The sequence below is a fragment of the Paracoccus zhejiangensis genome (assembly GCF_002847445.1).
In the GTDB taxonomy this organism is placed as follows: domain Bacteria; phylum Pseudomonadota; class Alphaproteobacteria; order Rhodobacterales; family Rhodobacteraceae; genus Paracoccus; species Paracoccus zhejiangensis.
In genome coordinates this window covers 776793-1230242 of the sequence record NZ_CP025430.1, presented here as the reverse complement: position 1 = coordinate 1230242, position 453450 = coordinate 776793, and the positions used below count along the sequence as shown (strand labels likewise).

411 protein-coding genes, 10 tRNA genes, 2 other RNA genes and 5 pseudogenes (2 of these 428 running past the window's edge) are annotated in these 453450 nt (G+C 66.1%); 237 read left to right on the top strand and 191 right to left on the bottom strand.

The window, feature by feature from the left end; translation table 11 throughout:
- The 4 genes from CX676_RS06070 to dksA form a co-directional block, all read right to left on the bottom strand.
- A protein-coding gene (locus tag CX676_RS06070; RefSeq protein ID WP_101751817.1) for an O-acetylhomoserine aminocarboxypropyltransferase/cysteine synthase family protein crosses the window boundary here: on the bottom strand, positions 1–55 show its 5' portion. Its footprint begins 1226 nt before the window's first position; 55 of the gene's 1281 nt are visible here — the first part of the coding sequence; its start codon is at positions 53–55; the stop codon falls past the left edge of the window.
- 89 nt (positions 56–144) lie between these two features.
- A complete protein-coding gene (locus CX676_RS06065; protein WP_101751816.1) occupies positions 145–1338 on the bottom strand; it encodes a low temperature requirement protein A in 1194 nt (397 codons plus the stop codon).
- Between the two features lie 62 nt (positions 1339–1400).
- Positions 1401–2615: an FAD-dependent monooxygenase gene (locus CX676_RS06060; RefSeq protein ID WP_101751815.1), complete on the bottom strand. Its 1215-nt coding sequence runs from the start codon at positions 2613–2615 to the stop codon at positions 1401–1403.
- Between the two features lie 72 nt (positions 2616–2687).
- Positions 2688–3110 (bottom strand): RNA polymerase-binding protein DksA, encoded by a 423-nt coding sequence (dksA, locus tag CX676_RS06055; protein ID WP_101751814.1) that lies wholly within the window; start codon positions 3108–3110, stop codon positions 2688–2690.
- 172 nt (positions 3111–3282) lie between these two features.
- Between dksA and CX676_RS06050 the strand changes: the two genes are divergently transcribed.
- Positions 3283–4125 carry an AAA family ATPase gene (locus CX676_RS06050; RefSeq protein ID WP_101751813.1) on the top strand — a complete coding sequence of 281 codons (843 nt, stop codon included), beginning with the start codon at positions 3283–3285 and terminating at the stop codon, positions 4123–4125.
- Positions 4126–4133: 8 nt separating this feature from the next.
- Positions 4134–4583, top strand: coding sequence for a GNAT family N-acetyltransferase (locus tag CX676_RS06045; protein WP_101751812.1), 450 nt, complete (start codon positions 4134–4136; stop codon positions 4581–4583).
- Here the strand turns inward: CX676_RS06045 and glmM are convergent.
- From glmM to CX676_RS06030, 3 genes are read right to left on the bottom strand one after another with little or no spacing between them, the layout of a single operon-like run.
- Positions 4580–5923, bottom strand: a complete 1344-nt coding sequence (gene glmM / locus CX676_RS06040) for a phosphoglucosamine mutase (RefSeq protein ID WP_101751811.1) — start codon at positions 5921–5923, stop codon at positions 4580–4582. The genes CX676_RS06045 and glmM overlap by 4 nt on opposite strands.
- Positions 5920–6909 carry a dihydropteroate synthase gene (folP, locus tag CX676_RS06035; protein ID WP_101751810.1) on the bottom strand — a complete coding sequence of 330 codons (990 nt, stop codon included), beginning with the start codon at positions 6907–6909 and terminating at the stop codon, positions 5920–5922. The genes glmM and folP overlap by 4 nt, the downstream gene beginning before the upstream one ends.
- The gene (locus CX676_RS06030; RefSeq protein ID WP_101751809.1) at positions 6906–7694 is read right to left on the bottom strand and encodes a dihydroneopterin aldolase; all 789 of its coding nucleotides are present in this window, start codon (positions 7692–7694) and stop codon (positions 6906–6908) included. The genes folP and CX676_RS06030 overlap by 4 nt, the downstream gene beginning before the upstream one ends.
- A gap of 135 nt (positions 7695–7829) precedes the next feature.
- On the opposite strand from CX676_RS06030, the gene CX676_RS06025 reads away from it, so the two are divergent.
- Complete coding sequence (locus CX676_RS06025; RefSeq protein ID WP_101751808.1) at positions 7830–9479, top strand: Na/Pi cotransporter family protein; 1650 nt, start codon at positions 7830–7832, stop codon at positions 9477–9479.
- Between the two features lie 61 nt (positions 9480–9540).
- Here CX676_RS06025 and CX676_RS06020 read toward each other — a convergent pair whose 3' ends face one another.
- The 6 genes from CX676_RS06020 to CX676_RS05995 all read right to left on the bottom strand — a co-directional run bounded on the left by CX676_RS06020 (position 9541) and on the right by CX676_RS05995 (position 16618).
- Complete coding sequence (locus tag CX676_RS06020) at positions 9541–10035, bottom strand: cell wall hydrolase (RefSeq protein ID WP_101751807.1); 495 nt, start codon at positions 10033–10035, stop codon at positions 9541–9543.
- A 388-nt stretch (positions 10036–10423) separates the two neighbouring features.
- On the bottom strand, positions 10424–13012 hold the full coding sequence (locus tag CX676_RS06015) for a putative PEP-binding protein (protein ID WP_101751806.1): 2589 nt from the start codon (positions 13010–13012) through the stop codon (positions 10424–10426).
- Positions 13013–13117: 105 nt separating this feature from the next.
- Positions 13118–14143, bottom strand: a complete 1026-nt coding sequence (gene tdh, locus CX676_RS06010; RefSeq protein ID WP_198590330.1) for an L-threonine 3-dehydrogenase — start codon at positions 14141–14143, stop codon at positions 13118–13120.
- Positions 14144–14151: 8 nt separating this feature from the next.
- Positions 14152–15336 (bottom strand): glycine C-acetyltransferase, encoded by a 1185-nt coding sequence (locus CX676_RS06005; protein WP_101751804.1) that lies wholly within the window; start codon positions 15334–15336, stop codon positions 14152–14154.
- A 183-nt stretch (positions 15337–15519) separates the two neighbouring features.
- Positions 15520–16119 carry a peptidylprolyl isomerase gene (locus CX676_RS06000; RefSeq protein WP_101751803.1) on the bottom strand — a complete coding sequence of 200 codons (600 nt, stop codon included), beginning with the start codon at positions 16117–16119 and terminating at the stop codon, positions 15520–15522.
- Positions 16112–16618, bottom strand: a complete 507-nt coding sequence (locus CX676_RS05995; RefSeq protein WP_101754173.1) for a peptidylprolyl isomerase — start codon at positions 16616–16618, stop codon at positions 16112–16114. The genes CX676_RS06000 and CX676_RS05995 overlap by 8 nt, the downstream gene beginning before the upstream one ends.
- Before the next feature lie 169 nt (positions 16619–16787).
- On the opposite strand from CX676_RS05995, the gene CX676_RS05990 reads away from it, so the two are divergent.
- Positions 16788–17990, top strand: coding sequence for a phosphoglycerate kinase (locus CX676_RS05990; RefSeq protein WP_101751802.1), 1203 nt, complete (start codon positions 16788–16790; stop codon positions 17988–17990).
- A gap of 81 nt (positions 17991–18071) precedes the next feature.
- Here CX676_RS05990 and CX676_RS05985 read toward each other — a convergent pair whose 3' ends face one another.
- A complete protein-coding gene (locus CX676_RS05985) occupies positions 18072–18257 on the bottom strand; it encodes a hypothetical protein (RefSeq protein ID WP_101751801.1) in 186 nt (61 codons plus the stop codon).
- A 350-nt stretch (positions 18258–18607) separates the two neighbouring features.
- Here CX676_RS05985 and CX676_RS05980 point away from each other — a divergent pair, with 350 nt between their 5' ends.
- Both CX676_RS05980 and CX676_RS05975 read left to right on the top strand, forming a co-directional pair.
- Positions 18608–19534 carry a class I fructose-bisphosphate aldolase gene (locus CX676_RS05980; protein WP_101751800.1) on the top strand — a complete coding sequence of 309 codons (927 nt, stop codon included), beginning with the start codon at positions 18608–18610 and terminating at the stop codon, positions 19532–19534.
- 190 nt (positions 19535–19724) lie between these two features.
- On the top strand, positions 19725–21749 hold the full coding sequence (locus tag CX676_RS05975) for an ASKHA domain-containing protein (RefSeq protein WP_101751799.1): 2025 nt from the start codon (positions 19725–19727) through the stop codon (positions 21747–21749).
- Positions 21750–22023: 274 nt separating this feature from the next.
- Here the strand turns inward: CX676_RS05975 and CX676_RS05970 are convergent.
- Positions 22024–22211 (bottom strand): annotated as a pseudogene (locus CX676_RS05970) (transposase); the annotation flags it as partial.
- A 524-nt stretch (positions 22212–22735) separates the two neighbouring features.
- Between CX676_RS05970 and CX676_RS05965 the strand changes: the two are divergent.
- Both CX676_RS05965 and CX676_RS05960 read left to right on the top strand, forming a co-directional pair.
- Positions 22736–23206: a LysR family transcriptional regulator gene (locus tag CX676_RS05965; protein WP_101751798.1), complete on the top strand. Its 471-nt coding sequence runs from the start codon at positions 22736–22738 to the stop codon at positions 23204–23206.
- 356 nt (positions 23207–23562) lie between these two features.
- Positions 23563–24519 carry an amidohydrolase family protein gene (locus CX676_RS05960; RefSeq protein WP_101751797.1) on the top strand — a complete coding sequence of 319 codons (957 nt, stop codon included), beginning with the start codon at positions 23563–23565 and terminating at the stop codon, positions 24517–24519.
- Between the two features lie 85 nt (positions 24520–24604).
- Here the strand turns inward: CX676_RS05960 and CX676_RS05955 are convergent, their stop codons facing one another.
- From CX676_RS05955 to CX676_RS05945, 3 genes are all read right to left on the bottom strand, one after another.
- Positions 24605–26404 carry a monovalent cation:proton antiporter-2 (CPA2) family protein gene (locus CX676_RS05955; RefSeq protein WP_101751796.1) on the bottom strand — a complete coding sequence of 600 codons (1800 nt, stop codon included), beginning with the start codon at positions 26402–26404 and terminating at the stop codon, positions 24605–24607.
- 133 nt (positions 26405–26537) lie between these two features.
- The gene (locus CX676_RS05950; protein WP_101751795.1) at positions 26538–27164 is read right to left on the bottom strand and encodes an alpha/beta hydrolase; all 627 of its coding nucleotides are present in this window, start codon (positions 27162–27164) and stop codon (positions 26538–26540) included.
- 11 nt (positions 27165–27175) lie between these two features.
- Entirely contained in the window at positions 27176–28105 is a 930-nt protein-coding gene (locus CX676_RS05945; protein ID WP_101751794.1) for a VOC family protein, read from the bottom strand.
- A 112-nt stretch (positions 28106–28217) separates the two neighbouring features.
- Here CX676_RS05945 and CX676_RS05940 point away from each other — a divergent pair, with 112 nt between their 5' ends.
- Together CX676_RS05940 and CX676_RS22740 are read left to right on the top strand one after the other, a co-directional pair.
- Positions 28218–29129, top strand: a complete 912-nt coding sequence (locus CX676_RS05940; RefSeq protein ID WP_101751793.1) for a LysR family transcriptional regulator — start codon at positions 28218–28220, stop codon at positions 29127–29129.
- A 10-nt stretch (positions 29130–29139) separates the two neighbouring features.
- Positions 29140–29301: a hypothetical protein gene (locus CX676_RS22740; protein ID WP_198590292.1), complete on the top strand. Its 162-nt coding sequence runs from the start codon at positions 29140–29142 to the stop codon at positions 29299–29301.
- A 122-nt stretch (positions 29302–29423) separates the two neighbouring features.
- Here the strand turns inward: CX676_RS22740 and CX676_RS05930 are convergent, their stop codons facing one another.
- Entirely contained in the window at positions 29424–30134 is a 711-nt protein-coding gene (locus CX676_RS05930; protein ID WP_198590291.1) for a FadR/GntR family transcriptional regulator, read from the bottom strand.
- Positions 30135–30294: 160 nt separating this feature from the next.
- Between CX676_RS05930 and CX676_RS05925 the strand changes: the two genes are divergently transcribed.
- The 8 genes and pseudogenes from CX676_RS05925 (at position 30295) to CX676_RS05890 (ending at position 38666) form a co-directional block, all read left to right on the top strand.
- Complete coding sequence (locus tag CX676_RS05925; protein ID WP_101751791.1) at positions 30295–31275, top strand: TRAP transporter substrate-binding protein; 981 nt, start codon at positions 30295–30297, stop codon at positions 31273–31275.
- A 26-nt stretch (positions 31276–31301) separates the two neighbouring features.
- Positions 31302–31817: a TRAP transporter small permease gene (locus CX676_RS05920; RefSeq protein ID WP_101751790.1), complete on the top strand. Its 516-nt coding sequence runs from the start codon at positions 31302–31304 to the stop codon at positions 31815–31817.
- Complete coding sequence (locus tag CX676_RS05915; RefSeq protein ID WP_101751789.1) at positions 31814–33106, top strand: TRAP transporter large permease; 1293 nt, start codon at positions 31814–31816, stop codon at positions 33104–33106. Before CX676_RS05920 ends, CX676_RS05915 begins: the two co-directional genes overlap by 4 nt.
- A 23-nt stretch (positions 33107–33129) precedes the next feature.
- On the top strand, positions 33130–33879 hold the full coding sequence (locus tag CX676_RS05910; RefSeq protein WP_101751788.1) for an SDR family NAD(P)-dependent oxidoreductase: 750 nt from the start codon (positions 33130–33132) through the stop codon (positions 33877–33879).
- A 3-nt stretch (positions 33880–33882) separates the two neighbouring features.
- Positions 33883–34401, top strand: coding sequence for a gluconokinase (locus tag CX676_RS05905; RefSeq protein WP_198590290.1), 519 nt, complete (start codon positions 33883–33885; stop codon positions 34399–34401).
- 134 nt (positions 34402–34535) lie between these two features.
- A complete protein-coding gene (gene cas3 / locus CX676_RS05900; RefSeq protein WP_198590289.1) occupies positions 34536–36545 on the top strand; it encodes a CRISPR-associated helicase Cas3' in 2010 nt (669 codons plus the stop codon).
- 90 nt (positions 36546–36635) lie between these two features.
- A pseudogene (locus tag CX676_RS22910) lies at positions 36636–37692 on the top strand (DDE-type integrase/transposase/recombinase); the annotation flags it as partial.
- A gap of 137 nt (positions 37693–37829) precedes the next feature.
- Positions 37830–38666, top strand: a pseudogene (locus CX676_RS05890) (IS481 family transposase).
- A 546-nt stretch (positions 38667–39212) separates the two neighbouring features.
- Here CX676_RS05890 and CX676_RS05880 read toward each other — a convergent pair.
- Positions 39213–40220 (bottom strand): AraC family transcriptional regulator, encoded by a 1008-nt coding sequence (locus CX676_RS05880; RefSeq protein ID WP_232816638.1) that lies wholly within the window; start codon positions 40218–40220, stop codon positions 39213–39215.
- 292 nt (positions 40221–40512) lie between these two features.
- Here CX676_RS05880 and CX676_RS05875 point away from each other — a divergent pair, with 292 nt between their 5' ends.
- From CX676_RS05875 to istB (CX676_RS05860), 4 genes are all read left to right on the top strand, one after another.
- Positions 40513–42096: a flavin-containing monooxygenase gene (locus tag CX676_RS05875; RefSeq protein ID WP_198590288.1), complete on the top strand. Its 1584-nt coding sequence runs from the start codon at positions 40513–40515 to the stop codon at positions 42094–42096.
- Positions 42089–42610 carry an alpha/beta fold hydrolase gene (locus tag CX676_RS05870; protein WP_101751783.1) on the top strand — a complete coding sequence of 174 codons (522 nt, stop codon included), beginning with the start codon at positions 42089–42091 and terminating at the stop codon, positions 42608–42610. Before CX676_RS05875 ends, CX676_RS05870 begins: the two co-directional genes overlap by 8 nt.
- A gap of 74 nt (positions 42611–42684) precedes the next feature.
- The gene (gene istA / locus CX676_RS05865) at positions 42685–44172 is read left to right on the top strand and encodes an IS21 family transposase (RefSeq protein ID WP_157935855.1); all 1488 of its coding nucleotides are present in this window, start codon (positions 42685–42687) and stop codon (positions 44170–44172) included.
- Positions 44169–44933 (top strand): IS21-like element helper ATPase IstB, encoded by a 765-nt coding sequence (istB, locus tag CX676_RS05860; RefSeq protein ID WP_028095139.1) that lies wholly within the window; start codon positions 44169–44171, stop codon positions 44931–44933. Before istA (CX676_RS05865) ends, istB (CX676_RS05860) begins: the two co-directional genes overlap by 4 nt.
- Here istB (CX676_RS05860) and CX676_RS05855 read toward each other — a convergent pair.
- A complete protein-coding gene (locus CX676_RS05855) occupies positions 44857–46170 on the bottom strand; it encodes a tyrosine-type recombinase/integrase (RefSeq protein WP_101751781.1) in 1314 nt (437 codons plus the stop codon). The two genes, istB (CX676_RS05860) and CX676_RS05855, sit on opposite strands and share 77 nt — an antisense overlap.
- A 40-nt stretch (positions 46171–46210) precedes the next feature.
- A tRNA-Ser gene (locus tag CX676_RS05850) sits at positions 46211–46300 on the bottom strand.
- A 115-nt stretch (positions 46301–46415) separates the two neighbouring features.
- Between CX676_RS05850 and CX676_RS05845 the strand changes: the two genes are divergently transcribed.
- From CX676_RS05845 to CX676_RS05830, 4 genes are all read left to right on the top strand, one after another.
- A complete protein-coding gene (locus CX676_RS05845; RefSeq protein WP_157935854.1) occupies positions 46416–47267 on the top strand; it encodes a hypothetical protein in 852 nt (283 codons plus the stop codon).
- Positions 47267–48358 (top strand): NUDIX domain-containing protein, encoded by a 1092-nt coding sequence (locus CX676_RS05840; protein WP_101751779.1) that lies wholly within the window; start codon positions 47267–47269, stop codon positions 48356–48358. The genes CX676_RS05845 and CX676_RS05840 overlap by 1 nt, the downstream gene beginning before the upstream one ends.
- A 97-nt stretch (positions 48359–48455) precedes the next feature.
- Positions 48456–49487, top strand: coding sequence for a cysteine synthase A (locus tag CX676_RS05835; protein ID WP_101751778.1), 1032 nt, complete (start codon positions 48456–48458; stop codon positions 49485–49487).
- A gap of 6 nt (positions 49488–49493) precedes the next feature.
- The gene (locus CX676_RS05830; protein ID WP_101751777.1) at positions 49494–52004 is read left to right on the top strand and encodes a DUF3772 domain-containing protein; all 2511 of its coding nucleotides are present in this window, start codon (positions 49494–49496) and stop codon (positions 52002–52004) included.
- Positions 52005–52034: 30 nt separating this feature from the next.
- Here the strand turns inward: CX676_RS05830 and CX676_RS05825 are convergent, their stop codons facing one another.
- From CX676_RS05825 to CX676_RS05810, 4 genes are all read right to left on the bottom strand, one after another.
- A complete protein-coding gene (locus tag CX676_RS05825) occupies positions 52035–53192 on the bottom strand; it encodes an AI-2E family transporter (RefSeq protein ID WP_232816595.1) in 1158 nt (385 codons plus the stop codon).
- A gap of 113 nt (positions 53193–53305) precedes the next feature.
- The gene (gyrA, locus tag CX676_RS05820; RefSeq protein WP_101754169.1) at positions 53306–56044 is read right to left on the bottom strand and encodes a DNA gyrase subunit A; all 2739 of its coding nucleotides are present in this window, start codon (positions 56042–56044) and stop codon (positions 53306–53308) included.
- A 239-nt stretch (positions 56045–56283) separates the two neighbouring features.
- Positions 56284–56766 carry a disulfide bond formation protein B gene (locus CX676_RS05815; protein ID WP_101751776.1) on the bottom strand — a complete coding sequence of 161 codons (483 nt, stop codon included), beginning with the start codon at positions 56764–56766 and terminating at the stop codon, positions 56284–56286.
- Positions 56766–57344: a YqaA family protein gene (locus tag CX676_RS05810; RefSeq protein ID WP_101751775.1), complete on the bottom strand. Its 579-nt coding sequence runs from the start codon at positions 57342–57344 to the stop codon at positions 56766–56768. The genes CX676_RS05815 and CX676_RS05810 overlap by 1 nt, the downstream gene beginning before the upstream one ends.
- 251 nt (positions 57345–57595) lie before the next feature.
- Between CX676_RS05810 and ypfJ the strand changes: the two genes are divergently transcribed.
- A complete protein-coding gene (gene ypfJ / locus CX676_RS05805; protein WP_101751774.1) occupies positions 57596–58444 on the top strand; it encodes a KPN_02809 family neutral zinc metallopeptidase in 849 nt (282 codons plus the stop codon).
- A 7-nt stretch (positions 58445–58451) separates the two neighbouring features.
- Here ypfJ and CX676_RS05800 read toward each other — a convergent pair whose 3' ends face one another.
- Positions 58452–58640, bottom strand: coding sequence for a hypothetical protein (locus CX676_RS05800; protein ID WP_101751773.1), 189 nt, complete (start codon positions 58638–58640; stop codon positions 58452–58454).
- A 67-nt stretch (positions 58641–58707) separates the two neighbouring features.
- Here CX676_RS05800 and CX676_RS05795 point away from each other — a divergent pair, with 67 nt between their 5' ends.
- Together CX676_RS05795 and CX676_RS05790 are read left to right on the top strand one after the other, a co-directional pair.
- Entirely contained in the window at positions 58708–59169 is a 462-nt protein-coding gene (locus CX676_RS05795) for a type II toxin-antitoxin system RatA family toxin (protein WP_101751772.1), read from the top strand.
- Between the two features lie 26 nt (positions 59170–59195).
- Positions 59196–59753 carry a glutathione peroxidase gene (locus tag CX676_RS05790; protein WP_101751771.1) on the top strand — a complete coding sequence of 186 codons (558 nt, stop codon included), beginning with the start codon at positions 59196–59198 and terminating at the stop codon, positions 59751–59753.
- On the opposite strand, the gene CX676_RS05785 is transcribed toward CX676_RS05790, so the two are convergent.
- The 4 genes from CX676_RS05785 to CX676_RS05770 all read right to left on the bottom strand — a co-directional run bounded on the left by CX676_RS05785 (position 59738) and on the right by CX676_RS05770 (position 64071).
- Positions 59738–60346, bottom strand: a complete 609-nt coding sequence (locus tag CX676_RS05785; protein ID WP_101751770.1) for a sulfotransferase family 2 domain-containing protein — start codon at positions 60344–60346, stop codon at positions 59738–59740. The two genes, CX676_RS05790 and CX676_RS05785, sit on opposite strands and share 16 nt — an antisense overlap.
- Before the next feature lie 3 nt (positions 60347–60349).
- Positions 60350–61531 carry a methionine adenosyltransferase gene (gene metK / locus CX676_RS05780; protein WP_101751769.1) on the bottom strand — a complete coding sequence of 394 codons (1182 nt, stop codon included), beginning with the start codon at positions 61529–61531 and terminating at the stop codon, positions 60350–60352.
- 4 nt (positions 61532–61535) lie between these two features.
- Positions 61536–62942, bottom strand: a complete 1407-nt coding sequence (gene ahcY, locus CX676_RS05775; RefSeq protein ID WP_101751768.1) for an adenosylhomocysteinase — start codon at positions 62940–62942, stop codon at positions 61536–61538.
- 130 nt (positions 62943–63072) lie between these two features.
- Positions 63073–64071 (bottom strand): Fe(3+) ABC transporter substrate-binding protein, encoded by a 999-nt coding sequence (locus tag CX676_RS05770; RefSeq protein WP_101751767.1) that lies wholly within the window; start codon positions 64069–64071, stop codon positions 63073–63075.
- Positions 64072–64197: 126 nt separating this feature from the next.
- Here CX676_RS05770 and CX676_RS05765 point away from each other — a divergent pair, with 126 nt between their 5' ends.
- Entirely contained in the window at positions 64198–66006 is a 1809-nt protein-coding gene (locus CX676_RS05765) for an ABC-F family ATP-binding cassette domain-containing protein (protein ID WP_101751766.1), read from the top strand.
- Between the two features lie 86 nt (positions 66007–66092).
- Here CX676_RS05765 and CX676_RS05760 read toward each other — a convergent pair whose 3' ends face one another.
- Positions 66093–66662 carry a hypothetical protein gene (locus tag CX676_RS05760; RefSeq protein WP_232816594.1) on the bottom strand — a complete coding sequence of 190 codons (570 nt, stop codon included), beginning with the start codon at positions 66660–66662 and terminating at the stop codon, positions 66093–66095.
- On the bottom strand, positions 66653–67243 hold the full coding sequence (locus tag CX676_RS05755) for a ComF family protein (protein WP_101751765.1): 591 nt from the start codon (positions 67241–67243) through the stop codon (positions 66653–66655). Before CX676_RS05755 ends, CX676_RS05760 begins: the two co-directional genes overlap by 10 nt.
- Positions 67244–67725: 482 nt before the next feature.
- Between CX676_RS05755 and uraH the strand changes: the two genes are divergently transcribed.
- The 4 genes from uraH (at position 67726) to CX676_RS05735 (ending at position 71473) form a co-directional block, all read left to right on the top strand.
- Positions 67726–68079: a hydroxyisourate hydrolase gene (gene uraH / locus CX676_RS05750; RefSeq protein ID WP_101751764.1), complete on the top strand. Its 354-nt coding sequence runs from the start codon at positions 67726–67728 to the stop codon at positions 68077–68079.
- A gap of 3 nt (positions 68080–68082) precedes the next feature.
- Positions 68083–69336, top strand: a complete 1254-nt coding sequence (locus CX676_RS05745) for a urate hydroxylase PuuD (RefSeq protein WP_408634478.1) — start codon at positions 68083–68085, stop codon at positions 69334–69336.
- Between the two features lie 127 nt (positions 69337–69463).
- Positions 69464–70186 (top strand): exopolysaccharide biosynthesis protein, encoded by a 723-nt coding sequence (locus tag CX676_RS05740; protein WP_157935853.1) that lies wholly within the window; start codon positions 69464–69466, stop codon positions 70184–70186.
- Between the two features lie 12 nt (positions 70187–70198).
- A complete protein-coding gene (locus tag CX676_RS05735) occupies positions 70199–71473 on the top strand; it encodes a hemolysin family protein (protein ID WP_101751762.1) in 1275 nt (424 codons plus the stop codon).
- On the opposite strand, the gene CX676_RS05730 is transcribed toward CX676_RS05735, so the two are convergent.
- Positions 71470–71940 (bottom strand): Lrp/AsnC family transcriptional regulator, encoded by a 471-nt coding sequence (locus CX676_RS05730; RefSeq protein ID WP_101751761.1) that lies wholly within the window; start codon positions 71938–71940, stop codon positions 71470–71472. The genes CX676_RS05735 and CX676_RS05730 overlap by 4 nt on opposite strands.
- Before the next feature lie 126 nt (positions 71941–72066).
- Between CX676_RS05730 and CX676_RS05725 the strand changes: the two genes are divergently transcribed.
- Positions 72067–75507 (top strand): indolepyruvate ferredoxin oxidoreductase family protein, encoded by a 3441-nt coding sequence (locus CX676_RS05725; RefSeq protein WP_101751760.1) that lies wholly within the window; start codon positions 72067–72069, stop codon positions 75505–75507.
- A gap of 33 nt (positions 75508–75540) precedes the next feature.
- On the opposite strand, the gene CX676_RS05720 is transcribed toward CX676_RS05725, so the two are convergent.
- Positions 75541–76455, bottom strand: a complete 915-nt coding sequence (locus CX676_RS05720; RefSeq protein ID WP_101751759.1) for a LysR family transcriptional regulator — start codon at positions 76453–76455, stop codon at positions 75541–75543.
- 91 nt (positions 76456–76546) lie between these two features.
- On the opposite strand from CX676_RS05720, the gene CX676_RS05715 reads away from it, so the two are divergent.
- From CX676_RS05715 to CX676_RS05705, 3 genes are read left to right on the top strand one after another with little or no spacing between them, the layout of a single operon-like run.
- Complete coding sequence (locus CX676_RS05715) at positions 76547–77845, top strand: CitMHS family transporter (RefSeq protein ID WP_101754166.1); 1299 nt, start codon at positions 76547–76549, stop codon at positions 77843–77845.
- An 11-nt stretch (positions 77846–77856) separates the two neighbouring features.
- The gene (locus CX676_RS05710) at positions 77857–79047 is read left to right on the top strand and encodes a CaiB/BaiF CoA transferase family protein (protein WP_101754165.1); all 1191 of its coding nucleotides are present in this window, start codon (positions 77857–77859) and stop codon (positions 79045–79047) included.
- A gap of 12 nt (positions 79048–79059) precedes the next feature.
- Entirely contained in the window at positions 79060–79872 is an 813-nt protein-coding gene (locus CX676_RS05705) for a citryl-CoA lyase (protein ID WP_101751758.1), read from the top strand.
- A gap of 60 nt (positions 79873–79932) precedes the next feature.
- Here CX676_RS05705 and CX676_RS05700 read toward each other — a convergent pair whose 3' ends face one another.
- Together CX676_RS05700 and CX676_RS05695 are read right to left on the bottom strand one after the other, a co-directional pair.
- Positions 79933–80268 (bottom strand): hypothetical protein, encoded by a 336-nt coding sequence (locus CX676_RS05700; RefSeq protein WP_157935852.1) that lies wholly within the window; start codon positions 80266–80268, stop codon positions 79933–79935.
- Positions 80269–80360: 92 nt separating this feature from the next.
- Entirely contained in the window at positions 80361–80540 is a 180-nt protein-coding gene (locus tag CX676_RS05695; RefSeq protein ID WP_101751756.1) for a hypothetical protein, read from the bottom strand.
- A gap of 15 nt (positions 80541–80555) precedes the next feature.
- Between CX676_RS05695 and CX676_RS22475 the strand changes: the two genes are divergently transcribed.
- Positions 80556–80810 carry a hypothetical protein gene (locus CX676_RS22475; RefSeq protein ID WP_157935851.1) on the top strand — a complete coding sequence of 85 codons (255 nt, stop codon included), beginning with the start codon at positions 80556–80558 and terminating at the stop codon, positions 80808–80810.
- 171 nt (positions 80811–80981) lie between these two features.
- Here CX676_RS22475 and CX676_RS05690 read toward each other — a convergent pair.
- A tRNA-Asn gene (locus CX676_RS05690) sits at positions 80982–81056 on the bottom strand.
- 59 nt (positions 81057–81115) lie between these two features.
- On the bottom strand, positions 81116–82048 hold the full coding sequence (locus CX676_RS05685) for an MBL fold metallo-hydrolase (RefSeq protein ID WP_101751755.1): 933 nt from the start codon (positions 82046–82048) through the stop codon (positions 81116–81118).
- A 34-nt stretch (positions 82049–82082) separates the two neighbouring features.
- Between CX676_RS05685 and CX676_RS05680 the strand changes: the two genes are divergently transcribed.
- From CX676_RS05680 to CX676_RS05655, 6 genes are all read left to right on the top strand, one after another.
- Positions 82083–83438 carry an ATP-binding protein gene (locus CX676_RS05680; RefSeq protein ID WP_101751754.1) on the top strand — a complete coding sequence of 452 codons (1356 nt, stop codon included), beginning with the start codon at positions 82083–82085 and terminating at the stop codon, positions 83436–83438.
- 197 nt (positions 83439–83635) lie between these two features.
- Positions 83636–86059, top strand: coding sequence for an endopeptidase La (lon, locus tag CX676_RS05675; protein ID WP_101751753.1), 2424 nt, complete (start codon positions 83636–83638; stop codon positions 86057–86059).
- A 171-nt stretch (positions 86060–86230) separates the two neighbouring features.
- Entirely contained in the window at positions 86231–86551 is a 321-nt protein-coding gene (locus CX676_RS05670) for an HU family DNA-binding protein (RefSeq protein ID WP_101751752.1), read from the top strand.
- Positions 86552–86650: 99 nt separating this feature from the next.
- Positions 86651–86725, top strand: a tRNA-Val gene (locus CX676_RS05665).
- A gap of 242 nt (positions 86726–86967) precedes the next feature.
- Positions 86968–87525 (top strand): histidine phosphatase family protein, encoded by a 558-nt coding sequence (locus CX676_RS05660; protein WP_232816593.1) that lies wholly within the window; start codon positions 86968–86970, stop codon positions 87523–87525.
- A gap of 49 nt (positions 87526–87574) precedes the next feature.
- A tRNA-Val gene (locus CX676_RS05655) sits at positions 87575–87650 on the top strand.
- A 24-nt stretch (positions 87651–87674) separates the two neighbouring features.
- Here the strand turns inward: CX676_RS05655 and cbiB are convergent.
- The 5 genes from cbiB to CX676_RS05630 are packed head-to-tail and all read right to left on the bottom strand — an operon-like array spanning position 87675 to position 91996.
- Positions 87675–88589 carry an adenosylcobinamide-phosphate synthase CbiB gene (gene cbiB, locus CX676_RS05650; RefSeq protein ID WP_101751750.1) on the bottom strand — a complete coding sequence of 305 codons (915 nt, stop codon included), beginning with the start codon at positions 88587–88589 and terminating at the stop codon, positions 87675–87677.
- Positions 88586–89125: a histidine phosphatase family protein gene (locus tag CX676_RS05645; RefSeq protein WP_101751749.1), complete on the bottom strand. Its 540-nt coding sequence runs from the start codon at positions 89123–89125 to the stop codon at positions 88586–88588. The genes cbiB and CX676_RS05645 overlap by 4 nt, the downstream gene beginning before the upstream one ends.
- Positions 89126–89159: 34 nt before the next feature.
- The gene (locus CX676_RS05640; protein WP_101751748.1) at positions 89160–90464 is read right to left on the bottom strand and encodes a TRAP transporter large permease; all 1305 of its coding nucleotides are present in this window, start codon (positions 90462–90464) and stop codon (positions 89160–89162) included.
- Positions 90465–91019 carry a TRAP transporter small permease gene (locus tag CX676_RS05635; RefSeq protein WP_101751747.1) on the bottom strand — a complete coding sequence of 185 codons (555 nt, stop codon included), beginning with the start codon at positions 91017–91019 and terminating at the stop codon, positions 90465–90467.
- Entirely contained in the window at positions 91016–91996 is a 981-nt protein-coding gene (locus CX676_RS05630; RefSeq protein ID WP_232816592.1) for a TRAP transporter substrate-binding protein, read from the bottom strand. The genes CX676_RS05635 and CX676_RS05630 overlap by 4 nt, the downstream gene beginning before the upstream one ends.
- Positions 91997–92108: 112 nt before the next feature.
- On the opposite strand from CX676_RS05630, the gene CX676_RS05625 reads away from it, so the two are divergent.
- The 15 genes from CX676_RS05625 to CX676_RS05555 all read left to right on the top strand — a co-directional run bounded on the left by CX676_RS05625 (position 92109) and on the right by CX676_RS05555 (position 105547).
- A complete protein-coding gene (locus CX676_RS05625; RefSeq protein ID WP_101751746.1) occupies positions 92109–93188 on the top strand; it encodes a CaiB/BaiF CoA transferase family protein in 1080 nt (359 codons plus the stop codon).
- A gap of 105 nt (positions 93189–93293) precedes the next feature.
- Positions 93294–94454 (top strand): isovaleryl-CoA dehydrogenase, encoded by a 1161-nt coding sequence (locus tag CX676_RS05620; RefSeq protein WP_101751745.1) that lies wholly within the window; start codon positions 93294–93296, stop codon positions 94452–94454.
- Positions 94454–94960 (top strand): lysozyme inhibitor LprI family protein, encoded by a 507-nt coding sequence (locus CX676_RS05615; protein WP_101751744.1) that lies wholly within the window; start codon positions 94454–94456, stop codon positions 94958–94960. Before CX676_RS05620 ends, CX676_RS05615 begins: the two co-directional genes overlap by 1 nt.
- Entirely contained in the window at positions 94960–95454 is a 495-nt protein-coding gene (locus CX676_RS05610; protein ID WP_157935850.1) for a lysozyme inhibitor LprI family protein, read from the top strand. The genes CX676_RS05615 and CX676_RS05610 overlap by 1 nt, the downstream gene beginning before the upstream one ends.
- A 2-nt stretch (positions 95455–95456) precedes the next feature.
- Entirely contained in the window at positions 95457–95960 is a 504-nt protein-coding gene (locus CX676_RS05605; protein ID WP_101751742.1) for a lysozyme inhibitor LprI family protein, read from the top strand.
- Positions 95957–97528, top strand: coding sequence for an AMP-binding protein (locus CX676_RS05600; RefSeq protein ID WP_101751741.1), 1572 nt, complete (start codon positions 95957–95959; stop codon positions 97526–97528). Before CX676_RS05605 ends, CX676_RS05600 begins: the two co-directional genes overlap by 4 nt.
- Positions 97525–99129, top strand: coding sequence for a carboxyl transferase domain-containing protein (locus tag CX676_RS05595; RefSeq protein ID WP_101751740.1), 1605 nt, complete (start codon positions 97525–97527; stop codon positions 99127–99129). The genes CX676_RS05600 and CX676_RS05595 overlap by 4 nt, the downstream gene beginning before the upstream one ends.
- Positions 99130–99138: 9 nt before the next feature.
- Positions 99139–99546 (top strand): ASCH domain-containing protein, encoded by a 408-nt coding sequence (locus CX676_RS05590; RefSeq protein WP_101751739.1) that lies wholly within the window; start codon positions 99139–99141, stop codon positions 99544–99546.
- Positions 99543–100196: an ankyrin repeat domain-containing protein gene (locus tag CX676_RS05585; RefSeq protein ID WP_101751738.1), complete on the top strand. Its 654-nt coding sequence runs from the start codon at positions 99543–99545 to the stop codon at positions 100194–100196. The genes CX676_RS05590 and CX676_RS05585 overlap by 4 nt, the downstream gene beginning before the upstream one ends.
- Positions 100193–100678: an O-acetyl-ADP-ribose deacetylase gene (locus tag CX676_RS05580; RefSeq protein ID WP_101751737.1), complete on the top strand. Its 486-nt coding sequence runs from the start codon at positions 100193–100195 to the stop codon at positions 100676–100678. Before CX676_RS05585 ends, CX676_RS05580 begins: the two co-directional genes overlap by 4 nt.
- 76 nt (positions 100679–100754) lie before the next feature.
- Positions 100755–102695, top strand: coding sequence for an acetyl-CoA carboxylase biotin carboxylase subunit (locus CX676_RS05575; RefSeq protein ID WP_101751736.1), 1941 nt, complete (start codon positions 100755–100757; stop codon positions 102693–102695).
- The gene (locus tag CX676_RS05570) at positions 102692–103360 is read left to right on the top strand and encodes a glutathione S-transferase family protein (RefSeq protein ID WP_101751735.1); all 669 of its coding nucleotides are present in this window, start codon (positions 102692–102694) and stop codon (positions 103358–103360) included. The genes CX676_RS05575 and CX676_RS05570 overlap by 4 nt, the downstream gene beginning before the upstream one ends.
- On the top strand, positions 103353–104210 hold the full coding sequence (locus CX676_RS05565) for a hydroxymethylglutaryl-CoA lyase (protein ID WP_101751734.1): 858 nt from the start codon (positions 103353–103355) through the stop codon (positions 104208–104210). Before CX676_RS05570 ends, CX676_RS05565 begins: the two co-directional genes overlap by 8 nt.
- Positions 104207–104755, top strand: a complete 549-nt coding sequence (locus CX676_RS05560) for a hypothetical protein (protein ID WP_101751733.1) — start codon at positions 104207–104209, stop codon at positions 104753–104755. Before CX676_RS05565 ends, CX676_RS05560 begins: the two co-directional genes overlap by 4 nt.
- Before the next feature lie 9 nt (positions 104756–104764).
- A complete protein-coding gene (locus tag CX676_RS05555; RefSeq protein WP_101751732.1) occupies positions 104765–105547 on the top strand; it encodes a crotonase/enoyl-CoA hydratase family protein in 783 nt (260 codons plus the stop codon).
- A 108-nt stretch (positions 105548–105655) separates the two neighbouring features.
- Here CX676_RS05555 and mdh read toward each other — a convergent pair whose 3' ends face one another.
- A complete protein-coding gene (mdh, locus tag CX676_RS05550; RefSeq protein WP_101751731.1) occupies positions 105656–106618 on the bottom strand; it encodes a malate dehydrogenase in 963 nt (320 codons plus the stop codon).
- Positions 106619–106774: 156 nt separating this feature from the next.
- Here mdh and CX676_RS05545 point away from each other — a divergent pair, with 156 nt between their 5' ends.
- From CX676_RS05545 to CX676_RS05485, 13 genes are all read left to right on the top strand, one after another.
- Positions 106775–107536 carry a sulfite exporter TauE/SafE family protein gene (locus tag CX676_RS05545; RefSeq protein ID WP_198590286.1) on the top strand — a complete coding sequence of 254 codons (762 nt, stop codon included), beginning with the start codon at positions 106775–106777 and terminating at the stop codon, positions 107534–107536.
- Between the two features lie 102 nt (positions 107537–107638).
- Positions 107639–108487, top strand: coding sequence for an HpcH/HpaI aldolase/citrate lyase family protein (locus tag CX676_RS05540; protein WP_101751730.1), 849 nt, complete (start codon positions 107639–107641; stop codon positions 108485–108487).
- A gap of 42 nt (positions 108488–108529) precedes the next feature.
- Positions 108530–109078 (top strand): NnrU family protein, encoded by a 549-nt coding sequence (locus CX676_RS05535; protein ID WP_101751729.1) that lies wholly within the window; start codon positions 108530–108532, stop codon positions 109076–109078.
- Between the two features lies 1 nt (position 109079).
- A complete protein-coding gene (locus CX676_RS05530) occupies positions 109080–109286 on the top strand; it encodes a DUF1737 domain-containing protein (protein ID WP_101751728.1) in 207 nt (68 codons plus the stop codon).
- On the top strand, positions 109283–110317 hold the full coding sequence (locus tag CX676_RS05525) for a MaoC family dehydratase (RefSeq protein WP_101751727.1): 1035 nt from the start codon (positions 109283–109285) through the stop codon (positions 110315–110317). Before CX676_RS05530 ends, CX676_RS05525 begins: the two co-directional genes overlap by 4 nt.
- A 267-nt stretch (positions 110318–110584) precedes the next feature.
- Positions 110585–110977 carry a succinate dehydrogenase, cytochrome b556 subunit gene (sdhC, locus tag CX676_RS05520; protein WP_101751726.1) on the top strand — a complete coding sequence of 131 codons (393 nt, stop codon included), beginning with the start codon at positions 110585–110587 and terminating at the stop codon, positions 110975–110977.
- Positions 110978–110991: 14 nt separating this feature from the next.
- Entirely contained in the window at positions 110992–111369 is a 378-nt protein-coding gene (locus tag CX676_RS05515) for a succinate dehydrogenase, hydrophobic membrane anchor protein (RefSeq protein ID WP_101751725.1), read from the top strand.
- A 14-nt stretch (positions 111370–111383) separates the two neighbouring features.
- On the top strand, positions 111384–113186 hold the full coding sequence (sdhA, locus tag CX676_RS05510) for a succinate dehydrogenase flavoprotein subunit (RefSeq protein ID WP_101751724.1): 1803 nt from the start codon (positions 111384–111386) through the stop codon (positions 113184–113186).
- Positions 113186–113566, top strand: coding sequence for a hypothetical protein (locus CX676_RS05505; protein WP_101751723.1), 381 nt, complete (start codon positions 113186–113188; stop codon positions 113564–113566). The genes sdhA and CX676_RS05505 overlap by 1 nt, the downstream gene beginning before the upstream one ends.
- A 7-nt stretch (positions 113567–113573) precedes the next feature.
- A complete protein-coding gene (locus CX676_RS05500; protein WP_232816590.1) occupies positions 113574–113912 on the top strand; it encodes a hypothetical protein in 339 nt (112 codons plus the stop codon).
- 3 nt (positions 113913–113915) lie between these two features.
- On the top strand, positions 113916–114758 hold the full coding sequence (locus CX676_RS05495; RefSeq protein ID WP_101751722.1) for a hypothetical protein: 843 nt from the start codon (positions 113916–113918) through the stop codon (positions 114756–114758).
- 13 nt (positions 114759–114771) lie between these two features.
- On the top strand, positions 114772–115551 hold the full coding sequence (locus tag CX676_RS05490) for a succinate dehydrogenase iron-sulfur subunit (protein WP_101751721.1): 780 nt from the start codon (positions 114772–114774) through the stop codon (positions 115549–115551).
- A 152-nt stretch (positions 115552–115703) separates the two neighbouring features.
- Positions 115704–117011 carry a GH1 family beta-glucosidase gene (locus CX676_RS05485; RefSeq protein WP_101751720.1) on the top strand — a complete coding sequence of 436 codons (1308 nt, stop codon included), beginning with the start codon at positions 115704–115706 and terminating at the stop codon, positions 117009–117011.
- Between the two features lie 147 nt (positions 117012–117158).
- On the opposite strand, the gene glyS is transcribed toward CX676_RS05485, so the two are convergent.
- Both glyS and CX676_RS05475 read right to left on the bottom strand, forming a co-directional pair.
- Complete coding sequence (gene glyS, locus CX676_RS05480; RefSeq protein ID WP_101751719.1) at positions 117159–119438, bottom strand: glycine--tRNA ligase subunit beta; 2280 nt, start codon at positions 119436–119438, stop codon at positions 117159–117161.
- Positions 119438–119923, bottom strand: coding sequence for a DUF6446 family protein (locus CX676_RS05475; protein ID WP_101751718.1), 486 nt, complete (start codon positions 119921–119923; stop codon positions 119438–119440). Before CX676_RS05475 ends, glyS begins: the two co-directional genes overlap by 1 nt.
- Before the next feature lie 44 nt (positions 119924–119967).
- On the opposite strand from CX676_RS05475, the gene CX676_RS05470 reads away from it, so the two are divergent.
- On the top strand, positions 119968–120612 hold the full coding sequence (locus CX676_RS05470; protein ID WP_198590285.1) for a MarC family protein: 645 nt from the start codon (positions 119968–119970) through the stop codon (positions 120610–120612).
- 23 nt (positions 120613–120635) lie between these two features.
- On the opposite strand, the gene CX676_RS05465 is transcribed toward CX676_RS05470, so the two are convergent.
- On the bottom strand, positions 120636–121565 hold the full coding sequence (locus CX676_RS05465) for a glycine--tRNA ligase subunit alpha (RefSeq protein ID WP_101754161.1): 930 nt from the start codon (positions 121563–121565) through the stop codon (positions 120636–120638).
- 84 nt (positions 121566–121649) lie between these two features.
- Here CX676_RS05465 and CX676_RS05460 point away from each other — a divergent pair, with 84 nt between their 5' ends.
- Positions 121650–123083 carry a peptidoglycan-binding domain-containing protein gene (locus CX676_RS05460; RefSeq protein WP_198590284.1) on the top strand — a complete coding sequence of 478 codons (1434 nt, stop codon included), beginning with the start codon at positions 121650–121652 and terminating at the stop codon, positions 123081–123083.
- Positions 123084–123146: 63 nt separating this feature from the next.
- Entirely contained in the window at positions 123147–124124 is a 978-nt protein-coding gene (locus CX676_RS05455) for a quinone oxidoreductase family protein (RefSeq protein ID WP_101751716.1), read from the top strand.
- A gap of 3 nt (positions 124125–124127) precedes the next feature.
- Here the strand turns inward: CX676_RS05455 and CX676_RS05450 are convergent, their stop codons facing one another.
- From CX676_RS05450 to tyrS, 4 genes are all read right to left on the bottom strand, one after another.
- Positions 124128–125579: a TrkH family potassium uptake protein gene (locus CX676_RS05450; RefSeq protein ID WP_101751715.1), complete on the bottom strand. Its 1452-nt coding sequence runs from the start codon at positions 125577–125579 to the stop codon at positions 124128–124130.
- A gap of 70 nt (positions 125580–125649) precedes the next feature.
- Positions 125650–126492: an urea carboxylase-associated family protein gene (locus CX676_RS05445; RefSeq protein WP_101751714.1), complete on the bottom strand. Its 843-nt coding sequence runs from the start codon at positions 126490–126492 to the stop codon at positions 125650–125652.
- A 132-nt stretch (positions 126493–126624) separates the two neighbouring features.
- Positions 126625–126825: a hypothetical protein gene (locus tag CX676_RS05440; RefSeq protein WP_101751713.1), complete on the bottom strand. Its 201-nt coding sequence runs from the start codon at positions 126823–126825 to the stop codon at positions 126625–126627.
- Between the two features lie 108 nt (positions 126826–126933).
- Complete coding sequence (gene tyrS, locus CX676_RS05435; protein ID WP_101751712.1) at positions 126934–128178, bottom strand: tyrosine--tRNA ligase; 1245 nt, start codon at positions 128176–128178, stop codon at positions 126934–126936.
- Positions 128179–128239: 61 nt separating this feature from the next.
- On the opposite strand from tyrS, the gene CX676_RS05430 reads away from it, so the two are divergent.
- The 4 genes from CX676_RS05430 (at position 128240) to CX676_RS05415 (ending at position 130761) form a co-directional block, all read left to right on the top strand.
- A complete protein-coding gene (locus tag CX676_RS05430) occupies positions 128240–129337 on the top strand; it encodes an anhydro-N-acetylmuramic acid kinase (RefSeq protein WP_101751711.1) in 1098 nt (365 codons plus the stop codon).
- A 148-nt stretch (positions 129338–129485) separates the two neighbouring features.
- Entirely contained in the window at positions 129486–130388 is a 903-nt protein-coding gene (locus CX676_RS05425; protein WP_198590283.1) for a hypothetical protein, read from the top strand.
- 192 nt (positions 130389–130580) lie between these two features.
- Positions 130581–130657: transfer RNA gene (locus CX676_RS05420), tRNA-Asp, on the top strand.
- A gap of 27 nt (positions 130658–130684) precedes the next feature.
- Positions 130685–130761, top strand: a tRNA-Asp gene (locus CX676_RS05415).
- Between the two features lie 92 nt (positions 130762–130853).
- On the opposite strand, the gene CX676_RS05410 is transcribed toward CX676_RS05415, so the two are convergent.
- On the bottom strand, positions 130854–131318 hold the full coding sequence (locus CX676_RS05410) for a DUF1203 domain-containing protein (RefSeq protein WP_101751710.1): 465 nt from the start codon (positions 131316–131318) through the stop codon (positions 130854–130856).
- A 95-nt stretch (positions 131319–131413) separates the two neighbouring features.
- Here CX676_RS05410 and CX676_RS05405 point away from each other — a divergent pair, with 95 nt between their 5' ends.
- The 6 genes from CX676_RS05405 (at position 131414) to purU (ending at position 138498) form a co-directional block, all read left to right on the top strand.
- The gene (locus CX676_RS05405; protein WP_101751709.1) at positions 131414–132679 is read left to right on the top strand and encodes a glutamate-5-semialdehyde dehydrogenase; all 1266 of its coding nucleotides are present in this window, start codon (positions 131414–131416) and stop codon (positions 132677–132679) included.
- Between the two features lie 148 nt (positions 132680–132827).
- Positions 132828–134078 (top strand): FtsH protease activity modulator HflK, encoded by a 1251-nt coding sequence (gene hflK, locus CX676_RS05400; protein WP_101751708.1) that lies wholly within the window; start codon positions 132828–132830, stop codon positions 134076–134078.
- Entirely contained in the window at positions 134078–135292 is a 1215-nt protein-coding gene (hflC, locus tag CX676_RS05395) for a protease modulator HflC (RefSeq protein WP_101751707.1), read from the top strand. The genes hflK and hflC overlap by 1 nt, the downstream gene beginning before the upstream one ends.
- A gap of 195 nt (positions 135293–135487) precedes the next feature.
- Positions 135488–137065 (top strand): Do family serine endopeptidase, encoded by a 1578-nt coding sequence (locus CX676_RS05390; protein ID WP_232816589.1) that lies wholly within the window; start codon positions 135488–135490, stop codon positions 137063–137065.
- Between the two features lie 129 nt (positions 137066–137194).
- Positions 137195–137518 (top strand): 2Fe-2S iron-sulfur cluster-binding protein, encoded by a 324-nt coding sequence (locus CX676_RS05385; RefSeq protein ID WP_101751705.1) that lies wholly within the window; start codon positions 137195–137197, stop codon positions 137516–137518.
- Between the two features lie 95 nt (positions 137519–137613).
- Positions 137614–138498, top strand: a complete 885-nt coding sequence (gene purU / locus CX676_RS05380; protein ID WP_101751704.1) for a formyltetrahydrofolate deformylase — start codon at positions 137614–137616, stop codon at positions 138496–138498.
- On the opposite strand, the gene CX676_RS05375 is transcribed toward purU, so the two are convergent.
- From CX676_RS05375 to CX676_RS05360, 4 genes are all read right to left on the bottom strand, one after another.
- Positions 138495–139169 (bottom strand): TetR-like C-terminal domain-containing protein, encoded by a 675-nt coding sequence (locus tag CX676_RS05375; protein WP_157935849.1) that lies wholly within the window; start codon positions 139167–139169, stop codon positions 138495–138497. The two genes, purU and CX676_RS05375, sit on opposite strands and share 4 nt — an antisense overlap.
- 178 nt (positions 139170–139347) lie before the next feature.
- Positions 139348–141168 carry a translational GTPase TypA gene (typA, locus tag CX676_RS05370; protein ID WP_101751702.1) on the bottom strand — a complete coding sequence of 607 codons (1821 nt, stop codon included), beginning with the start codon at positions 141166–141168 and terminating at the stop codon, positions 139348–139350.
- A 559-nt stretch (positions 141169–141727) separates the two neighbouring features.
- Entirely contained in the window at positions 141728–142495 is a 768-nt protein-coding gene (locus tag CX676_RS05365) for a hydroxypyruvate isomerase family protein (RefSeq protein WP_101751701.1), read from the bottom strand.
- A 15-nt stretch (positions 142496–142510) separates the two neighbouring features.
- Positions 142511–143083: a DUF1285 domain-containing protein gene (locus CX676_RS05360; protein WP_101751700.1), complete on the bottom strand. Its 573-nt coding sequence runs from the start codon at positions 143081–143083 to the stop codon at positions 142511–142513.
- A gap of 63 nt (positions 143084–143146) precedes the next feature.
- On the opposite strand from CX676_RS05360, the gene CX676_RS05355 reads away from it, so the two are divergent.
- The 8 genes from CX676_RS05355 to lpxB all read left to right on the top strand — a co-directional run bounded on the left by CX676_RS05355 (position 143147) and on the right by lpxB (position 153290).
- On the top strand, positions 143147–144154 hold the full coding sequence (locus CX676_RS05355) for an AAA family ATPase (RefSeq protein WP_101751699.1): 1008 nt from the start codon (positions 143147–143149) through the stop codon (positions 144152–144154).
- A complete protein-coding gene (locus CX676_RS05350) occupies positions 144151–145020 on the top strand; it encodes a DUF58 domain-containing protein (RefSeq protein WP_101751698.1) in 870 nt (289 codons plus the stop codon). Before CX676_RS05355 ends, CX676_RS05350 begins: the two co-directional genes overlap by 4 nt.
- A 3-nt stretch (positions 145021–145023) precedes the next feature.
- A complete protein-coding gene (locus CX676_RS05345; protein WP_101751697.1) occupies positions 145024–147816 on the top strand; it encodes a DUF4159 domain-containing protein in 2793 nt (930 codons plus the stop codon).
- A complete protein-coding gene (locus tag CX676_RS05340) occupies positions 147813–149921 on the top strand; it encodes a hypothetical protein (RefSeq protein WP_101751696.1) in 2109 nt (702 codons plus the stop codon). Before CX676_RS05345 ends, CX676_RS05340 begins: the two co-directional genes overlap by 4 nt.
- Before the next feature lie 57 nt (positions 149922–149978).
- On the top strand, positions 149979–150458 hold the full coding sequence (fabZ, locus tag CX676_RS05335) for a 3-hydroxyacyl-ACP dehydratase FabZ (protein ID WP_101754160.1): 480 nt from the start codon (positions 149979–149981) through the stop codon (positions 150456–150458).
- Entirely contained in the window at positions 150451–151248 is a 798-nt protein-coding gene (lpxA, locus tag CX676_RS05330; RefSeq protein WP_101751695.1) for an acyl-ACP--UDP-N-acetylglucosamine O-acyltransferase, read from the top strand. Before fabZ ends, lpxA begins: the two co-directional genes overlap by 8 nt.
- Positions 151245–152045 (top strand): LpxI family protein, encoded by an 801-nt coding sequence (locus tag CX676_RS05325; RefSeq protein WP_101751694.1) that lies wholly within the window; start codon positions 151245–151247, stop codon positions 152043–152045. The genes lpxA and CX676_RS05325 overlap by 4 nt, the downstream gene beginning before the upstream one ends.
- A gap of 81 nt (positions 152046–152126) precedes the next feature.
- Positions 152127–153290 (top strand): lipid-A-disaccharide synthase, encoded by a 1164-nt coding sequence (gene lpxB / locus CX676_RS05320; protein ID WP_101751693.1) that lies wholly within the window; start codon positions 152127–152129, stop codon positions 153288–153290.
- On the opposite strand, the gene CX676_RS05315 is transcribed toward lpxB, so the two are convergent.
- Both CX676_RS05315 and CX676_RS05310 read right to left on the bottom strand, forming a co-directional pair.
- The gene (locus CX676_RS05315) at positions 153265–153615 is read right to left on the bottom strand and encodes a RidA family protein (RefSeq protein ID WP_101751692.1); all 351 of its coding nucleotides are present in this window, start codon (positions 153613–153615) and stop codon (positions 153265–153267) included. The genes lpxB and CX676_RS05315 overlap by 26 nt on opposite strands.
- Before the next feature lie 5 nt (positions 153616–153620).
- Entirely contained in the window at positions 153621–154376 is a 756-nt protein-coding gene (locus tag CX676_RS05310; RefSeq protein WP_101751691.1) for a sulfite exporter TauE/SafE family protein, read from the bottom strand.
- 236 nt (positions 154377–154612) lie between these two features.
- Between CX676_RS05310 and CX676_RS05305 the strand changes: the two genes are divergently transcribed.
- The 3 genes from CX676_RS05305 (at position 154613) to CX676_RS05295 (ending at position 158060) form a co-directional block, all read left to right on the top strand.
- The gene (locus CX676_RS05305; RefSeq protein WP_101751690.1) at positions 154613–155761 is read left to right on the top strand and encodes a mandelate racemase family protein; all 1149 of its coding nucleotides are present in this window, start codon (positions 154613–154615) and stop codon (positions 155759–155761) included.
- The gene (locus CX676_RS05300) at positions 155761–156378 is read left to right on the top strand and encodes an SGNH/GDSL hydrolase family protein (RefSeq protein ID WP_101751689.1); all 618 of its coding nucleotides are present in this window, start codon (positions 155761–155763) and stop codon (positions 156376–156378) included. The genes CX676_RS05305 and CX676_RS05300 overlap by 1 nt, the downstream gene beginning before the upstream one ends.
- 83 nt (positions 156379–156461) lie before the next feature.
- Positions 156462–158060: an ABC transporter substrate-binding protein gene (locus CX676_RS05295; RefSeq protein WP_101754159.1), complete on the top strand. Its 1599-nt coding sequence runs from the start codon at positions 156462–156464 to the stop codon at positions 158058–158060.
- Between the two features lie 210 nt (positions 158061–158270).
- Here the strand turns inward: CX676_RS05295 and CX676_RS05290 are convergent, their stop codons facing one another.
- The 10 genes from CX676_RS05290 to kduI form a co-directional block, all read right to left on the bottom strand.
- The gene (locus tag CX676_RS05290; protein WP_101751688.1) at positions 158271–159032 is read right to left on the bottom strand and encodes an ABC transporter ATP-binding protein; all 762 of its coding nucleotides are present in this window, start codon (positions 159030–159032) and stop codon (positions 158271–158273) included.
- The gene (locus CX676_RS05285) at positions 159029–159865 is read right to left on the bottom strand and encodes an ABC transporter ATP-binding protein (protein ID WP_101751687.1); all 837 of its coding nucleotides are present in this window, start codon (positions 159863–159865) and stop codon (positions 159029–159031) included. Before CX676_RS05285 ends, CX676_RS05290 begins: the two co-directional genes overlap by 4 nt.
- Positions 159866–159868: 3 nt before the next feature.
- Entirely contained in the window at positions 159869–160756 is an 888-nt protein-coding gene (locus CX676_RS05280) for an ABC transporter permease (RefSeq protein ID WP_101751686.1), read from the bottom strand.
- Positions 160753–161670: an ABC transporter permease gene (locus CX676_RS05275; RefSeq protein ID WP_198590328.1), complete on the bottom strand. Its 918-nt coding sequence runs from the start codon at positions 161668–161670 to the stop codon at positions 160753–160755. Before CX676_RS05275 ends, CX676_RS05280 begins: the two co-directional genes overlap by 4 nt.
- Positions 161671–161881: 211 nt before the next feature.
- A complete protein-coding gene (locus tag CX676_RS05270) occupies positions 161882–162196 on the bottom strand; it encodes a cupin domain-containing protein (protein ID WP_101751685.1) in 315 nt (104 codons plus the stop codon).
- Positions 162197–162261: 65 nt separating this feature from the next.
- Positions 162262–163002 (bottom strand): FadR/GntR family transcriptional regulator, encoded by a 741-nt coding sequence (locus CX676_RS05265; RefSeq protein WP_232816587.1) that lies wholly within the window; start codon positions 163000–163002, stop codon positions 162262–162264.
- A gap of 77 nt (positions 163003–163079) precedes the next feature.
- On the bottom strand, positions 163080–164144 hold the full coding sequence (locus tag CX676_RS05260) for a dienelactone hydrolase family protein (protein WP_101751684.1): 1065 nt from the start codon (positions 164142–164144) through the stop codon (positions 163080–163082).
- An 8-nt stretch (positions 164145–164152) separates the two neighbouring features.
- On the bottom strand, positions 164153–165070 hold the full coding sequence (kdgD, locus tag CX676_RS05255) for a 5-dehydro-4-deoxyglucarate dehydratase (RefSeq protein ID WP_101751683.1): 918 nt from the start codon (positions 165068–165070) through the stop codon (positions 164153–164155).
- Positions 165071–165144: 74 nt separating this feature from the next.
- A complete protein-coding gene (gene kduD, locus CX676_RS05250) occupies positions 165145–165885 on the bottom strand; it encodes a 2-dehydro-3-deoxy-D-gluconate 5-dehydrogenase KduD (protein ID WP_101751682.1) in 741 nt (246 codons plus the stop codon).
- Positions 165882–166706, bottom strand: coding sequence for a 5-dehydro-4-deoxy-D-glucuronate isomerase (gene kduI, locus CX676_RS05245; protein WP_101751681.1), 825 nt, complete (start codon positions 166704–166706; stop codon positions 165882–165884). The genes kduD and kduI overlap by 4 nt, the downstream gene beginning before the upstream one ends.
- Before the next feature lie 221 nt (positions 166707–166927).
- On the opposite strand from kduI, the gene CX676_RS05240 reads away from it, so the two are divergent.
- The gene (locus tag CX676_RS05240) at positions 166928–167656 is read left to right on the top strand and encodes a FadR/GntR family transcriptional regulator (protein ID WP_101751680.1); all 729 of its coding nucleotides are present in this window, start codon (positions 166928–166930) and stop codon (positions 167654–167656) included.
- Positions 167657–167678: 22 nt separating this feature from the next.
- Here CX676_RS05240 and CX676_RS05235 read toward each other — a convergent pair.
- The 5 genes from CX676_RS05235 to CX676_RS05215 form a co-directional block, all read right to left on the bottom strand.
- Positions 167679–167752, bottom strand: a tRNA-Gly gene (locus CX676_RS05235).
- Positions 167753–167807: 55 nt separating this feature from the next.
- Positions 167808–168233, bottom strand: a complete 426-nt coding sequence (locus tag CX676_RS05230) for a DUF1489 family protein (protein ID WP_101751679.1) — start codon at positions 168231–168233, stop codon at positions 167808–167810.
- A gap of 45 nt (positions 168234–168278) precedes the next feature.
- Positions 168279–169997 carry a peptidoglycan -binding protein gene (locus tag CX676_RS05225; protein ID WP_101751678.1) on the bottom strand — a complete coding sequence of 573 codons (1719 nt, stop codon included), beginning with the start codon at positions 169995–169997 and terminating at the stop codon, positions 168279–168281.
- Between the two features lie 8 nt (positions 169998–170005).
- Complete coding sequence (locus tag CX676_RS05220; protein WP_332872949.1) at positions 170006–171382, bottom strand: hypothetical protein; 1377 nt, start codon at positions 171380–171382, stop codon at positions 170006–170008.
- 89 nt (positions 171383–171471) lie between these two features.
- Positions 171472–172050, bottom strand: coding sequence for a gamma-glutamylcyclotransferase (locus tag CX676_RS05215; RefSeq protein ID WP_101751677.1), 579 nt, complete (start codon positions 172048–172050; stop codon positions 171472–171474).
- 103 nt (positions 172051–172153) lie between these two features.
- Between CX676_RS05215 and CX676_RS05210 the strand changes: the two genes are divergently transcribed.
- Complete coding sequence (locus CX676_RS05210; RefSeq protein WP_101751676.1) at positions 172154–173230, top strand: DUF2125 domain-containing protein; 1077 nt, start codon at positions 172154–172156, stop codon at positions 173228–173230.
- A gap of 9 nt (positions 173231–173239) precedes the next feature.
- Here the strand turns inward: CX676_RS05210 and CX676_RS05205 are convergent, their stop codons facing one another.
- The 5 genes from CX676_RS05205 to gloB all read right to left on the bottom strand — a co-directional run bounded on the left by CX676_RS05205 (position 173240) and on the right by gloB (position 179930).
- Entirely contained in the window at positions 173240–174178 is a 939-nt protein-coding gene (locus CX676_RS05205; RefSeq protein WP_101751675.1) for a prephenate/arogenate dehydrogenase family protein, read from the bottom strand.
- Positions 174175–175269 (bottom strand): histidinol-phosphate transaminase, encoded by a 1095-nt coding sequence (gene hisC / locus CX676_RS05200; RefSeq protein ID WP_101751674.1) that lies wholly within the window; start codon positions 175267–175269, stop codon positions 174175–174177. The genes CX676_RS05205 and hisC overlap by 4 nt, the downstream gene beginning before the upstream one ends.
- 69 nt (positions 175270–175338) lie before the next feature.
- Entirely contained in the window at positions 175339–176382 is a 1044-nt protein-coding gene (locus tag CX676_RS05195; RefSeq protein ID WP_101751673.1) for an endonuclease/exonuclease/phosphatase family protein, read from the bottom strand.
- A 295-nt stretch (positions 176383–176677) separates the two neighbouring features.
- On the bottom strand, positions 176678–178999 hold the full coding sequence (gene clpA / locus CX676_RS05190; protein ID WP_101751672.1) for an ATP-dependent Clp protease ATP-binding subunit ClpA: 2322 nt from the start codon (positions 178997–178999) through the stop codon (positions 176678–176680).
- 184 nt (positions 179000–179183) lie between these two features.
- Positions 179184–179930 carry a hydroxyacylglutathione hydrolase gene (gloB, locus tag CX676_RS05185; protein ID WP_101751671.1) on the bottom strand — a complete coding sequence of 249 codons (747 nt, stop codon included), beginning with the start codon at positions 179928–179930 and terminating at the stop codon, positions 179184–179186.
- A 57-nt stretch (positions 179931–179987) separates the two neighbouring features.
- Between gloB and CX676_RS05180 the strand changes: the two genes are divergently transcribed.
- Positions 179988–180776, top strand: coding sequence for a class I SAM-dependent methyltransferase (locus tag CX676_RS05180; protein ID WP_101751670.1), 789 nt, complete (start codon positions 179988–179990; stop codon positions 180774–180776).
- 26 nt (positions 180777–180802) lie between these two features.
- Here the strand turns inward: CX676_RS05180 and ffs are convergent.
- Positions 180803–180899: signal recognition particle sRNA small type (gene ffs, locus CX676_RS05175), an RNA gene on the bottom strand.
- A gap of 32 nt (positions 180900–180931) precedes the next feature.
- A complete protein-coding gene (locus CX676_RS05170; RefSeq protein ID WP_232816586.1) occupies positions 180932–182839 on the bottom strand; it encodes a bifunctional 2',3'-cyclic-nucleotide 2'-phosphodiesterase/3'-nucleotidase in 1908 nt (635 codons plus the stop codon).
- Between the two features lie 295 nt (positions 182840–183134).
- Between CX676_RS05170 and CX676_RS22470 the strand changes: the two genes are divergently transcribed.
- Complete coding sequence (locus tag CX676_RS22470; protein ID WP_157935848.1) at positions 183135–183593, top strand: hypothetical protein; 459 nt, start codon at positions 183135–183137, stop codon at positions 183591–183593.
- A gap of 12 nt (positions 183594–183605) precedes the next feature.
- Here CX676_RS22470 and CX676_RS05160 read toward each other — a convergent pair whose 3' ends face one another.
- Entirely contained in the window at positions 183606–184481 is an 876-nt protein-coding gene (locus CX676_RS05160) for a prephenate dehydratase (RefSeq protein ID WP_101751669.1), read from the bottom strand.
- 178 nt (positions 184482–184659) lie between these two features.
- Between CX676_RS05160 and CX676_RS05155 the strand changes: the two genes are divergently transcribed.
- From CX676_RS05155 to CX676_RS05135, 5 genes are all read left to right on the top strand, one after another.
- Positions 184660–185202: a c-type cytochrome gene (locus CX676_RS05155; RefSeq protein ID WP_101751668.1), complete on the top strand. Its 543-nt coding sequence runs from the start codon at positions 184660–184662 to the stop codon at positions 185200–185202.
- A 395-nt stretch (positions 185203–185597) separates the two neighbouring features.
- On the top strand, positions 185598–187496 hold the full coding sequence (locus tag CX676_RS05150; protein WP_101751667.1) for an extracellular solute-binding protein: 1899 nt from the start codon (positions 185598–185600) through the stop codon (positions 187494–187496).
- A gap of 125 nt (positions 187497–187621) precedes the next feature.
- Positions 187622–188698 carry a microcin C ABC transporter permease YejB gene (locus CX676_RS05145; protein ID WP_101751666.1) on the top strand — a complete coding sequence of 359 codons (1077 nt, stop codon included), beginning with the start codon at positions 187622–187624 and terminating at the stop codon, positions 188696–188698.
- Entirely contained in the window at positions 188698–189801 is a 1104-nt protein-coding gene (locus tag CX676_RS05140; protein ID WP_101751665.1) for an ABC transporter permease, read from the top strand. The genes CX676_RS05145 and CX676_RS05140 overlap by 1 nt, the downstream gene beginning before the upstream one ends.
- On the top strand, positions 189798–191426 hold the full coding sequence (locus CX676_RS05135) for an ABC transporter ATP-binding protein (RefSeq protein ID WP_101751664.1): 1629 nt from the start codon (positions 189798–189800) through the stop codon (positions 191424–191426). Before CX676_RS05140 ends, CX676_RS05135 begins: the two co-directional genes overlap by 4 nt.
- Here CX676_RS05135 and CX676_RS05130 read toward each other — a convergent pair.
- The 3 genes from CX676_RS05130 to CX676_RS05120 are packed head-to-tail and all read right to left on the bottom strand — an operon-like array spanning position 191423 to position 194846.
- Positions 191423–192187, bottom strand: a complete 765-nt coding sequence (locus CX676_RS05130; RefSeq protein ID WP_101751663.1) for a squalene/phytoene synthase family protein — start codon at positions 192185–192187, stop codon at positions 191423–191425. The genes CX676_RS05135 and CX676_RS05130 overlap by 4 nt on opposite strands.
- Positions 192184–193593, bottom strand: coding sequence for a cysteine--tRNA ligase (cysS, locus tag CX676_RS05125; protein WP_101751662.1), 1410 nt, complete (start codon positions 193591–193593; stop codon positions 192184–192186). Before cysS ends, CX676_RS05130 begins: the two co-directional genes overlap by 4 nt.
- A 29-nt stretch (positions 193594–193622) precedes the next feature.
- Positions 193623–194846, bottom strand: coding sequence for a glycosyltransferase family 4 protein (locus CX676_RS05120; RefSeq protein WP_101751661.1), 1224 nt, complete (start codon positions 194844–194846; stop codon positions 193623–193625).
- Positions 194847–195015: 169 nt separating this feature from the next.
- Between CX676_RS05120 and CX676_RS05115 the strand changes: the two genes are divergently transcribed.
- The 5 genes from CX676_RS05115 (at position 195016) to CX676_RS05095 (ending at position 198735) form a co-directional block, all read left to right on the top strand.
- Entirely contained in the window at positions 195016–195885 is an 870-nt protein-coding gene (locus CX676_RS05115; protein WP_101751660.1) for an ABC transporter permease, read from the top strand.
- Between the two features lie 11 nt (positions 195886–195896).
- The gene (locus CX676_RS05110) at positions 195897–196703 is read left to right on the top strand and encodes an ABC transporter permease (RefSeq protein ID WP_101754154.1); all 807 of its coding nucleotides are present in this window, start codon (positions 195897–195899) and stop codon (positions 196701–196703) included.
- 17 nt (positions 196704–196720) lie between these two features.
- A complete protein-coding gene (locus tag CX676_RS05105; protein ID WP_101754153.1) occupies positions 196721–197821 on the top strand; it encodes an ABC transporter ATP-binding protein in 1101 nt (366 codons plus the stop codon).
- A 9-nt stretch (positions 197822–197830) separates the two neighbouring features.
- Positions 197831–198187, top strand: coding sequence for a UBP-type zinc finger domain-containing protein (locus CX676_RS05100; protein WP_101751659.1), 357 nt, complete (start codon positions 197831–197833; stop codon positions 198185–198187).
- 131 nt (positions 198188–198318) lie between these two features.
- The gene (locus CX676_RS05095; RefSeq protein WP_101751658.1) at positions 198319–198735 is read left to right on the top strand and encodes a pore-forming ESAT-6 family protein; all 417 of its coding nucleotides are present in this window, start codon (positions 198319–198321) and stop codon (positions 198733–198735) included.
- Between the two features lie 40 nt (positions 198736–198775).
- Here CX676_RS05095 and CX676_RS05090 read toward each other — a convergent pair whose 3' ends face one another.
- The 7 genes from CX676_RS05090 to CX676_RS22735 all read right to left on the bottom strand — a co-directional run bounded on the left by CX676_RS05090 (position 198776) and on the right by CX676_RS22735 (position 204365).
- On the bottom strand, positions 198776–199120 hold the full coding sequence (locus tag CX676_RS05090; RefSeq protein ID WP_101751657.1) for an MmcQ/YjbR family DNA-binding protein: 345 nt from the start codon (positions 199118–199120) through the stop codon (positions 198776–198778).
- A complete protein-coding gene (locus CX676_RS05085) occupies positions 199117–200460 on the bottom strand; it encodes a cytochrome P450 (RefSeq protein WP_101751656.1) in 1344 nt (447 codons plus the stop codon). Before CX676_RS05085 ends, CX676_RS05090 begins: the two co-directional genes overlap by 4 nt.
- Positions 200457–201659, bottom strand: a complete 1203-nt coding sequence (locus CX676_RS05080; protein ID WP_101754152.1) for an alpha/beta hydrolase — start codon at positions 201657–201659, stop codon at positions 200457–200459. The genes CX676_RS05085 and CX676_RS05080 overlap by 4 nt, the downstream gene beginning before the upstream one ends.
- 78 nt (positions 201660–201737) lie before the next feature.
- Positions 201738–202430: a M48 family metallopeptidase gene (locus CX676_RS05075; RefSeq protein ID WP_101751655.1), complete on the bottom strand. Its 693-nt coding sequence runs from the start codon at positions 202428–202430 to the stop codon at positions 201738–201740.
- A gap of 5 nt (positions 202431–202435) precedes the next feature.
- Positions 202436–203023 (bottom strand): DedA family protein, encoded by a 588-nt coding sequence (locus CX676_RS05070; protein WP_101751654.1) that lies wholly within the window; start codon positions 203021–203023, stop codon positions 202436–202438.
- Entirely contained in the window at positions 203020–204201 is a 1182-nt protein-coding gene (locus CX676_RS05065; protein WP_101751653.1) for a vWA domain-containing protein, read from the bottom strand. The genes CX676_RS05070 and CX676_RS05065 overlap by 4 nt, the downstream gene beginning before the upstream one ends.
- A complete protein-coding gene (locus CX676_RS22735; protein ID WP_198590280.1) occupies positions 204201–204365 on the bottom strand; it encodes a hypothetical protein in 165 nt (54 codons plus the stop codon). The genes CX676_RS05065 and CX676_RS22735 overlap by 1 nt, the downstream gene beginning before the upstream one ends.
- Before the next feature lie 106 nt (positions 204366–204471).
- Between CX676_RS22735 and putA the strand changes: the two genes are divergently transcribed.
- The 3 genes from putA to CX676_RS05050 all read left to right on the top strand — a co-directional run bounded on the left by putA (position 204472) and on the right by CX676_RS05050 (position 210010).
- Complete coding sequence (gene putA / locus CX676_RS05060) at positions 204472–207909, top strand: bifunctional proline dehydrogenase/L-glutamate gamma-semialdehyde dehydrogenase PutA (protein ID WP_101754151.1); 3438 nt, start codon at positions 204472–204474, stop codon at positions 207907–207909.
- A gap of 209 nt (positions 207910–208118) precedes the next feature.
- Positions 208119–209243, top strand: coding sequence for a Ppx/GppA phosphatase family protein (locus tag CX676_RS05055; RefSeq protein WP_101751652.1), 1125 nt, complete (start codon positions 208119–208121; stop codon positions 209241–209243).
- Positions 209243–210010, top strand: a complete 768-nt coding sequence (locus tag CX676_RS05050; RefSeq protein ID WP_101751651.1) for an RlmE family RNA methyltransferase — start codon at positions 209243–209245, stop codon at positions 210008–210010. The genes CX676_RS05055 and CX676_RS05050 overlap by 1 nt, the downstream gene beginning before the upstream one ends.
- Here the strand turns inward: CX676_RS05050 and CX676_RS05045 are convergent.
- Complete coding sequence (locus CX676_RS05045; RefSeq protein ID WP_101751650.1) at positions 210005–210457, bottom strand: Lrp/AsnC family transcriptional regulator; 453 nt, start codon at positions 210455–210457, stop codon at positions 210005–210007. The two genes, CX676_RS05050 and CX676_RS05045, sit on opposite strands and share 6 nt — an antisense overlap.
- Before the next feature lie 117 nt (positions 210458–210574).
- Here CX676_RS05045 and CX676_RS05040 point away from each other — a divergent pair, with 117 nt between their 5' ends.
- Positions 210575–211579, top strand: coding sequence for a nucleoside recognition domain-containing protein (locus CX676_RS05040; protein WP_101751649.1), 1005 nt, complete (start codon positions 210575–210577; stop codon positions 211577–211579).
- On the opposite strand, the gene CX676_RS05035 is transcribed toward CX676_RS05040, so the two are convergent.
- Complete coding sequence (locus CX676_RS05035) at positions 211576–212472, bottom strand: helix-turn-helix transcriptional regulator (protein ID WP_101751648.1); 897 nt, start codon at positions 212470–212472, stop codon at positions 211576–211578. The two genes, CX676_RS05040 and CX676_RS05035, sit on opposite strands and share 4 nt — an antisense overlap.
- Positions 212473–212732: 260 nt before the next feature.
- Complete coding sequence (miaA, locus tag CX676_RS05030) at positions 212733–213611, bottom strand: tRNA (adenosine(37)-N6)-dimethylallyltransferase MiaA (RefSeq protein ID WP_101754150.1); 879 nt, start codon at positions 213609–213611, stop codon at positions 212733–212735.
- A 120-nt stretch (positions 213612–213731) separates the two neighbouring features.
- On the opposite strand from miaA, the gene pyrH reads away from it, so the two are divergent.
- The 8 genes from pyrH to CX676_RS04990 all read left to right on the top strand — a co-directional run bounded on the left by pyrH (position 213732) and on the right by CX676_RS04990 (position 222401).
- On the top strand, positions 213732–214421 hold the full coding sequence (pyrH, locus tag CX676_RS05025) for a UMP kinase (protein WP_232816637.1): 690 nt from the start codon (positions 213732–213734) through the stop codon (positions 214419–214421).
- Between the two features lie 130 nt (positions 214422–214551).
- Positions 214552–215115, top strand: a complete 564-nt coding sequence (gene frr, locus CX676_RS05020) for a ribosome recycling factor (RefSeq protein WP_101751646.1) — start codon at positions 214552–214554, stop codon at positions 215113–215115.
- Between the two features lie 4 nt (positions 215116–215119).
- Complete coding sequence (gene uppS / locus CX676_RS05015; protein WP_101751645.1) at positions 215120–215863, top strand: polyprenyl diphosphate synthase; 744 nt, start codon at positions 215120–215122, stop codon at positions 215861–215863.
- On the top strand, positions 215860–216690 hold the full coding sequence (locus CX676_RS05010) for a phosphatidate cytidylyltransferase (RefSeq protein ID WP_101751644.1): 831 nt from the start codon (positions 215860–215862) through the stop codon (positions 216688–216690). The genes uppS and CX676_RS05010 overlap by 4 nt, the downstream gene beginning before the upstream one ends.
- A gap of 4 nt (positions 216691–216694) precedes the next feature.
- A complete protein-coding gene (gene dxr, locus CX676_RS05005) occupies positions 216695–217852 on the top strand; it encodes a 1-deoxy-D-xylulose-5-phosphate reductoisomerase (protein WP_101751643.1) in 1158 nt (385 codons plus the stop codon).
- Positions 217849–219180: an RIP metalloprotease RseP gene (gene rseP, locus CX676_RS05000; protein WP_101751642.1), complete on the top strand. Its 1332-nt coding sequence runs from the start codon at positions 217849–217851 to the stop codon at positions 219178–219180. Before dxr ends, rseP begins: the two co-directional genes overlap by 4 nt.
- Positions 219181–219288: 108 nt before the next feature.
- On the top strand, positions 219289–221634 hold the full coding sequence (gene bamA, locus CX676_RS04995) for an outer membrane protein assembly factor BamA (protein WP_101751641.1): 2346 nt from the start codon (positions 219289–219291) through the stop codon (positions 221632–221634).
- Positions 221634–222401: an OmpH family outer membrane protein gene (locus tag CX676_RS04990; RefSeq protein WP_101751640.1), complete on the top strand. Its 768-nt coding sequence runs from the start codon at positions 221634–221636 to the stop codon at positions 222399–222401. The genes bamA and CX676_RS04990 overlap by 1 nt, the downstream gene beginning before the upstream one ends.
- Here CX676_RS04990 and CX676_RS04985 read toward each other — a convergent pair.
- Positions 222398–223336, bottom strand: coding sequence for a nucleoside hydrolase (locus tag CX676_RS04985; RefSeq protein ID WP_101751639.1), 939 nt, complete (start codon positions 223334–223336; stop codon positions 222398–222400). The genes CX676_RS04990 and CX676_RS04985 overlap by 4 nt on opposite strands.
- A 150-nt stretch (positions 223337–223486) precedes the next feature.
- On the opposite strand from CX676_RS04985, the gene CX676_RS04980 reads away from it, so the two are divergent.
- From CX676_RS04980 to CX676_RS04955, 6 genes are all read left to right on the top strand, one after another.
- Positions 223487–224401, top strand: a complete 915-nt coding sequence (locus CX676_RS04980; RefSeq protein WP_101751638.1) for an AAA family ATPase — start codon at positions 223487–223489, stop codon at positions 224399–224401.
- Between the two features lie 11 nt (positions 224402–224412).
- Positions 224413–225624 (top strand): vWA domain-containing protein, encoded by a 1212-nt coding sequence (locus CX676_RS04975; RefSeq protein ID WP_101754149.1) that lies wholly within the window; start codon positions 224413–224415, stop codon positions 225622–225624.
- Between the two features lie 116 nt (positions 225625–225740).
- Positions 225741–226202, top strand: a complete 462-nt coding sequence (locus CX676_RS04970) for a CoxG family protein (RefSeq protein ID WP_101751637.1) — start codon at positions 225741–225743, stop codon at positions 226200–226202.
- A gap of 58 nt (positions 226203–226260) precedes the next feature.
- A complete protein-coding gene (locus CX676_RS04965) occupies positions 226261–226758 on the top strand; it encodes a (2Fe-2S)-binding protein (protein WP_101751636.1) in 498 nt (165 codons plus the stop codon).
- A gap of 14 nt (positions 226759–226772) precedes the next feature.
- Complete coding sequence (locus CX676_RS04960) at positions 226773–229133, top strand: xanthine dehydrogenase family protein molybdopterin-binding subunit (protein WP_101751635.1); 2361 nt, start codon at positions 226773–226775, stop codon at positions 229131–229133.
- A gap of 9 nt (positions 229134–229142) precedes the next feature.
- Positions 229143–229943, top strand: coding sequence for an FAD binding domain-containing protein (locus CX676_RS04955; RefSeq protein ID WP_408634477.1), 801 nt, complete (start codon positions 229143–229145; stop codon positions 229941–229943).
- A 229-nt stretch (positions 229944–230172) separates the two neighbouring features.
- Here the strand turns inward: CX676_RS04955 and CX676_RS04950 are convergent, their stop codons facing one another.
- The 3 genes from CX676_RS04950 to CX676_RS04940 are packed head-to-tail and all read right to left on the bottom strand — an operon-like array spanning position 230173 to position 232696.
- Positions 230173–230940 carry a LamB/YcsF family protein gene (locus CX676_RS04950; RefSeq protein ID WP_101751633.1) on the bottom strand — a complete coding sequence of 256 codons (768 nt, stop codon included), beginning with the start codon at positions 230938–230940 and terminating at the stop codon, positions 230173–230175.
- Positions 230925–231953, bottom strand: a complete 1029-nt coding sequence (locus CX676_RS04945; RefSeq protein WP_101751632.1) for a 5-oxoprolinase subunit C family protein — start codon at positions 231951–231953, stop codon at positions 230925–230927. The genes CX676_RS04950 and CX676_RS04945 overlap by 16 nt, the downstream gene beginning before the upstream one ends.
- Positions 231950–232696 (bottom strand): 5-oxoprolinase subunit B family protein, encoded by a 747-nt coding sequence (locus CX676_RS04940; RefSeq protein ID WP_101751631.1) that lies wholly within the window; start codon positions 232694–232696, stop codon positions 231950–231952. The genes CX676_RS04945 and CX676_RS04940 overlap by 4 nt, the downstream gene beginning before the upstream one ends.
- Before the next feature lie 253 nt (positions 232697–232949).
- Here CX676_RS04940 and CX676_RS04935 point away from each other — a divergent pair, with 253 nt between their 5' ends.
- The 3 genes from CX676_RS04935 (at position 232950) to CX676_RS04925 (ending at position 238493) form a co-directional block, all read left to right on the top strand.
- Positions 232950–235094, top strand: a complete 2145-nt coding sequence (locus tag CX676_RS04935) for a malate synthase G (RefSeq protein WP_101751630.1) — start codon at positions 232950–232952, stop codon at positions 235092–235094.
- A gap of 100 nt (positions 235095–235194) precedes the next feature.
- Positions 235195–236349: an RsmB/NOP family class I SAM-dependent RNA methyltransferase gene (locus tag CX676_RS04930; protein ID WP_101751629.1), complete on the top strand. Its 1155-nt coding sequence runs from the start codon at positions 235195–235197 to the stop codon at positions 236347–236349.
- Between the two features lie 89 nt (positions 236350–236438).
- Positions 236439–238493: a hybrid sensor histidine kinase/response regulator gene (locus CX676_RS04925; protein WP_232816585.1), complete on the top strand. Its 2055-nt coding sequence runs from the start codon at positions 236439–236441 to the stop codon at positions 238491–238493.
- A 12-nt stretch (positions 238494–238505) separates the two neighbouring features.
- Here CX676_RS04925 and CX676_RS04920 read toward each other — a convergent pair whose 3' ends face one another.
- Entirely contained in the window at positions 238506–239090 is a 585-nt protein-coding gene (locus CX676_RS04920) for a hypothetical protein (protein WP_101751627.1), read from the bottom strand.
- 243 nt (positions 239091–239333) lie between these two features.
- Between CX676_RS04920 and recA the strand changes: the two genes are divergently transcribed.
- The 5 genes from recA to CX676_RS04895 all read left to right on the top strand — a co-directional run bounded on the left by recA (position 239334) and on the right by CX676_RS04895 (position 245691).
- Complete coding sequence (gene recA, locus CX676_RS04915; RefSeq protein ID WP_101751626.1) at positions 239334–240407, top strand: recombinase RecA; 1074 nt, start codon at positions 239334–239336, stop codon at positions 240405–240407.
- Between the two features lie 164 nt (positions 240408–240571).
- Entirely contained in the window at positions 240572–241789 is a 1218-nt protein-coding gene (locus CX676_RS04910) for a serine hydrolase domain-containing protein (RefSeq protein WP_101751625.1), read from the top strand.
- A 90-nt stretch (positions 241790–241879) separates the two neighbouring features.
- Entirely contained in the window at positions 241880–244537 is a 2658-nt protein-coding gene (gene alaS, locus CX676_RS04905; RefSeq protein ID WP_101751624.1) for an alanine--tRNA ligase, read from the top strand.
- A complete protein-coding gene (locus CX676_RS04900; protein ID WP_101751623.1) occupies positions 244534–244833 on the top strand; it encodes a DUF1330 domain-containing protein in 300 nt (99 codons plus the stop codon). Before alaS ends, CX676_RS04900 begins: the two co-directional genes overlap by 4 nt.
- Before the next feature lie 63 nt (positions 244834–244896).
- Entirely contained in the window at positions 244897–245691 is a 795-nt protein-coding gene (locus CX676_RS04895) for a class II glutamine amidotransferase (RefSeq protein ID WP_101751622.1), read from the top strand.
- A gap of 2 nt (positions 245692–245693) precedes the next feature.
- Here the strand turns inward: CX676_RS04895 and CX676_RS04890 are convergent, their stop codons facing one another.
- Positions 245694–246122, bottom strand: a complete 429-nt coding sequence (locus CX676_RS04890; protein WP_101751621.1) for a DUF4177 domain-containing protein — start codon at positions 246120–246122, stop codon at positions 245694–245696.
- 798 nt (positions 246123–246920) lie between these two features.
- Between CX676_RS04890 and CX676_RS04885 the strand changes: the two genes are divergently transcribed.
- The gene (locus CX676_RS04885; protein WP_198590278.1) at positions 246921–250283 is read left to right on the top strand and encodes an Ig-like domain-containing protein; all 3363 of its coding nucleotides are present in this window, start codon (positions 246921–246923) and stop codon (positions 250281–250283) included.
- Between the two features lie 91 nt (positions 250284–250374).
- Here the strand turns inward: CX676_RS04885 and CX676_RS04880 are convergent, their stop codons facing one another.
- Together CX676_RS04880 and CX676_RS04875 are read right to left on the bottom strand one after the other, a co-directional pair.
- Positions 250375–252342, bottom strand: a complete 1968-nt coding sequence (locus CX676_RS04880; protein WP_332872948.1) for a sensor histidine kinase — start codon at positions 252340–252342, stop codon at positions 250375–250377.
- A gap of 3 nt (positions 252343–252345) precedes the next feature.
- Positions 252346–253722 (bottom strand): sigma-54-dependent transcriptional regulator, encoded by a 1377-nt coding sequence (locus CX676_RS04875; RefSeq protein ID WP_101754147.1) that lies wholly within the window; start codon positions 253720–253722, stop codon positions 252346–252348.
- 236 nt (positions 253723–253958) lie between these two features.
- Here CX676_RS04875 and CX676_RS04870 point away from each other — a divergent pair, with 236 nt between their 5' ends.
- From CX676_RS04870 to CX676_RS04805, 14 genes are all read left to right on the top strand, one after another.
- The gene (locus CX676_RS04870) at positions 253959–254855 is read left to right on the top strand and encodes a bestrophin family protein (protein ID WP_101751619.1); all 897 of its coding nucleotides are present in this window, start codon (positions 253959–253961) and stop codon (positions 254853–254855) included.
- A 353-nt stretch (positions 254856–255208) separates the two neighbouring features.
- Positions 255209–256930, top strand: coding sequence for an OFA family MFS transporter (locus tag CX676_RS04865; protein ID WP_101751618.1), 1722 nt, complete (start codon positions 255209–255211; stop codon positions 256928–256930).
- 473 nt (positions 256931–257403) lie between these two features.
- Entirely contained in the window at positions 257404–259119 is a 1716-nt protein-coding gene (locus CX676_RS04860; protein ID WP_101751617.1) for a formate--tetrahydrofolate ligase, read from the top strand.
- A 104-nt stretch (positions 259120–259223) separates the two neighbouring features.
- The gene (gene folD, locus CX676_RS04855; protein ID WP_101751616.1) at positions 259224–260132 is read left to right on the top strand and encodes a bifunctional methylenetetrahydrofolate dehydrogenase/methenyltetrahydrofolate cyclohydrolase FolD; all 909 of its coding nucleotides are present in this window, start codon (positions 259224–259226) and stop codon (positions 260130–260132) included.
- A gap of 25 nt (positions 260133–260157) precedes the next feature.
- Positions 260158–261138 (top strand): HpcH/HpaI aldolase/citrate lyase family protein, encoded by a 981-nt coding sequence (locus tag CX676_RS04850; RefSeq protein ID WP_101751615.1) that lies wholly within the window; start codon positions 260158–260160, stop codon positions 261136–261138.
- A complete protein-coding gene (locus CX676_RS04845; RefSeq protein ID WP_332872947.1) occupies positions 261135–262451 on the top strand; it encodes a glycerate kinase type-2 family protein in 1317 nt (438 codons plus the stop codon). Before CX676_RS04850 ends, CX676_RS04845 begins: the two co-directional genes overlap by 4 nt.
- A 3-nt stretch (positions 262452–262454) precedes the next feature.
- Positions 262455–263714, top strand: coding sequence for an aminotransferase class V-fold PLP-dependent enzyme (locus tag CX676_RS04840; RefSeq protein WP_101751613.1), 1260 nt, complete (start codon positions 262455–262457; stop codon positions 263712–263714).
- 27 nt (positions 263715–263741) lie between these two features.
- Positions 263742–264950: a malate--CoA ligase subunit beta gene (locus CX676_RS04835; protein WP_101751612.1), complete on the top strand. Its 1209-nt coding sequence runs from the start codon at positions 263742–263744 to the stop codon at positions 264948–264950.
- The gene (gene sucD / locus CX676_RS04830; protein ID WP_101751611.1) at positions 264950–265840 is read left to right on the top strand and encodes a succinate--CoA ligase subunit alpha; all 891 of its coding nucleotides are present in this window, start codon (positions 264950–264952) and stop codon (positions 265838–265840) included. Before CX676_RS04835 ends, sucD begins: the two co-directional genes overlap by 1 nt.
- A gap of 11 nt (positions 265841–265851) precedes the next feature.
- Positions 265852–266823: a 2-hydroxyacid dehydrogenase gene (locus CX676_RS04825; RefSeq protein ID WP_101751610.1), complete on the top strand. Its 972-nt coding sequence runs from the start codon at positions 265852–265854 to the stop codon at positions 266821–266823.
- Entirely contained in the window at positions 266823–269459 is a 2637-nt protein-coding gene (locus tag CX676_RS04820) for a phosphoenolpyruvate carboxylase (protein WP_232816584.1), read from the top strand. Before CX676_RS04825 ends, CX676_RS04820 begins: the two co-directional genes overlap by 1 nt.
- A 21-nt stretch (positions 269460–269480) precedes the next feature.
- Positions 269481–270776, top strand: coding sequence for a serine hydroxymethyltransferase (glyA, locus tag CX676_RS04815; protein WP_101751609.1), 1296 nt, complete (start codon positions 269481–269483; stop codon positions 270774–270776).
- Between the two features lie 85 nt (positions 270777–270861).
- A complete protein-coding gene (locus CX676_RS04810; RefSeq protein ID WP_101751608.1) occupies positions 270862–272436 on the top strand; it encodes a Re/Si-specific NAD(P)(+) transhydrogenase subunit alpha in 1575 nt (524 codons plus the stop codon).
- A 10-nt stretch (positions 272437–272446) separates the two neighbouring features.
- Positions 272447–273889 (top strand): NAD(P)(+) transhydrogenase (Re/Si-specific) subunit beta, encoded by a 1443-nt coding sequence (locus CX676_RS04805; protein WP_101751607.1) that lies wholly within the window; start codon positions 272447–272449, stop codon positions 273887–273889.
- 85 nt (positions 273890–273974) lie between these two features.
- Here the strand turns inward: CX676_RS04805 and CX676_RS04800 are convergent, their stop codons facing one another.
- The 3 genes from CX676_RS04800 to CX676_RS04790 form a co-directional block, all read right to left on the bottom strand.
- Positions 273975–274892 carry an invasion associated locus B family protein gene (locus CX676_RS04800; RefSeq protein ID WP_101751606.1) on the bottom strand — a complete coding sequence of 306 codons (918 nt, stop codon included), beginning with the start codon at positions 274890–274892 and terminating at the stop codon, positions 273975–273977.
- Between the two features lie 458 nt (positions 274893–275350).
- Positions 275351–276361 carry a UDP-glucose 4-epimerase GalE gene (galE, locus tag CX676_RS04795; RefSeq protein ID WP_101751605.1) on the bottom strand — a complete coding sequence of 337 codons (1011 nt, stop codon included), beginning with the start codon at positions 276359–276361 and terminating at the stop codon, positions 275351–275353.
- Positions 276358–277572, bottom strand: a complete 1215-nt coding sequence (locus CX676_RS04790; protein ID WP_101751604.1) for a glycosyltransferase — start codon at positions 277570–277572, stop codon at positions 276358–276360. Before CX676_RS04790 ends, galE begins: the two co-directional genes overlap by 4 nt.
- Positions 277573–277767: 195 nt before the next feature.
- On the opposite strand from CX676_RS04790, the gene CX676_RS04785 reads away from it, so the two are divergent.
- Positions 277768–279360: a helicase HerA-like domain-containing protein gene (locus CX676_RS04785; protein WP_101751603.1), complete on the top strand. Its 1593-nt coding sequence runs from the start codon at positions 277768–277770 to the stop codon at positions 279358–279360.
- On the opposite strand, the gene CX676_RS04780 is transcribed toward CX676_RS04785, so the two are convergent.
- On the bottom strand, positions 279323–279703 hold the full coding sequence (locus CX676_RS04780; protein ID WP_198590277.1) for a DUF6477 family protein: 381 nt from the start codon (positions 279701–279703) through the stop codon (positions 279323–279325). The two genes, CX676_RS04785 and CX676_RS04780, sit on opposite strands and share 38 nt — an antisense overlap.
- A 216-nt stretch (positions 279704–279919) precedes the next feature.
- Between CX676_RS04780 and CX676_RS04775 the strand changes: the two genes are divergently transcribed.
- Positions 279920–281032, top strand: coding sequence for a DUF6456 domain-containing protein (locus CX676_RS04775; RefSeq protein WP_332872946.1), 1113 nt, complete (start codon positions 279920–279922; stop codon positions 281030–281032).
- Positions 281033–281118: 86 nt separating this feature from the next.
- A complete protein-coding gene (dddP, locus tag CX676_RS04770; protein ID WP_101751602.1) occupies positions 281119–282468 on the top strand; it encodes a dimethylsulfonioproprionate lyase DddP in 1350 nt (449 codons plus the stop codon).
- Here the strand turns inward: dddP and CX676_RS04765 are convergent.
- Entirely contained in the window at positions 282465–282971 is a 507-nt protein-coding gene (locus CX676_RS04765) for a hypothetical protein (RefSeq protein ID WP_101751601.1), read from the bottom strand. The two genes, dddP and CX676_RS04765, sit on opposite strands and share 4 nt — an antisense overlap.
- A gap of 130 nt (positions 282972–283101) precedes the next feature.
- Here CX676_RS04765 and lipA point away from each other — a divergent pair, with 130 nt between their 5' ends.
- Entirely contained in the window at positions 283102–284052 is a 951-nt protein-coding gene (gene lipA, locus CX676_RS04760) for a lipoyl synthase (protein ID WP_101751600.1), read from the top strand.
- Between the two features lie 45 nt (positions 284053–284097).
- Positions 284098–284181: transfer RNA gene (locus CX676_RS04755), tRNA-Leu, on the top strand.
- Positions 284182–284220: 39 nt separating this feature from the next.
- Here CX676_RS04755 and CX676_RS04750 read toward each other — a convergent pair.
- From CX676_RS04750 to CX676_RS04725, 6 genes are all read right to left on the bottom strand, one after another.
- A complete protein-coding gene (locus CX676_RS04750) occupies positions 284221–286080 on the bottom strand; it encodes an ABC transporter ATP-binding protein (protein ID WP_101751599.1) in 1860 nt (619 codons plus the stop codon).
- Position 286081: 1 nt separating this feature from the next.
- The gene (locus CX676_RS04745) at positions 286082–287119 is read right to left on the bottom strand and encodes an oligopeptide/dipeptide ABC transporter ATP-binding protein (protein WP_101751598.1); all 1038 of its coding nucleotides are present in this window, start codon (positions 287117–287119) and stop codon (positions 286082–286084) included.
- Positions 287116–288222: an oligopeptide/dipeptide ABC transporter ATP-binding protein gene (locus tag CX676_RS04740; RefSeq protein ID WP_101751597.1), complete on the bottom strand. Its 1107-nt coding sequence runs from the start codon at positions 288220–288222 to the stop codon at positions 287116–287118. The genes CX676_RS04745 and CX676_RS04740 overlap by 4 nt, the downstream gene beginning before the upstream one ends.
- A 1-nt stretch (position 288223) precedes the next feature.
- Positions 288224–289150: an ABC transporter permease subunit gene (locus tag CX676_RS04735; RefSeq protein ID WP_408634476.1), complete on the bottom strand. Its 927-nt coding sequence runs from the start codon at positions 289148–289150 to the stop codon at positions 288224–288226.
- 3 nt (positions 289151–289153) lie between these two features.
- Positions 289154–290077: an oligopeptide ABC transporter permease OppB gene (oppB, locus tag CX676_RS04730; protein WP_101751596.1), complete on the bottom strand. Its 924-nt coding sequence runs from the start codon at positions 290075–290077 to the stop codon at positions 289154–289156.
- Positions 290078–290193: 116 nt separating this feature from the next.
- Entirely contained in the window at positions 290194–291798 is a 1605-nt protein-coding gene (locus CX676_RS04725) for a peptide ABC transporter substrate-binding protein (protein WP_101751595.1), read from the bottom strand.
- A 125-nt stretch (positions 291799–291923) separates the two neighbouring features.
- Between CX676_RS04725 and cobU the strand changes: the two genes are divergently transcribed.
- The 5 genes from cobU (at position 291924) to CX676_RS04700 (ending at position 296894) form a co-directional block, all read left to right on the top strand.
- Positions 291924–292451, top strand: coding sequence for a bifunctional adenosylcobinamide kinase/adenosylcobinamide-phosphate guanylyltransferase (cobU, locus tag CX676_RS04720; protein ID WP_198590276.1), 528 nt, complete (start codon positions 291924–291926; stop codon positions 292449–292451).
- Positions 292438–293391, top strand: a complete 954-nt coding sequence (gene cobT, locus CX676_RS04715; protein WP_101754143.1) for a nicotinate-nucleotide--dimethylbenzimidazole phosphoribosyltransferase — start codon at positions 292438–292440, stop codon at positions 293389–293391. The genes cobU and cobT overlap by 14 nt, the downstream gene beginning before the upstream one ends.
- Before the next feature lie 23 nt (positions 293392–293414).
- The gene (gene cobS, locus CX676_RS04710) at positions 293415–294155 is read left to right on the top strand and encodes an adenosylcobinamide-GDP ribazoletransferase (protein ID WP_101751593.1); all 741 of its coding nucleotides are present in this window, start codon (positions 293415–293417) and stop codon (positions 294153–294155) included.
- Positions 294156–294285: 130 nt separating this feature from the next.
- A complete protein-coding gene (locus CX676_RS04705; protein WP_101751592.1) occupies positions 294286–294915 on the top strand; it encodes a TRAP transporter small permease subunit in 630 nt (209 codons plus the stop codon).
- The gene (locus CX676_RS04700; protein ID WP_101754142.1) at positions 294915–296894 is read left to right on the top strand and encodes a TRAP transporter large permease; all 1980 of its coding nucleotides are present in this window, start codon (positions 294915–294917) and stop codon (positions 296892–296894) included. The genes CX676_RS04705 and CX676_RS04700 overlap by 1 nt, the downstream gene beginning before the upstream one ends.
- A gap of 131 nt (positions 296895–297025) precedes the next feature.
- On the opposite strand, the gene CX676_RS04695 is transcribed toward CX676_RS04700, so the two are convergent.
- From CX676_RS04695 to CX676_RS04670, 6 genes are all read right to left on the bottom strand, one after another.
- A complete protein-coding gene (locus CX676_RS04695) occupies positions 297026–298234 on the bottom strand; it encodes a TRAP transporter substrate-binding protein (protein WP_101754141.1) in 1209 nt (402 codons plus the stop codon).
- 252 nt (positions 298235–298486) lie between these two features.
- Positions 298487–299764 (bottom strand): phosphopyruvate hydratase, encoded by a 1278-nt coding sequence (gene eno / locus CX676_RS04690; RefSeq protein WP_101751591.1) that lies wholly within the window; start codon positions 299762–299764, stop codon positions 298487–298489.
- A 70-nt stretch (positions 299765–299834) separates the two neighbouring features.
- Positions 299835–300521 (bottom strand): endonuclease/exonuclease/phosphatase family protein, encoded by a 687-nt coding sequence (locus CX676_RS04685; RefSeq protein WP_101751590.1) that lies wholly within the window; start codon positions 300519–300521, stop codon positions 299835–299837.
- Positions 300518–301918 carry a protein adenylyltransferase SelO gene (locus tag CX676_RS04680; RefSeq protein ID WP_101751589.1) on the bottom strand — a complete coding sequence of 467 codons (1401 nt, stop codon included), beginning with the start codon at positions 301916–301918 and terminating at the stop codon, positions 300518–300520. Before CX676_RS04680 ends, CX676_RS04685 begins: the two co-directional genes overlap by 4 nt.
- Before the next feature lie 94 nt (positions 301919–302012).
- Complete coding sequence (locus CX676_RS04675) at positions 302013–302720, bottom strand: aquaporin (RefSeq protein ID WP_101751588.1); 708 nt, start codon at positions 302718–302720, stop codon at positions 302013–302015.
- 143 nt (positions 302721–302863) lie between these two features.
- A complete protein-coding gene (locus tag CX676_RS04670; protein WP_198590275.1) occupies positions 302864–303202 on the bottom strand; it encodes a DMT family transporter in 339 nt (112 codons plus the stop codon).
- Positions 303203–303381: 179 nt separating this feature from the next.
- Between CX676_RS04670 and obgE the strand changes: the two genes are divergently transcribed.
- A complete protein-coding gene (obgE, locus tag CX676_RS04665) occupies positions 303382–304419 on the top strand; it encodes a GTPase ObgE (RefSeq protein WP_101751587.1) in 1038 nt (345 codons plus the stop codon).
- A complete protein-coding gene (proB, locus tag CX676_RS04660; RefSeq protein WP_101751586.1) occupies positions 304407–305522 on the top strand; it encodes a glutamate 5-kinase in 1116 nt (371 codons plus the stop codon). The genes obgE and proB overlap by 13 nt, the downstream gene beginning before the upstream one ends.
- Before the next feature lie 18 nt (positions 305523–305540).
- On the opposite strand, the gene CX676_RS04655 is transcribed toward proB, so the two are convergent.
- Both CX676_RS04655 and pepN read right to left on the bottom strand, forming a co-directional pair.
- Complete coding sequence (locus CX676_RS04655) at positions 305541–306443, bottom strand: 1-acyl-sn-glycerol-3-phosphate acyltransferase (RefSeq protein WP_101751585.1); 903 nt, start codon at positions 306441–306443, stop codon at positions 305541–305543.
- Between the two features lie 9 nt (positions 306444–306452).
- Positions 306453–309023: an aminopeptidase N gene (gene pepN / locus CX676_RS04650; protein ID WP_101751584.1), complete on the bottom strand. Its 2571-nt coding sequence runs from the start codon at positions 309021–309023 to the stop codon at positions 306453–306455.
- Between the two features lie 178 nt (positions 309024–309201).
- Here pepN and CX676_RS04645 point away from each other — a divergent pair, with 178 nt between their 5' ends.
- From CX676_RS04645 to CX676_RS04630, 4 genes are all read left to right on the top strand, one after another.
- Positions 309202–309852 carry a hypothetical protein gene (locus CX676_RS04645; RefSeq protein ID WP_101751583.1) on the top strand — a complete coding sequence of 217 codons (651 nt, stop codon included), beginning with the start codon at positions 309202–309204 and terminating at the stop codon, positions 309850–309852.
- Positions 309853–310100: 248 nt separating this feature from the next.
- The gene (locus CX676_RS04640) at positions 310101–311675 is read left to right on the top strand and encodes a Re/Si-specific NAD(P)(+) transhydrogenase subunit alpha (RefSeq protein WP_101751582.1); all 1575 of its coding nucleotides are present in this window, start codon (positions 310101–310103) and stop codon (positions 311673–311675) included.
- A gap of 10 nt (positions 311676–311685) precedes the next feature.
- Complete coding sequence (locus CX676_RS04635) at positions 311686–313128, top strand: NAD(P)(+) transhydrogenase (Re/Si-specific) subunit beta (protein ID WP_101751581.1); 1443 nt, start codon at positions 311686–311688, stop codon at positions 313126–313128.
- Between the two features lie 242 nt (positions 313129–313370).
- Positions 313371–314816 (top strand): NCS1 family nucleobase:cation symporter-1, encoded by a 1446-nt coding sequence (locus CX676_RS04630; protein ID WP_101751580.1) that lies wholly within the window; start codon positions 313371–313373, stop codon positions 314814–314816.
- A 51-nt stretch (positions 314817–314867) separates the two neighbouring features.
- Here CX676_RS04630 and CX676_RS04625 read toward each other — a convergent pair whose 3' ends face one another.
- Positions 314868–315383 carry a L,D-transpeptidase family protein gene (locus CX676_RS04625; protein WP_101751579.1) on the bottom strand — a complete coding sequence of 172 codons (516 nt, stop codon included), beginning with the start codon at positions 315381–315383 and terminating at the stop codon, positions 314868–314870.
- A gap of 139 nt (positions 315384–315522) precedes the next feature.
- Here CX676_RS04625 and CX676_RS04620 point away from each other — a divergent pair, with 139 nt between their 5' ends.
- Both CX676_RS04620 and CX676_RS04615 read left to right on the top strand, forming a co-directional pair.
- A complete protein-coding gene (locus tag CX676_RS04620) occupies positions 315523–316827 on the top strand; it encodes a DUF3422 family protein (protein WP_101751578.1) in 1305 nt (434 codons plus the stop codon).
- 155 nt (positions 316828–316982) lie between these two features.
- Positions 316983–317327 (top strand): ArsC/Spx/MgsR family protein, encoded by a 345-nt coding sequence (locus tag CX676_RS04615; protein ID WP_232816583.1) that lies wholly within the window; start codon positions 316983–316985, stop codon positions 317325–317327.
- A 42-nt stretch (positions 317328–317369) separates the two neighbouring features.
- Here the strand turns inward: CX676_RS04615 and CX676_RS04610 are convergent, their stop codons facing one another.
- From CX676_RS04610 to CX676_RS04600, 3 genes are all read right to left on the bottom strand, one after another.
- Complete coding sequence (locus CX676_RS04610; protein ID WP_101751576.1) at positions 317370–317798, bottom strand: TIGR01244 family sulfur transferase; 429 nt, start codon at positions 317796–317798, stop codon at positions 317370–317372.
- A gap of 78 nt (positions 317799–317876) precedes the next feature.
- Complete coding sequence (gph, locus tag CX676_RS04605; protein WP_101751575.1) at positions 317877–318557, bottom strand: phosphoglycolate phosphatase; 681 nt, start codon at positions 318555–318557, stop codon at positions 317877–317879.
- Entirely contained in the window at positions 318554–319108 is a 555-nt protein-coding gene (locus CX676_RS04600) for a thioredoxin family protein (RefSeq protein WP_101754139.1), read from the bottom strand. Before CX676_RS04600 ends, gph begins: the two co-directional genes overlap by 4 nt.
- A 577-nt stretch (positions 319109–319685) precedes the next feature.
- Here CX676_RS04600 and CX676_RS04595 point away from each other — a divergent pair.
- The 5 genes from CX676_RS04595 to CX676_RS04575 all read left to right on the top strand — a co-directional run bounded on the left by CX676_RS04595 (position 319686) and on the right by CX676_RS04575 (position 323931).
- The gene (locus tag CX676_RS04595; protein ID WP_101751574.1) at positions 319686–319928 is read left to right on the top strand and encodes a BolA/IbaG family iron-sulfur metabolism protein; all 243 of its coding nucleotides are present in this window, start codon (positions 319686–319688) and stop codon (positions 319926–319928) included.
- 13 nt (positions 319929–319941) lie between these two features.
- A complete protein-coding gene (gene grxD / locus CX676_RS04590; protein ID WP_101751573.1) occupies positions 319942–320304 on the top strand; it encodes a Grx4 family monothiol glutaredoxin in 363 nt (120 codons plus the stop codon).
- Between the two features lie 128 nt (positions 320305–320432).
- Complete coding sequence (locus tag CX676_RS04585) at positions 320433–321389, top strand: TAXI family TRAP transporter solute-binding subunit (RefSeq protein ID WP_101751572.1); 957 nt, start codon at positions 320433–320435, stop codon at positions 321387–321389.
- A gap of 59 nt (positions 321390–321448) precedes the next feature.
- The gene (locus CX676_RS04580) at positions 321449–323545 is read left to right on the top strand and encodes a TRAP transporter permease (protein ID WP_101754138.1); all 2097 of its coding nucleotides are present in this window, start codon (positions 321449–321451) and stop codon (positions 323543–323545) included.
- Positions 323542–323931 (top strand): DUF1850 domain-containing protein, encoded by a 390-nt coding sequence (locus CX676_RS04575; protein WP_101751571.1) that lies wholly within the window; start codon positions 323542–323544, stop codon positions 323929–323931. Before CX676_RS04580 ends, CX676_RS04575 begins: the two co-directional genes overlap by 4 nt.
- Before the next feature lie 47 nt (positions 323932–323978).
- On the opposite strand, the gene CX676_RS04570 is transcribed toward CX676_RS04575, so the two are convergent.
- The 3 genes from CX676_RS04570 to CX676_RS04560 all read right to left on the bottom strand — a co-directional run bounded on the left by CX676_RS04570 (position 323979) and on the right by CX676_RS04560 (position 325369).
- The gene (locus tag CX676_RS04570; protein ID WP_101751570.1) at positions 323979–324668 is read right to left on the bottom strand and encodes a hypothetical protein; all 690 of its coding nucleotides are present in this window, start codon (positions 324666–324668) and stop codon (positions 323979–323981) included.
- Between the two features lie 47 nt (positions 324669–324715).
- The gene (locus CX676_RS04565) at positions 324716–325117 is read right to left on the bottom strand and encodes a DUF883 family protein (RefSeq protein ID WP_101751569.1); all 402 of its coding nucleotides are present in this window, start codon (positions 325115–325117) and stop codon (positions 324716–324718) included.
- Positions 325118–325292: 175 nt separating this feature from the next.
- A tRNA-His gene (locus CX676_RS04560) sits at positions 325293–325369 on the bottom strand.
- A 103-nt stretch (positions 325370–325472) separates the two neighbouring features.
- Between CX676_RS04560 and CX676_RS04555 the strand changes: the two genes are divergently transcribed.
- Complete coding sequence (locus CX676_RS04555; RefSeq protein ID WP_101754137.1) at positions 325473–325703, top strand: DUF6324 family protein; 231 nt, start codon at positions 325473–325475, stop codon at positions 325701–325703.
- A 16-nt stretch (positions 325704–325719) separates the two neighbouring features.
- On the opposite strand, the gene CX676_RS04550 is transcribed toward CX676_RS04555, so the two are convergent.
- From CX676_RS04550 to CX676_RS04520, 7 genes are all read right to left on the bottom strand, one after another.
- On the bottom strand, positions 325720–326175 hold the full coding sequence (locus tag CX676_RS04550) for an MmcB family DNA repair protein (RefSeq protein ID WP_101751568.1): 456 nt from the start codon (positions 326173–326175) through the stop codon (positions 325720–325722).
- A 399-nt stretch (positions 326176–326574) separates the two neighbouring features.
- Positions 326575–327477: a DUF481 domain-containing protein gene (locus CX676_RS04545; protein WP_101751567.1), complete on the bottom strand. Its 903-nt coding sequence runs from the start codon at positions 327475–327477 to the stop codon at positions 326575–326577.
- Between the two features lie 513 nt (positions 327478–327990).
- Positions 327991–328464, bottom strand: a complete 474-nt coding sequence (gene nusB, locus CX676_RS04540) for a transcription antitermination factor NusB (RefSeq protein WP_101751566.1) — start codon at positions 328462–328464, stop codon at positions 327991–327993.
- Complete coding sequence (locus CX676_RS04535) at positions 328461–329009, bottom strand: 6,7-dimethyl-8-ribityllumazine synthase (RefSeq protein WP_101751565.1); 549 nt, start codon at positions 329007–329009, stop codon at positions 328461–328463. Before CX676_RS04535 ends, nusB begins: the two co-directional genes overlap by 4 nt.
- Before the next feature lie 5 nt (positions 329010–329014).
- Positions 329015–330133, bottom strand: a complete 1119-nt coding sequence (ribB, locus tag CX676_RS04530; RefSeq protein ID WP_101751564.1) for a 3,4-dihydroxy-2-butanone-4-phosphate synthase — start codon at positions 330131–330133, stop codon at positions 329015–329017.
- Positions 330134–330202: 69 nt separating this feature from the next.
- On the bottom strand, positions 330203–330775 hold the full coding sequence (locus CX676_RS04525) for a hypothetical protein (RefSeq protein ID WP_101751563.1): 573 nt from the start codon (positions 330773–330775) through the stop codon (positions 330203–330205).
- A 5-nt stretch (positions 330776–330780) separates the two neighbouring features.
- Positions 330781–331374: a riboflavin synthase gene (locus CX676_RS04520; protein ID WP_101751562.1), complete on the bottom strand. Its 594-nt coding sequence runs from the start codon at positions 331372–331374 to the stop codon at positions 330781–330783.
- A 313-nt stretch (positions 331375–331687) separates the two neighbouring features.
- Between CX676_RS04520 and CX676_RS04515 the strand changes: the two genes are divergently transcribed.
- The 3 genes from CX676_RS04515 to CX676_RS04505 all read left to right on the top strand — a co-directional run bounded on the left by CX676_RS04515 (position 331688) and on the right by CX676_RS04505 (position 336179).
- Positions 331688–332944, top strand: a complete 1257-nt coding sequence (locus CX676_RS04515; RefSeq protein WP_332872945.1) for a capsule biosynthesis protein — start codon at positions 331688–331690, stop codon at positions 332942–332944.
- A 114-nt stretch (positions 332945–333058) separates the two neighbouring features.
- Entirely contained in the window at positions 333059–334177 is a 1119-nt protein-coding gene (locus CX676_RS04510; RefSeq protein ID WP_408634485.1) for a polysaccharide biosynthesis/export family protein, read from the top strand.
- A gap of 7 nt (positions 334178–334184) precedes the next feature.
- Positions 334185–336179 (top strand): capsular polysaccharide biosynthesis protein, encoded by a 1995-nt coding sequence (locus CX676_RS04505; protein ID WP_101751560.1) that lies wholly within the window; start codon positions 334185–334187, stop codon positions 336177–336179.
- On the opposite strand, the gene ribD is transcribed toward CX676_RS04505, so the two are convergent.
- Both ribD and nrdR read right to left on the bottom strand, forming a co-directional pair.
- Positions 336176–337153, bottom strand: a complete 978-nt coding sequence (gene ribD, locus CX676_RS04500; protein WP_101754135.1) for a bifunctional diaminohydroxyphosphoribosylaminopyrimidine deaminase/5-amino-6-(5-phosphoribosylamino)uracil reductase RibD — start codon at positions 337151–337153, stop codon at positions 336176–336178. The genes CX676_RS04505 and ribD overlap by 4 nt on opposite strands.
- A gap of 23 nt (positions 337154–337176) precedes the next feature.
- Entirely contained in the window at positions 337177–337638 is a 462-nt protein-coding gene (gene nrdR, locus CX676_RS04495) for a transcriptional regulator NrdR (protein WP_101751559.1), read from the bottom strand.
- A 180-nt stretch (positions 337639–337818) separates the two neighbouring features.
- Here nrdR and CX676_RS04490 point away from each other — a divergent pair, with 180 nt between their 5' ends.
- On the top strand, positions 337819–338022 hold the full coding sequence (locus CX676_RS04490) for a dodecin family protein (protein WP_101751558.1): 204 nt from the start codon (positions 337819–337821) through the stop codon (positions 338020–338022).
- Here the strand turns inward: CX676_RS04490 and CX676_RS04485 are convergent.
- From CX676_RS04485 to CX676_RS04455, 7 genes are all read right to left on the bottom strand, one after another.
- Entirely contained in the window at positions 338019–338450 is a 432-nt protein-coding gene (locus CX676_RS04485; RefSeq protein ID WP_101751557.1) for a secondary thiamine-phosphate synthase enzyme YjbQ, read from the bottom strand. The two genes, CX676_RS04490 and CX676_RS04485, sit on opposite strands and share 4 nt — an antisense overlap.
- Positions 338447–339994 (bottom strand): DNA recombination protein RmuC, encoded by a 1548-nt coding sequence (gene rmuC / locus CX676_RS04480; protein WP_101751556.1) that lies wholly within the window; start codon positions 339992–339994, stop codon positions 338447–338449. The genes CX676_RS04485 and rmuC overlap by 4 nt, the downstream gene beginning before the upstream one ends.
- 145 nt (positions 339995–340139) lie before the next feature.
- On the bottom strand, positions 340140–340565 hold the full coding sequence (locus tag CX676_RS04475) for a BLUF domain-containing protein (RefSeq protein WP_101751555.1): 426 nt from the start codon (positions 340563–340565) through the stop codon (positions 340140–340142).
- Positions 340555–342534, bottom strand: coding sequence for an RNA polymerase sigma factor RpoD (gene rpoD, locus CX676_RS04470; protein WP_101751554.1), 1980 nt, complete (start codon positions 342532–342534; stop codon positions 340555–340557). The genes CX676_RS04475 and rpoD overlap by 11 nt, the downstream gene beginning before the upstream one ends.
- A gap of 177 nt (positions 342535–342711) precedes the next feature.
- Positions 342712–344637, bottom strand: a complete 1926-nt coding sequence (dnaG, locus tag CX676_RS04465; protein ID WP_101751553.1) for a DNA primase — start codon at positions 344635–344637, stop codon at positions 342712–342714.
- 112 nt (positions 344638–344749) lie between these two features.
- Positions 344750–345667: a sugar kinase gene (locus CX676_RS04460; protein ID WP_332872944.1), complete on the bottom strand. Its 918-nt coding sequence runs from the start codon at positions 345665–345667 to the stop codon at positions 344750–344752.
- Between the two features lie 116 nt (positions 345668–345783).
- Positions 345784–346368 (bottom strand): TetR/AcrR family transcriptional regulator, encoded by a 585-nt coding sequence (locus tag CX676_RS04455; RefSeq protein ID WP_101751551.1) that lies wholly within the window; start codon positions 346366–346368, stop codon positions 345784–345786.
- A gap of 62 nt (positions 346369–346430) precedes the next feature.
- On the opposite strand from CX676_RS04455, the gene CX676_RS04450 reads away from it, so the two are divergent.
- From CX676_RS04450 to CX676_RS04440, 3 genes are read left to right on the top strand one after another with little or no spacing between them, the layout of a single operon-like run.
- Positions 346431–346787: a hypothetical protein gene (locus CX676_RS04450; protein ID WP_101751550.1), complete on the top strand. Its 357-nt coding sequence runs from the start codon at positions 346431–346433 to the stop codon at positions 346785–346787.
- A 12-nt stretch (positions 346788–346799) separates the two neighbouring features.
- Positions 346800–347963, top strand: a complete 1164-nt coding sequence (locus CX676_RS04445) for an alpha-hydroxy acid oxidase (protein ID WP_101751549.1) — start codon at positions 346800–346802, stop codon at positions 347961–347963.
- Positions 347963–348403: an acyl-CoA thioesterase gene (locus tag CX676_RS04440; protein ID WP_101751548.1), complete on the top strand. Its 441-nt coding sequence runs from the start codon at positions 347963–347965 to the stop codon at positions 348401–348403. The genes CX676_RS04445 and CX676_RS04440 overlap by 1 nt, the downstream gene beginning before the upstream one ends.
- Here the strand turns inward: CX676_RS04440 and CX676_RS04435 are convergent.
- Positions 348394–349560 (bottom strand): MFS transporter, encoded by a 1167-nt coding sequence (locus CX676_RS04435; protein WP_101751547.1) that lies wholly within the window; start codon positions 349558–349560, stop codon positions 348394–348396. The two genes, CX676_RS04440 and CX676_RS04435, sit on opposite strands and share 10 nt — an antisense overlap.
- A gap of 100 nt (positions 349561–349660) precedes the next feature.
- Here CX676_RS04435 and CX676_RS04430 point away from each other — a divergent pair, with 100 nt between their 5' ends.
- The 3 genes from CX676_RS04430 to gluQRS all read left to right on the top strand — a co-directional run bounded on the left by CX676_RS04430 (position 349661) and on the right by gluQRS (position 352596).
- Positions 349661–350293 carry a 50S ribosomal protein L25/general stress protein Ctc gene (locus CX676_RS04430; protein WP_101751546.1) on the top strand — a complete coding sequence of 211 codons (633 nt, stop codon included), beginning with the start codon at positions 349661–349663 and terminating at the stop codon, positions 350291–350293.
- A gap of 138 nt (positions 350294–350431) precedes the next feature.
- Entirely contained in the window at positions 350432–351769 is a 1338-nt protein-coding gene (trmFO, locus tag CX676_RS04425; protein ID WP_101754134.1) for a methylenetetrahydrofolate--tRNA-(uracil(54)-C(5))-methyltransferase (FADH(2)-oxidizing) TrmFO, read from the top strand.
- Complete coding sequence (gene gluQRS / locus CX676_RS04420; protein ID WP_101751545.1) at positions 351751–352596, top strand: tRNA glutamyl-Q(34) synthetase GluQRS; 846 nt, start codon at positions 351751–351753, stop codon at positions 352594–352596. The genes trmFO and gluQRS overlap by 19 nt, the downstream gene beginning before the upstream one ends.
- A gap of 8 nt (positions 352597–352604) precedes the next feature.
- On the opposite strand, the gene hisI is transcribed toward gluQRS, so the two are convergent.
- Positions 352605–352964, bottom strand: coding sequence for a phosphoribosyl-AMP cyclohydrolase (gene hisI / locus CX676_RS04415; protein WP_101751544.1), 360 nt, complete (start codon positions 352962–352964; stop codon positions 352605–352607).
- Between the two features lie 66 nt (positions 352965–353030).
- On the opposite strand from hisI, the gene CX676_RS04410 reads away from it, so the two are divergent.
- Positions 353031–353468, top strand: coding sequence for an iron-sulfur cluster assembly scaffold protein (locus CX676_RS04410; RefSeq protein WP_101751543.1), 438 nt, complete (start codon positions 353031–353033; stop codon positions 353466–353468).
- Positions 353469–353799: 331 nt separating this feature from the next.
- Here the strand turns inward: CX676_RS04410 and recG are convergent, their stop codons facing one another.
- The 4 genes from recG to sciP all read right to left on the bottom strand — a co-directional run bounded on the left by recG (position 353800) and on the right by sciP (position 359663).
- Positions 353800–355917 carry an ATP-dependent DNA helicase RecG gene (recG, locus tag CX676_RS04405; protein ID WP_232816582.1) on the bottom strand — a complete coding sequence of 706 codons (2118 nt, stop codon included), beginning with the start codon at positions 355915–355917 and terminating at the stop codon, positions 353800–353802.
- Positions 355893–358166: an NAD-dependent DNA ligase LigA gene (gene ligA / locus CX676_RS04400; RefSeq protein WP_101751542.1), complete on the bottom strand. Its 2274-nt coding sequence runs from the start codon at positions 358164–358166 to the stop codon at positions 355893–355895. Before ligA ends, recG begins: the two co-directional genes overlap by 25 nt.
- Before the next feature lie 413 nt (positions 358167–358579).
- The gene (gene ctrA / locus CX676_RS04395; RefSeq protein WP_101751541.1) at positions 358580–359290 is read right to left on the bottom strand and encodes a response regulator transcription factor CtrA; all 711 of its coding nucleotides are present in this window, start codon (positions 359288–359290) and stop codon (positions 358580–358582) included.
- Between the two features lie 97 nt (positions 359291–359387).
- Positions 359388–359663, bottom strand: a complete 276-nt coding sequence (gene sciP / locus CX676_RS04390; protein WP_101751540.1) for a CtrA inhibitor SciP — start codon at positions 359661–359663, stop codon at positions 359388–359390.
- Positions 359664–359830: 167 nt separating this feature from the next.
- On the opposite strand from sciP, the gene mnmA reads away from it, so the two are divergent.
- Positions 359831–361003: a tRNA 2-thiouridine(34) synthase MnmA gene (mnmA, locus tag CX676_RS04385; protein ID WP_101751539.1), complete on the top strand. Its 1173-nt coding sequence runs from the start codon at positions 359831–359833 to the stop codon at positions 361001–361003.
- Here the strand turns inward: mnmA and CX676_RS04380 are convergent.
- A complete protein-coding gene (locus CX676_RS04380; RefSeq protein ID WP_101751538.1) occupies positions 360975–361385 on the bottom strand; it encodes a SufE family protein in 411 nt (136 codons plus the stop codon). The genes mnmA and CX676_RS04380 overlap by 29 nt on opposite strands.
- A 140-nt stretch (positions 361386–361525) precedes the next feature.
- Between CX676_RS04380 and CX676_RS04375 the strand changes: the two genes are divergently transcribed.
- Positions 361526–362032 (top strand): hypothetical protein, encoded by a 507-nt coding sequence (locus CX676_RS04375; protein WP_232816581.1) that lies wholly within the window; start codon positions 361526–361528, stop codon positions 362030–362032.
- Positions 362033–362066: 34 nt separating this feature from the next.
- On the opposite strand, the gene CX676_RS04370 is transcribed toward CX676_RS04375, so the two are convergent.
- Positions 362067–363458 carry a GSCFA domain-containing protein gene (locus CX676_RS04370; RefSeq protein WP_101754131.1) on the bottom strand — a complete coding sequence of 464 codons (1392 nt, stop codon included), beginning with the start codon at positions 363456–363458 and terminating at the stop codon, positions 362067–362069.
- 133 nt (positions 363459–363591) lie between these two features.
- Here CX676_RS04370 and CX676_RS04365 point away from each other — a divergent pair.
- Both CX676_RS04365 and CX676_RS04360 read left to right on the top strand, forming a co-directional pair.
- Positions 363592–363681: transfer RNA gene (locus CX676_RS04365), tRNA-Ser, on the top strand.
- A gap of 125 nt (positions 363682–363806) precedes the next feature.
- The gene (locus tag CX676_RS04360; protein ID WP_101751537.1) at positions 363807–365018 is read left to right on the top strand and encodes a tyrosine-type recombinase/integrase; all 1212 of its coding nucleotides are present in this window, start codon (positions 363807–363809) and stop codon (positions 365016–365018) included.
- Here the strand turns inward: CX676_RS04360 and istB (CX676_RS04355) are convergent.
- The 3 genes and pseudogenes from istB (CX676_RS04355) to CX676_RS04345 all read right to left on the bottom strand — a co-directional run bounded on the left by istB (CX676_RS04355) (position 365013) and on the right by CX676_RS04345 (position 367915).
- Positions 365013–365807, bottom strand: coding sequence for an IS21-like element helper ATPase IstB (gene istB, locus CX676_RS04355; protein WP_101751536.1), 795 nt, complete (start codon positions 365805–365807; stop codon positions 365013–365015). The genes CX676_RS04360 and istB (CX676_RS04355) overlap by 6 nt on opposite strands.
- Positions 365797–367301 (bottom strand): annotated as a pseudogene (istA, locus tag CX676_RS04350) (IS21 family transposase). Before istA (CX676_RS04350) ends, istB (CX676_RS04355) begins: the two are co-directional and overlap by 11 nt.
- A gap of 377 nt (positions 367302–367678) precedes the next feature.
- Complete coding sequence (locus CX676_RS04345) at positions 367679–367915, bottom strand: hypothetical protein (protein WP_101751535.1); 237 nt, start codon at positions 367913–367915, stop codon at positions 367679–367681.
- Between CX676_RS04345 and CX676_RS22905 the strand changes: the two are divergent.
- A pseudogene (locus CX676_RS22905) lies at positions 367886–368147 on the top strand (transposase); the annotation flags it as partial. The gene CX676_RS04345 and the pseudogene CX676_RS22905 sit on opposite strands and share 30 nt — an antisense overlap.
- Positions 368148–368808: 661 nt before the next feature.
- On the opposite strand, the gene guaB reads toward CX676_RS22905, so the two are convergent.
- Positions 368809–370257 carry an IMP dehydrogenase gene (guaB, locus tag CX676_RS04335; RefSeq protein WP_101751533.1) on the bottom strand — a complete coding sequence of 483 codons (1449 nt, stop codon included), beginning with the start codon at positions 370255–370257 and terminating at the stop codon, positions 368809–368811.
- Between the two features lie 387 nt (positions 370258–370644).
- On the opposite strand from guaB, the gene CX676_RS04330 reads away from it, so the two are divergent.
- The 14 genes from CX676_RS04330 to CX676_RS04265 all read left to right on the top strand — a co-directional run bounded on the left by CX676_RS04330 (position 370645) and on the right by CX676_RS04265 (position 383824).
- A complete protein-coding gene (locus tag CX676_RS04330; RefSeq protein ID WP_232816580.1) occupies positions 370645–371796 on the top strand; it encodes an OmpP1/FadL family transporter in 1152 nt (383 codons plus the stop codon).
- A 118-nt stretch (positions 371797–371914) separates the two neighbouring features.
- Positions 371915–372778, top strand: a complete 864-nt coding sequence (locus CX676_RS04325) for an ATPase (RefSeq protein WP_101751531.1) — start codon at positions 371915–371917, stop codon at positions 372776–372778.
- Positions 372778–373701 carry a homoserine O-succinyltransferase gene (locus CX676_RS04320; RefSeq protein WP_101751530.1) on the top strand — a complete coding sequence of 308 codons (924 nt, stop codon included), beginning with the start codon at positions 372778–372780 and terminating at the stop codon, positions 373699–373701. Before CX676_RS04325 ends, CX676_RS04320 begins: the two co-directional genes overlap by 1 nt.
- A gap of 77 nt (positions 373702–373778) precedes the next feature.
- The gene (ppk2, locus tag CX676_RS04315) at positions 373779–374660 is read left to right on the top strand and encodes a polyphosphate kinase 2 (RefSeq protein WP_101751529.1); all 882 of its coding nucleotides are present in this window, start codon (positions 373779–373781) and stop codon (positions 374658–374660) included.
- Positions 374657–375511 (top strand): TPM domain-containing protein, encoded by an 855-nt coding sequence (locus CX676_RS04310; RefSeq protein WP_101751528.1) that lies wholly within the window; start codon positions 374657–374659, stop codon positions 375509–375511. Before ppk2 ends, CX676_RS04310 begins: the two co-directional genes overlap by 4 nt.
- Positions 375512–375610: 99 nt before the next feature.
- Complete coding sequence (locus tag CX676_RS04305) at positions 375611–376648, top strand: ABC transporter substrate-binding protein (RefSeq protein WP_101751527.1); 1038 nt, start codon at positions 375611–375613, stop codon at positions 376646–376648.
- A 568-nt stretch (positions 376649–377216) separates the two neighbouring features.
- Positions 377217–377571, top strand: a transfer-messenger RNA (tmRNA) gene (ssrA, locus tag CX676_RS04300).
- Positions 377572–377748: 177 nt separating this feature from the next.
- A complete protein-coding gene (locus CX676_RS04295) occupies positions 377749–378219 on the top strand; it encodes an SspB family protein (RefSeq protein WP_101751526.1) in 471 nt (156 codons plus the stop codon).
- Between the two features lie 50 nt (positions 378220–378269).
- A complete protein-coding gene (locus CX676_RS04290; RefSeq protein ID WP_101751525.1) occupies positions 378270–379163 on the top strand; it encodes a dihydrodipicolinate synthase family protein in 894 nt (297 codons plus the stop codon).
- Positions 379164–379259: 96 nt separating this feature from the next.
- Positions 379260–380654 carry a class II fumarate hydratase gene (gene fumC, locus CX676_RS04285; protein ID WP_101751524.1) on the top strand — a complete coding sequence of 465 codons (1395 nt, stop codon included), beginning with the start codon at positions 379260–379262 and terminating at the stop codon, positions 380652–380654.
- Positions 380655–380750: 96 nt separating this feature from the next.
- Positions 380751–380954 (top strand): DUF4169 family protein, encoded by a 204-nt coding sequence (locus CX676_RS04280; protein WP_101751523.1) that lies wholly within the window; start codon positions 380751–380753, stop codon positions 380952–380954.
- Entirely contained in the window at positions 380920–381213 is a 294-nt protein-coding gene (locus CX676_RS04275) for a ribbon-helix-helix domain-containing protein (protein WP_408634475.1), read from the top strand. Before CX676_RS04280 ends, CX676_RS04275 begins: the two co-directional genes overlap by 35 nt.
- Positions 381210–381659, top strand: a complete 450-nt coding sequence (locus tag CX676_RS04270; RefSeq protein ID WP_101751521.1) for an acyl-CoA thioesterase — start codon at positions 381210–381212, stop codon at positions 381657–381659. Before CX676_RS04275 ends, CX676_RS04270 begins: the two co-directional genes overlap by 4 nt.
- Before the next feature lie 83 nt (positions 381660–381742).
- Positions 381743–383824 (top strand): 3-hydroxyacyl-CoA dehydrogenase NAD-binding domain-containing protein, encoded by a 2082-nt coding sequence (locus CX676_RS04265; RefSeq protein ID WP_232816579.1) that lies wholly within the window; start codon positions 381743–381745, stop codon positions 383822–383824.
- A gap of 5 nt (positions 383825–383829) precedes the next feature.
- On the opposite strand, the gene CX676_RS04260 is transcribed toward CX676_RS04265, so the two are convergent.
- From CX676_RS04260 to xdhA, 8 genes are all read right to left on the bottom strand, one after another.
- Positions 383830–384759: an NAD-dependent epimerase/dehydratase family protein gene (locus tag CX676_RS04260; protein WP_101751519.1), complete on the bottom strand. Its 930-nt coding sequence runs from the start codon at positions 384757–384759 to the stop codon at positions 383830–383832.
- Positions 384759–386192, bottom strand: coding sequence for a mannose-1-phosphate guanylyltransferase/mannose-6-phosphate isomerase (locus CX676_RS04255; RefSeq protein ID WP_101751518.1), 1434 nt, complete (start codon positions 386190–386192; stop codon positions 384759–384761). The genes CX676_RS04260 and CX676_RS04255 overlap by 1 nt, the downstream gene beginning before the upstream one ends.
- Positions 386189–387262, bottom strand: a complete 1074-nt coding sequence (gmd, locus tag CX676_RS04250; RefSeq protein ID WP_101751517.1) for a GDP-mannose 4,6-dehydratase — start codon at positions 387260–387262, stop codon at positions 386189–386191. The genes CX676_RS04255 and gmd overlap by 4 nt, the downstream gene beginning before the upstream one ends.
- 14 nt (positions 387263–387276) lie before the next feature.
- A complete protein-coding gene (locus CX676_RS04245; protein WP_101751516.1) occupies positions 387277–388449 on the bottom strand; it encodes a DegT/DnrJ/EryC1/StrS family aminotransferase in 1173 nt (390 codons plus the stop codon).
- A gap of 125 nt (positions 388450–388574) precedes the next feature.
- On the bottom strand, positions 388575–389852 hold the full coding sequence (guaD, locus tag CX676_RS04240) for a guanine deaminase (RefSeq protein ID WP_101751515.1): 1278 nt from the start codon (positions 389850–389852) through the stop codon (positions 388575–388577).
- Positions 389840–390577, bottom strand: coding sequence for a xanthine dehydrogenase accessory protein XdhC (gene xdhC / locus CX676_RS04235; protein ID WP_101751514.1), 738 nt, complete (start codon positions 390575–390577; stop codon positions 389840–389842). Before xdhC ends, guaD begins: the two co-directional genes overlap by 13 nt.
- A complete protein-coding gene (gene xdhB, locus CX676_RS04230; protein ID WP_101754130.1) occupies positions 390574–392880 on the bottom strand; it encodes a xanthine dehydrogenase molybdopterin binding subunit in 2307 nt (768 codons plus the stop codon). The genes xdhC and xdhB overlap by 4 nt, the downstream gene beginning before the upstream one ends.
- A gap of 2 nt (positions 392881–392882) precedes the next feature.
- Entirely contained in the window at positions 392883–394334 is a 1452-nt protein-coding gene (gene xdhA / locus CX676_RS04225; RefSeq protein ID WP_101751513.1) for a xanthine dehydrogenase small subunit, read from the bottom strand.
- A gap of 109 nt (positions 394335–394443) precedes the next feature.
- Between xdhA and CX676_RS04220 the strand changes: the two genes are divergently transcribed.
- Together CX676_RS04220 and CX676_RS04215 are read left to right on the top strand one after the other, a co-directional pair.
- Positions 394444–395337: a LysR family transcriptional regulator gene (locus tag CX676_RS04220; RefSeq protein WP_101751512.1), complete on the top strand. Its 894-nt coding sequence runs from the start codon at positions 394444–394446 to the stop codon at positions 395335–395337.
- On the top strand, positions 395337–395846 hold the full coding sequence (locus CX676_RS04215) for a DUF4396 domain-containing protein (protein WP_101751511.1): 510 nt from the start codon (positions 395337–395339) through the stop codon (positions 395844–395846). The genes CX676_RS04220 and CX676_RS04215 overlap by 1 nt, the downstream gene beginning before the upstream one ends.
- Here CX676_RS04215 and CX676_RS04210 read toward each other — a convergent pair.
- From CX676_RS04210 to CX676_RS04195, 4 genes are read right to left on the bottom strand one after another with little or no spacing between them, the layout of a single operon-like run.
- A complete protein-coding gene (locus CX676_RS04210) occupies positions 395843–397114 on the bottom strand; it encodes a beta-ketoacyl-[acyl-carrier-protein] synthase family protein (RefSeq protein ID WP_101751510.1) in 1272 nt (423 codons plus the stop codon). The two genes, CX676_RS04215 and CX676_RS04210, sit on opposite strands and share 4 nt — an antisense overlap.
- On the bottom strand, positions 397111–397377 hold the full coding sequence (locus CX676_RS04205) for an acyl carrier protein (protein ID WP_101751509.1): 267 nt from the start codon (positions 397375–397377) through the stop codon (positions 397111–397113). The genes CX676_RS04210 and CX676_RS04205 overlap by 4 nt, the downstream gene beginning before the upstream one ends.
- Before the next feature lie 21 nt (positions 397378–397398).
- Positions 397399–398484, bottom strand: coding sequence for a UDP-3-O-(3-hydroxymyristoyl)glucosamine N-acyltransferase (locus CX676_RS04200; protein WP_101751508.1), 1086 nt, complete (start codon positions 398482–398484; stop codon positions 397399–397401).
- A 24-nt stretch (positions 398485–398508) separates the two neighbouring features.
- Positions 398509–400146, bottom strand: coding sequence for a L,D-transpeptidase family protein (locus tag CX676_RS04195; protein WP_101751507.1), 1638 nt, complete (start codon positions 400144–400146; stop codon positions 398509–398511).
- A 300-nt stretch (positions 400147–400446) separates the two neighbouring features.
- On the opposite strand from CX676_RS04195, the gene CX676_RS04190 reads away from it, so the two are divergent.
- The 3 genes from CX676_RS04190 to CX676_RS04180 all read left to right on the top strand — a co-directional run bounded on the left by CX676_RS04190 (position 400447) and on the right by CX676_RS04180 (position 403030).
- Positions 400447–401007, top strand: coding sequence for a YcbK family protein (locus CX676_RS04190; protein ID WP_101751506.1), 561 nt, complete (start codon positions 400447–400449; stop codon positions 401005–401007).
- Positions 401008–401388: 381 nt separating this feature from the next.
- Positions 401389–401979 carry a TetR/AcrR family transcriptional regulator gene (locus CX676_RS04185; protein ID WP_101751505.1) on the top strand — a complete coding sequence of 197 codons (591 nt, stop codon included), beginning with the start codon at positions 401389–401391 and terminating at the stop codon, positions 401977–401979.
- A 19-nt stretch (positions 401980–401998) separates the two neighbouring features.
- Positions 401999–403030: a TAXI family TRAP transporter solute-binding subunit gene (locus tag CX676_RS04180; protein ID WP_101751504.1), complete on the top strand. Its 1032-nt coding sequence runs from the start codon at positions 401999–402001 to the stop codon at positions 403028–403030.
- Here CX676_RS04180 and CX676_RS04175 read toward each other — a convergent pair.
- A complete protein-coding gene (locus CX676_RS04175; protein WP_101751503.1) occupies positions 403027–404907 on the bottom strand; it encodes a potassium transporter Kup in 1881 nt (626 codons plus the stop codon). The genes CX676_RS04180 and CX676_RS04175 overlap by 4 nt on opposite strands.
- A gap of 76 nt (positions 404908–404983) precedes the next feature.
- Positions 404984–405619, bottom strand: coding sequence for a TetR family transcriptional regulator C-terminal domain-containing protein (locus tag CX676_RS04170; RefSeq protein WP_101751502.1), 636 nt, complete (start codon positions 405617–405619; stop codon positions 404984–404986).
- 116 nt (positions 405620–405735) lie between these two features.
- Between CX676_RS04170 and CX676_RS04165 the strand changes: the two genes are divergently transcribed.
- The 10 genes from CX676_RS04165 (at position 405736) to CX676_RS04120 (ending at position 414977) form a co-directional block, all read left to right on the top strand.
- Positions 405736–407061, top strand: a complete 1326-nt coding sequence (locus CX676_RS04165; protein WP_101751501.1) for an aspartate aminotransferase family protein — start codon at positions 405736–405738, stop codon at positions 407059–407061.
- 55 nt (positions 407062–407116) lie between these two features.
- Positions 407117–408385 carry a Zn-dependent hydrolase gene (locus CX676_RS04160; RefSeq protein WP_198590274.1) on the top strand — a complete coding sequence of 423 codons (1269 nt, stop codon included), beginning with the start codon at positions 407117–407119 and terminating at the stop codon, positions 408383–408385.
- The gene (locus CX676_RS04155) at positions 408385–408732 is read left to right on the top strand and encodes a hypothetical protein (RefSeq protein WP_101751500.1); all 348 of its coding nucleotides are present in this window, start codon (positions 408385–408387) and stop codon (positions 408730–408732) included. Before CX676_RS04160 ends, CX676_RS04155 begins: the two co-directional genes overlap by 1 nt.
- Positions 408729–410180: a dihydropyrimidinase gene (hydA, locus tag CX676_RS04150; protein ID WP_101751499.1), complete on the top strand. Its 1452-nt coding sequence runs from the start codon at positions 408729–408731 to the stop codon at positions 410178–410180. The genes CX676_RS04155 and hydA overlap by 4 nt, the downstream gene beginning before the upstream one ends.
- On the top strand, positions 410180–410617 hold the full coding sequence (locus CX676_RS04145) for a hypothetical protein (protein WP_101751498.1): 438 nt from the start codon (positions 410180–410182) through the stop codon (positions 410615–410617). Before hydA ends, CX676_RS04145 begins: the two co-directional genes overlap by 1 nt.
- A 136-nt stretch (positions 410618–410753) precedes the next feature.
- Positions 410754–411239 carry a hypothetical protein gene (locus CX676_RS04140; RefSeq protein WP_101751497.1) on the top strand — a complete coding sequence of 162 codons (486 nt, stop codon included), beginning with the start codon at positions 410754–410756 and terminating at the stop codon, positions 411237–411239.
- Positions 411240–411252: 13 nt separating this feature from the next.
- Positions 411253–412041 carry an ABC transporter ATP-binding protein gene (locus tag CX676_RS04135; protein ID WP_101751496.1) on the top strand — a complete coding sequence of 263 codons (789 nt, stop codon included), beginning with the start codon at positions 411253–411255 and terminating at the stop codon, positions 412039–412041.
- 222 nt (positions 412042–412263) lie between these two features.
- Positions 412264–413127, top strand: coding sequence for an ABC transporter permease (locus CX676_RS04130; RefSeq protein ID WP_101751495.1), 864 nt, complete (start codon positions 412264–412266; stop codon positions 413125–413127).
- A complete protein-coding gene (locus tag CX676_RS04125) occupies positions 413124–413957 on the top strand; it encodes an ABC transporter permease (RefSeq protein WP_101751494.1) in 834 nt (277 codons plus the stop codon). The genes CX676_RS04130 and CX676_RS04125 overlap by 4 nt, the downstream gene beginning before the upstream one ends.
- A gap of 33 nt (positions 413958–413990) precedes the next feature.
- Complete coding sequence (locus tag CX676_RS04120) at positions 413991–414977, top strand: ABC transporter substrate-binding protein (RefSeq protein WP_101751493.1); 987 nt, start codon at positions 413991–413993, stop codon at positions 414975–414977.
- Between the two features lie 70 nt (positions 414978–415047).
- On the opposite strand, the gene CX676_RS04115 is transcribed toward CX676_RS04120, so the two are convergent.
- The 3 genes from CX676_RS04115 to CX676_RS04105 form a co-directional block, all read right to left on the bottom strand.
- Positions 415048–415548: a DUF2214 domain-containing protein gene (locus CX676_RS04115; protein WP_198590273.1), complete on the bottom strand. Its 501-nt coding sequence runs from the start codon at positions 415546–415548 to the stop codon at positions 415048–415050.
- Positions 415511–415882 (bottom strand): DUF6152 family protein, encoded by a 372-nt coding sequence (locus CX676_RS04110; RefSeq protein WP_101751491.1) that lies wholly within the window; start codon positions 415880–415882, stop codon positions 415511–415513. The genes CX676_RS04115 and CX676_RS04110 overlap by 38 nt, the downstream gene beginning before the upstream one ends.
- A 70-nt stretch (positions 415883–415952) precedes the next feature.
- The gene (locus tag CX676_RS04105) at positions 415953–417236 is read right to left on the bottom strand and encodes a lytic murein transglycosylase (RefSeq protein ID WP_101751490.1); all 1284 of its coding nucleotides are present in this window, start codon (positions 417234–417236) and stop codon (positions 415953–415955) included.
- 193 nt (positions 417237–417429) lie between these two features.
- Here CX676_RS04105 and CX676_RS04100 point away from each other — a divergent pair, with 193 nt between their 5' ends.
- On the top strand, positions 417430–418032 hold the full coding sequence (locus CX676_RS04100) for a YitT family protein (RefSeq protein WP_101754128.1): 603 nt from the start codon (positions 417430–417432) through the stop codon (positions 418030–418032).
- Positions 418033–418084: 52 nt separating this feature from the next.
- On the opposite strand, the gene CX676_RS22460 is transcribed toward CX676_RS04100, so the two are convergent.
- On the bottom strand, positions 418085–418957 hold the full coding sequence (locus tag CX676_RS22460) for a hypothetical protein (RefSeq protein ID WP_157935845.1): 873 nt from the start codon (positions 418955–418957) through the stop codon (positions 418085–418087).
- 135 nt (positions 418958–419092) lie between these two features.
- On the opposite strand from CX676_RS22460, the gene CX676_RS04085 reads away from it, so the two are divergent.
- The 6 genes from CX676_RS04085 to preA all read left to right on the top strand — a co-directional run bounded on the left by CX676_RS04085 (position 419093) and on the right by preA (position 425438).
- On the top strand, positions 419093–419407 hold the full coding sequence (locus CX676_RS04085; protein WP_157935844.1) for a PepSY domain-containing protein: 315 nt from the start codon (positions 419093–419095) through the stop codon (positions 419405–419407).
- Positions 419404–420066 (top strand): response regulator transcription factor, encoded by a 663-nt coding sequence (locus tag CX676_RS04080; protein ID WP_101751487.1) that lies wholly within the window; start codon positions 419404–419406, stop codon positions 420064–420066. The genes CX676_RS04085 and CX676_RS04080 overlap by 4 nt, the downstream gene beginning before the upstream one ends.
- Complete coding sequence (locus CX676_RS04075) at positions 420063–421364, top strand: ATP-binding protein (protein ID WP_232816578.1); 1302 nt, start codon at positions 420063–420065, stop codon at positions 421362–421364. Before CX676_RS04080 ends, CX676_RS04075 begins: the two co-directional genes overlap by 4 nt.
- Positions 421365–421474: 110 nt before the next feature.
- Positions 421475–422833 carry an NAD(P)-dependent oxidoreductase gene (locus CX676_RS04070; RefSeq protein ID WP_101751486.1) on the top strand — a complete coding sequence of 453 codons (1359 nt, stop codon included), beginning with the start codon at positions 421475–421477 and terminating at the stop codon, positions 422831–422833.
- 66 nt (positions 422834–422899) lie between these two features.
- Positions 422900–424102 (top strand): glycosyltransferase, encoded by a 1203-nt coding sequence (locus CX676_RS04065; RefSeq protein WP_101751485.1) that lies wholly within the window; start codon positions 422900–422902, stop codon positions 424100–424102.
- Positions 424103–424139: 37 nt separating this feature from the next.
- Positions 424140–425438 (top strand): NAD-dependent dihydropyrimidine dehydrogenase subunit PreA, encoded by a 1299-nt coding sequence (preA, locus tag CX676_RS04060; RefSeq protein ID WP_101751484.1) that lies wholly within the window; start codon positions 424140–424142, stop codon positions 425436–425438.
- A 44-nt stretch (positions 425439–425482) separates the two neighbouring features.
- Here preA and CX676_RS04055 read toward each other — a convergent pair whose 3' ends face one another.
- The 6 genes from CX676_RS04055 to CX676_RS04025 all read right to left on the bottom strand — a co-directional run bounded on the left by CX676_RS04055 (position 425483) and on the right by CX676_RS04025 (position 432681).
- Positions 425483–427255, bottom strand: a complete 1773-nt coding sequence (locus tag CX676_RS04055; RefSeq protein ID WP_101751483.1) for a monovalent cation:proton antiporter-2 (CPA2) family protein — start codon at positions 427253–427255, stop codon at positions 425483–425485.
- Positions 427256–427398: 143 nt separating this feature from the next.
- Positions 427399–428673: an NAD(P)/FAD-dependent oxidoreductase gene (locus CX676_RS04050; RefSeq protein WP_101751482.1), complete on the bottom strand. Its 1275-nt coding sequence runs from the start codon at positions 428671–428673 to the stop codon at positions 427399–427401.
- Positions 428670–428954 carry a c-type cytochrome gene (locus CX676_RS04045; protein WP_101751481.1) on the bottom strand — a complete coding sequence of 95 codons (285 nt, stop codon included), beginning with the start codon at positions 428952–428954 and terminating at the stop codon, positions 428670–428672. Before CX676_RS04045 ends, CX676_RS04050 begins: the two co-directional genes overlap by 4 nt.
- A gap of 126 nt (positions 428955–429080) precedes the next feature.
- Complete coding sequence (locus CX676_RS04040; protein ID WP_101751480.1) at positions 429081–430553, bottom strand: carboxypeptidase M32; 1473 nt, start codon at positions 430551–430553, stop codon at positions 429081–429083.
- A complete protein-coding gene (ctaA, locus tag CX676_RS04035; RefSeq protein ID WP_101751479.1) occupies positions 430550–431698 on the bottom strand; it encodes a heme A synthase in 1149 nt (382 codons plus the stop codon). The genes CX676_RS04040 and ctaA overlap by 4 nt, the downstream gene beginning before the upstream one ends.
- A 254-nt stretch (positions 431699–431952) precedes the next feature.
- A complete protein-coding gene (locus tag CX676_RS04025) occupies positions 431953–432681 on the bottom strand; it encodes an RNA methyltransferase (protein ID WP_101751477.1) in 729 nt (242 codons plus the stop codon).
- A 72-nt stretch (positions 432682–432753) separates the two neighbouring features.
- Between CX676_RS04025 and CX676_RS04020 the strand changes: the two genes are divergently transcribed.
- Complete coding sequence (locus CX676_RS04020) at positions 432754–433383, top strand: thiamine phosphate synthase (protein ID WP_101751476.1); 630 nt, start codon at positions 432754–432756, stop codon at positions 433381–433383.
- 54 nt (positions 433384–433437) lie between these two features.
- Here the strand turns inward: CX676_RS04020 and CX676_RS04015 are convergent, their stop codons facing one another.
- Positions 433438–434703 (bottom strand): hypothetical protein, encoded by a 1266-nt coding sequence (locus tag CX676_RS04015; protein ID WP_157935843.1) that lies wholly within the window; start codon positions 434701–434703, stop codon positions 433438–433440.
- Between the two features lie 284 nt (positions 434704–434987).
- Between CX676_RS04015 and CX676_RS04010 the strand changes: the two genes are divergently transcribed.
- From CX676_RS04010 to CX676_RS04000, 3 genes are read left to right on the top strand one after another with little or no spacing between them, the layout of a single operon-like run.
- On the top strand, positions 434988–435248 hold the full coding sequence (locus CX676_RS04010; protein ID WP_157935842.1) for a PepSY domain-containing protein: 261 nt from the start codon (positions 434988–434990) through the stop codon (positions 435246–435248).
- 5 nt (positions 435249–435253) lie between these two features.
- Positions 435254–435838: a cytochrome b/b6 domain-containing protein gene (locus tag CX676_RS04005; protein ID WP_101751473.1), complete on the top strand. Its 585-nt coding sequence runs from the start codon at positions 435254–435256 to the stop codon at positions 435836–435838.
- Positions 435835–436380: a helix-turn-helix transcriptional regulator gene (locus CX676_RS04000; RefSeq protein ID WP_101751472.1), complete on the top strand. Its 546-nt coding sequence runs from the start codon at positions 435835–435837 to the stop codon at positions 436378–436380. Before CX676_RS04005 ends, CX676_RS04000 begins: the two co-directional genes overlap by 4 nt.
- Positions 436381–436390: 10 nt before the next feature.
- Here the strand turns inward: CX676_RS04000 and CX676_RS03995 are convergent, their stop codons facing one another.
- The 5 genes from CX676_RS03995 to bhcA are packed head-to-tail and all read right to left on the bottom strand — an operon-like array spanning position 436391 to position 442203.
- Complete coding sequence (locus CX676_RS03995; RefSeq protein ID WP_101751471.1) at positions 436391–437875, bottom strand: nucleobase:cation symporter-2 family protein; 1485 nt, start codon at positions 437873–437875, stop codon at positions 436391–436393.
- 38 nt (positions 437876–437913) lie between these two features.
- Positions 437914–438876: an iminosuccinate reductase BhcD gene (bhcD, locus tag CX676_RS03990; protein WP_101751470.1), complete on the bottom strand. Its 963-nt coding sequence runs from the start codon at positions 438874–438876 to the stop codon at positions 437914–437916.
- Positions 438876–440039, bottom strand: coding sequence for a 3-hydroxy-D-aspartate aldolase BhcC (gene bhcC, locus CX676_RS03985; RefSeq protein WP_101751469.1), 1164 nt, complete (start codon positions 440037–440039; stop codon positions 438876–438878). Before bhcC ends, bhcD begins: the two co-directional genes overlap by 1 nt.
- Positions 440040–440050: 11 nt before the next feature.
- Complete coding sequence (bhcB, locus tag CX676_RS03980) at positions 440051–441013, bottom strand: beta-hydroxyaspartate dehydratase BhcB (protein ID WP_101751468.1); 963 nt, start codon at positions 441011–441013, stop codon at positions 440051–440053.
- Complete coding sequence (gene bhcA, locus CX676_RS03975) at positions 441013–442203, bottom strand: L-aspartate--glyoxylate aminotransferase BhcA (RefSeq protein WP_101751467.1); 1191 nt, start codon at positions 442201–442203, stop codon at positions 441013–441015. Before bhcA ends, bhcB begins: the two co-directional genes overlap by 1 nt.
- Positions 442204–442389: 186 nt before the next feature.
- Between bhcA and bhcR the strand changes: the two genes are divergently transcribed.
- Positions 442390–443199 carry an HTH-type transcriptional regulator BhcR gene (gene bhcR, locus CX676_RS03970; RefSeq protein ID WP_101751466.1) on the top strand — a complete coding sequence of 270 codons (810 nt, stop codon included), beginning with the start codon at positions 442390–442392 and terminating at the stop codon, positions 443197–443199.
- A gap of 3 nt (positions 443200–443202) precedes the next feature.
- Here the strand turns inward: bhcR and CX676_RS03965 are convergent, their stop codons facing one another.
- The 3 genes from CX676_RS03965 to CX676_RS03955 all read right to left on the bottom strand — a co-directional run bounded on the left by CX676_RS03965 (position 443203) and on the right by CX676_RS03955 (position 446530).
- Positions 443203–444363, bottom strand: a complete 1161-nt coding sequence (locus CX676_RS03965) for an HPP family protein (RefSeq protein ID WP_101751465.1) — start codon at positions 444361–444363, stop codon at positions 443203–443205.
- A gap of 136 nt (positions 444364–444499) precedes the next feature.
- The gene (locus CX676_RS03960) at positions 444500–445801 is read right to left on the bottom strand and encodes an NCS2 family permease (RefSeq protein ID WP_101751464.1); all 1302 of its coding nucleotides are present in this window, start codon (positions 445799–445801) and stop codon (positions 444500–444502) included.
- 123 nt (positions 445802–445924) lie between these two features.
- Entirely contained in the window at positions 445925–446530 is a 606-nt protein-coding gene (locus CX676_RS03955; RefSeq protein WP_101751463.1) for a (d)CMP kinase, read from the bottom strand.
- 202 nt (positions 446531–446732) lie between these two features.
- On the opposite strand from CX676_RS03955, the gene CX676_RS03950 reads away from it, so the two are divergent.
- The 4 genes from CX676_RS03950 to CX676_RS03935 all read left to right on the top strand — a co-directional run bounded on the left by CX676_RS03950 (position 446733) and on the right by CX676_RS03935 (position 452408).
- Positions 446733–448265 carry a glucan biosynthesis protein gene (locus tag CX676_RS03950; RefSeq protein WP_101751462.1) on the top strand — a complete coding sequence of 511 codons (1533 nt, stop codon included), beginning with the start codon at positions 446733–446735 and terminating at the stop codon, positions 448263–448265.
- A 5-nt stretch (positions 448266–448270) separates the two neighbouring features.
- Positions 448271–450355, top strand: coding sequence for a glucans biosynthesis glucosyltransferase MdoH (gene mdoH, locus CX676_RS03945; RefSeq protein ID WP_101751461.1), 2085 nt, complete (start codon positions 448271–448273; stop codon positions 450353–450355).
- The gene (gene opgC, locus CX676_RS03940; protein WP_101751460.1) at positions 450352–451479 is read left to right on the top strand and encodes an OpgC domain-containing protein; all 1128 of its coding nucleotides are present in this window, start codon (positions 450352–450354) and stop codon (positions 451477–451479) included. The genes mdoH and opgC overlap by 4 nt, the downstream gene beginning before the upstream one ends.
- A 158-nt stretch (positions 451480–451637) precedes the next feature.
- Positions 451638–452408, top strand: coding sequence for a helix-turn-helix transcriptional regulator (locus CX676_RS03935; protein WP_101751459.1), 771 nt, complete (start codon positions 451638–451640; stop codon positions 452406–452408).
- Between the two features lie 274 nt (positions 452409–452682).
- Here CX676_RS03935 and tsf read toward each other — a convergent pair whose 3' ends face one another.
- Positions 452683–453450, bottom strand: the 3' portion of a protein-coding gene (tsf, locus tag CX676_RS03930) for a translation elongation factor Ts (protein ID WP_101751458.1). Its footprint extends 144 nt past the window's final position; 768 of the gene's 912 nt are visible here — the last part of the coding sequence; its start codon lies off the right edge, out of view; it ends in the stop codon at positions 452683–452685.

Genomic DNA, 453450 nt, shown 5'->3' with positions numbered 1-453450 from the left:
CGGGGTCGGGTGCGGTGCCGGCATGGATGGCGGTCGTGTCGAAGCCCTGGGTCATCTGGCTGATCCTCCTGTGGTCGCGGTTAACCTAGAGGCCGAGACCCGCCCCCCGCAACGGGAAAACGGGGGGCAAGTGGCAGCACCGGATCAGTGCCTGTGGTCGCTTGCCGGCTGGCCGTGTTCCAGCACCGTGCCGGCATCGGGCGCGGGCTCGCGGAGCGGGCAACGCCACAGCACCGCCGCCACCGCGATCAGGGCAAAGCCCCAGGTCGGCAGGTCAAGGAAGGCCCCGGCGACCGAGACCCCGGCCATGACCGACAGCGCCAGACTGCGGATGCCGTGGTGGAAATGCCGGTCCCGCGCCACCCACAGCGCCAGCAGGAACACCGCCAGTGGCAGGCCCAGCCACATCGCCAGTTCCGCGGGTGTCGCCTTGCTGTGATGGCTGGCCAGATCCAGCTCGGCCGCGACCCCGGCGCCCATCACGGCGATCGAGCCGAAGATGAAGACGTGGGAATAGCCCCAGATGAAGGCGGTCTTGGTATCAGCGCGGGGCAGGTGATCCTCTTCGGTGAAATAGAGCCAGAAGATCGCCAGCACCATCACCGCCCCGCCAAGCGCGACCACGCCCGGCCAGATCAGGCCATGCTCGCCATACATCATGCTGAAGCCGATGCTGATCGCCAGCATGATCTCGCCCATCGAGATGATGGTCAGCAGGCCATAGCGTTCGATGATGTGGTGGCGGTGAAAGGGGGTGGCGCCTGCGCGTTCGGCAAAGACCGGCACCGAGAACTCGATCAGAAAGACCAGCGCCGCGCCGATGAAGAAGGCGGTCGAGCCGGGGGCGCAGAGCAGGTAGACGAGGATCCAGCCAAGCTGCGCGATCAGGATGCCGGCGGCAAAGCGGCGGCAGGTGGTGCGATAGGCGGGATTGCTGCTGGCCCTGAGCCACAGAAGCGCCATGGCGACCCGCATGATGCACCAGCCAAGCACGCCCCACTGCATGTCCAGCGTCTCGAAGATATGGCTGGCCCCGCCGGCAAAGATCAGCGCCCCGACCATGATCGTCATGGTCAGGAGCCGATAGAGCGGGCCGTCATTGTCGAAGGCACTGGCGAACCAGGTGAAGTTCATCCACGACCACCAGATCGAGATGAACAGGAACAGGAAGCGCGGCAGCACCTCGACGCCGTGTCCCTCGCTGATGCCGTGATGCAGCGCCGCGGTGACCGAGGCGATGGCAATGACGAAGACCAGATCGAAGAACAGTTCCAGCTGGGTGGCCGCGCGATGATGCTGCGCGGGATTGCGGGCGGGAAGGGCGGGGAGGTGAACCATGAAAAGCCTCGTCGGGGATTACCGTCCCAGATAGGAGGAGATTTCGCGGAAAACTCAAGCCTTCAGATGCGACGACCTGCCGCAGGCCCTGCTGCTGTCACGGCCAGAGGGTCATGGTCATAGATCCAGTCGAACCGCCCGGCCAGCCGTTCGGGCGCGAGGCGCGAGATCAGCCGCAGCCCGGCATGGGCGACCAGCCGCTTTGGCCCGGTCAGGTGATAGTTCCGGGCGTTTGCGCTGGCCAGCGCCACGACCTGCGTTGCCCGTTCGGCCCTCACCGACTGGTATCGCGCCAGCGCGGCGGGCTGGTCGGGGTCGCTGTCCAGACAGGCGGCCAGCACCGCCGCGTCCTCGATCGCCAGCGCCGCGCCCTGGGCCATGAAGGGCAGGGTAGGATGGGCGGCATCGCCAAGGATCACCCGGCTGCCATCCTGCCAGCGCAGCGCGACCTCGTGACGGAAGAGGCCCCAGATGCCGGTCTCACTCACGCGCGCCAGCCAGCCGGGCACGGGCCCGCCGAAACCGGCGAAGGCAGCGCGCAGATGGGCCGGATCATCGGCCTGTGACCAGCCCTCGGCCTGCCAGTCCGGGCGCTCGACCACGGCGACGATGTTGCGAAGGCCGCCCGCCAGCGGATAGCTGACCAGATGCCGCTTCGGCCCGAGGAACAGGTCGGACCAGCCCGTGCCATCACTGGGCGGTTCTGGGTCGCGGATCAGCGCCCGCCATGCGGTCTGGCCGGTGAAAAAGGGCGCCTCGGTGCCGTTCAGCACCTGCCGCACCCGGCTGTTGATCCCGTCCGCCCCGATGACCAGCGGCTCGCGCGGCAGGGCGTCGATCATGTGGCCAAGCCGCAGGGTCACGCCCTCGGCCTCTGCCGCCGCGCCCAGCAGCTCGACCAGCCTTGCGCGGTGGATCATGCGGAAGCGGGCGGCGGGACGGCGGGCGGCAAAGTCGAGTTTCGCGATGGGCCGACCGGCGGCGTCCCACATCCGGACCCCGCGCCCGCGCACCGACACCGCATCCAGCGCCGGGCCAAGCCCCAGCGCCTCGAGCACCCGGCCCGCATTCGGAGAGATCTGCAGGCCCGCGCCCACCTCGGTCAGTTCCGGTGCGCGTTCCAGCACATGCACCTCGGCCCCGCGCCGCGCCAGCGCCAGCGCGGCAGTAAGCCCGCCAATGCCCGCGCCGATGATGGTGGTCGGGCGGTCTGTCAGGTGGTTGCCCCGTCGCGCAGACAGGACGGCCGGGCTCGGACCCTCGGTGCTTTCCGACATGATCCTTGTCCTTTCGCCGTCCTTGTGCCGGGGCGTCGATCCCGCAGGTCGCCGCCCCGTCGGCAATCCGGATCAGTCGTCGCGGTGAACGCGCTCGCGCCGCTCGTGCTTTTCCTGCGCTTCCAGCGTCATCGTGGCGATCGGGCGCGCGTCCAGCCGCTTGAGGCTGATCGGCTCGCCAGTCACCTCGCAATAGCCGTAATCCCCGGTCTCGATCCGGCGCAGCGCGGAGTCGATCTTGGAGACCAGCTTGCGCTGGCGATCACGGGTGCGCAGTTCCAGCGCCCGGTCAGTTTCCTCGCTGGCGCGGTCGGCAATATCCGGCACGCTGCGGCCACTGTCCTGAAGTCCTTCGAGCGTTTCGGCGGATTGCTCGAGCAGTTCCTGCTTCCATGCCTGCAATTTGCGACGAAAATACTCTAACTGACGGTCATTCATAAAAGGTTCGTCCTCGGCGGGACGGTAATCCTGAGGCAGGAAGGTTTGAGCTTTCATATTTCCTCCGGCTCGGCCGGGACGTTGGGGGGTCCGGGTCCTCGAGCGGACCCATAAAGGAAGGAATCCCCCTTGTCGATATAAGTTAGGGTTAACGTCTGCGCCAATCTTGCGGGCGGCGGGACAGCGTCCTAGGTTGCCGCCGAGTTGGAGCAGGTTCAGGAGTCCTTACATGCAATTCACCGGCACCCGGGACTATGTCGCACCCCCCGAACTGGCCATCGCCGTCAATGCCGCCGTGACGCTGGAACGGCCCCTGCTGGTCAAGGGCGAGCCGGGGACAGGCAAGACCGAGCTGGCGCGGCAGATGGCTGCCGGGCTGGGCCTGCCGATCATCGAATGGAACGTGAAATCAACCACAAAGGCGCAGCAGGGCCTCTATGAATACGACGCGGTCAGCCGGCTGCGCGACAGCCAGCTGGGCGATGAACGCGTGCATGACGTCGGCAATTACATCCGCAAGGGTAAGCTGTGGCAGGCCTTTGATGCGCCGGGCAAGGTCGTCCTGCTGATCGACGAGATCGACAAGGCGGATATCGAGTTCCCGAACGACCTGCTGCAGGAACTCGACCGGATGGAGTTTCACGTTTACGAGACCGGCGAGACCATTCAGGCGAGGCACCGGCCGGTGGTGGTGATTACCTCGAACAATGAAAAGGAACTGCCCGACGCTTTCCTGCGCCGCTGCTTCTTCCATTATATCCGCTTCCCCGATGCCGAGACGCTGAAGCAGATCGTGGCGGTTCACTACCCCGGGTTGAAACCGCGTCTTCTGGATACCGCGCTGACCCAGTTCTTCGAGCTGCGCGAAGCGCCCGGGCTGAAGAAGAAACCCTCGACCAGCGAATTCCTCGACTGGCTGAAACTGATCCTCGCCGAGGATCTGGCACCCGAGGATCTGCAGCGCGCACCCGACCAGATCCTGCCGCGCCTGCATGGTGCGCTCTTGAAGAACGAGCAGGACGTGGCGCTGTTCGAGAAGCTGGCCTTCATGGCCCGGCGGCAGGGGCGGTAAACTTGGCGATGGAGGTGACAGTCCGGCCGGTCACAGCTGCCGACAAGGCAGAGTGGCAGGTGCTTTATGACGGTTATCAGCGGTTCTACGAACGCCCCGACCTGCCGCAATCCTTTTTCGATGCGGCTTTCGAGCGGCTGCTCGCGGGCGATCCGCACGATTTTCATGGGCTGGTGGCCGAGGAGGACGGCCAACTGCTGGGACTGACGCATTACGTCTTTCACCCCAATCTCTGGCGTCCGGAAGGGGTCTGCTATCTGCAGGATCTGTTCACCGCCCCTGAAGCGCGCGGCAAGGGCGTCGCGCGCGCACTGATCGAGGCGGTCTACGCGGCAGCGGACGCGAAGGGCGTTCCCGCGGTCTACTGGCTGACGGCCGAGAACAACTATCCCGGCCGTATGCTCTATGATCGCGTGGCGGTGAGGTCGCCCTTCATCCGCTACAACCGCCCGCTTTAGGCCGCCTTTTCGACGGCGGCGACGATACCGTCCACGACCTCGCGCAGCATGGTCTCGTCCTCGGCCTCGGCCATGACCCTGATCAGCGGCTCGGTGCCCGACTTGCGGATCAGCACCCGGCCCGAGCCGTTCAGCCGGCGTTCAGCCTCGGCGATCACTGCCTTGACCGGCTCGGTCGACAAGGGATCGGCCCCGGCGGCGTAACGCACGTTCTTCAGCAATTGCGGCACCGGGTCGAACTGGCTGACCAACTGACTGGCGGGTTGGCCGCTATCGGCCATCGCGGCGAGGAATTGCAGACCCGCGATCAACCCGTCGCCGGTGGTGGCGTAATCGGTCATGACGATATGGCCCGACTGCTCGCCGCCGAGGTTGAAGCCCTGACCGCGCATCCGCTCGACCACATAGCGGTCGCCGACCTTGGTCCGCTCGAGCCGCAAACCGCGCCCCTGCAGATAGCGTTCGAGGCCCAGATTGGACATGACGGTCGCCACCAGCGCGCCGCCCTTCAGCCGGCCCTCCTCGGCCCAACGGCTCGCCAGCAGCGCCATGATCTGGTCGCCATCGGCCAGGCGGCCCTTCTCGTCGATGATCGCCACCCGGTCGGCATCGCCGTCAAGGCTGATGCCTAGATCGGCGCCATGTTTCAGCACCGCATCGGCACAAGCCTCGGGATGGGTGCTGCCGCAACCCTCGTTGATGTTGAGGCCGTTCGGCTCGACGCCGACCGGGATCACCTCGGCGCCCAGTTCCCACAGCACATCAGGGGCGGCGCGATAGGCCGCGCCATTGGCGCAATCGACCACCACTTTCAGCCCGTCCAGCCGCTGGCCGGTGGGGAAGGTGGTCTTGGCATATTCGACATAGCGCCCGCGCCCGTCATCGATGCGCTTGGCGCGCCCGATATTCTGCGGCTGCGCCAGATCGAAGCTGCCGGCGACGATGCGCTCGATCTCGGCCTCGGCTTCGTCGGACAGCTTGAACCCGTCGGGGCCAAAGAACTTGATGCCATTATCCGCCGCCGGATTGTGGCTGGCCGAGATCATGATCCCCACATCCGCCCGCATCGAGCGGGTGAGGAATCCCACTGCCGGGGTCGGCACCGGGCCTAGAAGCAGCACGTTCATCCCGGTCGAGGTCAGCCCGGCGGTCAGCGCGTTCTCGATCATGTAGCCCGACAGGCGCGTGTCCTTGCCGATCACCACGCGGTGGCCGTTGCGCCCGTCGCGGCGGAAATAGCGGCCGGCGGCGGCGCCAAGTCGCAGCGCCATCTCGGCGGTCATGGGAAAGGTATTCGCGCGGCCCCTGACGCCGTCGGTTCCGAAAAGCTTTCTGCTCATTCTTGTTCTGCCCTGTTCTCGTTGACGGCTGCCCAAAGCCGTAGTCCCTGTTTTATCATGGCCACGTCATGGACGCGGTGAATCTGTATCCCCTGCGCCAGCGCCTCGATGGTCAGCGCCAGGGTGCCCGGCCCGCGATCCGCCGCCACCTCGGCCCCGCCGACGGTGCCGATGAAACGCTTGCGCGAGACGCCCAGAAGGATCGGGCAACCCAGGGCGTGAAACAGCGAGATGCGCCGCAGGATGGCGAGATTATGCGCCTCGGTCTTGCCAAATCCAATGCCCGGATCGATCACGATCCGGTCGCGGCGAATACCCGCCTGAACCGCCCGGTCTATCCGCGCCTCGAGCGCGTCATAGACATCCAGAAGCACATCCCCATAACGCGGATCGTCCTGCATGGTCTCGGGCAGGCCCTGCGCGTGCATCAGGCAGACCGGAACGCCGGTCTCGGCCACAAGGCCGGGCAAAGCAGGGTCGAAATCGAAGCCCGAGACATCGTTGACCATGCCCGCACCGGCGTCCAGCGCCGCCCGCGCCACGCCCGCCTTGCGGGTATCGACCGAGATCGGCGCGCGGCCCCACGCCGCCGCGATAACCGGCAGGATGCGGGCCAGTTCCCGATCCTGCGGCATCTCTGCCGCGCCGGGCCGGGTGGATTCGCCGCCGATATCCAGAATGTCGGCACCCTGATCGATCAGTGCCTGCGCCTGCGCACCGGGTTCATAGGCACCGCCATCCGAGAAGCTGTCGGGCGTGGCGTTGATGATGCCCATCAGTTTCGGGCGGTCGAGGGCAAGGCCAAGGATTGGCGCGCGCGGGGCGGTGAGCGCCGCGATTACCTCGTCCGGGGCCGTATCGCTGATCCGGGGCGCGGCACCACGCTGGAGGATTTCCACCTGCGAGAAGCGGGTCCAGCCGCCGGCCAGCGACCAGCGCCCGGTCAGGGGCGCGGGGATCGGGCGGTAATAGAGCGGTCCGGTCATGGCAGGCGGGAGATGATGAGGTCAGAGCCGGCGGGGGCGTCGGGCAAGGGCGCGCCGTCGGCCAGGGCGAGGTCCAGCCGCTCGGCATTCAGCCGCCCGGCCAGCCAGAGGGACAGGGCCAGCGGATCGGCATCAAGTGCTATCTCGTCGGCCACCATGCGATAGGGGGCCCAGACCGTGGGCAAGCCATTGGCGATGGACCAGTCCATCTCAGTGCGACTATCCGAGACATCGAGCCCCAGCCGCCCGGCCAGCGCCCATGCCGCCTGATCCAGCGCCAGAAGCGCGATCCGGCGCGGATCTCCCGTTGCCGGCAGTGGCAGACCCGGAGCGGCGGGCACGATCACGGCCCCGGCAGGCGGGGCCAGCGACCGATCAGTGCCGAGATGGATCACCACGGGCCGAAGTGCTGTCGGCTCGGCGGCGACCCGGCCCTTCTGGCGGGTGATCGACAGGCCAAGCGCGCCCGGCACCCGGTCGAGCTTCTCGATCGTCACGTCGATCTTGGCGGCGCGGGGATGGGCCAGCGCCTCGGCGGCGATCTTCTCGGCCAGCGTCTCGAGCAGGTTGTAACGCCGATCGGACAGACCGGCGGCGACCGCATCGGTCAGCACGTCATAGGAGAGGATTTCATCCACCTGATCGCCGGCCCCCGAGACCGGCTGGCCCAGTTCCACGGTCAGGTTGAAGCGCAGGCGTTGTGTCTGGCCGCGCTCGGACTGGAAAGCACCGATATCGGCACTGACGAGGTAATCGCGCAGGTGAAGGCGGTCGGGATGATCCATGCGCCCCGTTATCCGGCAATTCCTGCCCCGCGCAAGGGGGATCGGGCCTACTGACGGCTGGGGCGCTGGTATTCCCGCGTCAACCGATTACAAACGGTTTCCTGTTACCTTGACCGTTCCAAGTCCGAGTACCCGATGCAGATCCTGTCCTTCATCATCCACCTGTTCAGCGGCGCCTTGCTGCTGCTTTTCGCCGTGCGCTTCATGCGCGTGGGGATCGAGCGGCAATGGGGCGGCGGCTTGCAGACCCGGCTGCGCGATAGCGCCGGCACGCTGTCGCTGCTGGCCAAGGGCGGGGTCCTGGGTTTCGTGCTGCAGGGCGCCACAGTGGTGATGTTGATGGCGGCGGGGCTGGTGGGTAGCAATACCATTCCGATGGTCTCGGCGGTGCTGCTGGCGATGGGGGCCGATCTGGGTTCGGCCTTGGCGGTGCAGGTGCTGACCCTGCCGATCAGCGCCATCGGGCCGCTGCTTCTGGTCGTCGGTGGCTGGCTTTATCTCAATTCGGCCGAGGCCGGGCGGCGGAATATCGGCCGGGTGATCCTTGGCCTTGGGCTGATCTTCCTGTCGCTGCGGCTGATCCGCGAGGCGGTCGAGCCGTTGCAGGCGCTGCAGAACGCCAGCGGGGTGATCGCCTCGCTGAATGCCGATCCGGTGACGGCGGCGATCTGCGGGCTGGTGCTGACGCTGTTGATGCATTCCAGCCTCGCCGCCATCCTGACCGGCCTCGCCTTCGCCGCGCATGGGGCGCTGGGGCCGGTCGCGGGGCTGGGCTTCGTGCTCGGCTGCAACCTGGGCAGCGCGCTGTTGCCGCTGTGGCTTCTGAGGAACGAGGCCGGGCCGGGGCTGGCCGTTGCCCGCATCGTGGCGAGCTTGCGCTGCGGATTGGGCGTGGTGCTGACCGCCGGGCTGGCGCTGGCTGGCGCGCAACTGGCGGGGCAGGTCGAGCTTTCCGCCCATGACGCCATGCTGGGCGGGCATCTGGGGTTCAACTTCCTCCTGCTGCTCCTGGCCCCTTTGGCGCGGCGTATGGCACAGCGGGCCGAGCGTCGGGATGTAACCGGCGCCCACGCCCGCTTCACCCTTCCCGCCGATACCTCGGACCCGACGCTGATCGTGGTGGCGCTGAAGACGCAGGTGGGCCGGATGCTGGAGATCCTGTCGACCATGTTCGCCCGGGCCATCGCCCATCCCCCCGACGCCGAGGGCGTGCGCGAGGCCGAGCGGCAGCTGAACACCGCGCTGGCCGAAACCCGCAACGCCTTTGCCGGCCTGCCGGAACTGCCCGAGCGGCAGGCGGCCGACGTGCAAAACGCGCTGGAGTTCTCGATCCGGCTGGAACGCTGCGGCGACATGATCTCGGGCAAGTTCCTCGAGGTGCGCCAGCAGGTCGAAAGCGGTGAATACCGTTTCACCGCCGAGGGCGCGGCCGAGATCGACGGGCTGATGGAGGCGCTGGATACCGGCCTTCTGCTGGCGCGCAACGTGCTCTGGACCGAGGACGAGGAGGCGGCGCGGCAGCTGGTGCTGCACAAGCAGCGGGTGACGGGGCTGGAACAGCAGAGCCGCAACCGGCATCTGCAGCGGGTCGGCTCGGGCAACCTGACCAGCCTCAGTTCCAGCAACCAGCATCTGGAGCTGATCGCGGCGGTGAAAGAGATCAACAGCAAACTGGCGACGGTCGGCTATGCGGTGCTGGAACGGCAGGGCCAGCTGGAGGCGACGCGGCTGAAGCCCACGGAAACCACCCTGCCGCCGCGGGCGCAGGCGGGATCGCAAAACTGACAAGGCGGGACCGAAGCCCCGCCTTGTTGATAATCCAAGGATGGATGCGCAGACGCGAACCTCAGTTCGAGGCGATGCGCTGGCCGGTGCGATAGAAAATGTGGCGGCCGATGCGAACGGTGCGCTCGAAGCGGCGCGACCAGGCCGGGCGCACGGCAGGGGTGTGGAAATAGGTCGCCCCGCCGGTCAGGTTGCCGGTGCCGCCCGCAAGGGCGTTCTCGGCCACCTGCCGCACGCGCAGATAGGCGGCCTTGCTGCGGATGGTCTTGCGACCGCCGATCGTGTAGCTGAACTGGCTCGGCTGGTTGATGACGCCGCAGACCGAATTCGGGAACTTGCCGCTGGCGACGCGGTTCAGGATCACCTCGGCGACGGCGGCCTGACCCTGGCGACCCTCGCCGCGGGCCTCGAAATACAGAGCCTCGGCCATGCAATCGAGATCGCGGCCCGAGAAGGCGGTGGTGGCGCGGGTCTTGTAGACCTGCTCCGGCCCGCCGGCGACCTGCACCGGCTCGGCATCGACATAAAGCAGCGGCTTGGGCCGCGGCATATCCATGGGCGCTGCGATTCCGTGCAGCGCCTGACCATCCGAAGAATAGACAGAGGGCAGGCCAGTGGCATTGGCCGAGCCCGCAACAACCGCGGAAACAATCGCAACAGAGAGACAATTACGCATCAGCTTTGGCAGCAGCGAGTGCATGATCGGACCTGTATCGTCGTTTACATTGATGGGCCTGGTGCGGCCCGGGAACCGGTCAGAGCAGATGACCGGGTGAACTTCGACGATCTGGATAGGTGCAAGCGCGCCCGGCGATCTAGCGCACAGATGGGTGAGTTCCGGTTTCGCTATGCTGCAGCGCAGAATTGGCGATATCTCGCCGAGCCTCACGGCGATAACTGGCGAGAATCAGCAATTTGCACCCGATTTTAGGACCGCTTCGGGCCTAATCGGGGAACCGTTTCGGGGGTTTATGGTCCGAATCGTTGTAGCTCGCCCGAATCGATTCCTGCGCGCCGGCCAACCTCGCGACCGGTACACGAAAGGGAGAGCAGGAGACATAGGAAAAGCCGGCGCGGTGACAGAATGCGATCGATTCCGGGTTGCCGCCATGCTCGCCGCAGACCGACAGCGTGATGCCGGGCGTCTTCTGCCGCGCGCGCTCGGCCCCGATCATCAACAACTCGCCCACGCCCTCCTGGTCGAGGATGTGGAACGGGTCCTCGGCATAGACGCCCTGGCCGACATAGGCGCCCATGAAGCGCCCGGCATCGTCGCGCGACAGGCCATAGGTCATCTGCGTCAGGTCATTGGTGCCGAAGGACAGGAAGGCCGCATGGGCGGCGATGTCACCGGCGCGCAGCGCGGCGCGCGGGGTCTCGACCATCACCCCCAGCCGATAGGTGAAATCGGCATGCATCTTGTTCCTGACCTCGGCGGCCACGGCATCGACGCGGTTCTTGACCAGTTCGACCTCGCGCATGGCCGAGACCAGCGGGATCATGATCTCGGGCACCACCGGGTCGCCCTTGCGCCCGGCCAGCGCGGTCGCCTCGAAGATGGCGCGGGCCTGCATGTCGTAGATCTCGGGCATGACGATGCCGAGGCGAACCCCGCGCATCCCCAGCATCGGGTTGAACTCGGACAGGGCATCGACGCGGCGCATGACATCCGACAGCGGCAGGTCCAGCGACTCGGCCAACTCGCGCATCCCCTCGCGGTCATGGGGCAGGAATTCGTGCAGCGGCGGATCGAACAGGCGAATGGTCACCGGCAGCCCGGCCATGATCTCGAAGAGGGCGGCGAAATCGTCGCGCTGCATCGGCAGGATGCGCGCCAGCGCCAGCCGCCGGTCCTCTGGCTTGTCGGCAAAGATCATCTCGCGCATGGCGGGCAGACGCTCGGCATCGAAGAACATGTGCTCGGTGCGGCAGAGGCCGATGCCCTGCGCGTTGAACATGCGCGCGGTGCGGGCATCCTCGGGCGTGTCGGCATTGGCGCGCACATCGATCTGGCGGAACTGGTCGGACCATTCCAGCAGCTGCGCGAAACTGTCATCCAGCGCCGGTTCCAGCATGGCGGCGGCGCCCGCAAGCACCTCGCCGGTGGTGCCGTCGATGGTGATCTCCTCGCCCTCGCGGAAGCTGCGGGTGCCGGCGCGCAGGGTGCGGGCGCGCGGGTCGATGCTGATCCCCGAGGCGCCGACGATGCAGGGCAGGCCGAGGCCGCGGGCGATCACCGCCGCGTGGCTGGTCATGCCGCCACGCTCGGTCAGCACCGCGACCGAGGCGTGCATGCCGCGGATGTCCTCGGGCACGGTCTCGCGGCGGACCAGCACGCAGGGCTCGCCCCGCGCGGCGCTGGCTTGCGCGGCGGTGGCCGAGAAAACGATCTTGCCGGTGGCGGCGCCGGGGCTGGCATTGATGCCGCGGGCGATCAGGTCGCGCGGCGCGCGCGGATCGACCTGGTGGTGCAAGAGGTCCGACAGCGCCCGCGGCTCGACCCGCATCAGCGCCTCTTCCGGCGGAATGATCCCGTCCTTGGCCAGTGCCACGGCGATCCTGACCGAGGCGCGCGAGCTGCGCTGCAGCCGCACCGCGTCGATGATCGAGACGCGGCTGTCATTCACCACGAAATCGATCATCATCTCTTCGCGCAGCCGCTCGCGCGCGGCGACGCCAAAGCGGACCAGGTCGGCAAAGACCTCGGGCGCGGCCTCTTCCAGCGACAAGCCGCGCGGATCGCGGGTCAGGTAAAGCGTCTCGGCGGCGGCGGTGCGCACGCTGCCCTGCATCTGGCCACGGAAGCGACCGGTGATGCGCGGGGCGCCGGTGACCGGGTCGCAGAACTGGATCGTGCCGGTGCCGCAGAAGCCCGGGCCGATCCCCAGCGCCATTTCCTGCACCACCAGCCCCAGCGGCGCATCGGCCGGCGCGCCCTTGGCCTGACGCAGCAGCCGCGCGGTCGGACCGTCCCAGGCCCGCGCCATCGAGCGCAGCACCTCGGCCAGTTGCACGGCGGGGTTCTGCGGGAATTCCTCGTCCATCTCGTCGGCATAGGTGCGCAGCGCCTCGCGCAGCGCGCCCTCGCCTTCCTGCGCGAACATGTCGGGGTCGAGGCGGGCGATGTGGATGGCATAGGCCTGCACGAAGCGCAGGTAGATGGCATCGGCGGCCTCGGCCCCGATCCGCCCGACCAGCCCCTGATGGCAATTGTCGTTGATGCCGACGTTCAGCACCGTGCCCGGGCCGCCCCATTCGGGGTTCAGCGCCGAGGGCCGCACGCTGACCAGCCCGCTGGCGGGGTGGCCGGGGCATTCGGTGCTGCTGAGCAGGCTCGCCAGCATGTCGATGTCGGGCGGATGGCCGGCGGCGATCTTCTGCACGCTGTCGGCGGAAATGGCGTGGCTGCGCGGCACCGGCAGTTCCATCCGCACCAGGCGCTGCAGGCATTTGGCGCGCCAGCCATGACGTGTCCGGTCGATCCCCGCCGAAGGGGTGATCAGGGTCGCGTCAATGGGTGCCGCCGTCATCATAACCCCATAGGAATAGCGCGTTATGGAAATGCTGCAAGTGCGAACAACACGGCGGGCGCGAAATCGGCACCGAACGAGGGCGGCCGCCCGAGGGCGGCAGCGGCGTTACAGCCAGTCCAGCACCACCTTGCCGGCCTCGCCCTTGCGCATCGCGGCGAACCCGGCCTCGAACTCGTCGATCGGCAGGCGGTGGGTGATCAGCGGCGTCAGGTCCAGGCCCGATTGGACGAAGGCGATCATCTTGTACCAGGTCTCGTACATCTCGCGGCCATAGATGCCCTTGAGATGCAGCATCTTGAAGATGACCTTGTTCCAGTCGATCTCGAAGCCGGTGGGCGCAATGCCCAGGATGGCGATCTTGCCGCCATTGTTCATCAGGTCGATCATCTGCCGGAAGGCGGGTGCCGCGCCCGACATTTCGAGGCCAATATCGAAGCCCTCGGTCATGCCGATCCGGGCCATCACCTCGCGCAGGTCCTCGCTGCTGGTGTCGATGGCATAGGGCACACCCAGCTTGCGCGCGAGATCCAGACGGGTCGGGTTGATGTCGGTGATGACCACCTTGCGGGCGCCTGCGCGCTGCGCCACCAGCGCGCCCATGATGCCGATCGGGCCGGCACCCGTCACCAGTACATCCTCGCCCACGCAGTCAAAGCTCAGCGCGGTATGAACGGCATTGCCGAACGGGTCGAAGATCGCCGCGATCTCGTCGGGCACGTCGTCGGGGATCGGCACCACGTTGCTTTCCGGCAAGCACAGGTATTCGGCAAAGGAACCGGCGCGCTGGACGCCCACCCCAAGCGTATTGCGGCACAGGTGACCACGGCCGGCGCGGCAGTTACGGCAGGCACCGCAGGTGATGTGACCCTCGCCCGAGACGCGCTGGCCCGGCTTGAAGCGGGAGACGGCGCTGCCGGTATCGGCGATGACGCCCGAAAACTCGTGACCGGTCACCAGCGGCACGGGCACGGTCTTCGCGGCCCAGGCATCCCAGTTCCAGATATGCACGTCGGTGCCGCAGATCGCGCTTTTGCCGACGCGGATCAGCACCTCGTTCGGGCCGGGCTCGGGAACCGGAACCTCTTCCATCCACAGGCCGGGCTCGGGGCGCGACTTGACCAGCGCGCGCATCATGTTGCTCATTGGATCACCTTCAGCTCGCGACCAGTTTCGATGAATGCGGCGATGGCCGCCGACAGGTCGGCCTCGCTGTGGCCGGCCGACATCTGGGTGCGGATGCGGGCCTGTCCGCGCGGGACGACGGGGAAGGAGAAGGCGGTGACATAGACCCCGCGGGCCATCATCGCCGCCGCGAACTCTGCCGCCAGATGCGCGTCGCCCAGCATCACCGGGATGATCGGATGGCCCCGGCCCGCAAGGGTAAACCCCGCCGCCCCCATCTCGGCACGGAAGCGGGCGGCATTGGCGTCAAGCCTTGCCCTGAGGTCGTCGCCCGCCGCGATCAGGTCCAGTGCCGTCAGCGAGGCGCCGGCGATGACCGGGGCCAGCGTGTTCGAGAAGAGATAGGGGCGCGAGCGCTGGCGCAGCATCTCGATCACCGGCGCAGGCCCCGCGACATAGCCGCCCGAGGCGCCGCCAAGCGCCTTGCCAAGCGTGCCGGTGAGGATCTGTACCCGCTCGGCGACGCCGTGCAGGGCAGGGGTGCCGCGCCCGCCGGGTCCGGTCAGGCCGACCGCGTGGCTGTCATCGACCACCACCGTCGCGTCATAGCGCTCGGCCAGGTCGCAGATCGCCGGCAGATCGGCGATCACCCCGTCCATCGAGAAGACGCCGTCGGTCACGATCAGCCGGTTGCGCGCCTCCTTGGCGGCGACCAGGCAGGCTTCCAGCTCGGCCATGTCGTTGTTGGCATAGCGGTGGCGCTGCGCCTTGCAGAGCCGCACCCCGTCGATGATCGAGGCATGGTTCAGCGCGTCCGAGATGATCGCATCCTCGGGGCCGAGGATGGTTTCGAAAAGGCCGGTATTCGCATCGAAGCAGGAGGAGAAGAGGATCGCGTCCTCGGTGCCCAGGAACCCGGCGATGCGCGCCTCGAGTGCCTTATGCTCCTCCTGCGTGCCGCAGATGAAGCGGACCGAGGCCATGCCATAGCCATAGCGGTCGAGCGCGGCATGGCCGGCGGCGATCAGGTCGGGATGGTCGGCGAGGCCAAGGTAGTTGTTGGCGCAGAAGTTCAGCACCTCGCGGTCCGGCTGCACCTCGATGCGCCCGGCCTGCATCGAGGTGATGACACGCTCGGTCTTGAAAAGGCCATCGCTGCGGATCTGCTGCAATTCCGAGGTGAGGCGATCGGTCAGGCTCATCCCTGGGCTCCCTGAATCTTTACGATTGTCTCAGGTAGTTGTCGGGCTGTGATGCCGTCAACCGAGGATCGAGTGAATTCTGCCGCAAATCCGGGCAGATCGCGCGTCGCACACGGATCGCCCGACGGAAAAGGCCCGCCGGATGGACCGGCGGGCCTTCATGTGTCGCTCTGGCAGGGCCGATCAGGCACCGCCCTCCACGATGGTCACCTTGGCCATGTAATCGGGCGTGGCGACCGCGCCGTTGGCATTGCCGTCGCCCTTGGTGATGGCGTTCAGCACGTCCCAACCGTCGACCAGCTGGCCCACGACGGTATATTGCCCGTCGAGGAAGGTTGCGGGGGCCAGGTCGATGAAGAACTGGCTGTTGGCGCTGTTCGGGTCCTGGCTGCGGGCCATGCCGACGGTGCCGGCCTGGAACGAGACATCGTTGAACTCGGCCGTGAGGTCGGGCAGGTCCGAGCCGCCCATGCCGGCCATCTTGGTGTCGCCACCCTGCTTGCCGTGCTGGACATCGCCGGTCTGGGCCATGAAGCCGTCGATCACGCGGTGGAAGACCACGCCGTCATATTTGCCCTCGTTGGCCAGCGCCACCAGGCGCTCGACATGCTTGGGCGCCTTGTCGGCGAGAAGGTCCAGCGTGATCGTGCCCTTGGCGGTGCCATCGGCGCCGGCAACCTCGATCACCATGTTCGGGCCGGGGCCATCGGTGACGCCGGGCAGACCCTCGGCCAGAACCGGGGTCGCCAGCAAGAGGGCGGGGATCAGGGCCAGCTTACGCATCGGCGGCAACCTTGACCGAGATCATCCGGTCGGGGTTCGCAGGCGGCTCGCCCCGGGCGATCTTGTCGACATGCTCCATGCCGTCGATGACCCGGCCGTAAACGGTGTACTGCCCGTTCAGGAAGTCATTGTCCTTGAAGTTGATGAAGAACTGGCTGTTGGCGCTGTTCGGGTTCGACGAGCGCGCCGCCCCCAGCGTGCCGCGCGAGTGGGGCAGCTTGGAGAACTCGGCGGGCAGATCCGGCAGGTCCGAACCACCGGTGCCCGAACGGCCCGGATTGTAGTTCTTTTCCATGTTGGCGTGCTGCACGTCGCCGGTCTGGGCCATGAAGCCGTCGATCACCCGGTGGAAGGCCACGTTGTCATAGTGACCGGCGCGGGCCAGTTCCTTCATCCGCTCGGCGTGCTTGGGCGCAACATCCGGCAGCAGCTCGATGGTCACGGGACCATCCTTCAGCGTGATGATGATGGTGTTCTCGGGATCCTTGATCTCGGCCATGAGGCCCTCCTTCAGGTTGGACATGGCAACGCAGATAGGCGTCACCGGATGAAAGAGCAACGCGGAACCACCGTTCGGCGTTCAATGCGGGGTTCCGGTTGACGAGATTGTCAACTTGCGGGACAAGCCCGGCAACTAACCATCGCATTCGTGTTCAAGAGGATCGACCATGGCTGACTTCAACACCATCGATGACCTGGATCTGGACGACAAGGTCGTGCTGACCCGGGTGGACCTGAACGTGCCGGTCGAGAACGGCAAGGTCAGCGACACGACCCGCATCGACCGCATCGTGCCGACCATCAAGGACATTCAGCAGAAGGGCGGCATCCCGGTGCTGCTGGCGCATTTCGACCGTCCCAAGGGCAAGCGCGTCGACAGCATGAGCCTCAAGCAAGTGGTGCCGGCGCTGGAAGCCGCGCTGGGGCAGAGCGTGGTCTTCGTCGAGGAGGCCATCGGCGGCACCGCCAAGCGCGCGGTCGCTGCGCTGCAGCCGGGCGATGTGGCGCTGCTGGAGAACACCCGCTTCTACGAGGGCGAGGAAAAGAACGACGCCACCTTCGCCGCCTCGCTTGGCGCGCTGGGGCAGGTCTATGTCAACGACGCCTTCTCGGCAGCGCACCGCGCCCATGCCTCGACCGAGGGTCTGGCGCGGCTGATGCAGGCCGGTGCCGGGCGGCTGATGGAGGAAGAACTGAAGGCGCTGGATGCGGCGCTTGGCAAGCCCGAGCGTCCGGTGGTGGCCGTGGTCGGCGGGGCCAAGGTCTCGACCAAGCTGGAACTCTTGTCGAACCTGATCGAGAAGGTCGATCATCTGGTGATCGGCGGCGGCATGGCCAATACCTTCCTGGTCGCAAAGGACATCGAGGTCGGCAAGTCGCTGGCCGAGCGCGACATGGCCGACACCGCCCGCGAGATCCTGGAGAAAGCCGAAAGCACCGGCTGCACCATCCATCTGCCGGTGGATATCGTGGTGGCGCGCGAGTTCAAGGAAGGTGCCGAGAACGAGGTGCTGCCAGTCGATCAATGCCCGGCCGATGCGATGATCCTCGACGCTGGACCCGAGACCGTAGCGGCGATCCGTGATCTCTTCACCCGCTGCAAGACGCTGATCTGGAACGGCCCGCTTGGCGCCTTCGAGATTGCCCCCTTCGACCGCGCCACCAATGCCGCGGCGCAGGCGGCGGCCGAGGCAACCAAGGCCGGCACGCTGGTTTCGGTCGCGGGGGGCGGTGATACGGTCGCGGCCCTGAACCGCGCCGGAGTGGCCGATGACTTCACCTTCATTTCAACGGCAGGCGGTGCTTTCCTCGAGTGGATGGAAGGCAAGGAACTGCCGGGCGTCGCGGCGCTGAAGGCCAAGCGCGCCTGATCCTCGTCACCTGACTGACGAAAGCGAAACCGGCGGCAGGGTCATCCTGCCGCCGGTTTTTTCATCGCGCCGCAACCCCGCTCAACGCTGGTTGAAGAGCCAGTCGAAGAAGGCACCATATTGCCCGATGACCGCACCCGGGCGGTGGTTGCCGCCGGCACTGGTCGGGCTGTCGGCGGCTGTCACCGCCGCGCCCTGGCCGGCTGCCTCTGCGGCCACGACCTTCTCGGCCCGCTGGCCCGGCGCGGTTGCTTCGATCCTTGTCACGACGTCTCCATTTCCCGGGACTCTGGGCGCCGCCCTCTGGCTCGGGCGCGTCTGGCAGGCAACATGCTTGGGCCAGCCCGGGGGCTTCGCCCGGGCGATGACCTGCGGCCTTGTTGCGAGACTGGTTCCCTGTGGCATCTGTTTCTCCCGACACTCCCTGGCACAGAGAGATTACCATTTCGTAAAGGCTTGGCCTGTCTCGAATAATTAAACTTGGATTGGCCGTTCCGGGCGTCGCGATGGTCTCGGCACGCGGTCCTCGGCCGATCGCGATAGCCGTTAGCGCGATCAGCGTTGCCCTTGCCGGGCGGTCTGCTAGGAAACCCGCAACGTGAAAAGGGGACTCCAAGATGAAGACGACGCGTACCGTCAAGCAGATCCTGTCGAAATACGAAGGCGAGACGCCGGGCGTGAAGGCCCAGTTGAACCGGATCATGATGACCGGGCGGCTGGCCGGCACCGGCAAGATGATCATCCTGCCCGTCGACCAGGGGTTCGAGCATGGCCCGGCGCGGTCCTTTGCCCCGAACCCCGACGCCTATGACCCGCATTACCACTACAAGCTGGCCATCGATGCCGGGCTGAACGCCTATGCCGCGCCGCTTGGCATGATCGAGGCCGGCGCCGACACCTTTGCCGGCCAGATCCCGACCATCCTCAAGGTCAACAGCGCCAATTCGCTGATGTCGGATACGGCGGGCAAGAACCAGGCGATCACCGCCGGCGTCGATGACGCGCTGCGGCTCGGCTGCTCGGCCATCGGCTTCACCATTTATCCGGGTTCGGACATGGCGCTGGACATGTTCGAGGAAATCTCGGCCATGCGCGAAGAGGCCGCCGCCAAGGGCGTGGCCACCGTGATCTGGTCCTATCCGCGCGGCGAGGCCATCACCAAGGATGGCGAGACCGCCATCGATGTCGCCGCCTATGCCGCACAGATCGCGGCGCTCTTGGGCGCGCATATCATCAAGATCAAGCTTTCGACCGATCACCTGATGCTGGGCGAGGCCAAGAAGGTCTACGAGAAGCAGGAGATCGACGTTTCGACCCAGGCCAAGCGCGTGGCCCATTGCATGCAGGCGGCCTTTGGCGGTCGTCGCATCGTGGTCTTCTCGGGCGGTGCGGCCAAGGGCGCCGACGCGGTCTATGACGATGCCCGCGCCATCCGTGACGGCGGCGGCAACGGCTCGATCATCGGCCGCAACAGCTTCCAGCGCTCGCGCGAGGACGCGCTCGACATGCTGGGCAAGCTGGTGGACATCTACAAGGGCGCCTGATTTTTCAGGTTTCCTGTCTGGTTGGAGGGGGCGTTCGCGCCCCCTTTTGCGTTCTGGTGGCTGCAACTCACCCAAGCGCTTGTTTGCGCTGGTCAGGTGAGGTCGCATTCGGGCATCGAGGCGGCGGGTTCCCGCCTTGCGGTGCGCGGGCGGTCTGATTAACTCGGGTGCGAACAGCGAGGTGCCCGATATGGCCGACGATCCCCTTGTCATCTTCACCCCATCGGGCAAGCGCGGGCGGGTGCCGGCCGGCACGCCGGTCCTCGAGGCCGCGCGGAAGCTGGGAGTCGACCTGGATTCGGTCTGTGGCGGGCGGGGCATCTGCTCCAAGTGCCAGGTCGCGCCGGGAAAGGGGGCGTTTCCGAAGCATGGCGTGACCGTGGCCGAGGATGCACTGACCGGGATCAACGCCGTCGAGGAACGCTATGACCGCATTCGCGGGCTGAAGCCGGGGCGGCGGCTTGGCTGTCAGGCGCGCATCCAGTCGGATGTGGTGATCGACGTGCCGCCGGAAAGCCAGTTGCACCGGCAGGTGATCCGCAAATCGGCGAGCGAGCGGGTCATGGTCATGGATCCGGCGGTGCGGCCCTTCTATGTCGAGGTGGTCGAGCCCGATCTGGATGACCCGACGGGCGATTTCCAGCGTCTCTCGATGGCGCTGGAAGAACAGTGGCAGATCAAGGGTCTGCGCGCCGACCTTGAGGTCCTTGCGCGGATCCAGAAAGTCCTGCGCAAGGGCGAGTGGAAGGTGACGGCGGTGGTCTGGGACGATGGCCGCCAGCCACCGCAACTGATCGACCTGATCCCCGGACTACTGGACGGGCCGCTCTATGGGCTGGCGATCGACCTCGGCTCGACCACCATCGCCGGGCACCTGGTGGCGCTGGATGACGGGCGGGTGCTGGCCTCCTCGGGGCTGATGAACCCGCAGATCCGCTTTGGCGAGGACCTGATGAGCCGGGTCAGCTATGCGATGATGAACCCCGGCGGGGCGGAGGAGATGACCGCCGCCGTGCGCGACGGGCTGGGCCATCTGGCCACGGCGCTGGCCGAGGAGGCGGGGGTCGAGCCGGCCCGGATTACCGAGGCCGTGGTGGTCTGCAACCCGGTCATGCATCACCTGATGCTGGGCATCGATCCGGTCGAGCTGGGGCAGGCGCCCTTTGCGCCTGCGACCTCGGATGCACTGGTGCTGAAAGCGCGGGAACTCGGGCTGAAGATCGCGCCCCCGGCCCGGGCCTATGTGCTGCCGATCATCGCCGGCCATGTGGGGGCGGATGCCGCCGCCGTGGTCCTGTCCGAACAGCCGCAGAAATCCGAGACCCCGGTGCTGATCGTCGATGTCGGCACCAATGCCGAGATCGTTCTGGGCGACAGGACGCGGGTGCTGGCCTGTTCCTCGCCGACCGGCCCGGCCTTCGAAGGGGCGCAGATCAGTTCCGGCCAGCGCGCCGCGCCGGGCGCGATCGAGCGGGTGCGGATCGATCCGCTGACCAAGGAACCGCGCTTCCGCATCATCGGGGTCGAGGCATGGTCGGACGAGCCGGGCTTTAATGAGGCCGCGAAGGCCACCGGCATCACCGGCATCTGCGGTTCGGGCATCATCGAGGCGGTGGCCGAGATGCGCATGGCCGGCCTGGTTGATCCCTCGGGCCTGATCGGTTCGGCCGAGCAGGTAGGCACCGCGCGCTCGGTGCCGCAGGGGCGGACCCATAGCTATGTGCTCCATGACGGCACCGCCGAGGGAGGGCCGCTGATCACCGTGACGCAGGGCGATATCCGGGCGATCCAGCTGGCGAAATCGGCGCTTTATGCCGGGGCGCGGCTCTTGATGGACGAGTTCGGTATCGAGACGCTGGACCGGGTGGTGCTGGCCGGCGCCTTCGGCGCGCATATCTCGCCGCTGCACGCGCTGGTTCTGGGCATGATCCCGGATTGCGCGCCCGAGCGGGTGACCAGCGCCGGCAATGCGGCGGGGACGGGCGCACGGATCGCGCTCTGTTCCCGCGCCGCACGAGTCGAGATCGAGGATGAGGTGCGGCGGGTCACGCGGATCGAGACCGCGATCGCCCCGCGCTTCCAGGAACATTTCGTCGCCGCCAACGCGATCCCGCACGCGACGGATGCCTATCCGGGGCTGGTGGGGCAGGTGAGCCTGCCTGAGGTCAGCTATAATACCGCGGGCGATGACCGTCCGCGGCGCAGGCGGCGGTAGGGGAGCGTAGTGGAGGGGTGCCTGCCGGGTCGAGGCGGGCAGGCCGCTCGATCGAACTTGTTCTGCCCCTCGGCAATAGCAGGGTCAATTGCGCCTATACATTTGGCAAAATGGACTTGCTCGTAGAAAGTGGAGAGCAGCAACTGAGTAACCAGGACTGCTCCATGGGAAACGGCAACAGACCGACGCCGGAGTTTCGGAGTGAAGCGGTGCGGCTGGCGCTGACCAGCTGCTCTGCCTACCGATTTTGGACCATCTGAAGCTAGAGTTTCCGGCCCGCCAAGCGGGACTTCCCGGCTTTGAGGAACTCCTCGACCAGCTGTCGTACAGGCTCGTCGCGATGCCCTTACGGCGGCAGAGCTCGGCGATGCTCTCCTCGCCGCGCATGCTCTCGAGCACGATCCTGATCTTCTCCTCGGCTGAATGATGCCTCCGAGTTCGACAGCGGATGTTCTTGACGATCCGCTCGGCGGAGTGCTTTGCCGTTCCGGGGTTCTATGTCATCTCCACTCCTTGGCGGTTACGACGAGCCAGAAACACTCCGTTACAAAATCACACCAGATGTCCCAAGCGCGCTGACGGGGGATATGAGCGACCCCATTTTTGATTTCTGAAACTGAGTGTTGAATCGCCTTGCGACTTAATCTCGAATCGAAGGCTGGTTGCGGGTAATGTGTGTCGATCACGTCGGGCCGGTCATCTGTATCTATCCCAGCTTAGATCAAGGCGTGCGTACGTCGAGCAGCCCAAAGGGAAAGGCATTTTGGCTCGCGGTATGCCTGGAACGTCCGGAGGGAGGGCCCTGATCCCGCTCGCGGCATGAACTATATCAACTATATCGCGGGCCGGCGGGTTAATATGGTGGGAAACGGACGGCCAGAAACGTAATTTTCTTGCCGAACCGATCTTCTTGAACAGCGAAAATCGGTCCGAACACTTGGCTAGGGAAGGATCAAACGCAACTACTAAGAGGATAGAATGAAAACTTGTACAAAGAACCCGCGGCACCCAACTGGGATGATCTCCTGCTGGTCAGGGCGATCGCTGATTCGCGCGGGATGCCGGGCGCCGCCGCCGAGTTTCGGATCAGCGCCTCGACGGTGTTCCGCCGGCTTGGACAGATCGAGGCGCTTCTGGGCGTGGCTCTGTTCCACCGGCATCGCAGCGGTTACGAGCTGACGCCCGCGGGGGCCGACATCGTCGCGCTGGCACAGCGGCTGGAGGTTGATATCGCCGCGTCGCTGCGCCGGGTCGCGGAACGGCAGGAGTTGCTTGCCGGCGAATTGAGCATCGTCGTCGACGAAACGCTGCCGCCTCTCCTGGTTCCGAGCTTCGCAGAATTCCTGCGGCAGTTTCCGGATTTCTGCCTGCATGTGACGACGGTCGACAGAGCGCCGGATCTTTCCGCGCATGATGCGACTATCATGATCTTTGCCAATGGCGAGCCCTCGGGCTAGTTGGTCGGCAGGCGAATTGTCAGGATCGCCTGAGTTGCTTGCAGATTGGCCAGGAAATCCACGCCGAACCGGCATGACCGTCCGACGGATAACGACGATGCGTCGAAACGCCTGCCCGATGACCAACCAGTGCTCCGCAAGGTGATCCTATCGCGGACGGGCAGTGGCGCATCGGATGACGCGGTCTAGAAGGCCGATACGCTTCTCAGCCTTGCCGAAGCGGTTGAAGGCGGTATCGGCCTTGGCACTCTGTCTTGCTATCTGGGCGGTCTTTGGCCGGGGCTGGTGCGGCTTTCCGCGCCATCCGTTACAGGCGGTTCTTCAACCTTGAAACCCGGTGGGAGGGCATCCCCTAGCTGGCGCTGGCGCAGGCGCTGGATCTGGTCTGCGCCGAGGCGGCCCGCGTTCCGGATGGGCAATGGGTCCGGGAGATCGGCAACTGGTCGCCCTATCAGTTCGAAGAGCGTCGGATACCGACCGTGCAGGAGCTGAACGAGGCTGCGCCCGACACGCCGACCTTCGTGTTGTTTCTCTACAGCATGGGGTTCCTGAACGCGGCGGGGGTGGAGGCCATGGGTCTTACCCCCGAGACCGAGACAGCACCGGGCACGCGGATCGAGTTCGCGGACGGCGGCGCCATTCTTCACGCCGAGCCGAACCCCGCCATTCTCTACAAGGTGATCGCGGATCTGCCGCAATTGTCGGCCGTGGAGGCCGAGGATTTCTTGGAATGGATCGCCGGGAACGAGGTTAGTCTGAACGCCGATGCCAATATCGATCATGGCTATGAGCTCGAAGGTGCCGGTGAGCTTCTTGCCCACAGCGTCGGTGACTGGGAGAACTTCATGGCCCCGGCACCCGATCTCGCACAGCGCAAGGACGAGGGTCAGAACCCCGAGGGCGATCTGCACCGGATCAAAACCTTGCTGGTCGAAGTCGGCTGGCCCCTGCGGCAGCACGCGACCTATGGCGACAGCATCGGTCTGATCATGGATGTCTTCGAGCGGGTGAACGAGGAACAGGGCAAGTTAGCGCCGCGCTGGTTCATCGACCATGCCGAAACGATCCACGATGCCGAGCTGGAGCGTATCAAGGCGCTTGGCGGGGGGAGCGCCATCCAGAACCGCATGGCCTTCGGCGGCGAGTATTTCGCCGAACGCTACGGGCCCAAGGCCGCCGCCCACGCGCCGCCGCTGCGCGAGATGCTGGACATGGACATCCCGGTCGGCGGAACCCAGCATTTCGCCGAGGACAACAAGCTGTCCCGCATGTCGCCGGTGGTGACCTACGAGGCTGCGCGCCAGGGGCAATAATGGACTTGTGCGGCAATTGCCCTGCGCCGGCCAGGTGATCTGACCTTGCCGCCGGCTGCGCGTTAAGCCGGCGGCGCCAGGCCGCTTAGCCCGCCCCGTTCAGCGCGGTCGCGTCAGACGGTTTGGAACTGCCCTGCCGCTTGGTCAGCGGCTCGGGGACGGGCGTGGTCAGGTAGCGGTCGCGGCCGGCCATGAAATCGCCCTGCATCTGCAGGTCCAGCCGTTCGAGATCGCGGCGGCGGATGTCCTCGAGCGTCTCGGACACCTCCAGCTCGGAACATCCCAACGCACGCAGGCCCTCCGCCCCCATCTCGAAGGCCGATTCCACGGTTTCGCGGATCTGGTAATCGACGCCGGCCCGGACCAGCTCGATCGCATGGCCGCGGTCATAGGCGCGAACCAGAACCTTCGCCTGCGGAAACTGGTGGATGAGCAGCTCGGCGATCTGGGTTGCAACCTTGGGATCGTCGACGCAGACCATGATCACCTCGGCATCCTCGGCGCCGGAATGGCGCAGCACGTCCAGCCGCGTGCCATCGCCGAAATAGACCTTGGCCCCCCATTTCTCGGCCTCGCGGATGCGGTCGGGATCGCTGTCGACCACCGACAACTTCGCCCCCTGCGCCAGGATCAGTTGCAGCGCGACCTGGCCGAAGCGGCCAAAGCCGATGACCAGAACCTCGCCGCGCAGTTCGAAGGGCGTATCAAGCCCCTCGGCCGAGACCGTGGGCCGCAACAGCCGGTCCGAGGTGAGCAGGATCAGCGGCGTGATGGCCATGGACAGGATCACCACCGAGGCGAAGATCGCGTTCTCGCGCCCGTCGATCACCCCGCCACTGAACGCGGCGGCATAGAGCACGAAGGCGAACTCTCCGCCCTGGGCGAACATGGCGGTCCGGTGCAGGGCCGCCGTATTCGGGCTGCCAAAGGCCCGTGCGACTCCATAGATCGCGATGCCCTTGACCACGACATAGGCCACCAGCATGGCCAGCAGCAGCGGCCATTCCGCCGCGACAGTGCCAAGGTTCAGCGACATGCCGACGGCGAGGAAGAACAGACCCATCAGCAGCCCGCGGAACGGCTCGATATCGCTTTCGATCTGGTGGCGATAGCTCGAGCCGGACAGCATCACCCCGGCAAGGAACGCGCCCATCGCCATCGAAAGGCCGACCTGTTCCATCAGCAGCGCTGCGCCCAGCACCACCAGCAGCGCGCCCGCGCTTAGCACCTCGCGGGTGCGCGCCCGCGCGAGGAGCGAGAAGAACGGGTCGAGCAGCCAGCGCCCAACGACCAGCAGGACCAGAAGCCCGGCGATCGGCAAGAGGATCGCCATGATGCCGCCCTCGCCATGACTGACCGGCGACAGGAAGGCGACCACCGCCAGCAGCGGGACGATCAGCAGATCCTCGAACAGCAGGATCGAGACGGCCTTCTGGCCCTCGGCGCTGGCGATCTCGCCGCGTTCCTGCAGCACCGACATGATCACCGCGGTCGAGGACAGCACGAAACCGGCCCCGGCGATGAAGGCGGTGACCGGCGCAAAGCCGAAGAGGAAAACCCCTGCCGAGGTCAGCAGAACCACCGCAAGCGTGACCTGCGCCAGCCCGAGGCCGAAGATCTGGTTTCGCATCGCCCACAGCTTTTGCGGTCTCAACTCGAGCCCGATGACGAAGAGGAACATGACCACGCCAAGTTCGGCGAAATGCAGGATGGATTCCGGGTCCGAGAACAGCCCCAGCACCGAAGGCCCGACCAGCACCCCGGCGGCGAAATAGCCGAGAACCGAGCCGAGGCCCAATCGCCTGAACAGCGGCACCGCCACCACTGCTGCCGCCATAAGCGCCACCGCGGGGCCGATTACCGGGCCAAGTCCCTCTGCCGCCATGTCATCCTCCTTATTTTCAACTTCAAGGTTAGTCGCTGTTTGTCGGCCAAGACAAGGCGCCGGGGCCAATGATCGAGGCCAACGGTCGGGACGGATGGAGAAAGGGGCGGACCGCAGTCCGCCCCTTTTTTGCTTATGCCGCGCGCTCTGCCCCGGTGCCGCGCAGCAGGTTTGCCAGAGCCGTCAGTTCCTCGCGCCGAACCTCGTGCCCGCCGTCGTGATAGGACGTGGCGAGCTGCGCGCCCTGCGCCCGGGTCCACTCCGCCAGCCGCTCGGTCAGGGGCCAGGGACAGATCGGGTCGTTGCGTCCCGCCGTGATCAGCACCTGCCGCCCCTTCAGGCCCGGTGCGGGGTCCGGGCGCCACGGGATCAGCGGATGCAGAAGGCCGATCCGCTCGAACAGGTCGGGCCGCGCGATCATCGCCGAGGCGAGAATATTGGCGCCGTTGGAATAGCCGAAGCCATAGACCGGACGGCCGGGATGCTGCGCCTTGATGCCATCGACGAACCGGGCCAGCTTGTCGGTCGCCCGCGCAAGGTCGGCCATGTCATAGACCCCCTCGCCGGTGCGGCGAAAGAAGCGCGCGGCCCCCATCTCGGACACATCGCCGCGCGGCGAGATGATCCCGGCATCGGGCAGCAGGTCCTGCGCCAGACCGAAGAACTGGCTTTCGTCGCCGCCCGTCCCGTGAAAGGCAAAGACCAGCGGCGCATCGCCCTGCGGCTCCTTGATCTTCGCGTGATAGCTGTCGTTGGACATGGTCTGTCCTCCTATGCGATGTTCGGCAGGTTGCGCTCGATCTGGTCGCGGAAGGGGCGATAACGCTCGGGCAGCATCAGCGACTGGCCGAGGTTCGCGGTATCCTCGTCGCGGTCGAAGCCGGGTTCATTGGTCGCGATCTCGAACAGCACACCGCCCGGCGTGCGGAAATAGATCGCCCAGAAGTAATCGCGGTCGATCACCGGCGTCACCTGATAGCCGGTATCCAGAAGCGCCTTGCGCACCTCGAGCTGGGCCGCCCGGTCCTCGACGGCGAAGGCGATATGGTGCACCGAGCCGGCGCCCTGATGGGCCTGACCGGCACCCGACAGCGCCTCGAGGTCGATGGTCCGCGCCGCATTGCCGCCCTCGATGTGATAGCGGGTGATGGCACCGTCGGTTTCGCCCTTCTGGTAGCCCATGAAGGTCAGAAGCTCGCCCGTGGCCGCCGCGTCACGCAGCCGGAAGCGCGCACCGTGAAAGCCCAGGATGCCCTCGGCATCGCCGATCCCGTCGCCGGTCCAGGCGGTCCGCCCCTCGGCCTCGGCCTCGACAAGGGCGAAATTGTCGGCATCCGGCCCGGCGAACTCCAGACGGGATTCACCAAGGAAGCTGTCCTCTTTCAGACCCTTGACGCCTTGCTGCGCCAGATGGTCCTTCCAGAACCCCAGCGACCCCTTGGGCACGGCAAACTCGGTCACCCCGACCTCGCCCACCCCGCGCTTGCCCTGCGGCATCTGGCCGAAGGGGAAATAGGTCATGACCGAGCCGGGCGTGCCGATCTCGTCGCCGTAATAGAGGTGATAGACCTCGGGCGCATCGAAGTTCACCGTCTTCTTGACCCGGCGCAGACCGAGGGTCTTGGTGAAGAACTGGTTGTTCTGATTGGCGTCACCCGCCATCGAGGTGACGTGGTGCAGGCCCTTGATGTGCTTTTCCATGACCGTCTCCGCTGTGTTCGAATTCCTGTTGCGGTGAAGATAGGCCAGCCCTTATGAAAGACCATAGAAATGAATCGGCATTGATTATTGCACCTGTGACAACAATCTGGCCATGCAGGACCTGAAACCGATCCGCGTCTTCCTTGAGGTGGCGAAGCTGCAAAGCTTCGCTGCGGCGGCCCGGACGCTGCGCCTGACCCCGGCCTCGGTCACCCGGATCGTGGCCCGGCTGGAGGAGGATCTGGGCCAGCAGCTTCTGGTGCGCACGACGCGGCAGGTGTCGCTGACCTCGGCCGGGGCGCTGGTTGCCAGCCGCTACCGGCCGCTGGTCGAGGCGCTGGACCGGGTGTCCGACGATCTGAACCGCGAGTTGCAGCCGTTTCACGGGCGGATCGCCATCAACGCGCCGGTTTCGTTCGGGCTGAGGCTGTTGCCGCCGCTGCTGGATCGGTTCACGCTGGCCTATCCGAATGTGGACCTGACCATCCAGCTGACCGACCGCCTGGTCGATATCGTTACCGAAAGCTGCGACCTCTCGATCCGGCTGTCCCGGCCCCCTGTCGACCGCTCGACGATCTGGCGCAAGCTGTGCAAGGTGCCGCTGCGGGCGGTCGCCTCGCCCCGGCTGTTCGAACGCCACCCGCTGCCGCGGACACCGGACGATCTGAACCCGCGCCTGTGCCTGTCCTACGGCGCCGAGGAAAGCCCCGAAGCCTGGCAGTTCCGCAAGGGCGCGGTGACGCAGACCGTTTTCGCCGGAACCGCGATCCATTCGAACAACGGCGATCTGCTCTACGAGATGGCGCGGGCGGGCGCGGGCATCGTCGTCCTGCCCGAGTTTCACGTTGCAGAGGGGCTGGGCCGGGGCGATGTGGTGCCGGTGCTTGCGGACTGGTCGCTGCCCCATCTGTGGCTGTCGCTTTACTATCCGCCCTACGAGGCGCTGCCGCCGCTGGTCGCGACCTTCAGCGATTTTCTGGAGGCCTTTCTGGGCGATGTCACGGGGTTCGAGTTCTCAGGCTGAACCTGCGGGCATGGGCCAGGCGGTGATGGCCCGGCCCCGGCTTTTCACCCTATCCGCTGTCTGGTCCTGCGGTTTGTCATGCAAGGCGGTCGAGGCGACAGGCCGCAAGAACATCGTGATCGCCGGCTTCTGGACCGAGGTCTGCCTGACGTTTCCGACCCTCGACATGTAGGCCGAGGGCCATCACGTCTATCTGGTTGCGGATGCCGTTGGCGGCGTTTCCCCAAGCGCTTTGCCCTGATCAAAGAGGGCAAGATCGGCTGATCTTGCGACCCACGCCGCAGGGCCGCGGCGTCAGTGGCCTTGCGTTCTGACCCGCTCGACATCCGACACGGCGTTACCGAGCAGGGTCAGTGACGCCGCCCGGGCGAGATCGGGCTTGCCCTCGATGATGGCGTTGCAAAGATCGCCATGCTCGGCAATCGCCCGCGCCCGATGCGATCCCTGCGCGGCGATGCTGAACATCTGCTTCAGGCTGACCGCCAGCATCTCACCAATCGGCCAGAAGAACTCGTTCCGCGTTGCCAGATAGATGGTGCGGTGAAAGGCAAGGTCGGCCGCGACCCAGGCCGCATCATCCATGCCCGCATCGATCATCGCCTGGAAATCGGCGGCGAGCCGAGTGCGATCCTCGGGCAGGGCATTGCGGGCCGCCAGCGCCGCTGCCTCGGGTTCGGTGGCGCGGCGCAGGGCGAACATCTTTTCCAGATAGGTCGCGGTGTCGGTGGTCTCGATCCGCCAGCGCAGCACATCGGCATCGAGATGGTTCCAGTGGATCTGGTCGCGCACCTGCGTCCCGCGCTTGGGTCGCGACTCGATCAACCCCTTGGCGGTCAGCCCGCGCAGCGCCTCGCGCAGGGCGGTCCGGCTGATGGCCAGATCCTCGCAGAGCTGCATCTCGGGCGGCAGGACCGAACCCGCCGGATAATCGCCGCGCAGGATCGCCATGCCCAGCACATCGGCCACCCGCATGTGCAGCTTCAGTGACAGCGCTTCCTTGACCATGACAACTCCCCAACCCGAAACATCGCCCATTTAGTCAGACAATTGGCGGGCGCAGGATCGGCGTATCCGAAGGTATCGCGCAATTCAAGCCCGGATCAGCGCGCTTGACCGGATTTAAGGTAGTATTGTATGACAAATATGAATCACAAGGAGGAGCGTGATGAAGACCATTCTGTTTGCAAGCTCGGCCCTGTCGCTGATGCTGCCCCTTGCCGCCAACGCCCTGGAGGTGAAGGTTGCCCATTCCAGTCAGGCGGCGCTGTCGTCGGAACTGCACATGGCAGCCTGGGCCTTCCAGCATCACCTGCAGGATTTCGGCACCGATGTTCAGGTGACGATCTTCCCCAACAACCAGTTGGGCCAGGAACGCGAGGTCTACGAGGCGATGCAATTGGGGTCGGGCGCGGATTGCGCCATCTCGGGCACCGCGATCCTCGGCAATTTCGATGCCCGCCTGGGGGTGGTCGATCTGCCCTATCTCTGGGCCGATTACGACCATGTGCACCGGGTTCTGGATGGCGCGGTCGGCGATCAACTGGCCGAGGGCCTGCGCGGGGCCGGGTTCGAGGTGGTCGCCTGGCTGGACAGTTGGGGCTATCGCAATGTCGCCAGCAAGGCGCCCGTCGCCAGTGCCGGCGACCTGCAGGGGCTGAAGATCAGGACCATCCCGACCGATACCTATGTCCAGACCATCAACGCCATGGGGGCCAATGCCACGCCGATGGCCTTTGGCGAGATCTACACGGCGATGGAAACCGGCGTGCTGGACGGGCTGGAACACAGCGCCGCCCTGGTGCAGGCCAACAAGTTCCACGAGGTCGCCGGCAACTATACCCTGACGCGGCATCTGTTCGGGCCGGTGGCCTTTGTCTGCTCGACCGCCTTCATGGGGCGGCTTGACGACCAGCAGAAGGCGCAGGTGATGGCGGCGGCGGAGTTCGCGGCCGATCTGGAACGCGCGCTTGCGCCGGCCCGCGAGCAGCAGGCGCTGGATGCGCTGGCGGCCGAAGGCATGACCATCGCCGAGATCGATACCGCGCCGCTGCAGGAGGCAACCCGTCCGGTTCAGGACAAGGTCGCCGAGGCCATCGGCGCAACCGACTTGCTGGCGCAGATCCGCGCCGAAGCGGCGTTGCAGTAGCGCGCCCTGAAACCAAGGGGGTCATCATGGATATCGAGACCAACAGGCCAACGACAGCCGCGCCCGCGTCCCTTGGGATGATGCGATGGCTTCACCGGGCGGTCGAATGGCTGGCGATCACGCTTTTCGCGGCCATCGTCATCGTCGCCGTCGTTTCGGTCGTGAACCGCTTCTTCCTGGGCAATTCCCTGTCCTGGTCGGAAGAATTCCAGCGTTACGGCCATATCTGGCTGGTCCTGCTGGCCGTGACCATTGCCTATCGTCGCGGCGCTCATATCGGGGTCGACCTGCTGCATGACATGCTGCCCGGTCGCGCCGCCGCCTCGCTGCGCGGCGCGATCGATGCGGCCTGGCTGCTTCTGGGTGTGCTGATCTGCTGGTCGGCCTGGAAGATCCTCGGCGTGTCCTCGCGCCAGATCAGCGCCGGGCTGGGGGTGACCATGGACAAGGTCTATGCCGGCTTCCTGCTGGCGGGCGGCTACATGATCCTGTCGGCGGCCGAACAGCTGGTGCTGCGCATTGGCGGCGAGGTGCGGTCATGACGCTGATCCTTCTCTTCGGCGGCCTGCTGGCGCTGGTCCTGCTGGGCCTTCCGGTGCTTCTGGCGATCGGCTTGACCAGTACAGCCGGCATCTTCGTCCTGCCCGGTGTCAATTTCGCCCTCTTCGCGCAGCGCACCTTTGCCATGATCGACAGCTTCAGCCTGCTGGCGCTGCCCTATTTCATCCTCGCCGGGGCGTTGATGGCCAAGGGCGGGCTGTCGCGGGCGCTGGTCGGCTTTGCCCAGACCCTGGTCGGCCATCTGCGCGGCAGCCTTGGCCATACCAGCGTCGTCGCCTGCACGGCCATGGCCAATGTCTCGGGCTCCTCGGCGGCCGAGGCGGCGACGGTCGGCTCGATCCTCATTCCCGAGATGAAGCGGCAGGGCTATCCCGGCGGACTGGCCTCGGCCATCGTCGCGGTATCGGCCATCATCGGCCCGATCATCCCGCCCTCGATGACGATGATCGTCTATGGCGCCATGACCGGCGTCTCCATCGGCGGGCTGTTTCTGGCCGGGATCGTGCCGGGGCTGCTGCTGGCGGCGACGCTGATGCTGTTCATCCGCGTGCTGGCCGGAACCGGGCGCTATCCGGCGCTGGCCCGGCACGGGCAGCGCGCGACCCTTCGCCAGCTGCTGGGCGCCATCCGTCAGGCCTGGGTCGCGCTTCTGGCCCCCTTCATCATCCTGGGTGGCATCTTTGCCGGGGTCTTTACCGCGACCGAGGCGGGTGTGGTGGCCTGCCTCTATTCCGCGCTGGTCAGCATGGTGATCTACCGCGAGATCGGCTGGCGCGACCTGCCGCAGATCATCCTCGATGCCGCGGTGACGACGGCCATGGTGGTCGGCATCATCGCCGTCACCGGGGCGCTTGGCTGGATCCTGTCCTATCTCAGCTTCAACGACATGGTGCTGGGCTTCCTGCGCGGGGTCTCGGACAACGGCCATGTGGTGCTGATCCTGATGCTGGCCATCGTCCTGATCCTGACCATGTTCCTCGAAAGCCTGTCGGTGCTGATCGTCTTCGTCCCGATCGCCACCTATGTCGGGCAGGCCTATGGCTTCGACCCGCTGCAGCTGGGCGTGCTGATGATCGTCGCCAACCAGATCGGCGCGGTCAGCCCGCCGGTCGCGGTGCTGCTGTTCATCACCAATGCCATCGCCAAGGTGCCCTACCTGGAAACCGTCCGCGCCGTGCTGCCCTTTCTGGGGCTGCTGATGGCCTATCTGATCCTGCTGGTCTTTGTCCCGCACCTGTCGACGACGGTGCCGGGGCTGATCCGGCCCTGACCCCCGACACTCAAAAGGAGAACATGATGTATGACGTAACCGACAAGGTCGCCCTGATCACCGGCGGCACCCGCGGCATCGGCCTTGCCATCGCCGAGGACCTGGTGGCAGCGGGCGCGCGCGTGGTGCTGAACGGCCGGTCCGAAACCCCGGAGGCGGCCGAACTGCTGCGCCGCCATGGCCGCCAGCGCGTGGCGATCGAACTGGGCGATGTCTCGGACACGGCCGAGGCCGAGGCGCTGGTCAAACGGACCGCCGACCGCTTCGACCGGCTGGATGTGCTGGTCCATTCTGCCGGCGGACCGGCCCCCGGCACGGTGCTGCAGCTTGAGGACAGTGACTGGCGCGCGGCCTTCGACATCCATGTGCACCCGGTCTTCACCCTGTTCCGCGCCGCCCATCCCTACCTGGCGCGCGAGGGCGGGGCGGTAATCCTGATTTCCTCGGTCGCCGGTATCCGGGGTTGCCCGGGCACGGTTGCCTATCAGACCGTCAAGGGCGCGCTGATCCCGATGGCCAAGGCGCTGGCCTTTGACCACGCCGCCGAGAACATCCGCGTCAACGTGCTGGCGCCGGGGATCATCCGCACCCGCTTTCACGAGGCGATGACCGATCAGGCCAGGGCGCATAACCTCGACAAGCGCATCCCGCTGCGGCGCGAGGGCAGCCCGGAAAACGTGGCCCAGGCCGCGCGGCAATTGATCGAGAATGATTTCGTCACCGGCGAGATGATCGTGGTAGACGGTGGCATGTCGATGCGGGTGACGGGGTAAGGCATGGCAGAGAGGTCGGATCTTGCGGTGATCGTCATGGGGGTCAGCGGCTCTGGCAAGTCGCTGCTCGCCCGGACACTGGCGGAGTCGCTCTCGGCCCCGTTCATCGAGGCCGACGACCTGCACAGCTGGGAAAACCAGCAGAAGATGGCAGCCGGCATCGCCCTGACCGACGCGGATCGCTGGCCCTGGCTCGACGCCGTGGGCCGGCAACTGGGCCAGCTTGCCCGGCGCGAGGGCAGGGCGGTCGCGGCCTGCTCGGCGCTCAGGCAGGTCTATCGCGAACGCCTGCACGCGGCGGCGGCCCTGCCGATCCGCTATATCCATCTCGGCGGCTCCCGCGAGGTGATCGCCGCGCGGATGCGGGCGCGGGCCGGTCATTTCATGAACCCCTCCCTCCTCGACAGCCAGATCGCCACGCTGGAACCACCTGTCGGCGCCAATGTGCTGAGCTGCGACGTCTCCGAAGACCCTGAGGCGATCCTGATGCGGGCGCGGGCGTGGTTGATCCCCTCCCACTGAAGTGGTCTGCCGCAGTGTTTAGGAGACGGAGGATCAGCGTAGTCGCTGATCTACGAGCCGAATTGTTGCGCCTCGCGCTATGGGAATCGCACGCAGGATAGTGTTCATCTCTGTTAGTTGGCCAGAGGTGGATGATGCAGTCGGTCGCCTGGGGCAAGCTGGACGGGACCGGGGGCCGACATACGCTGACCGCGCACTCAGCCGATGTGGCGATGGTCTTCGAGGCGCTGGTTGCCCTGCCGGAGTTCCGCCGGGCGCTGGCGGCGGCAGCCGGTGGTGCAGTGTCCGACGCGGCGGTCAGGCGGCTCGTGGCGCTGACCTTCATCCATGATATCGGCAAGCTGCACCCGGCGTTCCAGTCCAAGGCCCGGGGCGGATCGGAACGGATCAGCCATTCTTCGGCCGGATGCGGCCTGCTGGGGCTGGCCGCGCGCGAGGCAGCACATCCCTTGAAGTTGCTTGCCGCCCGGCTGTTCCAGCGCGATGCGCGGATGATGCCCTACCTCGCGGCCGTCTTTGCCCATCACGGCAAACCGGTCGAGCCCAGTCACCGCGCACCCGGGCAGTGGCCCGGTCAGGCATGGATGGCCGATGCGGCGGATTACCAGGCGTTCTTCGACGCGGCCTTTCCCGACCTGGAGCCGGCCCCGCTGCCCGAGGCCGCGGCCTTCCAGCATCTCTATGCCGGGCTTCTGGCGCTGGCCGACTGGATCGGGTCGGATCGCGATTTCTTTCCGTTCGAAGCCGAGCCCGATGCGGATTACCTGGTGACCTCGAGGGCCCGAGCGGAACACGCGCTGCGACAGATCGGGCTGGATCGGCAGGTCGCGGGTCTGCCGGATGCGGATTTCGGTCGGATGACCGGCTTTTCGCCGAGCGCCGCTCAGGCGGCCATCGCGGAGATCTCGCCGGATGCGCGGCTCGCCATCCTCGAGGCCGAGACCGGATCGGGCAAGACCGAGGCGGCGCTGTGGCATTTCGCCCGGCTTTCCGCGGCGGGAAAGGTGTCGGGGCTGTATTTCGCGGTCCCGACCCGGGCGGCAGCGCGGCAGCTGCACCGCCGGGTCTGCCTGGCGGTCCGTAACCTCTTCGGCGATGCCGCGCCCGAGCCGGTTCTGGCCATCCCCGGCCAGCGTGTCGCGGGCGAGGCGACGGGCCGGGCGCTGCCGGATTTCGTCACGGTCTGGGATGACGCGGAAGAGCCGGTCAAGTCACGTTGGGCGGCCGAGCACGCGACGCGGTTCCTGGCGGCGAGTGTCGCCGTCGGCACGGTTGACCAGGCCATGCTGGCGGCCCTGCAGGTGAAACATGCCCATCTGCGCGGCGCGGCGCTGAGCCGCAGCCTGCTGGTGATCGACGAGGTTCACGCCTCGGACAGCTATATGACCGTCATCAACCAGGCGCTGTTGCGCGCGCATCTGGGTGCCGGGGGCCATGCCTTCCTGATGTCGGCGACCTTGGGTGCGGTGGCACGCTCGGCCTACCTGGGGCAGCCATGCCCCTCGGCCGACGAGGGGCGGGCCGCGCCATTCCCGGCCTTGTGGGTTCCCGGCGCGCCGGTCATCCGCATCGCGCCGGGGCAGGACAAGCAGATCGGTCTGACCGCCGTGGACAGCATGGCGGCAGACGAGATGGCGGGCCGTGCGATCGCGGCGGCGGGGCAGGGCGCGCGCGTGCTGGTCATCCGCAACACCGTCGGCGCGGCGGCGGAATGCTGGCGCGCGGTGCAAGAGGCCGGTCGTGCCGATCTGCTGTTGCAGGTCGCCGGCGCTCCGGCACTGCACCACGCCCGCTTTGCCGCCGAGGACCGGGCCTTGCTGGACCGGGCGGTCGAGGCGGCGCTGGCGCCGGATCTCGCGGCGGGTTCAGGCTGCATCGTGATCGGCACGCAGACGCTGGAGCAAAGCCTGGACATCGATGCGGATGTCCTTCTGACCGATCTCTGCCCGATGGATGTGCTGCTGCAGCGGCTCGGGCGGCTGCATCGCCACGCCCGGCCCCGGCCTCAAGGTTTCGCAGCGGCGCGGGCGCTGGTCTTCTGCCCCGAAGGGGGGCTGGATCGGCTGGCGGGGCGGAACTATGAGAACGGGCTGGGGTCAGCGCCAACCTGTCCCCCGTCAGCGCGCTTGGGACATCTGGTGTGATTTTGTAATGGAGGGTTTCTGGCTCATCGTAACCGCCAAGGGGTGGAGATGACATAGAACCCCGGAACGGCAAAGCCTTCCGCCGAGCGGATCGTCAAGGACATCCGCTGTCGAACTCGCAGGCATCATTTAGCGGAAGAGAAGATCAGGATCGTGTTTGAGGGCCTGCGCGGCGAGTAGAGCATCGCCGATCTCTGCCGCCGTGAGGGCATCGCGACGAGCCTGTACGACAGCTGGTCGAGGAGGTCCACGAAGCCGGGAAGCGCTGCTTGGTGGGCGATACCGCAGGCCAGGCATCGAGTCCCTGGAATGAAAGAGCTCCGGGTCGAGGGGGCCGCCCTCAAGGAGGCCTTTGCCGATCTCACCCTCGAGAACTGTCTGCTCAAAAAGGGCATGATCGCGGATGGGGAGACGAGGTGTGAGGTCCCCTGCATCTGAGAAGCTCGGGATCATCCGTCTCCTCGAAGGCTCCCATCTTCGGGCGAAGCGCAGGCTGGACCGGCTCGGCATACCCACCTTCTACCGCTGGTACGACCGCTCCCTGGCCTTGGGCGAGGCGGGCCTTGAAGTCCGAAAGCCGCATCCCGGCCGGGTCTGGACTCGCAGTCCCGACGAGATCCGGGAGGGGATCGAGTGTCGGGCGCTCGATGAAACGGAGTTGTCGCCACGGGAACGCGTGCTGCGCTTCACCGACACGGAAAGGCATTTCGCGTCAGAGGCTTTGGTCTACCCCATCCTCAAGGCGCATGATCTCATCGCCAGCCGCGCTTTCGTGGTGATCAAGGCAATAGACGAGATACGGGACAAGACCAAGCGGCCGAACCAGATGTGGCAGACCGATTTCGCCTCACTGAAGATCACCGGCCGGGGCTGGTCCTCTCTCGGCACGATCCTGGACGACGTCTCGCGCGCCTTCGTGGCATGGAAGCTTTGCACGACCCTGAAGGCCCGCGATGTCACCGACACGCCGGAGTTGGCGCTCGCCGCATCGGGCTGCGACAGCGGCAGGTCCGGCACAAGCCGAGGCTGCCATCCGACAACCGCTCCAGCTACGTCTCCGGCGATCTGACCGAGTGGCTCGAGTACCAGGGCATGGACCATGTCCGCGGAACTCCGAACCACCCCCCAGATCCAGGGCAAGATCGAGTCCTAGCTGTGAAGTCTCAGCAGGTTGTTCACCCGGAACGGGGTAGGCTGCAATCGCCAAACCACAACCGGAGCCTCAGCAGGATGAACAACCCGCATCAGAATGCCCGCCTGACGCTTCACAGTCGAGAATAGATTATGGCCCGTATCATCGGGGGCCAGAGCGCGTCGGAGGTTGCTGTGGCCCTTGCCGTTACGGTTCGCACGGTGCGCAAGCGCGCCCGCCCGAGTGGTGGGGCGGCTGCCGCAGGCGACAGTGGTCCTGATCCTCCATCTGCGCCGGAGCCTGCGGATGACAGGGGCGGCGATTGCGGCGAAACTCAGTCTGGCTCGGTCCACCGTTTCGTGCTGGCTTCGGCGCGAAGGCCTGGGGCGGCTCGCGCGGCTCGATCCACCCGAACCGGTGCGGCGCTACCAGCGCGAACGGCCGGGCGAGCTGATCCACTTGGATATCAAGAAGCTGGGCCGGTTCGAGAGGCCCGGCCACCGCGTCACCGGCACGCGGGTCAGTTGCCTCAACCGTGGCGCGGGCTGGGAATTCGTGCATGTCGCGGTGGATGACGCCACCCGTCTGGCCTATGTCGAGTTGCTGGGCGACGAGCGCAAGGACACGACCATCGGCTTCCTCTTGCGCGCGCTCCGCTGGTTCCGCGCCCAGAGCGTCCGGGCCGAGCGGGTGAGACCGACAACGGCAGCGCCTATCGCTCCCGCCGTTTCGCCAAGGCGCTGCGGTGGCTCGGCATTCGCCACATCTTCACCGGACCCTATACGCCCAAGACCAACGGCAAGGCCGAAAGGTTCATCCAAACCCTCCTGCGCGAATGGGCCTATGGCCTTGCCCATCCCTCGTCTGACGCCAGAAACGCAGACCTGCCCCGATGGATTGACTGGTTCAACCGATCAAGGCCACACTCTGCTCTCAACGACCTGCCACCCCTCTCAAGGGTGAACAACGTGATAAGATCTCACAGCTAGACGCTGGTGCTAAAGAACCGTATCCTGCTCGAGAACCACGATCTACCAGGTGCCCTTGAGGTCACGATCGGCGCGTTCGCCGACCACGACAACCATCACCGTTGTCGCGTGAGCATCGGCAATCCCATGCCCGCCGACGCATCCTTTGGCCGTGCTAACGCAATCGTCAGCGAAAGCAGTACGATCAAGGAGCAGACGATGAAGCGGCGCCGATTGAGTAATCAGCGGGACGCAGCGAAACTCCAAACCGGATAAGCCAGATCCGCCTCATGGCAATCGCGCTCAGAGGCCCAAACTATCTGACGAAGGACACCTGACGGAAACTGAAGAAAACTGACGAACTAAAAGCGACAATTAACTGAAAAATCATGATATATCTTGAATGGAAATCCATGTCCATGACGTGCAGGTCACGCGGGAAAGCCCGAACTACCGGCTGGGGTGATCCCGGTTCGGCCAGCCGTGACGACAGGCCGCGCCGGTTTCAGCGCGCCACGGGCCGGATCGTCTCGTGCGATCAGACCGGTCAGGCCCAGCACCCGGCAGCTATGGATGCGTGTCGTGCACTGTTCCCCGCCGCAGCCGCAGTGGCGTCGTGCCGAACCAGCGCCGGCAGGCGCGGGTCAGGACGGGCTGGTCGGCATAGCCGAGCATGATGCCGATCTGGGCGAGGCTCAGATGCCGCTGCGCCAGCAACTGCCGCGCCAGTTCCTTCCGCGCCGCGTCGCGCAGATCCTCGAACCTTGCGCCCTCGGCACCCAGGCGGCGCTGAAGCGTGCGCGGATGCTGGCCCATCAGGGCGGCAACAGTCGCAAGTTCAGCCATGTTGGCCCGCACGAGGTTGTGCAGCAGGGCAGAGACTTGATGCACGGTCGTGTGTCCTTCTTCCGGGGTAACGCCCGAAAGGAAACGCTCGATGAACTGCCTCAGCAACGGACTCTGGTCCGGGATGCGGCGCCGAAAACCCGCCGGATCAACCGCGATGCCGTCGAAATCAGAGTCGAACTGCGGCACGATCCCGAAATGGCGCCGGTACTGGTCGTCGCTGCCGACCTGCGGGTGGCGAAAGTGGATCTCGGCCGGGCGGGTCGCGTGATCGGACAGCTCGAGCACGAAACGGTGAAGCTGGCCGGCGGCGTTCTCGGCCGTCTGCGGCATGGCCGGCAGATCGAGCACCCGCTGAAACATCTCGATACATTCCAGCTTGCCGTCGGCCGAGCGGAAATGCCGGTATCCCTGTGCCGGGACGTAGAAGCTGGCATGCTTGATCCCCAGCAGAATACCGTCACGCACCGTCGGCGCGGATTTCATCAACAGCCAGAGAGGTCCGAACGAGTCCGGGCTTTGCAATGCGCTGATGCGCAGGCCAAGATCCGCGACCCCCAGTTTGCGCGCCGCTGCTTCAATCGCCAGAACGACCGAGCTGTAGCGGACGAACTTGTCGGGCACCTCCATGTCCGCAGGATTGAGGCCGAACGCGCGGATGCTGGCGTCGAAGTCGCCCCCCGCGTCACGGAGGGCGGTCTGAAAATCGACCAGCGATCCCGCGCGCACGATGTCCAAGTCTTCTGAGCCAGACACGTCCCTCTCCTCTTGTCGCTCAAGATCAATAATCTGTCACGCAAAAGCAAGACCCGGCGTGGTCTCCACAGCTATCTTCCTTCCTACGATTGGGCCGCATCGCTGCGGTGAGACGTGAGATCGGCAGGTTGAGCATCGAGGGTAGGTTATCCGTCGCCGCAGGGCGAGACCGGTCCCGACCCATCGTCTCTGGTGCCGCATCACGAGTTGGGAACCCGTCACGGGCGATCGAGGAGACGCCGGGGCGAAGGAGGAGGGAAGGGCCATGCTCATGACTATGGAAAGCGCCATGACGACCAATGCGAGTGACCGGGTGGTCGTCGAGCGGCAGAACGCCGTCGAAGAACTCGACGTCGTCATCATCGGCGCGGGTATCTCCGGCATCGGGGCCGCGAGCTATATTCGCCGCGAGCTTCCCGGAAAGACCGTCTGCGTGCTCGAGGCGCGCGACAGCGTCGGCGGCACCTGGGACCTGTTCCGCTACCCGGGGATCCGCTCGGATTCGGACCTCCATACCTTCGGCTACGAGTTCAAGCCCTGGCGCCACGACCACGCCATCGCCGATGCGCCGCTGATCCTCGATTATTTGAAGGAAACGGTGGGCGAGAATGGCCTGACGGGCCTGATCCGGCTGCGCCATCGTGTCATGGCGGCTGACTGGGACTCGGCCCAATCCCGCTGGACCCTCACCGTCGAGGCGACCGATCCGGCGACGGGTGAGGTCAGCACCAAGACGCTGCGGGCCGGGTGGGTTTTCGCGGCTACCGGCTACTATCGCTATGACGAAGGCTTCACGCCGCAGTTCCAGGGGCAGGACGAGTTCGAGGGAACCATCATCCACCCGCAGCACTGGCCGGAAAATTTCGACTATGCCGGCAAGAAGGTCGTGGTGATCGGCAGCGGCGCGACGGCGATCACCATCGTGCCGTCGATGCTGAAAGGGCCCGGCGCGGCCAGCCATGTGACCATGCTGCAGCGGACGCCGACCTATGTCCTGGCAATGCCGCGCGTCGACACGATGGCCTTGGCGCTCAGCAAATATCTGGGTGAGAAGCGTGGCTATGCCGCCGCGCGGTTCAAGAACATCTGGTTCGACCGGGGCGTGGTCAAGTTCCTGCGCAGCTTCCCCAAGCTGGGCCGCTGGCTGATCCGGCGCGAGAACATCAAGCGCCTGCCCAAGGGCTTTGACGTCGACAAGCATTTCAACCCGCCCTACGACCCCTGGGACCAGCGCCTTTGCCTGGCGCCGGACGGCGATTTCTTCGACGCGATCTCGTCAGGGGCCGCCAGCGTCGTGACCGACCGGATCACCCGGTTCAGCAAGCGCGGGATCGTGCTGGATTCCGGCGAAGAGTTGGAGGCCGATGTCATCATCATGGCGACCGGCCTGAACCTGCGGCTGTTCGACGGGATGCCGATCACGGTCGACGGCACCAAGATCGACATCACCGACTCCTTCGCCTATCGCGGCATGCTGCTGAGCGGCATTCCCAACTGGGCCATGGCGATCGGCTATACCACGTCGTCCTGGACACTGAAGGTCGGCCTGATGTGCCGCTACTTTATCGATCTGGTGAAGCATATGGACGCCAATGGCTACGACCGGGCGATGGCGGTTGCGGATACGGGCATGGACCGCAGGCCGATCATGGACCTGCAGGCCGGCTATGCCAAGCGTGGCGCGCGCATCCTGCCGAGCCAAGGACCGGCCAAGCCGTGGCGCATGGCCATGTCCTATGTCGAGGATGCCAAGGCCCTGCGCGGCCCGGTCTTTGACGAGCATCTGAAATTCGGCTCCAGCGCGCGTCCTACCCGTCACGTCAATCAAGGGCAAGAGGCCCATGCGTGAGCAGGGCGGCATCTTGGACGCCGAGCGCTTCGCGACGGTTCCGTCCGGAACGACCATCTGCTTTCGGGACCTCGGCAAGGCATCCGATCCGGCCCTGCTGCTGATCGCGGGGCTGGGCGAGGATATCAATGCCTGGGGCGGCGAGTTCGTCTCCGCCCTCGTGGCCCGCGGCTTCCGCGTGATCACCATGGACAACCGCGATGTCGGCAGGTCCACCTTCGCATCCCGTCCGGCGCCGATGGTCTGGCGTCAGGTGCTGGCGCGGCCCCGCAAGGATGCCTATTCGCTGGCCGACATGGCCGCTGATGCGACCGGCGTCCTGGATCACCTGGGGATTGGCCGGGTGCATCTGGTCGGCCGCTCGATGGGCGGGATGATCGCGCAGACCATCGCCGCGACAGTTCCCGACCGGGTTCTGTCGCTGACCTCGATCTATTCGACCACGGGTGCGAAGAAGGTCGGGCAGCCGGTGAGAACGGCGGTGAGAAAGTCGACCACGGTAGCGGCGGGATGAGCCCGCTGCGGGCGGCGTAAAAGTCGTCCACCTTTACCCTTTCTGGCGACAGGGAGGGCGGGAGGATTTTCACCGTGGATTTGTATCGGAAGGTTCGCCTGGCTTGTTCAGAAGGCATGAGCCAGCGCGAGGCTGCGCGTCAGTTTGGGGTTTCCCGCGACAGCGTTCGGAAGATGTTGGCGTTCTCGGTTCCGCCTGGATACCGGCGGACGGCGCCGGTGAAGCGGCCGAAGCTGGATGGGTTCACCGAGATCATCGATGGCTGGCTGGAGGGGGATCGCGAGGTCCATCGAAAGCAACGGCACACGGCGAAGCGGGTATTCGAGCGGCTTCGCGATGAGCATGGCTTCACCGGCGGCTATACGATCATCAAGGACTATATGCGGGAGCGCGAGCGGCGCGGCCGAGAGATTTTCGTGCCGCTAGCCCATCCGCCAGGACATGCCCAGGCCGACTTCGGCGAGGCTGTGGTCGTCATCGGCGGCGTCGAGCAGAAGGCGCACTTCTTCGTTATGGACTTGCCGCACAGTGATGCCTGCTTCGTGCGCGCCTATCCCGCGGCGACAGCGGAAGCCTGGGTAGACGGCCACGTCCACGCCTTCGCCTTCTTCGGCAGGGTGCCGGTATCGGTCCTCTACGACAACGATCGCTGTCTTGTTGCGAAGATCCTGGCGGACGGCACACGTCAGCGGGCCACGCTCTTCAGCGGGTTCCTGTCCCACTACCTGTTCCGAGACCGCTATGGCCGCCCCGGCAAGGGGAACGACAAGGGCAACGCGGAAGGATTGGTCGGCTATTCCCGCCGCAACTTCATGGTCCCGGTCCCGCGGTTTGTGAGTTGGGCTTCGTTCAACGCCTATCTGGAGGAGCAGTGTCGCAAACGTCAGGCGGATGTTCTGCGCGGCCAGTCCGAGACCATCGGGGAACGCCTCGTGCGAGATCTGGTCGTGATGTCTGATCTGCCACCCGCGCCGTTCGATGCCTGCGACCAAGCCACCGGGCGAGTCAGTTCCCAAGCGCTGGTGCGCTACAAGACCAACGATTACTCGGTGCCGGTCGCCTACGGCCACCGCGATGTCTGGATCAGGGGCTATGTCGACGAGGTTGTGATCGGCTGCGGTGGCGAGCTCATCGCACGCCACCCCCGCTGCTATGACCGCGAGGACATGGTGTTCGATCCGGTGCATTACCTCCCGCTCATCGAGAGGAAGATCAATGCTTTGGATCAGGCCGCGCCTCTTGCCGAATGGAACCTGCCGCCGGAGTTCGCAACCCTGCGCCGCCTGATGGAGGCGCGGATGATCAAGGCGGGACGCCGGGAATATGTGCAGGTTTTGCGCCTGCTGGAAACCTTCGACATCGATGATCTCCACGCGGCCGTGAAGAAGGCCCTGCAATTGGGCGCTGTCGGCTTCGATGCCGTGAAGCACCTCGCTCTCTGCCATGTTGAGAAACGGCCGCCGAAGCTGGACCTCGATGTCTATCCCTACCTGCCGCGGGCCAACGTGGGGACCACCTCGGCGGCAAGCTACATGTCTCTGCTGTCGGGAGACGCGGCATGACCGGTGCGCCGCAGATCCTGCTTGCTCATCACCTGAAGACGCTGAAGCTCCCGACCTTCTTGCGGGAGCACGAGAAGCTGGCGCGCCAATGTGCAGCCGAGGGCCTGGACCACGTCCAGTTCCTCGCCCGACTGGTCGAACTGGAACTGATCGACCGCGAGGGACGGATGATCGAACGCCGGATCAAGGTTGCAAAGTTCCCCGCCAAGAAGAGCCTGGACAGCTTCGACTTCAAGGCGATCCCGAAGCTCAACAAGATGCAGGTGCTGGACCTTGCCCGTTGCGAATGGATCGAGCGGCGCGAAAACGTCATTGCGCTCGGACCGAGTGGCACGGGCAAGACGCATGTTGCTCTGGGGCTGGGACTGGCCGCTTGTCAGAAAGGAATGTCGGTCAGCTTCACTACGGCCGCGGCACTGGTCAACGAGTTGATGGAAGCCCGCGACGAGCGCCGCCTCCTGCGGCTCCAGAAGCAGCTGGCTTCGGTCAAACTGCTCATCATCGATGAACTGGGCTTCGTGCCTCTGTCAAAGACCGGCGCCGAGCTACTCTTCGAGATGATCTCGCAACGCTACGAGCGCGGCGCCACGCTCATCACCAGCAACCTGCCGTTCGACGAATGGACCGAGACCTTCGGAACAGAGCGGCTGACCGGCGCTCTGCTCGACCGCCTGACCCACCACGTCAACATCCTCGAGATGAATGGCGAGAGCTACAGGCTCGCGCAAAGTCGGGCCCGAAACGCCGGCCAGACCCCATAGAAAACCGCAACGCGCGCTTGAGCCCGCCGCTCGGGCTACGCCCTCCCGGCGGGCTCAAGCGCGCAAGAAAGTGGCCTGCTTTTGCGCCGCCCCGTGGCCGGTTTTTGCTCCGCCGTTGACAGAACAACCTACCCGACGCGCCATGTGCCGCCACACGGGCCGCTAAGAGCGTCTGTGCATCCGCCACCACGGGGACAAAGCGCAGGGCATTCGCGTTCTTGCCGCGGGCGATGCGAAAGCCGGAGCCATCTACGCGGACCTGATCGGTTTTCAGGGTGGCGATTTCGTCAATGCGGCAGCCTGTGGCGAAGGCAAGGCGGAGCAAGTCGCCCTGGCGTGTGCCGCGTAGCGACGCGGCCAGCAGCTTTGCAGCCTCTTGCGGCTTGAAGTCTTCGCGGGATTGCGCAGCCTTGGCGGTTCGCTTGATGCCGCTTTGGAATACCCATGGATTGCCATACCGCTTTGGGGTCTTGCCCACATCGCCAGCCCATATCCACACACCAGCAAGCAGTGTGATGTTCTTTTCCACCGTCTTTGCCGCCATGCCGTGCGGGTTGCGCCGGCCAGTCAGGCGGGGCAGGTATTCGACACGGAAGCGGCGGGAAGCTTCGGGTGTCAGGTCTTCAAGGCACACCGTGTTGTCGGTGTCGCGGAGGAAAGCCCGCAGGTGCTTGGCAGCGGTCTTCAGGTTATCCACCGTAGACTGGCTGATCGGCTTAAACTGCGACGGATTTCCGGGGCGGCGGGCTTCGATGTATTCGGCAAGGGCGCGTTCCAGCGGATACCCCTTCCCTGTGGCGACCCGAGAGAACCGCCTCAGTTGATCCACAGGGAAGCCACGGGCGGCGGCGGCTTGTAGTTTGCCGTGCAGCAGCATTTCAAGACGACCGTGAGCATCATCGGGGTTCGCGGCGGCGTCTGCGGCAATCGCTTCTCGCCACTCGAAGGCTGACGGCAGCGAGAATGCACCCTTGTCGCCTTGCTGTGCTTCAAGTTGGCGCAAGTCACCCAAGAGAATGTCGCGGCGCTTGCGGGCGTCGGGTAGGTGACGAGTGGCAAGGCCGCGTTTGATTTCCTTGCCCAGTCGCTTCCCATCCCGAGGGTTCGGCAGCCCCAATAGGGCAAGGGGCGTCACCATCCTGAAAACCCAGCTCTTGCCGGGGCCGCGAGGTTGCACGAGATACTGCACGTCTTCAGCCTTTCTGTGGTCCATTTTGGACAACGTCGGCTTGGACATCGGCAGAAAAACCTTAGAGAAAACAGTGCTTTATAGAAAGTGGCGGAGAGGGTGGGATTCGAACCCACGGAACCCGTGAAGGCTCAACGGTTTTCGAGACCGCCCCGTTCGACCACTCCGGCACCTCTCCGCGCTTTGGTGTGGTGAGGCGGGAATTAGACGGGCGGGGGTTGAAGCGCAAGGGGGGTTCGGCGAAAAAAGCCAACTGAAATGCGAAAGGCCGATTCTTCATGAACAGGGTGCTGATGCTCCTCGGATGCCTGGCCGGGGTGGGGCTGGTAATGCCGGCTGGTCCGGCTCTGGCCGAAAGCCGGGTCGAGGCGCCCGGGGCCTCGGTCGAGGCGCGGCTGTGGCAGGCGCTGCGGCTGGACGAGATGCTGGTGGTCATGCAGGACGAGGCGCTGAACCAGGGCGACGAGATGGCCGAGATGCTGTTCGAGCATGGCAGCGATGCCGGCTGGCGCAAGCGGGTCTCGGCCATCCATGACCCCCGTCGGCTGAGCGGACTTCTGCACACCGCCGTGACCAAGGCCTTGGCCGAAGAACCGGCGGGGCTGACCCAGACGGCGCTGGATTTCCTCGAGACGCCGCTGGGGCGGCAGGTGGTGGAACTGGAATTGCAGGCGCGCCGGGCGATCATCGACCAGGATACCGAGGATGGGGCCATCGCCGCCTTCCAGCACGCGCTGGACGTCGAGGCACCGCGTCTGACCACGATCAACCGGCTGATCGAGGGGGCCGATCTCCTGGAACCGACCATCGCTGCGGCGCTGAACGAGGCGCTGGCCTTTTCCAAGGGATTCGGTGCCGAGGGCGGGTTCCAGATGCCGATGACCGATGCCGAGATGCTGGAGGAGACCTGGGCGCAGGAGCCCGACATCCGGGCGATGATCGAGGAATGGCTGCCGGCCTACCTGATGCTGGCCTATTCGCCGCTGAGCGACGAGGACCTGGCGCGCTATGTCGATTTCGGTACCTCCGAGGCGGGCAAGGGGCTGTGGTCCGCGGTGAACGGCGCCTACGAGCAGGTCTATACCGCGATCTCGCGCGAGATGGGCGCGGCGGCGGCGCTGCATATCGCGGGCAGGCAGCTCTGATGGCCGAGGTGGTTCTTGTCGGGCCGCTGGCCCATCCCTCGCTGCGGGCCGCGCTTGGGCTCGCCGGGCGCGAGATGACGCTCGACGGGCGGCTGGTCGGCGGCCAGCGCGCCGGGATTGACCGGCATGGCTGGCCGGTCAGGCAACCGGGGCCGGGGCAGGTGGCGGCGCTGGCGGTGACGATGACGCCGCAGCTTGCACGCTACGCCGCGGTGATGGGCCTCGCACCGGTGCCGCACCAGGGCCTGAGGATGATGGGGGCCGTGGCGCAGGGGCCGGGCGGGGTCGCGTGGTCGGCGGATCGCTGGCCGGCCGATCTGGTCGCGGGCATTGCCCGTGCCATCCTGGAGACACCCGAGGACCGCAGTCCGGCCGAGATCGCCCGGCGCCTGCCAATGATCGGCACCTGGGTCGAGAGCACCTTGCGCGCGGCGGCGGACCCGCTGACCGGCGGCGGCCTTGCCGGCTTTAGCCCGGACGAGCCGGGACCGCTCTGGCGGGTCGAGGAGCGGGCCGAACCCTATGCCGATTTCTTCGCCGTCGAGGAGATGCATCTCAGCCACCGGCTGCATGGCGGCGGCTGGTCGCCGGTGGTCAAGCGCGCGGGTTTTGTTCTCGGCGATGCGGTCGTCGTGCTGCCCTGGGACGCCAAGCGCGACCGGGTGCTGTTGATCGATCAGTTCCGCGTTGGCCCGGCCATGCGCGGCGACCGCCAGCCCTGGATGCTGGAGGCAATTGCGGGCCGCATCGACGTGGGCGAGACGCCCGAGATCGCCGCAAGGCGCGAGGCGCTTGAAGAGGCGCAGCTGCCGCTCGGGCGGATGTTCCCGGCGCTGCACCACTATCCCAGCCCCGGCGCCATCGGCGAATACCTCTATTGCTACGTGGCCGAGGCCGATCTGCCCGATGACGCGGGCGGTGTTCACGGGCTCGACAGCGAGGCCGAGGATATCCGCAGCCACCTGGTCTCGACCGGCGAGCTGGCGCGGCTGGTGATGGAGGGACAGATCAGCAACGGGCCGCTGGCGCTGCTGGCCCTGTGGTTCCAGGCGCGGCTGCCCGATCTCAGGCGCGCGATTGCGGAGGCGTGAGCGTCTTTGATCGGGGCGCGGGCTTGCCCCGCTCGGTCGGGCGCGTATAGGAATGGGGCGACGTGCCGCGCACCCATAAGACAGGAAGGACACCGTCATGCGCATTTGCCAGGACCTCGCCGAAGCCATCGGCAATACCCCCCTGATCCGGCTTCGCCGGGCCAGCGAGGAAACCGGCTGCGAAATTCTGGGCAAATGCGAGTTCATGAATCCGGGCCAGTCGGTCAAGGACCGGGCGGCGCTGTATATCATCCGTGACGCGGTGGCCTCGGGCCAGTTGCGTCCGGGCGGCACCATCGTCGAGGGCACGGCCGGCAATACCGGCATCGGGCTGGCGCTGGTCGGGGCGTCGATGGGCTTCAAGTCGGTGATCGTCATCCCCGAGACCCAGAGCCAGGAAAAGAAGGACATGCTGCGGCTGGCGGGTGCCACGCTGGTCGAGGTGCCGGCGGCGCCCTACAAGAACCCGAACAACTATGTCCGCTATTCCGGTCGCTTGGCCGAGGCGCTGGCCAAGACCGAGCCGAATGGCGCGATCTGGGCCAACCAGTTCGACAATGTCGCCAACCGCATGGCCCATTTCGAGACCACCGGCCCGGAGATCTGGGACCAGACCGGCGGCAAGGTCGATGGCTTTACCTGCGCCGTCGGCTCGGGCGGGACGCTGGCCGGGGTCGCCATGTACCTGCAGCCGAAGGGCGTGAAGATCGGTTTGGCCGATCCCGAGGGCGCGGCGCTGCACAGCTTCTACACCACGGGCGAGTTCGCCAGCCCCGGAGATTCCATCACCGAGGGCATCGGGCAGGGCCGCATCACCGCCAATCTCGAGGGCTTCACCCCCGATTTCAGCTGGCGCATCCCCGACAGCGAGGCGCTGCCGATCATCTTCGACCTGGTCAAGGAAGAGGGGCTGGTCATGGGCGGCTCGACCGGTATCAACCTTGCCGGCGCGATCCGCATGGCGCGCGAGATGGGGCCGGGCCATACCATCGTCACCATCCTGTGCGACTATGGCAACCGCTACCAGACCAAGCTGTTCAACCCCGATTTCCTGCGCGCCAAGGGCCTGCCGGTGCCGGATTGGCTGGTGGCCGAGAAACCCGACCTGCCCGAAGTCTTCGAGGGCTGATCCACCATGCGCCAGTTTCTTCTTTCCGTCATCCTGACGGCCCTGATCGCTATTGCCTCGCCGGTGCTGGCCCAGAACCCGGCCGAGATCAATTACGACCAATGGGACCAGCAGGCGGCAGAAGCCGAACAGCTGCTGGACGGTGACAGCGCCTCGCAGGACCAGCTGACCAAGATCCGCGCCGAGATGATCGACTGGCGCGATCGGTTCCAGCAGGGGCAGAATGCCAACGCCCCGCGCATCGAGACGGTGAAGGAACAGATCGCCGCGCTTGGCCCGGCCCCGGCCGAGGGTGCCAGCGAGGACGAGGAGATTGCGGCGCGGCGCAAGACGCTGAACGACCAGCTCTCGACGCTGCAGGCCCCGCGCCTGTCGGCGGTCGAGGCCTTCAGCCGCGCCGATTCCATCATCAAGGAAATCGACAACCAGATCGCCGATCGCATGGCGACCGAGCTGGCGCAGCTGTCGCCGTCGCCGCTTCTGCCCTCCAGCTGGACCGAAGGCGTCAGCGAGGCGGTGAAACTGGCCAGCGGCGTGACCAGCGAGACGGTCGATCTCAGCTCCGAGGCCGGTGGCTGGGACCAGATGCGCGACAAGCTGCCGCCGGCCTTCGGCTATCTGGCACTGGCGCTGGTGCTGTTGACCTATGGCCGTCGCTGGATCGAAACGCTCCCCTCGCGGCTGTCGGCGCGGGCGTCGGAACATTCGCGCGCGGTGGTGGCCTTCCTCGTTTCGTTGGGGCAAATCGTTTTGCCGATGCTGGGCGTGTTCCTGGCGATCCGGGGTCTGGATGCGACCGGCTGGTTCGGCAACTGGTCGCGGCCCTTCCTTCTGGCGCTGCCCGGTGCAGGGGTGATCTTCTTCGGCGCGCGCTGGCTGGCGCGGCAGATGTATCCCCGCCTTGCAGTCGCCTACGACACGTTGAACATGCCCGAGCGCAAGCGCGCCATTGCCCGCAACTGCACCAATCTCCTCGGCCTCGTCTTCGCGCTGCATCACATCCTGTCCAGCGCTTTGCTGCCGCAGTCGGGGATCTATGAAAGCGGTGATGCCCAGGTCGACCGGGTGCCGATGACCTTCGCGCCGGGCGCGACCTCGGTCTGGCATTTCGTCATGATCGTGATCGCCGCCGTCCTCTTGTTCCGGCTGGGGAACGTGCTGCGCAAGATGCCCAGCTACAACCCGCCCGACTCCGTGCGGATGCGCGACCGGGTGCTGGGCGTTGCCGGTGCAGGCTCGCGGCTGATTGCCGTCTTGTCGGTGGGTCTTGGCGCCTATGGCCTGATCAACCTGGCCAATGCGCTGATCTGGCCGTGGATCTTCACCATGGCGCTGATCAGCTTCCTGATCCTGATGCAGGACCTGATCGCCGATATCTTCGACATGCTGTCGCAGGGACAGGAGGGTGCACGCGAGGGTCTGGCGCCGCTGATGGTGGGTGCCGGGCTGGTGCTGCTCAGCTTGCCGGTCTTTGCCGTCATCTGGGGGGCGACCGGCACCGATCTGGCCGAATACTGGAACCGGATCCAGCAGGGTGTGACCTTCGGCGGCATCAACCTGTCGCTGTTTGGCCTGCTGAAATTCATCGTCGTTTTCGCCCTCGGCTATGTCATCACCCGCGGCGTGCAGCGGGCGCTGCGCACAGCGGTCCTGCCCAAGACCCGGCTGGATGCGGGCGGGCAGAACGCGCTGGTCTCGGGCCTCGGCTATGTCGGGATCTTCCTCGCGGCGGTGCTGGCCGTCACCTCGGCGGGGATCGACCTCAGTTCGCTGGCCATCGTCGCCGGTGCACTGTCGGTGGGCATCGGCTTTGGCCTGCAGAACATCGTCTCGAACTTCGTCTCGGGCATCATCCTCTTGATCGAGCGGCCGATCAGCGTCGGTGACTGGGTCGATGCCGGCGGACAGCAGGGCATCGTCAAGCGCATCTCGGTCCGCTCGACCTCGGTCGAGACCTTCGACCGGACCGAGGTGATCGTGCCGAACAGCGATCTGGTCAGCCAGCCGGTGACCAACTGGACCCGCTCGAACCGCAATGGTCGGGTCATCATCCCGGTCGGCGTCGCCTATGGCAGCGACACCCGCAGGGTCGAGCAGATCCTGCGCGAGATCATCGAGGACCAGCCGACGGTGATGATCGACCCGCCGCCCGCCGTGCTGTTCCGCGCGCTTGGCGCCGACAGCATGGATTTCGAGATCCGGGCGATCCTTGCCGATGCCTCGGGCGGGATCGGCGTTACCTCGGACGTGCTGCACGCGGTGGTGCGCCGCTTTGGCGAGGAAGGCATCGAGATCCCCTTCGTCCAGCGCGACATTTGGCTGCGCAATCCCGAGGCTCTGGCCCATGCCGGGGCCGAGGCCGCGATGGCTGTTGACGAGGAGGAGAAGAAGATCGCTGCGCCGGTCCAAACGCCCTCGGCGCCTGCGACACCGAACAGGGCCGATCCGCGCCTGACCTTCGATGCCGATATGGATGCGGGTGATGGGGATGGTGGTGACGGAGATGGCGGGCGCTGATCCGGGCGCCCGGCTGGGGAGAGCGCGGCGCTATTCCGCCGCGTGATCCTTGCGCCCGGCCTCAGGACCCGTCAGCGGGGCCACGGTCTCATTTGCCGTCTCGCTGGCCGAACTGCCCGAGATTTCCTCGTCGGTCATGCCATCCTCGGGCAGCCCTTCGCGTGACAGCATCACCGCGACGGGGCGCAGCCAGGGGATATGGGCGCAGACGATCATCAACGCCACCATGATCGGCACCGCCAGGAACATCCCCGGCACGCCCCAGACCGCGCCCCAGAAGGCGAGGCTGAGGATGATGCCGAAGCTCGACAGCCGCAGGGTCTGCCCCAGAAGCATCGGGTCCAGCACATTGCCGATCAGGAATTGCGTCAGCGTGCAGGCCAGCCCGACCAGCAGCGCCAGCGTGATGTCGCCCGACAGCACGAAGGCCAGCAGGAAGGCGATGACCGTGGCGATGATCGAGCCGACCGAGGGAATGAAGTTCAAGACGAAAGTCAGCATGGCGACCGGCCCGGCCAGTTGCAGCCCGGCGACGGTGAAGATCACCCAGACGATGGCGGCGGTGACCAGGCTGACGGCGGCCTTGACCACAAGGTAGCGGTTCACCCGATGCATGATCGAGGCAATGATGGCCCGCACCTGCCGCGCCTTCACCGGATCGCCGGTCAGCCGATCGATCTTCACCGGGAACCAGGCACGCTCGGCGAACATGAAGCCGACGAAAAGGATGACCAGCACGGTGCCGGACAAGAGGCCCGAGGCGCTGCCCGCGAGCGAGCGCAGCCAGCCGGTCAGGTCGAAATTGTTGAACGCCGCCTGCGCCGCCTCGGTCACGTTCGGCCCGAGTTGCGTGGTCAGCGCCAGCAGTGCCGCCTGCGCCTGCTCGGCATAGTTGATGGCGGTCAGCGCCACCTCGTTCACCTGCGAGACGATGGTGGTCGAAAGCCACAACAGCCCCAGCGCGATCCCCAGCAGCGCCAGCGTGGTCGCCAGCCAGTTCGAGACCTTCTGCCGGGCGATGGCGTTGATCGCGTCCGAGGTCAGCGAGAAGATGATGATGGCAATGGCCAGCGAGATCAGGATGAAGCGCGACTGCACCAAGAGGAACAGCAGCACCGAAAAGGCGATGATCCCCAGAAACCCGGTTTGCAGTCTCTCGCGTAGCACGGATTCGGTGGGGGTGGTCACGCCTGCTCTTTCCTCATTCGGGGCCGGATGCGCCAAGGCCGGCGCATCCCCATCCCAAACCCAATTCCGCAAGCCGTCAAGTGCGAGCCGTGCCAGCCGGCCCGCGATGCGACTTACTCCTGTTCGCCGCTGTCGCTGCCTGCGCCCGGGGCAGCGCCGCCTTCGGCCTCGGCAGCGTCATCACCTTCAGCTTGCTCCTGCTCGGCAATGCGGGCGACCGAGACGACTTCCTCGCCATTGGTGGTGTTGAACACCCTGACCCCGCCGGCGCTGCGCGAGCGGAAGCTGATCCCGTCCACCGGCACCCGGATCGACTGTCCGGTCGAGGTCGCCAGCATGATCTGGTCATCCAGTTCGACCGGGAAGCTGGCGATCAGCGGCCCGCCCCGCATGGCCTTGTCCATCGCCATCACGCCCTGGCCGCCGCGTCCGCGCACCGGGTAATCGTGGCTGGAGCTGATCTTGCCCGACCCCTTGGCGGTGATGGTCAGGATGAGGTCCTCGGCCGCCGACATCTCGGCATAGCGTTCCTGGGTGATGCTGCCCTCTTCGACGGCATCCTCGTCCTCGTCGGCCTCGGCCCCGTCATCCAGCGCACCGGCCACGGCGCGTCGCATCTTCAGATAGGCGGCGCGCTCGGCCGGGTCGGCCTTGGAATGGCGCACGATGGACATGCTGACGAGGCTGTCACCCTCGGCCAGGCGGATGCCGCGCACGCCGGTTGAGTCGCGGCCCTTGAAGACGCGGACGGCGGTGGTCGGGAAGCGGATCGCCCGCCCGCCCGAGGTGACCAGCATCACGTCATCCTCTTCGGTGGCCATGCGCACGCCGATCAGCTCCACCCCCTCGGGCAGCTTCATGGCGATCTTGCCGTTGGATTTCACATTGGTGAAATCCGACAGCGCGTTACGGCGCACATCGCCCTCGGATGTGGCGAAGATGGCCTGGTAGCTGTCCCATTCCGCCTCGGGCGCATCGACCGGCATCAGCGCGGCGATGGAGACCCCCAGTTCGATCGGCAGGATGTTGACGATGGCCTTGCCCTTGGCGGTCCGCCCGCCAAGCGGCAGGCGCCAGGTCTTCAGCCGATAGACCATGCCATCGGTGGTGAAGAACAGAAGCTCGGTATGGGTATTGGCGACGAACAGCGTGGTGACCACGTCGTCTTCCTTGGTGGCCATCCCCGACAGGCCCTTGCCGCCGCGCCGCTGCGCCCGGAAATCGGCCAGCGGGGTGCGCTTGATGTAACCGCCCGAGGTGATGGTGACGACCATGTCCTCGCGCTCGATCAGGTCCTCGTCGTCCATGTCGCCGGACCAGTCGGAGATCTCGGTGCGGCGCGGAACGGCGAAAAGCTCCTTCACCTCGCGCAGCTCGTCCGAGATGATCGCCATGATCCGCTCGCGCGAGGCGAGGATGGCCAGGTAGTCGCGGATGGCATCGGCCAGTTGCTGCAGCTCGTCGGTGACCTCCTGCACGCCCAGCTGGGTCAGGCGCTGCAGGCGCAGGTCAAGAATGGCGCGGGCCTGGATCTCGGACAGGTTATAGGTGCCGTCCTCGTTCACCGGATGCAGCGGGTCATCGATCAGCCGCAGGTATTCGATGATCTCATGGGCGGGCCAGCGCCGCTCCATCAGCCGCTCGCGGGCTTGGGCGGCATCGGCCGAGGATCGGATCGTCGCGACCACCTCGTCGACATTCGAGACCGCCACTGCCAGACCGCAAAGCACATGGCTGCGCTCGCGCGCCTTGCGCAGTTCATAGGCGGTGCGGCGGGCCACGACCTCTTCGCGGAAGGCGAGGAAATAGGTCAGGAAGTCGCGCAGGGTCAGCTGCTCGGGACGGCCACCGTTCAGCGCCAGCATGTTTGCGCCGAAGCTGGTCTGCATCTGGGTGAAGCGGAACAGCTGGTTCAGCACCACGTCGGGCGTGGCGTCGCGCTTCAGTTCGATGACCACGCGGATGCCGGTGCGGTCGGATTCGTCCTGCACATTGGCGATGCCCTCGACCTTGCGCTCTTTCGCCAGTTCCGCGATGCGCTCCTGCAAGGTGGCCTTGTTCACCTGGTAGGGGATCTCGTCGATGACGATGGCAAAGCGGTCCTTGCGCAATTCCTCGATATGGGTGCGGGCGCGGACGATGATGCTGCCGCGACCTTCCAGGTAGGCCTTGCGCACGCCCGAGCGGCCCAGGATCATCGCGCCGGTCGGGAAGTCGGGGCCGGGGACGATCTCCATCAGCCGCTCGGTCGGCAGGTCAGGGTTCTCGATCAGCGCCAGCGTGGCATCGACCACCTCGCCAAGGTTATGCGGCGGGATGTTGGTCGCCATGCCGACGGCGATGCCGCCCGCGCCATTGACCAGCATGTTCGGGAAACGCGCCGGCAGCACCGTCGGCTCGCGGTCCTTGCCGTCATAGTTGTCCTGGAAATCGACGGTTTCCTTGTCGATGTCCATCAACAGGTAATTCGCCGCCTTGGCCATGCGCACTTCGGTATAGCGCATCGCCGCCGCCGGATCGCCGTCCATAGAGCCGAAGTTGCCCTGGCCGTCCAGAAGCGGCAGGGACATGGAAAAGTCCTGCGCCATGCGCACCAGGGCGTCATAGATCGCGGCGTCACCGTGGGGGTGGTATTTCCCCATCACGTCGCCGACGGGGCGCGCGGATTTGCGATAGGGCTTGTCGAAGGTATTGCCGCTTTCATCCATCGCGTAGAGGATGCGGCGGTGCACCGGCTTCAGCCCGTCGCGCAGATCGGGGATCGCGCGGCTGACGATGACCGACATGGCATAGTCCAGGTAGGACGTGCGCATCTCTTCGGAAATGTCGATGACCGGCCCGTCATGCAGCATCACGGCACGCCCGGACGCCCCGTTTTCTTCGCCGTTTTCACCGGTTTCCGGCTGGTCGTCGTCGCGGTTGTCTGCCACTGGTCTGCCTCAATATCTATTGCTTAACGATATAACGACGACAGCATCTGGATGCAATTGCGCAGCGGGTGCCCGGGTCGGGAAAAGCCCGGAAACCCCTGATTTCAGGAGGATTTGAGGCAGACTATTCGTGCGGGCGCAGAGGTCCGGCGGGGGCAGGCTCAGGCAGCCGCGCCCCGGCGCAGCGACATCGCCCAGACCAGCGCCAGACCGGCCGAGCAGAGCATGTTCCAGCCCGCCATCGACAGGCCGAGGAAACGCCAGGCGACCTCGTCGCAGCGCACCACCGGGGCGGCCTGCAACTGGGTCATCAGGTCCTTGGTCGAGAGCGTGGTCAGGTTCGACACCCCGCCCGAGCAATGGCTGGGACCGGGCCACCAGCCATATTCGACGCCAACATGGTAGAGCGCCAGCCCCATCGCCACGCCCGCCGCCGCCATGCCCAGAATCGCCAGCGCACGGCGAAAGCCGGTGAACCAGATGATGAGGCCGATTGCCGCCGCCGCGACATGCGGCCAGCGCTGCAGGATGCACAGCTCGCAGGGCGCATAGCCGATGGACTGGAACACCAGCGCGGCGGCCAGCAGCGCGGCGGAACCCAGGCCGGCGATCGTGGCAATGTGACGAGAGTCCTGCGGAAACATCAGAGGTACCTCAATGACAGGAAGCCGCCGATCAGGCAGACCGTGAAGATGGTGAAGACGAGGCCAAGCCGGTTCTCGATGAAGTCGCGGATCGGCACGCCGTATTTCCACAACAGGCCCGCCACGATGAAGAAGCGCAGGCCGCGCGCGAAGATCGAGGTCAGGATGAAGACCGGCAGCGACAGGCCGGTCGCCCCCGAGAATATGGTGATGACCTTGAAGGGGAAGGGCGTGACGCCCGCGAACAGGACCGCCCAAAGCCCGTATTCGTTGAACCGCGCCGACAGCTGCTCGAAGGCATGTTCCTTGCCATAGGCGGTCAGCACCCATTGGCCGACGCTGTCCATCAGCGTTGCGCCGATCCAGTAGCCCAGCAGCGCGCCGAGGACCGAACCGATGGTGCAGACCAGCGCGATCTGGAAGGCCTTCTCGCGCCGCGCCAGAACCATCGGGATCATCAGGACGTCGGGCGGGATCGGAAAGACCGAGCTTTCGATGAAGCTGACGCCGAACAGCGCCCACATGGCATGGCGGTGGCCGGCAAGGCCCATCGTCCAGTCGTAAAGTCGGCGCAGCATCGCGTCCCCGTTCCTTGTTAACCGGCAGTTGACCCTTGCAGGCGGCGGCGTCAAGCCGCCTTGCCAGCAATCGCGCCGGAGTGATCGCCGTGGTCGTCCTGCCGGAGGGGTTGCGCAAAGCCTTGGCAAGCCCGGCGTTTTCGGGAAAACTCGGCGGGTCCTGTCAGGGAACTGGCGGGGCCAGCCCGGCGTTTCAGCGCCATGATCACGCCAGACCGGCGTGCAAACACTGACAGGGAAGGACCGCAGGCATGGAATGGCGGGGGCGGCGCGGCAGTCGCAACGTGGAAGACCGGCGCCGGATGAGCGCCGGGGGCGCGGGCGGCATTGGCATCGTCGGCATGTTGGTGGTGCTGGCAGTGGGCTATTTCTTCGGCATCGACATATCGCCGGTGGTGCAGGGCCTCGACCAGGGCAGCAGCCAGGTTCAGACGGGCGAGCTGTCCGAGGCCGATCAGCAATATGGCGAGTTCTCCTCGGTGGTGCTGGCCGATACCGAAGAGGTCTGGGGGCAGGTCCTGCCCGAGCAGGCGGGCATGGACTATGCCGCGCCGACGCTGGTGCTGTTCCGCGGCGCGGTGCAATCGGCCTGCGGCGAGGCCTCGGCGGCAATGGGGCCGTTCTATTGCCCGGGCGACCGCAAGCTGTACCTCGACACGCAGTTCTTTGACGTGATGGCGCAGCGCATGGGCGCGGGCGGGGATTTCGCTGCCGCCTATGTGATCGCGCATGAGGTCGGCCACCACCTGCAGAACCAGCTGGGGATTCTCGGCAAGGTGACGCAGGCGCGCCAGCAATCCAGCGAGCGCGACTCGAATGCGCTGTCGGTGCTGACCGAATTGCAGGCTGATTGCTTCGCCGGGATCTGGGCCGCCCATGCCAGCCAGCAATTCGGCTCGATCGAAGAGGGCGATCTGGAAGAGGCGCAGAATGCCGCGCGCGCGGTGGGTGATGACGTGATCCAGTCCAGCGCCGGGCGCACGCCGATGCCCGACAGCTTTACCCATGGCAGCGCCGAAGAGCGTCAGGAATGGCTGATGCGCGGCTTCCGTTCGGGTGACCTGGCGCAGTGCAACACCTTCGCCGAGGCCGGTCTGTAGGACCCCGTCAGGGGCGCGGCAGATGCGGGCGGCGGGGGTTGTTGACCGTCGCCCAGTCCGGCCAGAGACCGAGATGCTCGATCCCGACGAGCACCAGCCCGAGGGCGATGATGCCGAAGACCAGCATCACCATGCGCTTGCTGGGAGGGTTCCGGGCCCAACGTGAGGCGCGGACCAGCCAGATCAGGTTGTTCATGGCGCCGCCTTTTTGCTATGCCCGCCCCATCCTATAGTTACCCCAGACGCAAAGTCACGAGATCGCCTTGCCCCAGACCAATGACAGCCGCGTCCTGCCCTATAGCGCGCGGCAGATGTATGACCTTGTTGCCGACATCAACCGCTATCCCGAATTCCTGCCCTGGAACAGCGCGGCGCGCATTCGTTCGCGCCAGTTGCGCGATGATGGCGCCGAGGTGGTCGAGGCCGACCTGGTCATCAGCTTCAAGGTCTTTCGCGAGCGCTTTGGCAGCCGGGTGGTGCTGTGGCCGACCGATACCGATGGCCCGCTGAAGATCGATACCGAGTACCTGGACGGGCCGTTCAAGTACATGCGCAGCGGCTGGACCTTCACCGACCTGCCCGAGGGCGGGTGCCGGGTCGATTTCCATGTCGATTTCGAGTTCAAGAACGCCATCCTGCAAAAGCTGATCGGTGTGGTCTTCGGCGAGGCCATGTCGCGGATCATCCGCGCCTTCGAGGACCGGGCGCGCAAGCTCTATGCCTGAGCCCGATTCGGGGCTATCCTTCGGCCATGTTCAGACGTCGCACCTTACAGGCCGGTCTGGCCGCCATCTCCGCGCTGATCCTGTCGCGGCAAAAGCTCTCCGCTGCGCAAGGGGGTTCCGTGCCCGATTTCAGCTTTCCCTCGATCGATGGCGGCGTGCTCGACATGTCCGACTGGCGCGGCAAGCCGGTGCTGGTGGTGAATACCGCCTCGCTTTGTGGATTCACCCCGCAGCTTGAGGGGATGCAGGCGCTCCACGAGGAGTTCGGTCCCAAGGGGCTGGTGGTGCTGGCGACGCCCTCGGACGATTTCGCGCAGGAACTGGACGATGCCAAGAAGGTCAAGGAATTCTGCACAATCAACTATGGCATCACCCTGCCGATGAGCGACATCATCCACGTGGCGCGGGGCGACGTGCATCCCTTCTATGCTTGGCTGAAGGACACGCATGGCTATGCCCCGGCGTGGAATTTCGGCAAGGTGCTGCTGGGGCCGGAGGGGCAGGTGGTCCAGACTTGGGGATCGATGACCAAGCCCGAATCCGAGGATATCCGGGCCGCCTTCGCGCCCTACCTGTCCGCCTGACCCCGCGCCGCCTGATGCAGCTGGCAATCATCGGCGAGATGCTGACGCAGAACCGCCTCGGTCTCGGCTGACAGGGTGGTGTCGACCGCCGGGGACCTGTTCAGCCGCTCCAGCGTGATCTCGCGTTTCAGCGACCGGGCGAGGAAATCGGTCAGATCGCCCATGTCCTCATAACGATACATCAGATCGGCACCGACCCGGCCATCCTTGCCGGTCAGGAAATCGGTCTGGGTGCCGATCCGCGCAGAGGGCGCACGCTCGCCGGGCTTCATCACCTCGGCCACGAAATCCTGAAAGCTGATGCCGCGGGTGCTGGCCGGACGGCCAGCCAGTTCGTCGCGGTGGCGATAGCGATACCAGCTGCGCAACCGCTCGACCGGATCGCGGATGACAGCGATGGTGCGGAACTCGGCGGCCTTGCCGTCGAACAGCGGGGCCAGCCGGTTCTGCCAGCCCCGCAGGTTCATGTGCTTCAGATGCGGCGGGTTGCGCAGCACCAGATCGGCGTCACGCTCCAGCGCGGCTTCCAGCGCCGTGCTGCCGGTCTTGGGGACCGACAGCAGCACCAGCCGGGCTTGGGCGAAGACCAGCAATCCTCAGTCCGACAGCGCCGAAACCAGCGCCTCGGCCTTGTCCGTCCGCTCCCAGCTGAAGGCGGTGCCGCCCTGCAGCGCATAGGGATCGCGGCCGAAATGGCCATAGCTGGCGGTCGGGCGATAGATCGGGTGCAGCAGGTCCAGATCGCGGATGATGGCGAAGGGGCGCAGGTCGAACACCTCGCGCACGGCCTTGATGATCTGGTCTACGGGCTTGGTTTCCGTGCCGAAGGTGTTGAGGCTGATCGAGGTCGGTTGCGCCTCGCCGATGGCATAGCTGACCTGGATCTCGCAGCGCCGCGCCAGACCGGCGGCGACGATGTTCTTGGCCACCCAACGCCCTGCATAGGCCGCCGAACGGTCGACCTTGGACGGATCCTTGCCCGAGAAGGCGCCGCCGCCATGCCGGGCCATGCCGCCATAGCTGTCGACGATGATCTTGCGCCCGGTCAGCCCGCAATCGCCCACCGGCCCGCCGATGACGAACTTGCCCGTCGGGTTGATGAAGAACTTGGTCTCGGGTGACAGCCATTCCGCCGGCAGGACCGGTTTGATGATCTCTTCGATCACCGCCTCGCGCAGATCCTTCAGCGCGATATCGGGGCTGTGCTGGGTCGAGAGCACGACCGCATCGATGCCCTCGGGGCGACCGTCATCGTCATAGCGCATGGTGATCTGCGATTTCGCATCCGGGCGCAGCCAGGGCAAAACGCCGTTGCGTCGGACCTTGGCCTGACGCTCGACCAGCCGATGGGCATAGGTGATCGGTGCGGGCATCAGCACATTGGTTTCGTCCGAGGCGTAGCCGAACATCAGCCCCTGGTCTCCGGCCCCCTGATCTTCGAGGGTTTCGCGGTCAACCCCTTGATTGATCTCGGGGGATTGCTTGCCGATGATGTTGATGACCGAGCAGGTGGCGCCATCGAAACCGACCTCGGACGAGGTATAGCCGATATCGTTGATGACGCCGCGCACGATCGATTCCAGATCGACCCACGCGCTGGTGCTGATCTCGCCCGAGATGATGGCCACGCCGGTTTTCACCATGGTCTCGCAGGCCACGCGGGCGCGGGCATCCTCGGCCAGGATGGCGTCGAGGATGGCATCGGAAATCTGGTCGGCGATCTTGTCGGGATGGCCCTCGGAAACGGATTCCGAGGTAAAAAGCGAATATTCAGTCATGGTCTCAGTACCGGTAATGGTCGGATTTGAACGGGCCCTCGGGCGTCACGCCGATATACTCGGCCTGCTCGGGCGACAGCGTGGTCAGCTTCACGCCGATCTTGTCCAGATGCAGCCGGGCGACCTTCTCGTCCAGATGCTTGGGCAGGATATAGACGCCCGGCGCATAGTCGTCGCCCTTGGCGAAAAGCTCGATCTGCGCCAGCACCTGGTTGGTGAAGCTGGCGGACATGACGAAGCTCGGATGGCCGGTGGCATTGCCGAGGTTCAAAAGACGGCCTTGCGACAGCAGGATGATGCGGTTGCCCGAGGGCATCGCGATCATGTCCACCTGATCCTTGATATTGGTCCATTTGTGGTTGCGCAGGGCGGCGACCTGGATCTCGTTGTCGAAATGGCCGATATTGCCGACGATGGCCATGTCCTTCATCTGGCGCATATGCTCCAGCCGGATCACGTCGCGGTTGCCGGTGGTGGTGATGAAGATGTCGGCGCTGTCGGCCACATCCTCGAGCGTCACCACCTCATAACCGTCCATCGCTGCCTGCAGGGCGCAGATCGGGTCGACCTCGGTGACTTTCACCCGGGCGCCGGCGCCGCGCAGACTGGCGGCCGAGCCCTTGCCCACATCGCCATAGCCGCAGACCACGGCGACCTTGCCGGCCATCATCACGTCGGTGGCGCGGCGGATGCCGTCGACCAGCGATTCCTTGCAGCCATATTTGTTGTCGAATTTAGACTTGGTGACGCTGTCGTTCACGTTGATCGCCGGGAAGGGCAGCAGGCCCTTCTTGTGCAGGTCATAGAGACGGTGAACGCCGGTGGTGGTTTCCTCGCTGACGCCTTGGATGGCGTCGCGCTGCGCGGTGAACCAGCCGGGCGATTGTGCCAGACGCTTCTTGATCTGCGCGAAGAGGGCTTCCTCTTCCTCGCTGGTGGGCGTGTCGATCAGCCCGGTCTCGCCGGCCTCGACCCGCGCGCCCAAGAGGATGTACAGCGTCGCATCGCCGCCATCGTCAAGGATCATGTTGGCGGTGCCGGGCGTGTCGCCCTTGGCCGGGAACTGGAAGATCTGGTCGGTATAGGCCCAGTATTCGGCCAGCGTCTCGCCCTTGATGGCAAAGACCGGCACGCCCGAGGCGGCAATGGCGGCAGCCGCGTGATCCTGGGTCGAATAGATGTTGCACGAGGCCCAACGGACATCGGCGCCAAGCGCGGTCAGCGTTTCGATCAGCACGGCGGTCTGCACCGTCATGTGCAGGCTGCCGGCGATGCGCGCACCCTTCAGCGGCTGTGCGGCGCCATATTCGGCGCGCAGCGCCATCAGGCCGGGCATTTCCGTTTCCGCGATGTCCAGCTCCTTGCGGCCATAATCGGCCAGGCTGATGTCCTTGATGATGTAATCGGTCACGTCGCGGTCCTTCGGATGGGTGGTCAGCCCGCGACATAAGCGAAAACGTGCGGGGCCGAAAGGGGCAGGGGAAATGGAAAGGGCCGGGGCGACAATTGGCCCCGGCCCGACATGTGCATTGCGAGGGCGATCAGCCGTCGAAGTTCACTTCCTCGATCAGCTTCAGCGCCTCGGGGCGCAGCGCCGAGATCTCGCTCAGCGGCGTGGCATCGGCGGTGAAGTCACCCCAGCTTGCCACCAGTTCCGAACGCTCGACATGATCCGAGACCGGGAACTCGTTGTTGGTCTCGGCATAGATCTTCTGCGCCTCGTCGCTGACGAGGAAGTCCATCAGCTTCTGCGCCGCTTCCTTGTTCGGGGCCGAGCTGGTCATCGCCACGCCCGAGACGTTCACATGGGTGCCGCCCTCGGCGAAGGTCGGGAAGACGATGCGGACCGATTCCGCCCATTGCTTCTGCTCGTCATCCTTCAGCATCGCGCCCATGTAATAGGTGTTGCCCAGGCTGATGTCGCATTCGCCGGCCCAGATCGACTTGACCTGGTCGCGGTCGCCGCCCTCGGGCTTCTTGGCGAGGTTGGCTTTCACGCCTTCCAGCCAGGCCTTGGTTTCCTCTGCGCCGTGATGCTTCAGGAAGGCGGCGGTCAGGGCGACGTTGTAATCATGGGTGAAGGGGCGGGTGCAGATGCGGCCCTTCCATTTCGGATCGGCCAGATCCTCGTAGGTGGTCACCTCGCCATCGGCCACACGCTCCTTGCTGGCATAGACGATGCGGGCGCGGGTGGTCAGGCCGAACCACTGGTTGTCGGCGTCGCGCAGGCCCTCGGGCACCACGGTCAGCGCCTCGTCGGTGACCGCTTGGGTCACGCCGGCATCCTTGACCTCACCCAGGCGGGCCACGTCCACGGTCATCACCAGGTCGGCAGGGCTGCGGTCGCCCTCGGCCTTCAGGCGTTCGACCATGCCCTTGTCGACAAAGGCCACGTTCACCTTGATCCCGGTCTCGGCGGTGAAGGCGTCGATCAGCGGCTGCAGCAATTCGGGCTGGCGGTGCGAATAGACATTCACCTCCTGGGCCAGAACGGGCAGGGCGGTGGCACCCATCAGCGAAGCGAGGATCAGGGAACGCATGGTTGACTCCTTTGGTCAGAATTTGGGCTTGTCTGCCATCCGTCTGCCCATGCGTCAATAGTTGACTGAAAAAATTAGCTATATGGCCGATTGACCCGGTGGCGGCGGCGCATTACCTGCCGCCGCATGGCACGCGCACCCCTGTTACAACTGACCGACATCTCGCTGACCTTTGGCGGCGATCCCGTATTCGACAGCCTGTCCCTGACCATCCAGCCGGGAGACCGGGTGGCTTTGGTCGGGCGCAATGGCTCGGGCAAATCCACGCTGATGAAGGTCATGGCCGGGCTGGTCGAGCCGGATCGCGGCGAAGTCGTCACCCCCGCCGGCGCATCGGTCGGCTATATGGAGCAGGACCCGGATCTGTCGGCCTTCGCCACCTTGGGCGATTTCGCCCGGGCCGGGCTGGACGAGGGGCAGGGCTACCGGGTCGAGATGGCCGCCGAGGGGCTGAAATTCGATCCCGAGCGGCCGGTCGCCACCGCCTCGGGCGGGGAGCGTCGGCGCGCGGCACTGGCCCGGCTTCTGGCCGAGGCGCCCGACCTGATGCTTCTGGACGAGCCGACCAACCATCTGGACATCCAGGCCATCGGCTGGCTGGAAGAACAGCTGTCGGCGACGAAATCCGCCTTCGTCCTGATCAGCCATGACCGCGCCTTCCTGCGCAACCTGACCCGCGCAACGCTGTGGATCGACCGCGGCGAGGTGCGCCGGCAGGAGCGTGGCTTCGTCGGCTTCGAGGATTGGCGCGAGGCCATCTGGGCGGCCGAGGATGACGCCCGCCACAAGCTTGACCGCAAGATCAAGGCCGAGGCGCGGTGGGCGGTGGAAGGCATCAGTGCGCGCCGCAAGCGCAATCAGGGCCGGGTGCGGGCGCTGGCGGCGCTGCGCGAGGCGCGGGCCGGGCAGATCCGCCGTCAGGGCGCGGCGGCGCTGGCGCTGGAATCGGGCCAGCAATCAGGCAAGCGGGTGATCGAGGCCAAGGGCATCGCCAAGACCTTCGGCGATCGGGACATCCTGAAACCCTTCGACCTGCGGGTGCAGCGCGGCGACCGGGTGGCCTTTGTCGGCCCGAACGGCGTGGGCAAGACCACGCTGATCAAGATGCTGACCGGCGAGATCGCCCCGGATCAGGGCACGGTCACGCATGGCACCAATCTGGACATCGCCATCTTCGACCAGACCCGCTCGGCGCTCGACCCCGAGATGAGCCTCTGGGATTCGCTGACCGGCGATCCCGAGATGCGGGTTTCGGGGCGCGCCGATCAGGTTATGGTGCGCGGCCAGCCCAAGCATGTGGTGGCCTATCTGAAGGATTTCCTCTTCGACGAGGCGCAGGCCCGCGCCCCCGTCCGCAGCCTTTCGGGCGGTGAAAAGGCGCGGCTTCTGCTGGCGCGGATCATGGCGCGACCCTCGAACCTCCTGGTGCTCGACGAACCGACCAACGATCTGGATGTCGAGACGCTGGACCTGTTGCAGGACATTCTGGGCGATTACGACGGCACCGTGCTGCTGGTCAGCCACGACCGCGACTTCATCGACCGGGTGGCCGATACCACCGTGGCGATGGAGGGCGACGGCCGCGCGGTGATCTATCCCGGCGGCTGGTCCGACTACCGCGCCCAACGTCCCGAGGACGCGCCGGAGGTGGTGGCGACCCCTGTCGAGGTCGCGAAGCCCGTCGCCGAGAAGGCCAAACCCGTCCGCGAAGGCCTGAGCTTCACCGAAAAACACCGCCTCGAGGCGCTGCCCGGCATCATCGAACGGCTGGAGGCCGAGATCGCCAAGCTGTCGGATTTCCTCTCCGCGCCGGATCTGTTCAGCACCGCGCCGGCAAAGTTCCAGAAGGCCAGCGAGGGTCTGGCCGAGCGCCAGGCCAAGCTGGCCGAGGCGGAGGAGGAATGGCTGGCATTGGAGGAGAAGGCGGCGGGGTGAGGGGGGCTATGCTGCGTTTGATCGTCAACCCGGTGTACTCCCACGTCGCTAGATCGCTCTGCGATTAAGTCGCGCAGAGCGATGCGCTAGACAGGCATCTGGTACTGAAAACTAGTCAAGCGGCTAATCTTCTCGTCTAACCTGATCTTTCGATCCGCAGCCGTCCGCGCCCCGTCACTCATATAGCTAACTAGATCAAGAAGGTCCTCACCGTTCTTCACGTTCAAAAACCTGGTCTCACGGTTTATGAAAACCACACTTTTCTTTCCTTGTGCCATAAGCTCAAGCACATTACTCAGTGTTCCCGTGCTCGCGGCATCCCACAGCATCAGCCCGAACTCTGCCCGTTTGGCCATTTCGATGTCCTTAGCAACGAAATATGCTCGTGTCCCCGGGTGCTCAGAAGAGCGAACACGATGTACATTCCAATTTCCAAGGTTGTTCCGAGGCTTGTCTCCAGTGCAATAGACTGTCACGTCGGGCGCGGACTGGGCAACAAGCGCAGCCTGCACGGACGCATCGGCGCCATCGGCATCTCCGACTATTACCGGCATTCCTTCTCGGACAATGTTCACTATCCGCTCTACAAAGAGCGGATGGAGGCGCTTGATCTTGATCGAACCGGCAACGAACACTGTCGGCATTGTCATCTCCATGTCAGAGCAGCCACATAAACGCCCTTAATCTTATCATACTGCGCGAGAAGACTACAAACCGCGTCTAGCGTGGCTCCCGTGTGGTAAAGATCGTCGAGAACAAGGGCGTTCCAACGGCCGTCATTGTTGATCAGTTTGTTAAGCTGATACCGACCCTTGAGAGCCGTGTCCTTTTCCTGGCGGGTATTCATGTTTTTCAACGAGTCGGTGTTTGCCGCTGCAGCCGATACCGCGATGAGACCATCAAACAACGGCACTTCCATCTGCTTCGCCACCGCCAAGGCAACTTCGTGGACCGGTTGACGCTTTCGCGTCGTAGAAGCCGGGGTTGGCACGACCAGCCCGATGTTAGGGAACTTCGGCACGATATTGCGAACCACCGCCTTCGCAAGGGCGTCAACTTGGCCGAAGTCATCACGATACTTGAGCTGAAAGACTGCCTCCCCAGCGGCAGTTCGCGTAGTGTCGTACTGCGCGTGGCCAAAATCGTTGTACCCTATGAATACGCTCGATGTGCTATGCTTGTCGAGCGCGTAGCCATCTGTGAATGCCCCTGAAATTCGCCTTAGCCTTACCTTCACGTGATCTTATTCCCTATCGTTCCGCATACTGTCTCGCGAGATATCTCCGATCACCGCGAACACGATCAATTCCGATTCCTAGATAGGTTTGCGGGCGTCGGAAGCCAACCTAGCGCTTTGAACATAATGCCGAATGTTACGGGCTAAGGGGCGCTGTTTTTGCGCACAGATTTTGCTTGCGAGAGAATAGTCCGTTGCAAGTGAATGTAGGGCTTGGAGAGGCCAACTTGCTATGAGCGCTATCGAGTCGCAGAAACGTTGACTATCTCACCTCCCCTTAGGTTTCCGCGCGACAGCCCGCGGTCAAGAAGCGATTGCTGTCGCGTGGCGCTCCAGTACCCGCAATTTTTCAACGCCCCCAATCAACCCATCCCCTTCCCCCATTCTCAACCATTCCTATACACTCCCTTGCGCCCCTGCCGTCTCGTCCCTCCGGCAAATTCGGGTATCAATGACCGCGCAATCATCCAGCGGAGGGGTCGATGCCCGGATATCTGACAACGCATGTTCTGGACACGGCGCGGGGCAGCCCGGCCGAGGGGATGGAGATCGTGCTCTACCGGCTTGACGGCGCGACCCGCACGGAACTGGCGCGGCTCATCACCAATGCCGATGGCCGCACCGATCGTCAGATCCTGCCCGAGGCCGAGTTCGCCACCGGCAGCTATGAGCTGGAATTCCACGCCGGGGCGTGGATGGACGCGACCGGCATCCCGCCGGAAAGTCCGCGTTTTCTGGACGTGATCCCGATCCGCTTCGGCATGTCGCAACAGGACCATTACCACGTCCCGCTGCTGATCTCGCCCTTCGGCTATTCGACCTACCGGGGAAGCTGAGCCATGATTCCTGACATCACGATCATCTGGGAATGGATCGGCTTCGCGATCCGCTGGACCCATGTCATCACCGCCATCGCCTGGATCGGCTCGTCCTTCTATTTCGTCGCGCTGGACCTGGGACTGTTGAAAGTGCCGGGCCTGCCCAAGGGGGCGCATGGCGAGGAATGGCAGGTCCATGGCGGCGGCTTCTATCACATCAACAAATACCTCGTCGCGCCCGAGCGGATGCCCGAGCATCTGACCTGGTTCAAATGGGAAAGCTATGCCACCTGGCTCTCCGGTGCGGCACTGCTGATGGTCACCTATTGGGCCGGGGCGGAGCTGTTCCTGATCGATCCGGCCAAGATGGAGCTGGCGCAGTGGCAGGCGATCCTGATCTCTGGCGGCTCGCTGGCGATCGGCTGGCTGATCTATGACACGCTGTGCAAATCCAAGCTTGGCGAAACGCCGACGGTGCTGATGCTGCTTCTCTTCGTGGCGCTGGTCATCATGGGCTGGGGCTACGACCAGATCTTCACCGGCCGCGCCGCGCTACTGCACCTGGGGGCCTTCACCGCCACGATCATGACCGCCAACGTGTTCCTGGTGATCATGCCGAACCAGCGCATCGTCGTTGCCGACCTGAAGGCCGGGCGGGCGCCCGATCCGAAATACGGCAAGATCGCCAAGCTGCGCTCGACCCACAACAACTACCTGACCCTGCCGGTCATCTTCCTGATGCTGTCGAACCATTATCCGCTCGCCTTTGCCAGCGAATACAATTGGCTGATCGCGGCGCTGGTCTTCCTGATGGGCGTCACCATCCGGCATTACTTCAACACCATGCACGCCCGCAAAGGCGATCTGTGGTGGACTTGGGCGGTGACCGCGATCCTCTTCATCGCGATCATGGCGCTGTCCTCGCTGGGGCTGCGGCAGGTACCGCTGGAAGAGGCCGAGGCCCGTGCCCTGACCCCGACCGAACAGCGCTTTGCCGCGGCCGAGGGGTTCGACGACGTGACCAACTATGTCATGGGCCGCTGCTCGATGTGCCATGCCCGCGAGCCCTTCTACGAGGGCATCTACCACGCGCCGAAGGGCGTGTTCCTCGAGACCCCGGGCGACATCGCCCGGGCCGCGCGCGAGATCTACCTGCAGGCCGGCGTCACCGATGCCATGCCGCCCGCCAATGTCAGCTTCATGGAAGATGCCGAGCGTGACGCCATCATCCGCTGGTATCGCGCGGCACGCGGGACCGAGGTTGCGGCAAACTGAAACCGGTCGGCAGAAGGGGTCACAGCTGCGCGATCAACGGGATTTTCGGGGCATTCAGCCAAAATGCCCACTCGCCGCGGACCTCGATCTCGCTTAGTGCTGGCTTGAGACCATGACAGGCCAGCGGATGGACGACCAGACCAGCGGAATGCAGCCTCACCCGGACAGCGATCCGCATCTGCCCCCAACCGAGGCCGATGGCGACAGCGACGACGAGATCCCGCGAAGCCGGCGGGCCAGACGCCCGCGCCGCAAGCGACTGTCGGAAGTGCTGCTGGCCATCGCCAGCGACCAGAGCCGCACCGAGATCACCATTTCCGACCTGATGCACATCATGGAAGGCCGCGCCCGGGCGGCGCTGATCTTTCTGTTCGCCTTCCCGAACGTCCTGCCCGCCCCGCCGGGGCTTTCGGCCGTTCTGGGCCTGCCGCTTCTCTACCTGACCGCGCAGATGATGCTGGGTCGCTTTCCCTGGCTGCCCCGGATCGTGGCCGAGCGCGGCATTTCCATGACCGCCTTCCGCAGCATGATCGACCGCGCCCTGCCGCTGCTCATGCGGGCCGAGAAGCTGCTGCGCCCGCGCTGGAGCTGGATGGTGCGTCCGTTGGCCGAGCGGTTGCTGGGTGCCTTCGCGCTGGTGCTGGCGGTGATCATCACCCTGCCGATCCCGCTGGCGAACATGCTGCCGGCCTTCGCCATCTGCGTGATCGCGCTTGGCGTCCTTGAACGCGACGGGCTGTGGACCGGCCTTGGCCTTGTCGTCGGCCTCGCCTCGCTGGCGCTGTCGGGTGCTGTGGCCTATGCCATGGTCAAGGGCGCGCTTTTCCTGCTTTTCTCTGCCTTTTCCTGAGTTTCCGGACCCATGCTGTTTGAAATCACCATCGTTCTTGCCCTGATCCTGCTCAACGGGCTTTTGGCCATGTCGGAACTGGCCATCGTTTCCTCGCGGCCAGCGCGTCTGCGGGTGCGCGTCGATCGCGGTGATCATGGCGCGGCGGTGGCGGCAGAACTTGCCGCCGAACCGGGGCGGTTTCTCTCGACCGTGCAGATCGGCATTACGCTGGTCGGCGTGCTGTCGGGGGCGTTTTCCGGCGCGACACTGGGCCTGAGAGTCGGCACCATGCTGCGCGATGCCGGCGTCGGGGCCGGGGTTGCCGAGCCTCTTGGCGTGGCGCTGGTCGTCGTGGTCATCACCTACCTGTCGCTGATCGTGGGCGAGTTGGTGCCGAAACAGATCGCTTTGGCCGATCCCGAGGCCGTGGCCTCGCGCATGGCCCCGGCGATGAAGCTCTTGTCCAAGGTCTCGATGCCGCTCGTCTGGCTTCTGGACAAGTCGGGCAAGCTGCTGCTCGCGCTTCTGGGGCAGACCGGCAAGGGCGGCAGCGCCGTCAGCGACGAGGAGATCCGCATGATCATCGCCGAGGCCGAGGGCGCGGGGGTGATCGACAAGGCCGAGAACGAGATGATCCAGGGCGTCATGCGCATCGCCGATCGCAATGCCCGCGGGCTGATGACCGCCACGCACGAGCTGGAGATCGCGGATGTGGGCGAAAGCCGGGCGCAGATCCTGAAACGCTTCCGCGAGTCCGGCCGCTCGCGCCTGCCGCTGCGGGACGGCAAGCCCGATGACATCATCGGCGTCCTGCATAGCCGCGAGGTGCTGAACCTGCCCGCCGGGGCCGAGTTCGACTTGCGCGCGCTGGCGAAGCCCGCGCCAGTCATTCCCGAGGCGCTACCCGCCATGGCCGTGATCGAGCGGCTGAAGGCGGCGCCGGGTCACATGCTGCTGGTCTATGATGAGTACGGCCAGTTCGAGGGCATCATCACCGCGATGGACATCCTTGGCGCCATTGCCGGCGGTTTCGACGAAACCGACGATGACGAGCCGAAGATGGTCACGCGCGACGATGGCTCCTACCTGGTCGCGGGCTGGATGCCGGTCGATGAGTTTGCCGCGCGGCTGGGGCTGTCGATCGAACGATCCAGCGATTACGACACCGTGGCCGGGCTGGTGCTGGAGCGCGCGGGCGTCCTGCCGCGCGTGGGCCAGCATGTGACCGTCGATGGCTGGAAGATCGAGGTGGTCGACCTCGACGGGCGGCGGATCGACAAGCTGCTGGTCCAGCGCGCGGGTTAAAGCGGCACCTCGGTCGTCCGCTTCAACCGCCTCAGCGCGAAGATGGTCGAGGAGGCGGCGACGTTTTCGTGATCCAGCATCTGCTGCATCAGCGTGCCTTCCAGATCTGCCATGTCGCGCACCAGAAGATGCAACAGGTAATCCCAGTCGCCCGAGATCGAATAGATCGCCACCACCGCCGGGATCAGCTCCATCGCGCGCTGGAAACTGTCGCGCGCCGCCGTTGACTGCGCTTTCAGCCGGATCTGGCAGAACACATCCATGCCGCGCCCGACCGCCTCGGGGTTCACCAGCCGCACCGGCGGGCCGATGACGCCGGCATCCTCCAGCGCGCGCAATCGGCGCCAGCAGGTCGCCGAGGAGCTGTTGGTCGCCTTGGCCAGATCGGCCACGCTGCCCGAGGCATCGCGCTGCAGAATCGCCAGCATCCGCCGGTCAAGATCGCTGAGTTGATCGGTTTCGCTCATGATGCGGCATCATATGATACATTCATCTCAAAATACTACCGCAGATGACCAATACTGATGCGGATTTTTCAGGGAATTGCGGATAAACTGGTCGCAGACCCACCTTCAGCATCAGGCAGGCCACCGATGACCGACCAGACCCCGATCCTGCGCGATTACGAACTGTCCGACCGCTATACCAAGACCGAGGGCCGGGTGTTCCTGACCGGTACGCAGGCCATCGTCCGCATGGCGCTGGACCAGGCGCGGCGGGACCGGGCGCGCGGGCTGGACACGCGCGGCTATGTCTCGGGCTATCGCGGCTCGCCGGTGGGCGGGATCGACCTCGAGATCGGCAAGAACCGTAAGATCGTCGCCGAGGCGGGGGTCGAGTTCCTGCCCGCCGTGAACGAGGAATTCGGCGCCACCCAGATGATCGGCACCCAGCAGGTCGAGACCGATCCCGACAAGACCTGCACCGCCGTCTTCGGCCTCTGGTATGGCAAGGGTCCGGGGGTGGACCGGGCGGCCGATGCGCTGAAGCACGGCAATGCCTATGGCGCCTCGCCCAACGGTGGTGTGCTGGTGGTGGCGGGCGACGATCACGGTTGCGTCTCGTCCTCGATGCCGCATCAGTCCGATGTCGCCTTCATGAATTTCTTCATGCCGACCATCAACCCGGCCAATGTCGCCGAATTCCTGACCTTCGCCGAATGGGGATACGCACTGTCGCGTTTCTCGGGCATGTGGGTCGGCTTCAAGGCGATCTCGGAAACGGTGGAATCGGGCATGTCCTTCGCCCTGCCGGCGGATCGTGAGTTCACCACCCCAACGGACTACACCCCGCCCGCCACCGGGCTGCATTACCGCTGGCCCGACCTGCCGGGGCCGCAGATCGAAGAACGGATGGAGGCCAAGAAGCACGCGGCCCTTGCCTTTGCCCGCGCCAATCCCATTGACCGGGTGGAATGGGGCCATGACCATGCGCGTTACGGCATCGTCACCACCGGCAAATCGCATCTGGACACGCTCGAGGCGCTGCGGCTGCTGGGGATCGACCGCGCGCGTGCCAACGAGATCGGCATCGATCTCTACAAGGTCGGCATGGTCTGGCCGCTGGAGGGGCAGGGGGCGCTGCGCTTTGCCAGCGAGAAACAGGAGCTGCTGGTCATCGAGGAAAAGCGCGGCATCATCGAAAGCCAGCTGAAGGAACAGTTCTACGATTTCCCCGGCCACAAGCCCGAGCGCATGGTCGGCAAGCATGACGAAAGCGGCAAGCGGCTGATCCCCTGGACCCGCGAGCTGGGGGCGGTGATGCTGGCGCGGATCATCGCCGCGCGGCTGGACCACAATTTCCCGGGTCTCGGCCTGACCGAGAAGGCCGAACATATCGTCGCGCCGCCGAAGCTGATCGAGGTCGATGGCGCGACCCGCACGCCCTATTTCTGCTCGGGCTGCCCGCATAATACCTCGACCAAGGTGCCCGAGGGCAGCGAGGCCATGGCCGGGATCGGCTGTCACTTCATGGCCAGCTGGATGAACCGCAAGACCAGCTCGCTGATCCAGATGGGCGGCGAGGGCGTCAACTGGGTGGCGCGGTCGAAGTTCAACGGCAACAGGCACATCTTCCAGAACCTCGGCGAGGGCACCTATTACCATTCCGGTTCGCTGGCGATCCGGCAGGCCATCGCGGCAGGGACCAACATCACCTACAAGATCCTGTTCAACGATGCTGTCGCCATGACCGGCGGGCAACATGTGGACGGGCCGATCACGGTCGAGGCCATCGCCCGCTCGGTGACGGCGGAAGGGGCGAAGCGCGTGGTCATCGTCTCGGACCAGCCCGAGCAGTTCCGCAAGGGCGATTTCCCCGACGGCATCACCATCGAGCATCGCCGCGATCTGGACCGGGTTCAGCGCGAGTTGCGCGAGATCCCCGGCTGCACGGTGCTGATCTATCAGCAGACCTGCGCCACCGAAAAGCGCCGGCTGCGGAAACGCGGCAAGATGGAAGACCCGAAGAAATTCGCCGTCATCAACCCGCTGGTCTGCGAGGGCTGCGGCGATTGCAGCGTGGAATCGAACTGCCTCAGCGTCGAGCCGCTGGAGACGGAATTCGGCCGCAAGCGGAAGATCAACCTGAACAGCTGCAACAAGGACTTCACCTGCCTGAACGGTTTCTGCCCCAGCTTTGTCACCGTCGAGGGCGGGACGCTGAAGAAGGGTGCCGCCAAGGACAGCGCGGCTTACGAGCGGCTGAAGGCCAACCTGCCCGCGCCGGTCCTGCCCGAGCTGGGCGCCTCTTGGGACATCCTCGTCACCGGCGTTGGTGGCACCGGGGTCGTCACCGTGGGCCAGCTGATCGCCATGGCCGCGAACCTTGAAGGCAAGGGCGCGAGCGTGCTGGATTTCATGGGCTTCGCGCAGAAATTCGGCCCGGTGCTCAGCTATATCCGCATGTCGGCCACGACCGAGGGGGTGCATCAGGCGAAGATCGAACCCAGTTCCGCCGATGCGCTGATAGGCTGCGACCTGGTGGTCTGCTCGACGCCGAAAGCCTCGCTGACCTATCGCCCCGGCGTGACCCGCGCGGTGGTCAATACCGCGATCATGCCGACGGGCGACCTGGTGCAGAACCGCGATGCCGATCTGAAACCCGGGCAGCGGCTGCAGGCGATCGCGCAGACCGTCGATGCTGCGCGGCTGCGGACGCTCGATGCCAATGCGCTGGCCGAGGCGCTGGTGGGCGACACGGTCTTTGCCAATGTGATGATGCTGGGCGCGGCCTGGCAGGCCGGGCTGGTGCCGCTTGGCGAGGATGCGCTGATGCGCGCCATCGAGTTGAACGGCGTGAAGCCCGACCTGAACAAGGCCGCCTTCACCTGGGGCCGGATCACCATCCACACCCCCGATGCGGTGGAACGCATCGCCGCGCTGCCGGTCAGCCCGGCGCTAACGCTCAAGGTGATGATCGACCGCCGTGCCGCCTTCCTGACCGACTATCAGGACGGAAAATGGGCCGAGACCTATCGCGATGCCCTGACCGGCATCCGCACCGCCGAGGCCCGCGTCATGGGCGCCGAGGGCGCGCTGACCGAGGCGGCGGCCAAGGGCCTTTTCAAGCTGATGTCCTACAAGGACGAATACGAGGTCGCGCGCCTCCACAGCGAAACGGGCTTCCTCGAGGGCCTGAAAGACCGTTTCGAGGGAGAGTTCACCGTGAAACACCACCTCGCGCCGCCGTTCCTGCCGTCCGGTCGCGACGCCCGCGGCCGCCCGTTCAAGCGCGCCTTCGGTCCGTGGATCCAGTCGGGCTTCCGGCACCTCGCGAAACGCAAACACCTGCGCGGCACCCGTTGGGACATCTTCGGCTACACTACCGAGCGCCGGATGGAGCGCGCGCTGATTGGCGAATACCGCGACCTGCTGACCCGGCTGGCGGACGGCCTGACGGCGGAAAACCACCCCGAGGCCAGCCACATCGCCGCGATGGTGATGGAGATCCGCGGCTATGGCCCGGTGAAGGACGAGGCCGCCGGCAGGGTGCGGCGCGAGATCAGCGCGGCGATGGCGGGGTTCGGGCGGTAAACGGTCGCCCGGCGTCGGGCTGGCTGCGGGGTCTCACGCTGGAGCCGCCCCATCGCGGATCACCGAGGACCCCGCCCTCAGCCGCTCGATCACCAGCGCCACGGTCGGTTGGTCCTCGGCGCCCTGCAGCCAGGTGGCGCCGATCTGGCGGCGCATGGTGAAGCCCTCGATCCGCAGCGGGCCGATGCGCGAGGCGACATGGGGCAGGCGCATCTTCAACCCCGAGACGAAACTCAGGTGATCGCTGCCGGCGATCAGGTCCTCCAGGACGGCAATGGAGTTGGTTTCGATCTGGGCAATCGGCGCGGGCAGGCCACTCGCGGTAAAGGCCGCGTCAAGCCATTGGCGCATGGCGACACCGCGCGCGGGCAGCAGCCAGCTTTCGCCGGATAGGTCCGCGGCGGCGAGCGGCCGGCCCTGCAGGCGGTGGCGCAGCGAGGCGGCGATCCTGACCTGATCCTCGGTAATGACAAGTGTTTCGATGCCTCCCTCGTCCGGGCGGTCGATGACACCAAGCGCAATATCGATCTCGCCCTCGCGCAGCGCGGCGCGCAGCACGTCGTTCATGCCATTGATGACCGAGACCGAGATATTGGGGTGGCGCACCGATAGATCACTCAGGAAGCCGGGCAGAAAGATCGCTGCCATGGTCGCCGCCACGCCGAGGCGGATATGGCCATGCTGGCCGCGAGAAATCTCGGTCAATTGCCGCCGGATGATCTGCAACTGTTCGGTCATGCCCTGCGTGCGCCGGGTCAGGAACAGCGCAGCCTCGGTCGGTTCGATCCCGCGACCGGCGCGGCGGAACAGGGCTGTGCCGGTCTCCTGCTCCAGCCGCCGGATGGCCTTTGTGATGGCCGGGGCGGTGCGGCCAACCTCGTCGGCGGCGGCGGTCACGCTGCCGGTCCGGATGATCGCCTGCAGGTAGGAAAGGTCGCGCACATCCATATTGATAACCAAAATTCATCTGTAACTGAATATAACTGAATTTTTTGTTCACGCTACCTGTGAGATGAGCTTCGCCATGGAGGAGATGGCTATGCTGACATTCGCAGGTTTCTTGATGATCATCGTCTTTCTGGCGCTGATCATGACACGCAGACTTTCCGCCCTCGTGGCGCTGGCGCTGGTGCCCTTTGTCTTCGGGCTGGTGCTGGACCCGGCGGGTCTGGGCACGATGATGCTGGAGGGGCTGACCAAGCTGGCGCCCACCGGCGCGATGCTGATGTTCGGCATCCTGTTCTTTTCGATCATGACCGATGCGGGCCTGTTCGACCCGCTCATCACCCGGGTGATCCGCATCGCCAAGGGCGACCCGCTGAAGATCCTCGTGGGCACGGCGGTGGTCGGCACGGCGGTCGCGCTGGATGGCGACGGGGCCACGACCTACGTGATCTGCGTCACGGCGCTGTTGCCGATCTACAAGGTCGTCGGCATCCGGCCGCAATACATGGCGACGGTGCTGTTGCTCAGCATCGGGATCATGAACATCCTGCCCTGGGGCGGGCCGACCGCGCGGGCGGCATCAGCCATGCATGTCGAGGTCGCGGACGTGTTCGTGCCGCTGATCCCGGCGATGATGCTGGGCTTTGCCTATCAACTGGCCGTCGCCGCGATCTTTGGCCTGCGCGAACGCCGCCGGCTCGGGGTAATTTCCGAGGATGCCGTGGCGCATCTGATCACCGACCTGGAAAACCCGCCGGACTATCGCCGGCCCCGGCTGTTCTGGGTCAACCTCGGCCTGACGCTTGGTCTGCTCGTCTGCCTGATCCTCGGCCTTCTGCCGCTGCCCATCCTGTTCATCCTTGCGACGGCTGTGGCAATGGCAATCAACTACCCAACGCTCTCCGAGCAGAAGGCCCGGCTGGAAGCGCATTCCTACAATGTGGTCTCGGTCATCGGGCTGATCTTCGCCGCCGGCATCTTCACCGGCATCCTCGCAGGCACCGGCATGCTGGATGCCATGTCGGCGGGCCTGCTGGCGATCATGCCGGATGCGATCGGCCCCTATATGGCACCGGCCACCGCACTGTTCAGCGCCGTCGCCACCTATGCCGTCACCAATGATGCCTTCTACTTCGGGATGCTGCCCATCCTCGCCCATACCGCCGAGGCCTATGGCATCTCGGGCGTCGAGATGGCGCGGGCGTCGCTGATCGGGCAGCCGGTGCATCTGCTGAGCCCGCTGGTCGCCTCGACCTATCTTCTGGTGAACCTCGTCGGCGTGGAATACGGCGACAACCAGCGCGCCTCGATCCTCTGGGTGGTCGGGCTGGTGCTGGCCATGCTGGCCGGTGCGATCCTGTTCGGCACCATTCCGCTGCGGGGTGTGCTGTGATGGGCGCGGCGATGAAACCCCTCGCGGGCATCCGGGTGCTGGATCTGACCAATGTGCTGGCCGGGCCCTTCTGCTGCCATCAGCTGGTGCATCTGGGCGCCGAGGTGATCAAGGTCGAGGCCGTGGGCACAGGCGATCTGGCCCGCAATCTTGGCGCCGATCCTGACCTCAACCGGGCGGGCATGGGGGTGTCCTTCCTTGCACAGAATGCCGGCAAGAAATCGGTGACGGTCAACCTGAAACATGATGACGGCAAGGCGCTGCTGCGGCGGCTTGTGGAAACGGCCGATGTTCTGGTCGAGAACTTCCGCCCCGGCGTGATGGACCGGCTTGGCGTCGGCTACGAGGCGCTGAAAGCGGTCAATCCGCGCCTGGTCTACTGCGCCATCTCGGGCTTCGGGCAGGAGGGGCCATGGCGGGATCGTCCCGCCTATGACCAGATCATCCAGGGCGCATCGGGCATCATGTCGATCACGGGCGACCCGGACAGCGCGCCCTTGCGCGTCGGCTATCCGCTGGCCGATACCATCGGCGGGCTGACCGCCGCCATGGCCATCACCGCCGCGCTGAACGCGCCGGAACGCGGCGGTATGATCGACGTGTCGATGCTCGAGGCGGTGGTGGCGACCATGGGCTGGGTGGTCTCGAATTACCTGGTCGCGGGCGTGATCCCGACCGCCAATGGCAACGAGAACATGACCTCGGCCCCGTCGGGTGCGTTCCAGGCGCAGGACGGGCTGCTGAACATCGCCGCCAACAAGGACGAGCAATGGCAGGCGCTTGCCCGGCATCTCGGGCGCGAGGACCTGCTGACCGCGCCCGATTACGCCACGCGGGAATTGCGCAAGGCCAACCGCTTTGCGCTGAAGGCCGCGCTTGAAACCGTGCTGACGCGCCGCCGCGCCGAGGATTGGGCCGAGGAGTTGAACGCCATCGGCGTGCCTGCCGGGGCCGTTCTCACCGTGCCACAGGTGCTGGCCTCGCCGCAGATCGCGGATCGCGGGATGCTCGGCCATTTCCCCGACGCGCCGGGGGTGGGCCGCGACCTGTCGCTGGTGCGAACCGGGTTCAAGCTGAACGGCGCCGCCCCCGCCGTCGAGACGCCGCCGCCAATGCTCGGGGCCGACAATGCCGCGATCTATGGCGCGCTGGGGCTGGACGCAGACGACCTGCGCCGCCTTGCCGCTGCCGGAACCATCTAAGGAGGATTGGACATGGAAAACAGCACCGACCGGCAACTGGCCGAAGACTGGTGGCGGACCGAGATCATCCGCATGCAACCCGGCGAGATCCGCATTCGCGGTTATGCCATCGAAGACCTGACCGGCCGGATCGGCTTTGCCCAGATGGTCTGGCTGATGACCCGTGGCGAGCTGCCGACCGAGGCGCAGGCCCGGCTGCTGGAAGCCGCGATGGTTGCCGGCGTCGATCACGGTCCGCAGGCGCCCTCGATCGCCATCTCGCGCATGGCGATGTCCTGCGGGGCAGGGATCAACGGCGCCATGGCCTCGGCCGTGAACGTGCTGGACGATGTCCATGGCGGCGCGGGCGAGCAGTCGGTGGATCTCTATCACCAGATCGCCGCCGAGGGCGGCACGCCCGAGGAAGCCGCCGCCGCCGTTCTCGAACGCCGTGCCGAGGCGGGACAGAAATACGTTCCCGGCTTCGGCCACCGCTTCCACCCGGTCGATCCGCGAGCGCCGCGCCTCTTGGCGCTGGTCGATCAGGCGGTGCGCGATGGCACCGTCGATGGCCGTTTTGCCCGCATCGGTCGCGCTGTCGATGCGCATCTGCGCGCCACCAAATCCCGCCCGGTGCCAATGAACATCGATGGCGCGACCGCGGTGGTCTATGCCGAACTGGGCTTCGCCCCGCCGCTCTGCCGGGGCATCTTCATCCTGTCACGCTCCGTCGGCATCCTCGCCCATGCCTACGAGCAGTCCCTGCGCCCCGACCGCAACAAGGGACCGATCCCGCGCCAGTGGCTGTGGCGCTATGACGGGGCAGGGGATCGGGAGTTGGGGTAAATGGGAAATCCAACAGTGAGCAGGTCCGCGAACAGATCACAGTCCACTGCAGGTCGCAGATCAGCGCGCCCGCCGCTCAAGCTCGCGTGACGAAGCATGGCCGAAGGTCCAGCGATAGGCGGTGGGAAAAATTTTCTGCTGGCTGTAACCGACCAGCTGCTCGATCTCGGGCAGAGACAACAAGGACGAATTTAGCGTCTGCCACGCCACCTCCCTCTGCGCGCCGCGCAGCGAGGCAAAGACCGTCTCGTCTGTCACCCGCCGGAAGGCGAGGTTAAGCATGTTACGGTTGCCCGCTGCTTTGTGGCACGGGCACGACAGCGTCGGTGCCGCTGCAAGTTTGCCATCAAGTATCTCGAGCGGCGCACTGACGACCCGTTGCGCGTGGGCCAGCAACACCTCGTCCTCGGCACGGTGGCCGCGAACATTGTTGCGATTTGGTCTAGGCATTTGTTCGACATGGTCAGATAGCAGCTTTGGGTCAACTCCTAGCGAACGGTACTGATGCCCTGCATGATGGTGACCGCCCGCATGCGCAGGATCTCCGGCAGGGCGAGATTGCGCAGGAAATCCGATTTCGTCAGCTTCGCGCACAGATCTTCGGCATGTGCGGTACCGGTCGAAAGGCCCGGGTCAAAATTGCGCTCGGCGTTGGCGCAGATGCGCATGGTGATGATCTTTACATGCGGCGTACTATCGTACTGCAGATGGGCAGCGGTCGCGAGACTGTCGGACGACGGCAGGTTCACATTGGCCCTGATCCTGATCAAGGCGGCGCCCGCGAAAAGCTGAATCTGGCCCGGAAAGCGGAAGCGCTGCTCTATGCCATTCGCAACAGCGCCATGAATGAAAAGCTAAGACTTAGAAGCGAAATGCATAAAAATGATCTGGTGACTCTGGCAAGGCTGGATGTAGGGACCCGCTGCTGGCAGACATAGCCGTATGAGCGGAGTTGCGGCAAGCCGTATGGCAGGCATATCGGCGTTGTCCCACGTCATCAGGGTGCGAAGGTGAATGCCGTGCCAAATGCGCGGCCTCATGCACTTGCGCCTGACCCACAGGGGCGGGGCACAAGAATCTACCATCATTTCAACGATCTGTCGAGATTATGGCTCCGGCGGTAGGGATCGAACCTACGACCAATTGATTAACAGTCAACTGCTCTACCGCTGAGCTACGCCGGAACACGTGGGCCGTATAGCAATGGTGTCGGGGGGCGTCCAGAGGGATTGCGACAAAATTTTCAGTCTGCCGAAAAGCGCGTCTGCCAGGTGATTTCACCCTCGGGGCGGGCGGCGCCGAGGGTGCTCAGCGCGACCAGATGGGCGAAGACGTTGCGGGTCGCGGCGGGCAGAAGCTGGGGCGGCACGTCATAGATTCGCGCGGCCAGTGCGGCGGCGTCCGAGGGCGCGCCGTCGCGCAGGGCGGCGAGGATCTGGGCGGTGCGCTGGCGGCGATGGGCGGCCAGTTCGGCGAGGCGCGGCAGCGGCGCGTCGATGGCGGGACCATGGGCCGGGAAAAGACGCACGGGTGCCAGTGCGGTCAGCCGGTCGAGGCTGCGGAAGTAATCGGCCAGGTCGCCATCGGGGGGCGAGATCAGCGTGGTGGACCAGCCCATCACCACGTCGCCGCTGAAGGTCACATCGCCCCATCCGAAGCTGAGGTGATTGCCAGCATGGCCGGGGGTGTGGTGGGCGGTCAGGCTCCACTCGTCGCGGCTGACGGTCTCGCCATCGGCCAGCTGCCGGTCGGGGCGGAAGCCCAGGTCCAGCCCCTCGCCGCCGCCGGCACCACCCTCGGCCGCCAGACGCTGCATCACCGCCGAACGGCCGGCCAGCGCATCGCCGAAGCCCAGCACCTGCGCCCCGGTGGCGGCGGCCAGCGCCGGCACCCCTTCGGAATGGTCGCGATGGGCATGGGTGACGAAGATATGGGTGATGCGACCGCGCCCGGCGGCGGCGAGGATCGCCGCGCGATGGGCAGGCAGGTCGGGGCCGGGATCGATGACGGCGATCTCCTCGCGGCCCAGAAGGAAGGTGTTGGTCCCGGCTCCGGTCAGGGGCGAGGGATTGGGCGCGAGCACCAGCCGCAAGCCCTCGGGCAGATCCTCGGAGCGGGGCGGCTGTGGCAGGGACGCGGCGTCTGCGGCGGGCGGGGCTTTCGCATCTTGGCTCATGACGCTAGCCTAGCGGCGTTCAGGCAGGGTTTCCATGGCATTCGGCCCCGATTTCAGCTGGCTCAAGCGCTTCTTCCCGCGCGGTCTCTATGGCCGCGCAGCACTGATCCTGTTCCTGCCGGTGGTCACGGTGACGCTGGTGGTCAGCGTCATGTTCCTGCAGCGCCATTTCGACGGGGTGACCCGGCAGATGACCGCCAGCATGGCGCGCGAGCTGGGCTTTGTCGCCGCGCGGGTCGAGCAGGCCGTGAACGCCCCGGCGGCGCTGCTGGCGGGCCAGGCGGTGGCCGTGCCGCTGGGGCTTTCGGTTGACCTTCCGGCCGCGCCGAACATCGACGATGACCGGATCTTCTACGATTTCTCGGGGCGGGTGGTGATCGAGGAATTGCGCCACACCCTGCCGCAGGTGATGGGAATCGATCTTGCAAGCGACGAGAAGCGGGTGCGGATCACCATGAACGGCCCGTTCGGGCCCTATCTCCTGTCCTTCGATCGCAGCCGGGTCAGTGCCTCGAACCCGCATCAGCTGCTGGTGCTGATGCTGTTCACCTCGCTTCTGATGTCGGGGATCGCCACGATCTTCCTGCGCAACCAGCTGAGGCCGATCAAGCGACTGGCGCGGGCGGCCGAGGAATATGGCAAGGGCCGGGTGGTGCCCTATCGCGCGGTCGGTGCGACCGAGGTGCGCAGCGCCGGCACCGCCTTCCTGGACATGCGTAACCGGCTCGAGCGCAGCAACGAGCAGCGCAAGCTGATGCTGTCGGGGATCAGCCATGACCTGCGCACGCCGCTGACACGGCTGCGGCTGGGGCTGTCGATGCTGTCGCCCGACCTGCCGACCGACCAGCCCGAGATCGACGCGATGACCGCCGATGTCGACGAGATGAGCCGGATGGTGGGGGCCTTCCTCGATTACTCACGCGACGAGGCGCAGGAGGGGCCGCCGGTCGCCACCGAGGCCTTGCCCTTCCTGCGCGGGCTGGTGGCGGATGCGCAGCGGGCCGGGCAGAAAGTCCGGCTGGCCGGAGTCGAGGGTCCCGAGGATGGTCGCGTCACCTTCCGCCCCGACATGCTGCGCCGGGCGATCGAGAACCTGATCGGCAATGCCGTGCGCTATGGCGACCATGCCGAGGTCGATGCCGCGCTGGCCCCGCGCAGCCTGCGCATCAGCGTCGAGGATGACGGCCCGGGCATTCCCGAACTGCAGATGGACGAAGCCATGCGGCCCTTCACCCGGCTGGACCCGTCGCGGAACCAGAACCGGGGGCAGGGGGTGGGGCTGGGCCTCTCGATCGCGGCGGATGTGGCGCGCGCGCATGGCGGGCAATTGCGGCTGGTACGGGGGGTGCGGCTTGGCGGGCTGCGGGCCGAGATCGTGATTCCGCGGTGAATGCAGGCAAGTGTCACCGCGCGCGGCAGCAAGCACCGGCTGCGGCATCTTTGCAGGGTCACGGCGCAGAAGGCGCTTGGGGACCGGGCCGGGATGGCGCATATTGAACCCCATAAGACCGGCCCCTAGATTAAGGGTCGCAGGGATCGCGCGCCGCCAATCATGGGGCCGGGATCTCGGGCAGGAAAGGACTGATCATGAACGAATTCACTCAAGAGACTCATCCGGTATTGCCGCTGCGCGATATCGTGGTGTTTCCGCATATGATCGTGCCCTTGTTCGTGGGGCGCGAGAAATCGGTCCGGGCGCTGGAATCCGTGATGGAGGCCGACCGGCCGATCCTTCTGGCCGCGCAAAAGGATGCCTCGGTCGATGAGCCCGCCGAGGATGGCATCTACCGCACCGGCGTTCTGGCCAATGTGCTGCAACTGTTGAAACTGCCGGACGGCACCGTGAAGGTGCTGGTCGAGGGCCGCAGCCGCGTGCGCATCACCGGCTTTGTGCCGAATGATGATTACTTCGAAGCCACCGCCGAGCCGCTGGAACAGCAGCCGGGCGACACCGATACGGTAACCGCCCTGACCCGCGCCGTGACCGAGGAGTTCGAGCGTTACGTGAAGGTGCGCAAGAACATCCCCGAAGAGGTCGTCACCGCCGTTGCCGAGGCGCGCGAACCCGCGCGGCTGGCCGATCTGGTCAGCGGCCATATGGGCGTCGAGATCGACAAGAAGCAGGACCTCTTGGAAACGCTGGATGTCGGTGCGCAGCTGGAGAAGGTCTATGGCCTGATGCAGGGCGAGATGTCGGTTCTGCAGGTCGAGAAGAAGATCAAGTCGCGCGTCAAGACCCAGATGGAGAAGACCCAGCGCGAATACTACCTGAATGAGCAGATGAAGGCCATTCAGAAGGAGCTGGGCGACGGCGAGGACGGCCAGAACGAGATCGCGGAACTGGAAGAGAAGATCGAGAACACGAAATTCTCGAAGGAAGCCCGCGACAAGGCCAATGCCGAGCTGAAGAAGCTGAAGTCGATGTCGCCGATGTCGGCCGAAGCCACGGTCAGCCGCAACTACCTCGACTGGCTTCTGAGCCTGCCCTGGGGCGTGAAGTCGCGCACCAAGAAGGATCTGGCCCGTGCCGAGGCGGTGCTGGACGCCGATCATTATGGTCTGGAAAAGGTCAAGGAGCGGATCGTCGAATACCTGGCGGTGCAGAATCGCAGCCAGAAGCTGAAAGGCCCGATCCTCAGCCTCGTCGGCCCTCCGGGTGTCGGCAAGACCTCGCTGGGGCGGTCGCTCGCCAAGGCGACGGGTCGTGAATTCATCCGCATCTCGCTGGGCGGCGTGCGCGACGAATCCGAGATCCGCGGCCACCGGCGGACCTATATCGGCTCGATGCCCGGCAAGATCATCCAGGCGCTGAAGAAGGCCAAGACCACGAACCCGCTGATCCTGTTCGACGAGATCGACAAGATGGGGCAGGATTTCCGCGGTGACCCGGCTTCGGCGATGCTGGAGGTTCTGGATCCCGAACAGAACTCGACCTTTGTGGACCACTATCTCGAGGTGGAATACGACCTGTCGGACGTGATGTTCGTGACCACGGCCAACAGCTACAACATGCCGGGGCCGCTGCTCGATCGGATGGAGATCATCCCGCTGGCCGGCTATACCGAGGACGAAAAGCGCGAGATCGCGCGCCGTCACCTGCTGCCCAAGCAGATCAAGGCGAACGGGCTGCGCAAGGGCGAGTTCTCGGTCACCGACGAGGCGCTGAACCATGTCATCCGCTATTACACGCGGGAGGCCGGGGTGCGCTCGCTCGAGCGTGAGATCGCCAAGCTGGCCCGCAAGTCGGTAACCGAGATCCTCAAGGGCAAGACCAAGTCGGTCGACGTGACGCCCGAGAAGGTCGAGGAATACCTGGGCGTGCGACGTCACCGCTTCGGTCTGGCCGAGAAAGAGGACCAGGTCGGCGTGGTCACGGGTCTGGCCTGGACGCAGGTCGGCGGCGATCTGTTGCAGATCGAGGCGTTGCGCCTGCCGGGCAAGGGCCGGATGAAGACGACCGGGAAACTGGGCGATGTGATGAAGGAATCGATCGACGCGGCCTCGAGCTTCGTGCGTTCGATCTCGCCGGAACTGGGCATCCGTCCGCCGGAATTCGAGAAACGGGACATCCACGTCCACGTTCCCGAAGGCGCGACCCCCAAGGATGGTCCTTCCGCTGGTCTCGCCATGGTCACCTCGATCGTGTCGGTGCTGACCCAGATCCCCGTCCGCAAGGACGTGGCGATGACGGGCGAGGTCACGCTGCGCGGCAATGCGCTGGCCATCGGCGGCCTGAAGGAAAAGCTGCTGGCGGCGCTGAGGGGTGGCATCAAGACCGTGCTGATCCCGGCCGATAACGAGAAGGACCTGGCCGAGATCCCGGCCAACGTGAAGGAAGGCATGACCATCATTCCTGTCAGCAATGTCCGCGAGGTGCTGAAACACGCGCTGGTGCGGATGCCCGAGCCGGTTGAATGGGACGAGGCCGCTGAAGAAGCGGCCGCCGAGGCCGCGCGTCTGGCTGCGCGCCAGGAAGGTGGCGACACCTCGGGCTCTGCCGTCGCTCACTGATCTTGAACCAGGCAAAATAACGGGGCCGCCTTCGGGCGGCCCTTTTTTATGTTGTCCAGAATATATGTTTTGATAAACTTTCCACTGGAAGGTTTTGTACCGATTTGTAGATAAATAATTAAATTATCCCTTGGCATTCCAACCGTAGCCGGCAGGAAATGGAAAGAACGTATGGCGAGAACGCCGAAATCCGACACTGGTGACGAAGCCCAATTCGAGGCGGAATCTCCCCGGGCTGCGCGGGTGGTGCAGAAGCGGGAATTCGTGGATCGCGTGGTCGAGGCGACCGGCGCCAAGAAGGGCGATGTGAAGCCCATCGTCGAGGCGACCCTTGACCAGTTGGGCCGCGCCTTTGCCTCGGGCGAGACGCTGGTGGTCAATCCCTTCGGCCGGGCGCGGGTCAGCATGCGCAAGAGCAATGGCAAGGGCAGCGAGGTCATCAACTTGCGCCTGCGCCGCCGCGGCGACGGCGCCGACAGCGACGAGGACTGACCGCAACCGGCCCATCGACGCGGGGCGCAGAGTACGGGACGAAAAGCTGTCCGAATGCCTCTTGCATCGGAGGGAACGCGCCGCTACATAGCCGCCCACGGGTGATTAGCTCAGTGGTAGAGCGCTTCGTTCACATCGAAGATGTCAGCGGTTCAAATCCGTTATCACCCACCATTCTTTCACGAAACAGACACTGTTTCGCGGGCCGGCCGAAAGGCCGGCCTTTTGCATTCGGGTGGAGCGGGCGGATCACCGGGGCATGGCCGGGATTATCGTTGACGGCGGGATATGCGTCGACCTTTTGCCCATATCCGCAGCGCGTTGCCTTGCGGAGTGATTGACCCGCGCCGACCGATCCGGCAAGCAGGCGGGCGGGATGGCACCGGGCCATGCCCTCACGTCATGCGGACAGGCCGATGTATCCCGATCTCTATCTCATGCGCCATGGCCAGACAGTGTGGAATGCCGAAGGCCGGATGCAGGGCAGGCTCGACTCGCCGCTGACCGATCTGGGCATCGCGCAGGCAGAGGCGCAGGCGCGGCTCATCGCGGGCGTCGAGGCCGCGCGCTTTGCCAGCCCGCAGGGACGGGCGCTGCAGACCGCGCGCATCGTCTTTGACGGCCAGCCCTTCGTAAGCGACGCGCGGCTGGCCGAGATCGACATCGGCGAATTCAGCGGCCGGCGTTACCCCGATCTCGCCGCCGAACACCCGGCGCTGTTCGAACTGGATGGCTTTGGCTGGTATGACCACGCCCCGGGCGGCGAGGGGTTCGCGGGCCTCATGACCCGCGCCCGCAGCTTCCTGGACAGCCTGACCGGCCCGTCGCTGATCATCACCCATGGCATCACGCTCAGGATGCTGCGGCTGATCGCCATGGGCTGGGACATGTCGCGCTTCGAGGAACTGGCCCAGCATCAGGGCGCGGTGCAAGTCGTCCGCGCCGGCTGCCACGAGATCTGGCGCGAAGGCTGACCCTTCGCCCTTGCCCCGCCCTCCGGGCCGCGCTAAGACGCCCTCCGTGGGGCGGTTAGCTCAGCTGGTAGAGCGTTTCGTTTACACCGAAAATGTCGGGGGTTCGAGCCCCTCACCGCCCACCATTTTCCAACATGCACCGCGATCCCTCAGCCAATCGCTGCCATCAGTCCTCCCGCCGCCAGCATTCCTGCCAGCACCATCAGCGCGCGCCGATAGAGTCGCAGGCCCCGGGTGATGTCGCCGGCCCCCGGATCGCGCGCGCTGCCGTTCAGCCAGGGCTCGTCCGACAGCCGGTCACCGTATTGGCGCGGACCCGAGAGCCGCACCCCCAGTGCCGATGCCATCGCCGCCTCGGGCCAGCCGGCATTTGGTGAGCGGTGAAGGTGTGCCTCGGCGAAGGCGGCGCGCAGCGGCTTCATCGAACCCGCCGCCAGCGCGAACAGCAGCGCCGTCAGCCGGGCCGGGATCAGGTTTGCCACGTCATCCAGCCGCGCGGCAATCTTGCCGAACTGCTCGTAACGGTCATTGCGATGGCCGATCATGGAATCGAGCGTGTTGATCGCCTTGTAGGCCGAGACCCCCGGCAACCCCGCCACCGCCAGCCAGAAAAGCGGTGCGATCACCCCGTCCGAGGCGTTCTCGGCAAGGCTTTCCAGGCTGGCCCGCGACAGGGCGGCATCATCGGCACGGGTGACGTCACGACCGACGATCATCGCGGTCGCCCGCCGCGCGCCCGCCAGATCGCCCGCGGCAAGGGGCCGGGCGACGGCGGCGAGGTGGTCGTTCAGCGAGCGGGCGGCGATCAGCGGCCAGGCCAGCAGTCCGGCGATCAGCGGGCCGGCCAACTCGGCCAAGGCCCAGGCCGGCAGGGTGGCGGCGGCGATGGTCAGCAGTGTCGCCAGCCCGCCCTTCAGGATGCGATGGGGGCCGTGGTTCAGCCGGGATTCCAGCCCGGCGATCAGCGCGCCCAGCCAGGTGACCGGGTGGCCGATGCGGTGATAGAGCCGGTCGGGCCAGCCGAACAGCCCATCGGCGATCAGGGCGAGAAGGGCGGCGATCATGGCGCGGTCAGGTTCACCGCCACGACCGACCAGTCGACCCCGGCGCGGCGCAGGATGGTCAGCGACAGGGGCGAGACGGCGAATGACAGGGCCGCGGGGCCGACGACCATGGACAGCGCGGCGCGCACAGTGCCGGCATGGGCGACGATCACCGTGTCGCCCTCCGCCTCGGCCAGACGCGGCAGCACCCGCGCCGCCATCTCGGCAAAGCTCTCGCCTCCCTCGGGGCGGTGGAGGGCCAGATCCTCGGGGGCCAGCGGCCCGAGATCGGGCAGTTCGTCGAAGGGCAGGTTCTCCCACGCGCCGTAATCCTGTTCCCACAGCTCGGGATGCAGGTCCGGGGCAAGGCCAAGCGCCTCGGAGGTCTGGCGGCAGCGCAGGGCGGGGCTCGACCAGATCGCCGGCACATGGGTGATGCGGGCGCGGATGGCGGCGAAGGCCGGGGCATCGCTGCAATCGGCGGCCACGTCGCGGCGCCCGGCCAGCCGCCCCCCGTTCAGGGGCGGGGCGTGGCGGATCAGGTAAAGGCGGGTCATGGCGGCGGAACCCCGGATTGCGATGCCGCCAGCCCTAGCGCGCCATCATGGTCGAGGGCAACCACAGCGCGACAGCGGGGAAGGCCATCAGGATCAGCACCGCCGCGACCAGCAGGAGGAAGAAGGGCAGGGCGCAGCGGGCAAGGTCAAAGATGTTCCGCCCGGTCACCCCCTGCAGGACGAAAAGGTTGAACCCGACCGGCGGGGTGATCTGGCTCATCTCGACCACGAGGACGAGGAAGATCCCGAACCAGATCGGGTCGATCCCGGCGGCCAGCACCATCGGCAGGATGACCGAGACCGTCAGCACCACCATCGAGATGCCGTCGAGGAAACAGCCGAGCAGGATGAACAGCCCCATCAGCGCGACCAGCAACCAGTTCGGCGAAAAGCCCTGCTCGCCCACCCATGCCGCCAGCGCGCGCGGGATGCCGGTATAGCCCATGGCAACGGTCAGGAAGGCCGCGCCCATCAGGATGAAGCAGATCATCGCGCTGGTCCGCGCCGCGCCCAGAAGCGCCTGAACCGCCGCCTGCCGGTCCAGCCCGCCGGTCGCCCAGGCAATCAGCAGCGCGCCCAGAACGCCGATCACCGCCGCCTCGGTCGGCGAGGCGATGCCGGCATAGATCGAGCCGATGACGGCGACGATCAGCCCGACGACCGGCAGCAGCAGGCGCAGGGCGGCGCGCTTCTCGGCACCGGTCGTTGCGGGCTCGGCGGCGGGCATCCGCGTCGGGTTCATCAGCGCCCAGATCACGATCCAGCCCGAAAACAGCAGCGCCAGCATCAGCCCCGGCAGCACGCCGGCGAGGAACAGCCGGGCGATGGATTGCTCGGTCGCGGCGCCATAGACGATGAGGATGATCGAGGGCGGGATCAGGAATCCCATCGTGCCCGACCCGGCCAGCGAGCCGACCGAGATGTCGCGGTCATAGCCGCGCCGCGCCAGCTCCGGCAGCGACATGCGCCCGACCGTGGCGGTGGTCGCCGCCGACGAGCCGCTGACGGCGGCAAAGACCGCGCAGCCGAGCACGTTGACATGCAGCAGGCCGCCGGGAAGCCGCCGGGTGAAGGGGGCAAGGCCGCGGAACAGGTCCGAGGACAGCCGGGATCGATAGAGGATTTCGCCCATCCAGATGAACATCGGCAGCGCGGTCAGGTCCCAGACATTCAGCGCGCCCCAGACCTTGGTGGCGAAGACCGGGCCGGGCGGGGCGGGCGCGGCGGCGACCATGGCGACCAGCCCCACGGCTATCAGCGCGAAGCCGACCCAGAGACCGGTCGCCAGAAGACCGAAAAGCACCACGACCAGCAGGATCGAGAGCGGCAGGATCTCCATCTATTCGCCCTCGCCCGTTGCCGCCGCCTCGGCGGCCAGAAAGGCCGGCGTGCCGCCGCGCAGCAGGGTCAGCAGCGCATCGACCAGCGCCAGCGCCAGCAGCGCGATCCCCAGCGTCATCGCCCCCTGCGGCAGCCACAGCGGCACCTTGATCATGCCGTAGCTGAGCGAATTGAACTGCCAGCTGTCCAGCGCCTGCAGGGCGGAATGCCAGCCCGCCCAGATCGCCAGCCCCGCCGCGATGGCCGTTGCCAGCATGGTCAGGAGCCGCGCCGCTGCCGGGGGCAGCGCGCCGGCGATCATCGTCACCCGCACATGCCCGCCCGTCTGCAGCGTGCCCGCCAGCGCGAGGCAGGCGGCGGCAACCAGAAGGAAGCCGCCGATCTCGGCCAGCGAGGGCACGGTGATCTGTGGCGGTGCCGCGCCGATCAGCAGTGCCAGCCGGTCGATCAACCGGCCGGCGACCTGCACCAGCACCAGCACCGCGATCATCACCATCGCGCCGCAGGCCGCCCAGAGACCCGCAGCGTAGAGACGGTCAAGCGCGGTCCTCATTCGGCGCGATAGGCGTCGATGATGGCCTTTCCGGGCTCGCCCGCCCGTTCCAGCCATTCATTGGTCATGGTCTCGCCGATGGCCAGCAGCTCGCCCTGGAAGGCCTCGGACGGCTTGGCGACGGTCATCCCGTTGCTGGCCAGTGCCTCGGTCGCCTCGGTCGCCTCGACCGCCGACATGTCCCAGCCACGGGTCTCGGCCTGTGCGGCCGCTTGGGTGATGGCGGCGCGCTGATCCTCGGGCAGGGCGTTGAAGGCCTCGGTATTCACGATCACCATGTTCTTGGGCAACCAGGCCTGCGCATCGGTGTAGAAGCTGGTGAAATCCCAGGCCTGCGAGGTGACGCCGGTCGAGGGCGAGGTGATCATGGCGCTGACCCTTCCGGTCGAGAAGGCGGTCGGCACGTCGCCGGCCTCGACCTGCGTCGGCACCGCGCCCAGAAGCTGCGCCAGCCGCTCCGAGGCGGCGTTGTAGGCGCGCATGTTCTGGCCCTGGAAGCTGGCGGCATCGGTGACCGCATCCTTGGTATAGATGCCCTGGCCCGGCCATGGCACGACATAAAGCAGCGTGAGCCCCTGATCGGCCAGCTTCTGGGTGATCGTCTCGCGGCTGGCCTGCCACAGTTTCAGCGCCTGATCATAGCCATTGGCGACGAAGGGTACCGAGTCGACCTCGAAGACCGGGTCCTCGTTCGCCAGCCGGCTCATCAGCACCTCGCCGATCGGGGCAAGGCCCTTGCGCACCGAATCCTTGATCTCGGGATGGCCGAACAGGCTGCCCGCGGAATGCACGGTGATGGTCAGCCCGCCGCCGGTGGCGGTGGAAACTTCTTCGGCGAACTGGGCGATGTTGCGGGTGTGGAAATCGCTGTCGGCATAGGGGGTGGCCATGTCCCAGTTGGTCTGGGCCAGCGCCGGGCCGGCCACGGCAAGGCCCGACATGGCAAGGACTGCGATCAGGCTGATCTGTCTGGTCATTTTTCTCTCTCCCTGTGATCGGGGCAGGTTGGCCGTCCGGGACGCCCCTGTCAACGATGCCGCCCTTGTGCCTGCCGCAGGGCTGGTCAAAGCTGGGTCGCGGGCGGGGAGGATGGTCATGGGTGCATTGGACGGGTTGCGAGTGGTCGAGATCGCGGGGCTGGGGCCGACGCCCTTTTCTGCGATGTGGTTGGCGGATCACGGGGCCGAGGTGATCCGCATCACCCGCCCCGGTGCGCGGCATGTGCTGGGGCTTGACCGCGACGTGCTGGACCGGGGCCGCGACTGGATCGAACTGGACCTGAAATCCGAAGCCGGGCGCGAGGCCGCCCGCGCCCTCATCACCCGCGCCGATGCGCTGATCGAGGGGATGCGGCCGGGGGTGATGGAGCGTCTGGGTCTTGGCCCCGGCGATTTCCCCGAGAACCCGCGGCTCGTCTATGGCCGGATGACCGGCTGGGGGCAGGCGGGGCCGCTGGCGCATTCCGCCGGGCATGACATCACCTATCTGGCGATCACCGGCGCGCTGCATGCCATCGGCCCGGCCGATCATCCGGTGGCGCCGCTGAACCTGCTGGGCGATTTCGCCGGCGGCTCGATGTATCTGGTGTCGGGGATGCTGGCCGCGATCCTGCATGCCCGGACGACCGGGCAGGGGCAGGTGGTCGATGCCGCGATCAGCGACGGGGTGGCGCATCTGATGGCGATGATCTCGGGGATGCGGGCGGCGGGGATGTGGGAGGACCGGCGCGCGGCGAATATTCTCGATGGGGCCGCGCCCTATTACGGTACCTATCGCTGTGCCGATAGCCGCCATCTCGCCATCGGTGCCATCGAGCCGCAATTCTGGGCCGAGTTGCTGGACCGTCTGGGGATCGACCCGGCCAGCCTGCCCGACCGCGCCGATCCGGCGAACTGGCCGGCGATCCGCGAGCGCCTCGCAGCGATCATATCCAACCGCAGCCGCGATGACTGGGCGGCGGTGCTGGAGGGAACCGATGCCTGCGCCGCGCCGATCCTGTCCATCGACGAGGCGCCAAGCCATCCGCACATGCAGGCCCGCGCCAGTTTCGCCGGAGCCGAACCCAGCCCGGCCCCGCAGCTTTCCGCCACCCCCGGTGCCTTGCGCCCCGGCCAGCAGATCTCGCACGAGGCGGCGCTGGCCCGTTGGCAGGCTGCCGCCGGTGGTTGACGGAATCCGCGCAGTCGCGCAGGCTTCCGCTTGACTCGAGGGGGGCGGTTCACGCATAAGCTGCGTTAACTGAACGGGCGTTCAATAAACTGGAGGAGCCGGACGATGTTCACCCAAGGCATGGAATTCGATCTGGGCGAGGACGTGAATGCGCTGCGCGAGATGGTGCATCGTTGGGCGCAGGACCGGGTCAAGCCGCTTGCGACCGAGGTCGATCGCAGCAACGAGTTCCCGAACGAGCTCTGGACCGAGATGGGCGACCTGGGCCTGTTGGGCATCACCGTCTCGGAAGAATATGGCGGCTCGGGCATGGGCTACCTGGCCCATGTCATTGCCACCGAGGAAATCGCCCGGGCCTCGGCTTCGGTCAGCCTCTCCTATGGCGCGCATTCGAACCTCTGCGTGAACCAGATCAAGCTGAACGGCACCGATGCGCAGAAGGCGAAATACCTGCCCGATCTCTGCTCGGGTGCCGCCGTTGGCGCGCTGGCCATGTCGGAAGAAAGCGCCGGCAGCGATGTCGTCTCGATGAAGCTTCGGGCGGAAAAGAAGAACGACCGCTACGTGCTGAACGGCAACAAGTACTGGATCACCAACGCCCCCGACGCCAAGACGCTGGTGGTCTATGCCAAGACCGATCCGGCGGCGGGCAGCAAGGGCATCACCGCCTTCATCGTCGAGCGCGGCATGGCCGGCTTCTCGACCTCGCCCCATTTCGACAAGCTGGGGATGCGCGGCTCGAATACCGGCGAGCTGATCTTCGAGAATTGCGAGATCCCGTTCGAGAACGTGCTGGGCGAAGAAGGCCGGGGCGTGCGCGTGCTTATGTCGGGCCTCGATTATGAACGCCTGGTGCTGTCGGGCATCGGCACCGGCATCATGGCCGCCTGCCTCGACGAGGTGGTGCCCTATCTGCGCGACCGCAAGCAGTTCGGCCAGGCCATCGGCTCGTTCCAACTGATGCAGGGCAAGCTGGCCGACATGTATGTCGCGCTGAACACCGCGCGGGCCTATGTCTACGAGGTGGCGCGGGCCTGCGATGCCGGCAAGGTCACGCGGCAGGACGCGGCGGGCGCGGTGCTTTACGCCAGCGAACAGGCCATGGTGCAGGCGCATCAGGCGGTGCAGGCGCTGGGTGGCGCAGGCTTCCTGAATGACAGCGTTGTTTCGCGCCTCTTCCGCGACGCCAAGCTGATGGAGATCGGCGCCGGCACCAGCGAGATCCGCCGGATGCTGATCGGCCGCGAACTGATGAGCCTCGCGTGATGCGGCGGATACTGGCGACCGTCTGGCTGCTGCTGGCCGCACCGATGGCGCTGGCGCAGGGCCCCGCCTTTGACGGCGCTCCGGTTGATGCCTGCCTTGCCGAGCAGTCGGGTGACGGCGGTCAGCCGCATAGCTGCATCGGCACCGCCGCCACGGCCTGCATCGCCGGGCCGGATGGCGGCACCACCGTCGGGATGAGCATTTGTCTCACGGGCGAGTATGAACATTGGGACGGGCTGTTGAACAGCGCCTATGCCGAGGCCATGCAGAAAGCCGAGACAACGGATGCTGACATGAAGAAAATCGGCTCGTCGGTCGAGGCGCAGGCGCCGCTGCTGCAGGACATGCAGCGCAAATGGATCGCCTTCCGCGATGCCGCCTGCAACTGGGAGCGCAGCAAATGGGGCGGCGGCACGGGTGGCGGACCGGCCAGCGTGGATTGCGCCATGACCCTGACCGCCGAGCAATATCTGCGCATCGCCCCCAGCCTGCGAGAGGGCGGCTGATGCGACTGCTGCTGGCAGTGCTGGCTCTCGCCCTCGCGCCGTTGCTCTTGGCGGCGGGCGAGGCGTCGGTCGTCGATCCGAACGAGATCGAGCATTGCCTGTCCTGGTCCGCGACGGACGGGATGCGGCTCGATTGCGCCGGATCGGTGCAGGCCTCCTGCCGCGCTCGCATGGAAAAGGCCCAGCCCGACCTGCACCCGGTCGACCGGCAGCTTCAGTGCATCGATGCCGAGGCGCAGTGGTGGGAAACCGAGCTGAACACGCGCTATGCCCGGCTGATGGAGATCGAACGGGCGCGCAGTGCCGAGCGCGCCGAGGCACTGAAGCAGATGGAGCGCGACTGGATCGCCTTTCGCGATGCCCGCTGCGCCTATGACCGGCTGACCAATGGCGGCGGCACCGGCGGGGCTGTGGCCGAGCCGCTGTGCCTTCTGCAGGAAACCGCACGGCAAGTCATCCTGTTGACCTCTTATCTGCGAGACAGAGGAGAGTGACGATGCAGAAAGTAATGATCCTGGCCTGTCTGGCCCTGCCGCTTCCCGCCATGGCGCAGGACGCGCCGGCCGATGGCGCAACTGCCGCCGTGACCGCAGCCGAAACCTGCATCCGTGCGGCCGAGGATGTCGCGGGCCGTCTGGCCTGTGTCGGGCTGGCCAGAACCCAGTGCATCGAGGCGGCCGAGACACCGAACACCATCGCCCAATCGGAATGCGCGGGTTGGGAACTGGACTATTGGAAGACCAGCCTGAACCAGAGCTATGACGAAATGCACGCGGCGCTGACGGCCGACGATGCCGAAGGTCCCGGCAGGTCGCAGGCCGCCGCTTTCGAGGCCGCCCAAAAGGCCTGGCTTGCGTGGCGCGAGGCCGAATGCACCTTCGCCGCCAGCCGGATGCGCGGCGGTTCGGGGGCCGGTCCGGCAGAGATCAGTTGCGAGCTGTACCTGACCGGCCAGCGCGCGGTCGAGGTCGAGGCCGAAGTTTCGGGGCTGGTGCAATGACGACCGGCGAAAGCCCGCACGCGCTCCTGCCGCCCTCGGGCAGCTACGAGGACCTGCGCGCGGGCTTTCGCTGGACTTTTCCGGCGCGGCTGAACATGGCCGATCAATGCCTCGCTCATCCCGCTGACGCCACCGCGATCATCGAGCATGACGGCAGCCCGCACGCCGTGACCTTTGGCGATCTGGCCGCTATGACCGACCGTCTGGCCCATGCGCTCGCCGCCGAGCGCGGCGAACGGGTCGCCGTGCTGCGGACCCAATCGGCCTGGACCGCCGCCGCCCATCTGGCCGTGTGGAAATCCGCCGCCATCTCGATCCCGCTGTTCAAGCTTTTCGGCCCCGAAGCGCTGGCGCTGCGTCTCACCGATGCCGGCGTCCGCACCGTGATCGCCGATCCCGAGGGCCGCGAGATGCTGGCGGGCTTCCCCGATCTGCGGGTCATCGTGCCCGAGGATGGTCTGCCCGAGGCCGGGGTTTTTGCTACGCGCGAGACCGGCCCGGAAGACCCAGCGGTAATTATCTACACCTCTGGCACCACTGGCGCGCCCAAGGGGGCGTTGCATGGGCACCGGGTACTGACCGGCCATCTGCCCGGCGTCGAGATGAGCCATGACCTTCTGGGTCAGCCCGGCGACTGCCTCTGGACCCCGGCGGACTGGGCCTGGATCGGCGGGCTTTTCGATGTGCTGATGCCGGGGCTGGCGCTTGGCGTGCCGGTCGTGGCGGCGCGGATGCCGAAATTCGACCCCGCCGCCGTCACCCGGCTGATCGCAGATTGCGGCGTGCGCAACATCTTCTTCCCGCCCACCGCGCTGAAGATGCTGAAGGCGGCGGATGTGGGGGTCCCCGGCCTGCGCAGCGTCGCCTCGGGCGGCGAGACGCTGGGGGCAGAGATGCTCGACTGGGGCCAGCGCGCCTTCGGCCTGACGATCAACGAATTCTACGGCCAGACCGAGTGCAACATGGTCGCCAGCTCTGCCGCCTCGCTGTTCCCGGCCCGTCCCGGTGCCATCGGCAAGGCGGTGCCGGGCTTTGACGTGCAGGTGGTCGACGCGGCCGGCCAACCGACGGCGGGCGAGGGCGACATCGCCATCCGGCGCGGCGCGGGCAGCATGATGCTGGGCTACTGGAACCGCCCCGAGGCCACCGAGGAAAAATTCCGTGGCGACTGGATGCTGACCGGCGATCGCGGCGTGATCGAGGACGGCTATATCCGCTTTGTCGGCCGCGACGATGACGTGATCACCAGCGCCGGTTACCGCATCGGCCCCTCGGAGATCGAGGATTGCCTGCTGAAGCACCCGGCAGTGGCGCAGGCCGGCGTGATCGGCAAGCCCGACCAGCTGCGAACAGAAATCGTCAAGGCTTACATCGTCCTGCGTTCAGATGTGCAACCAACGGATGAACTTGCGGCCGAGTTGCAGGCCCATGCCCGCCGCCTCTCTGCCGCCCATTCCTATCCGCGCGAGATCGCCTTTCTCGACGCCCTTCCCATGACCGTGACCGGCAAGGTCATGCGCCGCGAATTGCGCAAGCTTGCCGAGGCCGAAATCGAGGAGCCAACATGAAGCTGAAATCCCAGGCCCTGACCAATTCCGATACGTTCCGCGCCAATCGCGAGGCGCATCTTGCGCTGCTCGCCACGGCGCGCGAGGCCGCCGATGCGGTTCTCGCCGGCGGCGGGCCGAAGGCAATGGAGCGTCACACCTCGCGCGGCAAGATGCCGCCGCGCGAACGGGTGGCGAACCTGCTGGATCCGGGCAGCGCCTTCCTCGAGATCGGCGCCACCGCCGCCCATGGCATGTATGACGGCGATGCGCCGGGCGCGGGCGTGATTGCCGGGATCGGCAAGGTTCAGGGTCAGGACCTGATGGTCGTGGCCAATGACGCGACGGTCAAGGGCGGCACCTATTACCCGCTGACGGTGAAGAAGCACCTGCGCGCGCAAGAGATCGCCGCCGAGTGCAACCTGCCCTGCGTCTATCTGGTCGACAGCGGCGGGGCGAACCTGCCCAATCAGGACGAGGTCTTCCCCGACCGCGAACATTTCGGCCGCATCTTCTACAACCAGGCCAACATGTCGGCCCGTGGTATCCCGCAGATCGCGGTGGTGATGGGGTCCTCGACGGCGGGCGGTGCCTATGTGCCGGCCATGTGCGATGTCTCGATCATCGTGCGCAACCGGGGCACCATCTTCCTTGCCGGCCCGCCGCTGGTGCGCGCGGCCACCGGCGAGGTGGTCAGTTCCGAGGATCTGGGCGGCGGCGATGTGCATACGCGCCTGTCGGGCGTGGCCGATTATCTGGCCGAGGATGACGCCCATGCGCTGGCGCTGGCCCGCCGCGCGGTGGCGCAGTTGAACCGCCGCCTGCCGCAGACCGTGGTCTGGCAGACGCCCGAGGCCCCGGCCTATGATCCCGAGGAGATACTCGGCGTGGTGCCGGGCGATCTGCGCACCCCCTATGACATCCGCGAGGTCATTGCCCGCGTCGTCGACGGCTCGCGTTTCGACGAGTTCAAGGCCCGCTTCGGCGAGACGCTTGTGACCGGCTTCGCCCATATCGAGGGCTGCCCGGTCGGCATCGTCGCCAATAACGGCGTTCTCTTCTCGGAAAGCGCGATCAAGGGCGCGCATTTCATCGAGCTCTGCAGCCAGCGCTCGATCCCGCTGGTGTTCCTGCAGAACATCACCGGCTTCATGGTCGGGCGCAAATACGAGAACGAGGGCATCGCGCGGCACGGCGCCAAGATGGTGACGGCGGTGGCGACGACCTCGGTGCCGAAGATCACCATGCTGGTCGGCGGCAGCTTCGGCGCCGGCAATTACGGCATGGCCGGTCGCGCCTACTCGCCCCGCTTCCTCTGGACCTGGCCCAACAGCCGCATCTCGGTCATGGGCGGCGAACAGGCGGCAGGCGTCTTGGCCACCGTCCGCCGCGACGGGATCGAGCGCAAGGGCGGCACTTGGTCGGCCGAGGAAGAGACCGAATTCAAACGCCCCACCATCGAGATGTTCGAACGGCAGAGCCACCCGCTCTATGCCTCGGCCCGGCTCTGGGACGATGGCATCGTCGATCCGAGGAAGACCCGCGAGGTGTTGTCGCTGTCGCTGCGCGCCTCGCTGAACGCACCCATCGAACCGACGCGCTTCGGCGTCTTCCGGATGTAAGGGCGGATCATGGCCTCCGGCGGGGATATTTTGGCGAGCGAGAACCCGGTGGGCTTCACCTTCGGGGATTCCCGCGCGTTGAACGAACGGCTTCTCGGGCTGGTCCGCGCGGGGACGAAAACCGCGACCTGCGGCGCGCTGCGCGATTTCCAGGCGGACGGCGAGGAGATGCCCGTGGTCGGGCGGCAGGACATTGCGCTCGATTGGGAGGGCAAACCCGCGCTGAGGATCGAGACCGTGGAGGTCACCATCCGCCGCTTCTGCGACGTGCCCGAGGCATTCGCGCTGGCCGAGGGCGAGGGCGATTTCGAGGACTGGAAAACCGGGCATATCGCCTTCTTCACCCGCAATGGCGGCTTCGATCCCGAGATGGAACTGGTCTGCGAACGCTTCCGGCTGGTCGAGGTGCTGGCATGACAGGGTTGGCGCGGCATCTGCTGATCCCCGCCCTGCTGGCCGCCGGTCCCGCCGCGGCCGATGGGGCGGCGCTGCTGCGCGCCGCCGCCAGCGGTGATGCTGTCGCGATCCAGTCCGAGCTTGCCACGGGCACACCTGCGGACACCCGCAACACCAAGGGCGAGACCGCCCTGCTGATTGCCACCCACCTGAACCATGTCGAGGCCGCCCGCGCGCTGATCGAGGCGGGTGCCGATGTGAATGCCAAGGACGGGATCGAGGATACGCCCTATCTCTATGCCGGGGCGCGCGGCCATCTGGAGATCCTGCGCCTGACGCTGGCCCATGGTGCCGATCTGACCGACCTCAACCGCTTTGGCGGCACCGCGCTGATCCCCGCGGCCGAGCGCGGCCATGTCGAGACGGTGCGCGAGCTGATCGCCGCCGGGGTCGATGTGAACCATGTGAACCGGCTCGGCTGGACCGCGCTGATGGAGGCGGTGATCCTGGCCGATGGCGGGGCGCGCCATCAACAGATCGTCGCGCTGCTGCTTCAGGCCGGCGCCGATCCGAATATCGCTGATCACGAGGGGGTCACGCCCCGGCAACATGCCGAGCGCATGGGGTTCGACGCCATGGCTGCGCAGATCGCAGCGGAGGGCGGGCGATGATCCGGGTCTGGCAGGGCGACATCACCACGCTTGACGTGGATGCCATCGTCAACGCGGCGAATGCCTCGCTTCTGGGCGGGGGCGGCGTCGATGGCGCCATCCACCGCGCTGCCGGTCCCGGGCTGCTGGCCGAATGCCGCACACTTGGCGGCTGCCCGACGGGCGAGGCGCGGATCACCGGGGGGCACAAGCTGAAAGCCCGTCATGTCATCCACACCGTGGGGCCGGTCTGGAAGGGCGGCGATGCGGGCGAGGCCGAGTTGCTGGCCTCGGCCTATCGCAACAGCCTCGCGCTGGCCCGCGAGCATGGGCTGACCAGCATCGCTTTCCCAGCCATCTCGACCGGCATTTACGGCTTCCCCGCCGATCAGGCCGCCCGGATTGCCGCCACCACCATCCGCGACCATGGCGACGGACTGACCGTCACGCTGGTCGCCTTCGATTCCGCCACCGCGCAACTGCTTGCAGAGGCGCTGTCATGACCATCACCTGGTCCAAATATCCCGCGGGGGTCCGGGGGCGCGAAGCCCCCGGCCAACGCCAAGCCGAGGAGCCGACATGTTCCAGAAGATCCTGATCGCCAACCGGGGCGAAATCGCCTGCCGCGTCATCGACACCTGCCGCAAGCTGGGGGTTGCGACCGTCGCCGTCTATTCCGATGCCGACCGTGGCGCGCGCCACGTGGCCATGGCCGACGAGGCCGTCTACCTGGGCGGGCCCGCGCCCGCCGGCAGCTATCTGAAGGGCGATCTCATCATCGCCGCTGCCAAGGAGACCGGGGCCGAGGCGATCCATCCCGGCTATGGCTTCCTGTCGGAAAACCCCGAATTCGTCGATGCGGTCGAGGCGGCGGGGCTGGTGTTCATCGGTCCCTCGGCCAAGGCGATCCGGGCCATGGGGCTGAAGGACGCGGCCAAGGCGCTGATGGAAAAGGCCGGGGTGCCGGTGGTGCCGGGCTATCACGGCGCCAATCAGGACCCCGACTACCTCGCCCAGCAGGCGGGCAAGATCGGCTATCCGGTGCTGATCAAGGCCGTGGCCGGCGGTGGCGGCAAGGGGATGCGCATGGTCGAGGAACCGAAGGGTTTCGCCGATGCGCTGGAATCGGCCCGGTCCGAGGCACAGAAGGCCTTTGGCAACCCCGATGTGCTGATCGAGAAATACATCCTGCAGCCGCGCCATATCGAGGTGCAGGTCTTCGGTGACGGCCATCGCGCGGTTCACCTGTTCGAGCGCGACTGCTCGTTGCAGCGCCGCCACCAGAAGGTGATCGAAGAGGCCCCGGCCCCCGACATGCCGCCCGAGATCCGCAAGGTCATGGGTGCCGCCGCCACCCGCGCCGCCGAGGCCATCGGTTACAAGGGCGCCGGCACCATCGAATTCATCGTCGATGGCTCGCGCGGCCTGCGCGAGGACGGGTTCTGGTTCATGGAGATGAACACCCGCTTGCAGGTCGAGCATCCGGTGACCGAGCTGATCACCGGCGTCGATCTGGTCGAATGGCAATTGCGCGTCGCCAGTGGCGAGCCGCTGCCTGCCCGACAGGAAGATCTGCACATCCACGGCCATGCCTTCGAGGCCCGGCTTTATGCCGAGGACGTGCCGGCGGGCTTCCTGCCGGCGACCGGGCGGCTGGCGCATCTGCAGTTTCCCGACCATGCGCGGATCGAGACCGGCGTGCGGCAGGGCGACACGATCAGCCCCTGGTATGACCCGATGATCGCCAAGGTGGTGACCTATGGCCCCACCCGCGCCATCGCGCTGCGTGCGCTGGAACGCGCGCTGGTCGATACCGAGGTCGCGGGCAGCGTCACCAATGTCGATTTCCTCATTGCCCTGACCCGGCACGAGGGCTTCCGCAAGGGCGAGGTTGATACCGGCCTCATCGGCCGCGATCTGGATGATCTGGTCCGGGCGGCGCAGCCCGACCCTGCTGCGGTAGCGCTTGGCGTCGTCGGGCTGGCCGGTCTGGCCGATCCGACCGTCAAGGGCGGCATGACGCTGTGGCAGCCCTTGCGCCGCACCATTGCCTGGGACGGCGGCGAGGCGGTGCTGGAGGTCGAGGGGCCGGGCGCCGCGCGGGTGACGCTGGAGGATGGCACTGCCCATGAGGTGCGCTGGCAGGGCGATCGCTGGTGGGTCGACCAGCACCTGCGCCGAAACCGCATCGTCAGCCACGATGCCGGGGTCAGCGTCTTTGGCGGCCGCACCGTGACGCTGGTGCCGCTCGACCCGTTGGCGCGGGACGATGGCGGGGCCGGGGGCAGCGCGCTGACGCTGTCGCCGATGCCGGGGCTGGTGAAATCGGTCCATGTCGAGGCCGGGCAGGCAGTCAAGGCAGGCGACCGTCTGGCGGTGCTGGAAGCGATGAAGATGGAGCACAGCCTGACCGCCGCCCGCGATGGCGTGGTGGCCGAGGTCTTCGCGAAATCGGGTGATCAGGTCGAGGCCGGCGCGCCGCTGATCCGTCTCGAGGAAGAGGCCGAGGCGGCGGCATGAGCCCCGCGCCGCAGCCGATCCTCTGGCACGCGCCGCAATCGCGCTCGATGCGGGTGCTGTGGCTTCTGCACGAGATCGGCTGCGACTTCGCCGTCGAGGAACTGGATTTCTTCGACGGCTCGATGCGCCGGCCGCCCTATGCCGCGATCACCCCGGTCGGGCGTGTGCCGACGCTTCAGGATGGCGCCGTCACGCTGCATGAATCCGGGGCCATCACCGAATGGCTCTGCGAGACCCGCGCCCCCCATCTGGGTCGCGCGCCGGGTTCGCCCCAGCGCGCGCAATGGCTGGACTGGGTGCATTTCGGCGAGACCTTGGGGCAGCATATCGCCAATCTCAGCCAGCATCACATCGTCTTGCGCGAGGCCTGGCAACGCTCGCCCACGGTGATGAAGCTTGAGGCGGCGCGGCTGTCGCGCGCGCTGCGTCTGGTCGAGGCCGGGCTGCAGGGCCGTGACTGGCTGCTAGGCGACTTCTCCGGCGTCGATTGCCAGGTCGGCTGGACCGTCTGGGTGGCCGAACGCTTTGTCCGCTTCGATGACCGCCCCTTGCTGGCCGCCTATGCCGCCCGCTGCGCCGCGCGCCCGGCCTTTCAGGCGGCGCTGCCGAAACCCGGCTCGACCCTGATCTATACCAATGAATTTTACGAGGTGCCCGATGTCTGAGACGGTCGAAATCTTCGAGATGGGTCCGCGTGACGGGCTGCAGAACGAGAAGCGCCTGATCCCGACGGCGGAGAAGATTGCGCTGGTCGATCTGCTCTCGACCGCCGGGTTTCGGCGGATCGAGGTCACGAGCTTCGTCAGCCCGAAATGGGTGCCGCAGATGAGCGATGCCGCCGAGGTCATGGCGGGCATCACCCGCGCGCCGGGCATCAGCTATGCAGTGCTGACCCCGAACCTGAAGGGCTACGAAGGGGCCAAGGCTGCCAAGGCCAGCGAGATCGCCATTTTCGCCAGCGCCTCGGAGGCCTTCAGCAAGGCCAACCTGAACGCCACCATCGCCGAAAGCCTCGAGCGTTTCGCCCCGGTGGCTGAGGCGGCGCGGGCCGATGGCATCCCGGTCAGGGGCTATGTCTCGATGGTGACCGACAGCCCGTTCGAGGGCGACGTGCCGCCCGCCGACGTGGCCCGCGTTGTCGCGGCGCTGCGGGACATGGGCTGCTATGAGGTCTCGCTTGGCGACACGATCGGGCAGGCGACACCGGAGAAGATCGACGCCATGCTGGCCGTGGTACTGGACGAAATGCCCGCCGCGCAGCTGGCCGGGCATTACCACGACACGGCGGGCCGGGCGTTGCAGAACATCGACGCCAGCCTCGCGCGGGGCCTTCGGGTCTTTGACGCGGCGGTTGGCGGTCTTGGCGGCTGCCCCTATGCGCCGGGCGCCAAGGGCAATGTGGCGACCGAGCTGGTGGCCAACCATCTGGCGGCGCGGGGTTTTGACACCGGGCTGAACATGACTGTCATCGATCAGGCGGCGAACATGGCGCGGGCCATGCGGGTCGGGCCGTGAGCTTCCGCGCCACCTTTGCCGCGCTGCTACTGGCGGGCTGCGCGGCGGCGCCGGGCGCAACGGTTGCGCCGGTTGGCAATGTCCCCATCGCTGCCGGTCAGGGGCAGGCGCAGGCGAGCTATGCCTCACAGCGCGCCGGGCTGCGCCGCATCGGCTATCGCAACTGCGACGGTTACGCGATCGAATTGTTCGCGCCAGCCCGCATCTCTGCGGCCAGCGCATCGGGGCAATCGCTGTTCCTGCGCGCCTATGCCTATCGCGGCGGCGGTCCGATCCGGTTGAGCCTGCCGGGCGCGGCCTCGCGGCTGCAGCAGCAGACGGCAAGCGGCTGGCAGGAGCTTCCCCGCCAATCCGCGCTGGCAGGCTCGAGCGTGACCGGCTCGACCTCGGGTGCCATCGCCTCGGCCTCACTGCCGCAGCAACTGGGCTTCGTCGAACCGATGAACCCCGGCCATTACCGCGCCTGGCTCGGCCAGTTTTCCGCCACGCGGGCGGGCGGGGCGTCCTGCGCCATCACCCCCGTCTGGCAATTCGACATCTCCTGAGGAGTTTCCATGTTCAACACCATCCGCATCGACACCGACGCCCGCGGCGTGGCCACGCTCTGGCTGGCACGCCCCGAGAAGCACAACGCGCTTTCGGCCGAGATGATCGCCGAGCTGACCGAGGCCGCGCAGCAGCTGGGCGCCGATCCGGCGGTGCGCGTGGTGGTGCTGGCGGGCGAGGGGGCCAGCTTCTGTGCCGGGGGTGATCTCGGCTGGATGCGCCAGCAGATGGGCTCTGACGCCGAGACACGGCGGCAGGGCGCGCGCAAGCTCGCGATGATGCTGAACGGGCTGAACCTGCTGCCCAAGCCGCTGATCGCCCGGGTGCAGGGGAATGCCTTCGGTGGCGGCATCGGCATGATGGCGGTCTGCGACATCGCGATTGCCGCGCGGGGCGCAAAATTCGGGCTGACCGAGGTGCGTCTGGGGCTGATCCCCGCCACCATCGGCCCCTATGTGCTGGCGCGCATGGGCGAGGACAAGGCGCGGCGGGTATTCTTCTCGGCCCGGCTCTTCGACGCTGAGGAGGCCGTGCGGCTGAACCTGGCCGCCGCCGCCGTCGATCCGGCCGATCTGGACGCGGCGGTCGAGGCCGAGATCGCGCCCTTCCTGCAGGCCGCCCCGGGTGCCGTCGCGGCGGCCAAGGCGCAATGCCGCGCCTATGGCCCGGTGATCGACGAGGCGCGGATCAATGACAGCATCGACCGGCTGGTCGCGGCCTGGGAAGGCGACGAGGCGCCCGAGGGCATCGGCGCCTTCTTCGACAAGCGCAAGCCGCGCTGGCAGTCGTAGAGCCCGCAAACCGGGCGACGGGAAAGTGAAACGCCTGCCGGAAGATCATCCGGCAGGCGTTTGATTTTCTGTCGATTTCCGGCCAGACCTGCTGCCCGGAAAGAAGCCTCAGGCGAGGCTCGGATCGATCTGCTTGCAGGCGGCCACGAGGCCCTTCACCGCATCGACCGACTTGTCGAACATGGCCTGCTCGGCCTTGTCCAGCTTGATGTCGATGATCTTCTCGATGCCCTTGGCGCCGATCACCGTCGGCACGCCGACATAGAGACCGTTCAGCCCGTAAGCGCCATCCACATAGGCGGCGCAGGGCAGGACGCGCTTCTGGTCCTTCAGATAGGCTTCGGCCATCTCGATGGCGCTGGTGGCGGGCGCATAGAAGGCCGAACCGGTCTTCAAGAGGCCGACGATCTCGGCGCCACCGTCACGGGTGCGCTGCTCGATGGCGTCCAGTTTCTCCTGCGTCGTCCAGCCCATCTTGACCAGATCCGGCAGCGGAATGCCGGCAACGGTCGAATAGCGGGCCAGCGGCACCATGGTGTCGCCATGGCCGCCCAGCACGAAGGCCGTCACGTCGCGCATCGACACGCCGAATTCGAGCGACAGGAAGTGGCGGAAGCGGGCCGAATCCAGCACGCCGGCCATGCCGACGACCTTTTCGGCGGGCAGGCCGCTGAACTGCTGCAGGGCCCAGACCATCGCGTCGAGGGGGTTGGTGATGCAGATCACGAAGGCGTTCGGGGCGTGCTGCTTGATGCCTTCGCCGACCGACTTCATCACCTTGAGGTTGATGCCCAGCAGGTCGTCGCGGCTCATGCCCGGCTTGCGCGGCACGCCTGCGGTCACGATGCAGACATCGGCGCCGGCGATGTCGGCATAGTCGTTCGTGCCCTTCATGACGGCATCGAAGCCTTCCGAGGGGCCCGATTCCGCGATGTCGAGCGATTTGCCCTGGGGCGTGCCCTCGGCAATGTCGAACATGACGACATCACCCAGTTCCTTCATCGCGGCCAGATGCGCCAGCGTGCCGCCGATCTGCCCCGCACCGATAAGTGCGATCTTGGGTCGGGCCATGGAAAACCTCCGGTTTGGCTGTTCAAGTCGCGGGTTGCGTAGTCCTTCGGGATCGAAACCGCAAGAGCGGGCGGGGAGGGCTTGCGCTAACACGGTTAAAGCGGGCAACTGGCGAAAGATTCTTTTCGGGCGCGCGTAACGGGTTGACGGGGTGAGATGATCGAATTGTCGGTGGCGGGCTGGGTTCTGGCGGTGATCGCGGCGATTGCCGTGGGTCTGGCCAAGGGCGGGCTGTCGATGGTGGCGGTGCTGTCGGTGCCGCTTCTGTCGTTGGTCATGTCGCCGGTCCAGGCGGCGGGGATCCTGCTGCCGGTCTACATCGTCTCGGATATCGGCGGACTGATCGCCTATTGGCGTCATGCCGACTGGCGGGTGCTGAAGATGCTCTGGCCCGGCGCGTTGCTGGGCGTCTGGATCGGCTGGCTGACCGCGAGCCTGGTGCCGGTCGAGGGTGTCGAGTTGATCGTCGGGTTGATCGGCTTTGCCTTTGCCCTGACCGCGCTTCTGCGCCGCGCGCCCGAGGGGCCGCCGCGTCCCGGGCGCTGGTCGGCGGCCAGTTTCTGGGGCGGCATTGCCGGTTATACCAGCTTCGTCAGCCATTCGGGCGCCGCGCCCTATCAGATCTATGTCCAGCCGCTGCGCCTTGCGCCGCAGGTCTATGCCGGGACGGTCACGGTGTTCTTTGCGGTCATCAACGCGGTGAAGCTGATCCCCTATGCCGCGCTGGGGCAGCTGTCGCCCGGCAACCTGGGCATCGCCGCGATGCTGACCCCGGTCGCGCTGGCCGCAGTCTGGGCCGGGGTGCGGCTGGTCAAGATCATGCCGCCGCGCGCCTTTTACCTGTTCATCACCTGGGCCTTGCTGCTCGTCTCGATCAAGCTGATCTGGGACGGGGGCAGCGGTTTGCTTGCCGATTGAACCCCCAATGCCGCAGGGTTATTCTGCGGTGCAGCAAATTCGGTCTTGCCATTTCTGGCGCAACGCGGCAGTTTCGCGCAAGATTGTTGCCGCGAGGATTCCATGGCCCGACCCTATCGCTCTGTGCTTTACATCCCTGCCGCCAATGCCCGTGCGATGGAAAAGGCGCGGGGGCTGGCTGCCGATGCGATCATCTTTGACCTCGAGGATGCGGTTTCGCCGGCGGAAAAGCCCTTCGCGCGGGATCAGCTCGCCGCAGCATTGCAGAACGACTATGGCGGGCGGGCGCGGATCGTGCGGATCAACGGGCTCGACACCGAATGGGGGCAGGCGGATGCCGAGGCCTGCGCGGCGCTGACCGGGTTGGCGGATGCGGTGCTGATCCCCAAAGTCAGCAGCCCCGCCGATCTTGACCGGGTGGCCGCGATCATCCCTGACCTGCCGCTCTGGGCGATGATGGAGACGGCACAGGGGATGCTGAACGCGGGCGCCATCGCCGCCCATCCGCGCCTTGGTGGCATGGTCATGGGCACCAATGATCTGGCCAAGGAGATCAATTCGCGTTTCCGCCCCGACCGTCTGGCGATGCTGACCGGGCTGGGCCTGTGCCTGCTGGCGGCCAAGGCGCATGGCATCACCATCATCGACGGCGTCTTCAACGCCTTCAAGGACGAGGACGGGCTGCGCTTCGAATGCGAGCAGGGCCGGGACATGGGCTTTGACGGCAAGACGCTGATCCACCCGGCGCAGCTCGAGATCGCCAATGCCGCCTTCGCGCCCACCGAGGACGAGCTGGGCCTTGCCCGCCGCCAGATCGAGGCCTTCGAGGCGGCAACGGCCGAGGGCAAGGGCGTCGCGGTGGTCGATGGCCGGATCGTCGAGAACCTGCATGTGGCGACGGCGCGCAAGATGCTGGAACAGGCGCAGGCGATTGCAGCCCTCGCCAGCTGATGGCAGACAGGGCGGGACAGACATCAAGCGAAAGGAAGCCAGATGCTGATCCTGATCCTGGGCGTGGCACTGTGGTGGGGCGCGCATCTGTGGAAGCGCGCGGCACCGGGACACCGGGCGCAAGTCGGTGACAAGGGCAGGGGGCTGGTCACCGGCCTGCTGATCCTGTCGGTGGTGCTGATGGTCTGGGGCTATCGCAGCGCCGATGGCGCGGTCTGGTGGGGGCCGTCGCCGATGCTGAAGGGCATCAACAACCTGCTGGTGCTGTTCGCGATCTATCTCTTCGCCGCCTCCGGCATGAAGACCGGCATCACCCGCCGCATCCGCCATCCGCAGCTGGTGGGTTTTGCGATCTGGGCCTTCGCGCATCTTCTGGTGAACGGCGATCTGCCGTCCTTCGTCTTGTTCGGCGGCTTGCTGGTGTGGGCGCTGGTCGAGATCAACATCATCAACCGCGCCGCGCCCAGCTGGACGCCGCCCGCCGCCGTTCCCGCCCGCAAGGAGGCCATGGCCGCCGTCGGCGCGGTTCTGGTCTTTGGCGTGATCGGCCTGATCCACGCCTGGCTTGGCTATAACCCGTTCGGAGCCTGAGATGACGACCCTCTACCGCTGCATTACCGAAGACGACACCCTGCAATTCTGCCACCGCGTCAGCGAGGCCCTGTCCAAGGGCTGGTCGCTGCACGGCGGCGCCTCGATGGCCTTTGACCCGGTCAAGGGGGTGATGCGCATGGCGCAGCCCATCACCAAAGAGGTCGATGTCGCCTATTCCCCCGACCTGAAACTGGGACAACAATGAGCAAGACCAATCCGGGCCGCTTCTTCGAGGACTATGCCATCGGGCAGGTGATCCGCCACGCGGTGCCGCGCACGGTGGCCGAGGGGGAAAGGGCCCTCTACCACGCGCTCTATCCCGCCCGGCACGCGCTTTATTCCAGCGACGAATTCGCCGCCGCGAACGGGCTGGAAAGCAGCCCGCTGGACGACCTGATCGCCTTTCACACGGTCTTCGGCAAGACCGTGCCAGATATCAGCCTGAACGCCATCGCCAACCTGGGCTATGCCGAGGGGCGCTGGCTGCTGCCGGTCTGGCCGGGCGATACGCTGCGTTCGGAATCCGAGGTGATCGGGCTGAAGGAAAACAGCAATGGCAAATCCGGCGTGGTCTATGTCCGCACCCGGGGGCTGAACCAGATGGACCAGCCGGTACTGGACTATGTCCGTTGGGTGATGGTGCGTAAACGCGACGCCGCCGCGCCCGCGCCCGAACCCGTCGTGCCGGATCTGGCGAAGGTCGTCGATGCCGCCGACCTGGTGATTCCCGAGGGGCTGGATTTCAGCGATTACGACTTCGAGCTTGCGGGCGAACCGCATCGCTGGGGCGATTATGCCATCGGCGAGAAGATCGACCATGTCGATGGCGTCACCGTCGAGGAGGCCGAGCATATGCTGGCCACGCGGCTGTGGCAGAACACCGCAAAGGTGCATTTCGACGCCACCAACCGCGAGGATGGCAAGCGGCTGATCTATGGTGGTCATGTCATCAGCATGGCCCGCGCGCTCAGCTTCAACGGGCTCGCCAATGCGCAGATGATCGTGGCGCTGAATGCCGGCGCTCATGCCAATCCCTGCTTCGCAGGCAAGACCATCCGCGCCTGGTCCGAGGTGCTGGACAAGGCCGAGACCGATGCGCCGGGCGTCGGCGCCATCCGGCTGCGACTTGTTGCCACAACCGGCGACAGTGCCAGCTTCCCCTTGAAGGGCGAGGATGGGAAATACCTGCCCGAGGTGCTGCTGGACCTGGATTACTGGGCGCTGATGCCGCTGTGAATCGCTGCGCCGGGGGGCATCGCGCCCCCGGACCGCCCGAAGGTATTTCCGCAGGGTAGGGGCGGCCATGGCTTCTGTGATCACGAGCGGGGCGGGCGTGATCACAAGCGGCGAAATTCCGCGAAAATCGTGATCGGGTATGGCATAAGACCGTGACACTTGGCAGAAAGATGGACAGAAGCAACGCAATTCGCCAGCCCGCGCGGCCAGCCCGTTGTGCTGGACAGACAGCGGGCCCGCGCCAGACGCGACACAGGAGGGCCACGCATGGCTGATGTGAACCGGGGCAACAACCGCCCGCTTTCCCCGCATTTGCAGGTCTACAAGCTGCCCATCGCGGCGGTGACCTCGATCCTGACGCGGATCACCGGCCACGCGCTGGTCGCGGGTATCCTGCTGCTGGTCTGGTGGCTGATCGCCGCCGTCTCCAGCCCGGGCTATTTCGCCTTCGTCGATGGCATCCTGCGCAGCTGGTTCGGCTTCCTCGTCCTGCTCGGCTCGGCCTGGGCGCTGTGGTACCACACGCTCGCGGGCATCCGGCACCTCTTCTACGATGCCGGCAAGGGCATGGAGATCGAGACCGCCAAGAAATCCAGCTGGGCGATCATCATCGGCTCGGTGGTGCTGACCCTGATCAGCCTGATCCTGTTCCTGCTCTGAGAAAGGCCAATCGGATGCGTTATATCACTCCTCTGAAAGCGGCCGAGGGTCTGGGCGCTAGCCATACCGGCACTCTGCATCACTGGCACATGACCGTCAGCGCCGTGGCGCTGGCCATCCTGACGCCGGCCTTCCTGATGGTCGTCGGCAATGCCATCGGCCTGCCGCGCGAAGGCGTCATCGCCTATTTCGGCCGGCCCTATCCGGCCATCGTTACCGCGCTGTTCATCGTCGTGGGCATGATCCACTTCATCAAGGGCACGCGGATCATGATCGACGATTACCTCGACGAGACCGAGCGCAAGGTCGCGATCATCTTTTCCGTCATCTTCGGCTGGGGCGTCATTGCCGCCGCGGTCTTCGCCTTGGCGAAAATGGCATTCACCGGCTGAGGGCTGAGAGCACAATGGACCAATACGAAATCCACACGCATGATTACGACGTGGTTGTCGTCGGTGCCGGCGGCGCTGGCCTGCGCGCCACGCTTGGCATGGCCGAACAGGGGCTGCGCACCGCCTGCGTGACCAAGGTTTTCCCAACCCGCTCGCATACCGTTGCGGCGCAGGGCGGCATCGCCGCCTCCCTGGGCAACATGGGCCCGGACAGCTGGCAATGGCATATGTATGACACGGTGAAGGGCTCGGACTGGCTGGGCGACACCGATGCGATGGAATATCTCGCGCGCGAGGCGCCGAAGGCGGTCTACGAGCTGGAACATTACGGCGTTCCCTTCTCGCGCACCGAAGAGGGCAAGATCTACCAGCGTCCCTTCGGCGGCCACACGACCGAATTCGGCGAAGGCCCCCCGGTGCAGCGCACCTGTGCCGCCGCCGACCGCACCGGCCACGCCATCCTGCACACGCTGTATGGCCAGAGCCTCAAGCATAATGCGGAATTCTTCATCGAGTATTTCGCGCTCGACCTGATCATCACCGATGGCAAATGCACCGGCGTCGTCTGCTGGAAGCTGGACGATGGCACCATCCACGTCTTCAACGCCAAGATGGTGGTGCTGGCGACCGGCGGCTATGGCCGCGCCTATTTCAGCGCCACCTCGGCCCATACCTGCACCGGCGACGGTGGCGGCATGGTGGCCCGCGCAGGCCTGCCGCTGCAGGACATGGAATTCGTGCAGTTCCACCCGACCGGCATCTATGGCTCGGGCTGCCTGATCACCGAGGGCGCGCGCGGCGAGGGCGGTTACCTGACCAACAGCGAGGGCGAACGCTTCATGGAGCGTTACGCACCGACCTACAAGGATCTGGCCTCCCGCGACGTGGTGTCGCGCTGCATCACCATCGAGATCCGCGAGGGTCGCGGCGTGGGCGAGAAGAAGGACCACATGTTCCTGAACCTCATGCACCTGCCGCCGGAAAGCCTGCATGAGCGCCTGCCGGGTATCTCGGAATCGGCCAAGATCTTCGCCGGCGTCGACGTGACGCGCGAGCCGATCCCGATCCTGCCGACGGTCCATTACAACATGGGCGGCATCCCCACGAACTACTGGGGCGAGGTGCTGAACCCGACCGAGAAACACCCGGACCGCATCTTCCCGGGCCTGATGGCGGTGGGCGAGGCCGGCTGCGCCTCGGTTCACGGGGCGAACCGGCTTGGCTCGAACAGCCTCATCGACCTCGTGGTCTTTGGCCGCGCCGCTGCCATCCGCGCCGGCGAGATCATCGACCGCGCCGCGCCGATCCCGGCGACGAACAAGGATGCCGTGGACAAGATCATGGTCCGCTTCGACAGCCTCCGGAATGCCAATGGTTCGGTGCCGACGGCGGTCTTGCGCGACGAGATGCAGCGCACCATGCAGGCCGATGCGGCGGTGTTCCGAACCGACAAGACCCTGGCCGAGGGCGTAGAAAAGATGGAGGCGATCGCCGGCAAGCTGCGCGATGTGAAGGTTACGGATCGCAGCCTGATCTGGAACAGCGACCTGATGGAATCGCTGGAACTGGAAAACCTCATGCCCAACGCGATGGCGACCATCGTTGCCGCCGAGGCGCGCAAGGAAAGCCGCGGCGCCCATGCGCATGAGGACTGGCCCGAGCGGGATGACGCCAACTGGCGCAAGCACTCGCTTGCATGGGTGGACGGAAACACGGTTAAACTGGCCTATCGCCCCGTCCATCTCGATCCGCTGACCAAGGCGGACGAGGGCGGGATCGACCTGAAAAAGATCGCGCCGAAGAAAAGGGTATACTGATGCGTTCCTTCCGCCTTCCGATCCTGCTGGCCGCCGCCGCCGTTGCGGTGACTGCCTGCGTTCCCGTCACGCCGATGACCGGGCAACCGCCGGTGACCACTGCGCCGCCGCCGGTTGCGACCACGCCGACCGTGCTCGACGCCACCTCGCGCGCCATCGCCCGCACCACCATCAACGCCGAGATGTCGAAGCGCCTGCCGGGGGCGAATACCGCGCCCTACACGGATTGCGTGGTCAAAAACGCCACCACGGCCGAGCTGATCGACATCGCCCAGATGACCAATGCCGGTGCCTCGGGCGCGGGTGACAGCGTCGCGGCCATCGTCAAGCGTCCGGCGACGACCCAGTGCATCGCCGCCGCTGCGGCGACTGCCGCCTGAGGTTGAGATGACCCTGACCCGCACCGGATCACGCCTGACCCTTCTCGCGCTGCTGCCTCTGGCGGCGGTGCTGGGGGCCTGCGCGCCGGTGCCGGTCGACCAGGCCGAGCGCAGTTGCCTGCGCGACGTGCAGGCCTCGAGCCAGCCGCCACGCACCGAGGTGGGCATCGGCATGGCCTCGGATTTCGATGGCGGCGTGCGGCCCTATGGTTCGGTCTCCTTCGAGATCAGCAGCGACCGGCTGATGGGGCGCGACCCCTCGGATGTCTTTGCCCAATGCGTCATGCGCCGCTCGGGCCAGCCGCCGACCGTGTCGCTCTATGACCAGCCGCGCTGGCAGGGCTAGGCCATGGCGGAATCCTCGTCAGCCGCAGGCAGCGACCCCCGGGTGATCGTTCATCTGGGCGTGCAGAAGACCGGCACGACCTCGCTGCATCATTTCCTGCAGAAGAATGCCGCGGCGCTGGCCGACCGGCTGGTGATCCGCACGCCCGAGGCCGGAACCCCCATGCGTCCGCTTGGCCGCGCGGCGATCGCCTATAGCCTCGATGGCGAGCGTGGCGACGAGGCGCGGTTGATGGAGGCGGTGGCGACGGTCTGCGAGGGCTTGCCGCAGGACGGGCGCACCGTCCTGATCAGCCACGAGAACCTGGCCGGCGCCATGCCCGGCAACGGTGGCGAGACCCGGCTTTACCCGGCGCTGCCGCGCATCATCGCGCTCTTGGACCGGGCCTTTGCGCCGCTGATTCCCGTCTATGCCGTCTACAGCCGGCGGATGGAGGCGTGGAAGGCTAGTGTCTGGGCGCAGGCGGTGCGCACCGATGGCTATGGCGGCAGCTATGACGAATTCCTGTCCGAGACCCGCGACCTGCCGGGCTGGGACGATCTGCTGGTCCGGCTCGAGGACGCAGCCCCCGGTCGCCTGCACCATTTCGAGCTGGTGGACGAGCGCGACCGGATGCGTCCGGGTCGCCAGCTTCTGGCGCTGGCCGGCATCAGCGCCGAAGAACACGCCGCGCTTGAGCCGCTGACCGGCAGCTCGATGCAGCGCCTGAACGCGGGCGCAACCGAATTCCTGCGGCAGCTTAACGGCTTGCCGCTCAATCCGCAGGCGCGGGCCAAGGTGGCCAATCTTGTCGCCAGCACCCAGAACCTGTTTGACGCCGATCACCGGCCCGACGGCACCCTGTAAGAAGAGGCACCCCATGGTCCAGTTCACCCTTCCCAAGAACAGCAAGATCACGGTCGGCAAGACCTGGCCCGCGCCGCAGGGGGCGACCCGGACCAAGGTGTTCAAGATCTATCGGTGGGACCCCGACAGCGGCGAGAACCCGCGGCTGGACACCTATACGCTGGATCTCGACAAGACCGGGCCGATGGTTCTGGACGCGCTGATCAAGATCAAGAACGAGATCGACCCGACCCTGACCTTCCGCCGCTCCTGCCGCGAGGGCATCTGTGGCTCCTGCGCGATGAACATCGGCGGCGGCAACCACCTGGCCTGCATCTATGGCATCGACGAGGTTGCCGGCGACATCTCGATCTATCCGCTGCCGCATATGCATGTGGTCAAGGACCTGGTGCCGGACCTGACCCATTTCTATGCCCAGCACGCCAGCATCAACCCCTACCTGATCACCAAATCGCCCGAGCCCGGCGTCGAGTGGAAGCAGTCGATCGAGGACCGCAAGAAGCTGGACGGGCTTTACGAATGCATCCTCTGCGCCTCCTGCTCGACCTCCTGCCCGAGCTACTGGTGGAACGGCGACAAGTACCTGGGGCCGGCCGCGCTGCTGGCGGCCTACCGCTGGATCATCGACTCGCGCGATGAGGCCACTGGCGAGCGGCTGGACAACCTCGAAGACCCGTTCAAGCTCTATCGCTGCCACACCATCATGAACTGCACCAATACCTGCCCCAAGGGGTTGAACCCGGCGAAGGCCATCGCCGAGATCAAGCACATGATGGTCGAGCGGATCGTCTGAGCTGGGCCTGGATTGCTGGACTGGATGAAAGGGCGGCCTCCGGGTCGCCCTTTTTCGTTTCCAGTGCCGATTGGACGTTGACGTGAGGGACGGGGCGGGCGTGTATGTTTCCGCTAACACAATCACCGCCAGCCAGTCACGAGGGCATTGCCATGATCCCCAAGCGTTCCAGCTTTCCGCCCGGCTTCCTCTTCGGCGCCGCGACCTCGGCCTACCAGATCGAGGGCACGCAGTTCGGCGGCACCGGACCCTCGCATTGGGACAGCTTCGCCGCGACGCCGGGCAATACCTTTCAGGGACAGGACGGATCGCGCGGCTGCGAGCATTACCTGCGGTGGGAAAGCGATCTGGACCTGCTGAAAGACGCGGGGTTCGACGCCTATCGCTTTTCCACCTCCTGGGCACGGGTGCTGCCGGACGGTCGGACCGTCAATCCCGAGGGTCTGGATTTCTATGACCGGCTGGTTGACGGGATGCTGGCGCGCGGGCTGAAACCCTTCCTGACCTTCCACCACTGGGACATGCCCTCGGCACTGGCCACGCGCGGCGGCTGGCAGAACCGCGAGATCGTGGATCACTTCGCCCGCTTCTGCCAGACGGTCTATGCGCGGATCGGCGACCGGGTCGAGACGGCGGCGACGCTGAACGAGCCATGGTGCATCTCGTGGCTGTCGCATTTCATGGGTTTTCACGCGCCGGGCCTGCGCGACATCCGCGCGACCGGCCATGCGATGCATCACGTCATGCTGGCGCATGGCACCGCCATCGCCGCGCTGCGGGCCGACGGCGCGCGCGACCATCTGGGGCTGGTCCTGAATTTCGAGACCGCGCATCCGGCGGATGACAGCGCCGAAGCCCGCGCGGCAGCGGCGCGGCAGGATGCGATCTATAACCGCTGGTTCGTGCAGGCGGCGATGGGGCAGGGCTATCCGACCGAGGCGATGGAGGGGCTGGAGCCGCATCTGCCGAAGGGCTGGCAGGACGATCTGGCGATGATCGCGCAGCCCTTGGACTGGCTGGGGGTGAATTACTACACCCGCAAGAACTATGCCCATGCCCCCGGCCCCTGGCCGCAGACGGTCGAGGTTCCGGGGCCGCTGCCAAAGACCCAGATCGATTGGGAGATCCGCCCCGAGGGGCTGACCGAGTTCCTGGTGCGGCTGAAGCGCGACCATACCGGCGACCTGCCGCTCTACATCACCGAAAGCGGCGTGGCCTTTGCCGATGAGACCGACGACCCGAACCGCATCGCCTATATCGCCGCGCATCTTCAGGCGGCGCAGGCGGCACTGGCCGAGGGCGTGGACGTGCGCAGCTTCTTCTACTGGTCGCTGCTCGACAATTACGAATGGTCGCTCGGCTATTTGCCGCGCTTCGGGCTGGTCCATGTCGATTACGAGACGATGGAACGCACCCCCAAGGCCAGCTGGCACGCTTTGCGCGAGGCGCTGGCGGGGTAAGGGGGCGCTGCCCCCGGCCCTGCGGGCCTCCCCCGGGATATTTTTCGTGAAGAAGAAAGGGCCGGAGTTGACCGGCCCCTTCTATTCCCGGCGCTCCGCGCGTTCGGCGCTGCAAAAAGGTCCACTGGACTTTTTGCCGGGCGCGCCTCACCCCTCGATCTTGGTGAAATCCGCAATCTGCCGGCCGGCCTCGCGGATGCGGCTCAAGAGGTTCAGCCGGTTGCGGCGCAGGATCTGGTTGTCGCTGTTCACCTGAACCGCCTCGAAGAAGGCATCGATGGGCGCGCGCAGTGCGGCGATGGCCGACATGGCGGCGGGGAAATCCTCGGCCTTGGTCGCCTGACGGATCGCCGGTTCGGCGGTGTCGAGCGCGGCGAAAAGCGCGCGTTCCTGATCGGTCTCGGCGAATTTCTCGTCGGCGCCAAAGCTGTATTCGACCCCGTCCTTCTCCTCGGCCTGCGCGAGGATATTCCCGGCGCGCTTCAGACCCTGCGTCAGGTTCCGGCCGTCCTCGGTCTTCAGCATGTCATTCAGCGCCGTGGCCCGGTTCACCACCAGCACGAGATCGTCATTGCCGGGCTGCGCCAGCACGGCATCGATGATGTCATGGCGGATGCCTTGGTCGCGGAGATAGACTTTCAGGCGGTCGTGGAGGAAGGAGAGGAGGTCGGTGACGCGCTCACCCAAAGGATAGACCGGCGAACTCAACGCCAGCCATGTGGACAATTGCGCCTTTGCTCGCAACGCTTTTTTGCTACCTATCTGCAACCAAAAAACATTCTCTGGCGGAGTAGCAAAGTCGAACTGCTCCGCGAAGATCACTTCTACAACGTCGCTGGACGCAAGCTTGCTGTAATCGGGCAAGCTAGCAAATGCGTTTCTTTCCCGTGCAAGTACGTAAAGCTGTGTCAGTGCATTGCTCAACAATCCGATAAGTCCAACTCGCACCCCGGTCCCCAGCACCAACCTGATCACCCCCAACGCCGCCCGCCGCAGCGCAAATGGGTCCTTCGACCCCGTAGGCTTCTCGTCAATCGCCCAGAACCCGGTCAGCGTATCGATCTTGTCGGCCAGCGCCACGGCGACCGAGACCGGCGCGGTCGGGACGTCATCGCTCGGGCCGAGTGGCGAGTAATGGTCGCGGGCGGCGTCGGCGACGGCCTGCGGCTTGCCGGCGGCGGCGATGTAATAGCGGCCCATGATCCCCTGCAATTCGGGGAATTCGCCCACCATCGATGAACGCAGGTCGAGCTTGGCCAGCGTCGCGGCTTCCCCGGCCTCGTCCGCATCGGCGCCGACCAGCGGCGCGATCTCGCGGGCCAGTGCGGCGATGCGGGCGATGCGGTCGGACTGGCTGCCGAGCTTGTTGTGGAAGGTCACCGATTTGAGACCCTCGGCCCAGTGACCCATGCCGGCCTTGGCCTCGCGCAGGTCGTTCTCGTAGAAGAAGGCCGCGTCCGACAGGCGCGCGGCCAGCACGCGCTGGTTGCCCGCCAGAATGGTCGCGCCATCGTCGGGCGTCTCGATGTTGGCGACGGTGACAAAACCCTCGATCCGGCCGGTTTTCGGGTTCCGGGCCGAGAAGAATTTCTGGTGCTCCTTCATCGAGGTCTGCAGCACCTCGGGCGGCAGGTCCAGAAAACGGTCCTCGATCACCCCCATCAGCGGCACCGGCCATTCGACCAGCCCCGCCACCTCGGTCAGCAGACCCGCATCGGCGACGATCTCCCAGCCACGGGCGAAGGCGATGTTATCGGCCTGCTGGCGGATGGCGGCCTCGCGCTCGCTGGCGTCAAGGATGACATGGGCGCGGCGCAGTTTCGCGGCATAGTCGTCGAAACCCGTCACCGTGAAGGGCTCGGGCGACAGGAAGCGGTGGCCGCGGGTCTGGTTGCTCGAGGCGATGCCCTCGACCGTCAGCGGCACGACCTGCGCCCCGGCCTCGTCGGTCAGCAGGCAGAGGATCGAATGCAGCGGCCGGACCCAGCGCAGGTTGCCGGCGCCCCAGCGCATCGACTTGGGCCAGGGGAAGTTGCGGATCGTCGTCTCCAGCACCTCGGCCACGATCTCGGCCGCCGGGCGCCCGGGTTTTTCCAGCGTGGCGAACCAGACCTGGCCCTTCTTGTCGTCGCGGGCCTGAAGCTGGTCCTTGGTCAGCCCGGTCGAGCGCAGGAAGCCCAGAAGTGCCGCTTCGGGGGCGTCGGTGCGCGGGCCCTTGCGTTCCTCGCGCGTGGTCGGGCTGTGGGCGCTGAGGCCTTCAATCGCGAGAGTCAGACGGCGCGGGGTCGAGAAGGCCCCGGCGCTGGCATAGGTCAGCCCGGCCTCGACCAGCCCGTCGGTGACGAGCTTCTTCAGATCCTCGCGGGCGCGGGACTGCATCCGGGCGGGGATTTCTTCCGAGAAGAGTTCGATCAGCAGGTCGGCCATCAGTCCATCACTCCGCGTTCGGGTGTCTTGTCATTATATTGGTGCCAGCCAAAGGCGCGGCCATCGGGATAGATCGCCAGCACCCGGTCGACATCGGGGCGGATCTCGGAGGTGCCAAGCACCGCCACTGCCGCGCCGGATTCGAGATCATGGGTGATCTGGTCGGCGTCATAGCAATCGAACCAGCCCGGCCCGTTCAGGGGGGTTGCGCCCTCAAAGGGGGTCAGGCTGCCCGGCAAGGGCAGCTCGGTCAGGCGAAAGCAGGCGCGCCAGCGCAGCGGCGAGGACGAGGCGTCGATGCCCTGGAAATCGGCAAGGGGCAGTTCCACCGCGCCGCCATCGGCGGCGGAGACGGCGGTGACATCCGCCCCCGGACCGGCCGGGTCGATCGTCTCGTAAAAGCCGTATTCCTGCGCATACCACATGCCGCCGCCGGCACCGATGCCGGCGAGCACAAGCACAATGGCTGGAAACTTGCCGTTCATGCTGTCATTCCCCCCGCTTGATTCGGACGGATATGGGGCAGGCCGTGGACCAAGCGTTTTTCATCACCACTTTGGGCGGCGCCTTCGCCATCATGAACCCCTTCGTGGTGCTGCCGCTGTTTCTGGCGGTCACCCATGGCATGGACCCGGCGCTGCAACGCCGCGCGGGCCTGCGCGTGGCCTTCTTCAGCGCCGTGCTTTGCGCAACCGTGGCGGTCAGCGGCGCGGCGATCCTGAAATTCTTCGGCATCAGCGTCGATGATTTCCGCGTGGCCGGCGGTCTGGTGCTGATGACCATTGCCATGGGGATGCTCAGCGGTTCGGGCAGCCCCGCCCACGAGGCCCCGGCCAAGGCGCAGGCCATGGCCGTGCAGGAGCCGCCCCGCGCCGATGTCAGCTTCTATCCGCTGGCCTTCCCGATGGTGGTGGGGCCGGGGACGATCACGGCGATCATCGTCTATATGGGGCAGGCCAGGACCATGGCCGACAAGGGCGCCGTGGCCGCGGCCTTCGGTCTGGTGCTCGCCGTGCTGGCGGTGGTGCTGTTCTTTGCCTCGACCATCGGCCGGCACATGTCGCAGACCCTGCGTGTCATCATGACCCGGTTGATGGGCATGATCGTCGCGGCCATGGGCGTGCAGATGATCGCCGCCGGGCTGAAAGCGATCTTGCCCGGTCTGGCCGGCTAGGGTCGTCGGACGAAGGGGTTGCATCAGGCGGTCTCGTCCACCCGCGCGGCATCGGTCGTCAGGAACAGGTCGGCGCAGGCCTTGGCCAGCGCCCGCACCCGGCCGATATAGGCCTGCCGCTCGGTCACCGAGATCACGCCGCGTGCGTCCAAGAGGTTGAAGATATGGCTGGCCTTGATCGCCTGATCATAGGCCGGATGGGCCATCGGGATGCGGCGGCCGGCGCTGTCTTCCTCGGGCGCGGCGAGGATGCGGGCGCATTCCTCTTCGGCATCCTTGAAGTGCTGGAACAGCATCGCCGTATCGGCCTGATCGAAGTTCCAGCGGGAATATTCGCGCTCGGTCTGGCGGAAGATGTCGCCATAGCTGAGCGGGATCGGGCTGTCGGGGTCGTTGAACGGCATGTCCATGACATGCTCGATCCCCAGCACATACATGGCCAGACGTTCCAGACCATAGGTCAGCTCGCCCGAGACCGGGCGGCAGTCATGGCCGCCGACCTGCTGGAAATAGGTGAACTGGCTCACCTCCATGCCGTCGCACCAGACTTCCCAGCCCAGACCCCAGGCGCCAAGCGTCGGGCTTTCCCAGTCATCCTCGACAAAGCGGACATCGTGGATCAGCGGATCAAGCCCGATGGCCTTGAGGCTGCCGAGGTACAGCTCCTGCAGGTCGGGGGGCGATGGTTTGATGATCACCTGATATTGATAGTAATGCTGCAGCCGGTTCGGGTTCTCGCCATAGCGGCCATCGGTCGGGCGGCGCGAGGGCTGGACATAGGCCGCGGCCCAGGGACGGCTGCCAAGGCTGCGCAGCGTCGTCGCCGGGTGGAAGGTGCCGGCGCCGACTTCCATGTCATAGGGTTGCAGCACGGCGCAGCCGGTCGCGGCCCAGTAATTTTGCAGGCGCAGGATGATCTCCTGGAAGCTGCGGGGTCGGTTGGGGCTGGTCATCCGGGCCATCCTTTTGCATAGATCATGCGAAGCTCCGCGCCTTCTAGGCGTGGGATGGGACAGGGTCAATTGCGGGGTCGGCTGATGCGGCGCTTTCACTGGTTACTGATGGCGGCCTGGCTGCCGGGCGCGGTCTGGGCGCAGGACGGCGGCGCGGTGATCCGCATCGAGGCCAAGCGCGGCGAGGCGGCCACGGCCGAGGCAGCGGCCAGCTGGAGCGCGCAGTTTCCCGATGTGGTGACCTTCCGCGTGCCGGGCGGCTGGACCGCCATCGGCCTTGGCCCGCAGACCCCCGCCGAGGCCGCGGCCCGGCTGGAGAGCCTGAAGGCCGAGGGCAAGATCCCGGCGGACAGCTTTGTCGCCGAACCCGGCTCGAACGTGACGCTGACGGCGGTGGCACCAACGGGCGATGCGCCTGTGGCAGAGGCCCCCGCCGAGGCTCCTGCGGCTGAGGCTGCGACCGACGAGACCGCCGCCACGACGGATCCTGCCCCCGCCGAGACCCCGACACCGGCCCCCGATGCGCCGAACCATTACTTGCGCCTCGAGGCGCTGCCGGATCGCACCGATGCCGATGGTGCGCTGGAAAGATGGCGCGAGACCTTCGCCGATGCGGGCCTCTGGCAATTGCCGAATGACCGCTTTGCCGTGGCGCTTGGCCCGCTGAGCGAGGCTTCGGCGACGGCATGGCTTGCCGCCTTCAAATCCGCCGGTGCCGCCCCGCGCGATGCCTTCCTTGCTACCGGTGAGGAACTGGGATCGCAAATCGTCGCCGGTGCCGCGCCCGATCTGCCCGCCCCGCCCGAGGCCACCGGCGAGATGCCGCCGCTGGACGAGGTGCAGCGGGCGCTGCGGTGGGCTGGTTTCTATGAGGGCAAGATCGATGGCAAGGGCGGCCCCAAGACCGAGGCCGCCATCAATGCCGAGATTCTGGCCGAGCGCCTGTCGCCCGACGCTGGCACCGCCATGCAGAAGTTGATCGAGCGCCGCAGCGCATGGCGCGGCGAGATGGGCCTGTCGCAATTGCAGGATGCCCATACCGGCCTGTCGGCTATGGTGCCGATGGACAAGCTGGCCTTTGACCGCAACGAACGCGCGCTGGCGATCTATGGCCCCAAGGACGGTTCGGGCGCGGCGCTGATCCTGTTCTCGCAGCCGGGCGGTCAGCAGGACCTGCTGGATCTCTCGGGCCTGGTCATCGCCCTTGGCTGGGTGCCGCAGCCCGTGCGCGACGTGCAGCCGGGCTCGATCACGCTTGACGGGCGCAACGACACCCATATCGGCCATGCCGAGGGGCAGGTGCGTGATGGCCGGGCCGAGGGTTTTGTCTTGATCTGGCCGGTCAGCGATGCCGAGAACCAGCAGCGGCTGGCGGCGGAACTGTCGGACAGCTTTGCCCGCTTTGCCCCGGCGGCGAATGACGCGCCCGTGGCGGCACCTGCCGCGCCCGCGCTGCCCGACATGACCCCGCAACCGGTTGCGCCGGAAGCGGAAGCCGAGGCCCCCGCCGGGAACTGATCGCGCAGGCGGTTGCCCTTCGCCCGGACAGTCGCCAGACTGCCCGAAAACGGAGGATGCGCGATGAGCGATTATGTCATGTCCATGCCGAAACCCGGCACCGCCGAGGAGTTCCAGCGGCGCGAGATCGCCACGCCGGTCCCGGGTGCCGGGCAGGTGCTGATCCGGCAGGATGCCATCGGGCTGAACTTTCTCGATGTCTATCACCGCAACGCCACCTATCCCTGGGCGGTCGAGCGCGACCTGGTCCCCGGCTCGGAAGGGGCGGGCGTGGTCGAGGCGGTGGGGCCGGGCGTTACCGATTGGCAGTCCGGCGACCGGGTGGCCTATACCCAGCCGTTGAACGCCTATGCCTCGGCCCGTCTCATTGCCGCCGACCGGCTGGTGCGGGTTCCCGAGGGCGTGACCAGCGAGCAGGCGGCGACGCTGATGCTGAAGGGGATGACGGCGCATTACCTGATCCATTCGACCTTCCGCATCGAGCCGGGCATGGTCGCGCTGGTGCAGGCGGCGGCTGGCGGTGTCGGGCAATTGCTGGGGCCGTGGATCGCGGCCAAGGGCGCCACGGCGATCGGCACGGCGGGCGGGGCCGAGAAGGTCGCGCTGGCGCGCGCGCTCGGCTATGCCCATGTCATCGACTATAACAGCGAGGATGTCGCCGCCCGGGTGGGTGAGATCACCGGCGGCAAGGGCGTGAACGTGGTCTATGACGGGGTTGGCAAGGCAACCTGGCGCGGCTCGCTGGACAGCCTCGCCGTGCGCGGGATGATGGTCAGCTTCGGGCAGTCCTCGGGGCTGGTGCCGCCGGTGCCGATGTCGGAACTGGGGGCGAAATCGCTGTTCCTGACCCGGCCGACGCTGTTCCAGCACATCGCCGATCCGGCCGAGTTGCAGCACCGCGCGGCCGAGATGTTCGCGGCACTCAAGGCCGGGATCATACGCGCCGAGGTCTCGCAGCGGGTGCCGCTGGCCGAGGTCGGGCGCGCCCATACCGCGCTGGAAAACCGCGAGACGACCGGCGCGACGGTGCTGATCCCGTAAGCTTCAGGCCCGCCAGAAGCGCGGCAGCAGCAGGACCAGCACGGCGATAAGCTCCAGCCGGCCCAGGTACATGCCCAAGGTCATCAGCCATTTGGCGCTGGCCGGGAAGTTCGAGACCGAGCCATTGGCGGTGATCTCGGGCCCCCAGGCCGGGCCGACATTGGCGATCGCGGTCCAGGCCGCGGTCAGCGCCGTCCTTGTATGCAGCCCGGTCAGCGACAGGCCGACGATCAGCAGCCCGAAGGTCAGCATGAAGAGGGTGAAGAAGGCCATGACCGAGTTCACCACGTCCTGGTCCAGTGGCCGGCCCTCCAGTCGCAGCGGATAGATCCGGTGCGGGCTGTGCATCCGGCGGATCTGCACCCGCACCGCCTGCAGCAGAACCAGGTAGCGGAAGATCTTGACCGAGCAGCCGGTCGAGCCGGTGCAACCGCCGATCAGCCCGACGATGATCAGCACGCTGAAGGGCAGGTGACCCCATTCCAGCATGTTGGTCGAGGCATAGCCGGTGCCGGAAAAGGTCGAGATGGTGTTGAACACGGTTTCGCGCACCAGCTCCAGCGGGTGCTGGTCCTGCTGCATGTAGAGCAGCCGATAGGCCACGATCAGCCCGCAGGCATAGGTGATCCAGCGCAGGTAGGCGCGGATCTGCACATCCTGCCAGAAGGGCACGAACTGGCCGCGCATCACCTGCACCATGCGGATGAAGGGCACCGAGGCCAGCACCATGAAGATCGAGGCCGCCCATTCCGGCCCGCCGAGGTAGGCACCGAAGCTGGCGTCGTAATTGGAAAAGCCGCCGGTCGAGATGGTGGTCAGCGCATGGATCACCGCGTCGAAGCCGGTCATGCCCAGCAGGATATAGGTCAGGATGCAGGCCCCGGTCAGGATGAAATAGACCCGCGTCATCTCGGCTGCGATCTCGCCGGCGCGGGGCAGGATCTTGCCAAGCGTGTCGAAGCCTTCCGAGCGGAAGAACTGCATGCCCCCGACCTTCATCACCGGCAGGAACACCATGGCGACCACCACGATCCCCAATCCGCCCGACCATTGCAGGATCGCCCTCCACAGATGCGTGCCCTTGGGCAGCGCGTCGAGCGCCGGGAAGGCCGTGGTGCCGGTGGTGCTGACCCCTGACATGGCCTCGAAATAGGCATCGGTAAAGCTGGAATGCGGCGCGCCCAGCATGAAGGGCAGGGCGCCGAAGACCGGCAGCACCGCCCAGAGACCCGAGGTCAGCAGGAAGGCCTGCTGGATGTTCAGCCCCTCCATCTGGCCGCGCGTGGCGATGGTCGCCATCAGCCCGGCCAGGACGGTCAGGAGCGAGGTTTGCAGGAACACCTGGTAATGCGCGTCGCCATGCCACCAGTCGACGAGCATGGGGAACAGCATGCCCACGCCCATCACGGTGACGAGTCTGCCAATGGTGTGGACGACGGGTCGAAAGTCGATCATCCGCCCTGATTGCCGCGCGCCGTCCGGCCCGTCAAGGGACCGGGCGCGGCCGAGGCGCAGCGCCCGCCGCTCAGGGCCAGACATAGCCGCTTGGTGCGGGGGGCGGGCGGTTCGCGGGGGGCTTGGCCGGGGCAAAGATCTCGACCAGCAGCGGGTGGCAGGCGGCGGCATCCGAGGAATGCTGGGTGCTGCAATCGCCGCCGGGGCAGGCCGACAGCCCGCCGATCAGGTCGATCTCGGCAAAGAACTCGATGTAATCGCCGGGGCGGACCGGGCTGGCCTTCATGAAATACTGCCCGGTGTCGCGGGTGAAGCCGGTGCACATGAAGACGTTCAGCACGTCATGGACCAGCGGCTCGGCCTGCCGTGGGGATTGTCCCAGATGTTTCGCAAGCGCATTGGTCAGGTTGGAATGGCAACAATGGTGATAATTGTCACCGCCCGACAGTAGGTGATGGCTATAGGGATCGCAGCGCGTGCCGATCACGTCATGGACCGAACCGCCGAAGGCATCGATGCCGTACCAGTCGAGCGTATCCTCGGTCACCGTCGCCATCGGCCGCAGATGCGGGAAACTGGACCACATCCGGTCGCCGGGGCCCAGATGCGTGCCATGCAGCGCGCGGGTCTTGCCGGAATAGAAGCGTTCGGACGGATCGGCGGCGCTCCACAGGTTCAGGTCGCCGACCTGCGGTCCCTCGATGCTGGTGATGCGGAAGAACTGGCCCTGCGGCACGCCGAAACAGCGCCCCTCGCGCGGCGGCACCCGCAACTCTCCGACCTTCCGCGCGCCGGCCCGCGCCGCGCGCAGGGCGGCAAGGCCGGGATCGGGCAGGGTGGCCGGGTCATAGCAGATCACCGGCCTGACGGCCCGGCGCTGGTCGGCATCCTTGGGGGCGGGGTGGCTGCTCATGGGTGCATGATGCGCAGGAGGCGGGGCGATGGGAAGGGGAAATGCGGGAAGGTGAGCGGGGGCAGCCGCCCCTGCTGCCAACAAAAAGGGGACCGGATGGTCCCCTTGGAAAACTCGTGATCTGGCGCGGCTTCAGGCGGCGCGCTTGGCGGCGAGGATCGCGCCGGCGGCATCCAACTCGCTGATGACGCGGTTGCCGTCATTGGCGGCGCGCAGGCCGAACTGGGTCTCGCGGCTGTAATAGCCGAACATCTGGTCGATGGCCTCGTCGGCAAGGCGGTCGGTGCGGGGCGAGGTGGTCATGTGTTTCGCCATGGTCTTGTCTCCGGTCATGTGGAGGTGTTCTCCCATGCCGGCGAAATAGGCAATTGCACCGGGGCGTTCAATGCTGCGACGCGGCGTCACCGCCGCGCCGCATGGCTGCCATGCGCCAGGGTCAGATCACCCGATCTGCACCATGCGATGTTTCTTCTTGCCGACCGAGACCTTCAGCCCGTCGCCCACCAGCGCCGCATCGACCGGCATCTGCGGGTCGGTCACGGCGTCGTTGTTCAGCCGCAGGCCGCCCTCGGCGATCAGGCGCTTGGCCTCCTTGCCGCTGCCGGTGATGCCGGTCTGGACCAGCATCTGCGCCACCGACAGCCCGCCCTCGAAGGCCGAGGCTGGCAGGATCGCCACCTCCAGATCGCCGCCGGCGCCGCCCTGTTCGAACACCTCGCGCGCCGTCGCCTCGGCGCTGGCTGCAGCCTCGGCGCCGTGCAAGAGCGTGGTGATCTCGTTGGCCAGCCGGATCTTGGCGTCGTTGATCTCGGCCCCTTCCAGCGCGCCAAGGCGGTCGCATTCCTCCAGCGGCAGCTCGGTATAGAGCTTCAGGAACCGGCCCACATCGGCATCGGTGGTGTTGCGCCAGAACTGCCAGAACTCGTAGGGCGACAGCATCTCGCCGTTCAGCCAGACCGCACCGCCCTGCGACTTGCCCATCTTGCGCCCGTCCGAGGTGGTCAAGAGCGGCGAGGTCAGGCCCCAGATCTCGCGGTCGAGTACCCGGCGGGTCAAGTCGATGCCGTTGATGATATTGCCCCACTGGTCCGACCCGCCCATCTGCAGCCGGCAGTCATAGCGCCGGTAGAGCTCGAGGAAGTCATAGGCCTGCAGGATCATGTAGTTGAATTCGAGGAAGGACAGCGACTGTTCGCGGTCGAGCCGCGATTTCACCGATTCAAAGCTGAGCATCCGGTTGACGCTGAAATGCCGCCCGATATCGCGCAGGAAATCGAGATAGTTCAGCCCGTCCAGCCATTCGGCATTGTTCAGCATCAGTGCGCGGTCATCGCTGTAATCGATGTAGCGCGCGAAAACCTTCTGCATGCCGTCGATATTGGCCTGGATCTGATCCGGCCCCAAAAGCGGGCGCTCGTCCGAGCGGAAGCTCGGGTCGCCGACCTTGGTGGTGCCGCCGCCCATCAGCGTGATCGGGCGGTTGCCGGTCTTCTGGAACCAGCGCAGCATCATCACATTCAGCAGGTGGCCCACATGCAGCGAGGCCGCGGTGGCGTCATAGCCGATATACGCCGTTACCGGCCCCGCGCTGAGGGCATCGTCCAGCGCCTGGTAATCGGTGCAGTCGGCCATGAAGCCGCGCTCGATCATGATGCGCATGAAGTCGGATTTGGCGTGATAGGTCATCGGGGTTTTTCCTTCTCAGTGCTGCGGATATACCTGCCACGGCAACAAAGGAAAAGGCGCGATGATCCGGGCTTTGGGGATGATGTCGGGCACCTCGCTTGACGGGGTGGATGCGGCGCTGATCGAGACCGACGGCCAGCGGATCGGCGGCTTCGGGCGCAGCGCCTATCGCGCCTATTCCGACAATGAGGCCTCGGCGCTGCATGGCGCGCTGGGGCAATGGCCGGGCAGCGAGGGTGTGGGCGATGCGGCCGAGATCTCGGTGGCGAGCCACGCGGCGCTGGCGGAAGGGTTCCCCGAGGCCGAGATCGTCGGCTATCACGGCCAGACGCTGGCGCATGACCCGGCGGGCGGGCGGACGCATCAGGCGGGCGATGGCGGGCAACTGGCGCGCAGGCTCGATCGCCCGGTGGTCTGGGATTTCCGCAGCGAGGATGTGCGGCAGGGCGGCGAGGGCGCGCCCTTGGCCCCGTTCTTTCACTGGGCCTGTGCGGAATGGGCCGTTGCGGCGGGGCATCTGCCGCCCCGGCCTGTCGCCTTCCTGAACCTTGGCGGCGTCGGCAATATCACCTGGGTCGATCCGACCGCCGCCGCGCCGGAGGCCGAGGGGGCCTGCCTCGCCTTCGACACCGGCCCGGCCAATGCCCCGATCAATGACCTCGTGCGCAGCCGTCGCCGGCAGGTGCGGGACGAGGGCGGGGCGCTGGCGGCCTCGGGTCGCGCGGATGACGCAATTGTCTCGGCGTTTCTCACCCATCCCTATTTCGAGCGCGTGCCGCCGAAATCGCTGGACCGCGATGCTTTCGCCGGGCTGGTTGCCGCCGTCGAGCCGCTGGCCGATGCCGATGCGGCGGCGACGCTGGTGGGGGCGCTGGCCGGTTCGGTCGCGGCAGGGTTCCGCTGGCTGCCGAGCCCGCCCGAAATGGTGCTGGTCTGCGGCGGTGGTCGTCACAATGCGACCATCATGGCGGCGCTGGATGCGGTGTTGCCCTGCGCTGTCCGGCCGGTCGAAACCGCCGGTCTGGATGGCGACATGCTGGAGGCTCAGGCCTTTGGCTGGCTGGCCGTGCGGGTGATGCGCGGGCTGCCCACTTCGGGCCCATCGACGACCGGCGCACCCGGTCCGGTTTGCGGCGGGCGCATCAGTCACCCGCGTTAAAGCAAGACTTATCAAATGTTTATTGGCAATAATTGGCGGATTTCCGCCAGTTGCGATCTTCTGCGGAACGCCCTTCGAAGTTGTCGCGTTGGGGCTGCGACGGGCAAAAGACGCCCGCAAGCAATAGCTTCGAAAAGGAGTAACATCGATGAAACGCTTGCTGATGAGTGCTGCCATTGCCGCCCTGGCCGTTCCGGCCATCGCGCAGGACACCACCACGCCGGAAACGGCCGCCGAAGAGGCCGTGCAGGCCACCGAAGAGGCTGCTGACGCCGCGACCGATGCGGCCGGTGCCGCTGCCGACGCAACGGCTGATGCCGCTGCAGATGCTGCCGACGCCACTGCCGATGCGGCGGGCGAGGCTGCTGATGCGGCCGGTGAGGCTGCCGATGCCGCCGCGGACGCTGCCGCCGATGCCGGCGCTGCTGCCGAGGCCGAAATGGAGGCCGAAGGCGAGGCGATGGAAGCGGATGCCGCTGCTGACGCCGCTGCAACCGAAGAAGTAGCCGAAGAACCGGTCGTAGCGCCGACCGAGGCACAGCCGACGCTGGACGCCAGCACCCCGAGCATGCTGGGCAGCTGGGTTGAAGGCCTGCAGGTCTACACGACCAACCAGCCCTCGGACAGCGAATGGAGCGTGCTGGAAGGCGACGCGGTTCCCGAAGAATGGGATTCGATCGCTGACATCGGCGACATCGTGATCGACGAGGTTGATGGCAAGTATGTCGTTGCCGGCTACGTGGTCGATATCGGTGGTTTCCTCGGCATCGGTGCCAAGGAAGTGCTGATCAGCACCGACGCGATGAAGATGGCGACCTTCGGCAACGATGTGATCTTCGCCACCAACTACACCCGCGACGAGCTTGGCGCGCTGCCGGACTTCGACGATTCGATGATGCTGCCCGCCACGCTGGCCCCGGCTGCCGACGCGGCTGCCGATCCCGCAGCGGCCCCGGCTGACCCGGCTGCCGCTCCGGCTGACCCTGCTGCGGCTCCGGCTGACCCGGCTGCGGCTCCGGCCGAAGGCGAGCCGGCTCCGGCCAGCAACTAAGGGTCTGATGACCTTCCGGCGCGGCATGGTCCGCGCCGGGCGAGAGGGGCAGCTTCGGCTGCCCCTTTTTCCATGGATCTGAACTTGTTGTCCGGAAGGTCGGATTTTCGCGCGATCCGCCCTTGACCTCTGCGCAAGCTCTGCGTAAACCGCCCCTCACCCCGGCGGGCGATCGACCGGGGAGGTGAGTGTGCGGTTGTAGCTCAGTTGGTTAGAGTACCGGCCTGTCACGCCGGGGGTCGCGGGTTCGAGCCCCGTCAACCGCGCCACACACACCTTCGCCCGACAAGATATGCGCGGTTGTAGCTCAGTTGGTTAGAGTACCGGCCTGTCACGCCGGGGGTCGCGGGTTCGAGCCCCGTCAACCGCGCCATTATCTTGCTTTTCCAGGATCCGTCAGAGAAATTCAGCCCGAAAGGGGCCTTATCGTCGCGCGCGCGATCCTCATGGCATGAACACCCGGCCTCACCCGCGCTCGACGCGGCAGTGAAAGCAGTTGTTGCTGGCGCTGCGGATGTGGAGGAAGGCGATCTCGGGGCGGGTCAGCAGGTTTTCGCAATGCGCCTCGATTTCTGCAGTCGGGACCACGGCGCCGGTGCCATAGATGATGCGCTCGTCGCGCGAATAGCCGCGGACGATATAGGCTGGGCTGGTCAGCATGGCGGCAGGGAAATCCGGCCCCCCGGCGGCGCAATAGTCCGAGCACAGAAAGACGGGACCGGTTTCGGTATAGGGGTTCAGGTCGTCGAAGGGCCGATAGGCGGCGATCAGGTAGGGCCTGCCGCCGGGCACTTGGCCGAGGCAGTGGCGACAGGGCGTGCCGCTGCCGGTCGAAGCGGCGACCTTTTCGGGCAATTGGCCATAGCTGTCGGTGCCGTGCCTCAGGGCGTTGGCGGTCTCGCTCTTGATCGGCAGGAAACGGATGGTCATTTCGGGACTCCTGTTTTGGGTTCCGCTCCGGTATGACGGGCAGGCCCGTTGAACGGGCGCAGAATTCGGGCGTTTCATTCGCAAGGGGACCGGGGATGAAGGACATGGACAACGCCGAGCAGCTGATCCAGCGCATGGGCGCCGCCGCGCAGGAGGCGACTGCGGCCCTGCGCGAGGCCAGCGCGGAACGCAAGCACGCTGCGCTGATCGGCGCGGCCGAAGCGATCCGGCTGTCGGTGCCAGAGATCCTTGCCGCCAATGCCCTTGATCTCGACTTCGGCCGCGAAAAGGGCCTGTCGGACGCGATGATGGACCGGCTGAAGCTGACCGAGGACCGTATCCGTGGCATCGAGGACGGGCTGCGCGCGGTGGCGGAGCAGCCCGATCCGGTGGGCAGTGTCATCACCGAATGGGACCGGCCGAACGGGCTGCATATCCAGCGGGTGCGCACGCCCATCGGGGTGATCGGGGTGATCTATGAAAGCCGCCCGAACGTCACCGCAGATGCCGGCGCGCTGGCGCTGAAATCCGGCAATGCGGTGATCCTGCGCGGCGGCTCGGAAAGCCTGCACTCCTCGAAAGCCATTCATGACTGCATGGTCAAGGGTTTGATTTCGGCGGGTTTGCCGGCCGAGGCGATCCAGCTGGTGCCGACCCGCGACCGGGCGGCGGTCTCGGCCATGCTGCAGGCGCAGGGGTTGATCGACGTGATCATCCCGCGCGGCGGCAAGGGGCTGGTCGGGCTGGTGCAGCGCGAGGCGCGGGTGCCGGTCTTTGCCCACCTGGAAGGCATCTGCCATGTCTATGCTGACCGCGACGCTGATGCGGAAAAGGCGCTGCGGGTGGTTCTGAACGCCAAGACCCGGCGCACTGGCATCTGCGGCTCGGCCGAATGCCTGCTGATCGACAGCGCCGCCGATCCCGCCCTGCGCGAGCAGTTGATCGGTGCGCTGGTCAAGGCGGGCGTTGAAGTGCGCGCCGAGGGAGAGCTGGCGCAGATCGCGGGCACGGTTCAGGCCGCGCCCGATGATTTCGGCCATGAGTTCCTCGACATGATCATCGCGGCGAAACTGGTCGATGGGGTCGAGGGGGCCATCGCGCATATCCGCCAGTACGGCAGCCAGCACACGGAATCGATCCTGACCGAGAACGATGCGACCGCGCAGCGGTTCTTCAACGGGCTCGACAGCGCCATCCTGATGCGCAACGCCTCGACCCAGTTCGCCGATGGCGGCGAGTTCGGCATGGGGGCCGAGATCGGCATCGCCACCGGCAAGCTGCATGCGCGCGGGCCAGTGGGGGCGGAGCAGCTGACCAGCTTCAAGTATCTGGTGACGGGCGACGGCACCATCCGGTCCTGATCAAAGACGGCAGGGGCTGCGACGATCGGTCGCGGCCCCGAGCAGCGCAGATGCGGGGCACGGGGGAAACGGGCGGCGAAGCCTTGACATTCCCCCCCTCAGCCCCAGTTTGCAGACAAAGAAAACCAACAGGCAAAAGGGCATTTGCATGGCTAATCAGGGCCCCTGGGGCGGCGGAGGCGGCAATAATGGCGGCGACGATGAGGACGGCAAGCGTCCCTCGAACCGTCCATGGGGGGATCAACGCCCCCCGCGCGACCCGCAACGTCCCGAGCGACCCGGTCAGGGCGGCGACCAGATCCCCGAGATCGAGGAGCTGATGAAGAAGGGCCAGGAACGGCTGCGCGTGCTGATGGGCGGCGGCCGTGGCGGCAATCGCCCGAATGGCGGCGGTGGCGGCTCGGGTCCGCGCCGGCCGAATTTCAGCATGAACCGCTCGACCATCGGGCTGATCGCGCTTGGCGCGCTGGCCTTCTGGGGCTTCATGAGCTTCTACACCGTCAAGCCCGAGGAGCGCAGCGTCGAGTTCCTGTTCGGTGACGCGGTGGGCGTGGGCGAACCGGGTCTGAACTTTGCCCCCTGGCCCTTCGTCACTGCCGAGATCGTGCAGGTCACCGGCGAGCGGGTGACCGAGATCGGCACCGGCGCCGGGCCGATGGACAGCGGGCTGATGCTGACCCGCGACCAGAACATCGTGGACATGGAATATCAGGTCGTCTGGAACATCAACGATCCGGCCAAATACCTGTTCAACCTGGCCGATCCGCGCGACACCATCCGCGCCGTGGCCGAATCCGCCATGCGCGACATCATCGCCCGCAGCGAACTTGCGCCGATCCTGAACCGCGATCGGGGTGCCATTGCCGAGGATCTGCAGGACCAGGTGCAGCAGACGCTGAACGCCTATGAATCCGGCATCAACGTGGTCCGGGTCAACCTTGACCGCGCCGACCCGCCGCAGGAGGTGATCGACGCCTTCCGCGAGGTGCAGGCCGCGCAGCAGGAACGCGACCGGCTGGAGAAAGAGGCCGATGCCTATGCCAACCGCGTGCTGGCGAACGCCCGTGGTGAAGCCGCCTCGCAGCTGGAACAGGCCGAGGCCTATCGCGCCCAGGCCGTGAACGTGGCCGAGGGTGAGGCCGCGCGCTTCAACTCGGTCTACGAGGAATACGTGAAGGCACCCGACGTGACCCGGCGCCGGATGTACTTGGAAACGATGGAGAAGGTTCTGGGCGACGTGGACAAGGTCATCATCGACCAGCCGTCCGCCGGCGGGCAGGGCGTGGTGCCCTATCTGCCGCTGGACCAGCTGCGCCGTGACCGGCCTGCCAGCAACACCAGCAATACCGGCGGGAACACCGCCGCGACCAATGCCACGACCAGCGGGGGGACCAACTGATGGCCACGCCCAGATCTTTTCTCTCCGTCATCGCCCTGCCGGCGCTGATCGTTGTGGCCGTGGTGGTCATGTCCTCGCTGTTCATCGTGGACGAGCGCGAAAAGGCGCTGGTCTTGCGCCTCGGCCGTGTCGTCGATGTGAAGGAGGAACCGGGGCTGGCGGTCAAGGTGCCGTTCCTCGATACGGTGGTGAAATATGACGACCGTATCCTCGGCCTGCCGACCACGCCGCTCGAGGTGACGCCGCTGGATGACCGCCGTCTGGTGGTTGATGCCTTCGCCCGCTGGCGCATCACCGATGTCGTCCGCTTCCGCCAGGCCGTCGGTGTGGCCGGGATCGAGGCGGCGCTGGTGCGGTTGGAGCCGATCGTCAAGACCGCCATCCGCGAAGTACTGGGTTCGGTGCCTTCGACCGACGTGCTGTCGGATGACCGCACCAGCCTGATGAACCAGATCCGCGACGAGGCCCGGCGCAACTCGACCGGTCTCGGCATCGAGATCATCGACGTGCGCCTGACCCGGACCGACTTGCCCGAGCAGAACCTGTCCGCGACCTATGCCCGGATGCGGGCCGAGCGAGAACGCGAGGCCGCCGACGAGGTGGCGCGCGGGAACGAGGCGGCGCAGCGCGTGCGCGCCGCCGCCGACCGGACCGTGGTCGAGCTGACCTCGGAGGCGCGGAAGCGTGCCGAGGTGGTGCGCGGTGAGGCCGATGCGACGCGGAACGCGATCTATGCCGATGCTTTCGGCCGCGATCCCGAGTTCTTCGCCTTCTCGCGCTCGATGCAGTCCTATGAGCGGGCGCTGCAGGGCAGCAACAGCTCGTTCGTGATGCAGCCCGACAGCGAGTTCTTCGACTACCTGGCCAGCGATGGTGCAGAGCGGGCCAACCCGCCTTCGGTGCCGGTTCCGGCAGGAAACAGCGCCGGAACCGCGCCCGCGCCGGAAGCGGCGACGGACGAGGACCTGGTGACGCCGACCGTGACCGACCGCGAGGGCAAGCCGCTTGGCGAATCCGCCGGCGTGAAGCTGACCCCGGTGCCCGAAAGCCTAGTGACGCCGCCCGAGGAGCCCTCGGAGACGGTGCCGCCGGTCGCGCCGGAAGAGGGCGAGGCCGCACCTGAGCCGGCGGCAGGCGAGCCCGAGGCGGCAGCGGAACCCGCGCCCGACACCGAGGCGGAGCCCGCGCCGGACGAGGAAACCACTGGGAATTGACGAGAGCGAGGGGCGGGCCGTGATGCGGACCCGCCCTTTTCGTAACAAAAGTCACGATCAGTTCACCGCCCGAGAGCGTGGTTTATTTGCAACGCGTCCCTAAATTCATTTCATATCAACCCGATCCTGACGCCCGCCGCGAGGACGCGCCGGAGGCCCGCCGGATCACCGAAAAAGAACATGAGGACCATTCGAATGAAATCGAGTTCCAAGAAATTCCTGACCGCCTCGGCCATCGCGCTGTCGCTGGGTCTGGGCGTCGCGGGCGCGCAGCAGGCCATCGAGACCGCGCCCTCGGACATCTCGCCCGAGGTGCAGCAGCAGGCGCAGGAAGCCGCCAACCAGAACCAGCCGCTGACCGCGCCCGAAGCCAAGGCACCCGGACAGGTGATGCCCGACAGCTTTGCCGACCTGGTCGAGCGCGTGGCCCCGGCGGTCGTCAACATCACCACCACCTCGGTCGTGTCGCAGCCGACCTTTGGCCAGGGTGGACCGAATTTCCCCGAAGGCAGCCCCTTCTCGGACCTGTTCCGTGATTTCGGCTTCCCCGGCATGCCCGAGGGCGGCCCGGGTGCCCCCGGCGGACCGCGCGGCCAGCAGCGCTCGAACGCGCTCGGCTCGGGTTTCGTCATCTCGGCCGATGGCTTCATCGTGACCAACAACCACGTCATCGAGGGCGCCGACGAGATCGAGATCGAGTTCTATTCGGGCGAGACCCTGCCTGCCAAGGTGATCGGCACCGACCCCAAGACCGATATCGCGCTGCTGAAGGTCGAGCATGACCAGAACCTGCCCTTCGTCGAGTTCGGCGATTCCGACAGTGCCCGCATGGGTGACTGGGTGCCGGCGCTGGGGAACCCGCTGGGGCAGGGCTTCTCGGCCTCGACCGGGATCGTCTCGGCGCGGAACCGCGAACTGTCGGGCACCTATGACGATTACCTGCAGACCGACGCCGCCATCAACCGCGGCAACTCGGGCGGTCCGCTGTTCAACATGGATGGCAAGGTCATCGGCGTGAACACCGCGATCTTGTCGCCCAATGGCGGCTCGATCGGCATCGGCTTCTCGATGGCCTCGAACGTCGTCGACAAGGTGGTGAACCAGCTGCAGGAATTCGGCGAGACCCGCCGCGGCTGGCTGGGTGTGACCATCCAGGACGTGACCCCGGACATGGCCGAGGCGCTTGGCGTCGGCGATGACACCAAGGGCGCGATGATCACCGAGGTGATGGACGGTCCGGCCAAGGCGGCCGAGCTGCAGGCCGGCGACGTGATCGTCGAGTTTGCCGGTGGCGCGGTCGATGACACCCGCTCGCTGGTGCGCCGCGTCGCCGATTCGCCTGCGGGCGAGCCGGTGGATGTGGTGATCCTGCGTGATGGCGAGCGGATGACCAAGCAGGTGACGCTTGGCCGCCGCGAACTGGCCGAGGGCGAGGGTGGTGCCAGCTCGGTGACCTCGGAGGCCCCGGGCGCAAGCGACATGATGGGCATGACGCTGTCGACCCTGACCCCCGAGATCGCCGCCGAGCTGGGCGTCTCGCCGGACCTCAAGGGCCTGGTGGTACGCGAGGTGGCCGCCGATGGCGTCGCCGCCGAGAAGGGCCTGGCCGCCGGCGACGTGATCGTCGAGGCGGGCCAGCAGCCGCTGGTCGCGGTCTCGGACCTGGAAACCCAGGTCAATGATGCGCGCGAGGCGGGACGCAAGTCGATCCTGCTTCTGATCCGGCGTGCCGGTGAGCCGCGCTTCGTGGCGCTGCCGATCCAGGACAGCTGAGGCCGGCAAGTGGGGGCGCTGCCCCCACACCCCCGGATATTTGAACCAGGTGAAAGGGCGGGTTTTATCTCGCCCTTTTCAATGTGCGGCGGATGACTTATTTCCCGCTGCGACAGTGAGGATAGCGACATGGCCAAGATCACCTATATCGAGCATAACGGCACCGCCCACGAGGTCGAGGTCAAGACCGGCATGACCGTCATGGAAGGCGCGCGGGACAATGGCATTCCCGGCATCGAGGCCGATTGCGGCGGCGCCTGCGCCTGCTCGACCTGCCATGTCTATGTCGATGCGGCCTGGATCGACAAACTGCCGCCGAAAGACCCGATGGAAGAGGACATGCTGGATTTCGCCTATGAGCCCGATCCGGCACGTTCGCGCCTGACCTGCCAGCTGAAGGTCTCGGACGCGCTGGACGGGCTGGTCGTGCAGATGCCCGAGCGCCAGATCTGAACCGAGGTCGCGTTTCGGCGCAAAATGTCGCCTGCAAGGCGGGGCTTGGCCGCAAGGCGGGGTAACGCTCGGGAAACGAACGGAGATTTGACCCCATGTCCGAACTTGTCCTGACCGTCACCTGTGCCTCGCGTCGCGGCATCGTCGCGGCCATCGCCGGTTTCCTGGCCGATCACGGCTGCAACATCACCGACGCGGCGCAGTTCGACGACATGGAGAATGGCATGTTCTTCATGCGCGTCAGCTTCCGTTCGGAGGAGGGCGCGGATGCCGAGACGCTGCGCGCCGATTTCGCTGAAGTTGCCGGGGCGATGGAGATGGACTGGGCGATCCACGACCCCTCGGTGAAGGCCAAGGTCCTGCTGATGGTGTCGAATTTCGGCCATTGCCTGAACGACCTCTTGTATCGCTGGCAGATCGGGGCGCTGCCGGTCGAGATCGTGGGCGTGGTCAGCAACCACATGACCTATCAGAAAGTGGTGGTGAACCACGACATCCCGTTCCACCACATCAAGGTGACGCCGGCGAACAAGCCCGAGGCCGAAGCGCGGTTGTTGGCGCTGGTTGACGAGACCGGCGCGGACCTGGTGGTGCTGGCACGCTACATGCAGGTGCTGTCGGATGCGCTGTGCCAGAAGATGTCGGGGCGGATCATCAACATCCACCACAGCTTCCTGCCCAGCTTCAAGGGCGCCAACCCCTACAAGCAGGCCTTCGAGCGCGGGGTGAAGCTGATCGGGGCGACGGCGCATTACGTGACCGCCGACCTGGACGAGGGCCCGATCATTGAGCAGGACACCGTGCGGGTGACCCATGCGCAGTCTGCTGCCGATTACGTCACCCTTGGCCGCGATGTCGAGGCGCAGGTGCTGGCCCGTGCCATCCATGCGCATATCCATCACCGGGTTTTCCTGAATGCCGGCAAGACGGTCGTCTTCCCGGCCAGCCCCGGCGGCTATGCCTCGGAACGGATGGGCTAAGCCTCGACCCGCTGCGGCTTCAGGCTGCCGGTGAGGTTGTTGCCGGCAGCGGCCATCGAATCCATGTAATCGCTGAAGGCCTGATGCGCGGCATCGGCCGGGTTCAGCCCGGGATGCCAGGCGGTCATGTTGCCGTCGATGGCCATGCGGGCGAGGCCGAACAGCAGGCAGCGCCCGCTGACGAGGATCGAATGGATGTTCGTCGACCGCTCGATCTGGCCGGCATCCTGGGCATTGGACAGCAGCCGCAGCATGGTGTCATGCATGGCGCGGATATAGCGGGCGAGATTTTCATTGGCCTCGAGATCGACCAGCTTGCTGTGCTGCAGCAGGCGGAACTGGGCCGGGTTCTCGATCGCCCAGTTCAGGTAGGCCGTGCCGAGTGCGCGGAACTGCGCAATCGGGTCGTCGGGTGGCGCCTGGGTCACGGTGCGCAGGCTGACATCGAAGAGCTTCATCAGCCCCTGTTCGGCCAGCGTGTCGAGGATATCCTGCACCGAATCGAAGACCGCCCGCACCGCTTCCTCGTCCTGGCCGGCACGCAGCGCGATCTCGGGGATCTCGGGAAAGGACGGCCGATGCTCGGCAATCATCTCGAGCAGTGCCAGCGAGACACTGTCGTGCAGGCCCGGTCCCGGGCGGGGTGGAACTGGCGGATGACGTACCTTCATGCAGCAGAGATTAGCACCGCTGCGAATGAACGCAGAGTGAAAAACGCGCCTCCGGCGCAACTCGGTGTTTCTACAACCGAATCGGGCAATTTAATGGCCCGATTCAATTGGAAATTGCAATCAAGACGCAGGCTATTCAGACAAATCAAGCCGCTATGCAAAACCGCTGAACGCAATCTCAGGAATCAGTTCTAGCCTGACGTTTCCGCTCGTGCGGGTCAAGGAAGCGCTTCCTGAGGCGGATATTCCGCGGCGTCACCTCGACCAGTTCGTCGTCGTCGATATAGGCAATGGCCTCTTCCAGCGACATGCGGACCGGGGGCGTCAGGCGCACCGCCTCGTCCGTGCCAGAGGCGCGGACGTTGGTCAGTTTCTTGCCCTTCAGCGGGTTCACTTCCAGGTCGTTGTCGCGGCTGTGTTCGCCGATGATCATGCCGGTATAGATCTGTTCCTGCGCGCCGATGAACATCTTGCCGCGCTCCTCCAGGTTCCACAGCGCATAGGCCACCGAGACGCCGTTCTCCATCGAGATCAGCACGCCCTGGCGGCGGCCCTGGATGGCGCCCTTGTAGGGGGCCCAGCCATGGAAGATGCGGTTCAGCACGCCGTTGCCACGGGTGTCGGTCATGAACTCGCCGTGGTAGCCGATCAGCCCGCGCGACGGGACATGGGCGACGATCCGGGTCTTGCCGTGACCGGCGGGGCGCATGTCGACCATGTCGCCCTTGCGGTCGCCGGTCAGTTTCTCGATGACCACGCCGGTATATTCGTCATCGACATCGATGATGACCTCTTCGATAGGCTCCAGCCGTTCGCCGTTCTCCTCGCGGAAGATGACGCGCGGACGCGAGATCGACAGCTCGAAGCCTTCGCGGCGCATGTTCTCGATCAGCACGCCCATCTGCAATTCGCCCCGGCCCGAGACGATGAAGGCATCGCCGCCGGGCGTGTCCTCGATCTTGATGGCGACGTTCGATTCGGCCTCTTTCATCAGCCGCTCGCGGATGACGCGGGACTGCACCTTCTTGCCGTCCTGGCCGGCCAGCGGGCTGTCATTGATGCCGAAGGTGACGCTGATGGTGGGCGGGTCGATCGGCTGCGCGGGCAGGGCGGTGTCGATCTCGGGGGCGCAGAGCGTATCGGCCACGGTGGCCTTGGCCATGCCGGCGATGGTGACGATGTCGCCGGCCTCGGCCACGTCGATGGCGGTCTGGGTCAGCCCACGGAAGGCCATGACCTTCGAAATGCGGAACTGCTCGATCCGCTCGCCGTCGCGGGCCAGCGCCTTGATCGTGTCACCGGCTTTCGCACGGCCGGCCTCGACCCGGCCGGTCAGCAGGCGGCCGACGAAGTTGTCGGCGCCAAGCGTGGTGGCCAGCATCTGGAACGGCTCGTCCTTGCGCGCGATCTGCTTCGGCGGTTCGACATGGCGCAGCACCATGTCGAACAGCGCCGACATGTCCTTGCGCGGGCCGTCCAGCGACTCGTCGGCCCAGCCACCGATGCCCGAGGCATAGAGATGGGGGAAATCCAGCTGCTCGTCGGTGGCGCCCAGGTTGGCGAAAAGGTCGAAGACATCGTTCAGCGCGTCATCGGGTTCGGCCGCCGGCTTGTCGACCTTGTTCAGCACGACGATCGGCTTCAGCCCCAGCGCCAGCGCCTTCGAGGTCACGAATTTCGTCTGCGGCATCGGCCCTTCGGCGGCATCGACCAGCAGGCAGACACCGTCCACCATCGACAGGATGCGCTCGACCTCGCCGCCGAAATCGGCGTGGCCCGGGGTATCGACGATATTGATGCGCGTGCCCTTCCACTCGACCGAGGTGGCCTTGGCCAGGATGGTGATGCCGCGCTCGCGCTCGATGTCGTTGCTGTCCATCATGCGTTCGGCGGTTGCCTGGTTCTCGCGGAAGGCCCCGGACTGCTTCAGCAGTTCATCCACCAGCGTGGTCTTGCCATGGTCGACATGGGCGATGATGGCGATGTTGCGGATATCCATTGGGGCGCGTCCTTTAGTATGCGGGGCCGCCCTAGCGAATTGGGCAGGGAAAAGCCAGATCGAAATTCACAGGCCAGAAGGCAGGCCGGAACCGGCCGCCCCGACGCTGTTTCTTCGCGAGAGAGTGACGGGCATATGGCGCTGATCGCACGGCTTGGCAAGGCCCGTGATCGAGGCCGTCAGGTCACTTCGGCCGATGGGCCGGGGCCACAAATGGAAGCGCGGCCCCGCCAGTGGCAGGGCCGCGCATCGCTGTTGCCTTGGTCGGGTCGTGGTTCAGCGCAGTCCAAGCATGGACAGGATGAACAGCACGACGACCACGAGGCCGATGATGTAGATGATCGAGTTCATAGGCGCTGCCCCTGGTTCGGGTCGTGGTTACGACACGAACGAGATGACGGCCAGAACGACGACGACGAGACCGACGATATAGATGATGGAATGCATCTGCTTCCTCCGTTGATGGCTGCAACGTCTGGCAGGTCAGCGCCCGACGCCTTTCTGGTCATGCAACGAATTGAAAACGCGCATGGTTCCCGAGAGGCTGAGGGAATAGCGGTCAACGGCCCCGATTTGCCTTGCCGAGCCAGCCCAGTCCCGCCTCGGTTGTCCCGGTCGGCTTGTATTCGGCACTGACCCATCCGGTGTAACCGTCCGCCACCAGCTGCTTCAGGAATGCGGCATGGTCGTTCTCGCCCTTGTCCGGCTCGCAGCGGGTGGGTGCGCCGCCGATCTGGACATGGCGCACTAGCGCGCGGTGGCGCTGCCAGCAGGCGCCAACGTCGCCGGTGATCCGGTGGGCATGGTAGCTGTCGAATTGCAGCCCCAGGTTGGGCGCACCGACCGCCGCGATGATCTCGGCCGCGAGGTCGAAGTCATTGAGGAAATAGCCGGGCATGTCGGCGCCGTTCAGCGGCTCGATGGTCAGGCTGGTTTCGGGCGCGCGCGCCGTGGCCCATTGAAGATTGGCGATCAGCGTCTCGCGCGCCGCAGGCCCCTCGGCCACGCCGGACATGATATGGATATGCTCGGTCGCCAGCGCCCGACCAAAGCGCAGGGCGCGGTCGAAATCGGCCCGGAACCGGTCGACCAGCGCCGGATCGGCGGCAAAGCCGCGCGCGCCGCCCGTCCAGCTGGGCGGCGGCGCGTTCAGCAGTACGAATTGCAGCCCGTTCGCGCGTGTGGCCTGGACCAGCTCCTTGGCGGCAAGGTCATAGGGGAACAGGACCTCGACGCCGGTAAAGCCGGCCTGTGCCGCCGCCTCGAAGCGCTGCAGCAGCGGGCGCTCGGTAAAGAGCATGGTCAGGTTGGCAGCGAATTTCAGCATGCAGGCAGGATTAGCCTAGAACTCGAGCGGGAAAAACTGGCCAGATGAGCGCACCCCCACCTTGCCCTCGGGGCCCTCATCCGCCGCCGCCGCCAGCCGGTAAAAGGTCTTGCGGTCGATCAGCGCCTCGAGCCCCCGGCGCACATGCACATAGGGTCGCGGCTCCTGCGCATCGCCCCGCAGGATGATCGGGTTTTCTGCATCCGCGACCACCTCGTCGCCGACATTGGTGGTGAAGGTGATCCGGTCGGGCTGGATCTCGGCATCGATCGCGATGAAGGGTGCGTCGTCGACCACGATGCCGACCTTTTCAACCGGGGTGACAAGGAAAAATTTGTCACCCTCGCGCTTCAGCACGGTCGAGAACAGCCGCACCATGGCGGGTCGGCCGATCGGCGTTCCCTGGTAGAACCAGGTCCCGTCGGCCTTGATGCGCATGTCCAGATCGCCGCAGAAGGGCGGGTTCCACAGATGCACCGGCGGCAGGCCCTTCTTGCCGGCCTTGCTGGCCGCGGCAGCGATCCCGTCGGCGGTTGGGGCGCCGGGAGTGGGACTTGCGCTCACGCGATTGTCAGTCTCATCTGCCATTCGATATGGTCGCCCGAACTTCTGTTATCTATGGTCGGTCTAAAGCACAAACGAGGCGTTGTCATGGGTTCGGACGAAAAACTGGTGGCGGATGTCGAGGCGCTTGGCGATGCGTTGAAGCGCGCGCGCGCCAGCATCGAGCGGCGCTTTGTCGGGCAGCATGACGTGGTCGAGCAGGTGCTGGCCGCGATCCTGTCGGGCGGCCACGCGCTGCTGGTCGGCCAGCCGGGCCTGGGCAAGACCATGCTGGTCGAGACGCTTGGCACGGTGATGGGCCTTGGCACGCAGCGCATCCAGTTCACCCCCGACCTGATGCCCGCCGATATTCTGGGTTCGGAAGTTCTGGACATGACCGCCGATGGCCGGCGCGAGTTCCGCTTCATCGAAGGCCCAGTCTTTACCCAGCTGCTGATGGCGGACGAGATCAACCGCGCCAGCCCGCGGACGCAATCGGCGCTGCTGCAGGCGATGCAGGAGCATGAGGTCACCATCGGCGGCCAGCACCGCCCGCTTGGCCGGCCCTTCCATGTGCTGGCGACCCAGAACCCGATCGAGCAGGAGGGCACCTATCCGCTGCCCGAGGCGCAGCTGGACCGCTTCCTGTTGCAGATCGACGTGGATTACCCCGACCGCGACACCGAACGCGACATCCTGCTGGCCACCACCGGGGTGGAACAGGGCGAGGCGCATGCCGCCTTCGACCCCGAGGCGCTGATCGCGGCGCAGCGGCTGATCCGGCAGATGCCGGTGGGCGAAAGCGTGGTCGAGGCGATCCTGTCGCTGGTCCGCGCGGCCCGTCCCGGCGCGCCCGAGGCGGCGGGCTGGGTCGCTGACAGCCTGATCTGGGGTCCGGGTCCGCGCGCGGCACAGGCGCTGATGCTGGTCACGCGCGCGCGCGCCGCCCTGCATGGCCGCTTCGCGCCGACGCTGGAAGATGTCGAGGCGCTGGCCGCGCCGGTCATGCGCCACCGCATGGCGCTGTCCTTTGCCGCGCGGGCGCGGGGCGAAACCGTGGATGGCGCGATCCTGCGCCTGCTGGGTGAACGGTCGGGTCAGACGAGGGCCGCGTGAGCACGGACGCCGCCGATCTTCGCGCAAGGGCCGAGGCCGAATCCGGCGGCCTGCCGGCGCTGGTCCTCTCGGCCGAGCGGCTGGCCGCGCTGATCGCACCGGGGGCGCATGGCCTGCGGCGCAGCGGGCCCGGCGAGGATTTCTGGCAATACCGCCCCGCACGCGAGGGCGACACCGCCCGCAGCATCGACTGGCGCCGCAGCGCCCGTTCTGACGCACAATTCGTCCGCGACCGCGAGGCGCAATCGGCGGAAGCCGCGGTGATCTGGGCCAGCGCCGGGCAGGGCATGGGCTATCGCGGCGCCGCCAGCCGCCCGACCAAGCGCGACCGCGCGCGTCTGCTGGCTCTGGCGCTTGGCATGGTGCTGTTGCGCGGGGGCGAGCGGGTGGGTCTGGCTGGCCAGCCGCCGCGCGCCGGCCGGTTGCAGACCGACCGGCTGGCGCAGGGTCTGGCGCTGCAGGCCGAGGCCGGCACCGATGCCGACCAGCCGCCGCTGACGGCGCTGCGCCCCAATCAGCGGGTGGTGCTGATTTCCGATTTTCTCGGCGATCCTGCTTGGGTCAGCGACTACCTCGCGCGCGCCGCTGCACTTGGCGTCTCGGGTGCGCTTCTGCAGGTGCTTGACCCGGACGAGGAGGTCTTTCCCTTCGACGGCGCGGTGCTGTTCCGCTCGGTCAGCGGGCGCGTCAGCCATGACACCCGCGATGCGGCCGGCCTGCGCGCCGCCTATCTGGAGCGCCTGGCTGAACGGCGCGACCTGCTGACCCGAGGCGCGCAAGGCGCCGGCTGGCATTTCGGCACGCATGACACGGCGACCCCGCCGGCGGCGGCGCTGATGTGGCTCTATCAGGTTCTGGGGGGCTGATCGGTGCTGATCCTTGGCCCCCTCGGCTTTGCGACCCCATGGATCCTCGCCGCACTGGCGGTGCTGCCGGTCCTCTGGATCATCCTGCGCGCCATGCCGCCCGCGCCGCGCTTGCAGGATTTCCCCGGCGTCGATCTGCTTCTGGGCCTGCGCGATCCGGTGCCGGTGGCGCGGCGCACGCCCTGGTGGCTGCTGCTTTTGCGGCTGCTGGCCATGGCGCTTCTGATCATTGCCTTTGCCGGGCCGGTCTGGAAGCCGGTGCTGCGCGCCACGGGTGATGGCCCGCTGCTCATCGTCATGGATGCCGGATGGTCTGCCGCGCCGGGCTGGGCCGAGCGTCAGGCCCGGGCCGAGCGCGCGCTTCAGGATGCGGCGGGCGATGGCCGTCCGGCGGCTTTGCTGATGGCGGATGGCCGGCAGACCGGCGCGCTGGCCTTCAGCCCGGCCTCCGAGTTGCAGGCGCGGATGCGCGCGGCGCTGCCTGCGCCCTGGTCGAGCCGACTGCCCGAAGACCCTGCCGCCACCTTGGCCGACCAGCCCGAAGGGGCGCTGGACACGCTCTGGATCAGCGACGGGCTCGATCATCCGACCCGCGCCGCATGGCTGGCCGAACTGACCGCACGCGGGCCGGTGACGGTGCTGCCGCCGGTTCAGCCCCTCCGCGCGCTGACGCTGCACGCGGGCGATACGCCTTCGCTGACGCTGCACGGCTTTGACGATGAGGCGCCGGCGATCCTCGCCATCGGCCCCGACCCGCAGGGCACCCCGCGCGAGCTGGCGCGGCTGACCCCGGGTGAGGCGGTGACGGGCGAGGGTGGCGCGATCACGCGCCCCGTCGCCATCGACCTGCCGCCGGAACTGCGCAACCGCATCACCCGCTTCCAGATCGAGGGCCAGACCCATGCCGGTGCGGTGGTGCTGGCCGATGACCGGGTGCGCCGCCACAAGGTCGGGCTGGTGGGCGATTCCGACCGTTCCGCCGAGGGGCAGCAACTCTTGTCGCCGCTGCATTATCTGCGCCGGGCGCTGGCGCCGACGACCGATCTGGTCGAGGGCGGGCTTGGCGATGTGCTGGATTCCGCGCCCGATGTCATCATCCTCGCCGACCAGCTGCTGCAGGACGAGGTTCCGGCGCTGACCGACTGGGTGGACGCGGGCGGCTTGCTGATCCGTTTCGCCGGGCCGCGCATGGCGGCTTACGAAAACCTGCCCGAGGAGCCGCTCTTGCCCGTGCGCCTGCGTCCGGGCGGGCGCGATATCGGCGGGGCGCTCAGCTGGGGTGATCCGCGCGGGCTGGCACCTTTTGCCGCCGATGGGCTTTTCTCGGGCCTGACCGCACCGGAAGAGGTGGCGATCCGGGCGCAGCTGATGGCGCAGCCCGCGCCGGAACTGGCCGAGCGCACCATTGCCGCGCTGTCGGACAACACGCCGCTGATCACCCGGTCGGGTCTGGGACAGGGGCAGGTGGTGCTGGTCCATGTGACCGCCAATGCCGACTGGTCGAACCTGCCGCTCTCGGGCCTCTTCGTCGCCATGCTGGACCGGCTGGTCGCCACCGCGCGGACCAGCGACACCGCCAACCAGACAACCGAGGACCGCGAACAGCCCTTCTGGACGCCGGAATCGGTTCTGGACGGGTTTGGAACCGCCGAGGGGCCCGGCGATCTGGCCCCGGTCGCCGCCGAGGATCTGGCCGAGGGGCCGGGGCCGGGTCAGCCCGCCGGCATCTATGCGGCGGGCGAGCGGCGGCAGGCCCTGAATGCCGGGGCGGAGATGACCCGTGCCGACTGGCCGGGCGCGACGGTTGAAAGCACCGGCGAGGTGCCGGGGCGCGACCTGACCGGCTGGCTGATCGCGGCGGCGGCGCTGCTCTTGGCACTCGATGCGCTCGGCTCGGCCATGCTGGGCCGGGGTGGACGGCGGATGGCGGCGGCGGGACTGCTGGCGGCGCTGATGCTGGCGCTGCCGCAGGGCGGCGTGCAGGCGCAAGAGACCCCGCCAGCCACCCCGCCAGCAGAAGAAATCGTCAATCCCGAGCTTCTGCGCGCCGCCAATGAGGTGGCGCTGGCCTATGTCATCACCGGCGATGCCGAGGTCGATCAAATATCCGAGCAGGGACTCGAAGGCCTGTCGCGCGCGCTTTTCTATCGCAGCTCGGTCGAACCGGGCGAGCCGGTGGGGATCGATCTGGATAGCGACGACCTGTCGATGCTGACCTTTCTCTACTGGCCGGTGACCGACAGCCAGCCCTTGCCCTCGGCCATGGCCTATCTGCGGCTGAACCATTTCCTGCGCTCGGGCGGGATGATCCTCTTCGACACCCGCGACGGCGATCTGGCCGGTCTTGGCGGCCCGGACATGAGTGCCACGCTGCAGACCCTCGCCGCGCCGCTGGAGATCCCACCACTGGCCCCGGTGCCCGAGGATCACGTGCTGACCCGCGCCTTCTACCTGCTCGAGGATTTCCCCGGCCGCTGGTCGGGCCGCACCGTCTGGGTCGAGGCCCCGCCCGCCGGGGCCGAGGCGGCCGAGGGCGTGCCCTTCCGCAACCTGAATGACGGCGTCACGCCGGTGGTCATCGGCGCGAACAGCTGGGCCGAGGCCTGGGCGGTGGACGAGGCCGGAATGCCGCGCTTTCCGGTTGGACGCGGTTACGAGGGCGAGGAACAGCGCGAGATGGCCTTCCGCTTTGGCATCAACCTGATCATGTATGTGCTGACCGGCAATTACAAATCCGACCAGGTGCATGTGCCGGCGCTGCTGGAACGGCTGCGCGCCGAAGAGGTGATGCCGTGACCGCGCTGCGCTTTGACCCGATGCTGCCCCTATGGGCGATCTACGCGCTGGCGGCGCTGGCGCTGCTGATCGCAGGTTTTGCGCTGTGGCGGGGCCTGCAGGGCTGGGCCTGGCGCGGGCTGGCGGGGCTAGCGGCAGCGGCGGCGCTGGCCGGTCCGGCGCTGGAGATCGGGGCGCGGGCCGGGCTGTCGGATATCGTGATCCTTCTGGATGACCGCAGCGCCAGCCAGACCCTGCCGGGGCGCGAGGCGCAGACCGATGCGGCGATCGAGGCGCTGACCCGGCAGATCTCGGACCTGCCCAATACCGAGCTGCGCCGGGTGACGGTGGGCGATGATCCCGATGGCAGCCTGATCGGCACCGCGCTGACCCGCGCCATCGCCGCCGAGCCCGACAGCCGCATTGCCGGTGTGATCAGCGTGACCGATGGCCAGGCGCATGACCCCTCGATGATCCCGGCGGGTGCCCCGGCGCCGGTCCACACGCTGCTGACCGGCAACCCCGAGGATTGGGACCGCCGGCTGGTGATCGAGGAGGCTCCGGCCTTCGGGCTGGTGGGCGAGGAGGTGCGCATCCGCCTGCGGATCGAGGATCAGGGCGCGGTGCCCGAGGCCATTGTCGGCCAGTCGACCAACCTGCGCATCAGCCTCGATGGCGGTCCGGAACAGGTCTATGCGGTGCCGCCCGGTGTGTCGCTGGAACTGCCGGTGACGCCTGACCATGCCGGACAGAACGTCATTCAACTGGCATTTGACGCGCCCGGCGGCGATGGCGCGGGCGAGTTGACCGACCGCAACAATGCCAGCGCCGTCACCATCACCGGCGTCCGTGACCGTCTGCGGGTGCTGCTCATCTCGGGCGAACCCCATGCCGGCGAGCGGACCTGGCGGAATCTGCTCAAATCCGACGCGGCGGTGGACCTGATCCACTTCACCATCCTGCGCCCGCCCGACAAGTCCGATGGCGTGCCGGTCAACCAGCTGTCGCTGATCGCCTTTCCCACGCGCGAACTGTTCCTGGAACGGATCGACGATTTCGACCTGATCATCTTCGACCGCTACCGCGTGCGAGGCATCCTGCCGCCCGACTATTACCGCAATGTCGCCCGCTATGTCCGCGAGGGTGGCGCGGTGCTTGTCTCGGCCGGGCCGGAAATGGCCAGCGTCGAAAGCCTGAACCTCTCGCCCCTGGGCGAAATCCTGCCCGCGCGCCCGACCGGGCGGATCATCGAACAGCCCTTCCGTCCGCATCTGACCGAGGCCGGTCGCCGCCATCCGGTCACCGCCGGACTGCCCGGCGCGCCGGCAGAGAACGGGACGCGCGCGGACAGCGACTGGGGCCGCTGGCTGCGCATGGCCGAGGTGGTGCCGGATCGTGGCGAGGTGGTGATGACCGGCGAGGAGGACCAGCCGCTCTTGATCATGGACCGGGTGGACGAGGGCCGGGTGGCGATGCTGACCAGCGATCAGGTCTGGCTTTGGGGCCGTGGCTTCGAGGGCGGCGGGCCGCAACTGGAACTGCTGCGCCGCATCGCCCATTGGTCGATGAAGGAACCCGATCTCGAGGAAGAGGCGCTGCTGGCCGACCAGTTGCCGGGCCTCGGCCTGCGCATCACCCGCCGCACCATGGCCGAAACTGCTGGGCCGATCACCCTGACCAGCCCCGATGGCAGCGAGACCAGCGTGGATCTGACCGAGACCGGGCCGGGCCGCTGGACCGCCGACTGGCAGGCGCCGGGGCCGGGGCTCTATCGCCTGACCGATGGCGAAATCACCCGCGTGATCGTGCTGGGCCCCTCGGCGCCGAAGGAATTCGAGGAAACCGTGGCCAGCGAGGCGCGGCTTGCGCCCTTGTCCGAGGCCACCGGTGGCGCTGTCATGCACCTCTCGGACGGTATTCCCGACCTGCGTGCCGTCCGCATGGGCCGGCCCGCCAGCGGCGAGGGCGTCACCGGCAGCTGGATCGGCGTCACCCCGCGCGAGGCGGCCACCGTCACCGGCTTGTCTCGGCGTCCGATCCTGCCCGGATGGGCCTGGCTTTTGCTGATCGCCGGGCTGATCCTGACCGGCTGGCTGACCGAGGGGCGGCGCGGCAGCACGCGATAAGCTTGCCAAGCCGCCAACCCGTTGCTAACCCCGTTCGAAATGCTGAAGGGACAGATCATGGCAGAGGCAACCCGCAACCCCGCCCCCTATACCGAGGCCGATCTGAGCCTCATCAAGCGGATCATCCCGCACCGCTATCCGTTCCTGTTCATCGACAAGGTGCGCGACATCGTGCCCTTTGAAAGCGCGGTGGGCATCAAGAACGTGACCTGCAACGAGCCGCATTTCGAGGGCCATTTCCCCGGCCAGCCGATCATGCCCGGCGTCACCATCATCGAGGCGATGGCGCAGACTTCGGCGGTGGTGGTGGGCATCAGCCTCGACGTGATCGACAAGCCGCTGTCGACCTATTTCATGGGCATAGACGCCTGCAAGTTCCGCCGCATGGTGGTGCCGGGCGACGTGCTGGAGCTGCATGTGACGGTGAAGCGTCCGGGCGGCAAGATCTGGAAATTCGAGGGCAAGGGCTTTGTCGACGGGCAGCTGGCCGCGCAGGCCGAGTTCACGGCAATGATGGATCTGAAATCGGATGGCTGACCCTGTCATCCACCCCTCGGCGGTGATCGAGCCGGGGGCGGCGATTGCCGAGGATTGCCAGATCGGGCCCTTCTGCGTGGTCGGCCCGCAGGTGCGGCTGGCGCGCGGGGTCGTGCTGAAATCGCATGTCGTCGTCACCGGGGAAACCTCGGTCGGCGAGGAGACGGTGATCTTTCCCTTCGCCTGCATCGGCGAGATCCCGCAGGACCTGAAATTCAAGGGCGAACGCGCCGCGCTGGAAATCGGCGCGCGCAACCGCATCCGCGAATATGTGACGATGAACCCCGGCACCGAGGGCGGCGGCGGGCTGACCCGCGTGGGCGATGACGGCCTCTTCATGGCCGGCAGCCATGTCGCCCATGACTGCCAGATCGGCAACCGGGTGATCCTTGTTAACAACGTCGCCATCGCCGGCCATTGCGTGCTGGAAGATGACGTGATCGTCGGCGGGCTTTCCGGCGTGCATCAGTTCGTGCGCATCGGTCGCGGCGCGATGATCGGCGCGGTCACCATGGTCACCGCCGATGTCATCCCCTTCGGGCTGGTGCAGGGGCCGCGCGGGCATCTGGACGGGCTGAACCTCGTCGGGCTGAAGCGTCGCGGTGCCAGCCGGGCCGAGATCACCGCGCTGCGCGAGATGTTGGGCGATCTGGGCAAGGGCTCGTTCCGCGACACCGCGCGGGCGCGGATCGAGGCGGCGACCGGGATGGAGCGCGAGGTGCTGGATTTCATCCTCGGCCCCTCGGATCGCAGCTTCCTGACGCCCGGGCGCATGACTGAGTGCAGATGACGAAAACCGCCATCATCGCGGGCGAGGGCGGGCTGGCCCCTGCCATCGCCGCCCATTTGCCGGATGCCCCGATCTATGCGCTGGAGGGATTCGCCCCGCCGATCCCGGCCCAGACCTTCCGGCTGGAGCGGCTGGTGCCCTTTCTCGATCACCTGCTGGACCAGGGCGTGAGCCGGGTGATCTTTGCCGGCGCGGTCCGCCGTCCGGCGCTGGACCCGGAACAGTTCGATCTCCGCACCGCGCAGCTGGTGCCGCGCATCCTGATGGCGATGCAGTCGGGCGATGACGCGGCGCTGCGCACGGTGCTCGAGATCTTCGATGAATCAGGTCTAACCGTTTGCGGTGTTGAAGAAATCGCGCCTGACCTGATCCCCTCTGAAGGCCATCTGACCGGCACGCCCTCGGCTGCCGATGAAAAGGATGTTGCCCGCGCCGCCGAGATCGTCGCAGCGCTGGGGCCGCTGGATCTGGGTCAGGGCTGCGTCGTGGCGCAGGGCCTCTGCATCGCCATCGAAACCTTGCCCGGCACTGCCGCCATGCTGGATTTCGCCGCGCAGCACCGCAACCTGCGCGCCAATCCCAAGGGTGGGCGCGGGGTCTTCTACAAGGCGCCGAAGCCGGGGCAGGACCGCCGCATCGATCTGCCGACCATCGGGCCGGATACCGTCGATCAGGCGGCAGCGGCGGGACTTGCCGGGATCGCTTGGGCCGCCGGCAGCGTTATCCTGTTGGACAGGGACGAAACCATCCGCCGCGCCGAAGGGGCGGGGCTGTTCTTGTGGTCGCGCTCTGGTTGAGTGGCGTTCGGGGCGAGACGGTAATAAGCTGTCCTTGTCCCGCAGGACCATTCCTCCCTGCGGCGGGAAAGGCGCATTGGCATGAAACTGTTTCTGATCGCGGGTGAGGTTTCGGGCGACGCGCTTGGCGGCGCGTTGATGGCGGGGCTGAACGAATTGCAGCCGGGTATCGCCTTTGATGGCATCGGCGGGCCGCGGATGCAGGCCGAGGGGCTGGTGAGCCGCTTTCCGATGGATGAGCTGTCGCTGATGGGCATCTGGGAGGTGCTGCCGAAATACCGCCACCTGAAGCGCCGGATCAGCGAGACCGCCCGCGCCGTGGCCGAGTTCGCTCCCGATGCCCTCATCACCATCGACAGCCCGGATTTCTGCCTGCGCGTGGCGCGCGAGGCGCGGGCGTTGAACCCGGATCTGAAGACCATCCATTACGTCGCGCCCTCGGTCTGGGCATGGCGGCCCGGGCGGGCGCTGAAGATGGCCGAGGTGATCGACCATGTGCTGGCGATCCTGCCCTTCGAGCCGCCGCTGATGGAAGCCGCCGGCATGTCCTGCGATTTCGTCGGGCATCCGGTGGTGGCCGAGCCGCTGGCCGGGCCGGACGAGGCCAATGCCTTTCTGGCCGCGCACGGGATCAGCGCCGATGCGCCGGTGGTCCTGTGCCTGCCCGGCTCGCGCAAGGGCGAGGTGACGCGGCTTGGCCCGCGCTTTGATGAGGCGCTGATGCGGCTCAGGGACCGCGTGCCGGAAATTCGGGTGGTGATCCCGACGGTGCCGGGCGTTTCGGCGCTGTTGCGCGACATGGTGAAACGCTGGCCCACCGCGCCGATCGTGGTCGAGGACCCGCAGGAGAAGCTGGCGGCCTTTGCCGCCGCCGATCTGGCGCTTGCGGCCTCGGGCACGGTCAGTCTGGAACTGGCGGCCAATCGCGTGCCGATGGTCGTGGGCTATGACATGGCCCTGCTGAGCCGGCTGATCGTCGGGATGATGCTGAAGACCGATACCGTGACACTGGTCAACCTGGTCAGCGACACCCGCGCCGTGCCGGAGTTCCTGGGCAGCAACTGCCAGCCCGGGCCGATGGCCGATGCGCTGCTGGCAACGCTCGAGGACATGTCGGCGCGCAAGGCGCAGTTCGAGGCGATGGATCTGACGATGGACCGCCTCGGCAAGGGGGGTGAGGCGCCGGGCCTTCGCGCGGCGCGCTCGGTCTTGCAGGCGATTAGCCGGCCGCGGCCGTCACGATGATCTCGACCTTGTAATCGGGGGTCGCCAGCTTCGCCTCGCCGGTGGCGCGGGCGGGGGCATTGCCCTGCGGCACCCAGGCGTCCCAGACCGCGTTCATCTCGGCGAAATCGGCCATGTCGGCCAGCCAGATCTGGGCCGAAAGGATGCGGGTCTTGTCGCTGTGGCATTTCTTCAGCAGCGTGTCGATCTGCGCCAGGATGGCGCGGGTCTGGTCGGTGACCGATGCGCCCGCCTGACCAACCTGACCGGCCAGGTAGGCCACGCCGTTATAGGTGACGGCCTGGCTCATCCGCTGGCCGGTTTCGATCCGTTTGATGTCGCTCATGTGTGTTAGCCTCCGTTGAACAAGCGCCAGAAAAAGATGGCCGTCATGCCAAAGCCGATGGCGGCGATCAGCGCGCGCAACTGCGGCATCGGAATGCGGCGAGAGACCGGCGCGCCCAAGAGGCCGCCGGCAATGGTGCCAAGGGCCATCATGGCCGCCGGGATCCAGATGACTTTGCCACCGATGGCAAAGATTGCAAAGCTGATGACCGACAGCGCGAAGCTGAGCCAGCATTTCAGCCCGTTCATCTGGTTCAGGTCGGTGAGACCCCAAAGCGAGAACAACGCCAGAAGGATGATCCCCAGCCCGCCGTTGAAATAGCCGCCATAGATCGCCACCGGCAGCAGCGTGCCTAGGCCGAAGGCGGTCACGTCGCGGGCGTGCTTGGCGGCAAAGGCGCGGATCGCCGCGCCCTTGAGAAAGATCAGCGTGGCCGCGAGCAGCAGGAACGGCACCAGGAGCGAGAAGGCGGCGTTCGAGCTGACCAGCAGCAGCACCGAGCCGATGGCCGAGCCGACGATGGTCCAGCCGGTCAGGCGTTTCAGCTGATGGCGCTCGATCAGCAGGATGTCGCGGCGAAAGCTGATGGCGGCGGCGAGATAGCCGGGCAGGGCGGCAACCGTCGCCGTGGCATTGGCGGCGACCGGCGGGATGCCGGTAAAGACCAGCGCCGGGAAGGTGATGAAGGTGCCGCCACCGGCGACCGCGTTCATGATGCCGCCGATCAACCCGGCGCAGAACAGAATGAGTAACTCGGACATGGGCGCAATCGGCTCTGCGGCAACGGGGACAGGGGGCCGTGTGCGGCCGGTTCGGCCCGTCTTGGCGCAAATTGTCGCGGCTGTCGAGGCCCTGCGGCGCAGGGTGGCGCTGGTGAGGTTCAGACAGGATGTCAAACATGTCAGACAACTATTGACAGTATGCCAGACATGATTGTATCCCGGTGGCGAGGCGGCTGCGAATCCGTGGCCGGAATTTCAGACAGGGACGGACAGGGATGATCATCACCGAGGTCGAGGCGCGGATCTTCAAAACCACCACGCGGCGGCATTCCGACAGCGCGGGCCATGCCCATCCGGGGCCGGCGCACCAGGTGCAGCAGGCGATCCTGACCATCCGCACCGAGGACGGGCAGGAGGGGCACAGCTTCACCGCGCCCGAGATCGTCCGCCCGCATGTCTTGGAGAAATTCGTCCGCAAGGTGTTGATCGGGCAGGACCACCGCGACCGCGAACGGCTGTGGCAGGACCTGGCGCATTGGCAGCGCGGCTCGGCGGCGCAGCTGACCGACCGGACGCTGGCCGTGGTCGATTGCGCGCTGTGGGACCTGGCCGGGCGCAGCCTGGGCCAGCCGGTCTACAAGTTGATCGGCGCCTATCGCGACAAGGTGCTGGCCTATGGCAGCATCATGTGCGGCGACGAGCTGGAGAACGGCCTCGCCACGCCCGAGGATTACGGCCGCTTTGCCGAAACGCTGGTCAAGCGCGGCTACAAGGGGATCAAGCTGCACACCTGGATGCCGCCGGTCAGCTGGGCGCCGGATGTGCGCATGGACCTGAAAGCCTGCGCCGCCGTGCGCGAGGCGGTCGGCCCCGATATCAGCCTGATGATCGACGCCTTCCACTGGTATTCGCGCAGCGACGCGCTGGCGCTTGGCCGCGGGCTGGAGAAGCTGGGCTTCGACTGGATCGAGGAACCGATGGATGAGCAGAGCATGTCATCCTACAAGTGGTTGGCCGACAACCTGGATATCCCCGTGGTCGGCCCGGAAAGTGCCGCCGGCAAGCATTGGCACCGTGCCGAATGGGTCAAGCACGGTGCCTGCGATATCCTGCGGACCGGCGTCAACGACGTGGGCGGCATCACCCCGGCGCTGAAGACCATGCGCATGGCCGAGGCCTTCGGCATGGAGTGCGAGGTGCATGGCAACACCGCGATGAACCTGCACGTGGTCGCCGCCTCGAAGAACTGCCGCTGGTACGAGCGCGGGCTGCTGCATCCCTTCCTCGAATACGATGACGGCTTTGACTACCTGAAATCGCTGTCCGATCCGATGGATGCGGATGGCTATGTCCATGTCCCCGATCGTCCGGGTCTGGGCGAGGACATTGATTTCACCTTCATCGACAACAACCGGGTGGCGTGATGACCCGCGAGGTTCTTGCCTTCGGTGACAGCCTGACCTGGGGCGCGGACCCGGTGACGGGCCTGCGCCATCCCGCTGGCGGGCAGTGGCCGCGCGTGCTGGAAGCCGCGCTGTCGGGTGTTCGGATTCATGCCGATGGCGTCGGCGGGCGCACCACCTGCCGCGATGACGATGCGGGCGCGGCGCTCCGGAATGGCGCAAAGGCGCTGCCGGTGGCGCTGTCGGCGCATATGCCGCTGGATCTGGTGATCCTGATGCTCGGGACGAATGACCTGAAGGCGGTGCATGGCGGCCGGGCCGATGGCGCGCAGGCCGGGATGAAACGGCTGGCCGAGATCGTCGCCACCTTTCCCTACAAGCCGCTTGGCGCGGTGCCGCGCCTGCTGATCGTCGCCCCACCGCCGACCGGAGCGGGTGCAGCAGGCGGGCGCGACCCCGGCGAGGCTCGTCGGATCGCACCGCTCTATCGCGCGCTCGCCGATGAACTCGGCTGCGGCTTCTTCGACGCGGGTGAGGTGGCCTCGGTCAGCCCCGCCGATCAGGTGCATCTGGACGCAGAGGCGACGGCCGCCATTGGCCGGGCGCTGGTGGCGCCGGTGACGGAATTGCTCGCCTGAGGCAGGCGAGTGCAGGACTGCCGCAGGCCACTGCGGATGAGATGGCGCGCCGCGCGCCCGTGACGCGGCACAAGGGAGGAACCATGAAACATTTTCTTGCTTCGGTGGCGCTCGGCGCGCTTCTGATCGGGGCGAACCCGCTGGCCGCGCTGGCGGAAACGCCCGAGGATCAGCTGATCGTCGCCACCTCGATGAACAATATCCTGACGCTGGACCCCGCCGCCATCACCGGCCGCGAGACGGTGCAGGTCCTGAACAACGTCTATGACACGCTGGTCATCCTCTCGCCCGAGGATCGCAGCATCCAGCCGCGCATGGCCGAAAGCTGGGAAGTCGCGCCCGATCGCATGTCGATCCGTTTCACCCTGCGCGAGGGGGCGAAATTCGCCTCGGGCAATCCGGTGACGGCTGCGGATGTGGTCTACAGCTTCAAGCGGCTGATGCAGCTGAACCTTGCGCAGGCCTCGTTCCTCAAGACCCGCGGCTTCACCCCCGAGGCCGCCGATCAGTCCTTCGTGGCCGAGGATGACCGGACCTTCGTGCTGAACCTGCCGCAGGCGGATGACCCGAACCTGGTCCTGATGACGCTGGCGCTGAGCGGCCCCGGCTCGATCCTCGACAGCAAGCTGGTGATGGAGAACGAGACGGATGGCGATCAAGGCACGGCCTGGCTGACGCTGAATTCGGCGGGCTCCGGTCCCTATGTGCTGACGCAATGGGCCTCGAACGAATACATCATCCTGACCCGGAACGACGCCTATTGGGGCGAGGCGCCGGCGATGACCCGGGTGATGCTGCGCCACCTGCCGGAATCGCAGTCGCAGCGGCTGATGCTGGAACAGGGCGATATCGATGTGGCCTATTCGATGCAGGCCCCCGACCTGACCGCGCTGGCCGGCAACGAGGCGCTGAAGGTCGAATCGACCCCCGGTGCCGGTTTCTATTACCTCGCCGTGTCGATGAAGGACGAGCGTCTGGCCAATCCCAAGGTGCGCGAGGCGCTGCGTTACCTGATCGACTATGACGGGCTCGACAAGGCGGTGATGCCCTTCTACGGCAAGAAGCATCAGCGCCCGCTGTCGACCGGGGTGATGGGGCTCTTGCCCGATCCGGGCTATACGCTGGATGTGGAAAAGGCCAAGGCGCTGCTGGCCGAGGCCGGCTTCCCCGACGGGTTCAAGACGACGCTGCGCGTGCTGTCGGAAGACCCGTTCATGAAGGCGGCGACGGCGATCCAGAACACGCTGGCGCAGGCCGGGATCGAGGCCGAGCTGATCACCGGCTCGGGCGACCAGATCTATGGTGCCATGCGCGAGCGCAATTTCGAGCTGATCGTCGGTCGCGGCGGTGGCGGCCAGCAGCCGCACCCAGACAGCAACCTGCGCTCGATGGCCTATAACCCCGATAACAGCGACGCGGCCAAGCTGACCAACTATCAGGGCTGGCGCACCAGCTTCTATGACGCCGACCTGAACAAGATGATCGAGGAGGCGCTGCTGGTGCAGGACCCGGCGGCGCAGGCCAAGGCCTATGAGGATATCCAGACCCATATGGAAACAGCGGTCATGTCGATCCAGCCCTTCTCCGAGGTGATCGATACCGCCGCCTATCAGGCCGATATCTCGGGCATGATCGTCTCGCCCTGGGTCTCGCGCTTTGAAGGCGTCACCAAGGAGCGGTGATCCCGGGTTCAGTTTCCCCCCGGAGACGGGCGCATCGCAGGATGCGCCCGTTTTGGTTTGTGCAACTGAGGGCCAGCGCCAGCCCGGGGGACGGGCCGGCGCTGGCCCGGCGGCACTGCGTGCCTCGTTCCGGGCCGGGGTCCTTCGGCGATCCAAGCCAAAAGGCCGCACCCTTCGGCGCGGCCATTGCTGCTGTGCTTGGGCGCTGCCCTACATCAGCCCCTCATATTCCAGCGAGGCCCCGATCAGCTCGCGCGCATAGGGATGGCTCGCGCCGTTGCCGGGGATCGCCTCGCGCGGCAGGATCTCGGTGATCTCGCCATGCAGCATGACGGCGAAGCGGTCGCACATGTGGTCGACCACCGCCAGATCATGGGTCACCATGATATAGGTGAAGCCACGCTCCTCGCGCAGCCGCGCCAAGAGGTTCAGGATCTCGGCCTGCACCGAGACATCGAGGGCCGAGGTCGGCTCGTCCAGCAGCAGCACCGAGGGTTCGAGGATCAGCGCGCGGGCAATGGCGACGCGCTGGCGCTGGCCACCGGACAGCTGGTGCGGAAAGCGGTCGAGGAAATCGACCGGCAGACCGACATCGACCATCGCCGCGCGCATCCGCGCCTCGCGGTCACCGATGCCGTGGATGCGCAGGGGTTCCGACAGCACCGTGCGGACCGATTGCCGCGGATGCAGGCTGCCATAGGGGTCCTGAAACACCATCTGCAATTGCCGGCAGCGCTGCTGCTGCGGCAGATCGCGGACGCTTTGGCCGTCGATCCGCACCTCGCCCTGCCAGAAATCGGTCAGCATCGAGACGCAGCGCAGCACCGTGGACTTGCCCGAGCCGCTTTCGCCGACAAGGCCAAAGCATTCGCCCGGCGCGACCGAGAAGGTAACGCCCGGCAGAACCTTCACGGCGGAGGGGCCGACCCCGAAGGTGATCGACAGGTCCTTGATCTCGACGGATTTGGTCACAGCACGGCCTCCTCTTTCCATTCGGGGCGACGATCCAGCACGGCCAGCGGCTTTCGACCGCCGCCAATGCGCGGCTGCGCGGCCAGAAGGCCGCGGGTATAGGGATGCTGGGCCTTGTCCATATCCGCCGCGTTCAGCGTTTCGACCACCCGGCCCGCATACATGATCAGCACCCGGTCGCAGAAATTCCGCACCAGGTTCAGGTCGTGCGAAATCATGATCAGCCCGATGCCGCGATCGCGCACCAGCCCGTCGAGGATGTTCAGGACCTGCAACCGCACGGTCACATCGAGCGCGCTGGTCGGCTCGTCAGCGATGACCAGATCGGGGTCTGCCAGCAGCATCATGGCGATCATCACCCGCTGGCCCATGCCGCCCGAGATCTCGTGCGGATAGAGGTCATGGACCCGCTCGGGGTCGCGGATCTTCACCGCTTCCAGCATTTCCAGCGTCTTGGCCTTGGCGACGGTCCGTGAGGCCGGGAAATGCCGCAGATAGGTCTCGGCCACCTGATCGCCGACCCGGTGGATCGGGTTCAGCGAGAATTTCGGGTCCTGCAGGATCATCGACATGCGCCGGCCGCGGATCTTCAGCATCTCGGCCTCGGACTGCGCCAGCAGGTCCAGATCCTCGAAGCGGATGCGGTCGGCGCTGATCTTGGCGCCGGGCAGCAGTTTCAGCAGCGCCCGGCCCACGGTCGACTTGCCCGAGCCGCTTTCGCCGACGATGCCAAGGCGCTCGCGGCCAAGGGTGAAGCTGACGCCTCGCACGGCATCCACCGGGGAACCGGCATAGCGGATGGCAAGGTTCTGCACGTCAAGGATGGGGTCCATGGCTTACCTCCGGTTCATCTGCTTCGGGTCAAGGGCGTCGCGCAGACCGTCACCCAAGAGGTTGAAGGCGAGGCTGACGGTCAGGATCGCGAGGCCGGGGAAAGTCACCAGCCACCAGCTGTCGATCATGTAGCGCCGGCCGGTGGCGATCATCGCGCCCCATTCGGGCAGCGGCGGCTGCGCGCCAAGGCCCAGGAAGCCGAGGCCGGCGGCGGTCAGGATCACCGTGGCCATGTTCAGCGTCAGCCGGATCATCACCGAGGGTAGGCACATCGGCACGATGGACTTCAGGATGATCCGCATCGGCGAGGCGCCCTGCAGCCGCGCGGCGGCGATGTAATCGGCCTTCCGGAAGGTCATGGTCTCGGCCCGCGCCAGCCGCGCGATCGGCGGCCAGCTGGTCAGGCCGATGGCGATGATGGCATTGTTGAGGCTGGGGCCAAGGGCGGCGACAAAGGCCAGCGACAGGATCAGCGAGGGGAAGGACAGGAAGATGTCGGTGATACGCATCATCACCGTGTCGAAGCGTCCGCCGAAATAGCCCGAGGTGGTGCCGACCAGCAGCCCCAGCGGGCCGACGACGATGGTCACGAGGAAGATGATCGTCAGGGTGATCCGCGCGCCCCAGACCAAGCGGCTGAAGATGTCGCGGCCCAGCTCGTCCGTGCCGAAGAGATGGCCGTTCCCCGGCGCGGCAAGCACGTTGTTCAGGTCCTGCACATAGGGATCATGCGTGGCGATCAGCGGCGCGAAGATCGCCGTCAGGATCAGCACCGCCAGCACGATCAGGCCGAAGGCCGAGGTGGGCTGGCGGATCAGGAAGGTCAGGATGTTGCGCAGCGCCAGCAGGGGGCCGGGGATACGGCGGGTCGGCAGGGGAAGATCGGTCATTTCGTCCTCGGGTCAAAGACACGGTAGAGAAGGTCCGAGAGAAGGTTCAGGGCGATGAAGATGACGCCGACGATCAGCACGCAGGTCATCACCGCGTTCATGTCGCCGATGATCAGGTTGTTGGTCAGGTACTGGCCGAAGCCTGGCCAGCCAAAGACCGTCTCGATCAGCACCGCACCCTCGAGGAGCCCGCCATAGGCCAGCGCCACGATGGTCACCAGCTGCACCTTGATATTGCCGAAGGCGTGGTGCCAGATCGTCTGCCGCTTCGACAGGCCCTTCACCCGCGCCGTGGTCATGTATTCCTGACCCAGCTGGTCCAGCATGAAGCTGCGGGTCATCCGGGTGATATAGGCCGAGGAGGAATAACCCAGCAGCGCGGCGGGCAGGATCAGGTGGTTGATCGCCGACCAGAACACGTCCATCTGCCCGGCCAAGAGGCTGTCGATCAGCAGGAAGCCGGTGCGGTCGGGGACCATGCCGATATAGAACTGGCTCATCCGCCCCGAACCGCCGACCCAGCCCAGCTTGGCATAGAAGATGATCAGCGCGATCATCCCGGTCCAGAAGATCGGCATGGAATGACCGAAAAGGCTGAAGACCCGCACCACATGATCCGGCCAGCGATCCTTGTTCACCGCCGCGATCACGCCCAGGGGCACGCCCAGACCGGCTCCGATGAGGATCGCCAGCGTGGCGAGTTCAATGGTCGCGGGCATCACGTGCAGGATGTCGTTGATCACCGGCTGGCCGGTGCGGATCGAGGTGCCGAAATCGCCGCTGAACACGTCGCCCAGGTAGCGCAGGAACTGTTCCCAGACCGGGCGGTCAAGGCCAAGCTGGTTGAAGACCTGCTCATAGGTCTCGCGCGAGGCATCCTCGCCGACAATGGCGCGGACCGGATCGGCCGGCATCATCCGGCCAATGATGAAGGTCAGCAGCAGAAGGCCAAGCAGGGTGACCGCGATGGTGGTCGCTTGACCCAGAGCGCTGCGCAGGCGGGGATATTCGGTCAGCACGGGTTCCTCCCTTCGCCGCGACCTGGCGGCGGAAACGAATCTGACAGGCTTGCCATCATGTCTGACAAGTTATGGCATGTCTGTCAAGTGAATCGGCCGGGACCGGCTAGAGAAAATCATCCCGGCGCGGGCTGAAGCAGTCGATCAGCTCGCCGGCCTCGAGGCATTCGCAGCCATGTTCGACATTTCCGGCCATCACCAGACTGTCGCCGGCTTTGATCTCATGCGCCACGCCATCACGGAAAAACCGGAAACGGCCGCTGGCGACATAGGTCGATTGCACATGCGGATGCCGGTGCAGCGCGCCACTTGCGCCGGTGTCGAAGCGGAAGGAGACGACCATCAGATCCGGGTTCTCGGACAGAACTTGGCGGGCGACGCCTTGCGACGGGTGATGGACGGGATACTGGGGCAGGGGCATCTGAGTCTCCGATGGTTAGTTTGAGCCATCGGATATATCAGATCAAGTTATATGACAAGTATCGATCACGCCTCGGCACTGCTTTGCCGATGGCGCAGCAGCAGCTTGTAGCGTTCCAGGCTGCCGCGCAGATGCTGCCGCATCCGGTCGCGAGCCGCCTCGGCATCGGCCTCCATGATCGCATCGACAATGGCGCCATGTTCCTGCTGCAGCGACTGATTGTAATCTTTCGGCCGCGCCCCCGGCTGCGCGCCTTGCAGGTCGCCGCGCGAGATGATGCCGCCACGGATCAGCTGCAGGAACTCGGGAAAGCGCCGGTTCTGGGTGGCCTCGGCAATGGCGAGGTGAAAGGCGAAATCGGCATCGCGGGTGGGCTGATCCGCCTGAAGGCAATCGCCCACCGCGCGATGGGCGTCGAGAATGGATTCAAGCTGCGCGGGCGAGCGGCGGGCGGCGGCAAGCGCAGCGGCCTCGATCTCGCAGGCCGTGCGCAGTTCCAGCAGCTCGATGACCGAGGAAATCCGCGCCGTCGCCAGATCGTCAAAGGGGCGCGCGGGGCGGGCGCTGAGATCCAGTACGAAGACCCCCGCGCCCTTGCGGGCCTCGACCAGCCCGTCGGCACGCAGCCCGGCAATGGCCTCGCGCACCACGGTGCGGCTGACCGAATGGATGCGCGTCAGCTCGTTCTCACTGGGCAGCTTGTCGCCCGGCTGAAACTGGCCTGCCTCGATCTCGCGGCGCAGCCCGTCGGCGATCTGCTCGGCCAGAGAGGCGGGCGCGGGCATCAGGTGGGAGAGCGTGCGCATCATGGCCTCGCGGGAATGTCTGACAGGTTGGCAATCATGTCCGAGTGGTAGCGCGGCACAGGGCGTCGCGCAAGCCTTCAGGCCAGCGCGACCTGCAGCCAGTCGAAGGCCGCCGCCTGCCGGTCGGGCAGAAAGCTGTGGCCGGTTTCGGGGCGATGCAGCGACAGGTGCTCCGCCGCGCCCCATGCCGTCCAGACGCTGCGCAGCTTGGCATAGGCCGGATCGACGGCGGCGTCGGGAAACAGGTGATCCGCACGCCCGACCTCGACCCAGAGCGGTTTCGGCGCGGCAAGGGCGGCGATGTCCGGCAGGTCCAGATGCCGCATCAGCACCGGATGGGTCATCCAGAAAGCGGATTGCCCGCGTGTCTGGTTGTTGCCGGGAACCAGCAGGGCCGGCAGGCTGGCCATCCACGACATGGAAACAGCGGCGCGTACCTGCGGCGACAGCGCGGCCACCTGCCAGCTGCGAAATCCGCCAAGCGAGAACCCGACCGCCGCGATCCGGCCTGACTCGACCCCCGGCAGTTGCGCCAGAATTTCCACCGCCCGCGCATCCTCCCAGGCCATCAGCCCGGCCGGACTCATGCCGATCGCCATCAGGTTCGCCGCCAGCGCCTGCTGCGCCTCGTAGCCATTGCCGGGACGCTCGCCCCAGCCCGGCGCATCCGCCGCCAGCACCGCAAAGCCGCGCCGCGCCAACTCGTCGCCCGGAACTTGCCCGCCGAAGAAGCGATCCGCCCAAGCCGCGACACGTGGGTCGCTGGGTCCCGGCGGGGTCAGGCATTTCTCCTTGCCAAGTGCAAATTCCGAGCCGTGATCGTGCAGCATCAGCACGGCCGGGCAGGGGGCAGAGGTCTTGGGCCGCAGGAACAGGGCCGGGGCGTCCCAGCCCTCCGCCAGATGCAGTGTCAGCGATTGCAGCAGATGCGTGCCGCGATCCTCTTCGGCCTCGACGGTCCAAGCCGGCGCAGACATGGGCAGATCAGGCAGCGCCAGATCGCGCATCAGCGCCAGTCCCCTCTCGCGCCATTCCTTGGGGTCCAGCCCCTCGCGCCAGCCATGCGAAAACCCGCGCCGCGCCGCAAGGGCGATCAGCGCGGGGATACGGTTGTCTTCGGTGATCTGGCGAGGCCCGGTCATTGCCGCCCTCAGGCGGCCATGCGGCGTTGGTGAGGGCCGATCAGTGCGGCAAGCATCTCTTCCTCGGCGCCGTCGAGATCGGTCAGCGGCGAGCGGACCTTGCCGGCGGCAAAGCCCTGCAACCGCACGCCGGCCTTGATGGCCGAGACGGCATAGCCCTTCTGCCGGTTGCGGATCGCCATGAAGGGATAGAAGAACTCGTTCAGGATCCGCTCGCAGGTGGCGCGGTCGCCGCCGCGCAGCGCGGCATAGAATTCATTCGCCAGACCCGGCACGAAGTTGAACACCGCCGAGGAATAGGTGGTAAAGCCCGCGCCCAGATAGGCCTCGGCGAAGAGTTCCGCCGTCGGCATCCCGCCCAGGTAGATCAGCCGGTCGCCCATCTTGGCGGTGATCTGCCGCACCAGCCCGATATCGCCGGTGCCGTCCTTGAAGCCGATGAGGTTCGGGCAATCATCGCAAAGCCGCGCCAGCGTGTCGGGCAGCAGAACGGCATTGTCGCGGTTATAGACCATGACGCCGAAATCGACCGATTGGCAGATGCGCTTGATATGCTGGTACAGCCCTTCCTGCGGCGCGTCGATCAGGTAATGCGGCAGCAGAAGGATGCCATCCGCGTCGATCTTTTCCACCGATTGCGCGATCTCGATGGCGGTTTCCGTGCCGTAACCGCAGCCCGAGACGATCGCCGTCTCGCCCGAAACCTCTTTCGCCGCGGCGACGATGCCGGGGATCTCGGCCGGGGTCAGCGAGAAGAACTCGCCCGTGCCGCCCGCGGCGAAGAGGACCGGCGCGTTGTAACTGGCCAGCCATTCGACATGGGCGCGGTAGCTGTCGGGGGCGAATTTCCCCTCGGCGTCGAAATGGGTCACCGGGAAAGAGAGCAGGCCGGAGCCGAGGGCGGATTTCAACTGATCGGGGGTCATCGGGCGATCCTTGTTCTGGGTTCTGCCGCTGGTTTACGGTAACTCATATGATGTGTCAATAGTTATCATACAAGTTATCTGGCCATCCAGCCCCCGTCGACATTCAGCACCACGCCATGCAGGTAACCGGCAGCGTCCGAGCAGAGGAAGGTGGCGGTGCCGGCGATATCCTCGGGGCGGCCCCAGCGACCGGCGGGGATGCGGTCCAGAATGGCGCGGTTGCGATCGGCGTCGGCGCGCAGGGCCTCGGTATTGTTGGTCTCGATGTATCCGGGCGCGATGGCGTTGACGTTGATCCCCTTCGCTGCCCATTCATTGGCCATCAGCTTGGTCAGCCCGGCCACGCCATGCTTGCTGGCGGTATAGCTGGGCACGCGGATGCCGCCCTGAAAACTCAAGAGCGAGGCGATGTTGACGATCTTGCCCGCCGCGCCACGGGCGAGGCAATCGCGGGCGAAGGCCTGGCAGGTGAAGAACAGCGCCTTCAGGTTCACGTCGATCACGTCATCCCAATCGGCTTCCGAGAACTCCACCGCATCGGCGCGGCGGATGATGCCGGCATTGTTCACCAGAATGTCGAAACCTGCGCCGCCGAACACATCCCGCGCCGCCATCGGATCGGCGAAATCGAGCCGCAGGTAACTGCCGGTGCCGCCCGCTGCCGCGATCAGCCGCAGCGTCTCGTCGCAGTCGCGGCGCGCGGCGCAGATGACCTCGGCCCCGGCCGCGGCCAGCCCAATGGCAATGGCCTGACCCAGACCGGTATTCGCGCCGGTGACCAGCGCCTTGCGACCCGCAAGCGAGAAGGGGTTCACCGCAGATCCTCCGGCTGGATGAAGTCCATGTCGGTATAGTCGACATTGTCGCCGGCCATGGCCCAGATGAAGGTATAGCTGCCGATCCCCGCGCCGGAATGCACCGACCAGGGTGGCGAGATCGCGCCTTCCTCGTTGCCGATGAACAGGTGCCGCGTCTCCTGCGGCTCGCCCATCAGGTGCAGCACGCGCGATTGCGGTTCCATCCCGAAGTACAGATAGGCCTCCATCCGCCGGTCGTGGATATGGCTCGGGATGGTGTTCCAGACCGATCCATCTTCCAGCGTGGTATAGCCGAGGATCAGCTGGCAGCTGTCCATGACCAGCGGGTGGATGAACTGGTTGATGGTGCGCTTGTTCGAAGTCTCGGTTGCGCCGAGCTTGACTTCCTTGCTGTCGGCCAGCCGGATCAGGCGATTGGGGCAGGTTCTATGGGCCGGCGCCGAGGTCAGGTAAAAGCGGCCGTCTCCGGCAAAGCTGACCGGCCCGGCACCCATGCCGAGATAGAGCACATCGCCACGTTCCAGCGTAAAGGTCTCGCCGCCGGCGCTGACCGTCCCGGTCCCGCCGATATTGACAACGCCCAGTTCGCGCCGGTCGAGGAAATTGGGCGTCTTGGTCTCGGCCACCTGGTCCAGCACCAGTTCGCCCCCCGCCGGCACCGCGCCGCCCATGACGAAGCGGTCGTAATGGGTATAGATCAGCCGGATCTCGCCGTCGCGGAACATGTCCGAGGCGAGGAAACTCGTCCGGAGGGCGGCCGTATCCATTGCTTTCGCGTGCTCCGGGTGGATGGCATGGCGGGTTTCGACGTGAAGCATCCGGGCCTCTCCTCATTCACATGTATGACAACATGTGGCTTATCATCTGATATCTGGTGGCGGTCAAGGAAAATCGGCCTGCGGGTGACAGGACAGGGCCGAAGTTGCGCCCGATCGCAGCGTCGGGGCGCGCTTTCCTGCGAAACACTTGTATGATTACTGCCTTGCGGGCATATGCTGTATGAACGCGGTCGAAGCAACGGCCGGGCAGGGAGGCGCAGATGAGCAGATCGACAGGCGGGGAACAGCCGGGCCAGACACTGGTGGTCAAGGTGCAGGACGCGCTGCGTGCCCGCATCGCCGATGGCAGCCACAAGCCCGGCGACCGGCTGCCTTCCGAGGCGCAGTTGACCCGCGAATTCGGCGTCAGCCGCACCGTGGTGCGCGAGGCGATTGCCGCCCTGCGCTCGGACGGGCTGGTCGAGCCGCGCCAGGGGGCCGGGGTCTTCGTGCTGGAACCGCCGGCGCCGCAGCCCTTGCCCTTCGGCAATCTGGACCTCGCCCGGGTCTCGTCGCTGATCGAGATGCTGGAACTGCGCACGGCGGTCGAGGGTGACGCCGCCGGTTTCGCCGCTTTGCGCCGCTCCCCCGCGCAGGAAGAGGCCATCGTCGAGGCCTTCGGGCGTCTCGGCCGGCTGGCGGCCAGCGGCCAGCCCACCTCGGACGCGGATTTCGCCTTTCACCTCGCCATCGCCGAGGCGGCCAACAACCCGCGCTTCAGCGAATTCCTGCGGCTTCTGGGCCAGACGCTGATCCCGCGCCGCGCCGTCACCGATGGCGACGAACCACAGATCACCCTAGACTATGCCCGCATCCTCGAGGCCGAGCACGAGGCCATTGTCGCGGCGATCCAGGATGGCAACGAGACGGCAGCGCGCGACGCCATGCGGCGGCATCTGAAGAACAGTCAGGCGCGCTATCGCGAGCATCTGCGGGCTGTGCGGCGGTAAATTCGGCGGTAATCTGGGAAACTGGAGCGGGTGAAGGGAATCGAACCCTCGTATTCAGCTTGGGAAGCTGCTGCTCTACCATTGAGCTACACCCGCTTGCGTCTCGTGACCTAGCCCAAGGGTCGAAAGCCGTCAAGACCACGCGTGGTGGTCAGATCAGCCCCATCTCGGCCAGTCTTGCAGCGACCTCGGGCGGCAGGGGCGTGTCATTCGCGGCGCCGCGCGGCAGGTCGATCGGTGCCTCCGCGCCTTTCAGGTAGCGCCAGCCTTGGAACGGACGGCGGGGAACGGCGGTGACGCGGATCAGGTCCGGGTCCAGCATCAGGGCGCAGCGGCGGATGCCGTCCTCGCCGATGCGCTCCTCGAGCCCGATCAGCCGCTGGCGCGCCGACATCACCCCCTTGAACACCCAGTAAAGCGAACCGCCCTGCAACAGTTCGTCCTCGCGCTTGGGCCACATGCGGGTGACGTGGCAGGCGGTGCCGCCGCCAAAGCGCATCTGCTGCCAGGCCAGCAGGTCCTCGGGCGCGTCGGCGCCGACGCAAAGCTTCATCAGGTTCAGGGGTGCGGGACTCATAGCCGCAAGATAGGGGGCGGCGAAATCCCCCGCAAGGCGGGGTGGTCAGCGTTCGGTCAGCTTCAGCTCGATCCGGCGGTTCAGCGCCCGCGCCTCGGGCGTGTCCCCGGCGGCAACCGGGCGGGTATCGGCAAAGCCGGTGGCGGCGACACGCCCCGCCGGGAAGCCCAGCTCGTCGATCATGTAGCGCACCACGGCCAGCGCGCGGGCCTGGCTGAGTTCCCAGTTGTCGCGGTAGCGGCCGGTGCCCGACAGCGGCAGGTTGTCCGTATGCCCATCGACGCGGATGATCCAGTCGATCTCGGGCGGGATCTCGCTGGAGACGCTGTCGAGCAGGCCGGTGACATTGCGGACCTGCGTGCGACCGGCTTCGGACAGCGCGGCTTCGCCGGGCTGGAACAGCACCTCCGAGGAAAAGACGAAGCGGTCGCCCACCACCTCGACGCCCTCGCGTCCCTGCAGGATCTGCGACAGCCGGCCGAAGAATTCCGAGCGATAGCGGGCCAGATCCTTGGCCTCGGCCTCGGCGGCTTCGCGTGCCTGCTGTTCCAAGGCCAGCCGCGCCTGCCGTTCCTCGGAGGTCCGCAAAAGCGCGGCGTTCAATTGCTGGCCCAGTTCCGCCACCCGCAATTCCGCCGTTTCCTGTCCCTCGCCGGCACTATCCAGCGCGGCTTGCAGCCGGCCCAGCTGCCCGGTCAGCGAGGCCACCTGTTCGTTCAGCAGCGCCACCCGGCGCTGACCTTCGGCTGACAGATCCTCTTGCTTGGCCAGTTCCGCCCGCGCCGTCGCCAGCAGAGCCGCCTGTTGCTCGGCCTCGGTGGCTTTTTCCGCGATCTCGCCCCCCAGACGCTCGCGCGCGGCCTCGGCGGCGGCCAGCAGGGTCAGCGTCTCCTCGGCTTTGCGGCGGCTTTCCTCCAGCGACAGGGTCATCGCCGTCAGCTCGCTATCGGCGCTTTCCAGCCGCGCGCGCAGGGCCTTGGCGGCTTCGGATTCGGCCAGTCGTGCCGCCTCGGCCTCGCTCAGTGCGGTCTGCAACTGTGCCTGGTCGGCGGCGGCGCCCGAGCCACGACTGCGCAGGTCGGCGATCAGTGCCTGCAACGCATCGCGGCGGGCGGCGGCCAGCCTTGCCTGTTCGGCCTGCGCATCGATCTCGTCCCGTGCCGCCGCGACCGCCAGTTCGGCGGCCGAGGATTTGCGCTGTTCCTCGGCCAGCTGGCTTTGCAACTCCGCTTCCCGTGTCGCGGCCTGCGCCGTGCCAGCCTCGCGCGCGGCGATCAGGGCGGCCACTTCGGCCTCGAAATCGCTCATCCGGCTTTGCGCCTGCTCCAGCTCCTGCCCGGTCTGGGCCAGCTTCTGTTCCTGCGCGGCAAGCTGCTGGCGGCGGGCGGTCAGGTCGGTGCTGAGCCGGGTGATCTCGGCGGCGCGGCGCCGCGCCTCGGCCTCGGCATCGGCCAGTTGCCCGCCAAGCGCCGCCGCCTCGTCCTCGGAGGCGGTCAGCGCGCCGGTCAGCTGCGCGACCTGGCTGCCCAGCACGCCAAGCCGCTGTTCCTGCGCCGAGAGCCGCTGGTCCTGCGTGGCCAACTGCTGGTCCTGCAGGGCGATCTCGTCATCCTTGCTGGTGATCTGGTCGCGCAGCACCGATTGCACCACCAGCGCAATGGTGAGGACGAAGATCATCACCATCAACAGCGTCGCCAGCGCATCGACGAAGCCCGGCCAGATATTGGTCGAGAAACGCTTGTTCGAGGCGCGGTTGAGGGCCATCGGCGAACCTAGCCCGGATCGCGCGGCGGTTGCCCGCGCAGGGGTGGCAGCTTGTCGTCGCGGAACGGATCGCCAAAGCGCGCGGCCCGCACCGCCCGGGTCAGCACCAAGAGGTCCGAGCGCAACTCGACCAGCATCTCCTCGCGCCCGATGTTCAGGTCATCGGACAGCCGCAGCAGCGCCGCCTCGATCCCCACCAGGTTGCCCGCGCCCGGCGCGGCGGTGCCGCCGGCCTCGCCCTGCGCGATCAGCCGGTCCTGCCCGTCGGCGATGCGGTTCAGCGCCGAGTTCAGCGAGGCGGCGCGGGCGACGGTCGCCTCGCGCTCGGCCACGACCTGGCGCAGCAGCGCCTCGACCGACTCGGCCATGACCACCACCCGTTCGTCCGCCTGCTCGGCTGCCTGGTCGCGGTCGGCATCGCGTTCGGCGTGGAATTGCTGCAGCCGGTCCATCTGCCCGGCCATCTGGTCAAGGAAACCGGCGATCGCCGCCTGATCGATGGCATCATCCTCGGACCCCGCCAGCGAGATGCGGGTAAAGCCGGACATCCACTCTTCCAACTCGCGGAAGAAGCGGTTCTGGCCATGGGTGGCGAAAAGTTCCAAGAGGCCCACGACCAGCGATCCGGCCAGACCAAGAAGCGACGAGGAAAAGGCCACGGCCATGCCGCCCAGCTGCGCCTCGAGCCCGCCCATCAGCTTGGCAAAGACCTCGACCCCGGTTTCACCCTCCTGCGGGGCCAGCGCCCGGATGGTCTCGACCACCGCCGGAACGGTGGTGGCGAGGCCGTAGAAGGTGCCCAGAAGCCCGAGGAAGATCAGCAGGTTGGCGAGATAGCGGGTGATGTCGCGCGCTTCGTCGATGCGGGTGGCGACCGAATCGAGGATCGAGCGACTGGCCCCGGTCGAGATCACCCCGCCAGTGGCGTCGCGATTGCCCAGCAGCGCGGCCAAGGGGGCCAGCAGGCGCGGCGCATCGCTGGACTGGTCGGCCTCGGCAGAGCCGACCGAACGCCCCACGGCCAGCGCCTCGCGGCGCGAGGCGGCGAAACGCTCGATCCAGCTGACCGATTGCACCAGCTGCGCCACCTGCCAGAAGCAGGCCAGCACGCCGAGGACGAAGACACCGAGGATCAGCCCGTTCAGGAAGCGGTTGGCGGCAAAGATCGGCAGGATGCGACCATAGGCGAACCAGGCGCCGAGGATGACCAGCACCAGAACCGTCCCCATCAGGAAGATCTGCCGCACCGGCTGCGAGAATTGCGGCTTGACCACCGCCCCCAGACGCTCGGCCCGTTTGGCGGTGATGCGGCGGCGGGCGGAACCGCTGCCACGCTCGTCGGGACTGCGGGGCTGGCCGGTCGGGTCGGTGGTCGGATCAGTCAACTGTGTCGCGCCCCGTGCTGTTCCCTGTGGGATCAGGGGCGAGTGTAGGGGCCACTCTGCCACTTGCCAAGCAGGCAGAAAGGATAAGATTATCCGGTCTTTCCATCGCCCTCGCCATGGCCCTTGCCGCGCTCTGCGATCAGGCGCCGCACATCCTCGGACAGCTTGTCGAGCTCGGCGCAGGACAGGCCGATCTGGGCCAGGTGCCGGGTGGTGTTGAACAGGTAATCGGCATTCGGCCCGCGCAAGCCCTGCGCGTCCGAGATGATCCGGGCCTGTTCGCAGGGCGACAGGTTGCCGGCATATTGGGCATGGTCGCGCTGCATCACATAGGTCAGCGCCTCGACCTTGCGGCCATCGCTGAGCGTCACGGGCAGGATCGCTTCGCGATAGGCATAGGTGACCATTTCCCGCTCGCGCAGATAGGCCAGCACTTCGTCGCGATCCTGATCGGCAAAGCGCAGGGCGATGCCGGTGCAATACGCTGCCGGGTCCTCGTCAAGACCCAGCACCAGGCCGGGCGCCTCCTTGGTGCCGCGATAGCGGGTCGAACGCAGGCAGAAGCTGCGCGCGAAACCCTCGAGCCGCGCGGTCACCGACTCGACCACCCGGAAGCCCGGATCCCACATCAGCGAGCCGTAACCAAATATCCAATGAAGTGATGACATTCTTCGTGATGCCCTTCCGTCTGATGCCAAGTTAGGCCACGATGCCGCCGGTTCCAAGACCCGCGCGACCCGCGCGAGGCTGGAGCCTTGGAATGAGGACTTGATGCGCGTGCTGATCTGGATCGTGGTGCTGGTTGCCCTTCTCGTGGGCGGAGTGTGGCTGGGCGGGGAAAGCTGGCTGGCCGGACGGGCGACGGCGATGATCGACCAGCGTCAGGATGTCGCCGCCAGCGCGGTTACGCCGCTGCGCGAGACGCGCCGAATCGGGCTGCGCGCCGATCAGGTCGAGGTGACCGGGCAGCTGCGCGGCGCGCCGGTCGAAATGACCTTGCCCTGGGTTGACCTCTGGGTGCCGCCGACCGCCCCGGTCGAGTTGCACGCAACCCTGCCCGAAACCGCGCAACTGACGCTGGACGGCCAGCCGGTCGCGGCGCAGATGCAGGCGGCCGAAATGTCGCTGCGCGTCTCGCCGACGAAGAACATGGCGGTGTCGCGGGTGAACCTGTCCTCGGGCGTGGTCGATCTGGACGGACAGGCGCTGCTGCAGGCGGTGTCAGCCGACGCGCGGCTCGCCTCGCTTGGCCATGACGCACCGCCGGCGGCAGGCGCTGCCTATGATGTGGACCTGGCGCTCGATGGGCTGGACCCGGCGGTGCTGGCGGGCTTCGGCCTGCCGCCGCTTGTCCTGCCGGGGCAGGTGGGGCTGCAGGGTCAGGCGCGGGTCTGGCTCGATGCCGCGCCGGGGCGCGGCATGTTGCAGGGCCAGCGCGAGCAGGTGCGGCCCGTCGGTTTCCGCAGCGACGGGATGGAGCTCAGCATCGGCGATCTGACGGCGCGGCTGGTCGGCGAAGTGCTGACCGATGACCGGGGTCTGCCCACGGGACGGCTGGCGCTTTACAGCACCGACGGGCAGGCCTGGCTGAAGGCGGCGTCCGATGCCGGGCTGATGCCGGCGGCGGGGGTTAGCTTCGGCAACGTGGTGCTGAACGGGCTGTCGCAATTCCCGATGGAGCCGGTGCAGAAAGAGGGGGCCGAAGTCCCTGCAGCGCCCGCGCGGACCGGCTTTACCTTCCCCGCACCGGCCGAGGGCGAGACGCGGCTGCCCCTGTTCCTGCGCGACGGCAAGCTGTTCCTCGGCGCTATCCCGATCGCCCGGCTGCCTGGATCGCGGAAGGGTTGACCCCTTCGCTCAGCCCTTGCCGTCGGCCTGTTTCGTCCCCGCGCTGCGTCCGAAATCCGCAGCATCCGTATCCTGACCGGCCTCGATGATGCCGCGGCGGATGGCGCGGGTGCGGGTGAAATAATCGTGCAGATGCTGCCCGTCGCCCATGCGGATGGCGCGCTGCAGCACGAACAACTCCTCGGTGAACCGCCCAAGGATATCCAGCGTCGCATCGGTGTTTTCCAGGAACACGTCGCGCCACATGGTCGGGTCGCTGGCGGCGATGCGCGTGAAATCGCGGAACCCCGCCGCCGAATACTTGATGACCTCGCTTTCGGTCACCCGGCGCAGGTGATCGGCCACGCCCACCATCGTATAGGCGATCAGGTGCGGCACATGGCTGGTCACGGCCAGGACCAGATCGTGATGCCCGGCCTCCATGTCCTCGGTATTGGCGCCCATGCCGCGGATCAGGTCCTGCAGCCGCGCCAGCGCCGCCGGGTCGGTGCCCTCGGTCGGGGTCAGAAGCCACCAGCGGTTCTGGAACAGGCTAGCAAAGCCCGACAGCGGACCGGAATGTTCGGTCCCGGCCAGCGGGTGGCCGGGGATGAAATGCACGCCCTCGGGGATATGCGGGCCAACTGCTTCGATGACCGAACGCTTGACCGAGCCGACATCGGTGACGGTCGCGCCGGGTTTCAGATAGGGGGCGATGGCCTCGGCCACCTCGGCCATGGCGCGCACCGGCACCGCCAGCACCACCAGGTCGGCATCCTTCACCGCCTCGGCGGCGCTGTCATGGATGCTGTCGCACAGATGGATGCGCCGCGCCGTCTCGCGAGTCTCTGATGATCGCGCATAGCCCGCGACATGTCCCGCCAGACCATGGGCGCGCATGGCATGGGCCATCGAGCCCGCGATCAGCCCCAGCCCGATCAGGGCCACACGTTCATAAACCACGCTCATGCCGCGCCCCGCTGATCTGCCATGAAATCACTGATGATGCCGATCACCCGGCGGCAGCCATCCTCGTCGCCCACGGTGATCCGCAGCGCCTCGGGGAGGCCATAGCTGGCCACCGGGCGGACGATGATCCCGGCCTCGCGCAGGGCGGCGTCACAGGCCTTGGCCTGATCGGGGCTGGCAAAGCGCGCCAGCAGGAAATTGGCATGGCTTTCGTCGCAACCCACACCCATCTGCACCAGTTGCTCGCGCATCCAGCGCCTGAGGCGCGCATTCTCGCTGGCGCAGCGGGCGGTGAAATCCGTGTCGCGGATCGCCGCTTCTGCCGCCGCCATCTGCGCGTTCGACAGGTTGAAGGGCTGGCGAAGGCGGTTCAGCACGTCGATCACCTCGCGCCGGGCATATCCCCAGCCGATGCGCAGCCCGCCGAGCCCGTGGATCTTCGAGAAGGTCCGGGTCATGATGACATTCGGGAACGCCTCGACCAGTGAGATACCGCCATCGAACCCCTCGGCAAACTCGGCATAGGCGCCATCCTGAACCATGAGGCAGCTCTCGGGCAGGCCGGCGGCCAACCTGTGCAACTCGTCTGCACTTAGCATGGTGCCGGTGGGATTGGCGGGATTGGCGAGGAACACGATCCGCGTGCGCTCAGTCACCGCAGCAAGGATCGCGTCCACGTCGATCCGGCGGTCACGCTCGGCCACCGTCACCGGCGTCGCGCCAACCGCATGGGCGAGGATCGGGTACATGGCAAAGCCGTGCTGTGTGGTGATGACCTCGTCACCCGCGCCGGCAAAGGCCTGCGCCACGAATTGCAGCACCTCGTCCGAGCCGACGCCGCAGATGATCCGGTCGGGATCGAGGCCGTGAACCTCGCCGATGGCCCGGCGCAACCCGGCATGGTCAGTCGCCGGATAGCGGTGCAGGTCGGTCGCCGCAGCGGTGAAGGCCGCCGTCGCATTGGGGCTGCAACCATAGGGGTTCTCATTGGCCGACAGCTTCAGCACATCGCTGCGGCCCGCCAGCTTGCTTTCGCCGCTGACATAAAGCGCGATCTCCATGATGCCCGGCTGCGCCGCGATCCCTGCCATGCCCTTGCCCCCAGCTGTTCCGCAGCCGTCATAGCGGGGGCGGCGGGGCAAGGGAAGGTGGCGCGGGCCTCAGACGAACGGCATCTCGGCCGTGGGAGGCTGCCAGCGGAAGCGCGCGACGATCAGCCCGTGATCGTTCGTGCCACTGGTCTTGTGATCGTCCCAGTTCAGGTGGTCGTTCACCACCAGCATGTCGTCAAAACGCCACAACCGGTCGCGCGAATTGTCATAGAACTCCTCGCTGACGAGGATGTGGTCCAGGCTGTCATGCATGTCCTGATGGATATGGGTGTAGTAGACATCGCGGACCGAGCGGTATTCCTGCAGCACCTGCGCCGTGTACATGGCATTGTCGCCGCCGCCCCGCGACAGGGTCGAGAGATAGCGCGGCTGCTCGGTCAGGATGTTCAGCGTGTTGCTGTCCTTGCTGTCATTCATGTCGCCGATCATCACCACCGGGACATGGCTGCCCTTGGCGATCCGGGTGGCGAGCACCCGCAGGGCCGCGGCCTCGGCGGTGCGGCGGATGGTGGAGAGCGCGTAGCCGATGGCATTGGCATGGGGGGCATGGATGTTGCGGTCATACCAGTCGCGCTCGCGCCAGACCTCGGCCGGGCGGCGCGACTTGAAATGGCAGACGAAGACATGGATCACCGGGGTCGAGGGATCGGGCTGCACCTGCAGGTGCAGGACGGGACGCGAGAAACCGCGCAGCCCGACCGCGATCGCCGGCTGCTGGGGATCGTCGCCGGTCGAGCGCAGCACCATCTCGGGCGGGAAGTCGGTGATCCATTCGGCCTCGCCCACCAGCATCTCGCGCCGCACCACCGCCGCGCAGGTGATCCTCGTGCCCGGATGGCCCGGCGGGGTGACGATCTGATGGCTGGCGGCAAGCCCCGACTGGTCCAGCGCCTGCTGCAGCGCCTCGGGCGCCCAGAGCTCCTGGCAGCCATAGACATCGGCGTCGAGCCGGTCGAGCGTCGTGGCGGTGAAGTCGATCTTCTTCTGGTAGATCCCGGCATCCCAGCCATCGGCATCGGTATAGACCGGCCGTCCGGGCAGCTGCAGGTTCAGGAGGTTGAAGGAGGCAAAAGAGATATCGCGTCGGGCCATGGCTGGCATTCCTTGCAAGAGGTCAGGGCAGACGCGGATAGGTTGAGGATAGCGGAAGAGGGGAGGGCTGTCGATTGGGGAGATGATGGTGGGTGGACATGGCAATCCGTGCTTTGCCCCGCGTTCCGAACAGAGGGACAGCGCCAGCCCGGGGGACGGGCAGGCGCTGTCCCGGCGGCACTGCGTGCCTCGATTCCGGGCCGGGTCTGCAGGCGAAACGGTGGTGCGGCATCACAAACAAAAACGCCCCCGCCAGATCTTTCCGGCAGGGGCGTCCCGTTCTATCGCGGCGCGATCAGTCCGCCGTCAGCAGCGGCGGCTTCGACTTGCCGATGCGCGGGGCGTCGGGGCCGGTGATGTCGAAGACCAGCTTGTCATCCTCGAGCTTCACCTTCACCACGCCGCCCTTGGTCAGCCGGCCGAACAGCAATTCCTCGGCCAATGGCTTCTTGATCGTCTCCTGGATCACCCTGCCAAGCGGCCGCGCGCCCATCTTGTCGTCATAGCCCTTTTCGGCCAGCCAGTCGGCGGCTTCCGGGGTCAGCTCGATATGGACGTTGCGGTCCATCAGCTGGGCTTCCAGCTGCAGCACGAACTTCTCGACCACCTGCACGATGACCTCGCGCGGCAGCGGCGCAAAGCTGACCACCGCATCCAGCCGGTTGCGGAATTCCGGCGTGAACATACGCTCGATCGCCTCGACATCCTCGCCCTCGCGCCGGTCGCGGCCGAAGCCGAAGGCGGCCTTGGCCTGGTCGGCGGCGCCGGCATTGGTGGTCATGATCAGGATCACGTTGCGGAAATCCACCTGCCGGCCGTTATGGTCGGTCAGCTTGCCGTGATCCATCACCTGCAGCAGGATGTTGTAGACATCCGGATGCGCCTTCTCGATCTCATCGAGCAACAGCACGCAATGCGGATGCTGGTCGACACCATCGGTCAGCAGCCCGCCCTGGTCGAAACCCACATATCCCGGAGGCGCGCCGATCAGGCGGCTGACCGCGTGCTTCTCCATGTATTCCGACATGTCGAAGCGCAGAAGTTCCACCGCCAGCGTATTCGCCAGCTGCTTGGCCACCTCGGTCTTGCCCACCCCGGTCGGCCCGGCAAAGAGATAGTTCCCGATCGGTTTTTCCGGTTCGCGCAACCCGGCACGGGCCAGCTTGATCGCGCTGGCCAGCGCCTCGATGGCCTTGTCCTGGCCGAAGACGACCCGCTTCAGCGAGACATCCAGATCGCGCAGCACCTCGGCATCGTCCTTGCTGACGTTCTTCGGCGGGATGCGGGCGATCTTGGCGACCACGGCCTCGATCTCCTTCGGCCCCAGCGTCTTGCGGCGCTTGCTTTCGGCAACCAGGTGCTGCGCCGCACCGGCCTCGTCGATCACGTCGATGGCGCTGTCCGGCAGCTTGCGGTCGTTGATGTAGCGATGCGCCAGCTCCACCGCCGCCTTGATTGCGTCATTGTTATAACGCAGGTCGTGGTGCTTTTCGAAATGCGGCTTCAGCCCCATCAGGATCTTGATGCTGTCGGGTACCGTCGGCTCGTTCACGTCGATCTTCTGGAACCGGCGGCTCAGTGCCCGGTCCTTCTCGAAATGCTGGCGGTATTCCTTGTAGGTGGTCGAACCCATGCAGCGCAGCTTGCCGCCGGCCAAGGCCGGTTTCAGCAGGTTCGAGGCATCCATCGCCCCGCCCGAGGTGGCGCCCGCGCCGATCACCGTATGGATCTCGTCGATGAACAGGATCGCGTCGGGATGGTTCTCAAGCTCCTTCACCACGGCTTTCAGCCGCTCCTCGAAATCGCCCCGATAGCGGGTGCCGGCCAGCAGCGCGCCCATGTCGAGCGAGAAGATGGTGGCCCCGGACAGCACGTCGGGCGTGTCGCCCTCGACGATCTTCTTGGCCAGACCCTCGGCGATGGCGGTCTTGCCCACGCCGGGATCGCCCACCAGCAGCGGGTTGTTCTTGCGGCGGCGGCACAGCACCTGGATGGCGCGCTCGACCTCGGGTTCGCGGCCGATCAGCGGGTCAACATCACCCTTCTTCGACTTGGCGTTCAGATCGACGCAGTATTTCGCCAACGCGGTTTCGTCCTTGGGTTCCGGCGCTTCGGCGGCCTTGGCCTCTTCCTCGTTCTCGGCGCCGACGATGCGCCGCGCCTCGCTGAAGCTGGGGTTCTTGGCGACGCCATGGGCGATGAAATTGACCGCGTCGTAACGGGTCATGTCCAGTTCCTGCAGGAAGGCGGCGGCGTTCGATTCGCGTTCGGCGAAGATCGCGACCAGCACGTTCGCCCCGGTCACTTCCGAGCGGCCCGAGCTTTGCACATGGATGGCGGCGCGCTGGATCACCCGCTGGAAGGCGGCGGTCGGCACGGCCTCGCTGCCCTCGACATCGGTGATCAGCGTCGAGAGGTCATCCTCGATATATTCGATCAGCAGTTTTCGCAGCTCGTCCAGATCGACGTTACAGGCGCGCATCACCTTCACCGCCTCGGGCTCGTCCGTCAGCGCCAGCAGCAAATGCTCCAGCGTGGCCAGTTCGTGGCGGTGTTCATTGGCAAGCGCGAGGGCTGCGTGGATGGCCTGTTCAAGCGATGTCGAAAAACTCGGCACGGGCGTCGTCTCCTGTCAGTCGGCCTGCGGTATGGGCCAAGATGTAGCGGCCCACCTGTCCAGACTGTCACGATACAGTTAAGATTTGGTGGAATGGGTCTGGCTTCAAGTGAATTCTTAAAGCCGGGCCGCAAAAATCCGCGATTGAGGCAAATCTGTTCACCCAAAAGACAGATTTCAAGGTTCAGAACGAGTCCTTCATCGTGCGCAGCCGGGCAAAGACCTCGGCATCGGATGCGCCCACGAGGCCAAGCGACCCCCGCAGTTCGGTTACACGCAGGAAGGGATTGGTCGCCCGCTCGACTGCCAGCGTCGCCGGCGCGCAGGGCAGGGTGCCGCTCTTGACCCCCGACAGGCGCTGCTTCAGCGCGGCATTGTCGGGGTCAACCGAGAGCGCGAAGGCGCCATTGCCGGCGCAATAATCATGGCCCGAGCAGATCAGCGTTTCGCCGGGCAGGGCGTTCAGCCGCGACAGGCTCTCCCACATCATCGGGGCGCTGCCCTCGAACAGCCGCCCGCAGCCGATCGCCATCAGGCTGTCGGCGGTAAAGGCCAGCGCCGGGCCGGGCAGGTGGAAGGCCACATGCCCAACGGTGTGACCCGAGACATCGATCACCCGCGCCTCCTCTCCGCAGAGGGCGAAGCTGTCGCCCGGCGCGACGGCGTGGTCGAGCGGCGGCAGGCGGTGGGCATCGGCGGCGGCACCCGTGACCTTCGCACCGGTGGCGGCGACGATCTCGGCCACGGCCTGCACGTGATCGGCATGGTGATGGGTCAGCAGGATGCGGTCCAGCGACCAGCCGCGCTCGGCCAGCGCCGCAAGGATCGGCGCCGCCTCGGGAGCGTCGATCAGCACCGTCTCGCCCGCGCCATGGACCAGATAGGCATAGTTGTCCTGCAGGCAGCGGATGGTGACCAGTTCGACCGGCATTGGCAAAGTCCTTTCCCTGTGGTGTGGTCAGGGTCGCAAAACCACGGACCGGGTGCAATGCATCACGATATCGCCGACCTGCAGCGCTTCTATTACCAGCGGTCCATCGGCCGGGTGGTCCAGCGGGTGCTGCGCGACCGGCTGGTACAGCGCTGGCAGCCCCAGCAGGTGCAGGGGATGAGCGTGGCGGGCTTCGGTTTCGCCGCGCCGATGCTGCGGCCCTATCTGGCGACGGCGCGGCGGGTGACGGCCTTGATGCCGGGTCCGCAGGGGGTGATGGGCTGGCCTGCCGGGGCGGCCAATCACAGCGTTCTCTGCGACGAGACGGCTTGGCCCATCGACACCGGCAGCCTCGACCGGCTCGTGATGCTGCACGGGCTCGAGACCAGCGATCACCCCGACGCGCTTCTGGCCGAGGCCTGGCGGGTGCTGGGGCCGGGGGGGCGGATGCTCGTCATGGTGCCGAACCGGGCAGGGCTCTGGGCGGCCTCGGACCGGACGCCCTTCGGGCTCGGGCGCAGCTATACCGCCGGGCAGCTGGACCAGCAGGCGCGGCGGGCGGGGTTCGTCAGCGACTGGCATGGCGCGGCCCTCTATATCCCGCCCTCGGACCGGCGCTTCTGGCTGCGCAGCGCGCAGTTCTGGGAGCGCACCGGCACCCGGATCAGCCGGGTTTTGATCGCCGGCGTGGTGCTGGCAGAGCTGTCAAAGCAGGTGCTGGGCCCGGTGGGCACGGGGGTCGGTGTGCATGTGCCAAGCCCGATCGAGGTGCTGGGCGGCATCACCCGGCCACGGCCGGGGCGGCAGGAGGTGGCGCGGCACCAGCCGGGCGGCAAGCACGACTGAGCGGCAAAGATCAGACTGTTGGGTAAGGTGAGAGGCTGGACAGCGACCCAAGCGGGATTCGTTGCGGCTGCTTCCTTCCGGACCTGACCGGGTTGGCGAAACGCTCGCCCGCGCCAACCTCTCGAGGGGCTAGATAGGGCAGGGCGCGGGCGGGATCAACCCCGGGAAAGGTTCAACCGGATGCGGATGAAGCCATCCTCGGTCTCGCCCGCGCATTCCAGCGCGTAATCGCCGGCATTTTCCAGCCGTTCCATATGCTTGACCGCCGATGGCCCGGTCTCGAAGATGGCCGAGGCCCCGGCGACCGGCAGGAACTCCCAATGCCGGACACTGGCGGGCAGGATGCGGCGGCGGCGGCGGACATAGCGGCGCAGCACGTCGCGCGTCATCGCCTCGTCGTCCAGCACCACGCGATTCTCGCCGACTAGCGGCCCGAATAGCCCGCAGGTGGCCAGCCGATAGGAATTCGTCGCCAGCAGGAAACGGTCCTCGTCGGCGACCGGGCGGCCATGATGGGTCAGGTTGCGGATGCGCGTGGCCTCGGGGTCCAGAAGCCTGCCGCTGGGGTGAAAGCGCGGCGGCCGGGTCAGGTCGACCTGCCAGCCGAGGCCGTCGATCACGTCGAAATTGTAGCTGGGGAAGTCCGGGTCGATCAGCGGCTGGTCCGCCAGCCCGGGCTGCATCTGCCGGAAGATTCCGGCGGATCGCTCCAGCCAGCCGCTCAGCTGCGCGCCGGTCACTTCGATGGCGCAGATGCGGTTGGGGTAGAAATAGAGATCGGCCAGGTTGCGCAGGGTCAGCGCTCCGACCGGGACATCGGTATAATACTCAGGCCCGCCCCGCCCGCCGGCGCGGAAGGGGGCGACCGCCGAGAGGATCGGCAGGTTCGCCCATTCGGTGTCGCGCAGCATCCGCCGGACATGCCAGCGCTGTGCCATCGCCACCAGCCTGAGGCCGGGGTCCTGTCCGATCAGCGCGAAATAACTGTTCAGCGGCGCCTCCGTCCTTCCGACGCGGCGGCGGATATGGCGCAGGGTTTCGCGATGAGCGCCGATGGTGGTGGAGTAGATCCGCCGCAGCGGCAGATGCTTGCTCTCGACCGGTTCGGCGGCGACGGTGAAGTCGGCAACGCGCCAGGCACCCTCGTCGCTGCGGGCAAGCTGCAGGTCGATCACCCCCAGGTGCGAGCCGCCGAACCCCGCCATCACCGCCGGCTTGCCCATCAGCGTGCCGCGCAGCGGATCGGCACCGGGTTGGGGCGGGAATTGCGGATCGGGAAAGACCTGATGGGTATGGCCCGCGATGATGACATCGATCTCGGGCAAGGCGGCCAGCGCGGTGGCTGCGTTCTCGATTCGCGGCGTTGGCTCGATCGGGCCTATGCCGCTATGGGCCAGTGCGATGACCAGGTCGGCGCCTGCGGCTTTTAGCCGCGGCAAGAGGCGGCGGGCGCTGTCGAGGATGTCCTCGCTGGCCAGTTCATTGCCGAGATTGCGGTCCCAATCGACTGTCTGCGGCGGCGCGAAACCGATCACCCCGATACGGATCGGATAGGCGGTGCCATAGCCATCGACCAGCTTGCGCTCGAGCATCAGCCAGGGCGCGAAACCGGGGCCCGAGCGGGGCACCAGGTTGGCCACGGTCAAGGGGAATGCCGCGCCGTTCAGCACCCGGCGCAGGAAGCCGGTGCCGAAGGTGAAATCGTGATTGCCAAGCGTGCCCGCGTCATAGCCCATGGCGTTCATCGCAGCGATCGCCGGATGCGGGCTGCGCGAGCTGACCCCGCGCACCTCGGCGATATAGTCACCGAGCGGATTGCCCTGCAGGAAATCGCCATTGTCCAGCAGCAGCGAGTTCGCCACCTCGGACCGCCGCGCCTCGATCAGCGAGGCGGTGCGCGCCAGTCCCAAGCGGTTCGAGGGTTTGTCGGCAAGGTAGTTATAGGGCAGCACATGCATGTGCATGTCGGTGGTCGCCATGATCCGCAGCGCAAGCGTGGCCGTATCGGCCGTCCAGCCGTTCCGGCCCGCCGCGGACTTGATGCCTCCGTTGCCGTCAGCCACTGCTGGCTCCTCGCTCCTACATCCCCCACGGTTTTCGCGTTTTCGGCGGCGTCGTTCAGGCCGTGCCGCGCATGTCAGATGATCGCCGGGGGAGGCGATGTCGTTCCGACTCGCGCTGCTCTCAACTGACGATTGAGTCAATCGCCCGTCGGACGGCGCGCGTCAACAATTTCGTTGCGGGTTCCCTGTCAGCGGATCACCGGGCTGACTTGAAAACCTCACGACTTCCTTCTAACTGCACAACGCTTTTGTAACCGGTTCCGTTGCATTCCATCGTCAATCAGATTGGTCGTTCATGAAATTCTCGACCCGCAAGGATACCGAGCTGACCGCGGATCAGCTGTTTCAATCCCTCATCGATTTCGAGCGGCTCGAGCGCATCCTGGCACGTCGCGGCGCGGCGGTGACCCGGCTCGACCCGGCGCAGCAGCCGGCGGCAGGGGCAGGCTGGCAGGTCGGATTCGACTGGCGCGGACGGCGGCGCGACCTGCGTCTCGAGGTCATGCAGCTCGAGGCGCCCGGGCGCATGGTGATCAGCGGGCTGTCCGAGGCCTTCGACCTGATCATCGACCTGACCGTGATGGCGCTGAGCAAGCAGCGGTCGCGGGTGATGTTCGAGGCCGAGGCCCTGCCGCGCAACATGCGCGCTCGGCTGATGCTGCAGACCGCCAAGCTGGGCAAGTCGCAGTTGGACCGGAAATTCGACGCGGGCGTCGCGCGGCTGGTGAGCGAGATGACGGCCGGCCGCGCCTGAGACGCGGGCAGCCTAGCCCTCGCCCTCGACCGGCTGCTCCTGTTCGGCGCGCAGCGGATCGGCGGGATAGACGCCGAGGATCGACAGGCTGGAGGAGAAGAAGGCCAGCTCGTCCAGCGCGCGGCGCACATGCGGGTCCTCGGGGTGGCCCTCGATATCGGCATAGAACTGCGTCGCGGTGAAGACGCCGTCGGCCATGTAGCTTTCCAGCTTGGTCATGTTGACGCCATTGGTGGCGAAACCGCCCATCGCCTTGTAGAGCGCCGCCGGGATGTTGCGCACGCGGAAGACGAAGGTGGTCATCATCTTCTCGGCGCGGCGGGCATGGTCGTCCACCCGCGACATGATCAGGAAGCGCGTGGTGTTATGGGCGTGATCCTCGATATGGCGGGCGAGGATGGTCAGCCCGTGGATCTCGGCGGCCAGGTCCGAGGCCAGCACGCCCTCGTCGCGCTTGCCGCTGACCGCCAGTTCGGCGGCGGCCCCGGCGCTGTCGGCGGCGGATTCGCCGCGGATGCCATAGCGCGCGAGGTAAGAGGCCGATTGCGGCAGCAGAACCAGGTGGGCACGGACCTTGCGGATATCCTCAATGGCGACGCCGGGCATGGCCATCAGGCTGATATGGACGCGGACAAAGGCCTCGTCGACGATGTGCAGCCCTGATGCCGGCAGCAGGCGGTGGATGTCGGCCACCCGGCCATAGGTCGAGTTCTCGACCGGCAGCATCGCCAGATCGGCCTGGCCGCTGCGCACCGCCTCGATCACGTCCTCGAAGGCGCGGCAGGGCAGCGGCTCCATGCCCGGGCGGGCATTGCGGCAGGCCTCGTGGCTATAGGCGCCAAGTTCGCCCTGGAAGGCGATGCGGTTTGTCGGGGCGAACTGGGTCATGGTACAATCCATAGGCTGGTCCGGCACCGGGCCGGTCAGGGCAGGGGAGCGGTGGCAGGGGCTGTGACTTATCACCCGGTTTCTGCCATGTTCGGGCTAACTATACCTTGATCCCGCAAAGAGAAAGCGGATAGATACGGGCCAAATTTAAGGCTTACCAAACCGGGGACGGCAGGCAATGTTCGATACCATGACCATCACCAAGGCGGCTGGCGCGCTGATCGGCGCGCTTCTGTTCCTGTTGCTCGCTGGCTGGGCTGCCAGCGGCGTATATCACGTCGGCGCCAGCGGTGAAGGGTCTCACGACGGCGAGGCGGCCGCTCAGGCCTATACGATTCCGGTTGAAGAGGCCGCAGGCGGCGATGCCGGCGCCGAGGAAGAACAGATCGATTTCGCCGCGCTGATGGCCCAGGCCGATGTCGCCGCGGGCGAGAAGGATTTCGGCAAGTGCAAGGCCTGCCACAAGCTGGACGGCAGCGACGGCACCGGCCCGCACCTGAACGGCATCGTCGATCGCGCCGTGGCTTCGGTCGGTGGCTTCGGTTACTCGGACGCCATGGTCGCCCATGCCGGCGAAGCACCGACCTGGACCCCCGAGGCGCTGCAGGAATTCCTGGCCAACCCGAAAGGCGTCGTCTCGGGCACCAAGATGTCCTTCGCCGGCCTGAAGGACCCGCAGGACCGCGCCGACCTGATCGCCTACCTGGCCGCGCAGCCGTAAGGTTCGCAGGGCAAGAGAATTCGAGGGGCGTGGCCGGTGGCCGCGCCCTTTTGGTTTGGGGAAGACAGAAATGTGGGGCCGCTTGCCTTCGGCGACGGTGATCATGCGAAGGGCATAGGGCCAGCGGTCGACCGCCGGGGGCCGCTGCGGCGGTCGGGCAGATCACCTTTATGGCGCAAGCACATCGAGCAGCTGTTCGGTGCTGAACCGCACCAGAGCGGCCGCCCGAGGGGGCGGTCGTCCGCTGGCCCGGGCGGGCTTTGCCCTGGTTCCCGGGCCGGGTCGCTGCCCGAGGCCCTGTTCTGCTCCTAACTCCCCCTCGTTCACGAAAACGCGGCTTGATCCCCGGCCCGGCGCTGCCCTAGCCTGCGGTCCACCACGACAGGGAGAGACCCATGCGCCCCATCCTTCCGCTGATCGGCCTGCTGGCTGGCTTCGGCATCCTGCCCGCATCAGCACAGGAGGCGGCCCCGGAGGCGGCGACACCCGCCGCCGCTGCCCCGGCCACGGACGAGGGTGTGACGGTCTCGCATGGCTATGCGATCATCGGCGATCTGAAACTGCCCGCCGATTTCCCGCATCTGCCCTATGTGAACCCCAAGGCGCCGAAGGGCGGCTACATCATCGAATCCGTGCCCAACACCTCGAACTTCGACAATTTCAACCCCTTCACCTTCAAGGGCCGGCCAGCGGTCTTTTCCGCCACCATGCTGGAAACGCTGATGGATCGCGATTCCAGCGATTTCGGCGCCTCCTACTGCCTTCTCTGCGAGACGCTGGAATATCCCGAAAGCCGCGACTGGGTGATCTTCCACCTGCGCCCCGAGGTCAAATTCGCCGATGGCAGCCCGATGACCGCCGCCGATGTGGTCTTCTCGGTCGAGGCGATGCGCGATCAGGGTTCGACCGGCACCAAGCTGATGATCCAGCAGCAGATCGCCTCGGTCGAGGCGCTGGATGATCACACGGTGAAATTCACCTTCACCCCCGATTACCCCCGCCGCGAGGTGGTCAGTTTCGTCGGCGGCCTGCCGATCATGTCGAAGGCCGATTTCGAGACGCGCGCGCTGAAGCTCGACGAGACCATGGACAAGCCGCTGATCGGCTCGGGTCCTTACGAACTGTCCGGGTGGAACATGGGCCGCTGGGTCGAGGTGACGCGGCGCGAGGATTACTGGGGCAAGGATCTGGCCCTGAATGTCGGGCGGCACAATTTCGACCGCATGCGCTATGAGCATTTCGCCGATTACGACGCAGCCTTTCAGGCCTTCACCGCCGGCGAATACACCTTCCGGCGCGAGAACAGCTCGATCAAATGGGCGACGGCCTATAACTTCCCGGCGCAGGAAAAGGGCTGGGTCAAGGTCGAGACCCTGCCCGACAACAGCAGCGTTTCGGGGCAGGCCTGGGTCTTCAACCTGCGCCGCGAGAAGTTTCAGGACCCGCGCGTGCGTCAGGCCATTGGCATGATGTTCAACTTCCAATGGACCAACGACAAGATGTTCTACGGCCTCTATTCGCGGCAGCAGAGCTATTGGCAGAACCGGCCGCTCGCCGCCGAGGGGATGCCGTCGCCCGAGGAACTGGCGCTGCTGGAACCCCTGAAGGCCGATCTGCCCGAGACGGTCTTTACCGAGCCCGCCTTTGTCTGGCCCGAGGGCAGCGAACAGCCGCGCGACCGCCGGGCGATGCGGGCGGCCGGGGCGCTCTTGGACGAGGCCGGCTGGACCATCGGCAGTGACGGGTTGCGCCGGAATGACAAGGGCGAGGTTCTGCGCGTCGAATTCATGAATGATTCCGTGACGCTGGATCGCATTCTTAATCCTTATGTCGAAGCCCTGCGCGGCATCGGGGTCGATGCGGTGAATGCCCGTGTCGACAATGCCGAGCTGGAATCGCGCGAGCGCGAGCATGATTTCGACATCACCTCGACGTTCATCGGCCAGTCTCCCATTCCCGGCGCCGAGATGCTGCCGGTCTTCGGCAGCGAATATGCCGAGTCCGAAAGTAATCTTCTGGGTCTGAAGAACCCGGCCATCGACAAGTTGATGAAGGATGTCGAGCACGCCAAGACGCAGGAAGAAATGGAGACTGCCGCCCGTGCACTGGACCGGTCCCTGCGGGCGATGTTCCTCAGCATCCCGCAATGGTACAATGCCGATCACCTGCTGGCCTATTACGACATGTACGAGCGTCCCGAGACGCTGCCGGACTTTGCCCTGGGCGAGATGGATTTCTGGTGGTTCAACCCCGAGAAGGAAGCCAAGCTGAAGGCCGAGGGCGCGCTGCGCTGAGCCTTGGCGGGCTGAAACCGGGCAATCCGCTTGATTTCCGGGTGCGGATTGCCGACAAGGCGTGAAATCCGAACAGGGCCGCAAAGGCCCGGCGGCCGAAAATGGCCAGGCGAAGGGCAGGACAGATGGGTGCCTATATTCTGCGGCGGCTGCTGCTGATCATTCCGACGATGATCGGGATCATGATCATCAATTTCGCGCTGACCCAGTTCGTCCCCGGCGGCCCGATCGAACAGATCGCCGCGCGGCTGCAGGGCGAGGGCGACGTATTCCGCAACATTGCGGGCGCGGGCGGCGATTCCGCCGGCGCGGCGGCGGGCGAATATGCCGGGGCGCGCGGCCTGCCGCCGGAATTCGTGGCCCAGCTGGAGAAGGAATTCGGCTTCGACAAGCCGCCCCTGCAGCGGTTCCTGTCGATGATGGGCGATTACCTGACCTTCGATTTCGGCGAAAGCTGGTTCCGCTCGATCAGCGTGATCGACCTGGTGAAGGAGAAGATGCCGGTCTCGATCACGCTGGGGCTCTGGACCACGCTCCTAGCCTATCTGATCTCGATCCCGCTTGGCATCCGCAAGGCGGTGCGTGACGGCACGCCCTTCGACACCTGGACCTCGGGCCTGATCATCATGGGCTACGCCATCCCGGCCTTCCTCTTCGCCGTGCTCTTGATGGTCCTCTTCGCCGGCGGCAGCTACTGGAAGATCTTCCCCCTGCGCGGTCTGGTCAGCGACAATTTCTATGCGCTCTCGACCTGGGGGCAGATCAAGGACTATCTCTGGCACATCACCCTGCCGGTGGTGGCCATGTCGATCTCGGGCTTTGCCACGCTGACGCTGCTGACCAAGAACAGCTTTCTCGACGAGATCAACAAGCAATATGTGATGACCGCCCGCGCCAAGGGTCTGACCGAGCGGCGGGTGCTCTATGGCCATGTCTTCCGCAATGCCATGCTGATCGTCATCGCAGGTTTCCCGGCGCTGTTTCTGGGCGTGTTTTTCGGCAGTTCGATCCTGATCGAGACGATCTTCTCGCTCGACGGTCTGGGGCGTCTCGGCTTCGAGGCGGCGGTGCAGCGTGACTATCCGGTGATCTTCGCCACGCTCTATGTCTTCGGCCTGATCGGCTTGCTGACCGGGATCCTGTCGGACCTGATGTATGTCTTCGTCGACCCGCGCATCGATTTCGAGCGGAGGGCCGGCTGATGGCGATGACGGAACTGAACCGCCGCCGCTGGCGCAACTTCCGCCGCAATGGCCGCGCCTTCTGGTCGCTGGTGATCTTCTCGGTGCTGTTCGTCGTGGCCATGCTGGCGGAGGTGGTGGCCAATGACAAACCGATCCTGCTCAGCTATCGCGGCGAGCTGTATTTTCCGGCCTACAAGTTCTATCCCGAAACCGCCTTCGGCGGCGATTTTGGCACCGAGGCGATCTATCGGGACGAGGCGGTGCAATGCCTGATCAAGACCGGCGGGCGCGAGGAGTGCTGGGACGATCCCGAGGGGCTGATCGACGCGGTCGATGCCGGCACCAGCGATGTGCCCGAGGCCGAGCAGGGCTGGATGATCTGGCCGGTCATTCCCTATCACTACAAGACCATCAACAATGTCGGTACGGCGCCAAGCGCGCCCGATGCCGCGCATTGGCTGGGCACCGATGACACCGCCCGCGACGTGCTGGCGCGCGTCATCTATGGCTTCCGCACCTCGATCATGTTCGCGCTGATCGTGACCGTGGTCTCGAGCATCATCGGCGTGACGGCGGGCGCGGTGCAGGGCTATTTCGGCGGGCGCATCGACATCATCTTCCAGCGGCTGATGGAGATCTGGCAGTACACGCCCTCGCTTTACGTCATCATCATCCTCTTTGCGATCCTCGGACGAAGTTTCTGGCTTCTGGTGGTGGTCACCATCCTCTTCGGCTGGCCGGCGCTGGTGGGCGTCGTGCGCGCCGAGTTCCTGCGCGCGCGGAACCTTGAATATGTCCGCGCCGCCCGCGCGCTGGGGGTCTCGGACCGCACCATCATGTTCCGTCACATGCTGCCCAATGCCATGGTCGCCACCCTGACCATGCTGCCCTTCGTCGTCACCGGCGCGATCAGCGGGCTAGCGGCGCTGGATTACCTCGGCTACGGGTTGCCGGCCTCGGCGCCGTCGCTCGGCGAGCTGGCGCTGCAGGCCAAGCAGAACCTGCAGGCGCCATGGCTTGCCTTCACCGCCTTCTTCACCTTTGCCATCATGCTGTCGCTACTGGTCTTCATCTTCGAGGGCATCCGTGACGCCTTCGACCCGCGAAAGACCTTCAAATGAGCCTTGGCGAGACGGCACCCGCGCCGGTTCTGGATGTCCGCGACCTGAAGATCGGCTTTCGCAGCGAGGGCAGGGTGCATCCTGCCGTCAAGGGCGTCAGCTTCCAGATCGGCCGGGGCGAGACGGTGGCGCTGGTCGGCGAAAGCGGCTCGGGCAAGTCGGTCACGGCGCTGTCGACGGTGCGGCTGCTGGGCGATGCCGCGCAGGTCGAGGGCTCGGTCAAGTATGACGGGCGCGAGATGGTCGGCGCCGATGACAAGCTGCTGCGCGAGATCAGGGGCAATGACATCAGCTTCATCTTCCAGGAGCCGATGACCTCGCTGAACCCCTTGCACACGATCGAGAAGCAGCTAGGCGAAAGCCTCGCGCTGCATCAGGGCCTCAGCGGCAAGGCTGCGCGCGAGCGGATCGTCGATCTGCTGACCAAAGTCGGCATTCGTGACCCCGAGTCACGCCTTGCCGATTATCCGCATCAATTGTCGGGTGGACAGCGCCAGCGGGTGATGATCGCCATGGCGCTGGCCAATGGTCCCGAACTCTTGATCGCCGACGAGCCGACCACCGCGCTCGACGTGACCATTCAGGCGCAGATCCTCGACCTGCTGGCCGAGTTGAAGCGCGACGAGGGCCTGTCGATGCTGTTCATCAGCCACGACCTCGGCATCGTCCGCCGCATCGCCGACCGGGTCTGCGTGATGAAGGACGGGCTGATCGTCGAGCAGGGTCCGGTCGAAGAGATCTTCGCCAATCCGCAGCATGACTATACCCGCAAGCTGCTGGCCGCCGAGCCGCAGGGCCGGGCCGAGCCGGTGCCCGAAGGGGCCGAGGAGATCGTGGCGACCAAGGACCTGAAGGTCTGGTTCCCGATCAAGCGCGGTTTCCTGCGCCGGGTCGTCGGCCATGTGAAGGCCGTCAACGGCGCGACCCTGTCGGTGCGGCAGGGCGAGACGCTGGGGATCGTGGGCGAATCCGGCTCGGGCAAGACGACGCTGGCGCTGGCGATCATGCGGTTGATCGACAGTGACGGCCCGATCGTCTTCATGGGGCAGGATATTTCCAGCTGGCCGGCGAAACGCCTGAGGAAGCTGCGCCGGGACATGCAGATCGTGTTCCAGGACCCCTATGGCAGCCTCTCGCCCCGGATGACGGTCGAGCAGATCATCGCCGAGGGGCTGGGCGTTCACGGGGTCGAGCCGGGGCGCGACCGCCGCCAGATGGTGCAGGAGATCATGGCCGAGGTGGGTCTCGATCCGGCGATGATGCACCGCTATCCGCACGAGTTTTCGGGCGGGCAGCGCCAGCGCATCGCCATCGCCCGCGCCATGATCCTGCGCCCCAAGGTGGTGGTGCTGGACGAGCCGACCAGTGCGCTCGACATGACCGTGCAGGTGCAGATCGTCCAGCTGCTGCGCGGGCTGCAGCAGAAATACGGGCTGGCCTTCCTGTTCATCAGCCATGACCTGCGCGTGGTGCGCGCCATGTCGCACCAGATCATGGTGATGCGCGCTGGCGAGGTGGTCGAGCAGGGCACGACCGATGCGGTCTTCGACGCCCCGAAAAGCGACTACACCCGGCAGTTGATGCAGGCCGCGCTGAATCGCGGCGGGGTGAAGGCGGCGGGTTAGGCGCCCCACCAGCGCCCGGTCAGCGCCAGCCAGGCCAGCGCCGCGCGGCGCTGGAAGGGGGTGATCTCGGCGGGGGTCTGGTCGCTGCCTTGCGCCATCTCGCGCAGGAAGCGCGCAGCCCCCGGCCCTGCGAAGAGGGCCGCTGCCGCCCGGCGTGGCACCGCCCGGTGCCCCTTGGCCGCGCGCCGCAGCGCCTCGCGCCCGGCCTCGGCCAGTTGCGCCACGGCGTCCGGGTTCTCGGTTTCAAATCCCAATCGCATTGCCTGCAACTGCGGCAGCGCCCGCAGCCATGCCGCGAGGCCGGCCCCGCGCCCCTGATAGGCCACCACCGCCCGCGCCGTTTCGGGCGCGCCAAGCCCGTGGGCCGCCGCCCACATCAGCCCGCCCGCCGTCGCATCGACATAGGCCAGCACCTCCTCGGCACTGCCAAAGGGATCGCGCGCGCAGTCGCGCCGCCGCGCCTCGGCCAAGGGCAGCAGATCGCCCGCCGCCTTGCCCCATGCCTCCCAGAGCGGCGTCAGCACGTCATGCAGCGGCGGGGCGACGCCCCGGCCCATCTCGGCCAGCCGGTCGATCCACCATTGCAACCGCATCTCGGCCAGCATCGGCTCGGCCGACTGGAAGGGCGCGCGCGCCAGTTCGAGGTTCAGCGCGTAGAGTGTCAGCAGCTTCGGCCGATCCGCCGGCGCGGCGGTCAGCACCGCGCCGAAACGGTCGGGGTCCTGCGCTTGCAGCGTCTCGGCGCAGGCCTGAAGCGTCAAGACAGGACCTCGCCCGCCAGCGCCTTCAGCCGCGCCGCATCAAAGCCGGTGGCCAGCGCCCATTCCGCACCCCCCGCCGTGTCCTTGACCTCGACCCCGGCGGCGGCGAAGCCGTCGCGGATGGCATCGGCGCGGGCGAAGTCGCGGGCTTTCCGGGCGTCCGAGCGGGCGACCAGCAGCGCCTCGATCAACGCCCCGGCCTCGTCGCTCGCCTCGGCCCAATCGCCCAGATCATCCGTCAGCAGCCCAAGCATCCGCGCCGAGGCCAGAAGCCCCGCCGCATCGCCCTGACCGGCCAGATCATGCAGCGCCGCAATTGCGCCCGCCGTGTTCAGGTCATCCGACAGCGCGTCGATGACCGCGGGGGCAGGGCTGTCCGCAGGCGTCACGCCCGCCACCAGCCCGCGCCATTTGCGCAGCGTTGCCTCGGCCTCTTCGCGCTTCGCCTCGGTCCAGTCCATCGGCTTGCGGTAATGCGTCGACAGCATGACGAAGCGGATCACCTCGCCCGGAATGCCTTTCTCCAGCAGGTCGCGGACGGTGAAGAAATTGCCCAGGGACTTGGACATCTTCTTGCCCTCGACCTGCAGCATCTCGTTATGCAGCCAGACATTGGCGAAGCCCGCATGGGGATTGGCGCAGCAGCTTTGCGCCACCTCGTTCTCGTGATGGGGAAACTGCAGGTCGATGCCGCCGCCATGGATGTCGAAATGATCGCCCAGCAAGTCCTCGGCCATGGCCGAGCATTCGATATGCCAGCCCGGCCGGCCGCGACCCCAGGGGCTGTCCCAGCCCGGCAGGCCGGCATCCGAGGGTTTCCACAGGACGAAATCCATCGGGTCTTCCTTGAACGGCGCGACCTCGACCCGTGCGCCCGCGATCATGTCATCGACCGATCGGCCGGACAGCTTGCCATAGTCGGGATAGCTGCGGACCCGGAACAGGGCATGGCCGTCCTTGGCATAGGCATTGCCATTGGCGATCAGCGTCTCGATCATGGCGATCATCTGGGGGATATAGCCGGTCGCCCGTGGCTCGTGATCGGGGCGGGCGGCGCCAAGCGCGTCCATGTCGGCGTGATACCAGCCGATGGTCTCGTCGGTGCGTTCGGTGATCAGGTCTTCCAGCGAAAGCGGGCTGCCCAGCCCCTTGCGGCGCTGCGCCTCGGCGTTGATCTTGTCATCCACGTCGGTGAAGTTGCGCACATAGGTCACGTGATCGGCGCCATAGACATGGCGCAAGAGGCTGACCAGCACGTCGAAAACCAGCACCGGGCGGGCATTGCCCAGATGGGCGCGGTCATAGACCGTCGGGCCGCAGAGATAGAGCCGGACATTCGACGGGTCGATGGGGCGGAAATCCTCTTTCTTCCGCGTCTTGGTATTCGTCAGCCGGATCTGGGCCATGATGCGCCTCTTGGAAGTGAGACGCCCGATTACACCCTTGGCCCGAAGCTTTCCACCCATTCGATCAGCCGGGGCAGGCTTTGGGTCTCGAGGTCATAGCCGTCCAGGATGGTCTGCCGTGCCGCCGCCGTCAGCCGCGCGGCCTCGGGATCGCCCGCAAGGCCGCGGATCAGGGCAGCGGTCAGCGCCTCGCGGTCGAAGAACGGGAACAGCCGCCCGTTCTCGCCGTCGCGGATCAGCTCGCGCACCGGCTCGGTATCCGAGGCGACGACCGAGGCCCCCGCCGCCATCGCCTCGGTCAGCGACCAGCTGAGCACGAAGGGATAGGTCAGGTAGCAATGCACCCGCGCCACCTGTAGCAACGACAGGTACTGGTCATAGGGTACGCGACCAAGGAAATGCACACGGCTCAGGTCCAGCCTCTCGCCGACCTCGGCCAGCATCTTTGCCTTCCAGCTGTCGGCGTCCTTGGGCTTGGCTCCATAACTGACGCCATCACCCCCGACCAGCACCACCTGCGCATTCGGCCGCGAGGCCAGAACCTCGGGCAGGGCGCGCATGAAGACGTGGAAACCGCGATAGGGTTCCAGCGAGCGGTTCACGAAGCTCAGCACCTCGTCGCCCGCGCGCAGCACATGGCCATTCGGCAGGGTCAGCGTCGCGCCCGGATCGGGCCGCACCTTACCGGTGTCGATGCCGTCATGGATGACGGTGATCTTGCTGCGCAGTTCGGGCGGGAAGCTGTCGGCCTGGTAGCGCGTGGGCGAGATCGCCGCATCGGCCTGCACCAGCCCCTGGATCAGATGGGCCGAGCGGGCGATGGTCATGAACCGCCCCTCGTCGGTGCCGGGGCTGACCTCGGGGTCGAAGCCCACGTCATGACCGCGCGTGCGGTAGAGAAGTTCCGCATAGACCAAGAGCTTCGCTTCGGGCCAGATCTCGCGCAGGAACAGCGTCTCGCCCCAGCCGGAATGGCCGAAGATCAGGTCGGGCGTGTAGCCGTGGCGGTCGCGCATCGCCCGGCAGCCCCGCGCGGTCAGGAAGCCGCGCTCGGCATGTTCGGCATAGGTCCGGGCAAAGGGCGAACTCAGCGTCACCTCGCCCGGCGAGGCATAGCGCATGACGCGCACCGGGCTGGGGCGATTGTTCTTCTCGTCGGTCAGGGCCAGAACCTCGTGACCGCGCGCCGCGAGTGCCGGGGCGAGATGCAGGAACTGGCCGGGGAAGTTCTGGTGGACAAGCAGGATGCGCATGGGTTGGTGATAGCGCGGCCATGGCGCCCGGGCAACGCGCCTCTGCCGGCATCCCGCGCCGGCTTGCCGCCTGAACGCAAAGACAGCTTTCCCTTTCCGCGATCTTGTGGAAAGGATTAGGAAACCCGGAGAACCGGGACGCCGACAGAACGGGTGACAGGGAAAGCCGATGGCGAAGGGACCACGAAGCGAGGCGGTGCAGGGCGCGACCCTGATCGCGCCGCCATTCCTTTACGCGCTGCTGGTTCTGGCCGCGCCCTTGCTGACCATCTTTGCCTACAGCTTCCTGACCGATGGCTATCTCGAGGTGATCCGCGAGTTCTCGCTGGACAATTACCGGCAGGTGCTGGGCGATCCCATCGTCCGCTCGGTGATGATGCGCTCGCTCTGGGTGTCGATGACGGTGACGCTGGTGACGGTGGTGCTGGCCTTTCCGGTGGCCTATTACGTCAGCTTCGTCGTCCGGCCCGAGCGCAAGGCGCTGTGGCTGTTCCTGATCACCATTCCCTTCTGGACCAGCTACCTGATCCGGGTGTTCCTGTGGAAGGTGATCCTTGGCTATAACGGCGTGATCAACTCGACCCTGACCAGCCTCGGCATCATCGACGAGCCGCTGACCTTCATCCTCTACAACGTCAATTCGATCGTGCTGACGCTGGCCCATGCCTATGCGCCCTTCGCCATCTTGCCGATCTTCGTGGCGCTGGAGAAGATCGACCGCTCCCTTTTGGAGGCCGGGCGGGATCTGGGCGAAAGCCGGTTCATGACCTTCTGGCGGGTGACCCTGCCGCTGGCCATGCCCGGGGTCATCGCCGCCACGCTGATCGTCTTCATCCCGACCATCGGGGATTATGTCACCCCCACGGTCATCGGCGGCGGCAAGATCCCGATGATCGCCAACATGATACAGGTGCAGATGCTGGATCTGGACAACCGCCCGCTGGGGTCGGCGCTGGCCGTGACCGCGATGATCATCGTCGCCATCGTCAGCGGCATCTTCCTGTTCTTGAACCGCCGCTTCCTGAAGGTGCGGCAATGAGGTCGGGAGCGCTGCAGGGCGGGGGGCTGCGCATCTATGCGATGCTCTACCTGCTGTTTCTCTATGCGCCGATCATCCTGCTGCCGCTGTTCGCCTTCAACTCGGGCACCATCATCGCGTTTCCGCTGAAGGGCTTCACCACCGACTGGTTCGCCCAGATGTGGGAGAACGCGACCCTGCGCCGGGCGCTGATGAATTCGCTGACCATCGCCGTTTCCTCGGCCATCTTCGCCACTTGCCTCGGCGTCTTCGCCGCCCGCGCCTCGACCCGCTTCACCTTCCCCGGCAAGGGGCCGATCATGGGCTTCATCATGCTGCCCATGGTGCTGCCCGAGATCATCGTCTCGATGTCGCTCCTGGTCGTGCTGCTGGGCGCGGGGGTCGAGCTGTCGATCCTGACGGTGATCCTTGGCCACACGCTGATCTGCATGCCCTATGCCATCGCCATCCTCTCCACCGCCTTCGCCAGCCTCGACCCGTCGGTGGAAGAGGCGGCCTATGATCTGGGCGAGACGAAATGGGGCGCCTTCCGGCTGATCACCCTGCCGCTGGTCATGCCCGGCATCATCTCGGCGCTGCTGATCTCCTTCACCATCAGCCTTGATGAATTCATCATCGCCTTCTTCCTGGCGGGCAACGAGCCGACGCTGCCCACCTATATCTTCAGCCAGCTGCGCTTCCCGGCGCTGGTCCCGATGATCATGGCGCTTGGCACCGTGCTGGTGGCGTTGTCCATCGTGCTGCTGGCGCTTGGCGAGTATTTCCGTCGCCGCAGTCTGGCCCGGACCGGCAGTTCCGACACCGGAGGATTTTTGTGAGCGACGACCGAAAGACGATGATCGAGTGCCGCGAGGTCCACAAGTATTACGGCGATTATCACGCGCTGCGCGGCATCGACCTGACCATTCGCGAGGGTGAATTCTTCTCGTTGCTGGGCCCCTCGGGCTGCGGCAAGACCACGCTGCTGCGCACCATCGCCGGGTTCGAGGATATCAGCAGCGGTGCCGTCCTGATCGACGGCAAGCACATGGAGGACGTGCCGGCGAACAAGCGGCCGACCAACATGGTGTTCCAGAGCTATGCCATCTTCCCGCATCTCACCGTGGCCGAGAACGTGGCCTTCGGCCTGCGCCGCGATTCGCGCAGCAAGGACGAGAAGGCACAGCTGGTCAACGAGGCGCTCGAGATGGTCGGCCTCAAGGGCTATGGCAAGCGCGCCGCCCATGCGCTGTCGGGTGGGCAGCGGCAGCGGGTGGCGCTGGCCCGCGCGCTGATCCTGAAGCCCAAGGTGCTGCTCTTGGACGAGCCCTTGTCGGCGCTCGACCGCAAGATGCGCGAGCAGATGCAGGTCGAACTGATCAAGCTGCAACGGCAGGTCGGCATCACCTTCGTGCTGGTCACCCATGACCAGGAAGAGGCGCTGGTCATGTCGGACCGGATCGCGGTGATGTTCGAGGGCCAGATCGCGCAACTGGACGGTCCCGAGGCGCTTTATGCCCGGCCCGCCGACCGCAAGGTGGCGGATTTCATCGGGGTGATGAACTTCCTGCCCGCGACCATCCTCGAGGAGACCGAGGCCGGCGCTCGTGTCGATGTGCCGGGGCTCGGCGTGGTCGAACTGCCCAAGCGGCAAATCAGCCGCGCCAATCCCGAGGACAAGGGTGCCACGGTCGGCTTCCGCCCCGAAACCATGACGCTGATCGGTCCGGGTCAGAAGCACAGCCAGGCGCGCGAGACCGGGGCGACCATCGACGAAGTGGTCTATTACGGCGACATGACCTATTATGACCTGCGGCTTGACGGCTCGGCCCGCCAGGATGGCGTGGCAAGGCCGGTTCGGATATCGATGCGCAATGTCTTTGGCCGCGATGTGCAGGAAGTGGGTACCCGCACCCGCGTCGCCTGGTCGCCGGGCTCGCTGGTGCTGTTCCGGTAAGGGGGAAGCATGGCCGAGGATCGCGCCGTCTGGATCGACAGCACTGTGCCGCCAAGTGGCACCGGCTGCAAGGAATGCCTGGAAAGCGGCGGCTGGTGGTTCCACCTGCGCCGCTGCGCCACCTGCGGCCATGTCGGCTGCTGCGACAGTTCACCCAGCCAGCACGCCACCGCGCATTTCCACGCCACCGGCCACCCGATCATGCAAAGCTTCGAGCCGGGCGAAGACTGGTACTATGACTATCGCAGCGGCAAGATGTTCTCCGGCCCGGCGCTGGCCGCGCCCGATGCCCGCCCCGAGGACCAGCCCGCACCGGGACCCGAGGGTCGCGTGCCAGCCGATTGGCGCGACAAGCTGCATCGCTGATCGGCTGATCCCGGCTCAGCCGGTTCCCGCGATTCCGCAACTCTTTGCCGATCACGAATTTGGTGGCTGCGGCCCGGTGTCAGAACGTTAGGCTGCAGGTGCAGAAACGTTCATGCAACTGGAGTTTGTTTATGCATTCGAAGATTTATCTGGCCGCCGTTGCGGCACTGATGCTGACCGGCGCGGCCCAGGCCCAGACCGCCACCCCGGCAACCCCGGCCATGCCCGAGGCGGGCACGCCCGAGGCCGAGATGCTGTACCAGTCGGCCCGCAACCAGCTGGGCGTGCTGAAGCATTGCAACGAGCAGGGCTTCATCGGGGAAGAGGCCGTGGCCACGCAGACGAAGCTCTTGGGCATGATCCCGGCGGGTGATGTCGCACTTGGCGACGCCGCCGAGCAAAAGGGCGCCGGCGGCACGGTCGTGTCCATGGGGACCGAGCTGACGCTGGAAGACGGCGCAAAGCAGCAGAGCACCACGCCCGAGGCGATGTGCAAGCAGATGGAAACCGCGATGGCGCAGCTGGCCTCGCAGCTTCCGGCTGAATGACAACCGGTTTTGGCCCGTCGCGATGCGGCGGGCCATTCCGTCAGGGGATGGGGTCCAGCCCCGCCTGAACCTTCTTCGGCAGTGCGCCGCGAATGAGGCGATAGCTGGCAAGGATGCGGTGGCGCAGTTCGTCCTCAGCGGCATCCAGCGGCAGTTCGACCCAGCTTCTATGGAAATAGGCGGCGCGGCGGGCGGGACCGGCCTCGATCAGCATTTCCGCTGTCTCGATGCTGTCGGTCTTGGCTGCGACCGCCTGATTGATCGCGCCGATCACCGCGAACATCTTGCCGCCGACCTTCCAGCAATCATGCCCGCCGCCCCAGGGATCCGAGTTCTCGGCCCCCGGCAGGGCAGCGCAAAGGCGATTGACGAAATCCCGGCTCATGGCCTGTCCTCGCGTCGTTCCAGCCGGATCAGGATGCCATCGCGGCCGCGCACGGTCAAACGCGCCACGGGAACGGGGGGCACGTTGCCGGGGGACAGGCGATAGGCGCGGGCGATGAGCGACAGCATCAACACGCCCTCGATCATCGCGAAACCGGCGCCGGGGCAGACCCGCTGGCCCGCCGAGAAGGGCAGGTAGGCGCTGCGGCTGGCGGCACGGCCATTCTCGGTTTCCCAACGGCTGGGGTCAAACTCGTCGGGGCGGTCCCAGATGCGCTCGTGCCGCTGCAGATGCCAGGGCGACAGGATCAGCTGCGCGCCCTTCGGCACCTTGCGGCCCCGGAACGCCTCGGTTCGCGCCGCCTCGCGTACCATCATCGGCACCGGCGGATAAAGCCGCAGTGCCTCGCGGAAGACCGCACGGGCGGCGCGCAACTGGCCGATCTCGCCAAAGGCCGGTGCGGCGATGGACTCAGCCGCCACCCGCTCCTGCCAGTCGGGATTGGCGGCCAAGAGCCACAGCGACCACGCCAAGGCCGAGGCGCTGGTCTCGTGCCCGGCCAGAAAGAAGATCGCCACCTGATCGACCATCTCGGGCGCGGTGAAGGTCCGGCCCGTCTCGGGGTCGGGCGTGGTCATGATCTTGGTGGCCAGATCATCCGGGGCCGCTCCCGCCCGGATCGCCGCCATGCGCGCCGCGACCAGATCCTCGATCAGCCCGCGGATCTCGGCTGCGGTTTCCCGCGTGCGGCGGGAATGCGGGCGGGGCAGCCAGCGCGGCAAGGGCAGCAGCGCGGCGAGGTTGACAATGGGCTGCGCATCCTGATGGGCGCGGAAGGCGGCAAAGACGCGCGCCGCCACCTGATGCTCGATCGGCAGCGAGAAGAGGGTGCGGAAGATCGCATCGGCGGCGGCGTGGCTGGCCTGCGGCTCGATGTCGATCTCGCCTTCGGGCAGGCGCGCGACGGCAGATAGCGCGGCGTCAAGGATCGCCGGATAGGCCTCGCGCAGCCGTCCGCCCTCGAAGGCCGGATCGATGATGCGTCGCTGAAAGCGCCATTCCGCGCCATTGGTGACGAAGACCGAATTGCCCAGAAGCGGCGCCAGCCCCTCGCGCAGCCGGTCAGATTTCGGGAAATCGCCCGGCCGCTCTTGCAGGATCAGCCGCACCAGTTCGGGGTCGTTGCAGAGAAAGCTGTGGATCAGCGGGTTGCGGAACTCGGCCATCCAGGCGTGGTAGAGGCGGGCGGGCAGGGCCGACAGCAGGTCGCGGCGAAAGCCACGAGCGAGGCGCAGGATACCGCTGCGCCCCTCGGCGGCCTCGGGTTTCGGCGCGATCATGCGGCCAGTCCGGGGCCAGACAATCCGGGGCCGGCGGGAGTGGTGATGCGGCCGGGCGAGGGGGCGCGGTTGGCGAAGCGCTCGGCCAAGGTCAACGGACCGGCGGTGATGGCGAAATAGTCGTAATCGCCGGGGCGGTCGAAGGCGCAAAGATACTGGAAATGCAGCCGAAACCAGTGCCCGCGCAGCGCGCGCTGCTTTTCCGGCGACAGCGTCTGGGTATAGGCCGCCGAGATCACCAGCGGGTGTTTCTGCGCCGGCGTCGCCACCCCGGTCACCGCCACCGGGTCGCAAAGGCCGAAGCTGCAGGCATCGCCGGGGGCGGTCACGTCCAGCCAGAAGATCTCGTCGCGGGTCGAGAGGAACTGCAGGTCATAGCGCAGCCGCTCTGCGCGCGGCAGGAAGGACGCCATCGGCACCACATGGCCCAAGGTCAGCAGCGACAGGGCCGCACCCTTCGGCACACGGCCATCACGGATCAGGTCGGCCAGCACCGAGACCGCCAGATAGGCGCCCGAGCTGTGCCCGACCACCAGAACCTCGTCCCAACCCTCTGCCAGCACCTCGGCGATACGGTCGGCAAAGCGGGCGATGCGTTCCTCCAGCGCCTCGGGATATTCGCCGCCGCCCTGCGCGGTGAAGGCATAGTCATGCATCAGGTAATAGGCGAACAAGCGACCATCGAGCCGCCGCCAGCCGGTGAGCCCGGCCCACGTGACCCCAGCCATGACCGGCAGTCCCAGCCACCAGCTGCCGAAACGCGCCACGCCCCAGCCCATGAGCCAGCCGGCCAGCAGCGCCAGCAACAGCTGCAGGACCAACACCACGATCGGATAGAGCGCTGCGATCACCGGCCCGCGCCTGAGCCGCATCAGTCGGAAGAGGGCGCCCGAACCGATATAGGCCCAGGCCGTGCGCGCAAGTTGCCCATAGGTGGTCAGGATGCCTTGCCCCATAGAGCCCTGCACCAGGTCGGCCCAGACCAGCACCTCGATCTCGGTCTCCGTGCGTCCTTGCGGAAAATCTCCGGTCACACCCCAGCCAAAGCCGGTCCGATCCTTCCGCGCGCCCATCGTCAGCCCATAGCCCGAGATCGCCGCCTGCTGCGCGCCCTCGCGGCGGTACAGCTCGCGATAGCGGCGGGGCGGGAATGGGTCATAGCCGGGGAGATAGAGAACCCGGCGGCGGAGTGACGACATGAACGGCCCTTGCAGTTTCAGCGCCAGCATAGGCGAGCAGGGCAAGGGAGCAAGGGGGCGTCACGCCGCAGGGCGCGGTCAGGCCTTCGGTGTCTGCCAGCGCGCCTCGTTCGCCTCGATGGCGGCAATGCGGCGATCCGTCTTCGGATGCGACAGAAGCCAGGCCGGGGCACCCGCGCCCATTAGGCCCGACAGGGCGTCGAGCTTGCGAAACAGCGATTTCTGCGGCCCGGTGCCCATGCCGGCCTTGATCATCAGCGCGCTGGCGAACTCGTCAGCCTCGAACTCGTCCTGTCGCGACAGGCGCGCGGCGACGGCGGCGGCGGCGAGATTGGCGATCCACGCACCGATGAAGGGGATGAAGCGCCCGATGATCCCTGTCAGCGCCAGTCGGATGGCGTTCTGCCCGGCGAAATCGACCATGCGGCGGCGGGAATGGCCACGGGCGACATGGCCCAGTTCATGCGCGATGACGCTGGCCAGTTCCTCGGCCGAGACCTCGCAGGCATCCAGCTTGCGGATGAAGCCACGGGTCAGGAAGATGCGGCCGTCGGGCGCGGCGAGCCCGTTGATCGGCTCGATCTCGTAGATATGGGCCTTGACCGGCGGCAGGTCCATCGCCTTGCCCAAACGCTCCAGCATCGGGGTCAGGCGCGGGTGCTTCAGCGGGGTCGAGCGGGTGTTCAACTCCTGCTTGAGCCGCCAGGCGGAGAAGAAATACATCGCCGCGACATAGAGGCCGAGCAGCAGGAGGGGGGTCAGCTTGAGCATATCGTTTATATGGTTGGCCGACCGTGCCTGTGCCAGAGGTGATGCGCCAGCCACAGCAGCCCCAGCAGCAGGATGATGACGATGCCGCATTTGCCAATGGCGTCGACATCCCCCCGGAAGCCGTGCGAGAAGAGATAGCCGGCCCCCATCTGGGTCACCACCCAGAGGAATTCGCCGGGCACCGAGGCGGCCACGAAGCGCGCAGGCTTCATCCCGGTGGCCCCGGCGACATAGTTCGAGGCCGGGCCGAGCGGCGTGATCAGCCAGCGCGCGAGGAACACCGCGATCGGCCCGCGATGGGTGATGAACTGGCGCGCGCGGTCAAACAGCGCCTTGCGCCGTCCGCCCATCGCCTCGAGCCTTGGGCCAAGGCGATGCGCCAGCGAGAAGGCGGTCAGATCACCGGCGGCTGCGCCGAGCCACGCACCCGCGACCAGCACCGGCAGGTCCAGATGCCCGGTGCCACCCAAGGCCCCGGCGGCGATCAGCAAGGCCGAGGTCGGCAGCGGCACCATCAGGCAGGAGAGAAAGGCCGAAGCCGCCAGCAGGAGCGGCCCCCATTGCGGCAGCAGCGCCTCGAGCCATTCGGTCACCCCAGCACCCGCATCGCCTGCGTCAGCCCCTCCAGCGTCAGGGGCATCATCCGGTTCTCGAAGATCTGCCGGATCATCCCGATCGACTGGGTGTGGCGCCAATGCGTCTCGGGGACCGGGTTCAGCCAGACATGGTCGGGCCATGTCTCGGCCACGCGGTTCAGCCAGACCTGCCCGGATTCGGGGTTCCAATGCTCGTTGGCGCCGCCCGGCATGGCGATTTCATAGGGCGACATCGAGGCATCACCGACGAAGATGCATTTATAGTCGCGACCAAAGCGGTGCAGCAGGTCCCAGGTCGGGATCTGTTCGTTCCAGCGGCGGCGGTTGTCCTTCCAAACCGCCTCGTAGAGACAATTGTGGAAGTAGTAATGTTCCATGTGCTTGAACTCGGCCCGCGCGGCGCTGAACAGTTCATCGACCAGCCGGGTGTGGTCGTCCATCGAGCCGCCGACGTCGAGAAACAGCAGCACCTTGACCGCATTCCTGCGTTCGGGACGGGTCTGCACGTCGATATAGCCGTGATCGGCGGTGGCGCGAATGGTGGCCGGCAGGTCCAGCTCCTCGGCGGCGCCATGGCGCGCCCAGTTGCGCAGTCGTTTCAGCGCCACCTTGATATTGCGGGTGCCAAGCTCGACACCGTCATCGAAATCGCGGAACTCGCGCTTGTCCCAGACCTTCACCGCGCGGCGATGGCGGCTTTCGTGCTGGCCGATGCGCACCCCCTCGGGGTTGTAGCCATAGGCGCCGAAGGGCGAGGTGCCGGCGGTGCCGATCCATTTGTTCCCGCCCTGATGGCGCTTCTGCTGCTCGGCCAGCCGCTCGCGCAGGCGCTTCATCAGCTCCTCGAAGCTGCCAGCCGCCTCGACCGCCGCCTTCTCCTCGTCGGTCAGCAGCTTCTCGGCCAGCTTTTCCAGCCATTCGCGGGGCAGGTTGGTCTCGCTGACCAGCGCCTCCAGCGGCAGGTTTTCCAGCCCCGCGAAGGAGGCCGCAAAGGCGCGGTCGAAGCGGTCGATATGCCGCTCGTCCTTGACCAGCGCGGTCCGGGCGAAATGGTAGAAGCCGTCCACGGTCCAGCCGGTCACCCCTGCCTCGAGCCCCGCCAGCAGGTCCAGATACTCCCTCAGGCTGACCGGAACGCCGTGGCGGCGCAGGCTGTCGAGGAAGGGGGTCAGCATCAGATCATCCGATCGATGATGACGGTGGCCAGCACGCCAAGCGCTGCGAAGCCCAGGGCATGGGCCGCCGCATATTGCAGCCGGTCCATGCGGTTGCCCTTGAGCCGCCCGGCGCGGCGCCAGCCGATCAGGGCTCCGATGACAAGGGCGGCGATAACGATCATGGCGGGCCTTTCTCTATCCTGACCCAGCAGATAGACCCGCAAATCCCCCTGTGCAACCGGGCCGATCACGCGCTAGCGTGAGCGAAAGCCCGTGCCGGAGGACGCCATGGCCCAGAGAGACCCGAACCGCCAAGCGATGCGCAAGGCGCATAATGCCGACGAGACCGCGGCCATCACCGCGCTGATCGCGGATTATGGCCCCGATGCCGCCGCCCGCGCCCGCATCGACGCCACCACCGCCGCGCTGGTCCGCGACATCCGTGCCGGTGACGATCCGGGGCTGATGGAAGTGTTTCTGGCCGAATATGGCCTTTCCACCGACGAGGGCGTGGCGCTGATGTGCCTGGCCGAGGCGCTGTTGCGTGTGCCCGATGCCGAGACCATGGATGAGTTGATCGAGGACAAGATCGCGCCCTCGGAATGGGGGCAGCATCTGGGCAAGTCGGCCTCGTCGCTGGTCAATGCCTCGACCTGGGCCCTGATGCTGACCGGCAAGGTGCTGCGCGGCAATGAAAGCCCGGGGATCGCCGGGCATCTCAGGAACGCGGTGAAACGATTGGGCGAGCCGGTCATCCGCACCGCGGTTCACCGCGCCATGCGCGAGATGGGCCAGCAATTCGTGCTGGGCGAGACGGTCAAGGACGCGATCCGGCGCGGGCGCGAGCGGGTCGGCAAGGGCTTTACCTACAGCTATGACATGCTGGGCGAGGCGGCGCGGACCGAGGCCGATGCCCGCGCCTATACAGCCGCCTACGAGGGCGCGATCGCGGCGCTGGCGGCGCAGGCGAAAAGCGATGACATCCGCGCCAATCCCGGCATCTCGATCAAGCTCTCGGCGCTGCATCCTCGCTACGAGGAGGGTCAGCGCGACCGGGTGATGGCAGAACTGGTGCCGATCGTGCTGCGCCTCGCCCGCGCCGCCAAGGCCGCCAATATGGGCCTGAACATCGACGCGGAAGAGGCCGACCGGCTGGACCTGTCGCTGGACGTGATCGAGGCTGTGCTGTCGGACCCCTCGCTGGCGGGCTGGGACGGGTTTGGCGTCGTCGTGCAGGCCTATGGCAAGCGCGCGCCCCATGTCATCGACTGGCTCGAGGCGCTGGCCGAGCGGCTGGACCGGCGGATCATGGTGCGGCTGGTGAAGGGCGCCTACTGGGATACCGAGATCAAGCGCGCGCAGGTCGAGGGGCTGGAGGGTTTCCCGGTCTGGACCCACAAGACCGCGACCGATGTGGCCTGGATCTGCTCGGCCCGCAAGCTCTTGGCCAGCCCCCGCATCTATCCGCAATTTGCCACCCACAACGCCCATTCGGCGGCGGCGGTGCTGGAACTGGCGGGCGAGGACAAGGACTGGGAATTCCAGCGCCTGCACGGCATGGGCGAGGCGCTGCATGACCTGCTGCACGACCGCTATGGCACGCGCTGCCGCATCTATGCCCCGGTCGGCGCGCATGAGGACCTGCTGGCCTACCTGGTGCGGCGGCTGCTGGAGAACGGCGCGAATTCCAGTTTCGTCAACCGCATCGTCGATACCGACGTGCCGCCCGAAGAGGTGGCACCCGATCCCTTCATCGAATGGCAGAAGGTGGCGGGCCAGCCGGCGCGGGGCGTTCGCGCGCCGCAGGCGCTGTTCGGCAGCCGGCTGAACTCGCGCGGCTTCGACCTGCGCGATCCCGAGACGCTGGCGATGATCGATGCCGAGCGGGGGAAATGGGCGGATCATCACTGGCAGGGCGGGCCGCTGCTGGCCGTTGCGGGTGACGATGCCGCGCGGGTCGGCGAGGATGTGGTGAACCCGGCGCGTCCGGGGGACCACGTGGGCCGGATCGCGTTGTCATCCGACGCGGATATTGCCGGCGCGCTTGGCGCGGCGGCGATCTGGGACGCAGCGCCCGAGACCCGCGCCGAGGTGCTGAACCGCGCCGCCGATCTTTACGAGGCGCATTACGCCGAGCTTTTCGCGCTGATCGCCCGCGAGGCCGGCAAGTCGCTGGCCGATTGCGTGGCCGAACTGCGCGAGGCGGTGGATTTCCTGCGCTATTACGCGGGCTTCGCCACGGCTGACGCGCCGCGCGGGGTGATCACCTGCATCTCGCCCTGGAATTTTCCGCTGGCAATCTTCACCGGCCAGATCGCGGCGGCACTGGCCGCCGGCAATGGCGTGCTGGCGAAGCCGGCCGAGACCACCAGCCTGATCGCCTGGCGGGCCACCCAGCTGCTGCACGAGGCCGGGGTGCCGGCCCATGCGCTGCAACTGCTGCCCGGACCGGGGCGGCAGGTCGGCACCGCGCTTTCCAGCGATCCGCGTGTGGCGGGCGTCTGCTTCACCGGTAGCCTGCCCACGGCGCAGGCGATCAACCGGGCGATGGCGGAAAACCTTGCCCCCGATGCGCCACTGATCGCGGAAACCGGCGGGCTGAACGCGATGGTGGTGGATTCGACCGCGCTGCCCGAACAGGCGGTGCACGACATCCTGGCCAGCGCCTTCCAGTCGGCGGGGCAGCGCTGCTCGGCGCTGCGCATCCTCTATGTGCAGGAGGACGTGGCCGACAAGGTGCTGACCATGCTGCATGGCGCCATGGACGAGCTGCGCATGGGCGATCCCTGGCATCTGGAAACCGATGTCGGCCCGGTGATTTCGGCCGGTGCAAGGAAGGGCATCGACGATCACGTCTCGGCCGCGCGCAGCGACGGGCGCATCCTGCACCGGCTGAAGCCGCCCTCGCGCGGGCATTTCGTGCCGCCGGTGACCATCCGCGTCAGCGGCATCGAGGCCATCGAGAAAGAGATCTTCGGCCCGGTCCTGCATGTCGCCCGCTTCAAGGCCGAGGATCTGGACCGGGTGATCGCCGCCATCAACGGTTCGGGCTACGGGCTGACCTTTGGCCTTCATACCCGCATCGATGACCGGGTCGAGCATATCGACCGGCATATCCATGTCGGGAACCTCTATGTGAACCGCAACCAGATCGGCGCCATCGTCGGCAGCCAGCCCTTCGGTGGCGAGGGCCTGTCGGGCACCGGTCCCAAGGCCGGCGGGCCGCATTACGTGCCGCGCTTCCGGGCGGCGGGGCATCGGCACGTGGCCGATGACCGGCCCGAGGCCGATAGCGAGTTGGTGCGGGATCAGTTGAAGCGCGCGAAGACCGATATCGACACCCCGCGCGAGACCACGCTGCTGCCCGGACCCACCGGCGAATCGAACCGGCTGACCAGCCATGCGCGCGGCACGGTCCTGTGCCTTGGCCCCGACACGGGCGCGCAGGCCGCCATCGCGGCGGCAGCGGGCTGTGCGGCGGTCGAGGTGACGGGTCGGCTTTTGCCCGGCGCATTGTCCAGCCTCGGCGGCATGGCGGTTGTCGCCTATGACGGGTCCGAGGAGATGGCGCGGGCCTATCGCATCGCCCTGGCCGGGCGGGCGGGGCCGATCATCCCCTTGGCGGGCAGCGCGGAACTGGCCGGATATGCGGTGCTGGAACGGCATCTTTGCGTCGATACCACCGCCTCGGGGGGCAATGCCTCGCTGCTGGCCGCAGCCGAGTAGGGCGGTATCACCCAAGACCCGAGCGGCACCCGGCAAATCCGGGGTGCCGCGAAAAAATCATTTGCCCTGAAATGCTTGTCCGCAGGCACGGATACAGGATCTGTGCACATAAAATCAGCTGTTGCGCATTTCCGCGCACTTGCCTGCCCCTTGAACGGTGACAGGTCGCGCGCTACGTTGGGTCCAAGTTGATATCGGAGGGCGTGCCAATGACGCCCAGGCGTCCCGCGGGTGCGGACGCGTTCCCGAAGCTGAAACCGGTTGAGCCGACCGTCACCCGCCAGTCCGAGGAAGGGCCGCTTTATGCGGCACTGGACCTTGGAACCAATTCGTGCCGGATGCTGATTGCGCGGCCGCGCGGCAATCAGTTTCAGGTCATCGACAGCTTCTCGAAACCCGTCCAGCTTGGGCAGGGTCTCGAGGCGTCTGGTCGTCTGTCGCGCAGTTCCATGGCGCGGACGGTGCATGCGCTGCAGGTTTGCCGGCGCAAGCTCGAAACCCATAACGTCGTGAACATGCGTCTGGTTGCAACCGAGGCCTGCCGCCGCGCGCGCAATTCCCGCGACTTCATGCGCAAGATCCAGCGCGAGACCGGCCTGCCGGTCGAGATCATTGAGGCCGAGGAAGAAGCCCGGCTGGCGGTGATCTCCTGTGCGCCGCTGGTCAACCTCGCGACCGAGCAGTTGCTGGTGGTCGATATCGGCGGCGGCTCGACCGAGCTTGTCTGGATCGATCTCGAGGATGTCGAGCCGACCGAACGGGCGCGGGCGATCATGCGGCTGGGGGACGGGTTCCGCAATCCGCAGCCGGGTGGCGCGCGGGTCGTGGACTGGATCAGCGTGCCGCTTGGCGTGGCGACGCTGCGCGACCAGTTCGCCGATGTCGAGGACGATCAGGGCCGCTTCGCGCTGATGAGCTGGTATTTCGAGGAGATGCTGGCCGATTTCGCCCCCTATGCGAACGGCTCGCCCGAGGAGAATTTCCAGATCATCGGCACCTCGGGCACCGTCACCACGGTCGCGGCCAGCCATCTGGGGCTGCGCCGTTACGACCGAACCAAGGTTGACGGGCTGACCATGACAAGCGATCAGATCGACAAGGTGATTCACTCTTACCTCACACTTGGCCCCGAGGGCCGCCGCGCCGATCCGCGCATCGGGCGGGAACGGCACGCGCTGATCATGTCGGGCGCGGCGATCCTGCAGACGCTGATGCGGGTCTGGCCGACCAGCCGGTTGTCGGTGGCGGACCGGGGATTGCGCGAAGGTCTGCTCTATTCGCAGATGGTGAAGGATGGGGTGCTGACGCCCGAAGGATTGAACGGAGTGGCGTGATGGCCAAGGGTACCGGCGCGGGCAGCGCCAAGGGCAATACCAGCGGGCGCGGGCAGCGCGACCTGAAGGTGCGGGTGAAGACCGCCAAGGGCCGCAAGATGTCCAGCAAGCTGTGGCTGGAACGGCAATTGAACGATCCCTATGTCGCCCGCGCCAAGCGCGAGGGCTATCGCGGCCGCGCGGCCTACAAGATCCTCGAACTGGACGACAAGTACCGCTTCCTGGTGCCCGGCGCCCGGGTGGTCGATCTGGGCTGCGCGCCCGGTGGCTGGTGTCAGGTCGCCGTGGCGCGGGTGAATGCGCTTGGCGAGAAGGGTGGCAAATCCGTCGGCCGGGTGCTGGGCGTTGACCTGCAAGAGGTCGATGCCATTGCCGGGGCCGAGATCCATGTGCTGGACTTCCTCGAGGAAGGCGCCGACCAGAAGGTCAAGGACTGGCTCGGCGGTCGCGCCGATGTGGTCATGTCGGACATGGCCGCAGCCTCGAGCGGTCACAAGAACACCGACCATTTGCGCATCGTGGCGCTGGTCGAGGCGGCGGCGGCCTTTGCCTTCGACGTGCTGGAACCGGGCGGCACCTTCGTCGCCAAGGTGCTGGCGGGCGGGGCCGAGCTCGAGATGCAGACCATGCTGAAGAAGAACTTCACCAAGGTCGCCAATGTGAAGCCGCCGGCAAGCCGCAGCGATTCATCCGAGAAATTCGTGGTGGCGCAGGGGTTCCGCGGGCGTCCCGACGAGACTGCGGAAGACGCCGACGGCGACCTATAGCCGGATCGCCGTTTCCTCCTTGGCGGTGCGGATCACCACCATGGTAAAGAAGCGCGCCACGTTCGTATCGTCGCGAAACAGCCGCTCGCAGAGCGCGTCGAATTCCTCCATGTCCTTGAGGCGCAGGATCAGCACCACGTCGGTCTGGCTGGTCACGGCATAGGCCTGCGCCACCGCTTCCTCTCTCGTCGCCAGCGCCAGAAAGCGCGCCTGCTGCTGTTCGCCGTGGCGCTGCAACTCCACCGTCACGATGGCCTTCAGCACTCGCCCCGCCTTGGCCGGGTTCAGGATCGCCACCACCCGCTCGATCACGCCCGAACCACGCAGCCGCCGCACCCGACGCAGGCAGCTCGAGGGCGACAGCCCGACCTCGTCGGCCAGATCGGCATTGGTCCGCGCGGCGTCGCGCTGCATCAGGTTCAGGATCTTGCGGTCGAGGCGGTCCATGGGCGGCGTTCCGGTGACAGACATCTTTGCAATATTATTGCACGAAACTGCAATCTTTGACCACAACCGTCATCGCAGCCATGGCACAGGATGAAAAAAGATCAACGGATTCCTCCCATGACGATTCTCGACCATATCACTCGCAAGACCCTGTCCTACCTGCAGCTTTACTGGATGCTGGTGCGCCTGATCCTGCCCATCGCGCTGATCACCGAGGCGCTGTCGCGCATGGGCGTGATCAAGGCCATCGCCCCGGCCTTCGGCCCGGTCATGGCGCTTTATGACCTGCCGCCGGAACTGGGGCTGGCCTGGCTGACCGGGCTGCTGATCGGCATCTGGGGGGCGATCCCGCTGATCTTCGCGCTGGTTCCGGTCAGCGAACTGACCGTGGCCGATGTCACCATCCTCTCGTCGCTGCTCCTCTTCGCCCATGCCCTGCCGATCGAGCAGGGCATCCTGCGCCAGACCGGTGCGCGGTTGATGGCGACGGTGCTGATCCGGGTGGGCGGCGGCATGATCTATGCAATGATCCTGCACCAGCTAAGCAGTGCGACCGGCTGGATGCAGGCCCCGGTCTCGGCGGTCTGGACGCCGATGGCGGGGACCGAGGGCTGGACCAGCTTCCTGATCGGGCTGGCCGAGACCATGGGCTGGATGCTCATCGTGCTGCTGGCGCTCTGCTGGGCGATCGAGATCCTGCGCCTCACCGGCGTCATGGACCTGCTCAACCGCCTCGTCGATCCGGTGCTGCGGCTGGCGGGGATCAGCGGCGAGGCGCGGCAATTCGCGGTGATCGGCGCGCTGCTGGGCATTTCCTATGGCGGCGGCATGATGATCCGCGAGGCGCAAAGCGGGCTGATCCCGCCGCGCCAGATCTTTGCCGCCTGCGTGTTCATGGGCTTTTCCCATGCGATCATCGAGGACACGGCCATCGTCATGGCCATCGGTGCCGACGGGTTGGCGGTGGGTCTTGGCCGGATGATCTTCGCCATCGCCGCCACGGCGCTGGTGGTGCGTGTGCTGAACCGGGTGCCGGATCGGCTGTTCTACCAGTGGTTCTTCGTGCCGGGTGGCAGGGTCACGGACGGCCCGTCGGGTCAGCCCCAGGGCGACGTGGCCTAATCCGCGCCGCGAAAGCTGTCGGGCAGGCGCCCGGTGGCGGTGACGAAGGCCCGGCTCAGATGCGCGAGGCTGGAATAACCCAGCATCCGCGCGATCCGGGCCGGGCTTTCGCTGGTGTCGCGCAGCATCTGCACCGCCCGCGCAAGGCGCAGGTCGTGGACCAGGTCCACCGCCCGCTTGCCATGCCGGTGCTGGCAGGCCGCATCCAGCTCGGCGGTGGTCACGCCAAGCGTGTCGGCCAGATCGGCGATGGTGCTGCCATCGGCCAGACGGGTCTGGGCCAGCGCCACGAAACGCTCGGCCAGCGGCAGGTCGGGATCATGGCCCGGGCTGGCCTGCACCCGGCGGGCCACGGGTTCCAGCCGCGCCAGCCGCAGCGCCAGAAGCGACAACTGGCAGGCGATGGCGGCGCGCGCATCGGGGCTGGTCCGCCGTGCCTCCTGCGCCAGCTCCTGCAGCATCAGCCGGGGCGCCGGGTCGTCATGGTCCAGCCGCCCGCCAAGCGCGCGCTCGGGCAGGGGATGGGAGAGGTCGCGGGTCAGCTCGGGCGCGATCAGCAGCACCTCGCCCGCGCAATCGACCAGGGGCAGCGCGGCAAAGGCGGTGCCGCAGGGAATATAGAACAGGCTGTCCGGCCCCAGCGCCTGACGGCTGCGCGGGAAATCCAGTTGCAGCGTGCCGCGCGTCACACGGATCAGCACATGCTCGCCCCGCGTCCGCGGCAGCGGCATGGCGGCGCGGCTGCCCCAGACGAAACCGGCCAGCGGCAGCAGCCTGAGCCGGGGTTGAGGCCGTGCGCGGCTGCCGATCTGAGCCAGCGGTCTGCGCGCAAGGGACGGCGAGTTTTCGCCCATAAATTCGCCGGTGCCGTCGTCGATATAGCCCGCATTCACCCCCGCACCGGCCAGCCGCCACGGCTCGGTTGCACTAACAGGGGTTGCAGAACCAGCCTGCGGTATCCCCTTGAAGCGACTGGGGGTAAACGGAAAACCGGAATTCGCGAGGCGACGACCTTCGGCCGACATGGACAGAACTCCGCACAGCAAGACACTATAGGCGAATTATTGCCTATAGCGCATGAGATGTAAAAGAGTTCCGCAGTTTTTGTGCACAGCCTGCCGGAAAGGGCAGTTCTGCCACAGGCCCGGCAGCGTCAGCCGACGGGCAGCGGCTGCCATGCCTTCATCCGACTGCGAAACCAGATGCGCTGAGACTTGGCATATTGCCGGGTGGCGATCACCGCGCGTTCGCGCGCCTCGTCGAGGGTCAACTCGCCCCGCAGGTGGGCGATCAACTCGGGCGCGCCGATGGCCCGCGCCCATTGCGCGGTGGGCTGCCAGCCGGGCAAAACCGCGCGCGCCTCGTCCAACGCCCCCTGGTCCAGCATCAGGTCGAAGCGGCGGGCGATTCGTTCGACCAGCCAGTCCCGGTCGGCCATCAGCACGACCCGCGTCGCCTGATCCGGGCCGATCAGCGGCGGCGGCGTCTCGGCCTGCCAGTCCGCCAGCCCGCGCCCGGTATTTTCCAGAACTTCCCAGGCCCGCTGGACGCGGGCCGGGTTCAGCACATCGATCTTGCCGCGCGTGGTCGGATCGAGGTCTGCGACCATCTGCCCCAGCCCCTCGGGTTCGGCAAGCCGCCGGTCGCCCTCGGCCCGAATCTCGGGCGGGGTTGGCGGCACATAGGCGAGACCCTCGGTCAGCGCCGTCAGATAAAGCCCGGTGCCGCCCACGATGATCAGCCGCTGGCTACCCAGTGCCGTCACGTCAGACAGCCAGTCACCGACCGAATAGCTACGCCCCGGCGCGACGTGGCCGTAAAGTGCATGGGGCAGGGCGGCTTCCTCGGCCGCCGAGGGCCGCGCCGTCAGCACCCGCCAGCAGGACCAGACCTGCAGCGCATCGGCATTCACGATCAGTCCGCCCTGCGCGCGGGCGACCTGCATGGCCAGCGCCGACTTGCCGCTGGCGGTGGGACCGGCGATCAGCAGGTGACGGTCGCGGGGAATTGTCGTCAGATCGTGCTCGGGCATGGTTTGGCTGTGGTTGAACCTGAACCGCTTTTGCGACATTTTGCGCGGCAATGAAACCGACAGGGGGCCCATGCCGTGACCGAGACCGAAGGGGCCAAGCCCAAAAGCTATGACCGCGTGATGCTGAAGATATCGGGCGAGGCGCTGATGGGCGATCAGGGCTATGGCCTGCATCCGCCCACCGTGGCCCGCATCGCCGACGAGGTTGATTCGGTTCACAAGCTGGGCGTCGAAATCTGCATGGTCATCGGTGGCGGCAACATCTTCCGTGGGCTGCAGGGCTCGGCCCAGGGGATGGAGCGGACCACCGCCGACTACATGGGGATGCTGGCCACGGTGATGAACGCGCTGGCCATGCAATCGGCGCTGGAGGCCAAGGGCATCCATTGCCGCGTCATCAGCGCCATCCGCATGGACGAGGTGGCCGAGCCCTATATCCGCCGCCGCGCCGTGCGCCACCTGGAAAAGAAGCGCGTGATCATCTTCGCCGCCGGCACCGGCAACCCCTATTTCACTACCGACACGGCGGCGACGCTGCGGGCCTCGGAAATGAACTGCGAGGCGATCTTCAAGGGCACCAAGGTCGATGGCGTCTATGACAAGGACCCGGTGAAATTCCCCGATGCCAAGCGTTACGAGACCGTCAGCTATGACGAGGTGCTGCAGAAGCACCTTGGCGTGATGGATGCCTCGGCGATTGCACTGGCGCGCGACAACGACCTGCCGATCATCGTCTTCTCGCTGGACGAGCCGGGCGGGTTCAAGGGCATTCTCGAAGGTCGCGGAACCTATACGCGCGTCCACGGTTAAGCCTCGAGACGGGCAGGGGGCCGACTGTCGCAGGGGCCGGTGAAACCTGCCGCGCTGCAGCTAGTCCCCTTTGCCTCCGGGCCGCTTTGCGGTTACAAGCTGAGAAAACCAAGACGACAGGCAAGGCGAGATGGCAGAAGAGTTCGAAGTCGATACCGATGATCTGGAACGGCGGATGAAGGGCGCGATGGACAGCCTGCGCCACGAGTTCGGCACCCTGCGCACCGGCCGCGCCTCGGCCAGCATGGTCGAGCCGGTCATGGTCGACGCCTATGGCAGCCCGACGCCCATCAACCAGATCGGCACGATCAACGTCCCCGAGCCGCGCATGGTCACCATCAACATCTGGGACAAGGGTCTGGTCAGCCGCGCCGAGAAGGCCATCCGCGACAGCGGGCTGGGCATCAACCCGCAGACCAACGGCACCATCATCATGCTGCCGATCCCCGAGCTGAACGAGGAACGCCGGCGCGAGCTGACCAAGGTCGCGGCTCAATATGCCGAGAACGCCCGGGTCGCCATCCGCAACGTGCGCCGCGACGGCATGGACCAGATCAAGAAGGGCAAGACCGCCGGCATGTCCGAGGATGACCAGAAATTCTGGGAAACCGAGGTTCAAGAGCTGACCAACAAGATGATCGCCGCCGTCGATGGCGCGCTCGAGGCCAAGCAGGCCGAGATCATGCAGGTCTGAGCGGATGGTTGCGGAAACCGCCAAGATCGACGCCGCGAGCGGCGCAGGGGGCGGCCAACCGCCGCGCCATGTCGCCATCATCATGGACGGCAATGGCCGTTGGGCCACCGAGCGCGGCTGGCCGCGACTGGTCGGCCATCGTCGTGGCGCCGAGCGGGTGAAGCAGATCGTCCGCGCCTGCCCCGATATCGGGGTGAACTGGCTGACCATCTATGCCTTCTCGACCGAGAACTGGAAGCGCTCCTCCGAGGAAGTGCTGGGCCTGATGAAGATCTTCCGCCGCTACATCCAGCGCGAGGCCGACGGGCTGTCCGCCGAGGGTGTGCGGATGCGCTTCATCGGCGCGCGCGAGCGGCTGGACCCCAAGCTGCAAAGCCTGATGGCCGGGATCGAGGCGCGCACCGCCGGGAATACGCGGCTGAACCTGACCGTGGCGATCAATTACGGCGGCCGCGACGAATTGCTGCGCGCTTCGAACCGTCTGGCCGAGAAGATCGCCTTGGGCCATCTGACCGGGCCGGCCACCGAGGCCGATCTGCAGGATTGCCTTGATACGGCCGGCCATCCCGACCCGGACCTGGTGATCCGCACCTCGGGCGAGACCCGCACCTCGAATTTCCTGCCCTGGCAGGCGGCCTATGCCGAATACGAGTTCAGCCAGACGCTCTGGCCGGATTTCACCCCCGATCATCTGGCCGAGATCCTGGACCGCTTCGGCCTGCGCAAGCGGCGCTTCGGAGGGGTATGACAGGCGGTTCACAATCCGGCCGATGGTCCGACCTCGGGCGGCGGATCACCTCTGCCCTGATCCTTCTGGGGATCGGTCTGGCGCTGGCGCTGTCGACCGGGGTGATGCTGCGGCTGTTCATGGCCACCTTCATCGGGCTGACCTTCTGGGAACTGGCCAACATGACCGGCTGGCGCTATCCGGCGATGCACGAGATGCCCTTTGGCCGCGCCCGCCCGATGGTGCTGGCGCTGCTGGCCGGGATCTCGCTTTTCCTCTCGCTGATGGTCGGCAGCTATTGGGGCCTCTTGTACCTGGCGCTGCCGCTGATCGCCGGGTTGCCCGGGGCGATTTCCCGTGACCGGGTGACCTATGCGGTCTTTGGCGTCGCGATCCTGCTGGTCGGCTATGGGCTGGTCATCATGCGCGAGGGCTATGGGCTGGCCTTCGTCATCTGGCTGATGGGCGTGGTCTTCCTGTCTGATATCCTTGGCTATTTCGCCGGCAAGTTCTTTGGCGGCCCCAAGTTCTGGCCGCGTCTCAGCCCCAAGAAGACCTGGTCCGGCACCGTGGCGGGCTGGGTCGGCGCGGTGGCGCTTGGGCTGATCCTCTGGCTCAGCGGCCATGGCGATCCGGCGCTGATCTGGATCTCTCCGCTGGTGGCCTTTGCCGGGCAGATGGGCGACATCGCCGAAAGCTGGCTGAAGCGGCGGGCGGGGGTCAAGGACAGTTCCAACCTGATCCCCGGTCACGGCGGATTCATGGACCGCTTCGACGCGGTCTCTGGCGCGGTGCTGGCGGTGCTGTTCATCAGCATCCTCACCCATATCCCGGTTCTGGTGTTCTGATCCCATGCGTAGCGTTTCGATTTTCGGTGTCACCGGCTCGGTCGGCGAAAGCGGCTTTGACCTCCTGATGCGGGCGGGCGGGCCGGCGGCCTTCCGCACCGTGGCCCTGACCGGCGGGCGCAATATCGCACGGCTGGCCGAAATGGCGCGCGCGCTCGGGGCCGAGATTGCCGTAACCGCGCACGAGGACGAGTTGCCGGCCCTGCGCGCCGCACTGGCGGGCTCGGGTGTCGAGGCTGCTGCCGGGACACGGGCGCTGATCGAGGCGGCGGGCCGTCCAGCCGACTGGACGCTGTCGGCCATCGTTGGCTCGGCCGGTCTCGCGCCGGGCATGGCCGCGCTGCGGAGGGGTGGCACGCTTGCCCTCGCCAACAAGGAATCGCTGGTCTGTGCCGGCACCCTGCTGCGCCAGACGGCGGCCGAGGCCGAGGCCCGCATCCTGCCGGTCGATTCAGAACATTCTGCGATTTTTCAATCCCTTGGCAACTCGAATCTCGAAAATGTCGAGCAAGTGACCATCACTGCCTCGGGCGGCGCCTTCCGCGACTGGCCGCTGGAGCGGCTGGCGGCGGCGACGGTGGCCGAGGCCTCAACCCATCCCAACTGGCAGATGGGCCAAAGGATCACCATCGACAGCGCAAGCATGTTCAACAAGGCGATGGAGGTCATTGAAACGCATGAATTCTTTGACCTTCCTGCCGAGAAGATCAGGGTGCTGGTTCACCCGGAATCGATCCTGCACGCCATGGTCACCCACAAGGATGGCGGCACCATCGCGCATCTGGGACCGCCCGACATGCGCCATGCCATCGGCTATGCGCTGAACTGGCCCGAGCGCCAGCCGCTGCCCTTGCCGGTGCTGGATCTCGCTGCGCTTGGCAGCCTGAATTTCCGCCATCCCGACGAGATCCGCTGGCCGGCCCTGCGGCTGGCGCGCGAGGTGATCGCGGCGGGCGGTGCGGCGGGGGCGGTGTTCAATGCCGCCAAGGAACAGGCGCTGGATGATTTCATCGCCGGGCGCATCCGCTTCACCGAAATGGCCCCTCGGGTCGAGGCCACTCTGGACCTGATGGCCCGAGAGCCCCATTTCAGCCGGGAACCGGGCGACCTGCCCACCGTCCTTGACTGGGACAGCAGAGCACGAAAGGCCGCCGCCGCATGACCGACCTGATCCCGCAATTCGGCAGCACGCTTTACACGCTGCTGGCTTTCATCGTGGCGCTGTCGATCATCGTGGCGGTGCACGAGTTCGGCCATTACATCGTCGGCCGCTGGTCCGGCATCAAGGCCGAGGTGTTTTCCATCGGTTTCGGCCCGCAGATCTTCTCGCGCCGCGACCGGCACGGGACGCTGTGGCAGGTCGCGGCGCTGCCGCTTGGCGGCTATGTCCGGTTCATGGGCGACGAGAACGCCGCCAGTGCCGGGCCGGGTCGCCGCGTCGATCCGGCCTTGCAGCGGCAAACGCTGTCGGGTGCGCCGCTCTGGGCGCGTTTCGCCACGCTGCTGGCCGGGCCGGTGTTCAACTTCATCCTGTCGATCCTGATCTTCGCCGGCTTCGCCATGATCGTCGGCCTGCCGCGCGACCAGGTGGTGATCGGCGAGATCGCGCCTTCGCCGCCCGAGGTGGTGAACGAGTTGATGCCGGGCGACCAGGTTCTGGCCATTGGCGGGGTGCCGGTGGCGGGCTGGGCCGACATGCGCAAGGTCATCGAGACCGTGCCGCCCGCCGCGTCGCAGGAATGGCGGGTGCAACGCGGCAATGACGAGTTGACTGTCCCCGGCCCCGATCCGATGCCGCCGCGCGTTTCGGGGGTCGGCGCGCGCAGTGCCGCCGCCGATGCCGGCCTGCGCCCCGATGACGTGATCCTGTCGGTGGACGGGGTGCGGGTCGACCGCTTTGACCAGATCGCGCCCAAGGTGGCGGCAGCCGAGGGTAATCCGCTGGTCCTGAAAGTCTGGCGCGAGGGCGAGGAGGTCACGGATTATACCGTCGCCGCCAAGCAGCAGGACCTGCCGGCAGCCGAGGGCGGCTATGAACGGCGCTGGCTGGTGGGCATCACCGGCGGCGACGGCTATTTCACCCCCGAGACCCGCACGGCCGGCCCGCTCGAGGCGCTGTGGCTAGGGATCGACCGCACCTGGTCGGTCATCACCATGTCACTGTCGGGGCTCTGGGCGATGATCTCGGGGCAGATCGACAGTTGCAACCTGGGCGGCGCGATTTCCATTGCCCAGACCACCGGACAGGCGGCCAGCGCCGGTGGCGCAAGCTTCATCACCTGGATCGCCTTCCTGTCGGCGGCCATCGGTTTCCTGAACCTGCTGCCCATCCCGGTGCTCGATGGCGGGCATCTGATGTTCTACAGCTACGAGGCTGTAACGGGCCGCCCGCCTTCGGACCGGGCCCTGAATCTCCTGACCGCCATCGGCTTTGCCGCCGTCATCGGCTTGATGATTTTCGGCCTCACCAACGATCTTTTCTGCCCCTGAACGCGACTGCGGTTTTGACAGCCGCCGCGAAACGGGGTTACAGCATGAACCAACAAAAGAAAGTGCCGCCGAAGCGGCGCGAGCAGGCTTGATATCAGAGGGGCGGCTATGACACGCAAACTGGGGACGCGCGCGGTTGCGCTGATGACGGCACTGGCGATCGCGGCACCGGCAGCCATGGTGGCCACGCCCGCCTCGGCCTTTGCCTTCAACGATGTGCGGATCGAGGGGGCCGAGCGGATCGAGGCGGCCACCATCCTCAGCTTCGCCAATATCGCGCGCGGGCAGGAGGTGCCCGGGGGCGACCTGAACGAAGCGCTGCAGCGGTTGCAGAATTCCGGCCTGTTCGAAAGCGTCGAGGTGATCCCGCAGGGCAGCACGCTGGTCATCCGGGTCAGCGAATACCCGACGATCAACCAGATCAGCATCGAGGGCAACAAGCGCATCAATGACGAGGACCTGCAGGCGGTGATCCAGTCGCAGGCCCGCCGCGTTTACCAGCCCTCGACGGCCTTGTCCGATGCCACCGCCATCGCCCAGGCCTATGCCGCCCGGGGCCGTCTGGCCGCGCGGGTCGATCCGCGCATCATCCGCCGAGACGGTAACCGCGTCGACCTGGTCTTCGAGGTCAGCGAAGGCGATGTCACCGAGATCGAGCGCATCGGCTTTACCGGCAACCGCGCGTTTTCCGACCGCCGCCTGCGGCAGGTGCTGGAGACCAAGCAGGCCGGCATCCTGCGCACCTTCATCCAGGCCGATACCTTCGTGCCCGAACGTATCCCCTTCGACGAACAACTGCTGACCGATTTCTACCGCTCGCGCGGCTATGCCGATTTCAAGGTGCAGGCCGTCGCGCCCGAGATCGTGCGCGAACGCGACGCCTTCTACGTCACCTTCAACATCCAGGAAGGTCCGCAATACCGCTTTGGCACGGTCGATACGGTCTCGGAAATTCCGGGCGTTGATGCCTCGGCCTTCTCGGCGCAGAACCGGGTGCGGCGCGGGGCAGTCTACAACCCCGCCGCCATCGACAACACCATCCGCCGGATGGAAACCGTCGCCATCGAGCAGGGGCTGGACTTCGTCAATATCGAGCCGCGCGTGACCCGCAATCCCGGCTCGCGCACGCTGGACCTGACCTTTGCCCTGACCCGTGGCCCGCGCGTCTTCGTCGAGCGCATCGACATCGAGGGGAACACCACCACGCTTGACCGCGTCATCCGGCGCCAGTTCCGCACCGTCGAGGGTGACCCGTTCAACCCGCGCGAGATCCGCAACTCGGCCGAGCGCATCCGCGCGCTTGGTTATTTCTCGGATGCCCAGGTCGAGACCCGCCAGGGCAGCAGCGAGCAGCAGGTGATCGTCGATGTGAACGTCGAGGAACAGCCCACCGGCTCGCTGTCCTTCGGTGCCAGCTACGGCCAGAACGCGGGCGTCGGCTTCAACGCCGCGCTGAACGAGCGCAACTTCCTTGGACGCGGGCAAGAGGTCGGCGTGGCCGTCTCGACCGCCGATGGCGACCGCCAGGCCGAGGTGAACTTCGTCGAACCCTATCTTCTGGGCCGCGACCTGCGCTGGCGCTTCTCGGGCGGCTATGCCGAGACCGAGCAGCTGAACTCGAAATACGACACGCGCTCGGCCTTCATTGGCACCGGCCTGCAATTCCCGGTCTCGCAGAACGGCCGGCTGGAAGTGCGTTACCGCCTCAGCCGCGACACCATCTTCAACGTGGCCGACGGTATTCCCGACGATGACGAGGCGGTCGAACCCCGCAGCTCGTCGCTGATCATCGATGACGAGGGCGCCCGGACGACCTCGGCGCTCGGCTATGTCTACAGCTATGACAGCCGCATCACCGGGCTGAACCCGCTGACCGGCTACAAGCTGAACTTCAGCCAGGATTTCGCCGGGCTGGGTGGCGATACCAAGAACGTCAAGACCGCGCTGCTGGCCGGCGTCGAAAGCCGCGCCTGGCGCGAAGAGGTCACGCTGCGGGCCGAGTTCGAGGCCGGCGCCATCCTCAGCTATGACGACAGCGATACCCGTATCATCGACCGCTATCGCAACGGCACCAAGATCCGTGGCTTCGAGCCGAACGGCATCGGTCCGCGCGATCTGCGCGCCGAGAACGAGGACGCGCTGGGGGGCAACTATTTCTGGGTCGCCCGCGCCGAGGCGCAGTTCCCGCTTGGCCTGCCCGAGGAATACGGCATCTCGGGCGGTCTCTTCGCCGATGTCGGCTCGGTCTGGGGGCTGGACAACACCACCGCCTATACCCCGGCCGGTGACGCCTACGAGATCGATGACGGCATGAAGGTCCGTGCCTCGGTCGGTGCCTCGCTGTTCTGGACCACGCCGATCGGACCCTTGCGGTTCAACTTCTCGCACGCGGTCAAGCAGGAAGACTACGACGAGGAACAGAACTTCGACCTGACCATCTCGACCCGGTTCTGATGACCGTAAACCGGCTTGCCCTGACGCTTGCACTGGCCCTGGTCGCAGGGCCAGCGCCGGCGCAGGAGGCGCCGCCATTGCCGGTCACCGGGGGCACAGCGGCCGAGCCGGCACCGGCCCCGGCGTCACCGCGCACTCCGATCATCGTCCCGGTGCAGGCGCAATCGGGCGCGGTCGTCACCGTCGATCAGGACCGGCTTTTTGCCGGGTCTGCCTGGGGGCGCCGGCTACAGGCGGAATTCGAGCAGGCAGGCGTCGAACTGACCGCCGAGAACGAGCGGCTTGCCACGCAACTGTCGGACGAGGAAGCGCAGTTGACCCAGCAGCGTGCGACACTTGACCCGGCAGAATTCCGCAAGCTGGCCGAGGCCTTCGATGCCCGCGCCTCCGAGGTCCGGCGCGAACGCGCGCAGGCCGTGCAGGATCTGAACACCCGCATCGATGCCGAGCAGACGGCCTTCTTCCAGGCGGTGGTGCCGCTGATCGGGCAGCTGATGCAGGAACGCGGTGCGGTGCTGGTCGTCGACCGGCGCACGGTGCTGCTGTCAGCCGATGGGATCGACATCACCAGCGAGTTGATCGCCCGCGTCGATACCGAGTTGGGCGACGGCTCGGATCAGCCCGAGATTTCCCCCGAGGACAACCCGGCCCCCGGAGCGACCCCGGAGCCAACTCCCGAGGCCGTTCCCGATCCCGCCGCAGAGACTGCCCCGGAGGCTGCCCCCGAGGCTGCCCCCGAGGCCGCGACCGGGACCAGCGGCGATTAGGGCAGGCGCGCGATCCGTTCGCTCAGCAGGCGGAACAGCCCGTCGCGGTCGACATGGCGGATATAGAGCGCGTTTTCCGGCCGACCGGTGACGCGCCAGTAATCAGCCACGGTCATGCCAAGGGTGAACTCGCCCTTCAGCTCGATCTCGACATTGATCTGCCGGCCCTCGAACAGTTCGGGCTTCAGCAGCCACGCGACCGTGCAGGGATCATGCAGCGGCGCGCCCTTGCTGCCGTATTTCTCCTTGTCGAACCGCTCGAAGAAGTCGGTCCAGCTTGCGACTGCGGGGCCGCAGCGGTTGGGCAGGGCGCGCATTTCCTCGACCCAGTGCGCCGAGGTCATCGCCTCGTGCGTGGCATCAAGCGGCAGAACCACGATCGGCACGCCCGAGGCAAAGACCTCGGCCGCCGCCTCGGGATCGACATAGATGTTGAACTCGGCTGCCGGGGTTATGTTGCCGACCTCGAAATAGGCGCCGCCCATCAACACGATCTCCTGCACCTTCTCGACGATGTCGGGGGCGCGGCGGAAGGCCTGGGCGATATTGGTCAGGGGGCCGATAGGCACCAGCGTCACCGTGCCGGCAGGCTCGGCCCGCAGCGTGTCGATGATGAACTCGACCCCGTGGCGGTCGCGCAGCGCCATGGTCGGCGCCGGCAACTCGATCCCGTCGAGGCCGGACTTGCCATGCACATGCTCGGCGGTGACCAGCTTGCGCGCCAAGGGCGCATCGCAGCCGGCAAAGACCGGCAGATCGGGACGCCCCGCCAGTTCGCAGATCTTGCGCGCGTTCACCTCGGTCAGCGCCAGCGGCACGTTCCCGGCCACGGCGGTCAGGCCCAGCACCTCCAGCTCGGGGCTGGCCAGCGCCAGCAGGATCGCCACGGCGTCATCCTGTCCGGGATCGGTGTCGATGATGATCTTGCGCGCCATGGGTGGTCTCCTGTCTTTTCGCAGCCTCCATTCCTGCGCCGAACCGCATCCGGGTGCAAGCCCGGCCTGAAGCCGATGAACTTGCGACCAATGGACAGGGGGAAGCCCGGCGCGCTAGTCGTTAGGATGAAGCTTCCTCGGAGTGTGCCAGTGACCCAATTGCCAGCCAGTATCGACGACACCATCACCCTGCTTGCCGGGCAGAACTACATTGCCGGGCGCGATCTGGGGACGGTGGCCTTTCTGGCGCTGAAACTGGGCAAGCCGCTGTTTCTGGAGGGCGAGGCCGGGGTGGGCAAGACCGAGATCGCCCGCGCGCTCTCCTCGGCACTTGGTCGGCGGCTGATCCGGCTGCAATGCTACGAGGGTCTGGATGCCTCGAGCGCCATCTATGAATGGAACTTCGCCGCCCAGATGGTCGCCATCCGCACCGCCGAGGCGGTGGGCCAGACCGATCGCGCGGCGCTGCGGACCGAACTTTTCTCGGACGAGTTCCTGATCCGCCGCCCGCTGCTCGAGGCCTTGGAGCCGCAGCCCGAAGGCCCGCCGGTGCTGCTGATCGACGAGATCGACCGCACCGACGAACCCTTCGAGGCGTTCCTGCTGGAACTGCTGTCGGACTACCAGGTCACTATCCCCGAGCTTGGCACCATCAGGGCCGCCGAGCCGCCCATCGTCATCCTGACCTCGAACCGCACGCGCGAGGTGCATGACGCGCTGAAGCGGCGCTGTCTTTATCACTGGGTCGATTACCCCGGCTTCCAGCGCGAGCTGTCGATCCTGCGCGCCCGGGTGCCAGAGGCGACGGAAAAGCTGTCGGCCGAGATTGTGGCCTTCGTGCAGGGCTTGCGCGGCGAGGACCTGTTCAAGTCGCCGGGCGTGGCCGAAAGCATCGATTGGGCGCGGGCGCTGGTCGCGCTCGATGCGGTGGCGCTGTCGCCGGACCTCATCACCGACACGGTGGGGGCGGTGCTGAAATACCAGGATGACATCGCCAAGATCGCCGGGGCCGAGACCACGCGGCTTCTGGACAAGGCCAAGGCCGAACTGGCCGCAGTCGGGTGAGGGGCGGGCTGATGCCCCAGGCCGATGGCCGGCTGGTCGAGAACATCGTCCATTTCGCCCGCGCGCTGCGCAAGGCCGGGATGAAGCTCGGCACCGCGCAGGTCGAGACCGCCATACGCGCGGTCGAGGCGGCGGGCTTTACCCGGCGGGTCGATTTCTACCACATCCTGCGCGCCACCATGGTCACGCGCGCCGATGATCTGGACCTGTTCCATCAGGTCTTTGCCATGTTCTGGCGCGATCCGCAGTTCCTGGAATCGATGCTGCACATGCTGTCGCCCAAGATGCGCGAGGACAAGCCGCCACCGCCGAAGCCGGCGGCCCATCGCCGCGCGGCGGATGCCCTTGGCGATCTGCCCGAGCGTGATCCCCCCGATCTGCCCGAGCGCGAGGAGATCGAGCGCGATGCGCTCTTGAGCTGGTCCGACAATGCCGTGCTTCGGGCGATGGATTTCGAACAGATGAGCGCGGCGGAACTGGCCGAGGCCGAGGCGGCGATCAGGGGGCTGAGCCTGCCGGTGCCGCCGATCCTGACCCGGCGGATGCGCCCGGACCCGCATGGCGCGCGGCCCGATCCCCGTGCCACCCTGCGCGCTGCCCTGCGCCGGGGTGGCGAGATCGAGCGGATCGCGCGGAAATCACCGCTCAAGCGCCCGCCCGATCTGGTGGCAATCTGCGATATCTCCGGCTCGATGTCGGTCTATTCGCGGCTCTTGATGCGCTTCCTCCATGCCATGGCCCATGCGCCGGTGCGGCGCTGGGGCCGGGTCGATGCCTTCACCTTCGGCACCGGCCTGACCAATGTGACGCGCGCGCTGCAAAAGCCCGATCCCGATGCCGCGCTGGCAGCCATCGGGCATGAGGCGAGCGACTGGCAGGGCGGCACGCGCATCGGTGCGGCGATCGAGCGGTTCAACAAGGACTGGTCGCGCCGGGTGCTGGGGCGCAATGCCGTGGTCCTGCTGATCACCGACGGGTTGGAGCGCGGCGATGCCGACCTGCTGGCCTCGCAGATCCAGCGCCTGTCGCTGTCGTCCCGACGGCTGATCTGGCTCAATCCGCTCTTGCGCTTCGACGGCTTCTCGCCGCGTGCCGCCGGGGTCCGCGCGATCCTGCCACATGTCGACAGCCTGCACGCTTGCCACTCGCTCGACAGCCTCGCCGATCTTGGTCGCGCGCTGGCCGAGCCCGGTCTGCGCGATGTGCTGCTCAGGCAGATGTGAGCCGGTCTCTACGACCAATGGACTGTTTACCGCCAAGTCAAAATCCTTGCGTTGTAGGGGTCTGCCGATAAGCTGAGCGGGCATGGCATGCCCGTTTCCTGAGGAGGAGAGACTGCATGGATATGACTGGCGAATATCGCATTTCCGCCCCCCGCGACGTGGTGTGGCAGGCCCTGAACAGCGCCGATGCGCTGAAGGCCTGCATTCCCGGCTGCGAGGAACTGGCCAAGACCTCGGATACCGGGTTCACCGCCACCGTGGTCCAGAAGATCGGCCCGGTGAAGGCGCGCTTCAACGGCGAGGTGCAGCTGGAAAACATCAATGCCCCCGAAAGCTATACCATCCGCGGCGAGGGTAAGGGCGGGGTGGCGGGATTTGCCAAGGGCGGGGCCGATGTGCATCTGGCCGATGACGGCGGCGAGACCGTGCTGACCTACAAGGTCAATGCCCAGATCGGCGGCAAGCTGGCGGCGCTTGGCAGCCGGCTGATCGAGTCGACCTCGAAGAAGCTGGCGGCGAAATTCTTTGAGAACTTTCAGACCTATCTGAACGACGGCGGGGCAGGGCGCGCGTCCTGACAAACTTGCCGGGCCGGGGTGACAGCCGGCCACACCAAAAAGACCCAGGGAGAACTCCATGACCAAGGTAAGCATGAAGGTGAACGGCAAGGCGGTCAGCCGCGACGTGCCGGATAACACCCTTCTCGTCGAATTCCTGCGCGAGCAGTTGCGCCTGACCGGCACCCATGTCGGCTGTGACACCAGCCAGTGCGGCGCCTGCACCGTTCATGTGAACGGCCGCGCCATCAAGTCCTGCACCCAGCTTGCCGTCTCGCTGGAGGGCGCCGAGGTGACCACCATCGAGGGCATCGCCAATGGCGGCGAACTGCACCCGATGCAGGTGGCGTTCAATGACCATCACGGGCTGCAATGCGGCTTCTGCACGCCGGGCATGATCATGGCCGGGATCGACATGGTGAACCGCTACCAGGCGCAGGGCAAGGACCTGACCGAAGAGGCGATCCGCTTCGAGCTGGAGGGCAATCTCTGCCGCTGCACCGGCTATCATAACATCGTCAAGGCCATCGACGACGCCGCTGGCAAGATGACGGGCATGGCCCGCGCGGCCGAGTGAGGGAGGGGATAGAGATGAGCACCGGAATCGGCGCGCGCGTCAAGCGCAAGGAAGACAAGCGGTTCATCACCGGACAGGGTCGCTATACCGACGATGTGCGGGTGGACAACCAGGCCTATGCGGCTTTCGTGCGCAGTTCGCACGCCCATGCCAAAGTGGTCAGCATCGACAAGTCCGAGGCCGAGGCGGCCGAGGGCGTGATCGCCGTTCTGGACGGTCACCAGCTGACCGGCGACGGCATCGGCAACCTGATCTGTGGCTGGGCCGTCAGCAGCAAGGATGGCAGCCCGATGAACATGGGCCCGTGGTCGGCGCTGGCCACCGACCGGGTGCGCTATGTCGGCGACGCGGTGGCGGTGGTCATCGCCGAGACCAAGCAGCAGGCCCGCGACGCCGCCGAACTGGTGGCGGTCGAATACGAGGAACTGCCGGTGGTGGCCTCCTCGACGGCGGCGCTGGAAGACGGCGCGGTGCAGGTCCATGACAACGCCCCTGGCAATATCGTCTTTGACTGGGAGATCGGCGACGAGGCCGCGACCGATGCGGCGCTGGCTGGCGCGGCGCATATCACCGAGATGCATGTGGTCAACAACCGCCTCAGCCCCAACCCGATGGAGCCGCGTTCGGCAGTGGCGATCTATGACTCGGCCGAGGATCATTACACTCTCTACACCACCAGCCAGAACCCGCATGTGGCGCGTCTGGTGCTGTCTGCCTTCTACAATGTCGCCCCCGAACACAAGCTGCGGGTGATCGCGCCCGATGTGGGCGGCGGTTTCGGCGCCAAGATCTACATCTATCCCGAGGAGATCACCTGCCTTTGGGCCTCGATGAAGACCGGACGCTCGGTCAAGTGGACGGCGGATCGGTCCGAGGCTTTCGTCACCGATGCCCATGGCCGCGACCATGTCACCCATGCGCGGATGGGCTTTGACGCCAATGGCAAGATCGTCGGCTTCAAGGTCGATACTCACGCCAATCTCGGCGCCTACATGTCGCTCTTCTCCAGCGCGACGCCGACCTATCTCTATGCCACGCTTCTGTCGGGGCAATACGACATCCAGAACATCTACGGTAACGTGAAGGGGATCTACACGAACACCGTTCCGGTTGATGCCTATCGCGGCGCGGGCCGGCCCGAGGCGACCTTCCTTGTCGAGCGGACGATGGAGACGGCGGCGCGCGAGATGGGGATGGACCCGGCCGAACTGCGCCGACGCAACTTCATCGGCAGCTTCCCGCACCAGACGCCGGTCATCATGACCTATGACGCGGGCGATTTCGCCGGCAACCTGGATATGGGTCAGGCGGCGGCCGACGTGGCGGGCTTCCCCGCCCGCAAGGCCGAGGCGGCATCGCGCGGCAAGCTGCGGGGTCTGGGCTATTCCTGCTATATCGAGGCCTGCGGCATCGCGCCCTCGGCGGCGGTGGGAAGCCTTGGCGCCGGGGTGGGCCTGTGGGAATCCGCCGAAGTGCGGGTAAACCCCGTGGGCACCATCGAGATCCTGACCGGCAGCCATAGCCACGGGCAGGGGCACGAGACCACCTTTGCCCAGATCGTCGGCGAACGCTTCGGCCTGCCGATCGAGAATGTCTCGATCGTCCATGGCGATACCGACAAGGTGCAGTTCGGCATGGGCACCTATGGCTCGCGCTCGGGCGCGGTCGGCATGTCGGCCATCGTCAAGGCGATGGACAAGGTCGAGGCCAAGGTGAAGAAGATCGCCGCCCATGTGCTGGAAGCCAGCGAGGATGACATCGTGATCGAAGGCGGCGCGGTCAAGGTCGCCGGCACCGACAAGCAGATGCTGTGGCACGAGGTCGGGCTGGCCGCCTATACCGCGCATAACCTGCCAGCGGGGATGGAGCCGGGGCTCAAGGAAACCGCCTTCTATGACCCGGTGAACTTCACCTTCCCCGCCGGCTGCTACATCGCCGAGGTCGAGGTCGATCCCGAGACCGGGGTGACGAAAGTGATCCAGTTCACCGCCGCCGATGATTTCGGCACGGTCATCAACCCGATGATCGTCGAGGGTCAGGTGCATGGCGGTGCGGCTCAGGGCATCGGTCAGGCCATGCTGGAAGGTGTCGTCTATGACGAGGACGGCCAGTTGCTGACCGGTTCCTACATGGATTACTGCATGCCGCGCGCCGATGACGTGCCCTTCTACCGGATCGAGCACAACAAGACGATCTGTCCGGGCAACCCCTTGGGGATGAAGGGCTGCGGCGAGGCCGGGGCCATCGGCACCCCGCCGGCGATCATCAACGCGATCACCGATGCCATCGGCAATAATGACCTGCAGATGCCGGCGACGCCGCTGAAGGTCTGGACGGCGCTGCAGGCGGCTCAGAAGCCCATGGCGGCGGAATAAGGGAGGTTCATGATGTATCAGACCAAGTATCACCGCCCCGCCAGCATCGATGACGCGGTGGCCGCGCTGGCCGCCGCCGAGGATGGCAAGTTCCTCTCGGGCGGGCAGACGCTGCTGGCCACGATGAAGCAGCGCCTTGCCGCACCGACCGACCTGGTGGACCTGCGCGGCATTCCCGGCCTGTCCGGGATCACCGTCGACGCCGATGGCGTGACCATCGGCGCGGCGACGATCCATGCCGATGTGGCATCCAGCCCCGAGGTCGCGGCGGCGATCCCGGCATTGGCCGCTCTCGCCAGCCATATCGGCGACCCGTCCGTGCGCAACATGGGCACCATCGGCGGTTCGCTGGCCAATAACGACCCGGCGGCCGATTACCCCGCCGCCGTGCTGGGCCTGAATGGCACCGTCATCACCAACCAGCGCGAGATCCCGGCAGAGGAGTATTTCGTCGGGCTTTTCGCCACCGCGCTGGAGGAGGGCGAGATCATCAAGGCCGTCCGCTTCCCGCGCCCGAAACGCGCCGCCTACCAGAAATTCGCGCAACCCGCCTCGCGCTTCGCGCTGGTCGGCGTGCTGGTGGCCGAGACCGATGACGGCGTGCGGGTGGCGATCACCGGCGCCGGCTCGGACGGGGTGTTCCGCGCCGAGACCTTCGAGGAGGCGCTGAACGGTGATTTCTCGGCAGGCGCGCTGGACGGCGCCAGTGTCGATGCCGATGAGCTGATGAACGACATCCATGCCACGCCGGAATACCGCGCCCATCTGGCGCGGGTGCTGGCACAGCGGGCGGTGAAGGCCGCCGGCTGAGGCTTGGCTGAGAGAAGGGAGAATGCCGGGCGGATGTGCCCGGCATCTTTCATACTAACAACGGTTCGAGGAAAGACCCTGCCCGATACGCTGGCGCAGCCCGCCGGGCAGCGGCCGACCGCCCCCTCGGGCGGCCGCTCGGGTGCGGTTCAGCACCGAACAGCCGTCTGCTCCATAAAATGCTCCGCTCAGCCGCCGCAGCGGCCACCCGGCGGTCAGCCGCTGCCCGTCAGCCCCGCTCACCCGCGAACTGCGTCACCGCGATCCCTACGCCGACCAGGTGATCCCGCACCGCGCGGGCCATCGCCACGGCCTCGGGATTGTCGCCATGGACACAGATCGTATCGATCCGGCAGGGGATCACCTTGCCGCTTTCGGTGACGATCCCGCCGGCGCGGATCATCTTTTCCATCCGCGCCCCGGCCACCGCCGGATCATGCAGCACGGCGCCGGGCTGACTGCGATCGACCAGCGTGGCATCGTCATTATAGGCGCGGTCGGCGAAGATCTCGTTGGCATAGCTCGCCCCCAACTCGCGCGCGACCGCCTCCATCGGGGTCGCGGCCAGGGTGACGAGGATAATCCCGGGATCGACCGCCAGCGCGGCCCGGTAGCAGGCGCGGGCCATCGCCGCATCCTCGCTCGCCATGTTCGACAGCGCGCCATGCAGCTTCAGATGCCGCACCCTGCCGCCGGCCCGCCGCGTCAGCGCCTGTGCCGCACCCAGTTGATAGGCGACGAGATTGCCCAGTTCCTCGGTTGACAACTTGATCCTGCGCCGCCCGAACCCCTGCAGGTCGGCAAAGCCCGGATGCGCGCCGATGCCCACGCCGTTCTCCGCCGCGCGGCGCATGGTGGAGGCCATCACATCGGCATCACCGGCATGGAAGCCGCAGGCGATATTGGCCGAGGTGATGATCTCCAGCAGCGCGGCATCATCGCCCATGCGCCACGGCCCGAAGCTCTCGCCCATATCGGCATTCAGATCGACCTGCATTCCATCTCCTCCAGTTCATCCCCGCGCGTGACCCCGCCGACCAGCTGATAGCTGAGCAGATCAGCCATCTGCGCCGGGTCGCGCACCAGATTGCGGCAGCGGCTGGCTGCCTCGCGCAAAAGCTGCGCCTCGTTCCGGTAAAGCCCGTCGGCCTGGTCCAACCCGACGCGCAGAAAGCGGATGCGCGCGCCGGGCGGGGCCTGGGCGATCAGCGGCAGGTCGGTCGGGATGACCGTGCCGATGCGGGGGTAGCCGCCCATGGTCTGGCATTCCGCCAAGAGCACATAGGGCACGCCGTCGCCGATCATCTGCAGATCGCCCGGCTGGACCATGTCCGAGGCAATGCCGGTTTGCCCGGCGGTGAAGCGCGCCTCGGCATCGAGCCGCACGCCCTGGCGGTTGCCGTGGGCGGCGCGGGTGAAGCTGGTGGTGGCGAAACCCGCCAGCACCTCGTCGGAAAAGATCGCCGTCTGCGGCCCGTCGATGATCCGCACGGTTCCGCCTGCAAATCGGTTTGCAACCGCGATGGTGCGCGAGGGCGCCTCGGGGTCCGGGTCAGTGCCGACCGGCAGGCGGGCCCCGGCCTTCAGCACCGCGCCGATGCCGATGCTCAGATGTGCGGCGCGGCTGCCCAGCCAGTCCGGCGTGGTGAGACCGCCCGCAGGGGTCAGGTAGCTGTAGGCGCCGCTTTGCGCGCCGCTGATGCGCAGGCTTTGACCCGGCTCGATCCGGTGACTGGCCTGCCAGCCAAGCGGTGCTCCGTCCAGCGTCGCCGTCATCGGCGCCCCGGTCAGCGCGATGCGCATCGGCTGATCGACGGTAAAGACGCCGCCCGCGCCGGCCATCTCGATCCCGGCCTGCACCGTGCTCTGGCCCAAAAGCGCTGCCGCCTCGATCAGTGCCAGCCGGTCCATCGCGCCGCCGCGCGACAGCCCTTGCCCGATATGGCCGGGTCGGCCCAGGTCCTGAACCGTCAGGATGCCATCGGCGCGGATGACCTGCAGCACGCTCATGCCAGCACCTCGAGCCGCGCGCCGCCGAGGCCGTCGCCCGAGGCGATGAGCGCCGGCAACTCGCTGGCCGCGACCGGGGCATAGCGGACCGCGTCGCCGGGCTTCAGCGGCATCGGCTCGGACCGCGCGGGATCGAAGGCGCGAAACCCGGTCAGCGCGATCTGCCGCCAGCCGGTGGCCGAGTCGGCGGTGAACATCACCACTTGCCGGACGGCGGCGACGATGGCGCCGGCGGGCACGCGCGGGTTCAGCGCGGACATGCGCGGCAGGTTCCACGGCTCGGGCAAAAGGCCCAGGTAGGGCTGGCCGGGGGCATAGCCGATGGTCAGGACACGCAGGTCGGCCGCGCAAACCTGCTCGACCGCCTCGGCCTCGCTGGCGCCGATGGCGGCGGCGACCTCGGCCAGTTGCGGGCCGTGTTCGCCGCCGAAACCCGCCGGGATGGTCCAGCGGCGCGCGGGCGCGGGCAGGGCGGGCGGATCGGCGGCGATGGCCCGCGCGCGGGTCAGTACCAGTTGAGCCAGCGCCGCGCGCTGCACCGTGCCGCGATCAAAGCGCAAGAGGACCGAGACCAGTCCCGGCGCGATCTCGGTGACGCCCGGCGGGGCTTGACGGTCCAGTTCCGCCGCCAGCATCTGTGCAGCCGCCATGGCACGCGGCTCGGGAGTCAGGGCAAAGCGCACGAGCACGCCATCGATCCCGGCGGGCAGGGCTTCGGGTGTGAGATGCGGCTCGGCTTCCATGCGGCTCGGGTCTTTCCAGTCCTTCGGGTCGGTCGCATGTTGCGCCGCAGGCTTGTCGAGGTGCAACCCGTTATCGCCCGCCCCGCGCGCCGGGGGAACAGGCGTCCGCTATCTGTCAATTGTACTCCATGGCATACTGGGGACTTGAGACGCGCGTTAAGCAGGGTTAATCGGGACCAATACGGAGATGGGTCGGACAGGTTCGGCCATGGTACAACCGTGCCGCATCTCGCGCCGATACGCAGGAGTGATCATGACCGAATATGTTACGCGCCACGGGCTCGAAGTCGCCGCCCCCCTTGCCGAACTGGTCGAGGGGCAGGTGCTGACCGGCATCGAGGCCGATGCCTTCTGGTCGGGCTATGCCGCCATCCTGCATGACCTGATGCCGGAAAACGCCGCGCTGCTCAACAAGCGCGAGGCGCTGCAGGCACAGATCGACGACTGGCACCGGGCGAACCGCGACAAGCCGCATGACCCGGCGGGTTATCGCGCCTTCCTGACCGAGATCGGCTACCTGGTCCCGGCGCCCGCGCCCTTCCGCGTCGGCACCGAGAATGTCGATCCCGAGATCGCCCGCGTCGCCGGCCCGCAGCTGGTGGTGCCGGTGATGAATGCGCGCTTCGCGCTCAACGCCGCCAATGCCCGCTGGGGCAGCTTCTACGACGCGCTTTACGGCACCGACGCGATTCCCGGCGCGCCCGAGGGCAAAGGGTTCGACGCCGCCCGCGGCGCCAAGGTGATCGCCCGGGCCAAGGCGCATCTGGACGAGGTGGTGCCGCTGGAAAGCGGCAGCTGGGCCGATGTGACCGGGCTCAACGTCGCGGGGGGCGCGCTGCAACTGACGCTGCCCGAGGGCGCGAGCGCGCTGGCCGATCCGCTGCAATTTGCCGGCTCGACCGAGGGCGGCGATATCCTGCTGCGGGTGAACGGCCTCTTGATCCGGCTGGTCATCAATCCGGGCAGCACCATCGGCAAGACCGATCCGGCGGGCATCTCGGACATGATCCTCGAAAGCGCGCTGACCGCGATTCAGGATTGCGAGGATTCGGTCGCCGCCGTCGATGCCGAGGACAAGGTCACCGTCTACGCGAACTGGCTGGGGCTGATGCGGGGCGATCTGGCCGAGAGCTTCGAGAAGGGCGGTAAGACCATGACCCGCCGCCTGAATCCGGATATCAGCTATCTCGACCCGCAGGGCCATCCCGTCACCCATCCGGGCCGGGCGCTGCTCTTGGTCAGGAATGTCGGCCATCTGATGCTGACCGATGCGGTGCGGCTCAACGGGCAGGACACGCCCGAGGGGATCATGGATGCGGTCGTCACCGTCGCTGCCGCCATGCACGACCTGAAGAAGACCGATGGAGCGAAGAATTCGCGCAAGGGATCGGTCTATGTGGTGAAACCCAAGATGCACGGGCCGGAAGAGGCGGCCTTTGCCGACAAGCTCTATGGCCGGGTCGAGGCGATGCTGGGCCTGCCCAAGAATACCGTGAAACTGGGGGTGATGGACGAGGAACGTCGCACCTCGGCCAATCTCGTGGCCTCGATCGCGGCGGTGAAGGATCGCTGCGTCTTCATCAATACCGGCTTCCTCGACCGCACCGGCGACGAGATCCACACCTCGATGCAGGCCGGGCCGATGGTGCCGAAGGACGAGATGAAGGGTCAGCCCTGGCTCAAGGCCTATGAGGATGGCAATGTCGATACCGGGCTGGCCGCCGGCATGGCCGGGCGCGGGCAGATCGGCAAGGGCATGTGGGCCAAGCCCGATGACATGGCCGACATGCTGAAGGAAAAGATCGCCCATCCCCGCGCCGGTGCCAATACCGCATGGGTGCCGTCGCCCACCGCCGCGACGCTGCACGCCACCCATTACCACCGTGTCGATGTGGCCGAGGTGCAGGAGGGGCTGGCCGACCGCGCGCCGGCCTCGCTGGATGCGCTGTTGACCCCGCCGCTGCTGCAGGGGCGCAACCTGTCGGACGAGGAGGTTCGGCGCGAGCTGGACAATTCCTGCCAGTCGATCCTCGGTTACGTCGTCCGTTGGGTCGATCAGGGCGTCGGCTGTTCCAAGGTGCCCGACATCCATGACGTGGCGCTGATGGAAGACCGCGCCACGCTGCGCATCTCGGCCCAGCATCTGGCCAACTGGGTGCTGCACGGGCTGTGCACCATCGAGGATATCGATGCGGCGCTGCGTCGCATGGCGCCCAAGGTGGATGAACAGAATGCCGGCGATCCGGCCTATCGCAACATGGCGCCGGGGTTCGATGGCGTGGCGTTCAACGCCGCGCGCGACCTGATCCTGCAGGGGACCAGCCAGCCCTCGGGCTATACCGAGCCGCTGCTGCACGCGGCGCGGCGGGTGGCGAAGGCGCAGCAAGCGGCGGGCTGAGCGAGGACTGGTCGCCGGGCGGCCACTCGCCAAGCCCGGCGGCATGGTCTAGGACTCGGGCCATGAACGCGATGATTTCAGTAATCCCGGGAGGCCGGGCATGACGCCGCAGGCCCGGGTCGCGGCGGCGATCGCTATTCTGGACGAGATTCTGGCCGGCGCGCCGGCGGAACAGTCGTTGCTGCGCTGGTCGCGGGCGAGCCGCTTTGCCGGCTCGGGCGACCGGGCCGGGGTGCGCGACCTGGTCTTTGACGCGCTGCGCCAGCGCGACAGCCTCGCGGCACTCGGCGGCGCCTTGACGGGTCGCGGGCTGATGCTGGGCCGGGCGCGCAGCCGGGGCGAGGACCCGGACGCAATCTTTACCGGCGAAGGCCATGCGCCCGCGACCCTCTCGCCCGAGGAGCGTGCGGCGGGCCATGCGCCGGATGCGACGCAGGCGATGAATCTGCCGGATTGGGTGCAACCTCTCTGGGCCGAGGCACTTGGCGATGACGCGGGGCCGGTGGCGGCGGCGATGGCCGATCGCGCGCCGGTCTGGCTGAGGGTCAATGCCCGCAAGGCCGATGCGGCCTCTGCGCTGGCAGCGCTCGCCGGGGACGGGATCGAGGCCGAGGCGGATGACCGCCTGACGACTGCCCTGCGTGTCACCGGGGGCGAACGTCGGATCAACAACGCGCGGGCCTATCTGGACGGGCTCATTGAATTGCAGGACCTGTCGCCGCAACTGGCCTGCGCCGCGCTGCCTTTGGCCGATGGCCAGCGGGTGCTGGATTTCTGTGCCGGCGGCGGCGGCAAGGCTCTGGCCGTGGGCGCCCGTGCGCGCGTCACGATCGACGCGCATGACGCCGATCCGGGCCGCATGGCCGACCTGCCGGCGCGGGCCGCGCGGGCGGGCATCAAGATCCGCAGCGAGACCCGGCCGCAGGGCCCCTATGACCTGGTCATCGCCGATGTGCCCTGTTCGGGCTCGGGCACATGGCGGCGCACGCCGGATGCTAAATGGCGGCTGCAGCCCGCTGACCTGGCACGGCTTCAGGACGTTCAGGCCGGGATCATCGACCAGGTGGCGGGGCTGGTGCGGCCCGGCGGGCATCTGGCTTACATGACCTGCTCGCTGTTTGACGCCGAGAACGGCGATCAGGTCCGCGCTTTCCTGGACCGTCACCCGAACTTCGCGCAGGCAGCCCAGCAGCGCTGGACGCCGCTCGCGGCCAGCGACGGGTTTTTCCTTGCCCTCTTCCAGAGACAGGAATGATCCTTGCCGACCGCAAGTCACAGATTAACGCGATCTTAACCAATCACCGGCAGAAGATTTCTGGGCAGGGCCAGTTCGAAGGAGGACTCATGACTCGATTGGACCGGATTCTTGGCCTGCCACGGAATGCCATCGCCCTGCTGCCGGCGCTGATGCTGCCGGCGGTGATCGGTTCGGCCTTGCTGCTGATCTTTCCCGGCAGCACCAGCGGCATGGCGGCGGTGGTTTTTGCGACGATGGCGGTGGCCTGGTATCTGCTGGGCGGGGCGATCTCGCTGATCCATGCGCTGCGCGGGATCAGCGGGCGGCGCGCGCTGGCCGCGATCAAGTCCGAGGTGGTGGCCGCGCCCGAGCCGATCTGGATCAGTGATTCCGACGGGCTGGTGCTGTTCCAGAATTCGGCCTCGATCGACGGGTTCGGCGATATCGTCGGTCAGAACATCCTGTCCTGGATGTGCCATATCCGCGCCGATGCCGAAGACCTGATCGCGGCGCTGCTGGCGCGTGCCGACCAGTCGGGCTTTGCCGAGACCGAACTGCCGGGCGGCGACGTGCTGGCACTTGGCCGCGCCGCCGATGCGCCGCTGCAGATCTGGTCCTATCACGGGGCCGAGGAGATCGGGGCAGAGGACATGGCCGGCGACGAGGACCCCGAGGACGAGCCGGAAGACGAATTCGACGCGCTGCCGGTGGCGCTTCTGCGCCTGTCCTCGGGCGGGCTGATCCGGCGGGTGAACCCCGCCGCCCGGCGGCTTCTGGGACAGAACCCGGTCGACGCCCACCTCGGCACCATCCTCGACGGGCCGGGCCGGCCGGTCGGCGACTGGCTCGCGGATGTCGAATCGGGTCGCGCCGAGCCACGGGCCGAGATGCTGCGCCTGCGCAGCGATGGCGGCGACCGGCATTTCCAGGTTTCGCTGGCCCGCGACCCCTCGGACGAGGCCGGGCTGGTCGCGGTCTTGACCGATGCCAGCGCGCTGAAGACGCTCGAGGCGCAATTCGTCCAGAGCCAGAAGATGCAGGCTATCGGCCAATTGGCCGGCGGGGTGGCGCATGACTTCAACAACCTGCTGACGGCGATCAGCGGTCATTGCGACCTGTTGATGATGCGACATGACAAGGCCGATGCGGATTACGCCGATCTCGACCAGATCAGCCAGAACGCCAACCGCGCCGCCGCGCTGGTCAGCCAGTTGCTGGCCTTCTCGCGCAAGCAGACGATGAAGCCCGAGATCCTTGACCTGCGCGACACGCTGGCCGACCTGACCCACCTGTTGAACCGGCTGGTGGGCGAGCGGGTGGCCTTGAACATCCTGCACGACCCGCAGCTTCTGCCGATCCGTGCCGACAAGCGGCAGCTGGAACAGGTGATCATGAACCTGGTGGTTAACGCCCGTGACGCCATGCCCAAGGGCGGCGACATCACCATCCGCACCCGCAACATCCGGCTGGAGGCCCCGCTGGAGCGCGACCGGGCGGTGCTGTCCAAGGGCGCCTATGTGCTGGTCGAACTGCGCGACGAGGGCAGCGGCATCGCCCCCGAGCATCTGACCAAGATCTTCGAGCCCTTCTTCACCACCAAGCGGACCGGCGAGGGCACCGGGCTGGGCCTTTCGACCGTCTACGGCATCGTCAAGCAGACCGGCGGGTTCATCTTCTGTGACAGCACTGTCGGGAAAGGCACTGTTTTCACACTGTATTTTCCGGCACACAAGGCATCGGCGGCGAAGGCTGCGCCGCGGGTCGCAGCCCCGGCGCCGACCTTCGCTGATGCGCACCGGGCGACGGTGCTACTGGTCGAGGACGAGGCGCCGGTGCGTGCCTTCGCCGCCCGCGCGCTGCGGCTGAAGGGCTACAAGGTGCTCGAGGCCGAACATGCCGAGGCGGCGCTGGACTTGCTGGCCGACCCTGAACTGGTCGTCGATGTCTTCGTGACCGACGTGGTCATGCCCGGCATGGACGGGCCAAGCTGGGTGCGCAGCGCGCTGCGCGACCGGCCCAAGACCCGGGTGGTCTTCATCTCGGGTTATACCGAGGACATCTTTGCCGAGGGGCAGAGCCCGGTGCCGAACTCGGTCTTCCTGGCCAAGCCCTTCTCGCTGGTCGAACTGACCGAGACCGTCGGGCGGCACCTCGCGGGCTAGATCGGTCGCGCGTCAGAGCGTGCGGTAGAGCGCGATTTCCGCGTCCATGGCCGCGCGCAGCGCCTGTTCCTCGTCGGCGGTCAGATCGACATCGACCGAGGGCGGTACGTTCACCCGCGGCAGGCTGATGGCGCAATCTAGCTGATCCTCGAGAAACTCGACGAAACGGTCAATCTCCTCATAGCGGAAGATCCGGTCCACCGGCTGGCCACCGCCGGTCAGAAAGCGCGCCTGACCCTCGATGGCGAGACGGTCGGGGCCGCCGGGCGTGGCATATGCCTTGGCGAAATCGGCGAAGCGGATACCGGCCATCGGATGCTCGGGGTCGTCATGGTCGTCGCGCAGCTTGAAACGGTACCAGCTGCGCAGCCATTCGACCGGCTCGCGCATCAGCGCAACGGTGGTGAACGGGCCGCCGGAGGTCGCTTCCAGCCAGGGCTGCACATGGCTGCGGAAATCGGCGATGTCGACATGCTTCAGCTCGGCCGGGCGCTGCACCGAGACGGCGGCGAGCGGTTCCAGCGCGGCCTCGACCGCCGAGGAGCCGGCCTTGGGTGTCGCCAGGAAGACCAGTCGCTGTTGCCAGAAGATCAGCATGTTCGTGTCGTCCCGTTCCGGTCTGTCGAAAGCCCGGCGGAAATATCGGGCGGGCCGGCCGGTGTAAACCGTTTCTTAGGCAGTCCCGTGCCAGCATGGCGCGGTCAGGCGTCGCATGGTGCAGATTGGGCTTGCGTTGGCGTTCCTTTTGCCGCAGAAACGCAGGAACAAGGGGTGAACATCCCGCGAGACCGAGGCAGATTGCCCCCCGAACGGGGCTGTGAAATAACGGGCGAGGACAAGATGGCGACGGCGAGCATTCTCGACATGAACGACAAACGCAGCGCGGACAAGCAGAAGGCGCTGGACAGCGCCCTGGCGCAGATCGAACGGCAATTCGGCAAGGGTTCGATCATGAAGCTGGGCAAGGACAGCCCGGTGGCCGAGATCGAGGCGACCTCGACCGGCTCGCTGGGGCTGGACATCGCGCTGGGGATCGGCGGCTTGCCCAAGGGCCGGATCATTGAAATTTTCGGGCCGGAAAGCTCGGGCAAGACCACGCTGACGCTGCATTGCGTGGCCGAGGAACAGAAGAAGGGCGGCATCTGCGCCTTCGTCGATGCCGAGCACGCGCTGGACCCGCAATATGCGAAGAAACTGGGCGTGAACCTCGACGAACTGCTGATCTCGCAGCCCGACACGGGCGAGCAGGCGCTGGAGATCGTCGATACGCTGGTGCGCTCGGGCGCGGTCAGCATGGTGGTGGTTGACTCGGTCGCGGCGCTGACGCCCAAGGCCGAGATCGAGGGCGACATGGGCGACATGCAGATGGGCTCGCAGGCCCGGCTGATGAGCCAGGCGATGCGCAAGCTGACCGCCTCGATCGGCCGCAGCAATTGCATGGTCATCTTCATCAACCAGATCCGCATGAAGATCGGCGTCATGTTCGGCAGCCCCGAAACCACGACCGGCGGCAATGCGCTGAAATTCTATGCCTCGGTGCGTCTCGACATCCGCCGCACCGGCTCGGTCAAGGACCGCGACGAGGTGGTGGGCAACACCACCAAGGTCAAGGTGGTGAAGAACAAGGTGGCGCCGCCCTTCCGGCAGGTGGAATTCGACATCATGTATGGCGAGGGCATCAGCAAGGTCGGCGAGCTGATCGATCTGGGCGTCAAGGCCGGCGTGGTCGAGAAATCGGGCTCGTGGTATTCCTATGGCGACGAGCGCATCGGCCAGGGTCGCGAGAATGCCAAGCAGTTCCTGCGCGACAATCCCGACACCGCCTTTGCCATCGAGGACAAGATCCGCGCCAGCCACGGGCTTGATTTCGGCGCCACCGGCGAAAGCGACGAGGATGTTCTGGCCGACGACTGATCCGGCCTGACCCTGGGAACAAGAACGCCGTCGCAGCGATGCGGCGGCGTTTTGATGTGGTGAGGGCTTGTTCCCGTACCCTACGGCCTTTTCCAATCCCTCTCCGGGGCTTGGCCTCGAGCTGCAGAGCGTGCAAGCTCGTCCCGTTCACAGGGAGAGAGAGAATGAAACGCTTGGTCATCACCACGGCGCTTGGCGCGCTGATCGCGGCTCCGGCACTGGCGCAGGGCGCCTATCGCCACGCGGATGAAGAGATCGGCACGGTCGAACAGATCTATGACGGGGATCTGGTGCCTGATCTGGCCGTCAGCACCTTCCGCAACATCGACCGGCTGTTCCCGACGCGGACGGTTGCGGCCTCGGACAACCCGCACCCGCTGGAACCGGCAGCGACGCCGCTTGGCCCGGTGACGGTGACGGTCGACGAGAAAACCTGGGACATGGACGATTTCCTGGCGCTGGACAGCGTAACCGGGATGATCGTGTTGAAGGACGGCAAGGTCGCCTATGAGATCTATCAGCGCGGCAACGGGCCGGACACGCGCTGGATGTCGATGTCGCTGGCGAAATCGGTGACTTCGACCCTGATCGGCGCGGCGATCAAGGATGGCAGCATCTCGGGGATGGATGCGCTGGTCACCGATTACGTGCCGGCGCTGAAGGGCAGCGCCTATGAGGGCGTGACGGTGGAGCAGATCCTGCAGATGTCCTCGGGGGTGGAATGGGACGAGACCTATACCGACCCCGAAAGCGACCGGCGCGCGCTGTTGGCGGCGCAGATCGCGCAGGAACCGGGCGGGCTGATGCAGGTCATGGCGGCGCTGCCGCAGGCGCATGAGCCGGGCGCAGTTCACAACTATTCCACCGGTGAAACCTCGGTCGCCAGCGAGATCGTCGTCGGCGCAACGGGCAAGAAGCTGGCGGATTACCTCGAGGAGAAGATCTGGCAGCCCTATGGCATGGAGGCCGATGCCGAATGGTGGCTGGACAGCGCCGATGGCAACGAGATCGGCGGCAGCGGCCTGTCGGCCACTTTGCGCGATTTCGCCCGGTTCGGGCAGTTCTTCCTCGATGGTGGGGTGATCGATGGTGCCTCGATCCTGCCCGATGGCTGGACTGACAGTGCCGGCCTGCCGGTGACGCTGACCGGCGGCGACACGGTCGAATACGGGCTGATGTGGTGGCCGGGCTGGACCGAGGAGTCCATCGCCGACAAGGCCTATCTCGCCATCGGCATCCAGGGCCAGAACATCTATATCAACCCGACCGAGCGCGTGGTGATCGCCGTGACCGCTGCCCAGCCCGAACCGCTGGGGAAAGAGCCGCTGGACCCGCTGGTGATGTTTGACGCCATCACCGCGGCGCTCGCAGCCCCCGAGTGAGCCAAAAGGCTGGGCATGGCCGCGCTGAATCGCCTTTACGCACCGGCGTTGCGGCGGTAACTGTCAGCCTCGCCGACGTGAGGATTTGCCATGCCCAGCCTGAACGACATCCGTTCCACCTTCCTGAACTTCTACGAGAAGAACGGCCACCAGGTCGTCGACAGCAGCCCGCTGGTGCCGCGGAACGACCCGACGCTGATGTTCGCCAATTCCGGCATGGTGCAGTTCAAGAACCTGTTCACCGGGGTCGAGACCCGCGACTACAAGCGCGCGACCACGGCGCAGAAATGCGTGCGCGCGGGCGGCAAGCACAATGACCTCGACAATGTCGGCTATACCGCGCGGCATCACACCTTCTTCGAGATGCTGGGGAATTTCAGCTTCGGTGATTACTTCAAGGAAAGCGCCATTCCCTTTGCCTGGGAATTGCTGACCAAGGATTTCGGCATCCCCAAGGACAAGCTGCTGGTCACGGTCTATCACACCGATGACGAGGCGGCGACGATCTGGAAGAAGGTCGCGGGCCTGACCGATGACCGGATCATCCGCATCCCGACCGACGACAATTTCTGGCGCATGGGTCCGACAGGTCCCTGCGGCCCCTGCACCGAGATCTTCTACGACCACGGCGACAAGATCTGGGGCGGCCCTCCGGGTTCGGCGGACGAGGATGGCGACCGCTTCATCGAGATCTGGAACCTCGTCTTCATGCAGTTCGAGCAGTTCGAGGACGGCTCGATGCGCGATCTGGCGGCGCAATCGATCGATACCGGCATGGGGCTGGAGCGGATCGGCGCGCTGCTGCAGGGCAAGCATGACAATTACGACACCGACCTGATGCGTTCGCTGATCGAGGCTTCGGCCAATGCCACCAGCAGCGACCCCGACGGGCCGGGCAAGGTGCATCACCGGGTGATCGCCGATCACCTGCGCTCGACCAGCTTCCTCATTGCCGACGGGGTGATGCCCTCGAATGAGGGCCGCGGCTATGTGCTCCGCCGGATCATGCGCCGGGCGATGCGCCACATCCACATGCTGGGCGCGCAGGACCCGGTGATGTACAAGCTGGTGCCGGCGCTGGTCCGCCAGATGGGCGCGGCCTATCCGGAACTCGGCCGGGCGCAGCCGATGATCGAGGAAACGCTTCGCAGCGAGGAAAGCCGCTTCCGTCAGACGCTGGATCGTGGGCTGCGGCTGCTGGACGACGAGCTGTCGAAGCTGCCTGACGGGGCGAACCTGCCCGGCGAGGCGGCCTTCAAGCTGTATGACACCTATGGCTTCCCGCTGGACCTGACGCAGGACGCGCTGCGCGAGCAGGGCCGGGCGGTGGATGTGGCCGGGTTCGACACGGCGATGGCCGAGCAGAAGGCCAAGGCCCGCGCGGCATGGGCCGGCACCGGCGAGACCAAGGACGCCGCCATCTGGTACGATCTGGCCGAGAAGAACGGTGTCACCGAATTCCTCGGCTATGACACCGAGGAGGCCGAGGGCCAGATCCAGACGCTGGTCGCCGATGGCGCGGCGGTCGAGAACGCCAAGGCCGGCGATGCGGTGCAGATCGTGGTGAACCAGTCGCCCTTCTACGCCGAAAGCGGCGGACAGGTCGGCGATACCGGGCTGATCAAGACCGAGACCGGCAGCGCCCGGGTCACCGATACCAAGAAGGTCGCTGGCGTCTTTGTCCACGTGGCCGAGGTGACGCTTGGCGAGATCTCGCGCGGGCAGGCGGCGCAGCTGTCGGTCGATCATGCCCGGCGTGGCAATATCCGCGCCAACCATTCGGCCACGCACCTCTTGCACGAGGCGCTGCGCCGCGCGCTAGGCGATCATGTCGCGCAGCGGGGCAGCCTGAATGCCCATGACCGGCTGCGCTTCGACTTCAGCCATAACAAGGCGCTGACGCCCGAGGAGATCGCGCAGGTCGAGACCGAGGTGAACGAATATATCCGCCAGAACACCCCGGTCGAGACCCGGATCATGACCCCGGACGATGCCCGCGCCATCGGCGCGCAGGCGCTGTTTGGCGAGAAATATGGTGACGAGGTGCGGGTGGTCTCGATGGGCCGCCAGGCGGGTTCCGGCAAGGGCACGGACGGGCAGACCTATTCGCTGGAGCTTTGCGGCGGCACCCATGTCGCGCGCACCGGCGATATCGGCATGTTCGCGCTGACTACCGAAACCGCCTCGGCCGCCGGCATCCGCCGGATCGAGGCGCTGACCGGGCAGGCGGCGATGGCCGAGCTGCGCCGGGTCGATGGCGAATTGTCCGAGGTCGCCAGTATCCTCAAGGCGCAGTCGGGCGATGTGGTGAACAAGGTTCGGGCGCTGTCCGACGAGCGCAAGGCGCTGGCCAACGAGGTGGCGCAGCTGAAACGCCAGCTGGCCATGGGCGGCGGTGGCGGGTCCGAGGCCAAGGAGATAGGCGGCGTCAAGTTCATCGGCCGAAAGGTCGAGGGCGTTGGCGGCAAGGAACTGGGTGCGCTGGTCGACGAGATGAAATCGCAGCTGGGCAGCGGTGCGGTGCTGGTTCTGGCCGAGGCCGATGGCAAGGCCACGGTGGCGGCGGGCGTGACCAATGACCTGACCGCCCGGATCAGCGCGGTGTCGCTGGTGCAGGCGGCGACGGCGGCGCTTGGCGGCAAGGGCGGCGGTGGCCGGCCCGACCGTGCGCAGGGTGGTGCCCCCAGCCTTGCGGCGGCCGATGCGGCGATTGCCGAGGTGGAAAAACTGATTGGAGAAACCGCATGAGCGCGCTCTGGATTGCCCATGTCCATGTGACCGATGCCGAGGCCTATGGCCGATATGCGAAACTGGCCGGCCCGGCGATCGCCGCGCATGGCGGGGTGTTTCTGGCCCGCGGTGGCCGCTACAAGCAGCTTGAAGGCAATGACCGGGCGCGCAATGTCGTCGCCCGTTTCCCCAGCTACGAGGCGGCGGTCGCCTGCTATGAAAGCGCCGACTACCAGGCGGCGCTGGAACATGCCCGCGGCGCGTCCGAGCGCGATCTTGTGATCGTCGAGGAAACCCCGCCGCCTGCGGAATGAGGTGATTTGCTAAGACTTTCGTGGTAGTTCTGTGACAAAAGCAGAAACGCGAAGGGGCAGGGCATGTGTCGTTGGGCCGCCTATCTGGGCCAGCCGATCTTTCTGGAAGATATCGTCAGCCGGCCGGCGCATTCGCTGATCCGGCAAAGCCAGGGCGCAATGCATTGCCACACGCCGGTCAATGCCGACGGTTTCGGCCTTGCCTGGTACGGCGAGCGGCCCGAGCCGGGGCTCTACCGCGACGTGATGCCGGCCTGGTCCGATCCCAACCTGCGCAGTCTCGTGGCGCAGGTGCGATCGGGTCTGTTCATGGCTCATGTCCGCGCCTCGACCGGCACCGCCACCAGCCGCAACAATTGCCATCCCTTCGCGGTGGGGCAGTTCAGCTTCATGCATAACGGCCAGTTCGGTGGCTATGATACCTATCGCCGCGACGCCGAATTGCTGATCCCCGATGCCTATTACCCCCATCGCAAGGGCGCGACGGACAGCGAGGCGCTGTTCCTGATCGCGCTTGGCGAGGGGCTGGAAGCCGACCCGAAGGGCGCGATAGAGCGGGCGACGGCGCGGCTTGCCGATCTGGCGATCCGGCGCGGCGAGGCACCGCATGTGCGGCTGACGGCGGCGTTCTCGGACGGACAGCGGCTTTACGCCATCCGCCATGCCAGCGACGACCAGGCGCCGACGCTGTTCCACCGCTGGTCGGTCACGCGGCAGGGCCGCGCGGTGGTCTCGGAACCGCTGGAGACGGACGAAGGCGACTGGCAGGAGGTGCCGCAGGGCAGCTTCTGCACCTTCGAGGGCGAGGGGCTTAAGATCGAGCCCTTCCGCCCGGTGCTGGCGGCGAAAGCCGCCTGAGCCTAGCTGCCTGCCGGGGTGACGCGGGGCGCCGGCGGCGTTGCCGGCGTCTCGGCGGCTGATGTGTGATCGATGGGTTGCGGGGCCGCGGCACGGGGCGGCTCGGGCGCCTTTTCGGGCGCACGGGCGGGCGTGGCGCTGACCGGATATTCCGGCTGGGGCTGGCTGGCAGCCAGCGGCGCGGCGGCAGTTTCCAGCGCGGCAACCGGGCGACGGAAAACCAGAACATTGTGGTAAAGGGTCGAGCGCCCGGTCAGCCCGCTGCGTTCCTCGGTGGGCAGGGTCTCGGCGCGGACATAATCCCAGCCCTCGGCCGCCATGCGGTTCAGCTCGGCCGTCAGCGACAGCGCGAAACGGTCGACCGGGGTCTTGGCGCCCTTGGCCTTGTCGCCGCGGGCGGGCGCGGGGATAACGGTATATTCGTAGCGCATCGGCCTGTCCTGAATCCTGCTTTGCCCGAGTGATAGGCCAGATGGCCCGGCATGGAAAGTCCGCCCGGTCGGCGCGGGCGGTGTTCCGCGAGGGGAGGCGGCGGGGGGGGCAGGACCTGTGAGGAGGGTTCGAGGCTCTGTGCCGGCCTCGCGAACCCGTGCCTGACGGGGAGCTCTGCCCTAATCGGAACGGCCTCAGTCCGGAGCGGCTCTAAATTCAAGGCTAAGCAAATAGAGTTTATCAACCTGTAGCTGTTTTAGATATTGACTGTATAACCGAGGCGAGAAATATGCGGGTAAACCTTGGAAACTTCTTAATTAAATGAAACACCTCCGTGATTCTCCGGCAGCGGAAGCGCGGATCCCCGCGTCACCCTTGCTTTGCTCGGCTTGCCTGACCCGACTGCATTGAGAGCGTAAAGATAGGCAAAAGCCTGCGCGATCCTTCACCAGCCCTAAGCGCCATCTTGCCCAAATAGTGGCATCCGCTTTGGCTTTTCGCATCTCATTCAGGGAGTCGTGATTTTGGCCCTGCATTAGGCTCCGAACCCTATATGGTGGCCCGGAAACTGAAACAGGCGATCTGGATCAGTGAAATTGATGTTGCCCGTCATGATCGTGTCGCATCGGGGAGGATATCCCCGGCGGCAGGTGGTAGATCGTGACGGTCTTGCGTATCGAAGCACAACGCGACATTCCGTGGCGCCGCCACTGAAGTCGTCCATCTGAGAGAGACGAAAAATGAACCAACAGGACATGGGCGCGGGAACGGCGGCGGGAACGCACAGCGGAACAAGAATGGCCGGATTGAGTGCCCGCTATTACGCGCTTCCCTGGACCTTTGTGAGCCTTGATGAGATCGATTTTGATGCCGTCCCGACGGCAACCGGCATGGTCGATTCGCTGAACTATCGCCGGCATGACGGGCCGTTCTGGACCGGTGGCCCCAGAGACCGGTTCGCCGCGATCTATGAGGGCAACCTGAACATCCGGACCGGCGGCACCTATACTTTCTATCTGACCTCGGATGATGGCTCGGCGCTCTATATCGATGGCAAGCGGGTGATCGATCATGACGGTCTGCACTGGACCACGCGGCAGATCGTGCGGCTGGATTTGTCTGCCGGCAACCACACGATCGAAGTACGTTATTTCGAGGCTGCCGGAACCCAGAGCTTGGCGCTCGAATGGCGAGGCCCCGACAGCAACAACCGGATCGAGGTCATCGACGCCGATAATCTGAGCCACATTCACGGTGGCGACCATGGTGGAGAAACCGGCGGTGAGACTGGCGGCGAAACTGGTGGAGAGCACGGCGGCGAGACGGGTGGCGAGACCGGTGGAGAGCATGGCGGAGAACACGGCGGCGAAACCGGCGGTGAAACTGGTGGCGAGACCGGCGGTGAAACTGGCGGCGAGACCGGCGGTGAAACTGGCGGCGAGACCGGCGGTGAAACTGGCGGCGAGACCGGTGGAGAGCATGGCGGAGAACACGGCGGCGAGACCGGCGGTGAAACTGGTGGTGAGACTGGTGGTGAGACTGGTGGTGAGACTGGTGGTGAGACTGGTGGCGAAACGGGCGGGGAACACGGCGGCGAGCATGGCGGTGAAACGGGTGGCGGCGTAACGCCGCCGATGACGCCCGCCGAGGTCGAGGCCTTCGTGCGGGCAGTGAAAAGCCTGCCGGAAGCCCATGCCCATAGCGATGATGCCGGCATGGCGGCCGATCATCAGGCTCTGCTGCGGCTTGTCCCGCGCGCCGAGGCCACGCATATTGCCATCAGCGACGGCGACTGGTTCGACGCGAGCACCTGGTATCAGGGACGCATCCCGGGTGCGGATGCCAAGGTCCTGATCCCGGACGGCATTTCGGTCACCTATAACGGTGAAAGCAACGTCTCACTGTTCACCGTGCGGGTCGATGGCGAGTTGAGCTTTGCCACCGATACCGACACGCGCATGGTCGTGGATACGCTGGTCGTGTCACCCATGGGCCGGCTGGAGATCGGTACCGAGGGTCAGCCCGTCGAAGCCGATGTGCGGACCGAGATCCTGATTGCCAATAATGGCGATATCGATACCTCTTGGGATCCGAGGCTGCTGTCGCGCGGGGTGATCTCGCATGGCGAGGTCGAGATCCACGGCGCCGAGAAAGAGGCCTTCGTCAAGGTTGCCTCGGCACCGATGGCCGGCCAGCAGGTGATCACCCTGGCCGAAACGCCCGACGGCTGGCGCGTGGGGGACACCATCGTCGTCTCGGGTACGCACAAGCAGGGCTGGGCCTGGGACAATGACCTGCGCGACGTTGTCTATCACGAGAGCCAGGACGAAGAGGTGACGATCACCGCCATCAACGGCAATCGAATCACCATCGACGAGCCGCTGCGCTACAACCACGATACCCCGCGTGCGGACCTTGCGGCCTACGTCGCGAACATGACCCGCAACGTCACCATCGCCAGCGAGGACGGCGAGGCAACGGCGGTGAACCAGCGCGGTCACGTGATGTTCATGCACAGCGATAATGTCGACGTGCGCTATGCCGCGTTTGACGATCTTGGCCGCACCGACAAGTCGCGCCCGGCCTGGAACGTGGACGACCTGTCTTCGGTTACGCCCGAGAGCAATATCCAGGGCCGCTATTCGCTGCATTTTCACAAGACTGGAGTTGAGGATCTCGACAATCCTGCCATGGCGGTCGGCAATGCCGTTTCGGGTTCGCCGGGCTGGGGCTTCGTGCATCATTCCTCGAATGCCAATTTCATCGACAACGTGGCCTTTGACGTGTTCGGCGCAGCGTTTGCAGCCGAGGATGGTGACGAGACGGGGATCTGGCAGGGCAACATGGCCATCCGCTCGGAAGGGGTGGGCTGGGGTGAATGGTCTGTGAAGAACCAGAGCGATTTGCCCCGGCATGACAATGGTCGCACAGGTGACGGGTTCTTCTTTGCGGGGCGTCTGGTCGAGGCTGCGGAGAATGTTGCGGTCAATACGACCCACGGCTATGTCTGGATGCACCGTTCGGCGGATGCGAACCCCACAGGTTCGACCCTCGATCATCCCGAGATTGCCTATGGCAAGGACAATGTCACCCCGGATGTTCCGCCTATCCAGGGTTTCCGCGACAACGAGGCTTTCGGCACCGATGTCGGACTGATCGTGGTCAAGGCAGGTGCCGAACAGGGCAGTGATGTGCGTACTGTGCTGGACGGCTTCCTAAACTGGGAAACCAAGCAGGGCGCCGATATCAGCTATACCTCACATTACACCCTGAAGGATTTCGATCTGGTCGGGACCGAGACCGGGGGGTTCTTCACTGCGGATGCGGGCATACGTCTGGGTACCAACGCCTTCGATATGGTCATGAATGGTGCGACGCTGTCCGGTTTTGCCACCGGCATCGACATGCCCTTCAGCTATACCTACGCCCAGACTGACCGGGGCGTAGGATTTATCCTGATCGATGTCGACATGAACGACGTGCGCCAATCCTATGTCGGCTACAATTCGGCGCGCCACACGATCCTCGATTCGGATACGCTGGTGACCGACCGTCTGCGCTTCGTTCAGCCCGAGGTGACGCTGCGCGCTGATGAGAACCTGACCCTGCTCGGGACCAAGACCGACTCGATCGGCTCGGTCAGCCGGCAGAATGCCGGGGATATGCAGACCATCTATCGTTGGGATGTGCCGGATCTGCTGGATTCAACCGGCTACTACACCACCGCGGATGGTCGCAAGATCGCGCTGATCCCCGATTTAATTGCGGATCGTGCAACGGGCGAGCTGATGAAGTTCAGCTACAAGGTCTATCTGGATATCTCGGACAGCCAGCTTCGCAGCTGGGGGGCCGAGAACCACGGTCGCTATGAGGCCAGCAACGCCGCTGCGACGGCCGCGAATGACCGGGTGCGGGTCGAGATGAACCAAGATGTCCGGCTGAACCTCCTGGCCAATGACCGCGACCCCGAGGGCCGGGCGCTCGAGGTTGATGGCTTCACCGATCCCGAACATGGCGATGTGTTCCAGCAGGCGGACGGATCGCTGATCTACCGGCCGAACCATGACTTCACCGGAACCGACAGCTTCGTCTATTGGGCTGCCGACGACATGGGGAATTACACCCCCGCCGAGGTCACCATCAACGTTCTGGACCTCTAAGGCAGGATCACGGACACCGCTTTGCAAGCGCAGAAGCTAAGACAGCCACAGACAGCGGCCCCCGCAAGGGGCCGCTGTTTCTTTAATTCCCTCACGCCTGCACCGCCTCCGGCAGCCAGATGCGGAAGCGCGACCCTTCGCCGACGCGGCTCTCTGCGGTGATGAAGCCGCCGGCGCGGGTGACGAGGGATTGGCTGATCGACAGGCCAAGCCCAGTGCCGCTTGCGCGCTTGGTGGTGAAGAAGGGGTGGAAGATCATTTCGAGTGTGGCGGCATCCATGCCGTGGCCGCTGTCGCTGATGGTGATCTCGACACCCGCCACGCCGTCATGGGGACGGTCCGTCGTTGTGATCTCCAGCCGTCCGCCCCCGGGCATGGCATGGGCCGCGTTGACGATCAGGTTCACGATCACCTGCTGCAATTCCGTCTGGTCGATGCGGATCCTTCCCTGTGCCTCGTCGCGCAGCTCCAGCCGGATGCCGGCGCTATCGATGACGTGGCGGACGAGGACGAGGCAATCGTTGATCACCTCGCCCGGGCTCAGCAGGTTCTCGGCGCCGGAAAACTCGCCGGGTCGGGCGAATTGCAGCAGTTTCGAGACCATGGTCGAGATGCGGTAAAGCTGGTCGTCAATCAGGTCGAACTCGGTGCGGACCTCGGTCGACTTCTCGCCCAGCAGCGTCCGCGCCACGTCGAGGTTGCCCTGGATCACCGCCACCGGGTTGTTGATCTCATGCGCGACGCTGGCGGTGATCTCGCCCACGGCGGCCAGCTTTTCCGACATGACCAGTTGCTGCGTCGCCTGTTCCAGCGCCTCCTTGGCCTCGCGCAGGTCGCGGGTGCGGTCCTCGACCTTGTCCTCCAGCGTCGCGGCCCAAGCTCTCAGCGAGCGGTCACGCTCCTGCACTTGGTCCAGCAGGGTGTCGAGATGGCTGGCCACCTGCGCGATCTCGTCCTCGCCCTTGGGGCTGCCGTTCCGGGCCGCCAGATCACCGGCCTCGACCTCGGCCATGGTCCGGGTCATCTGCTCCAGCGGGCGGAAGATGCGCCCGGCCCAGGTTAGGAATAGCGGCACCGAGAGGGCGGCGATGGCCAGGAACAGCAGCGCCGCGCCGATGATCGACCACAGCCGGTCCTGCCGGAACGGAGTTTCGAGGAACCCGGCATAGAGCATCCCCACGCGATTGCCGAAGCTGTCGGTGATCGGCTCGTAGCCCGAGACATACCAGTCATTCACCACGAAGGCACGGGCGAGCCAGACCCGGCCCTCGTCGAGCACATGCTTGCGGACCTCGGCGGAAACGCGGGTGCCAAGCGCGCGCTGGTCGCCGAACATGCGGACATTGGTGGAAATGCGCACATCGTCCAGAAACAGCGTCGCCGTGCCCTGGCTGCCTTCGGGCAGGCTGGCGGCGCTGTAGACCAGATTGTTGATCGTATCGATGAAGCCGAGATTGCGATTGAGCAGCACCCCTCCGACCAGCGCGGCAGGGCGGCCATCGGGCAGGGTCAGGGGGGCGGCGGCATGGACGACCAGCCCGCGATCCTCGGCCTTGCGATCCGACGGCACGGCGGCGCGGGTCGGCACGATGGCAATCCGGGCGCGTTCGGCCAGCAGCGGTGAAATCCGTGTCAGCGTCTCGACATCGAAGAGGTCGATGGCACTGTCGACGCGGCCCTGCAGCGCGGCGGCGATCACCGGCCAGCCTTGCGCCTCTGGCTCGCCCGCCAGCGCGATATAGAGAAAATCGAGACCAAGCGCCGCACGTTCGCGGTCGATCAGCGGTTCGACCTGACCGGCTTCCAGCGCGGTCTGAAAGGCCGCGGATTCCGAGACCGTGGCCAGGCGCTCGCCGGAACTGGCGATCAGGTGGCCCAGATATTCATGCGCAATGGTCAGGTCGCCATTGGCCTTGACGATCAGCAGGTCATCGGTCTTGCCGGCCCATCGCATCACCGTCGCGCCCAGCAGGATCGGCAGCAGCACCAGCATCGGCAGCAGCGCGATGGCCAGCAACTTCAACCGGACCGAGCGGCGGAAGGGGGTAGCAAGTCCCACGGCTCAGATCCCCCAGCTGGCGCATTTCCGGTCGATGGTCTTGCGCGAGATGCCCAGCCATTCCGCCGCGCGGGTGCGGTTGCCACCGGCGAGGTCCAGCGCGTGCAGGATGTGGCGGCGTTCCACCGCGTCCAGTGGCTCGATGCTGTTCGGGCCGGCATCGCCGAGCGTATCCAGCGGAAAGCGCCCGAAGATCAGCGAGCGTTCGATGAAGTTGCGCAGCTCGCGGATATTGCCCGGCCAGTCATGGCGCAGAAGCGCCGCGCGCACCGTGCTGTCGATCTCCAGCGGCTCCAGCCCCAAGGCCGTTGCGATCTCGGTCATGAACATCTTTGCCAGGTCCAGAATGTCGCTTTCCCGCAGGCGCAGCGGCGGCATCTGGATCTCGAGCACGTTCACCCGGAAGAACAGGTCATCGCGGAACCGCCCGGCATCGACCTCGGCGGCCAGTTGCTTGCTGGTGGCAAAGACAAAGCGCAGGTCCAAGGGCACCTCTCGCTCGGATCCGACCGGGCGGATGGTCTGATCCTCGAGCACGCGCAGCAGCGCGGCCTGCGCCGGTTTCGGCAATTCCGCGATCTCGTCGAAAAAGACCGTGCCACCCTCGGCCGAGACGAACAGCCCTTCGCGCCGCTGATCCGCCCCGGCAAAGGCGCCGCGGGTATGGCCGAACAGCTCCATTTCCAGAAGGTCGGCGGGGATGGTCGAACAGTTGATCGGCACGAAGGGTCGCGACTTGCGGTCCGAGGCGGCATGAAGGACCCGCGCCGCCACCTCTTTCCCGGTGCCGGATTCGCCGTGGATCAGCACCGGGGTCGGCAGCTTGGCGAGGCGGTGCAACTGCTGGCGAACCGCCTCGATGGCGGGGGACTGGCCCAAGAGTTCGCTGCGGCGGAAACGCCCGACATCGGCTCGGTTCAACTCATGCTTCAGCAGCAGGTTCTCGCGCCGCAGAAGCGCCAGTTCCATGCTGCGCCGCACCGCGTTCAGCACCTGGTTCGAGCGGCAGGGCTTCAGCAGGAAATCCGCCGCGCCCGCGCGCATCGCCTCGATCGCGGTTTCCAGGTCGGCGAAGGCGGTGATCATGATGGCCTCGAACTGCCAGCCGCGCTGCCGCTGCTGGCCCAGCCACTCGATCCCCGACAGCCCCGGCATCCGGTTATCCAGAAGCACGATGTCAAAGCGCATCTGGGCCAGGATCTCGCTGGCGGTCTCGGCATCGGCGGCCTCGACCACCTTGCGGCAATGCGGGCGCAGGGTCTTGACCAGGAAGTTGCGCATCCCCGGCTCGTCATCGATGACGAGGACGGCGGCGTTGCGCAGCTGTTCGGTCAGCGGGTCAGGAGGCTGAACCCCCGCGGCCTCGTCGCCGTCTTGCATGTTATCCTCCCCCCGGGCCGGTCCACCTTCGCGCTGCGTCATCCGAAAAGGATACCGCATCGGGCACAATCTCCGTAGTGTCGGGAAATCGTGGGTTGACGGCCTCGCCTGCCATCGGCCACGCATGGGTAAACCATCGCAGTCAAAAGGCAAGATGCGCGTGAAGAAACGGTTTCCGGTTGCCGCAGCCATGACCACGGTGCCGGCAGGCCCGCAGAACTGACCCGGAGCGCAGGATGCTTGTCCGATCACAGCCCGATTTCGCCGAGATCCTGTTCGCCGTCAACGGCTCGATCCTGCCGCGCATCTGGCGGCGGCTGACCGTCATCCTGATCGTCGCGATCATCGCCGTGCTGGCGGCACAGCAACATCCCGGCATCTTCCAGCGCATCAGCGCCATTCCCTTCACCCTGATCGGCATTGCCCTGTCGATCTTCATGAGCTTTCGCAACGATGCCTGCTATTCGCGCTGGTGGGAGGGGCGGAAGCTCTGGGGCGAGCTGTTGATCGCTGCCCGGTCCTTCGCCCGCAAGATCGCCGACCTCCCGCACGAGGAACGTCGCAGCATGACCTATCTGCTCTGCGGCTTTACCAATGGCCTCGCCGCCCGGCTGCGACGGCAGGACGAGCGCGCGACGATTGCCCGCTGGGTGCAGGACCCGATTGCCGAGGACGATCCCAATCCCACGAATTACATCCTGCATCAGCTGGGCCGGCGGTCGCTGGCGCTGATGGACAGCGGACGGATCGATGCTATCCGCTATTCGGTGCTGGAAACCGAGCTTCGGGCGCTGTCGGTGGTGCAGGGCGGCTGCGAGCGCATTGCCACGACCCCGGTGCCCTATGCCTATTCGCTGCTGCTGCACCGCACGGCGCTGGTCTTCTGCCTGACCTTGCCCTTCGCACTTGCCGGATCGCTTGGCTGGTGGGCGCTGCTGCCGGTGCTGCTGGTCGCCTATACCTTCTTCGGTCTCGACGCGCTGGGGCACCAGCTGGAAGACCCGTTCCGCACCGAGCCGAATTCGCTGCCGGTCGAGGCGCTGACCCGCCGGGCCGAGCGCGACATGCTATCGCTGATCGAGGGAGAAGAACTGCCGCCCGAGATCACCCCGCGGAACCATGTGCTGATGTGAACGCGCGAAAGACCTTCGGCTGAGTCGCCCGCCGGTCCGCCGATGCGGCTTTTGCCCCATCCGTTTCAGCCCGGCCCATTGCAGCGAAAGAATCTTGCGCAACCGGGGAATCCCGCCGATCTGGACAAAATGTCCCACTTGTTGCGCCGGAGATTCCGGCGCGCGGACAGAATGTCCTGAATTGCCCGTCCCGCCCCGATCGGCAGGGACAAAACATCCAACTATCCTTTTGATAACAAATAATTTTTCATTTGACAGAATGTCCCGCGCTCCCTCTTTAGTCTGATGCAGAAATGCCATCGCGCCCGCGGGAGGACCAAGCCGGCGCTCGATTTTTGGGAGGATCGCAGACCATGGCCAGTGACACCGGAGGCACCTTTGGCTTCCTGCACAAGCGACATATCGTGGCGAAAGAGGGGTTCAACCGCTGGCGCGTGCCGCCGGCCTCCATCGCCATCCATCTCTGTATCGGCTCGGTCTATGCTTGGTCGGTCTTCAACCCGCCGCTGACGCGGGAACTGGGGGTGGTCGCCTCGGCCGCCGAGGATTGGAGCCTCGGCTCGGTCGTCTGGATCTTCTCGGTCGCCATCGTCTTCCTGGGCCTTGCGGCGGCCTTTGCCGGCAAATGGCTGGAAGAGGTCGGCCCGCGCATGGTCGGCGTGCTGGCCGCCTGTCTCTGGGGCGGCGGCTTCGTTGTCGGGTCCTTCGGCATCGCCAGCCATCAGCTGTGGATGGTCTACCTGGGCTATGGCGTGCTGGGCGGCTGCGGGCTGGGGCTGGGCTATGTCTCGCCCGTCTCGACGCTGATCCGCTGGTTCCCCGACCGTCGCGGCATGGCCACAGGCCTTGCGATCATGGGCTTTGGTGGCGGCGCGATGATCGGTGCGCCGGTCAATGGCTGGCTGCTGAACCTCTACGAGCGCGCCCCCGAGTTTCTTGGCGCGCAGGGCGCGGTCGCCACAGTGGTCGAGAATGGCCGGGTCTTCGCGCAAACGGCGGCGGGGCAGGTCGAGGTGGTCATCGCCTCGGCGGCGCAGGCGGCGGAATATGGCGGTCAGGCCGGCGTCTATGTCGTCGGCACCGGCAATACCGGCGCGGCGCAGACCTTCCTGACGCTCGGCATTGTCTATTTCATCGTCATGGTGATCGCGGCTTTCCAGTACCGCGTGCCGGCGGCTGACTGGAAACCGGCGGGCTGGGTGCCGAAACCCGCCAAGTCGGGCATGGTCACGCAGAACAACGTCCATATCGACCAGGCGCTGAAGACGCCGCAATTCTGGCTTCTGTGGATCATGCTCTGCTTCAACGTCACCGCCGGGATCGGGGTGATCGGGGTGGCCAAGACCATGATGGGCGAGATCTTCGGCTCGGCCCTGCCATTGGTGGTGACGGCGGCCTTCACCTCGACCTACGTGATGATGATCTCGGTCTTCAACATGTGCGGTCGGTTCTTCTGGGCCTCGGCTTCGGACTATCTGGGCCGGCAGGCGACCTACATGTGCTTCTTCGTGCTGGGCACGGCGCTCTACCTGTCGATCCCGTTCTTCGCCAATGCCGTGGCGACCAATCCCTCGATGATCTACCTCATCGGCTTCTACATCGCGACCATGGTGATCTTCTCGATGTATGGCGGCGGCTTTGCCACCATCCCGGCCTACCTGGCGGATGTGTTCGGCACCATGCATGTCGGCGGCATCCACGGGCGACTGCTCACCGCATGGTCCACAGCCGGTGTGCTCGGGCCGCTGGCGATCACCTCGCTGCGCGAAATGTCGGTGAACCGGGCAATTGCCGATCTGGCCTCGAAGATTGACCCGGCTGCCTTTGCCGAGCGCTTCGGCGCGCCCATCGCCCAGCTCGAGCAGCTGGTGGCGGCGCGGACGGTGACAATCTCGGGGCTGATGGAGATCGCGCCTGCGGGCACCATCGACCCGACGCCCAGCCTCTACAACACCACCATGTATTGCATGGCGGCGCTGCTGGTCGTGGGCTTCATCGCCAACCTGTTCATGCGGCCGGTGAAGGAACATCACCACCATGTCGAGCCGCAGGCCAAGGCCATGCCGGCCGAGTGACCGGCTGACGGGGCGTGCGCCCCGGAAGCGCCTGACAGACCCTGACGCAGCGGGCCGAAAGGCCCGCTGCGTTTTCCGTTGTCGGCTTGCGGGAGAGGCGTCGGGCAGCCCTGGCGCCGAGTCGCGTGGCGGGGCAGGGTGCCCGGACAGGGCACAGGGGCGATGCTGCCAGCCCCTGCAACCAAGGTGGCAGAATTTTCTTTCCTGCCAGCGATCCGATGAACCGGACAAAATGTCCCGATCCGCCCCGTGCCGTGGACATAATCGGGACAAAACATCCACATCCTTCCCCCGATGCTCATGAAGTTGGCACGATTTCAAAGCCGTAAATCTGCTTAAATTTTATTTAAATTGACCCATTGAGCGTTAACCTTTCTTTTAGATGCAGGAGGTGCCGCAGTGATCTGCAAGTCGGAATGCGCGGCAGACAGGGGAGGAAAGACCATGGTCAGCATCATCACGGGCGCCGCGCAATGAACGAGGTTATTGCCGCTCCGCGCGACGCCAAGCCGGTCGCATTCAAGACCGACAGCGAGATCGCCAACGCCGCCATGAAGCGCCCGATCCAGGAGATCGGGGCCAAGCTCGGGATCGATGCCGGCGATCTGCTGCCTTACGGCCATGACAAGGCCAAGCTCAGCCAGCGCTTCATCAACTCGGTCCAGGATCGCCCCAATGGCAAGCTGGTGCTGGTCACCGCGATCAACCCGACCCCGGCGGGCGAGGGCAAGACCACGACCACGGTGGGTCTGGGCGACGGGCTGAATGCCATCGGCAAGACCGCCTGCGTCTGCATCCGCGAGGCCTCGCTTGGCCCGAACTTCGGCATGAAGGGTGGCGCGGCGGGGGGCGGCTATGCGCAGGTGATCCCGATGGAGGACATGAACCTGCACTTCACCGGCGATTTCCACGCCATCACCAGCGCCCATAACCTGCTGTCGGCGATGATCGACAACCACATCTACTGGGGCAACGAGCAGGACATCGACCTGCGCCGCGTCGTCTGGCGCCGGGTGGTGGACATGAACGACCGCGCGCTGCGCCAGATCACCTGCTCGCTTGGCGGCGTCGCCAACGGCTTCCCGCGCGAGACCGGCTTTGACATCACCGTGGCCTCGGAAGTCATGGCGATCCTGTGCCTGTCGCGCGATCTCGAGGATCTGCAGCACCGTCTTGGCGAGATGATCGTGGCCTATCGCCGCGACAAGTCGCCGGTCTATTGCCGCGACATCAAGGCTGACGGGGCAATGACCGTCCTCTTGAAGGACGCGATGCAGCCGAACCTTGTGCAGACGCTGGAGAACAACCCGGCCTTTGTCCACGGTGGCCCGTTTGCGAACATTGCGCACGGCTGCAACTCGGTCATCGCCACCACCACGGCGCTGAAGCTGGCGGATTATGTCGTCACCGAGGCAGGGTTCGGTGCCGATCTGGGCGCGGAAAAATTCTTCGACATCAAGTGCCGCAAGGCCGGGATCGCGCCGGATGTGGCGGTGATCGTTGCCACCGTGCGCGCGCTGAAGATGAATGGCGGTGTCGCCAAGGCCGATCTCGGCCCGGAAAATGTCGCGGCGGTGAAGAAGGGTCTGGTGAACCTGGGCCGTCACATCGCCAATGTCAAAAGCTTCGGCGTGCCGGTGATCGTGGCGATCAACCATTTCGTCAGCGATACCGATGCCGAGGTGCAGGCGGTGCAGGATTACGCGCGCCAGAACGGCGTCGAGGCGATCCTTTGCAAGCACTGGGCCGATGGCTCGCAGGGCACGCTGGATCTGGCCCGCAAGGTGGTCGAGATCGCCGAGAAGGGCGCGGCTGAGTTCGCCCCGCTCTATCCCGACGAGATGCCGCTTTTTGCCAAGATCGAGACCATCGCCAAGCGCATCTACCATGCCGACGAGGTGATCGCCGACAGCAAGATCCGCGCCCAGCTGAAGGACTGGGAAGAACAGGGTTACGGTCATCTGCCGATCTGCATGGCCAAGACCCAGTACAGCTTTACCACCGACCCGACCCGGCGCGGCGCGCCGACCGGCCATTCGGTGCCCATCCGCGAGGTGCGGCTGGCCGCCGGCGCGGGCTTCATTGTCGCCATCTGCGGCGAGGTGATGACCATGCCGGGCCTGCCGCGAACGCCCGCCGCCGAGGTGATCGGGCTGAACCCCTCGGGCGAGGTTCAGGGCCTGTTCTAGGCCCAAGGCTCCGCCCGGACCCACGACGAAACTGCTTTACCGCGCAGGGGCTGGCGAAAGCCGTTCCTGCGACCGGAACCCGCATGTCCACGAGGAAGAAGCGCATGAGAGACACGACCGCGACCATCATTGACGGCAAGGCCTTCGCGGCCACGGTCCGCGAACAGGTGGCCCAGCATGTCGCCCGCCTGAAGGCCGATCACGGCATCACGCCGGGTCTGGCCGTGGTGCTGGTCGGCGAGGACCCGGCGAGCCAGGTCTATGTCCGCTCGAAGGGCACCCAGACCACCGAGGTCGGGATGAATTCCTACGAGCACAAGCTGCCCGCCGACACGTCTGAGGCTGAATTGCTGGCGCTGATCGAGCGGCTGAACCGCGACCTGTCGGTGCACGGCATCCTGGTGCAACTGCCGCTGCCGGCGCATCTGGACTCGGATCTGGTGATCAACGCCATCGATCCCGACAAGGATGTCGACGGCTTTCACATCTCGAATGTGGGGCTGCTCGGCACCGGGCAGAAGTCGATGGTGCCCTGCACGCCGCTCGGTTGCCTGATGATGCTGCGCGAGCATCACGGCTCGCTCTCTGGGCTGAACGCGGTCGTCGTCGGACGTTCGAACATCGTCGGCAAGCCGATGGCGCAGCTTCTGCTGGGTGACAGCTGCACGGTGACCATTGCCCATTCCCGCAGCCGCGACATCGAGGCGCTGTGCCGCAACGCCGATATCCTGATCGCCGCCGTTGGCCGGCCCGAGATGATCGATGCAAGCTGGATCAAGCCCGGCGCCACCGTGATCGACGTGGGCATCAACCGGATTCCCCATCCCGATCAGCCGGGCAAGTCGAAGCTGGTCGGCGATGTCGCCTATGACAGCGCCGCCAGCGTCGCCGGCGCCATCACCCCGGTTCCCGGCGGTGTCGGCCCGATGACCATTGCCTGCCTTCTCGCCAATACCCTGACCGCCTGTTCCCGCGCGCATGGCCTGCCGGAACCCGATGGCCTGACCGCCTGAACCCATACCCAAGAAAGGAACGACCATGAGTTTCCACGTCATCGAACAGGCCCCCGCAAGGCTGAACCGCAGCGAGCTGGCGGTGCCCGGCAGCGCGCCGCAGATGTTCCAGAAAGCCGCCGAGTCCGAGGCCGACGTGATCTTCCTCGACCTCGAGGACGCGGTAGCCCCGGACGAGAAGGCCGATGCCCGCCGGAACATCATCAAGGCGCTGAACGAGATCGACTGGGGCACCAAGACCATGTCGGTGCGGATCAACGGGCTCGACACCCATTACATGTACCGCGACGTGGTGGATGTGGTCGAACAGGCCGGCGAGCGGCTGGACCTGATCATGATCCCCAAGGTCGGCACTGCGGCGGATGTCTACGCCGTCGACATGATGGTGACCCAGATCGAGGACGCCAAGGGCCTGAAGAAGCGCATCGGGTTCGAGCATATCATCGAGACCGCGCTGGGGATGCAGAACGTTTCCGCCATCGCCGGCGCCTCGAAGCGCAACGAGAGCCTGCATTTCGGCGTTGCCGATTACGCCGCCTCGACCCGCGCCCGCACCACCATCATCGGGGGCGTGAACCCGGATTACTCGGTCCTGACCGATGCCGACGATCAGGGCGGGCGCGAGCGTCACTGGGGCGACATGTGGCATTACGCGCTGGCCCGCATGGTCGTCGCCGCCCGCGCCAATGGCTTGCGCCCGATTGATGGACCCTTTGGCGATTTCAGCGACCGTGACGGCTACCTCGCCGCCGCGCGCCGCGCCGCCGTGCTGGGCTGCGAGGGAAAATGGGCCATCCACCCCAGCCAGATCGCCATGGCCAACGAGGTGATGAGCCCGTCCGAGGGCGAAGTGACCAAGGCACAGCGCATCCTGTCGGCCATGGCCGAGGCCGAGGCCGCCGGCAAGGGCGCGGTCTCGCTGGATGGCCGGCTGATCGACTATGCCTCGATCCGTCAGGCCGAGGTGCTGGTCGAGAAGGCCCGCCAGATCGCGGCGGCGGCATGACCATGACGGGCTCGCTTCGCCATCATGCCGAAACGCTGTTCTCGGTGGCCGTCAAGGCCGCCGAGCCGGCGGGGGCATTGCGGGCGTCGCTGGCCCGTCACCCTCTGCCCCAGCCGGGGCCGGGCGGTCGCATCCTCCTGATCGCCGTTGGCAAGGCGGCGATCCCGATGGCGGCCGAGGCGCTGGCGCAGCTGGGCGATGCCCCGGTCGAGGCGCTGGTCGTCACCAACCGCGAGAATTTTCGGCCGCTGCCCGGCGCGACGGTCATGCCGGCGGGACATCCGATCCCGGACGAGGACGGGTTGAACGCCGCCCGCGCGGTGATCGCAGCGCTGGAAGCCGCGCGGGCCGAGGATCGCGTCATCGCGCTGATTTCGGGCGGTGGCTCGGCGATGCTGCCGGCGCCCGCTGCCGGTCTCAGCCTGGCCGACAAGGCCGCGGCGAACCGGTTGTTCCTTCAGCGCGGCCTCGATATCCGCGAGACCAACCTGATCCGCCAGCAGCTTTCCACGCTGAAGGGCGGCGGCATGGTCCGGCTGGCCGATCCGGCCCCGGTCACCGCCTATATCCTGTCGGATGTGATCGGCGACGATCTGGCCGTGGTCGCCTCGGGTCCCACGGTCGCGCCGATCGGCACGGCAGAGGAGGCGCGGGTGCTGATCGCGGCGCGCGGCCTTGGCCCGATGCTGCCCGAGGCGGTGCGCGACCATCTGGCCAGCCGGACCTCGCAGCCCGCGAACGGGCCCGCTGCGCAGAACCACCTGATTGGTTCGAACCGCCAAAGCCTTGATGCCGCAGTCAGCGCAGGCGAGACGGCCCGGATCGTCAATGACCGCCTGACCGGCGACGTATCCTCGGCTGCCGCCCAGATCGTTGCCGCCGCCACCGCGACCAGCACTGAACCCGCCTGCCTGATCTTCGGCGGCGAGACCACGGTTGAGATCCGGGGCAAAGGCACCGGCGGGCGCAACCAGGAACTGGCTTTGCGCGTGGCGCTGGCCATGCCCGATCTCGGCCGCGACTGGGTGTTCCTGTCGGGCGGCACCGATGGCCGCGACGGTCCGACCGATGCGGCGGGTGGGCTGGTCGATGCCGGCACCGCTTTGCGCATCCGCGCTGCCGGCGGCGATCCCGCCGCGCTTCTGGCGGAAAATGACAGCCATGCCGCGTTGAAGGTGGCGGGCGACCTGCTGATCACCGGGGGCACCGGCACCAATGTCGCCGATGTCCAGATCCTGCTTCTGGGCGCACGCCCCGAGGCACCCCGCAACCCGCATCTCACCGATACTCATTCCCCCTCACGAAAGGTCTGACCGATGAACGCCATCACCACCGTCACCTCCGTTTTCCCGCCGCTGGAGATCCCCGAGACGCTGGCCGCCGGTCCGGGGCCGGGCAATACCGATGCCCGCGTGCTGCAACGCTTTGCCCAGTCCGGCCTTGCCGATCACATGCAGGCCGACGTGCTGCGCGGCATGGTCGAGTGCAAGCTGATGCTGCGCGAGGTCTGGGGCACCAAGAACATCTACACCTATGGCGTCGCCGGCACCGGCTTCTCGGGCCTCGACTGCATGCTGAGCGCGATCCTGCCCGGGGATACCGTGGTGGCCTTCACCAATGGCACCTTCTCGGGCATCGACGGTCTGGCGATCCGCATGAAGGCCTCGACCCGCGAAGAGCTGAAGGCCGATCCGCTGAACCCGAAACCCGCCTCGGTCAAGATCGTCGAGGTGCCGCATGGGCAATCCGTGGGTGCCGAGGTGATCGAACAGGCGCTGGCCGAGCACAAGCCGAAATGGGCCTTCATGGCGCATTGGGAAACCGGCTCGGGCCGCATCAATGACATTCGCGCCTTCTCGGATGCCTGCGAAAAGCACGGGGCGCTGGGGCTGGTCGATGCGGTCTCTTCGCTCGGCATCGAGGATTTCTCGATCGACGATTATCCCGGCGTGGTCGGTTGGGCTTCCTGCCCGCAGAAGGGCGTCCTCTGCCTGCCGCTGACCTATGCGCCGGTCAGCTTCAGCGACCGCTACATCGCCGAGGTACGCGAGAACGGCTGCCACACCTATGCCCATAACCCGATCCTCGAGGCGCGGCACTGGGCGATCATCGATGGCAAGGATGTCGAGAAGGGCGCCTATCACCGCACCCATTCCGGCTATGCCGTCGCCGCCTTCCACGAGGCTCTGCGCATCATCCTGCAGATCGGCAAGGTTCAGCGCGCCAAGGATTACGCCTTCCACGAGGCGGCGTTGCGCGCGGCGGTCGAGGCGATGGGCTGCAAGGTCACATCGAACATGACCAGCCTTGTCGTGCTGAACCTGCCGGGCGACCTGGCCGGGCGCGAGATGGAGCTGGTTCAGAACTGCCGCGCCCGCGGCTTCGGCATCTGGCCGACGCTGTCGGAGCCGGTGCAGGTCCGCATCGGCATCCTGAACCAGCTGTCGGAAGCCGCCATCACCGAGATCGTCAACCGCTTTGCCGATGCCATGGTCGAACTGGGCGCCAGCATCGACCGCGACCGGATCAGCGACATCCTGGCGCAGCACTATGACCGTGCCGCGCTGGCCAACTGACACCATCCACAGGGAGGAGACCTAACGATGGACATTCACGAATATCAGGCCAAGGAAATTCTGGCGGGCTTCGGCGTTGCCGTGCCGCCGGGGGCGCTGGCCTACAGCCCCGAGCAGGCCGCCTACCGCGCCCGCGAACTGGGCGGCGATCGCTGGATCGTCAAGGCACAGGTCCATGCCGGCGGCCGTGGCAAGGCCGGGGGCGTCAAGCTGTGCAACAATGATCAGGAGATCGTCGATGCCTGCGAGGGCATGTTCGGCCAGCGTCTGGTGACGCATCAGACCGGCCCCGAGGGCAAGGGCATCTACCGTGTCTATGTCGAGGGCGCCGTGCCATTCGAGCGCGAGATCTACCTGGGCTTCGTGCTGGATCGCTCGTCGCAGCGGGTGATGATCGTCGCCTCGTCGGAAGGCGGCATGGAGATCGAAGAGATCTCGGCCGAGAAGCCCGACAGCATCGTGCGTTCCTCGGTTGAGCCGGCGGTGGGCCTGCGCGAGTTTCAGGCCCGCGAGATCGCCTTTGCCCTGAAGATCCCGCCGGCGCTGACCCAGCAGATGGTGCGGACGCTGATGGGCTGCTATCGCGCCTTCCGCGATCTCGACGCCACCATGGTCGAGGTGAACCCGCTGGTCATCACCAGCGACAACCGCATCCTCGCGCTGGATGCCAAGATGACCTTCGACGGCAATGCGCTGTTCCGCCACCAGCAGATCAGCGAGCTGCGCGACAAGAGCCAGGAAGACCCGCGCGAAAGCCGCGCGGCGGATCGCGGCCTGAACTATATCGGGCTGACCGGCAATATCGGCTGCATCGTCAATGGCGCGGGTCTGGCCATGGCGACGATGGACACGATCAAGCTGGCCGGTGGCGAGCCCGCGAACTTCCTCGACATCGGCGGCGGCGCCACGCCCGAGCGGGTGGCCAAGGCCTTTCGCCTCGTCATGTCCGACAAGAATGTCGAGGCGGTGCTGGTCAATATCTTCGCCGGCATCAACCGCTGCGACTGGGTCGCCGAGGGCGTGGTGCAGGCGCTGACCGCCAATCCGGTCGATGTGCCGGTGGTGGTGCGGCTGGCCGGCACCAATGTCGAGGCCGGTCTGAAGATCCTGAATGAAAGCGGCCTGCCGATCATCGCCGCGACCTCGCTGATGGATGCCGCCGAGAAGGCGGTGGCGGCGTGGCGCGGCGAGAATGGCGGCGACAAGGTTCACTACATCAAGGCGGGAGCAAACTGATGAGCATCTTTCTGGACAAATCGAGCCGCGTGATCGTTCAGGGCATCACCGGCCGCCTCGCGCAGTTCCACACGCAGGAAATGATCGACTATGGCACCAATGTCGTCGGCGGTGTCGTGCCCGGCAAGGGCGGCGAGATCATCAACGGCGTGCCGGTATATGACACGGTGAAGGAAGCCGTCTACGAGACCGGCGCCAACGCGAGCCTCGTCATCGTGCCGCCGCCCTATGCCGCGGATTCGATCATGGAGGCCGCGGATGGCGGCATCGGCTATGCCGTCTGCGTCACCGATGGCATCCCGGCGCAGGACATGATCCGGGTCAAGCGCTACATGATGCGCTACCCGCGCGAGAACCGCATGGTGCTGACCGGCCCGAACTGCGCCGGCACCATTAGCCCGGGCAAGGCGCTGCTGGGGATCATGCCGGGGCATATCTACCTCGAGGGCAATGTCGGCATCGTCGGGCGCTCGGGCACGCTTGGCTACGAGGCCGCCCAGCAGCTGAAGGATCGCGGCATCGGCGTCTCGACCTCGGTGGGCATCGGCGGCGACCCGATCAACGGCTCGTCCTTCAAGGACATCCTGATGGCCTTCGAGAAGGACGACCAGACCGAGGTGGTCTGCCTGATCGGCGAGATCGGCGGCCCGCAGGAGGCCGAGGCGGCGGACTACATCCGCGACCACATGTCGAAGCCGGTCATCGCCTATATCGCCGGCCTGACCGCGCCCAAGGGTCGCACCATGGGCCATGCCGGCGCGATCATCTCGGCCTTTGGCGAAAGCGCCAGCGAGAAGGTCGAAATTCTCTCCGCCGCAGGCGTCACCGTGGCCGAACATCCCTCGGCCATCGGCGAGACCATCGCCCGCACCATGAAGCAATTCGCATAACGGAGGCCAAGATGGCGCAACAGAAAGTTCTGCTGACCCGGCGCTGGCCCGAGGCGGTCGAGGCCCGGTTGGGTGAGGTCTTTGACCTCACCGTCAACCGCGCCGACAAACCGCTGGATGGCGACCAGCTGCGCACGGCGCTGGCCGATTACGACGCGGTGCTGCCCACCGTCACCGACCGTTTCTCGCCGCAGGTCTTCGACGTGCCAAAGACCCGCGCCAAGATCCTCGGCAATTACGGCGTGGGTTTCAGCCATATCGATCTGGGCGCGGCCACGGCCAGCGGTATCACCGTGACCAACACGCCCGACGTGCTGTCCGAATGCACCGCCGACATCGCCATGACGCTGATGCTGATGGCGGCGCGGCGGGCGGGCGAGGGCGAGCGCGAGCTGCGCAGGGGCAAATGGGCCGGCTGGCGGCCGACCCATATGGTCGGCAAGAAGGTCTCGGGCGCGACCCTTGGCATTGTCGGCTTCGGCCGCATCGGTCAGGCCATGGCGCGCCGCGCGCATTTCGGCTTCGGCATGAAGATCGTCGTGGTCAACGTCCCTGCCGTCGCCCCCGAGGTGCTGGCCGAATATGACGCCCGCCAGGTCGACACACTGGACGAGCTGTTGCCGCAATGCGATTTCGTCTCGCTGCATTGCCCGGGCGGGGCCGAGAACCATCACCTGATGAACGCCCGCCGGCTGGGGCTGATGAAGCCTGACGCCTTCCTGATCAACACCGCGCGGGGCGAGGTGGTGGATCAGCAGGCACTGGCACAGGCGCTGTGGTTCGGCACCATCGGCGGGGCGGGGCTCGACGTGTTCGAGGGCGAGCCGATCATCCCCTACGAGCTTCTGGGTTCGGACAACCTGGTGATGCTGCCGCATCTGGGTTCGGCCACGCGCGAGACGCGCGAGGCGATGGGCTTCCGGGTGCTGGACAATCTGGTCGATTTCTTCGAAGGGCGCGACCCCCGCGACAGGGTGAACTGATGTTCCCGGCGCAAATGGTCATCCAGCCCCCGCCTGTCGAGGACAGCGACGATTATGCAACCCGGCTCCGGGCCGGGCTGCAGGATCTCTGGCGCGAGGTGCTGTTGCGCCGCGCCCCCCGCGTCGCCGGCGATCTGGATGCCGGCCGCGCCATCGCCATCCCGCGTGACAATGGCGCGGTGCCCTATCTTCAGGCGTTCAACATCTGGTTCCAGCTTCTGAGGATCGCCGATGACAACGCCGCCATGCGCGAGCGGCGCAAGGCCGAGACCGATCTGGGCGCCGCCTCGGTGCCGGGCAGCTTTGCCAAGGTGCGCGAGGAACTGGGCGCGGCGGGTCTGTCAGGCGGGCAGGGCGGTCTGGTCGTCGGCCCGACTCTGACCGCGCACCCGACCGAAGCCAAGCGCGTCACCGTGCTGGAGATCCACCGCCGCATCTATCGCACGCTGGTGGCGCTGGAAACCCAGCGCTGGACCCCGCGCGAACGGGCGCAGCTGACCGATGACCTGCAAAGCGAGATCGACCTGCTGTGGATGACCGGGGAGCTGCGGCTGGAACGGCCGACCCTGTCGGATGAAATCGAATGGGGCATCCAGTTCTTCCGCGACAGCATCTTCGACACCATCCCGATCCTCTATGACCGCTATGTCGCGGCGGGTTTCGCCCCCGAGACCATCCCGGCCATCCGCTTTCACAGCTGGATCGGCGGCGACCGCGACGGCAATCCGAATGTCACCACCAAGGCCACCGCCGAGGCGATGGCCCGCAACCGCGCCGCGACGCTGGAGAAATATTCCGCCGTGCTGCTCGATGCGGCGGCGCGGATCAGCATCAGTTCCTCCATCGTCACCCTTCCGCCCGAGGATCGCATCGCGCTGGAGGCGCTGGTGGCCGAGACCACCGGCGGGCAGGGCCGCAATCCCGGCGAGATTTTCCGGCAGGCGCTGACCGTGATCCGCGACCGCATCGAGGCGATGCGCGAGGGGCGCAGCGGTTATCGTGACGTGAACGAGTTCATCGGCGATCTGAAGCTGGTGGAACAGGGGCTCGAGTCCATCGGTGCCGAACACCTGTCGCACCGCCATGTCCGCCCGATCCGCTGGCAGGCGCAAAGCTTCGGCTTCCGCATGGCGGTTCTGGACGTGCGGCAGAACTCGACCGTGACGACCGATGTGCTGTCGGAAATCTGGTCCCGCGACGGCGCGACCGCGCCCGACTATGGCAGCGTCGACTGGTCCGCCCGGCTGCGCGCCGAATTGGCGAGTCAGAGCTTGCAGGAGATCGATCCCGCCACGCTCAGTGACCAAGGGGCCGAGCTTATCTCGCTTCTGCGGCTGATGCGCGACACCCGCGAAAGCGTGGACCGCGAGGCGGTGGGTCCGTTCATCCTGTCGATGACCCGCTCGACCGACGACCTGCTGGGCGTCTATCTGCTGGCCCGCTATGCTGGTTTTGGCGCCGAGACGCTGGACCTGCGCGTGGTGCCGCTGTTCGAGACCATCGCCGACCTGCGCGCCGCGCCGGGCATCCTTGCCGATTTCCTCGACGTGCCGCTGGCGCGCCGCAGCATCCGCAAATCCGGCGGCGACCGGCTCGAGGTGATGCTGGGCTATTCCGACAGCAACAAGGATGGCGGTTTCCTCTGCTCGACATGGGAGCTGGAAAAGGCGCAGCGTGGCATTCTGCGGACCTTGGCGAATTACGGGCTGACGCCCGCCTATTTCCACGGTCGCGGCGGCTCGGTCAGCCGGGGCGGTGCGCCGACCGAACGCGCCATTGCCGCGCAACCGCCGGGCACGGTGGCCGGGCAGATGCGGATCACCGAACAGGGCGAGGTGGTCTCGGCCAAATACGCCAATCGCGGCTCGGCGCTGAACAGCCTCGAGGTGCTAGCCTCCTCGGTCCTGCTGCACAGCGCCGGCGGCCGCAAGGCGGCGGTGATGCCCGAGTTTGACGATGCGCTGGAAGGTCTGGCCGGCATGTCGCAGACCGCCTATTCCACGCTGCTGCACCGTCCGGGCTTCGTCGAGTATTTCCAGCAGGCGAGCCCCGTCGAGGAACTGGCGATGCTGAAGATCGGCTCGCGCCCGGCGCGGCGGTTCGGGGCGAAATCGCTGGCTGATCTCAGGGCGATCCCCTGGGTCTTCGCCTGGTCGCAGAACCGCCACCTGATCACCGGCTGGTACGGTTTCGGCACCGCCATCGGCAGCTTCCGCAAGATCCGTGGCCGGGATGGCGACGAACTTCTGGCGCGCATGTTCCAGAAATCGCCGCTGTTCCAGCTGATGGTCGACGAGGTCGAGAAATCGCTGTTCCAGGCCGATATGGAGATCGCCACCCGCTATGCCTCGCTGGTCGAGGATGCGGCGATCCGCAGCGCCATCCTGGACGACATCCAGTCCGAATACCGGCGCAGCACACAGGCGGTGCTGTGGCTGACGCAGACCGACACGCTGGCCCTGCGTTTCCCCAACATGCGCGAGCGTTTCGACCGGCTGCGCGCGCCGATGCTCGATATCCACGCGCTGCAAGTCGATCTACTGCGCGAGGTCCGCAGCCAGGGCGCGCCAAAACTGTCCGTCCCATTGCTGCAGACCATGAACTGCATTGCCACCGGCCTCGGCTGGACCGGCTGACCGATCACCAAGGAGAACCCCATGAACATCACCACCATCGAGACCGCCTCGACCAGCGACCGGCTGGCCCGTCGCGACCCCGAGATCTACCGCGCAATCCGGCTGGAACTGGGCCGCCAGCGCGACGAGATCGAGCTGATCGCCTCGGAAAACATCGTCTCGGAAGAGGTGCTCGAGGCACAGGGCTCGGTGCTGACGAACAAATATGCCGAGGGCTATCCCGGGCGGCGTTATTACGGCGGCTGCGAGTACGTCGATATCGTCGAGGATCTGGCGATCGCCCGCGCCAAACAGATGTTCGGCTGCGAATTTGCCAACGTCCAGCCGAACTCGGGCAGCCAGGCCAACCAGGGCGTGTTCACCGCGCTTCTGAAACCGGGCGATACCTTCATGGGCATGAACCTCGCCTCGGGCGGGCACCTGACACATGGCGCGGCACCGAACCAGTCGGGCAAATGGTTCAACCCGGTGCAATACGGCGTGCGCGAGGCCGATTGCCGCATCGACTACGCGCAGGTGGCGGACCTCGCCGAGGAGCATCGCCCCCGGCTGATCATCGCCGGCGGTTCGGCCATTCCCCGGATCATCGATTTCGAGAAGTTCCGCGAGATCGCCGATAGCGTGGGCGCCTACCTCATGGTCGACATGGCGCATTTCGCCGGGCTCGTCGCCGGCGGCCAGCACCCTTCGCCCTTCCCCCATGCCGATGTGGTGACCACGACTACGCACAAGACCCTGCGCGGCCCGCGCGGCGGCATGATCCTGACGAATTCCGAGGAGATCGCCAAGAAGGTCAATTCGGCCATCTTCCCGGGCATCCAGGGCGGTCCGCTGATGCATGTCATCGCTGCCAAGGCCGTGGCCTTCGGCGAGGCGCTGCAGCCCGAGTTCAAGGCTTATGCCGCGCAGGTGGTGAAGAACGCGCAGGCCTTGGCCGATGGGTTGTTGCGCGGCGGGCTCGACATCGTCACCGGCGGCACCGATACCCATGTCATGCTGGTCGACCTGCGCCCCAAGGGGGTCAAGGGCAATGCCACCGAGAAGGCGCTTGGCCGGGCGAACATCACCTGCAACAAGAACGGCATCCCCTTCGACACCGAAAAGCCGACCATCACCTCGGGCGTGCGCCTCGGCACCCCCGCCGGCACCACGCGCGGCTTCACCGAGGCCGAGTTCCGCCAGATCGCGGCCTGGATCATCGAGGTGGTCGATGGCCTTGCCGCCAACGGCGAAGAGGGCAATGCCGCCGTCGAGGCGAAGGTGAAGGCCGAGGTCACGGCGCTCTGCGCCCGCTTCCCGCTTTACCCCGACCTGTGAGCCCGGACCCGGCGCGCGGCTAGGGCTGGCGCGCCGGCCCCATTCACACCTGACAGAACCGAGGCGGCAGCGAGAAGGAAGCCGGATGAAGATTGGTGCCTTGAGAGAGACCCAGGAGGGCGAGGCGCGCGTTGCGGTGACACCGTCGTCTGCGGCGCATCTGCAGAAGCTGGGGCATGAGGTATATGTCGAGGCCGGGGCCGGGAAGGCTGCGGGTTTTTCGGACGAGGATTACCGCCGCGCCGGCGTGACGGTCGAGGCTTCGGCTGCCGACCTGATCGGCGCGGTGGATGTGGTGGCCAAGGTGCGTCCGCCGTCCGAGGGCGAGATCGGGCAGATGCGCGAGGGCCAGACGGTCATCTCGTTCTTCTACCCGGCCCAAAGCGCCGCGCTCTTGGAACAGGCCAAGGACCAGGGCGTCACCGCCATCGCCATGGACATGGTGCCGCGGATCAGCCGGGCGCAGAAGATGGATGCGCTGAGCTCGATGGCCAATATCGCCGGCTACCGCGCGGTGATCGAGGCGGCGAACAATTTCGGTCGCTTCTTCACCGGGCAGGTGACGGCGGCGGGCAAGGTGCCGCCGGCCAAGGTGCTGGTCGTCGGGGCAGGGGTCGCGGGCCTCGCCTCGATCGGGGCTGCCGTGTCGCTTGGCGCGCAGGTCTATGCCTTCGACGTGCGGCCCGAAGTGGCCGAGCAGATCGAGTCGATGGGGGCCGAGTTCGTCTATCTCGACTTCTCCGAGGCGCAGACCGACGGCGCCGCGACGGGTGGCTATGCCGCGCCCTCGAGCCCGGAGTTCCGCGAGGCGCAGCTGGCCAGGTTCCGCGAACTGGCGCCGCAGATGGACATCGTCATCACCACGGCGCTGATCCCGGGCCGCGATGCGCCGAAGCTCTGGACCGCCGACATGGTGGCGGCAATGAAGACCGGTTCGGTCATTGTCGACCTGGCCGCCGAGCGCGGCGGCAACTGCGACCTGACGGTGCCGGATGAGCGCATCGTGACCGAGAACGGTGTCGTCATCATCGGCTATACCGATTTCCCCAGCCGCATGGGGGCGCAGTCCTCCGAGCTTTACGGCAACAATATCCGCCATTTCATGGCCGACCTGACGCCGAAGAAGGACGGGGTCATCGCCCATAACATGGAGGATGACGTGATCCGGGGCGCCACGGTGACCCATGACCACGCCATCACCTACCCGCCGCCGCCGCCGAAGATCGCGGCCATCGCGGCGCAGAAGCCGAAGGAGAAGAAGAAGGAGCTGACGCCCGAGGAGCGCCGCGCCGCCGAGGCCGCCGCCTTCAAGGCCGAGACCCGCAGCCAGCTGATGCTCTTGGGCGGGGGCGGCCTGCTGCTCTTGCTCATCGGCCTCGTCGCGCCGGCCAGCTTCATGTCGCATTTCATCGTCTTCGTGCTGGCCTGTTTCGTGGGCTTCCGGGTGATCTGGAACGTCGCGCATTCGCTGCACACGCCCTTGATGGCGATCACCAACGCGATCAGCTCGATCATCATCCTGGGCGCGCTGATGCAGATCGGCTCGGGCTCCTGGCTGGTGCTGATCCTCGCGGCGCTGTCCGTGCTGATGGCCGGGGTCAACATCTTCGGTGGCTTCATGGTCACCCGGCGCATGCTCGCCATGTTCCAGAAATCGTAAGGAGGGGATCATGGAATACGGATTCACCACTGCCGCCTACGTGGTTGCCGCCATCCTGTTCATCCTCTCGCTCGGCGGGCTGTCGGGACAGGAAAGCGCCAAGCGGGCGATCTGGTACGGCATCGTCGGCATGGCGCTGGCGGTTGTCGCCACGCTGTTTGGCCCGGGTTCGGGCAACTGGCTTCTGTCGCTGATCATGATCGCCGCCGGTGGCGCCATCGGCTGGGTCGTGGCCAAGCGGGTACAGATGACCGAGATGCCGCAGCTGGTCGCGGCGATGCACAGCCTTGTCGGCCTTGCCGCGGTCTTCGTCGGCTTCAACGCCCAGCTGGAGATGGGCCGGGTGATGCGCGCGCTGCGCGACGGCTCGACCGAGCAGTTCCGCGGCTTTGCCGAGGTCCTGACCCACAAGACCCCGGCGGAACTGAACATGCTGCAGATCGAGGTCTTCCTCGGCGTGTTCATCGGCGCGGTGACCTTCACCGGCTCGATCGTGGCCTTCGGCAAGCTGGCCGGACGGATCAGCGGCACGCCGAAGAAGCTGCCGGGCGGGCATTTCCTGAACGCCGCCGCGGCGGCTGCTTCGCTGGTCCTCGGCCTGCTCTACTGCGCCGATATCGGCCCGGGGGTGTTCTGGCTGGTCCTGATCATGCTTCTGGCCTTCTTCATCGGTTATCACCTGATCATGGGCATCGGCGGCGCCGACATGCCGGTGGTGGTGTCGATGCTGAACAGCTATTCGGGCTGGGCGGCGGCGGCGATCGGCTTCACCCTGTCGAATGACCTCTTGATCGTGACCGGGGCGCTGGTGGGTTCTTCCGGTGCGATCCTCAGCTATATCATGTGCAAGGCGATGAACCGCAACTTCGTCAGCGTGATCCTCGGCGGCTTCGGCGGCGAGACCGGGCCGGCGGCCGAGATCTCGGGCGAGCAGGTGGCGATCGATGCCGATGGCGTGGCCTCGGCGCTGAACGAGGCCGACTCGGTCATCATCGTGCCGGGCTATGGCATGGCGGTGGCGCAGGCCCAGGGGCCGGTCTCGGAACTGACCCGCAAGCTGCGCGCGGCCGGGAAAGAGGTGCGTTTCGCCATCCACCCGGTGGCGGGGCGTCTGCCCGGGCACATGAACGTGCTCCTGGCCGAGGCCAAGGTGCCCTATGACATCGTGCTGGAGATGGACGAGATCAACGAGGATTTCCCCTCGACCGATGTCGTGATCATCATCGGCTCGAACGACATCGTGAACCCGGCAGCGCAGGACGACCCGAACAGCCCGATCGCCGGCATGCCGGTGCTCGAGGTCTGGAAAGCCAAGCAGGTCTTCGTCAGCAAGCGCGGCCAGGGCACCGGCTATTCCGGCATCGAGAACCCGCTGTTCTTCAAGGACAACACCCGCATGTTCTACGGCGACGCAAAAGACTCGGTGAACAAGTTGTTGCCGGTGGTGGAGTAGGCGGGGCAGCACCACGCGATGTGGCCTAAGAAAAAAGCCGCGCCCGGTGGGGCGCGGCTCTCTGATCTCAGACCGCTGTTGCGGATCAGTTGGCCGGGGCGGCCTCGCCTTCAGCCGGGGCCTCAGCGGCGGGCGCTTCGGCAGGGGCTTCGGCGGCAGGGGCGGCTTCGGCCTGTGCGGCCAGCTGTTCCTGCGCCTCCTTGGCAATGCCCTCGAGCTCGGTGAAGGCGGCGGTGAAGCCCGCGAGCGACATCGGCAGCTCGACCGGGTTTTCCGGATCACCGGCGAAGGGCAGCAGCGAGACGGTGGCGGCATTGCCGCGCTTGAGGCCGTTCAGGCCCGCCGCGTCGAAGCCCATGCGCGAGACGCAGCCGACCGGGGCACAGAAGTTGAACGGATAGCCACGGGGGGCGGCGCTGTCGATCTTGAGGCCAAGACCGCGCACCAGGTCGGTTTCCAGCGGCGCGACGATGGTGGCGCCGGCGGCGGCCTCACCCTGGCTCAGCGGGATCATGGTGACCTCGGCGACCGAATTGCCCTCGCCGTCTTTCAGAAGCTGGTAGAGCTCGCAGGGATCGGGCTGGCCTTCCTGGGCCTTGATGCAACGGATGGTCCAGTCGCCATGGGTCGCCTTGAGGTAATAGGCGCCGACCTGCGGCTCGGCCGAGGCGGCATCGGCTGCCGGAGCTTCCGCGGGTGCGGCTGCGGCATCTGCGGCAGGTGCAGCAGCGGCATCGGCCGCGGCGGCTGCATCCGCAGCAGGGGCCTCGGTGGTGGCGTCAGTCGCCGCCTCGGTTGCCTCGGCCGTGGCGCCATCGACCGCGGCCTCGGCCTGTTCCGCTGCGGCGGGTGCTTCGGCGCTCGCGGCAGCGTCGGCTGCCGGCGCGGCGGCTTCCGGCGCTGCGGTCTCGGGCTGGGTGGTCGGCGCCGCTTCCTGCGCCAGAGCAGGCCCCGCCATCAGCAGGATGGCGGCCAGTAGGGCCGAAGAACTCTTGTAAGCCATGGTGGATTTATTCCCTTTTCCAGAACTTTGAACGCGACTTACCACGGGATTTCCTGAATGTCAGCGCGCATCGCGCGCGGCCCGGGTCACCATGCGTTGAACCCGATCCGGCCCGGGGGCGCAACGCGAAATGCCGCCGGTGCGGGTCGGACGGGCTGCAAGCCGCCCAAAACTAAAAGGGCCGCGACAATGCCGCGACCCCTCTCACGCTGTGTGGCGTGTCTCCCTGCCGGACTGGCCGGTCATCATTGAGCCGCAAGCTAGTCCCAGGGGCGTGATCCGTCAACAGGTCAAACAGACATGTGCGATCACAAAAAAGGCCGCGCCCGAGGGCGCGGCTAGTCCAACAGGGAGGAAGAGTCGTGACCGGCAGGTGCTGGCCCCGACCCCTTGATCATAGCAAGGAAAGGTTAACAGTTCCCATTAAATTCGCGCGTTGCGTGTATTCGGTGGCGAAATTATGCTTTTGCGCGCATGAAGGCCCAGTTGCTGGCGCACATCGAGGCGAGATCACGGGTCGCGCGAAAGCCCAGAAGCTGCTCGGCACGACCAGTATCGGCATAGGAAATGGCCGCGTCACCGGCGCGGCGCGGGGCGATCTCGGCGCGAATCGGCTGGCCCGAGACTTTTTCATAGCAGTCGATCACCTCGCGCACCGTATGGCCGCGGCCGGTGCCCAGGTTGACCAGGTGGCTGCGCTCGCTCTCTGGTTGCAGCAACCGTTCCAGCGACAGGACATGGCCGCGTGCCAGGTCCTCGACATGGATATAGTCGCGGATCGCGGTGCCGTCGGGGGTGGGCCAGTCGTCGCCGAAGATCATCAGCTTCTCGCGCCGACCCGCCGCGACCTGCGCGATGACCGGTACGAGGTTGCCGGCGGGCTGGCCCGGATCCTCGCCGATCAGGCCAGACCCATGCGCGCCGACCGGGTTGAAATAGCGCAGGATGCCGAGGGCGAAATCCGGGTTGGCGCGGCGGACGGCAGCCAGGAAGTCCTCGCCGACGAGCTTGGTGCGGGCATAGACATTCTGCGGCCGGACCGGGCTGTCCTCGGTCACCGGCATCACCTCGGCCTCGCCATAGACGGCGGCGCTGGAGGAGAAGACCATGCGGCTGATGCCATGGGCCTGCATCGCGCGGACCACGTTGACCAGCCCGCCAACATTCACGTCGTAATAGCCGACCGGATCGGCCTCGCTGCCCGGCACGCTTTTCAGTGCGGCGAAATGCACCACCGCATCGAACCTGCCGCCATCCATCGCCTTTTGCACGGCGATGCTGTCGCGGATATCGGCCTCGATCACCGGGGTCGGGCGGCCGGTGATCCGGGCCAGCCGCTCGGGCACGTCGCGATGGGCATTCGCAAAGCTGTCGAGGATGATCGTCTCGAAACCGGCCTCGACCAGCGCGACATAGCTGTGCGAACCGATGAAGCCGGCGCCGCCGGTCAGCAGGACACGTCCGGTCATCCGCCCCCCTTCAGACCCTGCGAGAACAGTTCGGCGAGCTTTGCGGCCGAAACGTCAACATCGTGGCGGGCAACGACCCGCGCCCGCGCCGTCTGACCCATCTGCGCGAGGTCACCGGGATCGGTCGCGGCGGCGGCCAGCATCACCTCGGCCAGCGCATCGGCATCGCCGGCCGGCACCAGCCATCCCTCGGACCCGGGGCGCACCAGCTCGGGGATGCCGGCGATATAAGTGGCGATGATGGGCCGCGCCCGAGCCATGGCCTCCATGATGACCACCGGCAGTCCCTCGGCGAAACTGGGCGCGACAAGGGCATGGGCGCTGTCGATGGCGGCTAGGACGCCGGCCTCGTCCTGCCAGCCGAGGATGCGGACCGCGTCACCCATGCCCTCGGCGGCGATCATCGCCTCGATTGCTGGCCGCAACTCGCCATCGCCGACAAGCGACAGGCGCAGCGAGGGTTCGCGCCGCCAGGCAGGTGCAAAGCCGCGGATCAGGAGGCCGAACCCCTTCTGCTCGGCGAAACGGCCGACGGCGACCATGTGGAAGGGACCCGGGGGCAGGGGCAGGGGATCGGCCCAACGGCTCAGGTCCAGTCCGCAATGGACGACCTTTACCTTGGCCCAGTCTCCCGCCGATGCCCAACGATACATCTGCGACCGGCCATAGCTGCTGACGGTGGCGCAGAATCCGGCCGAGGCCAGCTTGCCGCCCAGATGCAGCCCCACGGGATTGTCGAATTCCTCGGGACCATGTACGGTGAAACTGTAGCCCGGCCCGCCGAGAATATTCACCAGTCGCGCGATTTCGGCGGTGTTGGTGCCGAAATGGGCGTGCAGGTGGCCGGCCGGTTCGACCTCGAGCCAGTCCATGATCCGGCAGGCATGGGCGACATAGACCATGTGATAGGGCCAGGGTCGCACGCCGTTCCGCGACATGGCGCTGGCTGCGCGGAACGCGCGCCACAGCCCACGCGGATCGCGGCGCAAACGGCGCCACACCGACCCCGCCAGCGGCCGCAGACCGCCCTGCAGGGTATAGGAGGTGCGCGCCTGTTCGTCGCGATCCTCGGGATCGACCACTTCGGCATCCCAGCCACGCAGCGCCATCCGATGCACGCTGACTCCCTGACGTTCCAGCGCAAGGATCTCGCGACGGATGAAACTGTGGCTGACCTTGGGATACTGGTTAATCAGGTAGGCGACGCGCATGGGGGCTTTCCGGCGGGGTTGGGCTACAGTTTCCCAGCCCGCCCGGGCGGTCAAGGACTTCACCGCGAAAGCCCGCCGGGAAATGTCGAAATCGTCAAGGCCGGGCGCCGTGACGGGCTTCTGCGCGTCAAGGCTTCACCTGCGCGGCGGAAGTCTGGCATAAGCGGCTGAAAGACGACAGGGAAGGACAGGCAGATGGCCGATATTCTGGATCTCGAGGCGGGCACGGCTTTCGTGGGCGGGGGCGGTGCGGATTACGCGCAGGCGCAGAACCTGCTGCTCAAATACGCCAACCGCCACGGGCTGATCGCCGGGGCGACCGGCACCGGCAAGACGGTGACGCTGCAGACGCTGGCCGAAACCTTGTCCAAGGCCGGGGTGCCGGTGTTCCTGGCCGATGTGAAGGGTGATCTTTCGGGACTGGCGAAACCGGGCAGCACCGAATCGAAACTGAACGAGGCCTTCCAGAAACGCGCCACCCAGATCGGGCTGACGATGGATTACCAGCAGTTTCCGGTCACCTTCTGGGACATCTGGGGCGAAAAGGGCCATCCGGTCCGCACCACGCCGGCCGAGATGGGGCCGCTGCTGCTGTCGCGCCTCTTGGGCCTCAGCGATGCGCAGGAAGGGGTGCTGAACATCGCCTTCCGCATTGCCGACGAACAGGGGCTCGCCCTGGCCGACATGGCCGACCTCCGCGCGATGCTGGCCTGGCTTGACGAAAATTCCGGCGAACTGACGGGGCAATACGGGAATATCAGCCCTGCCAGCGTCGGTGCGATCCAGCGGTCGCTGCTGGTCCTTGAGAACGAGGGCGGCGACAAGCTGTTCGGCGAGCCGGCGCTGGAACTGTCGGACATCCTGCGCGTCGATGCCTCGGGCAAGGGGATGATCAACATCCTCGCCGCCGAGAAGCTGATGAACGCGCCGCGGCTCTATTCGACCTTCCTCCTGTGGCTTCTGAGCGAGCTTTTCGAGCAGCTGCCCGAGGTGGGCGATCCCGACAAGCCCAAGGCCGCCTTCTTCTTCGACGAGGCGCATCTTCTGTTCGACGACGCGCCCAAGGCCCTGACCGACAAGGTCGAACAGGTGGCGCGGCTGATCCGCTCGAAAGGTGTCAGCGTCTGGTTCATCAGCCAGAACCCCGCCGACGTGCCCGAGGATGTGCTGGGGCAATTGGGCAACCGCGTCCAGCACGCGCTGCGCGCCTTTACCGCCAAGGACCAGAAGGCGCTGCGCATGGCGGCGGAAAACTATCGCCCGAACCCCGAGTTCGACATTGCCGAGGCGATCCAGGCGGTGGGCACCGGTGAGGCGGTGACCTCTCTGCTGGAGAACAAGGGCGTCCCGGGCATGGCGCAGCGCACGCTGATCCGCCCGCCCTTCAGCCAGCTTGGCCCGATCACCGATGCCGAGCGGCAGGCGGTCATGGCCAATTCCACCATGGGGATGAAATACGACAAGGTGCTGAACCGCGAATCGGCGCAGGAAATTCTCGCCAAACGCGCGGAAGAGGCGGCCAAGGAAAGCGCCGAGGCGGGGGCGGCGGGCAATGACGCGGACCTGTGGCAGATGGACAAGGAGTTCAAGCAGGCGCGCCGCTATAATCCCGACATCCAGATCAAGGAAACCTCGCGCGCGCGCAGCAGCGGCGGCAGTTCCAGCCGCTCCTCGCGGTCGGACAGCATTGCCGAGGTCTTCGGCAAAAGCCTTGCGCGCCAGCTCGGGTCCAAATCCGGGCAGGCGCTGGTCAGGGGCGTGCTGGGATCGCTGTTCCGCGGGCGCTGATCGCGGCGCGGATGCCGGGAATCGCGACCGCCGCCGAGGTTTCGGCGACGGCGGCACGCATCTCGGCCAGGATCGCGATCATCAGCAACACGTGACGCTGCAGGTCATAGCCGGCATCGCCCTCCTTTCGGGCGACATCCATCTGCGCCTCTTCCGCGCGCAGCCGTGGCAGGGCCGAACCCGGGCGCGGGCAGGTGTCGCTGCGCAACAGGCGCGGCAGATCGCGGCTGCGCCGCCAGCCCGCCTGGCCGGCCCGCGCGGCGCGGATCAGGATCGACGGGCGGCGCAGCGGCTGGTCCACCGGCAGCGGGCGGAAGGCGATGATATTGGGCATGGCGGTCATGGCGCGGTCCTTTCGCAGATCAGGCCATCAGTTTGATACAATTCAGAGATGTGTTGCCGCGGCGCTGAATGCAGCGCGCGCCCGGAAAGGAATTCTTTAGGGATTCTTAGGGATTGTTGCGGCTAGCTGCAGGGCTCGAGCCGCAGCTCTACCGTGAGATTTCAACCCTAGGATGGCCCGCCGCCCGGCCAGCCCGAGGATCGCAAGGGACCAGAGATGACGATACTGACCGATGATTTCAGCTTCGATCTGGAAGTCGGAGCACCGCAGCCTCCGGCCAAGACAATGCCCATGCCCGAGGATGCCCGGCTTTACCTGCGCCATGTAGAAGGCGGGGAAAGTATCCGGGCGATCGCGCGCGAAACCGGCTGTCACGCCTCGACCGTGCTGCGCCGCATCCGCCGGTTCGAGGCGCGACGTGAGGACGTGCTGATCGACGGCGCGCTGGAGCAGCGGGCGGTGGCGGTATCGCTGGAGGGGCGCGAGGCGCTGAGTGCGCTGCGCCGGCTGGCCGAGCCGGGGGCGCTGATGATGGTGGTGGCGGGGATGGAAAAGGCGATCATCACCCGAGACGGTCTGCGCACCGCCATTCTGGATCGCCGGCTGGCCGAGGCCATGGCGCTGAATGGCTGGGTGGCGCAGGTCGGCAAGGGGCGGGTGATCAGCTATGCCATTGTCCCGGCCGGGCGCGCGGCGCTGCGGCAGCGGGTGAACCTGCCCCGCACAGGCGCGGCCATGCCGCGTCCGGGCGATTTCCAGAACGCCCGTGCCGTTAAAGTCGTGGCCGGTGCCGATGCTGCCGATCTTGGCCCCGAGGCGGCGCAGCAGCACCGGGTCTGGGCGGAGTGCGAGATCCGTGATCCCGCCGATGGCCGCCGTCGCCGCAGCCGGGTCAATATTGCTGAAAGCCCGCTTCTGTTGCTGGCCCGCCGCCGCGAGAGCAACGGTCAGCCCTTTCTGAACGCCGGGATGGTGGCAGCGGGTGAGCGGCTGCGCGAGGATTTCGAACTGGCCCAGCTTGGTCCGCGGGTGACGCAGAACTGGGACGGGTTCATGACCGCGGGCATCGACGTGAGCCGCGCCGGCACCGGCTATCGCGGCGGCTCGGAGTCCGCCCGCAACCGCGTCGCCGTGGCGCTGCGCGATCTGGGGCCGGGTCTGGGCGATGTGGTGCTGCGGGTCTGCTGCTACCTCGAGGGGATCGAGCAGACCGAACGCCGGCTTGCCTGGTCGGCGCGATCGGGCAAGATCGTGCTGCGGCTGGCGCTGATGCGGCTGGAACGGCATTACGCCGAGACCTATGGCAAGGGTTCGCCGCTGATCGGCTAGGGCACGCATCGCCAGCTTGCCCGACGATGCGTCACCGTGGTTCACTGACCCGGAAACCCGGCACAGGCCGGGCAGGGAGGTCGCCCATGGAATTCGCCTCGCCCTTTCCGGTTTCGAACCGCAGGATCGATCCCACGCGCCGCCGCGCCTCGCGCGGGGCGCTGCTGCCCGACGGCTCACCCAATGACAATGACCGGGTCGAGATCGGCCCGACCGACCTGGCCTTCCGTGAATGGGCGGCGCGCGGGCTGACCCCGCCCGATCTGACGCGCCTGCGCCAATACCGCCTGTCGCGGCTGGTCGATGCGCTGATCGCGCGCGACTACGGCGGCCTCTTGATGTTCGATCCGCTGAACATCCGCTATGCCACCGACACCACAAACATGCAGATCTGGACGATGCACAACCCGGCGCGCGCCTGTTTCGTCGCCGCCTCGGGCCATGTGGTGTTGTGGGATTTCCACGGCTGCGATCACCTGTCGGCACATCTGCCACTGGTCAGCGAACTCAGACACGGCGCCAGCTTCTTCTACTTCGAATCCGGCGACCGCGCCGCCGAACATGCCGGCCAGTTCACTGCGCAGATCGACGAATTGCTGCGCACCCATGCCGGCGGCAACCGCCGCCTTGCCGTGGACCGGATCGAGATTCCCGGGCAGCGCGCGCTGGAAGCCTTGGGCATCGAGATCAAGGACGGTTTCGAACTGACCGAGAAGGCCCGCGCCATCAAGGACGGCAACGAGCTGAACGCCATGCGCTGCGCCATTGCCGCCTGCGAGGCCGCCATCGGCGAGATGCGCAGCCTTGCCCGGCCCGGGCTGACCGAGGTTGATCTTTGGGCGGAACTGCAGCGCGGCAACCACATTCGCGGCGGCGAGTGGATCGAGACCCGCATCCTCTCCTCGGGTCCCCGCACCAATCCATGGTTTCAGGAGGCCGGGCCGCGCATCATCCAGAATGGCGACATCCTCGCCTTCGACACGGATATGGTCGGCACCTATGGCTATTGCGCCGACCTGAGCCGGACCTGGAAGATCGGCGACCAGAAACCGACAGAGTACGAGAAGGATCTCTACAAGCTGGCGCTTGAGCATGTGGAGACCAACCAGGCCCTGCTGCGCCCCGGCCTCGGCTTCCGGGAGCTGACAGAGATCGGCCACCGCCTGCCCGAACGCTTCCGCGCGCAGCGTTACGGCGTCATGTATCACGGCATCGGTCTCTGCGATGAATGGCCCTCGATCCGTTACCCCGAGGATCTGGAGAGCAGCGGCTATGACGGTGTGCTGGAACCCGGCCAGTGCCTTTGTGTCGAGGTTTACCTGGGCGAGGTCGGCGGGCCCTGCGGGATCAAGCTGGAAAACCAGGTGGTCATCACCGAGACCGGGCATGAGAACCTGACCTCGCTGCCCTTCGAGGATGATTTTCTGGCCCCCTAGATCAGGCAGTCATGCGCCCATTGCAGCAGCGCCTGACGCTGGCGCGGGCGGCAGAAGGGGTTGCCCGGTTCGCAATTGGCGCGGACCTGCCCGGCATGGCGGGCAAAGCCGCGCCAGCGCTTGACCTGCCAGTCATCCACGCCGGGCAGCCGGCGGCCGAGGTAATAGCGGCAATACCACTGGAACCAGCCGCGCGGATCGGGCTCGACGATCCAGCCCTTGCGCCGCCATTCCGCCAGCGGCTGGCGGCTCTTGATGCCGAAATAGTTCAGGCTCTCGTTCGGGCGGTCTGACAGCTTCGCACCTTCAAACCAATCCGCAGGAAACTCGTCCCGGCAATCGTTCAGGTACTTGCCCTCGAAGACGCCCATCGCCAGCATCTGGGCGGGCGTGTAGAAAGGCGCGAACCCGTCATGATCGATCGCGCCTTCCCCGGCCTCCAGCAGATAGGCATAGCCCTGCTGCATCCGGTCATCGACCTCGATCCTGTCGCCAATTGCCATGCATCCCCCGCAAACCTGCCATGCCGCGCGGCTCAACCCGCTGCAACTGCGCCGGTTCCCCCGACAGCAGCGTTGATCCCTTGCGTCAAAGCGACTATTTAGCCCTTGAACCACCCTGAAAGGTGCCCCGATGGCCGAGACCCTGCCGCCCCGCCTGCGCCACCCCGAAAAGGCACACAAGCCCGATCAGGCGCAGCCGAAAAAGCCCGACTGGATCCGGGTGAAGGCACCGACCAGCGAGGGCTACAAGCAGACCCGCGACATCCTGCGCGAAAACCGTCTCAGCACGGTCTGTGAACAGGCCGGCTGCCCGAATGTCGGCGAATGCTGGTCGCAGGGTCACGCCACCATGATGATCATGGGCGATATCTGCACCCGTGGCTGTTCCTTCTGCAATGTCATCACCGGCCGGCCCGACAAGCTGGACGTGTTCGAGCCCGGCCGCGTTGCCCATGCGGTGCAGAAGCTGGGGCTGAAGCATGTCGTCATCACCTCTGTCGACCGCGACGATCTGGACGATGGCGGGGCCGAGCATTTCGCCCAGACCATCCGCGCCATCCGCCACCGCAGCCCCGAAAGCACCATCGAGGTGCTGACCCCGGATTTCCTGAAATCGAAGCCCGGTTCGCTGGAAGCCGTGGTCGAGGCCCGGCCCGACGTGTTCAACCACAATCTCGAGACCGTGCCCGGCCTTTACCCGACGGTTCGCCCCGGCGCGCGCTATTTCCATTCGCTGCGGCTTCTGCAGAAGGTCAAGGAACTGGACCCGACCATGTTCACCAAATCCGGGATCATGGTGGGTCTGGGCGAGGACCGGCAGGGCGTGTTGCAGGTTATGGATGACATGCGCGCCGCCGATATCGACTTCATGACCATCGGCCAGTACCTGCAGCCGACGCCGAAGCACCACCGGGTTGACCGCTTCGTCACGCCCGAGGAATTCAAGGGCTACGAGAAATCGGCCTTCGGCAAGGGCTTCCTGATGGTCTCGGCAACGCCTTTGACCCGCTCGTCCTATCACGCCGGCGACGATTTCGCCCGGTTGCGCTCGGCCCGTCTGGAAAAGCTCGGGCGCGCCTGAGCCTCTTGCCGCCCGGCCCCGAACCGGCTATGCGGCAACCCTAGGGCCCGAGTGGCGGAATGGTAGACGCAGCGGATTCAAAATCCGCCGCCGCAAGGCATGTCGGTTCGAGTCCGACCTCGGGTACCAGCCCTGTTTCACCGAAAATGTCGACGGGGCCGCGCCCCTTCAGCGATAGCCCGCCGCCTGCAGCTCAAACAGGTCGCGGTATCGACCCGGCGCCGCCAGCAGCTCCGCATGGGTACCCTCGGCCTCGACCCTGCCATCGGCCAGCACCAGGATGCGGTCGGCCATGCGCACGCTGCTGAAGCGGTGCGAGATCAGGACAGCGGTCTTGCCTGTCGACAACTCCTTGAAATGCTGGAACACCTCGAATTCCGAGCGCGCATCCAGCGCCGCCGTCGGCTCGTCGAGGATCAGCACCTGCGCATGGCGCATGTAGGCCCGCGCAATGGCCAGTTTCTGCCATTCGCCCCCCGACAGGTCGACGCCGCGGGCAAATTGCTTGCCGACCATCTGCTCATAGCCGGCGGGCAGTTTCGAAATCACCTGATCTGCGCCCGATTGCTGCGCCGCTGCCTCGATCCGCGGCAGATCCCCGCGCGCCTCGATGCGGCCGACGGCGATATTGTCCGCCGCGCTCATCGCGTAGCGGACGAAATCCTGGAAGATCACCCCCATGGCCGCGCGCAGCTGGTCGAGGTCATAATCCCTGAGATCGCGCCCATCTAGCAGGATGCGCCCCTCGTCGGGGTCGTAGAGTCGGGCCAGCAGCTTCACCAGCGTGGTCTTGCCCGCACCGTTCTCGCCCACAAGCGCCAGCGTCTCGCCCGCGCGCAGGGTGAAGCTGAGGTTCCTGACCGCCCACCGCTCGGCATTGGGATAACGGAAGCCGACATTCTCGAAGGTGAAACCCTGACGGATCGGATCGGGGACGGGCAGGGGATCAGCGGGCGAGGCGATCTCGGGCAGCTCGTTGAAATAGTCGAAGAGATCGTCCAGCCGCAGCGCCTGTGACGCCATGCCCGAAAAGCCCGACAGCACGCCCTCCAGCAAACCGCGCAGGCGCAGGAAGCTGCCCGAGAGGAAGGTCAGATCGCCGATGGACAGCACGCCGCTGAGGGTCGCGCCGATGATCCACAGGTAAGCGCCGTAATAGGACAGCGTGCCGAAGCCGGTCAGCAGCGCCATCCAGAGGAGTTGCCGGCGCAGGATGCCGCGATTCTCGGCATAGAAGCGCTGCGACAGGTCGGCGAAGCGGTCGCGCAGGAAGCCGTTCAGCGCGAAGATCTTCACTTCCTTGGCCGATTCCGCGCTGGCGCCGACCATGCGCAGGTAATCCATCTCGCGCCGCTCGGCGGTGCGACGATAGTTCATCGCATAGGTCAGCGCGTTGAAATGCGTCTCGCCCAGAAAGGCGGGGATCAGCGCGATCAGAAGCAGCACCACCAGCCACGGGTTGAAGATCACCAGACCGGCGGCAAAGCTGGCCACCGTCACCAGGTCCTGCAACAGCGCCATCATCTGCGTCAGCAGCGGGATGTTCCCGACGGTGATCCGCCGCGCCCGGTCGAGCTTGTCCTGAAAAGTGGCATCCTCGAAATCCTCGAGGTCCAGATCGGCGGCATGGTCCATCACCCGGATCGACAGCGAGATGACCAACCGTTCCTGCAACAGCGCGTTGGTATAGTTCACCCCGCGCCCCAGAAGGTCCGAGCCCAAAGCGAGCCCCAGTTCGGCGATGACCAGGAGCGACAGATAGCCGGCCAGCCCGGACTGCCACCAGTCGGTCAGGCTGCCCGGCGAATTGTCCAGCCCGATCAGCCGCACCACCTCGTCGATGATGAGCTTGCCGATCCACAGCATCGTGACCGGCATGATCGCCCGCACCAACCGCAGCGCGATCATGATCGTGGTCAGGCCGGGGCTGGCCCGCCAGACCATGCGGATGAAGGCGGGGACGTTCTTCAGCGCCGCCCATCTTGCGGCATAGCTGACGGGCTGGCGCTGGTCGAAGTTGGGCGGCATGTCAGGCCGGCACGGGCCGGGCCTCGCGCGCTGCCACGGCGGCGATCTCGGCCTCGGTCAGCGGCCCGGGGAAGTGGCAGGCCACCTGATGACCCTCGCCCATCAGCGCCGGCACCTGCTCGGCACAGGCCGATTGGGCGCGCGGGCAGCGGGTGCGGAAGACGCAGCCCGACGGCGGATTCATCGGCGAGGGCAGGTCGCCCACCAGCGGCACCACCGATTTCTCGGCCTCGAGCACCGGATCGGGGATCGGCACCGCCGACAGAAGCGCCTGCGTATAGGGGTGCTGCGGATTGGCATAGAGATCGTCGGAGGACGCGATCTCCATCACCTTGCCCAGATACATGACCAGCACCCGGTCGCTGATATGTTTCACCACCGCAAGGTCATGGGCGATGAAGATCAGCGCCAGCCCCAGTTCCTTCTGCAGCTTGATCAGCAGGTTGATGACCTGCGCCTGGATCGAGACATCCAGCGCCGAAACCGGCTCGTCGCAGATGATCAGCTTCGGCTCGACGATCAGCGCGCGGGCGATGCCGATGCGCTGGCACTGGCCGCCCGAAAACTCGTGCGGATAGCGGTTGATCTGGTTCGGCAGCAGACCGACCTTTTCCATCATCTCCTTGACGCGGGTCTTCACCTCGTCGCGCTTCAGGCCCGGATGATGAGTGGTCAGCGGTTCGGCGATGATCTGGCCCACGGTCATCCGCGGGTTCAGGCTGGCCAGCGGGTCCTGGAACACCATCTGGATATCGGCGCGGTATTTCAGCATCTGGCGCGGGGTCATGCCGATCAGATCGGCCCCGTCGATCCATTCGGCCCGACCGGTGGCCGGGGCAAGGCCGATCAGCGCGCGGGCGAGGGTCGATTTGCCCGACCCGGATTCGCCCACGATCCCCAGCGTCTCGCCCGGTTTCAGCGCGAAATCGACGCCGCCCACCGCCCGCAACTGGCGCGGCAGGGCCCAAGGCATGTCGCCGTCGCGGCGAATGTGGAAGGTGACCCGCAGGTCTTTCACATCGAGAAGTGGCTTGGTCATTGCTTCACCTCGCTGTCGGTTCCGGCCATGCCAGCGCCGGCGATGATTTCCACGGGCAGATCGCCCTCGGGTGCCTCTTCCACCGCCTCGGCGGCGGCGGGTTCATCGGCCGAGAGGATGACGGTCTCGCGCCGGGCGCGGACATCGGCGACCGTGGCGAAGCAGGCCCGCGCCCGGTCGGCTGCGAAGAGGTCCAGCACCGGGTCCTCGCCCGCACAGCGCGCCAGCCGATAGGGGCAGCGCGGCTCGAACGCGCAGCCAGCGGGCGGATGGTTCATGTTCGGCGGCGAGCCGGGAATGGCCGAGAGCTCATCTCCCTCCTGATCGACGCGCGGGATCGCGGCCAGAAGCCCTTGCGTATAGGGGTGGGTCGGCTCGGCAAAGATCGGCCCGACCGGCGCGGATTCGCGGATGCGCCCGCCATACATGACCGCTACCCGCTCGGCCGATCCGGCGATGACGCCGAGATCATGGGTGATGAGGATCATCGCCATGCCGAACTCGCGCTGCAATTCGGCCAGAAGCTGCATGATCTGCGCCTGCACCGTCACGTCGAGCGCGGTGGTCGGCTCGTCCGCGATCAAGAGTTGCGGGCGGCACAGCAGCGCCATGGCGATCATCACCCGCTGCCGCATCCCGCCCGAAAACTCGTGCGGGTAAAGCCGTATCCGGCCCTGCGCGTCGGGGATCTTCACCGCGTCCAGCATCCGCACGGATTCGGCCACGGCGTCGCGTTTCGACATGCCCTTGTGCAGCGTGAGCACCTCGGCCATCTGGTCGGCCACGCGCATGTAGGGGTTCAGCGAGGTCATCGGGTCCTGAAAGATCATCGCGATCTTCTCGGCCCGGATCTTGTTCAGCACCTTGGGCGCGGCGTTCAGAATTTCCTGCCCGTCGAACTTGACGCTGCCCGAGGCGCGGCCGTTCTTGGCCAGCAGGCCCATGAGGGCGAAGGACAGTTGCGACTTGCCGCTGCCCGATTCGCCGACGATGCCCAGACTGTCGCCCGGCTCGACATCCAGGTTGATGCCATTGACCGCCTTCACCTCGCCATCGTTGGTTGCGAAGCGGACGTTCAGATCCCTGATTTCCAACAGTGCCATGTCAGCGGTCCTTCGGATCAAGGGCGTCCCGCAGGCCATCGCCCACGAAGAAGAAGCCGAACAGAGTGATGCAGAAGAAGAACAGCGGGAAGGCAAGCTGCCAGAGCGTGCCATAGTTCATCGTGCCCGCGCCTTCCGAGATCAGCGCCCCCCAGCTGGTCAGCGGTTCCTGCACGCCGAGGCCGAGGAAGCTGATGAAGCTTTCGGTCAGGATCATCAGCGGCACCAGCAGCGTCGCATAGACCGCAACGACGCCCAACAGGTTCGGCACGATATGGCGCAACACGATCTTCCAGCTGGGAACGCCGGTGGCGCGTGCGGCCTCGATATATTCGCGGTTCTTCAGCGTCAGGGTCTGGCCGCGCACGATGCGGCTCATGTCGAGCCACGAGATCAGGCCGATGCCGAGGAACAGCATCCCGATCGAGCGGCCGAAGATGACCAGCAGCAGGATCAGCACGAACATGTAGGGGATCGACATCAGGATATCGACGGTGCGCATCATGATCTGGTCGGTGCGCCCGCCGACATAGCCGGCAGTGGCGCCGTAAAGCGTGCCGACGATCACCGCGATGGCGGCGCCGACGATGCCGACCATGAGGCTGATGCCGGTGCCCTGCACGGTGCGGGCATAGACATCGCGGCCCAGGTCGTCGGTGCCGAAATAATGGCCCGAGGCGATCGAGGGCATCCCCAGCTCGCGCACCTGGCCCATGACGTTGTAATCCAGCTCCTCGTTCGACCAGACGGCGAAATGCGCGCCGAACAGGGCGAAGAGGGTGACCAGGACAAGGATTATCAGCCCGGCCATCGCCGCCTTGTTGCGCACGAAGCGCTTGCGGGCGTCGGCCCAGGGGCTGCGGCCCTTCACCTCATGTTCGACCATGCGGCTGGCCAGACTTTGCATCTTGGCTTGCTCAATCACCATGGCTCAATACCTGATTTTCGGGTCGATCCACGCGTAGAGGATATCGACGATGAGGTTGAAGAGAATGGTCAGCGCGCCCACCAGAATGGTCACGCCCATCATCACGGCATAGTCGCGGTTCAGCGCGGAATCGACGAAGGCGCGGCCGATGCCGCCGGTCGAGAAATAGATGTCGATGACGACCGAGCCGGTGATCATCGAGACGAAAACCGGGCCGAGATAGCTGATGACCGGCAGCAGGGCGGGCTTCAGCGCATGGCGCAGGATCACCCGGCTTTCCGGCATCCCTTTGGCGCGGGCGGTTCGGATGTGGTTCGAGCTCAGCACTTCCAGCATCGACGAGCGGGTGATCCGCGCCACCGAGGCCATGTAGCTGGTCCCCAAAGCCACGACGGGCATCACCCAGAAACTCGGGTCCGAGAAGCTCCAGCCGCCGCCGGGCAGCCATTTGAACCAGAGCGTGAAGATCAGGACGAGGATCGGCGCCATGACGAAGTTCGGCAGGACCTGCGCGCCGATGGCGGTGCCCACCGCCAGGTAATCCAGCCAGGTGTTGTGGCGGATCGCCGCGGCGGAGCCGAGCGCGATGCCGACCACGGCGGCCAGCGCGAAGGCGAGGAAGCCATAGGTCATGGTGATCGGGAAACCGTCGGCGATCAGCTTGTTCACCGTCAGGTCGGGATAGACGAAGCTGGGGCCGAAATCGAAATGCAGCACCACGCTTTTCAGGTAATTCCAGAGCTGCACCAGCAGCGGGTCATCCAGCCCGTACTTGGCCTCGAGATTGGCCAGCACCTGCGGCGGCAGCGAGCGCTCGCCGGTGAAAGGACCACCGGGCGCGGCGTGCATCAGCAGGAACGAGAAGATTATCAACAGCAGCAGCGTCGGAATCGCCACCGCCAATCGTCGCAGGATGTAGCCGAACATCGGACCTCCCCTTCCTCAATCGGATTGTCTTGGATCGAAGCATGTGACCATGCGCCGGGAGGGGGAAAACCCCTCCCGGTCAGGTCACAGACGACGAATGTGGATCATTCAGCGCGTCACTGGGCGACGCGATACATGTCCTTGGCGTACCAGTTGTCCATCACGTTCTCATAGGGAACGCCGCGCAGATCGGAATTGACGATCTGGGCATTGGCATAGTGATAGACCGGCACATAGGGCAGTTCGGCAGCCAGGATCTGTTCGGCCTGCTTGTAGAGCTCGGCCGGGTTGTCCGAGGTCTTGGCGTCCGCCAAGAGCTTGTCGAACTCGGCATTCGACCACTTGCCGCTGTTGTAGCCGTCGGTGCGGAACCAGTCGAGGAAGGTCGAGGCTTCGTTGTAATCGCCACACCACGCATAGCGGGCGACCTCGAAGTCCTGGTTCTGCAGACGGTCGGTATGCACCTTCCATTCCACGTTGTTCAGCGTCGCATCGACACCGAGCCCTTTCCAGAACTGCTGCACCGCGACCGCCAGCTTCTTGTGGTCGTCTGAGGTGTTGTACTGGATGGTCAGTTTCAGCGGATTGTCGGGACCATAGCCGGCCTCGGCCAGCAGCGCCTTGGCCTTCTCGAGCCGTTCGGGCTGGGTCATCGCCGCCATGGCGATCTCGGGGGCCTCGAAGCCCTCGATGGCCCAGTGGGTCCAGTAATAGGCCGGGGTCTGGCCGCCCTGCAGGATCTTGTCGACGATGATGTCGCGATCGACGGCCAGCGCGAGTGCTTCACGCACCTTCAGATCCTTCAGCGCCTCGGGACCCTTGTCCGAGAGGTTGAAGATATAGGCATAGGAGCAAGCCTGCGGCGAGGTGCTGGCCTGGTCCGGGTATTCCTGCTTCAGGCGCGGATATTGCCCGGCCGGCAGACGGTTGTACCAGTCCAGCTCGCCCGCGAGATAGCGGGTCAGCGCCACGTTCTGGTCGTTGACGGTGATGAAATCGACCTTGGTGATGATGGTATTGGCCGCATCCCAGTACTGGTCGTTCTTCGACACCACCAGGTTCACGCCCAGGTCATGGCTGTCCAGCTTGTAGGCGCCATTGCCGACCAGGTTGCCGGGCTGGGTCCAGTTGTCACCGAATTCCTCGACGACCTTCTGGTTCACCGGGAAGGTGGTGGTGTGGCTCAGCGTCTTGATGAAATAGGGGGTCGGGGTCGACAGGGTGACCTCGAAGGTCTTGTCATCCACGGCCTTCACGCCCAGCTGGTCCGGGGTCATCTCGCCCTTCACCACGGCGGTGGCGTTGACGATGTTCATCAGCTCCATGAACCAGGCGTATTCCGAGGCGGTCGCCGGATTGACGGCGCGCTGCCAGCCATAGACGAAGTCATTCGCCGTGACCGGGTCGCCGTTCGACCACTTGGCGTCGCGCAGCTTGAACGTGTAGGTCAGGCCGTCTTCGCTGACCTCGTAGCTTTCGGCCGCGCCGGGCACCATCGCGCCCTTGGCATCCTCGTTCATCAGGCCTTCAAAGACCTGCGACAGCACGTAGGAGCCGCTTTTGTCGGTGTTCTTGTGCGGGTCCATCGACTTGATCGCGTCGAGGATCCAGAAATTCAGCTCTTGGTTGTCGGCCAGCGTGTCGCCCTCGGCGACCTGCGCGGCGTGAACCGGCATGGCCAGCGCCAGTGCTAGCGCGGTAGTTGCAAGAAATTTTGTCATTGATGTCTCTCCCTGTCTTGCCACGGCGGGTAATGCGCCGAATTGGACAGAAAATAGGTTAAAGCCGACACAGGTAAAGCATTTTGTCCTTCAACTGGGGTCCGGGTTATGAAACATCACCCGTCATGGTTAAACGCGCAATGATAGTTCTTGTGACGGGGGGTGCGCGGTCAGGAAAGTCCGCGCTCGCCGAAAAGTTGACTCTGCGGAACGCCGAATCGGCGGTCTACATCGCCACGGCCGAGGCGCGGGATGATGAGATGTCGGCGCGAATCGCGCATCACGTTGCCCGCCGTGGAACGGGCTGGCACACGGTCGAGGCGCCGCACGATCTGGCCGCTGCGCTGGAGGCGACGGACGGGCAGGGGCCGCGACTGGTCGATTGCCTGACCCTGTGGCTGGCCAATTGCGGCTCGGATGCCGATATTGGCGGGCTGGTCGATGTGCTGAAGCGCCAGCGCGATCCGGTGGTGCTGGTCACTAACGAGCTGGGCGGCGGGATCGTGCCCGACAATGCCCTTGCGCGCGACTTCCGCGACCGGCATGGCTGGATGAACCAGGCCGTGGCCGAGGCCGCGGACCAGGTCTGGATGGCGGTCTGCGGCCAGCCCCTGCGGCTGAAACCTGCAAGAGAGAATGATGACTTCCTTTGATGAAACCGTCGCAGCAGCGGCGCGGGCGCGGCAGAACAGCCTGACGAAACCCCCCGGTTCGCTTGGCCGGCTCGAGGAGCTGGCGGTGTTCCTCGCCGGCTGGCAGGGACGCGAGCGGCCGAGGCTGGACCGCGCGCAGGCGGTGGTCTTTGCCGGGAATCATGGGATCGTTGCGCAGGGGGTGAACCCGTTCCCGGCCGAGGTGACCGCCCTGATGGTGCAGAATTTCCGCGCCGGCGGGGCGGCGATCAACCAGCTTTGCGCCGTCGCCGGGGCCGAACTGACCGTGGTGCCGCTGAAGCTGGAGACACCGACCGGCGATTTCACCCAAGGCCCGGCGATGACCCCGGACGAGGTGGACGAGGCGATGCAGGCCGGCGCCGAGGCGGTGGACCCCGAGGCTGACATCCTGCTGCTTGGCGAGATGGGGATCGGCAATTCCACCGTGGCGGCAGCGCTTGCGGCGGCCACCTTTGACGGTTGGGTGGAGGATTGGGTCGGCCCCGGCACCGGCGCGACCTCTGAAGTGATGGAGCGCAAGATCCGGGCGGTGACCGCCGGGCTGGTGCGCCACAAGCCCGCCGATACCCGCGCCACGCTTGCGGCCTTTGGCGGGCGCGAACAGGCGGCGATCTGCGGCGCGATCCTGCGTGCGCGCGAGTTGCGCATCCCGGTCATCCTCGACGGCTTCATTTGCACCGCCGCCGCCGCCGTACTGACCCGCGATGATCCCGAGGCGCTGGCCCATTGCCTGATCGGCCATGAAAGCGTCGAGCCGGGCCATCACCGGCTGATCGCAGTGCTGGGGATGCGGCCGGTCCTGTCCTTGGACATGCGTCTTGGCGAGGGCTCGGGCGCAGCCGTGGCGCTGATGGTTCTGAAGGGCGCGGTTGCCTGCCATAATGGCATGGCGACCTTTGCCGAGGCCGGCATCGGCTGAGGCACGAACTGAGGGGGCATCCCATGCGGCCTTCCGATCTGAAGAACCAGTTGGTGCTGGCGCTGGTCTTTCTGACCCGCTTGCCGCTCGGGGTTCTGCTGCCCGAGCGCGAGGTGCCGCTGATGCGGTCGCTCTGGGCCTTTCCGCTGGCCGGTGCGCTGGTTGGTGTGGTCTCGGCGCTGCCTTTGCTGCTGCTGCCGGGGCCGCCCCTGGTGCTGGCGACGCTGGCGGTGGTGCTGGCCATCTGGATGACCGGCGGGCTGCACGAGGACGGGCTCGCGGATTTCACCGACGGCATGGGTGGCGCCGACCGGGCCGAGCGGCTTCGGATCATGCGCGACCCCTATATCGGCAGTTACGGGACGCTGGCGCTGATCCTTTGCATCGTGCTGCGCGTGGTCAGCATCGCTGCCCTTGGCCCGCTGGCCCTGATCGGCGCGGCGGCGGGCGGGCGCGCGGCGATGGTGCTGGCGCTGACCATCCTGCCGCCCGCCCGTTCCGATGGGCTGGGCCGCGCCGCGGGGCGACCGGGGAAAGGGCAGGCGCTGGTTGCCGGGTCGATCGGGCTGGCCGCGCTGGCGCTGTCCGGTCCCCCGGCACTGGCCGGGCTGATCGGTCTCATCCTCGCCGCCGGGCTGGTCATCCGGCTGGCGCGCACGAGGCTTGGCGGGCAGACAGGTGACGTTCTGGGCACGGTGTCGGTGCTGGGCGAGACCGCCGCCCTGACCGCGATGGCTGTTTACGCTAGCAGGGCACTCGCCTGATACGCGATACGTGTTGACCCCTGCGCGGCCTGCGCATATCGCTTTTTTATCACGGTCAGATCAACTGACCGGAGGCCGGTGCAGTCTCTGCAATTATTGACGATCCGGCATATCAGGGGGAGTATCCGACATGGGCGGCCTTTTGGCCCTGTCTCGCGGCATCGACCGCATGAATACGATCATCGGGCGGTCAGTCTCTTGGCTGATCCTCATCGCGGTGCTGGTCAGCGCCATCAACGCCATCATCCGCAAGGTCTACAGCATCTCCTCCAACGCCTGGCTGGAACTGCAGTGGTATCTGTACGGCGGGGCCTTCCTGCTGGCGGCGGCCTACACGCTTCTGGAAAACGAGCATATCCGCATCGACATCCTCTACGGCCACTGGAAACGGCGGACGCAGCACTGGATCGACCTGATCGGGCATCTGTTCTTCCTGCTGCCCTTCTGCATCCTGTCGATCTGGCTGATCTGGCCCTGGCTGATGCGGTCCTATCGCGGCGGCGAGATGTCGATGAACGCGGGCGGGCTGATCCTCTGGCCGGCCAAGGCGCTGCTGCTGGCGGGCTTCGTCCTGCTGCTGATCCAGGGCATTTCCGAAATCATCAAGAAGATCGCGGTGATGCGCGGGATCATTCCCGATCCGCATCCCGATGCGGGCCATCACGGCGCGCTCGAGATCGACGACGCGCTGCTGCACGACGCGGGCTTTGACGGCCCCGATCAGGCCGACCAGCCTGCCGGGAAGGAGACCCGCAAATGATCATGGAACTCATCGCGCACAACATGGCGCCGATCATGTTCGTGTCGTTGATCATCTTCCTGCTGTTCGGCTATCCGGTCGCCTTCGCGCTGGCTGCCAACGGGCTTCTGTTCTTCGTCATCGGCGTCGAACTGGCCCCGCTCTCGGACGAGATCAACCTCAGCTGGCCGCTGCTCAGGGCCTTGCCCGAACGGTTCTTTGGCGGGGTGGTCGCCAACGAGACCTTACTTGCGGTGCCATTCTTTACCTTCATGGGCATCGTGCTGGAGAAATCCGGCATGGCCGAGGACCTGCTGGACACGATCGGCCAGCTGTTCGGCCCGATCCGTGGCGGTCTGGCCTATGCGGTGATCATCGTCGGCGCGCTCCTGGCAGCGACGACCGGCGTGGTTGCGGCCTCGGTCATCGCCATGGGCCTGATCTCGCTGCCGATCATGCTGCGCTATGGCTATGACCGAAGGATCGCCTCTGGCGTGATCGCGGCGTCAGGCACATTGGCGCAGATCATCCCGCCCTCGCTGGTGCTGATCGTTCTGGCCGACCAGCTGGGCCGCTCGGTCGGTGACATGTACAAGGGCGCGCTGATCCCGGGCCTGGTGCTGACCGGCATCTACATGGGCTATGTCTTCGTCATGTCGATCATCCGCCCGCAGGCCCTGCCGGCGCTGCCGCCCGAGGCGCGCAAGCTGGGCTCGGGGGTGACCTCGCTCTTGGTGGCACTGATCGCCACCGGGGCCATCGGCTACTTCGCCTGGCAATGGCTGCATCCGACCCATGGCTCGAATGCCGACATCCTTGCAGCCGCCATCGCGGTGATCGCGATCTACCTGGTCGCGGTGCTGGACAAGGGGCTGAAGATCGGGGTCATGTCGCGGCTGGCCCAGCAGGTCATCATCGTGCTGATCCCGCCCTTGGCGCTGATCTTCCTCGTCCTTGGCACCATCTTCCTCGGCATCGCCACGCCGACCGAAGGCGGCGCGATGGGCGCGGTGGGGGCGTTGATCCTCGCGGCGGCCAAGCGGCGGCTGACCTTTGACGTGGTCAACCAGGCGCTGGCGGCAACGACGCGGCTCTCGGCCTTCGTCATGTTCATCCTGATCGGTGCGCGGGTCTTCTCGCTGACTTTCTACGGGGTGAACGGGCATATCTGGGTCGAGCATCTGCTGACATCGCTTCCGGGCGGCGAGATGGGCTTCCTGATCGCGGTCTCGGTGCTGGTCTTCGTGCTGGCCTTCTTCCTCGACTTCTTCGAACTGGCCTTCATCATCGTGCCGCTGCTGGCGCCTGCCGCCGAAAGCCTTGGCATCGACCTGATCTGGTTCGGGGTGATCCTCGGGGTGAACATGCAGACCAGCTTCATGCACCCGCCCTTCGGCTTCGCGCTGTTCTACCTGCGATCTGTGGCGCCAAAAGCGCCCTATATCGACAGGCTGACCGGCAAGAAGATGGAGCCGGTGAAGACCAGCCAGATCTATTGGGGTGCGGTTCCCTTCGTCTGCATCCAGATCGTGATGATCGCGGTTGTGATCGCCTTCCCGGGCATGGTCATGCATTACAAGGGTGCGCCGGTCGACACCTCGAACGTGCAGATCCAGATCCCCGGCAGCTTCGGCAATCAGGGCGGCACCGAGGGTCAATCGGGCGGTCTGGGTGGCCTTGGCGGGCTTGGTGGCCTCGGCGATTCGCCTTTCGGTGCACCGGCTGGTGCACCGGCTGGCGGCGACGCGGGCACGGCGGCACCTTCGGGTGGCCTCGGCGGCGGGCTTGGTGGTCTGGGCGGTACGCCGAACTTTGGCGGCGCGCCTGCACCGGCACCGGCAGCCCCGGCAACCGATGCCCCGGCTACGCCCGAAGCGGCGGCTCCGGCAGCGCCTGAAGCCGCACCTGCGGAACCGGCGGCACCTGCCGAACCGGCCCCGAGCGGGGGCCTTGGCGGCGGGCTGGGAAGCCCACCGCCGGGACTGGGCGGCAATAACTGAGTGCGAGAGGGCCGGGACTTTCCCGGCCCTTTCTAATTGTGGTTCCGTGTCCTGCGCCGCCCGGAACCGGCCAACGAGAAAGGCCGCCGCGATCACTCGCGGCGGCCCGTTTTCTGTCCGAGGCTTGCGCCTTAGTTGCTGGCCGGAGCCGGAGCAGCAGCACCATCTGCCGGGGCGGCAGCGCCATCAGCCGGGGCAGCAGCGGCATCACCGCCGACGCCGAACTTGGCCGGGGCGAGGTTGCCGTTGCGCTGCTGGATCATCATGAAGGTGTCGAAAGTATACTCGGCGGTCTGCGCATAGAGATACCAGTCGTCACGATACTGCAGCATCGCCTCGTATTGCGTCTTGAAAGCGGGGTTCTCGGCCGAAAGCTCGGCATAGACCTCGTTCGCGGCGGCGAAGGCGGCGGTCAGGATCTCTTCGCTGAACGGGCGCAGCTGCGCACCGGCGCCATAGAGCTCTTTCAGCGCGGTCGGGTTCTTCATGTCGTATTTCGCCAGCATGTTCTGGTCGGCCGCATGGGCGCAGCTGCGCAGCAGCGACTGGTAGGCCGGCGGCAGCGCTTCGAACTTGTCCTTGGCGAAGAAGAAGCTGACGGTCGGACCGCCTTCCCAGAAGCCCGGGTAGTAGTAGTAGGGCGCGACCTTCTGGAAGCCCAGCTTGGCGTCGTCATAGGGGCCGACCCATTCTGCGGCGTCGATCGTGCCCTTTTCCAGCGACGGATAGATGTCGCCGCCGGCGATCTGCTGCGGCACCACACCCAGCTTCTCCATCACGCGGCCAGCGAGGCCCGAGATGCGCATTTTCAGACCCTGCAGGTCGGCGAGGGTGTTGATCTCCTTGCGATACCAGCCGCCCATCTGGACGCCGGTATTGCCGCCCGGATAGGCCACGAGGTTATGACCGGCGAGGAATTCGTTGTAACGGTCAATGCCGCCGCCCTGGTACTGGTAGGCGGTCTTGGCGCGCGCGCTCAGCATGAAGGGCAGGTCGGCGCCGGGGGCGAAGGCAGGATCCTTGCCCCAGTTGTAATAGCCGACCGAATGCGCGGATTCGACGGTGCCGTCACCGGCCGCGTCGATGGCGCCGAGGCCCGGAACAATCTCGCCCGCTGCAAAGACTTGAATGGTAAACTTGCCGTCGGTCGCCTCTTTCAGGCGGGTGGCCAGTTCTTCGCCGCCGCCGTAGATGGTGTCCAGCGATTTCGGGAAAGACGAGGCCATGCGCCAGTTGATGGTGGGCGATTCCTGCGCAATGGCAGGGGCGGCCAGGCCGGCAGTCGCTGCCGCAGCAGCACCGCCGACCGAGGCGCGCGTCAGAAACGCACGACGGTCCAGATTATTGGTTTTTTTCATGAAACTTCCTCCTGTCGGGATGGGAGGGCGCGTGTCGCCCTTATGTTACCCACCTTGGAACAGGCGCGATTTTAGGGCCTGTCACCGCGCTGTCGAGGGGTCAGTGACACCTAGTTTCAAATAATTTGGTGACGTAGCGGCATGAAGGGCCATGCCCTTGCCGATGCTGCAAAATGTCAGCGCTGACAGGGGCGCGGCAACCGCTTTGGCCACCGCGCCCGGGATGGTGACGGCTCAGCCGCGCAGGATCGATCGGCCGGCATAGACGGCCATCTCGCCCAGCATCTCCTCGATGCGGATCAGCTGGTTGTATTTCGCCAGCCGGTCCGAGCGGGCAAGGCTGCCGGTCTTGATCTGGCCGCAATTGGTGGCGACGGCGAGGTCGGCGATGGTGGCATCCTCGGTCTCGCCCGAGCGGTGCGACATGACGCTGGTATAGCCGGCGCGGTCGGCCATGCGCACGGCGTCCAGCGTCTCCGACAGGGTGCCGATCTGGTTCACCTTGACCAGCAGCGAATTGCCGCAGCCACGGCGGATACCCTCGGCCAGACGGTCCGGGTTGGTGACGAAGAGATCGTCGCCGACCAGCTGCACGCTGCCCCCCAGGCGCTCGGTCAGCAGGCGCCAGCCGTCCCAGTCATCCTCGGCGCAGCCATCCTCGATCGACAGGATCGGGTAATCGGCGCAGAGCGCGGCCAGGTACTCGACATTCTCGCCCGAGGTCAGGGATTTCCCTTCGCCGGCAAACTCGTATTTGCCGTTCTTGAAGTACTCGGTCGAGGCGCAGTCGAGCGCCAGCATGATGTCGTCGCCGGGTTTGTAGCCGGCCTTCTCGACTGCGCGCAGGATGAAATCCAGCGCGTCGCGGGTGCTCGAGAGGTTCGGCGCAAAACCGCCCTCGTCGCCGATCCCGGTCGAGAGACCCGAGGCCGAGAGTTCCTTTTTCAGCGTGTGAAACACTTCCGAACCCATGCGCACGGCGTCGCGGATGTTCTCCGCCGAGACCGGCATGATCATGAATTCCTGGATGTCGATCGGGTTGTCGGCATGTTCGCCGCCGTTGATGATGTTCATCATCGGCACCGGCAGGACATGCGCGCCCGTGCCGCCGACATAGCGGTAGAGCGGCTGGCCGGTCGCGGTCGCCGCGGCCTTCGCCACCGCCAGCGAGACGCCGAGGATGGCATTGGCGCCAAGCCGGCCCTTGTTCGGGGTGCCGTCCAACTCGCACATCATCCGGTCGATGGCCAGCTGCTCGGTCGCGTCCTCGCCGATCAGGTTCTCGGCCAGTTCGCCGTTGACCGAGGCCACCGCGTCCAGCACGCCCTTGCCCATGTAGCGCGACTTGTCGCCGTCGCGCTTTTCCACCGCCTCATGCGCCCCGGTCGAGGCGCCCGAGGGAACCGCCGCGCGGCCCAGGGTGCCGTCTTCCAGCGTGACATCGACCTCGACGGTCGGATTGCCACGGCTGTCAAGGATTTCGCGGGCGTAGATATCGATGATTGCGGACATGCGCGCCTCCTGAGGGGAAAATGTTAGCGCCTTAATAGCGACGCAACGTTACAGGCGAAAGCCGCAAATTTCAGGGCAGTTCGATATCCGCCCAGATCGGCAGGTGATCCGATGCGGCCCGGGCCGGGTCGTCGGAAAAGACGCCCATGCCATGCAGGGTGATGCAGCTGCTGAGCGCCATCCGGTCCAGCCGCAACTGCGGCACCGGCGCGGGATAGGAGGGGCCGGGCGCGATCAGACGATAGCCGGTCAGCGGTTCCAGCCCGCGATCATCGCGCCATTCGTTGAAATCGCCCAGCATCACCAGCGAGCCATTGCCGATCCGCGCCGCCTGCGCCGCGATCCGGGTCAGCTGCGCCCGGCGCGAGGACCGCGCCAGCCCCAGGTGCATGGCGATGACGGTGAGGCCGGGCAGCCGCAGCGCCACCGCCCCGCGCGGCTCCAGCCCCGGCAGGGGCAGGCGGCGCAACTCGGCCTGTTCGGCCAGGTCGGGGCGCATCAGGATGGTCTGGCCGTGCCAGCCAAGGGAGTTCTCGCCGGTGCGGCCGGTCAGATCGGCGGGCACCAGCCCGGTCGTCTCGGCGATCAGCCGGCGCGGCAGCGCCTCGGGCCGGGCGCCATAGCGGAAATCGACCTCCTGCAGCGCGATGATGTCGGGCTTCAGCGCGGCGATCACGGCCAGATTGCGCTCGGGCGCGTGCGGGCCGGTCAGGCCACGGCATTTGTGCAGGTTATAGCTGGCGATCCGCAGGGTCATGTGCCGCAGAAGGTCCGTTTGACAATCTCGTCGGGTTCGGGCGCGATGGACAGATCGCGCCACGCCTCGCGATCTTCGCGCGGATGGGTGACGGCGTCAAACAGGCGCTGGAACGGCTCAAGATCGCCCGCGACCGCGGCGGTGATGGCCTGTTCTATGCGATGGTTGCGCGGAACACGGCGCGGGTTCGCATGCGCCATGATCTGTGCATCGGGCTGCAGGGCCTGCCAATCCTTCGCCCAGGCATCGAAAGCGGCGCGGTCGGTGAACTCGTCCCGCGCGCTGCCATCGGAAAGGCCGGCGAAAACGCGGGTGAAATCCGCGCCCTGTTCGGCCATCAGCGTCAGCAGGCGCTCGATCAGGCCGCGATCCTCGGGCGTGGCGCTGATCCCCAGCTTTTCGCCGAAGCGCCTGAGCCACGCCGCCTGGTAGAGCGCCGGGAAGGCATGGACCGAATGGGTCGCGGCCTCGATGGCGGCCTCGCGCTCTCCCATCAGCGGGATCAGGCAGGTGGCCAGTTGCGCGAGGTTCCAGACCGCAATCTGCGGCTGTTCCGACCAGCGGTAACGGCCCATCTGGTCGATCGAGGAAAACACCTTGTCGGGATGATAGGCATCCATGAAGGCGCAGGGGCCGTAATCGATGGTCTCGCCCGACACCGCCATGTTGTCGGTGTTCATTACCCCGTGGATGAAACCGAGCGCCATCCATTGCGCGATGGTCTCGGCCTGCCGGGCGATGACGCCATCAAGCAGGGTCAGCGGGCCATGGGCATGGGGGTAATGGCGGTCGATGGCATGATCGCTGAGCGCCTTCAGCGCCTCGATATTGCCGCGCACGGCGAAATATTCGAACGTGCCGACCCGGATGTGACTGCTGGCCACGCGGGTCAGGACGGCGCCGGGCAGGGGGGCTTCGCGCATCACCGTCTCGCCGGTGGCGACAGCGGCCAGCGAGCGGGTGGTGGGCACGCCCATCGCCGCCATGAATTCGCTGACCAGGTATTCGCGCAGCACCGGCCCCATCCAGGCACGGCCATCGCCCCGGCGCGAGAAGGGCGTCGGCCCCGACCCCTTCAACTGGATGTCGAACCGATGCCCGTCGGGCGCCACAACCTCGCCCAGCAGAACCGCGCGGCCATCGCCCAGCTGCGGCACGAAGCCGCCGAACTGGTGGCCGGCATAGGCCATGGCGATCGGGTCGGCACCCTCGGGCAGGTCATTCCCGGCCAGCATCTCCACGCCCTGCGCGCTGGCCAGCCAATTTGCGTCGAGGCCCATGCGCTTGGCCAGTGGCTCGTTCAGCGCCAGCAGCCGCGCTTCGCGGACCGGGGTCGGTGGGGTGCGGGTGAAGAAACCGGCGGGCAGGCGGGCATAGCTGTTGTCGAACTGGATCATCAGGGGCCTCCTGTCCTTCATCTAGGCGCAGAAGGCGGCGGGGAAAAGGGCCGCGCGTCGATCAACATGAACGCGCGCCCCGGTTTCACGGGTCTCAGCGGAAGCCCTTTGGCTGCGCATGGGGTGAGCGGGTGATGCCCGCGCCGTGCAGCATCCCCGCCAGCAGACCACCGGCCAGCGGCGCGAGGAGGAACAGCCACAACTGCGACAGCGCCGCGCCCCCGGCAAAGATCGCCGGCCCGATCGAGCGCGCGGGGTTCACCGACACGCCGGTCACGTCGATGCCGACCAGGTGGATGCCGGTCAGCGTCAGGCCGATGGCCAGCCCGCCGAAGCCCACCGGCGCATCGCTTTGCGTGGCGCCAAGGATGACGGTGACGAAGAGGAAGGTGGCGACGAATTCGAAGACGAAGGCCGACATCATCGTGTAGCCGCCATTGTACCCCTCGCCAAAGCCGTTCTGGCCAAGGCCGTTGGCGGCGATGGAATAATCGGCCTTGCCCGAGGCGATGACATAGATGACCGCCGCCCCGGCAATCGCACCGAGGATCTGGGCGATGCAATAGGTGACGAAATCTCCCATGGTCAGACGCCCCGAGGCGAGGAAGCCAAGCGAGACCGCCGGGTTCAACTGTGCGCCCGAGATCACCCCGAAACCATAGGCCGCCGCGACGATCGACAGGCCGAAGGCGAAGGCGATGCCCTGGAAGCCGATCAGATCTCCCATCAGGACCGCTGACCCCACACCGAAGAAGACCAGAATGAACGTGCCGATGAACTCGGCAATTGCCTTGCTGGACATGAAAAACCCCCTGTTATCAGGTGGCTGAAACCACCTGCGCAACAGGGTGCGCCTCGCCTCCGGACCGCGCAATGCGTGTAAATGCCCATGCGACGAAACACCGCTGCGAGTCGGCGCGGTGCCGAACCACCGCCGGTTGCGCCTCAGTGGGTGACGCTGGTCGAGAACAGGTTCACCACCAGCACCCCGGCGATGATCAGCCCCAGCCCGATGATCGCCGGCAGGTCCAGCTTCTGGCCAAACAGCGCCAGCCCCGCCAACGAGACCAGCACGATGCCAAGACCGCTCCAGATCGCATAGGCGATGCCAAGTGGCATGGTGCGAAGCACCAGCGACAGGAAATAGAACGAGGCGGCATAGCTGATCCCGGTGATCAGCGTCGGCACCAGCCGGGTGAACTGCTCGCTGCGCTGCAGGAAGCTGGTGCCGATCACCTCGAGCGTGATGGCGGTGAAAAGCGTGGCATAGGTCAAAGGCGACATGGCAAAACCTCGTGGAGATGCCCCCGATCTAGGGAATCGGGCGAAGCCTGTCACGCTCACGAAACCGTGAGCTGCGGCCCGATCTTGAATGCGGGCGGAAGAAGGCTTATCCCAACGCCTTGCGCCAAGCTGAACCCCTGCGGCATTCGCCGCGCTGAACCGAACTGAAGGATAGACCTGTGAAATTTCTCGATCTGGCCAAGGTCTATATCCGCTCGGGCGGCGGTGGGGGCGGCAGCGTCTCGTTCCGGCGCGAGAAATTCATCGAATATGGCGGCCCCGATGGCGGCGATGGCGGCAAGGGCGGCGATGTCTGGGCCGAGGCGGTCGAGGGGCTGAACACGCTGATCGACTTCCGTTACCAGCAGCATTTCTTCGCCAAGTCCGGCCAGCACGGCATGGGCAGCCAGATGACCGGCAAGTCGGGCGACCCGGTGGTGCTGCGCGTGCCGGTGGGCACCGAAATCCTTGAAGAAGACGAGGAAACGGTGATCGCCGACCTGACCGAACCCGGTCAGCGGGTGCTTCTGGCCAAGGGCGGGAATGGCGGCTGGGGCAACCTGCATTTCAAATCCTCGACCAACCGCTCGCCGCGCAATGCCAATCCCGGCCAGCCGGGGATCGAGCGGACGCTGTGGCTGCGGCTGAAGCTGATCGCCGATGCCGGGCTGGTGGGGCTGCCCAATGCCGGCAAGTCGACCTTTCTGGCCGCCACCTCGAACGCCCGGCCGAAGATCGCGGACTATCCCTTCACCACGCTGCACCCCAACCTGGGCGTCGTCGGCGTGGACGGGCGCGAATTCGTCATGGCCGACATTCCCGGCCTGATCGAGGGCGCCAGCGAAGGCCGGGGGATCGGTGACCGCTTCCTTGGCCATATCGAACGCTGCGCGGTGCTGCTGCACCTGGTCGATGGCACCTCCGAGGATGTCGCCGGCGATGCACGCACCGTGCTGACGGAACTCGCCGCCTATTCCCCGGTGCTGATGGACAAGCCCCGCATCACCGCCCTGAACAAGATCGACGCGCTGGACGAAGAGACCATCGCCGAGCGGCAGGCCGAGTTGGAGGCCGAAATCGGCGGACCGGTCTTCCTGATGTCGGGCGTGGCGAAAGAGGGCGTGACCGATGTGCTGCGCGCGCTCTGGTCCCAGATCGCCGTTGCACGCGGCCTCACCTCGACCCCGGTGGAAACGGTCGAGAAATGGCAGCCCTAGCGCCCGATCTCGCCCGCGCCCGTCGCCTGGTGGTCAAGATCGGATCGGCCCTGCTGGTCGGGCCGGACGGGCTGAAAACCGACTGGCTGCGCGGGCTTTGCGATGACGTGGCGCTGTGGCGCTCGCGCGGGGCCGATGTGGTGCTGGTCTCCTCCGGCTCCATCGCCCTTGGCCGCCGGGTGCTGAACCTGCCCGCCGGTGGCGCGCTGGCGCTGGAACAGGCGCAGGCGGCGGCCGCGGTGGGCCAGATCCGGCTCGCGCGCGCCTACGAGGAAGCCTTGGCCCCGCATGGCGTCACCACCGCGCAGGTGCTGCTGACGCTGGAAGACAGCGCCGACCGCCGCCGCTACCTGAACAGCCGCGCGACGATGCAGACGCTGCTGGGGCTTGGCGTGGTGCCTATCGTCAATGAGAACGACACCGTGGCGACCGACGAGATTCGCTATGGCGACAATGACCGGCTGGCTGCGCAGATCGCGGTGACGGCGGGCGCGGATCAACTGCTGCTGCTGTCGGACGTCGACGGGCTTTATACCGCCAACCCGAAGACCGACCCGAGTGCCGTGCATCTGCCGGTGATCGAGCGGCTGACCGGCGAGATTGAAGCGATGGGCGGCGATCCGGTCTCGGGCCTGTCGAAGGGCGGGATGAAGACTAAGCTGATGGCGGCGCGGACCGCCGTGGCCGGCGGCTGCGCCATGGCGATTGCCGAGGGCTCGGTGCTGCGCCCGCTGACCGCGGTGGCCAATGGCGCGCGCGCCAGCTGGTTCCTGCCCGAGGGCGACCCGCACCTGGCCCGCAAACGCTGGATCGCAGGGATGAAGCCGCGCGGCACCATCGTCATCGACGCGGGCGCCGTCCGCGCGCTGCACAGCGGCAAGTCGCTGCTGCCGGCGGGTGTCACCGGCATCACCGGCGAGTTCAGCCGCGGCGATCCGGTCACCGTCACCGGCCCTGCCGGCGAGACGCTGGCCCATGGCCTTGTCCGCTATACCGCCGACGAAACCCGCCGCATCGCCGGCCACCACTCGGCCGAAATCGAGGCCATTCTGGGTTATTCCGGTCGCGCCGCGCTGATCCACCGCGACGACCTGGCGATCTGAAGCCGGCTTCTCTGTCGCTCAGATATCCCGGGGGAGGCGGCCGAAGGCCGGCGGGGGCAGCGCCCCCTTGCCCTGCGCCAGCCGCGGCGCATCAGGGCCGGGGGCGGGCAGAGCCAGCACGGCATCGCGCAGCGCCGAAATCGCCTCGTCGCTGCTGCGCGGCAGGCTCGCAGGATCGATCGGCGCACCGATGGTGACGCGATAGGGCTGGCTGGCCTTGTTCAGCACCTCGTTGAACAGGGTCACATCGCGCAGACTGGCATGGATCCGGTCCAGCGCATAGAAGAGGGCGGAATTCCGCGCGCGGATGCGCAGCGGGATGACCGGCACACCGAACTTCCGCGCGATCATCGCCGCACTGGCCATCCACGGACGCTCGTGCAGGGTCAGCCAGCGCCGTTTCGCCAACCGGCCCGAGGGGAAGATCAGCCCGATCCGCCCGGCACCAAGCGCGGCACGGGTGTAATCCATCGTCGCGCGGGTCTTGGCATGGCTGCGCTTTTCCAGCCGCCATTCGACCGGGGCGATCAGTTCCTCGGTCTGGGGCAGCACCCGGATCATGTCGTGATTGGCATAGATGAACAGGTCATCGCGCAGTTGGCTGATCAGCGCGTGCAGCACCAGCCCGTCGGCAATGCCGGTCGGATGGTTCGCCACGATCAGCGCCGGGCCACGGGCGGGCAGATGCTCCATTCCCGCCACCTGCACATCGCGCACCATCAGCGCCTGCATCCGGCGCAGGATCTCGGGCGTCGGGAGGTCGCGGAACTCTGCCGCCAGCCGCAGCGTCTCGGGATAGCGCAACAGCCACATCATCGCGCTGCGCGCCAGCGCGTGATGCGGGCGGCCCGAATAGAACCACGGCGCCCGCTCGGCGATCAGCGGGTCGATCCGGGCCTGCATCTCTTCCCTTGCGTCCATCCGCTGCCGTCAGCCCTTTGCCGCCATCATCCGCGACACCATTTCCGAGGTGTTGCGGGACAAACGCGGGGTATCGGCAATGCGTTGCAGCGCCGCCAGCGATTTCTCGCGCCGGCCCGCGTCATAGCGCCACCAGGTCTCGAAGGCCGAGGACATGCGGGCGGCGATCTGCGGATTGGCGCCGTCCATGCGGATCAGCCAGTCGGCGGTCACGTCATAGCCCGCGCCATCCGCCGCGTGGAAACCGGCATGGTTGGCCGAGAGCCCGCCCAGAAGCGCGCGGAAGCGGTTGGGGTTTTTCCAATCGAAATCATCGCGTTCTGACAGCTTCCTCGTAATCGCCGCCGCTTGCGACGGATCGGCGGCGGCGGGCTGGACCATGTACCACTTGTCCATGACCAGCCTGTTGCTGGCGAATTCCTCGTGGAACTCGACCAGCGCGCCCTCGGCCTTGCCGGCGCGGATCAGCGCGGCCAGCGCGGCGAAGCGTTCGGTCATGTTGCCGGCGTCAGCGAACTGCGCCGCCGCCCGCGCGCCGCCGTCGAGCAGCGACAGCCGCGCCAGCGCCACATTGCGCAGCGCCCGGCGCGCCGCGCCCTCGGCATCGGGGATATAGGCGCCCGGCACCGTCATCTGCCGGTAAAGCCGGTCCAGGAGCCCCTCATGCGTCTCGGCCACGGCACGGGCGAGGCGCAGATGCGCGGCATGGATGGCATCGGGATCGGGCACGATGCCCGCATCCGAGAGCCGCGCGGCCACCTCGTCCTCGGGCGGAAGCTGCAGGCAGAGGGCGCGGAAGGCCGGATCGACTGCATCGTCACCTGCCAGTTCGCCAATGGCGGCGATATAGGCGGGGTCGGGTTCCGCCCCCTGCGCCATGGCCTGCAGTGCCGTCAGCGCCAGCCCGCGACCCGATTCCCACCGCACGAAAGGATCGGTGTCATGGGCCAGCAGAAAGGCCCGCCCGGCATCGTCGAGATCGCGGTCCAGAACCACCGGCGCCGAGAAGCCGCGCAGCACCGAGACCGTGGGCCTTGCTCCCAGCCCCTCGAAGGCAAAGCTTTGCGTCGCCTCGGTCATCTCCAGCACCTCGGTCGGGCGCACCTCGTCGCCATTGGGACCGATCAGCCCCACGGCAATCGGGATGACGCGCGGGGGTTTGTCGTCCTGACCCGGCGTCGGCGGGGTGACTTGCGTGAAGCTGAGCGTCAGCTTGCCGTCGTCCCACGCCTCGTCCATCCGCAGGCGCGGCGTGCCGGCATCGGTGTACCAGCGCTTGAACTGCGCGAGATCGCGGCCGGTCGCGTCCTCGAAGACGGACAGCCAGTCCTCGATGGTCGCCGCATCGCCGTCATGGCGGTCGAAATAGAGATCCAGCGCCGCCTTGTAACCGTCATCGCCGACCAGCCGCTTCAGCATCCCGATCACCTCGGCGCCCTTTTCATAGACGGTCGCGGTGTAGAAATTGTTGATCTCCTGGTAGTGATCGGGCCGCACCGGATGGGCCAGCGGCCCCTGGTCCTCGCGGAACTGGCGGGCGCGCAGCGTCTGCACATCCTCGATCCGCTTCACCGGCGCGCTGCGCATGTCGCTGGTGAATTGCTGGTCGCGGAAGACCGTCAGCCCTTCCTTCAGGCACAGCTGGAACCAGTCGCGGCAGGTGATGCGATTGCCGGTCCAGTTGTGGAAATATTCATGCGCGATGACGCCCTCGATGCGGTTGTAGTCATCATCGGTCGCGGTCTCGGGCGAGGCCAGCACCAGTTTCGAGTTGAAGATGTTCAACCCCTTGTTTTCCATCGCCCCCATGTTGAAATCATCGACCGCGACGATGTTGAACACGTCGAGGTCATATTCGCGGCCATAGACCTCTTCGTCCCATTTCATCGACTTGATCAGCGATTCCATGGCAAAGCCAGCACGGTCCTGATCGCCCGGACGGACCCAGACATTCAGCGCCACCTCGCGCCCCGACATCGTGGTGAAACTGTCGCTGATCGCCACCAGGTCGCCCGCGACCAGCGCGAAGAGATAGGCCGGTTTCGGCCAGGGATCGTGCCATTCGGCCCGGCCCGGCGCGGTGCTGACCGGGTTGCCGTTGGACAGCAGGATCGATTTCGTCGACTCGATGCTGACGCGGAAGGGCCCCATCACGTCGGGCCGGTCGGGATAGAAGGTGATGTGCCGGAACCCTTCGGCCTCGCATTGGGTGCAGAACATCCCGCCCGAGAGGTAAAGCCCCTCGAAGGTGGTATTGGCACCCGGATCGATGCGCACATGGGCCTCGAAGGTGAAGCTCGTGCCGGGCAGGGCGGTCTCGGCGATGGTCAGCACCTCGCCCTCGCGGGTGAAATCACCGGGTTCCAGCTCGCGCCCGTCGATGGCCAGCCGCAGCAACTTCAGGCCTGCCCCGCCGTCCAGCACCAGCGGTCCGTCGCCCTCGCGGGTCAGGTCCAGTTCCGACTCGACCTCGGTGGCGTGATCGCTCAGCCGGAAGCGCAACCGGGTCTCGTTCAACCGGAAGGGGTAGGGGCGATAATCGGCAAGATATTGCGTCTGAAAGGCATTTTTCTGCGTCATCACTACCCTCGGGCCAAAAAACATGTTGCGTTGCGGGAACTTGTCCGTGATCGGAGTGTTATTCGGCTGAGTGCCGGGTCGCAAGGCGGCGAGGATCGCCGGGCGGCCGCATGGCGCATCATTGCCGAGCCCGGCATTCAAAAGGCCGGTAGTTCAACAGAGTGAATGGAGGCCAATTATGACCTACGATCCCAACGATCCCAAACGCAACGATGCCAATACCCCGGCCGAGCGCAATGAAACCTATGTCGAGCCGGTCGAGCGCCGCGCCTCGCCGCTGCCGCTGATCATCGGCGTCCTGCTGGCGCTGGCGCTGGCCTATTTCGTGCTGCAGCGCTTCATGACCGGCGACGAGGTCGTCGAGGGTGATGCGGCTGCGGTCGAGCAGACCACCGAGGAAGCCGCCGCCGAGACCGAAGCCGCGGTCGAAGGTGCCGCTGCCGATGCTGAAGCCGCCGTGGAAGGTGCCGCTGCCGATGCCGAGGCTGCAGCCGAAGACGCTGCCGCCGATGCGGAAGCCGCTGCCGATGCTGCCGCGACCGAGGCCGAGGCCGCCGCTGATGCCGCAACCGACGCGGCTGGCGCCGCCGTTGATGCTGCAGGCGAAGCCGCCTCCGACGCCGCAACGGCCGTTGGCGATGCCGCCAGCGACGCCGCGACCGCTGTCGAGGGCGCGGTCGAGGATGCAGCGACTGCTGTCGAAGAAGCCGTGACCCCCGAGCCTGCGGCAACCGAACCGGCTGCGACGGAACCGGCGGCGACCGAGCCCGCCCCGGCCGAACCGGCCGCGGAAGGCACCGAGCCGGCGGTTCCGCCCGCCAGCAACTGATCCGGTCACAGCCGATCGGCGATCTTCGGAAGCCGCGCAGGGTCATCCTGCGCGGCTTTCTGCTGCGCGGCTGGTCAACGAAGAGGGGCCTCGTGCCCTGATGTCCCCACCTTCCGGGCGAGGCGGCGGACCGCCTATCGACCAAAGGCTGATAAGGGTTTTGAAAAGAACCGGGACGCACGGTCTTGTGAAAGATTGTTGCGCAATGTTACAGATGCTGCGACTGCGAATAGATCGGGGGAGTCATCATGAAGATTGGTGCCTTGAGAGAGACCCAGGAGGGCGAGGCGCGCGTTGCGGTGACACCGTCGTCTGCGGCGCATCTGCAGAAGCTGGGGCATGAGGTATATGTCGAGGCCGGGGCCGGGAAGGCTGCGGGTTTCGGCGACGAGGATTACCGCCGCGCAGGCGTGACGGTCGAGGCTTCGGCCGCTGACCTGATCGGCGCGGTGGATGTGGTGGCCAAGGTGCGTCCGCCGTCCGAGGGCGAGATCGGGCAGATGCGCGAGGGCCAGACGGTCATCTCGTTCTTCTACCCGGCCCAAAGCGCCGCGCTCTTGGAACAGGCCAAGGACCAGGGCGTCACCGCCATCGCCATGGACATGGTGCCGCGGATCAGCCGGGCGCAGAAGATGGATGCGCTGAGCTCGATGGCCAATATCGCCGGCTACCGCGCGGTGATCGAGGCGGCGAACAATTTCGGTCGCTTCTTCACCGGGCAGGTGACGGCGGCGGGCAAGGTGCCGCCGGCCAAGGTGCTGGTCGTCGGGGCAGGGGTCGCGGGCCTCGCCTCGATCGGGGCTGCCGTGTCGCTTGGCGCGCAGGTCTATGCCTTCGACGTGCGGCCCGAAGTGGCCGAGCAGATCGAGTCGATGGGGGCCGAGTTCGTCTATCTCGACTTCTCCGAGGCGCAGACCGACGGCGCCGCGACGGGTGGCTATGCCGCGCCCTCGAGCCCGGAGTTCCGCGAGGCGCAGCTGGCCAGGTTCCGCGAACTGGCGCCGCAGATGGACATCGTCATCACCACGGCGCTGATCCCGGGCCGCGATGCGCCGAAGCTCTGGACCGCCGACATGGTGGCGGCAATGAAGACCGGTTCGGTCATTGTCGACCTGGCCGCCGAGCGCGGCGGCAACTGCGACCTGACGGTGCCGGATGAGCGCATCGTGACCGAGAACGGTGTCGTCATCATCGGCTATACCGATTTCCCCAGCCGCATGGGGGCGCAGTCCTCCGAGCTTTACGGCAACAATATCCGCCATTTCATGGCCGACCTGACGCCGAAGAAGGACGGGGTCATCGCCCATAACATGGAGGATGACGTGATCCGGGGCGCCACGGTGACCCATGACCACGCCATCACCTACCCGCCGCCGCCGCCGAAGATCGCGGCCATCGCGGCGCAGAAGCCGAAGGAGAAGAAGAAGGAGCTGACGCCCGAGGAGCGCCGCGCCGCCGAGGCCGCCGCCTTCAAGGCCGAGACCCGCAGCCAGCTGATGCTCTTGGGCGGGGGCGGCCTGCTGCTCTTGCTCATCGGCCTCGTCGCGCCGGCCAGCTTCATGTCGCATTTCATCGTCTTCGTGCTGGCCTGTTTCGTGGGCTTCCGGGTGATCTGGAACGTCGCGCATTCGCTGCACACGCCCTTGATGGCGATCACCAACGCGATCAGCTCGATCATCATCCTGGGCGCGCTGATGCAGATCGGCTCGGGCTCCTGGCTGGTGCTGATCCTCGCGGCGCTGTCCGTGCTGATGGCCGGGGTCAACATCTTCGGTGGCTTCATGGTCACCCGGCGCATGCTCGCCATGTTCCAGAAATCGTAAGGAGGGGATCATGGAATACGGATTCACCACTGCCGCCTACGTGGTTGCCGCCATCCTGTTCATCCTCTCGCTCGGCGGGCTGTCGGGACAGGAAAGCGCCAAGCGGGCGATCTGGTACGGCATCGTCGGCATGGCGCTGGCGGTTGTCGCCACGCTGTTTGGCCCGGGTTCGGGCAACTGGCTTCTGTCGCTGATCATGATCGCCGCCGGTGGCGCCATCGGCTGGGTCGTGGCCAAGCGGGTACAGATGACCGAGATGCCGCAGCTGGTCGCGGCGATGCACAGCCTTGTCGGCCTTGCCGCGGTCTTCGTGGGCTTCAACGCCCAGCTGGAGATGGGCCGGGTGATGCGCGCGCTGCGCGACGGCAGCACCGAGCAGTTCCGCGGCTTTGCCGAGGTGCTGACCCACAAGACCCCGGCGGAACTGAACATGCTGCAGATCGAGGTCTTCCTCGGCGTGTTCATCGGCGCGGTGACCTTCACCGGCTCGATCGTGGCCTTCGGCAAGCTGGCCGGACGGATCAGCGGCACGCCGAAGAAGCTGCCGGGCGGGCATTTCCTGAACGCCGCCGCGGCGGCTGCTTCGCTGGTCCTCGGCCTGCTCTACTGCGCCGATATCGGCCCGGGGGTGTTCTGGCTGGTCCTGATCATGCTTCTGGCCTTCTTCATCGGTTATCACCTGATCATGGGCATCGGCGGCGCCGACATGCCGGTGGTGGTGTCGATGCTGAACAGCTATTCGGGCTGGGCGGCGGCGGCGATCGGCTTCACCCTGTCGAATGACTTGCTCATTGTGACCGGGGCGCTGGTCGGCTCCTCGGGTGCGATCCTCAGCTACATCATGTGCAAGGCGATGAACCGCAACTTCGTCAGCGTGATCCTCGGCGGCTTCGGCGGCGAGACCGGGCCGGCGGCCGAGATCTCGGGCGAGCAGGTGGCGATCGATGCCGATGGTGTCGCTTCGGCGCTGAACGAGGCCGACTCGGTCATCATCGTGCCCGGCTATGGCATGGCGGTGGCGCAGGCCCAGGGGCCGGTCTCGGAACTGACCCGCAAGCTGCGCGCGGCCGGGAAAGAGGTGCGTTTCGCCATCCACCCGGTGGCGGGGCGCCTGCCCGGGCACATGAACGTGCTCCTGGCCGAGGCCAAGGTGCCTTACGACATCGTGCTGGAGATGGACGAGATCAACGAGGATTTCCCCTCGACCGATGTCGTGATCATCATCGGCTCGAACGACATCGTGAACCCGGCCGCCCAGGACGACCCGAACAGCCCGATCGCCGGCATGCCGGTGCTCGAGGTCTGGAAAGCCAAGCAGGTCTTCGTCAGCAAGCGCGGCCAGGGCACCGGCTATTCCGGCATCGAGAACCCGCTGTTCTTCAAGGACAACACCCGCATGTTCTACGGCGACGCAAAGGACTCGGTGAACAAGCTCTTGCCGCTCATCGACTGAGTAGGGACGCAGACGGAAGAACCGGCCGGGGCAGCAATGCCCCGGCCTTTTCCTTGGGGCGGTCAGCCGAGCTGGGCGGCAGATGGCGCCCGGCTGCACAGGAACCAAGCAGCGCCATTTCCCCGGGAAACAAAATTCAGCATCAACATGTTAGCGTGCAATGCCGCCTTAGTTTACCTTGCGTCATCTTGCCGCATCGCTGACAGTGCCGTGTCATGATGCTCCAGCGGGGACCCTGCGACATGGCCATGACATCCACCGACAATCTGCAGATCACCGGCGGCGATCCGTCGCTCTATAACGAGGATCTGGCGCCGATCCCGCCGGGGAAGCGAAGCTGGGGCGCCTTCGAGATCTTCAACGTCTGGAACAACGATATCCAGAGCCTCTTCGGCTATACGCTGGCGGCCTCGCTGTTCCTCAGCTACGGGCTGAACGGCTGGCTGACCTTCGCGGCCATCGTGCTGTCGGGGCTGATCGTCATGTGGCTGGTGAACCTCTCGGGCCGGCCCTCGGTACGCTACGGCGTGCCCTATGCGGTGATGGCGCGGGCCTCGATGGGGGTCCGGGGCGCGCGTTTCCCGGCGCTGGTCAGGGGCACGGTGGCGATCTTCTGGTTCGGGGTGCAGACCTATTTTGCCTCGACGGCGGTGGCGCTGGCGCTGCGCGGCATCTTCGGGATCGAGCCGGGCGTGACCAGTTTCAGCCTGCTGGGCCTCGGCGGCATCGACTGGATCGCCTATGTCATTGTGACCGTCTTTCAGGTCGGCATGTTCCTGAAGGGCATCGACTGGGTGGGCCGCTTCCTGAACTGGGCCGGGCCCTTCGTCTACGTGGTGATGATCGCATTGGCGCTGGCGATCTGGTATCGGGCGGGCAATGCGCTCTGGCCGGCCATGGGAACGATCTTCCAGGGCGGCGAGGAAAGCGGCTATTCGACGCTCACCGGCTTCATCGCCGTGGTCGGCACCATGGTCGCCTATTTCGCCGCCGTGGTGATCAATTTCGGGGACTTTTCGCGCTTCGTGAAAACCGAAGAGCAGATGCGGCGCGGGAATTTCTGGGGACTGCCGGTGTCGATGGCGTTCTTTTCCCTCATCGCGCTGTTCATCACCGCCGGCACCGTGGTCCTGTATGGCGAGCGGCTGACCGATCCGACGCAGATCATCGCGCGGGTGGACAGCCTGACCCTGACGCTGATCGCGGCCGTCACCTTCTTCGCGGCGACAGTGGGGATCAACCTCGTCGCCAACTTCATCCCCGCCGCCTATGACATCTGCAACCTCTCGCCCTCGAAGATCAGCGCCAGGACCGGCGGCCTCATCACCGCCGCCATTGCCTTCATCATCGGGGCGCTGTGGGTCTCGGTGATCTCGCAGATCGGCATTGCCAAGTTCGTCGACACGCTCGGCGCGATCCTTGCGCCGCTCTACGGCATCCTGATCGCGGATTATTACATCGTGCAGAAGCGCCAGCTGGACCTGTCGCAGCTTTTCTCGGACCAGCCAAGTGGGCGCTATTTCTATCAGGATGGCTGGAACCGCAACGCCATCATCGCGGTGGGCGTGGCGGCGGTCTTCTCGATCGCGACGGTCTGGCTGCCCGCGCTGGCCGGGCTGACCGGCTTTGGCTGGCTGATCGGCGCCGCGCTTGGCGGGGTGATTCACATCGCGCTGGCGCAGCGCTGAGCGGCGTTGGTATCCCGGGCGGGGCAGGGCGCTGGCCTTGCCCCGTCTGCGTCAGGGATTGATCTGGATCGGCGTGCCGTCGCGGACCATGGCATAGACATCCTCGATCTCGTCATCGCTGATGGTGATGCAACCGGCGGTCCAGTCCCAGTTCGAGCCGACCTTGGCATTGCCCTCGGGGCCGCGGCCATGGATGAAGATGTCCCCGCCGGGGGGGCGACCGAAGGCGGCGGCCTCGACCACATCCCGCGGATCGGGATAGGAGACGCCGATCGACAGGTGATACTGGCTGTTCGGGTTGCGGCGGTCGATGAAGTAATTGCCCTCGGGGGTCTTGCCGTCACCCTCGATGAACTTGTCGCCGACCGGTTCGTTACCCAGCCCGATGTCGTATTGCTTGATCGCGGTCGACCCGCTGAGGAGCCACATCTTGCGCTCGCTTTTATCGACGACGATCTGGGTGACCGGCGGACCGCTGTAGGTCTTGAATTTCGAGGGGCCACCGCAGGCCGCCAGCAGGGCGATCATGCCGAGGGCGGCAATCTTGAGAAGGGCTGTGGTCCGCATCGCTGTCCCGTGATCTGGTTGTTACCGCCATTCTGGCGGCAGAGCCGCTCCGGTGCAATCGCCGCGCCGTTCACGAAAACACGAGCCTGCCCACATTCAGCCGCTTGCGGCGCCGTAACCCAAGGGACATGATGCCGCCATGACACCTGCCGACGACCACCCGCTTCGCTATGGCCTCGTGAACGAGCTGCACGCCCGGCCATCGCCGCGGCTCGGTGCGCCCTCGACCGTGGTTTTCGTGGCCTTCAAGGAACCCGATCAGGCGGCCACGCGGGACCGCGCCCGCGACGACGCGCATCTGGACGAGTTGGTCACGCGGCATGGCGGGCAGCGCCCGGACCGGACGGCCAATCACTATGCCGGGCAGATCGGCCGCCACAAGCTGCGGTGGGAACGCCATACCGAGTTCGTCACCTACACCGCCTATACGCCCGGCTTGCCGCCACGGCCGTTTGACCCTTCTGCCGGCGCGGTCTTTCCCGAGGAATGGCAGGCGGCGGCACCGGGAAAGCGGGTGGCGGCGGTGATGATCCAGATCCTGCCCTTGCCCGAGGACCCGGCCGAGGTGCTGGACACGCTGGAGGGCTGGTTCGTCACCGACAGCCTGGCGGCGGGCTGGGTGCTGGAGGAAGCCGCGCTGGTCGCCAGCGATTTCCGCATCGATGCGTCCGGCTGGATGCGCTTTGCCGTCTTCATCCGCGAGGGCGCGACCGAGGGCCGGATCGGGCGGATCGTCCAGCGCATCCTGGAGCTCGAGACCTATCGCGCCATGTCGATGATGGGCCTGCCGCGTGCACGGTCGTTGTCGGGGCGGCTGAACGCGCTGGACCCGCAGCTGTCGGCCATCGTCGCCGGCATGGCGGACGAGCACCGACCCGCCGATGATGTGTTGCAGGAATTGCTGTCGATCTCGGCCCGGCTGGAAACCGAGGCGACGCAGTCGCATTTCCGCTTCGGCGCGACCAAGGCCTATGAGGCGATCGTGATGGACCGCGTGGCGGTGCTGCGCGAAAGCCGCTTCATGGGTCGCCAGACCCTGACCGAGTTCATGGCCCGGCGCTATCAGCCGGCCATGCGCACCGTCGCCTCGACCGAGGCGCGGCTGAAGACCATGCTGGAACGTGCCGACCGGGCGGGCGAGCTGCTGCGGACCCGCGTCGATGTGCAGCGCTCGGCGCAGAACCAGCAGGTTCTGGAAAGCATGGACCGCCGCGCCGCGCTGCAACTGAGGCTGCAACACACGGTCGAGGGCCTGTCGGTGGTGGCAATCAGTTATTACGCGGTCGGGCTGATCTCCTACGCGCTGGCGCCGGTGGCCGAGGGCCTGGGGATCGAGAAGGGGGTGCTGCTGGCGCTGCTGACCCCGCTTGCGGTGCTGGCTGTCTGGTGGGGGCTGCAGCGGGTGCGAAAACGCCTTGAGGGGGACGAGGGCGGCGAGCACTGACGCCGGAATTGTGACTTGTGCGCGGGCCTGCGGGCGTCCCATATGGCGGCAAAACCCGAACAGGAGCAGCCATGAAACTCGTCCTCGCCCTTTCCGCCGTCCTCGCTTTGGCCGCCTGCGGCGTGCCGCTGATCCCCTTCATCTGAGGTTCTGACATGTCGAAATCACTGACGATGTACGGGCTTGGCCATTGTTCCACTTGTCAAAAGGCGCAGTCTGAACTTGAGGCTGCCGGTTGGGCCGTCGATTTCCGCGACGTGCAGAAAGACCCGCTGGACAAGGCGCTGCGCGAACGTCTGGCGGCAGAATGGGGCGAGAAGATCATCAACCGCGCCAGCCTGACCTGGCGTGGCATGTCCGAGGCCGAGCGCGGCGCCGACGCGGTCACGATGATGGGCGAGAAACCCAGCGTGATGAAGCGCCCGGCGATCGAGACCGGCGATCTGCGGCTGCTCGGTTGGACCGCGAATGTGAAGCGCGCGCTGGGGGTTCAGGCCTGAGCCGGCGGGGCAGGGAGCCTGCCCCGATCTCGCAGCCCTAACTCAGCCGCGACGGCTGGCGAGGCTCGCCAGCATCGGCCGGATACCCGACAGGTCATAGCCCGCATTGGCGGCGATCTGCAGGATCTCGTCATGCGGGCGCTTGCTGGCCTGGGTCAGCGCCCACAGCACCGTGCTGCGATTGCCGCTGCGACAATAGGCGAAATGCGGCCCGCGTTCGGCCATCGCCTCGGCAAAGCCGGTGATCATCTCGGGGGTGATCTGGCTCGGCACGAAGGGAATGTAATGATAGCTCATCCCGGCGGCGCGGGCGGCCTCGGCCATCACCGAGCTGTCCTCCTCGGGACCGATCTCCTCGTCGGGGCGGTTGTTGATCAGCACCTTGAACCCGGCCTCGGCCAAAGCCGCGACATCCTGCGGGGTGATCTGGCCCGAAACGGCGAGATCGGGAATGAGCTGACGCAGGTCCATGATGCTTCTCTTTCTGGCCAATTCCGGTCGCCCCGCATTGACGCAAATGCGGGGCGAAGGTCAAGCGCGTTGGCGTCGCTATTGCGTGACCGCCTGCTCGACCAGCGCCGGCAGCGCGTCGAAATGATCGAAGGCCGCGAAATGCGGCAGTTGCTCCACCGGGGTCTTGCGATAGCCTTGGGTGAACAGCATCAGCGGCACCGGCACGGCTTCGGCGGTCTCGGCATCGATCTCGCTGTCGCCGACGAAAATCCCCTTCGGGGCGTCGGGTTCGGCGCCAAGCGCCGCCAGTGCCGCCCGCAGGGGCGCGGGATGCGGCTTGCGCTCGGGCAGCGAGTCGCCGGCGATGATCGTGCCGAACAGGTCTTCGATGCCGAAATGCGCCAGCACGGCGCGGGTCGGCTGCATCGGCTTGTTGGTGCAAAGCCCCAGCGGATGGCCGCGATCAGCCAGCACGCCAAGCGCCTCGAGCACCCCCGGATAGAGCCGCGTCAGCGCTGTGCTGCGGCTGTAGCGGGCCATGAAGGCGGCCATCAGCGGGCGCTGTTCGGTCTCGGGCAAATGCGTGGCGACGATGATCCGGTGCCACAGCACCTCGACCCCGCCACCGATGAAGCCGCGGACCTGGTCCAGTGTCAGCGGCGGCACGTCAACCTCGCGCAGCACGGCATTCACGGCGGCATGGATATCGGGCGCGCTGTCGATCAGCGTGCCGTCGAGATCGAAGACCACGGGGCAGGGGGCGTAACAGACGGTCATGCGGCCTTCCACTTGATCGAGCAGCCCATCGACGGCACCTGGTCGCGCGGACCCTGCCCGGTTTCGGCGATCTGCATCATCGCCTCGTAAAGCTCGCGCTTGGCATCCGGCGGGCCCGGATTGCGGCCCGAGGCATCCAGCCGGCCGCGATACTGCAATTCGCCGGCGGCATTGTAGCCAAAGAAATCCGGCGTGCATTCGGCACTGTAATCCCGCGCGACCGCCTGGCTTTCGTCGTAGAGATAGGGAAAGCTGAACCCGTGCTTTTCCGCCTCAAGCGCCATCTGCTCCGGTCCGTCCTGTGGATAGTCACCCACATCATTGGCCGAGATGGCGACGACGCCGATGCCCGCCGCCTGCAGATCGCGCGCGTCGCGGGTGATGCGGTCCATCACCGCCTGCACATAGGGGCAATGGTTGCAGATGAACATGACCAGCGTGCCGTTCGGTCCGCTGACCTCGGCCAGGCTGTGGCTGCGCCCATCGGTGCCGGGAAGCGTGAAGTCCCGGATCGGCGCGCCGAAATCGCAGACGGGGGGTGTGACAGCCATGCAAATCTCCTTTTCCCGGCGGAGTTTATTCGCGTCCGGCGCGGGCATTGCAAGGTCTTGCTGAGGGGTCTGTCATTGCCTTTGTCGCTCATTGATTCGGGCATGTAAATCTAAATAACTGATATTGCATGATTATTAAGAATTGGTGAACGGTGATGCCTTGGGGCCGGTTCCTACAAACCGGGGCTGAGCAATCGCCTTGGCGCTGCCCGAGTTGGCCCAGTCACCGGACCCGCGCTGACACTGGGCAGATGCGCCCGTCACGCAGATCGGGTTTCAGCCGAGCATCGCCTCCGGTGCATTTTCGTCACGGACGCACGAGTTGGCAGGCAGGCTGTCGCAGAGTGCGCGTGTGCGATGGGTCGCGCCCATAATGATGATCGTCGTCGCGCCACTCTCAGCCACGTCCGTGGCAGGGAGAACCACCCCGCAGGTGCTATCCCGGATACAGTTCTCTATTCCATAATACGGATTATCAATATAGCAGTTACCCGCTTAACACCCGCCAAGCTGAGCCTCCCCTTGCAGGCGCATGGGGCTTCCCCTACATCTGATGGCAACTGCGAAAGGACCCCACATGGCGATGGAAGCCCACCAGATCGAAGCCCTGATCCGCGCGGCGTTTCCCGACGCGCAGATCGAGATCACCGATCTCGCCGGCGATGGAAACCATTACTCGGCCGAGGTGATCGACGAAAGCTTCCGGGGTCTGAACCGCGTTCAGCAGCAGCGCGCTGTCTATGCGGCGCTGCAAGGCAAGATGGATGGTCCGGCCGGCGAACTGCACGCCCTCGCGCTGACCACCAAGGCACCGGATTGAAGGAATCCCCAAGATGAGCGACGTGAAAGCGGATATTCAGAAAGCCATCGACAGCAGCGATGTGGTGCTGTTCATGAAAGGCACCAAGGAAATGCCGCAATGCGGGTTTTCCAGCCGCGTGGCCGGGGTGCTGAACTACATGGGCGTCGAGTTCCAGGACGTGAACGTGCTGGCCGATGAGGGCATCCGCCAGGGCATCAAGGAATTCTCGGACTGGCCGACCATCCCGCAGCTCTATGTCAAGGGCGAGTTCGTGGGCGGCTGCGACATCATCACCGAGATGACGCTGTCAGGCGAGCTGGACCAGCTGTTCGACCAGAAAGGCGTGGTTTATTCCAAGGAAGCCGCGGCCAAGATCCGCGAAGCCAACGCCTGATATTTCCGCGGCAACACGCTGAAATTCTTTAACAATGAAAATCCCGGTCGAAAGGCCGGGATTTCTTTTTGACCATGCGTTCACTTCCCCCTAACCTGACCCGATAATCAGACAGGGAGAACAGAAACATGACCATTCGCACCAAGATCGCCGGCCTGGCGGCCGGGTTTGCCTTGGCGGCGCTGCCGGTTGCCGGCTCGGCGCAGCAATTCATCAATATCCTGACCGGCGGCACCTCGGGAGTCTATTACCCGGTGGGCGGCGCGCTGTCGCAAATCTATTCACAGGGCATCGAGGGCGCCAAGGTGCAGGTCCAGTCGACCAAGGCCAGCGTCGAGAACCTGAACCTTCTGCAGCAGAACAAAGGCGAGATCGGCTTCGCGCTTGGCGATTCCGTCAAGCTTGCGGCCGAGGGCGATGCCGATGCCGGCTTCCCTGCCCCGCTGGACAAGCTGCGCGGCATTTCGGCGATCTATCCGAACTACATCCAGATCGTTGCCAGCGCCGACAGCGGCATCAAGACGCTGGAGGATCTGAAGGGCAAGGCGCTGTCCGTGGGTGCGCCGAAATCGGGCACCGAACTGAATGCCCGCGCCATCCTCGAAGCCGCCGGAATGAGCTACGAGGATCTGGGCAAGGTCGAATACCTGCCCTTCGCGGAATCGGTCGAGCTGATGAAGAACCGCCAGCTGGACGCCACGTTGCAATCCGCCGGTCTGGGCGTCGCTTCGCTGAAGGACCTGTCGACCTCGATCCCGATCTCGGTGGTCTCGGTCCCGGCCGAGGTGGCCGAGAAGCTGGGCGCGCCCTATATCGCCCAGAACATCCCCGCCAATACCTACGAGGGTCAGGCCGAGGATGTGCCGACGGTCGCGGTCATCAACTACCTGGTCACCAACAGCGATGTCAGCGACGATCTGGCCTACCAGATGACCAAGCTGATGTATGAAAACCTCGACACGCTGAAGGCTGCCCATGCCGCCACCGCCGAGGTCGACGTGCAGAACGCGCTGCAGGGGATGCCGGTGCCGGTGCATCCGGGGGCGCAGAAATACTATGACGAGGTCGGCGTGAAGGCCGAGTAAGCCAAAGCGATCCGGGCCGGGGAACCCCCCGGCCCTTTTCCTTCATGCGGACCAAATCCATGACCGAACCCACCCATCCGGCCCCGGCCGGCGATCCCGATCTGGGACTTCACGACCCGCTGTCCGACAGCTTTCCGCCCGGTTTCGAGGGCAAGCTTCTCTTCTGGATCGCGGTGGCCTTCTCGCTCTACCAGATCGCCATTGCCGCCCATATCGTCACGCTCTCGAGCCAGGTCCAGCGGGCGCTGCACCTGGGTTTCCTGATGCTTCTGTGCTTTCCGCTCTTGGCGGCGCTGCGCCACCGCACCGGGCCATGGAAGATCGTCGCCTGGCTGATGGCGGGTCTGGGGGTCCTGGTCGCGGGCTATCAATGGGTCGAATATGTGCCTCTGATGCTGCGCTCGGGCGCGCTGAACCAGATGGATGTGATCATCGGGGTGATCGCGCTGGTGACGACCTTTGCCGCCGCCTGGGTGGTGATGGGTGCCGCCCTGCCCCTCGTCGCCGGCGCCTTCCTGGTCTACGCCCTCTTCGGGCAGTATTTCCCCGGACCGATGCAGACACGCGGCTATGACTTCGCACAGGTGATCGAGCAGATGGCCTATGGCACCGAGGGCATCTATGGCACGCCGCTTTACGTCAGCGCGACCTATATCTTCCTCTTCATCCTCTTCGGCGCCTTCCTTGAAAAGGCCGGGATGATCAAGCTCTTCACCGATGTCAGCCTTGGGGTCGTCGGCCACAAGATGGGCGGCGCGGCGAAGGTGTCGGTCGTCTCGTCGGGGCTGATGGGTACCATCTCGGGCTCGGGCGTGGCCAATGTCGTGACCACCGGGCAATTCACCATCCCGCTGATGAAAAGCTTCGGCTACCGCCCCGCCTTTGCCGGCGGTGTCGAGGCTACCGCCTCGATGGGCGGGCAGATCATGCCGCCGGTCATGGGCGCCGTGGCCTTCATCATGGCCGAGACGCTCGGCGTCGAATATATCGAGATCGTCCGCGCCGCGATCATCCCGGCCATCCTCTATTTCGCCAGCGCTTTCTGGATGGTCCATCTCGAGGCCGGACGCCGCAACCTGCGCGGTATGGCCAAGGAAGACCTGCCCTCGGCCTGGGCGGCGGTGCGCGAGGGCTGGTACCTGATCCTGCCGCTGGCGGTGCTGGTCTACCTGCTTTTCTCGGGCTACACGCCGCTTTTCGCCGGCACCGTGGGCCTTGCGCTGACCATGTTCCTGATCCTCGGCGCCTCGGCCGCGCTTGGCCTGCCGCAGGGCGTGCTGCGCTATATCTTCTGGATCGGGCTGGCGCTGGTCGCGGCCAGTTTCCTCGAGTTCGGCAACAAGTCCTTGTGGCTCGGCATTGCCGCGCTGCTGGCGTGGAACGCGATCAGCAAGGGCGGGCGCGAGACCATCGTACAGGTCATCGACAGTCTGGCCGAGGGGGCCAAGACCGCCCTGCCCGTCGGCGTCGCCTGTGCGCTGGTGGGCATCATCATCGGCACCATGACCCTGACCGGGGCGGCCAATACCTTCGGCATGTACATCGTCAGCGTCGGTGAAAACAGCCTGCTACTGTCGCTGATCCTGACCATGCTGACCTGCATCGTCTTGGGCATGGGTATCCCGACCATCCCGAATTACATCATCACCTCGACCATCGCCGCCCCGGCACTGCTGGACCTGGGCGTGCCGCTGATCGTGTCGCATATGTTCGTCTTCTATTTCGGCATCCTCGCCGACCTGACGCCCCCCGTTGCGCTGGCCTGCTTTGCCGCAGCCCCCATCGCCAAGGAAAGCGGCCTCAAGATCAGCTTCGAGGCGGTCAAGGTCGCCGCTGCCGGCTTCGTCATCCCCTATATGGCGGTCTATACCCCGGCGCTGATGTTGCAGGATGGCGGGCCGCTGTCGCAGGCGATCGGCTACCTGCCGGCGGTCGGTTATATCGTGCTGAAATGCGTCCTCTCGATCGGCCTCTGGGGCACGGCGGTGATCGGCTGGCTGGGCAAGCCCTTGCCCATCTGGATGCGGCTTCTGGCCGCTGCCGGGGCCTTCACGCTGATCGCGGCGGTGCCGATGACCGACGAGATCGGCTTCGCGCTGGCGGCGCTGTTCGCCGGGCTGATCTGGCTGCGCCGCGACCGCCCAGCCCCGGCATGAGCGCCTGCCTGATGGCGGGCGCGCTGGTTCTGACGCTTACCGGGGATCGCTTCGTGCTCGACTGGACCCATTCGGTCGAGCGCACGACCTGGCGCGAGGACTGGCAGGTGCAGGGCGGTGCGCTGGTCCTGACCGGAGCGGCGGTGAAGGGTTCGGGCGCCGGGATGGAGCCCGGTCCGGGCGCGGTCTTGATGGATGGCTGGTGGGTCTGGACCCCGGACCTGCCGCCACAGCCGCAGCTGACGCTTGCCGCAAGCGGTGCGACAGGGGGCGGCTGGCGGCTTTGCGATCCGGAGACAGAGCCACAGCATTGCACCGAGTTGGGGGATGCGGCGGGCCAGCCGATCACGCTGAGGCCCTGCCCCGGTGATCAACTGAACAACTGAAACGGCAAAAGGGCTGCCCTCCCGGACAGCCCTCTCACCAGGTAAACTTATCGGACGGAGGGATCTTCGTCGTCATAATAATCGTCAAAATCGTCATAGGCCCCGTCGTCAAAGGCGTCGTCGCGTCGGCGGCGCTCGCCCAGTTTCGAGGCCAATGTCAGGCCGATGGCAAAGGCTCCGACCAGCTTGGCCATGCTGCCGGCGTTCGAATTCGCCGCCGCCTTGGCCTGCCGCGCGCCTTCCTGCACGGTCTCCTTGGCAGCTTCGACATTCTCGGCCGACAGCCCGACCTTGCGGGCGGTGTCACGCACGGTCTCGCCGGTGTCGCTGACAAAACGGTTGGCCGTCCCCGTGGCGCGATCCAGAAGCGCATTCGCCCGATCGGTCGCACCATCGACAATCCGCATCGCCTCGCTGCGCGCACGCAGCGCCGCGGCATCCGCGGCCAGCGTCAGACGCGCCTCGACCTCGCGTTTCAGATCGTCGGTGGTCGGTGCCTCATGAGTCACGCGGCCGCCCACCATCAGCAGGATCAGCCCGATCAACAGGAAGCCCCCGCCAATGGCGAGCGAAGCATTCATCGCCCCCCAGCCAAGTCCAGTCGCCAGGTAGGACCAGAGCGCGGCCAGAAGGAAGCCGAGCCCGATGACCATCACCCCGCCGGCAGCCGCCTTCAGGGCCGAGCGGCGCAGGGTATCCTGCACCGCCAGCTTCATGTTGCGTGCATAATCGAACATTCGGGATCGTCTCCGATGTCAGGTATCGCTGCGGGGCAAGCCGCGCCTCAGCGGCGCGCCAGGATCAGTCCGATCAGGAAGCCAACACCGGCGGCGATGCCAAGGGCCTGGGCCGGCTTGCGGCGCACCAGGTCCGAGACTTCGTCATAGTAATCCTCGGCGTAATGGGCGACCTCGTCGGCGCGCTTCTTGCCCGCACTGTAAAGACGGTCGGCCTCTTGGCGTGCGATATCGGCATATTCACGGCCCGCATCACGCGCGGCACCGGCCAGTTCGGCACCCTTTTCCTTCACGCGCTCGACCGAATCCGAACGAGTGACGTTGTCGAGGGTTTCGCGCGCCTGGTCGGCGACGCGGCGTGCGCCCTGACGCAGTTCCGATGCGGTTTCCTCGGCAGCGGCCTTCACGTCGCGCTTGGCGTCCTCGGCGGAATAGTTGTGGCTGGACATGTCACAGGTCCTTTCTGCGGCTGAATGTCGTTTCGCCAATCAACCAACAGGACGCGGCCATTGTTCCCTGAACCCGGGGAAATATTTGTTTAATGCACCCGGCCAGAGCCCAGTGCGCAGCCGCGCAAGCAAGCGGCAACCGCTTGTTCTCGCAAGACTATCGATGTCTGGAAGATGGTACCGCCTCCCCGGCTCGAACGGGGGACCTCTAGATCCACAATCTAGCGCTCTAACCAACTGAGCTAAGGCGGCACAGGGCGGTTCTGTAACGCCGCCCCGCGGCCGATGCAAGCCCGACTTGCCGGGAATTTCACCTCGCGTTATGGATGGCGACCGAAAAAAGGGAAAAATGGCCATGGGCATCAACAGCGAAAGCAACATCGCCGCCAATCTGCAGATCGGCCCGACCGATCGCGGCATGGTTCGCATCTATATCGAGGCCGAGGGTGTCGACCTGCCGCTGGATTTCGACGCGGACGAGGCCACCGAGATCGCCGAGGAACTGCTGGCCGCGGCCGAGGCCGTGCGCGGCATGGGCGAGAAACCGGGCGGCGGCAAGGGCGGCAAGGGCAAACAGCGCCGCTGAGCCCCCTGCCCGCCTCTCAGATCGCCCCGTCCGCCAGGCTGGCCGGATCGATCATCCCGTGCAGCCGCAGCGCGGCAGCACGGCCAAAATCCCGGATCAGCCGGCTGCGCCGCGCCCCGGCCAGCGGCGTCAGCGGTGCCATGCGCTGGATCTCGGCGCCGAAGGGATCGGCGAGGATCAGCCCGGTCTCCTCGGGCAGCAGCTCCTGCGGGAAATCGCCGTCCACCGCCCAGAAGTAACGGTCGCTCCATTCGAGATAGCCCTGCCACTTGTGGTCACTGGCGAAATCGGCGCGGCTGCTTTTGCATTCGACGATCCAGATTTCGCCCTTGGGGCCAAGGCTTATCAGATCGACCCTGAGGCCGCGCGCCGGTACGAACTCGGCCAGCACTGCATGGTCAAGGCTGCGCAGCAATCGCGCCACGCCGCGTGCCAGCCGCTGGCCGGCCATCGGGGGAAGCTGTTCATCCATCGCGCCAGCATGAACGAAACGGAAACATCCGGCAAGCCGCTTCTTTCTCGTCCAAATATCCATCCCCCGCTTGAAACAATCCCGGCCCGGGCCTATTTTTCGCGGTGGCGGGCTTCTGCTCTTCGCGCGAGTGGCCTTTTTTCCACTGGCCTATAAATTTTCCGAGGGGGCTGGCTCTGTCCTGACCCTGGTCTGGTTACCCGGCGCCCACCTGAACTATCAGGCTTTCGGGAAATCTGACGCTGCCGCGGTTGCTGCGGTTCCCGCCACCTGACAAAGCCGCCCCGGTCACCTGCCGAGGGCGGCTTTTTCATGTTCCTTGCATCGACCGCGAATGCAGAAAGGCGGGCCCGAAGACCCGCCTTTCGCAGAGAGACTTATGATCCGAGGGATCGTGGATCAGAAGCCATAGACGAGCGACACACCCAGCGTGTTGTCCGTGCGGATGTCGCGATCCGATTGGTACTCGGTGGTATAACTCACTTTGGTGGCCAGTTGTTCCGACATCTGGAAATTCACCCCGAACTGGTTGGTCGCCACGTCGTTGGCGTCCGAGGTCAGGTAGTCGGTGTCGTTGGTCACGAAGATGTTCTCGTTGAACCGGTGGTAGAAGCGCGACGACAGGATGTAGCCGGTGTCGGTATCCGACTCGTCGTCGACATACTGCTGACCGGTCTGGGTGTAACGCACGCCAACGCCGGCCTGCACGCGCCATGCGGTGCTGTCGGTGTTGATGACGCGGTAGCCCGGACCGAAGCCGAGGAAGCCATCGCGACGCAGGTCGGTCAGTTCTTCGGCAACGTCTTCGTCACCCGGGTAGTCGGCTTCGCCGTCGACCAGGCTGTCGATGGTGAAGCGGCCCAGGGCGAAGGCATAGAAGCGGTCGTTGAAGTAGTACTGCGCATCGTAGATGCCGCTGACTTCTTCCTTGTCCTTGTTGCCGTCGTCATTCTCGCTGAACTCGATGGCCAGGCCAACCGACTGAGCGAAGGGCCCCTGGTTGTAGGAGACGCGGCCGGCAACGCCCAGGTCCTGAGCGTCCGAGTTGCCCGACGAACCCGCGTAGGTCAGCGCCATCGAACCGAACAGGCCCTGGCGGCGATCCTCGGGGCCAAAGCGCTCGCTGTCCTGGCTGCGCTCGAAATCGTCGGTAACGGCATCTTCGATATCGGTGATCTGGTCATCAACAGCCGACACGCCGGTCGCGTTGGCACCGGCAGCGATCTCGGTCTGGGCAAAGGCGGGGACCGACAGGGCCGCGAAGATCGCGGTTGCGCCGGCCAGGAGTGCTACGTTTTTCATCTTTCAGTCCTCATGAACCGTTTCTGTGATCGTGACGTCATCGGGACGTCCGAGCATCTCTGCGGGGTTACAACTGGACCTCTTGCGCTTCGGTTTGAAGGCTGTCTGAAATCGATGAATCGCGTCAGAATTTCCTGTGTTATCTTGCATTTCCGCAACAAGCGATGATTTGCCGACACGGCCGCGTGAGCAATTGTGACGGAACCGAACATGGTTAACGCATTGGTTAACAAGTTCAGGCACTTGTGGAGTGACGCAACGCCAAGATGTATCACAATGCTACCGGTCGCGTAAAAAGACTATTCGGTTTGCCGAAAATTGCGGCAGGATCCCCGCCCCGCCGACCGGGCCGACCTGTTGCGGAATGAACACGCTTCTGTCCCGACATTTCCTGCAGGCAGAGACCGCCGTTGGCCGTGATCGGGCCGACGACTCAAGGAATGGCAGGTTTTCAGGGGGCGGGATAGCCCGGCGGGCGCAGCTGCGTCCGCCGGCAAGTCCCGGGGAATGGCCTCAGCCAAACGCCTCCGGGCGCAGGGAATGGGCCATGTGATCCAGCACCGCATTCACGAATTTCGGCTCGCGGCCCTCGGGGAAGAAGGCCTCGGCCAGTTTCACATATTCGACGATGACCACGCGCGGCGGGGTCTTGGGCGTCACCAGTTCGGCCCCGGCGGCGCGGAACAGCGCCCGCAGCACCGGATCGATGCGGTCGATCGGCCATTTCGCCACCAGAGCCCGGTCGGTCGACTGGTCGATCCGCGACTGCCAGGTCACCGCGTCATCGGTGATGCGGCGGAACAGGTTCTCGTCAGCTTCGGGCTGCACCCCGCCCTCGTCCTCGGCGCCGATGCGGAAATCGCGGAACTCGCGCTGCACCCGGTCGGCCGACTGGCCCGACGCCTCCATCTGGAACAGCGCCTGAACGGCATAGAGGCGCGCGGCTGCACTCAGCGCGCGCTTTTCGTCTGATCGTGCGCTGCTCATGCCCGGCCCGATCCTTCCAACTCACCGGCCAGCCGGATCACGTCATGATCGCGCTTGCCACCCGGCTTTGCACCGCCGCCCCATTTCCGGCTGAGCGCGATCAAGTGCAGCGCCGCTGCCGCCGCGCCGCCGCCCTTGTTCTGGCCGTTGGGGTCAGCCCGCACTTCGGCCTGCGCCATGTTCTCGACCGTCAGGATGCCATTGCCGATGGCCAGCCCCTGCAGGCCCAGCAGCGTCAGCCCGCGCGAGCTGTCATTGCAGACTGTGTCGTAATGCGTCGTCTCGCCCCGGACCACGCAGCCAAGCGCCACGAAGCCGTCGTAATTCGCCAGCCGCCCGGCCATGCCGATGGCGGTCGGGATCTCCAGCGCGCCCGGCACCTCGATCAGGTCAACCGTGGCACCCGCCGCCTCGGCGGTGGCGCGCGCGCCGGCGATCATCCCCTCGGCAATGGCCTTGTAATAGGGGGCCACCACGATCAGCAGCCGCACGGGGGCGTCAAAGCTCGGCAGGTCAAGCTGGTGATGTTCGGTATTCGAGGCCATGGCGGTCAGTCCTTCGGGATCGGGCGGGTGGAATGGATCGAAAGCCCATAGGCGTCAAGCCCCACCACCCGGGTCGGTGCCGAGTTCGACAAGAGGATCAGCTCGCAGAGGCCAAGCGCCGACAGGATCTGCGCCCCAAGCCCGTATTGCCGCAGCGTGTTGGGGCTGGCCTCGCCCGGAACGGTGATGGTGTTGTTCAGATCGCGGATCAGCACCACCACGCCCCGGCCCTCGCGGCCGATTTCCTCCATCGCCGCGCCAAGCGTGCCGGCGCTTTCGCGACCGATGCCCAGCACGTCATGCAGGGGTTCCAGCGAGTGCATCCTGACCAGCACCGGCTCGGGCGTCGAGAGATCGCCCTTGGTCAGCACGATATGCTCGGCGCCGCGGGTCTCGTCGGCGAAGATGCGCATCATCCAGTCGCCACCATGGACCGAATGGACGGCCTTCTGCGCCCGCTCGGCGATCAGGTTGTCGTGGCGGCGGCGATAGGCGATCAGGTCGCTGATGGTGCCGATCTTCAGCCCGTGCCTCTGGGCAAAGGCCACCAGGTCGGGCAGGCGCGCCATGCTGCCATCGTCGTTCATGATCTCGCAGATCACACCAGAAGCGTTCAGCCCGGCAAGTCGCGCGATGTCCACGGCGGCCTCGGTATGGCCGGCGCGTACAAGCACGCCACCCTCGCGGGCGCGCAGCGGGAAGACATGGCCCGGCGTGGCGATGTCGCCCGCGCCCTTGGTCGGGTCGATGGCCACGGCGACGGTCCGCGCCCGGTCATGGGCCGAGATGCCGGTGGTCACGCCCTCGCGCGCCTCGATCGACATGGTGAAGGCGGTCTCGTGGCGCGACGAGTTCTTGGGGCTCATCAGCGTCAGGCCAAGCGCGTCGATGCGATCGCCCGGCAGCGCCAGGCAGATCAGCCCGCGCCCATGCGTCGCCATGAAATTGATCGCGTTCGGTGTCGCCATCTGCGCCGGGATGACCAGGTCGCCCTCGTTCTCGCGATCCTCGTGATCGACGAGGATGAACATCCGGCCGTTCCGGGCGTCATCGATGATCTCTTCCACACCGGAAATGGCGTCAGACCAGTCACGCTCGACCGGGCCGGGTTTTTCATACTGCATGGTTCGCCCCTACGCTGCTGCCCTGCGGTCTAGCCCAAGGCCCGGCAAAGAGCCAGAGCTTGCGCCGCGTCAAAGGCTTCTGCGATTGCCTTCAAAGTAATCCTGACCGCTGAGAAAACCAGCGAGCCCGCCCGCCGCCATCATCTCGCGCTCGTGCTCGGTTTCGCCGATCATCAGCACCCCGTCGCCGGGCAGGCCCTCGGCCTTCAGCCAGGCCTTCATCTCGTCGCGCATCCCGGTCCAGCTCGTGCCGAAGGGCATCAGCGGACGGGCGGACACCGCGCCGATCCTTGCGCCAAGCGTCGCCGGGTCCAGTCCCGGTGCGGCACCCAGATGCCGGTCGGCCGCCAGTCCGGCGATCCGCGCGACCCGCAGCGGATCAGGTGACTGGCTGTCGCGGAAGACCGCAAGCCCGTTCGAGGAAAAGAGGAAGGCCACCAGGTCGCGCCCGGTTGTTGCCCGGACGCCGGCATAGGTCTTGTAGTCGAGCCCCAGCGCCTTGGCCCGTGCCACCCGGGTGCGCACCACCTCGACCGGCAGGCGCGGCCCCAGTAGATCGGCCCGCGCACGCCGCCAGCAGGTCGCGCGCCAGCTTGCGCCCTCGACCTCCGGCCCGCGGTTATGCCCGATCCCCGCGCCCATCGCCCTCAGCCCGCCTCGGCCAACCGCGCGACATAGCGCGCCAGCGTGTCGATCTCGAGATTGACCGCGTCGCCCACCGCCGCATCGCCCCAGGTGGTGACCTCCTGCGTGTGCGGGATGATGTTCACACCGAAGCGGTTGCCCTCGACCTCGTTCACGGTCAGCGAGGTTCCGTTCAGCGCCACCGACCCCTTGGAGGCGATGAAGCGGGCCAGCGAGGGCGGCGCGGCAAAGGTGAAGCGCACCGAGTCACCCTCGTCATGCATTTCCTCGATGGTGGCCACGCCATCGACATGACCGCTGACGATATGGCCGCCCAGCTCGTCCCCCACGCGCAGCGCGCGCTCGAGGTTCAGCCGGTGGCCGGGCTGCCAGTCGCGGGTGCCGATATTGGTCTTGCCGATGGTCTCGGCCGAAATATCGACATCGAACCAGTCGCTTCCCTTCGCGACGACCGTCAGACAGACGCCTTCACAGGCAATCGAAGCGCCGATATCGACCCCGGCCATGTCATAGGAACAGCCGATCCGCGCCCTCAGGTCGCCGCGCTGCTCGACCACGCGTACTTCGCCGATATCCGTGATGATTCCCGTGAACATGTCCTGACCCCTGCCTTCGCTTGCTGAAAATGAGGTAGGCGATTGCTCCAAGGCGTTCAAGCACCTGCATTCACCGCAAATCTGCACATCAAACCTGTCATTTTAGACAGTTTTGCGACAGAGCGGCTGGATTTGAAATCGCTTCCATGCAACTTAAAGCCTGTACCCCGGATCGGCGTTTATGCCCGCCTGCCCTCCGGACCTTTTTACGGTTTTCCAGTTTGGTTCCACAGGGCAGATGTATCAGAAACACATAGAATCGATCTTCTCCGTTGGCCGGCGCGGACCGGACGAACCACGGACATTCCTGCTGTTGCAAGGGCCGCATGGTCCCTTCTTCGACAGGCTGGGAAAACAGCTGCGCGCCGCCGGGGCGACCGTCTGGCGCGCAGGTTTCAATGCCGGTGACGAATTCTTCTGGTCCGACAAGGCGCGCTATATCCGCCATGCCGGCCCGATCCAGACCTGGCCCGAGCATCTTGAACGCATCATCGCCGAACGCGGCATCACCGACATCGTGCTTTACGGCGATGTGCGCCCGGCCCATGCCGCCGCCCGCGCTGCTGCGCGCCTGCACGGCCTGACGCTGCATGTGGTCGAAGAGGGCTATCTGCGCCCCTACTGGGTCACCTACGAGCGGGGCGGTTCCAACGGCCATTCGCGGCTGATGCAGATCGACCTGCCCGAGATGCAGGACGCGCTGAAGGATGTCGATGACGAGACCCTGCGTCCGCCGGCGCGCTGGGGTGACGTGAACCAGCACAAGTTCTACGGCGCCTTCTACCATTTCCTGGTGCTGGTCGCGAACCGCAAATACCCTGGCTATCGCAGCCACCGCGAGATCAGCGTGATGGAGGAATTCCATCTGCAGCTGCGCAAGCTGCTGCTCAGCCCGCTGTTCATGATCCAGAGCTGGATCGAGTCGCGCCGGATCCGCCGCGGCGGCTTCCCCTATCATCTGGTGCTGATGCAGCTGGAGCATGATTCCAGTTTCCGCGCCCATTCCTCCTATGACCGGATGAAGGAATTCACCGACGAATGCCTGACGGAATTCGCCCGCAGCGCGGCGCAGCATCACCACATGGTCTTCAAGGCCCATCCGCTCGAGGATGGCCGCTCGCGCAACCGGCGCAACATCTTTGCCAAGGCAGCCGAACTGGGCATCAGCGACCGGGTGCATTACCTGCGCGGCGGCAAGCTGGCGCAATTGCTCAGCCAGGCCCGCGCCGCGATCACGGTGAACTCGACCGCTGCGCAGCAGGCGCTGTGGCGCGGACTGCCGGTCAAGGTCATGGGACGCGGCGTCTATGACAAGCCCGAGCTGGTTTCACCCCAGTCGATCGGCGAGTTCATCAAGAACCCGCAACCGCCCAGCAGCCGGGCCTATCGCACCTATCGGTCCTACCTGCTGCATACCAGCCAGATCCCCGGTGGCTTCTACGCCGCCAGATCCCGGGCCCCGGCACTGCGTCACATCGTCGACATGATGCTGGCCCCCGCAGATCCCTATGAGGCGCTGGCTGACGGCTGTGCGGCACATCGACAACAGCTTGCGGATCAACTGGTCTGAGCGGCTAAAACGATGGCAATGCCGGGAGACTGTCGCTAGTCTTCCCGGCAAGCGTCCCCCACCAAGAGGGGAATCAACTGACTACAGGAGTATCTCGAGGTGACAGTTCCGAGAATGGGCCGCGGTGGCATGCTGCGACTGGCCATGATGGCTGCAGTCTGCGCCCTTGCCGCCTGCGGTTTGCCCCGCTCTGGTCCCAGCAAAAGTGAAATTTACGCCGGCTCGGTCGAACGGGGCGGCGATGCGCATATCATTTACGTCAACAACCACGTGACCCGCACGGCGAATTTCGCGCCGTCCTACGGGTTCTCCCGGGCCTTCCAGGCGGCCAGCGCCGTTGGTGCCGACGAAATCCGCTCGGGCGACGTGCTGGGCATCGCGGTCTGGGAAAACGTCGATGACGGGCTTCTGGCCTCGCTCGGCGCCAGCTCGACCCAGTTGCAGCAGATCCAGGTCGACAGTTCGGGCAACATCTTCGTGCCCTATGCCGGCACCATCCGCGCCGCGGGCAGCACCCCAGACCGGCTGCGCCAGACCATCACCGACCGGCTCTCATCCCAGACCCCCGACCCGCAGGTCACCGTGACCCGCGTGGCCGGCGACGGCGCCACCGTCTCGGTCATCGGCAAGGTCATGTCGCAGGGCGTCTATCCGATCGAGCGGCCGACCCGCACCCTTTCGGCGATGCTGGCGCGCGCCGGCGGTGTGTCGATCGAACCCGAGGTTGCGGTGGTCACCGTCAAGCGCGGCAACGAGGCCGGCAAGGTCAGCATGACCGAGCTGTGGTCCTCGCCCTCCAATGACATCGCCCTGCGCCCCGGCGACATCGTTCTGGTCGAAGAGGACCAGCGCAGCTTCACCGCCCTTGGCGCGCTTGGCGGCCAGACCCGCGTTCCGCTTGGCAACGAGACGATCAACGCGATCGAGGCCATCGCGATGGTCGGCGGTCTCGCGTCCAGTCTCGCCGATCCGACGGGCGTGTTCGTGCTGCGCGACGAGCCGGAATCGGTCGCAAGCCAGGTTCTGGGCCAGCCGGTCTATGGCACGCAGCGCATGGCCTATGTGCTGGACCTGACCCGTCCGAACGGTCTGTTCCTCGCCCGCGACTTCCTGATCCGGGACGGCGATACCGTCTATGTCACCGAGGCACCCTATGTGCAGTGGCAGAAGACGCTCTCGGCCATTACAGGCAGCGCTTCGACTGCCGACAGCCTGTCCAGCATCGGCGAATAAACCGCCGATGCCATCGACCGGCCAAGATGCCGCCGGGCCAATCGTCCGGCGGCTTTTTGTTTACAATGGCGGCTTCTGGCTGCGGCCACGCCTGAAGCGCATCATGGCACTGGCCGGCTGGCAGATCACCGCCGGCCTGCCCGGTCCCGGCGATCCGGTCGGCATCTGGGGGGCCTCGCCCACCGCATGGCGCGGCCGCGCCGTCTCAGCGCGCCGGGGCGCACCGATTGTAACCGTCGAAGATGCCTTCCTGCGCTCGGTCCTGCCGGGGCGCAGCAAGACGCCGCTTGGCCGGCGTGGCCCGGTCGGTTTGCTGATCGACCCGCTGGGGCTGCATTTCGACCCGTCGCGCCCGTCGCTGATCACGTCGCTGGTGGCCCAAGGCGCGGCACATGAGGACCGTGCCGCCGAGGCCATTGCCCGCCTTCGCGCCGCCGACCTGTCGAAATACAACGCCCATCTGCAGGGTGCCCCCCTGCCCCGCGCCGGCTATGTGCTGGTGATCGACCAGACCCGTGGCGATGCCTCGCTGCTGGGCGCCGGGCGCGCCGAGTTCCTGCAGATGCTGGCGGCAGCGCGCGACGAGAACCCGGGCAAGCCGGTGCTGATCCGCAGCCATCCCGAAACCGCCGCCGGGTTGCGACCCGGCCATTTCACCCGCGATGACCTGCGACCCGGCGACGCGTTCAGTGATGGCCCCGTCTCGCCCTGGAAACTGGTCGAAAATGGCGATGCCGTCTATGCCATCAGCAGCCAGCTTGGCTACGAGGCGCTGCTGGCCGGCCACCGCCCACGGATTTTCGGCGCGCCCTTCTATGCGGGTTGGGGCCTGACCCATGACGAAACCGCGGCACCGCGCGGCAGTGCCAGTCGCGAGGCGCTGTTCGCCGCGAGCCACCTGCTGGCGCCCACATGGTATGACCCCTGCCTTGACCGGCTGACCGATTTCAACGGCGCGCTGAACCAGATCGAGGCCGAGGCCCGCGCCTTCCGTCAGGACCACGCGGGCCATCTGGCCTACGGGATGCGGCTCTGGAAACGTCCCTTCATCGCCCGCGCCTTTGGCGATGGGCAAGGCGTCCGCTTCACCAAGACCCCCGGCCCCGAGGTCACGCTGGCCTGGGCCAACCGCGCCGACGAGGTTCCACAGGCGATCCGGGTCGAGGACGGTTTTTTGCGCTCGCGCGGCCTCGGCGCGGAACTGACGCCGCCGCTGTCGCTGGTCGCCGATGATCTCGGTATCTATTACGACCCGACGCGCGAAAGCCGGCTGGAAGGGCTGATCGCCCAAGGCCCGCCACCGGACGGCGAAGCGCGGGCGGTGGCGCTGGTCGCGGCCATCCGGGCCGCGCGGCTGTCGAAATACAATCTCGCGGGAGCGTCCGCGCGGCTACCCGACGGTCCCGGACGGTTGATCCTCGTGCCCGGTCAGGTCGAGGATGACGCCTCGATCCGCCTTGGCGCTGGCACCGAGCGCACCAACCTCGCACTGCTGGAGCGCACCCGCGCCGAGAACCCGGATGCAAGGCTGATCTACAAGCCGCATCCCGATGTCGAGGCCGGCTTGCGCCCCGGTCTCATCGCCGAAGTCGATCTGGCCCGCCTCGCCGATCACGTCGCCCGCAAGGCCGATCCGGTCGCGCTTCTGGACCAGGTCGACGAGGTCTGGACCATCACCTCGACGCTGGGGTTCGAGGCGCTGTTGCGTGGGGTGCCCGTCACGACCCTCGGCGCTCCCTTCTATGCCGGCTGGGGCCTGACCCGCGATCTGGGCAACATCCCCGACCGGCGGCAGGCCCGTCCCAGCCTCGCCGCGCTGGCCCATGCCGTGCTGATCGCCTATCCGCGCTATCTCGACCCGGTCAGCGGGTTGCCCTGCCCGCCGGAAACCGCGCTGGTGCGTCTCGCCGATCCCGATGCCCCGCGCGGCGGCCCGGCGCTGCGCCTTCTGGCCAAGGCGCAGGGCGCGCTGGCCGGTCATGCCTGGCTCTGGCGGCGCTAAGCCCTGAGCCAGCGGTGGAACAAGTCGGCGCCGATGCGGCGGCTTTCGACCAGCCGAAAACGCGGTGCATCGGCCAGCGATGCGAGATCCATCGCCCCGACCGAGGCCAGGCCTTCGGCGCCCAGCACCACCCCGGCGGTATAGCCGATCAGTTCATCGACCAGCCCGGCGCGCAGAAGCGAGGCCGCCAGAACCCCGCCACCCTCGCAGAAGACGCGGGTCAACCCGCGCGCGCCAAGGTCGGCCATTAGCTCTGCAGGATCGCCCGAGACCTGCCAGAGCGGCCCGAAATCCGGCCCCTCCGGCGGCAGATCGGGCAGATCACCGGATGACACCACTACCCGCACCGGCTGGCGCACCGCGCCAAAGCCGCGGACGTTCAGCGAGGGGCGGTCGGCGCGTGCCGTACCGCCGCCGACCATCACCGCGTCACTCATCAGCCGCAGTCCGTGGACATGAGCGCGCGCCGCCGGCCCGGTGATCCAATGGCTTTCGCCCGTCGCCGTGGCGATGCGGCCATCGAAACTGGCAGCGAGCTTCAGCACCAGCCAGGGCCGCCCACGTTCGATCCGCGACAGGAAGCCGGCTTGCAGCGCCCGGGCCTCGGCCTCGCGCACCCCTTCCTCCACCTCAACGCCGGCCGCGCGTAGGATCGCATGGCCGCGCCCGGCCACGCGCGGATCGGGATCGGTCATGGCGCTGACCACGCGCGCAACCCCCGCCGCCACCAGCGCCTCGGCGCAGGGCGGCGTGCGGCCGTGATGGGCGCAGGGTTCCAGGGTCACATAGGCGGTCGCACCGCGGGCAAGTGCACCGGCCTGATCCAGCGCAACCCGCTCGGCATGGGGACGCCCGCCGGGTTGCGTCCAGCCGCGCCCGACCACGTGGCCATCCCGGATCAGCACGCAACCCACGGCCGGGTTCGGCCAGACATTGCCCAGGCCACGCCGCGCCAGGCGCAGCGCATGGGCCATGTGGCGCGCGTCCTCGGCCCGGCTCACTCTTCGGTATTGGGCCGCAGCTCGGCCACGAATTTGTCGAAATCGCCGGCGTCCTGGAAGTTCTTGTAAACGCTGGCAAAACGGACATAGCCGACATTGTCGATCCGCGACAGCGTCTCCATCACGATCTCGCCGATGACCTTCGAGGAAATGTCGGTCTCGCCGGTGCTTTCCAGCCGCCGCACGATGCCCGAGATCATCTGCTCGATGCGCTCGGGCTCGACCGGGCGCTTCTGCATGGCGATGCGGATCGAGCGGGCCATCTTGTCGCGGTCGAAATCCTCGCGCTTGCCATTGGTCTTGACCACGACCAGATCGCGCAGCTGCACCCGCTCGTAGGTGGTGAAGCGACCCCCGCAGGCCGGACAGAGCCGGCGGCGGCGGATGGCGACGTTGTCCTCGGCGGGACGGGAATCCTTGACCTGCGTGTCGTTGTTTCCACAAAACGGGCAGCGCATTCCGGTATGTCCCCCTCGGTCGCGATCCGCAGCCACTATAGGACCGCCCGCAGGGCTTGGGTAGCCTTATCCACAGCCCACAAGATGCAGCCGAGGCATTCTGTGGCGCGAAAGCCGCGCGCCGGGCTGAACCCGATGCTGCCGGCGGACGTTGGGTCGGCACATGCAAGGAGGATTGTTATGAGCATTGCACGTGTGACCGAAATCTCCGCCACCTCGGAAAAGGGCTTCGAGGATGCGATCCGCCAAGGGCTGCAGCGGGCCAATGATACCCTGCGCAACGTCAAGAGCGCCTGGGTCAAGGAGCAGTCGGTCGATTGCGAGGGCGGCCAGATCAGCCGCTTCCGGGTCAACATGATGGTGACCTTCGTCCTCGACGACTAAGCACCCGTCATCGGCAGAAACAGCGCCGCGACCTCCCGGGTCTGCGGCGCTGTCCGGTGTTCAACCAGGTAGATCCCCTGCCAGGTGCCGAGCCGCATTCGTCCCCTGACCACCGGGATTTGCAGGCTGACCGGCAGCACGGCGGCCTTCAGATGCGCCGGCATGTCGTCGGGGCCTTCCAGCGTATGGCGCATCCAGCCCATCGACGGATGATCGCCCGGCGGCGCGATCCGGTCGAGCCAGCCCAAGAGATCGACCTGCACATCCGGATCGGCATTTTCCTGAATGAGCAGGCTGGCGGATGTATGCCGCACCATCAGCGTCAGCAGCCCCTCGCCCGCTTCGATTTCTGCCAGCCAGTTGGCGACCTGCCTTGTAAAATCGTGGCAGGCCGGGCCATGGGTGCGCAGGGTGAAGGTGGTGTTCATTCTGCCGCGTCGCGTGGCAGGTCCTCGGGCGCGGGCAATTCGCCGCCGCCGAGTTCCTCATCCGGCTCGCCATCATGGTCCAGACCGATGCGCTTCTGCGCCCGTGCGCCGAGCACCCGTAGCTTCTCGACATGGCTGATGACATTGCCCTTGCCGCGCGACAGCCGGTCCATCGCCTGCCGATGTGCATTGCCGGCCGCGTCGAGCGACTTGCCCACGGCCTCCATGCTGTCGACGAAACCGGCGACCTTGTCATAGATCGCCCCGGCGCGGCGGGCGATTTCAAGCGCGTTGGTCTCGCGCCGCTCGACCATCCAGATATGCTCGACCGTGCGCAAGGTCAGCATCAGCGTGGTGGGCGTGGCAAGGCCGATGCGGCGGTCGAGTGCAAAGCTGGCCAGATCGGGATCGACCCGCAGCGCCTCGGAGAAGGCACCCTCGATGGGGATGAACATGAGCACGTAATCGACCGAGGCATCGTCCATGGCATCATAGCCCTTGTCCGACAGTGCGGTCACATGGGCGCGGATGGCGGCGACATGACGTTTCAGCGCGGCCTCACGATCGGCAGGTTCGGTGGCGTTCACCGATTGCTCATAGGCGTTCAGCGAGACCTTGCTGTCGATGACCAGCACCTTGCCACGGGGCATCCGCACCACCACGTCAGGCCGCCACAAGCCACCGCCCTCGTCGCGGAAACTGCTTTGCAACTGGTAATGCGTGCCCTCCTGCAGCCCTGATTCCTCGAGGATCCGCTGCAGGATCATCTCGCCCCAGGCACCCTGACGCTGTTTCTCGCCCTTCAGCGCCCGGGTCAATTCCACCGCCTCGCGGCTGATCTCCTCCGACCGGCGGTGCAGACCCTCGATCTGTTCGCGTAGTCTCGCACCTTCCTCGTCCAACACCTTGTTTCTGGCCTGCAATTCGGTCTGGAAGCGATGCACCTGATCGCGGAAGGGGGTCAGCAGGGCGTTCAGCTGTTCACCCTGGACCTTCTGCATGTCGGCGCCTTGAACGCGCAGGGTTTCCTGCGCCATCAATTTGAAATTGCCTGACATTTCCTCGCGCAATTCACGTAAGGTGGCAATCTCGCGCGCCGCTGTCTCGCGATCCTTCTCGGCCGCGAGACGCAGCTGCCCCAGTTCATTCTCCAGCCGCGCGGCCTGCTGACGGGCCTGGTGCAGCGCGTCGGTCAGCCCGTCCCGTTCCTCATTCAGTTCCGCCAGCCGTCCCTCGCGCGCCTCGAGCCGGACATCCAGCTGCCCGGCCCGCAAGCTCTGCTCGCGCGCCGCCTGCGCCTCGGCCTTCAATTCGGGTTCCAGCCGGGCAATCGTGGCGGCCTGACGCGACAGGTCCTCTTCCATCCTGCGGTTTTCGCCGCGTAGCCAGTCGCCATCTGCACGGGCTGCCGCCAGCCGACGCCGCGACAGGACATGGACGAGCAGCAGCAGCGCCAATGCAACCACAGCCACCGCCAGCCACAGCTGCAGCAGGGCAGTGTCGGCCAGCCACATCGCCATCCGTGCGCGCCATTCCTGGGGCATCTGCTCTCCTGCCGCTTTTCTTGTTCCCTTTTTGTGCCTGTTTCTCGCCCGCAACGCAACCAGATGTTGCGGTCAGGATTAATGAAACCCACAAAAAAGCCCGGCCGCCTGCGCGACCGGGCCTGATCAGTTCACCCCACCGGGATCAGACGCTGATCGCCACCAGGAAGGCCGAGACGCTGCCCGCATAGGCGATGCGGTCGATGGTCGAGACCTGGTTCGAGGCAAACCAGTCGAGCAGCGAGGCACGATGCCGGTCGGTCGCACGCATCGACCAGTCGGCAAAGCGCCGGGCCGTCAGCGGGCCATAGGACAGATCGGTCATGTCCTCGTGGCGGGGATCATTGCGGATCAGCGCGATGATCATGTCCAGCGCGATCTTCGGACCCTCGAGCCATTGAAAGAACAGCCCATCCTCGAAATGCAGGCAGCCGGTGACACCGCAACTTGAATTGCGGTTGCGGGCCTCGGCGACGATGGTCCGCAAATCCTCGGCAGTGAAATTGGCCCGAGCATTGCTGCGATAGAGAAAATGCGTCAGCCCGTCCTCGGGCCCGTGCTCACTGGTCAAGGAAGGATCTCAGCTTTCTGCTGCGCGAGGGATGTTTCAGCTTTCTCAGCGCCTTGGCCTCGATCTGCCGGATCCGCTCGCGGGTGACGCTGAACTGCTGGCCGACCTCTTCCAGCGTATGGTCGGTGTTCATGCCGATGCCGAAACGCATCCGCAGAACCCGCTCCTCGCGCGGGGTGAGGCTGGCCAGAACCCGGGTCGTGGTTTCCTTCAGGTTCTCCTGAATGGCCGAATCCAGCGGCAGGACGGCGTTCTTGTCCTCGATGAAATCGCCAAGCTGGCTGTCCTCCTCGTCGCCGATGGGGGTTTCGAGGCTGATCGGTTCCTTGGCGATCTTCATCACCTTGCGAACCTTTTCCAGCGGCATCTGCAGCTTTTCGGCCAGTTCTTCCGGCGTCGGCTCGCGGCCGATCTCGTGCAGCATCTGCCGGCCGGTGCGCACCAGCTTGTTGATCGTCTCGATCATGTGGACCGGGATACGGATGGTCCGAGCCTGGTCGGCGATCGAACGCGTGATCGCCTGCCGGATCCACCAGGTCGCGTAGGTCGAGAACTTGTAGCCGCGGCGATACTCGAACTTGTCCACGGCCTTCATCAGGCCGATATTGCCTTCCTGAATGAGATCAAGGAATTGCAGGCCACGGTTCGTGTATTTCTTGGCAATCGAGATGACCAGGCGCAGGTTCGCCTCGACCATTTCCTTCTTGGCCTGACGCGCCTCTTTCTCGCCGCGCTGGACCTGGTTCACGATGCGGCGGAATTCCTCGATGTCGACGCCGACATATTGGCCGACCTCGGCCATATCGCCGCGCAGCCGTTCCACCTGGTCGCGCGAGCGATCGAACAGCGCCTGCCAGCCACGACCCGACTGGCTCATCATCCGGTCGACCCAGGCCGGGTCCAGTTCCGAGCCGCGATAGGCGTCGATGAACTCGCGGCGGTTGATCCGTGCGGCATCGGCCAGCTTCACCATGCCCGAGTCGATGGTCACGATGCGGCGGTTGATGCCGTAAAGCTGGTCGACCAGCGCCTCGATGCGGTTGTTGTGCAGGTGCAGCTCGTTCACCAGCAACACGATTTCGCCGCGCAGCTTCTGGTAGGCGGTCTCGTCCACGGAGGAGAAGCTCTTGTCCTCGTTCAGGGTCGAGGACATGCGCTGGTCCTGCATGTTGGCCAGCATCTCGTAATCGCGGGCGATCGCGCCGAGGGTTTCCAGAACCTTGGGCTTCAGCGCCGCTTCCATCGCCGCCAGCGACAGGTTGGCGCCGTCATCCTCGTCATCCTCGTCCGAGGCCAGCGGGCGACCATCGGCATCCAGCTCCTGCTCGGATTCCTTCTCGGCGGCGGGTTGCTCGGTCAGCTCTTCCTCGTCCTCCTCGCCCTCGCCGTCGCCGTCCAGCGACTGGCCGAAGGTGGTCTCGAGGTCGATCACGTCGCGCAGCAGGATGTCTTCGTCCAGAAGTTCCTGCCGCCACATGGTGATGGCCTTGAAGGTCAGGGGGCTTTCGCAGAGGCCCGCGATCATGGTGTTGCGACCGGCCTCGATGCGCTTGGCGATGGCGATCTCGCCCTCGCGGCTCAGGAGTTCGACCGAACCCATCTCGCGCAGATACATGCGCACCGGATCGTCGGTGCGGTCCAGCTTCTCGGTCGAGGCGCTGGCCAGCGCCACCTCGCGGCCGGTGGTGCTGGTGGTGGCCAGTTCGCCACCGCTGGCCTCGGCCTCCTCGGCCTCGTCCTCGTCCTCGATCACGTTGATGCCCATCTCGGACAGCATCGACATGACATCTTCGATCTGCTCGGAACTGACCTGCTCGGGCGGCAGCACGGTGTTCAACTGATCATAGGTGATGAAGCCGCGCTCGCGCGCATCAGCGATCATCTTCTTCACCGCCGCCTGGCTCATGTCCAGCGTATGGGCGTTGTCGTCCTTGTCGTTCTTCTGGTCGTCGTCGTCCTTGGCGGCCATCCAGGGGCTCCTTCTCGAGGCGCAGTGATTCGTGCTCGGCGAATCACGAGTCGGTCAATTCGTGTATATAAGGCCCGAAACACCCGAATCAAAGGGCGCAAGGGTTAATGATTCGTTGATCCCGAATCATCCCGCCGAATCAGCGGGCGAATCGGCAATCGGGGTGGCGGGTCCGGCCTATTTGCGGCCTTTGCGCCAAATCTCCGCGGCAACGAAGGCGTTGAGCTGTGCCGACAGCTCGTCGCGGTCCTCGCCCAGATCCGAGCTATCCTCCATCTCGGGGTGCTCGGCTCGCTGCCGCGCACGGGTGATCTGCGTGACCCGCCAGGTCAGGCCCTCATCGGCCTCGCCGGTGATCTCGGCCTCGGCCCGCACCAGTTCGGTCCGCGCCGCCCGCCTTGCGTCCAGCCGGTCCAGCGTGTGGTTCAGGATCGCCTCGGATTTCTCCAGATCCTCGGGGTCGACCATCGCCGGGATCAGGCCCAGATGGGCGTCGGCCCGAAGGCTGTCAAGGGCGCGGGCCCCGGCCTCGCTGCGGCTGCCGGCCAGAAGGTCATGCAGCAGCGCGGCGCGGTCGGGATCGGCGGGCATCATCCGTTCCAGCCGCGCCTCGATCCGCTCGACCAGCGTCGGGGCCATGCCGCAGCGCAAGAGGATCTCGCCCTCCAGAATGGCCTCGCCGGCATCGCGGCTGACGAAGACCGAGGCACGTGTCTGGGCAAGCGCCGGCTCCGAGCCCGAACGGCCCTTGCGGTCGCCCTGCCAGCCACCGCCCTTGCGGCCGCCCTGCCCGGCGCGATCACCTTTTGCCGCGCGGGCGGCCCCGAAAAGCTCTGACCGCTTGTCGCGGATGACGGCGGCGTAATGGGCGCGGGTCGATTCGTCGGCGATTCGGGCGATGGCCTGACGCAGCGCCTGATCCAGCGCCGCCCGCCGCTCGGGGCTGTCGAACACCTTGCCCTCGGTCTCGCGCTGCCACAAGAGATCGACCAGCGGCCGGGCCTGCGCCAGAACCTCGGTCATCGCCCCCGGCCCCTGCGCACGGATCAGATCGTCAGGATCCTGCCCCGGCGGCAGCACGGCAAAGCGCAGCGCCTGCCCCGGCCCGGTCATCGGCAGCGCCAGATCGATCAGCCGCATGGCCGCCGCCTGCCCGGCCTTGTCGCCATCCAGCATGATCACCGGCTCGGGCGTGATCCGCCACAGCATCTGCAACTGATCCTCGGTGATCGCCGTGCCAAGCGGCGCCACCGCACCTTGAAAGCCCGCGCGCTCCAGCGCGATCACGTCCATATAGCCCTCAGCCACCAACAGCGGCGCGCCCTTGGCCACGGCCGAGCGCGCCGGTCCGCCATTGTAGAGATTGCGGCCCTTGTCGAACAAAGGGTTCTGGGTGCTGTTGAGGTATTTGGCCTGCGCATCCGCCGCCAGCGCCCGCCCGCCAAAGCCCACCAGCTTGTCGCGCAGGTCGCGGATCGGGAACATGATCCGGCCGCGGAAGCGGTCATAGGGCGGGCGTCCGCCCTCGGGCTGGATCGACATGCCGGATTCGACGATCAGCGCCTCGGGAATGCCCTTCTCGCGCAGATGCGCGGTCAGCGCGGTCCGCTGGTCGGGGGCAAAACCGATCTCGAAGCGTTCGATCGCCGCCGCATCCAGCCCGCGCCGCGCCAGATAGTCGCGCGCCTCGGCGGCCTGTGCGGTCTGCAGCTGCATCCGGTACCAGCGATTCGCTGCCTCGGTCACCTCGAACAGCTTGCTGCGGTGATCGGTGCGTTCGCGCGCGCGGGGATCGGCCTCGGGCACGGCCAGCCCGGCCTCGTTCGCCAGCACCTTCACCGCATCCATGAAGTCGAGCCCGTCCAACTCGCGCAGGAAGGTCAGCGCATCGCCTTTGGCCTGACAGCCGAAGCAGTAGTAAAACCCCTTCTGGTCGTCGCAATGGAAGCTGGCGGATTTCTCCTGATGGAACGGGCAAGGCGCCCACCAGTCGCCGCGCGCCTGGTTGGACTTGCGCTGATCCCAAACCACGCGCCGCCCGATGACACGGGAGATCGGCACGCGGTTGCGCAGCTCGTCTAGAAAACCGGGAGGCAGACTCATGGCCTAATTATCGGGACCCGGACGGGCGCAGGCAAGGGGGGCAAATCGGGCACGCGGGCGCGGATGTCTCCGCCCCCGCTGCAGGCTCTGCACAGCCGCCGCTGGCTGCGGCTCAGTCGGCGCTGGCCAGAAACACCTCGACTGCCTCGCGCCGCGGCATCGGCTCGATGGCGCCGTAATTCTGCGTCGCCAGCGCCGCCGCCGCATTGGCATAGCGGGCGGCTGCGAAGGGATCATCCCCCGCCGCGATCCGCGCGAGGAAGGCGCCGTCATAGGTGTCGCCCGCTCCGGTTGCGTCCACCGCCTTGACCTTGCGCCCGGCCACCCGCTCGCGCCGCTCCGGCGTGGCAACCAGCGAGCCCTGCGCCCCCAGCGTCAGCGCCACGATCTTCGCCCCGAGACCGAGGTAGAAATCGGCGATGGCATCGGGATCGCTGAGCCCGGTCAGTTGCTCGGCATCGTCCATCCCCGGCAGCGCGATATCGCATTCCGCCATGCCGGCATGGATCACCGCCCGCGCCCGCGTCAGTGGCCAAAGCTTCAGCCGCAAGTTGCTGTCATAGGAGACCATGCCGCCCGCCGCCTTCACCGCCGCCATGGCCGCAAAGACCGCATCTGCCGCGCTGGTCGAGATCGCCTGGCTGATGCCCGAGACATGCAGGATTTTCGTCGCCGTCAGCGCGTCCTGCGGCAGATCGGCCGGCCCCATCCGGCTCGCCGCCGAACCGGCGCGCAGATAGCTGAATTCATGCCCGGCCGGGCCATGGGTGACGAAATAGATGCCGGTATGGGCCTCGGCCACCTGCCGAACGGTCGAGGTATCGACGCCCTCGGCCTCCCAGAGCCGCAGGAACGAATCGCCAAAGCTGTCCTTGCCCAGATGGGTCAGCATCCCCACCCGCGCACCCTGCCGCGCCGCGGCCACGGCGCAATTGGCGGTGTCACCGCCATGGCCGGCGCGATAGCTGCCATCGGGCTGCTGGTTGAACTCCATCATCGGCTCGCCCAGACACAGGATATCGACGCCCATTCGCATTTCCCCCTCGCTTGCCCCCGCGTCATCCGCAGGCGCTGTTGGCGCTATCTAGCGAAGCCATCCCCGGGGCGCAGCCCCAAACAGGACCGGCACGGCAAGTTTTTCGCGCCTCACGCGCCCACCGAGCCCTTGGCCAGTCCCCAATAGACATCGCCGATCCGCTCGCGGTCCAGCCGGCCACCGGCGCGGTACCAGTTCGTCACCGCCGTCAGCATCCCGATCAGCGCCATGGCGCTGAGCCGGCTATCCTCGACCTGCATCGCGCCAGAGGCCTGCCCGTCGCGCAGGATCAGTTCAAGTCCGGACTCATATTTCCGCCGCATATTGCTGATCTGGCGATAGTTTTCTTCGGTCAGGTTGCGCAACTCCATGTAGGACAGGAAAACCGCGTCGCTGTGGTCAAGGCTGTCGGCGATGTGGAAGCGCACGAAGCGCTCCAGCCGCGCCAGCGGCGGGGCGGCGGGATCGTCCCGCCAACTGTCCAGCAGCCGCGCCATATGCGACTGCATCAGGTCGAACAGCAGTGCCTGCTTGTCGGGGGTATAGGCGTAAAGCGCGCCGGCCTGCACGCCGACCTCGCGGGCGATTTGTCGCATCGAGACCGCGGCATAGCCGTGCCGCGCGAACAGGCGCAGCGCCGCCTCGCGGATCAGCGGTCCGGTAATCTCTGCGCGGGAACCTTGTGTACGTGCCATGCCCCTTAATGCTGCGGCGCGGCCCCGTTGTGAACCCCCGACGGCCAGCGTAAGGTGCCGCCATGTTGCGCGCCCTTACCCTGATCTCGCTTGGCCTTCTGGCCGGTTGCACCGATGGATCGGAGGATTATCCGCGCCTCTTGCCGACCCAGCAGATCCTGGCCGAGCCCACCCTGCCCGACCATGCCGAACCCGCCGCGACCAGCGATGCGCCGGTGCGCAATGCGGTCGAGGGACAGGGTTCCGTCACCCGCAATGCGGCGGACGCCATTCCCGATCCGGTCGACAACGCCGCGCTGAGCGCCCGCGCCGCCGACCTGCGCCGCCGCGCCGAGGCGCTGCGCAACCAGACCACTGAAGGCGACGCGGCCTGCCCCACCGGCAGCACCGCGCCCGATTGCCCACAACCCGCTCCCTAAGGATCGATTTCCATGCCCGTGATCACCTGTATCGAGGACCTCAAGCGCCTGCACCGCGCCCGCACGCCCCGGATGTTCTACGATTACGCGGAATCGGGCAGCTATACCGAACAGACCTTCCGCGAGAACACCACGGATTTCGCCGATATCCGCCTGCGCCAGAAGGTGGCGGTGGACATGACCAACCGCACAACCGAAAGCACCATGGTCGGCTTGCCGGTGAAGATGCCCGTGGGCCTTGCCCCGGTCGGCATGACCGGGATGCAGCACGCCGATGGCGAGATCTTGGCGGCCAAGGCGGCCGAGAAATTCGGCGTGCCCTTCTGCCTCTCGACCATGTCAATCTGCTCGATCGAGGATGTGGCCGAAAACACCACCAAACCCTTCATGTTCCAGCTTTATGTCATGAAGGATCAGGATTTCCTTGCCAACATGATCGCCCGCGCCAAGCAGGCCAACTGCAGCGCGCTGGTCCTGACGCTGGACCTGCAGATCCTCGGCCAGCGGCACAAGGACCTGAAGAACGGCCTCTCCGCCCCGCCCAAGCTGACGCTGCCGGTGATGATGGATCTGGCGACCCGCTGGCGCTGGGGTCTGGGGATGCTGGGCACCAAGCGGCGCAGCTTTGGCAACATCGTCGGCCATGCCAAGGGCGTGGGCGACATGTCGAGCCTGTCCAGTTGGACCTCCGAGCAGTTCGATCCGCAGCTTGACTGGGACAAGGTCGCCAAGATCCGCGACATGTGGGGCGGCAAGCTGATCCTGAAGGGCATTCTGGATGCCGAGGATGCGCGCATCGCCGCCGATTTCGGCGCGGATGCGATCGTTGTCTCGAACCACGGCGGGCGGCAGCTGGACGGTGCGCTGAGCTCCATCCGCATGCTGCCCGAGATCGTCGAGGCAGTGGGCGACAAGGTCGAGATCCACTTGGATAGCGGCATCCGCTCGGGCCAGGACGTGCTGAAGGCGCTGGCACTGGGGGCGCACGCGACCTGGATCGGGCGCGCCTTCATCCACGGGCTTGGCGCCATGGGCGAGGCCGGCGTGACCAAGGCGCTGGAGGTGATCCACAAGGAGCTGGACATCACCATGGCGCTGTGTGGCGAGCGTGACGTGAAGAACATCGGCCGCCATGATGTCCTGCTGCCGCAGGGCTTCAGCGGGACCTACAGCTGATGGCGGCGGCCCGGCGCGAGCCGCCCGCCCTGTCGGACTTCCCGCTGCAGTCCTTTGAAAAGCTGCGCTATTCCGATACCGACCGTCTTGGCCATGTGAACAATGCCGTGTTCAGCACCATGCTGGAAACCGGCCGGGTCGACTTCCTGCTGGCCGGCGAGACGGCCTTGAACGCGCCCGGTTCGGTCTTCGTCATCGCCCGGCTGGAGCTTGACTATCTGGCCGAGGTCACGTGGCCCGGCAATGTCGATATCGGCACGGGTGTCCTTTCGGTCGGGCGCAGTTCCATGACGCTTCGTCAGGCGCTGTTCCAGCATGGCCGCTGCGTCGCCGACGCCACGACCGTGCTGGTGCAGATGAACGAGGAGACCCGCCGCCCGCAGCCGCTGACCGACGCGGCGGTCACGCGGCTGAACGGGCTGACAGTTCCTCAGGCCTGAGCCTCGACCCGGCGCAGGCGCTGCGCCAGAAGCCAGAGACAGGGCAAGATCGCCGCGACCAGCACGGCGATCAACCCGAAGGCCACGCGCAGGCCAAGGTTCTCGCTGACCAGGCCCATGACCGGCGGGCCGATGAAGAAGCCGGTAAAGCCGATCATCCAGGCCCGCGCGATGGCGCTGGCGCGCTGGCTGTGCGGCACGGTGCGCCCGATCAGGCTGTTGGCGGTCGGCACGACGACGGCGACGCCCAGCCCCAGCGCAGCGGCGCCGACCAGTGCCAGCCCCAGCCCCGGCGCGAAGGCCAGAAGCAGCGCGCCGATGGTGGCGAAGATGACCGAGACCGCGATCAGCCGCACCTCGCCCAGCATCACCGCCAGCCATTGCCCGGCCATCCGCGCGATACCCATCGACAGGGCAAACATGGCGGGACCGAAGGCGCCCAGCCCGCCCTCGGCCTCCAGCGTGCGTTCGATATGGATGGCGGCCCAGCTTTCGGTGCCGTTCTCGGCCAGGAAGCACAGCCACAGGATCGCGGCGCCCGGCAGCACGATCAGCCAAGGCGCGGCGATGCCACCCTTGGCCCCGTCTTCCTCGTGATCGGCCAGACGCGGGCGGCGGCGGCGCATCAGCGGCACCAGCGCGAAGATCGCCAGCGCAACCACGATGACGGTCACGCCATGGCTGACGCCCAGTTGCCGCGCCACGCCCATCAGGCCGGCCGACAACGCCAGCGCGAAGGAAAACAGCGCGTGGTTCAGGTTCATCAGCGAATGCCCCACCCGCGCCTCGATTTCCGAGATGCGGATGTTCGAGAGGATGTCGCAGAAGGACATGGTCATGCCCAGAAGCAGCAGCACCAGCCCCAGCTCCCACCGCGACGCGATCCACGCCGGGAACAGCGCCACAACGGCCACCGCGAGGCCGCTCGCGGGCAGAAGACCGTGGCCGAAATGGTTGCGCAAGCGCGGCGCCAGCGACATCGCGGTCATGCCGCCCACCGCCGACAGCATCATCAGCGCGCCGAACTCTGCATCCGAGACACCGGTGCGGCTCTTGATATCGGGCAGCCAGCCTGCGAAAGCACCCCAGAACAAGCCAATGGCGACCAGACCTGCGGCCGGCGCGCGCGAATCGCGAAGATCACCCAGAAAGCCCATTTTCAACCTTTTCAAACAGACGCCGCCGCGCTATAGGCCCGGCTTCGGTCGTGCACCCTTGGAGGACGGCCGCGATAACGTCAATGTAAGGAATAAAGCAATGGCCAAAGAGATCCCTGATCTGGTGGCCGAGGCACGCACGGGGTCAGGCAAGGGGGCCGCCCGTCAAGCTCGCCGTAACGGCAAGGTGCCCGGTATCGTCTATGGTGACCACAAGGACCCGGTCGCCGTCCAGTTCGACTTCAACACCCTTCTGACCCAGCTGCGCGCCGGTCGCTTCATGTCCACCCTGTGGAACCTGAAGGTCGAGGGCCAGGACGACGTTCGCGTCATCTGCCGCGGCGTCCAGAAGGACGTGGTGAAGGACCTGCCGACGCATATCGACTTCATGCGCCTGCGTCGCACCTCGAAAGTGAACCTGTTCATCCCGGTCGAATTCATCAACCAGGACAAGTGCCCCGGCCTGCGCAAGGGCGGCACGCTGGTGACGGTTCGCAACGAGATCGAGTTGATCGTGACCGCGGGTGACATTCCCGATCACGTCACCGTCGACCTGAGCGGTCTGGAAGTCGGCGACGGCATCCATGTCAACGACATCACCCTGCCGGCCGGTTCGAAGCCGACCATCGACCGCAACTTCGCCATCGCCAACATCGCCGCACCCTCGGCGCTGCGTTCGGGCGGTGATGATGCGGAAGAAGCTTCGGACGAAGCCGAGGAAACCGCCGAATAATCGGTTCCCGCAGCTTCTGCGGAGACCGTCGGACGGAAACGGGCGGCCCATCACGGGACCGCCCGTTTTGATTTTGGCAGGCTTGCGATGCGTGATCCGCATTGCTACCTGACCCGCAAGCAGATCGAAGGATGCCCCATGGACCCCGTTCACATCATCGGCGCCGGATTGGCAGGCTCGGAAGCCGCCTGGCAGATCGCCCGCGCCGGCGTGCCCGTGGTGCTGCACGAGATGCGCCCGCAGGTGGAAACCTTCGCCCACAAGACCGGCGATTGCGCCGAGATGGTCTGCTCGAACAGCTTTCGATCCGATGATGACGAGATGAACGCCGTGGGCCAGCTGCATTGGGAAATGCGCGCGGCGGGTGGGCTGATCATGTCCATGGCCGACCGCCACCGCCTGCCCGCCGGTGGCGCGCTGGCCGTCGACCGCGACGCCTTTTCCGCCGCCGTGACCGAGGCGCTGAGGGCCGAACCGCTGGTCAAGATCGTGCCGGGCGAGATCCGCGACCTGCCCGACAGCGGCAACTGGATCGTCGCCACCGGACCGCTGACCTCGGACGCGCTGGCGGGCTCGATCCGCGGGCTGACCGGGACCGAGGCGCTGGCCTTTTTCGACGCCATCGCCCCCATCGTCCATGCCGAGACCATCGACATGTCGGTGGCCTGGGAGCAGAGCCGCTATGACAAGGGCGAGACCGAGGCCGAACAGCGCGCCTATATCAACTGCCCGATGACCAAGCCCGAATACGAGGCCTTCATCGACGCGCTGCTGGCCGCCGACAAGACCGAGTTCCGCGAGGGCGAAACAGCGGGCTATTTCGATGGCTGCCTGCCGATCGAGGTGATGGCCGAGCGCGGGCGCGAAACCCTGCGCCACGGGCCGATGAAGCCGGTCGGGCTGACAAATGCCCATAACCCGACCGAAAAGGCCTATGCCGTCGTCCAGCTTCGCCGGGATAACGCCTTGGGGACGCTTTATAATATCGTCGGATTTCAGACCAAGATGAAATACGGCGCGCAGACCGAGGTGTTCCGGATGATCCCGGGGCTGCAGAATGCCAGCTTTGCCCGGCTCGGCGGCATCCACCGCAATTCCTTCCTCAATTCGCCGACGCTGCTCGACGACCGGATGCGCCTGCGCGCGCGGCCGAACCTTCGCTTTGCCGGGCAGGTCACCGGGGTCGAGGGCTATGTCGAAAGCGCGGCAATGGGGCTTCTGGCCGGACGCATGGCCGCCGCCGAGGCCAAGGGTGCCGATCTCGCGCCGCCCTCGGGCAATACCGCCATGGGCGCGCTGATCCATCACATCACCGGCGGCGCCGAGGCCAAGACCTTCCAGCCGATGAACGTAAATTTCGGCCTCTTCCCGCCGCTTGACGAGATGCGCGGCGGCCGCAAGGGCCGCAAGGACCGCTATCCGGCCTATACCAACCGCGCCAAGGACGACTTCCGCGCATGGCTGGCGGCGCAGTAACCCGCTTCGCCCCCTCGCCCACGGGTCTCTTGCATCTGGGCCATGCCTATGCGGCGCTGGTGGCGCAGCGCGAGGCCGGGCCGGGGCAGTTCTTGCTGCGCATAGAGGATATCGACCGCGAGCGCTGCAAGGCAGAGTTCGAGACGGCAATTTATGACGACCTGCAATGGCTGGGCCTCGACTGGCAACAGCCGGTGATGCGCCAGTCCGACCGCATGGCCGCCTATCAGGACGCGCTGACCCAACTTTCGCCGCTCACCTATCCCTGCCGCTGCCGGCGCGGCGATATCCGTGCGGCGCTGTCAGCCCCGCAGGAAGGCGCGCTGCCCGCTGGCCCTGACGGGCTGATCTATCCCGGGACCTGCCGCCATCGCCCCATGTCCGATGTGGGCGAGGAAGACGTGATCCGGCTCGATGTGGCGCGCGCCTTCGAGGCACTGGGGACCCATCGCCTCGCTTTCCGCGACCGCGAGATCCTGCTCGGCGAGGATCACGTCCTGACCCGCGACCAGTTCCTTGATGGCATCGGCGATGTGATCCTGTCCCGGCGCGGCATGGGAACGTCCTATCACCTCGCGGTGGTGGTGGATGATGCGGCGCAGGGGATTACGCTGGTGACGCGCGGCAAGGACCTTTTCGATTCCACCTGGATCCATGTGCTGCTGCAGAAGCTGCTGGGGCTGCCGACGCCGCTCTATCACCATCATCGCCTGATCCGCGACGATGCCGGCAAGCGGCTGGCCAAGCGTGACGACGCGCGCGCCATTCGCCACTATCGGGAAGATGGCGCGAGCCCGCAGGACATTCGCCAGCTGCTCGGCCTCTGAGTCCCGGCCTAAGCCCCTGCCATCGGCGACATGATCTCGACCTCGCCCCCGTCCCGCACTGCGCGGTAGAAGCAGCTGCGCCGGTTGGTGTGACAGGCCGGGCCGGCCTGATCGACGATGACGAGCAGCGTGTCGCGGTCGCAATCGACCCGCATCTCGATCAGCCGCTGGTGGTGGCCGCTGGTCTCGCCCTTGACCCAGTAATCCTGCCTCGAGCGCGACCAGTAGGTCACCTTGCCGGTCGCGAGCGTACGCCGCACGGCCTCGGCATTCATCCAGGCCAGCATCAGCACCTCGCCCTCGGGCGATTGCGCGATGGCGGGAATCAGCCCGTTGGCGTCATAGGTCAGGCTTTCGGCGTCGAACATCGGCTTTCCTTTCGCGGACCGGCTCCCTATCTAGGAGGAAAGCCGACGATCTTCCACCGGGGTTCCATGTCCGACAGCGACCTGATGCAGCTTTATTCGCGCCGGATCCTGGCGCTGACCGCTGCCCTGCCCCATGCCGGCCGGCTGAGCGCGCCGCAGGGCACGGCCATGCGCCGCTCGCCGCAATGCGGGTCCTCGGTGACGGTGGATGTGGTGGTCAGCGACGGGACGATCAGCGATTTCGCACAGGAGGTGCGGGCCTGCGCCTTGGGTCAGGCCTCGGCCTCGGTTCTGGGCAGCGCCGTCATCGGCCGCAGCCGGGACGAGATCGCACATACGCGCGAGGCGCTTCATGCGATGCTGAAACAGGCCGGCACCCCGCCCGATGGCCCCTTTGCCGAGCTCGAGGCGCTGCTGCCCGCCCGCGACTATCCCAATCGCCATGCCTCGATCCTGCTCGCATGGGATGCGGTGCTGGCAGCGATGGACGAAGCCGCCGCCTGACTTTCCAGAACCCGGAACAAGAAAAAACCGGCCCCTGCCAGGGCCGGTCAAGTTGCGCGTGCGGGTGGGGAACCGAGGAGATGCACAGGCGAGCACATCTGCTGCAAGCAACGCGGGGCAGAAAATCGGGGAACAGGGTCAGCCCTGCAGGATGGCAGGCAACCACAGGACGACAAGCGCGGTCACCGACAGCGCGGCGATACCGATCACATCACTGAACATTTCACGGGTCATTGTGCGTCCTCCTGTGGTGTTGCTTGTTTGTTCTCATATCGCCGGGGCGAAGTAAAGAACTTTCTGAGAACATCCGAGGGCGGGGGACCGGAACAGCTTAGCCGACCCCGATCAGCCGCACCGCCTTATCCTGTTCCATGAGCCACAGAAGCGTGCGGATCGCCTGTCCGCGCAGGGTTTCCATCTGGGGATCCAGCTCCAGAAAGGCGCGGGCATCCTGCCGCGCCACCGCCATCAGCCCTGCCTGGTGTTCCAGGTCGGCGATGCGGAAACGCGGCAGACCGGATTGAGCGGTGCCGATCATGTCACCGGCGCCACGCATCTCCAGATCGGCCTCGGCGATGCGGAAGCCGTCCTCGGTCTCGCGCAGGATCTCCAGCCGCTGCTGGCCGCTTTCGGTCAAGGGCGGGTGGTACATCAGCACGCAGGTCGAGGCGCCCTGCCCCCGGCCCACCCTTCCGCGCAGCTGGTGCAATTGCGCCAGACCGAAATTCTCGGCCCGCTCGATCACCATGATCGTCGCCTCGGGCACGTCGACGCCGACCTCGATCACCGTGGTCGCCACCAGGATCCGCGCCCGCCCGGCCGAGAAATCCGCCATGGCGGCATCGCGCTGATCGGGCGGCATCTGGCCATGGACCAGCCGAACCTCGTCACCGAAGACCGCGCGCAGCGCCTGGAACCGGGCATCGGCGGCGGTCAGGTCGACCAGCTCGCTTTCCTCGACCAAGGGGCAGACCCAATAGGCCCGCGCGCCCTTTTCCAGCGCCGCGCGCAGCCGGTCCACCACTTCCGAGAGCCGCTGGTCCGAGATCATCACCGTGATAATCGGCTGGCGGCCCGGCGGCTTCTCGTCCAGCACCGAGATGTCCAGATCGCCGAATTGCGTCATCGCCAATGATCGCGGGATCGGCGTCGCCGTCATCACCAGCACGTCGGGCGGGATATCGCCCTTGGCCGACAGTTCCAGCCGCTGCGCCACGCCGAAGCGATGCTGTTCGTCGATGATGGCAAGGCGAAGATCATGAAACTCCACATCCTTCTGGAACACCGCATGGGTGCCGATCAGGATGTCGATGCGCCCCTCGCACAGATCCTCGAGCAGTTGCGCGCGCAGCTCGCCCCGGTCGCGCCCGGTCAGCGCCGCCAGCCGTATGCCTGCAGCCCGGGCCAGCGGTTCCAGCGCCCGTGCATGCTGGCGGGCGAGGATCTCGGTCGGGGCCATCAGCACCGCCTGCCCCCCGGCCTCGACAGCGATCAGCGCGGCGAGCATGGCGACCAACGTCTTGCCCGCGCCCACATCGCCCTGCAGCAGACGGTTCATCCGCTGCGCGCTGCCCATGTCAGCGGCAATCTCGGCCACGGCGCGGGCCTGTGCCCCGGTCGGTGGCCAGGGCAGTTGCGCCAGAACCTTGTCGCGCAGATGGCCGTCGCCCACCGTCTCGCGCCCGCGCTGCCGCCGCCGGTCGCGGCGCAGCAGGGCCAGCGTCATCTGATGGGCGAAGAATTCGTCATAGGCCAGCCGCTCGCGCGCCGGGGCCGAGGGCGAAAGGTCCGCCGGTGATTGCGGGTCATGCGCCTGAGCCAGGGCCTCGCGCCAGCCGGGCCAGTTGCGCGACTTCGCCAGTTCGGGGTCGATCCAGTCCGGCAGGTCGGGCGCACGGTCCAGTGCCGCCTCGGCGGCCTTGGCCATGACCCGCTGCGTCAGCCCGGCACTCAGCGGATAGACCGGCTCGAATTCCGAGGGCAGCGCCTCGGTCTCGCGCAGGATGTGATCGGGATGAACCATTTGCAGCATCCCGTCGAACAGCTCGACCTTGCCGCTGACGATGCGCCGCTGGCCGACCGGCAACTGCCCCTCGATCCAGTCGCGGCGGGGGTGGAAGTAAACCAGCGTCAGGTCGTTCGGCCCATCGCTGCACACCACCCGCCAGGGCCGCCCGCGTCCGCTTGGCGGGTTGTGGCGGGTCACGGTCACGGCGACGGTGATGGTTTCCGGCGCCCGCGCCTCGGAGAGATGTTCCAGCCGCCGCCGCCGCACGCCGCTGCTGGGCAGGGTCAGGATCAGGTCGCGCGGGCGTTCGATGCCCAGCTGCGCCAGCGCCGTCGCCGCCTTGGGGCCGACCCCGGGCAGGGTATCGGCAGCGGCAAACAGCGGGAACAGAACCGGCGGGCGGCCCTTGGGCGGGGTCATCGCCCCGCGATCCGCAGCCATTCATCCTCGTCGATGACGGTGACGCCAAGCGCGGCGGCCTTGGTGGCCTTGGACCCGGCCCCCGGCCCGGCGATCAAGAGGTCGGTCTTGGCGCTGACCGAGCCCGCCACCTTGGCCCCCATCGCCTCGGCCCGTGCCTTGGCCTCGGCCCGCGTCATCTTTTCCAACGTGCCGGTAAAGACCAGCGTCTTGCCGCTGATCTCGGTCGCCTCGGAACTGGCAGCCTCGGCGGGCAGCACGGTCAGTTCCTTCGCCAACGCGTCAATCACCTCGCGCTCGCGCGGCTGGTCGAAGGTGGTGACCAGCGAGCCGGCCACGACCTCGCCGATGCCGTCGATGCTGACCAGATCCTCCCAGGCTGCCCGCGCGCCCTCGGGCAGCGGCGGGTCGGTCGCCCAGACCAGATCGCGGGTCTCCTTCAGCCGGGCGCGGCGGCCCTGATCGGCGGCGGCGGCGCGTTCGGCAGTCACCGCCTCGTCGGCCTGAACGTGGCGATGCGCGGCGGGCGCGGCGGCGGTCAGCGCCGCGCTCAGCGCCTCCCATGTGCCGAAATGTCGGGCCAGAGTCGCCGCCGCCACCTCGCCCACATGCCGAATACCAAGCGCAAAAAGAAGCCGCGCCAAGGGAATACGCCGCTTTTCCTCGATTGCCTCGAAGAGTTTCTGCGCCGACCGCTCGCCGAAACCATCGCGGTTCTTCAGCTTGGTCAGGTTCCCCGCATCGCGCTTGGCCAGCGTGAAAATCTCCGCCGGCTGGCGGATCGGCAGCTGGTCATCGCCAAAGAACATCTCGACCTGCTTGGCCCCCAGCCCTTCGATATCGAAGGCGGCGCGGCTGACGAAATGCTTCAGCTTTTCCACCGCCTGCGCCGGACAGATCAGACCGCCGCTGCAGCGGCGCACGGAATCGCCCGGCTCGCGCAGCGCGTCCGAGCCACATTCCGGGCAGGTCTCGGGGAAGTGATAGGGCTGGCTGTCCGCCGGGCGGCGCGACAGGTCGACATCGGCGATCTTGGGGATCACGTCCCCCGCGCGATAGACCATCACCCAGTCGCCCGCCCGAATGTCGCGACCCTCGCGGATCGGCGCGCCGGTGCTGTCGCGCCCGGCGATGTAATCCTCGTTGTGCAGCGTCGCGTTCGACACCACCACCCCGCCCACCGTCACCGGCTCCAGCCGCGCGACCGGCGACAGCGCCCCGGTTCGGCCGACCTGGATGTCGATGCCGTTGAGCCGCGTCCATGCGGTCTCGGCGGGGAATTTATGCGCGATGGCCCATCTGGGCGTGGTCGAGCGGAACCCCAGCCGTTCTTGATAGCCCAGTTCGTTGACCTTGTAGACCACGCCGTCGATGTCATAGCCCAAGGTCGCGCGCTGCTGTTCGATCTCGCGCCAGGTGGCGACCATCTCGGCGGCGCTGGCGCAGAGCCGGGTCAGCGGGTTGGTCTGGAAGCCCATCTCGGCCATGCGCGCGACCGCGCCCATCTGCGTCTCGGCCAAGGGCGCGGACATCTCGCCCCAACTATAGGCAAAGAAGCGCAGCGGACGGGCGGCGGTGATCGCCGGGTCCAGCTGGCGCAGCGAGCCGGCGGCGGCATTGCGGGGATTGGCAAAGGTGCGGCCCGACTCGCTGGCGTTCAGACGGGCGAAATCCTCGTGCGACATGTAGACCTCGCCGCGGACCTCGAGGATCGCGGGCGGGGCGCCGGTCAGTATCTCGGGAATATCGGCGATGGTGCGGGCATTGGCGGTGACGTTCTCGCCCACGCTGCCATCGCCCCGCGTCGCCGCCTGCACCAACCGGCCATCCTCGTAGCGCAGGGACAGCGACAAGCCGTCGATCTTCGGCTCGGCGGTGAAGGCCAGCGGCGCGCTGGCGGGCAGGCTGAGGAAGCTGCGGATGCGGGCAGTGAAATCGTCGATCTCTTCCGCCGCGAAGGCGTTTTCCAGCGACATCATCCGCCGGGCATGGGTGATCTTGCCGAAGCCTGCCGACGGCGCCGCCCCCACCTGCCCGGTCGGGCTGTTCTCCACCACGAGATCTGGAAAGGCGGCCTCCAGCGCGGCCAGCCGGCGCTTGCGGGCGTCGTAATCGGCATCGCTGAGCGTCGGCGCGTCCTTTCCGTGGTAATCCTCGTTGGCCTGCCGCAAGGCCGCCGTCAGCGCGGCCATCTCTGCCCGGGCGCTGTCGGAATCGAGCGATTCGACTTCGGCACTCTCGCCGGTCTGGGCAGTCTTCGGATCGGTCATCTGTCTCGCGGTCCCCGTCACCATGCTTCTCGCGCCAAGCTGACCGACAGCGCCGCGCGCCGCAAGAGCCACGGCCCCGTCCTTGCCGGCCCCATCTTCTCCGGACCGATCTTCGCCGGCCTGCCGCGCAGAGGACAGCCTGACGCGCTGCAAACACACATGCATCCGGCATCGCTTTCCCCGGAGCAAAGGAAAGGACCGGATGCATGGGTGATAGCGGCGGGCGGGACGGATTGTCCAGCCGGGTCCGGGCAAGTGGACCGGCCCGGGTACCGCGATCAGCCTTGGCTGTGAGTGGTGGTCAGAATGATTTTGGCAGGGGGGTGCCGAAAGGAAACAAGGCCGGGTCGGAAGGATCGCCGCGTGACCGCGGCACTCAGGTTCGGCGGGCCCCGGAGGGGGACCGCTTGCGACTAGAGCCCGACCGCCAGCCGTTCCTCGTTGCCCGGGGCCGGATCGCGCAGCACATAGCCGCGACCCCAGACGGTCTCGATGTAGTTCTCGCCGCCCAAGGCATCCGACAGCTTCTTGCGCAGCTTGCAGATGAAGACATCGATGATCTTCAACTCGGGCTCGTCCAGCCCGCCATAGAGATGGTTCAGGAACATCTCCTTGGTCAGGGTGGTGCCCTTGCGCAGGCTCAGCAGCTCGAGGATCTGGTATTCCTTGCCGGTCAGGTTCACCGGCTTGCCGTTCACCGCGACCGAACGGGAGTCGAGGTTCACCACCAGCTCGCCGGTCTGGATCACCGCCTGGCTGTGACCCTTGGAGCGGCGGATGATGGCCTGGATGCGGGCCACCAGTTCCTCGCGGACAAAAGGCTTGGTCATGTAGTCATCGGCGCCGAAGCCGAAGCCGCGCAGCTTGCTTTCGGTATCGTCCGAACCGGTCAGGATCAGGATCGGCGTGTCGATGCGCGACAGGCGGATATGGCGCAGCACCTCCATCCCGTTCATGTCGGGCAGGTCCAGGTCCAGCAGGATCAGGTCATAGTCATAGAGTTTCGCCAGATCGACGCCCTCTTCGCCCATATCGGTGAGGAAGACATTGTAGTTGGCGGCAGTCAGCATCAGCTCGATCGCGCGCGCGGTGCTCGGCTCGTCCTCGACAAGTAGGATTCGCATTCTTGATCAGTCCCAATTCAGCTTTGGTGCGGATACCGACTATGCAGAGCAATCGTTAATATACCGTTACTAGCTGGAATTGACGCCAATCCTCAACCTATGAGTGTCTGAACTTCTGCAATGAAGTGACCTTGAGGCCCGATTTGCCGTAACGTTCCACGGCCAGAACCCAACTGTCGAACTCCTCCCCGCTGAGTTGATAGCGTTGGATCACCTCTTCGCGACTCAGCAGGCCGGCAGCGACGGCATTCACCACGGCGGCCTTGCGGCTGGCGACCCATCGGGTCTGGTCGGCGGGCAGATCGGCGATGGACAGGATGCTGCCGTCCTTCAGGGTAACGGTGCGCGGGCGCGAGGTCTTGCGGATGAACATTCGGTCTTTCTCGGTTGTCGTGACCCGGACCTTGCACCGATAGACTTAATGTGAGGTTACCAACTCTTGAAAATCAGGCCGCGGGAGCTTGAGATTGAGGTCTATATTCCTATATTTCGAGCGATTCCCCGTGGCTCTTTGCCGCGGCAGGCCCGAACAGGACACCCATGAGCACCGCAGTTCACGCGCCCGAGACGGCGACCGAGACCCCATTGAACAGCCTCGGCTTTGCCAAACCGCCCAGCCAGACAAGGGTTGTCGTGGCCATGTCGGGCGGCGTCGACAGCTCTGTCGTGGCGGCAAAACTGGCGCGCGAGGGCTATGACGTGATCGGCGTGACGTTACAGCTCTATGATCACGGCGCGGCGCTGGCCAAGAAGGGCGCATGCTGCGCCGGACAGGATATCCATGACGCCCGCCGCGTGGCCGAGCGCATGGGCTTTCCGCATTACGTCCTGGATTACGAGAACAAGTTCCGCGAATCGGTGATCGACGAATTCGCCGATGCCTACCTCTCCGGCGCGACCCCGGTGCCCTGCATCCGCTGCAACGAGCGGGTGAAGTTCCGCGACCTTCTGGAAACCGCGCGCGAACTGGATGCCGATTGCATGGCGACCGGCCATTACATCCAGCGCAAGGACGGCGCGGCCCGAGCCGAGTTGCACATGGCCGCCGATCCGAACCGCGACCAGAGCTATTTCCTGTTCTCGACCACACAGGAGCAGCTGGATTTCCTGCGTTTCCCCCTGGGTCACCTGGAAAGCAAGGCCGAGACACGGGCGCTGGCCGCCGAGTTCGGCCTCTCTGTCGCCGACAAGCCCGATTCGCAGGATATCTGCTTCGTCCCCAACGGAGACTACGCCGCTGTCATTGAAAAACTGCGCCCGGGCGCGGCCGATCCGGGCGAGATCGTCGATCTGGCGGGCAATGTGCTGGGCCAGCATCGCGGCGTCATCCATTACACCATCGGCCAGCGCCGGGGCTTGGGTATCGGGGGCTTGGGCGATCCGCTTTACGTGCTGCGGCTCGAGCCCGAGACGCGCCGGGTGATCGTTGGACCGAAATCCGAGCTGGCGACCAAATTCGTTCCGGTGGGCGAGGTGAACTGGCTGGGTGACGAGGCCTTCGAGGGCGAGATCCATTGCGATGTCCGCATCCGCTCGACCCGGCCGCCGCGACCGGCGATCCTGCGCCCCCTTGGCGGGCGCAAGGCCGAGATCGAGCTTCTGGACCCCGAGGAAGGCGTCAGCCCCGGCCAGGCCTGCGTCTTCTACGCCTCGGGCGACAGTCGCGTGCTGGGCGGCGGCTGGATCACTGTTCAGCGGCGGAAAGCAGCCTGATCCGTTCGACCATCGCGCGCAGCCCGTTCGAGCGCTGCGATGACAGGTGTTCATCCAGCCCCAGCCGAGCCAGCTCGGCCTGCGCGTCGATCTGGCCCACCTGCCCCAACGGTACGCCGGAATAGAGCGCGTGCAGGATGGCGATCAGCCCGCGCACGATCATCGCATCGCTTTCTCCCTGGAAGTCGAAGATGCCGTTCTCGACCCGCGGCATGATCCAGACCTGGCTGGCGCAGCCCTCGACCTTGGTGGCCGGCACGCAGAGCGCCTCGTCCATCGGCGGCATGGCGCGGCCAAGCTCGATCACATGGCGGTAGCGATCTTCCCAGTCATCGAGAAAATCGAAGGTCTCGGCGATCTCTTCAAAGGCGGCAGTGGCCATGCAGGAATTCCTTTCAGGGGCTAGGTGGGGTTAACCCGCCCGCCCCGCAAGGTCAAAGAGGCTTTCGCAAGCCCCGGCTTTCGCCTATCAATCTGTCCGAACACCCGGCGCACACGGGGCCAGAGACGAGGGATGGTGAGATGAAACGAGTGACTTTGCCCTTGCTGATGGCGTCGCTGGTGCTGGCCGGCTGCGGCGGCCGGTTCAGCGACAGCGGCTGGAACCCGCTTGGCTGGATGGGCGGAGGCGAGACCGCATCGACGCTGGAGCCCGAAGGGGGCTACGCCACCGTCAATGCCGATGCCCGCCCCAGCATTCCCGCCATCACCGGCGCCCGTTGGGAGGTGCTGAACGAGGGCCGGCTGCTGATCGCCACCGGCATTGGCCCGACCAAGGGCTATTGGCAAGCCGCGCTGGTGACCGAAGCGCCCAGCCCCTCGGGCCGGATCACGCCCGACCCCGATGGCACCTTGCGCCTGCGCTTCGTCGCCCTGCCGCCGCGCCCCGGCAGCCCGGAATCGCAGATGGCGGCGCGTCCCGAGACGGATTCGATCAATGTCGCGCTGACGCTGTCGTCAAACGTGCTGGCTGGGATCGAGCAGGTCCAGATCACCGGCGCGACCAACACGGTTACCCTGCGCAAGTAACCCGGGGCGCGCCCTTTGCCAGGGCGCGCGCGGCTCAGGCCACCTGGTCGCGGAATTCGGCGCGGTCGGGAAAACGTGCGGCATGACGCGCCATCAGCTCGTCCTGCAGCTCCTGGCGGCGCAGCGGACGCAGAAGCCGGATCATCCGTTCCAGCGGCCAGGGCCGGTCGGGCGCCAGCGCATGAACCTGTTCCAGCACGGCATATTCCTCGGGAACCTGGCGCTGCGACCGATGCATCGCGGCCTTCTGCAACAGCAGGTCGGGATGGGCGTCGGTCACCGCCGCGTTCTCGGCAAACAGCGCCGCCATCTTGTCCCATTCCTCGAGCTTCAGCATCAGCTTGGCCGTCGACATGATCGCCGCCGGGGTCAGTCCCTCGGCCGCGGTCGGGGCCGCCGCCCCTGCCCCGTTTGCATCGGCTTCGGCCTTGGCCTGCGGCTGGTGCGCCGGCGGGAAATAGGTCGAGATCACGCTCGACATGATCCGCGCAACCAGGTCCGGGTTCACGTGGCGGTAATCGTTCCGCGACCAGGCGATGGTCGGGTTCGACAGCGTGACGAATTCGTAAGAGGGGAAGTAGTCGACCTCGGGCACCTCGGTCACGAACTGTTCCAGCACCGCACGCTGCACCGATTTCGAATAGGCATTGGCCACCAGCACGTCGACATCGCGGAAGGTCGCCAAGAGCGGCACCGGCGAGACCGTCATCAGCATCTTCAGCGGCTTCTCGCGGTGCTTTTTCAGCAGCGCGTAAAGCTCGTGCAGGGTCTCGAGGATCTCGGCATAGCCGAGCACGCGGAAGTTGAACCGCTCGGGCTGGGCGCGCAGCACCTCGATCGGCGGGATGACGTTCAGGTAGATGCCAAGCTCGTTGTCAAACCAGGTCTCGACATAGCCAAGCGTGATGATGATGACATCGGCATCCTTCACCTGCGCCATCGCGTCGAGATAGAGGTGGCGGAAGGCCAGCACCTGGTCCAGCGGGTAATCCAGCCGCGACTGGCCCAGCTGCGCATCGAAATAGGGCGCGCCCCCGGCACTGGGATAAAGCACCTTCTCCCCCGGGAAGGTGTCCCGCTCCAGCGCCCATTTCAGCTCGTTATAGATCGAGTGGATCGAGTACTTGTTGAAGAAGTTCGCCGCCTCGCCAATGCTTTCGCCGACCTCACCAAGGTCGAAATCGCGACTGAGCACGGTCATGCCGTTCTCGATCAGCGCCGCCTCGACATTGCGGGCAAAGCACGAACCGATGGTGAAGACGGTATCCGTGGGCATGATCTGGAAACTGGGCTTCGCCTGCGGCCAGGCCAGCGGATAGAGCCGCTCGGCCCCCTGGTCAGGCGAAGGATAGCGCCGCAGCCGATTGCGCCGCGCCAGCCCGAAAGCCTCGTTGGCGGAAACATCAAGAATGTGTTTGCGTTCCATCTTCTCAACCTGCACGACGTCCGACCCCAAGACTTTCACCAGCTTTCGCGGGGGGGTGCAAGGCAAGAGGCTGGTTAACGCGCCCCATGAGCCCATTGCCACCGCCGCCATCACGCGCTAATCCGCCCGCACCGGAGGAGTGGCAGAGTGGTTTAATGCACCGGTCTTGAAAACCGACGTGGGTGAAAGTCCACCGTGGGTTCGAATCCCACCTCCTCCGCCAATTCATTGGCCCGACAGGGTCGAGCATACGGCAAACCACCATATTTCAATGGATTGCCATCCGATCGCCCAGCATTTAGCGTCAAAGCACCCTCCCGAGGTGTGGGGTAAAATGTGGGGTGAGAAATGACCGTCTCTTCTGTCAACGAGGGCCGCGGCGGCAAGCAGCCCGGGCCGCATGTCGAAAAAAGACTCAATGCGGCTTTCGTGAAGAAGGCTCCGCCTGGACGGCACACTGATGGCGGCGGCCTTTATCTTCAAGTAGATGGGTCTGGTGCACGCCGATGGATTCTGCGGGTCGTGGTCCATGGGGTGCGGCGCGACCTCGGCCTTGGCTCTGCGAATGTGGTTTCTCTCGCCGATGCGCGCGACAAGTCTCATGAAATGCGCCGCCTGATTGCGGCGGGCGGCAATCCGAAGGTGCGCAGGCGTGAGAATGAAGGCAGGGCGACGACGTTCGCGGAACTCGCGAAGCGGGTCCATCACAGCAAGTTCAAGGACAACAAATCCAATGGAAAACATGTCGCCCAATGGATCAAAACGCTTGAAACCTATGCCTTCCCTGTCCTGGGCGACCTCTCGGTCGAAGATGTAAGTCAGGACGACATCGAGCGCGTGATTGATCCAATCTGGACGACCAAGCCCGAGACCGCGCGCCGGGTGCTTCAGCGCATCAAGACGGTATTCGATCATGCTTGTGGCCGGGGTCTTCGGTCGCGGGGGAATCCGACGACAGGCATGCGCGGGCTGATGCGCAAGCAAGGCGATCAGGTTAAGCACTTCGCAGCCATCGACTTCATGGAGATTGACCGGCTTTTCTCGACGTTCAAAGACTCCAATGATGTCGGCGCGCTTGCTCTTCTCTTCACGCTGTTCACCGCATCCCGATCCGGCCCGGTGCGCGCCGCCACTTGGTCCGAGATGGACGCAGGACTCGAAATCTGGTCGATCCCTGCCGAGAAGATGAAGACCAAGAAGGAGTTCATGGTCCCGCTGTCCATCCCTGCTCGCGACGTTCTATTGCGAGCGCAAGAACGGCGGACCAATGGCAGCGATCTGGTTTTCCCGTCTCCGTCGAAGCCGAAGAACATGATCAGCGAAAATACTATGCGCAAACTGTTGCAGACGATTTTCCCTGGCTCGACTGTCCATGGCCTTCGATCCACTTTCCGAACATGGGTGACCGAGATCATCAGGGTGGATCAGGATGTTGCAGAACTGTGTCTCGCGCATTCGCTTGGAGGAAAGGTTGAACAAGCTGTTGATTTCCACCCAGAACTGACCCGGGTTTTCCATCGAGAATTGACCCACCTTGAGATTATGTTGGTCGGGTCATGACCGGGTCAAGACATCAGAGGTCTCCTTCTTTTTTCTGGTCGCAGCAGCCGAGCTTGCCTTGAAGCGGAAGCTGTCATTGCCGGTTTCCAGGATGTGACAGCGGTGGGTCAGGCGATCGAGTAGCGCGGTGGTCATCTTGGCATCGCCAAAGACCGTCGCCCATTCGCTGAAGCTGAGATTGGTGGTGATGATGACGCTTGTGCGTTCGTAAAGCTTGCTCAGCAGGTGAAAGAGCAATGCGCCGCCTGATGCGCTGAACGGCAGGTATCCCAACTCGTCCAGGATCACGAGATCCAGCCGCATCAGGGTTTCAGCCAGTTGGCCGGTCCTGCCTCTCGCTTTCTCCTGCTCGAGCGTGTTGACCAGTTCTATGGTCGAGAAGAACCGGACCTTACGGCGATGATGCTCGATGGCCTGAATGCCAATGGCGGTTGCGACATGGGTCTTCCCGGTGCCTGGGCCGCCGATCAGGACAATGTTCTCGGCGCCGCCCATGAACTCGCAGCGATGCAGCTGGCGCACAGTCGCCTCATTGACTTCGCTGGCCGAGAAGTCGAAGCCTGACAGGTCCTTATAGGCGGGAAAGCGGGCGATCTTCATGTGATAGGCGACTGAGCGAACTTCTCGCTCGGCCATTTCGGCCTTCAGCAGTTGGGTGAGGATCGGCACGGCGCTTTCGAAGGCTGGTGCGCCTTGCTCGATCAGATCGGTGACGGCTTGCGACATGCCATGCATCTTGAGGCTGCGGAGCATGATCACGATGGCGCCGCTGGCAGGATCATGACGCATGGCGGCCTCCGGTCATGTGCGCGCGCAAGCCATCATAGCGTTCGACATTGGCCTTGGGCTCTCGGCGCAGATGCAGAGCCTGGGGCGTGTCGATGGGTGGTCCGTCGGTCTTTCCGTCGATCAGGCGGTGCAAAATGTTCAGCACATGGGTCTTGGTCGCGACGCCCTCGGACAGGGCAAGTTCGACCGCGGTCAGCACCGCTTGCTCGTCGTGATGCAGGACCAAGGCCAGGATATCGACCATCTCGCGATCACCGCCAATCCGCCGTAGCATCTGCTCCTGCAGCCGTTTGAAGGCAGCGGGCAACTCGGCAAACGGGGCTCCGTTGCGCAGGGCACCGGGTTTGCGCTGGATGACGGCGAGGTAATGCCGCCAGTCGTAGATGGTGCGCGGCGGCAGGTGGTGCGAGCGCTCGATCACCCGCTCATGCTCGCACAAAATCTGCCCTTCGGCGGCAATGACCAGGCGCTCGGGATAGATCCTGAGGCTCACAGGGCGATTGGCAAAAGACGCCGGCACGCTGTAGCGATTGCGCTCGAAGCTGATCAGGCAGGTCGGTGAGACGCGCTTGCTTTGCTCGACAAAGCCATCGAAGGCAGGCGGCAGGGCCATCAGCGCGGCCTGCTCCTCGGTCCAGGCATCGGCGATGCTGCCGGCACGGGTTCCATGTGGGATCTCCCGCCACAGTTCCATGCAGCGCTGCTCCAGCCAGGCGTTCAGGGCTGCCAGGTCCGGGAAGTTGGGCATTGGCTGCCACAGCCGCGGGCGCGCATCCTGGACGTTCTTCTCGACCTGTCCCTTCTCCCAGCCCGACGCCGGATTGCAGAATTCCGGCTCGAAGACATAGTGATTGGCCATGGCGAGGAAGCGCATATTGACCTGACGCTCCTTGCCGCGGCCAACGCGATCCACAGCGGTCCTCATGTTGTCGTAGATTCCCCGCCCAGGAACGCCGCCGAAGACGCGAAAGCCATGCCAATGGGCGTCGAACAGCATCGTCAGCAGATAGGCCGGCTGTGTGACAGCTTGATATGGGCGACTTGCAGCTTGGTGCGTTCTCCGCCCAACACCGCGTAATCCTCGCTCCAGTCGAACTGGAAGGCCTCCCCCGGGCGGAAGGCCAGCGGCACGAAGGTACCGCGTCCCGTGGTCTGCTGCTCGCGTTGCCGGTCGGCGCGCCAGTCACGAGCAAAGGCGGCGACGCGATTGTAGGAACCGGTATAGCCGAGCGCGACCAGATCGGCGTAGAGTTGCTTCAATGTCCGGCGCTGCTTGCGCGACTTCGTCGTCTCAGTCTTCAGCCAAGCCGCGAGCTTCTCGGCGAACGGATCGATCTTGCTCGGGCGCTCAGGCACCGAGAACTTCGGCTCGATCGTGCCCGCGTTCAGATACTTCTTGATGGTGTTCCGAGATAGCCCGGTCCGGCGGGCTATCTCGCGGATCGGCAGCTTCTCACGCAGCGCCATCCGCCGGATGATATTCAAAAGTCCCATGTGGATCACTCCGTTGCTCCCCGCCGCTGATCGCGTTGGGGAAGGGTCACATGGGTCAAATCTCAATGGAAATTACGCGCCAACCCGGGTCAGTTCTGGGTGGAAATCAACAAAGTACGGGTACTGATCGCGCCGCACTACAATCTCTTCCTCGACCTTTGGATTAAGCCGTCCGCGGTCGAGGTGGCATGGCAGTGTCGGCTTCCCCGTTGGGCGAGCACGGTCTCGCTGCTGCAGCTAACGACCACTTTCCGCCTTTAATGTTCACAGTAATGCCCTAAGATCTCTCTAAGCCCATCTTGGGGTTCCTACCCAAATGCGGTTGATATCAATCAACCCACCTACCCATAGCCATACCCTGTGAGAGCCATCCCTAGCTATTCCTTGATCTCGATGACCGGTGCCATCTTCGCCTTTCGGGTGAATGCCCCGGAAAGACACCTTCGACCAATGATCTCGCCCCGCTTCGGAACGATGATGCTGTCATGGATCGGCCGCGCCGGCATTTCATATTCCTCCGCAAACTGCAGGATCGCGGATATCAGGATCTCGCTTTCGATGAACTGAAGATCGGCGCTCGCCAGATCGCCGCGCTGGCCGGCCTCGCGCCACATGCCTGCGACTCGGGTCTGTCGCGCGGCAAGCGCCACATCTGGGGTGGAAGGGCCGGCCCCCCGCCGCGCGCTCTACCTCGCAGGCTTCATCGCTTCCCGCTACGACCCAAACTTCAGGGCCTTCCGAACACGCCTCCAGAACGCCGGAAAGCCCACCAAGGTTGCAATCACCGCCTGCGCCCGAAAGCTCCTCGCCATCCTCAATGCCATGATGCGCGACGGCACAGACTATCTGAAAACAGACCGTGTGAAAGACAGTTGCTACGTGAAGCCGATCGAGCAGACGCTGCGGCTGAGGCAATCATGTCTGCGGTTGCTGTCCCTGGGGCGGAAAAGCAGATCGCCTGCGCCGCCGGCGGCGCAGGCGATCGAGAAAGCCCGCCGCATCCGATCTGTTCGTGAGACAGTCGAAGCAAACATCGCGGTCAGCGCATTTACCGGCCGTCCTCTGCCGCCGTCCGAGATCGCACGGCGCCGACGCTCGGCGTCAAGTCCGGTTCGTCTGTCTGCTCATAATCTAATCTTGAAGTCGTTGAACAACAACCTGGTGAACTCGGTAAGAAAGTGGACGAGCCGCTCGGCGGTCATTGCTTCGGCAGCCAGAAAGGCTGCCGAAGCTGATCGGAAAATGACGGCGCTGGTCGAGACCATGGCTTCGTCGGTAATCGTCCGATCGGCATACATGAGGGCGGCTGCGGTCGCCCTCATTCTCCTACGATGATTCGCCAAGCCTTCTCTTTAACTCTGAGAGAGCATGACTTGCTTTTCTTCAATCTTCTTCAACATCAGCCTGTCTTTCATTGACTGTAGTTGCCCAAGCGCTCTCTTGCGTTGACTTCACATAAATGTGATAATCATGGTAGTTATCTGATTATAAATCACTTTACTGCCAATCACCCCAGCCGGTAGTTCGGGCTTTCCCGGGTGATCTGCACGTCATGGACGTGGCTTTCCTTCAGCCCTGCCCCGGTGATGCGAACGAACTGGCAGCCGTTGCGCATCTCATCGACCGTGGCATTGCCGGTATAGCCCATGGCGGCGCGCAGACCGCCGACCAGCTGGTGGATCACCGTCGCGGCCGGACCCTTGTAGGGCACCTGCCCCTCGATGCCTTCCGGCACCAGCTTGTCGGATGCCGCATCCTTCTGGAAATAGCGGTCGGCCGAGCCGCGGGCCATCGCACCGAGGCTGCCCATGCCGCGATAGGATTTGAAGCTGCGGCCTTGATACAGGATCACCTCACCGGGGCTTTCATCGGTGCCGGCGATCGCACTGCCGACCATGGCGCAGCTGGCGCCAGCGGCAATGGCCTTGGCGAAATCGCCCGAGAACTTGATGCCGCCATCGGCGATGACCGGGGTTTCCCCCGCCACACCGGCGGCGTCCATGATCGCGGTCAGCTGCGGCACGCCGACGCCGGCGACGATCCGGGTGGTGCAGATCGAGCCCGGGCCGATGCCCACCTTCACCGCGTCGGCGCCCGCGTCGATCAGCGCGCGGGTCGCCTCGGCGGTGGCCACGTTCCCGGCCACAACCTGCACCTGGTTGGAGAAATTCTTCACCCGCTCGACCGCCATGGCGACCGAATCCGAATGGCCGTGGGCCGTGTCGATGACGACCATGTCCACACCGGCCTCGATCAGCGCCTGGCTGCGTTCGAACCCCTCGTTGCCGACGGTCGAGGCGGCAGCGACGCGCAACCGGCCCAACTCGTCCTTGCAGGCCAGGGGGTTCAGCACCGACAGCTCGGTATCCTTCAGCGTCAGAAGCCCGGTAAGCTTACCCTGCCCGTCGGTGATCAGCAGTTTCTCGATCCGGCGCTGTTTCATCAGGTCGATGGCCTGGCCGCGATCCGCCGGTTCGGTCAGCAGTGCCAGATTGTCCGAGGTCATCACCGCCTTGACCGGGGTCTGGTCGCTGCTGGCAAAGCGCATGTCGCGGTTGGTGACGATGCCGACGACGCGGCCCGTCTCGTCCACCACCGGGAAGCCGGTGACGTTATAGCGGGCCTGCAGCGCGCGGGCATCGCCCACGGTCTGGTCGGCGCGAAGCGTGACCGGATTATAGACGATGCCGCTTTCGAACCGCTTCACCCGGCGAACCTCGTCGGCCTGCTGTTCGGTGGTCAGGTTGCGGTGGATCACGCCGATACCGCCGGCCTGGGCCATGGCGATGGCCATGCGGCTTTCGGTCACCGTATCCATGGCGCTGGAGAGAAGTGGAATGTTCATTCGGATCGAACGGGTGACGCGCGTGGTCACATCGGCCGTCGAGGGCATGACCCCGGAAGCGGCAGGAACCAGAAGGACATCATCGAAGGTCAAAGCCTCACGAATCTGCATGGGAGGGACTCCTTTGCATGGGATCGTTTGGCAGTTTCCCCTTTCACGCGGCGCCGGCTTTGTCCAGAGCGGTTCCATGCTATTCGCGCAGCGGGGCCATGCAGCGGTTGCATGGGTGGCCTGTCACCCGCCGCGCGCGACGGGCGCGCCAAGCGGCAGACGGGTCCCTGCAGAATCAGCACGAAACGCCTGCAAAAGCCGGCAATCCGGTTAACAAATCCTTAACGCTGGGGAATGCGTTGCGCCAATGCCACGATGCCGCGAGGTCAAGCCGATAATACGCGGCGTCATTGGGCAAACCACGTTGATTCACGGCCCAGTCACGGTAGCGTCATGTCAGAGGGTCTGCGGACCGTGTGGGAGGACTTATTGAACATGAAACTTGTGATGACCAGTGCCGCGGCTCTGCTGCTGGGCACCACCGCGGTTCTGGCCGGCGGCATCGAGCGTGCGCCCCATTCGCTGAGCGCGCTGTTCGAGCCGGGTACGAACTTTGTCGAGCTGTCCTATGGCCACGTCTCGCCCGAGGTGACCGGGCAGGATGAGGCGCTGTTCGGCGGCTCGTCCTTCGGCGACATTGCCGACAGCTACAATTTCTTCGGCATCGCGTACAAACGTCAGATCAACGACAACCTGTCGGCCGCGCTGATCGTCGAGCAACCCTTCGGTGCTGACCTGCTCTACCCGACGCCGACCGCGCCGGGCGAAGGCTCGGTTGCCCTCGGTGGCACCGCCGTCGACGTGAGCTCGACCACCTACACCGCCGTTGTCCGCTATCGCATGGAGAACAACTTCGGCTTCCATGCCGGTCTGCGCGGCAGCCGTGCCGATGGCAACGTGAAGCTGCAGGGCATGGCCTATGGTCCGGTCAACGGCTACGAGGTCGATCTGGACACCGACACCGCCTGGGGCTGGACCGCCGGCGTCAGCTGGGAAAAGCCGGAGATCGCCGCCCGTGTCTCGCTGACCTACAACTCGGATATCGAGCACGAGTTCGACACGACGGAATCCGGTCCGCTGGTCGATCCCGATGGCCCCGGTCCGATCCCGGCCGTCCCGCTGCTGAGCGGCACCTCGACCACCAAGGTCAAGACGCCCAAATCCTGGAACCTCGAATTCCAGACCGGCGTTGCCGCCGACACGCTGGTCTTCGGCTCGATCCGCTGGGTCGACTGGAGTAGCTTCCTGGTCGATCCCGAGAACTTCGTCCGCGTCACCGGCGCCGGGCTGGTCGAGTTGGAAGACACCACGACCTACACGCTGGGTGTGGGCCGCAAGTTCAACGAGAACTGGTCGGGTTCGGCCTCGTTCAGCTTCGAGAAAAGCGGTGACGACCTGGTCTCGCCGCTGGCGCCGACCAACGGCAAGAAGGGCATCACCCTGGCCGCGATCTACACCCGCGACAACATGAAGATCACCACCGGCATCAACTACACCAAGCTGGGCGATGCCAGTCCCGAGACCAGCGATGTCGCGCGTGCCCATATCCGGGACGCGGACCTCGTCGGCGTCGGCGTCAAGGTCGGCTTCACCTTCTGATCTGCGCACCTGCGCAACGGATCGGCCCCGCCCTTACCGGCGGGGCCTTTTCCTTTGCGTCAGGGGGCATTACCTATGCCCGGGCAAGAACCGCAACCGGCCGGGCAAGGGGTGCCGCATGATCTATGCCAGTGGACAGCAATGGCGCGACGCCACGCAGAAGCGGGTGGTGCTGTTCGGCATGTCGGGGCTGGGCAAGACCTTCCTCGCCTCGATGCTGCGCGACCGGGGGAACTGGTTTCACTACTCGGTAGATTACCGGATCGGCACCCGCTACATGGGCGAATACATCTCGGACAATTTCAAGCGCGAGGCGATGAAGGTTCCCTTCCTGCGCGAGCTTCTGCTGTCCGACAGCGTCTGCATCTCGTCCAACATCACGTTTGAAAACCTCGCGCCGCTTTCGACCTACCTGGGCAAGCCCGGCAGCCCCAGCCGTGGCGGGTTGCCCTTCGAGGAATATTGCCTGCGCCAGAACCAGCACCGCGAGGCCGAGATCGCCTCGCTTCTGGATACCCGCCGCTTCGTCAGCCGCGCCCGCGACATCTACGGGATCAATGATTTCGTTTGTGACAGCGGCGGCTCGATCTGCGAGGTGGTCGATCCCGACAATCCCGACGACCCGGTGCTGTCGGCGCTGGAAGACGGGTTGCTGCTGGTCTGGATCAGGGGCAGCGATGCCCATACGGCCGAACTGGTGCGCCGTTTCGACCGCGCGCCGAAGCCGATGTATTACCAGCCTGAGTTTCTGGAAAAGGCTTGGATTTCCTACCGCGCCGAAAAGGGTCTGCGCGAGGAACAGGTGAACCCTGACGATTTCATCCGCTGGACCTATGCCCGCGCGCTGGCCCACCGCCAGCCGCGCTATGAGGCCATGGCCCGGCGCGGCGTCACCATCACCGCCGAAGAGGTGATGGAGGTCCGCACCCCCGACGATTTCACCACCCTGATCGCAACCGCCATCGACCGAAAGACGACCTGATGCCCATTACCCTGCAGCCCGACCTTCCCGCCTTCCGCATCCTCTCGGATGAGGGCGTGATGGTCATGTCGCCGGGCCGGGCCGCGACGCAGGACATCCGCCCGATCCGCATCGCGCTGCTGAACCTGATGCCGAAGAAGATCCAGACCGAGAACCAGTTCGCGCGGCTGATCGGCGCGACGCCGCTGCAGATCGACTTTCAGCTGATCCGCATGTCGGATCACGAAAGCCGCAATACCGCCGCCGATCACCTGGAAAGCTTCTATCGCCCCTTCTCGGAGGTCGCGGCGAGCGGCGAGAAATTCGACGGTCTCATCATCACCGGCGCCCCGATCGAGCATCTGCCCTTCGAGGATGTGACCTATTGGGACGAGCTTCGCCGCGTCTTCGACTGGACGCAAACCAACGTGCATTCGACCATGGGCGTCTGCTGGGGCGGCATGGCCATGGCCTGGCATTTCCACGGGCTGGAAAAGCACCTGTTGGACCATAAGGCCTTCGGCTGCTTCCGCCATCACAACCTTGCCCCCGCCAGCCCCTATCTGCGCGGCTTTTCCGACGACGTGCTGGTGCCGGTCAGCCGCTGGACCGAGGTGCATCAGGACCAGATCGACGCCCGCCCGGCCCTGACCACGCTGCTGGCCAGCGAAGAGGTCGGCCCCTGCCTCGTCGAGGACCCCGGTCACCGCGCGGTCTATATCTTCAACCATCTGGAATATGACAGCACCACGCTGAAGGACGAGTACGACCGTGACGCCGCGGCCGGCAAAGAGATCAACGTGCCGCTGAACTATTACCCCGAGGATGACCCCGCGCGCACGCCCTCGAACCGCTGGCGCAGCCATGCGCATCTGCTCTACGGCAACTGGATCAACGAGATCTACCAGACCACCGAATACGACATGGCGAAGATCGGCAGCTGATCGCGCCCCCTGCCATGGCGCTTGCCCGCAAGGGCAGGCCGCCGCATACTCCGCCGGCAAAGCCAGTGGGGTGCAAGATGGCCAAAAAGCAGGACATTCCCTTCGTCGATGACATTCTGACCTTTCTCAAGAAGGGCGCACCTTCCGAGATCCGCAAGGCCATCGAGAAGGCCGGCAAGGATGACATCCTCGATCCCGGCTATCCCTATGACGCCGAGATGAAGGGCAAGGAATACGACGCGCAGATGGAGCAGCTACAGCTGCAGCTGGTGCGGATGATGCACGACGTGATCGAGACCAAGAAGCGGCTGGTGGTGCTGTTCGAGGGGCGCGACGCCGCCGGCAAGGGCGGCACGATCGAGCGCGTGCGCGAGAACCTGAACCCGCGCTCGGCCTTCATCGTCGCCCTGCCCAAGCCCACCGAGCGCGAGGGCGCGCAATGGTATTTCCAGCGTTACGTGGACCAGTTGCCAGCGGGCGGGGAAATCGCCCTCTTCGACCGCAGCTGGTACAACCGCGGCGTGGTCGAGAAGGTCTTCGGTTTCTCGACCGAACATCAACGCGAGCAGTTCTTCCGGCAACTACCCGAATTCGAGAAGATGCTGGTCGATGACGGGCTGATCCTCGTCAAGCTGTGGCTGAACGTCGGACGGGCCGAGCAGCTGAAACGCTTCGTCGATCGGGCCGAGGACCCGCTGAAGCAATGGAAGCTCAGCTGGATCGATGTCGAGGGCCTGTCGAAATGGGACGCCTATACCGATGCGATCCGCGACACGCTGTCGCTGTCGCATTCGCCGGTCGCGCCCTGGACGGTGATCCGCTCGGACGACAAGCGCCGGGCGCGGATTGCGGCGATCCAGACGATCCTGAACGCGGTCCCCTATGCCGGCAAGGATGCGAAGGCGATCGGCCGGATCGATCCCAAGATCGCCGGCGGCCCCGAGATGCTGCTCCGGTGATCCGGGCCGCGCTGATCTGGCTGTGCCTCGCCCTGCCCGTTTCGGCGCAGGAACTGCCCGACTGGACGGCGACCACGATCAACGACTTCGCCGGGCTTCTGGCCAACGCGGACAAGCAGACCATTGACCAGGCGCTGATCGCGCTGCAAGGCGAGACCGGATCGCAGGGCACCGTCGTCACCCTGGCCGACCGAGCGCGCTATGGCGGGTCTGACGGGCTCGAGGCCTTTGCCACCCGACTTTTCAACGATTGGGGCGTGGGCGAGGCCGGGCGCAATGACGGCTTCATGCTGCTGGTAATCCGGGACGACCGCGAGGCCCGGGTCGAACTGGGTGCAGGCTATCCCGGTGCCGCCGATCTCGCAGCGCAGGCGATCATCGAGGAGACCGTGCTGCCGGCGATCCGGGCAGGCGATATCTCGGGCGGCATCCGCGACGGCACGCTGGCGATCATCGCCGACATCGCCCGCCCCCATGCCGCCGGGATGGGATTCGACGGGCCGGTGGACAGGCCCGACCTGATGGACTGGCTGTCCCGGGTGGTCTTCTTCGGCGTGTTCGGCCTCATCGGGTTCAACATTCTGCGCAAGACCTGGCAGCGCTTCCAGCTGGGCCGCCAGCCCTGCCCGAGTTGCGGCGGCGCGGGCTTGGTACAGGAATCCGAGATCATCCAGCCCTCGGACGGCACCGGCCGCGCCAGCCAGGTGATCTGGACCCGCTGCCGGCGCTGCAACTGGACCAGCCCGCGCAGCGAGGGACGGCCGATCAGCCGCCGCAGCAGCCGGGGCGGTCGTGGTGGCGGCTTCGGCGGCGGCCGCTCCTCGGGCGGCGGTGCCTCGGGGCGTTGGTAGGGCCAATCAACCCTGACGCGACGTTGCGGAAACTTGTCTCGGCTTGCGTCGATTTCCGACCCGCTCTAGCTTTTCCCCATCAACAGGAGGTCTTGACCCATGCGTCTTTTCACAACGGTGGCTGCCATCGCGCTGGCTGCCCCGGCATTTGCGGCCGATCCCGAGCTGACCGTCTTTGACTGGGCGGGTTTCGAGGAACCGTCGATCTTTCAGGGCTATATCGACAAGAACGGCGACAGCCCGACCTTTGCCTTCTATGGCGACGATGACGAGGCGTTCCAGAAACTCGCATCGGGCTTCAAGGCAGATACCGCCCATCCCTGCAGCCAGATGGTGTCGAAATACCGCGATGCCGGTCTGATCGAGCCCTGGGACGAATCGCGTATCCCGGCGCTGGCCGACCTGGACCCGAAATTCCTCGATTCGCCGATTTACAAGGACGATCAGGGGCTGTGGTACATCCCGACCGACTGGGGCGCGACCGCCGTTGCCTATAGCACCGAGAAGGTGCCGGTCGAGGACGTCGCCTCGCTGGATGTGTTCCTCAACCCGAAATACCAGGGCCGCATCTCGCTGCCCGACAGCGCGGACGATACCTGGGCGCTGGCCTATCTGGCGACCGGCACGACCGACTGGACCGCGGTGACCGACGAGCAGTTCGCCGCCGCCGCCGACTGGCTGCGCCAGGCCCATCAGAACGTCGCCGCCTATTGGGCCGACCCGGCCGAGATGGCGCAGCTGATGGCCTCGGGCGCGGTGGATGTGGCCTGGTCGTGGAATGACGGCATCGTCTATCTGCGCGAGGACAATTACCAGGTCGGCTTCCAGCGCGCGCCGAAAGAGGGCTCCAGCACCTTCTTCTGCGGCTTCGTGAACCTGAAGGACGGGCCGGGCTCGGAAGACAAGCTCTATGACTTCATCAATGCCTGGCTGGCACCCGAGGCGGCCCGCGGCTTGCTGGACACGATCGGCTATGGTCACACCAACCTGAAGGGCATGGAAACCATCGCCGACGATCCGGCCGTGGCCGAGGGCCTGTCGGCAGTTGATGCACCGATCCTGGCGCAGACTCCGAACGACCCGGCGCAGCGCGAAAAGCAGCTGGCCGAGTTCGAGAAGATCAAGGCCGGGTTCTGAACCCTGCCGATCCCAGAACAGGAAGCGGGGGCCGAGAGGCCCCCGTTTTTCCTTCTGTCAACAGAAAGTTCCCGCCCTACGACCTTTGGATTGGTCGCTGAATATTCGTTTCTGAAATCGTTAATATGATGGTAGTCTTGGCATATCGCTTGATGATGTATGATTTCGGCGAACAACCTGCCGACATTTGACCTGATTTCCTTTGTTATGTTTGTCCGGGTGTCTTGATGAGGAGGTGTCAGAGCAGAAGGTTGACGTGACCGGGCGCAGTGGGTTGAACACCGCTTCCGGTATCTTTCTGCGCGAACAGCTCAGCACGGGGCCATCAATTCGGACAAGCCCGTTCTCCGGATCCGCCGCACTTTCATCAGGGGTCGCCCGAAGTTTGTGGCGGTGGTCAGATGCGGGTCCTGCAATCACCGCCTTATGATCTATTGGGGGGGCCAAGAACGATCCATAAGGCCGGGATGTCCGTGTAACATCGATTGCAGGACCTGCTCTGACTGAATTTTATCTCCACAGGTCCGATCCCGGTTCCACGCGGCGCCAAGGATGCGCCCTGCCGACCGCCCTTGCCCCTTCCGAAGCCTGACCCTATATTCAACCTGTTCGGGGCAACCTGGACTATGGACATAAACGCGCTCGTAATAAGCGGATCGGACCCGGGGGCGGTACCCGGCGGCTCCACCAGATTCCCTCGTTGGGGGACCAAGGGGCCGAAATAGGATCGACGAACGTCTAAAGGGGTTATGCTTTGTCCCGGTGAGCCACCACCGTTATCGGTGCAAAATGTACAGTTGCCAACGACAACCGTGCTCCGGTCGCTCTGGCTGCGTAAGCAGCTCGGGTAACCGAAAACTAAGCCCTTGCGCCTAGCCGCGTAAGGCGGGGTTCGCAGGCACCTGGCAACAGAAGCCTGCACTTTCCTCCAGCACCCGAAACACCGGATCGCCCTGCCGCGTGATCGCGCGCCGGCCAGTCCCGCCGATCTGTGAACCGTTCCAAGGGCTTCGCCGATAAACCGCCGTGGTTGCGCGACGCCTCTTTTCATCGCCAACCAGATGCCTATGCTGGCCCCAACAGGGACAAGGGACGGCGCAATGACGCGGATGCAGATCGACTATGGCAACTTGATGCACCGCGCGATGCAGGGGCTGATCGCCGAAGTCCTGCGTGGCGTGCGTGACAATGGCCTGCCGGGCGATCATCATTTCTTCATCACCTTCGACACCCGCGACGAGGGCGTCGAGATGGCCGACTGGCTGCGCGACCGCTATCCCGACGAGATGACCATCGTCATCCAGCACTGGTTCGACAACCTGACCGTCGACGAAGATGGCTTTACCATCACCCTCAATTTCGGCAACTCGCCCGAGCCGCTTCGCATCCCCTTCGACGCGCTGCGCACCTTTGTCGATCCCTCCGTCGAATTCGGCCTGCGCTTCGAGACGCAGGATGGCGATGACGACGAGGATGAGGACGAAGATTACGACGACGACGATGACGGCCCCGGTGACGACGCGCCCAAGGGCGGTGGCGAGGTGGTCAGCCTCGACAAGTGGCGGAAATAGCCGATCGCGCCAGCTCGCCTGATTAAACCTGCACCCGAGACGAGGACCACATGTCGCTGTTTCACGGCCTGTCGGCCTTTCCGATCACCCCCGCCGATGCCAGCGGTCAGGTCGACGCAGTCGCGCTTTGCCGCGTGCTGGACCCGCTGATCGAGGCCGGGGTCGACTCCATCGGCCTCCTGGGCAGCACCGGCAGCTATGCCTACCTGTCGCTGACCGAGCGCCAGCGCATCCTTGATCTGGTGCTCCACCATGTCGTCGGGCGCGTGCCGGTGATCGTCGGGATCGGCGCCCTGCGGACCGATGCCTCGGTCGCGCTGGCTGAACACGCGCGGGATGCCGGTGCGGATGGGCTGCTCTTGGCGCCGGTCAGCTATACCCCGCTGACCGAGGAAGAGGTTTTCCAGCATTTCGCTGCCGTCGCCGCGGTTTCGGACCTGCCGCTCTGCATCTACAACAACCCCTCGACCACGCATTTCACCTTCTCGCTGCCGCTGCTGGCACGTCTGGCCGCGTTGCCCGGCATTCAGGCGGTGAAGATGCCCCTGCCCGCCGACGGCGATTACGCGGGCGAGATCGCCCGGCTGCGCGCCGCCCTGCCCGACGGTTTCGCCATCGGCTATAGCGGCGACTGGGGTGCCCTGCCCTCGCTCTTGGCGGGCGGCGATGCATTTTTCAGCGTCGTCGGCGGCACTGTGCCGCAGCCCTTCCTGCGCCTCGTTCGTGCCGCCATGTCAGGCGATGCCGCCACCGCCACCCGCATCGATGCAGACTTCGCCCCGCTCTGGGATCTCTTCCGCGCCTTCGGCAGTATCCGCGTGGTTCATGCCGCTGCACGCCTGCTGGGACGCGCCGACAGCGACCCGCAACGCCCGATCCTGCCCTTGCCCGAGGCCGAGCTTCCCCGGCTGGCCGAGGCGCTGGCCCGGCTGTCGGATCACTGATACACCCGCAACCTATCATAGCATACCATCGCATACCGATTGCCATTCCCGGCTGCGGGGTCTAGAAACCCGGCAAATCGTGATGGAGGCGCTGCCATGACCAAGACCCGTACCGAGACCGACAGCTTTGGACCGCTGGAGGTCGATGCCAGCAAATACTGGGGCGCGCAGACGCAGCGGTCGATCATGAACTTCCCGATTGGCTGGGAACGCCAGCCGGTCGCGATCATCCGCGCGCTTGGCGCGATCAAGCTGGCGGCGGCACGGATCAACCACAAGACCGGCCATCTGCCCGATGACGTGGCGGGCGCCATGGAACAGGCCGCGACCGAGGTGTTCGAAGGCAAGTTCGACGACAACTTTCCGCTGGTGGTCTGGCAGACCGGCTCGGGCACGCAGTCGAACATGAACGCGAACGAGGTCATCTCGAACCGCGCCATCGAGATTCTCGGCGGCACACTCGGCTCGAAGAAGCCCGTGCATCCGAACGACCATGTGAATATGGGGCAATCCTCGAACGACACCTTCCCGACCGCCATGCATGTGGCCATCGGCATGATGGCGCGCGACGTGCTGATCCCCGGTCTCGACAAGCTCGCCACCGCGCTCGAGGCCAAGCGCGACGAGTTCAAGGACATCATCAAGATCGGCCGCACCCATACGCAGGACGCGACGCCGCTGACACTCGGTCAGGAGTTCTCGGGTTATGCCCACCAGGTCCGCATGGGGATCGAGCGGGTGAAGCTCGCGCTGCCGCAGATCTATGAACTGGCGCAGGGCGGCACCGCCGTCGGCACCGGGCTGAACACCAAGAAGGGCTGGGACACGGCCATCGCGGCGGAAATCGCCACGATCACCGGCCTGCCCTTCGTCACCGCCCCGAACAAGTTCGAGGCGCTGGCCGCCCATGACGCCATGGTGTTCTTTTCGGGCGCGCTGAAGACCATCGCCGCCTCGCTGTTCAAGATCGCCAATGACCTGCGTCTTCTGGGTTCCGGCCCGCGCTCGGGCCTGGGCGAGCTGATCCTGCCGGAAAACGAACCCGGTTCGTCGATCATGCCGGGCAAGGTGAACCCGACCCAGGCCGAGGCGCTGACCATGGTCTGCGCCCATGTCATGGGCAATGACGCCGCCGTCACCATCGCCGGTTCGCAGGGCCATTTCGAGCTGAACGTCTATAACCCGATGATGTCCTATAACGTGCTGCAGTCGATGCAGCTTCTGGGCGATGCGGCGGGGTCCTTCACCGACAACATGGTTGCGGGCACGCAGGCCAATATCGCCCGCATCGACAAGCTGATGAAGGAATCGCTGATGCTGGTGACGGCGCTGGCGCCGACCATCGGCTATGACAACGCCACCAAGGTCGCCAAGACCGCGCACAAGAACGGCACCACGTTGCGCGAAGAGGCGATCAACCTGGGCTTCGTCGATGGCCAGACCTTTGATCGGGTCGTCCGCCCGGAACTGATGGTCGGCCCCGAGGACTGATCCTCGTTTCAGCAGAGACCAAAAGGCGCGCCTCGGTTGTGGCACGCCTTTTTCATTGTGCTTTTCCCGGCTCTTCAAAGACGGTAGCCTCGGACCATGAGCACCGTGATCAACCTGCGACAGGTCCGCAAGTCCCGCGCCCGCAACGACAAGCGCGCGGCGGGCGATGCCAATGCCGCGAAATTCGGCGAGGCCAAGGCCCTGCGCGCGGCGCGTCAGGCCGAAGCGGCCCGAGCCGGGCGTGTGCTGGACGCGCATCGGCAGGATGAGGCGCCCGAGCCGTCCCGGCACGATGATTGACCTGCCGCCGCTCACACCGCCAGTCAAACGCTCGGTCACCATCGACGGCCACCGCACCAGTGTCTCGCTGGAAGAGGCCTTCTGGCGCGCGCTTGGTCGCATCTCCAAGGCACGGGGCGAAACCCGCGCCGCGCTGATCGCCGCCATCGATCACGCCCGCCCACCCGAGGTGGGGCTGGCCACCGCGCTGCGGCTTTTCGTGCTGCATCAGACGCAGCAGCCCGGCGATGCCCCGGCCCGCGCAGGAGGCCCGGCATGACCAACCGTCCCGTCCCGCGCCAGCGCCGCGATTATGCTGCCTTCGAGGTGATCCAGACCCGCTGGAACGACAATGACCAGTACGGGCATGTCTATAACGTCGCCTATCTGGAACTCTTCGACAGCGCGATGAACAACTGGATGTTGCCGCGCGGCATGCTGCGCCCCGATGGCGGCGAGCCGCTGGCCGTGGTGGTCGAAAATGGCTGCGCCTATTTCCGCCAGATCGCCTATCCCGACCCGGTGACCATCGGGCTGCGGCTGGCGCAGATGGGAAGCAGCTCGCTGGTGCTGGAACTGGGCCTCTTCCGCGCCGACGAGGACGAGGAAAGCGCGCAGGCACGTTTCGTGCTGGTCTGCGTCGATGGCGAAAGCCGCCGCCCGGTGCCTTTCCCCGAACATCAGCGGCAGGTTCTGTCCTCGCTGCGCGTCGATACCGCAGAATAACCGCCCGGAACCTTGACCATTTCCCGCCGCGCTGCCTAACCTGCGCACGAACAAGACGCAGGAGGTTCAGGGGTATGGAGGCGATGAGCGCAGCGGTGACGCTGGAACGCGAGGGCGAGGTCGCCCTGATCCGCATCGACAACCCGCCGGTGAACGCTGCGGGTCAGCCGGTGCGGGAGGGGCTGGTCAAGGCCGTCGCGGCGCTGGACGCCGATCCGGGCATCCGCGCTGCCGCGCTCTACTGTGCCGGTCGCACCTTCGTCGCCGGGGCCGATATCCGGGAGTTCGGCAAGCCCTTTGTGCCGCCGAGCCTGCCCGAGACCTGCGACGCGCTGGCCGAGAGCCGCGTGCCGATCGTCGCCGTGATTCAAGGCACGGCGCTTGGCGGCGGCTGCGAGATCGCCATGGCCTGCCAGGCGCGCATCGGCCTGCCCGGCGCGAAACTGGGCCTGCCCGAGGTCAACCTGGGCCTTCTGCCCGGCGCCGGCGGTACGCAGCGCGCACCGCGGCTGATGGGCATGGCGGCGGCGCTGCATCTGGCGCTGTCGGGGAAACCCATCCCGGCCGAGAAGGCGCTGAGCCTCGGGCTGCTGGACGAGATCACCGATCAGACCGATCCGCGCATGGTCGCCCTGCACGCCGCCCGTCGCATCGCCTCGGGCAAGCTGGCCACCCGCCGCACCGACGCGCTGACCGTCACCCCGCTGCCCGCCGTGCTGCAGGCGGCGCGCGAGACCGTCGCCAAAAGCTCGCCGCAGCTTCACGCACCGGGCCGGATCATCGAGGCCATCGCCGCCAGTACCCGCCCCATCGCCGAGGGCCAGAAGGAGGAACGGCGGCTGTTCTTGGAATCGCTGGAGGACCCGCAGCGCGCCGCACTGGTCCATGCTTTCTTCGCCGAGCGCGCGGTGGCGAAATTCCCTGAACAGGACGCCAAGCCCCGCCCGATCGAGCGGATCGGCGTCATCGGTGGCGGCACCATGGGCAGCGGCATCGCCACCGCCTGCCTGCTGGCCGGGTTGCAGGTGGTGCTCAGCGAACAGACCGAGGATGCGCTGGAACGCGGGCTGGCGACCATCGGGCGCAATCTCGACGGCGCGGTGAAGCGCGGCAAGCTGACGGCGGATCGGGTGCGTGCCACCCGCGCCGCGCTGACCGGCGCCTCGGACCTGAACGCGCTGGCCGGCGCGGACCTGATCATCGAGGCGGTGTTCGAGAAGATGGAGGTCAAGACCGCCATCTTCGCCCGGCTCGACGGCATCGCCAAGCCCGGCGCGGTGCTGGCGACCAATACCTCGTACCTCGACCTGAACCAGATCGCCGCCGCGACAAGCCGGCCGCAGGATGTGATCGGGCTGCATTTCTTCTCGCCTGCCCATGTCATGCGGCTTCTCGAGATCGTGGTTGCCGACAAGACCGCGCCCGATGTGGTGGCCACCGGGTTTGCGCTGGCGAAACGATTGGGCAAGATTGGCGTGCGCGCCGGGGTCTGCGACGGGTTCATCGGCAACCGCATCCTGTCGGCCTATCGCCGCGCCGCCGAGAACCTCGTGCTTGATGGCGCCACGCCCGAACAGGTCGACCGCGCGATCCGCGCCTTCGGCATGGCGATGGGACCCTTCGAGATGGGCGACCTGGCCGGGCTCGACATTGCCTGGGCCAGCCGCCGCCGCCACGATGCGACCCGCCCGGCGGATGAACGCTATTCGACGCTGGCCGACAAACTCTATGACAAGGGCTGGCTCGGGCGAAAGACCGGGCGCGGCTATTACGACCATGCGGGCGAAACGCCGGTACCCAATCCCGAGCTGCCGGCGCTGATCGACGCGGCCCGGGCCGAGGCGAAGGCCACGCCGCGCGCGCTGACCGATCAGGAGGTCCGCGACCGCTACCTGACCGCGATGATCGCCGAGGGCGCGCGGGTGCTGGAGGAGGGCATTGCCCGCCGCCCCGTCGATATCGATGCGGTGTTCCTGTTCGGCTATGGCTTCCCGCGCCATCTGGGCGGCCCGATGTTCCATGCCGATACCATCGGGGCGGCGGAACTGGTGCGGCGGATCGAGGAATATGCCAAGGTAGACCCGCAATTCTGGACGGTGCCGCCATTGCTCGCACGCATGGCGAAGGACGGGACGAGCTTCGCGGCGCTGAACGAGGCGGGCTGAGCGCCCTATCCGGCCTTCCGGCTCTCATAGGCCGCGATGGCGCGGGCGAGGTCGGGGGTGATGTCGCCCGGCGGGGCATAGCCGATCGCCTCGGCTTTGGCCGAGGACATGAGCTTTGCCATCATCCCCTCGGGCTTCGTCTCGTCATGGACGAACCGTCCCTGCCACCCGGCCAGACCCGCCACCATACGGTAGTAGTCATCGACCGAATGATCCCGCCCGGCCCCGATGTTCAAGAGCCACGGAAGCGCCTCGAGGTCGGGCAGGCGCGTCAGGATGAAGCGGGACAGGTGATCCACGTCCAGAAACTCGCGCCGCGCCCGGCCCGTGCCCCAGATCTCCACCTCGCCCGCGCCCTCATTCCGCGCGTCCACCACCTTGGTGATGATCGCCGCGATCAGATGCGAAGCGGCGCTGCCGAAGTGATCGCCGGTGCCGAAGAGGTTGCAGGGGATCAGCGTGCGATAGGCCCGGTCTGGCACTTGCCGGCTGATATAATCGCAAAGCCGCGCACCGGTGATCTTGGACAGCGCATAACCCTCGTTCGTCGGCTCCAGCGGCGCGGCGAGAACGTCTTCCTCGACCAGCGGCTGGCGGTGATCGCGGGGATACATGCAGGACGAGCCCAGGAAAACCAGCCGCCCGACGCCCGCCTGGTGCGCGCCCATGATGACGGCCTCGTTCATCACGAGGTTCTCGGACAGGAAACCCACCGGATCGGCGATATTGGCCTGTATGCCGCCCACCCGCGCCGCCGCATGGATGACCGCATCGACCGGGTTCTCGGCAAACCAGCGCGCCACGGCAGCCCGGTCGGTCAGCGGCAGATCGGCGCGCGAGGGCGCGATCAGGGTCAGGTCAGGAGCGATCTCGGGCGCCAGCCGCAGCAGCGACTGGCCCAGCATCCCCGACCCGCCGGTCAAGAGGACGCGCATCAATCGCCCGTCTGGCGGGCATAGACATCCTCGTAGCGGATGATGTCATCCTCGCCCAGGTAGACGCCGGTCTGCACCTCGATCAGCACCATCGGCACCTTGCCGGGGTTCTCCATCCGGTGCACCGCGCCAAGCGGCACATAGATCGACTGGTTCTCGGTCACCAGCGTCACCGTGTCATCGACCGTCACCTTGGCCGTGCCGCTGACGACGATCCAGTGCTCGGACCGATGCACATGGCTTTGCAGCGACAGGGCTGCACCGGGCTTGACCACGATGCGCTTGACCTGAAAGCGGTCGGCCAGCGCCAGCGTCTCGAACCAGCCCCAGGGCCGGTGATCGCGCGGGAAGGCCACCGCCTGCTTGCGCCCCTGCCCCTTCAGCGCCGCGACCGCGTGCTTGACATCCTGCGCCCGGTCCATCGGCGCGACCAGCACCGCGTCCGAGGTGGCGACGACCATTGTGTCCTTGAGCCCGATGCCCACCACCTGCATGTCGGCACTGTCCGAGCGCAGCAGCACGTTGTCGCAGTCGATGGCGGTCGAATGCGCGTCTGTCACCGCGCCGCGCGGGGCCGGGCTCTTGTCCTGCAACTCGCGCCAGACGGCATCCCAGCCCCCGAGATCAGACCAATGTCCGGAATAGGCCACGACCGAGAGGTTGTCGGCCTTCTCCAGCACCGCGTAGTCGATCGACTCGTCGCGCAGCCCCTTCCACGGGCCACGCGCCAGCCGCAGGAAACCCAGGTCATTGATCGCGCCGTCGACGGCGGCCTGAACCGGTTCCAGATAGTCAGGGGCATGAGCAGAGAAGGCGTCGATCATGGTCTGCGCGGCGAACAGGAAGATGCCCGCGTTCCACAGGTAACCGCCCTCAGCCAGCATCGCCTCGGCCTGCGGGGCCTGCGGCTTCTCGATGAAACGGCGCAGCGGCAGCGCGCCCTCGCCCTGCCCCTCCACCTGCAGATAGCCATAGCCGGTTTCGGGCCGCGTTGGGGTGATGCCGAAGGTGACGATGCGCCCCTGACGCGCCGCCTTCGCCCCCTCCTCGACTGCCGCCGCAAAGGCCGCGCTGTCGGGAATGACATGGTCCGAGGGCGCCACCAGCACCAGCGCCTGTGGATCGGTTTCGGCGACCCGCAGGGCGGCGGCAAGGATCGCCGGGGCGGTGTTGCGGCCCTCGGGCTCGATCACGATGGCATCGTGCTTGATGCCGATCTGGTCCAACTGCTCGGCGACGATAAAGCGGAAATCGGCATTGGTCATCACCACCGGGGCCGCATAGCCCGGCCCAGACAGCCGCCTTGCGCTGGCCTGGAACAGCGATTCCGGCCCGATCAGCGGGGCGAACTGCTTGGGGAAAGCCTTGCGCGAGGCCGGCCACAATCTGGTGCCACTGCCGCCTGCCAACAGGACGGGGGTGATCTTGCTCATTCGACGATCCCATAGGCGCGGCGCGCCAGACGTTCGGTTTCCAGCAGCCGCCTGTCTTCGGCCACCATCTCGGCAACCAGCGTGGCAAAGGGCGTGGTCGCCGTCCAGCCCAGTTTTTCGCGCGCCTTGGCCGGGTTGCCCAGCAGCTGGTCCACCTCGGTCGGGCGGAAATAGACCGGATCGATCTCGATCAGGCAGCGGTCGGTGCCTGCCTCGTAGCCCTTTTCGTCAACGCCTTCGCCGCGCCAGTCCAGTTCGACGCCGGTCTCGGCAAAGGCCTGTTCGCAGAACTCGCGGACCGAATGCATCTCGCCCGTGGCCAGCACGAAATCCTCGGGCGTGTCGTGCTGCAGGATGCGCCACATGCCCTCGACATAATCCCGCGCATGGCCCCAGTCGCGCTGCGCGTCGAGATTGCCGAGATAGAGCCGATCCTGCAGGCCAAGGCTGATCGCCGCCACCGCGCGGGTGATCTTGCGGGTCACGAAGGTCTCGCCCCGGATCGGGCTCTCGTGGTTGAAGAGGATGCCATTGCAGGCATAGAGGCCGTAAGCCTCGCGGTAGTTCACCGTGATCCAATAGGCGTAAAGCTTGGCAACGCCGTAGGGCGAGCGCGGATAGAAGGGCGTCGTCTCGCTTTGCGGCACCTCCTGCACCTTGCCGTAAAGCTCCGAGGTCGAGGCCTGGTAGAAGCGGCTTGTCTCGCCCAGACCCAAGAGCCGGATGCCCTCGAGGATTCGCAGCGCGCCAAGCGCGTCCGAGTTCGCCGTGTATTCCGGCATCTCGAAGCTAACCTTCACATGGCTCTGCGCGGCGAGGTTGTAAATCTCGTCGGGCTGGACCTGCTGCAGCGTGCTGATGATCGCGGTCGAATCGGTCATGTCGCCGTGATGCAGGTGGAACTGGCTGCCCGAATGCGGGTCGATCTGCAGATGATCGATGCGACCGGTGTTGAAGCTGGAGGACCGGCGCTTGATGCCATGGACCTCGTAACCCTTGGACAGCAAGAGCTCGGCCAGATAGGCCCCGTCCTGTCCGGTGACGCCGGTGATCAGCGCGCGTTTGGTCATGGCTTTGGGTCCTTTCAGAAACGGTCGGCGACGGCCTGAACCACCTCGCGCAGGCGCGCGATCTGGGCCGGGATCGGATAGTGGTGATTGCCGACGAACAGCCCGTCACGGTCCACCCGCTCGGCCGCGACGATGGCCGAGCCGATGCTGTGGTCCAGCTTGTCGATCACCGGGTTGTTCAGGAAATTGCCGGCGACGATGGGGCGGCATTCGATCTCGGCCGCCTGCAGCGCCGCAACCAGTTCGCGGCGGCGCCCGGCCAGACGGCCCTTCAGCAGCATGGCGAAACCGAACCACGAGGATTCCCCGGTCTCCTGCTGGATGTCGAGAAAATCGAGACCGGAGAACGCGCCTTGGAAGATCGCCGCATTGGCGCGGCGCGCGGCGACGAAGCCCGGCAGCTTTTCCAGCTGCGGCCGGCCAAGCGCGCCCTCCATCTCCAGCGGGCGCAGGTTGTAGCCCGGCAGGACAAAGCGGAATTGCGCCACGAAGGGATCGGGATCGACCGGCAGATGGGTGTCGGCGGGCAGTCCACGGGTCCAGCCATGGGCGCGCATCGACAGCATGGTGTCGTAAAGCTTGCGGTCATCGGTGATGACCATGCCGCCTTCCATGGTGCAGATGTGATGCGAGAAGAAGCTGCTGAAGGTGCCGAAATAGCCGAAGGCCCCGGCCATCTGGCCGCCGAGGCTCGCCCCCATGGATTCGCAATTATCCTCGATCAGCAGGATGCCGGCATCGGCGCAGATCGCGCGCAGCCGATCCGCCTCGACCGGGTTCCCAAGCAGGTTCACCGCGAAGACCGCCCTTGTGCGCGGCGTGATGGCGGCGGCGACCAGGTCGGGATCGATGTTCAGGGTCGCCGCATCGATATCGACGAAGCGCAGCTTCAGCCCGGTCTGGGTCACCGGGAAATAGGTGGTGGACCAGCTGACGGCGGGCACGATGATCTCGTCGCCGGGCCGCCAGCCGAGATCGGGATGCCAGAAGCTTGATGCGATCGCCAAGAGATTGGCGGTTGAACCTGACGAGGCCATCACCCCGTAACGCTTGCCGAAGTGATCCGCGAAAGCCTGTTCATAGGCGCGGACCTCCTCGCCCATGGTGAAGCGGCCGCTCTGGATCACCCGGTCGAGCGCGGCATATTCCGCATCGTCCCAGGTCGTGCTGGCAAGGGGATAGAACACGCGATCACCTGCTAAGGATTGTCACCCGTCGGGCATAGACCAATCGCGCCAAGAGGCCAAGCTTCGCCGGCCGCTCGATGGGGGATTGGTTAACAAAGCCTTGCGATCCGCGCGTTTACGCCGGGTTACCGCTTCATCGGCTGGCCCGCGACATAGGTTTGCGCCACGGCCCGATCATCGCCCATGATCTGCAGGATGAACAACTCCTGCGCCAAGGTCTCGGCCCGCTCCATCCGCAGCGCCATCGCCGGAGTGGCGCGGCTGTCGAGCACCACCAGATCGGCGGCGCTGCCCTTCGCCAGCGTGCCGATCTCGTCCTCCATCCCCAGCGCGATGGCGTTGCCGCGCGTGGCCCAGTGGAAGGCCGCCAGCGGGGTCAGCTTCTGGCCCCTCAGTTGCAGGATCTTGTAGCCCTCGTTCAGCGTCTGCAGCATGGAATAGCTGGTGCCGCCGCCTACATCGGTGGCGATGCCGCTGGTCACGCCGGCGGCGCGCAGACCGGCCTCGTCGAAGAGGCCCGAGCCAAGGAACAGGTTCGAGGTCGGGCAGAAGACCGCGCGGCTTCCGGTCTCGGCCATGCGGGCGATCTCGCGCGGTTCCAGGTGGATGCAATGACCGAGCAGCAGGTTCTCGCTGAGCAGGCCGTATTTCTCGTAGACATCCAGGTAGTCGCGGGCACTCGGATAAAGCTGCTTGGTCAGCGCGATCTCGTCCAGGTTCTCGGACATGTGGGTCTGGACATGGCAATCGGGATGCTCTGCCGCCAGCGTGCCCGCCGCATGCATCTGTTCCGGGCTCGAGGTGATGGCAAAGCGCGGGGTGATGGCATAGCGCCCGCGCCCGCGCCCGTGCCACTTTTCCAGCAATCGCTTGCTGTCGTCATAGCCCTGTTGTGGCGTGTCCTGCACCGCCGGCAGGGCGTTGCGGTCCATCATCACCTTGCCGGCGATCATCGCCATGTTCCGCGCCTCGGAGGCGGCAAACAGCGCCTCGGCGCTTTCGGGATGGACGGAGCAGAAGGCCACGGCGCTGGTGGTGCCATGCGCGGTCAGAAGATCGAGGAAACGCCCGGCCATCGCGGTGGCATGGGCCCGATCGGCAAAGCGCGATTCCTCGGGGAAGGTATAGGTGTTCAGCCAGTCCAGAAGCTGAGCGCCCCAGCTGGCGATCACCTGCACCTGCGGGAAATGGATATGCGGATCGATGAAGCCGGGCAGGATCAGGTTCGGGCGGTGGTCGATCTCGGCCAATCCCGGTTCGCGCAGGCTGGCATAGTCGCCGACGGCGCGGATCAGCCCGTCCTCGACCAGGATGGCGCCGTCTTCCAGATAGCGGTGGTTGTCCTCGGTCTCGGCCGGGTCGGCGTGGAAATCGAGGACGCGGCCCCGGATCAGCTGTCGCATGAATGTGTTTCCGAAAATGAGGCAGTCAGTTCGACCAGAAGTTCGGTCGCGGTAAAGGCGGCGATGACGGCGGGGCGCTTGTCGCCGGTATCATTGGCGCCGATCGGGCAGACCAGCGGGGCGGGATCAATGCCGCGTGCACGGGCGAAGCGGTGGAATTGCGCGCGCTTCGTCGCGCTGCCGATCATGCCGATATAGGGCAGATCGCGGCGGGCCAGCGCCTCGGCAGCCAGCAGGAAATCCAGCGCGTGGTCATGGGTCAGGATGATGATGGCGCTGCCGGGTTTGGCGCTGCGAATCTCGGCCTCGGGCAAGGGGGTCAGCCGGTGCGGGATGCCGGGGGCGGCCATGGCCAGTTCCGCGGCACGGCTGTCGATCAGCACCGGCGACAGCGGCAGGGCCATCAGCGCCTGCGCCAGCGCGCGCCCGACATGGCCCGCGCCGAAGATCAGCACCTCGGGATGGCTCTCGCGGCGCGGTTCGCCCCGGTCGAGTTGCAGGATCACCCGCCCGCCGCAGCACTGGCCGATCTCGGGCCCAAGGGGGATGTCCATCCGCGCCTCGGCCTCGTCCTTCCCCAGCAACTGTCGGGCGCGGTCGATCGCCATGTATTCCAGCTGCCCGCCGCCGATGGTGCCGGTGACGCTGGCCGGGCCCACGAACATCTCGGCCCCGGCCTCGCGCGGGGTGGATCCGCGCGCCGATATGACCCGGACCCGGATCATCCCTGCAGCCGCCTGATGCCCATCAGCACCCGTTCGGGCGTGGCGGGGGCGTCGAGCCGCGCCGGTTCGCGGTAATCGGCGACCGAGGCCACGGCCATGTTGATCGCCTCGAAGACCGAGATGCCCAGCATGAAGGGCGGCTCACCCACGGCCTTCGACCGTTTGATGCTGCGCTCGGTGTTTTCCGACCAGTCGGCCAGCTTGACGTTGAAGACGCGCGGGCGGTCCGAGGCCAGCGGGATCTTGTAGGTGGACGGGGCGTGGGTCTTCAGCTCGCCCTTCTCGCTCCACCAGAGTTCCTCGCAGGTCAGCCAGCCGGTGCCCTGCACGAAGGCGCCCTCGACCTGCCCCTTGTCGATGATCGGGTTCAGGCTGCGGCCCACGTCATGCAGCACATCGGCGCGGTCGATGACATATTCCCCAGTCAGCGTATCGACCGAAACCTCGGCCACCGCCGCGCCATAGGCGAAGTAATAGAAGGGCCGGCCCCGCCCGGTTGAACGGTCCCAGTGGATCTTGGGCGTCTTGTAGAAACCCGCCGCCGACAGGTGGATGCGCGCCATATAGGCGGCCTTGATCACCTCGTCGAAGGGGATGGCGGTCTCGCCCGCCATGATATGGCCGGGAACGAAACGCACCTGATCCTTCGGCGCCTGCCAACGTTCGGCGACGAAATCGACCAGCCGGGTCTTGATCTGCTCGGCCGCGTCCAGCGCCGCCATGCCGTTGAGATCAGTCCCCGAGGAAGCCGCCGTGGCCGAGGTGTTCGGCACCTTCTCGGTCGTGGTCTTGGTGATCTTGACCCGGCTCAGGTCGCATTGGAACGCCTCTGCCACGACCTGCGCGACCTTGGTGTTCAGCCCCTGCCCCATCTCGGTCCCGCCATGATTCAGCGCGATGGAGCCGTCGGAATAGATGTGGATCAGCGAACCGGCCTGATTGTACCAGGTGGCGGTGAAGCTGATGCCGAATTTCACCGGGGTCAGCGCGATGCCCTTGCGGATCACCCCGCCCTTGGCGTTCCAGTCGAGCACCGCCTGACGCCGCGCCTGATAGTCGCTGCTGGCCTCCAGCTCGGCGAACATCTGCGGCAGGATCTGGTCGGTGACCTCCTGATGGTAGGGGGTCAGCTGGCCGTTCTGATAGAGGTTGGCCTTGCGGATCTCCAAGGGGTCGCGGCCAAGGGCATAGGCGATTTCCTCGATCATCCGCTCGGCCACGATCACGCCCTGCGGGCCGCCAAAGCCGCGGAAGGCGGTGTTGCTGACCGTATTGGTGCGCATCGGGTGGCTGCTGACGCGGACATCGGGATAGTAATAGGCGTTGTCGGCGTGAAACAGCGCGCGGTCGGTCACCGGCCCGGAGAGGTCGGCGGAGAAGCCGCAACGCGCATACCAGTCGCCATCGACGGCGAGGATGCGGCCCTGATCGTCAAAACCGACCTCGTAATCCACCACGAAATCATGGCGCTTGCCGGTGGCGGACATGTCGTCGTCGCGGTCGGGGCGGATCTTCACCGCGCGGTTCCATTTCTTCGCGGCCACGGCGGCGACGCAGGCGAAGAGGTTCATCTGCGTTTCCTTGCCGCCAAAGCCCCCGCCCATGCGGCGCACGTTCACAACCACGGAATGGCTCTGCACGCCCAGCACATGGGCAACCATGTGCTGCACCTCGCTGGGGTGCTGGGTCGAGACGTTGATGGTGACATCCTCGTCCTCGCCCGGCACCGCCATGGCGATCTGGCCCTCGAGATAGAAGTGATCCTGCCCGCCGATGCCAAAGCGGCCCTTGATCCGGCGCGGCGCGGCGGCAAGGCCCTGCGCGGCATCGCCCCGGCGCAGGGTCAGGGGATCGGTGACGTAATCCATGCCGGCGGCCTTGGCGCCCATCGGATCCAGCGCTTGGAGCAGCGGCTCATAGCTGATCTTCGCCAGCGCGGCGGCGCGGCGGGCCTGATCGCGGGTCTCGGCGACGACGGCAAAGACCGGCTGGCCCCAGAATTTCACCTCTTGCTCGGCCAGGATCGGGTCGTCATGGTGGCCGGCGGGCGAGACATCGTTAACGCCCGGCAGATCGGCGGCGGTCAGCACGTCGATGACGCCGGGGGCGGCGCGCACGGCCTCCAGATCCATCGCGGTAATGCGGCCATGTGCGCATTTCGAGAGGCCCAGATAGGCGTGCAGCAAGCCCTGCGGCTCGGCCAGGTCGTCGGTGTATTCGGCCCGTCCGGTGACATGCTTCGCGGCGCTGTCATGGGCGGTATCCATGTGGGCCAGGCCCTTGATGCTGATCTCGTCCTTCATGATCATTCCCCCACCGCATAGTTGAGCCGCACCGGCAGATCCGGCTCGGATTGTTCCAGCCAGAAGCGGCGCAGCAGGTTGGCGGCCACGGCGCTGCGGTAATCGGCGCTGGCGCGCATGTCGCTCAAGGGCGTGAAATCGGCCAGCACGGCACGGGCGGCAGCCTCGAAGGCGGCCTTGCCGAAGACCTGCCCGACCAGCGCGACCTCGGCCCCGGCAGCGCGCTTCGGCGTGCCGGCCATGCCGCCATAGGCGATGCGGGCGCTGGCGATCTTGTCACCCTCCAGCGTCAGGCAAAGACCCATCGCCACCGAGGAGATGTCGCTGTCGCGGCGCTTGCTGATCTTGTAGCCGGCGATCTTGGCGCCCCGGTTCAGCGGGATGATGATCGTCTCGACGAATTCGCCCGGAGCGCGATCCTGCTTGCCGTAATCGATGAAGTAATCCTGCAACGCCACCTCGCGCCGCTCCGCGCCCTTGCGCAGCACGATCCGCGCGTCCAGCGCGATCAGCACCGGCGGCGTGTCGCCGATGGGCGAGCCATTGGCAATGTTGCCACCGATGGTGCCCATGTTGCGCACCTGCCAGCCGGCGATGCGCTGCCAATAGTCCAGGAGTTCCGGCAGATGCTCGGCAATCAGCGGCTCGGCCTCGGAATAGGTGACGCCAGCACCGATTTTCAATTCCGTTTCCGTGACTTCGACGCCCTTCATCAGATGAGCGATGAAGATGGTCGGGCTGATATTCCGCAGGAATTTCGTCACCCAGAGGCCCACATCGGTCGCCCCGGCGACCAGCGTAGGTTTCTGGTGTTCCAGAAGCAGCGCGGCCAGATCGTCGGTATCGGCGGGGATGATCGCCCGGTCGGCGCCCTTGCTGACATCCACCCGCTCGCGCGGCATCGCCCTGAGCTTCGCCGCCACCACCTCGCGTTCGACGGTCAGCGCATCCATCGCCTGACCGCCCGCCGCCTGCGCCGCGAGCGCGGCCTTGATGATCGGTTCATAGCCGGTGCAGCGGCAAAGATTGCCTTGCAGCGCGGTCTCGATCGCCATGGCATCGGCGGCCGGATTGCTCATCCACAACCCATAGAGCGCCATGACGAAGCCGGGCGTGCAGAAGCCGCACTGGCTGCCGTGATGCTCGATCATCGCGGTCTGGATCGGGTGCAACCCGCCATCCGGGCCGCGCAGATGCTCGACCGTTACCACATGGCAGCCATGGCACGAGGCGAGGAAGCGGATGCAGGCATTCACCGGCTCGTAGCGCAGGCCCTGATCGGTCAGCCGCCCGACCAGCACGGTGCAGGCGCCGCAATCGCCCTCGGCGCAGCCCTCCTTGGTGCCGGTCATCCGGCGGTCGATGCGCAGGAAATCCAGCAGCGTGTCAGAGCCGCCGGCACTGGACAGGGCGACCTCGCGGTCATTCAGAAGAAAGCGCAAATCGCCGGTCATGGCATCCTCTCACAGCGTGAACAATTTCAGCCTAGGCCGGAAATAGCCGTTGCGAAATCGCTCGAGACGTTGAAGACTTTACACGATCCGTTGAAAACGAGCCATCATCATGTCCTATCTGGAAAGCCTGCGCGTCTTCGTGCGTGTCATCGAACTGGGCTCGATCACCTCGGGCGGGCGCGATCTGCGACTGTCGCCCGCCGTCGCCTCGAACCGGATCAAGGATCTGGAGAACCGTTTCGGCGTGCGTCTGCTGAACCGGACCACCCGCAAGCTGACGCCGACCGAGATCGGCCGGGTCTTCTACGAGAACGCCCGGCGGGTGATCGAGACTCTGGACGAGGCCGAGGCGGTGATCGGCAGCTATTCCGGCACGCCGCAGGGGGTGATCCGGCTGACGGCGCCGCTGGGGCTGGGGCGGCGACTGATCGCGCCGCTGATCCCGGTCTTCTGCCGCGACAATCCCGGCGTCGACGTGCAGCTGCGCCTGTCCGACCGGTCCGTGAACATCGTCGAGGATGGCATTGATCTGGCGTTCTTTCTGGGCGAACCGCAGGATTCGGCGCTGAAATGGCGCAAGGTGGCGGATTGCCCGCGCCTCCTGGTCGCCTCGCCCGACTATGTCGAGCGTTCGGGACTGCCCAAGGGCCCGGACGACCTGAAGAACCACAACTGCCTGCTGCTCCGCTATCCGCGCAGCCCAGAATATTTCTGGACGCTGCAGACCGACGAGGGGCCGCGCAAGATGATGGTCTCGGGCCGCTTCGATACCGATGACGGCGATGTGCTGACGACATGGGCGCTGGCCGGCGAGGGCATCGCCAACCGCCCCGGCTACGAGGTCACGGACCACATCGCCAAGGGCCGGCTGGTCGAGATCCTGCCCGAGGCCCGGCCCCTGCCCGCGCAATTCGGCTGCTTGACGCCGCATCGCCGGTTGCAGGACCCCAAGGTCCGCATGTTCGCCGACTATGCCGCGCGGGAGTTGAAGAAGGCGTTCTGATGCCCGGCCACCACCACCACCCCGACCCGCACCAGCATGGGCATCATGCCCCGGCCAGCGGCATCGCGCTGAACCGCCTCGCGCTGTCGGCGACGCTGCATTGCCTGACCGGCTGCGGCATCGGCGAGGTGCTGGGCATGGTGATCGGCAATGCCCAGGGCTGGGGCGCTGTGCCGACGACCGTGCTGGCGGTCATCCTGGCCTTCATCTTCGGCTACAGCCTGACCATGCTGCCGCTCTTGCGTGCCGGCTTGCCCTTTGCACAGGCGCTGAAGCTGGGGCTGGCGGCCGATACCGTCTCGATCACCATCATGGAGATCGTGGACAATGCCATCATGCTGCTGATCCCCGGGGCGATGACGGCCTCGCTGACATCGCTGCATTTCTGGGGGGCGATGGCGCTGGCGCTGGTTTTGGCGGGGCTGGCGGCCTATCCGGTCAATCGCTGGCTGATTGCCCGCGGGCGCGGCCATGCGGTGGTGCACCAGCACCACCATCACGGCAGCTAGACCCGCCTCAGCGCGATCACCGCGTTCAGCCCGCCGAAGGCGAAGGCGTTGGACAGCACCGCATCCACCCGCGCCTCGCGGGCGACATTCGGCACCACGTCCAGCGCGCATTCCGGGTCGGGTTCCTCGTAACCGATGGTCGGCGCGATGACGCCGTCGCGCAGCGCCATGATGCAAGCCAGCATCTCGACCGCGCCGGTGCCGCCGATCAGATGGCCATGCATCGACTTGGTGGACGAGATCATCAGCCGGTCGGCATGATGGCCAAAGGCATGGGCAACGGCGGCGCATTCGGTCTTGTCATTGGCGGCGGTGCCGGTGCCATGGGCGTTGATATAGCCGATGTCCTCGGGGTTCAGCCCGGCATCCTGCATCGCGCCCCGGATTGCCCGCTCGGCCCCCTGCGCGCTTGGCATGACGATATCCTGCGCATCCGAGGACATGGCGAAACCCACCACCTCGGCCAGGATCTCGGCCCCGCGCGCGCGGGCATTCTCGTAATCCTCGAAGACGAAGACCCCGGCCCCCTCGCCCTGCACCATGCCGTTGCGGTTGGCGCTGAACGGGCGGCAGGCATCCTTGGACATGACGCGCAGACCTTCCCAGGCCTTCACCCCGCCAAAGCACAGCATCGCCTCGGACCCGCCGGTCAGCATCACCTTGGCCGCACCCGAGCGCACCATCTGGAACGCCAGACCCATGGCATGGTTCGAACTGGCGCAGGCGGTGGCGACGGTAAAGGCCGGTCCGCGCAGCCCGTATTCCATGCTGACATGGCTGGCGGCGGCATTGTTCATCAGCTTCGGCACCACGAAGGGATGAACGCGGTTCTTCCCCTCTTCATAGACGGTGCGGTAATTCTCGTCCCAGGTGTTCATGCCGCCGGCGGCGGTGCCCAGCACCACGCCCGAGTTGAGACCCAGCTTGCCGGCAAAGTTCAGCCCCGCCTGCGCCACCGCCTGCTTGGCGGCCAGCAGCGTGAACTGGGTGAACTTGTCGTAAAGCAGGATCTGCTGGCGGTTGAAGTAATCCTCGGGCTTCCAGTCATGCACCTGGGCGCCGATCTGGATCGACAGCCGGTCCACGTCACGGAAATCCAGCTGGCTGATGCCCGAGCGCCCCTCGCGGAAGGCGGCCAGCGTCGAGGCCACGTCATGCCCCAGCGCATTGATCGTGCCCGCGCCGGTGATGACCACCCGTCGTAATCCCTCGCGGGTGGTCGCCTCGAATGTGCTCACCTTGCCGTCCTTGGCCTTCTTGGGACTCATGCGGCCTTTTCCGTGATCAGGCGATCAACGGCGGCAATGATGGTGCCCATATTGGTAATGTCGAAATCCGACTTCTCGGGCTCGTTCGCATTGAAGGGAACGGTGATGTCGAATTCCTCCTCGATGGCGAAGATGGTCTCGACCAACCCGAGGCTGTCGATACCCAACTCGCCCGGGGTGGATGCGTCTGTGATCTGATCGGGCTCCAGCATGGCCTGTTCGGCGATGATGGACCTGATGCGGCTGCGGGTGTCGTTCGTCATGGCGCTCTCCGATCGGCTGTCTCAGCCCTTGTCCAACAGTCTTGTAACGGTTTCCTGAAGCTGGCCCAGCTTTTCCGCAAGGCGTGGCAGGCGGCGCATGGCCTTCTGGATCTCCAGCTGGGTCTCCATCTTCACCGCCGGGTTGCCCAGGATCACGCGGCCCGCCGGCACGCGGCTGAAGATCTTGGTCGAGCCGCCGGCGATCACATCGCTGCCGATCTGGATATTGTCCGAAACGCCGCATTGGCCCCCCAGAACCACCCGATCCCCCAGTTGCGAGCTGCCGGCGATGCCGACCTGACCACAGAGCAGGCAATCCTCGCCCACCACCACGTTATGCCCGACATGGACCAGATTATCCAGCTTGGTGCCCGAGCCGATGCGGGTGGCGCGGATGGTGCCCCGGTCAATGGTCGAATTGGCGCCAACCTCGACATCGTTGCCGATCTCGACGCCACCCAGCGAATGGATCCGGGTCCAGTGCTGCTGTTTCGCCTCGTCGACCTGGCCCAGATTGCGGCGCATCTCCTCGATGCCCGATTCCTCGGGGGTGACGAAGGAAAAGCCGTCGCTGCCGATGATGGCGCCGGGCTGCACGATCAGCCGGTCACCGGCGGTCACGCCATGGGCGATGCGGGCGCCGGGCAGGATCAGCGCCTCGGCCCCGATCACCGTGCCGCGCCCGATGCTGACATGCTCGGCGATGCGGGCCTTGGCGCCGATGCGCACATCGCGGCCGATGGTCACGAAGGGGCCGATGGCCGCGCCCTCGCCGATCGTTGCGCTTTCATGGATGATGGCCGTCGGGTGGATGCCCGGCGCAAGGTCGGGACCGGGATCGAAGGCGCGGGTCAGCCCGGCCATGACCAGACGCGGCCGCGGCGCGAAGATCGCGGCGCTGAGATCATAGTCCGCGGGATCCATGCCCTCGGCCAGGATCGCCATGTCGCCCTTGCGCAGGTTCGCGGCATATTTCGGGGCCATCGCCAGCGCGATGACACCGCTGCCCGTCGCACCCGGCTCGGCCGCGCCGCTGACCGGCAGGGTCAGGTCGCCCCAGGCCCTTGCCTGCAGCGCCTCTGCCAGCTTTCCAACCGTCAATGCCATGCGTGATCCCCTTTCGGGGCGGACTTAATCGCTTTGACCGGCCAGTTCCAGTCCGGCCTTGTCCAGCGCGTCCCAGACCCGTGCGTCACGACCATAAATATCGCGGTAGAAGCGTATCTCGCCCGAGGGTTCGGCCATGGCGGTGAAATAGACCAGGTGCACCGGCAAATTGGGCTTCAGGCTCAGCCATTGCTCGTTGCCGCTGTCCAGCGCGCGCTGGAACATGCGCTGCGGGTTGTCGGTCTGCTGCGACAGAAGCGCATAGGCAAGGTCGAAGGGATCGCCGATGCGGATGCAGCCATGCGAATAGGCGCGGCTCGATTCGCCGAACAGGTGCTTGCTAGGCGTGTCGTGCAGGTAGATGTTCCACGGGTTCGGGAAGATGAACTTCACCAGCCCCAGCGCATTGTCCTCGCTGGGTTTCTGTCGCATCCGGTAGGGAAAGCTCGAGGCCGAGTAGCGGCCGAAATCGATGCTGTCGCGCGAGACGACATTGCCGCGCCCGTCAATAATATCGAGATGCGAGACGGCATAGCGGTTCTTCTGCAGCCGCGGCAGGTATTCCTTGACGGTGATCGAGCGCGGCACGTTCCAGCGCGGATTGACCACCACGTATTCCATCTGGTCCGAGAATTCCGGCGTGCGCATGTCGCTGTCGGTCTTGCCCACGACCACGCGGGTCTGGAACACCTGCTGGCCGCCGTCATAGATGCGGGCGATGTATTCGGGGATGTTCACCCAGACATGCCGGGCGTTCAGGTCATGCCCGTTCATCCAGCGCATCCGCTCCATCGCCACGAGGATCGCGCGGGTCTGGCCGTCCGGGCCGCCATTCAGACGGTTGATCGTCATCGGGCCCGCCACGCCATCGGCGGGCAGGCCGGCGGCCTCCTGGAACTGCAGCACCGCATCCGACAGGGCCGCGTCATATTCCGACGGGTCCAGCGGCTGCGCCGCGTTGAAGCCGATGCTGGCCAGCCGGGCGCGCAGATCGGGAATCGCCGGATCGCGCATTCCCGTGCGCCAGAGGCCCTTGGGCGCCAGCGGTGCGCCCGGCGGGGCCATCAGCCCGGCACGCGACGCAAGCGCGTCCTGCAGCGCGAGGTAGCGCGGGTCCTTCGGTCCCTGCGACAGGATGAAGCCCTTCGGATCAGGGCTTTTCACCAGCTCGCCCAGCAGCGCGGCCACGTTCGGCCGGTTGATCGTGCGGTGGATCTGGGCATCGGCGCGGGCAGGATTGATCGCCCCGCTGGTCACGTCGCGCATGTACTGCGCCGCGACCCGGGCAAACAGCGCCTCGCCGGCGATGCTATCGGCATTTGCCTGGCGTAGACCCGGCAGGTCATAGCGAGCAGCCGGCAGGCCATGCAGATGCGCCGATTCGACGGCCGCGATCACCGCCTCGCGCCGCGCCTGCCCCTCGATTCCCCCGAAAACCGGGCGCAGCCCGTTCTCGCCATAGAAGGCCGCGACGCCCGGCCAACCGGCAACGGCGCGGGCCAGATCCATCTCGGGTGCGCTGAATTCCAGCCGCGGGGCGATGGCTGTGGCGGCGCCGACCGTCTGGCCGACGCCTTGGGCCTGTGCCCCGGAAACAACAGCCATCGGGGCCGACAGTGTCAGCCCGAAAGCCATCACGAAAGCGTTAAATCTTGACAACATGTTCTTCGCCTGCCGTTTCCTGTGTCTTCTCACCGACAACGCCGCCGGTCCAGCACGGGGACCGGCGCGCGGCAATTTCGCCACCCACCCGTCACCCAGCTGCAACAAGCCTCTAAAATTTACCTCAAAACCAACCCGATCGGCAAGTTTTCGCGCATACTCGCGAAAAGCCGCCGCGTCCGGAACTAAACAGTTCCTGAGTCAACGCGGCTTTGACATATTGTTAACAAGTTCGGGAATAACCTCGGATGTGCTGCACCATAAGCAGCGACAAAAACGAAGCGGGACAGGCGATCTGACATGACCATGAACCTTATCAACCGTCGCGGGATTCTGGGTGTTTTCGCGGCGACGACCGTTGCGGCTGCGCCGGTAATGGCGAACGCTTTCGGATTTCTGCGCGGGGCCGGCGACATGCGCCGGATCCGCATGTACTCGGGGCGCACCGGCGAAAGCCTCGACACCGTCTACTGGGTCGATGGCAAGTACATCCGCGAGGCGCTGAACGAGATCAACATCTTCATGCGGGACTGGCGCACCGGCGAGGCCATCGGCATCGACCCGCGCACCATCGACATCGCGGCGGCCAGCCACCGGATGCTGCAGACCAACGAACCCTACATGATGCTGTCGGGCTACCGCTCGCCGCGCACCAACGCGATGCTGCGCTCGCGCTCCAGCGGCGTGGCGCGGAACTCGCTGCACATGGTCGGCAAGGCCGCCGATCTGCGGCTGAAATCGCGCTCGGTCGGGCAGATGTACCAGGCCGCGGCAGCCTGCCGTGGTGGTGGCGTCGGCAAGTACTCGCGCTCGAATTTCGTCCACATGGATTGCGGCCCGATCCGCACCTGGGGCGGCTGAGACAAATCTTTCCCGGCCCTGACAAGCCGTGATATCCTGTTCTGACTGGGCTGGCCCTTTTCCGGGGCCGGTCATTTCTGTTTTATCCCCCGACGGACAGTGATCACGCCGTCCTCGTCTGCCTGCCCCGTGCGATCCGCTGGCAACCTGCCCGTCATTCGCCCCGGCAACACGGTCAAATGGTCGCAGGTCCGCCTTGTCAAACGGATCAGGTAACGATATGATTGCAAAAGAATTTCCGAGCGCCTTGCGCACCCGCCCGCCCCTCTGACTGACGGCAAAACCGATCGAGTTCGTGCTGAGCCTGTAACATTCGCTTGTGCCTTTTCCGGCTTGAGGTCAGTTTCGCGCGATCAAGATCCCAATCAGGACCACCATCACATGACTGGACCCAGCAAGCGTCGTCGCGAGACGGCGATCCGGATCCAAGCCGCCGCGATCAAACTGGCGCTGCGAGATGGGATGATCAATCTGACCACCGAGGCAATTGCCCGCGAGGCCGGAGTCAGCCCCCGCACCTTCTTCAACTATTACCCCTACAAGGAAGCGGCCATCTATGGCCCGCCCAAGGACTATCCGCGCGATGCCTCGGACAGTTTCATGCAGGGCAACAAGCCGCTGATCGAGGACCTGTCGGCGCTGATGCAGGCGCATCTGTCGCGCTTCACCGCACAGCGAGACATGGTCGGCGCCATCATCCGGCTGGCCGATACCGATGCCAAGCTGGCGGCGCTGCAGCAATCCGCCCTGCTCGAGCGGCATTCGCAGATGGAACAGATGCTGCGCCGCCGCCTGGTCGAGCAGGACCCGCGGCTGGCACCCATCCTCGCCTCGGCGATCATCTCGGCCACGCGGCAGGCGGTGCTGGACTGGATCGAAGGCCATACCGACGACCTGGTCGGCAAGGCGATCGAGAATATCCGCCTGATCACGAGCCTGGGCGACGTTCTGGAACCCAGGCGCAGCAGCTAGAGCCCGTGCCGAAAAGCCGATGCGAATACTCGTCCTCATCGTTCTCAGCCTGATCTCGCTTCTGCCCGCAGGGTTTGCGCGGGCACAGGCCCAAGGGGCTGACCCGGGCGAGCCGGAACTGCGCTTCTTCCGCATCGGCAGCGGCGAGACCTCGGGCACCTATTACGCGGTGGCCGGGGTGATCGCGGCGGCGATCTCGAACCCGCCGGGCGGGGTGCGCTGCGACGAGGGCGGAGCCTGTGGCGTTCCCGGGCTTCTGGCTTCGGCGCTGTCCTCGGAAGGGTCGGTGCAAAACATCCAGGCGCTGCGTGACGGCGGGCTGGAATCGGCACTGGTCCAGGCCGACATCGCCCACGCCGCGCAATCGGGCGGCCCCGGATGGCAGGGCAAGAACCGGGCGGACAAGCTGCGCGCCATCGCCGCGCTCTATCCCGAGGCGATCCACCTCATTGCCCGCGCCGACGCCGGGATCGGCAGCATCAGCGATCTGGCGGGCAAGCGCGTCTCGATCAACCAGGCCGGCTCGGGCACGCGGATCGATGCGCAACTGGTGCTGCAAGCCGCCGGCATTCCAGATGCGCGGCTGGAGCTGAGCGAGCTTTCCACCGACGAGGCCGCGCGGCAGCTGCGCGCGGGCGAGTTGGATGCCTTCTTCATGGTCGGCGGCTGGCCGGTCTCGGGACTCACCGCGCTGGCCAGCCAGACCGATGTGGTGCTTCTGCCCATTGCCGGACCGCTGGCCGACCGGCTGATCGCGCGCCATCCCTTCTTCCGCCGCGAGACCATACCCGCCGGCACCTATGCCGGGCAGGCCGAGCCGGTCGAGACCCTGTCGGTCGCCGCGCTGTGGTTGACGACCGAGGACCAGCCCGAGACGCTGATCCATGACATCACCCGCGTGCTGTGGAACGACTATACGCAGCGGATGCTGCGTCTCGGCCATCCCGTCGCCCATGCGATCAGCGCCGAGAGCGCATTGGCCGGGATCAGCATCCCGCTTCATTCAGGCGCCGAGGCTTATTACCAGGGCGCGGGATTGCTGAAGCGTTAGATGTTGATCTGCTGGCCCAACTCAATCACCCGGTTCGAGGGCAGCCGGTAGAACTCAGTCGGGTCGGAGGAACTGCGAAACAGGCTGACATAGAGCCGCGCGGCCCAGAGCGGCATTAGGTTCGCCTTGCCCACCCGCAGGTTGCGGTGGTTCAGAAAATAGCTGGTCTTCATGATGTCGAACTTGTGCCCGGCCAGCCGCGCCTCGCCCAGGGCCTTGGCCACGGCCGGCTGCTCCATGTAGCCGAAACGGACAGCCACCCGCCAGAATCCCGGGCCGACCTCCTCGATCTGAACCCTTGTCTCGGGATCGACCCGGGGCGTGGTCGCGGGGATGACCTTCAGCACGTAATTGCGCTCGTGCAGCACGCGGTTGTGCTTGAGATTGTGCATCAGCGCCGCCGGCGCGATCATCGGGTCTGCGGTCAGGAACACCGCCGTTCCCGGCACCCGGGTCACGCTTTCCGATTTCTCCATCTGCTCGACCAGCGTCGTCAGCGCGATGGCCTCGTTCGACAGCTTGGCCTGCACCACCTGGCTGCCACGGATCCAGACCACCATCATGGTGACGGTCAGCGCGGCAAAGACCAGCGGGATCCAGCCGCCATCGAAGAATTTCAGCACCTGCGCCGAGAGGAAGACCAACTCGACCGCGAGGATCGGCGTCATGATCAAGGCCACCATCGGCCAGCTCCATTTCCACGCGAAACGGAAGACAACGATCGCCAACAGCGAGGTGATGACCATGTCGCCGGTGACCGCCAGACCATAGGCGTTGGCCAGCCGCTCGGAGGAGCCGAAACCGATGACCAGCGCCACCACCCCGATCATCAGGATGGTGTTGACGCGCGGCAGGTAGATCTGGCCGGAATGGGTGGCCGAGGTGTGGTTGATCGTCAGCCGTGGCAGCAGACCCAGTTGCACCGCCTGCGCCGCGACCGAGAAGGCGCCCGAGATGACCGCCTGCGAGGCGATGACCGTGGCGACCGTCGCCAGCAGCACCAGCGGCAGGGTGAACCAGCTTGGCGCCATCAGGAAGAACGGGTTGGCCGCAGTCTCCGGCCGCGCCAACACCATCGCCCCCTGCCCCAGGTAGGACAGCGTCAGCGCCGGCCAGACCAGCGCGGTCCAGGCGGTGCGGATAGCCTTGCGACCGAAATGGCCCATATCGGCGTAAAGCGCCTCGGCCCCGGTGACGGCAAGGAAGACCGAACCCAGCACCGGCAAGGCGCCAAATCCGTTCTGCAAGAGAAAATTCAGCGCGTTCAGCGGGTTCAGCGCCTGGATGATGCGCGCGTCATCCATGATGTGGCTGAGGCCGAGGATAGCCAGCGTGGCGAACCAGACCAGCATGATCGGTCCGAACAGCCGCGACACCGCCGCCGTGCCACTGCGCTGCACCGCGAAGAGGGTGATGACGATGCCAAGGGTGATCGGCACCACCCAGCGGTCGAAGCCGGGGATCACCAGTTCCAGCCCCTCGACCGCCGACAGGACCGAGATCGCCGGGGTGATCATGGAATCGCCGAAGAACAGCGAGACGCCCACGATGCCGGTGCCGTAAAGCCACCATTTCGGCTTGCCGCCGATCGCGCCATGCGCCTTGGCGACCAGCGACAGCGTGCCGCCCTCGCCATTGTTGTCGGCACGCAGGATCAGAAGGACGTATTTCACCGACACGATCAGCACGACCGTCCACACCAGCAGCGAGACAATGCCGATGACCGCGGTTTCGGCCATGCCCTCCTCGTGGGCATGGATCAGCGATTCACGAAGGGCGTAAAGCGGTGAGGTGCCGATGTCGCCATAGACGACACCGAGGCAGGACAGAACCAGCGCGGCGGTCAGCCTGTCCTGGCGATGCGGTTCGGCCGACATGGGCGCCCCGAAAAGATTAATCAGACGGGTGTCATGCGCCGTTTGCTGGGGAAATTCAAGGGATCGTGAAGTCGCATTAACCCTGTTCGTCGGGATGGACGGTCAGCAGGTTGCTGTAGAGCCGGTCAAGGAACACCCCGGCCTCGGCATAGGGGTCATGGCCCGGCCCCAGCACGGCGCGCACCTGCGCCTCGAAATCGGCATAATGCTGGGTCAGTGCCCAGATCGAGAAGATCAGGTGATGCGGATCGACCCGCGCCAGCCGCCCCTGGTCCATCCAGCCCTGGAACACCGCCGCCTGTTCATCCACCATCTCGCGCAGCAGCCCGCCGAGGATCTCGGTCAGCAGCGGCGCGCCCTGCAGCACCTCGTTGGCAAACAGCCGGCTTTCACGGGGATAGTCGCGTGACATCTGCAGCTTGGTGGCGACATAGCGGTGGACCTCGTCCAGCGGCTCGCCCTCGGGATTGATCGAACGCAGCGGGTCCAGCCACATGTCCAGCAGCCCGGTCAGGAGGTTGCGATAGATCTCTTCCTTGCTGGCGAAGTAATAGAGCACGTTGGGCTTCGAAAGCCCGGCCTCTTCGGCGATCTGGTCGATGGTCGCGCCGCGAAAGCCCTGCGCGGAAAACACCGTCAGCGCGCCTTCAAGGATGGTGGCCCGGTTCTTCTGCTGAATCCGGGTCGGTCGGGCCTGCGACTCATCGCTCATGACGCGGAAACCCCCTATAAACGACAGCGAACCGGATCGGTCTGGATGGCGCTTGACTGCCCATGGCCCCGTGCTAGCCTGATCCTGACCTCTTGGTCAATATTTGCGAGGAACCGATGGCACTAGACCGCAAACCCGCCCCGAACGACCTGCGCGCGTTCTGGATGCCCTTCACCTCGAACCGGCAATTCAAGGCGGCGCCGCGCATGTTGGTTTCGGCCAAGGACATGCATTACACCGCCGCCGATGGCCGCGAGATCCTTGATGGCACGGCGGGCCTGTGGTGCTGCAATGCCGGCCATTGCCGCCCCAAGATCACCGAAGCCGTGCAGAATCAGGTGGCCGAGCTTGATTATGCGCCGGCCTTCCAGATGGGTCATCCCCTTGCCTTCGAATTGGCGAACCGCCTTGTCGACATCGCACCCGACGGGATCGACCATGCATTCTACTGTAATTCCGGTTCCGAAGCTGTTGATACGGCCCTGAAAATCGCGCTTGCCTATCACCGCGCACGAGGCGAGGGCACGCGGACGAGGCTGATCGGGCGCGAGCGCGGCTATCACGGTGTCGGCTTCGGCGGCATTTCGGTCGGTGGCATCGTCAACAACCGCCGCTTCTTCGGCAGCCTGCTGGCCGGCGTCGACCACCTGCCCCATACCCACCTGCCCGAGAACGTCTTCACCAAGGGCCAGCCCGAGCATGGCGCGAACCTTGCCGATGATCTGGAGCGGATCGTGGCGCTGCACGGGGCCGAGACCATCGCCGCCGTGATCGTCGAGCCGATGGCCGGCTCGACCGGCGTGCTGATGCCGCCCAAGGGCTATCTCGAGCGCCTGCGCGAGATCACCCGCAAGCATGGCATCCTGTTGATCTTCGACGAGGTCATCACCGGCTTCGGCCGCTTGGGCAGCCCCTTCGCCGCCCAGCATTTCGGCGTCACGCCGGACATGATCACCTGCGCCAAGGGCCTGACCAATGGCGTCATCCCGATGGGCGCGGTGCTGACCTCGGGCGCGATCCACGATGCCTTCATGACCGGCCCGGAACATGTGATCGAGCTGTTCCACGGCTATACCTATTCCGGCAACCCGGTCGCCTGCGCCGCCGGCATCGCCACGCTGGACACCTATGAAGACGAGGGGCTCTTGACCCGCGCCGCGGAACTGGACCAGCACTGGCAAGAGGCGCTGCACGGTCTTCGCGATCTGCCCCATGTCATCGACATCCGCAACATGGGCCTGATCGGCGCGGTCGAGTTGAAGGGCATCGATGGCCAGCCCGGCAAGCGCGCCTTCGACGCCTTCCTCAAGGCCTACGAGGCCGGCATCCTGATCCGCGTGACCGGCGACACCATCGCTATGTCGCCGCCGCTGATCATCTCCAAGGCACAGATCGACGAGCTGATCGGCAAGCTGGCCGAGGTGCTGAAGGCCATCGACTGAACCCCATCCGCCGACCCGGCACCAAGACCGGGCGGCCCGACAGGAAGGAGCGCGCATGAGCGACGCCAGCGAGACGGCCCCGGCCGCGAACATGAAGGTCGACCCAGACCGGCTGTGGGACAGCCTGATGGAAATGGCCAAGATCGGCCCGGGCGTCGCCGGCGGCAACAACCGCCAGACCCTGACCGATGCCGATGGCGAGGGCCGCCGCCTGTTCCAGCGATGGTGCGAGGATGCCGGCATGAGCATGGGCGTCGACCGCATGGGCAACATGTTCATGCGCCACGAGGGCGCGGACACGTCGCTCGATCCGGTCTATATCGGCAGCCATCTGGATACCCAGCCCACCGGCGGCAAATATGATGGCGTGCTGGGCGTCCTGTCGGGGCTCGAGGTCATCCGCTCGATCCGCGATCTGGGTCTGACCACCCGCCGCCCCATCGTGGTGGTGAACTGGACCAATGAGGAAGGCGCGCGCTTTGCCCCGGCCATGCTGGCCTCGGGCGTCTATGCCGGGGTCCATGACGAGGATTACGCCAATTCCCGTCAGGATGCCGAGGGCAAGCGCTTCGGCGAGGAGTTGGACCGCATCGGCTGGCGTGGCACCGAGGATGTCGGTGGCCGGCCCATGCACGCCATGTTCGAATATCACATCGAGCAGGGGCCAATTCTGGAAGCCGAGGAGAAACAGATCGGCGTCGTCACCCATGGCCAGGGCCTCTGGTGGCTGCAGGTCACGCTGACCGGCAAGGATGCACATACCGGCAGCACTCCGATGAACATGCGGGTGAATGCGGGCCTCGGCATGGCCCGGATCATCGAGGCGGTGCACCGCATCGCCATGGATCACCAGCCCAACGCCGTGGGCGCCGTCGGTCAGGCCAATGTCTGGCCGAACTCGCGCAACGTGATCCCCGGCAAGGCCGTCTTCACCGTCGATTTCCGCTCCCCCGATCTCGAGAAACTGACCGCCATGCGCGCCCGGCTGGAGGCCGAGGCGCCGGAGATCGCCGCCGAACTGGGCCTCGGCATCGAGATCGAGCCGGTCGGCCATTTCGACCCGGTCACCTTCGACCCCGATCTGGTCAAGGTCGTGCGCGGCGCCGCCGAGCATCTGGGCTATTCCCACATGAACATCATCTCGGGCGCCGGCCATGACGCCTGCTGGATCAACCGCGTCGCGCCCACGGTGATGATCATGTGCCCCTGTGTGGACGGGCTGAGCCATAACGAGGCCGAGGAGATCTCGCCGGAATGGGCGGCAGCGGGGGCGGATGTACTGCTGCATTCGGTGTTGAACGTGGCGGAGGTGGTGACTCGCTGATGCCCGACCTCACCACGGTCTACCACGAGCTTCGCGCGCTGATGCTGACCGCAGCACCGGGGGCGACGGCCACGCTCGACGGTCCGGGGCATATCGATCTCAAGGGGCCGGCGACGAATGCGAAGACCGGCGAGCCGGCATGGTTCGGCATGGTCAAGACCGGCGCGCGGGCCGTGTCCTATCACCTGCCCCCGCTCTATCACCTGCCGTCACTGGCGGACGGGCTGTCGCCTGCGCTGAAAAAGCGCCAGCAGGGCAAGACCTGCTTCAATTTCACCAAGGTGGACCCGGTCCTGTTCGACGAACTGTCCGCCCTGACGCGCCGCTGCGCAAAGGAGGCCACATGACCATAGTCATCAAGAACGGAACCATCGTCACCGCCGATCTGACCTACAAGGCCGATGTGCTGATCGAGGACGGCACGATCGCGGCCATCGGCGAGAACCTCTCGGGCGATGAACAGCTGGACGCGACCGGCTGCCTGATCATGCCGGGCGGGATCGATCCGCATACGCATCTGGAAATGCCCTTCATGGGCACCTATTCCGCCGATGATTTCGAAAGCGGCACCCGCGCGGCGCTGGCGGGCGGGACCACCATGGTGGTCGATTTTGCCCTGCCCTCGCCCGGTCAGGGGCTGCTCGATGCGCTGCAGATGTGGGACAACAAGGTTGGCCGCGCACATTGCGACTTCTCCTATCACATGGCGATCACCTGGTGGGGGCAGCAGGTCTTTGACGAGATGGAGGCGGTGGTCAAGCGCGGCATCACCAGCTTCAAGCATTTCATGGCCTACAAGGGCGCGCTTATGGTGAACGATGATGAATTGTTTGCCAGCTTCCGCCGGGTGGGCGATCTGGGCGGCATTGCGCTGGTTCATGCCGAAAATGGCGATGTCGTGGCCGAACTCTCGGCGCGGCTTCTGGCCGAGGGCAATACCGGCCCCGAGGCTCATGCATACAGCCGCCCACCGCAGGTCGAGGGCGAGGCCACCAACCGCGCGATCATGGTGGCCGATATGGCCGGTGTGCCGCTTTATGTCGTCCATACCAGTTGCGAGGACAGCCACGAGGCCATCCGCCGTGCCCGCGCGCAGGGCAAGCGGGTCTGGGGCGAGCCGCTGATCCAGCACCTGACGCTGGATGAAAGCGAGTATTTCAACCCCGATTGGGACCATGCCGCGCGCCGCGTCATGTCGCCACCCTTCCGCAACAAGCTGCATCAGGACAGTCTCTGGGCCGGGCTGCAATCGGGTTCGCTGTCCGTGGTCGCCACCGATCACTGCGCCTTCACCACCGACCAGAAGCGCACCGGCATCGGCGATTTCACCAAGATCCCGAACGGCACCGGCGGTCTTGAGGATCGGATGCCGATGCTCTGGACCCATGGGGTGAATACCGGGCGTCTGACGCCGAACGAATTCGTCGCCGTCACCTCGACCAATATCGCCAAGATCCTGAACATGTATCCCAAGAAGGGCGCGGTGCTGGTCGGAGCCGACGCCGATCTGGTGGTCTGGGATCCCGAGGCGGAAAAGACCATCAGCGCCGGGACGCAGCAATCTTCCATCGATTACAACGTCTTCGAGGGCCAGAAGGTGAAGGGTCTGCCGCGCTATACCCTGACGCGCGGCGTGGTCGCGGTGCGCGAGGGCAAGGTCGACAGCCACGAGGGTCACGGCGAATTCGTCGCCCGTGAGCCGAGGGGCAACGTGAACCGGGCGCTGAGCGCGTGGAAAGAACTGACCGCGCCGAGGCCGGTTGCGCGCGCGGGCATTCCGGCGACGGGGGTGTGATGAACTGGTTCAAGGATCGTGGACTGGACGGACGATTCTTGCAGTTCTATGCCATCACCGTGATGATGATCATCATCACGGCTGCGCTCGTTATCGGGGTGATGCTCGCGATCGACGCCGGCGCACCATTGCAGGCGATCGAAGGCCTGCCCATTGCGGTCTTGTACTTGCTCTTTGCCGGATCCGTGGGATCACTTCTCTGGATCATTCCTGCTGCAGCCCTCTTCGGCTCGGCGTTTCGCAGGGAGCGAAGGCAAGCCGGCGTTTCTCAGTCGGCGAGCTTTGCTGCCCTGGTCATGACCGCGGGGACCGGGGTGATGTTCGTGCTGTTGACGGAATCCGATATGTTACCAGTCATCATCTTCGCACCGCTGGCGCTGTTTGCCGCACCTTACGTCGCCCGCAAGATCTATCGGGACGGGGCAGAGCAGAGATGAATCGATCGACAAGAGTGTCACAAGGGACCGACCTGACCATCGTTCGCCCCGATGTCATGCGGGTCGTCGGCTTCAGGGGCTGCGGCACGGACCTGGCCCGGTCGCTCCGGCACCCGGTCCTTGCGGCGATGGGGGTGTGAGACAGTGGCTTCGCCGTCGCGGGATCGACCGCAAGATCCTGATCTGGCTGGCGATCCTGCTGGCGCTGTTCCCGATCCTGCTGGGGCTGATGATCTTTGCAAGGCTCGACCTCAGCACCGGCGACCCCAGCCAGACCATCGGCTATTCCCTCGTTCCCTTCATCATCGGCGCCGGGCTGGCGCTGCTTTACATGGCGGTCATCGGCCTGCCGCTCGCCGCCCTTTGCTGGATCGGGGTTTTCGCCCTTCTACGCCGCATGGGGCTTGGGCCGCGCGCCTCGGCCACGCTGTCTGGCGCGCTGGCCAGTGTCGCGATGATGCTGCCTGCCGCCCTCAAGATCGGTGGCGGCTCGACCTCGGGGACCCTCGGGATCATGGTGATGCTGGGACTGATCCCCTGTATCATCAGCACCATCTATTTCCTCATCACCTATCGGAGCGCGACTTGGCACGACCTCAACCGGGACCATCCGCCATCATGACAAGGACCAGCGCATGAGCAGCGGAGCCGATCCCGTCATCACCGCCCAAGGCGTCGACCTGACCTTTCCAACTGCCGATGGCCCGGTCCATGCGCTGAAAGGCGTGGACCTGACCATCAATCGCGGCGATTTCGTCAGCTTCATCGGCCCCTCGGGCTGCGGCAAGACCACCTTCCTGCGCACCATCGCCGCGCTGGAGACCCCGACCGGCGGCAGCCTGACGGTGAACGGGATGCCGGCGGACGAGGCGCGGAAGGCGCGCGCCTATGGCTATGTGTTTCAGGCCCCGGGCCTATATCCGTGGCGAACGATTTCGGGGAACATCTCTCTGCCGCTTGAGATCATGGGATTTTCCAAGGCAGACCGGGCCGAGCGGATCGCCCGGGTGCTGGAACTTGTCGATCTCGCGGGCTTTGGCGGCAAGTTTCCGTGGCAGCTGTCGGGCGGGATGCAGCAGCGCGCCAGCATTGCGCGCGCGCTGGCCTTTGACGCCGATATCCTCTTGATGGACGAGCCCTTCGGCGCGCTGGACGAGATCGTCCGCGACCGGCTGAACGAGGCCTTGCTGGAGTTGTGGCGGAAGACCCGCAAAACCATCGGTTTCGTGACGCATTCCATCCCCGAGGCGGTCTATCTCTCGACCCGGATCGTGGTCATGTCGCCGCGACCGGGCCGGATCACCAAGGTGATCGAAAGCACCCTGCCCGCCGAGCGCCCGCTGGAGATCCGCGACACGCCGGAATTCATCGCGCTGTCCCATGAGGTGCGCGAGGGGCTGCGCGAGGGGCATAGTTATGATTGAGGCGTTCATATGCGCCGACAGAGGGCGAGCGCCGGCCCGTGGGGTGGCGCCAGAACAGTTGAACGACGCGCTTTATGGTGCAAAGCCCCTACTCTGCCGGAAGGCAGGACCAGCGGCACCAAAGCGCCAGCCCGCCGGGACGGGCAGGCGCTCGCCCGGCGGGCTTCGCCCTTGTTCCGGGCGAGGGATGCGGCATCGAGCCGTGCTTGATGGGGCCAGCACATGACCCGCGCCCTGCCCGTCCTGACCGTCCTCGCGGCCATCATCCTCGTCTGGTATCTCGCCGCCATCGGCATGAATGCGCAATGGGCGCAGGATCAGGCCGCGCGGGCCGGGACGACGCTGACCACCGGCCAGCTGATCGCCGACACGCTGTCGCAGGATCGCCCGGTTCTGCCCGCGCCCCATCAGGTGGCGGCGGGGCTGTGGGACGGGATCTTCGGTCAGGCCATCACCTCGAAACGCTCGTTGGTCTATCACGCCGGGGTCACGCTCTCGGCCACCATGGCGGGCTTTGCCATCGGCAGCCTCGCCGGCATCCTGCTGGCGGTGGGCATCGTCCATGACCGGACCATGGACCAGTCGGTGATGCCCTGGGCCGTGGCCAGCCAGACGGTGCCGATCCTCGCCATCGCACCGATGGTGATCGTTGTGCTGGCCAGCATCGGCGTCACCGGGCTTCTGCCCAAGGCGGTCATCTCGGCCTGGCTCAGCTTCTTTCCGGTGCTGGTCGGCATGGTCGCGGGGCTACGGCAACCCGATGCGATGCAGCTTGACCTGATGCGGTCGTGGAACGCCTCGCGATCGCAAAGCTTCTGGCGGCTGCGCCTGCCGTCGTCGATGCCCTATCTCTTCGCCAGCCTGAAGGTCGCAGTCGCCGCCGCGCTGGTCGGCACCATCGTCGGCGAATTGCCGGCGGGCGCGACCTCGGGTCTGGGCGCGCGGCTTCTGTCAGGCAGCTATTACGGGCAGACGGTGCAGATCTGGTCGGCGCTGTTCATGGCCGCCGCACTAGCCGCCGGTCTGGTCGTGCTGATCGGGCTGATCGAGCGGATCACTTTGAAACGCATGGGGCTGGCCCGATGAGCGCGCTGCCGATCCTCGCCGTCTGGTTGGGGGCCTGGGGCCTCAACGCCTTCCTCGCGCGGCTGAACACCCGCCTCACCCGGATTCTGGTGCCGCTGATCTTTGGCACGACGCTTCTGCTGCTCTGGGAAATGATCGTGCGCGCCTATGCTGTGCCGTCGGTCATCCTGCCCGCACCCAGCCAGATCTGGGCGGCGTTCATGGCCAATATCCCGCTGCTCTGGGGCGATTTCGTCCAGACCATCCTCAAGGGCGCGCTGTCGGGCTGGCTGATCGGAGCGCTCGCTGCCATCGCCACCGCCATCGCCATCGACCGCAGCCCCTTCCTGCAGCGCGGGCTGCTGCCCATCGGCAATTTCGTCGCCGCCCTGCCGATCATCGGCATCGCCCCGATCCTCGTCATGTGGTTCGGCTTCGACTGGCAGTCAAAGGCCGCCGTTGTCGTGGTCATGGTGTTTTTCCCGATCCTCGTGAACATGGTCGCGGGTCTTGCCGCCACCGATGCGCTGCAGCGCGACCTGATGGCGACATGGAGCGCGGGTTACTGGCAGTCGCTGGTCAAGATGCGCCTGCCCGCCGCCATGCCCTTCCTGTTCAACGGGTTGAAGATCACCACCACGCTGGCGCTGATCGGTGCCATCGTTGCCGAGTTTTTCGGCAGCCCGACCCGCGGCATGGGCTTTCGGATCTCGACCGCGGTGGGGCAATTGGACCTGCCGCTGGTCTGGGCCGAAATTCTTGTGGCCGCAATCGCGGGTTCGCTGTTCTATGGAATCGTGTCGCTGATCGAAAGCCGGGTGACCTTCTGGCACCCGTCGCAGCGCAGATAAGCCGGTCGACCGGCAACAACAGGAGAGGAAGCCATGAAGAAACTGATGCTCGGTGCCGCCACCTTCGCCCTGATGGCGACCGGCGCACATGCCGCCGATGACCTGACCCTGCAGCTGAAATGGGTCACGCAGGCGCAATTCGCGGGTTATTACGTCGCCAAGGACAAGGGCTTCTACGAAGAGGAAGACCTGAACGTCACCATCAAGCCGGGCGGCCCCGACATCGCGCCGACGCAGGTGCTGGCCGGGGGCGGTGCCGATGTGACGGTGGAATGGATGCCTGCCGCCCTAGCCGCACGCGAGAAGGGCCTGCCGCTGGTGAACATCGCCCAGCCCTTCAAGAGCTCGGGCATGATGCTGACCTGCCTGAAGGAAAGCGGCATCACCGACCCCAAGACCGATTTCAAGGGCAAGACCCTGGGCGTGTGGTTCTTCGGCAATGAATATCCTTTCCTCAGCTGGATGAACCATCTGGAACTGCCGACCGAGGGCGGGCCGGACGGGGTGACGGTGCTGAAGCAGGGCTTCAACGTCGATCCGCTGTTGCAGAAGCAGGCCGCCTGCATCTCGACCATGACCTATAACGAATTCGGTCAGGTGCTGGACGCGGGCATTGCCGAGGCCGATCTGGTCACCTTCAAATACGAGGATCAGGGCGTCGCCACGCTGGAGGACGGACTTTATACCCTGCAGGAAAATCTCGACAATCCCGAGATGGTGGACAAGCTGACCCGCTTCGTGCGCGCCAGCATGAAGGGCTGGAAATACGCCGAGGAGAATCCCGAGGAGGCCGCCGAGATCGTCCTGGAAAATGACGAGACCGGCGCCCAGACCATCGAGCACCAGACCCGGATGATGACCGAGGTGGCCAAACTGACCGCCGGCTCGAACGGCGCGCTGGACGAGGCGGATTACCAGCGCACCGTCGATACGCTCTTGTCGGGCGGCTCCGACCCGGTGATCTCGAAGGCACCGGAAGGCGCCTGGACCCACGCCATCACCGACGCGGCGTTGCAGTAAACTCGACCCGTGGGGGCCTGCGCGGCCCCCACGCCCCCGGCGGGATATTTTCGCGAGACAGAACGCGGCCTCAATCGACGAAGGCCAGCATCCGCCCGCAGGTCAGCACGGAAAGCCAGATCGCCAGCGAGGTCAGCCCGACCCGGCGCAGGGCGGCAGGCGGGCGCTCGAAGCCCTTGCCGGCATGGAACCAGAGCGCACGACCAGCACCAAGCGCGATCAGCATCAGCTTCACGAGAAACAGCCGCATCCGCAGGTAATCCCCTGGCGCGGCGAGAAAGAGCAGCATCCCCGCACCCATGGCCAGCGCCAGCCCGGTAGTGGCGACAGGGACCAGCACCCGGCCAAGCGGCTCGACCGGGATCATCGGCCAGAGCCCGATCAGCCGCAGGTCGAGGCTCGCAATGGCGCCCACCAGCAGCGCGATGCCCAGTACATGCAGCCCGCTGACCGCCGCATAGATCCAGCGGCAATTGCGCATACATTGGGCCAGCTCGGTTCCGGCAAGGATCTCGGCCAGCGCCTCCACGGTGTCAGCCGCGTTCGGGGTAAAGGTCGTGGGCGACGCCATCCTCGAACCACAGCCGCTCGGCTTTCAGCAGGCGCTGCGCCGGATCGGCCGAGGGTTCGCCCTCGATCGCCACCTCGCGGCCCGGGGCGAAATCCGCATCCGTCAGCCCGGCCCGTTCATTGCGCCAGGGCTGGCCGATCTCGACCTGCCAGATCTCGCCCTCGGCATCCACCTCGAGAATGCCATGCGGATTGCCAAGCCGGGCCGAGCGGATCAGTCCGGTCAGGCGGATATTGGCGCCACTGGTCCAGCGCCAGCCGTGATGGGCGGTGACGGCGCGGGCGCCGAGAAGCGAGATGAACAGAGCCGATGCGAAGGTGCGACGCGACAGCATGGCGGGCCTCCTTTCCCTCGGGAAAGCATAGGCCCGCACACCGTCTTGCGGCAAATCACCTTCTTCGGCGTCAGCCCAGCATCTGCAAAAGTTGCACCGAGGGCTCGCCCGTCACCGCCATGCCGCGCGCCGCCTGGAAGGCCGAGATCGCCTCGCGCGTGGCCGGGCCGACCACGCCGTCGCTGCCCTTGGTGTCATAGCCCATCGCCGTCAGCCGCTGCTGCATCCGTTTCCGGTCATCGATGGTCAGCCCGTACTTGTCGGGCGGGAAGTTGCCCTGGATCGCCCCGCCGCCGCGCAGACGGTCGGACAGGTGGCCGACGCCGATGACGTAGTTTTCCGAGTTGTTGTAGCGGGTGATGGCGGTGAAGTTGCGGAAGGTCATGAAGGCCGGGCCGCTGCGCCCCTGCGGGGTGATGATCGAGGCCGGGCCGTAATCGGGCACGGTGCCACCGCTCATGCTGCGCACGCCCATCGCCGCCCAGGCCGAGGGGCTGCGGGTCGAACCGCGCCCCACGGGGCCCGAGAAGCCCGAGGGCAGCCGCACTTCGACGCCCCAGGGCACGCCCCGCTGCCAGCCCGATTTCGCCAGATAGGCCGCGGTCGAGGCCAGCGAGTCGGTCGGATCGTTCGACCAGATGTCGCGCCGGCCATCGCCGGTGAAATCGACCGCGTAAAGCAGATAAGAGGTCGGGATGAACTGGGTATGACCCATGGCGCCGGCCCAGCTGCCGGTCATGCCAGCGGGGGCGACATCGCCGTTCTGCAGGATCTTCAGCGCCGCAACCAGCTGCTGTTCGAAGAACGAGGCGCGACGACCATGCCAAGCCAGGGTCGAGCAGGCGGCGATGACCGGGATATTCCCGCGCCGCTCTCCATACATACTTTCCAGACCCCAGACGGCGACGACCACCGCCGGCTCGACCCCGTAACGCGCCTCGACGGCGTTCAGCACAGAGCCATAGCGGGCGAGGTTCGCCCGGCCCTTGCTGACGCGCTCGTCCGAGGCGGCGATGGCCAGGTAATCCTGCAGCGTGCGGGTGAACTCGGTCTGGTTCTGGTCCTTCTCGATCACGTCGGGCAGATAGCCGCCACCCTGCGCGAAGGCATTGTCGAAGGTGCCCGCCGAAATGCCCTGCGACAGCGCCCGGCCCCGGAAGCCTGCAACCCAGCGGTCGTAATCGGCATTCGGCACCGGCCGCGGCGGCGGTGCCATGCCGCCCGAGGACCCCGTGCTGCCGCCCGGAATGCGCGGCCCGCAGGAGGCCAGCCCCGCGGCCAGAAGTCCGAAGGCCACTGCCCGTCTGCTTGCCTGGAACCCCGTGCCCTTGCTGCTGATGTCGATGCTGCTCATACCTGTCTCCTCACGTTTTGCTCACGTTTTGCTTATGTCTAGCGGCGGAAACAGGTGGCGAAAAGCCGCGAAGCGCGGGCATCGGGACCGGCCCCGGCAAAGGGCTGAAATCCGGACATAGTTTTTGCGGCGGATTGCCACGGCGTGCGGGGCCGATCTTGCCTTTGCCCGGCCCTTTGGGCATCTGGCCGGCATGAGCGACGCACCCCGCCGACACAGCCTCATCGAGGACGCCCAGGGCATCAGCTTTGGCGCGATGATGGCGGCGCTTGGGGTGACCATCCTGACCCATCTGGGCCTTGTCACCGGCCAGACCGCCGGACTGGCGATCCTGATCGCCTATGCGACCGGCTGGTCCTTCGCACCGGTCTTCTTTCTGATCAACATCCCGTTCTACTGGCTCGGCTGGAAGCGGTTCGGGCCGAGTTTCACGCTGAAGACCTTTGTCGCCGTGGCGCTGACCTCGCTGCTCAGCGCCGTGATGCCGGGCTGGATCAGCTTTGATACCATCAACCCGATCTTCGGCGCGGTGCTGGTCGGCGCGATCACCGGCACCGGGCTTCTGGCGCTGTTCCGCCACGGGGCGTCACTGGGCGGGGTCGGGATCGTCGCCCTTTACCTGCAGGATGCGACCGGCTTCCTGGCGGGATGGGCGCAGCTGATTTTCGACGCGGTGCTGTTTACGCTGGCGCTGTGCCTCGTCGACTGGCAGGCGGTCGGCTATAGCTTTCTCGGCGCGCTGGTGCTGAACATGGTCATTGCCATCAACCACCGCCGCGACCGTTACATCGTCTGAACGCGAAACGGCGCCCCCAAGAGGCGCCGTCCGTTCTGTCTGTCCGGGGCGATCAGCGCGCGGTTTCGCGCACCACCTCGCCACGCGGGCTCAGTTCCACCGTCACGGTTTCACCGGCGGCATTCACCGCCTCGACCAGCGTGCGCGGACCGTCGCGGGTGATGGCGCCGAGCTCGGCATAACCGGCCTCGGTCAGCGTCGTGGTGACGGCGGCCTCGTCCAGCGGTGCGGGCGGCTGGCCACCCATGCCGGCGCGGTCAGGACCGCCATCGCGTCCGCCATCCGGCCCGCCGCGCATGTCATGGCCGCGCTTGCCGTGGTCCCCGTGCTTGCCGCCCCGATCGCCATGGCGCTCGCCACGCGGGCCGCGATCGTCATCGCCGCGACCAAAGCGGGTCAGCGTGCCATCCTCGGCGAAAAGCGCGCGTAACTCCTCGCCATTGGCATCCGCGCCCTCGATCATCACGCCCTTCATCGGCGCATCGGCGGGCGGCAGGCCGATCTCGTTGATATTGGCAAACTGGCCATACATTTCCGCATTGCGCACGGCTTCGGGAATCAGCGCCTCGATCACGGCGGCGGGCAGCGCCGCGTCGTCATCGGCCTCGATCTTGCGCAATTGGCCCTGCCGGTCCAGATGCGCCTCGATCTGCGTGCCATCGGCCAGATCACCCTCGACCTCGACGGAGCGGCGGTCACGATCGATGTCGATATTCTGCAGGTTCAGCGATTTCAGCAGGTCGGGCAGGTTGTCTTCGGTGATCTCGACCGGGGCAGCCGGTGCGGCCGGGGCCGGGCTGGTCGCCTCGGGCGCGGCGGGCGCGGTTTCGGTGGCCGGCGGGGTTGCGGTCTGGGCATAGGCGGCACCGCCAAGCCCCGCCACAAGGGCCAGGATCGCGGCGGAATTGCGGAACATGCTGCTCATGATGTTTACCTTCTTCTGGTAGCGCCGGGGACACCTTGCCCCCGGTTGACGAATCACATCTACCCCAACGAGTTCGAACCAAAGGCCAACCGTCCGTTTGGGTTTCGTTTGGCTTTCACCTGCCACAAGGGCCTCATGCGCGCGATCCTTCTTGCCCTGTTTCTCTTTTCCGCACCACCAGCCCTTGCCCAGGGGCTGACCGAGACGGATTTCAGCCCCCTGCCGCTGCACGAGGCAATGCGGATCGTGGGCGAACGCTATCAGGGTCGGCTGATCGCCGCGCGGCTGGCGCAGCCCAATGCGCATGAGCGGGGTCTGGGCGTGGAACTGGTCGAGGAGCTGCGCCTGCTGACCCCGGCGCGCAACCTGCTGAAGATCCGGCTGGACGCGCGCGACGGGCGGTTTCTCGAGGTGGCCGGCCGGGGACAGATCGAGGCCTTGAAGAAATGAGAGCACTGATCGTCGAGGACGACCGGACCCTGGCCGAGCAACTGGCCCGCGCGATGCAGGACGCCGGTTTCGTCACCGACATGGCCCATGACGGCGCCGAGGGTGAATATCTGGGCGCGACCGAGACCTATGACGTGGCGGTGCTGGATCTGGGCCTGCCCGGTCTGCCGGGGATCGAGGTGCTGACCCGCTGGCGCGATCAGGGGATCGGTATGCCGGTGCTGATCCTGACGGCGCGCGGCGACTGGACCGACAAGGTGGCGGGCTTTCGCGCCGGGGCCGATGACTACGCGGTGAAACCCTTCCGGCTGGACGAGGTGGTGCTGCGCGCCCAGACCCTGATCCGCCGCGCCGCCGGTCATGCCCGCCCGGTGATCCGCGCCGGCAAGCTGCTGCTGGACGGGCAGTTGGGCGTCATCACGCTGGACGGCTCGCCCTTGAAGCTGACGGCGTTTGAGACCCGCATCCTGACCTATTTGATTCACCATCAGGACCGCATCGTCAGCCGCAGCGAACTGTCGGACCACCTCTACGAGGCCGAGGCCGACCGCGATTTCAAGTCGATCGAGGTGGTCATCGGGCGGCTGCGCAAGAAGGTCGGCGAAGGCGTGATCGAGACCCGGCGCGGCGAGGGCTATGTGCTCAGGGCGGCGCTGTGATCCGCTCGATCCGGGCGCGGATGCTGGCGCTGGCGGCGGTCTGGATCGTCGCGGCGCTGCTGGCGGCCTTCCTGGGCATCGGCGCGGTTCTGGATCGCTTCGTCACCGAACGCTACGACGCCGAGATGCGCGCCATCGCCGACACGCTGATCGCTGGCGTCGAGGTCGAGGATGATGAGATCGAGCTGGACAACCCGCCGGCCGATCCGAATTTCTCGCTGCCGCTCTCTGGCTGGTACTGGCAGATCAGCGCCGAGAGCAAGGTGATCGCCAAGTCGCCCTCGCTGTTCGAGGCAAGCCTGTCATCGCCCGCGGGTGACCGACCGGGACCGCCGCGCATCGGGCGCGGGCGCGGACCGCAGGGCGAACCGCTGCGGGTGCTGAACGACCGTTTCACCGTGCCGGGCAGCGAGGCCGAGATCACCCTGATCGTCACGGCGCCTGCGCGCGAGGTCTGGGACAGCCTCAACGAAGTGCGCCGGCCGCTGGCGATCTCGCTGGCGCTCCTGGGTCTCGGGTTGGCCGTGGCGGTATCGGTGCAGGTCTTCGCCGGGCTTGGCAGCACCCGCCGCTTGGGCGACGATCTGCGCCGTGTTCGAGCCGGCGAGTTGGACCGTCTGCCCCGCCCCGGCGTCAGCGAGCTCGATCCGCTGGTGACCGAGATCAATGCCGCGCTGGATCAGAATGCCAGCCTTCTGGCCCGCTCGCGCCAGCATCTGGGCAACCTTGCGCATTCGCTGAAAACCCCGCTGGCAGCGCTGCAAAACGATTTGCCTGCCGATCACCCCGGCCAGACGCTGATCACCCGGATGGACCGGCTGATCGGCTGGCACCTGCGCCGCGCCCGCTCGGCCCAGCCCCGGGTCTTGGGCCAGCACACGCCGGTTGGCCCGGTGATCGATGATATCCTGATGGTCCTGCGCCGCCCGATGGAGAACAAGGCCATGCAGGCCGAGGTGATCTGCCCGCCCGACGCGAGCTTTGCCGGCGAGCGGCAGGACCTTGAAGAGATGATCGGCAACCTGGCCGAGAACGCGGTGAAATGGGGGCGCGGGCGGCTGCGCGTGGTGGTGACATCCGGCGTGACCATCCGCATCGAGGATGACGGTCCGGGCATGGCCGAGACCGATGCCCCGCGTGCCCTGATCCGTGGCGCGAGGCTTGACGAAGGCGGCCCGCCGGGGACCGGGCTGGGCCTTGCCATCGTCGCCGATCTGGCGGCGCTGAACGGGGGCGAGCTCAGGCTGGAACGCTCGGATCTGGGCGGGCTGGCGGCGGCGTTGGTGCTGCCGGGTTAGGCAGCGCCCGCGCGCAAGGATATTTCACCGCGCGCATCATATTTTACCATTTGATAAAAAACTGAACCTGTGGCAGCCTGATAAGATCAAGCCAGCCATGGGATGCCTGAATGACCCAAGCCAAGCTGACCCCCGGCGTCGTGCCGGGCCGCCTTACCCCGGCGGATTATGCCGATAATTTCGCCGATGTCGCCCCGGCGCTGATCCCGCACGAGGCGCGGGTCGCCGCCGATCGCTGCTATTTCTGCCATGACGCGCCCTGCGTGACGGCCTGCCCCACCTCGATCGACATTCCGCTGTTCATCCGCCAGATCGCCACCGGCACGCCCGATGCGGCGGCGCTGACGATCTTTCACCAGAACATCCTTGGCGGCATGTGCGCCCGCGTCTGCCCGACCGAGAACCTCTGCGAAGGCGCCTGCGTTCGGATGGAGGCCGAGGGCATGCCGGTCGAGATCGGCGCGCTGCAACGCTTTGCCACCGATGGCATGATCGACCAGCCCCACCCCTTCACCCGTGGAGCCCCCACCGGCAAGCGGGTCGCGGTGGTCGGCGCCGGTCCGGCGGGCCTCTCGGCCGCCCATCGGCTGGCGGCCAAGGGTCATGAAGTGGTGATCTTCGAGGCCCGCGCCAAGGCTGGCGGGCTGAACGAATACGGCATTGCCAGCTACAAGACCGTGGACGGTTTCGCGCAGGACGAGGTCGACTGGCTTCTGTCCATCGGCGGGATCGAGCTGCGCAATGAACAGCGGCTGGGGGAGCAGATCACCCTGCCCGCGCTGCAGGCCGAGTTCGACGCGGTGTTTCTGGGCATGGGGCTTGGCGGCGTGAACGCGCTGCGCGCCGATGGCGAGAACCGCGAGAACGTGCGCGACGCGGTGGATTTCATCCGCGACCTGCGGCAGGCCGAAGATCTGGCAACCCTGCCCGTCGGCCGCGATGTGGTGGTGATCGGCGGCGGCATGACGGCGGTGGATGCGGCAGTGCAGTCGAAGCTCTTGGGCGCCGAGAATGTCACCATCGTCTATCGCCGCGGGCAGGAGCGCATGGGCGCCAGCGATCACGAACAGCACCACGCCACCTCGTCCGGCGTACGCATCCTCTGCAACGCCATGCCGATCGCGGTGCATGGCAATGGTGCGGTGCGCGAGGTCGAGTTCGCCTATACCGAGGACATGCCCGACGGCTCACTGAACACCACCGAGCATTTCCGCCTGAAGGCCGACCAACTGTTCCGCGCCATCGGCCAGCGGCTGGACGGCGCGCCTGACGGCATCGCGCTCAGTGGCGGCAAGATCGCCGTCACCGGGCCGGGGCGCACCAGCCTTGCCGGGGTCTGGGCCGGCGGCGACTGCGCGGCAGGCGGCGACGACCTGACCGTGACCGGCGTGGCCGAGGGCCGCGATGCGGCAGAGGATATCCATGCGGTGCTGATGGGCCGGACCGCGGCGGGGGCCTCGGGTCCGTAAGGCACCCCGAAAAGATCATGGAGGAAAAGGGTTGAGAATAGCTGACTCACATAGGGTGACAGGATCATGCCCAGGCTGCTGATGCTTCCCCCTGCCCCGGCAAGTCGGGTCGGAACTAATCAGGTCAGGCTCGACGGCAAGTTCGTCGAGGGGATGCGGTATATCTGCGCGAACTGGCCCGGCGAGGTCGGCTGCGTCTTGCGCGGTAGTGACGCGGCCATTCCCTTTGGCGATGTCTATGATCCGGCACAGCTGCCCTTCGACCTGACTCTGTTGGCCGAGGGGCAGGCCGTGCCGCAGGAGATCCTTGATGCCAGCGATATAGTGGAAGCCTCGGGCGATTTACATCTTGATCTGGATCTGGCCGACCGAACCGTACACCAGCGGACCAGATGTGTCTTCGTGATCGAATATACGCTGGGGACCCGATTGCAGATCCTCGGTCTGGACCGAGACAGATCGACGCTCCAGAAAGCGAAAAGCGCGCTCTGGCTTCTGCAGCAGGAACGGCGGCGGCGGCGTGCGCTGAGGCGAGCGGATGGCGTTCAGGTGAACGGCTTTCCGGCCTATGACGCCTATCGCAGACTTAACGGCAATACGGTGATGTATCTGGACAACCGGATGCAGGGCGCCATGTTCGCGGACCAGGACGATCTGACCCGCAAGGCGGCAGTCCTGACGGCTGGCGGGCCGCTGCGGCTGATCAATTCGGGCCGGCTCGAGCCGATGAAGGGCGCGCAGGATCTGGTGCCGGTGGCGCGGGCGCTGGCTGATCGGGGGGTGAATTTCACGCTCGACATCTATGGCACCGGCAGCCTTCAGGATCAGATCCGCGCCGATATCCAGACCCATCAACTGGCGGAAAGGGTCCGGCTTCACGCCCCGGTCGATTTCGTGACCGAGCTGGTGCCAATATCGCGCAGGGATGCGGACCTGTTTCTCAGCTGCCATCGGCAATCCGATCCGTCCTGCACCTATGTCGAGGCGATGGGCTGCGGCTTGCCGGTCATCGGCTATGACAATGCGATGCTGTCGCGTCTGGCTTCGGACTCCGCCGCCGGCTGGACAGTGCGTCTGGCCGATACCGCGGCCTTGGCCGACCGGATTGCCGCGCTTGCGTCCGATCCCGCCGGCATCGGCGGGGCCAGCCGGGCGGCGCTGGATTTCGCCCGGAGACATGATTTTGCAACCGAGTTTGCGCTGCGACGGGATCATCTGCTGCATCTGCTGGATGCGTCCGAAACCCCGGCAGACCTGACCAAGAAGTGAGTGTGACCCTGACGTCACCTCAGAAGGGAATGAAACCATGGCTGACCTGCGCTCGAACTTCGTCGGAATCAAATCCCCGAACCCCTTCTGGCTGGCCTCGGCCCCGCCCACGGACAAGGAATACAATGTCCGCCGCGCCTTCCAGGCCGGTTGGGGCGGTGTGGTGTGGAAGACGCTGGGGGCCGAGGGTCCGCCCGTCGTCAACGTCAACGGCCCGCGCTATGGCGTCGTCTATGGCGCCGACCGGCGGGTCCTGGGCATCAACAACATCGAGCTGATCACCGACCGCCCGCTGGAGGTGAACCTGCGCGAGATCAAGCAGGTGAAGCGGGACTATCCCGACCGCGCGCTGGTCATCTCGCTGATGGTGCCCTGCGACGAGGACAGTTGGCGCACCATCCTGAAGCAGATCGAGGATACCGAGGCCGACGGGGTCGAGTTGAACTTCGGCTGCCCCCACGGCATGAGCGAGCGCGGCATGGGCAGCGCGGTCGGCCAGGTGCCGGAATATATCGAGATGGTCACCCGTTGGGTGAAGCAATATTCACGGATGCCCTGCATCGTGAAGCTGACGCCCAATATCACCGACGTCCGGAAACCCGCCGAGGCCGCCAAGCGTGGCGGAGCCGATGCGGTCAGCCTGATCAATACCATCAATTCGATCACTTCGGTCGATCTGGACCTCTTTGCCCCCGAACCCACTATCGACGGCAAGGGCGCGCATGGCGGCTATTGCGGGCCGGCGGTGAAGCCGATCGCGCTGAACATGGTGGCCGAGATCGCCCGCAGTGCCGAGACGCGCGGCTTGCCGATCAGTGGCATCGGCGGGGTGACGACCTGGCGCGATGCGGCCGAGTTCATGGCGCTGGGGGCCGGCAATGTGCAGGTCTGCACCGCCGCCATGACCTATGGCTTCAAGGTGGTGCAGGAGATGATCTCGGGTCTGCGCGATTATCTCGACAGCCACGAGATGGAACTGTCGGACCTGGTCGGTCGCGCCGTGCCGAATGTCACCGACTGGAACCAGCTGAATCTGAACTACGTCACCAAGGCGGTGATCGATCAGGATGCCTGCATCAAATGCGGTCGCTGCTATGCCGCCTGCGAGGACACGTCACACCAGGCGATCGCCATGAAGCCGGGCCGGGTCTTCGAGGTGATCGAAGAGGAATGCGTCGCCTGCAACCTCTGCCTCGATGTCTGCCCGGTCGAGAACTGCATCACCATGCGCGAGCTGGAACCCGGCGAGACCGACAAGCGCACCGGTCAGCCGCGCGGCGAATACGCGAACTGGACCACCCATCCGAACAACCCGATGGCGCGGGCGGCTGAATAGACCAGTTCCCCCCGGCAGGGCGCGGGCCGGTAACGGTTCGCGCCCTAGCTGCTGTTGGTGCCAGTGGGGGCGAAGCTGTCGGCGATGTTGCGATGCAAGAGGTCGCGCCCGCCCAGCATCCCCTCGGACAGCTGGATCGCCATGCGCCGGCGGTCACGGGCGCGCAGATCCTCGATGATGTCAGTCGCCTCGGTTTCGTCGACGCCCAGTTCCAGCAGCGATTCCCGCGCCATGGCCAGCGCCGATTCCACCGTTTCGCGGATCTCGAACTCGACCCCCTCGGCCCGCAGGTGGATGCTGTGGCGCCGGTCGATGGCGCGGACCAAGAGCTTCGCTTGCGGGAATTCCGATTGCACCAGCTCGACGATGCGGTTGGCGACATCGGCATCATCGACGCAGACCAGGATCAGCTCGGCCTCCTCGGCGCCCGAGGCGTGCAGAATGTCGAGCCGCGCGCCATCTCCGTAATAGACCTTGAAGCCAAGGCTTTCGGCGGCGCGGATCATCTCGGTATCGGTATCGATGATCGAGACGTCCAGCCCGCGCGCCAAGAGGCCCTGGCTGGCCATCTGGCCAAAGCGGCCAAAGCCAATCATCAGCGCCCGGCCATGCAGGTCCTCTGCCCCCTCGATGCCGTCGAAATCCTCGCGCTCGACCGGCAAGAGGCGGTTCATCACCACCAGAAGCACCGGGGTCAGCGCCATCGAGAGGATGACCACCGCGGAAAACAGTGCCTCGGTTTCCTCGCTCAGGATACCGACACCCCCGGCGGCACCGTAAAGCACAAAGGCGAACTCGCCACCCTGTGCAAACAGCACCATGCGCCGGATCGCGGCGCGGGAATTGCTGCCGGTCATGCGGGCGATGACATAGACGCCAGCCGCCTTGACCGCCATGGCCGCGATGACGAGGCTGATGGCGAAAAGCCAGTACCGGGCGACGATGCCCAGATCCAGCGACATGCCGACCGAGAGGAAGAAGAGACCCATCAGGATGCCCCGGAAGGGCTCGATATCGGCCTCGATCTGGTGGCGATAGTCCGATCCCGACAGCATCACACCGGCGAGGAACGCCCCCATCGCGGTCGACAGCCCCGCCTGATCCATCAGCAGCGCCGCCCCCAGCACCACGAGCAGCGCCCCCGCGCTCATCGCCTCGCGCGAGCGGGCGCGGGCCAGCAGCGCGAACATCGGGTCCATCAGCCAGCGACCCGCCGCCAGCAGGAAGGCGATGGCGGCCAGACCGATGCCAATGCTGGCCCAGATATTGCCCCCCTCATCGCTTTGCACCGGGGCGAGGATCGCGATGATCGCCAGCAGGGGCACGATCAGCAGATCCTCGAAAAGAAGGATCGCCACCGATTTCTGCCCCTCGGGCGTGGCGATCTCGCCCTGTTCCTGCATCACCGACATGATGACGGCGGTCGAGGACAGCACGAACCCGGCCGAGCCGACGAAGGACACGACCAGCGGATAGCCGAAGGCCAGGTGGCCGGTCAGCGTCAGCAGCGCGATACAGGCCAGCACCTGCAACAGCCCGACCCCGAAGATCTGCTGCCGCATCGCCCAGAGCCGCGCCGGTCTAAGTTCCAGACCGATGATGAACAGGAACAGGACGACCCCCAGTTCCGCCACATGCAGCATCGCCTCGGGATCGCTGAAGAGCCTGAGGCCGAAGGGACCGACCGCCACGCCGGCGGCGAAATAGCCGAGAACCGAGCCAAGCCCGAGACGCCGGAACAGCGGGATCGCCAGCACCGAGGCACCCAGCAGCGCCACCGCGGGCGCCATGATCGGACCCAGACCTTCTGTCGCCATGGCGCGCTCTCCTTGCGGGATCGGCGGCGGAAGGCGGCCGAAAGTGTCAATCTTCCCACCAGCCTAGACGAGGCTCGGGGCGCTTTCCAGATGGCGTTAACCATGTTGCGACGGCTGTCGGCAGGGATGCCACAGAGGTGCGGCTAGCTCGAGGATGACCCGAAGATGTCTGCCGAGATCGCCCGATACCAGTCCACGCTTTCAAGGAACGTCTGCTGCCTCCGCTCGGCACCTTCGCCCGGCTGCGAGACAAAGCTGTCCAGCGCGGTGATCTTGCCCTCGGCGGGGGCATAGGTCGCGCCGACCCTAACCCCGTCATTCTCGGCGATCAGCGACCAGCAGGTGTTCAGGTAGCGCGGTGCGGGGGCGGTGCTGCCGGTCAGTTCGGCCCTCAGCGCATGGGCCACCACCTTGGCCTGGCTGTTCGCCGCGAAGGCCGATTTCGGCATGTCGCCCTGCGCCGCCGCATCGCCCAGCACGGTCACCGCCTCATCCAGCCGCGAGCGCATATCCTCGGGCCGGACCGGCACCCAGCCCGTCTCGTCGGTCAACCCTGCATCGACCGCGATCATCCCCGCCTGCTGCGCCGGGATAACGTTGCAGACATCGACCTTTTCAGGCTCACCATCGATGACGATCTCCATGGTCTCGGGGCGCACCTCGATGTTACCGGCACCAAAATCCGGGCCGATGCGGGTTATCATGCCGGGATAGTGGTTCTGCCAGCCCTCCTCGAACAGCGCCTGTTTGGCGAAGCTTTCCTTCGGGTCGATGATCAGGATTTTTGCACTCGGGTTCGACTGCGCGAGCAGATGTGCGACCATCGACACGCGCTCATAGGGTCCCGGCGGACAGCGATAGGGATTGGGCGGGGCGATCATTGCAAAAGTACCGCCCTCACGCATGGCCTCGATCTGCGCTTTGAGCAGCCGGATCTGCCTGCCGCCCTTGTAGGCATGGGGCATCGCCTGCTGGCTCGCCACATCCCAGCCCGGTACCGCGCCCCCGACGAAATCGATCCCCGGCGCGATGACCAGGCGGTCATAGCTCACACTGCCACCGCCCCCCAGCGCCACCCGCCGCGCATCGCGGTCAATGCCGGTCGCCCAGTCCTGCACCAACTGCACCCCGGCCAGCCCGTCATAGCCATGCCCCAGCGCCGCGAACTCCCAGAAGCCGCCAAGCGCGAGGTTCGAGAAGAAGCAGCTGTCATAGCGATGCGCCGGCTCGACCAGCACCACCTCGATCGCGCCGCCACCATCCTTGGCCAGATAGCGGGCCACGGTCGCCCCGCCAGCGCCGCCACCGATGACCACCACGCGCGGCCGCCCCTGCGCCATGACCATGGGCGCGGGCAGCAGGGCCGCCCCGGTCAGGGCCAGCACCTGCCGGCGGTTCAAGGACGTGTTTTCCCTCATGGGCCGAGGCCCTCAAAATAAGCCGCCAGCGCCGCGATCTCGTCATCGCTCAAGCGCTTCGCCACCACCTGCATCAGCGCATCGGCGCGTTCTCCGGCGCGATAGGCCAAGAGGGCGGCAGTTACATCGGCCTCGGGCATTCCGGCCAAGGGCGGGATCGCCTCGCCCTCGGTCCCGTGGCAGGTGACGCATTGCTGCGCGAGGGACGCAGCATCACCCGCAAAACCCATGCCAGCAGGGATCAGCAGGCAGACCGCCACGCCCCATTTCCCTCGCCGCATCGACCCCTCCCCGGTTCGTCACCGGCCACGATAGCAGAGTTTCCCGAAAGCCAAGCCGAAAAGCAAAACCCGCCCGGATGATCGCATCCGCGCGGGTTTCTGTCTCGTCCAAATATCCGACGGCGCTTACAAGGCGTAGATCCGCCCGAATTTCTCTTCGAGGTAATCCAGCAGCGCCTCGGGCCCGACCTCGCCGCCAGTCGCCTCCTCGATCAGCCGGCGCGGCGGCAACAGCCCACCGTGACGCTGCACATTCTCGCGCAGCCATTCGACGCCGGGCGCGGCATCGCCTCGGGCCAGCGCCTCGGGCAGTTCCGGCACGGCGGCGCGCATGGCGGCGTTCAGGCAGCCGGCATAGACATTGCCAAGCGCATAGGTCGGGAAATAGCCGAAAAGGCCCACCGACCAGTGAACATCCTGCAACACGCCATTGGCCGGGCGGTCCACCGCCACGCCGAAATCCTTGAGGAAGCGCGCATTCCACGCCTCGGTCAGATCGGCCACGTCCAGCCGCCCGGCGATCAGGTCACGCTCGAGGTCAAAGCGCAGCATGATGTGCAGGTTATACTGCACCTCGTCCGATTCGGTGCGGATATAGCCCGGAGTGACCCGGTTCACCGTGCGATAGAACTCCTCGGCATTGGCCACGTTCAGCCCGTCGAAGGCGTCATGCATCCGCGCGAACAGCCAGCCCGAAAAGGCCCGCGAGCGGCCCATCTGGTTCTCATAGATGCGGCTCTGGCTTTCATGGACGCCAAGCGAGACACCCCGGCCGAGGGGCGTGAAGGCGTAATCCTCGTCGATGCCCAGCTCGTAACTGGAATGGCCGACCTCGTGGATGGTCGAATAGAAGCAGTTGAACGGATCGGTCTCGACCACCCGGGTGGTGATGCGGCTGTCCTGCCAGCGGCCCGAGCTGAAGGGATGGACGGCGATGTCCATCCGACCGCGCGACCAGTCATAGCCGAAGGCGCTGGCGCAGGCACGGGCGAGGCGCAGCTGCGTGTCATGGGGGAAATGGCCTGTCAGCGCGGCGGGCTGGTTCTCGGCGCCCAGCACATCCTCGCGCAGCGCGACCAGTCGCGGGCGCATCTGGTCGAACAGCGCCGCCACCCCTGCCCCGGTCGCGCCGGGTTCGTAATCGTCCAGCAGCGCGTCGTAAAGATCACCGCCATCGGCCAGCGCCGCCGCCTCTTCGCGCTTCAGCATCAGAACGTTGTCGAGCGTCGGCAGGAACTCCTCGGGCGCGTCATTGGCGCGCGCCTCGGCCCAGATGCCCTGCGCCAGCGAGGTGACGCGGGCGATCTCGGATGCCAGCCGGGCAGGCACGCGGTTCTTGCGGGTGAAGTCGCGGGCGATCAGCTCGACCGCGCGGGCCTCGGCCTCGGTCCGGGGTTCGGCGACCTCCAGCCATTCGCCGATGCGCGGATCGGTGCGGCGCTCGTGCAGCACCGATTCCATCGCGCCCATTTCCTCGGCCCGCTGTTCCGTCGCGCCGCGCGGCATGACGGTTTCCTGGTCCCAGCCAAGACGTTCGGCCACCGAAGACAGGGCCTCGGTCTGGCGCTGGAAGGCGAGAAGGTCGTCGAAGGCGCTCATCGGATGGTTCCCCGGACAGAGGTTTCGTAAGGATAGCGGGCGTTGAAGCGGGCGCGGATGATCAGTGCGAACAGGGCAATGGCGCCGATCTGGTGCGACAGTGCCAGCGGCAGCGGCGAGGCATTCAGCACGTTCATGATGCCCAATCCGATCTGGACCGCAACCATGACGATCATCACGGTGAAGGCGCCGCGCGTCACCGGATGCGGCGAGCGGCGGGCGCGCAGCCAGACGACCACGGCAAAGATCGCCAGCAGATAACCGGTCATGCGGTGGATGAACTGCACCAGCGCCGGGTTTTCAAAGAAATTGCGCCAGCCAAGCGTGCCGTCCCAGATCGCCGCCGGGACCCATTCGCCGCCCATCGTGGGCCAGCCGGTATATTGCCGCCCGGCATCAATGCCCGCGACCAGCGCGCCGATCAGGATCTGGAGGAAGGTCAGATGCATCAGCCCGGTGGTCATCGAGAAGAGCTTGCCCTCACCCGCGCGGCGTGACCGCATCAGATCGGCCTCGGAGCGGCTGAGCAGCAGCGCATACCAGGCGATCAGGCCGAGAATGGCGAAGGCCAGACCCAGATGCGTGGCGAGCCGATAGGAGGCGACGCGCACCATCCCCTCTTGCAAGCCCGAATGGACCATCCACCAGCCGATCGCACCCTGCAGCCCGCCAAGCGCGCCGATGCCCAGAAGCCGGGGGGTCCAGCCGGTCGGGATGCGTTTCGTGGCAAGGAAGGCCAGGAAGCCAAGCGCCCAGACCAGCCCGACGGCGCGGCCAAGGAAGCGGTGCGACCATTCCCACCAGTAGATCTGCTTGAACCCGGCCAGATCCATGTCGGGATTGACCTCGGTGAATTGCGGGATCTGCTGATAGGCCTCGAATTCCGCCTGCCACTTGGCCTCGTCCATCGGCGGCAGCGTGCCGGTAACCGGCGCCCATTCGGTGATCGACAGGCCCGAGCCGGTCAGCCGGGTCGCACCGCCAAGCGCGATCATCGCGGCGACCATGACGAACAGCACCACCAGCCAGGCCCGGATGGCGCGGCGCGCGCCCTTGGGGGCGGCATCGATCACGCCCTTGGTGGCTACCGGCCTTGTCACGGCCGTGGGGTCAGAGACCTCTTCGAAGATGGGACGTTTGGCCATTTCAGATTCCTAGTTGCGTCGGCCAAATCGGCGAACTGAACCCCAAACTCGGGCGAAATCAGGCGCAGCAAAAAAGCCGACTATGACGCCAAGTATCGCGAAGACCCCAGCACCGCGAACGCCGCCGAATATGCCACCAACAATTCCGGTTCCCATGCCGACATAGAGGCCGACTGTCAGGCCCAACAAGATTCCGCCTATTCGATTTCGCATCTGCGCCTCATTCTATAACTCGCGCGGACCCTAGGACGGGCCTAGCGGCGGGTCAATTGGCGCAGCATCCCGTGAAGGATCTGCACGTCGCCCCGGGTCAGGCTCAGCCGCGACCACATGTTGCGTAGGTTCAAACGCATGGCCGGGGCCTTGGTTTCGGGGAAGAAGAAGCCGGCGGTTTCCAGCTTTTCCTCGTAATGATCGCCCAGCTTCTCGATCTCGATCCGGTCCGCCGGCACCTCGCCCGCCGGGCGGCGGCCTTGCGGCGCGGGCTCGGGCGGCAGATGCTCGCGGCCCCATTCATAGCCCATCAGCAGCACGGCTTGGGCAAGGTTCAGCGAGGGGAAATCGGGGTTCACCGGCACGGTCACGATGGCATTGGCGCGGGCCACGTCGTCATTCTCCAGTCCGGCGCGTTCCGGCCCGAAGATGATGGCGCTGCGGCCTTCATGCGCGCGCGCCTTCTCCATCGCGGTGGCCGGGGTAAAGACCGGCTTCGTCAGCTCGCGGCCCCGCGCGGTGGTGGCGAAGGCGTAATCCACACCCTCCATCGCCTCGGCCAGCGTCGGGTAGACCCGCGCCGTGTCCAGCACCCGCCCCGCCGCGCCCGAGGCCATGGCGATGGCCTTGGGATTGGGCCAGCCGTCGCGGGGTGCGACCAGCCGCATCTCGGTCAGGCCGAAATTCAGCATGGCGCGGGCGGCGGCGCCGATGTTTTCGCCCATCTGCGGGCGGACAAGGATGATGACGGGCTGACGGTTCGTTTCCATGGCCCGCGCAATAGCCACTCTGGCAGGAACGGGCAAGCTGCGCTATTGCCGGTAAAAACCACGGAGCCCGCCATGCCCGCCGACCAGACCAACGCACCGCAACTCTATCTCGTCACGCCCGCCGGTGCGCAGGCCTCGACGCTGGGGCCGCTTCTCTCGGCGGTGATGGACCGGGTGCCGCCCGCCTGCCTGCGTATCCGTGGCGCCGGGGACGAGGCCGAACTGGGCCGGATCGCCGATCTGGCGCGCGAGATCGCCCATGCCCGCGACGTGGCGGTGGTGATCGACGACCATGTGCGGCTGGCGCAGCGCCACGGGCTGGATGGCGTGCACCTGACCGATGGCGCGCGCGGCGTGCGCGCGGCGCGCAAGGAACTGGGCGCAGATGCGATCATCGGCGCCTTCTGCGGCAATTCCCGGCACGAGGGGATGAACGCGGGCGAGGCCGGGGCGGATTACGTCGCCTTCGGCCCGGTGGGCGAAACCGCGCTTGGCCGGGGCGAGCCGGCGGCACTCGAGCTGTTCCAGTGGTGGTCCGAGATGATCGAGGTGCCCGTCGTGGCCGAGGGCGCGATCACCGCCGCGCTTTTGGCCGAGCTGTCGCCAGTCAGCGATTTCATCGCCCTTGGCGCCGAGATCTGGACGGCCGAAGACCCCGCTGCGGCGCTGGCCGCCCTGTGGGACCGGGTCGAGGGTGCCTGACCGACGCACCGTGCCGGCATTGCCCGAAGCCTCGGGACATGAGGCGGATAACCGTTACTCGACATCCCTCATGAGCCCGTATCCGGTGCGCGCCATGATGTAATTGGCACTCTGGTTGCCCGAGAGGTCGCGCACCTCGTCGATCAGGGCCCAGATGCCGCGATCATTCCGCTCTTTCAGCGCCTTGAGGCGCAGGTCGGTCGCGATCTTGATGACATCCTCTGCCGCAGGATCGTCGAAACCACGGGCCTTGGCCTCGGCCATCCGCGCCGCCCGAAGACGGTCGATCTCGTCCTGCGGCACCTCGATCCGCTCGAACCTGACGATCTCGTCGAAATAGCGCGCCCTGAGCTCGTCACCCAGAACCAGCGGGCCACCATCCGGCCCCGTCGCATGGGCGGGGATGTACTGGTCGAGGAACGCCGCCGCGAGCCGCGTGGCCAGATCGCCCTCGGGCAAGGCGGCCGGGTCGAGCACGGGTTCGGGGGGCAGAAGCTTGGCTTCGATGATCTCGAACGCGGGGTCCGGTGTCGCCGGGCAATGGGCCCGCGGCAGGTATTCGCCCGGCGCAAGATGCGCAGCCCAGGGGATGATATAAAGCCCGACCGTGGCGGGGGTCGCCAGTTGGTAGGGCTGGAAAAGCTCGTGATCGGGCCGGTCGGGATCGGCATAGAAGCAGTTGTACCAGCCCTCGTTATTGTTCGAGACGGTGCGGAGAAAGGTCGTCCCGGGCGAGGCCAGCGGCCCCATGACGGCGACGGCATCGAGGTTCTCGCGCAGGCGCAGGGTCCTGGGGCTGTCGCAGCCACCGAGGTCCGACAGCACCTCGCGGACATGGGCCTTCGGGTCGCTGGCAATCTCGCGCCGGATCATCTCGGCGGGGTAAAGCTTGTGCAGGGGATTGCCGATCAGCGCCAGGTAGGCCTCGCCATAGCTCATCTTCGAAAAGTCGCCTAGGTCCGGGTCGCCATAGGTGAAATAGGCGAACAACACGTTGTCCATCAGCTCGCGCGTCAGGACGATGCTCTCGAAGCGGTCCGGGTGTCCGCATTCGGCGGTCAGCGCGTCGAGAAACTCGTGCCGCATGGCGTAAACCAGCGGATGGCGCTGCGGCAGGTCGATATGCGTCTGCACCCGCCCCTCGATGAGGTCATCGATCGCCTGCGCCGGCAGCCCGCCCGCCATCAGCGCAGGGCTGTCCTGCGCCCGTGACGCGCCCGAGTATCCGGCGGCGAGGAGCAGCAACAGGGCGAAGCTGACGCATCGGCGGATCGGCAGTACCGGACCATTCAACCTTGCCGTGAAATCAGGGCGATGCATCAGCAGACCTTCCATGCAGGGGCAGCGGCAGTCAGGCGGGACCATGGCTGCAGGAGCCACCTTGTCCGATACCTGCACTCTATCGCAGCGGAGGAAATTTCGCATCCGGCAAAACTGCCGCCGACCACGGCGACGGCGCGGCAAAGCCGCCCTGAAACCCGCATAAGCGCCAGCTTATGACCGCCTGGCTAAGCCGCCGGCCAATGGCGCAGGGCAAGGCATCCGGCTTCTTTCCCCTCAAGGCCCAGGCACAACGCCGCGCCGATACAGGAAAGGAACCCCCTATGCGCAAACTGACCCTCGCCGCGATTCTGGCCGCCGTGCCCCTCTTCGCCCTTGCCGAGGGCGAGGCCATCGCCGTCGATACCGAACTGGGCATGACCGAGGAGGCCGTCACCACCGCGCTGACCGGCATGGGCTACGAGGTCCGCAAGATCGAGATGGAGGACGGCATGATCGAGGCCTATGCCGTCAAGGGCGACGAGATGCTGGAGGTCTATGTCTCGCCCGAAACCGGCAAGGTCACCAAGATGGGCGAGGATTGATCGCCATGGCCGGTTCCGTTTCACCGGCCGCGGCGGCAGGCGGGGGCGCAAGCCCCCGCATCATCCCGGTCTGGGACCCGCTGGTGCGGCTGATCCACTGGTCGCTGGCGCTGGTGATCCTGCTCAACGGCTTTGTCAGCGACCCCGAGGGCAAGCTGCACGAAACCCTCGGCTATGTCGCGCTGGCGCTGGTCCTCACCCGGCTTTGCTGGGGCCTGATCGGCGCGCGCCCGGCCCGGCTGATCTCGTTCCCGCCCGCGCCCGCCCGCGCGCTGCGGCATCTCGGCGCCTTGCGCAGCGGCGACCGCACGGTGCATCTTAGCCACAACCCGCTGGGGGCGCTGATGGTCTGGAACATCTGGGCCACGGTCCTGCTGATCGTCACCACGGGGATCATGATGGGAAGCCCGCGCTTTTTCGGCGTTTCCTGGGTCGAGGACATGCACGAGATCCTGTTCAACTGGCTGCTTCTCTCGGTCATCCTGCACATCGCAGGGGTGGTCTTCGACAGCCTGCGTTCCGGCGTGCCGCTGGTCCGGGCGATGATCGACGGTCGGAAGCGGATCCCGGCGGACCGGCCCATCGAATGAGGCTTCGCCTGCCAAGGACCTCGCGCGATGAACGGCGGGCGGCGACGCTGGCCGTTCTGATCGTGGTTCTGGCGCTGGCGGCGGTCTTCTTCATCATCGATGTCTTCACCGATCTGGGCGAATACGGGCTGGGCTGGCATATCGCGCTGGAGCTGATGGCGACCGTGGCGCTGTTCATCAGCCTTGGGCTGATGATGCTGGAACTGCGCGAGATGCAGAGCCGCATGGACAGCCTCGATCGCGGCATCCGCGCGGCGCGGGGCGACATGGCCGGGCTGATCGGCGGCTTCTTCGACCGCTGGCAGCTGACGGCGGCGGAACGCGAGGTGGCCCTGCTGATCCTGAAGGGCTTCGACAATGACGCCATCGCCGGCTTTCGCGGTGTCGCGGTCGGCACCATCCGGGCGCAATCCGCCAGCATCTATGCCAAGGCCGGGGTGGATGGACGGGCGCAGCTGTTCAGCATCTTCATGGAGGAGCTCTTGGCCGAGCCACAGGCAACGGAAAAGGGCGGCCCCGAAGGACCGCCCCGATCGTCGTAAGCGCCTTGGCTCAGTGGTCGGCCAGCTTGCCGGCTGCCGCCAGCTCGTCCTCGTTGACCGAGGGCGCGCCGTTGTAGAACCAGTTCAGGAACACCGCGCTGATCGCCGCCAGAAGGATGCCCGAATGGATCAGCGGGTGGATGCCATGGGGCAGCCATTGCTGGAAGTTCGGCGCCACCAGCGGGATCATCGCCATGCCGATCGAGATTGCCACCACGAACAGGTTGTTGCGGTTGCTGGCGAAATCGACGCGGCTGAGGATGCGCACCCCGGTTGCAGCCACCATGCCGAACATCACCAGGCCGGCGCCGCCCAGAACCGTGGTCGGCAGGCTTTCGACCAGCGCGCCCATCTTCGGGATCAGCCCCAGCACGATCATGATCAGGCCACCGGCGACGCAGACATAGCGCGAGCGGATGCCGGTCACGCCGACCAGCCCGACATTCTGCGAGAAGGACGTATAGGGGAAGGTGTTGAAGATCCCGCCCAGCATCGTCCCCAGACCGTCGGCGCGCAGACCGGCGGCCAGCGACTTCTGGTTGACCGGCTTCCGGCACATCTCGCTGAGGGCCAGGAACATGCCGGTCGATTCGATCATCACCACGATCATCACCAGCACCATGGTCAGCACCATGATCGGGTCAAAGGTGGGCATGCCAAAATGGAAGGGCTTGATGATCGCGAACCAGCTGGCCTCGCCGACCTTGTCGAAATGCATCATCCCCATCGAGGCCGCGGCAATCCCGCCCACGACGATGCCGATCAGCACCGAGATGTTCGACAGGAAGCCGGTGGCGAGGCGCGAGACCGCAAGGATCGTGCCCAGAACCAGCACCGCGATCAGGATATTGCCGCCATTGGCGTAAAGCGGGTTCGGCACGCTGGCCGCCAGCTTCACCCCTTCGGGCACACCGCCGGCGGCGATGGCACCCTGCAGCCAGGCCTGTTGCGCCGGATCGACCAGCATCGGCGCGGTCGGGCCGACCTGAAGGCCGAAGATCCAGTTGATGCCGATGGGCATCAGGCTGATGCCGATGGCCAGGATCACCGTGCCGGTCACCACCGGCGGGAAGAAGCGCAGCATCCGGCTGATCAGCGGCGCCAGCAGGATCGCAATCGCCCCCGCCGCGATGATGGCGCCGAACAGCGCCCGCGCACCCTCCTGCCCCGGGTTCTGGCCGGCAATGGCGACCATCGGCCCGACGGCGGCAAAGGTCACGCCCATCATCACCGGCAGCTTGATGCCGAAATACTGGGTCATCCCCATGCTTTGGATCAGCGTCGCCACGCCGCAGACGAAGAGGTCGGCCGAGATCAGAAAGGCCACCTCCTCGGGCGAGAGTTGCAGCGCCCGGCCCACGATCAGCGGCACGGCGATGGCGCCGGCATACATGACCAGCACGTGCTGGAAGCCCAAGGTTATCAATTTTCCCGTGGGCAGGCGCTCATCCACCGGATGAACCCCGCCCGTGGGCTGGTATGTAGCGTCAGACATTGCGGACCTCCCATTCCACCGATGTCACTCGGATAATATCAGATATCGACCTTTTGGGCCTTTCCCTGTTGCCGTGCCAACTCGACCACGGCAGCAGCGACCGCAAGGTCCTGCAAGCCGACGCCGGTGCCGTCGAAGATGGTGATTTCCGCTTCGCCACGCCCCTCGTGATCGCCGGTGATAACCCGGCCTATCGCGGTGACATCGCTGTCGGAAATCAGGTTCTGCGCGCTGGCATGCTGAAACTCACCAATGCTCAGCGATTGGGCAAGCTCGTCGGTGAACAGACGTGCCCGCGCGACCAGTGCCGGGTCCAGTTCCTGCTTGCCCTTGGTGTCGGTGCCCATGGCGGCGATATGGGTCGGGCCCTTCACATGCACGTCCAGAAGCAGCGGCGAGAAGGCCGAGGTGATCGAGATGATCACGTCCGCCTCAGCCCCCAACCGGTCCAGCTCGACCGCCTCGAAGGGCAGGCCCAGTTCCGCCGCCGTCTCGCCAAGGCGCGCCAGCATCTCGGGATGCGGGTTCCAGCCGAGGACGCGGGTGAACCGGCCGCTGGCCGCCGCCGAACGCAGCTGGAACTGCGCCTGATGGCCGGCGCCGATCATGCCCAGCACTTCCGCGCCTGCGGGTGCCAGATGCTTGATCGAGATGGCGCTGGAGGCAGCGGTGCGCAGCGCGGTCAGCAGGTTCCCCCCGACCGCCGCCGCGACCTTGCCAGTATCGGCATCGAACAGGAAAACGGTGGACTGATGGTTGATGAGCCCGTGTTTCTGGTTGTTCGGCCAGTAACCCCCGGCCTTCAGCCCGAGATTCAACGCCGCCCGGTCAAACCCGCCCTTGAAGCCGTAAAGCGCGTCCTCATGGCCGATGGCCTCGCGCACCACGGGGAAGTTATAGGCCTCGCCCCGCGCCATCGAGGCGAAGACCGCCTCGACCGCATCGAAGGCCGCTTCGGGCGTCATCAGCCCGGCGATCTCGCTTTCAGGAACGACCCACATCAATAGGCCTTCCCGCGCGCCGAGACCGGCCACAGCGTTTCGACCTTGCCGTTGCGGACGCCGACATACCAGTCATGGACGTTGCAGGTCGGGTCGCAATGGCCCGGCACCAGCCGCAGCTTGTCGTTCACTTTCAACACGCCATTGGTGTCCTCGATCACGCCATGCTCGTCGCTGCACTTGATGTATTTCACATCGTCGCGGCCATAAATCACCGGCAGCCCGCTATCGACCGACTGCGCCTTCAGACCGGCATCGCAGATCGCCTTGTCGGCCTTCGCATGGCTCATCACCGAGGTCAGGATGAACAGCGCATTCTCCCATTCGCCCCGATCGATGCGCTGGCCGTTCTCGTCGAGGATGCGGCCGTAATCGGCATCCATGAAGGCATAGGAGCCGCACTGAAGCTCGTTATAGACGCCCGAGGCGCTTTCGAAATAATAGCTGCCGGTGCCGCCACCCGAGACCAGTTCCGGGGTGATGCCGACGGCCTTCAGCGCGTCCACGGCCTCGGCCACCTGCGCGATGGCCGCATCCAGCTTGGCCTTGCGGTCGGCATAGCTGTCCATGTGCTGCATCGCGCCCTGATAGGCCTGGATGCCGACGAATTTCAGGTTTTCTGCGGCTTCGACGGCCTGCGCGATGTCCACGACGGCCTGCGCGGTCTTCACGCCGCAGCGACCGGCGCCACAATCGATCTCGACGAAGACGCCAAGTTCCGTGCCGTGCTTCTGCGCCGCCGCCGACAGGTCGGCGACATTGGCCAGATCATCGACGCAGACGATGATCTTGGACCCGAATTTCGGCAGACGCGCCAGACGGTCGATCTTCTGCGCATCGCGGACCTGGTTCGACACCAGAATATCCTTGATCCCACCACGGGCGAAGACCTCGGCTTCCGAGACCTTCTGGCAGCAGACGCCGACGGCCCCGCCCAGCTTTTCCTGAAGCTTCTGCACATCCACGGACTTGTGCATCTTGCCGTGGCTGCGGTGGCGCATGCCATGCGCCTTGGCATAGTCGCCCATCTTCTTGATGTTGCGTTCCAGCGCGTCCAGGTCGAGGATCAGACAGGGCGTCTGGATGTCCTTCTCGTCCATGCCCGGCAGCGCGGGCACGTCATAGCCGACTTCCAGCCCCTCGAAATTCACGGGTGCGTTCATCGTCTCTCTCCTCAGATCCAGGGCAGCTTGTCGAGATCGACATTGCCGCCGGTGATGATGATGCCGACGCGCTTGCCGGCGAAGAATTCGGGGTTTTTCAGGATGCAGGCCAGCGGCACGGAACTGCTGGGTTCCGCCACCACGCGCAGATGCTTCCAGATCAACTTCATCGCATCGACGATCTCGGTCTCTGAGGCGGTGAAGATCTCGGACACGTTGTTCGAGACGAAATGCCAGGTCAGGTCCTTCAGCGGCACCAAGAGGCCATCGGCGATGCTTTTCGGGGCATCGTCGGCGATGATGTGACCGGCCTTGAAGCTGCGATAGGCGTCATCCGCGGTTTCCGGCTCGGCGGCGATCACCTGCGTTTCGGGTGCCAGCGTGGCAAGCGTCAGGCAGGTGCCCGAAATCATGCCGCCGCCACCGATGGGCGCGACCACCATGTCGAGGCCGTCAACCTGCTCGACCAGTTCTTTCGCGCAGGTGCCCTGCCCGGCGATCACGCGCGGGTCATTATAGGGATGGACGAAATCGCCCCCGGTCGCCGCCTGAACCTTGGCGAAGGTTTCCTCGCGCGAGGTGGTCGAGGGTTCGCATTCGGTGATGACCCCACCATAGCGGCGCACGGTGTCCTTCTTGGCCTGCGGTGCGGTGCGGGGCATGACCACGTTGCAGGGAATGCCGCGCAGCATCGCCGCATAGCTGAGGCAGGATGCATGGTTGCCCGAGGAATGCGTCGCCACGCCCTTGGCCGCCTGTGCCTCGTCGAGACCGAAGACCGCGTTCGAGGCACCGCGGACCTTGAAGGCCCCCGGCTCCTGGAAGTTCTCGCATTTGAAGAACAGCTGCGCGCCGCTGAGACCGTTCAGGTAATCTGACACCCGGACCGGCGTGCGGCGGATATGCGGCTTGATCCGCTCATGCGCGGCCAGCATGTCGTCATAGCTGGGAATATACATCTTGGCGTCCTTCATCACGCGGCAGCCTTCTGTGCCTGTGCCGCGCTCTGGCGGTAATGTTCCTGTGCGGCGGCGACGCCGCTGCCCAGTTTCACCGGCAGACCCAGATCGGCCATGACCATTTCCGCCGTGGCGATGCCCGACAGCGCCATGACATCGGTCAGGCTGCCCAGGTGGCCGATGCGGAAGACCTTGCCGGCGACGTCGCCAAGCCCGGTGCCGAAGGCGACGCCATAGGCGTTCAGCGCATGGCTGACGATCTTGTTGGCATCGAAGCCTTCCGGCACGCGGATGGCGCTGACGCTGTCCGAGTAAAGCTCGGGCCGCTTGGCGCAAAGCTGCATGCCCCAGGCAAAGACGGCCTGACGCACGCCCTCGGCGATGCGGTTGTGGCGGGCAAAGACATTCTCCAACCCTTCGTCCAGCAGCATCTCGCAGGCGACGTTCAGCCCGTTCAGAAGGCCGACCGGGGGGGTGTAGGGGAAGCCGTTGGCGGCATAGCCCTTGGCCATGTCGCGGATGTCAAAGAAGGTGCGCGGCAGCTTCGCGGTCTCGACGGCGGCCATGGCCTTCGGCGAGAAGCCGACGATCGCCAGACCCGGCGGCAGCATGAAGCCCTTCTGGCTGCCGGTGACGGCGATATCGACGCCCCATTCGTCCATGCGGAAATCATAGCAGGCGATCGAACTGACACCGTCAACCAACAGCAGCGCCGGGTGGCCGGCCGCATCCAGCGCGCGGCGCACGGCGGCGATGTCCGAACGCACGCCGGTGGCGGTCTCGTTATGCGTCGCCAGAACCGCCTTGATCTCGTGGCCCTTGTCGGCAGTCAGGATCTCTTCGAACTTGTCGGCCGGGACGCCATCGCCCCATTCCTGGGTGACAACGGTCATGTCGAGCCCGTGCCGCTGGCACATGTCGATCCAGCGATGGCTGAACATGCCGTTGCGCGTGGCCAGAACCTTGTCGCCGGGCGAGAGCGTATTGCTGATCGCGGTTTCCCAGCCACCGGTGCCGGTCGAGGGGAAGACGAAGATCTGGCCCTTCTCGGTTTTCAGCACCTTCTTCACGCCTTCCAGCGCGGGATGCAGGATCTTGCCGAAGACCGGGCTGCGGTGGTCGATCGTCGGCATGTCCACGGCCTTGCGCAGCACCTCGGGGATGTTGGTCGGGCCGGGAATGAAGACGGGGTTCTGGGTGCTCATGACGATCCTCCTTCAGGTTGAAAGCAGAATAGCGCGGCGCTGCCCAGAGGCGCAATTTTTCTGAAAAATATTTCCGATTGGCGGAAATATGCCGATTCATCGCACGATAACAACGGCTTCCGCTTTTCCGCTTGTGAATGCCGATTTTCGCCATAATTTTGAAGCTCTCTTTACGACCGGAAGAACATGGCACAACCGACCCGCAAGCGCGGCCGCCCCAAGGGCGGCGCCGAATCCCCCGCCACCGTTCAGGCGCTGGATCGCGCGCTGGACATCCTGGATTTGCTGGCCGCCAGCAATGGCCTGACGCTGAGCGAGGTCGCCGAGCGCAGCGATCAGGCGCCCTCGACCGTCCACCGGATGCTCAATGCACTGGCGCAGCGCGGCATGACCGAACAGGATGCTGCGACGCAAAGCTGGCATATCGGCCCGGCGACCTTCCGCCTTGGCACCGCCTTCATGCGCCGCGCCGGGATTGTCGAGCGCGCCCGTCCGATCCTGCGCGCGCTGATGGAGCATACCGGCGAGACCGCCAATCTGGGCATCCTCAACGGCGATTCCGTGCTGTTCCTGAGCCAGATCGAGACGCATGAGACGATCCGCGCCTTCTTCCCGCCCGGCACCCGCTCGCCGCTGCATGCCTCGGGGATCGGCAAGGCGCTCTTGGCCTTTGGGCGCGACGCGGCGCTGCGCGAGCTTCTGGACGGGCCGGGGCTGAAGCGCTTTACCGACAAGACGCTGGTGACGCCCGAGGCGCTGGATGCCGATCTGGCCCGCATCCGCCATCGCGGCTTCTCGGTCGATGACGAGGAGCGCACGCGCGGAATGCGCTGCATCGCCGCCCCGGTCTTTGATCTGACCGGCGAGGCGATTGCCGGGCTCAGCGTCAGCGGCCCGACCCATCGGATCGGCGCCGAACACATCAAGACGCTTGGCGCGGCGGTGGTCTCGGCGGCGGGTGATCTGTCGCAGGCCCTGGGGGGCGAGCGGCCCTGAGCCTCAGCTTGCCGGCTGGCGCAGGCTCTGCCGCGCCAGCGCGGCGATCAGGTCGGTGCGGGTGACGATGCCGACGATGCGCCGCCCGTCCAGCACCGGCACCGCATCGATGCTGCCCTCTGCCATCATCGGCAGCAGCGCCGCGACCGGCATCTCGGGCGTGGCATGGGGGCCATTCACCGCCATGATGTCCTGCGCCTCGACCGGCGTGTCGCGCCGCACGAGCCGCGCCAACGCGCTGCGGAACCCGGATTGCAGGCCGAAGGCATCGCGACGGGCTCGGCGGATCAGGTGGATCTGGAAGATCACCCCCAGAAAGGTCTTGTCCGCCCCGACCACCGGCAGCGAGGTGAACCCGTGGCGACGGAACTCGTCGGCGACCTGACCCAGACGCGCCTCGGGACCGACCGTCACCAGATCGCGCGACATGATATCGCCGGCGGTCAGCGGGCCGGTCTGGTGGCTGGCCGCCTGCATCTCGGCGGCGGCGATCAGCCGGGCCAGATCCTCGACGCCGAGGTTCAGCGACTGGCGGTATTGGGTCAGGATATCGGTCAGTTCCGCCTCGCTGAGACCCAGGCGCTCGACCGGGTTATGGTCATGGGTGCCATGCGGGTTCACCTCGTCAAATTGCCGGAAGGGATAGCGCCGCCCGGTCAGGCTGGCATAGACCGCCGCGACCACCACCAGAAGCAGCGTCCCCGCCGCCACTGGCGACAGCGCGAACCAGAACCCCAGCCGCTCCATCGCTTCAGGGCTCAGCGCCGCCGTCATCGCCACAGCCCCGCCCGGCGGATGCAGCGCCCGCAACAGGATCATCACCGTGATGGCGAGGCCGACCGCGAGCGCCACGCGCAGCGCCGGATCGGCGACCAGCGCGCAGACCGCCACCGCCACGAGGGCCGAGGCGGTGTTGCCCACCACCGCCGACCAGGGCTGCGCCAAGGGACTGCTCGGCACGGCAAAGACCAGCACCGAGGTCGCGCCGAAGGGGGCGATCAGGTAAAGCCCAAGCTGGAAATCGGTGGCCGGTGACAGAAGGAACAGCCCGGCCACCGCCAGGCCGACCAGCGCACCCAGACCGGCGCGCGCGGCCTCGACCGGGTTCACCGGCGGGATGGCGGGGCCAATGGCGCGCAGGGCCCATCTGACAGGCTGGATCATCGGGGGCTGATCTCGGATTGCACGAATTTCGTGCAGGCGGCTTACGACGCGGGCCGTCGCGCTTGCAAGGCTGACATTGCAAAAAGCGGCCGCCGGGGAGGTCCGGGCGGCCGCTCTGCTTCCCTTGTGGCTGAGATCAGCCCTCGGGGAAGAAGGCGAACTTGATGACGAAGAGGCCCGCCACGATCCAGGTCGCCGCGTGGACGTCACGCACCCGCCCGGTCAGCAGCTTCAGCACCGCATAGCTGACGAAGCCGAAGGCCAGACCATTGGCGATGGAATAGGTGAAGGGCATGGCGATCGCGGTCAGCACCGCCGGGGCGCTTTCGGTCACGTCCTTGAAGTCGATCTCGGTCAGTTCGCGCACCATCAGGCTGGCGACGTAAAGCAGCGCCGGGGCCGTGGCATAGACCGGCACCGATCCGGCCAGCGGGGCAAAGAACATCGCCAGCAGGAACAGCCCGGCGACGACCAGCGCGGTCAGACCGGTGCGCCCGCCCGCCGCCACGCCCGAGGCGCTTTCGGCATAGGCGGTGGTCGAGGAGGTGCCCAGGAGAGAACCGGCAAGGATCGCGGTCGAGTCGGCCATCAGCGCCCGGCTGAGGCCCTTGTTCTGATGCGCCGGCCCCTCGGTCAAAAGGCCCGCACGCTTGGCCACGCCGATCAGCGTGCCGGTGGCGTCGAAGACCTCGACCAGCACCATGACCAGCACGACGTGGAAGATGCCGAAGCTCAGCGCGCCCATCACGTCAAGTTGCAGGAAGGTCGGAGCGATCGAGGGCGGGGCAGACATCAGCCCGCCGAACTCGCTGACGCCCAGCAGGATCGAGGCCACGGTGATGACCAGGATGCCGATCAGGATGGCGCCCTTCACCTGCAGCGCGTCCAGCGCCGCGATGATGAAGAAGCCGGCGATGGTCAGAAGCGTGCCGGTGGCGGTCAGATCGCCGAGGGTGACGAAGGTGGCGGGGCTGGCCACGATCAGGCCCGAGGATTTCATCGCGATGATGGCGAGGAACAAGCCGATACCGGCGGCGATGGCGCTGCGCATCGAGGTCGGGATGCCCGCGATCAGCCAGCGCCGGATGCCGGTGGCGGAAAGGAACAGGAAGATCAGGCCCGAGATGAACACCGCGCCAAGCGCCTGCTGCCAGGTAAAGCCCATGGCGCCGACGACGGTGAAGGCGAAGAAGGCGTTCAGCCCCATGCCCGGCGCCATGCCGATGGGCCAGTTGGCCCACAGCGCCATGACCAGCGAGCCGACGGCGGCGGCAAGGCAGGTGGCGACGAAGACCGCGTTCCGGTCCATCCCGGTCGAGGACAGGATGTCGGGGTTGACGAAGATGATATAGGCCATGGTCAGGAATGTGGTGAACCCGGCGATAAGCTCGGTCCTGACCGTGGTGCCATGTTCGGCAAGCTTGAAGAATCTGTCCACTTTTCTCTCCCTCGCAGCCTCGGAAAGGGCCGCACTCCGGCAGGCAGGATAGGGGGATCGGGGTCCGGGCGACAACGTGTGCCGCCCCGGAAGACTTTCAATGCCGTGTTGAAAGACGGCGGGTCACTGCCCTGCCCCGTCGCGGCGGTCGAGACCGACCCGGACCGCGGCAACGGCACTCGCTACCGCCGCCTCGATGGTCATCTCGCTGGTATCGAGTAGCAGCGCGTCCTCGGCCGGCCGCATCGGCGCGGCCTCGCGCGAGGCGTCGCGGGCATCGCGTTCCCGCAGCTGGATCAGCATTTCGGCCGGATCAGCCCCAAGTTCCGCAGCCCGCCGGCCGGCGCGCACGATATCCGAGGCGGTGACGAACAGCTTCACCTCGGCCCCGGGGCAGATCACCGTGCCGATGTCGCGCCCGTCCAGCACCGCGCCGGGCTCGCGACGGGCAAATTCCCGTTGGAAAACAACCAGCGCCGCCCGCACCTCGGGAATCGCCGCGACACGGCTGGCGGCCTGTCCGGCCTCGGCGCTGCGCAAGTCGCCACGGGCCAGGTCCTCGGGCGTTAGGCCCCGCGCCGCCGCCACCGGATCGCCGCCCTTGGCGCCGGTAGCGCGGTAGAGAAGGCCGGTATCCAGGTGGTGAAACCCGAAGGTCAGCGACAGGGCGCGGGCGATGGTGCCCTTGCCCGAGGCGGCGGGTCCGTCGATGGCGATGGTAAAGGGCATGGCGGGATGGCTCTGGTCCGTGTTCGATCAGGGGGGTCGGGTCTTATTGGCACGCGGTTAACGCGAGGTCCAGCGCCCCCAGAACCGCGTCTCCCGGGCCACGGATCGGCGCAAAGCCGCGCAGATTTGATCGCTCGGCCCTTGCGTTGAAACATGGTGGGTGCATAAGCGGCGCAAAATGCGATCACGCAGGGCGAAGCCAATGAACCGCCGAGATTTCTTGACCACCGCGACTGCCATTTCCGGCCTCGCGGCCATGACCCGTTCCGCATCGGCGCAGACGCCGGCTGCGACCGAAACCCCGCGCTTCGGATTCGAGGCCGTCGTCCGCGTGGCCGAGGAGGCCGCGGGCAAGGCCTACGAGGCCCCGGCCTCGACCCTGACCGGCAGTTTCGCCGATTTGAACTATGACCAGTACCGCGCCATCCGCTTTCGCCGGGACCGCGATCCCTGGGCCGGGCATTCGGAATTCGCGCTGGACCTTCTGCCGCCCGGGCTGATCTTCCACGAGCCGGTGGCCATCCACGTGGTTGAAAATGGCGTTGCCCGCCCCCTGCCCTTCGACGCCCGCATGTTCGAGTTCGATTCGAACATGTTTCCCGATGGTGTCGATTTCGACCAGATCGGCGATATGGGCTGGTCGGGCTTCCGGCTGCGCACGCCGCTGAACCGCCCCGACGTGATGGACGAGGTGGCGGTGTTCCAGGGCGCCAGCTATTTCCGCGCCGTTGCGCGCGGCACCCAGTACGGGCTGTCTGCGCGTGGCCTCGCCATCGGCACCGGCAGCCAGCAGGGCGAGGAATTTCCGATCTTCCGCAGCTTCTGGATCGTCCGCCCGACCGAGGATGACCGCAGCGTCCGCGTCTATGCCCATCTCGACAGCAAGTCTGTCTCGGGCGCTTACGAGTTCGTCATCGAGCCGGGGGCCGAGACCGTTTTCCGCACCCGCTCGGCGCTGTTCCCGCGGGTCGAGATCGCCCAGGTCGGCATCGCGCCCCTGACCTCGATGTACTGGTTCGGCCCCGCTGACCGCGCCCAGATCGACGATTACCGCCCCGCCGTCCATGACAGCGACGGGTTGCAGATGCTGACCGGCGACGACCAGCGCATCTGGCGCGTCCTCTCGGCCCATAGCCGGCTGCAGATCTCGGCCTTCCAGGACCGCGATCCGCGCGGCTTCGGGCTGGTCCAGCGTTCGCGTGCCTTTGCCGAATACCAGGATGCCGAGGCCCGCTATGACCTGCGCCCCTCGGCCTGGATCGAGCCGCGCGGCCGCTGGGGAGAGGGTTCGGTCAACCTGGTCGAGATCCCGGTCGAGAACGAGTTCAACGACAATATCGTCAGCTTCTGGCAGCCGGCGCAGCCCCTGCAGCCCGGCCAGCGCCACGATTTCGCCTATGACCTGGTCTTTGCCGAGCTGCCGCCCGACAACGCGCCGCTGGCGCGGGTTCTGGCCACCCGCTCGGGTATCGCCATCAACGATCCGAAGGCGCGGACCTATGTCGTCGATTTCTCGCTCGATCTCTTCACCACCGCCGACCCGGTGCCCGAAGTGACCGCCACGGCGGGCAGCGTGCGCAACCCCTATTGGCTGCGCCTGCCCGAAGAGAACAGGCTGCGGCTCGCGTTCAACTTCTTCCCCGATGGCGCCGAACTGGCAGACATTACCGCGCGGCTGAACGGCCCGGACGGTCCGCTGTCCGAGGCCTGGATCATGCGCTGGACGCGGGATTGACGCGGATGCGCCACACCGCCTCGCCCGTTCCGGCCCCGGTTCCACCGCTGGCGCCGCTCGACATGCCGGTGCAGGACCTGCGCCGGCTGCCCGAGGGCGGCCCCGGTCCGCGCCGCCTTGGCGGCTGGCAGGTGGGGGCCGCGCGGATCGTCGCCTTCGGTGGCGGCGCGCTGATCGGGATTGTCGGCGGGCTGCAGATGCGGCTGGTCTTCGGCGATCACGTCACCGTGCTGCAGGCCTGCCTGCTGACGCTGTTCACCGTCACCTTCACCTGGATCGGCTTTTCCTTCGCCTCGATGTTGGCCGGTGCCTTCTCGCGGCCGCTGACCACGCCCACCGGGCCGAACACCGCGCGCATCGCCGTGGTCATGCCGGTCTATCACGAGGACCCGGCCGACACGGCGGGGCTTCTGGTGGCCTTGGCGCGCGACCTTTACCGCGTGGGACTGGGCGAGCGGGCCGAGATCTTCGTCCTCTCTGACAGCCGCCGGCCGCAATCGCACCTGGCCGAGACGCTGGCGATCAGCAAGCTGCGCGACCTGTCGCCGGTGCCGGTCTGGTATCGCCGCCGCGCCGACAATAGCGGGCGCAAGGCCGGTAACGTCGCCGATTTCGTGCGCAACTGGGGCGGCCGCTATGACCAGATGGTGGTGCTGGATGCCGACAGCCTGGTGGGTGCCGAGACCATTGCCACCATGTCGGCGCGGATGGCGGCTGATCCCGATCTGGGGCTGATCCAGACCATGCCGATGCTGGTCGGCGGGCAGACCATCTTTGCCCGGCTGACCCAGTTTGCCGGCCGCATCTATGGCCCGGCCATCGCCCGGGGCGTTGCCGCCTGGTCGGGCGATGACGGCAATTTCTGGGGTCACAATGCGATGATCCGCACCCGCGCCTTCGCCGAAAGCTGCGGGTTGCCGGAACTGCCTGGACGCCCGCCCTTTGGCGGCCATATCCTCAGCCATGACTTCGTCGAGGCGGCGCTGATGCGGCGCGCGGGCTGGAAGGTGCGGCTGGACCATGACCTGCGGCAAAGCTTCGAGGGCTCGCCACCCACGCTGCAGGACAATGCCGTGCGCGAGCGGCGTTGGGCGCAGGGCAACCTGCAGCACCTGAAGGTGATCGGCGCGCGCGGGCTGTCGATGATCAGCCGGGCGCATTTCCTGATCGGCATCATGGGCTTCCTGATGTCACCGATCTGGCTGGGCATGATCCTTGTCGGTCTGGCGCTGTCGGCCAACGTGCTGCTCTCGCAGCCGCAGTATTTCCCGAACTCCTATGCGCTGTTCCCCGACTGGCCGGTCTTCGATCCGGTGCGGATGCTGTGGCTGTTCATCAGCGCCATGGGCTTCCTGCTGCTGCCGAAAGTGATCGCCATCATCCGTGCCTGCCTGCGCCCGCTGGCCAAGGCCTCGGGCGGGTCGCTACGCCTGATCATGTCGGCGCTGTTCGAGATCCTGCTGTCCTCGCTGATCGCGCCGGTGCAGATGCTGATCCAGACCCGGCAGATCTTCGACATCTTCCGTGGCCGCGACAGCGGGTGGGAGGCGCAGGTCCGCGCCGGGGCGATGCCGCCCTGGAATGTCGTACTGAGCCTGCACTGGCTGCATGTGGCACTGGGGCTGGTGACGCTGGTCGTGCTTGCCTGGATGTCGCCGGGCCAGTTGATCTGGCTGTCGCCGATCCTCGCCGGGCTGATCCTGTCGCCCGCGATCAGCCGCTGGTCGGCCAGCCCGGTCTTTGGCCGCATCGCCCGGATGCGCGGGCTTCTGGGCACGCCCGAGGAATTGTCGACCCCGGTGATCCTGTCGGCTGCCAATTTCCAGGCGGCGCGGATCAAGGCGGACAGCACCGATGTGCTGGCCCGGCTTGGCGATGAGCCGGCCCTGATGGCGCGGCACCTGGCGCTGCTGCCCGAGGCCCGGCCCGAACGGCCCGCCGCCGAGCGGCTGGACGAGATTTCCGCCGCCGCCAAGATCGCAGCGGCGGAAACCCGCGGACAGGCACTGGAATTCCTCACCGAGAGGGAACTGGATGCGCTGGTCAGTTCTTCGGTACTGTTGAAACAATGGGCGGCCCTGGCGGAATGAAACGGATCGACTGGCTCGACATGCTGCGCGGCTATGCGCTTGTCTGCATCATGCTGGATCACATGCCGGTATCGATGCTGCGCGACGTGACGCTGGCGAATTTCGCGCTGTTCGACGCGGCAGAGCTGTTCGTGCTGCTGTCGGGCTTCCTCGTCGGGCTGGTCTGGAAACAGGTCTCGGACCGCGATGGGGTACGGACGGCGCAATGGCGCTTCCTGCGCCGGTCTTTCCAAGTCTGGCGGGCCATGCTGCTGGGGGCGCTCAGCATGGCGCTGATCTCGGCCGTGCTGCTGGAGGTCGGCCTCAAGCACACGGCCATCTGGAACGAATATGCGCGGATGGTGGTCGAGGCCCCTGCCGCCTTCGCCGCTGCCGTCGGCAGCATGTGGATGCAGCCGAACCTGCTGGATGTGCTGGCGCTCTACGTCGTGCTGATCGCCACCGTGCCGCTGACCCTGCCGCTGCTGCGCCGCTGGCCGGTGCAATTCGCGCTCGGCTCGGCGCTCCTTTGGGTGGTCGCGGTGCCGCTGAACCAGACGCTGCCGAACCATCGCCCGGATGGCGGATTCCTGTTCAACCCCTTCGGCTGGCAGGTGCTGTTCTTTGCCGGCACCGCCATCGGCCTGTTCCGCCACGAGATGATGACCCGACTGCGCCCCTACGCCAATTGGCTGACGGCCATCAGCGCGGTGATCCTGGCATACGGCTTGCTCTATGACCTGCTGGCGCATTTCGGCGCCCCGGCGAAACCGCTGCGCGGGATGATGGAGCTGGCGCTTGGCCCGATCGACAAATGGTCGATGGACGGGGCGCGGTTCGTCTCGATCCTCGCCGCCAGCTGGCTGGCCGCGACGGTGCTATCGGCGCCGCTGGGGCGGCTGGCGGATACCACGGGCGGGCGCGCGCTGGCGCTGATCGGGCGGGGCGGGCTCTGGTCCTTCATCGCCTGCGTCTGGCTGTCGGTCCTCGGCGACGCGCTGCAACTGCAGATCCCCGAGCCGCTGGCACGATTGCGCATTCTCGTCGATGCTGCCGTCATCCTCGCGCTCTGGGCACTCGCGGCGCTGTGGATGCGGCGCGAGGCCTGGATCGTGCACCTGCCGCGCTGGAGCCGGGCCAGCTAAGTCCAAGCGAAATAACCCGAATTTCCGACCGGCGGCGGGCGAAAAAGGCGCGCGTCGCATTTTGTCACGCGACCGTCGCGAATCTGATGACATTCAATCGGTCATAACATACATATCCTGCATGTAATTCCTTTTCAGGTTCAGGGCCCCACCCCCCTATGCGTCGCGAGATCGAGAAGTTACTCGCACCCGGTTCGGCTGACGAGCTGTGGGACAATTTCGTTACGCTGATGCGCGAGCTTGGCTTTGCCCATACCTTCTACTCCGCCCGTCGTTTCGCCGACATGGCGCGGCTGTGGCTGACGGACGAGCTCGAATGGCGCTCGACCTTCCCGGTGGCATTCCTTGACGAGTTGAACGGCACGGTCCCGCGCCTGACCGAGTCGCCCTGGGGCCTGTGGTCGCGCGAGAACGAGGGCTCGCTGCCCTGCAACTGGGTCGACAGCCCCGAGGCCGAGCCCTACCTGACCCCGGACAACCAGCGGCTCATCGCGCTGATGCGCCAGCACGGGGTCTTTGCTGGGCAGATGATCAGCCTTCTTGGCCTGTCGGCGCGGGTGACCGGCACCATCGTCCTGTCGACCGGCGACGGCACCGATCAGGAAGATGCGGATGCGCTGTGGCAGAAGGTCGGGCGCGATGTCATGGCGCTGAGCGGGGTGTTCCACCTGCGCGCCTGCGCCCTGCCCCAGACCAAGGGCCGGGCGCGGTTGACCCCGCGCCAGCGCGAGGTGGTGGAATGGGCGGCCTATGGCAAGACCGTCGCCGAGATCGCCGAGATTCTGGGCGTCGGGCCGACCACGATCGAGAAACACCTGCGTCTGGCGCGCGAGGCGCTGGATGCCCATACCACGGCGCAGGCGATCCTGAAGGCGCACCAGCGCAACCAGATCTTCATCCGCCCTGTGGAAATGGGCGGTTCAGGGTAAGGTTTGCCACAGTTTCAATGTGTGCAAGTCTGGTGCAGACTTTAAGGGTTCCGTGAGTGGTGGTGCGTTTCGACGTGCCAGGAACTCGCCCGTCGGCCGGATTACCCCGGGCCTGGGCGGTCCGGTTCGTCCGGAGGAAGGCTCGCCTGCATCGCAATTTCGGTGTCGGCGGGCCGGACCGGACCCCGGTGCCGGCAGCCAGCCGATCAGCCAGCCCAACGAAAAACGCCGGCCCCTGCGGACCGGCGTTGCCCTGTTCAGGCGATCGGAAGGATCAGTTCCCGCTGAGGGTCTTGGCGACCTCGGCGGCGAAATCCTCTTCCTTCTTCTCGATGCCGTCGCCGACCATGACGCGCGCATATCCGGTGATCTCGACGCCGGCCTCTTTCGCGGCCTGCTCGACCGTCAGGTCGGGATTGATGACGAAGGCCTGACCCAAGAGCGTGTTCTCGGCGACGAATTTCTTCATCCGGCCCGGAATGATATTGTTCTGGATCACGGCTTCCGGCTTCGGCTTGGCCGAGCTGGCGTTCTCTTCCAGCGCCTTGGCGGTCTGCACCTGCAGTTCACGCTCCAGCGCGGCCGGGTCCATGGTGGCTTCCGACAGCGAGACCGGGTTGGTCGCGGCGATGTGCATGGCGAATTGCTTGCCGATGGCCTGCGCCTTGTCGGCCGGACCGGTCAGCGCGACCAGCACGCCGATCTTGCCCATGCCCTCGGCGGCGGCGTTGTGCACGTAGGAGACGACGGTATCGCCTTCCAGCACATGCATCCGGCGCAGGGTCATGTTCTCGCCGATGCGGGCAATGGCGTCGGTCAGCACTTCCGAAACCGGCTTGCCGTTCAGATGCGTGGCGCGCAGCACCTCGACATCATTGGCGGTTTCCAGCGCCACTTCGCTGATCTCGCGCACGATCTGCTGGAAATCAGCGTTCTTGGCGACAAAGTCGGTTTCCGAGTTGATCTCGATGGCGACACCGCGGCCATCGGTCACCTGCACGCCCACCAGGCCTTCGGCGGCAACGCGGTCGGCCTTCTTCGC

Coding starts and splice junctions, on each gene's coding strand:
- CX676_RS06065 (WP_101751816.1), bottom strand. CDS start 1,338: ATGGTTCACCTCCCCGCCCTTCCCGCCCGCAATCCCGCGCAGCATCAT.
- CX676_RS06060 (WP_101751815.1), bottom strand. CDS start 2,615: ATGTCGGAAAGCACCGAGGGTCCGAGCCCGGCCGTCCTGTCTGCGCGA.
- dksA (WP_101751814.1), bottom strand. CDS start 3,110: ATGAAAGCTCAAACCTTCCTGCCTCAGGATTACCGTCCCGCCGAGGAC.
- CX676_RS06050 (WP_101751813.1), top strand. CDS start 3,283: ATGCAATTCACCGGCACCCGGGACTATGTCGCACCCCCCGAACTGGCC.
- CX676_RS06045 (WP_101751812.1), top strand. CDS start 4,134: ATGGAGGTGACAGTCCGGCCGGTCACAGCTGCCGACAAGGCAGAGTGG.
- glmM (WP_101751811.1), bottom strand. CDS start 5,923: ATGAGCAGAAAGCTTTTCGGAACCGACGGCGTCAGGGGCCGCGCGAAT.
- folP (WP_101751810.1), bottom strand. CDS start 6,909: ATGACCGGACCGCTCTATTACCGCCCGATCCCCGCGCCCCTGACCGGG.
- CX676_RS06030 (WP_101751809.1), bottom strand. CDS start 7,694: ATGGATCATCCCGACCGCCTTCACCTGCGCGATTACCTCGTCAGTGCC.
- CX676_RS06025 (WP_101751808.1), top strand. CDS start 7,830: ATGCAGATCCTGTCCTTCATCATCCACCTGTTCAGCGGCGCCTTGCTG.
- CX676_RS06020 (WP_101751807.1), bottom strand. CDS start 10,035: ATGGATATGCCGCGGCCCAAGCCGCTGCTTTATGTCGATGCCGAGCCG.
- CX676_RS06015 (WP_101751806.1), bottom strand. CDS start 13,012: ATGATGACGGCGGCACCCATTGACGCGACCCTGATCACCCCTTCGGCG.
- tdh (WP_198590330.1), bottom strand. CDS start 14,143: ATGCGCGCGCTGGTCAAGTCGCGCCCCGAGCCCGGCCTGTGGATGGAA.
- CX676_RS06005 (WP_101751804.1), bottom strand. CDS start 15,336: ATGAGCCTGACCGATCGCCTCACCTCGGAATTGCAGCAGATCCGCAGC.
- CX676_RS06000 (WP_101751803.1), bottom strand. CDS start 16,119: ATGCGTAAGCTGGCCCTGATCCCCGCCCTCTTGCTGGCGACCCCGGTT.
- CX676_RS05995 (WP_101754173.1), bottom strand. CDS start 16,618: ATGGCCGAGATCAAGGATCCCGAGAACACCATCATCATCACGCTGAAG.
- CX676_RS05990 (WP_101751802.1), top strand. CDS start 16,788: ATGGCTGACTTCAACACCATCGATGACCTGGATCTGGACGACAAGGTC.
- CX676_RS05980 (WP_101751800.1), top strand. CDS start 18,608: ATGAAGACGACGCGTACCGTCAAGCAGATCCTGTCGAAATACGAAGGC.
- CX676_RS05975 (WP_101751799.1), top strand. CDS start 19,725: ATGGCCGACGATCCCCTTGTCATCTTCACCCCATCGGGCAAGCGCGGG.
- CX676_RS05955 (WP_101751796.1), bottom strand. CDS start 26,404: ATGGCGGCAGAGGGACTTGGCCCGGTAATCGGCCCCGCGGTGGCGCTT.
- CX676_RS05950 (WP_101751795.1), bottom strand. CDS start 27,164: ATGTCCAACGACAGCTATCACGCGAAGATCAAGGAGCCGCAGGGCGAT.
- CX676_RS05945 (WP_101751794.1), bottom strand. CDS start 28,105: ATGGAAAAGCACATCAAGGGCCTGCACCACGTCACCTCGATGGCGGGT.
- CX676_RS05940 (WP_101751793.1), top strand. CDS start 28,218: ATGCAGGACCTGAAACCGATCCGCGTCTTCCTTGAGGTGGCGAAGCTG.
- CX676_RS22740 (WP_198590292.1), top strand. CDS start 29,140: ATGGGCCAGGCGGTGATGGCCCGGCCCCGGCTTTTCACCCTATCCGCT.
- CX676_RS05930 (WP_198590291.1), bottom strand. CDS start 30,134: ATGGTCAAGGAAGCGCTGTCACTGAAGCTGCACATGCGGGTGGCCGAT.
- CX676_RS05925 (WP_101751791.1), top strand. CDS start 30,295: ATGAAGACCATTCTGTTTGCAAGCTCGGCCCTGTCGCTGATGCTGCCC.
- CX676_RS05920 (WP_101751790.1), top strand. CDS start 31,302: ATGGATATCGAGACCAACAGGCCAACGACAGCCGCGCCCGCGTCCCTT.
- CX676_RS05915 (WP_101751789.1), top strand. CDS start 31,814: ATGACGCTGATCCTTCTCTTCGGCGGCCTGCTGGCGCTGGTCCTGCTG.
- CX676_RS05910 (WP_101751788.1), top strand. CDS start 33,130: ATGATGTATGACGTAACCGACAAGGTCGCCCTGATCACCGGCGGCACC.
- CX676_RS05905 (WP_198590290.1), top strand. CDS start 33,883: ATGGCAGAGAGGTCGGATCTTGCGGTGATCGTCATGGGGGTCAGCGGC.
- cas3 (WP_198590289.1), top strand. CDS start 34,536: ATGCAGTCGGTCGCCTGGGGCAAGCTGGACGGGACCGGGGGCCGACAT.
- CX676_RS05875 (WP_198590288.1), top strand. CDS start 40,513: ATGCTCATGACTATGGAAAGCGCCATGACGACCAATGCGAGTGACCGG.
- CX676_RS05870 (WP_101751783.1), top strand. CDS start 42,089: ATGCGTGAGCAGGGCGGCATCTTGGACGCCGAGCGCTTCGCGACGGTT.
- istB (WP_028095139.1), top strand. CDS start 44,169: ATGACCGGTGCGCCGCAGATCCTGCTTGCTCATCACCTGAAGACGCTG.
- CX676_RS05855 (WP_101751781.1), bottom strand. CDS start 46,170: ATGTCCAAGCCGACGTTGTCCAAAATGGACCACAGAAAGGCTGAAGAC.
- CX676_RS05845 (WP_157935854.1), top strand. CDS start 46,416: ATGCTCCTCGGATGCCTGGCCGGGGTGGGGCTGGTAATGCCGGCTGGT.
- CX676_RS05840 (WP_101751779.1), top strand. CDS start 47,267: ATGGCCGAGGTGGTTCTTGTCGGGCCGCTGGCCCATCCCTCGCTGCGG.
- CX676_RS05835 (WP_101751778.1), top strand. CDS start 48,456: ATGCGCATTTGCCAGGACCTCGCCGAAGCCATCGGCAATACCCCCCTG.
- CX676_RS05830 (WP_101751777.1), top strand. CDS start 49,494: ATGCGCCAGTTTCTTCTTTCCGTCATCCTGACGGCCCTGATCGCTATT.
- gyrA (WP_101754169.1), bottom strand. CDS start 56,044: ATGCTGCATGACGGGCCGGTCATCGACATTTCCGAAGAGATGCGCACG.
- CX676_RS05815 (WP_101751776.1), bottom strand. CDS start 56,766: ATGTTTCCGCAGGACTCTCGTCACATTGCCACGATCGCCGGCCTGGGT.
- CX676_RS05810 (WP_101751775.1), bottom strand. CDS start 57,344: ATGCTGCGCCGACTTTACGACTGGACGATGGGCCTTGCCGGCCACCGC.
- ypfJ (WP_101751774.1), top strand. CDS start 57,596: ATGGAATGGCGGGGGCGGCGCGGCAGTCGCAACGTGGAAGACCGGCGC.
- CX676_RS05800 (WP_101751773.1), bottom strand. CDS start 58,640: ATGAACAACCTGATCTGGCTGGTCCGCGCCTCACGTTGGGCCCGGAAC.
- CX676_RS05790 (WP_101751771.1), top strand. CDS start 59,196: ATGTTCAGACGTCGCACCTTACAGGCCGGTCTGGCCGCCATCTCCGCG.
- metK (WP_101751769.1), bottom strand. CDS start 61,531: ATGACTGAATATTCGCTTTTTACCTCGGAATCCGTTTCCGAGGGCCAT.
- CX676_RS05770 (WP_101751767.1), bottom strand. CDS start 64,071: ATGCGTTCCCTGATCCTCGCTTCGCTGATGGGTGCCACCGCCCTGCCC.
- CX676_RS05765 (WP_101751766.1), top strand. CDS start 64,198: ATGGCACGCGCACCCCTGTTACAACTGACCGACATCTCGCTGACCTTT.
- CX676_RS05760 (WP_232816594.1), bottom strand. CDS start 66,662: ATGGAGATGACAATGCCGACAGTGTTCGTTGCCGGTTCGATCAAGATC.
- uraH (WP_101751764.1), top strand. CDS start 67,726: ATGCCCGGATATCTGACAACGCATGTTCTGGACACGGCGCGGGGCAGC.
- CX676_RS05745 (WP_408634478.1), top strand. CDS start 68,083: ATGATTCCTGACATCACGATCATCTGGGAATGGATCGGCTTCGCGATC.
- CX676_RS05740 (WP_157935853.1), top strand. CDS start 69,464: ATGGACGACCAGACCAGCGGAATGCAGCCTCACCCGGACAGCGATCCG.
- CX676_RS05735 (WP_101751762.1), top strand. CDS start 70,199: ATGCTGTTTGAAATCACCATCGTTCTTGCCCTGATCCTGCTCAACGGG.
- CX676_RS05730 (WP_101751761.1), bottom strand. CDS start 71,940: ATGAGCGAAACCGATCAACTCAGCGATCTTGACCGGCGGATGCTGGCG.
- CX676_RS05725 (WP_101751760.1), top strand. CDS start 72,067: ATGACCGACCAGACCCCGATCCTGCGCGATTACGAACTGTCCGACCGC.
- CX676_RS05720 (WP_101751759.1), bottom strand. CDS start 76,455: ATGGATGTGCGCGACCTTTCCTACCTGCAGGCGATCATCCGGACCGGC.
- CX676_RS05715 (WP_101754166.1), top strand. CDS start 76,547: ATGCTGACATTCGCAGGTTTCTTGATGATCATCGTCTTTCTGGCGCTG.
- CX676_RS05710 (WP_101754165.1), top strand. CDS start 77,857: ATGAAACCCCTCGCGGGCATCCGGGTGCTGGATCTGACCAATGTGCTG.
- CX676_RS05705 (WP_101751758.1), top strand. CDS start 79,060: ATGGAAAACAGCACCGACCGGCAACTGGCCGAAGACTGGTGGCGGACC.
- CX676_RS05695 (WP_101751756.1), bottom strand. CDS start 80,540: ATGCGCATCTGCGCCAACGCCGAGCGCAATTTTGACCCGGGCCTTTCG.
- CX676_RS22475 (WP_157935851.1), top strand. CDS start 80,556: ATGCGGCGTACTATCGTACTGCAGATGGGCAGCGGTCGCGAGACTGTC.
- CX676_RS05685 (WP_101751755.1), bottom strand. CDS start 82,048: ATGAGCCAAGATGCGAAAGCCCCGCCCGCCGCAGACGCCGCGTCCCTG.
- CX676_RS05680 (WP_101751754.1), top strand. CDS start 82,083: ATGGCATTCGGCCCCGATTTCAGCTGGCTCAAGCGCTTCTTCCCGCGC.
- lon (WP_101751753.1), top strand. CDS start 83,636: ATGAACGAATTCACTCAAGAGACTCATCCGGTATTGCCGCTGCGCGAT.
- CX676_RS05670 (WP_101751752.1), top strand. CDS start 86,231: ATGGCGAGAACGCCGAAATCCGACACTGGTGACGAAGCCCAATTCGAG.
- CX676_RS05660 (WP_232816593.1), top strand. CDS start 86,968: ATGTATCCCGATCTCTATCTCATGCGCCATGGCCAGACAGTGTGGAAT.
- cbiB (WP_101751750.1), bottom strand. CDS start 88,589: ATGATCGCCGCCCTTCTCGCCCTGATCGCCGATGGGCTGTTCGGCTGG.
- CX676_RS05645 (WP_101751749.1), bottom strand. CDS start 89,125: ATGACCCGCCTTTACCTGATCCGCCACGCCCCGCCCCTGAACGGGGGG.
- CX676_RS05640 (WP_101751748.1), bottom strand. CDS start 90,464: ATGGAGATCCTGCCGCTCTCGATCCTGCTGGTCGTGGTGCTTTTCGGT.
- CX676_RS05635 (WP_101751747.1), bottom strand. CDS start 91,019: ATGAGGACCGCGCTTGACCGTCTCTACGCTGCGGGTCTCTGGGCGGCC.
- CX676_RS05630 (WP_232816592.1), bottom strand. CDS start 91,996: ATGACCAGACAGATCAGCCTGATCGCAGTCCTTGCCATGTCGGGCCTT.
- CX676_RS05625 (WP_101751746.1), top strand. CDS start 92,109: ATGGTCATGGGTGCATTGGACGGGTTGCGAGTGGTCGAGATCGCGGGG.
- CX676_RS05620 (WP_101751745.1), top strand. CDS start 93,294: ATGTTCACCCAAGGCATGGAATTCGATCTGGGCGAGGACGTGAATGCG.
- CX676_RS05615 (WP_101751744.1), top strand. CDS start 94,454: ATGCGGCGGATACTGGCGACCGTCTGGCTGCTGCTGGCCGCACCGATG.
- CX676_RS05610 (WP_157935850.1), top strand. CDS start 94,960: ATGCGACTGCTGCTGGCAGTGCTGGCTCTCGCCCTCGCGCCGTTGCTC.
- CX676_RS05605 (WP_101751742.1), top strand. CDS start 95,457: ATGCAGAAAGTAATGATCCTGGCCTGTCTGGCCCTGCCGCTTCCCGCC.
- CX676_RS05600 (WP_101751741.1), top strand. CDS start 95,957: ATGACGACCGGCGAAAGCCCGCACGCGCTCCTGCCGCCCTCGGGCAGC.
- CX676_RS05595 (WP_101751740.1), top strand. CDS start 97,525: ATGAAGCTGAAATCCCAGGCCCTGACCAATTCCGATACGTTCCGCGCC.
- CX676_RS05590 (WP_101751739.1), top strand. CDS start 99,139: ATGGCCTCCGGCGGGGATATTTTGGCGAGCGAGAACCCGGTGGGCTTC.
- CX676_RS05585 (WP_101751738.1), top strand. CDS start 99,543: ATGACAGGGTTGGCGCGGCATCTGCTGATCCCCGCCCTGCTGGCCGCC.
- CX676_RS05580 (WP_101751737.1), top strand. CDS start 100,193: ATGATCCGGGTCTGGCAGGGCGACATCACCACGCTTGACGTGGATGCC.
- CX676_RS05575 (WP_101751736.1), top strand. CDS start 100,755: ATGTTCCAGAAGATCCTGATCGCCAACCGGGGCGAAATCGCCTGCCGC.
- CX676_RS05570 (WP_101751735.1), top strand. CDS start 102,692: ATGAGCCCCGCGCCGCAGCCGATCCTCTGGCACGCGCCGCAATCGCGC.
- CX676_RS05565 (WP_101751734.1), top strand. CDS start 103,353: ATGTCTGAGACGGTCGAAATCTTCGAGATGGGTCCGCGTGACGGGCTG.
- CX676_RS05555 (WP_101751732.1), top strand. CDS start 104,765: ATGTTCAACACCATCCGCATCGACACCGACGCCCGCGGCGTGGCCACG.
- mdh (WP_101751731.1), bottom strand. CDS start 106,618: ATGGCCCGACCCAAGATCGCACTTATCGGTGCGGGGCAGATCGGCGGC.
- CX676_RS05545 (WP_198590286.1), top strand. CDS start 106,775: ATGATCGAATTGTCGGTGGCGGGCTGGGTTCTGGCGGTGATCGCGGCG.
- CX676_RS05540 (WP_101751730.1), top strand. CDS start 107,639: ATGGCCCGACCCTATCGCTCTGTGCTTTACATCCCTGCCGCCAATGCC.
- CX676_RS05535 (WP_101751729.1), top strand. CDS start 108,530: ATGCTGATCCTGATCCTGGGCGTGGCACTGTGGTGGGGCGCGCATCTG.
- CX676_RS05530 (WP_101751728.1), top strand. CDS start 109,080: ATGACGACCCTCTACCGCTGCATTACCGAAGACGACACCCTGCAATTC.
- CX676_RS05525 (WP_101751727.1), top strand. CDS start 109,283: ATGAGCAAGACCAATCCGGGCCGCTTCTTCGAGGACTATGCCATCGGG.
- sdhC (WP_101751726.1), top strand. CDS start 110,585: ATGGCTGATGTGAACCGGGGCAACAACCGCCCGCTTTCCCCGCATTTG.
- CX676_RS05515 (WP_101751725.1), top strand. CDS start 110,992: ATGCGTTATATCACTCCTCTGAAAGCGGCCGAGGGTCTGGGCGCTAGC.
- sdhA (WP_101751724.1), top strand. CDS start 111,384: ATGGACCAATACGAAATCCACACGCATGATTACGACGTGGTTGTCGTC.
- CX676_RS05505 (WP_101751723.1), top strand. CDS start 113,186: ATGCGTTCCTTCCGCCTTCCGATCCTGCTGGCCGCCGCCGCCGTTGCG.
- CX676_RS05500 (WP_232816590.1), top strand. CDS start 113,574: ATGACCCTGACCCGCACCGGATCACGCCTGACCCTTCTCGCGCTGCTG.
- CX676_RS05495 (WP_101751722.1), top strand. CDS start 113,916: ATGGCGGAATCCTCGTCAGCCGCAGGCAGCGACCCCCGGGTGATCGTT.
- CX676_RS05490 (WP_101751721.1), top strand. CDS start 114,772: ATGGTCCAGTTCACCCTTCCCAAGAACAGCAAGATCACGGTCGGCAAG.
- CX676_RS05485 (WP_101751720.1), top strand. CDS start 115,704: ATGATCCCCAAGCGTTCCAGCTTTCCGCCCGGCTTCCTCTTCGGCGCC.
- glyS (WP_101751719.1), bottom strand. CDS start 119,438: ATGGCCGACCTGCTGATCGAACTCTTCTCGGAAGAAATCCCCGCCCGG.
- CX676_RS05475 (WP_101751718.1), bottom strand. CDS start 119,923: ATGAACGGCAAGTTTCCAGCCATTGTGCTTGTGCTCGCCGGCATCGGT.
- CX676_RS05465 (WP_101754161.1), bottom strand. CDS start 121,565: ATGACCAGCCCCAACCGACCCCGCAGCTTCCAGGAGATCATCCTGCGC.
- CX676_RS05460 (WP_198590284.1), top strand. CDS start 121,650: ATGCGGCGCTTTCACTGGTTACTGATGGCGGCCTGGCTGCCGGGCGCG.
- CX676_RS05455 (WP_101751716.1), top strand. CDS start 123,147: ATGAGCGATTATGTCATGTCCATGCCGAAACCCGGCACCGCCGAGGAG.
- CX676_RS05450 (WP_101751715.1), bottom strand. CDS start 125,579: ATGATCGACTTTCGACCCGTCGTCCACACCATTGGCAGACTCGTCACC.
- CX676_RS05445 (WP_101751714.1), bottom strand. CDS start 126,492: ATGAGCAGCCACCCCGCCCCCAAGGATGCCGACCAGCGCCGGGCCGTC.
- CX676_RS05440 (WP_101751713.1), bottom strand. CDS start 126,825: ATGACCGGAGACAAGACCATGGCGAAACACATGACCACCTCGCCCCGC.
- tyrS (WP_101751712.1), bottom strand. CDS start 128,178: ATGACCTATCACGCCAAATCCGACTTCATGCGCATCATGATCGAGCGC.
- CX676_RS05430 (WP_101751711.1), top strand. CDS start 128,240: ATGATCCGGGCTTTGGGGATGATGTCGGGCACCTCGCTTGACGGGGTG.
- CX676_RS05425 (WP_198590283.1), top strand. CDS start 129,486: ATGAAACGCTTGCTGATGAGTGCTGCCATTGCCGCCCTGGCCGTTCCG.
- CX676_RS05410 (WP_101751710.1), bottom strand. CDS start 131,318: ATGACCATCCGTTTCCTGCCGATCAAGAGCGAGACCGCCAACGCCCTG.
- CX676_RS05405 (WP_101751709.1), top strand. CDS start 131,414: ATGAAGGACATGGACAACGCCGAGCAGCTGATCCAGCGCATGGGCGCC.
- hflK (WP_101751708.1), top strand. CDS start 132,828: ATGGCTAATCAGGGCCCCTGGGGCGGCGGAGGCGGCAATAATGGCGGC.
- hflC (WP_101751707.1), top strand. CDS start 134,078: ATGGCCACGCCCAGATCTTTTCTCTCCGTCATCGCCCTGCCGGCGCTG.
- CX676_RS05390 (WP_232816589.1), top strand. CDS start 135,488: ATGAAATCGAGTTCCAAGAAATTCCTGACCGCCTCGGCCATCGCGCTG.
- CX676_RS05385 (WP_101751705.1), top strand. CDS start 137,195: ATGGCCAAGATCACCTATATCGAGCATAACGGCACCGCCCACGAGGTC.
- purU (WP_101751704.1), top strand. CDS start 137,614: ATGTCCGAACTTGTCCTGACCGTCACCTGTGCCTCGCGTCGCGGCATC.
- CX676_RS05375 (WP_157935849.1), bottom strand. CDS start 139,169: ATGAAGGTACGTCATCCGCCAGTTCCACCCCGCCCGGGACCGGGCCTG.
- typA (WP_101751702.1), bottom strand. CDS start 141,168: ATGGATATCCGCAACATCGCCATCATCGCCCATGTCGACCATGGCAAG.
- CX676_RS05365 (WP_101751701.1), bottom strand. CDS start 142,495: ATGCTGAAATTCGCTGCCAACCTGACCATGCTCTTTACCGAGCGCCCG.
- CX676_RS05360 (WP_101751700.1), bottom strand. CDS start 143,083: ATGGCAGATGAGACTGACAATCGCGTGAGCGCAAGTCCCACTCCCGGC.
- CX676_RS05355 (WP_101751699.1), top strand. CDS start 143,147: ATGGGTTCGGACGAAAAACTGGTGGCGGATGTCGAGGCGCTTGGCGAT.
- fabZ (WP_101754160.1), top strand. CDS start 149,979: ATGGCAGAGGCAACCCGCAACCCCGCCCCCTATACCGAGGCCGATCTG.
- lpxA (WP_101751695.1), top strand. CDS start 150,451: ATGGCTGACCCTGTCATCCACCCCTCGGCGGTGATCGAGCCGGGGGCG.
- CX676_RS05325 (WP_101751694.1), top strand. CDS start 151,245: ATGACGAAAACCGCCATCATCGCGGGCGAGGGCGGGCTGGCCCCTGCC.
- lpxB (WP_101751693.1), top strand. CDS start 152,127: ATGAAACTGTTTCTGATCGCGGGTGAGGTTTCGGGCGACGCGCTTGGC.
- CX676_RS05315 (WP_101751692.1), bottom strand. CDS start 153,615: ATGAGCGACATCAAACGGATCGAAACCGGCCAGCGGATGAGCCAGGCC.
- CX676_RS05310 (WP_101751691.1), bottom strand. CDS start 154,376: ATGTCCGAGTTACTCATTCTGTTCTGCGCCGGGTTGATCGGCGGCATC.
- CX676_RS05305 (WP_101751690.1), top strand. CDS start 154,613: ATGATCATCACCGAGGTCGAGGCGCGGATCTTCAAAACCACCACGCGG.
- CX676_RS05300 (WP_101751689.1), top strand. CDS start 155,761: ATGACCCGCGAGGTTCTTGCCTTCGGTGACAGCCTGACCTGGGGCGCG.
- CX676_RS05295 (WP_101754159.1), top strand. CDS start 156,462: ATGAAACATTTTCTTGCTTCGGTGGCGCTCGGCGCGCTTCTGATCGGG.
- CX676_RS05285 (WP_101751687.1), bottom strand. CDS start 159,865: ATGGACCCCATCCTTGACGTGCAGAACCTTGCCATCCGCTATGCCGGT.
- CX676_RS05280 (WP_101751686.1), bottom strand. CDS start 160,756: ATGACCGATCTTCCCCTGCCGACCCGCCGTATCCCCGGCCCCCTGCTG.
- CX676_RS05275 (WP_198590328.1), bottom strand. CDS start 161,670: ATGCCGGCCGATCCGGTCCGCGCCATTGTCGGCGAGGATGCCTCGCGC.
- CX676_RS05270 (WP_101751685.1), bottom strand. CDS start 162,196: ATGCCCCTGCCCCAGTATCCCGTCCATCACCCGTCGCAAGGCGTCGCC.
- CX676_RS05265 (WP_232816587.1), bottom strand. CDS start 163,002: ATGCGCACGCTCTCCCACCTGATGCCCGCGCCCGCCTCTCTGGCCGAG.
- CX676_RS05260 (WP_101751684.1), bottom strand. CDS start 164,144: ATGACCGGGCCTCGCCAGATCACCGAAGACAACCGTATCCCCGCGCTG.
- kdgD (WP_101751683.1), bottom strand. CDS start 165,070: ATGACCCCCGATCAGTTGAAATCCGCCCTCGGCTCCGGCCTGCTCTCT.
- kduI (WP_101751681.1), bottom strand. CDS start 166,706: ATGCTTCACGTCGAAACCCGCCATGCCATCCACCCGGAGCACGCGAAA.
- CX676_RS05240 (WP_101751680.1), top strand. CDS start 166,928: ATGAGCAGATCGACAGGCGGGGAACAGCCGGGCCAGACACTGGTGGTC.
- CX676_RS05230 (WP_101751679.1), bottom strand. CDS start 168,233: ATGAGTCCCGCACCCCTGAACCTGATGAAGCTTTGCGTCGGCGCCGAC.
- CX676_RS05225 (WP_101751678.1), bottom strand. CDS start 169,997: ATGGCCCTCAACCGCGCCTCGAACAAGCGTTTCTCGACCAATATCTGG.
- CX676_RS05215 (WP_101751677.1), bottom strand. CDS start 172,050: ATGTCATCACTTCATTGGATATTTGGTTACGGCTCGCTGATGTGGGAT.
- CX676_RS05210 (WP_101751676.1), top strand. CDS start 172,154: ATGCGCGTGCTGATCTGGATCGTGGTGCTGGTTGCCCTTCTCGTGGGC.
- CX676_RS05205 (WP_101751675.1), bottom strand. CDS start 174,178: ATGAGCGTGGTTTATGAACGTGTGGCCCTGATCGGGCTGGGGCTGATC.
- hisC (WP_101751674.1), bottom strand. CDS start 175,269: ATGGCAGGGATCGCGGCGCAGCCGGGCATCATGGAGATCGCGCTTTAT.
- CX676_RS05195 (WP_101751673.1), bottom strand. CDS start 176,382: ATGGCCCGACGCGATATCTCTTTTGCCTCCTTCAACCTCCTGAACCTG.
- gloB (WP_101751671.1), bottom strand. CDS start 179,930: ATGCCGGTCGAACTGGTCACCATCCGCTGCCTGCAGGACAACTATGCC.
- CX676_RS05180 (WP_101751670.1), top strand. CDS start 179,988: ATGCATCACGATATCGCCGACCTGCAGCGCTTCTATTACCAGCGGTCC.
- CX676_RS22470 (WP_157935848.1), top strand. CDS start 183,135: ATGAAATTCTCGACCCGCAAGGATACCGAGCTGACCGCGGATCAGCTG.
- CX676_RS05160 (WP_101751669.1), bottom strand. CDS start 184,481: ATGACCCAGTTCGCCCCGACAAACCGCATCGCCTTCCAGGGCGAACTT.
- CX676_RS05155 (WP_101751668.1), top strand. CDS start 184,660: ATGTTCGATACCATGACCATCACCAAGGCGGCTGGCGCGCTGATCGGC.
- CX676_RS05150 (WP_101751667.1), top strand. CDS start 185,598: ATGCGCCCCATCCTTCCGCTGATCGGCCTGCTGGCTGGCTTCGGCATC.
- CX676_RS05145 (WP_101751666.1), top strand. CDS start 187,622: ATGGGTGCCTATATTCTGCGGCGGCTGCTGCTGATCATTCCGACGATG.
- CX676_RS05140 (WP_101751665.1), top strand. CDS start 188,698: ATGGCGATGACGGAACTGAACCGCCGCCGCTGGCGCAACTTCCGCCGC.
- CX676_RS05135 (WP_101751664.1), top strand. CDS start 189,798: ATGAGCCTTGGCGAGACGGCACCCGCGCCGGTTCTGGATGTCCGCGAC.
- cysS (WP_101751662.1), bottom strand. CDS start 193,593: ATGGCCCAGATCCGGCTGACGAATACCAAGACGCGGAAGAAAGAGGAT.
- CX676_RS05120 (WP_101751661.1), bottom strand. CDS start 194,846: ATGCGCATCCTGCTTGTCCACCAGAACTTCCCCGGCCAGTTCCTGCAT.
- CX676_RS05115 (WP_101751660.1), top strand. CDS start 195,016: ATGGCGAAGGGACCACGAAGCGAGGCGGTGCAGGGCGCGACCCTGATC.
- CX676_RS05105 (WP_101754153.1), top strand. CDS start 196,721: ATGATCGAGTGCCGCGAGGTCCACAAGTATTACGGCGATTATCACGCG.
- CX676_RS05100 (WP_101751659.1), top strand. CDS start 197,831: ATGGCCGAGGATCGCGCCGTCTGGATCGACAGCACTGTGCCGCCAAGT.
- CX676_RS05095 (WP_101751658.1), top strand. CDS start 198,319: ATGCATTCGAAGATTTATCTGGCCGCCGTTGCGGCACTGATGCTGACC.
- CX676_RS05090 (WP_101751657.1), bottom strand. CDS start 199,120: ATGAGCCGGGATTTCGTCAATCGCCTTTGCGCTGCCCTGCCGGGGGCC.
- CX676_RS05085 (WP_101751656.1), bottom strand. CDS start 200,460: ATGATCGCGCCGAAACCCGAGGCCGCCGAGGGGCGCAGCGGTATCCTG.
- CX676_RS05080 (WP_101754152.1), bottom strand. CDS start 201,659: ATGTCGTCACTCCGCCGCCGGGTTCTCTATCTCCCCGGCTATGACCCA.
- CX676_RS05075 (WP_101751655.1), bottom strand. CDS start 202,430: ATGCTCAAGCTGACCCCCCTCCTGCTGCTCGGCCTCTATGTCGCGGCG.
- CX676_RS05065 (WP_101751653.1), bottom strand. CDS start 204,201: ATGCTGACCCCCTTCCTCGACAGCCTGCGCCGCCACGGCGTTCCGGTC.
- CX676_RS22735 (WP_198590280.1), bottom strand. CDS start 204,365: ATGATCGTTATCGCCGCCCTTGTCATCGGAGCCCTGATCGGCTGGCGC.
- putA (WP_101754151.1), top strand. CDS start 204,472: ATGGCCCAGAGAGACCCGAACCGCCAAGCGATGCGCAAGGCGCATAAT.
- CX676_RS05055 (WP_101751652.1), top strand. CDS start 208,119: ATGACGCCCAGGCGTCCCGCGGGTGCGGACGCGTTCCCGAAGCTGAAA.
- CX676_RS05050 (WP_101751651.1), top strand. CDS start 209,243: ATGGCCAAGGGTACCGGCGCGGGCAGCGCCAAGGGCAATACCAGCGGG.
- CX676_RS05045 (WP_101751650.1), bottom strand. CDS start 210,457: ATGGACCGCCTCGACCGCAAGATCCTGAACCTGATGCAGCGCGACGCC.
- CX676_RS05040 (WP_101751649.1), top strand. CDS start 210,575: ATGACGATTCTCGACCATATCACTCGCAAGACCCTGTCCTACCTGCAG.
- miaA (WP_101754150.1), bottom strand. CDS start 213,611: ATGCCCGAGCACGATCTGACGACAATTCCCCGCGACCGTCACCTGCTG.
- pyrH (WP_232816637.1), top strand. CDS start 213,732: ATGCTGAAGATATCGGGCGAGGCGCTGATGGGCGATCAGGGCTATGGC.
- frr (WP_101751646.1), top strand. CDS start 214,552: ATGGCAGAAGAGTTCGAAGTCGATACCGATGATCTGGAACGGCGGATG.
- uppS (WP_101751645.1), top strand. CDS start 215,120: ATGGTTGCGGAAACCGCCAAGATCGACGCCGCGAGCGGCGCAGGGGGC.
- CX676_RS05010 (WP_101751644.1), top strand. CDS start 215,860: ATGACAGGCGGTTCACAATCCGGCCGATGGTCCGACCTCGGGCGGCGG.
- dxr (WP_101751643.1), top strand. CDS start 216,695: ATGCGTAGCGTTTCGATTTTCGGTGTCACCGGCTCGGTCGGCGAAAGC.
- rseP (WP_101751642.1), top strand. CDS start 217,849: ATGACCGACCTGATCCCGCAATTCGGCAGCACGCTTTACACGCTGCTG.
- bamA (WP_101751641.1), top strand. CDS start 219,289: ATGACACGCAAACTGGGGACGCGCGCGGTTGCGCTGATGACGGCACTG.
- CX676_RS04990 (WP_101751640.1), top strand. CDS start 221,634: ATGACCGTAAACCGGCTTGCCCTGACGCTTGCACTGGCCCTGGTCGCA.
- CX676_RS04985 (WP_101751639.1), bottom strand. CDS start 223,336: ATGGCGCGCAAGATCATCATCGACACCGATCCCGGACAGGATGACGCC.
- CX676_RS04975 (WP_101754149.1), top strand. CDS start 224,413: ATGCCCCAGGCCGATGGCCGGCTGGTCGAGAACATCGTCCATTTCGCC.
- CX676_RS04970 (WP_101751637.1), top strand. CDS start 225,741: ATGGATATGACTGGCGAATATCGCATTTCCGCCCCCCGCGACGTGGTG.
- CX676_RS04965 (WP_101751636.1), top strand. CDS start 226,261: ATGACCAAGGTAAGCATGAAGGTGAACGGCAAGGCGGTCAGCCGCGAC.
- CX676_RS04960 (WP_101751635.1), top strand. CDS start 226,773: ATGAGCACCGGAATCGGCGCGCGCGTCAAGCGCAAGGAAGACAAGCGG.
- CX676_RS04955 (WP_408634477.1), top strand. CDS start 229,143: ATGATGTATCAGACCAAGTATCACCGCCCCGCCAGCATCGATGACGCG.
- CX676_RS04950 (WP_101751633.1), bottom strand. CDS start 230,940: ATGCAGGTCGATCTGAATGCCGATATGGGCGAGAGCTTCGGGCCGTGG.
- CX676_RS04945 (WP_101751632.1), bottom strand. CDS start 231,953: ATGAGCGTGCTGCAGGTCATCCGCGCCGATGGCATCCTGACGGTTCAG.
- CX676_RS04940 (WP_101751631.1), bottom strand. CDS start 232,696: ATGGAAGCCGAGCCGCATCTCACACCCGAAGCCCTGCCCGCCGGGATC.
- CX676_RS04935 (WP_101751630.1), top strand. CDS start 232,950: ATGACCGAATATGTTACGCGCCACGGGCTCGAAGTCGCCGCCCCCCTT.
- CX676_RS04930 (WP_101751629.1), top strand. CDS start 235,195: ATGACGCCGCAGGCCCGGGTCGCGGCGGCGATCGCTATTCTGGACGAG.
- CX676_RS04925 (WP_232816585.1), top strand. CDS start 236,439: ATGACTCGATTGGACCGGATTCTTGGCCTGCCACGGAATGCCATCGCC.
- CX676_RS04920 (WP_101751627.1), bottom strand. CDS start 239,090: ATGCTGATCTTCTGGCAACAGCGACTGGTCTTCCTGGCGACACCCAAG.
- recA (WP_101751626.1), top strand. CDS start 239,334: ATGGCGACGGCGAGCATTCTCGACATGAACGACAAACGCAGCGCGGAC.
- CX676_RS04910 (WP_101751625.1), top strand. CDS start 240,572: ATGAAACGCTTGGTCATCACCACGGCGCTTGGCGCGCTGATCGCGGCT.
- alaS (WP_101751624.1), top strand. CDS start 241,880: ATGCCCAGCCTGAACGACATCCGTTCCACCTTCCTGAACTTCTACGAG.
- CX676_RS04900 (WP_101751623.1), top strand. CDS start 244,534: ATGAGCGCGCTCTGGATTGCCCATGTCCATGTGACCGATGCCGAGGCC.
- CX676_RS04895 (WP_101751622.1), top strand. CDS start 244,897: ATGTGTCGTTGGGCCGCCTATCTGGGCCAGCCGATCTTTCTGGAAGAT.
- CX676_RS04890 (WP_101751621.1), bottom strand. CDS start 246,122: ATGCGCTACGAATATACCGTTATCCCCGCGCCCGCCCGCGGCGACAAG.
- CX676_RS04885 (WP_198590278.1), top strand. CDS start 246,921: ATGGCCGGATTGAGTGCCCGCTATTACGCGCTTCCCTGGACCTTTGTG.
- CX676_RS04875 (WP_101754147.1), bottom strand. CDS start 253,722: ATGCAAGACGGCGACGAGGCCGCGGGGGTTCAGCCTCCTGACCCGCTG.
- CX676_RS04870 (WP_101751619.1), top strand. CDS start 253,959: ATGCTTGTCCGATCACAGCCCGATTTCGCCGAGATCCTGTTCGCCGTC.
- CX676_RS04865 (WP_101751618.1), top strand. CDS start 255,209: ATGGCCAGTGACACCGGAGGCACCTTTGGCTTCCTGCACAAGCGACAT.
- CX676_RS04860 (WP_101751617.1), top strand. CDS start 257,404: ATGAACGAGGTTATTGCCGCTCCGCGCGACGCCAAGCCGGTCGCATTC.
- folD (WP_101751616.1), top strand. CDS start 259,224: ATGAGAGACACGACCGCGACCATCATTGACGGCAAGGCCTTCGCGGCC.
- CX676_RS04850 (WP_101751615.1), top strand. CDS start 260,158: ATGAGTTTCCACGTCATCGAACAGGCCCCCGCAAGGCTGAACCGCAGC.
- CX676_RS04845 (WP_332872947.1), top strand. CDS start 261,135: ATGACCATGACGGGCTCGCTTCGCCATCATGCCGAAACGCTGTTCTCG.
- CX676_RS04840 (WP_101751613.1), top strand. CDS start 262,455: ATGAACGCCATCACCACCGTCACCTCCGTTTTCCCGCCGCTGGAGATC.
- CX676_RS04835 (WP_101751612.1), top strand. CDS start 263,742: ATGGACATTCACGAATATCAGGCCAAGGAAATTCTGGCGGGCTTCGGC.
- sucD (WP_101751611.1), top strand. CDS start 264,950: ATGAGCATCTTTCTGGACAAATCGAGCCGCGTGATCGTTCAGGGCATC.
- CX676_RS04825 (WP_101751610.1), top strand. CDS start 265,852: ATGGCGCAACAGAAAGTTCTGCTGACCCGGCGCTGGCCCGAGGCGGTC.
- CX676_RS04820 (WP_232816584.1), top strand. CDS start 266,823: ATGTTCCCGGCGCAAATGGTCATCCAGCCCCCGCCTGTCGAGGACAGC.
- glyA (WP_101751609.1), top strand. CDS start 269,481: ATGAACATCACCACCATCGAGACCGCCTCGACCAGCGACCGGCTGGCC.
- CX676_RS04810 (WP_101751608.1), top strand. CDS start 270,862: ATGAAGATTGGTGCCTTGAGAGAGACCCAGGAGGGCGAGGCGCGCGTT.
- CX676_RS04805 (WP_101751607.1), top strand. CDS start 272,447: ATGGAATACGGATTCACCACTGCCGCCTACGTGGTTGCCGCCATCCTG.
- CX676_RS04800 (WP_101751606.1), bottom strand. CDS start 274,892: ATGGCTTACAAGAGTTCTTCGGCCCTACTGGCCGCCATCCTGCTGATG.
- galE (WP_101751605.1), bottom strand. CDS start 276,361: ATGACCGGACGTGTCCTGCTGACCGGCGGCGCCGGCTTCATCGGTTCG.
- CX676_RS04790 (WP_101751604.1), bottom strand. CDS start 277,572: ATGCGCGTCGCCTACCTGATTAACCAGTATCCCAAGGTCAGCCACAGT.
- CX676_RS04785 (WP_101751603.1), top strand. CDS start 277,768: ATGGCCGATATTCTGGATCTCGAGGCGGGCACGGCTTTCGTGGGCGGG.
- CX676_RS04780 (WP_198590277.1), bottom strand. CDS start 279,703: ATGACCGCCATGCCCAATATCATCGCCTTCCGCCCGCTGCCGGTGGAC.
- CX676_RS04775 (WP_332872946.1), top strand. CDS start 279,920: ATGACGATACTGACCGATGATTTCAGCTTCGATCTGGAAGTCGGAGCA.
- dddP (WP_101751602.1), top strand. CDS start 281,119: ATGGAATTCGCCTCGCCCTTTCCGGTTTCGAACCGCAGGATCGATCCC.
- CX676_RS04765 (WP_101751601.1), bottom strand. CDS start 282,971: ATGGCAATTGGCGACAGGATCGAGGTCGATGACCGGATGCAGCAGGGC.
- lipA (WP_101751600.1), top strand. CDS start 283,102: ATGGCCGAGACCCTGCCGCCCCGCCTGCGCCACCCCGAAAAGGCACAC.
- CX676_RS04750 (WP_101751599.1), bottom strand. CDS start 286,080: ATGCCGCCCAACTTCGACCAGCGCCAGCCCGTCAGCTATGCCGCAAGA.
- CX676_RS04745 (WP_101751598.1), bottom strand. CDS start 287,119: ATGACCAAGCCACTTCTCGATGTGAAAGACCTGCGGGTCACCTTCCAC.
- CX676_RS04740 (WP_101751597.1), bottom strand. CDS start 288,222: ATGGCACTGTTGGAAATCAGGGATCTGAACGTCCGCTTCGCAACCAAC.
- CX676_RS04735 (WP_408634476.1), bottom strand. CDS start 289,150: ATGGTGATTGAGCAAGCCAAGATGCAAAGTCTGGCCAGCCGCATGGTC.
- oppB (WP_101751596.1), bottom strand. CDS start 290,077: ATGTTCGGCTACATCCTGCGACGATTGGCGGTGGCGATTCCGACGCTG.
- CX676_RS04725 (WP_101751595.1), bottom strand. CDS start 291,798: ATGACAAAATTTCTTGCAACTACCGCGCTAGCACTGGCGCTGGCCATG.
- cobU (WP_198590276.1), top strand. CDS start 291,924: ATGGTTAAACGCGCAATGATAGTTCTTGTGACGGGGGGTGCGCGGTCA.
- cobT (WP_101754143.1), top strand. CDS start 292,438: ATGACTTCCTTTGATGAAACCGTCGCAGCAGCGGCGCGGGCGCGGCAG.
- cobS (WP_101751593.1), top strand. CDS start 293,415: ATGCGGCCTTCCGATCTGAAGAACCAGTTGGTGCTGGCGCTGGTCTTT.
- CX676_RS04705 (WP_101751592.1), top strand. CDS start 294,286: ATGGGCGGCCTTTTGGCCCTGTCTCGCGGCATCGACCGCATGAATACG.
- eno (WP_101751591.1), bottom strand. CDS start 299,764: ATGTCCGCAATCATCGATATCTACGCCCGCGAAATCCTTGACAGCCGT.
- CX676_RS04685 (WP_101751590.1), bottom strand. CDS start 300,521: ATGACCCTGCGGATCGCCAGCTATAACCTGCACAAATGCCGTGGCCTG.
- CX676_RS04680 (WP_101751589.1), bottom strand. CDS start 301,918: ATGATCCAGTTCGACAACAGCTATGCCCGCCTGCCCGCCGGTTTCTTC.
- CX676_RS04675 (WP_101751588.1), bottom strand. CDS start 302,720: ATGTCCAGCAAGGCAATTGCCGAGTTCATCGGCACGTTCATTCTGGTC.
- CX676_RS04670 (WP_198590275.1), bottom strand. CDS start 303,202: ATGTCGCCTTTGACCTATGCCACGCTTTTCACCGCCATCACGCTCGAG.
- proB (WP_101751586.1), top strand. CDS start 304,407: ATGGCAGCCCTAGCGCCCGATCTCGCCCGCGCCCGTCGCCTGGTGGTC.
- CX676_RS04655 (WP_101751585.1), bottom strand. CDS start 306,443: ATGGACGCAAGGGAAGAGATGCAGGCCCGGATCGACCCGCTGATCGCC.
- pepN (WP_101751584.1), bottom strand. CDS start 309,023: ATGACGCAGAAAAATGCCTTTCAGACGCAATATCTTGCCGATTATCGC.
- CX676_RS04645 (WP_101751583.1), top strand. CDS start 309,202: ATGACCTACGATCCCAACGATCCCAAACGCAACGATGCCAATACCCCG.
- CX676_RS04640 (WP_101751582.1), top strand. CDS start 310,101: ATGAAGATTGGTGCCTTGAGAGAGACCCAGGAGGGCGAGGCGCGCGTT.
- CX676_RS04635 (WP_101751581.1), top strand. CDS start 311,686: ATGGAATACGGATTCACCACTGCCGCCTACGTGGTTGCCGCCATCCTG.
- CX676_RS04630 (WP_101751580.1), top strand. CDS start 313,371: ATGGCCATGACATCCACCGACAATCTGCAGATCACCGGCGGCGATCCG.
- CX676_RS04625 (WP_101751579.1), bottom strand. CDS start 315,383: ATGCGGACCACAGCCCTTCTCAAGATTGCCGCCCTCGGCATGATCGCC.
- CX676_RS04620 (WP_101751578.1), top strand. CDS start 315,523: ATGACACCTGCCGACGACCACCCGCTTCGCTATGGCCTCGTGAACGAG.
- CX676_RS04615 (WP_232816583.1), top strand. CDS start 316,983: ATGTCGAAATCACTGACGATGTACGGGCTTGGCCATTGTTCCACTTGT.
- CX676_RS04610 (WP_101751576.1), bottom strand. CDS start 317,798: ATGGACCTGCGTCAGCTCATTCCCGATCTCGCCGTTTCGGGCCAGATC.
- gph (WP_101751575.1), bottom strand. CDS start 318,557: ATGACCGTCTGTTACGCCCCCTGCCCCGTGGTCTTCGATCTCGACGGC.
- CX676_RS04600 (WP_101754139.1), bottom strand. CDS start 319,108: ATGGCTGTCACACCCCCCGTCTGCGATTTCGGCGCGCCGATCCGGGAC.
- CX676_RS04595 (WP_101751574.1), top strand. CDS start 319,686: ATGGCGATGGAAGCCCACCAGATCGAAGCCCTGATCCGCGCGGCGTTT.
- grxD (WP_101751573.1), top strand. CDS start 319,942: ATGAGCGACGTGAAAGCGGATATTCAGAAAGCCATCGACAGCAGCGAT.
- CX676_RS04585 (WP_101751572.1), top strand. CDS start 320,433: ATGACCATTCGCACCAAGATCGCCGGCCTGGCGGCCGGGTTTGCCTTG.
- CX676_RS04580 (WP_101754138.1), top strand. CDS start 321,449: ATGACCGAACCCACCCATCCGGCCCCGGCCGGCGATCCCGATCTGGGA.
- CX676_RS04575 (WP_101751571.1), top strand. CDS start 323,542: ATGAGCGCCTGCCTGATGGCGGGCGCGCTGGTTCTGACGCTTACCGGG.
- CX676_RS04570 (WP_101751570.1), bottom strand. CDS start 324,668: ATGTTCGATTATGCACGCAACATGAAGCTGGCGGTGCAGGATACCCTG.
- CX676_RS04565 (WP_101751569.1), bottom strand. CDS start 325,117: ATGTCCAGCCACAACTATTCCGCCGAGGACGCCAAGCGCGACGTGAAG.
- CX676_RS04555 (WP_101754137.1), top strand. CDS start 325,473: ATGGGCATCAACAGCGAAAGCAACATCGCCGCCAATCTGCAGATCGGC.
- CX676_RS04550 (WP_101751568.1), bottom strand. CDS start 326,175: ATGGATGAACAGCTTCCCCCGATGGCCGGCCAGCGGCTGGCACGCGGC.
- CX676_RS04545 (WP_101751567.1), bottom strand. CDS start 327,477: ATGAAAAACGTAGCACTCCTGGCCGGCGCAACCGCGATCTTCGCGGCC.
- nusB (WP_101751566.1), bottom strand. CDS start 328,464: ATGAGCAGCGCACGATCAGACGAAAAGCGCGCGCTGAGTGCAGCCGCG.
- CX676_RS04535 (WP_101751565.1), bottom strand. CDS start 329,009: ATGGCCTCGAATACCGAACATCACCAGCTTGACCTGCCGAGCTTTGAC.
- ribB (WP_101751564.1), bottom strand. CDS start 330,133: ATGCAGTATGAAAAACCCGGCCCGGTCGAGCGTGACTGGTCTGACGCC.
- CX676_RS04525 (WP_101751563.1), bottom strand. CDS start 330,775: ATGGGCGCGGGGATCGGGCATAACCGCGGGCCGGAGGTCGAGGGCGCA.
- CX676_RS04520 (WP_101751562.1), bottom strand. CDS start 331,374: ATGTTCACGGGAATCATCACGGATATCGGCGAAGTACGCGTGGTCGAG.
- CX676_RS04510 (WP_408634485.1), top strand. CDS start 333,059: ATGGGCCGCGGTGGCATGCTGCGACTGGCCATGATGGCTGCAGTCTGC.
- CX676_RS04505 (WP_101751560.1), top strand. CDS start 334,185: ATGCCATCGACCGGCCAAGATGCCGCCGGGCCAATCGTCCGGCGGCTT.
- ribD (WP_101754135.1), bottom strand. CDS start 337,153: ATGGCCCATGCGCTGCGCCTGGCGCGGCGTGGCCTGGGCAATGTCTGG.
- nrdR (WP_101751559.1), bottom strand. CDS start 337,638: ATGCGCTGCCCGTTTTGTGGAAACAACGACACGCAGGTCAAGGATTCC.
- CX676_RS04490 (WP_101751558.1), top strand. CDS start 337,819: ATGAGCATTGCACGTGTGACCGAAATCTCCGCCACCTCGGAAAAGGGC.
- CX676_RS04485 (WP_101751557.1), bottom strand. CDS start 338,450: ATGAACACCACCTTCACCCTGCGCACCCATGGCCCGGCCTGCCACGAT.
- rmuC (WP_101751556.1), bottom strand. CDS start 339,994: ATGCCCCAGGAATGGCGCGCACGGATGGCGATGTGGCTGGCCGACACT.
- rpoD (WP_101751554.1), bottom strand. CDS start 342,534: ATGGCCGCCAAGGACGACGACGACCAGAAGAACGACAAGGACGACAAC.
- dnaG (WP_101751553.1), bottom strand. CDS start 344,637: ATGAGTCTGCCTCCCGGTTTTCTAGACGAGCTGCGCAACCGCGTGCCG.
- CX676_RS04460 (WP_332872944.1), bottom strand. CDS start 345,667: ATGGGCGTCGATATCCTGTGTCTGGGCGAGCCGATGATGGAGTTCAAC.
- CX676_RS04455 (WP_101751551.1), bottom strand. CDS start 346,368: ATGGCACGTACACAAGGTTCCCGCGCAGAGATTACCGGACCGCTGATC.
- CX676_RS04450 (WP_101751550.1), top strand. CDS start 346,431: ATGTTGCGCGCCCTTACCCTGATCTCGCTTGGCCTTCTGGCCGGTTGC.
- CX676_RS04445 (WP_101751549.1), top strand. CDS start 346,800: ATGCCCGTGATCACCTGTATCGAGGACCTCAAGCGCCTGCACCGCGCC.
- CX676_RS04440 (WP_101751548.1), top strand. CDS start 347,963: ATGGCGGCGGCCCGGCGCGAGCCGCCCGCCCTGTCGGACTTCCCGCTG.
- CX676_RS04435 (WP_101751547.1), bottom strand. CDS start 349,560: ATGGGCTTTCTGGGTGATCTTCGCGATTCGCGCGCGCCGGCCGCAGGT.
- CX676_RS04430 (WP_101751546.1), top strand. CDS start 349,661: ATGGCCAAAGAGATCCCTGATCTGGTGGCCGAGGCACGCACGGGGTCA.
- trmFO (WP_101754134.1), top strand. CDS start 350,432: ATGGACCCCGTTCACATCATCGGCGCCGGATTGGCAGGCTCGGAAGCC.
- gluQRS (WP_101751545.1), top strand. CDS start 351,751: ATGGCTGGCGGCGCAGTAACCCGCTTCGCCCCCTCGCCCACGGGTCTC.
- hisI (WP_101751544.1), bottom strand. CDS start 352,964: ATGTTCGACGCCGAAAGCCTGACCTATGACGCCAACGGGCTGATTCCC.
- CX676_RS04410 (WP_101751543.1), top strand. CDS start 353,031: ATGTCCGACAGCGACCTGATGCAGCTTTATTCGCGCCGGATCCTGGCG.
- recG (WP_232816582.1), bottom strand. CDS start 355,917: ATGGCTGCGGATCGCGGGGCGATGACCCCGCCCAAGGGCCGCCCGCCG.
- ligA (WP_101751542.1), bottom strand. CDS start 358,166: ATGACCGATCCGAAGACTGCCCAGACCGGCGAGAGTGCCGAAGTCGAA.
- ctrA (WP_101751541.1), bottom strand. CDS start 359,290: ATGCGAATCCTACTTGTCGAGGACGAGCCGAGCACCGCGCGCGCGATC.
- sciP (WP_101751540.1), bottom strand. CDS start 359,663: ATGTTCATCCGCAAGACCTCGCGCCCGCGCACCGTTACCCTGAAGGAC.
- mnmA (WP_101751539.1), top strand. CDS start 359,831: ATGAGCACCGCAGTTCACGCGCCCGAGACGGCGACCGAGACCCCATTG.
- CX676_RS04380 (WP_101751538.1), bottom strand. CDS start 361,385: ATGGCCACTGCCGCCTTTGAAGAGATCGCCGAGACCTTCGATTTTCTC.
- CX676_RS04375 (WP_232816581.1), top strand. CDS start 361,526: ATGAAACGAGTGACTTTGCCCTTGCTGATGGCGTCGCTGGTGCTGGCC.
- CX676_RS04370 (WP_101754131.1), bottom strand. CDS start 363,458: ATGGAACGCAAACACATTCTTGATGTTTCCGCCAACGAGGCTTTCGGG.
- CX676_RS04360 (WP_101751537.1), top strand. CDS start 363,807: ATGACCGTCTCTTCTGTCAACGAGGGCCGCGGCGGCAAGCAGCCCGGG.
- istB (WP_101751536.1), bottom strand. CDS start 365,807: ATGCGTCATGATCCTGCCAGCGGCGCCATCGTGATCATGCTCCGCAGC.
- CX676_RS04345 (WP_101751535.1), bottom strand. CDS start 367,915: ATGTGGCGCGAGGCCGGCCAGCGCGGCGATCTGGCGAGCGCCGATCTT.
- guaB (WP_101751533.1), bottom strand. CDS start 370,257: ATGCAGATTCGTGAGGCTTTGACCTTCGATGATGTCCTTCTGGTTCCT.
- CX676_RS04330 (WP_232816580.1), top strand. CDS start 370,645: ATGACCAGTGCCGCGGCTCTGCTGCTGGGCACCACCGCGGTTCTGGCC.
- CX676_RS04325 (WP_101751531.1), top strand. CDS start 371,915: ATGATCTATGCCAGTGGACAGCAATGGCGCGACGCCACGCAGAAGCGG.
- CX676_RS04320 (WP_101751530.1), top strand. CDS start 372,778: ATGCCCATTACCCTGCAGCCCGACCTTCCCGCCTTCCGCATCCTCTCG.
- ppk2 (WP_101751529.1), top strand. CDS start 373,779: ATGGCCAAAAAGCAGGACATTCCCTTCGTCGATGACATTCTGACCTTT.
- CX676_RS04305 (WP_101751527.1), top strand. CDS start 375,611: ATGCGTCTTTTCACAACGGTGGCTGCCATCGCGCTGGCTGCCCCGGCA.
- CX676_RS04295 (WP_101751526.1), top strand. CDS start 377,749: ATGACGCGGATGCAGATCGACTATGGCAACTTGATGCACCGCGCGATG.
- CX676_RS04290 (WP_101751525.1), top strand. CDS start 378,270: ATGTCGCTGTTTCACGGCCTGTCGGCCTTTCCGATCACCCCCGCCGAT.
- fumC (WP_101751524.1), top strand. CDS start 379,260: ATGACCAAGACCCGTACCGAGACCGACAGCTTTGGACCGCTGGAGGTC.
- CX676_RS04280 (WP_101751523.1), top strand. CDS start 380,751: ATGAGCACCGTGATCAACCTGCGACAGGTCCGCAAGTCCCGCGCCCGC.
- CX676_RS04275 (WP_408634475.1), top strand. CDS start 380,920: ATGAGGCGCCCGAGCCGTCCCGGCACGATGATTGACCTGCCGCCGCTC.
- CX676_RS04270 (WP_101751521.1), top strand. CDS start 381,210: ATGACCAACCGTCCCGTCCCGCGCCAGCGCCGCGATTATGCTGCCTTC.
- CX676_RS04265 (WP_232816579.1), top strand. CDS start 381,743: ATGAGCGCAGCGGTGACGCTGGAACGCGAGGGCGAGGTCGCCCTGATC.
- CX676_RS04260 (WP_101751519.1), bottom strand. CDS start 384,759: ATGCGCGTCCTCTTGACCGGCGGGTCGGGGATGCTGGGCCAGTCGCTG.
- CX676_RS04255 (WP_101751518.1), bottom strand. CDS start 386,192: ATGAGCAAGATCACCCCCGTCCTGTTGGCAGGCGGCAGTGGCACCAGA.
- gmd (WP_101751517.1), bottom strand. CDS start 387,262: ATGACCAAACGCGCGCTGATCACCGGCGTCACCGGACAGGACGGGGCC.
- guaD (WP_101751515.1), bottom strand. CDS start 389,852: ATGCGACAGCTGATCCGGGGCCGCGTCCTCGATTTCCACGCCGACCCG.
- xdhC (WP_101751514.1), bottom strand. CDS start 390,577: ATGATCCGGGTCCGGGTCATATCGGCGCGCGGATCCACCCCGCGCGAG.
- xdhB (WP_101754130.1), bottom strand. CDS start 392,880: ATGAAGGACGAGATCAGCATCAAGGGCCTGGCCCACATGGATACCGCC.
- xdhA (WP_101751513.1), bottom strand. CDS start 394,334: ATGACCGGCGATTTGCGCTTTCTTCTGAATGACCGCGAGGTCGCCCTG.
- CX676_RS04220 (WP_101751512.1), top strand. CDS start 394,444: ATGTCCTATCTGGAAAGCCTGCGCGTCTTCGTGCGTGTCATCGAACTG.
- CX676_RS04215 (WP_101751511.1), top strand. CDS start 395,337: ATGCCCGGCCACCACCACCACCCCGACCCGCACCAGCATGGGCATCAT.
- CX676_RS04210 (WP_101751510.1), bottom strand. CDS start 397,114: ATGAGTCCCAAGAAGGCCAAGGACGGCAAGGTGAGCACATTCGAGGCG.
- CX676_RS04205 (WP_101751509.1), bottom strand. CDS start 397,377: ATGACGAACGACACCCGCAGCCGCATCAGGTCCATCATCGCCGAACAG.
- CX676_RS04200 (WP_101751508.1), bottom strand. CDS start 398,484: ATGGCATTGACGGTTGGAAAGCTGGCAGAGGCGCTGCAGGCAAGGGCC.
- CX676_RS04195 (WP_101751507.1), bottom strand. CDS start 400,146: ATGTTGTCAAGATTTAACGCTTTCGTGATGGCTTTCGGGCTGACACTG.
- CX676_RS04190 (WP_101751506.1), top strand. CDS start 400,447: ATGACCATGAACCTTATCAACCGTCGCGGGATTCTGGGTGTTTTCGCG.
- CX676_RS04185 (WP_101751505.1), top strand. CDS start 401,389: ATGACTGGACCCAGCAAGCGTCGTCGCGAGACGGCGATCCGGATCCAA.
- CX676_RS04180 (WP_101751504.1), top strand. CDS start 401,999: ATGCGAATACTCGTCCTCATCGTTCTCAGCCTGATCTCGCTTCTGCCC.
- CX676_RS04175 (WP_101751503.1), bottom strand. CDS start 404,907: ATGTCGGCCGAACCGCATCGCCAGGACAGGCTGACCGCCGCGCTGGTT.
- CX676_RS04170 (WP_101751502.1), bottom strand. CDS start 405,619: ATGAGCGATGAGTCGCAGGCCCGACCGACCCGGATTCAGCAGAAGAAC.
- CX676_RS04165 (WP_101751501.1), top strand. CDS start 405,736: ATGGCACTAGACCGCAAACCCGCCCCGAACGACCTGCGCGCGTTCTGG.
- CX676_RS04160 (WP_198590274.1), top strand. CDS start 407,117: ATGAGCGACGCCAGCGAGACGGCCCCGGCCGCGAACATGAAGGTCGAC.
- CX676_RS04155 (WP_101751500.1), top strand. CDS start 408,385: ATGCCCGACCTCACCACGGTCTACCACGAGCTTCGCGCGCTGATGCTG.
- hydA (WP_101751499.1), top strand. CDS start 408,729: ATGACCATAGTCATCAAGAACGGAACCATCGTCACCGCCGATCTGACC.
- CX676_RS04145 (WP_101751498.1), top strand. CDS start 410,180: ATGAACTGGTTCAAGGATCGTGGACTGGACGGACGATTCTTGCAGTTC.
- CX676_RS04135 (WP_101751496.1), top strand. CDS start 411,253: ATGAGCAGCGGAGCCGATCCCGTCATCACCGCCCAAGGCGTCGACCTG.
- CX676_RS04130 (WP_101751495.1), top strand. CDS start 412,264: ATGACCCGCGCCCTGCCCGTCCTGACCGTCCTCGCGGCCATCATCCTC.
- CX676_RS04125 (WP_101751494.1), top strand. CDS start 413,124: ATGAGCGCGCTGCCGATCCTCGCCGTCTGGTTGGGGGCCTGGGGCCTC.
- CX676_RS04120 (WP_101751493.1), top strand. CDS start 413,991: ATGAAGAAACTGATGCTCGGTGCCGCCACCTTCGCCCTGATGGCGACC.
- CX676_RS04115 (WP_198590273.1), bottom strand. CDS start 415,548: ATGGCGTCGCCCACGACCTTTACCCCGAACGCGGCTGACACCGTGGAG.
- CX676_RS04110 (WP_101751491.1), bottom strand. CDS start 415,882: ATGCTGTCGCGTCGCACCTTCGCATCGGCTCTGTTCATCTCGCTTCTC.
- CX676_RS04105 (WP_101751490.1), bottom strand. CDS start 417,236: ATGAGCAGCATCGACATCAGCAGCAAGGGCACGGGGTTCCAGGCAAGC.
- CX676_RS04100 (WP_101754128.1), top strand. CDS start 417,430: ATGAGCGACGCACCCCGCCGACACAGCCTCATCGAGGACGCCCAGGGC.
- CX676_RS22460 (WP_157935845.1), bottom strand. CDS start 418,957: ATGAGCAGCATGTTCCGCAATTCCGCCGCGATCCTGGCCCTTGTGGCG.
- CX676_RS04085 (WP_157935844.1), top strand. CDS start 419,093: ATGCGCGCGATCCTTCTTGCCCTGTTTCTCTTTTCCGCACCACCAGCC.
- CX676_RS04080 (WP_101751487.1), top strand. CDS start 419,404: ATGAGAGCACTGATCGTCGAGGACGACCGGACCCTGGCCGAGCAACTG.
- CX676_RS04070 (WP_101751486.1), top strand. CDS start 421,475: ATGACCCAAGCCAAGCTGACCCCCGGCGTCGTGCCGGGCCGCCTTACC.
- CX676_RS04065 (WP_101751485.1), top strand. CDS start 422,900: ATGCCCAGGCTGCTGATGCTTCCCCCTGCCCCGGCAAGTCGGGTCGGA.
- preA (WP_101751484.1), top strand. CDS start 424,140: ATGGCTGACCTGCGCTCGAACTTCGTCGGAATCAAATCCCCGAACCCC.
- CX676_RS04055 (WP_101751483.1), bottom strand. CDS start 427,255: ATGGCGACAGAAGGTCTGGGTCCGATCATGGCGCCCGCGGTGGCGCTG.
- CX676_RS04050 (WP_101751482.1), bottom strand. CDS start 428,673: ATGAGGGAAAACACGTCCTTGAACCGCCGGCAGGTGCTGGCCCTGACC.
- CX676_RS04045 (WP_101751481.1), bottom strand. CDS start 428,954: ATGCGGCGAGGGAAATGGGGCGTGGCGGTCTGCCTGCTGATCCCTGCT.
- CX676_RS04040 (WP_101751480.1), bottom strand. CDS start 430,553: ATGAGCGCCTTCGACGACCTTCTCGCCTTCCAGCGCCAGACCGAGGCC.
- ctaA (WP_101751479.1), bottom strand. CDS start 431,698: ATGGCCAAACGTCCCATCTTCGAAGAGGTCTCTGACCCCACGGCCGTG.
- CX676_RS04025 (WP_101751477.1), bottom strand. CDS start 432,681: ATGGAAACGAACCGTCAGCCCGTCATCATCCTTGTCCGCCCGCAGATG.
- CX676_RS04020 (WP_101751476.1), top strand. CDS start 432,754: ATGCCCGCCGACCAGACCAACGCACCGCAACTCTATCTCGTCACGCCC.
- CX676_RS04015 (WP_157935843.1), bottom strand. CDS start 434,703: ATGCATCGCCCTGATTTCACGGCAAGGTTGAATGGTCCGGTACTGCCG.
- CX676_RS04010 (WP_157935842.1), top strand. CDS start 434,988: ATGCGCAAACTGACCCTCGCCGCGATTCTGGCCGCCGTGCCCCTCTTC.
- CX676_RS04005 (WP_101751473.1), top strand. CDS start 435,254: ATGGCCGGTTCCGTTTCACCGGCCGCGGCGGCAGGCGGGGGCGCAAGC.
- CX676_RS04000 (WP_101751472.1), top strand. CDS start 435,835: ATGAGGCTTCGCCTGCCAAGGACCTCGCGCGATGAACGGCGGGCGGCG.
- CX676_RS03995 (WP_101751471.1), bottom strand. CDS start 437,875: ATGTCTGACGCTACATACCAGCCCACGGGCGGGGTTCATCCGGTGGAT.
- bhcD (WP_101751470.1), bottom strand. CDS start 438,876: ATGTGGGTCGTTCCTGAAAGCGAGATCGCCGGGCTGATGACGCCCGAA.
- bhcC (WP_101751469.1), bottom strand. CDS start 440,039: ATGAACGCACCCGTGAATTTCGAGGGGCTGGAAGTCGGCTATGACGTG.
- bhcB (WP_101751468.1), bottom strand. CDS start 441,013: ATGAAGGACGCCAAGATGTATATTCCCAGCTATGACGACATGCTGGCC.
- bhcA (WP_101751467.1), bottom strand. CDS start 442,203: ATGAGCACCCAGAACCCCGTCTTCATTCCCGGCCCGACCAACATCCCC.
- bhcR (WP_101751466.1), top strand. CDS start 442,390: ATGGCACAACCGACCCGCAAGCGCGGCCGCCCCAAGGGCGGCGCCGAA.
- CX676_RS03965 (WP_101751465.1), bottom strand. CDS start 444,363: ATGATCCAGCCTGTCAGATGGGCCCTGCGCGCCATTGGCCCCGCCATC.
- CX676_RS03955 (WP_101751463.1), bottom strand. CDS start 446,530: ATGCCCTTTACCATCGCCATCGACGGACCCGCCGCCTCGGGCAAGGGC.
- CX676_RS03950 (WP_101751462.1), top strand. CDS start 446,733: ATGAACCGCCGAGATTTCTTGACCACCGCGACTGCCATTTCCGGCCTC.
- mdoH (WP_101751461.1), top strand. CDS start 448,271: ATGCGCCACACCGCCTCGCCCGTTCCGGCCCCGGTTCCACCGCTGGCG.
- opgC (WP_101751460.1), top strand. CDS start 450,352: ATGAAACGGATCGACTGGCTCGACATGCTGCGCGGCTATGCGCTTGTC.
- CX676_RS03935 (WP_101751459.1), top strand. CDS start 451,638: ATGCGTCGCGAGATCGAGAAGTTACTCGCACCCGGTTCGGCTGACGAG.